The 443078-nt window shown below is 64.6% G+C and carries 441 protein-coding genes, 5 tRNA genes, 5 pseudogenes and 1 riboswitch; of the genes and pseudogenes, 295 read left to right on the top strand and 156 right to left on the bottom strand.

What is annotated here, in order from left to right:
- The first annotated feature begins 84 nt into the window (after positions 1-84).
- Positions 85-160, top strand: a tRNA-Trp gene (locus tag ACVWYP_RS29920).
- A 64-nt stretch (positions 161-224) separates the two neighbouring features.
- Here the strand turns inward: ACVWYP_RS29920 and ACVWYP_RS29915 are convergent.
- Positions 225-1430, bottom strand: a pseudogene (locus tag ACVWYP_RS29915) (ABC transporter substrate-binding protein).
- A 183-nt stretch (positions 1431-1613) separates the two neighbouring features.
- Here ACVWYP_RS29915 and ACVWYP_RS29910 point away from each other — a divergent pair.
- Positions 1614-2378: a FadR/GntR family transcriptional regulator gene (locus ACVWYP_RS29910; RefSeq protein WP_018272155.1), complete on the top strand. Its 765-nt coding sequence runs from the start codon at positions 1614-1616 to the stop codon at positions 2376-2378.
- A gap of 60 nt (positions 2379-2438) precedes the next feature.
- Entirely contained in the window at positions 2439-4052 is a 1614-nt protein-coding gene (locus ACVWYP_RS29905) for an acyl-CoA synthetase (protein WP_456684234.1), read from the top strand.
- A 5-nt stretch (positions 4053-4057) separates the two neighbouring features.
- Here the strand turns inward: ACVWYP_RS29905 and ACVWYP_RS29900 are convergent, their stop codons facing one another.
- On the bottom strand, positions 4058-4966 hold the full coding sequence (locus ACVWYP_RS29900) for a DUF3313 domain-containing protein (protein WP_304495817.1): 909 nt from the start codon (positions 4964-4966) through the stop codon (positions 4058-4060).
- A gap of 204 nt (positions 4967-5170) precedes the next feature.
- Here ACVWYP_RS29900 and ACVWYP_RS29895 point away from each other — a divergent pair, with 204 nt between their 5' ends.
- From ACVWYP_RS29895 to ACVWYP_RS29860, 8 genes are all read left to right on the top strand, one after another.
- Positions 5171-5917 (top strand): response regulator, encoded by a 747-nt coding sequence (locus tag ACVWYP_RS29895; protein ID WP_304495816.1) that lies wholly within the window; start codon positions 5171-5173, stop codon positions 5915-5917.
- 71 nt (positions 5918-5988) lie between these two features.
- Positions 5989-7251, top strand: coding sequence for an ATP-binding protein (locus tag ACVWYP_RS29890; RefSeq protein WP_304495815.1), 1263 nt, complete (start codon positions 5989-5991; stop codon positions 7249-7251).
- 349 nt (positions 7252-7600) lie between these two features.
- Positions 7601-7792, top strand: coding sequence for a preprotein translocase subunit SecE (secE, locus tag ACVWYP_RS29885; protein WP_016840554.1), 192 nt, complete (start codon positions 7601-7603; stop codon positions 7790-7792).
- A 20-nt stretch (positions 7793-7812) separates the two neighbouring features.
- Positions 7813-8346 carry a transcription termination/antitermination protein NusG gene (nusG, locus tag ACVWYP_RS29880; RefSeq protein ID WP_016840553.1) on the top strand — a complete coding sequence of 178 codons (534 nt, stop codon included), beginning with the start codon at positions 7813-7815 and terminating at the stop codon, positions 8344-8346.
- Between the two features lie 131 nt (positions 8347-8477).
- On the top strand, positions 8478-8906 hold the full coding sequence (rplK, locus tag ACVWYP_RS29875) for a 50S ribosomal protein L11 (protein ID WP_028339327.1): 429 nt from the start codon (positions 8478-8480) through the stop codon (positions 8904-8906).
- 6 nt (positions 8907-8912) lie between these two features.
- A complete protein-coding gene (gene rplA, locus ACVWYP_RS29870) occupies positions 8913-9605 on the top strand; it encodes a 50S ribosomal protein L1 (protein WP_018272150.1) in 693 nt (230 codons plus the stop codon).
- Positions 9606-10086: 481 nt separating this feature from the next.
- Complete coding sequence (ltrA, locus tag ACVWYP_RS29865) at positions 10087-11463, top strand: group II intron reverse transcriptase/maturase (protein WP_225164672.1); 1377 nt, start codon at positions 10087-10089, stop codon at positions 11461-11463.
- 173 nt (positions 11464-11636) lie between these two features.
- The gene (locus ACVWYP_RS29860; RefSeq protein WP_304495813.1) at positions 11637-12593 is read left to right on the top strand and encodes a 2-hydroxyacid dehydrogenase; all 957 of its coding nucleotides are present in this window, start codon (positions 11637-11639) and stop codon (positions 12591-12593) included.
- Between the two features lie 8 nt (positions 12594-12601).
- Here ACVWYP_RS29860 and sigJ read toward each other — a convergent pair whose 3' ends face one another.
- From sigJ to ACVWYP_RS29845, 3 genes are read right to left on the bottom strand one after another with little or no spacing between them, the layout of a single operon-like run.
- The gene (sigJ, locus tag ACVWYP_RS29855) at positions 12602-13486 is read right to left on the bottom strand and encodes an RNA polymerase sigma factor SigJ (protein WP_304495812.1); all 885 of its coding nucleotides are present in this window, start codon (positions 13484-13486) and stop codon (positions 12602-12604) included.
- Positions 13464-13985, bottom strand: coding sequence for a hypothetical protein (locus tag ACVWYP_RS29850; RefSeq protein ID WP_304495811.1), 522 nt, complete (start codon positions 13983-13985; stop codon positions 13464-13466). Before ACVWYP_RS29850 ends, sigJ begins: the two co-directional genes overlap by 23 nt.
- A gap of 16 nt (positions 13986-14001) precedes the next feature.
- On the bottom strand, positions 14002-14379 hold the full coding sequence (locus ACVWYP_RS29845) for a hypothetical protein (RefSeq protein WP_304495810.1): 378 nt from the start codon (positions 14377-14379) through the stop codon (positions 14002-14004).
- 619 nt (positions 14380-14998) lie between these two features.
- On the opposite strand from ACVWYP_RS29845, the gene rplJ reads away from it, so the two are divergent.
- From rplJ to ACVWYP_RS29815, 6 genes are all read left to right on the top strand, one after another.
- The gene (rplJ, locus tag ACVWYP_RS29840; RefSeq protein WP_028339323.1) at positions 14999-15517 is read left to right on the top strand and encodes a 50S ribosomal protein L10; all 519 of its coding nucleotides are present in this window, start codon (positions 14999-15001) and stop codon (positions 15515-15517) included.
- A gap of 53 nt (positions 15518-15570) precedes the next feature.
- A complete protein-coding gene (rplL, locus tag ACVWYP_RS29835; protein WP_028339322.1) occupies positions 15571-15948 on the top strand; it encodes a 50S ribosomal protein L7/L12 in 378 nt (125 codons plus the stop codon).
- A 441-nt stretch (positions 15949-16389) separates the two neighbouring features.
- A complete protein-coding gene (rpoB, locus tag ACVWYP_RS29830; RefSeq protein WP_028339321.1) occupies positions 16390-20508 on the top strand; it encodes a DNA-directed RNA polymerase subunit beta in 4119 nt (1372 codons plus the stop codon).
- A gap of 127 nt (positions 20509-20635) precedes the next feature.
- The gene (gene rpoC, locus ACVWYP_RS29825) at positions 20636-24838 is read left to right on the top strand and encodes a DNA-directed RNA polymerase subunit beta' (RefSeq protein WP_028339320.1); all 4203 of its coding nucleotides are present in this window, start codon (positions 20636-20638) and stop codon (positions 24836-24838) included.
- A gap of 180 nt (positions 24839-25018) precedes the next feature.
- A complete protein-coding gene (locus ACVWYP_RS29820; RefSeq protein WP_304495809.1) occupies positions 25019-27079 on the top strand; it encodes an FAD-dependent oxidoreductase in 2061 nt (686 codons plus the stop codon).
- Between the two features lie 226 nt (positions 27080-27305).
- Positions 27306-29354, top strand: a complete 2049-nt coding sequence (locus ACVWYP_RS29815) for an ABC transporter ATP-binding protein (RefSeq protein ID WP_304495808.1) — start codon at positions 27306-27308, stop codon at positions 29352-29354.
- Positions 29355-29399: 45 nt separating this feature from the next.
- Here ACVWYP_RS29815 and ACVWYP_RS29810 read toward each other — a convergent pair whose 3' ends face one another.
- A complete protein-coding gene (locus ACVWYP_RS29810; RefSeq protein ID WP_304495807.1) occupies positions 29400-30608 on the bottom strand; it encodes an FAD-dependent oxidoreductase in 1209 nt (402 codons plus the stop codon).
- 701 nt (positions 30609-31309) lie between these two features.
- On the opposite strand from ACVWYP_RS29810, the gene rpsL reads away from it, so the two are divergent.
- From rpsL to ACVWYP_RS29645, 33 genes are all read left to right on the top strand, one after another.
- Positions 31310-31681 (top strand): 30S ribosomal protein S12, encoded by a 372-nt coding sequence (gene rpsL, locus ACVWYP_RS29805; protein WP_006611834.1) that lies wholly within the window; start codon positions 31310-31312, stop codon positions 31679-31681.
- A gap of 15 nt (positions 31682-31696) precedes the next feature.
- Positions 31697-32167, top strand: coding sequence for a 30S ribosomal protein S7 (gene rpsG / locus ACVWYP_RS29800; protein WP_021081660.1), 471 nt, complete (start codon positions 31697-31699; stop codon positions 32165-32167).
- 29 nt (positions 32168-32196) lie between these two features.
- A complete protein-coding gene (gene fusA / locus ACVWYP_RS29795; protein ID WP_028339317.1) occupies positions 32197-34269 on the top strand; it encodes an elongation factor G in 2073 nt (690 codons plus the stop codon).
- Positions 34270-34309: 40 nt separating this feature from the next.
- The gene (tuf, locus tag ACVWYP_RS29790) at positions 34310-35500 is read left to right on the top strand and encodes an elongation factor Tu (RefSeq protein ID WP_028339316.1); all 1191 of its coding nucleotides are present in this window, start codon (positions 34310-34312) and stop codon (positions 35498-35500) included.
- Between the two features lie 86 nt (positions 35501-35586).
- Entirely contained in the window at positions 35587-35895 is a 309-nt protein-coding gene (rpsJ, locus tag ACVWYP_RS29785) for a 30S ribosomal protein S10 (protein ID WP_002712302.1), read from the top strand.
- 54 nt (positions 35896-35949) lie between these two features.
- Positions 35950-36669: a 50S ribosomal protein L3 gene (gene rplC, locus ACVWYP_RS29780; protein WP_028339315.1), complete on the top strand. Its 720-nt coding sequence runs from the start codon at positions 35950-35952 to the stop codon at positions 36667-36669.
- A gap of 1 nt (position 36670) precedes the next feature.
- The gene (gene rplD / locus ACVWYP_RS29775) at positions 36671-37291 is read left to right on the top strand and encodes a 50S ribosomal protein L4 (protein WP_028339314.1); all 621 of its coding nucleotides are present in this window, start codon (positions 36671-36673) and stop codon (positions 37289-37291) included.
- Positions 37288-37587 (top strand): 50S ribosomal protein L23, encoded by a 300-nt coding sequence (locus ACVWYP_RS29770; RefSeq protein WP_028339313.1) that lies wholly within the window; start codon positions 37288-37290, stop codon positions 37585-37587. Before rplD ends, ACVWYP_RS29770 begins: the two co-directional genes overlap by 4 nt.
- 12 nt (positions 37588-37599) lie before the next feature.
- The gene (rplB, locus tag ACVWYP_RS29765) at positions 37600-38433 is read left to right on the top strand and encodes a 50S ribosomal protein L2 (protein ID WP_018272138.1); all 834 of its coding nucleotides are present in this window, start codon (positions 37600-37602) and stop codon (positions 38431-38433) included.
- A 12-nt stretch (positions 38434-38445) separates the two neighbouring features.
- Complete coding sequence (gene rpsS, locus ACVWYP_RS29760; protein WP_028335459.1) at positions 38446-38724, top strand: 30S ribosomal protein S19; 279 nt, start codon at positions 38446-38448, stop codon at positions 38722-38724.
- Between the two features lie 10 nt (positions 38725-38734).
- Entirely contained in the window at positions 38735-39121 is a 387-nt protein-coding gene (gene rplV / locus ACVWYP_RS29755) for a 50S ribosomal protein L22 (RefSeq protein WP_016843750.1), read from the top strand.
- 20 nt (positions 39122-39141) lie between these two features.
- A complete protein-coding gene (rpsC, locus tag ACVWYP_RS29750) occupies positions 39142-39843 on the top strand; it encodes a 30S ribosomal protein S3 (protein ID WP_016843751.1) in 702 nt (233 codons plus the stop codon).
- A 30-nt stretch (positions 39844-39873) separates the two neighbouring features.
- A complete protein-coding gene (gene rplP, locus ACVWYP_RS29745) occupies positions 39874-40287 on the top strand; it encodes a 50S ribosomal protein L16 (RefSeq protein WP_016843752.1) in 414 nt (137 codons plus the stop codon).
- A 5-nt stretch (positions 40288-40292) separates the two neighbouring features.
- Positions 40293-40499 (top strand): 50S ribosomal protein L29, encoded by a 207-nt coding sequence (gene rpmC, locus ACVWYP_RS29740; protein ID WP_016843753.1) that lies wholly within the window; start codon positions 40293-40295, stop codon positions 40497-40499.
- A 10-nt stretch (positions 40500-40509) separates the two neighbouring features.
- Entirely contained in the window at positions 40510-40758 is a 249-nt protein-coding gene (rpsQ, locus tag ACVWYP_RS29735; protein WP_016843754.1) for a 30S ribosomal protein S17, read from the top strand.
- A gap of 75 nt (positions 40759-40833) precedes the next feature.
- Positions 40834-41202 (top strand): 50S ribosomal protein L14, encoded by a 369-nt coding sequence (gene rplN / locus ACVWYP_RS29730; RefSeq protein WP_011473865.1) that lies wholly within the window; start codon positions 40834-40836, stop codon positions 41200-41202.
- A complete protein-coding gene (rplX, locus tag ACVWYP_RS29725) occupies positions 41202-41516 on the top strand; it encodes a 50S ribosomal protein L24 (protein WP_016843755.1) in 315 nt (104 codons plus the stop codon). The genes rplN and rplX overlap by 1 nt, the downstream gene beginning before the upstream one ends.
- Complete coding sequence (gene rplE / locus ACVWYP_RS29720) at positions 41509-42066, top strand: 50S ribosomal protein L5 (protein WP_016843756.1); 558 nt, start codon at positions 41509-41511, stop codon at positions 42064-42066. Before rplX ends, rplE begins: the two co-directional genes overlap by 8 nt.
- Positions 42067-42112: 46 nt before the next feature.
- Positions 42113-42418, top strand: coding sequence for a 30S ribosomal protein S14 (gene rpsN / locus ACVWYP_RS29715; protein ID WP_016843757.1), 306 nt, complete (start codon positions 42113-42115; stop codon positions 42416-42418).
- Positions 42419-42433: 15 nt separating this feature from the next.
- Entirely contained in the window at positions 42434-42832 is a 399-nt protein-coding gene (gene rpsH / locus ACVWYP_RS29710; protein WP_018272133.1) for a 30S ribosomal protein S8, read from the top strand.
- Between the two features lie 14 nt (positions 42833-42846).
- The gene (gene rplF / locus ACVWYP_RS29705; protein ID WP_028339311.1) at positions 42847-43380 is read left to right on the top strand and encodes a 50S ribosomal protein L6; all 534 of its coding nucleotides are present in this window, start codon (positions 42847-42849) and stop codon (positions 43378-43380) included.
- Between the two features lie 11 nt (positions 43381-43391).
- Complete coding sequence (gene rplR, locus ACVWYP_RS29700; protein ID WP_016843760.1) at positions 43392-43751, top strand: 50S ribosomal protein L18; 360 nt, start codon at positions 43392-43394, stop codon at positions 43749-43751.
- A 58-nt stretch (positions 43752-43809) separates the two neighbouring features.
- Complete coding sequence (gene rpsE / locus ACVWYP_RS29695; protein WP_016843761.1) at positions 43810-44385, top strand: 30S ribosomal protein S5; 576 nt, start codon at positions 43810-43812, stop codon at positions 44383-44385.
- Positions 44386-44424: 39 nt separating this feature from the next.
- Positions 44425-44616 (top strand): 50S ribosomal protein L30, encoded by a 192-nt coding sequence (gene rpmD, locus ACVWYP_RS29690; RefSeq protein WP_028335461.1) that lies wholly within the window; start codon positions 44425-44427, stop codon positions 44614-44616.
- 21 nt (positions 44617-44637) lie between these two features.
- The gene (rplO, locus tag ACVWYP_RS29685) at positions 44638-45123 is read left to right on the top strand and encodes a 50S ribosomal protein L15 (protein ID WP_028339310.1); all 486 of its coding nucleotides are present in this window, start codon (positions 44638-44640) and stop codon (positions 45121-45123) included.
- Positions 45124-45279: 156 nt separating this feature from the next.
- Positions 45280-46614 (top strand): preprotein translocase subunit SecY, encoded by a 1335-nt coding sequence (gene secY, locus ACVWYP_RS29680; protein WP_016843764.1) that lies wholly within the window; start codon positions 45280-45282, stop codon positions 46612-46614.
- A gap of 71 nt (positions 46615-46685) precedes the next feature.
- Positions 46686-47582 carry an adenylate kinase gene (locus ACVWYP_RS29675; RefSeq protein WP_304495806.1) on the top strand — a complete coding sequence of 299 codons (897 nt, stop codon included), beginning with the start codon at positions 46686-46688 and terminating at the stop codon, positions 47580-47582.
- A gap of 189 nt (positions 47583-47771) precedes the next feature.
- The gene (gene rpsM / locus ACVWYP_RS29670; RefSeq protein ID WP_028339308.1) at positions 47772-48140 is read left to right on the top strand and encodes a 30S ribosomal protein S13; all 369 of its coding nucleotides are present in this window, start codon (positions 47772-47774) and stop codon (positions 48138-48140) included.
- Positions 48141-48254: 114 nt separating this feature from the next.
- Entirely contained in the window at positions 48255-48644 is a 390-nt protein-coding gene (gene rpsK, locus ACVWYP_RS29665; protein ID WP_006021048.1) for a 30S ribosomal protein S11, read from the top strand.
- Between the two features lie 119 nt (positions 48645-48763).
- Positions 48764-49795 (top strand): DNA-directed RNA polymerase subunit alpha, encoded by a 1032-nt coding sequence (locus ACVWYP_RS29660; protein ID WP_035631062.1) that lies wholly within the window; start codon positions 48764-48766, stop codon positions 49793-49795.
- Between the two features lie 187 nt (positions 49796-49982).
- Complete coding sequence (gene rplQ / locus ACVWYP_RS29655; RefSeq protein ID WP_016843769.1) at positions 49983-50399, top strand: 50S ribosomal protein L17; 417 nt, start codon at positions 49983-49985, stop codon at positions 50397-50399.
- A 287-nt stretch (positions 50400-50686) separates the two neighbouring features.
- On the top strand, positions 50687-51481 hold the full coding sequence (locus ACVWYP_RS29650; RefSeq protein ID WP_304495805.1) for an SDR family NAD(P)-dependent oxidoreductase: 795 nt from the start codon (positions 50687-50689) through the stop codon (positions 51479-51481).
- Between the two features lie 6 nt (positions 51482-51487).
- Positions 51488-51784: a DUF1330 domain-containing protein gene (locus ACVWYP_RS29645; RefSeq protein WP_304495804.1), complete on the top strand. Its 297-nt coding sequence runs from the start codon at positions 51488-51490 to the stop codon at positions 51782-51784.
- A 236-nt stretch (positions 51785-52020) separates the two neighbouring features.
- On the opposite strand, the gene ACVWYP_RS29640 is transcribed toward ACVWYP_RS29645, so the two are convergent.
- From ACVWYP_RS29640 to ACVWYP_RS29630, 3 genes are all read right to left on the bottom strand, one after another.
- On the bottom strand, positions 52021-53148 hold the full coding sequence (locus tag ACVWYP_RS29640) for a hypothetical protein (RefSeq protein WP_304495803.1): 1128 nt from the start codon (positions 53146-53148) through the stop codon (positions 52021-52023).
- Between the two features lie 69 nt (positions 53149-53217).
- Complete coding sequence (locus ACVWYP_RS29635; RefSeq protein ID WP_304495802.1) at positions 53218-54297, bottom strand: phosphotransferase; 1080 nt, start codon at positions 54295-54297, stop codon at positions 53218-53220.
- A 387-nt stretch (positions 54298-54684) separates the two neighbouring features.
- On the bottom strand, positions 54685-55698 hold the full coding sequence (locus ACVWYP_RS29630; protein WP_304495801.1) for a zinc-binding alcohol dehydrogenase family protein: 1014 nt from the start codon (positions 55696-55698) through the stop codon (positions 54685-54687).
- 118 nt (positions 55699-55816) lie between these two features.
- On the opposite strand from ACVWYP_RS29630, the gene ACVWYP_RS29625 reads away from it, so the two are divergent.
- Positions 55817-56194 (top strand): winged helix-turn-helix transcriptional regulator, encoded by a 378-nt coding sequence (locus ACVWYP_RS29625; RefSeq protein WP_028335471.1) that lies wholly within the window; start codon positions 55817-55819, stop codon positions 56192-56194.
- A gap of 384 nt (positions 56195-56578) precedes the next feature.
- On the opposite strand, the gene ACVWYP_RS29620 is transcribed toward ACVWYP_RS29625, so the two are convergent.
- The gene (locus ACVWYP_RS29620) at positions 56579-58177 is read right to left on the bottom strand and encodes an OprO/OprP family phosphate-selective porin (RefSeq protein WP_304495800.1); all 1599 of its coding nucleotides are present in this window, start codon (positions 58175-58177) and stop codon (positions 56579-56581) included.
- 341 nt (positions 58178-58518) lie between these two features.
- Between ACVWYP_RS29620 and ACVWYP_RS29615 the strand changes: the two genes are divergently transcribed.
- Together ACVWYP_RS29615 and ACVWYP_RS29610 are read left to right on the top strand one after the other, a co-directional pair.
- The gene (locus ACVWYP_RS29615; protein WP_155258366.1) at positions 58519-59877 is read left to right on the top strand and encodes a DegQ family serine endoprotease; all 1359 of its coding nucleotides are present in this window, start codon (positions 58519-58521) and stop codon (positions 59875-59877) included.
- Entirely contained in the window at positions 59874-61208 is a 1335-nt protein-coding gene (locus tag ACVWYP_RS29610) for a replication-associated recombination protein A (protein WP_304495799.1), read from the top strand. Before ACVWYP_RS29615 ends, ACVWYP_RS29610 begins: the two co-directional genes overlap by 4 nt.
- Here the strand turns inward: ACVWYP_RS29610 and ACVWYP_RS29605 are convergent.
- Positions 61205-61408 (bottom strand): annotated as a pseudogene (locus ACVWYP_RS29605) (transposase); the annotation flags it as partial. The gene ACVWYP_RS29610 and the pseudogene ACVWYP_RS29605 sit on opposite strands and share 4 nt — an antisense overlap.
- 245 nt (positions 61409-61653) lie before the next feature.
- Between ACVWYP_RS29605 and ACVWYP_RS29600 the strand changes: the two are divergent.
- The 4 genes from ACVWYP_RS29600 to ACVWYP_RS29585 are packed head-to-tail and all read left to right on the top strand — an operon-like array spanning position 61654 to position 67184.
- Positions 61654-64056, top strand: a complete 2403-nt coding sequence (locus ACVWYP_RS29600; RefSeq protein ID WP_304495798.1) for a DUF3604 domain-containing protein — start codon at positions 61654-61656, stop codon at positions 64054-64056.
- Positions 64056-65198 carry a hypothetical protein gene (locus ACVWYP_RS29595; protein ID WP_304495797.1) on the top strand — a complete coding sequence of 381 codons (1143 nt, stop codon included), beginning with the start codon at positions 64056-64058 and terminating at the stop codon, positions 65196-65198. Before ACVWYP_RS29600 ends, ACVWYP_RS29595 begins: the two co-directional genes overlap by 1 nt.
- Before the next feature lie 22 nt (positions 65199-65220).
- The gene (locus ACVWYP_RS29590; protein WP_304495796.1) at positions 65221-66174 is read left to right on the top strand and encodes a peptidylprolyl isomerase; all 954 of its coding nucleotides are present in this window, start codon (positions 65221-65223) and stop codon (positions 66172-66174) included.
- Positions 66171-67184, top strand: coding sequence for a HupE/UreJ family protein (locus ACVWYP_RS29585; RefSeq protein ID WP_369525527.1), 1014 nt, complete (start codon positions 66171-66173; stop codon positions 67182-67184). Before ACVWYP_RS29590 ends, ACVWYP_RS29585 begins: the two co-directional genes overlap by 4 nt.
- Positions 67185-67652: 468 nt before the next feature.
- Here ACVWYP_RS29585 and ACVWYP_RS29580 read toward each other — a convergent pair whose 3' ends face one another.
- Positions 67653-68570, bottom strand: a complete 918-nt coding sequence (locus tag ACVWYP_RS29580) for an alpha/beta hydrolase (RefSeq protein WP_304495795.1) — start codon at positions 68568-68570, stop codon at positions 67653-67655.
- A gap of 167 nt (positions 68571-68737) precedes the next feature.
- On the opposite strand from ACVWYP_RS29580, the gene ACVWYP_RS29575 reads away from it, so the two are divergent.
- From ACVWYP_RS29575 to ACVWYP_RS29555, 5 genes are all read left to right on the top strand, one after another.
- Complete coding sequence (locus tag ACVWYP_RS29575) at positions 68738-70051, top strand: RluA family pseudouridine synthase (RefSeq protein ID WP_304495794.1); 1314 nt, start codon at positions 68738-68740, stop codon at positions 70049-70051.
- 108 nt (positions 70052-70159) lie between these two features.
- Positions 70160-71374 (top strand): amidohydrolase family protein, encoded by a 1215-nt coding sequence (locus tag ACVWYP_RS29570; RefSeq protein WP_304495793.1) that lies wholly within the window; start codon positions 70160-70162, stop codon positions 71372-71374.
- A gap of 89 nt (positions 71375-71463) precedes the next feature.
- Positions 71464-71772, top strand: a complete 309-nt coding sequence (locus tag ACVWYP_RS29565) for a hypothetical protein (protein WP_028339290.1) — start codon at positions 71464-71466, stop codon at positions 71770-71772.
- A gap of 779 nt (positions 71773-72551) precedes the next feature.
- On the top strand, positions 72552-73550 hold the full coding sequence (gene glsA / locus ACVWYP_RS29560) for a glutaminase A (protein ID WP_304495792.1): 999 nt from the start codon (positions 72552-72554) through the stop codon (positions 73548-73550).
- A 71-nt stretch (positions 73551-73621) separates the two neighbouring features.
- Positions 73622-75274, top strand: coding sequence for an MFS transporter (locus ACVWYP_RS29555; protein ID WP_028339287.1), 1653 nt, complete (start codon positions 73622-73624; stop codon positions 75272-75274).
- Here the strand turns inward: ACVWYP_RS29555 and ACVWYP_RS29550 are convergent.
- Positions 75214-75495 carry a hypothetical protein gene (locus tag ACVWYP_RS29550; protein ID WP_304495791.1) on the bottom strand — a complete coding sequence of 94 codons (282 nt, stop codon included), beginning with the start codon at positions 75493-75495 and terminating at the stop codon, positions 75214-75216. The two genes, ACVWYP_RS29555 and ACVWYP_RS29550, sit on opposite strands and share 61 nt — an antisense overlap.
- A gap of 216 nt (positions 75496-75711) precedes the next feature.
- Here ACVWYP_RS29550 and ACVWYP_RS29545 point away from each other — a divergent pair, with 216 nt between their 5' ends.
- The gene (locus ACVWYP_RS29545) at positions 75712-76275 is read left to right on the top strand and encodes an HdeD family acid-resistance protein (RefSeq protein ID WP_304495790.1); all 564 of its coding nucleotides are present in this window, start codon (positions 75712-75714) and stop codon (positions 76273-76275) included.
- Positions 76276-76448: 173 nt separating this feature from the next.
- Entirely contained in the window at positions 76449-77756 is a 1308-nt protein-coding gene (locus ACVWYP_RS29540) for an amidohydrolase family protein (RefSeq protein ID WP_439711207.1), read from the top strand.
- 35 nt (positions 77757-77791) lie between these two features.
- Here ACVWYP_RS29540 and ACVWYP_RS29535 read toward each other — a convergent pair whose 3' ends face one another.
- Together ACVWYP_RS29535 and ACVWYP_RS29530 are read right to left on the bottom strand one after the other, a co-directional pair.
- On the bottom strand, positions 77792-78250 hold the full coding sequence (locus ACVWYP_RS29535) for a GNAT family N-acetyltransferase (RefSeq protein WP_304495788.1): 459 nt from the start codon (positions 78248-78250) through the stop codon (positions 77792-77794).
- Positions 78251-78330: 80 nt separating this feature from the next.
- Positions 78331-78786 carry a hypothetical protein gene (locus tag ACVWYP_RS29530; RefSeq protein ID WP_304495787.1) on the bottom strand — a complete coding sequence of 152 codons (456 nt, stop codon included), beginning with the start codon at positions 78784-78786 and terminating at the stop codon, positions 78331-78333.
- Between the two features lie 70 nt (positions 78787-78856).
- Here ACVWYP_RS29530 and ACVWYP_RS29525 point away from each other — a divergent pair, with 70 nt between their 5' ends.
- The 5 genes from ACVWYP_RS29525 to ACVWYP_RS29505 all read left to right on the top strand — a co-directional run bounded on the left by ACVWYP_RS29525 (position 78857) and on the right by ACVWYP_RS29505 (position 83232).
- Entirely contained in the window at positions 78857-79642 is a 786-nt protein-coding gene (locus ACVWYP_RS29525; protein WP_304495786.1) for an ATP12 family chaperone protein, read from the top strand.
- Between the two features lie 64 nt (positions 79643-79706).
- Positions 79707-81290: a flagellar hook-length control protein FliK gene (gene fliK, locus ACVWYP_RS29520; protein WP_304495785.1), complete on the top strand. Its 1584-nt coding sequence runs from the start codon at positions 79707-79709 to the stop codon at positions 81288-81290.
- The gene (locus ACVWYP_RS29515; protein ID WP_028335488.1) at positions 81287-81550 is read left to right on the top strand and encodes an EscU/YscU/HrcU family type III secretion system export apparatus switch protein; all 264 of its coding nucleotides are present in this window, start codon (positions 81287-81289) and stop codon (positions 81548-81550) included. The genes fliK and ACVWYP_RS29515 overlap by 4 nt, the downstream gene beginning before the upstream one ends.
- A gap of 132 nt (positions 81551-81682) precedes the next feature.
- Positions 81683-82495 carry a class D beta-lactamase gene (gene blaOXA / locus ACVWYP_RS29510; RefSeq protein ID WP_453945969.1) on the top strand — a complete coding sequence of 271 codons (813 nt, stop codon included), beginning with the start codon at positions 81683-81685 and terminating at the stop codon, positions 82493-82495.
- Positions 82496-82575: 80 nt separating this feature from the next.
- A complete protein-coding gene (locus tag ACVWYP_RS29505) occupies positions 82576-83232 on the top strand; it encodes a carboxymuconolactone decarboxylase family protein (RefSeq protein ID WP_137483123.1) in 657 nt (218 codons plus the stop codon).
- Between the two features lie 239 nt (positions 83233-83471).
- On the opposite strand, the gene ACVWYP_RS29500 is transcribed toward ACVWYP_RS29505, so the two are convergent.
- Positions 83472-84827: an aminotransferase-like domain-containing protein gene (locus ACVWYP_RS29500; protein ID WP_304500327.1), complete on the bottom strand. Its 1356-nt coding sequence runs from the start codon at positions 84825-84827 to the stop codon at positions 83472-83474.
- Positions 84828-85154: 327 nt separating this feature from the next.
- Between ACVWYP_RS29500 and ACVWYP_RS29495 the strand changes: the two genes are divergently transcribed.
- On the top strand, positions 85155-86018 hold the full coding sequence (locus tag ACVWYP_RS29495) for a DMT family transporter (RefSeq protein WP_453945971.1): 864 nt from the start codon (positions 85155-85157) through the stop codon (positions 86016-86018).
- Between the two features lie 128 nt (positions 86019-86146).
- Here ACVWYP_RS29495 and ACVWYP_RS29490 read toward each other — a convergent pair whose 3' ends face one another.
- Together ACVWYP_RS29490 and ACVWYP_RS29485 are read right to left on the bottom strand one after the other, a co-directional pair.
- Positions 86147-87148 carry a dienelactone hydrolase family protein gene (locus ACVWYP_RS29490; RefSeq protein WP_304495783.1) on the bottom strand — a complete coding sequence of 334 codons (1002 nt, stop codon included), beginning with the start codon at positions 87146-87148 and terminating at the stop codon, positions 86147-86149.
- A gap of 97 nt (positions 87149-87245) precedes the next feature.
- Positions 87246-87656, bottom strand: coding sequence for a DUF4260 domain-containing protein (locus ACVWYP_RS29485; protein ID WP_038388512.1), 411 nt, complete (start codon positions 87654-87656; stop codon positions 87246-87248).
- A gap of 161 nt (positions 87657-87817) precedes the next feature.
- Here ACVWYP_RS29485 and ACVWYP_RS29480 point away from each other — a divergent pair, with 161 nt between their 5' ends.
- Positions 87818-89350, top strand: coding sequence for an acyl-CoA carboxylase subunit beta (locus tag ACVWYP_RS29480; RefSeq protein WP_028339274.1), 1533 nt, complete (start codon positions 87818-87820; stop codon positions 89348-89350).
- Between the two features lie 107 nt (positions 89351-89457).
- Positions 89458-89805 carry a hypothetical protein gene (locus ACVWYP_RS29475; protein WP_304495782.1) on the top strand — a complete coding sequence of 116 codons (348 nt, stop codon included), beginning with the start codon at positions 89458-89460 and terminating at the stop codon, positions 89803-89805.
- Positions 89806-90234: 429 nt separating this feature from the next.
- Here ACVWYP_RS29475 and ACVWYP_RS29470 read toward each other — a convergent pair whose 3' ends face one another.
- Both ACVWYP_RS29470 and ACVWYP_RS29465 read right to left on the bottom strand, forming a co-directional pair.
- Complete coding sequence (locus ACVWYP_RS29470; RefSeq protein WP_304495781.1) at positions 90235-90585, bottom strand: cupin domain-containing protein; 351 nt, start codon at positions 90583-90585, stop codon at positions 90235-90237.
- A gap of 143 nt (positions 90586-90728) precedes the next feature.
- Positions 90729-91976 carry a glycerophosphodiester phosphodiesterase family protein gene (locus tag ACVWYP_RS29465; RefSeq protein ID WP_304495780.1) on the bottom strand — a complete coding sequence of 416 codons (1248 nt, stop codon included), beginning with the start codon at positions 91974-91976 and terminating at the stop codon, positions 90729-90731.
- Between the two features lie 340 nt (positions 91977-92316).
- Between ACVWYP_RS29465 and ACVWYP_RS29460 the strand changes: the two genes are divergently transcribed.
- Complete coding sequence (locus ACVWYP_RS29460; RefSeq protein WP_304495779.1) at positions 92317-92613, top strand: twin-arginine translocation signal domain-containing protein; 297 nt, start codon at positions 92317-92319, stop codon at positions 92611-92613.
- A 69-nt stretch (positions 92614-92682) separates the two neighbouring features.
- Here the strand turns inward: ACVWYP_RS29460 and ACVWYP_RS29455 are convergent, their stop codons facing one another.
- Together ACVWYP_RS29455 and ACVWYP_RS29450 are read right to left on the bottom strand one after the other, a co-directional pair.
- Entirely contained in the window at positions 92683-92946 is a 264-nt protein-coding gene (locus tag ACVWYP_RS29455; protein WP_016839912.1) for a GCG_CRPN prefix-to-repeats domain-containing protein, read from the bottom strand.
- 299 nt (positions 92947-93245) lie between these two features.
- Complete coding sequence (locus tag ACVWYP_RS29450) at positions 93246-93941, bottom strand: ArsR/SmtB family transcription factor (protein WP_212056709.1); 696 nt, start codon at positions 93939-93941, stop codon at positions 93246-93248.
- Between the two features lie 117 nt (positions 93942-94058).
- Between ACVWYP_RS29450 and ACVWYP_RS29445 the strand changes: the two genes are divergently transcribed.
- From ACVWYP_RS29445 to ACVWYP_RS29435, 3 genes are read left to right on the top strand one after another with little or no spacing between them, the layout of a single operon-like run.
- Entirely contained in the window at positions 94059-94367 is a 309-nt protein-coding gene (locus ACVWYP_RS29445; protein WP_304495778.1) for an NIPSNAP family protein, read from the top strand.
- A gap of 33 nt (positions 94368-94400) precedes the next feature.
- Entirely contained in the window at positions 94401-94751 is a 351-nt protein-coding gene (locus ACVWYP_RS29440; protein WP_016839915.1) for an antibiotic biosynthesis monooxygenase family protein, read from the top strand.
- Positions 94752-94807: 56 nt separating this feature from the next.
- Complete coding sequence (locus tag ACVWYP_RS29435; protein WP_304495777.1) at positions 94808-95626, top strand: isocitrate lyase/PEP mutase family protein; 819 nt, start codon at positions 94808-94810, stop codon at positions 95624-95626.
- 65 nt (positions 95627-95691) lie between these two features.
- On the opposite strand, the gene ACVWYP_RS29430 is transcribed toward ACVWYP_RS29435, so the two are convergent.
- A complete protein-coding gene (locus ACVWYP_RS29430) occupies positions 95692-96132 on the bottom strand; it encodes a hypothetical protein (protein ID WP_028339266.1) in 441 nt (146 codons plus the stop codon).
- A 144-nt stretch (positions 96133-96276) separates the two neighbouring features.
- On the opposite strand from ACVWYP_RS29430, the gene ACVWYP_RS29425 reads away from it, so the two are divergent.
- Positions 96277-96918, top strand: a complete 642-nt coding sequence (locus tag ACVWYP_RS29425; RefSeq protein ID WP_304495776.1) for a trimeric intracellular cation channel family protein — start codon at positions 96277-96279, stop codon at positions 96916-96918.
- 4 nt (positions 96919-96922) lie between these two features.
- On the opposite strand, the gene ACVWYP_RS29420 is transcribed toward ACVWYP_RS29425, so the two are convergent.
- Positions 96923-98149 (bottom strand): cytochrome c, encoded by a 1227-nt coding sequence (locus tag ACVWYP_RS29420; protein WP_304495775.1) that lies wholly within the window; start codon positions 98147-98149, stop codon positions 96923-96925.
- A gap of 234 nt (positions 98150-98383) precedes the next feature.
- Here ACVWYP_RS29420 and ACVWYP_RS29415 point away from each other — a divergent pair, with 234 nt between their 5' ends.
- The 10 genes and pseudogenes from ACVWYP_RS29415 (at position 98384) to ACVWYP_RS29370 (ending at position 112549) form a co-directional block, all read left to right on the top strand.
- A complete protein-coding gene (locus tag ACVWYP_RS29415; RefSeq protein ID WP_304495774.1) occupies positions 98384-101878 on the top strand; it encodes an indolepyruvate ferredoxin oxidoreductase family protein in 3495 nt (1164 codons plus the stop codon).
- 279 nt (positions 101879-102157) lie between these two features.
- Positions 102158-103315, top strand: a complete 1158-nt coding sequence (locus ACVWYP_RS29410; protein ID WP_076858214.1) for a thiolase domain-containing protein — start codon at positions 102158-102160, stop codon at positions 103313-103315.
- Positions 103315-103704: a Zn-ribbon domain-containing OB-fold protein gene (locus tag ACVWYP_RS29405; RefSeq protein ID WP_028339261.1), complete on the top strand. Its 390-nt coding sequence runs from the start codon at positions 103315-103317 to the stop codon at positions 103702-103704. The genes ACVWYP_RS29410 and ACVWYP_RS29405 overlap by 1 nt, the downstream gene beginning before the upstream one ends.
- Before the next feature lie 207 nt (positions 103705-103911).
- Complete coding sequence (locus ACVWYP_RS29400) at positions 103912-104772, top strand: MaoC/PaaZ C-terminal domain-containing protein (RefSeq protein WP_304495773.1); 861 nt, start codon at positions 103912-103914, stop codon at positions 104770-104772.
- Positions 104773-104959: 187 nt separating this feature from the next.
- On the top strand, positions 104960-105838 hold the full coding sequence (locus ACVWYP_RS29395) for an SDR family oxidoreductase (protein ID WP_304495772.1): 879 nt from the start codon (positions 104960-104962) through the stop codon (positions 105836-105838).
- Between the two features lie 130 nt (positions 105839-105968).
- Positions 105969-106925, top strand: a complete 957-nt coding sequence (locus ACVWYP_RS29390) for a dihydrodipicolinate synthase family protein (protein WP_018272087.1) — start codon at positions 105969-105971, stop codon at positions 106923-106925.
- 2 nt (positions 106926-106927) lie between these two features.
- On the top strand, positions 106928-107728 hold the full coding sequence (locus ACVWYP_RS29385) for an NUDIX hydrolase (RefSeq protein WP_304495771.1): 801 nt from the start codon (positions 106928-106930) through the stop codon (positions 107726-107728).
- A gap of 281 nt (positions 107729-108009) precedes the next feature.
- Positions 108010-108657, top strand: a pseudogene (locus ACVWYP_RS29380) (DMT family transporter); the annotation flags it as partial.
- A gap of 98 nt (positions 108658-108755) precedes the next feature.
- Positions 108756-109724, top strand: a complete 969-nt coding sequence (locus ACVWYP_RS29375; RefSeq protein ID WP_304495770.1) for a Bug family tripartite tricarboxylate transporter substrate binding protein — start codon at positions 108756-108758, stop codon at positions 109722-109724.
- Positions 109725-109867: 143 nt separating this feature from the next.
- Positions 109868-112549: a PAS domain S-box protein gene (locus ACVWYP_RS29370; RefSeq protein WP_304495769.1), complete on the top strand. Its 2682-nt coding sequence runs from the start codon at positions 109868-109870 to the stop codon at positions 112547-112549.
- A gap of 103 nt (positions 112550-112652) precedes the next feature.
- Here the strand turns inward: ACVWYP_RS29370 and ACVWYP_RS29365 are convergent, their stop codons facing one another.
- On the bottom strand, positions 112653-113003 hold the full coding sequence (locus tag ACVWYP_RS29365; protein ID WP_304495768.1) for a GrlR family regulatory protein: 351 nt from the start codon (positions 113001-113003) through the stop codon (positions 112653-112655).
- A gap of 237 nt (positions 113004-113240) precedes the next feature.
- On the opposite strand from ACVWYP_RS29365, the gene ACVWYP_RS29360 reads away from it, so the two are divergent.
- Positions 113241-113672 (top strand): hypothetical protein, encoded by a 432-nt coding sequence (locus ACVWYP_RS29360; RefSeq protein ID WP_240537240.1) that lies wholly within the window; start codon positions 113241-113243, stop codon positions 113670-113672.
- 15 nt (positions 113673-113687) lie between these two features.
- Here ACVWYP_RS29360 and ACVWYP_RS29355 read toward each other — a convergent pair whose 3' ends face one another.
- Positions 113688-114071: a VOC family protein gene (locus tag ACVWYP_RS29355; RefSeq protein WP_026192879.1), complete on the bottom strand. Its 384-nt coding sequence runs from the start codon at positions 114069-114071 to the stop codon at positions 113688-113690.
- A 261-nt stretch (positions 114072-114332) separates the two neighbouring features.
- Between ACVWYP_RS29355 and ACVWYP_RS29350 the strand changes: the two genes are divergently transcribed.
- Together ACVWYP_RS29350 and ACVWYP_RS29345 are read left to right on the top strand one after the other, a co-directional pair.
- Positions 114333-114971 carry a hypothetical protein gene (locus tag ACVWYP_RS29350; protein ID WP_304495767.1) on the top strand — a complete coding sequence of 213 codons (639 nt, stop codon included), beginning with the start codon at positions 114333-114335 and terminating at the stop codon, positions 114969-114971.
- A gap of 214 nt (positions 114972-115185) precedes the next feature.
- The gene (locus tag ACVWYP_RS29345; protein WP_028339252.1) at positions 115186-115710 is read left to right on the top strand and encodes a hypothetical protein; all 525 of its coding nucleotides are present in this window, start codon (positions 115186-115188) and stop codon (positions 115708-115710) included.
- A gap of 121 nt (positions 115711-115831) precedes the next feature.
- Here ACVWYP_RS29345 and ACVWYP_RS29340 read toward each other — a convergent pair whose 3' ends face one another.
- The gene (locus tag ACVWYP_RS29340) at positions 115832-116242 is read right to left on the bottom strand and encodes a hypothetical protein (RefSeq protein WP_304495766.1); all 411 of its coding nucleotides are present in this window, start codon (positions 116240-116242) and stop codon (positions 115832-115834) included.
- A gap of 217 nt (positions 116243-116459) precedes the next feature.
- Positions 116460-116539, top strand: a riboswitch (ZMP/ZTP riboswitch).
- Between the two features lie 15 nt (positions 116540-116554).
- Between ACVWYP_RS29340 and ACVWYP_RS29335 the strand changes: the two genes are divergently transcribed.
- The 7 genes from ACVWYP_RS29335 to ACVWYP_RS29305 all read left to right on the top strand — a co-directional run bounded on the left by ACVWYP_RS29335 (position 116555) and on the right by ACVWYP_RS29305 (position 120957).
- Entirely contained in the window at positions 116555-117418 is an 864-nt protein-coding gene (locus tag ACVWYP_RS29335) for a bifunctional 5,10-methylenetetrahydrofolate dehydrogenase/5,10-methenyltetrahydrofolate cyclohydrolase (protein WP_304495765.1), read from the top strand.
- Positions 117419-117547: 129 nt separating this feature from the next.
- Complete coding sequence (locus tag ACVWYP_RS29330; protein ID WP_304495764.1) at positions 117548-118000, top strand: MaoC/PaaZ C-terminal domain-containing protein; 453 nt, start codon at positions 117548-117550, stop codon at positions 117998-118000.
- Between the two features lie 157 nt (positions 118001-118157).
- Positions 118158-118643, top strand: a complete 486-nt coding sequence (locus tag ACVWYP_RS29325) for a zinc-ribbon domain containing protein (protein WP_304495763.1) — start codon at positions 118158-118160, stop codon at positions 118641-118643.
- A gap of 218 nt (positions 118644-118861) precedes the next feature.
- Positions 118862-119155: a hypothetical protein gene (locus ACVWYP_RS29320; protein WP_016846480.1), complete on the top strand. Its 294-nt coding sequence runs from the start codon at positions 118862-118864 to the stop codon at positions 119153-119155.
- A gap of 244 nt (positions 119156-119399) precedes the next feature.
- Positions 119400-119771 carry an SANT/Myb-like DNA-binding domain-containing protein gene (locus tag ACVWYP_RS29315; RefSeq protein ID WP_016846479.1) on the top strand — a complete coding sequence of 124 codons (372 nt, stop codon included), beginning with the start codon at positions 119400-119402 and terminating at the stop codon, positions 119769-119771.
- 167 nt (positions 119772-119938) lie between these two features.
- Positions 119939-120709 (top strand): class I SAM-dependent methyltransferase, encoded by a 771-nt coding sequence (locus ACVWYP_RS29310; RefSeq protein ID WP_304495761.1) that lies wholly within the window; start codon positions 119939-119941, stop codon positions 120707-120709.
- A complete protein-coding gene (locus tag ACVWYP_RS29305; RefSeq protein ID WP_456684313.1) occupies positions 120595-120957 on the top strand; it encodes a LysR substrate-binding domain-containing protein in 363 nt (120 codons plus the stop codon). The genes ACVWYP_RS29310 and ACVWYP_RS29305 overlap by 115 nt, the downstream gene beginning before the upstream one ends.
- A gap of 43 nt (positions 120958-121000) precedes the next feature.
- On the opposite strand, the gene ACVWYP_RS29300 is transcribed toward ACVWYP_RS29305, so the two are convergent.
- The gene (locus tag ACVWYP_RS29300; protein ID WP_304495760.1) at positions 121001-122146 is read right to left on the bottom strand and encodes an alkane 1-monooxygenase; all 1146 of its coding nucleotides are present in this window, start codon (positions 122144-122146) and stop codon (positions 121001-121003) included.
- A 160-nt stretch (positions 122147-122306) separates the two neighbouring features.
- Between ACVWYP_RS29300 and ACVWYP_RS29295 the strand changes: the two genes are divergently transcribed.
- Entirely contained in the window at positions 122307-123320 is a 1014-nt protein-coding gene (locus ACVWYP_RS29295) for a helix-turn-helix domain-containing protein (RefSeq protein WP_304495759.1), read from the top strand.
- A 72-nt stretch (positions 123321-123392) separates the two neighbouring features.
- Here the strand turns inward: ACVWYP_RS29295 and ACVWYP_RS29290 are convergent, their stop codons facing one another.
- Positions 123393-123521 carry a hypothetical protein gene (locus ACVWYP_RS29290; protein ID WP_304495758.1) on the bottom strand — a complete coding sequence of 43 codons (129 nt, stop codon included), beginning with the start codon at positions 123519-123521 and terminating at the stop codon, positions 123393-123395.
- 478 nt (positions 123522-123999) lie between these two features.
- Here ACVWYP_RS29290 and ACVWYP_RS29285 point away from each other — a divergent pair, with 478 nt between their 5' ends.
- Positions 124000-124170: a hypothetical protein gene (locus tag ACVWYP_RS29285; RefSeq protein ID WP_304495757.1), complete on the top strand. Its 171-nt coding sequence runs from the start codon at positions 124000-124002 to the stop codon at positions 124168-124170.
- A 19-nt stretch (positions 124171-124189) separates the two neighbouring features.
- On the opposite strand, the gene ACVWYP_RS29280 is transcribed toward ACVWYP_RS29285, so the two are convergent.
- From ACVWYP_RS29280 to ACVWYP_RS29270, 3 genes are all read right to left on the bottom strand, one after another.
- Positions 124190-124372 (bottom strand): hypothetical protein, encoded by a 183-nt coding sequence (locus ACVWYP_RS29280; protein WP_157788026.1) that lies wholly within the window; start codon positions 124370-124372, stop codon positions 124190-124192.
- A gap of 1119 nt (positions 124373-125491) precedes the next feature.
- Positions 125492-125568, bottom strand: a tRNA-Arg gene (locus ACVWYP_RS29275).
- Between the two features lie 101 nt (positions 125569-125669).
- Positions 125670-125942 carry a hypothetical protein gene (locus ACVWYP_RS29270; protein ID WP_304495756.1) on the bottom strand — a complete coding sequence of 91 codons (273 nt, stop codon included), beginning with the start codon at positions 125940-125942 and terminating at the stop codon, positions 125670-125672.
- A gap of 212 nt (positions 125943-126154) precedes the next feature.
- Here ACVWYP_RS29270 and ACVWYP_RS29265 point away from each other — a divergent pair, with 212 nt between their 5' ends.
- The gene (locus ACVWYP_RS29265) at positions 126155-126601 is read left to right on the top strand and encodes a hypothetical protein (protein ID WP_304495755.1); all 447 of its coding nucleotides are present in this window, start codon (positions 126155-126157) and stop codon (positions 126599-126601) included.
- Positions 126602-126649: 48 nt separating this feature from the next.
- Here ACVWYP_RS29265 and ACVWYP_RS29260 read toward each other — a convergent pair whose 3' ends face one another.
- Complete coding sequence (locus ACVWYP_RS29260; RefSeq protein ID WP_304495754.1) at positions 126650-128932, bottom strand: cation:proton antiporter domain-containing protein; 2283 nt, start codon at positions 128930-128932, stop codon at positions 126650-126652.
- A gap of 218 nt (positions 128933-129150) precedes the next feature.
- On the opposite strand from ACVWYP_RS29260, the gene ACVWYP_RS29255 reads away from it, so the two are divergent.
- Positions 129151-129273: a hypothetical protein gene (locus tag ACVWYP_RS29255; protein WP_256438759.1), complete on the top strand. Its 123-nt coding sequence runs from the start codon at positions 129151-129153 to the stop codon at positions 129271-129273.
- Positions 129274-129610: 337 nt separating this feature from the next.
- On the opposite strand, the gene ACVWYP_RS29250 is transcribed toward ACVWYP_RS29255, so the two are convergent.
- From ACVWYP_RS29250 to ACVWYP_RS29235, 4 genes are all read right to left on the bottom strand, one after another.
- Entirely contained in the window at positions 129611-129913 is a 303-nt protein-coding gene (locus tag ACVWYP_RS29250) for a hypothetical protein (protein WP_028339231.1), read from the bottom strand.
- Between the two features lie 13 nt (positions 129914-129926).
- Complete coding sequence (locus ACVWYP_RS29245) at positions 129927-130145, bottom strand: hypothetical protein (RefSeq protein WP_253589996.1); 219 nt, start codon at positions 130143-130145, stop codon at positions 129927-129929.
- Between the two features lie 74 nt (positions 130146-130219).
- Positions 130220-130447, bottom strand: a complete 228-nt coding sequence (locus tag ACVWYP_RS29240; protein ID WP_028339229.1) for a hypothetical protein — start codon at positions 130445-130447, stop codon at positions 130220-130222.
- A 90-nt stretch (positions 130448-130537) separates the two neighbouring features.
- Positions 130538-131359, bottom strand: a complete 822-nt coding sequence (locus ACVWYP_RS29235; RefSeq protein ID WP_304495753.1) for an AraC family transcriptional regulator — start codon at positions 131357-131359, stop codon at positions 130538-130540.
- Positions 131360-131473: 114 nt separating this feature from the next.
- On the opposite strand from ACVWYP_RS29235, the gene ACVWYP_RS29230 reads away from it, so the two are divergent.
- Complete coding sequence (locus tag ACVWYP_RS29230) at positions 131474-132559, top strand: MFS transporter (RefSeq protein WP_456684233.1); 1086 nt, start codon at positions 131474-131476, stop codon at positions 132557-132559.
- Between the two features lie 239 nt (positions 132560-132798).
- Positions 132799-133173 (top strand): hypothetical protein, encoded by a 375-nt coding sequence (locus ACVWYP_RS29225; RefSeq protein ID WP_225161787.1) that lies wholly within the window; start codon positions 132799-132801, stop codon positions 133171-133173.
- Between the two features lie 21 nt (positions 133174-133194).
- On the opposite strand, the gene ACVWYP_RS29220 is transcribed toward ACVWYP_RS29225, so the two are convergent.
- Positions 133195-134022, bottom strand: a complete 828-nt coding sequence (locus ACVWYP_RS29220; RefSeq protein ID WP_304495751.1) for a YkgJ family cysteine cluster protein — start codon at positions 134020-134022, stop codon at positions 133195-133197.
- Between the two features lie 540 nt (positions 134023-134562).
- On the opposite strand from ACVWYP_RS29220, the gene ACVWYP_RS29215 reads away from it, so the two are divergent.
- Positions 134563-135435: a DMT family transporter gene (locus tag ACVWYP_RS29215; protein ID WP_304495750.1), complete on the top strand. Its 873-nt coding sequence runs from the start codon at positions 134563-134565 to the stop codon at positions 135433-135435.
- Here the strand turns inward: ACVWYP_RS29215 and ACVWYP_RS29210 are convergent.
- Both ACVWYP_RS29210 and ACVWYP_RS29205 read right to left on the bottom strand, forming a co-directional pair.
- Positions 135432-136895, bottom strand: coding sequence for a cryptochrome/photolyase family protein (locus ACVWYP_RS29210; protein WP_304495749.1), 1464 nt, complete (start codon positions 136893-136895; stop codon positions 135432-135434). The two genes, ACVWYP_RS29215 and ACVWYP_RS29210, sit on opposite strands and share 4 nt — an antisense overlap.
- 21 nt (positions 136896-136916) lie before the next feature.
- A complete protein-coding gene (locus ACVWYP_RS29205) occupies positions 136917-137576 on the bottom strand; it encodes a peroxiredoxin (protein ID WP_028339223.1) in 660 nt (219 codons plus the stop codon).
- Positions 137577-137964: 388 nt separating this feature from the next.
- Here ACVWYP_RS29205 and ACVWYP_RS29200 point away from each other — a divergent pair, with 388 nt between their 5' ends.
- Entirely contained in the window at positions 137965-138546 is a 582-nt protein-coding gene (locus ACVWYP_RS29200) for a hypothetical protein (RefSeq protein WP_304495748.1), read from the top strand.
- 43 nt (positions 138547-138589) lie between these two features.
- Here the strand turns inward: ACVWYP_RS29200 and ACVWYP_RS29195 are convergent, their stop codons facing one another.
- The 5 genes from ACVWYP_RS29195 to ACVWYP_RS29175 form a co-directional block, all read right to left on the bottom strand.
- Positions 138590-140431, bottom strand: a complete 1842-nt coding sequence (locus tag ACVWYP_RS29195) for an alkaline phosphatase family protein (RefSeq protein ID WP_304495747.1) — start codon at positions 140429-140431, stop codon at positions 138590-138592.
- Between the two features lie 139 nt (positions 140432-140570).
- Positions 140571-143795 (bottom strand): efflux RND transporter permease subunit, encoded by a 3225-nt coding sequence (locus tag ACVWYP_RS29190; protein ID WP_304495746.1) that lies wholly within the window; start codon positions 143793-143795, stop codon positions 140571-140573.
- On the bottom strand, positions 143788-145008 hold the full coding sequence (locus tag ACVWYP_RS29185; protein WP_304495745.1) for an efflux RND transporter periplasmic adaptor subunit: 1221 nt from the start codon (positions 145006-145008) through the stop codon (positions 143788-143790). The genes ACVWYP_RS29190 and ACVWYP_RS29185 overlap by 8 nt, the downstream gene beginning before the upstream one ends.
- 111 nt (positions 145009-145119) lie before the next feature.
- Positions 145120-145470 (bottom strand): hypothetical protein, encoded by a 351-nt coding sequence (locus ACVWYP_RS29180; RefSeq protein ID WP_304495744.1) that lies wholly within the window; start codon positions 145468-145470, stop codon positions 145120-145122.
- A gap of 92 nt (positions 145471-145562) precedes the next feature.
- Positions 145563-145790 (bottom strand): hypothetical protein, encoded by a 228-nt coding sequence (locus tag ACVWYP_RS29175; protein WP_304495743.1) that lies wholly within the window; start codon positions 145788-145790, stop codon positions 145563-145565.
- 94 nt (positions 145791-145884) lie between these two features.
- Between ACVWYP_RS29175 and ACVWYP_RS29170 the strand changes: the two genes are divergently transcribed.
- The 4 genes from ACVWYP_RS29170 (at position 145885) to ACVWYP_RS29155 (ending at position 150139) form a co-directional block, all read left to right on the top strand.
- A complete protein-coding gene (locus tag ACVWYP_RS29170) occupies positions 145885-146379 on the top strand; it encodes an ArsI/CadI family heavy metal resistance metalloenzyme (protein WP_304495742.1) in 495 nt (164 codons plus the stop codon).
- A 124-nt stretch (positions 146380-146503) separates the two neighbouring features.
- A complete protein-coding gene (locus ACVWYP_RS29165) occupies positions 146504-149206 on the top strand; it encodes a bifunctional diguanylate cyclase/phosphodiesterase (protein ID WP_453945976.1) in 2703 nt (900 codons plus the stop codon).
- A gap of 81 nt (positions 149207-149287) precedes the next feature.
- Entirely contained in the window at positions 149288-149737 is a 450-nt protein-coding gene (locus ACVWYP_RS29160) for a PPC domain-containing DNA-binding protein (protein ID WP_304495739.1), read from the top strand.
- Positions 149738-149842: 105 nt separating this feature from the next.
- Positions 149843-150139, top strand: a complete 297-nt coding sequence (locus ACVWYP_RS29155) for a septal ring lytic transglycosylase RlpA family protein (RefSeq protein ID WP_038385833.1) — start codon at positions 149843-149845, stop codon at positions 150137-150139.
- A 19-nt stretch (positions 150140-150158) separates the two neighbouring features.
- Here the strand turns inward: ACVWYP_RS29155 and ACVWYP_RS29150 are convergent, their stop codons facing one another.
- Positions 150159-152627, bottom strand: coding sequence for a PAS domain-containing hybrid sensor histidine kinase/response regulator (locus ACVWYP_RS29150; protein WP_304495738.1), 2469 nt, complete (start codon positions 152625-152627; stop codon positions 150159-150161).
- A gap of 174 nt (positions 152628-152801) precedes the next feature.
- Positions 152802-153581, bottom strand: a complete 780-nt coding sequence (locus ACVWYP_RS29145) for a thermonuclease family protein (RefSeq protein ID WP_304495737.1) — start codon at positions 153579-153581, stop codon at positions 152802-152804.
- A gap of 342 nt (positions 153582-153923) precedes the next feature.
- Here ACVWYP_RS29145 and ACVWYP_RS29140 point away from each other — a divergent pair, with 342 nt between their 5' ends.
- From ACVWYP_RS29140 to ACVWYP_RS29125, 4 genes are all read left to right on the top strand, one after another.
- Positions 153924-154130, top strand: coding sequence for a hypothetical protein (locus tag ACVWYP_RS29140; protein ID WP_016840474.1), 207 nt, complete (start codon positions 153924-153926; stop codon positions 154128-154130).
- A 191-nt stretch (positions 154131-154321) separates the two neighbouring features.
- The gene (locus ACVWYP_RS29135; protein ID WP_304495736.1) at positions 154322-156337 is read left to right on the top strand and encodes an acetyl-CoA carboxylase biotin carboxylase subunit; all 2016 of its coding nucleotides are present in this window, start codon (positions 154322-154324) and stop codon (positions 156335-156337) included.
- A 75-nt stretch (positions 156338-156412) separates the two neighbouring features.
- Positions 156413-157279 carry an isocitrate lyase/PEP mutase family protein gene (locus ACVWYP_RS29130; protein ID WP_304495735.1) on the top strand — a complete coding sequence of 289 codons (867 nt, stop codon included), beginning with the start codon at positions 156413-156415 and terminating at the stop codon, positions 157277-157279.
- Entirely contained in the window at positions 157276-157575 is a 300-nt protein-coding gene (locus tag ACVWYP_RS29125) for an acylphosphatase (protein WP_225161799.1), read from the top strand. Before ACVWYP_RS29130 ends, ACVWYP_RS29125 begins: the two co-directional genes overlap by 4 nt.
- Positions 157576-157584: 9 nt before the next feature.
- On the opposite strand, the gene ACVWYP_RS29120 is transcribed toward ACVWYP_RS29125, so the two are convergent.
- Positions 157585-158397: a class I SAM-dependent methyltransferase gene (locus ACVWYP_RS29120; protein WP_304500326.1), complete on the bottom strand. Its 813-nt coding sequence runs from the start codon at positions 158395-158397 to the stop codon at positions 157585-157587.
- Between the two features lie 231 nt (positions 158398-158628).
- Here ACVWYP_RS29120 and ACVWYP_RS29115 point away from each other — a divergent pair, with 231 nt between their 5' ends.
- From ACVWYP_RS29115 to ACVWYP_RS29100, 4 genes are all read left to right on the top strand, one after another.
- On the top strand, positions 158629-159186 hold the full coding sequence (locus tag ACVWYP_RS29115; RefSeq protein WP_304495734.1) for a GbsR/MarR family transcriptional regulator: 558 nt from the start codon (positions 158629-158631) through the stop codon (positions 159184-159186).
- Between the two features lie 26 nt (positions 159187-159212).
- On the top strand, positions 159213-159878 hold the full coding sequence (locus tag ACVWYP_RS29110; protein ID WP_304495733.1) for a DUF4166 domain-containing protein: 666 nt from the start codon (positions 159213-159215) through the stop codon (positions 159876-159878).
- Entirely contained in the window at positions 159875-161311 is a 1437-nt protein-coding gene (locus ACVWYP_RS29105; RefSeq protein WP_304495732.1) for a TIGR01777 family oxidoreductase, read from the top strand. The genes ACVWYP_RS29110 and ACVWYP_RS29105 overlap by 4 nt, the downstream gene beginning before the upstream one ends.
- Positions 161312-161384: 73 nt before the next feature.
- Complete coding sequence (locus tag ACVWYP_RS29100; protein ID WP_304495731.1) at positions 161385-161747, top strand: hypothetical protein; 363 nt, start codon at positions 161385-161387, stop codon at positions 161745-161747.
- Between the two features lie 18 nt (positions 161748-161765).
- On the opposite strand, the gene ACVWYP_RS29095 is transcribed toward ACVWYP_RS29100, so the two are convergent.
- Positions 161766-162623, bottom strand: a complete 858-nt coding sequence (locus ACVWYP_RS29095; protein ID WP_304495730.1) for a LysR family transcriptional regulator — start codon at positions 162621-162623, stop codon at positions 161766-161768.
- Between the two features lie 115 nt (positions 162624-162738).
- Here ACVWYP_RS29095 and ACVWYP_RS29090 point away from each other — a divergent pair, with 115 nt between their 5' ends.
- Positions 162739-163164 (top strand): tautomerase family protein, encoded by a 426-nt coding sequence (locus ACVWYP_RS29090; protein WP_304495729.1) that lies wholly within the window; start codon positions 162739-162741, stop codon positions 163162-163164.
- A gap of 3 nt (positions 163165-163167) precedes the next feature.
- On the opposite strand, the gene lipB is transcribed toward ACVWYP_RS29090, so the two are convergent.
- Positions 163168-163896, bottom strand: coding sequence for a lipoyl(octanoyl) transferase LipB (gene lipB, locus ACVWYP_RS29085; protein ID WP_453945979.1), 729 nt, complete (start codon positions 163894-163896; stop codon positions 163168-163170).
- Positions 163897-163956: 60 nt separating this feature from the next.
- On the opposite strand from lipB, the gene ACVWYP_RS29080 reads away from it, so the two are divergent.
- The 24 genes from ACVWYP_RS29080 to ACVWYP_RS28965 all read left to right on the top strand — a co-directional run bounded on the left by ACVWYP_RS29080 (position 163957) and on the right by ACVWYP_RS28965 (position 183309).
- Positions 163957-164202, top strand: coding sequence for a FliM/FliN family flagellar motor switch protein (locus tag ACVWYP_RS29080; RefSeq protein WP_021080574.1), 246 nt, complete (start codon positions 163957-163959; stop codon positions 164200-164202).
- Positions 164203-164293: 91 nt separating this feature from the next.
- Positions 164294-164378: transfer RNA gene (locus ACVWYP_RS29075), tRNA-Leu, on the top strand.
- Between the two features lie 379 nt (positions 164379-164757).
- Complete coding sequence (locus ACVWYP_RS29070) at positions 164758-164922, top strand: hypothetical protein (RefSeq protein WP_196238126.1); 165 nt, start codon at positions 164758-164760, stop codon at positions 164920-164922.
- A 356-nt stretch (positions 164923-165278) separates the two neighbouring features.
- Entirely contained in the window at positions 165279-165842 is a 564-nt protein-coding gene (locus ACVWYP_RS29065) for an HdeD family acid-resistance protein (RefSeq protein WP_304495728.1), read from the top strand.
- A 58-nt stretch (positions 165843-165900) separates the two neighbouring features.
- Positions 165901-166518: a nucleotide exchange factor GrpE gene (gene grpE / locus ACVWYP_RS29060; protein WP_304495727.1), complete on the top strand. Its 618-nt coding sequence runs from the start codon at positions 165901-165903 to the stop codon at positions 166516-166518.
- Between the two features lie 173 nt (positions 166519-166691).
- Entirely contained in the window at positions 166692-167288 is a 597-nt protein-coding gene (locus ACVWYP_RS29055) for an Hsp20/alpha crystallin family protein (RefSeq protein WP_304495726.1), read from the top strand.
- Positions 167289-167484: 196 nt separating this feature from the next.
- Positions 167485-169380: a molecular chaperone DnaK gene (dnaK, locus tag ACVWYP_RS29050; protein ID WP_304495725.1), complete on the top strand. Its 1896-nt coding sequence runs from the start codon at positions 167485-167487 to the stop codon at positions 169378-169380.
- 191 nt (positions 169381-169571) lie between these two features.
- Positions 169572-170024, top strand: coding sequence for a DUF992 domain-containing protein (locus ACVWYP_RS29045; RefSeq protein WP_245288649.1), 453 nt, complete (start codon positions 169572-169574; stop codon positions 170022-170024).
- 90 nt (positions 170025-170114) lie between these two features.
- Complete coding sequence (locus ACVWYP_RS29040) at positions 170115-170291, top strand: hypothetical protein (protein ID WP_304495724.1); 177 nt, start codon at positions 170115-170117, stop codon at positions 170289-170291.
- An 89-nt stretch (positions 170292-170380) separates the two neighbouring features.
- Positions 170381-171289 (top strand): DnaJ C-terminal domain-containing protein, encoded by a 909-nt coding sequence (locus ACVWYP_RS29035; RefSeq protein ID WP_028339196.1) that lies wholly within the window; start codon positions 170381-170383, stop codon positions 171287-171289.
- On the top strand, positions 171286-171567 hold the full coding sequence (locus tag ACVWYP_RS29030) for a chaperone modulator CbpM (RefSeq protein ID WP_245288648.1): 282 nt from the start codon (positions 171286-171288) through the stop codon (positions 171565-171567). Before ACVWYP_RS29035 ends, ACVWYP_RS29030 begins: the two co-directional genes overlap by 4 nt.
- Positions 171568-171702: 135 nt before the next feature.
- Complete coding sequence (locus ACVWYP_RS29025; protein WP_304495723.1) at positions 171703-173091, top strand: sigma-54-dependent transcriptional regulator; 1389 nt, start codon at positions 171703-171705, stop codon at positions 173089-173091.
- Between the two features lie 11 nt (positions 173092-173102).
- Positions 173103-175106, top strand: a complete 2004-nt coding sequence (locus ACVWYP_RS29020; RefSeq protein WP_304495722.1) for a sensor histidine kinase — start codon at positions 173103-173105, stop codon at positions 175104-175106.
- A 317-nt stretch (positions 175107-175423) separates the two neighbouring features.
- Positions 175424-175618, top strand: coding sequence for a hypothetical protein (locus tag ACVWYP_RS29015; RefSeq protein WP_035631049.1), 195 nt, complete (start codon positions 175424-175426; stop codon positions 175616-175618).
- 92 nt (positions 175619-175710) lie between these two features.
- Complete coding sequence (locus ACVWYP_RS29010) at positions 175711-176103, top strand: hypothetical protein (protein ID WP_028339192.1); 393 nt, start codon at positions 175711-175713, stop codon at positions 176101-176103.
- A gap of 338 nt (positions 176104-176441) precedes the next feature.
- Positions 176442-177038, top strand: a complete 597-nt coding sequence (locus ACVWYP_RS29005) for a superoxide dismutase (protein WP_028339191.1) — start codon at positions 176442-176444, stop codon at positions 177036-177038.
- Positions 177039-177041: 3 nt separating this feature from the next.
- Positions 177042-177455, top strand: a complete 414-nt coding sequence (locus ACVWYP_RS29000; protein WP_028339190.1) for a thioesterase family protein — start codon at positions 177042-177044, stop codon at positions 177453-177455.
- Positions 177456-177505: 50 nt separating this feature from the next.
- Entirely contained in the window at positions 177506-180118 is a 2613-nt protein-coding gene (gene clpB / locus ACVWYP_RS28995; RefSeq protein WP_304495721.1) for an ATP-dependent chaperone ClpB, read from the top strand.
- Between the two features lie 99 nt (positions 180119-180217).
- Positions 180218-180445, top strand: coding sequence for a DUF2171 domain-containing protein (locus tag ACVWYP_RS28990; RefSeq protein WP_028339188.1), 228 nt, complete (start codon positions 180218-180220; stop codon positions 180443-180445).
- 59 nt (positions 180446-180504) lie between these two features.
- The gene (locus tag ACVWYP_RS28985) at positions 180505-180759 is read left to right on the top strand and encodes a DUF2171 domain-containing protein (protein WP_304500325.1); all 255 of its coding nucleotides are present in this window, start codon (positions 180505-180507) and stop codon (positions 180757-180759) included.
- A 103-nt stretch (positions 180760-180862) separates the two neighbouring features.
- Positions 180863-181057, top strand: a complete 195-nt coding sequence (locus ACVWYP_RS28980) for a hypothetical protein (protein WP_028339186.1) — start codon at positions 180863-180865, stop codon at positions 181055-181057.
- Positions 181058-181129: 72 nt separating this feature from the next.
- Complete coding sequence (locus ACVWYP_RS28975; protein ID WP_456684312.1) at positions 181130-182134, top strand: Dyp-type peroxidase; 1005 nt, start codon at positions 181130-181132, stop codon at positions 182132-182134.
- A complete protein-coding gene (locus tag ACVWYP_RS28970; protein WP_304495720.1) occupies positions 182131-182955 on the top strand; it encodes a family 1 encapsulin nanocompartment shell protein in 825 nt (274 codons plus the stop codon). Before ACVWYP_RS28975 ends, ACVWYP_RS28970 begins: the two co-directional genes overlap by 4 nt.
- 57 nt (positions 182956-183012) lie before the next feature.
- Positions 183013-183309: an Hsp20/alpha crystallin family protein gene (locus tag ACVWYP_RS28965; protein ID WP_304495719.1), complete on the top strand. Its 297-nt coding sequence runs from the start codon at positions 183013-183015 to the stop codon at positions 183307-183309.
- 73 nt (positions 183310-183382) lie between these two features.
- On the opposite strand, the gene ACVWYP_RS28960 is transcribed toward ACVWYP_RS28965, so the two are convergent.
- Genes ACVWYP_RS28960 through ACVWYP_RS28945 form a run of 4 tightly spaced genes read right to left on the bottom strand, consistent with a single transcriptional unit; the run spans position 183383 to position 188236 of the window.
- Positions 183383-183499, bottom strand: coding sequence for a DUF2474 domain-containing protein (locus tag ACVWYP_RS28960; RefSeq protein ID WP_304495718.1), 117 nt, complete (start codon positions 183497-183499; stop codon positions 183383-183385).
- Complete coding sequence (gene cydB / locus ACVWYP_RS28955) at positions 183499-184503, bottom strand: cytochrome d ubiquinol oxidase subunit II (RefSeq protein WP_304495717.1); 1005 nt, start codon at positions 184501-184503, stop codon at positions 183499-183501. The genes ACVWYP_RS28960 and cydB overlap by 1 nt, the downstream gene beginning before the upstream one ends.
- 5 nt (positions 184504-184508) lie before the next feature.
- The gene (locus ACVWYP_RS28950) at positions 184509-185921 is read right to left on the bottom strand and encodes a cytochrome ubiquinol oxidase subunit I (RefSeq protein WP_304495716.1); all 1413 of its coding nucleotides are present in this window, start codon (positions 185919-185921) and stop codon (positions 184509-184511) included.
- Between the two features lie 50 nt (positions 185922-185971).
- Positions 185972-188236, bottom strand: coding sequence for an FdhF/YdeP family oxidoreductase (locus ACVWYP_RS28945; protein WP_304495715.1), 2265 nt, complete (start codon positions 188234-188236; stop codon positions 185972-185974).
- Positions 188237-188591: 355 nt separating this feature from the next.
- On the opposite strand from ACVWYP_RS28945, the gene ACVWYP_RS28940 reads away from it, so the two are divergent.
- The 5 genes from ACVWYP_RS28940 to ACVWYP_RS28920 all read left to right on the top strand — a co-directional run bounded on the left by ACVWYP_RS28940 (position 188592) and on the right by ACVWYP_RS28920 (position 193101).
- The gene (locus ACVWYP_RS28940; protein WP_028339180.1) at positions 188592-189488 is read left to right on the top strand and encodes a bestrophin family protein; all 897 of its coding nucleotides are present in this window, start codon (positions 188592-188594) and stop codon (positions 189486-189488) included.
- 134 nt (positions 189489-189622) lie between these two features.
- Positions 189623-189814: a hypothetical protein gene (locus ACVWYP_RS28935; RefSeq protein WP_304495714.1), complete on the top strand. Its 192-nt coding sequence runs from the start codon at positions 189623-189625 to the stop codon at positions 189812-189814.
- 303 nt (positions 189815-190117) lie between these two features.
- Positions 190118-190327, top strand: a complete 210-nt coding sequence (locus tag ACVWYP_RS28930; protein WP_304495713.1) for a hypothetical protein — start codon at positions 190118-190120, stop codon at positions 190325-190327.
- Positions 190328-190423: 96 nt separating this feature from the next.
- On the top strand, positions 190424-191338 hold the full coding sequence (locus tag ACVWYP_RS28925) for a DUF5996 family protein (protein ID WP_453945981.1): 915 nt from the start codon (positions 190424-190426) through the stop codon (positions 191336-191338).
- An 823-nt stretch (positions 191339-192161) separates the two neighbouring features.
- A protein-coding gene (locus tag ACVWYP_RS28920; protein WP_370143840.1) for an IS630 family transposase occupies positions 192162-193101 on the top strand; the annotation gives its coding sequence in 2 pieces (ribosomal slippage) (positions 192162-192497 and positions 192499-193101; 939 coding nt in all).
- A gap of 158 nt (positions 193102-193259) precedes the next feature.
- Here ACVWYP_RS28920 and ACVWYP_RS28915 read toward each other — a convergent pair.
- Genes ACVWYP_RS28915 through ACVWYP_RS28905 form a run of 3 tightly spaced genes read right to left on the bottom strand, consistent with a single transcriptional unit; the run spans position 193260 to position 197289 of the window.
- The gene (locus ACVWYP_RS28915; RefSeq protein WP_080686647.1) at positions 193260-194300 is read right to left on the bottom strand and encodes a DUF354 domain-containing protein; all 1041 of its coding nucleotides are present in this window, start codon (positions 194298-194300) and stop codon (positions 193260-193262) included.
- A complete protein-coding gene (locus ACVWYP_RS28910; RefSeq protein ID WP_051447738.1) occupies positions 194284-196314 on the bottom strand; it encodes a hypothetical protein in 2031 nt (676 codons plus the stop codon). Before ACVWYP_RS28910 ends, ACVWYP_RS28915 begins: the two co-directional genes overlap by 17 nt.
- 24 nt (positions 196315-196338) lie before the next feature.
- Entirely contained in the window at positions 196339-197289 is a 951-nt protein-coding gene (locus tag ACVWYP_RS28905; protein WP_304495711.1) for a glycosyltransferase family 2 protein, read from the bottom strand.
- A 335-nt stretch (positions 197290-197624) separates the two neighbouring features.
- Between ACVWYP_RS28905 and ACVWYP_RS28900 the strand changes: the two genes are divergently transcribed.
- From ACVWYP_RS28900 to ACVWYP_RS28870, 7 genes are all read left to right on the top strand, one after another.
- On the top strand, positions 197625-198422 hold the full coding sequence (locus ACVWYP_RS28900) for a class I SAM-dependent methyltransferase (RefSeq protein ID WP_051447737.1): 798 nt from the start codon (positions 197625-197627) through the stop codon (positions 198420-198422).
- A gap of 29 nt (positions 198423-198451) precedes the next feature.
- Positions 198452-199429 (top strand): polysaccharide deacetylase family protein, encoded by a 978-nt coding sequence (locus ACVWYP_RS28895; RefSeq protein ID WP_304495710.1) that lies wholly within the window; start codon positions 198452-198454, stop codon positions 199427-199429.
- A gap of 69 nt (positions 199430-199498) precedes the next feature.
- Positions 199499-200698: a hypothetical protein gene (locus ACVWYP_RS28890; protein ID WP_304495709.1), complete on the top strand. Its 1200-nt coding sequence runs from the start codon at positions 199499-199501 to the stop codon at positions 200696-200698.
- 103 nt (positions 200699-200801) lie between these two features.
- Positions 200802-201737 carry a lysylphosphatidylglycerol synthase domain-containing protein gene (locus ACVWYP_RS28885; protein ID WP_028339172.1) on the top strand — a complete coding sequence of 312 codons (936 nt, stop codon included), beginning with the start codon at positions 200802-200804 and terminating at the stop codon, positions 201735-201737.
- A gap of 170 nt (positions 201738-201907) precedes the next feature.
- Positions 201908-203836, top strand: a complete 1929-nt coding sequence (locus ACVWYP_RS28880) for a hypothetical protein (RefSeq protein WP_028339171.1) — start codon at positions 201908-201910, stop codon at positions 203834-203836.
- A 182-nt stretch (positions 203837-204018) separates the two neighbouring features.
- Positions 204019-204237, top strand: coding sequence for a hypothetical protein (locus ACVWYP_RS28875; RefSeq protein ID WP_411782843.1), 219 nt, complete (start codon positions 204019-204021; stop codon positions 204235-204237).
- Between the two features lie 124 nt (positions 204238-204361).
- Positions 204362-205480, top strand: a complete 1119-nt coding sequence (locus ACVWYP_RS28870) for an IS630 family transposase (RefSeq protein WP_304495708.1) — start codon at positions 204362-204364, stop codon at positions 205478-205480.
- Positions 205481-205486: 6 nt separating this feature from the next.
- Here ACVWYP_RS28870 and ACVWYP_RS28865 read toward each other — a convergent pair whose 3' ends face one another.
- Both ACVWYP_RS28865 and ACVWYP_RS28860 read right to left on the bottom strand, forming a co-directional pair.
- The gene (locus ACVWYP_RS28865; protein WP_304495707.1) at positions 205487-206863 is read right to left on the bottom strand and encodes a polysaccharide deacetylase family protein; all 1377 of its coding nucleotides are present in this window, start codon (positions 206861-206863) and stop codon (positions 205487-205489) included.
- Between the two features lie 96 nt (positions 206864-206959).
- Positions 206960-207775 (bottom strand): polysaccharide deacetylase family protein, encoded by an 816-nt coding sequence (locus ACVWYP_RS28860; protein ID WP_304495706.1) that lies wholly within the window; start codon positions 207773-207775, stop codon positions 206960-206962.
- A gap of 84 nt (positions 207776-207859) precedes the next feature.
- Here ACVWYP_RS28860 and mgtE point away from each other — a divergent pair, with 84 nt between their 5' ends.
- Both mgtE and ACVWYP_RS28850 read left to right on the top strand, forming a co-directional pair.
- Complete coding sequence (gene mgtE, locus ACVWYP_RS28855; protein ID WP_304495705.1) at positions 207860-209281, top strand: magnesium transporter; 1422 nt, start codon at positions 207860-207862, stop codon at positions 209279-209281.
- 126 nt (positions 209282-209407) lie between these two features.
- Positions 209408-209728 (top strand): helix-turn-helix domain-containing protein, encoded by a 321-nt coding sequence (locus ACVWYP_RS28850; RefSeq protein WP_028343385.1) that lies wholly within the window; start codon positions 209408-209410, stop codon positions 209726-209728.
- A 731-nt stretch (positions 209729-210459) separates the two neighbouring features.
- Here the strand turns inward: ACVWYP_RS28850 and arsC are convergent.
- Genes arsC through ACVWYP_RS28830 form a run of 4 tightly spaced genes read right to left on the bottom strand, consistent with a single transcriptional unit; the run spans position 210460 to position 212752 of the window.
- Positions 210460-210861 carry an arsenate reductase (glutaredoxin) gene (gene arsC / locus ACVWYP_RS28845; protein ID WP_304495704.1) on the bottom strand — a complete coding sequence of 134 codons (402 nt, stop codon included), beginning with the start codon at positions 210859-210861 and terminating at the stop codon, positions 210460-210462.
- Positions 210858-211919: an ACR3 family arsenite efflux transporter gene (gene arsB / locus ACVWYP_RS28840; protein WP_304495703.1), complete on the bottom strand. Its 1062-nt coding sequence runs from the start codon at positions 211917-211919 to the stop codon at positions 210858-210860. Before arsB ends, arsC begins: the two co-directional genes overlap by 4 nt.
- Positions 211920-211923: 4 nt before the next feature.
- On the bottom strand, positions 211924-212451 hold the full coding sequence (locus tag ACVWYP_RS28835) for an arsenate reductase ArsC (RefSeq protein WP_304495702.1): 528 nt from the start codon (positions 212449-212451) through the stop codon (positions 211924-211926).
- A complete protein-coding gene (locus tag ACVWYP_RS28830) occupies positions 212444-212752 on the bottom strand; it encodes an ArsR/SmtB family transcription factor (RefSeq protein ID WP_304500324.1) in 309 nt (102 codons plus the stop codon). Before ACVWYP_RS28830 ends, ACVWYP_RS28835 begins: the two co-directional genes overlap by 8 nt.
- On the opposite strand from ACVWYP_RS28830, the gene ACVWYP_RS28825 reads away from it, so the two are divergent.
- The 4 genes and pseudogenes from ACVWYP_RS28825 to ACVWYP_RS28810 all read left to right on the top strand — a co-directional run bounded on the left by ACVWYP_RS28825 (position 212651) and on the right by ACVWYP_RS28810 (position 214601).
- Entirely contained in the window at positions 212651-212932 is a 282-nt protein-coding gene (locus tag ACVWYP_RS28825; RefSeq protein ID WP_304500458.1) for a hypothetical protein, read from the top strand. The genes ACVWYP_RS28830 and ACVWYP_RS28825 overlap by 102 nt on opposite strands.
- 7 nt (positions 212933-212939) lie before the next feature.
- The gene (locus ACVWYP_RS28820) at positions 212940-213257 is read left to right on the top strand and encodes an ArsR/SmtB family transcription factor (protein WP_026192869.1); all 318 of its coding nucleotides are present in this window, start codon (positions 212940-212942) and stop codon (positions 213255-213257) included.
- Positions 213196-213429 (top strand): annotated as a pseudogene (locus tag ACVWYP_RS28815) (FAD-dependent oxidoreductase); the annotation flags it as partial. The gene ACVWYP_RS28820 and the pseudogene ACVWYP_RS28815, both read left to right, overlap by 62 nt.
- Positions 213429-214601 (top strand): MFS transporter, encoded by a 1173-nt coding sequence (locus tag ACVWYP_RS28810; protein ID WP_304495701.1) that lies wholly within the window; start codon positions 213429-213431, stop codon positions 214599-214601. The pseudogene ACVWYP_RS28815 and the gene ACVWYP_RS28810, both read left to right, overlap by 1 nt.
- A 21-nt stretch (positions 214602-214622) precedes the next feature.
- Here ACVWYP_RS28810 and ACVWYP_RS28805 read toward each other — a convergent pair whose 3' ends face one another.
- A complete protein-coding gene (locus ACVWYP_RS28805) occupies positions 214623-215531 on the bottom strand; it encodes a LysR substrate-binding domain-containing protein (RefSeq protein WP_304500323.1) in 909 nt (302 codons plus the stop codon).
- Between the two features lie 80 nt (positions 215532-215611).
- Between ACVWYP_RS28805 and psrA the strand changes: the two genes are divergently transcribed.
- The 14 genes from psrA (at position 215612) to ACVWYP_RS28735 (ending at position 232820) form a co-directional block, all read left to right on the top strand.
- Positions 215612-216742, top strand: coding sequence for an iron-containing alcohol dehydrogenase PsrA (gene psrA, locus ACVWYP_RS28800; protein ID WP_304495700.1), 1131 nt, complete (start codon positions 215612-215614; stop codon positions 216740-216742).
- Between the two features lie 25 nt (positions 216743-216767).
- A complete protein-coding gene (phnA, locus tag ACVWYP_RS28795; protein ID WP_439711206.1) occupies positions 216768-218015 on the top strand; it encodes a phosphonoacetate hydrolase in 1248 nt (415 codons plus the stop codon).
- 26 nt (positions 218016-218041) lie between these two features.
- Positions 218042-219490: a phosphonoacetaldehyde dehydrogenase gene (gene phnY / locus ACVWYP_RS28790; RefSeq protein WP_304495698.1), complete on the top strand. Its 1449-nt coding sequence runs from the start codon at positions 218042-218044 to the stop codon at positions 219488-219490.
- A gap of 84 nt (positions 219491-219574) precedes the next feature.
- On the top strand, positions 219575-220891 hold the full coding sequence (locus ACVWYP_RS28785; protein ID WP_304495697.1) for an MFS transporter: 1317 nt from the start codon (positions 219575-219577) through the stop codon (positions 220889-220891).
- Between the two features lie 377 nt (positions 220892-221268).
- Entirely contained in the window at positions 221269-222573 is a 1305-nt protein-coding gene (locus ACVWYP_RS28780; protein ID WP_028336433.1) for an MFS transporter, read from the top strand.
- Between the two features lie 52 nt (positions 222574-222625).
- On the top strand, positions 222626-223402 hold the full coding sequence (locus ACVWYP_RS28775) for a maleate cis-trans isomerase family protein (protein ID WP_304495696.1): 777 nt from the start codon (positions 222626-222628) through the stop codon (positions 223400-223402).
- A gap of 15 nt (positions 223403-223417) precedes the next feature.
- On the top strand, positions 223418-224224 hold the full coding sequence (locus tag ACVWYP_RS28770; protein WP_028343372.1) for an FCD domain-containing protein: 807 nt from the start codon (positions 223418-223420) through the stop codon (positions 224222-224224).
- Positions 224221-224985, top strand: coding sequence for an aspartate/glutamate racemase family protein (locus tag ACVWYP_RS28765; protein WP_304495695.1), 765 nt, complete (start codon positions 224221-224223; stop codon positions 224983-224985). Before ACVWYP_RS28770 ends, ACVWYP_RS28765 begins: the two co-directional genes overlap by 4 nt.
- On the top strand, positions 224985-226397 hold the full coding sequence (gene hydA / locus ACVWYP_RS28760; RefSeq protein WP_304495694.1) for a dihydropyrimidinase: 1413 nt from the start codon (positions 224985-224987) through the stop codon (positions 226395-226397). Before ACVWYP_RS28765 ends, hydA begins: the two co-directional genes overlap by 1 nt.
- 45 nt (positions 226398-226442) lie before the next feature.
- A complete protein-coding gene (locus ACVWYP_RS28755) occupies positions 226443-227327 on the top strand; it encodes an alpha/beta fold hydrolase (RefSeq protein ID WP_304495693.1) in 885 nt (294 codons plus the stop codon).
- Between the two features lie 450 nt (positions 227328-227777).
- Entirely contained in the window at positions 227778-229424 is a 1647-nt protein-coding gene (locus tag ACVWYP_RS28750) for a phospholipase C (protein WP_439711205.1), read from the top strand.
- 109 nt (positions 229425-229533) lie between these two features.
- On the top strand, positions 229534-230865 hold the full coding sequence (locus ACVWYP_RS28745) for a cytochrome-c peroxidase (protein WP_304495691.1): 1332 nt from the start codon (positions 229534-229536) through the stop codon (positions 230863-230865).
- A 72-nt stretch (positions 230866-230937) separates the two neighbouring features.
- Complete coding sequence (locus ACVWYP_RS28740; RefSeq protein WP_304495690.1) at positions 230938-231723, top strand: aldo/keto reductase; 786 nt, start codon at positions 230938-230940, stop codon at positions 231721-231723.
- A 188-nt stretch (positions 231724-231911) separates the two neighbouring features.
- Positions 231912-232820, top strand: a complete 909-nt coding sequence (locus ACVWYP_RS28735) for a hypothetical protein (RefSeq protein ID WP_304495689.1) — start codon at positions 231912-231914, stop codon at positions 232818-232820.
- Between the two features lie 12 nt (positions 232821-232832).
- Here the strand turns inward: ACVWYP_RS28735 and ACVWYP_RS28730 are convergent, their stop codons facing one another.
- On the bottom strand, positions 232833-233510 hold the full coding sequence (locus tag ACVWYP_RS28730) for a DUF599 domain-containing protein (RefSeq protein WP_304495688.1): 678 nt from the start codon (positions 233508-233510) through the stop codon (positions 232833-232835).
- 119 nt (positions 233511-233629) lie between these two features.
- On the opposite strand from ACVWYP_RS28730, the gene ACVWYP_RS28725 reads away from it, so the two are divergent.
- The 5 genes from ACVWYP_RS28725 (at position 233630) to ACVWYP_RS28705 (ending at position 236969) form a co-directional block, all read left to right on the top strand.
- Positions 233630-234283, top strand: coding sequence for a glutathione S-transferase family protein (locus tag ACVWYP_RS28725; RefSeq protein WP_304495687.1), 654 nt, complete (start codon positions 233630-233632; stop codon positions 234281-234283).
- 219 nt (positions 234284-234502) lie between these two features.
- Positions 234503-234871 (top strand): YidB family protein, encoded by a 369-nt coding sequence (locus ACVWYP_RS28720; protein WP_028343362.1) that lies wholly within the window; start codon positions 234503-234505, stop codon positions 234869-234871.
- A gap of 217 nt (positions 234872-235088) precedes the next feature.
- Positions 235089-235292 (top strand): hypothetical protein, encoded by a 204-nt coding sequence (locus ACVWYP_RS28715; RefSeq protein WP_018272021.1) that lies wholly within the window; start codon positions 235089-235091, stop codon positions 235290-235292.
- 153 nt (positions 235293-235445) lie between these two features.
- Positions 235446-236390 carry a hypothetical protein gene (locus tag ACVWYP_RS28710; protein WP_304495686.1) on the top strand — a complete coding sequence of 315 codons (945 nt, stop codon included), beginning with the start codon at positions 235446-235448 and terminating at the stop codon, positions 236388-236390.
- 138 nt (positions 236391-236528) lie between these two features.
- Complete coding sequence (locus ACVWYP_RS28705) at positions 236529-236969, top strand: DUF1489 family protein (RefSeq protein WP_028336418.1); 441 nt, start codon at positions 236529-236531, stop codon at positions 236967-236969.
- 19 nt (positions 236970-236988) lie between these two features.
- On the opposite strand, the gene ACVWYP_RS28700 is transcribed toward ACVWYP_RS28705, so the two are convergent.
- Entirely contained in the window at positions 236989-237741 is a 753-nt protein-coding gene (locus ACVWYP_RS28700) for a hypothetical protein (RefSeq protein ID WP_304495685.1), read from the bottom strand.
- A gap of 121 nt (positions 237742-237862) precedes the next feature.
- Positions 237863-238714 carry a pantoate--beta-alanine ligase gene (gene panC / locus ACVWYP_RS28695; RefSeq protein ID WP_304495684.1) on the bottom strand — a complete coding sequence of 284 codons (852 nt, stop codon included), beginning with the start codon at positions 238712-238714 and terminating at the stop codon, positions 237863-237865.
- A gap of 67 nt (positions 238715-238781) precedes the next feature.
- On the opposite strand from panC, the gene ACVWYP_RS28690 reads away from it, so the two are divergent.
- From ACVWYP_RS28690 to ACVWYP_RS28670, 5 genes are all read left to right on the top strand, one after another.
- On the top strand, positions 238782-238994 hold the full coding sequence (locus ACVWYP_RS28690) for a hypothetical protein (RefSeq protein WP_304495683.1): 213 nt from the start codon (positions 238782-238784) through the stop codon (positions 238992-238994).
- Positions 238995-239007: 13 nt separating this feature from the next.
- Entirely contained in the window at positions 239008-239931 is a 924-nt protein-coding gene (locus ACVWYP_RS28685; RefSeq protein WP_304495682.1) for a division plane positioning ATPase MipZ, read from the top strand.
- 388 nt (positions 239932-240319) lie between these two features.
- Positions 240320-241261, top strand: a complete 942-nt coding sequence (locus ACVWYP_RS28680; RefSeq protein WP_304495681.1) for an alpha/beta hydrolase — start codon at positions 240320-240322, stop codon at positions 241259-241261.
- Between the two features lie 89 nt (positions 241262-241350).
- The gene (locus tag ACVWYP_RS28675; protein WP_304495680.1) at positions 241351-242091 is read left to right on the top strand and encodes a VWA domain-containing protein; all 741 of its coding nucleotides are present in this window, start codon (positions 241351-241353) and stop codon (positions 242089-242091) included.
- An 84-nt stretch (positions 242092-242175) separates the two neighbouring features.
- Positions 242176-242895, top strand: a complete 720-nt coding sequence (locus ACVWYP_RS28670; protein ID WP_304495679.1) for a DnaJ domain-containing protein — start codon at positions 242176-242178, stop codon at positions 242893-242895.
- 240 nt (positions 242896-243135) lie between these two features.
- Here ACVWYP_RS28670 and ACVWYP_RS28665 read toward each other — a convergent pair whose 3' ends face one another.
- Positions 243136-244929, bottom strand: coding sequence for a serine hydrolase (locus ACVWYP_RS28665; protein WP_304495678.1), 1794 nt, complete (start codon positions 244927-244929; stop codon positions 243136-243138).
- A gap of 423 nt (positions 244930-245352) precedes the next feature.
- Between ACVWYP_RS28665 and ACVWYP_RS28660 the strand changes: the two genes are divergently transcribed.
- Entirely contained in the window at positions 245353-245691 is a 339-nt protein-coding gene (locus ACVWYP_RS28660) for a phasin family protein (protein WP_016844841.1), read from the top strand.
- A gap of 66 nt (positions 245692-245757) precedes the next feature.
- Here ACVWYP_RS28660 and ACVWYP_RS28655 read toward each other — a convergent pair whose 3' ends face one another.
- Entirely contained in the window at positions 245758-247638 is a 1881-nt protein-coding gene (locus ACVWYP_RS28655) for a TadE/TadG family type IV pilus assembly protein (protein WP_304495677.1), read from the bottom strand.
- 345 nt (positions 247639-247983) lie between these two features.
- Entirely contained in the window at positions 247984-248160 is a 177-nt protein-coding gene (locus tag ACVWYP_RS28650; RefSeq protein ID WP_304495676.1) for a hypothetical protein, read from the bottom strand.
- Between ACVWYP_RS28650 and clpS the strand changes: the two genes are divergently transcribed.
- Both clpS and clpA read left to right on the top strand, forming a co-directional pair.
- Positions 248153-248485, top strand: a complete 333-nt coding sequence (clpS, locus tag ACVWYP_RS28645; RefSeq protein WP_028343354.1) for an ATP-dependent Clp protease adapter ClpS — start codon at positions 248153-248155, stop codon at positions 248483-248485. The two genes, ACVWYP_RS28650 and clpS, sit on opposite strands and share 8 nt — an antisense overlap.
- A gap of 260 nt (positions 248486-248745) precedes the next feature.
- Positions 248746-251151, top strand: a complete 2406-nt coding sequence (gene clpA, locus ACVWYP_RS28640) for an ATP-dependent Clp protease ATP-binding subunit ClpA (protein ID WP_028336408.1) — start codon at positions 248746-248748, stop codon at positions 251149-251151.
- Between the two features lie 98 nt (positions 251152-251249).
- Here the strand turns inward: clpA and ACVWYP_RS28635 are convergent, their stop codons facing one another.
- The 3 genes from ACVWYP_RS28635 to ACVWYP_RS28625 form a co-directional block, all read right to left on the bottom strand.
- Positions 251250-252671: an MFS transporter gene (locus ACVWYP_RS28635; protein ID WP_304495674.1), complete on the bottom strand. Its 1422-nt coding sequence runs from the start codon at positions 252669-252671 to the stop codon at positions 251250-251252.
- Positions 252672-252796: 125 nt separating this feature from the next.
- Positions 252797-253150 carry a PilZ domain-containing protein gene (locus ACVWYP_RS28630; protein ID WP_028343353.1) on the bottom strand — a complete coding sequence of 118 codons (354 nt, stop codon included), beginning with the start codon at positions 253148-253150 and terminating at the stop codon, positions 252797-252799.
- 213 nt (positions 253151-253363) lie between these two features.
- Positions 253364-254320: an AraC-like ligand-binding domain-containing protein gene (locus ACVWYP_RS28625; RefSeq protein ID WP_304495673.1), complete on the bottom strand. Its 957-nt coding sequence runs from the start codon at positions 254318-254320 to the stop codon at positions 253364-253366.
- Positions 254321-254527: 207 nt separating this feature from the next.
- Here ACVWYP_RS28625 and ACVWYP_RS28620 point away from each other — a divergent pair, with 207 nt between their 5' ends.
- On the top strand, positions 254528-255538 hold the full coding sequence (locus ACVWYP_RS28620) for a carbon-nitrogen hydrolase family protein (RefSeq protein ID WP_453945982.1): 1011 nt from the start codon (positions 254528-254530) through the stop codon (positions 255536-255538).
- 30 nt (positions 255539-255568) lie between these two features.
- Positions 255569-256621, top strand: coding sequence for a phenylacetaldoxime dehydratase family protein (locus tag ACVWYP_RS28615; protein WP_304495672.1), 1053 nt, complete (start codon positions 255569-255571; stop codon positions 256619-256621).
- A 242-nt stretch (positions 256622-256863) separates the two neighbouring features.
- Here the strand turns inward: ACVWYP_RS28615 and ACVWYP_RS28610 are convergent, their stop codons facing one another.
- Positions 256864-257799, bottom strand: coding sequence for a glycine/sarcosine/betaine reductase selenoprotein B family protein (locus tag ACVWYP_RS28610; protein ID WP_304495671.1), 936 nt, complete (start codon positions 257797-257799; stop codon positions 256864-256866).
- A 121-nt stretch (positions 257800-257920) separates the two neighbouring features.
- On the opposite strand from ACVWYP_RS28610, the gene ACVWYP_RS28605 reads away from it, so the two are divergent.
- From ACVWYP_RS28605 to tsaA, 5 genes are all read left to right on the top strand, one after another.
- Positions 257921-259006: a lytic transglycosylase domain-containing protein gene (locus tag ACVWYP_RS28605; protein ID WP_028343347.1), complete on the top strand. Its 1086-nt coding sequence runs from the start codon at positions 257921-257923 to the stop codon at positions 259004-259006.
- A 173-nt stretch (positions 259007-259179) separates the two neighbouring features.
- Positions 259180-259932, top strand: a complete 753-nt coding sequence (locus ACVWYP_RS28600) for an AzlC family ABC transporter permease (RefSeq protein ID WP_028343346.1) — start codon at positions 259180-259182, stop codon at positions 259930-259932.
- Complete coding sequence (locus ACVWYP_RS28595; RefSeq protein ID WP_028343345.1) at positions 259929-260273, top strand: AzlD domain-containing protein; 345 nt, start codon at positions 259929-259931, stop codon at positions 260271-260273. The genes ACVWYP_RS28600 and ACVWYP_RS28595 overlap by 4 nt, the downstream gene beginning before the upstream one ends.
- 61 nt (positions 260274-260334) lie before the next feature.
- Positions 260335-261315 carry a Bug family tripartite tricarboxylate transporter substrate binding protein gene (locus tag ACVWYP_RS28590; protein WP_028343344.1) on the top strand — a complete coding sequence of 327 codons (981 nt, stop codon included), beginning with the start codon at positions 260335-260337 and terminating at the stop codon, positions 261313-261315.
- A 3-nt stretch (positions 261316-261318) separates the two neighbouring features.
- A complete protein-coding gene (tsaA, locus tag ACVWYP_RS28585; RefSeq protein WP_074128941.1) occupies positions 261319-261810 on the top strand; it encodes a tRNA (N6-threonylcarbamoyladenosine(37)-N6)-methyltransferase TrmO in 492 nt (163 codons plus the stop codon).
- Between the two features lie 119 nt (positions 261811-261929).
- Here the strand turns inward: tsaA and ACVWYP_RS28580 are convergent, their stop codons facing one another.
- The 4 genes from ACVWYP_RS28580 to ACVWYP_RS28565 all read right to left on the bottom strand — a co-directional run bounded on the left by ACVWYP_RS28580 (position 261930) and on the right by ACVWYP_RS28565 (position 265049).
- Positions 261930-262355: an HIT family protein gene (locus ACVWYP_RS28580; RefSeq protein WP_028343342.1), complete on the bottom strand. Its 426-nt coding sequence runs from the start codon at positions 262353-262355 to the stop codon at positions 261930-261932.
- A gap of 53 nt (positions 262356-262408) precedes the next feature.
- Positions 262409-263659 (bottom strand): GNAT family N-acetyltransferase, encoded by a 1251-nt coding sequence (locus ACVWYP_RS28575; protein ID WP_304495670.1) that lies wholly within the window; start codon positions 263657-263659, stop codon positions 262409-262411.
- Between the two features lie 166 nt (positions 263660-263825).
- Positions 263826-264578 carry a glycerophosphodiester phosphodiesterase gene (locus ACVWYP_RS28570; protein ID WP_304495669.1) on the bottom strand — a complete coding sequence of 251 codons (753 nt, stop codon included), beginning with the start codon at positions 264576-264578 and terminating at the stop codon, positions 263826-263828.
- Between the two features lie 3 nt (positions 264579-264581).
- Entirely contained in the window at positions 264582-265049 is a 468-nt protein-coding gene (locus ACVWYP_RS28565) for a RidA family protein (protein ID WP_016845428.1), read from the bottom strand.
- Between the two features lie 265 nt (positions 265050-265314).
- Between ACVWYP_RS28565 and ACVWYP_RS28560 the strand changes: the two genes are divergently transcribed.
- Both ACVWYP_RS28560 and ACVWYP_RS28555 read left to right on the top strand, forming a co-directional pair.
- The gene (locus ACVWYP_RS28560) at positions 265315-266181 is read left to right on the top strand and encodes a cell envelope integrity EipB family protein (RefSeq protein WP_038385778.1); all 867 of its coding nucleotides are present in this window, start codon (positions 265315-265317) and stop codon (positions 266179-266181) included.
- Positions 266182-266435: 254 nt separating this feature from the next.
- Positions 266436-266837, top strand: coding sequence for a RidA family protein (locus ACVWYP_RS28555; RefSeq protein ID WP_038388572.1), 402 nt, complete (start codon positions 266436-266438; stop codon positions 266835-266837).
- 163 nt (positions 266838-267000) lie between these two features.
- Here ACVWYP_RS28555 and ACVWYP_RS28550 read toward each other — a convergent pair whose 3' ends face one another.
- On the bottom strand, positions 267001-268317 hold the full coding sequence (locus ACVWYP_RS28550; protein WP_304495668.1) for a DNA polymerase IV: 1317 nt from the start codon (positions 268315-268317) through the stop codon (positions 267001-267003).
- Positions 268296-268595, bottom strand: a complete 300-nt coding sequence (locus ACVWYP_RS28545) for a DUF3572 domain-containing protein (RefSeq protein ID WP_016845967.1) — start codon at positions 268593-268595, stop codon at positions 268296-268298. Before ACVWYP_RS28545 ends, ACVWYP_RS28550 begins: the two co-directional genes overlap by 22 nt.
- Before the next feature lie 228 nt (positions 268596-268823).
- Here ACVWYP_RS28545 and ACVWYP_RS28540 point away from each other — a divergent pair, with 228 nt between their 5' ends.
- Both ACVWYP_RS28540 and ACVWYP_RS28535 read left to right on the top strand, forming a co-directional pair.
- Positions 268824-269189: a response regulator gene (locus ACVWYP_RS28540; protein WP_028341033.1), complete on the top strand. Its 366-nt coding sequence runs from the start codon at positions 268824-268826 to the stop codon at positions 269187-269189.
- 15 nt (positions 269190-269204) lie between these two features.
- The gene (locus tag ACVWYP_RS28535) at positions 269205-270578 is read left to right on the top strand and encodes a PleD family two-component system response regulator (RefSeq protein ID WP_028341032.1); all 1374 of its coding nucleotides are present in this window, start codon (positions 269205-269207) and stop codon (positions 270576-270578) included.
- 104 nt (positions 270579-270682) lie between these two features.
- Here ACVWYP_RS28535 and ACVWYP_RS28530 read toward each other — a convergent pair whose 3' ends face one another.
- On the bottom strand, positions 270683-271888 hold the full coding sequence (locus ACVWYP_RS28530; protein WP_304495667.1) for a serine hydrolase domain-containing protein: 1206 nt from the start codon (positions 271886-271888) through the stop codon (positions 270683-270685).
- Between the two features lie 148 nt (positions 271889-272036).
- Entirely contained in the window at positions 272037-272639 is a 603-nt protein-coding gene (locus tag ACVWYP_RS28525; protein WP_304495666.1) for a TetR/AcrR family transcriptional regulator, read from the bottom strand.
- Between the two features lie 133 nt (positions 272640-272772).
- On the opposite strand from ACVWYP_RS28525, the gene ACVWYP_RS28520 reads away from it, so the two are divergent.
- Complete coding sequence (locus tag ACVWYP_RS28520; RefSeq protein WP_028341029.1) at positions 272773-274005, top strand: MFS transporter; 1233 nt, start codon at positions 272773-272775, stop codon at positions 274003-274005.
- Between the two features lie 264 nt (positions 274006-274269).
- Here the strand turns inward: ACVWYP_RS28520 and ACVWYP_RS28515 are convergent, their stop codons facing one another.
- Positions 274270-274461 carry a hypothetical protein gene (locus ACVWYP_RS28515; protein WP_304500457.1) on the bottom strand — a complete coding sequence of 64 codons (192 nt, stop codon included), beginning with the start codon at positions 274459-274461 and terminating at the stop codon, positions 274270-274272.
- Between ACVWYP_RS28515 and ACVWYP_RS28510 the strand changes: the two genes are divergently transcribed.
- Together ACVWYP_RS28510 and ACVWYP_RS28505 are read left to right on the top strand one after the other, a co-directional pair.
- On the top strand, positions 274439-275836 hold the full coding sequence (locus ACVWYP_RS28510; protein ID WP_456684232.1) for an ammonium transporter: 1398 nt from the start codon (positions 274439-274441) through the stop codon (positions 275834-275836). The genes ACVWYP_RS28515 and ACVWYP_RS28510 overlap by 23 nt on opposite strands.
- 72 nt (positions 275837-275908) lie before the next feature.
- Positions 275909-276037 (top strand): hypothetical protein, encoded by a 129-nt coding sequence (locus ACVWYP_RS28505; protein ID WP_256527872.1) that lies wholly within the window; start codon positions 275909-275911, stop codon positions 276035-276037.
- Here the strand turns inward: ACVWYP_RS28505 and ACVWYP_RS28500 are convergent.
- The 7 genes from ACVWYP_RS28500 to topA form a co-directional block, all read right to left on the bottom strand.
- A complete protein-coding gene (locus ACVWYP_RS28500) occupies positions 276034-276564 on the bottom strand; it encodes a hypothetical protein (protein ID WP_028341027.1) in 531 nt (176 codons plus the stop codon). The two genes, ACVWYP_RS28505 and ACVWYP_RS28500, sit on opposite strands and share 4 nt — an antisense overlap.
- A 109-nt stretch (positions 276565-276673) precedes the next feature.
- Positions 276674-276841, bottom strand: coding sequence for a 50S ribosomal protein L33 (gene rpmG / locus ACVWYP_RS28495; RefSeq protein WP_018271988.1), 168 nt, complete (start codon positions 276839-276841; stop codon positions 276674-276676).
- A 128-nt stretch (positions 276842-276969) separates the two neighbouring features.
- Entirely contained in the window at positions 276970-278295 is a 1326-nt protein-coding gene (locus ACVWYP_RS28490) for an LLM class flavin-dependent oxidoreductase (RefSeq protein WP_304495664.1), read from the bottom strand.
- A gap of 203 nt (positions 278296-278498) precedes the next feature.
- Entirely contained in the window at positions 278499-279248 is a 750-nt protein-coding gene (locus tag ACVWYP_RS28485) for an NUDIX hydrolase (protein WP_304495663.1), read from the bottom strand.
- Between the two features lie 36 nt (positions 279249-279284).
- Positions 279285-279722, bottom strand: coding sequence for a DUF983 domain-containing protein (locus ACVWYP_RS28480; protein WP_028341024.1), 438 nt, complete (start codon positions 279720-279722; stop codon positions 279285-279287).
- Positions 279713-282073 carry a ribonuclease R gene (rnr, locus tag ACVWYP_RS28475; RefSeq protein ID WP_304495662.1) on the bottom strand — a complete coding sequence of 787 codons (2361 nt, stop codon included), beginning with the start codon at positions 282071-282073 and terminating at the stop codon, positions 279713-279715. Before rnr ends, ACVWYP_RS28480 begins: the two co-directional genes overlap by 10 nt.
- Positions 282074-284845, bottom strand: a complete 2772-nt coding sequence (topA, locus tag ACVWYP_RS28470; RefSeq protein ID WP_304495661.1) for a type I DNA topoisomerase — start codon at positions 284843-284845, stop codon at positions 282074-282076. It abuts the gene before it with no gap.
- 229 nt (positions 284846-285074) lie between these two features.
- On the opposite strand from topA, the gene ACVWYP_RS28465 reads away from it, so the two are divergent.
- Positions 285075-285314 (top strand): hypothetical protein, encoded by a 240-nt coding sequence (locus tag ACVWYP_RS28465; RefSeq protein ID WP_304495660.1) that lies wholly within the window; start codon positions 285075-285077, stop codon positions 285312-285314.
- Positions 285315-285900: 586 nt separating this feature from the next.
- Here ACVWYP_RS28465 and ACVWYP_RS28460 read toward each other — a convergent pair.
- Complete coding sequence (locus tag ACVWYP_RS28460) at positions 285901-286377, bottom strand: winged helix-turn-helix transcriptional regulator (RefSeq protein ID WP_137477661.1); 477 nt, start codon at positions 286375-286377, stop codon at positions 285901-285903.
- A 109-nt stretch (positions 286378-286486) separates the two neighbouring features.
- On the opposite strand from ACVWYP_RS28460, the gene ACVWYP_RS28455 reads away from it, so the two are divergent.
- Positions 286487-287260 (top strand): SDR family NAD(P)-dependent oxidoreductase, encoded by a 774-nt coding sequence (locus tag ACVWYP_RS28455; protein WP_038385329.1) that lies wholly within the window; start codon positions 286487-286489, stop codon positions 287258-287260.
- Between the two features lie 254 nt (positions 287261-287514).
- Positions 287515-287673: a hypothetical protein gene (locus ACVWYP_RS28450; protein ID WP_196238162.1), complete on the top strand. Its 159-nt coding sequence runs from the start codon at positions 287515-287517 to the stop codon at positions 287671-287673.
- 43 nt (positions 287674-287716) lie between these two features.
- On the opposite strand, the gene ACVWYP_RS28445 is transcribed toward ACVWYP_RS28450, so the two are convergent.
- Complete coding sequence (locus ACVWYP_RS28445; protein WP_304495659.1) at positions 287717-288325, bottom strand: FMN-dependent NADH-azoreductase; 609 nt, start codon at positions 288323-288325, stop codon at positions 287717-287719.
- A gap of 99 nt (positions 288326-288424) precedes the next feature.
- Between ACVWYP_RS28445 and ACVWYP_RS28440 the strand changes: the two genes are divergently transcribed.
- A complete protein-coding gene (locus ACVWYP_RS28440; RefSeq protein ID WP_038380388.1) occupies positions 288425-288835 on the top strand; it encodes a winged helix-turn-helix transcriptional regulator in 411 nt (136 codons plus the stop codon).
- Between the two features lie 142 nt (positions 288836-288977).
- On the opposite strand, the gene ACVWYP_RS28435 is transcribed toward ACVWYP_RS28440, so the two are convergent.
- Together ACVWYP_RS28435 and dprA are read right to left on the bottom strand one after the other, a co-directional pair.
- Positions 288978-289814, bottom strand: a complete 837-nt coding sequence (locus tag ACVWYP_RS28435; protein WP_028341158.1) for an IS5 family transposase — start codon at positions 289812-289814, stop codon at positions 288978-288980.
- A 125-nt stretch (positions 289815-289939) separates the two neighbouring features.
- Positions 289940-291055, bottom strand: a complete 1116-nt coding sequence (dprA, locus tag ACVWYP_RS28430) for a DNA-processing protein DprA (protein ID WP_304495658.1) — start codon at positions 291053-291055, stop codon at positions 289940-289942.
- Here dprA and ACVWYP_RS28425 point away from each other — a divergent pair.
- Together ACVWYP_RS28425 and ACVWYP_RS28420 are read left to right on the top strand one after the other, a co-directional pair.
- Positions 291050-291184 (top strand): hypothetical protein, encoded by a 135-nt coding sequence (locus ACVWYP_RS28425; protein WP_259242753.1) that lies wholly within the window; start codon positions 291050-291052, stop codon positions 291182-291184. The genes dprA and ACVWYP_RS28425 overlap by 6 nt on opposite strands.
- Complete coding sequence (locus ACVWYP_RS28420) at positions 291181-292419, top strand: amidase (RefSeq protein WP_304495657.1); 1239 nt, start codon at positions 291181-291183, stop codon at positions 292417-292419. The genes ACVWYP_RS28425 and ACVWYP_RS28420 overlap by 4 nt, the downstream gene beginning before the upstream one ends.
- Positions 292420-292510: 91 nt before the next feature.
- On the opposite strand, the gene plsY is transcribed toward ACVWYP_RS28420, so the two are convergent.
- From plsY to ACVWYP_RS28405, 3 genes are all read right to left on the bottom strand, one after another.
- Positions 292511-293107, bottom strand: coding sequence for a glycerol-3-phosphate 1-O-acyltransferase PlsY (plsY, locus tag ACVWYP_RS28415; RefSeq protein ID WP_304495656.1), 597 nt, complete (start codon positions 293105-293107; stop codon positions 292511-292513).
- Positions 293108-293331: 224 nt separating this feature from the next.
- Positions 293332-294633 (bottom strand): dihydroorotase, encoded by a 1302-nt coding sequence (locus ACVWYP_RS28410; protein WP_028341014.1) that lies wholly within the window; start codon positions 294631-294633, stop codon positions 293332-293334.
- A gap of 4 nt (positions 294634-294637) precedes the next feature.
- Complete coding sequence (locus ACVWYP_RS28405) at positions 294638-295591, bottom strand: aspartate carbamoyltransferase catalytic subunit (protein WP_026192854.1); 954 nt, start codon at positions 295589-295591, stop codon at positions 294638-294640.
- Between the two features lie 268 nt (positions 295592-295859).
- Between ACVWYP_RS28405 and ACVWYP_RS28400 the strand changes: the two genes are divergently transcribed.
- The 7 genes and pseudogenes from ACVWYP_RS28400 to ACVWYP_RS28370 all read left to right on the top strand — a co-directional run bounded on the left by ACVWYP_RS28400 (position 295860) and on the right by ACVWYP_RS28370 (position 302540).
- The gene (locus ACVWYP_RS28400) at positions 295860-296594 is read left to right on the top strand and encodes a M15 family metallopeptidase (RefSeq protein ID WP_304500322.1); all 735 of its coding nucleotides are present in this window, start codon (positions 295860-295862) and stop codon (positions 296592-296594) included.
- 173 nt (positions 296595-296767) lie between these two features.
- On the top strand, positions 296768-297181 hold the full coding sequence (locus tag ACVWYP_RS28395; protein ID WP_304495655.1) for a hypothetical protein: 414 nt from the start codon (positions 296768-296770) through the stop codon (positions 297179-297181).
- 33 nt (positions 297182-297214) lie between these two features.
- Complete coding sequence (locus tag ACVWYP_RS28390) at positions 297215-297667, top strand: hypothetical protein (RefSeq protein WP_304495654.1); 453 nt, start codon at positions 297215-297217, stop codon at positions 297665-297667.
- A gap of 160 nt (positions 297668-297827) precedes the next feature.
- Positions 297828-299471, top strand: coding sequence for an acyl-CoA dehydrogenase family protein (locus tag ACVWYP_RS28385; RefSeq protein ID WP_304495653.1), 1644 nt, complete (start codon positions 297828-297830; stop codon positions 299469-299471).
- A 128-nt stretch (positions 299472-299599) separates the two neighbouring features.
- The gene (locus ACVWYP_RS28380) at positions 299600-300373 is read left to right on the top strand and encodes a CPBP family intramembrane glutamic endopeptidase (RefSeq protein ID WP_028341009.1); all 774 of its coding nucleotides are present in this window, start codon (positions 299600-299602) and stop codon (positions 300371-300373) included.
- 204 nt (positions 300374-300577) lie between these two features.
- Entirely contained in the window at positions 300578-301093 is a 516-nt protein-coding gene (locus ACVWYP_RS28375; RefSeq protein WP_304495652.1) for a hypothetical protein, read from the top strand.
- A 234-nt stretch (positions 301094-301327) separates the two neighbouring features.
- Positions 301328-302540 (top strand): annotated as a pseudogene (locus ACVWYP_RS28370) (ABC transporter substrate-binding protein).
- A gap of 231 nt (positions 302541-302771) precedes the next feature.
- Here ACVWYP_RS28370 and ACVWYP_RS28365 read toward each other — a convergent pair.
- Positions 302772-303155 carry a hypothetical protein gene (locus ACVWYP_RS28365; RefSeq protein WP_369525526.1) on the bottom strand — a complete coding sequence of 128 codons (384 nt, stop codon included), beginning with the start codon at positions 303153-303155 and terminating at the stop codon, positions 302772-302774.
- A gap of 18 nt (positions 303156-303173) precedes the next feature.
- On the opposite strand from ACVWYP_RS28365, the gene ACVWYP_RS28360 reads away from it, so the two are divergent.
- The gene (locus tag ACVWYP_RS28360; protein ID WP_369525525.1) at positions 303174-303968 is read left to right on the top strand and encodes a GNAT family N-acetyltransferase; all 795 of its coding nucleotides are present in this window, start codon (positions 303174-303176) and stop codon (positions 303966-303968) included.
- A 45-nt stretch (positions 303969-304013) separates the two neighbouring features.
- Here ACVWYP_RS28360 and ACVWYP_RS28355 read toward each other — a convergent pair whose 3' ends face one another.
- The 3 genes from ACVWYP_RS28355 to ACVWYP_RS28345 all read right to left on the bottom strand — a co-directional run bounded on the left by ACVWYP_RS28355 (position 304014) and on the right by ACVWYP_RS28345 (position 306391).
- Positions 304014-304940, bottom strand: coding sequence for an AEC family transporter (locus tag ACVWYP_RS28355; RefSeq protein ID WP_028341006.1), 927 nt, complete (start codon positions 304938-304940; stop codon positions 304014-304016).
- Between the two features lie 2 nt (positions 304941-304942).
- Positions 304943-305425 carry a Holliday junction resolvase RuvX gene (gene ruvX / locus ACVWYP_RS28350; RefSeq protein ID WP_028341005.1) on the bottom strand — a complete coding sequence of 161 codons (483 nt, stop codon included), beginning with the start codon at positions 305423-305425 and terminating at the stop codon, positions 304943-304945.
- A gap of 75 nt (positions 305426-305500) precedes the next feature.
- The gene (locus ACVWYP_RS28345) at positions 305501-306391 is read right to left on the bottom strand and encodes a LysR family transcriptional regulator (RefSeq protein ID WP_028341004.1); all 891 of its coding nucleotides are present in this window, start codon (positions 306389-306391) and stop codon (positions 305501-305503) included.
- 58 nt (positions 306392-306449) lie between these two features.
- Between ACVWYP_RS28345 and ACVWYP_RS28340 the strand changes: the two genes are divergently transcribed.
- The 10 genes from ACVWYP_RS28340 (at position 306450) to ACVWYP_RS28295 (ending at position 316362) form a co-directional block, all read left to right on the top strand.
- Positions 306450-307490 carry an NAD(P)H-dependent flavin oxidoreductase gene (locus ACVWYP_RS28340; protein ID WP_080686762.1) on the top strand — a complete coding sequence of 347 codons (1041 nt, stop codon included), beginning with the start codon at positions 306450-306452 and terminating at the stop codon, positions 307488-307490.
- Between the two features lie 18 nt (positions 307491-307508).
- On the top strand, positions 307509-308588 hold the full coding sequence (locus ACVWYP_RS28335) for an NAD(P)H-dependent flavin oxidoreductase (RefSeq protein WP_028341002.1): 1080 nt from the start codon (positions 307509-307511) through the stop codon (positions 308586-308588).
- 361 nt (positions 308589-308949) lie between these two features.
- The gene (gatC, locus tag ACVWYP_RS28330; RefSeq protein WP_016843980.1) at positions 308950-309237 is read left to right on the top strand and encodes an Asp-tRNA(Asn)/Glu-tRNA(Gln) amidotransferase subunit GatC; all 288 of its coding nucleotides are present in this window, start codon (positions 308950-308952) and stop codon (positions 309235-309237) included.
- A gap of 78 nt (positions 309238-309315) precedes the next feature.
- On the top strand, positions 309316-309570 hold the full coding sequence (locus ACVWYP_RS28325) for a hypothetical protein (RefSeq protein WP_304495650.1): 255 nt from the start codon (positions 309316-309318) through the stop codon (positions 309568-309570).
- Positions 309567-311042 (top strand): Asp-tRNA(Asn)/Glu-tRNA(Gln) amidotransferase subunit GatA, encoded by a 1476-nt coding sequence (gene gatA / locus ACVWYP_RS28320; protein ID WP_304495649.1) that lies wholly within the window; start codon positions 309567-309569, stop codon positions 311040-311042. The genes ACVWYP_RS28325 and gatA overlap by 4 nt, the downstream gene beginning before the upstream one ends.
- A gap of 3 nt (positions 311043-311045) precedes the next feature.
- A complete protein-coding gene (locus tag ACVWYP_RS28315) occupies positions 311046-311336 on the top strand; it encodes a hypothetical protein (RefSeq protein ID WP_304495648.1) in 291 nt (96 codons plus the stop codon).
- Between the two features lie 156 nt (positions 311337-311492).
- Complete coding sequence (locus ACVWYP_RS28310) at positions 311493-312854, top strand: patatin-like phospholipase family protein (protein ID WP_168858152.1); 1362 nt, start codon at positions 311493-311495, stop codon at positions 312852-312854.
- A gap of 220 nt (positions 312855-313074) precedes the next feature.
- Positions 313075-314562, top strand: a complete 1488-nt coding sequence (gene gatB, locus ACVWYP_RS28305; RefSeq protein WP_016843985.1) for an Asp-tRNA(Asn)/Glu-tRNA(Gln) amidotransferase subunit GatB — start codon at positions 313075-313077, stop codon at positions 314560-314562.
- A 30-nt stretch (positions 314563-314592) separates the two neighbouring features.
- Entirely contained in the window at positions 314593-315015 is a 423-nt protein-coding gene (locus ACVWYP_RS28300; RefSeq protein ID WP_155258521.1) for a hypothetical protein, read from the top strand.
- 1080 nt (positions 315016-316095) lie between these two features.
- Positions 316096-316362, top strand: coding sequence for a hypothetical protein (locus tag ACVWYP_RS28295; protein WP_018271956.1), 267 nt, complete (start codon positions 316096-316098; stop codon positions 316360-316362).
- 41 nt (positions 316363-316403) lie between these two features.
- Here the strand turns inward: ACVWYP_RS28295 and ACVWYP_RS28290 are convergent, their stop codons facing one another.
- From ACVWYP_RS28290 to ACVWYP_RS28275, 4 genes are all read right to left on the bottom strand, one after another.
- Positions 316404-317168, bottom strand: a complete 765-nt coding sequence (locus ACVWYP_RS28290) for a sulfite exporter TauE/SafE family protein (RefSeq protein WP_304495647.1) — start codon at positions 317166-317168, stop codon at positions 316404-316406.
- 72 nt (positions 317169-317240) lie between these two features.
- Entirely contained in the window at positions 317241-317963 is a 723-nt protein-coding gene (locus ACVWYP_RS28285) for an AraC family transcriptional regulator (RefSeq protein WP_304495646.1), read from the bottom strand.
- Between the two features lie 71 nt (positions 317964-318034).
- Positions 318035-319297 (bottom strand): MFS transporter, encoded by a 1263-nt coding sequence (locus ACVWYP_RS28280; RefSeq protein WP_304495645.1) that lies wholly within the window; start codon positions 319295-319297, stop codon positions 318035-318037.
- Positions 319294-319800, bottom strand: coding sequence for a PaaI family thioesterase (locus ACVWYP_RS28275; protein ID WP_304495644.1), 507 nt, complete (start codon positions 319798-319800; stop codon positions 319294-319296). Before ACVWYP_RS28275 ends, ACVWYP_RS28280 begins: the two co-directional genes overlap by 4 nt.
- 186 nt (positions 319801-319986) lie before the next feature.
- Between ACVWYP_RS28275 and gcvA the strand changes: the two genes are divergently transcribed.
- Positions 319987-320886 (top strand): transcriptional regulator GcvA, encoded by a 900-nt coding sequence (gcvA, locus tag ACVWYP_RS28270; protein WP_304495643.1) that lies wholly within the window; start codon positions 319987-319989, stop codon positions 320884-320886.
- 215 nt (positions 320887-321101) lie between these two features.
- Here the strand turns inward: gcvA and ACVWYP_RS28265 are convergent, their stop codons facing one another.
- A complete protein-coding gene (locus tag ACVWYP_RS28265; RefSeq protein WP_304495642.1) occupies positions 321102-321908 on the bottom strand; it encodes an AraC family transcriptional regulator in 807 nt (268 codons plus the stop codon).
- Positions 321909-322004: 96 nt separating this feature from the next.
- Between ACVWYP_RS28265 and ACVWYP_RS28260 the strand changes: the two genes are divergently transcribed.
- The gene (locus ACVWYP_RS28260; RefSeq protein ID WP_304495641.1) at positions 322005-322913 is read left to right on the top strand and encodes a DMT family transporter; all 909 of its coding nucleotides are present in this window, start codon (positions 322005-322007) and stop codon (positions 322911-322913) included.
- 428 nt (positions 322914-323341) lie between these two features.
- On the opposite strand, the gene ACVWYP_RS28255 is transcribed toward ACVWYP_RS28260, so the two are convergent.
- From ACVWYP_RS28255 to ACVWYP_RS28235, 5 genes are all read right to left on the bottom strand, one after another.
- Positions 323342-323623, bottom strand: coding sequence for a hypothetical protein (locus ACVWYP_RS28255; RefSeq protein WP_304495640.1), 282 nt, complete (start codon positions 323621-323623; stop codon positions 323342-323344).
- A gap of 166 nt (positions 323624-323789) precedes the next feature.
- On the bottom strand, positions 323790-324356 hold the full coding sequence (locus ACVWYP_RS28250) for a hypothetical protein (RefSeq protein ID WP_304495639.1): 567 nt from the start codon (positions 324354-324356) through the stop codon (positions 323790-323792).
- Positions 324357-324745: 389 nt separating this feature from the next.
- Positions 324746-325027: a hypothetical protein gene (locus tag ACVWYP_RS28245; RefSeq protein ID WP_304495638.1), complete on the bottom strand. Its 282-nt coding sequence runs from the start codon at positions 325025-325027 to the stop codon at positions 324746-324748.
- A 292-nt stretch (positions 325028-325319) separates the two neighbouring features.
- Positions 325320-325413, bottom strand: a tRNA-Ser gene (locus ACVWYP_RS28240).
- A gap of 240 nt (positions 325414-325653) precedes the next feature.
- A complete protein-coding gene (locus ACVWYP_RS28235) occupies positions 325654-328158 on the bottom strand; it encodes a transglycosylase SLT domain-containing protein (protein WP_439711098.1) in 2505 nt (834 codons plus the stop codon).
- Positions 328159-328486: 328 nt separating this feature from the next.
- Here ACVWYP_RS28235 and dapA point away from each other — a divergent pair, with 328 nt between their 5' ends.
- From dapA to ACVWYP_RS28215, 4 genes are all read left to right on the top strand, one after another.
- A complete protein-coding gene (dapA, locus tag ACVWYP_RS28230) occupies positions 328487-329377 on the top strand; it encodes a 4-hydroxy-tetrahydrodipicolinate synthase (protein WP_304495637.1) in 891 nt (296 codons plus the stop codon).
- Between the two features lie 59 nt (positions 329378-329436).
- The gene (gene mscL, locus ACVWYP_RS28225) at positions 329437-329853 is read left to right on the top strand and encodes a large conductance mechanosensitive channel protein MscL (protein WP_028340984.1); all 417 of its coding nucleotides are present in this window, start codon (positions 329437-329439) and stop codon (positions 329851-329853) included.
- A gap of 1 nt (position 329854) precedes the next feature.
- Positions 329855-330328 carry an SsrA-binding protein SmpB gene (gene smpB / locus ACVWYP_RS28220; RefSeq protein WP_016843999.1) on the top strand — a complete coding sequence of 158 codons (474 nt, stop codon included), beginning with the start codon at positions 329855-329857 and terminating at the stop codon, positions 330326-330328.
- A gap of 100 nt (positions 330329-330428) precedes the next feature.
- Positions 330429-331010, top strand: coding sequence for a peroxiredoxin (locus ACVWYP_RS28215; protein WP_028340983.1), 582 nt, complete (start codon positions 330429-330431; stop codon positions 331008-331010).
- Between the two features lie 180 nt (positions 331011-331190).
- On the opposite strand, the gene ACVWYP_RS28210 is transcribed toward ACVWYP_RS28215, so the two are convergent.
- Both ACVWYP_RS28210 and ACVWYP_RS28205 read right to left on the bottom strand, forming a co-directional pair.
- Positions 331191-331850, bottom strand: a complete 660-nt coding sequence (locus ACVWYP_RS28210) for a uracil-DNA glycosylase (protein ID WP_028340982.1) — start codon at positions 331848-331850, stop codon at positions 331191-331193.
- A complete protein-coding gene (locus ACVWYP_RS28205; protein ID WP_028340981.1) occupies positions 331831-332463 on the bottom strand; it encodes a LabA-like NYN domain-containing protein in 633 nt (210 codons plus the stop codon). Before ACVWYP_RS28205 ends, ACVWYP_RS28210 begins: the two co-directional genes overlap by 20 nt.
- Before the next feature lie 362 nt (positions 332464-332825).
- Here ACVWYP_RS28205 and rpoZ point away from each other — a divergent pair, with 362 nt between their 5' ends.
- The 13 genes from rpoZ to ACVWYP_RS28140 all read left to right on the top strand — a co-directional run bounded on the left by rpoZ (position 332826) and on the right by ACVWYP_RS28140 (position 345991).
- Positions 332826-333218 carry a DNA-directed RNA polymerase subunit omega gene (gene rpoZ / locus ACVWYP_RS28200; protein ID WP_016844003.1) on the top strand — a complete coding sequence of 131 codons (393 nt, stop codon included), beginning with the start codon at positions 332826-332828 and terminating at the stop codon, positions 333216-333218.
- A gap of 210 nt (positions 333219-333428) precedes the next feature.
- Entirely contained in the window at positions 333429-335720 is a 2292-nt protein-coding gene (locus ACVWYP_RS28195) for a RelA/SpoT family protein (RefSeq protein WP_028340980.1), read from the top strand.
- Positions 335721-335899: 179 nt separating this feature from the next.
- Positions 335900-336670, top strand: coding sequence for a pyridoxine 5'-phosphate synthase (locus tag ACVWYP_RS28190; RefSeq protein ID WP_038385373.1), 771 nt, complete (start codon positions 335900-335902; stop codon positions 336668-336670).
- Entirely contained in the window at positions 336667-337083 is a 417-nt protein-coding gene (gene acpS, locus ACVWYP_RS28185) for a holo-ACP synthase (protein ID WP_028340978.1), read from the top strand. Before ACVWYP_RS28190 ends, acpS begins: the two co-directional genes overlap by 4 nt.
- A 283-nt stretch (positions 337084-337366) precedes the next feature.
- Positions 337367-338128, top strand: coding sequence for a signal peptidase I (gene lepB, locus ACVWYP_RS28180; protein ID WP_304495636.1), 762 nt, complete (start codon positions 337367-337369; stop codon positions 338126-338128).
- Entirely contained in the window at positions 338125-338946 is an 822-nt protein-coding gene (rnc, locus tag ACVWYP_RS28175) for a ribonuclease III (RefSeq protein WP_028340976.1), read from the top strand. Before lepB ends, rnc begins: the two co-directional genes overlap by 4 nt.
- Positions 338939-339862: a GTPase Era gene (era, locus tag ACVWYP_RS28170; RefSeq protein ID WP_304495635.1), complete on the top strand. Its 924-nt coding sequence runs from the start codon at positions 338939-338941 to the stop codon at positions 339860-339862. The genes rnc and era overlap by 8 nt, the downstream gene beginning before the upstream one ends.
- 14 nt (positions 339863-339876) lie before the next feature.
- Positions 339877-340257, top strand: coding sequence for a hypothetical protein (locus ACVWYP_RS28165; RefSeq protein WP_028340975.1), 381 nt, complete (start codon positions 339877-339879; stop codon positions 340255-340257).
- A 139-nt stretch (positions 340258-340396) separates the two neighbouring features.
- Positions 340397-341146 carry a DNA repair protein RecO gene (gene recO / locus ACVWYP_RS28160; RefSeq protein ID WP_304495634.1) on the top strand — a complete coding sequence of 250 codons (750 nt, stop codon included), beginning with the start codon at positions 340397-340399 and terminating at the stop codon, positions 341144-341146.
- Positions 341147-341315: 169 nt separating this feature from the next.
- A complete protein-coding gene (locus tag ACVWYP_RS28155) occupies positions 341316-341573 on the top strand; it encodes a hypothetical protein (RefSeq protein WP_035631644.1) in 258 nt (85 codons plus the stop codon).
- Positions 341574-341654: 81 nt separating this feature from the next.
- On the top strand, positions 341655-343910 hold the full coding sequence (gene parC / locus ACVWYP_RS28150; RefSeq protein WP_304495633.1) for a DNA topoisomerase IV subunit A: 2256 nt from the start codon (positions 341655-341657) through the stop codon (positions 343908-343910).
- Positions 343911-344083: 173 nt separating this feature from the next.
- Positions 344084-345040: a cation diffusion facilitator family transporter gene (locus tag ACVWYP_RS28145; protein WP_304495632.1), complete on the top strand. Its 957-nt coding sequence runs from the start codon at positions 344084-344086 to the stop codon at positions 345038-345040.
- A gap of 135 nt (positions 345041-345175) precedes the next feature.
- A complete protein-coding gene (locus ACVWYP_RS28140; RefSeq protein WP_439711203.1) occupies positions 345176-345991 on the top strand; it encodes an N-acyl homoserine lactonase family protein in 816 nt (271 codons plus the stop codon).
- Here the strand turns inward: ACVWYP_RS28140 and ACVWYP_RS28135 are convergent.
- Positions 345982-346800, bottom strand: coding sequence for a helix-turn-helix domain-containing protein (locus ACVWYP_RS28135; protein WP_304495631.1), 819 nt, complete (start codon positions 346798-346800; stop codon positions 345982-345984). The two genes, ACVWYP_RS28140 and ACVWYP_RS28135, sit on opposite strands and share 10 nt — an antisense overlap.
- Before the next feature lie 90 nt (positions 346801-346890).
- On the opposite strand from ACVWYP_RS28135, the gene ACVWYP_RS28130 reads away from it, so the two are divergent.
- Entirely contained in the window at positions 346891-347769 is an 879-nt protein-coding gene (locus ACVWYP_RS28130) for a DMT family transporter (protein ID WP_304500319.1), read from the top strand.
- Here ACVWYP_RS28130 and ACVWYP_RS28125 read toward each other — a convergent pair whose 3' ends face one another.
- On the bottom strand, positions 347770-347961 hold the full coding sequence (locus tag ACVWYP_RS28125) for a hypothetical protein (protein ID WP_304495630.1): 192 nt from the start codon (positions 347959-347961) through the stop codon (positions 347770-347772). It abuts the gene before it with no gap.
- 174 nt (positions 347962-348135) lie between these two features.
- Between ACVWYP_RS28125 and ACVWYP_RS28120 the strand changes: the two genes are divergently transcribed.
- The gene (locus ACVWYP_RS28120; RefSeq protein ID WP_304495629.1) at positions 348136-349392 is read left to right on the top strand and encodes an adenylate/guanylate cyclase domain-containing protein; all 1257 of its coding nucleotides are present in this window, start codon (positions 348136-348138) and stop codon (positions 349390-349392) included.
- Between the two features lie 111 nt (positions 349393-349503).
- On the opposite strand, the gene ACVWYP_RS28115 is transcribed toward ACVWYP_RS28120, so the two are convergent.
- Complete coding sequence (locus ACVWYP_RS28115) at positions 349504-350745, bottom strand: MFS transporter (RefSeq protein WP_304495628.1); 1242 nt, start codon at positions 350743-350745, stop codon at positions 349504-349506.
- Between the two features lie 157 nt (positions 350746-350902).
- Between ACVWYP_RS28115 and ACVWYP_RS28110 the strand changes: the two genes are divergently transcribed.
- Positions 350903-352543, top strand: coding sequence for an amidase (locus ACVWYP_RS28110; RefSeq protein WP_304495627.1), 1641 nt, complete (start codon positions 350903-350905; stop codon positions 352541-352543).
- Between the two features lie 114 nt (positions 352544-352657).
- Positions 352658-353389: a helix-turn-helix transcriptional regulator gene (locus ACVWYP_RS28105; protein WP_304495626.1), complete on the top strand. Its 732-nt coding sequence runs from the start codon at positions 352658-352660 to the stop codon at positions 353387-353389.
- A 192-nt stretch (positions 353390-353581) separates the two neighbouring features.
- Here the strand turns inward: ACVWYP_RS28105 and ACVWYP_RS28100 are convergent, their stop codons facing one another.
- Genes ACVWYP_RS28100 through ACVWYP_RS28090 form a run of 3 tightly spaced genes read right to left on the bottom strand, consistent with a single transcriptional unit; the run spans position 353582 to position 357123 of the window.
- Positions 353582-355330, bottom strand: a complete 1749-nt coding sequence (locus ACVWYP_RS28100; protein WP_304495625.1) for a flotillin family protein — start codon at positions 355328-355330, stop codon at positions 353582-353584.
- Between the two features lie 3 nt (positions 355331-355333).
- Positions 355334-355996 (bottom strand): OB-fold-containig protein, encoded by a 663-nt coding sequence (locus ACVWYP_RS28095; protein ID WP_304495624.1) that lies wholly within the window; start codon positions 355994-355996, stop codon positions 355334-355336.
- On the bottom strand, positions 355993-357123 hold the full coding sequence (locus ACVWYP_RS28090) for a PspA/IM30 family protein (protein WP_304495623.1): 1131 nt from the start codon (positions 357121-357123) through the stop codon (positions 355993-355995). Before ACVWYP_RS28090 ends, ACVWYP_RS28095 begins: the two co-directional genes overlap by 4 nt.
- A gap of 121 nt (positions 357124-357244) precedes the next feature.
- Here ACVWYP_RS28090 and ACVWYP_RS28085 point away from each other — a divergent pair, with 121 nt between their 5' ends.
- Positions 357245-358618, top strand: coding sequence for an Nramp family divalent metal transporter (locus ACVWYP_RS28085; protein ID WP_028340962.1), 1374 nt, complete (start codon positions 357245-357247; stop codon positions 358616-358618).
- On the opposite strand, the gene ACVWYP_RS28080 is transcribed toward ACVWYP_RS28085, so the two are convergent.
- The 3 genes from ACVWYP_RS28080 to hemB all read right to left on the bottom strand — a co-directional run bounded on the left by ACVWYP_RS28080 (position 358615) and on the right by hemB (position 361359).
- Positions 358615-359391 carry an arginyltransferase gene (locus ACVWYP_RS28080; RefSeq protein ID WP_028340961.1) on the bottom strand — a complete coding sequence of 259 codons (777 nt, stop codon included), beginning with the start codon at positions 359389-359391 and terminating at the stop codon, positions 358615-358617. The genes ACVWYP_RS28085 and ACVWYP_RS28080 overlap by 4 nt on opposite strands.
- A gap of 86 nt (positions 359392-359477) precedes the next feature.
- Positions 359478-360035 carry an RDD family protein gene (locus ACVWYP_RS28075; protein WP_304495622.1) on the bottom strand — a complete coding sequence of 186 codons (558 nt, stop codon included), beginning with the start codon at positions 360033-360035 and terminating at the stop codon, positions 359478-359480.
- Positions 360036-360294: 259 nt separating this feature from the next.
- A complete protein-coding gene (gene hemB, locus ACVWYP_RS28070) occupies positions 360295-361359 on the bottom strand; it encodes a porphobilinogen synthase (protein ID WP_304495621.1) in 1065 nt (354 codons plus the stop codon).
- Between the two features lie 213 nt (positions 361360-361572).
- Between hemB and ACVWYP_RS28065 the strand changes: the two genes are divergently transcribed.
- The 4 genes from ACVWYP_RS28065 (at position 361573) to ACVWYP_RS28050 (ending at position 363892) form a co-directional block, all read left to right on the top strand.
- Positions 361573-362034 carry a DUF6163 family protein gene (locus tag ACVWYP_RS28065; protein ID WP_304495620.1) on the top strand — a complete coding sequence of 154 codons (462 nt, stop codon included), beginning with the start codon at positions 361573-361575 and terminating at the stop codon, positions 362032-362034.
- Positions 362035-362697: 663 nt separating this feature from the next.
- Complete coding sequence (gene ldtR, locus ACVWYP_RS28060) at positions 362698-363216, top strand: transcriptional regulator LdtR (RefSeq protein WP_028340958.1); 519 nt, start codon at positions 362698-362700, stop codon at positions 363214-363216.
- A 203-nt stretch (positions 363217-363419) separates the two neighbouring features.
- Entirely contained in the window at positions 363420-363650 is a 231-nt protein-coding gene (locus tag ACVWYP_RS28055; RefSeq protein ID WP_016845011.1) for a hypothetical protein, read from the top strand.
- Between the two features lie 20 nt (positions 363651-363670).
- Positions 363671-363892, top strand: coding sequence for a hypothetical protein (locus ACVWYP_RS28050; protein ID WP_016845010.1), 222 nt, complete (start codon positions 363671-363673; stop codon positions 363890-363892).
- Positions 363893-364200: 308 nt separating this feature from the next.
- On the opposite strand, the gene ACVWYP_RS28045 is transcribed toward ACVWYP_RS28050, so the two are convergent.
- On the bottom strand, positions 364201-364581 hold the full coding sequence (locus ACVWYP_RS28045) for a hypothetical protein (RefSeq protein WP_304495619.1): 381 nt from the start codon (positions 364579-364581) through the stop codon (positions 364201-364203).
- 186 nt (positions 364582-364767) lie between these two features.
- Between ACVWYP_RS28045 and ACVWYP_RS28040 the strand changes: the two genes are divergently transcribed.
- Positions 364768-365025 (top strand): DUF3551 domain-containing protein, encoded by a 258-nt coding sequence (locus ACVWYP_RS28040; protein WP_304495618.1) that lies wholly within the window; start codon positions 364768-364770, stop codon positions 365023-365025.
- Positions 365026-365550: 525 nt separating this feature from the next.
- Here the strand turns inward: ACVWYP_RS28040 and ACVWYP_RS28035 are convergent.
- On the bottom strand, positions 365551-365730 hold the full coding sequence (locus ACVWYP_RS28035) for a hypothetical protein (RefSeq protein ID WP_028340956.1): 180 nt from the start codon (positions 365728-365730) through the stop codon (positions 365551-365553).
- Between the two features lie 1151 nt (positions 365731-366881).
- Between ACVWYP_RS28035 and ACVWYP_RS28030 the strand changes: the two genes are divergently transcribed.
- Genes ACVWYP_RS28030 through ACVWYP_RS28020 form a run of 3 tightly spaced genes read left to right on the top strand, consistent with a single transcriptional unit; the run spans position 366882 to position 369846 of the window.
- Positions 366882-367850 carry a tripartite tricarboxylate transporter substrate-binding protein gene (locus tag ACVWYP_RS28030; protein WP_028340953.1) on the top strand — a complete coding sequence of 323 codons (969 nt, stop codon included), beginning with the start codon at positions 366882-366884 and terminating at the stop codon, positions 367848-367850.
- A complete protein-coding gene (locus ACVWYP_RS28025; RefSeq protein ID WP_304495617.1) occupies positions 367847-368347 on the top strand; it encodes a tripartite tricarboxylate transporter TctB family protein in 501 nt (166 codons plus the stop codon). Before ACVWYP_RS28030 ends, ACVWYP_RS28025 begins: the two co-directional genes overlap by 4 nt.
- Complete coding sequence (locus ACVWYP_RS28020; RefSeq protein ID WP_057020728.1) at positions 368347-369846, top strand: tripartite tricarboxylate transporter permease; 1500 nt, start codon at positions 368347-368349, stop codon at positions 369844-369846. The genes ACVWYP_RS28025 and ACVWYP_RS28020 overlap by 1 nt, the downstream gene beginning before the upstream one ends.
- Positions 369847-370037: 191 nt before the next feature.
- On the opposite strand, the gene ACVWYP_RS28015 is transcribed toward ACVWYP_RS28020, so the two are convergent.
- Complete coding sequence (locus tag ACVWYP_RS28015) at positions 370038-372314, bottom strand: TonB-dependent siderophore receptor (protein WP_304495616.1); 2277 nt, start codon at positions 372312-372314, stop codon at positions 370038-370040.
- Positions 372315-372923: 609 nt separating this feature from the next.
- Between ACVWYP_RS28015 and glyA the strand changes: the two genes are divergently transcribed.
- The 9 genes from glyA to ACVWYP_RS27970 all read left to right on the top strand — a co-directional run bounded on the left by glyA (position 372924) and on the right by ACVWYP_RS27970 (position 381623).
- Positions 372924-374225 (top strand): serine hydroxymethyltransferase, encoded by a 1302-nt coding sequence (glyA, locus tag ACVWYP_RS28010; protein WP_304495615.1) that lies wholly within the window; start codon positions 372924-372926, stop codon positions 374223-374225.
- Positions 374226-374309: 84 nt separating this feature from the next.
- Positions 374310-374792, top strand: a complete 483-nt coding sequence (gene nrdR / locus ACVWYP_RS28005) for a transcriptional regulator NrdR (protein WP_016844999.1) — start codon at positions 374310-374312, stop codon at positions 374790-374792.
- Positions 374789-375961 carry a bifunctional diaminohydroxyphosphoribosylaminopyrimidine deaminase/5-amino-6-(5-phosphoribosylamino)uracil reductase RibD gene (ribD, locus tag ACVWYP_RS28000; RefSeq protein WP_304495614.1) on the top strand — a complete coding sequence of 391 codons (1173 nt, stop codon included), beginning with the start codon at positions 374789-374791 and terminating at the stop codon, positions 375959-375961. Before nrdR ends, ribD begins: the two co-directional genes overlap by 4 nt.
- Positions 375961-376569, top strand: a complete 609-nt coding sequence (locus tag ACVWYP_RS27995; protein WP_304495613.1) for a riboflavin synthase — start codon at positions 375961-375963, stop codon at positions 376567-376569. Before ribD ends, ACVWYP_RS27995 begins: the two co-directional genes overlap by 1 nt.
- Positions 376570-376783: 214 nt before the next feature.
- Positions 376784-377275, top strand: a complete 492-nt coding sequence (gene ribH, locus ACVWYP_RS27990; RefSeq protein WP_209944934.1) for a 6,7-dimethyl-8-ribityllumazine synthase — start codon at positions 376784-376786, stop codon at positions 377273-377275.
- 2 nt (positions 377276-377277) lie between these two features.
- Positions 377278-377772: a transcription antitermination factor NusB gene (gene nusB, locus ACVWYP_RS27985; RefSeq protein WP_038385411.1), complete on the top strand. Its 495-nt coding sequence runs from the start codon at positions 377278-377280 to the stop codon at positions 377770-377772.
- A 136-nt stretch (positions 377773-377908) separates the two neighbouring features.
- Positions 377909-378910, top strand: coding sequence for a thiamine-phosphate kinase (gene thiL, locus ACVWYP_RS27980; RefSeq protein ID WP_304495612.1), 1002 nt, complete (start codon positions 377909-377911; stop codon positions 378908-378910).
- A gap of 282 nt (positions 378911-379192) precedes the next feature.
- Positions 379193-381313, top strand: a complete 2121-nt coding sequence (locus ACVWYP_RS27975) for a sodium-translocating pyrophosphatase (RefSeq protein WP_304495611.1) — start codon at positions 379193-379195, stop codon at positions 381311-381313.
- 154 nt (positions 381314-381467) lie between these two features.
- Complete coding sequence (locus tag ACVWYP_RS27970) at positions 381468-381623, top strand: hypothetical protein (RefSeq protein WP_167350400.1); 156 nt, start codon at positions 381468-381470, stop codon at positions 381621-381623.
- A 364-nt stretch (positions 381624-381987) separates the two neighbouring features.
- On the opposite strand, the gene ACVWYP_RS27965 is transcribed toward ACVWYP_RS27970, so the two are convergent.
- On the bottom strand, positions 381988-382995 hold the full coding sequence (locus tag ACVWYP_RS27965) for a Bug family tripartite tricarboxylate transporter substrate binding protein (RefSeq protein WP_028340943.1): 1008 nt from the start codon (positions 382993-382995) through the stop codon (positions 381988-381990).
- A 144-nt stretch (positions 382996-383139) separates the two neighbouring features.
- Complete coding sequence (locus tag ACVWYP_RS27960) at positions 383140-383616, bottom strand: outer membrane protein assembly factor BamE (protein ID WP_018271914.1); 477 nt, start codon at positions 383614-383616, stop codon at positions 383140-383142.
- 137 nt (positions 383617-383753) lie between these two features.
- On the opposite strand from ACVWYP_RS27960, the gene ACVWYP_RS27955 reads away from it, so the two are divergent.
- The 8 genes from ACVWYP_RS27955 to ACVWYP_RS27920 all read left to right on the top strand — a co-directional run bounded on the left by ACVWYP_RS27955 (position 383754) and on the right by ACVWYP_RS27920 (position 388824).
- Positions 383754-384305 (top strand): ubiquinol-cytochrome C chaperone family protein, encoded by a 552-nt coding sequence (locus ACVWYP_RS27955; protein WP_304495610.1) that lies wholly within the window; start codon positions 383754-383756, stop codon positions 384303-384305.
- A complete protein-coding gene (locus tag ACVWYP_RS27950; RefSeq protein ID WP_304495609.1) occupies positions 384302-384895 on the top strand; it encodes a YceD family protein in 594 nt (197 codons plus the stop codon). The genes ACVWYP_RS27955 and ACVWYP_RS27950 overlap by 4 nt, the downstream gene beginning before the upstream one ends.
- 309 nt (positions 384896-385204) lie before the next feature.
- Entirely contained in the window at positions 385205-386266 is a 1062-nt protein-coding gene (gene plsX / locus ACVWYP_RS27945) for a phosphate acyltransferase PlsX (protein WP_304495608.1), read from the top strand.
- Positions 386263-387240 (top strand): beta-ketoacyl-ACP synthase III, encoded by a 978-nt coding sequence (locus ACVWYP_RS27940; protein ID WP_028340939.1) that lies wholly within the window; start codon positions 386263-386265, stop codon positions 387238-387240. The genes plsX and ACVWYP_RS27940 overlap by 4 nt, the downstream gene beginning before the upstream one ends.
- A 129-nt stretch (positions 387241-387369) precedes the next feature.
- A complete protein-coding gene (locus tag ACVWYP_RS27935) occupies positions 387370-387705 on the top strand; it encodes an integration host factor subunit alpha (protein ID WP_035631661.1) in 336 nt (111 codons plus the stop codon).
- A 128-nt stretch (positions 387706-387833) separates the two neighbouring features.
- On the top strand, positions 387834-388427 hold the full coding sequence (locus ACVWYP_RS27930; RefSeq protein ID WP_018271909.1) for a MerR family transcriptional regulator: 594 nt from the start codon (positions 387834-387836) through the stop codon (positions 388425-388427).
- 98 nt (positions 388428-388525) lie between these two features.
- Positions 388526-388603 (top strand) — tRNA-Pro (locus ACVWYP_RS27925).
- Between the two features lie 74 nt (positions 388604-388677).
- The gene (locus ACVWYP_RS27920; RefSeq protein WP_155258434.1) at positions 388678-388824 is read left to right on the top strand and encodes a hypothetical protein; all 147 of its coding nucleotides are present in this window, start codon (positions 388678-388680) and stop codon (positions 388822-388824) included.
- A 615-nt stretch (positions 388825-389439) separates the two neighbouring features.
- Here the strand turns inward: ACVWYP_RS27920 and ACVWYP_RS27915 are convergent.
- Positions 389440-389952: a MarR family winged helix-turn-helix transcriptional regulator gene (locus tag ACVWYP_RS27915; RefSeq protein ID WP_304495607.1), complete on the bottom strand. Its 513-nt coding sequence runs from the start codon at positions 389950-389952 to the stop codon at positions 389440-389442.
- 454 nt (positions 389953-390406) lie between these two features.
- Between ACVWYP_RS27915 and ACVWYP_RS27910 the strand changes: the two genes are divergently transcribed.
- From ACVWYP_RS27910 to ACVWYP_RS27900, 3 genes are all read left to right on the top strand, one after another.
- On the top strand, positions 390407-391939 hold the full coding sequence (locus ACVWYP_RS27910; RefSeq protein WP_016844978.1) for a porin: 1533 nt from the start codon (positions 390407-390409) through the stop codon (positions 391937-391939).
- Positions 391940-392377: 438 nt separating this feature from the next.
- On the top strand, positions 392378-392557 hold the full coding sequence (locus ACVWYP_RS27905) for a hypothetical protein (protein WP_304500318.1): 180 nt from the start codon (positions 392378-392380) through the stop codon (positions 392555-392557).
- 544 nt (positions 392558-393101) lie between these two features.
- Positions 393102-394070, top strand: a complete 969-nt coding sequence (locus tag ACVWYP_RS27900) for an SDR family oxidoreductase (RefSeq protein ID WP_304495606.1) — start codon at positions 393102-393104, stop codon at positions 394068-394070.
- Between the two features lie 41 nt (positions 394071-394111).
- Here ACVWYP_RS27900 and ACVWYP_RS27895 read toward each other — a convergent pair whose 3' ends face one another.
- The 4 genes from ACVWYP_RS27895 to ACVWYP_RS27880 form a co-directional block, all read right to left on the bottom strand.
- Complete coding sequence (locus ACVWYP_RS27895) at positions 394112-394579, bottom strand: GcrA family cell cycle regulator (protein WP_304495605.1); 468 nt, start codon at positions 394577-394579, stop codon at positions 394112-394114.
- 145 nt (positions 394580-394724) lie between these two features.
- A complete protein-coding gene (locus ACVWYP_RS27890) occupies positions 394725-394925 on the bottom strand; it encodes a hypothetical protein (protein ID WP_016844973.1) in 201 nt (66 codons plus the stop codon).
- 174 nt (positions 394926-395099) lie between these two features.
- Positions 395100-396926, bottom strand: coding sequence for an AMP-binding protein (locus ACVWYP_RS27885; RefSeq protein ID WP_304495604.1), 1827 nt, complete (start codon positions 396924-396926; stop codon positions 395100-395102).
- 192 nt (positions 396927-397118) lie between these two features.
- Positions 397119-398060: an acetamidase/formamidase family protein gene (locus ACVWYP_RS27880; RefSeq protein ID WP_028340203.1), complete on the bottom strand. Its 942-nt coding sequence runs from the start codon at positions 398058-398060 to the stop codon at positions 397119-397121.
- 66 nt (positions 398061-398126) lie between these two features.
- Between ACVWYP_RS27880 and ACVWYP_RS27875 the strand changes: the two genes are divergently transcribed.
- From ACVWYP_RS27875 to ACVWYP_RS27865, 3 genes are all read left to right on the top strand, one after another.
- A complete protein-coding gene (locus ACVWYP_RS27875) occupies positions 398127-398921 on the top strand; it encodes a YdcF family protein (RefSeq protein WP_028340202.1) in 795 nt (264 codons plus the stop codon).
- Between the two features lie 86 nt (positions 398922-399007).
- A complete protein-coding gene (locus tag ACVWYP_RS27870; protein ID WP_304495603.1) occupies positions 399008-399790 on the top strand; it encodes a DUF169 domain-containing protein in 783 nt (260 codons plus the stop codon).
- 66 nt (positions 399791-399856) lie between these two features.
- Complete coding sequence (locus ACVWYP_RS27865) at positions 399857-401032, top strand: saccharopine dehydrogenase family protein (RefSeq protein WP_304495602.1); 1176 nt, start codon at positions 399857-399859, stop codon at positions 401030-401032.
- A gap of 131 nt (positions 401033-401163) precedes the next feature.
- On the opposite strand, the gene ACVWYP_RS27860 is transcribed toward ACVWYP_RS27865, so the two are convergent.
- Complete coding sequence (locus ACVWYP_RS27860; protein WP_304495601.1) at positions 401164-402363, bottom strand: FAD-dependent oxidoreductase; 1200 nt, start codon at positions 402361-402363, stop codon at positions 401164-401166.
- Positions 402364-402486: 123 nt separating this feature from the next.
- Here ACVWYP_RS27860 and ACVWYP_RS27855 point away from each other — a divergent pair, with 123 nt between their 5' ends.
- Positions 402487-402981, top strand: a complete 495-nt coding sequence (locus ACVWYP_RS27855; protein ID WP_155258446.1) for a MarR family transcriptional regulator — start codon at positions 402487-402489, stop codon at positions 402979-402981.
- On the opposite strand, the gene ACVWYP_RS27850 is transcribed toward ACVWYP_RS27855, so the two are convergent.
- The 4 genes from ACVWYP_RS27850 to ACVWYP_RS27835 form a co-directional block, all read right to left on the bottom strand.
- The gene (locus ACVWYP_RS27850; RefSeq protein ID WP_028340197.1) at positions 402953-404221 is read right to left on the bottom strand and encodes an O-antigen ligase family protein; all 1269 of its coding nucleotides are present in this window, start codon (positions 404219-404221) and stop codon (positions 402953-402955) included. The genes ACVWYP_RS27855 and ACVWYP_RS27850 overlap by 29 nt on opposite strands.
- Before the next feature lie 142 nt (positions 404222-404363).
- Positions 404364-405908, bottom strand: a complete 1545-nt coding sequence (locus ACVWYP_RS27845; RefSeq protein WP_304495600.1) for an undecaprenyl-phosphate glucose phosphotransferase — start codon at positions 405906-405908, stop codon at positions 404364-404366.
- A gap of 115 nt (positions 405909-406023) precedes the next feature.
- Positions 406024-407163, bottom strand: a complete 1140-nt coding sequence (locus ACVWYP_RS27840; protein WP_304495599.1) for a glycosyltransferase family 4 protein — start codon at positions 407161-407163, stop codon at positions 406024-406026.
- Positions 407164-407166: 3 nt separating this feature from the next.
- The gene (locus tag ACVWYP_RS27835) at positions 407167-407778 is read right to left on the bottom strand and encodes a polysaccharide biosynthesis/export family protein (RefSeq protein WP_304495598.1); all 612 of its coding nucleotides are present in this window, start codon (positions 407776-407778) and stop codon (positions 407167-407169) included.
- Positions 407779-407953: 175 nt separating this feature from the next.
- Here ACVWYP_RS27835 and ACVWYP_RS27830 point away from each other — a divergent pair, with 175 nt between their 5' ends.
- On the top strand, positions 407954-410305 hold the full coding sequence (locus ACVWYP_RS27830) for a GumC family protein (RefSeq protein ID WP_304495597.1): 2352 nt from the start codon (positions 407954-407956) through the stop codon (positions 410303-410305).
- Between the two features lie 9 nt (positions 410306-410314).
- Here the strand turns inward: ACVWYP_RS27830 and ACVWYP_RS27825 are convergent, their stop codons facing one another.
- On the bottom strand, positions 410315-411295 hold the full coding sequence (locus ACVWYP_RS27825) for a tripartite tricarboxylate transporter substrate-binding protein (protein ID WP_304495596.1): 981 nt from the start codon (positions 411293-411295) through the stop codon (positions 410315-410317).
- Between the two features lie 139 nt (positions 411296-411434).
- Here ACVWYP_RS27825 and ACVWYP_RS27820 point away from each other — a divergent pair, with 139 nt between their 5' ends.
- Positions 411435-412394: a LysR family transcriptional regulator gene (locus ACVWYP_RS27820; protein WP_304495595.1), complete on the top strand. Its 960-nt coding sequence runs from the start codon at positions 411435-411437 to the stop codon at positions 412392-412394.
- 45 nt (positions 412395-412439) lie between these two features.
- Here the strand turns inward: ACVWYP_RS27820 and ACVWYP_RS27815 are convergent, their stop codons facing one another.
- A complete protein-coding gene (locus tag ACVWYP_RS27815) occupies positions 412440-413777 on the bottom strand; it encodes an MFS transporter (RefSeq protein WP_212059053.1) in 1338 nt (445 codons plus the stop codon).
- 323 nt (positions 413778-414100) lie between these two features.
- Between ACVWYP_RS27815 and ACVWYP_RS27810 the strand changes: the two genes are divergently transcribed.
- A complete protein-coding gene (locus ACVWYP_RS27810) occupies positions 414101-415039 on the top strand; it encodes a LysR family transcriptional regulator (protein WP_304495594.1) in 939 nt (312 codons plus the stop codon).
- Positions 415040-415043: 4 nt separating this feature from the next.
- Here ACVWYP_RS27810 and ACVWYP_RS27805 read toward each other — a convergent pair whose 3' ends face one another.
- Complete coding sequence (locus ACVWYP_RS27805) at positions 415044-416237, bottom strand: GNAT family N-acetyltransferase (RefSeq protein WP_304495593.1); 1194 nt, start codon at positions 416235-416237, stop codon at positions 415044-415046.
- Positions 416238-416410: 173 nt separating this feature from the next.
- On the opposite strand from ACVWYP_RS27805, the gene ACVWYP_RS27800 reads away from it, so the two are divergent.
- On the top strand, positions 416411-417439 hold the full coding sequence (locus tag ACVWYP_RS27800) for a polysaccharide deacetylase family protein (protein ID WP_304495592.1): 1029 nt from the start codon (positions 416411-416413) through the stop codon (positions 417437-417439).
- On the opposite strand, the gene ACVWYP_RS27795 is transcribed toward ACVWYP_RS27800, so the two are convergent.
- A complete protein-coding gene (locus ACVWYP_RS27795) occupies positions 417436-417645 on the bottom strand; it encodes a DUF2842 domain-containing protein (RefSeq protein WP_074128835.1) in 210 nt (69 codons plus the stop codon). The two genes, ACVWYP_RS27800 and ACVWYP_RS27795, sit on opposite strands and share 4 nt — an antisense overlap.
- An 83-nt stretch (positions 417646-417728) precedes the next feature.
- On the opposite strand from ACVWYP_RS27795, the gene ACVWYP_RS27790 reads away from it, so the two are divergent.
- Positions 417729-418814 (top strand): COX15/CtaA family protein, encoded by a 1086-nt coding sequence (locus ACVWYP_RS27790; RefSeq protein ID WP_304495591.1) that lies wholly within the window; start codon positions 417729-417731, stop codon positions 418812-418814.
- A 38-nt stretch (positions 418815-418852) separates the two neighbouring features.
- Here ACVWYP_RS27790 and nadC read toward each other — a convergent pair whose 3' ends face one another.
- The 8 genes from nadC to ACVWYP_RS27750 all read right to left on the bottom strand — a co-directional run bounded on the left by nadC (position 418853) and on the right by ACVWYP_RS27750 (position 426768).
- Positions 418853-419704: a carboxylating nicotinate-nucleotide diphosphorylase gene (nadC, locus tag ACVWYP_RS27785; protein WP_304495590.1), complete on the bottom strand. Its 852-nt coding sequence runs from the start codon at positions 419702-419704 to the stop codon at positions 418853-418855.
- On the bottom strand, positions 419701-421251 hold the full coding sequence (locus tag ACVWYP_RS27780) for an L-aspartate oxidase (RefSeq protein WP_304495589.1): 1551 nt from the start codon (positions 421249-421251) through the stop codon (positions 419701-419703). Before ACVWYP_RS27780 ends, nadC begins: the two co-directional genes overlap by 4 nt.
- On the bottom strand, positions 421248-422234 hold the full coding sequence (gene nadA / locus ACVWYP_RS27775) for a quinolinate synthase NadA (RefSeq protein WP_304495588.1): 987 nt from the start codon (positions 422232-422234) through the stop codon (positions 421248-421250). The genes ACVWYP_RS27780 and nadA overlap by 4 nt, the downstream gene beginning before the upstream one ends.
- Positions 422235-422288: 54 nt before the next feature.
- The gene (locus ACVWYP_RS27770; RefSeq protein WP_304495587.1) at positions 422289-423245 is read right to left on the bottom strand and encodes an NUDIX hydrolase; all 957 of its coding nucleotides are present in this window, start codon (positions 423243-423245) and stop codon (positions 422289-422291) included.
- 14 nt (positions 423246-423259) lie between these two features.
- On the bottom strand, positions 423260-423664 hold the full coding sequence (locus ACVWYP_RS27765; RefSeq protein WP_304495586.1) for a hypothetical protein: 405 nt from the start codon (positions 423662-423664) through the stop codon (positions 423260-423262).
- Positions 423665-423821: 157 nt separating this feature from the next.
- A complete protein-coding gene (locus ACVWYP_RS27760; RefSeq protein WP_304495585.1) occupies positions 423822-425102 on the bottom strand; it encodes an O-acetylhomoserine aminocarboxypropyltransferase in 1281 nt (426 codons plus the stop codon).
- A 147-nt stretch (positions 425103-425249) separates the two neighbouring features.
- On the bottom strand, positions 425250-425834 hold the full coding sequence (locus tag ACVWYP_RS27755) for a CoA-binding protein (RefSeq protein ID WP_028340179.1): 585 nt from the start codon (positions 425832-425834) through the stop codon (positions 425250-425252).
- A 106-nt stretch (positions 425835-425940) separates the two neighbouring features.
- The gene (locus ACVWYP_RS27750; protein WP_304495584.1) at positions 425941-426768 is read right to left on the bottom strand and encodes an enoyl-CoA hydratase; all 828 of its coding nucleotides are present in this window, start codon (positions 426766-426768) and stop codon (positions 425941-425943) included.
- A gap of 71 nt (positions 426769-426839) precedes the next feature.
- Between ACVWYP_RS27750 and ACVWYP_RS27745 the strand changes: the two genes are divergently transcribed.
- Complete coding sequence (locus ACVWYP_RS27745) at positions 426840-427268, top strand: PaaI family thioesterase (protein WP_304495583.1); 429 nt, start codon at positions 426840-426842, stop codon at positions 427266-427268.
- Between the two features lie 17 nt (positions 427269-427285).
- On the opposite strand, the gene ACVWYP_RS27740 is transcribed toward ACVWYP_RS27745, so the two are convergent.
- Positions 427286-427423, bottom strand: a complete 138-nt coding sequence (locus ACVWYP_RS27740) for a hypothetical protein (protein ID WP_304495582.1) — start codon at positions 427421-427423, stop codon at positions 427286-427288.
- Between ACVWYP_RS27740 and rplM the strand changes: the two genes are divergently transcribed.
- The 4 genes from rplM to ACVWYP_RS27720 all read left to right on the top strand — a co-directional run bounded on the left by rplM (position 427422) and on the right by ACVWYP_RS27720 (position 430110).
- A complete protein-coding gene (rplM, locus tag ACVWYP_RS27735; RefSeq protein ID WP_016840522.1) occupies positions 427422-427886 on the top strand; it encodes a 50S ribosomal protein L13 in 465 nt (154 codons plus the stop codon). The genes ACVWYP_RS27740 and rplM overlap by 2 nt on opposite strands.
- On the top strand, positions 427886-428362 hold the full coding sequence (gene rpsI, locus ACVWYP_RS27730; protein WP_028333930.1) for a 30S ribosomal protein S9: 477 nt from the start codon (positions 427886-427888) through the stop codon (positions 428360-428362). The genes rplM and rpsI overlap by 1 nt, the downstream gene beginning before the upstream one ends.
- 249 nt (positions 428363-428611) lie before the next feature.
- Positions 428612-429829 (top strand): GGDEF domain-containing protein, encoded by a 1218-nt coding sequence (locus tag ACVWYP_RS27725; protein ID WP_137477797.1) that lies wholly within the window; start codon positions 428612-428614, stop codon positions 429827-429829.
- 44 nt (positions 429830-429873) lie between these two features.
- Entirely contained in the window at positions 429874-430110 is a 237-nt protein-coding gene (locus ACVWYP_RS27720; RefSeq protein WP_304495581.1) for a hypothetical protein, read from the top strand.
- A gap of 2 nt (positions 430111-430112) precedes the next feature.
- Here the strand turns inward: ACVWYP_RS27720 and ACVWYP_RS27715 are convergent, their stop codons facing one another.
- A complete protein-coding gene (locus ACVWYP_RS27715; protein ID WP_304495580.1) occupies positions 430113-431249 on the bottom strand; it encodes an AI-2E family transporter in 1137 nt (378 codons plus the stop codon).
- Positions 431250-431525: 276 nt separating this feature from the next.
- Between ACVWYP_RS27715 and ACVWYP_RS27710 the strand changes: the two genes are divergently transcribed.
- The gene (locus ACVWYP_RS27710; RefSeq protein ID WP_021079122.1) at positions 431526-432296 is read left to right on the top strand and encodes a gamma-glutamyl-gamma-aminobutyrate hydrolase family protein; all 771 of its coding nucleotides are present in this window, start codon (positions 431526-431528) and stop codon (positions 432294-432296) included.
- Between the two features lie 579 nt (positions 432297-432875).
- Here ACVWYP_RS27710 and ACVWYP_RS27705 read toward each other — a convergent pair.
- Positions 432876-433664, bottom strand: coding sequence for a hypothetical protein (locus ACVWYP_RS27705; protein ID WP_304495579.1), 789 nt, complete (start codon positions 433662-433664; stop codon positions 432876-432878).
- Between the two features lie 791 nt (positions 433665-434455).
- Between ACVWYP_RS27705 and ACVWYP_RS27700 the strand changes: the two genes are divergently transcribed.
- Positions 434456-436732, top strand: a complete 2277-nt coding sequence (locus tag ACVWYP_RS27700) for a hybrid sensor histidine kinase/response regulator (protein ID WP_304495578.1) — start codon at positions 434456-434458, stop codon at positions 436730-436732.
- Positions 436733-436985: 253 nt separating this feature from the next.
- Positions 436986-437942, top strand: coding sequence for an ABC transporter substrate-binding protein (locus tag ACVWYP_RS27695; protein WP_304495577.1), 957 nt, complete (start codon positions 436986-436988; stop codon positions 437940-437942).
- 99 nt (positions 437943-438041) lie between these two features.
- Here the strand turns inward: ACVWYP_RS27695 and ACVWYP_RS27690 are convergent, their stop codons facing one another.
- Both ACVWYP_RS27690 and ACVWYP_RS27685 read right to left on the bottom strand, forming a co-directional pair.
- Complete coding sequence (locus ACVWYP_RS27690) at positions 438042-439271, bottom strand: ABC transporter substrate-binding protein (protein WP_304495576.1); 1230 nt, start codon at positions 439269-439271, stop codon at positions 438042-438044.
- A gap of 185 nt (positions 439272-439456) precedes the next feature.
- Entirely contained in the window at positions 439457-440434 is a 978-nt protein-coding gene (locus tag ACVWYP_RS27685) for a GlxA family transcriptional regulator (protein WP_304495575.1), read from the bottom strand.
- Positions 440435-440586: 152 nt separating this feature from the next.
- On the opposite strand from ACVWYP_RS27685, the gene ACVWYP_RS27680 reads away from it, so the two are divergent.
- A complete protein-coding gene (locus tag ACVWYP_RS27680) occupies positions 440587-440850 on the top strand; it encodes a tautomerase family protein (RefSeq protein ID WP_028340167.1) in 264 nt (87 codons plus the stop codon).
- A 177-nt stretch (positions 440851-441027) separates the two neighbouring features.
- Here ACVWYP_RS27680 and glnA read toward each other — a convergent pair whose 3' ends face one another.
- Both glnA and ACVWYP_RS27670 read right to left on the bottom strand, forming a co-directional pair.
- On the bottom strand, positions 441028-442437 hold the full coding sequence (glnA, locus tag ACVWYP_RS27675; protein WP_028333940.1) for a type I glutamate--ammonia ligase: 1410 nt from the start codon (positions 442435-442437) through the stop codon (positions 441028-441030).
- Positions 442438-442588: 151 nt separating this feature from the next.
- Positions 442589-442927, bottom strand: a complete 339-nt coding sequence (locus tag ACVWYP_RS27670; protein ID WP_011441447.1) for a P-II family nitrogen regulator — start codon at positions 442925-442927, stop codon at positions 442589-442591.
- Positions 442928-443078 lie beyond the last annotated feature (151 nt).

Raw genomic sequence — 443078 nt, 5'->3', positions numbered from 1 at the left:
AGGAGCTTCACCGCTTCGCCCTTGCAAACCGGGCATGCCCTGTGCTTGAAACGGCGCGAACCGGCGGCGACGCGGGTTCCCTGCAGGAGTGTAGCTCAATTGGTAGAGCACCGGTCTCCAAAACCGGGGGTCGCAGGTTCGAGCCCTGCCACTCCTGCCAGCTTTTACCCAATCATTTGAATGCCTTGGCCGAGGTCCCGGACCCCGGCCATGATCATGTTTGCCTACTTGATGAGCGGGCAGCCGCCGTCCTTCAGCGGCCGGAACGCCTGGTCGCCGGGCACTTCGGCGAGCACCTTGTAGTAATCCCACGGCGCCTTCGATTCCTCGGGCTTCTTGACCTCGAACAGGAACATCGAGTGCACCATGCGGCCGTCCTCGCGGACCACGCCGTTATCGGTGAAGGCGTCGCGGACCGGGGTCGCGCGCATCTTGGCCAGCACCGGCTTGGTCTCCTTGGTGCCGGCGGCCTTCACCGCGTTGAGGTAGTGCAGGGTGGCGCTGTAGGTCGCGGCCTGGTTCATCGTCGGCATCCGCTTCATGCGCTCGAAGAAGCGCTTGCCGAAGGCGCGGGTGCGGTCGTTGAGATCCCAATAGTAGGCCTCGGTGATGATCAGGCCCTGCGCGAGCTTCAGCCCGAGGCTGTGGATGTCAGAGATGAACATCACGATGCCGGCGAGGTTCTGCCCGCCCGCGACGATGCCGAATTCGGAGGCCTGCTTGATGGTGTTGATGGTGTCGGCGCCGCCATTGGCCATGCCGATGATCTTGGCCTTCGAGGCCTACGCCTGCAGCAGGAAGGACGAGAAGTCCGGCGTGTTGAGCGGATGCCGCGCGCTGCCGAGCACCTTGCCGCCGGCGGCGCGGACCACGTCGCCGGTGTCGCGCTCGATCGAATGGCCGAACAGATAGTCGGCGGTGATGAAGAACCAGGTGTCGCCGCCGTTCTTTACGATCGCGCTGCCGACGGTGTGGGCGTTGGCGTAGGTGTCGTAGGTCCAGTGCAGCGTGTAGGGCGAGCAGGACTTGCCGGTGATGTCGGAGCTCGCCGCATCCGTCACGATCATGATCTTCTCGAACTGCTTCGACATCTCCATGCCGGCGAGCGCGGTCGCCGAGGTCGGCATGTCGATGATCATGTCGACATTCTCGGCCTCGTACCATTTGCGCGTGATAGTGGCGGCGACGTCGGCCTTGTTGAGGGCGTCGGCGGTGACGAGCTCGATCGGCTTGCCGAACATCGACCCGCCGAACTCCTCGATCGCCATCTTGGTGGCCTCGACATTGCCGGCACCGCCGATGTCCGAATAGACCGACTGGAAATCCGTGAGCACGCCGATCTTGAGCGGCGCCTGCTGCGCGAGCGCCGGCCCTGCCAGCGCAGCCGCGATCAGGCCGGCGGCGGACAGACTCGTGACGATGGATTTCATGATGGTGTGCCTCCCCGAGGTGTTCTTGTCAGTTTGTCCGACAAAGCTAGATTTGCCCGGTTCCGGTGTCAATTCCGACTGCCCGGGTGCGACAATCAGGCCGAATATTGCCTGTTTGACGCCCCAAGGGCCTTCGCCTATCCTTTGTCCGACAAACGACAATCGGGGTCCGGGGAGCTGAAGATGCCCACCACGCCGCTGTTCCGGCGTATCGATGTCGCGCCGGCCTATCAGAAGGTCGCCGACGCGATCGAACGCGAGATCATCAACGGTCGGATCAAGCCGGGCGAGCCGATCGGCACCGAGCAGCAGCTGGTTGCGCAGTTCGGCGTCAACCGCTCGACGGTACGCGAAGGCATTCGCGTGCTCGAGGAGGGCGGGCTGATCCGCCGCGATTCCAGCCGCCGGCTGCAGGCCTGCCTGCCGCGCTACAACAAGCTCGCGACGCGACTGTCCCGCGCGCTGATCCTGCACGAGGTGACGTTCCGCGAATTGTTCGAGACCTCGATGACGCTGGAGGTCGCGAGCGTCGAGGGTGCGGTGGAGCGCGCGACCGAGGAGAACATCGCCGAGCTCGCCGGCAATCTCGAGCGCAGCGCGGCTGTCGTCGGCAATCCCGCGGCACTCGCCGAGCTCGATGCGGAATTCCATGTGCTGATGGCCAAGGCCTCGCAGAACCGCGTGCTGCAACTGGCGCGCGAGCCCGCCGCGCAACTGTTCTTTCCGACCACGGAGATGATCGTGGGTGGCGTGCCGGAGGGCGGCGCGCGGCTGGTCGAGGCACACCATCATCTGCTCGACGCGATCAAGCGGCGCGACAAGGAGGCCGGCGTGCTGTGGACGCGGCGACATTTGCAGGACTGGCGGCGCGGCTTCGAGAAGATCGCCTCGCTCGATCGCTCGGTCGAGCACACCTACATGGAACACGCTTACGCCGCGCGGCAATAGGGACGGCGCGGCCAAGACAAGACGAAAACAACGACAACAAGCACATTCGGGAGGGACTTAATGAGCGGAGACATCGCAGCAACCATCCAGCGCGCCCGCGAGCACAGCATCGGCGATCTGTTGCGCCGGTCGGCGAAGCGCTACCCCGGCAAGACCGCGCTGATCTGCGGCGAGGTGAGCTGGAGCTTTGCGGAGATGGACACGATCTGCAATCGGCTCGGCCGCGGCCTCCTCGGGCTTGGCGTTGCGAAGGGCGACCGCGTCGCTGTGCTGTCGCGCAACTCGCACGGCTTCGCCGCGCTGCGCTTCGCGGTGGCGCGGATCGGCGCAGTCCTGGTGCCGATCAACTTCATGCTCAATCCGGACGAGATCAATTTCATCCTCGCCAATTCCGGCGCCAAGCTGCTCGCGGTCGGCCCCGATTTCGTGGAGACGGCGCACGCTGCGGCCGCCAAGGGCTCGGCGGTCGAAACCTTGCTCTGGCTGCCGGGCGAGGATCCGGCCACCGCGCCCGACGGCATCACGACGTTCGACAGCCTGTTGCACAGCGACGCGTCGGCGCCGGATGTGTCGGTGGACAGCCGCGATCCGGCACAGATCATCTACACCAGCGGCACCGAGTCGCTGCCGAAGGGCGCGATCCTCACCCATGAAGCCGTGATGTGGCAGTATGTCAGCTGCATCATCGACGGCGGCATGGCGACCGACGACACGGTGCTGCACGCGCTGCCGCTCTATCACTGCGCGCAGCTCGACGTTTTCCTGGGGCCCGCGATCTATCTCGGCGCCACCAGCCTCATTACCGGCAAACCAGTGCCCGACAATGTCCTGGCGCTGATCGCGGCCCACAAGATCAATTCGTTCTTCGCGCCGCCGACGATCTGGATCGCGATGCTGCGCTCGGGCGCGTTCGACCGCACCGACCTGTCGACCCTGCGCAAGGGCTATTACGGTGCGTCGATCATGCCGGTCGAGGTGCTGCTCGAATTGCAGCGACGGCTGCCCGACGTGAAGTTCTGGAATTTCTACGGCCAGACCGAGATCGCGCCGCTCGCGACCGTGCTGACGCCGGAGGACCAGCTGCCGAAGGCCGGCTCGGCCGGCAAGCCCGCGATCAATGTCGAGACGCGGGTGGTCAGGCCGGATATGACCGACGTCAAGGTCGGGGAGGTCGGCGAGATCGTGCACCGCTCGCCGCATCTCTTGTCCGGCTACTACAATGATCCGGTCAAGACCGCGGCGGCGTTCGCCGGCGGCTGGTTTCATTCCGGCGACCTCGCCATCGTCGATGCCGACGGCTACATCAGCGTCGTCGATCGCGTGAAGGACATGATCAAGAGCGGCGGCGAGAATGTCGCGAGCCGCGAGGTCGAGGAGATGATCTACCGGCTGCCTTCGGTGTCGGAGGTTGCGGTGGTCGGGCTGCCCGATCCGCGCTGGATCGAGGCGGTGACCGCGATCGTCGTGGTCAAGGCCGGTGAGAGCCTCGATGCCGACGCCGTCATCAAGCATTGCGCGGCGTCGATGGCCCATTTCAAGGTGCCGAAGCAGGTCATCTTCGTGGATGCCTTGCCGAAGAATCCGAGCGGCAAGCTGCTGAAGCGCGAGCTGCGCCAGCGCTATGTCAGCGGCGCCACGCTCGACCAGGCGGTGCAGAAGAGCTTCGCCGGCTAGGCTGTCTATTGGCCAGCTGCCGCCGGCGCCTTGTCCGACCATTCCGGCGGCAAGCCAAGCTTGCCGGCGGCCATTCCGACCAGGCCGGGACTGCGGCCGAACGCCTCGCAGGCCGCGTATTTCGGCTTGCCGCCGAGCGTTGCGCCAATCTTGTCGAACGATGGCAGCCCCGGCGCCTTTCCGAATGGCGTCGCGCCGGTAACGACGAGCTTGCTGAAATCGTCGCTGAAGGAAGGGGCGAGATCGTAGGCGTCACCGGCGCTCGAGACCATCGGCGAGTTGGTGAACGAATTCGCCCCGCGGGCCCAGATCATCGCCGCCTGCTGGCGGCTGGCCTGATCCCGCACCTCGGCTTCGACGGTCAGGCTGCCAAGTCCGACCGGCAACCGCGGCACCGGCACCGGCACGCCCGCGCCGAGCGCGCTCGGCAGGAAGCTGACCACCTTGGAAGTGCCCGCCGCGACCTCGTCGGTGGGGGCCGCCTGGGTGACAAGCGCGTGTACGGACAGATCCGCGGGCTGATCGGGACCAACGACCTGAAGCCGCTCGCTCAGGCCGACGCACAGCGAACGATCGATCGCGTTGGCCACCAGGTGTCTCTGCTCCTGGGACAGCGTCGGCGACGCCGCCTGCGCGAAGGTCGTCGGCACGATTCGCACCGTCTTCGCAGCGAGGACCTCGTCCTTGTTGACGCGAACCAGCGATTTCGCCAGCACGCCGTCGGACGGCGTGAGATTGTCGTACGATGCCAGTGATCCGCCCCGCGTCATCGGTGCGCTGGCACAGCCCGACAACACCACCACCGCAACCGCAGCGCCGGCAAGCAGGGATGATCGATTGGGCTGACCATTGCGCGACGCCCGGCCCGTGCTCCGCGCATCAGCCGCAGCGTCCGGCAGAAATTCGACTCTCATGTACCCCTCGAACGACCGCTCACCCCACGAACGATCGAACGTCACGATAGAGCAGGGCCGCCCGGGTCGGGATTAAGAGATATTAAGTCAGATGTAGCTCGCGAAACCGCGCGACCTATTTGAGCCACATTTGGCCGTGCAGGCTTAACAAAACGCTATATTTGCGCGCTGCGCATTTGGGGCCGAGGCCTCTAAAATGCCGTGATGCAAATCCTGGAATATGACCTCGTGGCTTTCCCCGTCACCAACGCATGCATCCTCTGCGTCGAGGACGATGCCGATATCGCGCGCATGCTGGCCGAGGTGCTTGAGGACAACGGCTTCAGGCCGGTGCTGGTCGGCTCGGCGGTGGAGATGGATGCGCTGCTCAAGCGCGAGAGCTTTGATCTCGTCGTCCTCGACGTGATGCTGCCGGGCGAGGATGGGCTGAGCATCTGCCGGCGCCTGCGCATGTCGTCTTCGATTCCGATCATCATGGTCACCGCGCGCGGCGAGGACATCGACCGCATCCTCGGCCTCGAACTCGGTGCCGACGACTACGTCACCAAGCCTTTCAATTCGCGCGAACTGGTCGCCCGTATCCGGGCACTGCTGCGCCGCGTCGAGAGCGGCGCCTCGTCGCGGTCACGGCCGCGTCCTTTGACCTTCGCCGGATGGCGCATCAACCCCACCACCCGTGAGCTGCATGACCCCGCGGGCGTCCGGATCACGCTGACCGGTGCCGAGTTCGATCTGCTGCTGGCGTTCTGCCGCAATCCGGGGCAGGTGCTGTCGCGCGAGCAGCTGATCGAGCAGGCCTTCGGCGGCCTGATTGCATCGGTCGAGCGCAGCGTCGATGTGCATATCAGCCGCATCAGGCAGAAGATCGAGCCGGATCCGAGGGACCGCTCGATGATCAAGACGGTGCGGCTCGGCGGCTACCTGTTCACGCCTGCGGTCGAGCAGATCTGATGCGATGGGCGCAGCGGCTGATGCCGCGCAGCGTCGCTGCGCAACTCATGAGCCTCGTCGCGCTCTCGGAATTGATCGGCATCACGCTCGCCGCGGCGACCGTGATCTTTCTGTTTGATTCTCCCTCAGTCAACGACACGCAGAAGTTTCTGGCCGGGCGGGTCGCGGAGCTCACGCAGCTTCTGCGTTCCACGAAGACGCCAACCGACGCCGATGAACTGCTGGCGGCAGCCAGGCGCGGCGGTCTCGACGTCAGGCGCGTCGCATTGAGCGAACTCGTGCCTCGGACGGTCGGCGAGACGCGGCCGTTTTCCATAAGAGCGTTTCGGCAGCTGGCGGCCGAGTCTGGCATTGAGTTGCTGGAAGAACTGCGCCATCCGGCAGGCTCGTCGTCACAGGTGGTCGTGAAGCTCGACGACGGCCACGCGTTGATGGCCGACGTTGCGGTCAAGGGCGGCTTCTGGTCCTTTTTGCTCCGCCCGGTGGCCGGAGGCGGGATCATCGTGCTGATCTCCATGCTGCTGCTGTCGGTCTATGCGGTGCGTTGGGTGATCGCGCCGCTGGCCGACGTCGCGCGTGCCGCGACCTCGTTCGGCCGCTCGCCGCGGGCTCCCGAGGTGTTGCGGCGGCGCGGTCCGCTCGAAATCGCCCAGGTCGCCGACGCGCTGAACGACATGCGCACGCGTATCGCAGCGCTGCTCGACGACCGCACCCGCATGCTTGCCGCCATCAGCCATGACCTGCGGACGCCGCTGACGCGGCTCAGGCTGCGTACCGAGCGCGTCGGCGACGACACCCTGCGCCCGGCGATGCTGGGCGATATCGCCAAGATGACGCGCATGATCAATGAGACCCTGGAGTATCTGCGCGAGGATGCCCGCTCGGAGGCGGCGTCGTTCATCGACCTGCCGAGCTTCCTGCAGACCATCTGCTCGGACTTCGCCGACATGGGCCACGCGGTATCCTATGCCGGGCCGGCGCGTCTGCCTTATGCCTGTCGGCCCCGCGCGCTGTCGCGCGCCGTCACCAATATCGTGGAGAACGCGGTCAAGCACGGCAGCAAGGTCGCGGTGATGCTTCGCCTCACGGAGGCCGGCCACATCGAGATCGAGGTGGCCGACGACGGTCCGGGCATCCCGCCGGCGCTGCACGACAAGGTGTTCGAGCCCTTCTTCAAGGCCGACAGCGCGCGGCAGGAGGGGGGCTTCGGGCTGGGGCTGTCGATCGCGCAGGATATTGCCAAGCGTCATGGCGGCAGCATCGCGTTGAGGCTGCGGGAGCCGAGCGGACTGCTTGTATCGATGCTGCTGCCGCCAGGACCCGGCTTGGCCTAGACCCTGGCCTAGACGAGGCGAGACGAACGATCCTGATCTCGACAGGACGCCAGGGGGTCGCAGAGTGCCGGCTAAGCCCTTGATTTGGAGAGACCAATATCCGATCTGCCCGAACCGGGCGGGCGCCGGGCGCGACCCCGCCGACCTTGACGTTTGGCCGGTCTCGCAGTAGATACGCGGCACTCGCAGCCGGCCCGCTTAGATGGCGGATATCCGGCGCGGCCTAATTCCCCGAACATTCGAGCTCGTTTATCGGCTCAACCTTCCAAACGAGGGCTGGGTCCGCAAGGTCGGCTGTTCGGATTCCTTGAAACGTTGCAATCGTCCGGTAACGGACGCGGATCTCACGATGGCTTTCAGCCCGTTCAAATTCCTGCAGGAAGTGCGCTCGGAGACCGCCAAGGTCACCTGGCCGACGCGCCGCGAGACGACCATCACCACCATCATGGTGTTCGTGATGGTGGCGCTGGCCTCGATCTTCTTCTTCGCCGCGGATCAGATCATCCGCTATCTCATCACCCTGATACTGGGCATCCACTGATGAGCATGGGAACTCAATTGATGGACAAGCGCTGGTACATCGTTCACGCCTATTCGAATTTCGAGAAGAAGGTCGCGGAATCGATCCGTGAGCAGGCCAAGCAGCGCGGGCTGGAAGAGCTGTTCGAGCAGGTGCTGGTGCCGACCGAGAAGGTCACCGAGGTGCGCCGCGGCCGCAAGATCGACGCCGAGCGCAAGTTCTTCCCGGGCTATGTGCTGGTGAAGATGAAGCTGACCGACGAGGCGTTCCATCTGATCAAGAACACCCCGAAGGTGACCGGCTTCCTCGGCGCGGAAAACAAGCCGATGCCGATCTCGGAAGCGGAAGCGATGCGGATCCTGCACCAGGTGCAGGAGGGCGTGGAGCGTCCGAAGGCGTCGGTGTCGTTCGAAATCGGCGAGAACGTGCGCGTGGCCGACGGCCCGTTCGCCTCGTTCTCCGGCGTGGTGGAAGAAATCGACGAGGCGCGCTCGCGCGTGAAGGTCGCGGTGTCGATCTTCGGCCGCGCGACCCCCGTAGAACTGGAATTCGGTCAGGTCGAAAAGGTGGTATGACCGGACGGCGCGGGGTATATGCCTCGCGTCAAGTAGAGAGGCCGTGGGAGGGAGGAGGCGGTCGCCAGCCCCTTCAACCGAACCACGGAACCTGAAACCGCCGGCCCTGTCCGGCACAACAGGAGTGATAAATGGCAAAGAAAGTGACCGGATACCTGAAGCTTCAGGTCCCGGCCGGTGCGGCGAATCCTTCGCCCCCGATCGGCCCCGCGCTTGGTCAGCGCGGCCTCAACATCATGGAGTTCTGCAAGGCGTTCAACGCGCAGACCCAGAAGGAAGAGAAGAACACCCCGATCCCGGTGATCATCACGATCTATGCGGACCGGTCCTTCACCTTCGAGATGAAGACCCCTCCGATGTCCTACTTCCTCAAGCAGGCCGCCAAGATCCAGTCCGGATCGAAGGCGCCGGGCCGTGACAAGGCCGGCAAGGTGACCAAGGCGCAGGTGCGCGAGATCGCCGAGAAGAAGATGAAGGACTTGAATTGCGACAACATCGAATCGGCCATGAAGATGGTCGAGGGCTCTGCCCGTTCGATGGGTCTGGAAGTTGCGGGGTAACGGGCCATGTCAATCGGAAAACGTTTGAAGAAGGCCCGCGAGGGCGTCGATCGCGAGAAGCTCTATCCGCTCGCGGATGCCATCAAGATGGTCAAGGAGCGCGCCAAGTCGAAGTTCGACGAGACGATCGAGATCGCGATCAATCTCGGCGTCGACCCGCGCCACGCCGACCAGATGGTCCGCGGCGTCGTCAACCTGCCGAACGGAACCGGCCGTACGTTGCGCGTCGGCGTGTTCGCGCGCGGCGCCAAGGCTGAGGAAGCCAAGGCCGCCGGTGCCGACGTCGTCGGTGCCGAGGACCTGGTCGAGAAGGTGCAGGGCGGCGCGATCGATTTCGATCGTTGTATCGCCACTCCCGACATGATGCCCCTGGTCGGCCGCCTCGGTAAGGTGCTCGGTCCGCGCGGCATGATGCCGAACCCGAAGATCGGCACCGTGACCATGGACGTCACCAACGCCGTGAAGGGCGCCAAGGGCGGCTCGGTCGAGTTCCGCGTCGAGAAGGCCGGCATCGTGCAGGCCGGCATCGGCAAGGCCTCGTTCTCCGAGGACAAGCTGGTCGAGAACGTCAAGGCCCTCGCGGATGCGGTCTCCAAGGCGAAGCCGGCAGGCTCCAAGGGCACCTACATCCAGCGCGTGGCGGTTTCCTCCACCATGGGCCCGGGCGTGAAGGTCGAGCCGGGCACGATCCTCGGCTGAGATCCTTGGCCGTGACGAGATAAAAGGGGCGGGACCGGGCAACCGGTTCCGCCCTTTGTTTGTGTGCCGAGTATGAACGACAGCTTGGAGGTGGAAGTCCTCTACCCAGCCTGATGGCGGCGAAGGGTTAGCGAAGCGCAAGGGCATCATCGCGAGGTGGGGTCTGAAGAAAGCGTGGAGCAAAGCCGCGGCCCGATGGACAAGAACCGGATAACGAGGCCTACCCGGCCGGACGAGCGAGCAAACGGTCGCGAAGTCCAAGGTCATCAAGGGTCGGGGTGGTAAATCCGGCGGGCGTGCGGCGAAGGCGGTCGGTCTTACCTCGGGAGGTCTGCGCTGTGTCCCGGCAACGGGACTGAGGTCGTCGCAAGGCGGCCTGACCGCAGCGCAGAAGTCAGCCGAGGGCATAGTAGGCGGCAGCGCGCCGCCGAAGGCCCGAACGGTGGAAGTGGTTAGTAGAGCGGTCGATCTCGCGCGAGCCATGCGGCAGAAGAATCAGGTTGAGCTGAACTCGGACACCGGAGCGAAGGGTGAAGCCCAAAGCGCCGCCGTCCGAGAGACCGAAGCAAGCGCGGCGACGGCCAGTCTTGAACGCCCGGCGGTCGCAGGGCTGTCGATGGAAGCAGTGGTCGAGCGTGAGAATCTGAAGAAAGCGTTGGCGCAAGTGAAGCGCAACAAGGGCGCGGCAGGCGTCGATGGGATGACCGTCAACGAACTGCCGGCCCACCTGAAAGAGCACTGGCTCGCGATCCGAGCTCAACTGCTTGACGGCACCTACAAGCCGCAGCCGGTGCGGCGGGTCGAGATACCGAAGGCGTCGGGCGGCCTGCGGCCGCTCGGCATCCCGACGGTGCTCGACCGCGTCATCCAGCAGGCGGTGATGCAGGTGCTGCAGGCGGATTGGGATGGGACGTTCTCCGAGACGAGCTTCGGCTTCCGGCCGACCCGCTCGGCGCATCAGGCGGTGGAACGGGCGCAGGCGTATATCGCGTCCGGGCACGCCGTCGTCGTGGACATCGACTTGGAAAAGTTCTTCGACCGGGTCAACCACGACGTCCTGATGGGGCTGGTCGCCAAACGGGTGACTGACAAGCGCCTTCTGAAGCTCATCCGCGGATTCCTGAATGCGGGGGTGATGGAGGGAGGGGTGGTCAGCCCGACGGAAGAGGGCACGCCGCAAGGCGGTCCGCTCTCGCCGCTGTTGTCGAATCTGATGCTGGATGTGCTGGACAAGGAACTGGAGAAGCGCGGCCACCGCTTTGTGCGTTATGCCGATGACTGCAACATCTATGTGCGCAGTCAGCGAGCGGGCGAACGGGTGCTGGCCGGCATCGAGAAGTTCCTCGAAAAGCGCCTCAAGCTCAAGGTCAACAAGGCCAAGAGTGCGGTCGCCAAACCGAGCGTTCGCAAGTTCCTGGGCTTCAGCTTCACCGGCGGGACAGCACCGCGGCGGCGCATTGCGCCGCAGGCGCTCGCCCGCTTCAAGGCGAAAGTTCGGGAGCTGACACGGCGCACGCGCGGCCGAAGCCTTGCGCAGATTGTCAAGGAGTTGTCCGTCTATCTGATCGGATGGCGCGGCTACTTCGGCTTCTGCCAAACCCCGTCGATATTGCGCGACCTTGATCAATGGCTCAGGCGGCGGTTGCGCGCCATCGCCTGGAAGCAGTGGAAGCGCGGAATCACTCGTTTTGCCGAGCTGCGACGCCGCGGCGTCGGCCGGGATCGGGCGGCGCAAACCGCCGGAAGCCCACATGGCCCCTGGCGGCTCGCGAACAGTCCCGCACTCACCATCGCCATGCCAATCGCGTTCTTCAGTTCACTCGGCTTGGCTTCCGTCGCGGCGCTGCAGACCGCATAATCCACTGAACCGCCGGATACGGACCCGTATGTCCGGTGGTGTGGGAGGGGCGGAGCCGCGAGGCTCCCCCCTATCCCGATTGCAGGAGCGTTTTCCAGCGAAGTGGGTACCGGTTCGCGTGAAGAAGACGCGTCAGAACAACCAGCTGAAGCCTCTCGTAGGAAAGAAGAACAATGCCCGATAAGGTCCTGGTCTATTCGCGTTTTCCCAAGGCTCAGCTGATCCGCTTCGGCGAGCGCTATGAGCTGCTGAACGCGGCAGGCAAGCGATTGGACGAAGCGTTCCCGGCGGCCGAGCTCGCCGAGATCCGCGCCATGATCACCGCGGGCGGCACCGCGCTCGGCACCGAGGCCATGGACATGCTGCCAAAGCTCGGCGCGATCGTCTGCTACGGCACCGGCTATGACGGCGTCGATCTCGCCGCCGCCGCCAAGCGCGGCATCGCGGTCGGCCACAGCCCGGGGGCCAATGCGGCCTCCGTCGCCGACACGGCGGTGACCTTGATGCTGGCGTCGGTGCGGCGGCTGCTGGTGGCCGACAATTACGTGCGGAGCGGGGACTGGGCCGGTGCAAAGCCGTCGCCGATGATGCGGCCGCAGGCCGGCATGCGCGGCCGCAAGGTCGGCGTCTACGGCATGGGCGAGATCGGCCGCAAGATCGCCGCCCGCGTCGCGGCCTTCGAGACCGAGGTCGGCTATTTCAGCCGCTCGAAGCACGACGTGCCCTATCAATACCTTCCGACGCTGGAGGCGCTCGCCGATTGGTGCAGCGTGCTGATGATCGCCGTGCGCGCCGGCGCCGAGACCGAGCATGCGGTCAATGCCGACATCCTGCGCCGGCTCGGCGGCGACGGGTTTGTCGTCAACATTTCGCGCGGCTCGGTGGTCGACCAGCAGGCCCTGGTCGCGGCGCTGACCGACGGCGTGATCGCCGGTGTCGGCCTCGACGTGTTCGCGAGGGAGCCGCATGCCCCCGACGCGCTGACCGCATTGCCGAACGTGGTGCTGTCGCCGCATCTCGGCGGCCACACGCTGGAATCGCACGTCGCGATGCAGGATTGCGTGCTGGCCAATCTCGACGCGTTCTTTGCCGGCAAGCCGCTCACCTATCCGGTGGCGACGGCGTCCTGACCGGAGCTTCAGTTCCGGCGCGGCGCGTGGCGCAGCTTGTCCGGGTTGCGGACGATGTAGATCGCCGCGATCCGGCCCGTCTCGCCGTCGATCGCCATGCTCAGCGTGTGGTCGACTTCGCCATCGAGGAAGATCAGCGCGCCCGCGCTGCCATTGACCATCATCGGTTCGACGCGAACCTCGCTGCCGGCGTTCTTGCCGGCGATGCCGATGATGAAGCGGACGATCTTCTCTGCCCCCTTGATCGGCTTCAGCGCCGCCAGCTTGCGGCCGCCGCCGTCGGTGATCGCAATGGCATCCTCGCGCAGCAGGTTGGCGAGGGCGGAGACGTCGCCGCTGGCCGCGGCCTTGCAGAATGCGGTCAGCAGCCGTGCGTGGCCTTCGGGCGGCTCGGCTGGAACAGGGCGGTTGTCGCGGACCGATCGGCGGGCGCGCGCGGCGAGCTGCCGGCAGGCCGCCTCGCTGCGCTCGAGCGTGCGGGCGACTTCCGCAAACGGCCGGTCGAACACGTCGTGCAGCAGGAACGCGGCACGCTCGAGCGGCGTCAGGGCGTCGAGCGCCAGCATCAGCGCGAAGGAGAGATCGTCGGCGAGTTCGGTTGCCGCCTCGGCCGACAGCGCCTCGTCGAACACCGGCTCGGGCAACCAGGCGCCGACATAGACCTCGCGCTGGGCGCGGGCGCTCTTCAGCCGGTCGAGACAGAGCCGGGTCACCACCGTGACCAGGAACGCCTCGGGATTGCGAACGTCGTCAGCCGCGGCGAACCGCAGCCAAGCGTCCTGCACCACGTCGTCGGCATCGCCGCGGCTGCCGAGCATGCGGTAGGCGAGCCCGGTTAGCCGCGTCCGATACGGACCCAGCGGGTCGCGCTCAGGCAGCCTGCTTGATGACATCGATCTGATGGCCGGCCACGGTCACGCGGCGACACTCCATGGCATATCCCAGCGCCAGCTTCATCATGGGGAAGATGCGGCCGATTTGTAGGGCCAAAGCGAGGTCGATCACGCCTTTTTCGCCCCAGCGCGCGCGAACCGCGTCGCGGCAGGCACCGTCGTCGGCCGAGCGCTGCACGATCGCCTGCGCGAAGCGGAAACCGAGCGCGGTGTCCGCGGTCATGGCGGCAACGTCACGCCGGAGCACGGCGGTGACCTGCTGCTCCGCCATCCCGGCTCCGATCGCCATGTCGACGACCAGTTGCGCACAGGGACCGCAATCTTCCGCCAGGGCGCCGGTCAGCTTGGCGGCATAAAAGGCCTCGACCGGCGCGACCGCGCGGTAGGCGGCGGCCTTCATCGCGGCGGCGAATTTGAAGAACGCGGCGGGCGATTCCTTGAGCATGATCTCGAGATAGGTGGTGTCATAGCCGTAGCGCCTGGAATAGGCGCGCAGCATGCGGCGCGCGATGAAGCTACGCATGTCGGTCTCCTTGATTTGGCAGGGCGGAATAGAGGGCGAGCGCCGCGGGCAGGACGACCGCCACAAGATCGGATGCGGCATGGCGGTCGTGGCCGCCGGCGATCATCACGAGGTGCAGCGCGCCGTGGCCGGCCAGGAACGCGGCGCCCGCGACCGCTGCCGGCCACCACGCCGGCCACAAGGCTCGCGCCGCCAGGCCGAGCCCGGCCGCGATGAAGGCGATGCCGACGTCCTGGACCAAATGAGGGTTGAACGGACCGGTATCGGCGGCGCCGGGCACCAGCGACCACCAGAGGGAACCGGCTGACAGCATCGCCAGCCCATTGGCGAGGTTGAATAGGGCGAGAATTCCTGCAATCCATCGTTTCATGCGAGCCTCCAGCGCCCAGACGAGCGAGGGCATTGGGGCGTGACGCCGTCCGGGAAGAAATTTTTTGCTGGGCCGCCAGACCGCCGAACTGGTCTGAAATTTGCTCTTGGCAAGCAGGGCAGGACCGGCTACATAGCGCCTTCCGGGCGTGCTGGCACTTGCTGGCATGTCCGTGCTCGCATTCCGAAAACCTGAGATGATAGGAGATCATTCCTTTCCGCATGCCCGCAAGGATGCTCGAAAGGAAGGAGACCCGTCGCCTCCAGAGGAATGAGAGCAGGGGCCTTCAGCATGCTGAAGCGCCTCGATCCTGTCCAAAACTGCAGGCGCCCGCGAGAACTTCGTGTTTTCAACGGCTTAATCGTATGGCCTGCATAGACGGGTGAAGACCGGATTTTGCACTCCAGGTCGCGGATCGTTCGCGGCTTGAGAGGCTGGTTTGGTTCGAACCTCGACAGCCCATGGCCGCAAGGCTCTGGGAGGGCAGGCTTCTAGATGTCGTCTTGCCCGGCATGTCCGAAGGGTCTTGCACCCTGCGGATCAGGTTTAGGGCGGGACGATGGGTGCAACCCGGCGGTCCTGCCTTCGCGGAAAGGCCGCCAACCGGAAAGAGCTTGCTGTGGAACGAGCGGCAAAAAAAGAGTCGGTCGAACAACTTAACGAGGTCTTCAAGACCACGTCGGTTGCGATCGTTGCTCACTATTCCGGCCTCACCGTGGCCCAGATGCAGAAGCTGCGCATGCAGATGAAGCAGGCGGGTGCATCGGTGAAGGTCTCGAAGAACCGTCTCGCCAAAATTGCTCTTGAAGGCACTGACGTCGTAGCCATCGGCTCCCTGCTGAAGGGGCCGACCGTGATCGCCACTTCGAACGATCCGGTTGCGGCGCCAAAGGTTGCCGTCGAATTCGCCAAGGCGAACGAGAAGTTCGTCATCCTCGGCGGCTCGATGGGTAAAACCGTCCTGAATGTCGACAGCGTGAAGGCGCTCGCCTCACTGCCGTCGCTCGACGAACTGCGCGGCAAGATCGTTGGCCTCCTCGTGGCGCCGGCGACCAAGCTCGCTCAGCTCTCGAATGCGCCCGCGGCCAAGCTCGCGCGCGTCATTCAGGCTCATGCCTCAAAGAGCGAAGCGGCCTGACCCCTTCGCTAATCTCAAACCTGGTTCGAACCAAACGTTTAAGGAACTGAACAATGGCTGATCTGCAGAAAATCGTCGACGACCTCTCGAGCCTCACCGTGCTCGAAGCGGCCGAACTGGCCAAGCTCCTCGAAGAAAAGTGGGGCGTGTCCGCCGCTGCCGCCGTCGCGGTTGCCGGCCCGGCTGCCGGCGGCGCTGCCGCTGCTCCGGCTGAAGAGAAGACCGACTTCACCGTCGTGCTGGCTGCCGCCGGCGACAAGAAGATCGAAGTCATCAAGGAAGTCCGCGCCATCACTGGCCTGGGCCTGAAGGAAGCCAAGGACCTCGTCGAAGGCGCTCCGAAGCCCGTCAAGGAAGGCGTGAACAAGGAAGAAGCCGACAAGATCAAGGCCCAGCTCGAGAAGGCTGGCGCCAAGGTCGACCTCAAGTAATGCGCGATCCGGGAGCGCCTCTGGGCGCTCCCGGGCCATGCAAACGGCGTGCGACAGGTTGTCGCGTGGCGCGCCGGACACAAAAAAGTGTGGGGATCCGTGGACTTAACCCTCGAATCTCCTTTATTGCCATCCCATATCGGGTTGGCAGCGGAAAAACACGGTAGGCGGCGGGGACGGCAGGGTCCTCGGCGGAAGCCGTTGGGAGACAGTCAGATTTCGGGCTTTTTCAGTCCGTAAAGCGGAGCGTTTGGACGAGCGGGTGCAGTGATGCGCCCCGCGCGTTGTTTTGCGTTTTGGAGGTGGTCGGGGCCGGGACGGGGATTTAATTCCTGACTTTGCGCTTCGTTCCTTCGAGACGATTCGAAATTCAACCCGGGGCCGATGGCAGTCGCTCCCGGAAGGTTCGCCCCACAAAGGCGACGAAAATGAGAGGCCACGATGGCGCAGCAGACATTCACCGGTCGCAAACGCGTACGCAAGTTTTTCGGTCACATCAAGGAAGTCGCCGAGATGCCGAACCTCATCGAGGTTCAGAAGGCGTCCTATGACCAGTTCCTGATGGTTGACGAGCCGACCGGCGGTCGGCTCGACGAGGGCCTGCAGGCGGTGTTCCGTTCGGTGTTCCCGATTTCGGATTTCTCCGGCACCTCGATGCTCGAATTCGTCCGCTACGAGTTCGAACAGCCGAAATATGACGTCGACGAGTGCCGCCAGCGCGGCATGACCTTTGCTGCGCCGCTCAAGGTGACGCTGCGCCTCATCGTGTTCGATATCGACGAGGAAACCGGCGCCAAGTCGGTCAAGGACATCAAGGAGCAGGACGTCTACATGGGCGACATCCCGCTCATGACGATGAACGGCACCTTCGTCGTCAACGGCACCGAGCGCGTCATCGTCTCGCAGATGCACCGTTCGCCCGGCGTGTTCTTCGACCACGACAAGGGCAAGACCCATTCGTCCGGCAAGCTGCTGTTTGCCGCGCGCGTGATTCCGTATCGCGGTTCCTGGCTCGACATCGAGTTCGACGCCAAGGACATCGTGTTCGCGCGCATTGACCGCCGCCGCAAGCTGCCCGTGACCTCGCTGATGTACGCGCTCGGTCTCGACGGCGAACAGATCCTGTCGACCTTCTACAAGAAGATCACCTACAAGCGGACCAAGGACGGATGGCGCGTGCCGTTCGATGCCAACCGCTTCCGCGGCTATTCGACCGTCAACGACCTGATCGACGCCGACACCGGCAAGGTGGTGCTCGAGGCCGGCAAGAAGCTGACCGTGCGCCAGGCGCGCCAGCTTCAGGAGAAGGGCCTGAAGGCGCTGCGCATGTCGGACGAGGAGCTCGTCGGCAACTATCTCGCCGAGGATCTCGTCAACCCGAAGACCGGTGAGATCTACGCCGAAGCCGGCGAGGAGATCACCGAGAAGTCGCTCAAGGTGCTGAACGAGCAGGGCTACAAGGACCTGCCGCTGCTCGACATCGACCACGTCAATGTCGGCGCCTACATCCGCAACACGCTGTCGGCCGACAAGAACATGACGCGCGAGGACGCGCTGTTCGACATCTACCGCGTGATGCGTCCGGGCGAGCCGCCGACGCTGGATTCGGCGCAGGCGATGTTCCAGTCGCTGTTCTTCGACGCCGAGCGCTACGACCTCTCTGCGGTCGGCCGCGTCAAGATGAACATGCGCCTCGAGCTCGATGCGCCCGATACCCATCGCACGCTGCGCAAGGAAGACATCCTGGCGGTCATCAAGACGCTGGTCGACCTGCGCGACGGCAAGGGCGAGATCGACGACATCGACCATCTCGGCAACCGCCGGGTGCGCTCGGTCGGCGAGCTCATGGAGAACCAGTACCGGATCGGCCTGCTCCGCATGGAGCGCGCGATCAAGGAGCGCATGTCGAGCGTCGATATCGACACCGTGATGCCGCAGGACCTGATCAACGCCAAGCCCGCGGCTGCCGCGGTGCGCGAGTTCTTCGGCTCCTCGCAGCTGTCGCAGTTCATGGACCAGACCAACCCGCTGTCGGAAATCACCCACAAGCGGCGCCTGTCGGCGCTTGGCCCGGGCGGTCTGACCCGCGAGCGTGCCGGCTTCGAAGTCCGCGACGTGCATCCGACGCATTACGGCCGTATCTGCCCGATTGAAACGCCGGAAGGTCCGAACATCGGCCTGATCAACTCGCTGGCGACGTTCGCGCGCGTCAACAAGTACGGCTTCGTCGAGACGCCCTATCGCAAGATCAAGGACGGCCGGGTCACCGACGAGGTGGTCTATCTGTCGGCGATGGAAGAGGGCCGCTACCGCGTCGCGCAGGCCAACGTGCCGCTCGATGCCAAGGGCCGCTTCACCGACGATCTCGTGGTCTGCCGTCATGCCGGCGAAGTGCTGCCGGTGACGCCGGACAAGGTCGACTACATGGACGTGTCGCCGAAGCAGCTGGTTTCGGTCGCCGCGGCGCTGATCCCGTTCCTCGAGAACGACGACGCCAACCGCGCGCTGATGGGCTCGAACATGCAGCGCCAGGCGGTGCCGCTGGTTCGCGCCGAGGCGCCGTTCGTCGGCACCGGCATGGAAGGCGTGGTCGCCCGTGACTCGGGCGCGGCGATTGCCGCGCGCCGCTCGGGCGTGATCGACCAGATCGACGCCACCCGCGTCGTGATCCGCGCCACCGAGGATCTCGATCCGACCAAGTCGGGCGTCGATATCTACCGGCTGATGAAGTACCAGCGCTCCAACCAGTCGACCTGCATCAACCAGCGTCCGCTGGTGAAGGTCGGCGACATCGTCAAGAAGGGCGACATCATCGCCGACGGTCCGTCGACCGATCTCGGCGAGCTCGCGCTCGGCCGCAACGTGCTGGTCGCGTTCATGCCGTGGAACGGCTACAACTTCGAAGACTCGATCCTGCTCTCCGAGCGGATCGTGAAGGACGACGTCTTCACCTCGATTCACATCGAGGAGTTCGAGGTGATGGCCCGCGACACCAAGCTCGGTCCTGAGGAAATCACCCGCGACATTCCGAACGTCTCGGAAGAAGCGCTGAAGAACCTCGACGAAGCCGGTATCGTCTACATCGGTGCGGAAGTCCGCGCCGGCGACATCCTGGTCGGCAAGATCACGCCGAAGGGCGAGAGCCCGATGACGCCGGAAGAGAAGCTGCTGCGCGCCATCTTCGGCGAGAAGGCCTCCGACGTCCGCGACACCTCGCTGCGCGTGCCTCCGGGCGTGCAGGGCACGATCGTGGAAGTCCGCGTGTTCAACCGCCACGGCGTCGACAAGGACGAGCGTGCGCTGGCGATCGAGCGCGAGGAGATCGAGCGTCTGGCCAAGGACCGCGACGACGAGCAGGCGATCCTGGACCGCAACGTCTACAGCCGCCTCGCCGAGCTTCTGGAGAACCGCCAGGGCATCGCCGGCCCGAAGGGCTTCAAGAAGGATACCAAGATCACCCGCGCGGTGCTCGACGAGTATCCGAAGTCGCAGTGGTGGCTGTTCGCCTCGCCGAACGACAAGCTGATGGCCGAGATCGAGGCCATGCGGAAGCAGTACGACGAGTCGAAGAAGGGCCTCGAGCAGCGCTTCCTCGACAAGGTCGAGAAGCTGCAGCGTGGCGACGAGCTGCCGCCCGGCGTGATGAAGATGGTCAAGGTCTTCGTCGCGGTGAAGCGCAAGATCCAGCCCGGCGACAAGATGGCCGGCCGTCACGGCAACAAGGGTGTGGTGTCGAAGATCGTGCCGATCGAGGACATGCCGTTCCTCGAGGACGGAACGCATGCCGACATCGTGCTCAATCCGCTCGGCGTGCCTTCGCGCATGAACGTCGGTCAGATCCTCGAGACCCATCTCGGTTGGGCCTGCGCCGGCCTCGGCAAGCGCATCGGGCAGACCATCGACGCCTATTATCACAAGCAGGATCTCAAGCCGCTGCGCGAGACCCTGAAGAAGATCTATGGCGAGGATGAAACCATCAAGTCGCTGAACGACAACGAGCTGGTCGAGCTCGGCCGCAATCTGAGCCACGGCGTGCCGATCGCAACGCCGGTGTTCGACGGCGCCAAGGAGGCCGACATCGAGGAGATGCTGAAGCTCGCGGGCTTCGACGCCTCCGGCCAGTCGACCGTTTATGACGGCCGTACCGGCGATCAGTTCGATCGTAAGGTGACGATGGGCTACATCTACATGCTCAAGCTGCACCACCTCGTGGACGACAAGATCCACGCGCGTTCGATCGGTCCGTACTCGCTCGTCACCCAGCAGCCGCTGGGCGGCAAGGCGCAGTTCGGCGGCCAGCGCTTCGGCGAAATGGAGGTCTGGGCGCTTGAAGCCTACGGCGCCGCCTACACGCTGCAGGAGATGCTGACCGTGAAGTCGGACGACGTCGCCGGCCGTACCAAGGTGTACGAGGCGATCGTGCGCGGCGACGACACCTTCGAGGCCGGTATTCCGGAATCGTTCAACGTGCTGGTCAAGGAAATGCGCTCGCTCGGCCTCAACGTCGACCTGCACAATTCCAAGGTGGGACCGGCGTCGACGTCGGAAGCGGCCGAGTAACGCTGTGATCATGCCCGGCGCGAAACGCGCCGGGCCTCCGCACTCCGCTCGGACGTTGGGCGGGGCGCGCGCTGAATAGAAGTTTCGAATTTGCTGCCGGTGACGATCGGCACGCGAGGAGAAGACCATGAATCAAGAGATTATGAATCTTTTCAATCCGACGACGCCGGCCCAGGTCTTCGACCAGATCCGGATTTCGATCGCGTCTCCGGAGAAGATTCTGTCCTGGTCGTACGGCGAGATCAAGAAGCCGGAGACCATCAACTACCGCACCTTCAAGCCGGAGCGTGACGGCCTGTTCTGCGCGCGCATCTTCGGGCCGATCAAGGACTACGAGTGCTTGTGCGGCAAGTACAAGCGGATGAAGTACAAGGGCATCATCTGCGAGAAGTGCTCGGTCGAGGTGACGCTGTCGCGCGTCCGGCGCGAGCGCATGGGCCATATCGAGCTGGCGGCGCCGGTCGCCCACATCTGGTTCCTGAAGTCGCTGCCCTCGCGCATCGGCCTGTTGCTCGACATGACGCTGAAGGATCTCGAGCGGATCCTCTACTTCGAATACTACGTCGTGCTCGAGCCGGGTCTCACTGCGCTGAAGGACCGTCAGCTGCTGTCTGAAGACGAGTATCTGAAGGCGCAGGACGAGTACGGCCAGGATTCCTTCACCGCCATGATCGGCGCCGAGGCGATCCGCGAGCTGCTCAAGGGGCTCGAGCTCGAAAAGCTCGAGGCGACGCTGCGTGCCGACATGGCGGAGACCGACTCCGACATCAAGCACAAGAAGCTCGCCAAGCGTCTGAAGATCGTCGAGGCCTTCCGTGTCTCCGGCAACAAGCCGGAATGGATGATCATGACGGTCGTGCCGGTGATTCCGCCGGACCTGCGTCCGCTGGTGCCGCTCGACGGCGGCCGGTTCGCGACCTCCGACCTCAACGACCTGTACCGCCGCGTCATCAACCGCAACAACCGCTTGAAGCGGCTGATGGAACTGCGTGCGCCGGACATCATCATCCGCAACGAAAAGCGCATGCTGCAGGAGGCCGTCGACGCGCTGTTCGACAACGGCCGCCGCGGCCGCGTCATCACCGGCGCCAACAAGCGTCCGCTGAAGTCGCTCGCCGACATGCTGAAGGGCAAGCAGGGCCGGTTCCGTCAGAACCTGCTCGGCAAGCGCGTCGACTATTCGGGCCGTTCGGTGATCGTGGTCGGTCCCGAGCTGCGCCTGCATCAGTGCGGCCTGCCTAAGAAGATGGCGCTTGAGCTGTTCAAGCCGTTCATCTACTCGCGGCTCGACGCCAAGGGCCTGTCCACCACGGTGAAGCAGGCCAAGAAGCTGGTCGAGAAGGAGCGTCCGGAGGTCTGGGATATCCTCGACGAGGTGATCCGCGAGCATCCGGTGCTGCTCAACCGCGCACCGACGCTGCATCGCCTGGGCATCCAGGCGTTCGAGCCGGTGCTGATCGAGGGCAAGGCGATCCAGCTGCATCCGCTGGTCTGCGCCGCGTTCAACGCCGACTTCGACGGCGACCAGATGGCCGTGCACGTTCCGCTGTCGCTCGAAGCGCAGCTGGAAGCGCGCGTCCTGATGATGTCGACCAACAACATCCTGCATCCGGCGAACGGCCAGCCGATCATCGTGCCGTCGCAGGACATCGTGCTCGGCCTCTACTACGTCTCGATCATGCGCGAAGGCCTGCCCGGCGAGGGCAAGATCTTCGGCGACATGGCCGAGCTCGAGCACGCCCTGCATTCGAAGGTCATCCACCTCCACACCAAGATCAAGTACCGGTGGGAAGGCCTCGACGAGGAAGGCAAGCAGTCCAAGCGCTGGATCGAGACCACCGCCGGCCGCGTCATGCTCGGCAACCTGCTGCCGAAGAGCACCAAGATCTCGTACGACATCATCAACAAGCTGATGACCAAGCGCGAGATCTCCGGCGTGATCGACCAGGTCTACCGTCACTGCGGTCAGAAGGAGACCGTGATCTTCTGCGACCGCATCATGGCGCTCGGCTTCTACAACGCCTTCAAGGCGGGCATCTCGTTCGGCAAGGACGACATGGTCGTGCCGGCGTCGAAGTGGAAGATCGTGGACCAGACCCGTACGCTGGCGAAGGATTTCGAGCAGCAGTACAATGACGGCCTGATCACCCATGGCGAGAAGTACAACAAGGTCGTCGACGCCTGGTCGAAGGCCGGTGAAGAAGTCGCCAAGGCGATGATGAAGGAGATCTCGTCCACCAAGAAGACGGCGGCGGGCGCGGATGCCGACATCAACTCGATCTACATGATGGCGCACTCCGGTGCGCGTGGTTCGCCGGCGCAGATGCGCCAGCTCGCCGGCATGCGCGGCCTGATGGCCAAGCCGTCGGGCGAGATCATCGAGACGCCGATCATTTCCAACTTCAAGGAAGGTCTGTCGGTGCTCGAGTACTTCAACTCGACCCACGGCGCCCGCAAGGGCCTCGCGGACACCGCGTTGAAGACCGCGAACTCGGGCTACCTGACCCGCCGTCTGGTCGACGTCGCGCAGGACTGCATCATCACGCAGACCGATTGTGGCACCACGCTCGGCATCAAGATGCGCGCTATCGTCGACGCCGGCACCGTGGTCGCCTCGCTCGGTTCGCGCATCCTGGGCCGCGTGGCCTGCGATGACGTGCGCGATCCCGCCACCAACGAGGTCGTCATCAAGCGCGACACGTTGATGGAGGAGAGCCATGTCGACGCGATCCAGCAGGCTGGCATCCAGGAAGTGAAGATCCGCTCGGCGCTGACCTGCGAGCTGATCAACGGCATCTGCGCCAAGTGCTACGGCCGCGATCTGGCTCGCGGCACGCCGGTCAACCACGGTGAGGCCGTCGGCGTCATCGCGGCGCAGTCGATCGGTGAGCCCGGCACGCAGCTGACGATGCGCACGTTCCACATCGGCGGCGCCGCGCAGCTCAACGAGCAGTCGTTCGTCGAATCGAACTTCGACGGCAAGATCGTGATCAGGAACAAGGCGATCGCCCGCAACAGCGAAGGCAGCCTGGTCGCGATGGTGCGCAACATGGTCGTTGCGATCGTCGATGCCGACGGCACCGAGCGTGCAACCCACCGTATCCAGTACGGTTCGAAGATGCACGTTGACGAAGGCGACATGGTCAAGCGCGGCCAGCGCATCGCCGAGTGGGATCCCTACACCCGCCCGGTGCTGAGCGAAGTCGAGGGCACGATCGGTTTCGAGGATCTGGTCGAAGGCCAGTCGATCTCGGAAACGCTCGACGAATCGACCGGTATCGCCAAGCGCGTGGTCATCGACTGGCGCACGACGCGCGGCGGTTCGGACCTGCGCCCGGCCATCGTGGTCAAGGGCAAGGACGGCAAGGTGATGAAGCTCGCGCGTGGCGGCGATGCCCGCTACATGCTGTCGGTCGACGCCATTCTGTCGGTCGATACCGGCGGGAAGGTGATGCCTGGCGATATCCTGGCGCGTATCTCGACCGAGAGCGCCAAGACGCGTGACATCACCGGCGGTCTGCCGCGGGTGGCGGAACTGTTCGAGGCTCGCAAGCCGAAGGATGCGGCGATCATCGCGGAGACCGCGGGAACGATCCGCTTCGGCCGCGACTACAAGAACAAGCGCCGCATCTCGATCGAGCCGATGGACAAGACCGAGGAGCCGCGCGAGTACCTGATCCCGAAGGGCAAGCACATCCACCTTCAGGACGGCGACATCGTCGAAAAGGGCGATTTCATCGTCGAAGGCAATCCGGCGCCGCACGACATCCTGGCGATCAAGGGCATCGAGGAACTCGCTGCCTACCTGGTCAACGAAATCCAGGAGGTCTACCGGTTGCAGGGCGTGCTCATCAACGACAAGCACATCGAGGTGATTGTCCGTCAGATGCTGCAGAAGGTCGAGGTCACCGATCAGGGCGACACCGACATGATCTCGGGCGAGCAGGTCGACAAGATCGAGTTCGACGCGCTCAACACCAAGGCCAAGGAGGAGGGCAAGAAGCCCGCCACGGGTACGCCGGTTCTGCTCGGCATCACCAAGGCGAGCTTGCAGACCCGCTCCTTCTTCTCGGCGGCCTCGTTCCAGGAGACCACGCGCGTGCTCACCGAAGCTGCCGTCAACGGCAAGGTGGATCCGCTCGAGGGCCTCAAGGAGAACGTCATTGTCGGCCGCCTGATCCCGGCCGGCACCGGCGCCTCGATGGCGCGGATCCGCGAAGTCGCGGTCAAGCGCGACAAGCTGATCCTCGACGAGCGCGAGAAGCAGCAGGCGGCGATCGTGCCGACGGCTCCGGAAGCGGAGCCGCTGGCGCTGCCGCCCGCGGAATAGGCATCCGCAAGACTACGGATATGGCGAGAAGGCCGGCGTTTAGCCGGCCTTTTTGCTGCTTTCTTTCCTTGCTGCGGTGCAGGGACGCAGTTTGTTCATCTTTCCTTCAGGCAAAAAAGTGCCTTTGCTAGGGTGACTTAGACCGGCTGTTTGGCTCGCGCCGGAGACGACGGAATCCATATGCTCGACTTGGCTATCGTAGGCGGCGGCCCCGGGGGGCTGATGAGCGCCTGGTATTTGAAGCGCAAACTCGGCGACCTCTGCCGCGTTACCATCTTCGAGGCGTCGAACCGCCTCGGCGGCAAGATCGTCACGCGCAAATTCGACACGGCGCCGGCGGTGTATGAGGCCGGCGTCGCCGAGATCTATGATTACTCGATGACGGGGCCGGACCCACTGCGCGAGCTGATCCAGCATTTCGGCCTGCAGACGATCCCGATGGATGCCGAGCAGGTGCAACTCGACGGCGAGCTGCTCGCCGACGTTCCCGGCATGCGCCGCAAATACGGGGCGAAGACCGCGGCCGCGATCGAGGCGTTCCGCAAGCGCTGCAGCGACCTGGTGTCGCCGATCGAATATTACGAGGGCGTCGGCGCCCACGACAACGAGCACCCGTGGGCCTACAAGACCGCCGAGCAGGTCCTCGACGAGGAGGTCGAGGACGCGACCGCCAAGCGCTTCTTCAAGGTGATGGCGCGTTCCGACATCGCGACCGAGAGTCACAACACCAACGGCCTCAACGCGCTGAAGAACTATGTGATGGACGTCGACGGCTATATCGGCCTGTATTCGATCCAGAACGGCAACGAGCAGCTGATCGATTGTCTGCGCTCGGAAGTCAGCGCCGACATCCAGCTCAACCATCGTGTGCTCAAGGTCGGCAAGACCGCCGATGGCCGCTACCAGCTCAACATGATGAACGGCAAGGGGCCGGAGACGCGCGACTTCGATCTCGTGCTGGTCTGCCTGCCGCACTCCTGGCTCGCGACCATGCGCTGGGACGGCGAACAGCTGCGCAAGTCGATGGTCAAGCACGTCGCCTATTTCGACCGTCCCGCGCATTATCTGCGGGTCTCGATCCTGTTCGACGAGCCGTTCTGGGGCGAGAAGATCCCGGGCGCCTGGTTCATGTCGGAAGCGTTCGGCGGCTGCTGCGTCTACAATGAGGGCGCGCGCCACGATGTCGGCAAGCACGGCGTGCTGAACTGGCTGATCGCAGGCTCGGATGCGCTTGCCTTCGCCAATCTCAGCGACCAGGAACTGATCGACGCCGCGTTGAAGTCGCTGCCGGCCTCGCTCGGCGATGCGCGCGAGCATTTCCTGGAAGGCAAGATCCATCGCTGGCTGTCGTCGGTCAACGCGCTGCCGGGCGGCTTGCCGGTGCGCGACGTCATGACCAACCACCGGCCCGAGCCGAAGGAGCACCCCGGCATCGTGGTGGTCGGCGACTATCTGTTCGATTCGACGCTGAACGGACTGCTCGATTCCTCCGATGCCGCGACCGACATCATCCTCACCGAGATGATGCGGCTGCGCCGTACCCGCGCGCAGGACGAGAGCGCGCTGTCCGACAAGATCGACCGCAGCTATTTCGACAATTATCGCGGCGCCGGGCCTTACAGCGAGGCCTGGCGCGACTTCACCGACCCGGCCTATCTGACGGACCTGATCAAGACGGTGTGGGGCAGGGCAAAGGGCTACAAGCTGCTGATCGCCGGCTCCGCCAGCGGCGAACTGGTCGGCGCGCTGCGCGAACGGGGCATCGATGCCTGGGGCATCGAGAACAACCGCTATATCCACGGCAAGACGCCGAAGGCGCTCAAGAAGTACAACAAGCTCGGCTCGATCGCCGACATGCCGTTCAAGGCCAACGAGTTCGACTTCGTGTTCGAGACCTCGCTGTGCCATCTCGGCGAGAAGCAGGTCGTGCGCGGGGTGCGCGAACTCAACCGCGTGGTCAAGACCGGCGTCGTGTTCGCGTCGGTGACCTCCGACATGGCGCCGGCGGTGATCGACCGCTACGACCTGCTGCGCGGGGTGAAGAAGCTCGGCACCTGGTGGGAGTGGTCGGAATTGTTCTTCGGCAACGGCTTCGACCTGTCGATGCACCGCCGCGACTGCACCGATGCGCTGTGGACATTGACGCTGGCCGCCAACAAGGGGCCGGGGCAGTGGTACGCCGACTCCGACAGCCTGCGCTATTCCTTCTTCGACAAGGTCGAAGCCGACCTCGACGACTAGCGGCATCGAGCGGAAGCCTTTGCCGCCAGGCGACCGGCCTTGTGTCAACCAGCTGTCAAACGGCGGCAATGCTGCGCTCCGCGAATCCGCGCGAGCGTGCGGCGGCGCGTCGGCCGTTCCAAACGCTTTGCCGAATTCGTCGTGATCGCATAGGATTACGGCCGCAGTGTTATCGGCTGCGGTTTCGATTTGCGGTCATGCCGGCCGTGGAGCATCGGTTGGTTTCATGGCGCCAAGACCTCCCTCATCAAGACCTCCTGCATCAGACGATCCGACGAAAGCGGCGGCCGACGATCCCGAGCTGAAGAAGAAGCCCGCGTCCGGTCCGCCCGCGGCGACCGTCTCCACGAAGCCAGCCGCGGCGCCGGCTGACGACGAAGAGGATGAGGACGCGGACGACGAGTTCGAGCTCGATGACGACGATGATGACGAGGACCTCGTCGTCTTCACCGCCAAGGAAGCCGCCGGCGCGCTCTCCACGATCTTTGGCTTCGTCAGGCCGATCCTGACGAACTACAAGAAGCCGTTCGCCTGCGTCGCCTTCGGCGTGCTGGTCGAGACGTTGTTCAACGTCATCATGCCGCTCAGCCTGAAATTCCTGATCGACGACGCGCTCGGCGAGGAGGACTTCGGAGCCCTCTACAAGATCCTCGGCGTGCTGGCGGTGGCCGGCATCGTCACCTCGATCATCGCCGTCTGGTACGAGCGCTGGGATGCGCGGCTTGCCGCCGGCATCATCGCCGACGTGCGGACGCGGCTGTTCGACCATGTCCAGAACCTGCCGTCGGCCTATTTCGCGCGCACCAAACGCGGCGAGATCCTGTCGCGCTTCTCGATCGATCTGTCGGCGTTCGAGGGTTCGGTCAAGACCTTTGCCAACAGCGCGGCGCTGCCGGGCCTCGAGCTGGTCGCGGGCATCATCCTGATGCTGTTCCTGAACTGGCAGCTTGCCGTGGTCGCCTTGCTGGTGTTTCCGATCACCCTGATCGGGCCGCGCATCCTGACGCCGAAGGCGGTGCAGGCCAATTACGAGCAGAAGCAGAACGAAGCCGCGCTGCTCGGAACGGTGCAGGAGAACGTTGCCGCCCAGGCGGTGGTGAAGGCGTTCAATCTGCAGCGCCGGGCGCTCGGCTGGTTCACGATGCGCAACCGCGACGTCCGGGCCAAGGCCGCGTCAGCCATGTTCCTGTCGACCATGGTGGAGCGCACCGTCACCATCGCGGTGCTGCTGCTCCACCTCGTGGTGCTGGCGATCGGCGCTTATCTCGCCACCAAGGGGCAGATCACCGTCGGCACCTTCGTGACCTTCGAGAGTGCGTTCTGGGAGGTGTCGTACAACATCGCCCATCTGATGCATTTCATCCCGGTGTCGATCCAGTCGGCGGCGGCGGTGCGGCACATCCAGGAACTGCTCGACGAGCCGACCCGCGGCGCCGACCGTCCCGGCGCGCCGGATCTGCCGCGCATCACCAACGACATCTCCTTCGATCGCGTCACCTTCCAGTATGAGGGGGCGCAGACGCCGGTACTCGACAATCTCAGCCTCAAGCTCAATGCCGGCAAGAGCATTGCGATCGTCGGTCCCAGCGGCTCGGGCAAGAGCACGCTGATCAACCTGATCCTGCGGCTCTACGTGCCGGACGAGGGCCGGGTCGCCATCGACGGCGTCGATATCCGCCGGGTGACGCGCGAGTCGCTGCGGGCGAGTATGGCGGTCGTGTTCCAGGAGAACATGCTGTTCAACATGTCGATCCGCGAGAACATCCGGCTCGGCAAGGAAGGCGCGACCGACGCGGAAGTCGAGGACGCCGCCCGGAAGGCCGAGATCCATCGCTACATCATGAGCCTGCCGCAGCGCTACGACACGCCGGTCGGCGAGCGCGGCGATACCCTGTCGGGCGGCCAGCGCCAGCGCATCGCGATCGCGCGCGCGATCATCCGCAACCCGTCCGTTCTGCTGCTCGACGAGGCGACTTCGGCGCTCGACCAGACCACGGAGGCTGCGATCAACCGCACGCTGCTCAAGGTCGCCGAGGGCCGCACCATGATCTGGTCGACGCACCGCCTGACTTCGGTGGTCGAGATGGACGAGATCATCGTGATCTCCGGCGGCAGGGCGATCGAACGCGGCTCGCACGCGGAACTGCTGGCCCGCAATGGCGTCTATCGCAAGCTGTGGGACGACCAGGGGCATCTGAATCACGATGAGGACGCCGACGACGCGGATGATGACGATGATGAAGATGAGGACGAAGACGAGGATGAGGAGGCGTGAGGCCCGCGCCGCGCCGCGGGCGATGGCCGAGCGCTAGATTCTATTTTACGCCCGGTCCGCGGCTTGCGGACGTTGCCGGAAGTGATTGGCCGGCCGCGTCGTTGACGCCGCCGCGGGGGTGTGCAGCCGGCGCAGCCAGCCCCGGCCGAGATAGCCGAAAAAGCGCGCCCAGCGCTGGGCCCGCCAGGCTGGCCCGCTGCCGACCGACACCTCGCGGAAGCTGAATGCCTTGGCGTTCGACCAGGCGTCGCAGGCGGTCTTGACCGGATCGTCGTAGAACGCGGCGATCTTGTCCTCGCCCATGCCGTCGGTCGACAGCCAGGCCGGGATGTGGACGTTGCAGAGCTGGGCGACGTCGGTGAACACCTTGTCGGTGCCGGTGCCGGTGACGGGGCAGGTGCTGGCGAAGGCATCACCGACCAGCACGATGCCGGCCTGCCGATAGCCGGTGCTGACATAGATATCGGCGGGCCTGATCTTGATGTCGCCCGCGATGTCGAACTCGCCGGCGAGCCGGCGCAGCCGCGGCAGCGCGGCGTTCAGCGTCTCGACCGGATTGCGCCGCATCGCCCGCAGCCAGGGATCGTCGGCCTTGCGATAGGTGAAGAGGTTGGCGCGCATCCGGTCTCCGACCGGAAACAGCGTGATGTAGGGGATGCGGTCGCTCGGCCGCTCCGAGAAATAGGTCATGGCCGCGAACGGGAAGGCGGGGCGGCCGACGGGGACGAAATCGAAGCCGAGCGAGATCGAGTGGCAGAAGCTCGTGACCAGCCGCTCGATGCCGAGCATCCGGCGCAACCCGACATTCAGGCCGTTGGCAAGCACCACGAGGCGCGCCGAGATCTCCTCGCCATTGGCAAGCACGAGCCGCTGCCGCTCGGAGCTGGTCGCGACATTGACCACCTTGTCGCAGACGAATTCCGCCGGCCCCGCGATTTCGTTCCGAATCGCGGCGATCAGCGCGTCGTACATGATGCCGTATTGCCGGCTCGGCTGCCGGTCGAGCAGGCGGCCGAATCGCGCGATCCAGTTCTCGCCGTCCAGCGTCGCCGAGCGGAGCACCGACTCAGCAAGGCCGGTCCTGGCGAATCGCTCGAGCTGGAGGTCGCCGCCGATCTTTTCGACACGGAAATCGAACGGATAGACTTGGTGGGGATCGACCAGGACCGTCGGTATCCCGGCACGGCCGAGCATGGCGGCCGCGGTCGAGCCCGCAAGACCGCCGCCGATGATCGCGATGTCGGTATACCGCATAAGAGTTTCCGTGGCCGTGACCCCGATTTTTGCGCTGCGAATGGCAAATAAAGGCTTAGTTTCGAAGTTTGCCTTCAAGACCAACTTGGGGAGAGTTGTTTCTATCTATATTTTATCCGGGTATAATATGATTCCGCGCGCGCCCCGAAGATTCGGATGATAGGCGCGGGGAGGTCGGTCGACCGTCACATTTCGCCTTGCGCCGAACCTCGGCGAAATGCGAAATCTGCAAGTGCCAGAGGCGTTTCTTTGCTTGTCGTTTTGCTTGACTTCACTATCTCTCGATTATACAAGGCGCCCACTTAACGACAGGCGGTGAGCTACGCCAGCGTCGGAACGGAACACCCGATGGCCCTTTTTGAGGAGCCGGACGGGCACCAACCTCGACGAATGCCGCTCAAACGCTGTCGATGATAGCTAGGCAATGCCAGGACGATATTAGTTCTCTTGAGCACGTCCTCTTGAGAGTGAATTCGGATGCATGACCTCGGTGGCGGACCGAACAGCGAACGCTGATCGGTTCGGGATCGCGGTCCTCTGTGGCGTCGATGCGCTTTCCGCTCAGCGATGAGTGGTTGGCGCGATTTCGCTTTGCGCGGTTGTTTGTTCCGTGCCGAGCGGGCCGTGCGGGACGGCTAGTCCTGAGAAGAAATTTGCGGAGCCGTTCAAGGTTTTCGCGCGAACTAAAGGGTGAAGGCTGCATGCCGACGATCAACCAGCTGATCGCAAATCCGCGTGAAGTGCAGAAGTCGCGTAAGAAGGTGCCGGCGCTGCAGCAGTCGCCGCAGAAGCGCGGCGTGTGCACGCGCGTCTACACCACGACCCCGAAGAAGCCGAACTCGGCGCTTCGTAAGGTCGCCAAGGTGCGCCTGACCAACGGCTTCGAGGTGATCGGCTACATCCCGGGTGAGGGCCATAACCTGCAGGAGCACTCGGTGGTCATGATCCGCGGCGGTCGCGTCAAGGACTTGCCCGGTGTCCGCTACCACATCCTCCGCGGCGTGCTGGATACCCAGGGCGTCAAGAACCGTAAGCAGCGCCGTTCGAAGTACGGCGCGAAGCGTCCGAAGTAAGCGGGAAACGATCAGATGTCGCGTCGCCATTCTGCTGAGAAGCGTGAAGTTCTTCCGGATCCGAAGTTCGGGAACATCATCATTACGAAATTCATGAACTCGGTGATGTACGCCGGGAAGAAGTCGGTTGCCGAAAACATCGTCTACGGTGCGCTCGGCATGATCGAGGCCAAGACCAAGCAGCCCCCGCTCGGCGTGTTCGAGCAGGCGCTCGAGAACGTGATGCCGACCATCGAGGTTCGTTCCCGCCGCGTCGGCGGCGCGACCTATCAGGTCCCGGTGGAAGTCCGTTCGGTGCGCCGTCAGGCGCTCGGCATCCGCTGGCTGATCTCGGCCGCCCGCGAGCGCAACGAGAAGACCATGACGGAGCGCCTCTCGGCTGAGCTGCTCGATGCCTCGAACAATCGCGGCAACGCCGTCAAGAAGCGTGAAGACGTGCACCGGATGGCGGAAGCCAACCGCGCCTTCTCGCACTATCGCTGGTAAGGCGAACAACGGAATTTAAGGAACAGCCTATGCCCCGCGTTCATGCCATAGAGAACTACCGCAACTTCGGTATCATGGCGCATATCGATGCCGGTAAGACCACGACCACCGAGCGCATCCTCTATTACACCGGCAAGAGCCACAAGATCGGCGAAGTGCACGAGGGTGCCGCGACGATGGACTGGATGGAGCAGGAGCAGGAGCGTGGCATCACGATTACCTCGGCTGCGACCACCGCGTTCTGGAACGGCAAGCGTCTGAACATCATCGACACCCCCGGCCACGTCGACTTCACGATTGAAGTCGAGCGTTCGCTGCGCGTGCTCGACGGCGCCGTTTGCGTTCTCGATTCCAACCAGGGCGTCGAGCCGCAGACCGAGACCGTCTGGCGCCAGGGCGACAAGTATAAGGTGCCGCGCATCGTCTTCGCCAACAAGATGGACAAGACCGGCGCCGATTTCTTCAAGTGCCTGTCCGACATCGTCGACCGCCTCGGTGCCAAGCCGATCGCGATCCAGCTTCCGATCGGCGCCGAGAACAACTTCAAGGGCCTCGTCGACCTGGTCGTCATGAAGGGCATCGTCTGGAACGATGAATCTCTCGGTGCCAAGTTCGACTATGTCGACATCCCGGAAGACATGATCGAGCAGGCCAAGGAATATCGCGAGAAGATGGTGGAAGCCGCCGTCGAGCTCGACGACGACGCTTTGGCTGCGTTCCTCGACGGCAAGGAGCCGGACGAGGCGACCCTGAAGCGCTTGATCCGCAAGGCTGTGCTCACCGGCGCGTTCTATCCGGTGCTGTGCGGCTCTGCGTTCAAGAACAAGGGCGTGCAGCCGCTGCTCGACGCGGTCGTCGACTACCTGCCGTCGCCGATCGACGTGCCCGCGATCAAGGGCATCGATGATGACGGCAACGAGGTCGTGCGCAAGGCGGACGACAAGGAGCCGCTGGCGCTGCTCGCGTTCAAGATCATGGACGACCCGTTCGTCGGCACCATTACCTTCTGCCGCATCTATTCCGGCGTCCTGCAGTCGGGCACCGGCGTGGTGAATTCGACCCGCGAGAAGAAGGAACGTATCGGCCGCATGCTGCTGATGCATGCGAACAACCGCGAGGACATCAAGGAAGCCTATGCCGGCGACATCGTCGCGCTGGCTGGCCTGAAGGAAGCGCGCACCGGTGACACGCTGTGCGATCCCGACAAGCCGGTCATCCTCGAGAAGATGGAATTCCCGGAGCCGGTGATCGAGATCGCGATCGAGCCGAAGTCGAAGGCCGACCAGGAAAAGCTCGGCGTGGCGCTTGCCAAGCTCGCCGCGGAAGATCCGTCGTTCCGCGTGTCGACCGACCAGGAGTCCGGCCAGACCATTCTCAAGGGCATGGGCGAACTGCATCTCGACATCAAGGTCGACATTCTCAAGCGCACCTACAAGGTCGACGCCAACATCGGCGCGCCGCAGGTGGCGTTCCGCGAGCGCGTGACCAAGAAGGCCGAAGTCAAGTACACGCACAAGAAGCAGACCGGCGGTACCGGTCAGTTCGCCGAAGTGTCGATCGTCGTCGAGCCGAACGAGCCCGGCAAGGGTTATGAGTTCGAATCGAAGATCGTCGGCGGTGCGGTGCCGAAGGAATACATCCCCGGCGTCGAGAAGGGCCTCAACAGCGTCATGGGCTCGGGTGTCGTCGCCGGCTTCCCGGTGGTGGACGTCAAGGTGCAGCTGGTCGACGGCAAGTATCACGACGTCGATTCGTCGGCACTGGCCTTCGAAATCGCATCGCGCGCCGCGTTCCGCGAAGCGCTGACGAAAGGCAAGTCCGTTCTGCTCGAGCCGATCATGAAGGTCGAGGTGGTGACCCCGGAAGACTACACCGGTTCGGTCATCGGCGATCTGAATTCCCGGCGCGGCCAGATCCAGGGCCAAGACATGCGCGGCAACGCCAACGTCATCAACGCGATGGTGCCGCTCATGAACATGTTCGGTTACGTGAATAACCTGCGCTCGATGAGCCAGGGTCGCGCAACCTTCACGATGCAGTTCGATCACTACGCCGAAGCTCCGGCGAACGTGTCGGCTGAAGTCCAGAAAAAGTTTGCTTGATTGTCGTTGGTTAGCAACTGACGACTGAACGGAGAGTCAAATGGCCAAAGCAAAATTCGAGCGTAACAAGCCCCACTGCAACATCGGCACCATCGGTCACGTCGACCATGGCAAGACCTCGCTGACCGCAGCGATCACCAAGGTGCTTGCAGAAACCGGCGGCGCGACGTTCACCGCCTACGACCAGATCGACAAGGCGCCGGAAGAGAAGGCGCGCGGCATCACGATCTCGACCGCTCACGTCGAGTACGAGACGCAGAACCGCCACTATGCTCACGTCGACTGCCCCGGCCACGCCGACTACGTGAAGAACATGATCACCGGTGCCGCCCAGATGGACGGCGCGATCCTGGTCGTGTCGGCTGCTGACGGCCCGATGCCGCAGACCCGCGAGCACATCCTGCTCGCCCGCCAGGTCGGCGTGCCCGCGCTCGTCGTGTTCCTCAACAAGTGCGACATGGTCGACGATCCCGAGCTGCTCGAGCTCGTCGAGCTCGAAGTCCGCGAGCTGCTCTCGAAGTACGAATTCCCGGGCGACAAGATCCCGATCATCAAGGGCTCGGCGCTCGCCGCCCTCGAGGACAAGGACAAGAAGCTCGGCCACGACGCCATCCTCGAGCTGATGCGCAATGTCGACGAGTACATCCCGCAGCCGGAGCGTCCGATCGACCAGCCGTTCCTGATGCCGGTTGAAGACGTGTTCTCGATCTCGGGCCGCGGCACCGTCGTTACCGGCCGTGTCGAGCGCGGCGTGATCAAGGTCGGCGAGGAAATCGAAATCGTCGGTATCCGCGACACCCAGAAGACCATCGTCACCGGCGTCGAAATGTTCCGCAAGCTGCTCGATCAGGGCCAGGCCGGCGACAACATCGGTGCGCTGCTCCGCGGCACCAAGCGCGAGGAAGTCGAGCGTGGCCAGGTGCTGTGCAAGCCCGGTTCGGTCAAGCCGCACACCAAGTTCAAGGCTGAGGCTTACATCCTCACCAAGGAAGAGGGCGGTCGCCACACCCCGTTCTTCACCAACTACCGTCCGCAGTTCTACTTCCGCACCACCGACGTGACCGGTGTCGTGCACCTGCCGGAAGGCACCGAGATGGTGATGCCGGGCGACAACATCGCGATGGAAGTGCACCTGATCGTGCCGATCGCGATGGAAGAGAAGCTGCGCTTCGCGATCCGCGAAGGCGGCCGCACCGTCGGCGCCGGCGTCGTCGCCGCGATCATCGAGTAACTACGCGAATAGGGAATGGCGAGTAGCGAGTGGGTCACTCCATTCGCTATTCGCTACTCGCCACTCACTAAAGAAAGAATACGGCAATGAACGGCCAAAATATTCGCATCCGTCTCAAGGCGTTCGACCATCGAATCCTCGATACGTCGACCCGTGAGATCGTGAACACGGCGAAGCGCACCGGTGCGCAGGTTCGCGGACCGATTCCGCTGCCGACCCGCATCGAGAAGTTCACCGTCAACCGTTCGCCGCACGTTGACAAGAAGAGCCGCGAGCAATTCGAGATGCGCACCCACAAGCGCCTCCTCGACATTGTCGACCCGACCCCGCAGACCGTCGATGCGCTGATGAAGCTCGACCTGGCCGCCGGTGTCGACGTCGAGATCAAGCTCTAAGGTTTTGGATTTTTACGTCCGCCGCTTGCGGACAGAAAGACAGGAAGCACGCCGATGCGCTCCGGAGTGATCGCACAAAAGGTCGGGATGACGCGGGTCTTTACGGAGACCGGCGAGCATATCCCTGTGACCGTGCTGAAGTTGGGCAACTGCCAGGTGCTTGGCCACCGCACGACCGAGAAGAACGGCTATGTCGCTCTTCAGCTCGGCTCGGGCGCCCGCAAGACCGTGTACATGCCCAAGGCCGAACGCGGTCAGTTCGCGGTCGCCAAGGTCGAACCGAAGCGCAAGGTCGCCGAGTTCCGCGTGTCCGAGGACGCGCTGATCCCGGTCGGCGCGGAAATCCAGGCGGACCATTTCGTGGTCGGCCAGTTTGTGGACGTCACCGGCACCTCGATCGGTAAGGGCTTCGCCGGCGGCATGAAGCGCTGGAATTTCGGCGGTCTGCGCGCCACCCACGGTGTGTCGGTCTCGCACCGTTCGATCGGTTCGACCGGTGGTCGTCAGGATCCCGGCAAGACCTTCAAGAACAAGAAGATGCCCGGTCACATGGGCGTCGATCGCATCACCACGCTCAATCTGCGCGTGGTTTCGACCGACGTCGAGCGCGGCCTGATCCTCGTCGAAGGCGCCGTTCCCGGCTCCAAGGGCGGCTGGATCTCGGTGCGCGACGCGGTCAAGAAGCCGCTGCCGAAGGAAGCCCCGAAGCCCGGCAAGTTCAAGGTTGCCGGCGGCGACGCTGCCGAAGCTGTGGCCGAGAAGGAGGGCGTGTGAGATGGAACTGAAAGTCACCACCCTTGAAGGCAAAGACGCTGGCTCGGTCCAGCTCTCGGACGAGATCTTCGGTCTCGAGCCGCGCAAGGATATCATCCAGCGCTGCGTGCAGTGGCAGCTGAACAAGCGTCAGGCCGGTACCCACAAGGCCAAGGGCCGCGCCGAAATCTGGCGCACCGGCAAGAAGATGTACAAGCAGAAGGGCACCGGCGGCGCCCGTCACGGCTCGGCCCGCGTGCCGCAGTTCCGCGGCGGTGGCCGTGCGTTCGGTCCGGTTGTTCGCTCGCACGCGACCGACCTGCCGAAGAAGGTGCGCGCGCTCGCGCTGAAGCATGCGCTGTCGGCCAAGGCCAAGGACGGCGGGCTGATCGTGATCGACAATGCGCAGCTCGAGGCCGCCAAGACCAAGGCGCTGCTCGGTCACTTCTCCGGCCTCGGGCTCACCAACGCGCTGATCATCGACGGCGCCGAGCTCAACGCCGGTTTCGCGACCGCGGCCCGCAACATCCCGAACATCGACGTGCTGCCGATCCAGGGCATCAACGTCTACGACATTCTCCGCCGCCAGAAGCTGGTGCTGACCAAGGCTGCGGTTGATGCGCTGGAGGCGCGCTTCAAATGAAGAACATCGATCCGCGCCACTATGACGTCATCATCTCTCCCGTCGTGACGGAAAAGGCGACGCTCGCCTCCGAGCACAACAAGGTGATGTTCAAGGTCGCCGGCAAGGCGACCAAGCCGCAGATCAAGGAAGCGGTCGAGAAGCTGTTCGACGTCAAGGTGAAGAGCGTCAACACTCTCGTTCGCAAAGGCAAGACCAAGGTGTTCCGCGGCAATCTCGGCTCGCAGTCGGACACCAAGCGCGCGATCGTGACCCTGGAAGAGGGCCACCGCATCGACGTGACTACCGGACTATAAGGCGCAACGACGATGGCATTGAAAACCTTTAATCCTACGACGCCGGGCCAGCGCCAGCTGGTCATGGTCGATCGTTCGGCGCTCTACAAGGGCAAGCCGGTGAAGACGCTGACCGAGGGCAAGCTCGGCAATGGCGGTCGCAATAACACTGGCCGCATCACCGTGCGTTTCCGCGGCGGCGGCCACAAGAAGGCCTACCGCACCGTCGACTTCCGCCGCGACAAGGTGGACGTGCCGGCGGTCGTGGAGCGGCTCGAGTACGATCCGAACCGCACCGCCTTCATCGCGCTGATCAAGTATCAGGACGGTGAGCTGGCCTACATCCTGGCGCCGCAGCGTCTGGCGGCGGGCGACACCGTCGTCGCCGGCAACTATGTCGACGTGAAGCCGGGCAACGTCATGCCGCTCGGCAACATGCCGGTCGGCACGATCGTGCACAACATCGAGCTGAAGATCGGCAAGGGCGGCCAGCTGGCGCGCTCCGCCGGCACCTACGCCCAGATCGTCGGCCGCGACCAGGACTACGTGATCATCCGCCTGAACTCGGGCGAACAGCGTCTGGTGCACGGCCGTTGCCGCGGCACGATCGGCGCGGTCTCGAACCCGGATCACATGAACATCTCGATCGGCAAGGCCGGTCGTACCCGCTGGCTCGGCTGGCGTCCGCACAACCGCGGCGTCGTCATGAACCCGATCGATCACCCGCACGGCGGTGGTGAAGGTCGTACCTCGGGCGGTCGCCACCCGGTTACTCCGTGGGGCAAGCCGACCAAGGGCAAGAAGACCCGCACCAACAAGTCGACCAACAAATTCATTCTCCTCAGCCGCCACAAGCGGAAGAAGTAAGGAACGCCGGACATGGTTCGTTCAGTCTGGAAAGGCCCGTTCGTCGAAGGTTCTCTGCTCAAGAAGGCAGATGCCGCGCGCTCGTCCGGCCGTCACGACGTCATCAAGATCTGGAGCCGCCGCTCGACCATCCTGCCGCAGTTCGTCGGCCTGACGTTCGGCGTCTATAACGGCCACAAGCACGTGCCGGTGGCAATCAACGAGGAAATGGTGGGTCACAAGTTCGGCGAGTTCTCGCCGACCCGGACCTTCCACGGCCATTCGGGCGACAAGAAAGCCAAGAAGGCTTGAGGATTAACCGATGAGCAAACCAAAGCGCGAACGTAGCCTCGCGGACAATGAGGCCAAGGCCGTCGCCCGCATGCTGCGCGTCAGCCCGCAGAAGCTCAACCTGGTGGCGCAGCTGATCCGCGGCCGCAAGGCGTCCGCTGCGCTCGCCGACCTGCAGTTCTCGCGCAAGCGGATCGCGGTCGACGTCAAGAAGTGCCTGGAATCGGCGATCGCGAACGCCGAGAACAACCATGACCTCGAGGTTGACGATCTGGTCGTCGCCGAGGCGCATGTCGGCAATGGCATCGTGATGAAGCGTTTTGCTCCGCGCGGCCGTGGCCGTTCGGGCCGTGTGTTCAAACCGTTCTCGCACCTGACCATCGTGGTTCGTCAGGTCGAGGCCGAGGCAAGCGCCTAAGAAGGGCGCAGGAGAAGACGATGGGTCAAAAGATCAATCCAATCGGGCTGCGTCTCGGCATCAACCGGACCTGGGACTCCCGTTGGTTCGCCGGCAAGCAGGAATACGGCAAGCTGCTGCACGAGGACGTCAAGATCCGCGAGATCCTGCACAAGGAGCTCAAGCAGGCGGCCGTGGCCCGCATCGTGATCGAGCGTCCGCACAAGAAGTGCCGCGTGACGATCCACTCGGCCCGTCCGGGCGTCGTGATCGGCAAGAAGGGCGCCGACATCGACAAGCTGCGCAAGAAGGTTGCCGACATCACCTCGTCGGACGTCGTGATCAACATCGTCGAAATCCGCAAGCCGGAGCTCGACGCGACCCTGGTCGCTGAATCGATCGCCCAGCAGCTCGAGCGTCGCGTCGCGTTCCGCCGCGCCATGAAGCGCGCCGTGCAGTCGGCGATGCGTCTCGGTGCCGGTGGCATCCGCATCAACTGCTCGGGCCGTCTCGGCGGCGCCGAAATCGCGCGCATGGAGTGGTACCGCGAAGGTCGCGTGCCGCTGCACACGCTGCGCGCCGACGTCGACTACGGCGTTGCCACCGCGTTCACGACCTTCGGCACCTGCGGCGTCAAGGTCTGGATCTTCAAGGGCGAGATCCTCGAGCACGATCCGATGGCCCAGGACAAGAAGATGGCGGAAGGCGACAGCACGCCGCGTTCGCGCCGCGACGCCGCTTGAGGCAAAGCAGGAATTTGAGGGCTTAAAGCCATGATGCAACCTAAGAAAACGAAGTTCCGGAAGGCGCATAAGGGCCGTATCCACGGCGTTGCGACCTCTGGCGCGACGTTGGCGTTCGGCCAGTTCGGCCTGAAGGCGATGGAGCCTGAGCGCGTCACCGCCCGTCAGATCGAAGCCGCCCGCCGCGCGCTGACCCGTCACATGAAGCGCGCCGGCCGCGTCTGGATCCGCGTGTTCCCGGACGTGCCGGTGTCGAAGAAGCCCGCCGAAGTCCGCATGGGCTCCGGCAAGGGTGCCCCGGAATTGTGGGTGGTCCGGATCAAGCCGGGCCGCGTGATGTTCGAGATCGACGGCGTGCCGGTGCAGACCGCGAAGGAAGCGCTGTCGCTCGCCGCCGCCAAGCTGCCGATCAAGACGCGCTTCGTTGCGCGCATTGCGGAGTAATCGCCATGGCCGAGATGAAAGTTGAAGACATTCGCGCGATGAGCGACGACCAGCGGGAAGACGCGATCCTGAATTTGAAGAAGGAACGCTTCAACCTGCGTTTCCAGCGCGCCACCGGGCAGCTGGAGAACACCTCGCGGATGCGGGAAGCCCGCCGCGATATCGCTCGTATCAAGACCATCGCTGCCCAGCAGCGCGCGAAGAAGAAGTAAGGGGCCAGCTATGCCGAAACGTACTCTGCAGGGCGTGGTCGTCAGCGACAAGCAAGCCAAGACCATCGTGGTGCGCGTCGATCGCCGCTTCACCCACCCGATCTACAAGAAGACGATCCGCCGTTCCAAGAACTACCACGCGCACGACGAGAACAACCAGTTCAAGCCGGGCGACATGGTCTGGATCGAGGAATCGAAGCCGATCTCGAAGCTGAAGCGCTGGACCGTGGTCCGGGGCGAACACAAGAAAACGGCCTGATTACTTCGGCCTGGCCGAGGAAATTCAGGGAAATTTTGAGCGCGCTAAAGCGCAGAAAGAGGACGAGGTGCATCAATGATTCAGATGCAGACCAACCTCGACGTGGCCGATAATTCAGGCGCACGCCGTGTCATGTGCATCAAGGTTCTTGGAGGTTCCAAGCGCCGCTATGCCACCGTGGGCGACGTTATCGTTGTGTCGATCAAGGAAGCCATTCCGCGTGGCAAGGTGAAGAAGGGCGACGTGATGAAGGCCGTCGTGGTCCGGGTCCGCAAGGACATCCGCCGCGCCGACGGTTCGGTCATCCGCTTCGACCGCAACGCCGCCGTGCTGATCAACAATCAGTCCGAGCCGGTCGGCACCCGTATCTTCGGGCCGGTGCCGCGCGAGCTGCGCGCCAAGAACCACATGAAGATCATTTCGCTCGCGCCGGAGGTGCTGTGATGGCTGCCAAGATCCGCAAGGGCGACAAGGTCATGGTGCTCACCGGCCGCGACAAGGGTCGCACCGGCGAGGTGTTCGAGGTGCGTCCGGACGAGAACAAGGCTCTCGTTCGCGGCATCAATATGGTGAAGCGTCACCAGAAGCAGACCCAGACCCAGGAAGGCGGCATCATCTCCAAGGAGATGCCGATCGACCTTTCCAACATTGCGTATGTCGGCAAGGACGGAAAGCCGACCCGCATCGGGTTCAAGATTCAGGCCGATGGCAAGAAGGTTCGTGTTGCCAAGAGCTCGGGAGCAGAGATCGATGGCTGATACAGCTTACACGCCGCGTCTGCGCGCGGAGTATGACAAGAAGATCCGCGGCATGATGACCGAGAAGTTCGGTTATGCCAACGTGATGCAGGTGCCGCGCCTCGACAAGGTCGTGCTCAACATGGGCGTGGGCGACTCCGTCAACGACCGCAAGAAGGCCGAGACCGCCGCAGCCGAGCTGACCCAGATCGCCGGCCAGAAGGCGATCGTGACCTATTCGCGGATCGCGATCGCGACCTTCAAGCTGCGTGAGAACCAGCCGATCGGCTGCAAGGTCACGCTGCGCAAGACCCATATGTACGAGTTCATCGACCGCCTGGTGAACGTGGCGCTGCCCCGCGTCCGCGACTTCCGCGGCCTGAACCCGAAGAGCTTCGACGGCCGCGGCAACTATTCGCTCGGCATCAAGGAGCACATCATTTTCCCCGAGATCGACTTCGACAAGGTCTCGGAAGCGCGTGGCATGGACATCACGGTCTGCACCACCGCCAAGACCGACGACGAGGCGCGTGCCTTGTTGACCGCTTTCAATTTCCCGTTCCGGCAGTGAGTAGCTGAGCCAAAGCCACTCAAACGCGGATACCCAGGAGCCAAGCATGGCAAAGAAGAGTTCAGTCGAGAAGAACAACCGGCGCAAGCGGATGGCGAAGAACGCCGGCCCGCGCCGCGAGAAGCTGAAGGCGATCATCGCCGACAAGACCAAGCCGATGGAAGAGCGCTTCGCGGCGACGCTGAAGCTCGCCGAGATGCCGCGCAACTCGTCGCCGACGCGCATCCGCAACCGTTGCGAGCTGACCGGGCGTCCGCGCTCGAACTATCGCAAGAACAAGCTCTCGCGCATCGCGCTGCGTGAACTCGGCTCCAAGGGCCTGGTTCCCGGCCTCGTGAAGTCGAGCTGGTAAGGGAGGGTCGGAACAATGTCTACGCACGATCCGATCAGCGATCTCATCACCCGCATCCGCAACGCGCAGATGCGCTCCAAGTCCAAGGTCTCGAGCCCCGGCTCGAAGATGCGCGCAAACGTGCTCGAGGTGCTGAAGTCCGAGGGGTACATCCGCGGCTATGCCAGCGTCGAGCATGCCTCGGGCCGCAGCGAGCTCGAGATCGAGCTGAAGTATTTCGACGGCGAGCCCGTCATCCGCGAGATCGAGCGGGTGTCGAAGCCGGGCCGCCGCGTTTACGCCTCGGTGAAGAACCTGCCGCGCGTGAACAACGGTCTCGGCATTTCGGTGTTGTCGACGCCGAAGGGAATCATGGCTGACCACCAGGCGCGCGACGCCAACGTGGGCGGCGAAGTTCTCTTCACGGTGTTCTGAGGAAGGATTTTACGATGTCACGTATCGGCAAAAGGCCGGTGGCGATCCCGTCGGGTGTGACGGCGACCGTCGAGGGCCAGACCGTCAAGGTGAAGGGGCCGAAGGGCCAGCTTCAGTTCGTCGTGCATGACGACGTCGAGGTGAAGTTCGAGAACGGCCAGGTCAAGGTCGCTCCGCGGATCAAGACCAACCGCGCGCAGGCGATGTACGGCACCGCGCGCGCGCAGGTCGCCAACCTCGTCGAGGGCGTCACCAAGGGCTTCGAGAAGAAGCTCGAGATCACCGGCGTCGGCTACCGCGCCGCGATGCAGGGCAAGAACCTGCAGCTCGCGCTCGGCTACAGCCACGACGTGGTGTACGCGATCCCGGAAGGCATCACCATCGCGGTGCCGAAGCCGACCGAGATCACGATCACCGGCAACGATCCGCAGCGCGTCGGCCAGGTCGCCGCCGAGATCCGCGCCTACCGTCCGCCGGAGCCCTACAAGGGCAAGGGCGTGAAGTACGCCAACGAATTCATCTTCCGCAAGGAAGGCAAGAAGAAGTAACGGAGCCGGTCATGTCACTCAAGGTTACGAATGCCCGGCGCAAGCAGCGCGTGCGCCTTGCGCTTCGCCGCTCGGCAGGCGGCCGTCCGCGGCTGTCGGTGTTCCGCTCGTCCAAGCACATCTACGCCCAGGTCATCGACGACCAGAAGGGCGAGACGCTCGCTTCCGCCTCGTCGCTGGAGAAGACCATGCGCGACGCCGGCAAGACCGGCGCCGACATCGATGCGGCGAAGGCGGTCGGCAAGCTGCTCGCCGAGCGCGCGGCGCAGAAGGGTGTCAAGGAAGTCGTGTTCGATCGCGGCGCCTACATCTATCACGGGCGCGTCAAGGCGCTCGCGGATGCGGCGCGCGAAGGCGGATTGAGCTTCTAAACTTTACGAACGATGACGAGGAAAGAGGCGCAAGGCCTCCTAGAGATTGGAAAACACCATGGCAGGTGAACGCGAACGCGGCGGACGCGAACGGAGCAGGGAGCGCGAGGAGCGCGACAGCGAGTTCGTCGACAAGCTCGTCCACATCAATCGCGTGGCGAAGGTCGTCAAGGGCGGCAAGCGCTTCGGCTTTGCGGCGCTGGTCGTGATCGGCGACCAGAAGGGCCGGGTCGGGTTCGGCCACGGCAAGGCGCGCGAAGTTCCGGAAGCGATCCGCAAGGCGACTGAATCGGCGAAGCGCAACCTGACGCGCGTCGCGCTTCGCGAGGGTCGCACGCTGCATCACGACATCGCCGGCCGTCACGGCGCCGGCCGAGTCTACTTGCGTGCCGCTCCGGCCGGTACCGGCATCATCGCCGGCGGCCCGATGCGCGCGGTGTTCGAGACGCTCGGCATCCAGGACGTGGTGGCGAAGTCGATCGGCTCATCGAATCCCTACAACATGGTTCGCGCGACGTTCGACGCGCTGAAGCATCAGGATTCGCCGCGCTCGGTGGCGGCACGCCGCAACATCAAGGTCTCCACCCTGCAGTCGCGCCGCGTCGGCGGCGACGCCGAAGTGGTGGCGGAATAACAACGCGCGCTTCTCGAAGCGCTATTCGGAGTTACTGTCATGGCCAAGGCCAGCAAGACCATCAAGGTCGAGCAGATCGGCAGCGCAATCCGCCGCCATCACTCGCAGCGTTCGACGCTGATCGGCCTCAAGCTCAACAAGATCGGCCGGGTTGCCGAGCTGCAGGATACCCCTGAAGTTCGCGGCATGATCAGCAAGGTTCAGCATCTCGTCCGCGTCGTCGGCGAGTAAGCAGAGATAAGGAGAAGGGCGATGAAGCTCAGCGATATCGCCGACAACGCCGGCTCGCGCAAGAAGCGCATGCGTGTCGGCCGTGGCATCGGTTCCGGCAAGGGCAAGACCTCGGGCCGCGGCGGCAAGGGCCAGACCGCGCGTTCGGGCGTCCGCATCAAGGGTTTCGAAGGCGGCCAGATGCCGATGCATCGCCGTCTGCCGAAGCGCGGCTTCAACAACATCTTCCGGCTCGACTTCGCCGAGATCAATCTCGACCGTCTGCAGGAAGCGATCGACAACAAGCTGGTCGATGCGAGCGCGACGGTGAACGTCGAATCGCTGGTGAAGGCCGGCGTGCTGCGCCGCGCCAAGGATGGCCTGCGGCTGCTCGGCCGCGGCGAGATCAAGACCAAGCTGACCATCGAGGTGCACGGCGCTTCCAAGTCGGCCATTGCCGCGGTCGAGAAGGCCGGCGGCTCGGTCAAGATCCTGGCCCCCGCCAAGGAAGAAGGCGAGGCGGCGTAACATCTGCGTCATTGCCCGCGACGCGCGGGCAATTCGCAGATCGAATGATGGACTTATCGAGGCCGAGCACCAGATAATGTCCGGTGTCTGCCGGCGCCCAGGGAATTGATCTCCTTGGGGGCGCCGGCGAATGGGGCTCCGGGAGAAAGCCGAAACATGGTCTCAGCAGCCGAACAACTTGCCGCCAACCTCAATTTCGGACAGCTGGCGAAAGCCGACGAGCTGAAGAAGCGCATCTGGTTCACCCTGGGTGCGCTGCTTGTTTATCGGCTCGGCACCTACATCCCGCTGCCCGGCATCGATCCCAACATCTGGGAGCAGGTGTTCCGCAGCCAGTCCGGCGGCATCCTCGGCATGTTCAACATGTTCGCCGGCGGCGGCATCCACCGCATGGCGATCTTCGCGCTGAACATCATGCCGTACATCTCGGCATCGATCATCGTGCAGCTGCTGACCACCGTGTCGCCGCAGCTCGAGGCGCTCAAGAAGGAAGGCGAGGCGGGCCGCAAGACGCTGAACCAGTACACCCGCTATCTGACGGTGATCCTGGCGCTGTTCCAGTCCTACGGCATCGCGATCGGCCTCGAAGGCGCCGGCAATGTCGTCAGCGACCCCGGCATGTTCTTCCGGATCTCGACCGCGATCACGCTGACCGGCGGCACCATGTTCCTGATGTGGCTCGGCGAGCAGATCACCTCGCGCGGCATCGGCAACGGTATTTCGTTGATCATCCTGGCCGGCATCGTCGCCGAGTTGCCGTCGGCGCTCGCCAACATGCTGGAGCTCGGCCGCCAGGGCGCGATGTCGACCGGCCTGATCCTGATCGTCATCGTGATGGCGGTCGCCGTGATCGCCTTCATCGTGTTCATGGAGCGCGCGCAGCGTCGGCTTTTGATCCAGTATCCGAAGCGCCAGGTCGGCAACAAGATGTTCGAGGGCCAGTCCTCGCATCTGCCGCTCAAGCTCAACACCTCGGGCGTGATTCCGCCGATCTTCGCCTCGTCGCTGCTGTTGCTGCCGACCACGGTCGCGAATTTCAACGCCGGCAAGGGGCCGGAATGGTTCCAGTGGATCACGACCCAGCTCAGCCACGGCCGGCCGCTGTTCCTGTTCATGTATCTCGCGCTGATCGTGTTCTTTGCGTTCTTCTACACCGCGATCGTGTTCAACCCGACCGAGACCGCGGACAATCTGAAGAAGCATGGCGGCTTCATCCCCGGCATCCGGCCCGGCGAGCGCACCGCCGAGTACATCGACTATGTGCTGTCGCGCATCACGGTGCTCGGCGCGGTCTATCTCGCGATCGTCTGCCTGATTCCTGAAATTCTGATTTCCTACGCATCGGTCCCGTTCTACTTTGGCGGCACCTCGCTGTTGATCGTCGTCAGCGTGACGATGGATACGGTGTCGCAGGTGCAGGGCTATCTGCTCGCTCATCAGTATGAAGGGCTGATCAGGAAGTCGAAGCTCAGGGGAGGCCGCCGCCGCTGATCGCGGCTCGGCTTCGAACTCAAAACACAGGTGTGCGGACGTCGCCCACCTAGCCGGGGGGCGAAACAGAAATGAGATTGATCCTTTTGGGGCCGCCGGGCTCGGGCAAGGGAACCCAGGCGCAGCGGCTGGTGCACAAGCACGGCATCGTCCAGCTCTCGACCGGTGAGATGCTGCGCGCTGCGGTTGCCGCGGGCACCCCGATCGGCTTGCAGGCCAAGGAGATCATGGCCAATGGCGGCCTGGTTCCCGACGAGGTGGTGGTGGGAATCATCGCCGACCGAATCGAGGAGCCCGATGCCAAGAAGGGCTTCATTCTCGACGGCTTCCCGCGCACCGTGCCGCAGGCCGCGGCGCTCGACGATCTGCTCCGGAAAAAGCATCTCAAGCTCGATGCGGTGGTTGAGCTCCGCGTCAACGAGAGTGCGCTGCTCGCCCGCGTTGAGAAGCGTGCCGAGGAAACCCGCGCACGCGGCGAGGAAGTCCGCCTCGACGACACGCCGGAGGTGCTGACCAAGCGCCTGGCGCAGTACCGTTCCCTAACGGAGCCGCTGATTCACTACTATTCGGAGCGGCGGAAGCTCCTGACGGTCGATGGCATGATGACCATCGAGCACGTCACCCGCGAGATCAACCGGATCCTGACCGCGCTCGGCGCGCTGGAACCGAAGGATCACGAGGATCACGCCCCCAAGGCGGCCAGAAAGGCCGCCAAGACGATCAACAAGACGGTCAAGAAGACCACCAAGATACCGGCCAAGAAGGTAGCCAAAGCGGCCAAAAAGGCCACCAAACCCGCCCGGAAGGCTGCCAAGGCGCCCTCCAAGGCCAAGGGGGCCAAGAAAGCCGTGAAGAAAGCCGCGAAGCAGGCGGTAAAGAAGGCCGCCGGCGCCGCGAAAGCCCGCAAGGGAGCAAAGACCGCCAAAAAGGCGGCAAAAAAGCTCACGAAAAAGCGAGCCAAACGCTAGGAGCGGTTGACGAAACCGACATGAATCCTTTAATAAGCCCCGCATCCAAGTTGGATAGTTTTATGACGATGCCGGGCCCCGAAGGACATGAGGGGAGGGCGTCGTGTTCGCGTTTGTGGACACAAGCCCGAGAGAGCAAGAACTCGAGAAGCCCGTATCCGTGATGGATCGGCGACAGGAGAGAAGTCCGTGGCCCGTATTGCCGGCGTCAACATTCCTACCAACAAGCGCGTCCTGATCGCGCTTCAGTACATCCATGGCATCGGCCAGAAGCACGCGGCCGACATCGTGGAGAAGGTCAAGATCCCGCTGGACCGTCGCGTCAACCAGCTGACCGACCAGGAAGTCCTGCAGATCCGCGAAGTCATCGACCGCGACTATCTGGTCGAGGGCGACCTCCGTCGTGAGGTCGGCATCAACATCAAGCGGCTGATGGACCTCGGCTGCTACCGCGGTCTGCGTCATCGCCGCGGTCTGCCGGTGCGCGGCCAGCGCACCCACACCAATGCGCGCACGCGCAAGGGGCCGGCCAAGGCGATCGCCGGCAAGAAGAAGTAAGTTTTGCGAATTGCGGGTGGGGAGTAGCGAATGGAAATTCGCTACTCGCCATTTGCGTTTTGAGGTGTAGCCGCTGGCACTACGGCGGCGTCGAGATCACAGGAAAGGTTTGAAATGGGCAAGGAAGCCACCCGCGTACGCCGCCGCGAACGCAAGAACATCGCCTCCGGCATCGCGCACGTGAATTCGTCGTTCAACAACACGACCATCACCATCACCGACGCGCAGGGCAACACCATCGCCTGGTCGTCGGCCGGCACCATGGGCTTCAAGGGCTCGCGCAAGTCGACCCCCTATGCCGCGCAGGTTGCGGCCGAAGACGTCTCCAAGAAGGCGCAGGAACACGGCATGCGCACGCTGGAGGTTGAAGTGGCCGGCCCGGGTTCGGGCCGTGAGTCGGCGCTCCGCGCGCTGCAGGCTGCGGGCTTCACCGTCACCTCGATCCGCGACGTGACCACCATCCCGCACAATGGCTGCCGTCCGCGCAAGCGTCGGCGCGTTTGATCTGTAAGTCGCGGGCGGCCTCTGGCCGCCCTGCGATGGTTTTTGGAATTGACCGCGCGGACTGATCCGCGATCTCCAACGCCGGGTTCGGCCATTCGATTTGGCCCTGTGACCGGCAAATGGGTGAAACAGTGACGATCCAGAAAAATTGGCAAGAACTCATTCGACCGAACAAGCTGCAGGTGACGCCGGGCTCGGATGCGAGCCGGTTCGCCACCGTGGTCGCCGAGCCGCTCGAGCGCGGCTTCGGCCAGACGCTCGGCAACGCGCTGCGCCGCATCCTGTTGTCCTCGCTGCAGGGCGCGGCGGTGCAGTCGGTGCACATCGACGGCGTGCTGCACGAGTTCTCCTCGATCGCCGGTGTCCGTGAAGACGTCACCGACATCGTCCTCAACATCAAGGACATCTCGATCAAGATGCAGGGCGAAGGCCCGAAGCGCATGGTCGTGAAGAAGCAGGGCCCGGGCGCCGTCACTGCCGGCGACATCCAGACCGTCGGCGATGTCACCGTGCTCAACCCTGACCTGCAGCTCTGCACGCTGGACGACGGCGCGGAGATCCGCATGGAGTTCACGGTCACGACCGGCAAGGGCTATGTCGCCGCCGAGCGCAACCGTCCCGAGGATGCGCCGATCGGCCTGATCCCGGTCGACAGCCTGTTCTCGCCGGTCCGCAAGGTCTCCTACAAGGTCGAGAACACCCGTGAGGGCCAGATCCTCGACTACGACAAGCTGACCATGACGATCGAGACCAACGGCGCGATCACGCCGGAGGACGCGGTGGCCTATGCCGCGCGCATCCTGCAGGATCAGCTCAACGTGTTCGTCAACTTCGAAGAGCCGCGCAAGGAAGTCACGCAGGAGATCATCCCCGATCTCGCGTTCAACCCGGCGTTCCTCAAGAAGGTCGACGAGCTCGAGCTGTCGGTGCGTTCGGCAAACTGCCTGAAGAACGACAACATCGTCTACATCGGCGACCTCGTGCAGAAGTCGGAAGCGGAAATGCTCCGCACCCCGAACTTCGGCCGCAAGTCGCTGAACGAGATCAAGGAAGTGCTGGCCCAGATGGGTCTGCACCTCGGCATGGAAGTGCCGGGCTGGCCGCCGGAGAACATCGACGAGCTCGCCAAGCGCTTCGAGGATCACTACTGAGAATTCGTCGTTCCGGGGCGATGCGCGAGCATCGAACCACAGATGCGCAATTGCGCATCGGGGAACCTCGAGATTCCGGGTTCGGCTCTGCGAGCCGCCCCGGAATGACGACCGGGCGAACGCAGGATGCCCACCTGCAAAACTTGTCGCTGAACCACCGCGGCAGAATTGAAGAAGGAAGAAGTCAATGCGTCACGGCAAGGTTCATCGGAAGCTCAACCGCACCGCCGAGCACCGGCGTGCGATGTTCGCCAACATGGCGGCCGCGCTGATCAAGCACGAGCAGATCGTCACCACGCTGCCGAAGGCCAAGGAGCTGCGGCCGATCGTCGAGAAGCTCGTCACCCTCGGCAAGAAGGGCGGCCTCGCCCTGCGCCGCCAGGCGATCTCGGAGCTGCGCGACGTCGACCAGGTCAAGAAGCTGTTCGACACGCTGGCGACCCGCTACAAGGATCGCCAGGGCGGCTACACCCGCATCATCAAGGCCGGCTTCCGCTACGGCGACAACGCGGCGATGGCCGTGATCGAGTTCGTCGACCGCGACGTCGACGCCAAGGGCCAGGACTCCGGTCCGGCGCAGGACAAGGAAGCCGAGGCGGCGTAAGCCTCGCTTACCGAGCAGATTTTGAGAACGGCGCCTTCGGGCGCCGTTTTTATTTGACGGCCGCGCTCGATCCCCGTCGTCCTGGCGAAAGCCGGACCCATTACCCCAAATCTAAATTGTTGCGCGACGCTGGGGCTCAAATCCTTCTCATAATCACCTGCGGTGGTAATGGGTCCTGGCTTTCGCCAGGACGACGAGGTGTGTTCTATTTCCTCACGCATCGGTGAGACACAATTGCGGTGCATCATGTGGCGCCCGATATCCATCGACATCAATGGAGATGACAGATGAAAATCGACCTTTCCGGAAAGACTGCGCTGGTAACCGGCTCCACGGCGGGCATCGGCAACGCCATTGCGAAGGGCCTGGCCGAAACCGGTGCCGAGGTCGTGGTCAATGGCCGCGGTCAGGCCAAGGTCGATGCAGCGGTTGCCGCGATCGGGAAGGCCGTACCCGGCGCCAAGGTCCGCGGCGTTGCTGCCGATGTCTCGACCGCGGCGGGCTGCAAGGCGCTGCTCGCGGCGCTGCCGGACGTCGACATCCTCGTCAACAATGCCGGCATCTTCGAGCCGAAGCCGTTCTTTGAAATCCCGGATGAGGACTGGAGCCGCTTCTACGAGGTCAACGTGATGTCGGGCGTCCGGTTGTCGCGCGGCTACATGCAGGGCATGCTGAAGCGTAACTGGGGTCGCATCGTCTTCATCTCCTCGGAATCCGGCCTCAACATCCCCACCGAGATGATTCACTACGGCATGACCAAGACCGCGCAGCTTGCGATCGCGCGCGGGCTCGCCGAGCTGACCAAGGGCACCGCCGTCACCGTCAACTCGGTGCTGCCCGGACCGACGATGTCCGAAGGCGTCGAGACCTTCGTCAAGGATCTCGCCAAGCAGAACGGCCAGTCGGTCGAGGAGGCGGCGTCCAACTTCGTCAAGCAGCACAGGCCGACCTCGCTGCTGCAGCGCTTCGCCAGCACCGAGGAGATCGCCAATCTCGTGGTCTATGTCTGCTCCAAGCAGGCCTCCGCGACCAACGGCGCCGCGCTGCGCGCCGAGGGCGGCATCGTCAACACCATCGCGTGAGGCCGCATGCCGGCCTATGTGATCTCCGAGGTCGAGATGCGGGACGCCGCGGGGTTCGAGGCCTATCGCACGCTTGCGGCGAACACCATCGCACAATATGGCGGGCGCTACGTCGTGCGCGGCGGCACAGCTGAACTGGTGGAGGGCGGTCCACCACCGCATGCGATCGTTATCGTCGAATTTCCGACCATGGCGCGTCTGCGCGAATGGTATGCGTCACCGGAATACGCCGAAGCGTTGAAGCTTCGCGCAACCGCGCTGGAGCGACGCCTGCTGTTCGTCGAGGGCGTGCCGCCGATCTAAAAGCGGGATGAGTTCTGGTCGAATCGGTTTGCTGCGGTTTCGGTTCACCTCTCCCCATCGGGGAGAGGTCGGATTGCGCCTGGCGATGCGAAGCATCGTCCAGTGCAATCCGGGTGAGGGCTCTTGCTCCCTCGATAGACCGTAACCCCTCACCCGATTTGCTGCGCAAATCGACCTCTCCCAAGGGAGAGGTGAACTTTCGACGCCGTTCCAGCTCAACCTGATCTCATCACGCTTTAACCCTTCGCGCCGTCCAGGAATTCGCTGAAGCCGGCGGGGCGGTAGGGGCCGAAGCAAATCTGCTCCAGCACGCCAATTCCGGTCTGCCCGCCCTGGCGGGCGCGGACCACCTGCTGCACGTGCACATTCTCGCGGGCCAGCGGGTCCAGCGTGGCTGGATCGAACGACTCGCCGCCGATCTCGAGCTCGCCCTTCCACATGCCCTGGCCCCATTGCGGATGGCCGTAGCCGAGGCCCTTCATCTGGAATTTGAGGATCGGGTCGAGCGCGATGGTCGCGGTGTGGCCGTCGATGTCGACGAGGTCGATTTCAGCCGACTGCGCGAGTCGGGTGTTCGGCACGTATTTGACGCGATGCCGCGCGGTCGCCATGCGGCGATCGAGGCCGTCGACCACGCCGGGGATCTCGGCCTCGCTTCGGTAGAGCGGCGCGGTGATGCCCTCGCGGACCAGCGCCTCGCCCTGCGTCCCGTCGAAGAAGATCGCGTGCGAGATGTGGTCGTCCCAGACCAGAGGCGCCCAGAGGAAGAACACGCTCGGCGGCGGCATCGGCGCGCCTCCGACGTCGCGTTCGCCGACATTGCGCACGCCCCAAGAGCGATCCTTGGTGCCGTAGCATATGCGATCGTCGACCTTGATCCCGCCATCGGGGTGGCTGATGACGCCGCTCCAGCGGCCGAACTGGTCGAACCGCGTCGAATCCATCGCGCGGCGGCCGCCCGACCAAAGCGTCTGGCGCGCTTCCTGGATCGCGGCGGTGCGCGCGGAGAACGTCAGATCGCAGGCGAGGCCCGTCGCATTGTCGTCGAGCACGACCCGGGTCCGCAGCATCGGCTCGAGCACTTCGAGCCTGAACGGACCGATCTGCATCTCGGTGCGCTCGATCGGCGCGCGCCGCGAACCGTAGAAGCAGTGCTGCCGTCCGCCGCGTTCCACGACGCTGAAGGCGCAATCGAGGATCTTGCGGTGCGGGTAGATCGCAATGCCGATCCCGAAATAATACGCGCCGTCGGCGGTATAGCCATTGAACCAGGTCCGGTCATAGACATTGCGGTCGCTGGTTGAGGGAACCGCGATCGGCTCCGGCGTCTGGTGGATGGGGAAGTCGTCCAGTTTGTTGAGCACGCCGATCCCTTTCGCTGTCCTGACGCGTTTTCCGCACGCGAACCGCTATACGGCTCGCTCGAAAACGCCTTAGTCCTGCCAGTATGAAAAACTGTCGTGGTCCAGCGCTTGCGCGCAGGCGCCGCGGGTCATTTTCAGGAACAGCGCGTCGCCTCGCGCGGAGCGCTGGACGCTGAGCGCGGAGACCACGCCCATCATGATGCCATGCAGCGTGTAGCGCCGGTAATCCCGCCAGCAACGATCCCAGTCATAGTCCCGCACGCCGCGCCGGATCAGTTCCGAATGATAGAACCGCACCAGGTCGGCTTCATGAAGCCGCCGTTCGATCGGGTCGATACCGGCCGAGAGGAAATAGGCGACGTCGACGATTCCTGGGCCCACTGTCAGCGTCTGCCAGTCCAGCGTCGCCATCGGATGGGTATTGCCGCGGACGTCGAACAGCATGTTGTCGAGCCGGAAATCCGCGTGCTGCAGCGTTCGCGGCGCCGATCGATCGGACTGGTAGCGCAATAGCGCGTCCGGAAGCCGGTCGATCAGATCAAGGAATTCCGGCTCGATCACGCCGCGATAGCGCTCCTTGTAGTGACCGATGATGCCGGGGAGCACCGTGCGAAGGTCTCTGCGCCGGCTTGCGGCCACCGCGAAGCATTGCACAGCGTCGAGCGTCGGGTCGTTCCATCGCGGCGCATGCAACGCCGCGGCCTCGGTCATCGCCGTCAGGCAGTCGGCGATCACGCATCCGGCGAGCTGATCACCCGCGCGCGCCGGCGCGAGGTCCTCCAGGATCAGGGTGAAGTCGTCGGTCGCCGGATCGATTTCGGCGAGGATCGGCCGCGGGGTGTGAATGGCGACGGTGGCGGCCAACTCGCGATAGAATGCGACCTCGCGGACGTAAAGCGTGTGCGCGGAACCGGAGCGGCGGCTGTCGGGATCCGCGGCCGGGAATTTGCCGACGACGCTCAAGGGAGCGTTCGGCTCGTCACCGTCATAGGTCAGACGAAATCGATAGCTGTCGCCGACGAGGCCATTGCCGACCGGCTTGCACGCGAGATCGACGACCCTGACCTGGTCGATCACACCGGCTTCGCGCAGCGCCCGCGTCATCCACCCCGGATCGATCCGCGACGGATCGGCCGCGAGCAAATTCATCGGTTTCCTCCCATCCCCCATGTATTCCCTTGGGGCGTCACCACCGCTCCAGCCACGTCTTGCGCGGTTGGATTGAGGACGGGGTGATCGTTGCGCAAATCATACAGGCGATGCTGTGGCTTTGGCAAAAGCCACCCGCCGGCCTGTGGGGATATCTCGCGAGGTGCGGTGGGCGGGTTTGCTGCTCTTACTGCGTTGCAGCTGCTTCTCCACGGATCCCGCGCCCAGCCGTCATTGCGAGCGAAGCGAAGCAATCCATCTGCCCGCAAACGCGGTTGGGCGGATTGCTTCGTCGCTTCAGCGCAAAATTGCTTCGCAATTTTGTCGCGAGCTCCTCGCAATGACGGCGGAGGTAGAGCCGTAACGCAGCAGGCCTAACCCACCCGTCTACCAGCCTTCCAGCACGATCTTGCCGCGCGACTTGCCGCTTTCCAGCAAAGCGTGGGCGCGCTTGAGGTTCGCGGCGTTGATGGTGCCAAAGGTCTGGTCGAGCGTGGTGCGCAGCACGCCCTTGTCGATCAGGTCGGCGACATCGTTGAGCAGATGATGCTGCGCGATCATGTCAGGCGTCTGGAACGACGAGCGCGTGAACATCGATTCCCAGTGCACCGAGACCGCCTTGCCCTTGAACGCGGCAACGTTGAATTCCGGCGGATCGTCGATCAGGCCGAACTTGCCCTGCGGTGCGATGAAGTCGGCGATCGACTTGTAGTGCTGGTCGGTGAAGGTGAGGCTGGCGACGAGGCCGACCGGCGGCAACTTCAGTTTTTCGATCTGCTCCTTCATCGGCTGCGAGTGGTCGATCACCGCGTGGGCGCCGAGATCGCGGCACCACTTTTGCGACTCCGGCCGCGTTGCGGTCGCGACCACGGTCAGCCCGGTGAGGCGGCGCGCAAGCTGGATCAGGATCGAGCCGACGCCGCCGGCGCCGCCGGTGATCAGCAGCGTGCGCGGATCGAGGCTCTTGCCCGGCACCGCGCCGAGCCGGTCGAACAGCAGCTCCCACGCGGTGATCGAGGTCAGGGGCAGGGCGGCGGCCTGCGCGAAGGACAGCGACGCCGGCTTGTTGCCGACGATGCGTTCGTCGACCAGGTGAAATTCCGAATTGGTGCCCTGGCGCAGGATCGAGCCCGCGTAGAACACCTCGTCGCCGGGCTTGAAGAGCGAGACGTCGGGCCCGACCGCGTCGACCACGCCGGCCGCGTCGAAGCCGAGGATCTTGTAGCCGCCGTCGGTCGGCGCCGCGCGCTTGCGCACCTTGTAGTCGACCGGATTGGCCGAGATGGCCTTCACCGCGACGCGGATGTCGCGCCCCTTCGGCTCGGGCTTGGCGATCTCGAAATCGACGAGCGAATCCGCCGCCTCGATCGGCAGCGATTTTTGGTATCCGACGGCCTTCATGCCTGGTCTCCGTGGTGGGCGATTGCCTGCCGTCTTACCTGTCGCGCTGGCGTCCTTTTGGCAAGTACTGTAAAAACAGGGAACTAGTCCCTGTTTGTATACTATTGGGAAATATCCGATGAAACGGCAGAACTTTGCGCGCCGGCCGGGCTGCGCGGTCGAGGCAGCGCTGGACCTGATCGACGGCAAATGGAAGGGCGTGATCCTGTACCACTTGCAGGCCGGCACCCAGCGCTTCGGCGAGCTGCGGAAGCGGATGCCCGGCATCACCCAGCGCATGCTGACCAAGCAGCTGCGCGCGCTTGAGGACGATGGCCTCGTGATCCGCAAGGTCTATGCCGAGGTGCCGCCGCGGGTCGAATACACGCTTTCCGAACTCGGCGAGAGCCTGCGCCCGGTGATCGATATTCTGAAAGCCTGGGGCGAGGGCCATCAGGAGCGGCTGTCCTGCGCGCCGGCGCCGGAGGTCGTCGTGAAGAAGAAGCGCGCGGCCTAGGGCTGAGGTGCAGTTGAACTGGTCGTGCGGCAAACTCCGCTGCACCTCTCCCGCTTGCGGGCAGGGCTATCGCATATGCCCCTTGGCGACGGCGCAAGTGCTTGGCCTCGTGGTTCGAGACGCGCCGCAAGCGGCGCTCCTCACCATGAGGGTCTACTATTGTGCCGCAAAACAAGACCTCATCCTGAGGAGCCCGCCGAAGGCGGGCGTCTCGAAGGATGGCCACGAGGACACCGCCACGAAATGCGATAGCCCTGCCCGTAAGCGGGAGAGGGAACGCAGTTTCGATGCCGCTACGGCTCGATCATTTCACGCATTCCAGAGCAACAAAAACGGCCGGGGCGATGCCCGGCCGTCTATGAGTTGGTCTCAGCTCGGATCGCCTCAGAACGCAACCTGCGTACGCAGCGCGACCGCGTCGAACTTCGAGCCGACGTCCGCAGTCGAGGTCGCCGAGGCCTGTTTGGCGATATCGCCGTGCAGGTAGTTCAGCATGAAGCGGACGTTGTTGTTGACGTACCAGTTCAGTGCGGCGGTGTAGACGGTCTGCCGTCCGCCCGCGATGCCGACCGCCTGCGCGATCTGATCGTTGAGGTCCATCGTGCTGACGCGGCCGGCGATTTCCCAGGCGCCAATGCCGCCGCCGGCGAGCGAGAACGGATCATGCGGCTTGATCCCGCTATAGGAGGCCGTCGCCGGATTGTAGGCGTGGTTCTCGCCGGTCAGCACGTAGCCGACCTGCGCGTAGCCGCCGTCGAACTTCAGGCTCGGCGCGCCGAACGGCGGCAATCCGGTGTTCGCCGAGCGATCGACATTGAACCAGTAATATTCGCCCTGCGCGATGAACGGGCCATAGGTCGCGGCCGCCTCGACGCCGTAGACCTGCGCGCCGGAGACGTTGGCGATCGCACCGGTCGAGATCAGCGTCGTCGGATCGATGCGCAGCTCGGGCCGGTCGCTGAGCGTGAGCGTCTGTGCCTGCGTCAGCTGGTTGCGCGGCGGCTGCACCAGCCATTCCGCATCGGCGCCGATGTGCACCGAATAGTTCTTGCCGCTGATTGGATTGCCGGCGACGCGGATGACCCCGCCATACTGCTCGGACGTGCCGGCCGGCGAGGCCGAGGACGCGGAGTGGATGGCGCCCGACGTCGGTCCGGTGACATAGCCGCCGATCCAGAACTGGTCGTTCCACCAGCGGGTGCCGGCGGCCGAACGGAAGTCACCGGCGGCGATGTTCTGGGCGATGATGCCGACCGAGGCGCGCTCCATGAACAGGATGTCGTTGGAGCTGGTCGCTTCGTCGAGCGTCCACGGCACGTCCATGATGCCGCCTTCGATCGCCATCTTGCCGCCGAACGGCTTGAAGCCGGTGTAGCTCAGATACGCATTCTCGATGCCCGAGGTGCCGCCGCCGGGCAGCGATCCCGGCGCCGCGCCGCCGAAGCCGTCGGACGAGCCGCCGAAATCGTAGATCAGCGAGTAATTCCAGTCGCCGAAGAATTTGCCGACGATGCCGATACGCGCACGGCGGACGTTCTCGCCGCTGTCGAGCTTCTGCGGCGAGGTGCCTGCGGTGTTCGGACGATAGTCGTAGCCGCCGACATCCCAGTGCACGCGGCTCGTGATCGCAACGCAGTTCTGTTCGTCCGCGGTGCAGATCGTCGGCCGGTTGTTCGGCATCGTCACCACGACGCCGGACGGCGCGACCGGGCCCTTCACGGGGATCGCGGCGTTGGCGCTCGCCACCCGCGCGGCCTTGGCGTCCGCCGCCTTCGCATTGGCGTTTGCGCTGGCGGCGCTTGCGGTATTGGCGTTGGTCTGCTTCTGCAGTCTGTCGAGCTTCTGCTCGAGCATCTTCAGCTGCTGCTTCAGCAGCGCGATCTCCGCATCGCTGCCGCCTCCGGCCGATTGTGAATAGGCCGGCGAGGCGGCGAGCGCCCCTGCCAGGCCTATGGCGATTGCACCAACTTTTGTCGCACCCATTGTGCACCCCTGTTGTGTTTGAAGTCCCCACTCACCGAACGGTCCTAGGAGCGTATCGTGACTGACGCACGACACTGCTTCCGGGCATCGCAGTTCCGCTTGTGGTCCGCAGGCAACAAGCGGAGCGGCGCAGTGAGATGACAGCCATCATAGAAGCTTGGCGGCGCGCTTCAACGCGGTGGCCGCGGGTTGTGCACCGGTCCGGCGGGGGGCCAGTTATCCGGCCCGGCGCCCTTCAATTGCCCGGCGAACACGCCTATATTCCGGCGTTTCCACGAGAGGTGAGAATGCTCCGACCCGTCCGTTTTGCTGCCGTATCCGCTCTGTGCACGTTGGCCTTCATGGGGAATCTTTCCGCTGCCGCGGCCCAGGAGCGCCGCGTGCCGTCCTCGCAGGCCGAGCTGCAATTGTCCTATGCGCCGATCGTGCAGCGGGTGCAGCCGGCGGTGGTCAATGTCTACGCCGCCAAGACCGTGCAGAACCGCAATCCGTTCCTGGACGATCCGATTTTTCGCCGGTTCTTCGGCGTGCCGGGACAGCAGCCCGAGCAGATGCAGCGCTCGCTCGGCTCCGGCGTGATGGTCGACGGCTCCGGGCTTGTGGTCACAAACAATCACGTGATCGAGGGCGCCGACCAGGTGAAGGTCTCGCTCGCCGACAAGCGCGAATACGAGGCGGAGATCGTGCTGAAGGACAGCCGCACCGACCTTGCGGTGCTGCGGCTGAAGAACACCAACAAGGAAAAATTCGCAACGCTCGACTTCGCCAATTCCGACCAGCTGCAGGTCGGTGACGTCGTGCTGGCGATCGGCAATCCGTTCGGCGTCGGCCAGACCGTGACGCACGGCATCATCTCGGCCCTGGCACGCACTCAAGTCGGGATCACGGATTATCAATTCTTCATTCAGACCGACGCGGCGATCAATCCCGGCAATTCGGGCGGCGCGCTGGTCGACATGACCGGCCGGCTCGCCGGCATCAACACCGCGATCTTCTCGCGCTCCGGCGGCTCGCAGGGCATCGGCTTTGCGATTCCCGCCAACATGGTGCGGGTGGTGGTGGCCTCCGCCAAGAGCGGCGGCAAGGCGGTGAAGCGGCCGTGGCTCGGCGCGCGGCTGCAGGCGGTCACGCCGGAGATCGCGGAGACGCTGGGACTGAAGCTGCCGTCCGGCGCGCTGGTCGCCAATGTCGCGCCGAACAGCCCGGCGGCGAAGGCCGGGCTCAAGCTCTCCGACCTGATCGTCGGGATCGACGGCACGCCGATCGACGATCCCAACGCGTTCGACTACCGTTTCGCGACCCGTCCGCTCGGCGGCAACGCGGAGATCGAGGTGCAGCGCGCCGGCAAGCCGGTGAAGCTCACCGTGCCGCTGGAGACCGCGCCCGACACCAATCGCGACGAGATCGTGCTGACCGCGCGCTCGCCGTTCCAGGGCGCCAGGGTCGCCAACATCTCGCCGGCGCTGGCCGATGAGCTGCATCTCGACGCCGGCGCCGAGGGCGTCGTGGTGACCGAGCTCGCCGATGACGGCACCGCCGCCAATGTCGGCTTCCAGAAGGGCGACATCATCCTCGCGGTCAACAACGAGAAGATCGCGCGGACCAGCGACCTCGAGAAGGCCTCGAAGACGGGGTCGCGGGTCTGGCGCATCACGCTGGTGCGCGGCGGCCAGCAGATCAACGTGACGCTCGGCGGATGAGCCCAAAGAGACCGCAGGAAGCCAGCAATCTCTTCGCTGCGGCGGGGATGGAGCAGGACGCGCCGCACCCGCTGCCGGACCGGCTGCGTCCGCGCACGCTGGCCGATGTCGTCGGCCAGGATCACATCCTCGGCCCCGACGGCGCGCTGACGCGGATGCTGGAGACGCGCACGCTTGGCTCGCTGGTGTTCTGGGGACCGCCCGGCACCGGCAAGACCACCGTGGCGCGGCTTCTGGCCGATGCCACCGAGCTGCATTTCGAGCAGATCTCCGCGGTGTTCTCCGGCGTCGCCGATCTCAAGAAGGCGTTCGATGCTGCGCGTGCCCGCCGCGAGACAGGCAAGGGCACGCTGCTGTTCGTCGACGAGGTGCATCGTTTCAACCGCGCGCAGCAGGATTCCTTCCTGCCCGTGATGGAGGACGGCACGGTGGTGCTGGTCGGCGCCACCACGGAGAATCCATCGTTCGAGCTCAACGCGGCGCTTTTGTCGCGCGCCCGCGTGCTGGTGTTTCACTCGCTCGATACGGCGGCGATCGAGAGACTGTTCGCCAATGCCGAGAAGATCGAGGGCAAGCAGCTGCCGCTCGATGCCGAAGCCCGCGCCGTGCTGGTGCGGATGGCCGATGGCGATGGCCGCGCCTCCCTGACACTGGCGGAAGAGGTCTGGCGCGCCGCCCGCAAGGGCGAAGTGTTCAACGCCGAGCAGTTGCAGGCCATCCTGCAGCGCCGCGCGCCGATCTACGACAAATCGGCCGACGGCCATTACAATCTGATCTCGGCGCTGCACAAGTCGGTGCGCGGCTCCGATCCGGATGCGGCGCTGTATTATCTCGCGCGCATGTTCGATGCCGGCGAGGATCCGCTGTTCCTGGCGCGGCGCGTGGTGCGCATGGCGGTCGAGGATATCGGCCTTGCCGATCCGCAGGCGTTGGCGGTCTGCAACGCCGCCAAGGATGCCTACGACTTCCTCGGCTCGCCGGAGGGCGAACTCGCGATCGCGCAGGCCGTGGTCTATCTCGCCACCGCGCCGAAATCGAACGCGGTCTATACTGCGTTCGGCGCTGCGATGCAGACCGCAAAGCAACGCGGCTCGCTGCTGCCGCCGAAGCACATCCTGAATTCGCCGACCAAGCTGATGAAGTCGGAGGGCTACGGCTCCGGCTATCAATATGATCACGACATGCCGGACGCGTTCTCCGGCCAGGACTATTTCCCGGAAGCGCTGGGCCGTCAGACCTTCTATGATCCGCCCGACCGCGGCTTCGAGCGCGAGATCCGCAAGCGGCTGGATTACTGGCAGCGGCTGCGCAAGGAGCGCGGCGGGAGCTAGGACGCGGACTCATAAAGGCGCAGCCAGCGCCTGATTGACGCGAGTTGAACGAAAGCAAGGTAGTTGGCAGCAAGCCTGTCATAGCGCGTCGCCACCTGACGACATTGTTTGATCCTGTTGAAGAACCGCTCGACCTGGTTGCGAGCACGGTAGAGATAGGGGCTGAAGCAGATCGCATCGTTGCGGTTGCTTCTCGGCGGCTTTTCGGACCGTTTGAGACGTAGCTTGGGTCGCTTCAACCGGCCAAGCGGCGCGTTTGACCCGCAGCGGTCATTCGAGAATTTTGGCACCTTCGATCATCCAGCGGACCTGCTTTGATCTAAGTCAAAGGAAGTTCGGCTCTCCCGTTCAGATGATCTCTGGGACGGGCCAGCCACACCGCCGAACCGCCGACTCTATTTGAGCTATATATTCTTTGCAGCACTCGAGACTTAGCTGGGAGGCGATGATGAAGTTCATTTCTGAACAAAGTCGTTCCAGGCAAAGCCATTTCGCGAAGTCAATCTTGGCAGCAGGCATAATCGGCTTTGTGTCTTTGCCCGCGCAGGCTCAGCAGCGTAATCCCGAACGCGACGCCTATTTCGGCGAAACCCACATCCATACCGGCTATTCGCTCGACGCCTGGACGTTTGGCAACCGGGGCGACCCCGGCGACTCCTACAAATATTTCAAGGGCCAAACGATCAAGCATCCGCTGGGCTATGACATCAAGATTGAAACCCCATTGGATTTCGCCGGCGTCACCGATCATTCCGAATATGTGGGCATCGTCAGTCTGGCCAACGATCCGTCGTCGCCGATCAGCAAAGTCCCCGCGGCGCAGCAATTCATTTTGAAGGGCAACACTCCGGAAGAACAACAGAGAGTTTACCTCGCCGCGGTCACTTTGGTGGGCCTTCCTACGCCTAACCAAGCGCTCATGGATCCGGAGATTGCGCACTCGGTCTGGCAAAAAGCCGTCGATTTCGCGGAAAAGGCCAACGAGCCGGGCAAGTTTACGGCCTTTTGCTCCTACGAGTGGACGTCGATGCCCAACAGCATGAACCTCCACCGCAACATTTTCTTCAAGGATTGCAAACATATCCCGACCGCGCCGTACAGCGCGCTTGACTCGACCGACCCGACAGACCTTTGGAAATGGATGGACGGCCAGCGCAAGACCGGCAACGAATTGCTGGCGATTTCGCATAACGCCAATCTTTCGGACGGGCGCATGTATCCAACCGAGGTCGATCTGCACGGTCGCCCGATCGATCGGGCCTATGCCGAAGATCGCATGCGCAACGAGCCATTGATCGAGCTGAAGCAGACCAAGGGGCAATCCGAAACCCATCCATTGCTCTCGCCGAATGACGAATTCGCCAGCTATGAAATTTTTGCGTTTCTGCTCGGCGATCCCGAAGGGCGCATTCCGCACATTGTCGGCAGCTATGCCCGCCAGGCGTTGAAGGATGGCATCGCCCTCCAAGACGCCAAAGGTTTCAATCCTTATAAATTCGGCTTCGGCGCGGCGTCGGATTCTCACTCGACGGCCACGCCTTACCGCCATGACAATTATTTCGGCACCCTCGGCAGTCTCGACGGCACGGTCGAACGCCGCATGGCTGGTTTGTTGTTGTCTGGCATCGACGTCCGCAACATCACTACGGCCGGCCTGACGGGCGTCTGGGCGGAAGAAAACACCCGCGAATCGATCTTCAACGCCATGAAGCGCAAGGAGACTTTTGCGGTCAGTGGCCCGCACATCAAGGTGCGCTTCTTCGGCGGCTGGAATTACGCGAAGGACGTGACCGATGAGCAGAAGCGGCTGAAGATCGCGCCGGACTGGCTGAAGGATCAGGCCTGGGTCACGACGGCCTATGATCAAGGCGTGCCGATGGGCGGCGACTTGCAACCGATGCCCGCCGGCGCGAAACCGCCGTCCTTCGTCGTCTGGGCGCTCAAGGACCCGAGCTCCGGGAATCTCGACCGCATCCAAGTCGTCAAGGGCTGGACCAAGAGTGGCCAGAGCTTCGAGAGAGTCTTCGACGTCGCCTGGGCGGGCGACCGCGAGCCGGACAAATACACCGGCATCGTGCCGCCGGTTGGCAACACGGTCAATATCGGCAAGGGAACCTACACCAACACAATAGGCGCCGTCGAACTGAAGACGGTCTGGACCGATCCGGAATTCGATCCGAGCCTGCACGCATTCTACTACGCCCGCGTGCTCGAAATCCCGACGCCGCGGTGGACGACGATCCAGGCTGCGAAACTTGGCATCGCCCCGCCGGACGTCGTGGCCTCGACCCAGCAGGAGCGCGCCTGGAGTTCGCCGATCTGGTACACGCCAAGCGAAGACGTGCGGAAGACGGCCAAGGCCGGGCCGACCGTGGACGATCTCATGAAGCAGGGCGCGGTCGCGCTTGGCGACAGCGAACTCAAGGGTTTGCTTGTCGGAAAATCGCCGTACCTGCAAAACAACGTGACCGGCGTGAAGATGCGAATGGTCTTCGGCGCGTCAGGCGGCGCAGACCCCGCCAAGCCGCTGACGCCAATCGACCCGGCCTATGAGACGTCGAAATTCGCCGCCAACCAGGCTCAGACCCGCTTCGCCTACGGCGGCAAGGGCGAAATGCAGCCGAGCGCGCTAGGCGATATCGCGGGCAGCAGCTATCTCGGCGCGACCAAGCCCTATTACATCAATAACGGCAAGCTCGTCACCGACATGGTCGGCACGGCGATCCAGGTCAGCGTTTATAAGCTCGGCGACAAATATTATGGCGCGCGCAGCAACGAGTTCGGCTACGCCAATTATGAAATCATTCCGCCGATCAGAGAACTGAATCCGCTGAACAACTTGCGCTGATGACACGATTGACGCCGGGGAAAAGAACGAGGGCTGCGGCGCTCAAGCGGCTTCGAAGCGGCCTGCCGATTCTGTTGCTGCTGATTTCGTCGATGGGCGCGGCGGCGTGCCCGCTCTGCTATGAAGCCGCGCGGCAAATGCTGACCGAGGGCACGCGGCTCGATGCAGCGGACCGTGCCGTGCTCGCCGCACCGGAAGCTGAGGGCGGCCCATTGCAGGTGGTCGCGGTCGTCAAGGGAAAAGACATGGACGGCGCGATCATCGCCGACCCTGTCGCCGGAAACGCGATGACCGTTCCTGCCGGCGAGGCGTTGTTGTTGGTGCACAGCGCCGCCGACGCCGGTTGGACAAGCCTGGGCTCTATCCCACGGGCCTACGCGGAATGGCTCCGCGCGATTGTCGCCACGCGCGAAATCGGCGGCGACGCCCCTCAACGTTCATGGCCGATGACGCCCGCGACGGCGGACATCCTCACCTACGCCGGCTGGCGCCAAAGGGTAGCGCTCGTCCTGCCCTATCTGGAAATCGCCAATCCCCTGGCAGCGCGCCTCGCCTGGGGAGAACTTGCCCGTGCACCCTATGCGGCGATTGATGCGGCGCGATCGAAAATCGAGCCGGCCAAAGTCACCGGTTGGATCGACGATCCAAGACTTTCGTCGCGCCGCGCCGCCTATCTGATGTTGCTCGGCTTTGCCGGCGGCGCTGTGGAAGCCAAGGGCCTCGGCGCCCGCCTCGAAGCGGCGTTGGCGTTCCACGACGCAAGAGACCTCGCGGCGCTATTCGCCGCCGACCTCCAACTCGACGGCGCCTCCCGCGTCGAATGGATCGAAACGCGGGTGTTCGGCGACCGCAGCCGGACAATGCCTGAAATCGAGGCCGCGCTTCTGGCGCTCAAGGTTCTCGGCGACGCCAACGGTGCAGTGCCGCGTGCGCGCATCATTGAAGCCTATCGTAGTTTCATCAAACGGCGCCCGGCCATGGCCGGCTTCGTCGCCCCGCAATTGGCGGACTGGGGCTATTGGGATGCTGCGGCGGATTATTTCGCGATCGTCAAGGCAAATCCGGAATTGGACCCCGCCAGTCACTTCGCCATCACTGTCTATCTCCAGCGCGCGGCGGAGGCGGGCGTGCGCATCCAATAGTTCACGTTTCGTGGAGTTCCTTGTGTCCCGTTTCTTGCGCGAGCCTCTGGTCCATTTTTTTGTAATCGGCGCCGCCCTGTTCGCGTTTTATCGTTTCTTGCCGCCATCGGGACCGGCCCCGACAGCACAGGCTCAAGCCTCCGTTCCGGCTCCTCAGGCGCCTTCAAGGCAGATTGTTCTGACCTACGATCAACTCGCGCGCCTCGCCACGCTTTTTCAGTCGCAATGGGGCCGCGAGCCGACACTGCAAGAACTCGACCGTCTCGTCGAAACCAACGTCAAGGAGGAGATATTCTATCGCGAAGCCATCGCGATGGGGCTCGACAAGGACGACGAGATCATCAGGCGGCGCATGGCGCAGAAAATGCAGTTCCTCGCCGAGGACGTGGCCGCCGCGCACGAGCCAAGCGCCGACGAACTGAAAGCATGGTTCGAACAGAACCAAAGGCTATTCGTGGAGCCACCGCGCACCAGCTTCCGGCATCTCTATTTCTCGCCCGACCGCCGCGGCGACAACGCGCACGCGGACGCCGAGAAGGCGCTCGCGGAACTAAATCGCCAGCCGCAAGATACGAAACTCGCAGGCGCCGACCCGTTCATGCTGCAAGAATATTATCGCGATCGCACGCCCGAATATCTCTTCAAGGAATTCGGACCTTCCTTTGCGACCGCCGTACTCAACCTCCCGACGGGCTCCTGGCGGGGTCCAATTGAATCCGGTTACGGATGGCATCTGATTTTCGTCGATACGCAGATTCCAGCGCGCACGCCGCCCTTCGACGAGATTCAGGCCGATGTGAAACGGGTCTGGCTCAGCGACCGGAAGGCGCAGGCGACAAAAAAGGCCTATGACGAATTGCGCGCGAAATACACCGTGTTGCTGCCGGCGCCACCGCCTGAAGGCGCGCCGCCGCCCCGAAAATTCGACCCGAAAACGGTCATGCAGTCCATCCCGGCCGGGGTCTATCCCCAGTGAGCGCCGTCCGTCCTTTCATCGGCGTTATTGTAGCCCTGCTGCTGGCGTTTTGCGCCTGTCGGTCCGCCTGCGCCCATGAGATTCGCCCCGCCTATCTCGCGCTCAAGGAGACAGCGCCGGGCCAGTACGAGGTTCTGTGGCGAACGCCCGTCCTGTCGGGCATGCGTCTGCCGGTCGTCCTCAAGCTTCCGGACCGTGTAAAGAACCTGAAGGATCCCGTTGTGAGCGAGCTCTCGGACTCGCTCGTCGAACGTCGCTGGGTCGAGGCGGGGCCAAACGGACTGGGAGGGCGCATCGAGTTCGCGGGCCTGCAATTGACAATCACAGAGGTGCTGGTGCGCGTGCAGATGCGTGACGGCACTGTCTCGACCACCTTGGTACGGCCAAGCCGCCCATGGATTGAGATCGCGGCCGCGCCCGGAATGCTCGCGGTGGCGGGAGCCTATGTCCTGCACGGAGTCGAGCACATTCTGTTCGGTTTCGATCACCTGCTGTTCGTGCTCGCTCTCATTTTGATCGTGCGCAATGGACGGGTGCTGCTGTGGACCATCACCGCCTTCACGGTTGCCCATTCAATTACGCTCAGTCTGGCCACGCTGGGGGTGGTGCATGTGCCGGGGCCGCCTGTCGAGGCCATGATCGCGCTGAGCATTCTGCTGCTGGCGTGTGAAATTGTTCGCATGCAGCAGGGTGAGACCAGCTTAACCTTACGACGGCCATGGATCGTGGCCTTCTCCTTCGGCCTCCTGCACGGGCTGGGCTTTGCCAGCGCGTTGACGGATATCGGACTGCCACAAGGCGATATCCCACTTGCGCTGCTCTCCTTCAATGTCGGCGTGGAGATCGGGCAATTGATTTTCATCGGTGCCGTGCTCGGGGCATTGTTTTGCACCCGACGCTTTGGCGTTTCGCCAAGGATCAGACACGCCACTGTCCCGGTTACGAGCTATGCGATCGGCGTCGCGGCTGCGTTCTGGTTCATCGAGCGGCTCGCAGGATTTGGCGGTTGAAGGATCTCCATCTCACCAGACTCTGCTGACAGCGCCGACGACCTTGATCAAATGAGCCTGCTTTTCTGCGGCGCATGAGTCCGGAAGTGGCCGATCGCGACATCTTGCGTTGCTGCACGAACTTGGTCGCTATCGGGACAAAGCGGACGTAGAGTCACGCCTACGGTTTTATGGGTACACGGCCCAGAGCAACATGAGATTGGGCCGCGCCACGAGTAACGTGCGCTCCCGTTGCCACCTGCGGCGTGGAAGCGTCAGTTGCGGAAGCTCGCCAATGCCATGTGCAACACCTTCGGGCGAGGAACACTTGCGCAACTTCGGAATATTAGAAATATATTCCTGATTTGCCCGACGTGTCAAGTTGCTTGGTGCCATGCCGATCGCCGCCGGCTCCTTTGCATGGGGTTGTTCTCGATATTTTGCCAGCGCCCGCTGCAACGGCCCATAACCTCATATTGCGCTGGCACGTCACTTGACGCTCTTCACGAACTCCAAAATCTCGTCCGTCAGCCGCGTGTCCGGCGTGTTGATCGCATAGACCTCCGACATGTGGCTGTGCTGCGGCAGCATGAAGCTGCGGGCGCAACCGGCTGGCCGCTTGCAGCTCGCCTGCTTCATGAGCTCGAACTGCTCGACGAAGCGCGGCGGATCGAGCTCGGCCGCGGTGATCAGGAACGGGATCGGGCTCGCGACCAGGCCTTGCAGCGAGGAGCGTTCGGCATAGCGCGAGGGGTCGGAGCCGTAATAGGCGAGCTCGGCGTCACCGGTCGGCGAGGCCGTCAGATCATAGATGCCCGACACCATGATCGCGCCGGCAAGCCCGCCGCCCTTCACCTTGTGGAATTCGCCATGGGAGACATAGCTCGCGGCATGGATCGCGCCGGCCGATTGGCCCATCAGGAAGATGCGCCTGGGCTCGCCGCCGTGGGAGGCGATGTTTTCCGAAACCCACTGCACAATCGCGCCCATGTCCTGCGCGCCTGCCGGCCACGGAAAGGCCGGCGCCAGGCGATAGGTGGCATTGACGCCGGCGAAGCCGTTCTTCACCGCCCACAGCATGATGTTGTCGTAGAACGGGCTGCCGGGGGCGCGCTTGTTGCCGGCAATGAGGCCGCCGCCATGGATGTAGATCAGCACCGGCCGTGGTGGTGAGGCCGTCTCCGGCGTGAACACGTCGAGCAGATGCCGGTCGGCGGGGCCGTATTTGACGTCGCGCTCGACCTTGACGCCCTGATAGGGCTCCTTCTGTTGCAGCGGCGCGTAGAGCGCGGCGGTCTTGGGCGGGTCGATGACGCGGCCGAGTTCCAGGAGCTTCCAGGCCAGATCTTCCGGCATCGCGGCTTCGGGCATCGGGCTTTGCTGGGCGAGCGCAGGGTCCGTGAGCATCAGGGCCGCCGCCAAAGCCGATATCGCCAGTCTCATTCCAGGGCCCCCGTCGATTGCCGTATGCGGCCGAACATGGCCGATGCTGCACCGGATTCACACCGATTTCGCCGTGACGATTCGCGGCATTTGCGCTAGGCACAATGCAGGTCTGGAGCCGAAAAATCACCATGAGCCGCCGCATCAAGAGAACTACATCGCCGGGCGACCGCGCCAAAGGGCGCGACAAGGGCCGCGACCGGGACCACGCCGGCGATCGTGGCAAGGACCGTGGCAAGAGCGGATCGGCGCAGCGCAGCCGCAAGCCGGACGATCGCAAATTCGGTGACCGCAAGTCCGGTGAGCGCAAATCCGGTGAGCGCAAGACCGGCGAGCGTCCGTTCGCGCACCGTGCGGCCGGAAAGCCGCCGCGCTTTGCCGAGCCGCGCCGCGACCGGCAGGAGCGGGCCGAGCCCGCCACGTCGAAGACTGCCGCGGCCGAGCAGCCATTGCCGACCAAGGTGCAGACCGTTGTCGTCACCGCCGACGAGAACGGCATGCGCGTCGACCGTTTCCTCGAAGCGCGGTTTCCGGGCCTCTCGTTCTCCCATATCCAGCGCATCGTCCGGAAGGGCGAGCTCAGGGTCGACGGCAAGCGCGCCGATTCCAAGGACCGGCTCGAGGAGGGCCAGAGCGTGCGGATTCCGCCGCTGCGGCTTGATACGCCGAAGACGGCCGGCGCGCTCTCCGAGGCCGAGGCAAAGACGCTGCAGGCGCTGAAGGACATGACGCTCTACGAAGACGACGACGTGCTGGTGCTGAACAAGCCGGCCGGTCTCGCCGTGCAGGGCGGCTCCGGCATGACGCGCCATGTCGACCAGATGCTCGAGGTGATGCGCGATGCCAAGGGGCAGAAGCCGCGGCTGGTGCACCGGCTCGACCGCGAGACCTCGGGCTGCCTTCTGGTTGCCAAGACGCGTTTCGCTGCCACCCATCTCACCGGCGCATTCCGCCATCGCTCCGCGCGCAAGATCTACTGGGCGCTGGTCGCCGGCGTGCCGAAACCGAAGCAGGGACGCATCTCGACCTACCTCGCCAAGGAGGAGAGCGAGGAGGACAGCATCATGCGGATCGCCGAGCATGGTGACGAGGGCGCGAGCCACGCGGTGACCTATTATGCAGTGGTCGAAACCTCGGCGACCAAGCTCGCCTGGGTGTCGCTCAAGCCGGTGACCGGTCGCACCCATCAATTGCGCGCCCACATGGCGCATATCGATCACGCGATCGTCGGTGACCCGAAATACTTCAACAAGGAGAACTGGCAGCTGCCCGGCGGCCTGCAGAACCGGCTGCATCTGCTCGCCCGCCGCATCGTGATTCCGCACCCGCGCGGCGGCGTGATCGATGCCACCGCGCCGCTGCCGCCGCACATGCTGCAATCCTGGAATCTGCTCGGGCTCGAGGCCGACCGGTTCGACCCGATCGAGAACGCGCCGGAGGAGTGACGGTCGGGCGCCGCTATCCGGCGCGGACAGCAAGAATGATCAAACGGCTCCGCGCTTTGCGGCTATCTTCGCGCGCCGGCCTTTGCCGGCCTGCAACGGAGACTCTCCATGATCGGCACCTGGCTGCGCGTCACGCTTTTCCTGATTGGCTCGGCTGTCGCCTCGGTGACGGCACAGGCCGAGACCATCGTGCTGCGCGGCGGCACGCTCTACGCATCGGCCGATGCCGAAGCGCTGCCGGATGCGGTGATCGTGATGACCGACGGCGTCATCAGCGCGGTCGGCAAGTCCGGCGACATCCAGGCGCCGCCGGATGCCCGCGTGATCGATTGCAGCGGCAAGACCATCGTCGCCGGCTTCTGGAACAGTCATGTCCATTTCACGCAGAATGTCTGGCGCAACTCAGGCGCAGCGCCGACCGCGGCGCTGACGCAGCACATGCAGGAGATGCTGACGCGCTGGGGTTTTACGACGGTCTGGGACCTCGGCTCCGATCCGAGGGACACGTTGCCGCTGCGCAAGCGCATCGTCGCGGGCGAAGTCGCCGGCCCCAACATCCTGTTTGCCGGCAACATCTTCCCGAAGGGCGGTCACCCCGTCTACATCCCGCGTGAGGTGCAGCTTCCGGAAGTCGCAACGCCCGAGGAGGCCACAAAATGGGCGCGCGACTGGCTGGCGATGGGTGAGGACGGCATCAAGCTGTTCACTGGCGCCTTCATGGGCGACAAGCCCGTCGTCAACATGGACCCGGCGATCGCGAAAGCAGCCGTCGATGTGGCGCATGCGCAGGGCAGGCCGGTGTTCGCGCATCCGCAGAACAAGGTCGGCGTCGAGACGGTGATCGAGTCCGGCGTCGACGTGCTCGCGCACACCACACCCGGCGAACCCAGCTACACCGGGGATCAGCTGGCGCGGTTCAAGGCGCAGGGGACTGCGCTCGTTCCCACGCTGTCGCTGTTCACCACCGTGGTGCTCGATCCGAACGTCACCAACCGTCTGGTGGCTTCGACCGTCAACCAGCTCAAGCAGTTTTCGGAGAATGGCGGCACGGTGCTGTTCGGCACCGATGTCGGCTTCACCACGCTGTACGACACCACGCAGGAATTTCAGCTGATGCACCGCGTGTTGTCGGAGCGGCAGGTGCTGGCCTCGCTGACGACCAGTCCGGCACGGTTCTTCAAGGCCGCGAGGAAGGGACGGGTGGAGCAGGGTTTCGACGCCGATCTCGTGGTGCTCGACGGCGATCCGCTCGGCGACGTCGGCAATCTCGCGAAAGTGAGCACCACCATCCGTGCCGGTCACGTGATCTACCAGAAGCCGTGACGAGGGCGGGGGAACTCGCATATCAAGCGAAGCGTTGACGTGCGCCGCAATCACTTGAACCTGTGCCGGCGTGTCACGAGATATGGCTGATGACGCGATCCTTGATTGTTGCCTGCACCTTGCTCTGGGCCATCGGCGCGGCGAGCGCCGTTGCGCAAATCCCTCCGCCAGGCCGCTCGATGTGGGACCCGCCGGTGCCCCAGCCTCCGCCGCCGCCGCGGATCGAGGTGCCGGCGATCCCGAGGATGGATGCACCGACGCAGCCGAGCCTGCGTTCGCGGCCGCGCAGCTCGTTCGGTGACCGCGTCAGCCGGTGCCTCGACGAGGCCGCCGCCGCCGGCCTGAACCAGGCCGAGCGCGCCGCTTATTCGCGATCCTGCGCCAACCACCGGGATTAGGGCAGGGCGTGGTCTGCTAGACAGGCCTTGCCGACGCACGGACGGAACTGTGGTCGCGCCGGTGCGAGCTCGAACGGACAAGCGGCATCGGCCGGCGGAGGCGCGGCGATCCGGTTAAAGGGCGTCGAACGTGCGAATCCGTTTGACTATCCAAACGGCCCACTTTGATTGCGTCTCATGATCTTGAGCGTGAGCAGGGCCGCCCCGAGCACAAGAAACAGGACACCGACGACAATTGTGCTTGTCGATTCGAATGTCACACCGACTGCTGTCAACAAGCAGCCAACAAGGATAGCAATAAGCCCACCAAGCTTCTTTACCAACAGAAGCTGTCCGTCGCTTGCGCGCGCAACCATGATCAACCTCACTCTGCAAGTGATGCGGTCATTCCACCGTCGCCGCGGGCCGGTGTTGCTTGGACAAGCGGCGGGCTCACATCCGCACACGATGATCGTACTCTCGCGGGCCCACGATGGAAATCGCTCGTTGCTGATGACTTCTCTTTTGATTCAATTGCGTCGCGGGCGATTGGACAATCTTGCTTACCTAGCCGCGCCGAAACGTCGCATGAATCAATCGAGTGCCGTATCGCGTAACGATGCTGCAATTCCGCGACATGCAATGCGTTGAGCGCATTTGTCGTAAAGTGGTCTGGACCAACGCAAGCATTGCAAAGGCTGTGGGAGCGGATCGTTGACTCCGTGGTTTTTTGGGCGCCTACTTCTGGTTGCCGACTAGAAGACCTGAAGCAATAAGGTCGAAATCCGGAAGGAGAGCCAATGTGGCCGCCTTCGATCGCGGAACAAGCGGAGCGGCCCTACATCTCGACTGGGCACTTGCCCAAGCCCGAGATGGTGCAGGAGCTCGTGTCTCAAGCGCATCTGCGCTTCAAGTCGAACAGCGAAGGGACCAATTCGCAGGTTTATCCGGCCCTGGCCAGGGTGCCGAGTGAACTGTTCGGCGTCTGCGTGGCCGGTACCAGCGGGCGCGTCTACGGCGCCGGCGATATCGAATACGAATTCTCGATCATGAGTGTTTCGAAGCCATTCGTGTTCGCATTGGTGTGCGAAGCCATCGGCCCTGAAGAGGCTCGCGCAAGACTGGGCGCGAATGCGACCGGGTTGCCGTTCAATTCGCTGGCGGCGATCGAGCATGGCGACGGGCGCACCAACCCGATGGTGAACGCAGGCGCGATCGCGACCACAAGCCTCGTGCCGGGTTCGAGCGCGGACGAGCAGTGGCGGTTCATCCATGACGGTCTCTCGCGCTTCGCGGGCCGCAAGCTTTCGCTCAACGAGGAAGTCTACGCATCGGCATCCAAGACCAATTTTCGCAACCGAAGCATCGCGCGGCTGCTGGAGAGCTACGACCGGATCTACTGCGACGCCAGGCAGGCGACCGATCTCTACACCCGGCAGTGTTCGCTGAATGTGAGCGCCAGGGATCTGGCCGTGATGGGTGCAACGCTGGCCGATGGTGGCGTGAATCCGGTGACCCGGCAGCGGGTGGTCGATGCGGCCGTGTGCCACTATGCATTGGCCGTCATGGTCACGGCCGGACTGTATGAGACGTCGGGCGACTGGCTGTACGACATCGGTCTGCCCGGCAAAAGCGGCATCGGTGGCGGCATCGTCGCGGTGTCTCCGGGAAAAGGTGGATTCGGCACTTTCGGGCCGCCACTGGATGCGGCCGGCAACAGCGTGCGAGGGCAGCTCGCCGCGAAGTTCCTGTCGCAAAGACTGGGCATGGATCTGTTCGTGTCCCAACCAGACGAGTGAAACCAGATGCTGTGAGGATCGGTGGAGCCGTCGCTCGATCGATCGCAACACCGGGCAGGTTGGAGGACGCGATGGCAACGCAAGCGATCTCGATCGGCGACATTCAACAGGAAGAGCGCGCATCATGGGTGCCCATGATCGCGATTGCGGTCGGCCAAATGATCATGTCGTTCAACGTCGCGTCGTTGCCGGTCGCGATGGGGGGAATGGTGGCCAGCTTCGGCGTACCGCCGACCACGGTTGCGACCGGAATCGTGGCCTACTCGATGCTTGTCGCCGGGTTCGTGATGCTTGGCGCCAAGCTCGCCCAAAGGTTCGGCGCGGTGCAGGTATTTCGCGGTGCCGTCGTGCTTTTCCTGATAGCGCAGATCGCGATGACGTTCAGCCCGACGGCCTCCGTCATGATTTCCGCTCAGGCGCTTTGCGGCGCTGCGGGCGCGGTGATCGTGCCCTCGCTCGTCGCGCTGATTGCCGAGAATTATGCTGGACGCCAGCAGGCGACCGCCCTTGGTGCGCTGGGCTCGGCAAGGGCCGCCGCCGGCGTGCTGGCATTTGTCGTCGGTGGGCTGCTCGGCACCTATATCGGCTGGCGTCCGGCATTTGCAATTCTCATCGTCGCCTCGGCGATCGCTTTCGCTCTGAGTTTCCGCCTGCGGCCGGACCGCGGTCGCGCGGATGTCCAAATCGATCTGATCGGCGTCGCTCTCGCAGCGAGCGCAATCATTTTCATCAGCTTCGGATTCAATAACCTGAACGGTTGGGGCGTGATCCTGGCGACCCCCAACGCGCCGTTTGACTTGCTGGGCGTCTCGCCGGCGCCGATCCTGATCGTGCTCGGCATCGTGCTCGGGCAGGCATTCCTGATGTGGACGCATCGGCAGCAGGCCGCGGGGAAGACGCCCCTGCTGGCGTTGGAGGTGCTCGACTCGCCGGAGGAGAGGTGTGCGGTCTACGCGCTATTCGCGGTCGTGGCGCTCGAGGCCGCGCTGAACTTCACGGTGCCGCTCTACATCCAGATCGTGCAGGGACGTTCGCCAATCGCGACGGCGATCGCGATGATGCCGTTCAATCTGACCGTCTTTCTCTCGGCGATGCTGATCGTCAATCTCTACGACAAACTGACGCCCCGCCAGATCGGACGCTTTGGCTTCGGCCTCTGCACCGTTGCGTTGCTGTGGCTCGCCTTCGTCGTGCGCAACGACTGGAGCGAGATCCCCGTTCTCCTTGGCCTCGTGCTGTTCGGCATTGGCCAGGGCTCGCTGGTGACACTTCTGTTCAACGTTCTGGTCACTGCTTCGCCCAAGGCGTTGGCGGGGGATGTCGGGTCTTTGCGCGGAACCACGCAGAATCTGGCGGCTGCCGTTGGCACCGCGGTGGCCGGAGCTCTGCTGGTCGGTCTTTTGAGCACGATCGCGCTCGGCAGGATCGCGGCCAGTCCGGTGCTGACCAAGGAGCTTCAGAGCCAGGTTGACCTCGGCAACATCACCTTCGTCAGCAATGACCGGCTGCGCAGTGTGCTCGAAGGTACGAGCGGTACGCCGCAGCAGGTCGAGGAAGCCGTCCGGGTCAACACCGAAGCGCGCCTGCGCGCTTTGAAGATCGGATTGTTGATCATGGCCGGCCTCGCTCTGCTTGCGGTCATTCCGGCGGGGCGGTTGCCGAATTACCGGCCGGGCGAAATACCGGACGACGGAGCGACCGGCGAGCGCGAGCGATCGGCCTGATCGGGATGCTGGCCGCCGCTGGGTAAGAAGCTCTCTGCAACAACGACGAGGTGCCGGATATGGATGAACTCGACCGTCGCATCGTGCTCCGGAGAATGCTTGGCGGCGTCGCAGCCGTCGGTCTCGGAACCGGCTTGCTGACGCAGGCGGCCAAGGCGCTGCCACTGGCCCCTGAAGATGCCCTCGTGGCGAAGACGGATGATCCGGAGCGGCCGCTTCATATGGTCGTCGCCCGGCCACCACCGCGCCCGCGTCCTCCGCCACCGCGCCGCCGCTGGCATCGCCGGCGCCGCTGGACCTGTTGGTGGCACAGAGGTCGCCGCCGCTGCGGATGGCGCTGGTGACAGCAGGCATAAGCTTCGGCAGCTCGAGTGGCCCGGTTGCGCGGCCTGCAATGCGCGACCGTGCCATGGCTGCCTGGGATCAAGGAGGACGACATGGCTACCTATGAGAACAGTTCCACGATGCTCCGCGGCCTGCCTGGCCCGCCTCTATGGGTCTGCGTTCTGCTGGGCCTCGTCCTGATCGCCGCGGGCCTTCTGGTCCTGGGAGATGTCGTGCTTTTCACCGTGATCAGCGCCATCTTTATCGGCTGGACGGCCATCGTTGCCGGCGGGTTCGAAATCCTGCACGCCTTCTGGACCAAGGGCTGGGGTGGATTCGTATGGCAGCTTCTGCTCGGGGTGCTCTACCTTGCCTGCGGAATCGTCCTGCTCAGCCAGCCGGTGGCGAGTGCGCTGCTCCTGACCTATGCCCTCGGTCTCATGCTTTTGGTCTCCGGGATTGTGCGCATGCTGGTCGGCATCGGCCATTGGCAGCAGTCCGGCTGGATCATGCTGGCGTCCGGGCTGTTTGGCATCCTGGCCGGCCTCATCATTCTGACCGGATTTCCGGCCACCGGGCTGTGGGTGCTCGGGCTGCTGCTGGGCATCGATCTGTTGTCCCATGGCATCGGATGGCTGAGCTACGCTTTGCAGCCTGCCGCCAGAGCGGCTCAATAGGCCGTCGATCCTCCAGGGAGCAGCGGAATTCTCACCAATTGCTGTAATCAAGTCGGTCCCTCGCGCACAGCGAGATCAATGACGGTCTCGCGCGATGCGCCATCGGCGGAGAGTGGACATGTCGGGTTTGGAGGAAGAGCGTCAGGGTTTCGGCGCTGGTTGCGTCGATTGCGATGAGCCTCGTCGCCTCGGGGCCGGCGCAGGCTCAGCAGGATGGTGGCGTGCTGTTCCAGAACGTGCGCATTTTCGATGGCAAGAATGGCGCGCTGTCCGGGCCGTCCAATGTGTTGATCCGGAACAACAAGATCGAGAAGATTTCGACTGCGGCGATCACGGCCGACGCTCAGGTGATCGCCGGCGATGGACGGGTGCTGATGCCCGGGCTGATCGACGCGCATTGGCATGCGTTGCTGGTACGCCCGACTCCGGCGGCCGTGATGGCCAGCGACGTCGGCTACACCAACCTTCTTGCGGCCGCCGAGGCAACGGCGACGCTCATGCGAGGCTTCACCACCATTCGCGACATGGGCGGGCCGGCCTTTTCCCTCAAGCGGGCGATCGACGAGGGTCTCGTCGCCGGTCCTCGCATCTACCCATCCGGTGCCATGATCACCATCACCGGCGGCCATGGCGACTTCCGGCAGCTGTCCGATCTGCCCAGAACGATCGGCGGCATGCTCAGCCGCATGGAGAGGATAGGTGGCGCCATGGTCGCGGACAGCCCGGATGAAGTCCGTGTGCGGGCGCGCGAGCAGCTCATGCAGGGGGCTACGCAGGTCAAGCTCACGGCGGGCGGTGGGGTGGCCTCGCCGTTCAGTCCGATCGATGTGTCCACGTTTACCGAACCGGAGTTGCGTGCCGCGGTAGATGCTGCCGAGAACTGGGGTACCTATGTCGCCGTACACGCCTATACCTCGGTCGCGATCCAGCGATCTATCGCAGCGGGGGTCAAGTGCATCGAGCATGGTCATTTGATGGACGACGCGTCGGCCCGCCTGATGGCCGAGAAGGGAATTTGGCTGAGCACCCAGCCCTTCCTCGATCTGTCGGGCGCCAGTGCCCTTGGACCTGCGGAGCAGGAGAAGATGCGGCAGGTCGTTGCCGGCACCGACAGGGTCTACGGCTTCGCCAAGAAGTACAAGTTGAAGACGGCCTTCGGTACCGACGTCTTGTTCTCGAAGGCGCTCGCTGACCGGCAAGGCGCCATGCTGACGGCCCTCACGCGATGGTACACGCCGGCTGAGGCGCTCATCATGGCGACATCGACGAATGCCGAATTGCTCGCTCTGTCCGGGCTTCGAAATCCATATTCGGGCAAGCTGGGCGTGGTGGAGGAAGGTGCGCTCGCCGACCTTCTGCTGGTCGAAGGCAATCCGATCGACAACATCAAGCTGATCGAAGATCCGGCAAAGAACTTCCTGGTCATCATGAAGGATGGAAAGGTCTACAAGAATCTTCTTGGCGGTGACCGGAACAAGTAGACGGACCTGATGACAAGGCCGGCCCGGCGGCAGCGTCAGAGCGTCAGCTTGTAGCCGATATGGCTGCCGACGAATCCCAACCGTTCATAGAAGCGATGCGCGTCGGGGCGCGCCTTGTCGGTGGTGAGTTGCACGAGATTGCAGCCTCTCGCCCTGCATTGCTCGATCGCCCATTCGAACATCTGCTGCCCAACGCCTGAGCCCCGGTGCGTCTCGGCAATTCTGACCGCCTCGATCTGCCCGCGCCAGGCGCCCATGCGTGCCAATCCGGGAATGAAGGTCAGTTGAAGCGTGCCGATCACGGCGTCGTTCAAGGTCGCGACGACTTGCAACTGGTTGGGATCGGCAAGGATAGCCCGGAAGGCTTCGACATATTTCGGGTTCGGCGGGGAGCTCGCGTCCTCGCGCTGCTGGCCCAGGATGTCGTTGGCCAACAGAGCAACAATCGCTGGAAGGTCGGCCAGTTCGGCGCGGCGGAAAGCGATGTCCGTCATTGAGCAATCTCCACAGGGGCGAGGTCGTGGCGCGATATGCGTTCTTGATCCCCGGAGCGCACAAGTGCAAGGACGGTGTCCTAGCGCTTGAATTGCGTCAGAAACATCCGCAGGGAATCGTGCGGGCTCTCGACGTCGGAGATCACCCAGCCGTCGGGTCCGTTGACGACGATGAAATTGAGCGTGACCGCGCGGCCCTCATTATCGAATGAGACGGTCAGATCGGTCCGGTCGAACTGCCGGCGCAGGATGGCGATCGAGATCGGGCCGAGCCTCCAGCTCGGGCTCTGCACCAGGAAATCGTACGGCGCGTCGTGCGGGGCGGACCAGGCCGTGCGCAGGGACGAATCGAAGAATTGCCGGGCGGCGTCCTCGTCGCGCGGCAGTCCATTGGAAAACGCAGGACTGCCCTTGCCATAGTAGGCGTAGACGTTGCGGATCAGCGATTCCGGTGTGCGGAACCCGGCGTCGGCGGTGGCGGCGCCCAGGGCGGCCGCAACGAGCGAGAAACCCGCGAGGATATTGACGCGTCCCATCAGCTTTATTTGCCGTTGCCCCTGACATATCTTGCAGGGAAATCCTTCCGAACGAAAGCCGGCCGGCGCGATGCGCGAACTTTTCGACGATGTCCCAGAACAATCTCCGTTCGATCCGCAGGAGGCGGTGCGGCGCCACATTCGCACGCCCCAGCGCAAGCGGTTCTACACCAGCACCGGCGTCGCCGAGGCCGACGGTGGATTTTCGATCACGCTCGACGGCAAGCCGATCCGCTCGCCGTCCGGCAAGCCGATCGCGGTGCCGACGCGGGCCATTGCGGACGCGGTGGCGGCGGAATGGAATGCGCAGGGCGAGACCATCGATCCCATGACCATGCCGCTGACGCGCCTTGCCAACAGCGTGATCGAGGGGGTGATCGATCGCGTCGACGAGGTGGCCGACGATGCGGCCAAGTTCCTCGGCAGCGACCTCTTGTTCTATCGCGCCGGGCATCCCGAAACGCTGGTGGCGCGCGAGGCCCGGCATTGGGATCCGATCCTGTTCTGGGCCGCTGACGCGCTCGGCGCCCATTTCGTGATGGCCGAGGGGGTGATGCATGTCGGCCAGCCCGAGCGTGCGATCAAGGCGGCACGGGCGGCGTTCCCGACCGACCCATGGTCGGTCGCGGCGCTCCATGTGGTGACGACGCTGACCGGCTCGGCGCTGCTCGCGCTGGCGCTGGCGCACGGTGTCCGCGACGAGGACCAGGTCTGGGCCGCCGCCCATGTCGACGAGGACTGGAACATCGAGAAATGGGGCGTCGACGAGGAGGTCGCCGCCCGCCGCGCCGCCCGCCAGCTCGATTTCAGGGCCGCCGCCGGCGTGCTCAGGGAGCTCAAGCCGGCTGCCGGTTAACGAGGGGTTTACGGCGCCGGGCTAGCCTGCGGCACGTTCCTCGCGCAGGGCCGAGACCTCCGACATGGCACTTGCCATCAATCCCGTGCTGCCGGTGCTCGCCTCGACTGAGGCGGACAGCGTTGCGCCGGACCTCACGCTCGAGGCCGGCAGCGTCGTCAATGCGCAGGTGCTGAAGGTGCTGTCCGCCGATCTGGTGCGGATCGCGATCGCGAGCCTCTCGATCGACGTCCAGACCGAGGTGCCGCTGCAGCAGGGCCAGAACCTGCAGCTCGCGGTGTCGCAGACCAATGACGGCATCCGCCTGCAGCTGGTCGGGCAGGGCCAGGACACCGGCGATGCCGCACGGCTGTCGCCGGCGGCGGCCAACGCCACCGATGCTTCGCAACCGATCGCCACGGCACCGAAGGCTGTATTGACGCCGCTGGAGCGCGTCACCATCACCGCGGCGGCGCAGACCGCGGCGGCGGTACAGGGCAGCCAGGCGCCGCTGTTTGCCAATCTCGCCGCGGTCGCCTCGGCCAATCTGCCGCCGAAGTTGCAGGCCGCGATCGCGCAGGTGCTGGCGCAGCAAACCGGCCTCGACGAGAATTTGAGCGGCGATGCGGTCAAGACCGGCTTGCAGAAATCCGGCCTGCTGTTCGAGGCGACGCTGGCCGCGGGCGTTGCGCCCGCGAGTGGCAGCGCGCCCGATCTGAAGGCCGCGCTGATCGTGCTGCGCCAGGCGCTGACCTCGCTTGGCACCGGCGATGCCGGCAGGCCCGTGTCCTCCACACCGCCGCCGCAACCGGTGCCCGCCAGTGCCGGCACGGCGCCAAGCATTGTGCCGCCGGCAATGCCCGAGCTCGAGGTTCAGGAGATATTACTGCCGCAGGCCCGCCTGCCGGTCGCCGAGGATGTCAGCCGCGGCACCACAGGGCTCGCAGGGGTCCTCGCGGATGCGCTCGATGCCGGCCCGTCCTCCGGCGGCGCGCTCAATCTCATTCAGGAAGCGCTGCACGAACTCGGCAATCCCGCACGGCAAGGCGCCGCGCCGAGGGAGATGCTACCGGGCGAGGTGCCCGTACGCGGCAATACGCCGCCGCCGCCGTTTCACGGCGCACTGCCGTCGGCCCAGGCCGTCGCGGAGCCGTCGATCGCACCGGGCGCGCCGCTCGCGACCGCCGCCCATCGTCTGCTGGAAAACACCGATGCGGCGCTGGCGCGGCAGACGCTGCTGCAGGTCGCCTCGCTGCCGGACCGCGGCGACGCTGCGCGCCCGCAGCTCGACGCCATGCTGCCGCGCTGGAATTTCGAGATCCCGTTCCTGACCCAGCAGGGCACGGCGATGGCGCAGTTCGAGATTTCCCGCGACGGCGGCGGCAATGAGGTCGAAGCCGCCAAGCGGGCGTGGCGCGCGCGCTTCACGCTCGATGTCGAGCCGGCCGGCCCGGTGCACGCGCTGGTCTCGCTGAACGGCGAGCGCACCTCGGTGCGGATGTGGGCCGAGCGGCCCTCGACCGCCGCGCAGCTGCGCGCCGGCGCCTCCGAGCTGAGCCAGGCGCTGACCAGGGCCGAGCTCACGCCAGGCGACATCGAGATCCGCGACGGCAGCCCGCCGCAACCCGCGCCCGCGCGCGCCGGCCATTTCCTGGACCGCGCATCATGAGCGAGGCCAACAACCAGCTCGCGGTCGCGCTGCATTACGACCACGCCGGCGCTCCGCGCGTGGTGGCAAAAGGCAAGGGCGCAATCGGCGCCAAGATCATCGAGGTCGCCAAGGCCAACGACATCCCGATCGAGGAGAACGAGGTGTTGGCCGGCGCGCTCTCCAATGTCGAGCTCGGCGACGAGATTCCGGCCGAGCTCTACAAGGCCGTCGCCGAGGTGCTGGTGTTCGTGCTGCGGATGTCGGGCCGGGCGCGCTAGCGGGCGCGTCTTCGAGCGAAGTGGACACCGGTTCGCGTGAAGAAAACGCGACAAACAAGTGAGTCTTATTGCCATCCTTTCACCACGATGGCATCAGCATCGTCGTCAATCCGAACCTGCCCAGGACTTGTCGTGATCCATCGCCGCCATGCGCTCGGTCTGCTTGCTGCCGCTACGATCCTGCCGTCGCGCAGCTTTGCGAACGTGTCCTACCAGCGCAGCGAGTTTCGCGAGGAGCTGCAAAAGCGGTTCTTCGATCTCGGCACCGAGGGCACCTTCGTCGGCTACAAGGTCGAGGACTATCTGATCATCGCCAGCGACAAGGTCCGCTCGGGCGAGGGCAGGCTGCCGGCCTCGACCTTCAAGATCCCGAACGCGCTGATCGCGCTCGAGACCGGCGTGGTGCAGGACCCCGACAAGGACGTCTTCAAGTGGGACGGCACAACCCGCAGCATCGAGACCTGGAACAAGGATCACACGCTGCGCTCGGCGCTCGCCGTGTCGGCGTTTCCGGTGTTCCAGGAGATCGCCCGCCGCATCGGCGAGGAGCGGATGAAGAAATATCTCGAGATCATCGACTACGGCAACCGCGACATCGGCGGCGGTATCGACCAGTTCTGGGTGACCGGCAATTTGCGGATCGATCCGGTGCAGCAGATCGATTTCCTCGACCGGCTGCGCCGCGGCGTGCTGCCGGTCGGCAAGCACAGCCAGCAGCTGGTGTGCGACATCCTCCCCGTCACGAAAGTCGGCGAGACCGTCATCCGCGCCAAGACCGGCCTGACCGACAAGGAGCACGGCTCGCTCGGCTGGCTGGTCGGCTGGGCCGAGAAGGGCACCGACATCACGGTGTTCGCGATGAACATGGACTGCAAGACGCAGGCGCAGATCGATGCGCGGATGAGCGTCACGCAACAATGCCTCACCGATATCGTCGCGCTGTGATGAGCTGATCTGCGTGTTCATCGCTGGCTGGCGCTACGTAGCTCGACTAGCATCCTCCGATAAAATCAAGCGGAGGAATCATGCATTCAGCAACAGTCTGGCTCTCGTCGCTCACGCTGGCCGCGGCCGGCGGCTGGCTCGCGGCGACGGTGTTCTCGGCGCCGGCCACCAGCAAGGAGCCGCGCTTCCCGCAGCTCACGATGGAGCAACTCAGCGACCTGCAAAAACCGCTCGGCGAGCAGATCATGAAGGTGTCGAGCGTCGGCATCGGCGGTCCCTACAATCCGATGATCAGGAGCCCGGTGCTCGGCCAGCGGCTCTACGATCTGTTCTATTATCTGCGCTGGCAGACCTCGGTGCCGACCAGGCTGAACGAGTTCGCGATCCTGATCATCGGCCGGCAGTGGCGCTCGCAGGTCGAGTGGTTCGCGCACGCGCCGCTCGCCGCCAAGGCCGGCCTGCCGCCTGATGTGATCGCCGAGCTGAAGGCCGGCAACCGGCCGTCGAAAATGGCCGACGACGAGGCGGTCGTGTACGACTTCGTCACCGAGCTGACCACGACCAAGAAGGTCTCCGACGAGACCTATGCGCGGGCCAAGAAGATCTTCAACGATCAGCAGATCGTCGACCTCACCGCGGTCGCCGGCAATTACGTGATGGTGGCGATGATCCTGGCGATGGCGGAGGAGACCGTGCCGCCGGGCAAGGAGGAGCCGTTCAAGGTGGGTGAGAAGTAGGGCGCCACTGCGTCGGGTGGCTGCCAGCGCAATCGCGAATGCGGTGTGCTCCCTCTCCCGCTTGCGGGGGAGGGTTGGGGTGGGGCTCTCTCCAGGGATCACATCGTGGAGAGAGCCCCCGCCCGTATTGCATCTTCGATGCAATACGACCTAAGAGCGAGCTTCGCTCGTCTCGACCCCCGCAGGCGGGAGAGGTAGAACCAGTCTGCCTCGAGACCTTCATCCCAACTCATCCTGGTCTAACGCCCGATCGCCCGCTGCAAGGTCGGCATCAGTTTCGGGTCGCGGCATTGCGCGACGTTGAAGCGCATGAAGGCGGCGGCCGTCTGCGAGGCGCTGAACACGTTGCCCGGCGCCAGCACGACATTGTCTGTTAGCGCCAGCCGCGCCACGTCGGCGGAATCGCATCCGTCGGGCAGATGGCACCACAGATAGAAGCCGCCGCGCGGCATCAGCCAGGGTGTGACGCCGATGCGCTGCAATTTGTCGCCGACGTCGCGGCGGGCGCGGGCAAGGCGCCGGCGCAGCTCCTCGACATGCTTGCGATAGAAACCGCTCGACAGCACGCTGGCGATGATCTCGGTGGCGACCGCGCTCGGGCCGCCGAAACCGGTCGCGACCTGGAGATCGACGAGATCCTCGATCCAGTCGGCGCGCGCGGCGATGAAGCCGCAGCGCACCGATGCCGACAGCGTCTTGGAGAAGCTGCCGATCCGGATCACGCGGCTCAGGCCATCGAGCGCAGCGAGCCGCGCCGAAGGCTCCGGCTCGAAGTCCGCAAAGATGTCGTCCTCGACGATGGTGAGATCGTAGGCTGTGGCGGCATTCAGCACGCGGTGCGCGGTCTGCGGCGACAGCGTCGCGCCGGTCGGATTATGCAGTGCCGAGTTGGTGACATAGAGCCGCGGCCGCTCGGCGGCCAGTGTCGCCTCGAAGCTCGCGACATCGGGCCCCGACGCCGTATAGGGCACGCTGACGATGCGAACCTGATGCGCGCGCAGCAGCGCCCGGAAATTGAAGTAGCAGGGATCGTCGACCAGCACGGTGTCGCCCGGCCGCAGCAGGAAGCGGCAGACGAGATCGATCGCCTGCGTGCCGGATGCTGTGAGCAAGAGCTGCTCGGGCGGCACCTCGAGGCCCTCGTCGGCAAACCGTGCCATCAGGATCCGGCGCAGCGCGAGCGAGCCGCGCGTCGCACCATAGTCGGAGAGCACGGCGTCGTCGGCTCGCGCCAGGCCGCGCAACGCGCGCCGCAGCGCCTCCGTCGGCATCCACTCGGCCGGCAGCCAGCCGCAGCCGGGTTTGAGCGCGCCGGTCTCGGCATCGAGCGATTGCCGCGACACCCAGAACGGATCCACCGCGCGGTCGCGCTGCGGCTGGTCCTTTGCGAGCGCGAGCGGCGGCAGCGCCGCGGACGAGACATAGAAGCCGGAGCCGGGCCGGGCCCGGATCAAGCCCTCGGCCACCAGCCGGTCATAGGCCTCGACGACGGTGGAGGGCGAGACGCCCATGGTCGCGGCCAGGCCGCGGATCGAGGGCAGGCGGTCGTCGACGACCAGCGCGCGGCTCGCCACCTTGGCGCGGATCGCGTTCATCACGTCGGTGGTCCGCGTCGCCTTTGGTGCATCGGATTGCTGTTGCAAGTGTATGCCTACCTTTGCCCATACAGTTTTGCGATATTGTACTGATCTGTAGCTGCCTTGGCGAGCCTCCGCTGGCTATGGTCGGTGCGACATCGGACTCGGCTTCACCTCGCCCCGCCTGCGGTGAGAGGTCGGAATGCATCGCCAGATGCGTTCCGGGTGAGGGGGAGTCTCCACGGGTTCGGCCGTTACCGAGTATGCGGGGCGGCCCCTCACCCCAACCCTCTCCCCGCAAGAGCGGGGCGAGGGGCGCAGTTACGTTTTGGGAAGCAGAGTACGATGGACAAGGCTTCGATCGACGGCTGGGGCAGCGGCTTGCTCGGCGTGATTATCTTCAGCGGCTCGCTGCCGGCGACCCGCGTGGCCGTCGCCGGGTTCTCACCGCTGTTTTTGACTTCGGCGCGGGCGGCGATCGCCGCGCTGCTCGGCGCCGCGCTGCTGGCGGTGCTGCGGCAGCCCTGGCCGCAGCGCAAGGACCTGGTGTCGCTGACGATCGTCGCGGTTGGCGTCGTGATCGGCTTTCCGCTGCTCACCGCGCTCGCGCTCCAGCACATCACCTCGGCGCACTCGATCGTGTTCATCGGGCTGCTGCCGCTGTCGACCGCCGTGTTCGGCGTGCTGCGCGGCGGCGAGCGGCCGCAGCCGCTGTTCTGGCTGTTCTCCTGCATCGGCAGCGCGACGGTAGGCGCGTTCGCCTTGTCGAGCGACGGATCGGCGTCGCTGACCGGCGACCTCCTGATGGTCGCCGCCATCATCGTCTGCGGCCTCGGCTATGCCGAAGGCGCGGCGCTGTCGCGGCGGCTCGGCGGCTGGCAGGTGATCTCCTGGGCGCTGGTGCTCTCGGCGCCGGTGGTGCTCGTGATGACGATCATGACGCTGCCGCCGAGCTGGCAGGGCATCGGCGCGCCGGCCTGGCTCGGGCTCGCTTATGTCTCGATCTTCAGCATGCTGGTCGGCTTCGTGTTCTGGTATCGCGGGCTTGCGATCGGCGGCATTGCCAGCGTCGGCCAATTGCAGCTGCTGCAGCCGTTCTTCGGCCTCGCGCTGGCCGGCCTGCTGCTGCACGAGCAGGTGGCCTGGTCGATGATCGCAGCGACCCTGCTGGTCGTGGTCTGCGTGGTGTTCGCGCGCCGCTTCGCCTGACGTCTGTCTCTCCTCATGGTGAGGAGTGCGGAACGCGCGTCTCGAACCATGAGGCCACAGGCGGGCCTGCATCCTTCGAGACGCCGCTTCGCGGCTCCTCAGGATGAGGACATAGAGTTCGGGCCTCGTCAGCCCAGCTTGAACAGCGCCTGCAGGAAATCGCTGACTGCCCTGCGGGCCTCGAGCGCGGTGGTCGGGTTGCCGCCGACATGCGGGCCGAGCTCAACGCAGGCGTCCTTGTAGCTGAACGGCGCCTGGGTCGATGCATTCATCAGCACGCCGCCTTCGCCTTCCCTGATGGTGCAGTGGCGAACGGTTTGCGATCCCGTCGCTTCCACCACCGTGTTGTTGCCGATCAGGCCGGCATCGAAACCGTGCGCGGAATCGGGATACGCGGTCAGCACCACGTCGCGCTTGGCCGCTTGCAGCCGCGCGACATAGGCCTTGCAGCTCGCCACCGGATTATAGTCGTCGGGCGTGCCGTGGAAGATCCGGATCGGCCGCGCCGCGACCTCGGTATCGGTCAGATAGCCGGTCGAGCAATCCGGATAGAACGGGATATAGGCCGCAAACTGCACGCCGGATTTGTTCCAGAGCTTGTTGAAGCGGTCGAGGCTGGCATAGAGCGTCGCCTGGCCGCCGCGCGAAAATCCCATCAGCACGATGCGCTCGGGATCGACCCGCGGATGTTTGGCGAGGATCTCCAGCGAATGATAGATGTCGACGATCAGATTGAGCCGGCCGAGCAGCGCCTGGTTCGGTCCGGTTGCAGTGAGGCCGCGGCCGGAGAAGCCGTCGATCACGAAGGTCGAGATGCCCATGCGGTTGAAATGGCGCACCCAGCCGTCCATCCCGGCGCCGACACCGCTCGAGCCGTGCATCAAGACCACGACCGGCAGCCGGCCGCTGCCTTGCGCGATGCGGAATTCGCCGCCGACGGTGACCGGCTTGCCGTTGCCGTCGCCGTTCAGGAATTGCTGGTCGGAGATCGTCAGCGAGGGGATGCCGTAGATCTCGGTGCGCGCCGCGATCTCCTTCGGAATCTGCTGCGCGCTGGTCTCGATGCAGGTGAACAGCACGGCGCAGCAAAACAGGATCGCGGTCGCGGCCAGGCGCCAGTCTGTCAGCATCGATTCCCCCGGAGGTTGTCTTGATTGGCCGCGACTACAGCAATCGACGCGCACGCTGTCAATTTGACCGGCCGTGCGTGACGTCAGGGAGCCGGCGCTAGGCGGGCTCCTGCGCCTTCCCGATCCGCCCGAGATGGGTGAAGCCAAAACCAACAGAATATTTCAGCCCGTAGCCGAGCGCGCGGTCGATCCCGATATGGGCGAGCCAGATCATCGCGATCGAGAGCACCAGCGGTCCTTCGCCGGCAAAACCCAGCGTCATCAGCGCCACCGGCGCCAGATAGGTGTGGGCGGCGTTGTAGGCGATGGCGCCGGCCCGCGGGCTGATCAAGTAAGCGGCGAAGCTGATGTCCGGCACCAGGAACAGCAGGACGTAGACCAGCCAGGAACCCTCCCACTTGTAGTAGAGCACGGTCATGCCGAGGAACAGCACCAGGCCCTCCAGCCGGAGCAGGGTGCGCACCCCGCCGGTCGCGGCACCGGTCTCGGCCGTGGTCGTATCAGTCATCGCTGTCTCCCCAGATATCGGAAAATCCTACCGTTTTTGCGCCCGAACCCGCTCACAAGCGGCTTTCCGGTTCCGAAACGGCCGTGCTAAAGCCATTTCCGAACGAAGCGGAGCTCGGCTCGCGCCGGGACGCGGACTGCAGCTAACACGGGCGGAAACAAATGAAAGATATCCTCGATACCCTCGAAGAGCGGCGCGCCGGCGCCAAGCTGGGCGGCGGCGAAAAGCGCATCGAGGCGCAGCACGCCCGCGGCAAGCTGACCGCCCGCGAGCGGATCGAGCTCCTGCTGGACAAGGGCTCGTTCGAGGAATTCGACATGTTCGTCGAGCACCGCTCGATCGAGTTCGGTATGGAGAAGACCAGGATCCCCGGCGACGGCGTCGTCACCGGCTGGGGCACGGTCAACGGCCGCAAGACGTTTGTCTTCGCCAAGGACTTCACGGTGTTCGGCGGCTCGCTCTCCGAAACCCACGCGCTGAAGATCACGAAACTTCAGGACATGGCGATGAAGGCGAGGGCGCCGATCATCGGTCTCTATGACGCCGGCGGCGCGCGCATCCAGGAGGGCGTCGCGGCGCTGGCAGGCTATTCCTACGTGTTCCGCCGCAACGTGCAGGCTTCGGGCGTGATCCCGCAGATCTCGGTGATCATGGGCCCCTGCGCCGGCGGCGACGTCTATTCGCCCGCGATGACCGACTTCATCTTCATGGTGAAGAACACCAGCTACATGTTCGTCACCGGCCCCGACGTGGTGAAGACCGTCACCAACGAGGTGGTGACCGCCGAGGAGCTCGGCGGCGCCTCGGTGCACGCCACGCGCTCCTCGATCGCCGACGGCGCGTTCGAGAACGACGTCGACGCGCTGCTCCAGATGCGCCGCCTGATCGACTTCCTGCCCTCGAACAACACCGACGGCGTGCCGGAATGGCCGAGCTTCGACGACATCGGGCGGGTCGATATGTCCTTGGACACGCTGATCCCCGACAATCCGAACAAGCCCTACGACATGAAGGAGCTGATCCTGAAGGTCGTCGACGAGGGCGACTTCTTCGAGATCTCGGAGACTTTCGCCAGGAACATCGTCACCGGCTTCGGCCGCATCGCCGGCCGCACCGTCGGCTTCGTCGCCAACCAGCCGATGGTGCTGGCGGGCGTGCTCGACAGCGATGCCTCGCGCAAGGCCGCGCGCTTCGTGCGGTTCTGCGACGCCTTCAACATCCCGATCGTCACCTTCGTCGACGTGCCGGGCTTCCTGCCGGGCACCGCGCAGGAATATGGCGGCCTGATCAAGCACGGCGCGAAGCTCTTGTTCGCCTATTCGCAGTGCACGGTGCCGCTCGTCACCATCATCACCCGCAAGGCCTATGGCGGCGCCTTCGACGTCATGGCGTCGAAGGAAATCGGCGCCGACATGAACTACGCCTGGCCGACCGCGCAGATCGCCGTGATGGGCGCCAAGGGCGCGGTGGAGATCATCTTCCGCAGTGACATCGGCGACCCCGACAAGATCGCCGCGCGCACCAAGGAATACGAAGACCGCTTCCTGTCCCCCTTCATCGCTGCCGAACGCGGTTACATCGACGACGTCATCATGCCGCATTCGACGCGGCGGCGGATCGCGCGGGCGCTCGCGATGCTGAAGGACAAGAAGGTGGAGATTCCCGCGAAGAAGCACGACAATTTGCCGTTGTGAGGGGGAGCGCAGGGTGGGTTAGCGCAAGCGTAACCCACCATCCTCGCTCCGCACGATCCGTGGCGGGTTACGGCTTCCGCCTGACCCGCCCTACAGGTTCGAACTTGATGACCGAAGACGAGCCGACCGACGAGATCTCCGAGATCGAGGCGCAGATCGAGGAGCTTGCCGAGAGCGCCGAGCGATCGCGGCGGATTATTCTCGGCTCGAAGATCGCGATCGCAGGCGGGTTCGCGTTGCTGGCCGTCGCGCTGCTCGGGCTGTTGGGCGCCGGTCAGACTGCGGCACTTGGATCGATCGCACTGGTGCTCGGCGGCATCGTGTCGCTCGGATCGAATGTCAGCACGCTGCGGCAGACCGAGGCTGCGATCAGCACCGCCGAGGCGCGTCGCGCGCGTCTGATCGGCAATATCGACCTGCGCCTGGTTCACGATGCGCCGCTGAAGCTGATTTGAGTGAAGTGACTTGTAGGCCGGATGAGCGCAGCGATATCCGGGGCCCTTCATCCACGGAGACGTCTTTCCCGCATATCGCTTCGCTCATGCGGGCTACGTGGCTATGATTCCCAGATCGCGCTACACACTCAATGTCGTCCTGGCGAAGGCCAGGACCCATTACCCCGAATGCTCGTTGTTGCGCGACGCTGGGGCCACAGCCTTTCTCACCAACCCAATCCCGTGATTATGGGTCCTGGCTTTCGCCAGGACGACGACAATATTTGCAGCGGCGGCGCAACAGACTCACTGTTGTCCGTGCGAAAGCAGGGACCCATCACCACCGAAGCAAATTGTTATGCGCTATTGCAACGACGAGTCCCTTCAACAACATCTGCTGCGGCGTATGGGTCCCGGCTTTCGCCGGGACGACAGTGGAGGGAGTGCCCCTTACTTCGACGCCAGCGGCACGTAGTCGTATTCGCCGACGCCTTGCAGGATCAAAAAGGTCAGCGACGTCGTGCCGGCATTGGTGACGAGGTGAGGGCGGGTCGGCTTCACGGCATAGACTTCGCCGACCTTCAGGTTCACTTCTTCCTTCGGCTCCTGCAGGAACAGCCGCATCTGGCCCTCCAGCACATAGAAGGTGTCGGAGATGTTGCTGTGGGTGTGCCACGGCACCTTCTGGGTCGGCGAGAGTTGCAGCTCCATGATGCGGAAGCCGGGGCGGGCGGCGTGCTGGGCGCGGCGCTCGACTTCGTAGAGATGGCTGGCGTCCTTGACCGGTTGTCCTGGCTTCATGGCGGCCTCCCTGTGGTGTTGTCCCGTCGGGCGGGAAGGCGATGATGCTAGTCCTGCTCTGCCGCGCGCGGAACGGCCGGAATGGTCATGGCGAGCGCGCACGGTGCGTAGGGCGGGGCAGCCGTAACGCGCCCGGCAAGACCTCACTTCATCCCCATGCAGTTCGCATAGAATGTGGTCGTCGCCGGCCAGTCGGAAAACATCGCGCGAACGCCGACCTGTTTTGCCAGCACGTCGAGCACGCTCAGCGTGTCGCCGTCGCGGTCGATCGCCGCCTTCACCGATTTGTGGTAGAACGCACCGCCCTTGTTCAGCGGGCCGTCGCGCTCCAGCGACCAGCCGATCAGATCGAGGCCGGCCGCTTTCGCCGCCCTGGCGTAAGCCGACGGGACGATCTCGCCCTTGTCGTTCAGCGCCAGCATCGCGAAGATCGGCGGCCCCAGGATCGCGACGCCGGAGGCCTTCAATTCCTGCATGGACGGCTTCCAGGTCTCCGGCCGGTTCGGATCGAGGCCTGCTTTCTCGTAGCGGTCTTCGAGATAGAGCGCCTGGCTCGCGAAATCGGGTTCGGTCTTCACCCAATAGAGGATGTCCTTGAGGCTGAAGCTCTGCGGGAACACGTCGCTCGGCGGAATGCCGGCGGCCTTGTAGGCGGCGAGCATCTGGGTCGCATATGTCTCCTGGGTGTAGTCGCCGTCGAACGGCATCGCCACTTCCGGCGCCTTCAGCTCGGGCGTGAATTTTGCGCCGAGACTCCTGATCAAGGCGATGCTCTCGTCGTGGCTCATCAGCGTGCCGGAATTGGCATAGAGGTCGGTGCGCCAGCGCGGCGTGCCCTTCTGGTACTCCTCGGGCGTCCTCGCATCCGGATTGAAGCCGTCCATTTTCGCGGTGAGCCGCTTGAATTCGGCGAGCGTGATGTCGCTGGTGCAGCATTTCGCCGATGCCTTCCTGCCGGTGGCGGGGTCGGCCGGGCTGAAGGGGTGCGTGCATTTTGCGGCGAGATCCGGCACCGTCAGGATGTTGGTCGTGGTGTGCAGGTCGCATTGCGAGTGCCGGCACACCAGCTGGCGGTCCCGCGTGAAGGTGACGTCGCATTCGATCACGCCGGCGCCCATCCGTGCGGCGGCGAGATAGGATTCGCGGCTATGCTCGGGAAATTGCAGCGCGGCGCCGCGATGGCCAATCGAAAAATCGGTCTTGTGGAACGGTCCGGTGCATTGGCCGAGCTGCTGCTTCAGGGGCCCGTCCTTCATCTTGTCGACCAGATAGAACGGGCGCGGCCCGAGCTGCGCCTCGCGCGGCAGCGCGATCTCCCCGGCGGCGACGGGCAGCGCGGCGCCGAGGGCGAGCAGGAACGAGAGCAGGGCGGTGCGGTGGCGGGCAAGCATGGGTGATCCCCCTGATCAGGCATTGTCAGCAGGCCGACATATCACGGAGCATATGCCGGCCGCCTGCGCGAAATGAAACCATGGAGGGAGCGCGCTGAACAGCGATCACATGAAGCGGCTGGTCGCCGACTTCAACCGTGACTGGCCGGAGGTGACGCGTACGCGCGATCTCCTGGTGCTGGCGGAGGAGGCAACGGCGGCATGATGGTTGCGTGACGTCACGACGTCGACGACCCTCGAGTTCCATCAAACGTGAACGCGCGGTTCAGCGAGTGTTCAGGTCGCGAGGCAAAAACTCGCTGCTGCAGTTGGTCCAGCTCAGCAACAGAGGGAAACGCTCATGGAACGCCGGGATTTTCTGAAGATGGCCTTCGGTGTCGCCGCCGGAGCCGTCACCTTCGCAGCGACGGCGCAGGCGGCGCCGCTCGCGCCGCTACCCCTCAACCAAGACGCACGCGCGCCGGCGGCGGGCGAAGCGCATCCGGCCGTCACCACGGGCGAGGAGGTCGGCCGCATGAAGCCCGAGCAAGTACGCTGGCATCATCGCCACTGGGGTTGGCGTCACCGGCACTGGCACCGCAGGCATTGGGGCTGGCGCCGCCACCATTGGCGCCGTCATCACTGGCGCCGCTGGTGATATCGACTCCATGACGAAAAGAAAAACCCCGCTACCGGCGGGGTTTTGTTAGTTCGAAATGTGCAGCGATCAGATCGGGCGGCAACGGCCGTAGCGCCAGGCAAAACCGTAGGGGCAGGCGCGGACGCGCGGCGCCACCACGACGGGGCGCTCGACCACGACCGGCGGACGCACGACGACGGCGCCCGGTGCGACGACGACGCCGCGATTCCTGACGCAGCCGCCATAGGGACCACGGTGCCAGCCGGGGCCGCAGCCACCGGCCGCATCAGCGGCGCTGATGCCGGCGAATGCGGTCGTCAGCAAAACTGCTGCAGCAAAAAGATACTTCATGTCTTCTCCTTTTTATTGGGCCGCGCTGCGGCACCGCAACAAACTTTCGTCTACCGATTCGCCCGGCGGGATCATTGCAGAAGCCGTGCCCGATGTCGCCGACCATAATGTTGCGGCCTGAATGCGACATGAATGTTGCAGCTCACAGCTGCGTCAGGGCGCCGCAAGTCGGCTCAGCATCACTTCGAAATATTTCGCAGACGTGACAGCCGCGCGGTAATGGCGAGCGTGCGAAAATGCATCGGAAGGCGAGGCAAGCGAGACCGCCGGTTCATCGATGCTTGCCGGAAGGCGCGCCGCTATTGGTCCGGGCCGAACAGCGCAGCGAATCGCTTCTCGCCGTTGCGCGAAAAATTGACCACGCGGCTGCCCGGCGCAGCATCGCGCGCGGCCCATTTCAGTTCAGTGAAGCGGTCCATCATGGCAGCACCGAGTGTGCCGGCGAGATGATGCCGCCGCTCGCTCCAGTCGAGGCAGGCCTTGCACACCGGACGGCGCGGATGCGTCAGCGCATCGGCGTCGATCTGCAACTCCTCGGCCATGAAGCGCTTGCCTTCGCCGGTGAGCTCGATCGCCTGCTTGCTCTGGCGGACCAGCTTCTGCCGCTTCATGCTGTCGAGCATCTGCACGCCGAGATCGCCGGCGAGATGGTCGTAGCAGATGCGGGCGCGGCGCAGCGCCGGATCCTTCGGCCCGGTGCGCACCCGCATATGGCCGGCGCGGGCGGCGATGCCCTGCAGGCCTTCCAGCACGTCGGCGACGTCGGGGTCAGAGAGGCGGTAGTAGCGGTGGCGGCCCTGCTTCTCGGGCTCGATCAGCCCGCCGGCCTCGAGCTTGGCAAGATGTGAGCTCGCCGTCTGCGGAGTGATGCCGGCCTCCTGCGCGAGCTCACTCGCGGTCAACGCCCTGCCGGTCATCAGCGCGGTCAGCATGTTGCAGCGTGCGGGATCGCCGACCAGTGCGGCGATCCGGGAGATGTCGGGTCCTGCTTTCATAGTTCGATGATAGCCGAAGCATCGAGGTCGGACAAGCCGCTATTGTCCACCGTGCCGTCATTGCGAGGAGTGCTTTGCTGACGCTCGCAATGGCGGAAACATTACCGGAGGCCATCAATGACCGTCACCGTCTTCATCCGCTACCAGCTCGATCCGTTCAAGCGCGCGATGTTCGAGGAGTATTCGCGGAACTGGCTCTCGATCATCCCGCGCTGCGGCGGCGATCTCATCGGCTACTGGATGCCGCATGAGGGAACCAACAACATCGGCTTCGCGCTGATTTCGTTCGAAAGCCTTGCCGCCTATGAGGCCTATCGCGCGCGGCTGCGCCAGGACAAGGAGGGCGTCGCGAACTTCAACTTCGCGGAAGAAAACCGTTTCATCCTCGCCGAGGAACGGACATTTCTCCGCAAGGTCGAGTTATAGTGGGGCCACAACAGCAATGTGCGGGAGGCGCCCATGATCGCCGTGATCTTCGAAGTCTGGCCGAAGCCTGAGCACCGGGACCTCTATTTCGACCTTGCCGCCGAGCTGAAGCCGATCCTGCAGGAGATCGACGGCTTCATCTCGGTCGAGCGGTTCGAGAGCATCACGGAGAAGGGCAAGTTCGTGTCGCTGTCATTCTTCCGCGACGAGGCTGCGGTGGAAGCCTGGCGCAACACGATCGAGCATCGCCGTACCCAGGCCAAGGGCCGCGCGCGGATCTTCGAGAACTACCGGCTGCGGGTGGCGAGCGTGATCCGTGACTACGGCCTGAACGAACGCGATCAGGCACCGAAGGACAGCCGCGCGGTGCATGAGCCGCACTAGCGGGCGGATGCGTGGGTGCCTATCTGTGCGCGGCCAATGACTCTAGGGAGCGACCAATGCCACTGCCAACTGCTGACAAACGCGCCGCCTTCAAGAAGCTGCATGAGGGCGGGTGCTTCATCATTCCGAATCCGTTCGATGTCGGCAGCGCCCGCGCCTTGCAACATCTCGGCTTCAAGGCGCTGGCGTCGACCAGCGCGGGCTTTGCATGGACTATCGCCAAGGCCGACAACCGCGTCACCGTCGATGACGTCTGCGACCACCTGACTGCGCTGTGTGCGGCGGTCGATATTCCCGTCAATGCGGATTTCGAGGGCGGCTTCGCGGTCGAGCCCGACAAGGTCGCGGTCAATGTCGCGCGCGGCGTCAAGACCGGCGTCGCCGGGCTCTCGATCGAGGATTCCACCGGAGACGCCGCCAACCCGCTGTTCGAGCACAAGCTTGCGGTCGAGCGCATCAAGGCGGCGCGCAAGGCCATCGATGCCGACAACAGCGGCGTGTTGCTCACCGGCCGCTGTGAGGCATTCCTGTGGGGGAAAAAGGACCTCAATCTGGTGATCGAACGGCTGCAGGCCTATTCGGAAGCAGGAGCGGACGTCCTTTATTCGCCGGGCATCGCGACCAAGGAGGAGATTTCCGCGGTCGTGAAGGCGGTGGCGCCAAAGCCGGTCAATCTGTTGATCGGCGGCGCGTCGGAGCTGACGCTGCAATCGGTCGCGGATCTCGGCGTGCGCCGGATCAGCGTCGGCGGAGCGCTGGCGCGGATGGCCTGGACCGGCGTGATGAAGGCGGCCAAGGAGATGGCCGAGAAGGGCACCTTCACCGAATTCGCCAACGGCTATCCCGGCGGCGAGCTCAACAAGATGTTCAAGTAGGCTCACGTGCAAAAAAGCAGCGGGCCGCTGGGCCCGCTGCTTCGTCGCTCACGATAGCGAGCGGATTACTTGTTCTTGTCGCCGGTCGAGTCGGACGGGGTCGCCGAACGGTCGATCTCCTGCCCGGTCGGCTTGTTGGCCGACGGAGACGCGGGCTGCGCCGGTGCCGCGCCCGTGGTCGTGCCGGGCTGGCTGTTCGGTTTCGGCGTCACGTCGCGCATGCCCGGAGGCGGCGCGGCCGGATTGGCCGGCTGCTGCTGCGCGGTCTGCGCTGACGGCGTGGTGCCGGCCTCGTGCACCGAAGTATTGTTCAAGCCGTAGAACAACGCACCGAGCACCACGGCCACCGCGACTGCGAACATCGCGATCTTGGTGGTGCTGGCCGGTCCCTCCTGGAGTTCCGGATCCGGCTGCAGCTCGTTGTCCAGGCTGTTGAAGCGCGCCTGACGGCGCATTTCGTCCTCGGTCAGGTTGGCGCGATACGGATCGTCAGGTTGATGGGCCATTGCAAAGTTCCTCCGTTAGCACCTCAAAGCTAAACGCATGGGACAATGGCTGGCGCGCAAGGATGTTCCGCGCCAATGTTGCAACCTGTTCATGCAGGAACCGTCGATTCCTTGGGTTCCAATCTGTTTCATGAGGCCTTTTCAATGTGGACCATGCCGCCCACCGATTCGGTGCTGCAAGTGCTCTCGTTCATTGCGGTTGCGGCGCAGTCGATGACGGCGGCGTTGGCGGCCGGCAGGCGCAGCATGGATTGGGCCGGCGTCTGCATGCTCGGCGCGATCACCGCGCTCGGCGGCGGCACCATCCGCGACGTGCTGCTCGGGCATTATCCGCTGCTCTGGGTCGCGCACCCGATCTACCTTGCGGTCGCAGCCGCCGGCGCCTTCGCCACCATCCTGCTGGCGCGGCTGGTGCACCGGCTCAACCTCGCATTCCTGGTGCTCGATGCGATCGGACTTGTGGTGTTCACCATGGCCGGCTGCGACGTGGCCTCGCAAGTCGACGTCCCGCTGCCGATTGTGATCGTCGCCGGCATGATCTCCGGCTGCGCCGGCGGCGTGCTGCGTGACATCCTCTGCAACGAGGTGCCGCTGTTGTTTCGCAGCGAGCTCTACGCCAGCGTCTCAGTGGTGACGGGACTGTTCTATGTGACCGGCTCCGGGCTGCAGGTGAATGCGCAGCTCTGGACCGCGCTGACCTTCGCCCTCGGGCTGACGTTCCGCATGCTTGCGATCCGCTACCGATGGGAGATGCCGAAATTCGTGTTCAGCGACGAGGAGCGTTGAACGGCTATTTCGCCGTCCGCGCCTTCGCGACCTCGTCCGCGGTGACGGCCGGCGCCGTGTTGCCCCAGGCATTGCGGATATAGGTCGCAACGTCCGCGACCTCCTGGTCGGTGAGCTTCGGATAGGCCGGCATCGAGCCGCCGTTCGGCGCGCGCGGCGTCGTCACGGTCTGCGCGCCGTCGAGGATGATGCGCAGCGTGCTCGCCGGATTGGCCGATTGCAGATTGGCGTTGCCGGGCAGCGGCGGATAGATCCGCGGCGCGCCCGAGCCGTCGAGCTCATGACAGGCGATGCAGGCGCCGCGATAGATGCGCTCGCCATTGCTCATCTGCGCCGGCGAGGGCGGGGTGACCTCCGGCTCCGGCGCGCCGACGGGCAGGCTCTTCAGATAGACCGCGATGGCGCGCACATCGGCGTCGCTCATCTTCGAGGTCGAATTGAGCACCACCTCGGACATCAGGGGGCCGGCATGGCTGTGCCCGTTGCGGCCGCTCTGCAGATATTCGGCGATGTCAGCCACGCTCCATGATTTCAGCCCGCTGCGCGCGGCGCCATCGAGCCTGGGCGCGAACATGCCTTGCACCACGCTGCCACTGAGCGCCTGGTCGCGCCTGTCGGCACCGAAGGCGTTTTTGGGCGTGTGGCAGGCGCCGCAATGGGCGAGGGCCTCGACCAGGTAGCGGCCGCGATTCCATTCCGAAGCCTGATTCTGGTCCGGCTGGATGATGCCCGGCGTGAAGAACAGCGCGTTCCAGGCCCGCATCAGCACGCGGTAGTTCAACGGCCAGCGCAGCTCCGGCGGCGGCGCCTTGTTGCTGACCGGCGCCAGCGTCGCGAGATAGGCGCGGATCGCCAGGATGTCGTCGCGGATCAGCTTCGTGAAGTACGGGTAGGGGAAGGCGGGATAATAATGCGCGCCGCTCGGCGAGATGCCGATCCGCAGCGCGCGCAGGAAATCGTCGTCGCTCCAGCCGCCGATGCCGGTATCGCGGTCGGGGGTGAGGTTCGGTGAGAACACCGCACCGAACGGCGTGTCGATCCGTTTGCCCCCGGCGAAGGGCTTTGCCGGATCGGCCGTGTGGCAGCTGGCGCAGTCGCCGGCGATCGTGAGCGCCTTGCCGCGGGCGATGACGTCGTCGGCCGGCGCCGCGGCACATTCGCTTGCCGTGAGCGCACCGCACAACAGCGCGGCGACCAGAATCGCGCCCGTCGTTCGAAATCGTCGCCGCATCCAATCACCTTTCGGTCCACAAGACGCGTTACGCCATTTCGCCGCGGGCCTGTCCTGCGACAGAAACCGAAACGGCCCTGCAATATTCCCGGCACGAAATTGCGATTTTTGAGCGACGGGCCTGGTTGCCCAGAATTGTGCTGCGCGCGCTGGAAAATCCGACATAGACTGGTTCTAACAAGTTCGGATGACTAGCTAAAAAGCAGTCGTCGCGACCAGCGAAAAGAGGGCTAAATGGGAATCAACCAAGGGCCTATCAGCCTCGACCAGAAATACACCCAGGACACCGGCCACGTCTTCATGACCGGCATCCAGGCGCTGGTCCGCCTGCCCATGGCGCAGATCAGGCGCGACCGCGCCGCGGGTCTCAACACGGCAGGCTTCATCTCCGGCTATCGCGGTTCCCCCCTCGGCGGCTACGACCAGCAACTGTTCGCCGCCCGCAAGCATCTCGAGCAGTACAACATCAAATTCCAGCCCGGCGTGAACGAGGACCTCGCGGCCACCGCGATCTGGGGCTCGCAGCAACTCGCCCTGTCGCCGGGCGCCAAATATGATGGCGCAGTCGGCATCTGGTACGGCAAGGGCCCCGGCGTCGACCGCTGCGGCGACGTGTTCCGCCACGGCAATGCGGCCGGCTCCGCCAAGCATGGCGGCGTGCTCTGCCTTGCGGGCGACGACCATGGCGCGAAATCCTCCACCGTCCCGCATCAGTCCGACCACGCCTTCATCTCCGCGCTGATGCCCTACCTCTACCCCTCCAGCATCCACGAAATGATCGAGATGGGCCTTCTGGGTATCGCGATGTCGCGCTACTCCGGCTGCTGGGTCGGCATGAAGGTGATCACCGAGACGGTCGAGACCACGGCCGAGATCGATCTCACCGACGAGATGACGCCTTTCATCATTCCGACCGATTTCGAGCTCCCGCCGGGCGGCCTCAACATCCGCTGGCCCGACGACCGCTTCGAGCAGGACCGCCGGCTGCAGGACTACAAGGGCTTTGCCGCGATCGCCTTCGCCCGCGCCAACAAGGTCAACCGCATCACGATGGATTCGCCGAACGCGCGCTACGGCATCATGGCCTCGGGCAAGAGCTACGAGGACATCCGCCAGGCGCTGCGCGAGCTCGGCATCACGCCCGAGATCGCCGCCAAGATCGGCATCCGCCTCTACAAGATCGGCATGCCCTGGCCGCTGGAGCCGGAAGGCGTGCGCAACTTCGCCGTCGGCCTCGAGGAGATCTTCATCGTCGAGGAGCGCCGCGAGATCGTCGAGAACCAGGTCAAGCAGGAGCTGTTCAACTGGCGCGACGACGTGCGTCCGCGCATCGTCGGCAAGATGGACGATCACGACAAGCGCTTCCTGACCTTCGCGGCCGAGCTCAGCGTGGCTTCGCTTGCGAGCTCGCTCACTGAACGGCTGCTTCGACTTAATCTCAATCCCGAAATCGCCGAGATGCTGCGCGCCAAGGCGGACTGGTTCAACGGCCGTCAGTCGACGCAGATGCAGGCGACCGCGCCCGTCAGCCGCACGCCGTATTTCTGCTCGGGCTGCCCGCACAATACCTCGACCAAGGTGCCGGAAGGCAGCCGCGCGCTGGCAGGCATCGGCTGCCACTTCATGGCGCTGTGGATGAACCGCTCGACCGAGACCTTCACCCATATGGGCGGCGAGGGCGTGCCGTGGGTCGGCATCGCGCCGTTCACCAACGAGAACCACGTCTTCGCCAATCTCGGCGACGGCACCTATTTCCACTCCGGCATTCTCGCGATCCGCCAGTCGATCGCTTCCAAGGCCAACATCACCTACAAGATCCTGTACAACGACGCGGTCGCCATGACCGGCGGCCAGCGCCACGACGGCGATCTCTCGCCGCAGCAGATCACCTTCCAGCTCCATGCCGAAGGCATCCGCGAGATCTATCTGGTCTCGGAAAATCCGGACGCCTATCCGGCCGATACGATCGCGCCCGGCGTCAAGCTGTTCCATCGCGACGACCTCGAGAACGTCCAGAAGATGTGCCGCGACACCAAGGGCACGTCGGCGATCGTGTTCGTGCAGACCTGCGCCGCCGAAAAACGCCGTCGCCGCAAGCGCGGCCTGATGGAGGATCCGCAGCGTCGCGTGCTGATCAATCCTGCCGTCTGCGAAGGATGCGGCGACTGCTCGGTGCAGTCGAACTGCATCTCGGTCGAGCCGCTGGAGACGGAGCTCGGGCGCAAGCGCACCATCAACCAGTCGACCTGCAACAAGGATTATTCCTGCGTGAAGGGCTTTTGCCCGTCCTTCGTCACGGTCGATGGCGGCAAGCTCAGGCGTCGCGCGCCGCCCGAGCTCGGCAGCATCGATAATCTGCCGGAGCCAGCCTCCAAGCCCGCGCTCGACCGGCCCTACAACATCGCGGTCGGCGGCGTCGGCGGCACCGGCGTGCTGACGATCGGCGCGCTGCTCGGCATGGCCGCGCATATCGAGGGCAAGGCCTCGATGATCCTCGACATGTCAGGTCTCGCGCAAAAGGGCGGCGCGGTGCTGAGCCACGTCCGGCTCTCCGAGCACACCGCCGACGTGACCTGCTCGCGCATCGTGACCGGAACGGCCGATCTGGTACTTGCGGCCGACGAGGTCGTGGCGGCGTCGAAGGACACCATCACGCTGTGCGATGCGAGCCGCACCGTCGGCATCATCAACAGCCACGTGATCCCGACCGCGGACTTCATCCTGAACCGCGACTTCAACTTCCAGAGCCGCAAGGTCAACAGCGTGCTGGAGACCGAGCTGCGCAAGGACTCCGCCTTCTTCGACTTCACCAAGCCGGCCGAGGCGCTGCTCGGCGACTCCATCGCCACCAACATCATGATGATGGGCTTTGCCTATCAGCGCGGGTTGCTGCCGCTGTCGGCGGAGGCGATTCTGCAGGCGATCGAGGTCAACGGCGTCTCGATCAAGATGAACACGCAGGCGTTCCAGCTCGGGCGTCTGGCCGCGGCCGATCCGGCGCGCCTCGCCGCGATGATGAAGGGGCAGGATGACGACGCAGCCCCGGTCAAGACGCTGGATGCGATGTCGCTCGACGAGATCATCACCCACCGCATGGCGCTTCTGACTGACTATCAGAGCGCGCGTTTGGCAAAACGCTACCGCAAGCTGGTCGACCAGGTTCGCGACACCGCCACCAAGGGCGGCTACGGCGAGGCGCTGCCGCGCGCGGTCGCGATCAACTACGCAAAGCTGCTCGCCTACAAGGACGAGTACGAGGTGGCGCGGTTGTTCACCGACGGCCGTTTCGAGAAGCAGCTGCGCGATCAGTTCGAGGGCGAGTTCAAGTTCAACTTCAATCTGGCGCCGCCGATCCTCGGCGGCGGGCTCGACGCGCAGGGCCGGCCGAAAAAGCGCGCCTTCGGGTCGTGGATGATGTCGGCCTTCAGGGTGCTGGCAAGATTCCGCTTCCTGCGCGGCACGCCGCTCGACATCTTCGGCTACAACGCCGACCGCAAGCTGGAGCGCGATCTGATCGCCGGCTACGAGAAGGATGTCGCGACGGTGCTGAACCTGCTGTCGCCCCTCAACCACGACATCGCGGTCGAATTGCTGGCGCTGCCCGATCGCATCCGCGGCTACGGTCCGGTGAAGGACAAGGCGATCAAGGAAGCGAAGGTTCGCTACGCGCAACTCGCCGCCGACCTCGCCAACCCGCCGCCCGCGCCGCGGCAGATGGCGGCGGAGTAGCGTAGCCACACATTCAACGTCGTCCCGGGCAAGCGAAGCGCGACCCGGGACCCATAACCACCGTTGTTCGTTGTTGCGCGAGGCCGTGGCCGCAGCTTGGTCTCGCAACACAATCCTGTGGTTATGGGTCCCGGCTTTCGCCGGGACGACATTTGTGTTTTGGGCGCGCGCACGGTGCACACGCCGCAGTCTCGCCTGACGGAATATTTCCGCGCTTGCCAAGGTCGCGCGTCCGGTTCAGAAAAACGCTCGAGCGAAGAAACGCCAGCGGAGAGCGATTTGACCATCAAGGGCAAGGCCTACATTGCCGGGATCTACGAACATCCCACCCGGCACGCACCCGATAAATCAACAGCACAGCTTCACGCTGAGGTCGCCAAGGGCGCGATCGAGGACGCCGGGCTCACGAAGGACGACATCGACGGCTATTTCTGCGCCGGCGATGCGCCGGGCGGGCTGTGGCCGATGGTCGATTATCTCGGCCTCAACACCAGGAAGCTGCGTCACGTCGACTCCACCGAGACCGGTGGCTGTTCCTATCTGATCCATCTCGGCCACGCCGCCGAGGCGATTGCCGCGGGCAAATGCTCGGTCGCGCTGGTCACGCTGGCGGGCAAGCCGCGCACCGGCCCGATGCCGCCGCGCGCGTCGGGCGCCGAGGCTGATTTCGAATTGGCCTACGGGGCTACCACGCACAATGCCTATGGCATGTGTGCCATGCGCCATATGCACGACTACGGCACCACCTCCGAACAACTCGCCTGGATCAAGGTCGCGGCCTCGCATCACGCGCAATACAATCCGCATGCGATGCTGAAGGAGGTCGTCACCGTCGAGGACGTGCTGAACTCGCCGATGATCTCCGATCCGCTGCACCGCATGGATTGCTGCGTCGTCACCGACGGCGGCGGCGCGATGATCGTCACGACGCCCGAGATCGCCAAGAGCCTGAAGAAGCCGCTGGTGCGCCTGATCGGCCATGGCGAGGCGATGAAGGGCCCGCGCGGCGGCAAGGATCTCGATCTGACTTACTCCGCCGGCGTGTGGTCCGGTCCGCGTGCCTTCGAGGAGGCGGGCGTGACGCCGAAGGACATCAAATACGCCTCGATCTATGACAGCTTCACCATCACGGTGCTGATGCAGCTCGAGGATCTCGGCTTCTGCAAGAAGGGCGAGGGCGGCAAGTTCGTCGCCGACGGCAATCTGATCTCCGGCGTCGGCAAGCTGCCGTTCAACACCGATGGCGGCGGCCTGTGCAGCAACCATCCCGTCAATCGCGGCGGCATGACGAAAATCCTCGAGGCTGTGCGCCAGTTGCGCGGCGAGGCGCATCCGAAGGTGCAGGTGAAGAACTGCGACCTCGCGATCGCCCACGGCACCGGCGGTCTGCTCGGCGTTCGCCACGCCGCCTCAACCTGCATTCTGGAGCGTGCGTGATGTCTGAAGCGAAGAAGTACAATGCCCCGGTGACCAACCCGGAGACCGCGCCGTTCTGGGAAGCGGCGAAGGCGGGTAAGTTCATGATCAAGCGCTGCAACACCTGCGGCGAGGCGCATTACTTCCCGCGCGCGATCTGCCCGTTCTGCTTCTCGGACAAGACAGTGTGGGAAGAGTCGAGCGGCGAGGCCACGGTCTACACCTACAGCCTGATGCGGAAGTCGCCGACCGGTCCCTATGCGATCGCCTATGTGACGCTGAAGGAAGGTCCGTCGCTGCAGACCAACATCGTCGATTGCGATCTTGAGAACGTGAAGATCGGCCAGAAGGTCAAGGTGGTGTGGAAGCCGACCGACGGCGCCCCGCTGCCGTTCTTCACGCCGGCCTAACCTAGAAAGTACCTTCCCCCCTTGCGGGGGAAGGTGGCAGCCGAAGGCTGCCGGAAGAGGGGTTCTCTCCGCGAGAGATGCGTTTGAGGAGCCAACCCCTCTCCCAAACGAGTTTGCGTTTGATGCCGGTGCAGCCCTCTCCCGCAAGGGGAGAGGGCGCAATAACGCGCAACGGCGAAGAAAGAACAGTTCGGGGAGAAAACAACAATGCCGATCGTGTACGAACAGCTGATGGCCCTGAAGAATCTCGGCCAGAAATACAGCTACACCGACCGCGACGTGATGCTCTACGCCTATGGCATCGGCTTGGGTGCCGATCCGATGGACGAGAACGAGCTCGCCTTCGTCAATGAGGGCGTGCTGACGCCGCGCCCGCTCAAGGTGGTGCCGACGTTTGCCTCGGTCGCGGCCTGGGGCGCCGGTCCCGGCGAGATGAACCTCAACCGCGTGATGGTGGTCGACGGCGAGCGCGACATCACCTTCCACAAGCCATTCGCTACCGCGGCGCACATCACGGCCGACTCGACCGTGCTCGACGTGTTCGACAAGGGCAAGGACAAGGGCGCGGTGATCCGCCACCAGACCGTGCTGAAGGACGAGAAGGGCGAGAAGCTCGCCACGCTGGTCGCCTCGCGCTTCGCCCGCGGCGATGGCGGCTTCGGCGGCCCGTCCGACGGCCAACCCGAGCCGCACAAGGTACCGGAGCGCGCGCCGGACAAGATCGTCGATATCACGACGCGGCCCGACCAGGCGCTGGTCTATCGGCTGTGCGGCGACCGCAACCCGCTGCACTCCGATCCGGAGTTCGCCAAGAAGGCCGGCTTCCCGCGGCCGATCCTGCACGGCATGTGCACCTACGGCATCACCTGCCGCGGCGTGCTGCAGACCTATGCCGACTATGATCCGTCCGCCTTCAAGCAGCACGTGGCGCGGTTCTCATCGCCGGTGTTCCCCGGTGAGACCGTGACCATGGAGCTGTGGAAGGACGGCCATGTGGTGTCGTTCGAGGCCAAGGTGAAATCGCGCGGCGTCACCGTGATCAAGAGCGGCAAGACGGTGCTGGCTTAAGCGGCGAGGGTGATGCACTCCCTCGCCCCGCTCTTGCGGGGAGAGGGTTGGGGTGAGGGGCTCTCTCACCGCAACGGTGGTCTGCGGACAGACCTGTACCCCCTCACCCGGATCGCAAGGGCGATCCGACCTCTCCCCGCAGGCGGGGAGAGGTGAAGAAGAAAGAAACAAAACGGAGAAAACAACCATGGGATTACTCGACGGCAAGGTGGCGCTGATCACGGGCGCCGGCGGCGGACTTGGTGAAGCCTATGCGAAGCTGTTCGCGCGCGAGGGCGCGGCCGTGGTGGTCAACGATCTCGGCGGCCCGCGCGACGGCTCGGGTTCGGACAAGTCGATGGCCGACAAGGTGGTCGACGCGATCAAGGCCGAGGGCGGCCGTGCAGTCGCCAACGGCGCCGACATCTCGACCTTGGCCGGCGGCCAGTCGGTGTTCGACGACGCCATCAAGCATTTCGGCCGCGCCGACATCCTGGTCAACAACGCAGGCATCCTGCTCGACGAGACCTTCCACAAGGCCAAGGAAGCGAGCTGGGACAAGGTGATGAAGGTGCACCTGAAGGGCACCTTCTGCTGCACCCAGCCGGTGTTCAAATGGATGCGCGACAATGGCGGCGGCGTCATCGTCAACACGTCCTCGACCTCGGGCCTGATCGGCAATTTCGGCCAGACCAATTACGGCGCCGCCAAGGGCGGCATCTGGGGCCTGTCCAACGTGCTGGCGATCGAGGGCCGCAAGTACAACATCCGGATCTGGACCCTGGCGCCGGGCGCGCTGACCCGCATGACCGCGGACCTGCCGCGCTACAAGGAGAACCCGGGTGCGGCGCTCGGCCCGGACGGCATCGCGCCGGCCGTGCTCTACATGGTCAGCGACCTGTCGGGCGACCAGACCGGCAAGGTCCTCGGCGTCTCGGGCCCGCGCGGGGTCCGGGAGATGAGGATGATGGAAATGGAGGGCTGGAAGCCGCCATTTACCGGCTGGAAGGCCGAGGACATCGTCACCCACGCCAAGGATATCTTCTTCTCCGAAGAGCAGATCAAGATGGGCGCGCGGCGGTTCTGATGTATACCGTCATTCCGGGGCACGCGAAGCGTGAACCCCAATGCGCAATTGCGCATTGTGGAATCTCGAGGTTCCGGGTCTGGTGCTGGCGCACCATCCCGGAACGACGGACCAGAGGATAGATGCCCAAATGACCAAACTCACCGCCCAGGCCGCAGGAACCTTTGCGATCGCGCCGACCCCGTTCCACGATGACGGCCGCATCGATGAGGCGTCGATCGACCGGCTGACCGATTTCTACACCGATGTCGGCTGCGACGGCGTCACCGTGCTCGGCATCCTGGGCGAGGCGCCGAAGCTCGACGCCGCGGAGGCGGAGCAGGTCGCGCTGCGCTTCGTCAAGCGCGCCAAGAAGCTGCAGGTCATCGTCGGCGTCTCGGCGCCCGGCTTTGCCACGATGCGCTCGCTGGCGAAGAAGTCGATGGATGCGGGCGCCGCCGGCGTCATGATCGCGCCGCCGCCGCACCTGCGCACCGACGACCAGATCATCGGCTACTTCAAGCAGGCTCAGGAAGCGATCGGCGACGATATTCCCTGGGTGCTGCAGGACTATCCGCTGACGCTGACCGTCGTGTTCACGCCGGCGGTGATCCGCAAGATCGTGATGGATTCGCCGTCCTGCGTGATGCTCAAGCACGAGGACTGGCCGGGCCTGGAGAAGATCTCGACCTTGCGCAACTTCCAGAAGGACGGCTCGCTGCGGCCGTTATCGATCCTGGTCGGCAATGGCGGCCTGTTCCTCGATTTCGAGATGGAGCGCGGCGCCGACGGCGCGATGACGGGCTATGCCTTCCCCGAACTGCTGATCGACGTGGTCAATCTGTCCAAGGCGGGAAAGCGCGATGCGGCGCATGATCTGTTCGACGCGCATCTGCCGCTGATCCGCTACGAGCAGCAGCCCGGCGTCGGCCTCACCGTGCGCAAATACGTGCTGCAGAAGCGCGGCATCATCTCCTCCAGCGCGCAGCGCAAGCCCGGAGCTGTCATCACGCCGCAGGCAAGGGCGGAGGTCGACTATCTCTTGTCCCGTGTGGCGCGCGTCGACCGCCGCGCCAATCTGCAACCGCAATCCAGTGCAGCAGGCTAATCATGACCGAGATCGTTGCCCCGCGTCTTGCTTCGACCGTGCTGCTGCTGCGTGACGGCACGGCGTCACGTGAAATCGAAGTCTTCATGATGGTCCGCCATCACCAGATCGAGTTCAACTCGGGTGCGCTGGTGTTTCCGGGCGGCAGCGTCGACAAGAACGACAAGGAGATCGCGGCCGATCCCGCGCTCTATTCCGGCGGGGAAGGGCTCGACGGCGACGCGCTCGGCTTCCGGATCGCGGCGATCCGCGAGACCTTCGAGGAGAGCGGCATCCTGCTGGCGCGGCCGCAGGGGTCGAAGGACCTGGTCGATGCGAAGCGTGCGAACGAGATCGCGACCGCGCATCGCGCGGCGTTGAACGAAGGCAAGATCAGCTTCCTCAAGGTGCTGACCGACAACGGCATGGTGCTCGCGCTCGACGCGCTCGTGCCGTATGCGCACTGGATCACGCCGGAGGGCATGCCGAAGCGCTTCGACACCTGGTTCTTCCTCGCCGCCGCGCCGCCGGAGCAGCTCGGCGCCCATGACGGCAAGGAATCGACCGACTCGATCTGGGTGTCGACGCGCGAGGCGCTGGAGGGCGGCGAGACCGGCCGCTTCAAGCTGCCGTTCCCGACCACGCGCAACCTGATCCGGCTCGGCAAGCAGCCGAATGTCGGCGCCGCGCTCGCCGACAGCAAGGGCAAGGCGATCGTCGCCGTGATGCCCGTGATGACCAAGACCGCCACCGGCCGCCAGCTCCGCATCCCCAAGGAAGCGGGCTACGACGGCGAGGTGTTCGACGTCGGGGCGCTGGGGTAAGCGTTATCCTGAGAGACGGCGAGTGCATGATTTGCAGGCGGCGCAACATACTCGATGTCGTCCCGGCGAAAGCCGGGACCCATAACCACCGATCTTCATTGTTGTGCGACGCTGTGGCCGCACCTTCTTCCAACAACACAACCCTGTGGTAATGGGTCCCGGCTTTCGCCGGGACGACGGTGGGAAGGAAAGTCGCTTCTCCACATTTCGGCTTATATCGAAATATCATCGCCGCCGCCGATGTAGATTCCTCTCAACCATCGAGACGGAATCCCCAGCCCATGACGACCACCACCCCCCGCCAGCCCAACATGGGCTTCGAGCTCGCCTTGCTGCTCGCGCTCGCCACCCTGTGGGGCGGCTCCTATACCTTCATCAAGCTCGGCGTCGAAACCATCCCGCCGATCACGCTGATCGCGGCGCGCACCGCGATCGCGGGGCTCTTGCTGCTCGTCATCATGCGGATGCGCGGTGTGACGATGCCGACCGATCGCGCGACCTGGCGCCGCTTCATCTTCCAGGCCTGCCTCAACAGCGTGATCCCGTGGACGTTGATCGCCTGGGGCGAACGCCTCGTCGATGCCGGGCTCGCCACCATCCTCAATTCGGCCTCGCCGATCTTCACCTTCCTGTTCACCGCCGCGGTCACCCGCCACGAGGCCGCGAGCCCGCGCAAGCTGTTCGGGGTGATGTCAGGCATGGCCGGCATCTGCCTGATCGTCGGCGTCGATGCGTTCCGCGATCTCGGGCAGGGGATCGTGGCCGAGGTCGCGATCGTCGCCGCCACCATCTGCTACGCCTGTGCTGCGATCTTCAGCCGCGGCTTCAAGGGGCTCGATCCGATGGCGCCGGCGGCGGGCTCGCTGCTCGCGGGCGCCGCGATCCTCGTTCCGCTCAGCCTTGTCGTCGAGTGGCCCTGGACGCTCGCCACCGCCTGAAGTTTCGCCCGCTGAAACCGGCGCCTTGCTGCCGTCAGGCAATCCCTGCATGCTGCCCGCAAAGAAATCACAGGGCGGGAAACGGGACGATGTTGCGACGGATCAGCCTCATTGCCGGTGCGTGCATGGCGTTGCTGGCGATGGCAGGCACGGTGCGCGCGCAGGACTTCCCGAGCCGGCCGATCCGCATCGTCATTCCCTATGCGCCGGGCAGCGTCGCCGACGTGTTCGCGCGCATCATGGCGCAGGACATGCAGGAGCAGTGGAAGGGGACGATCGTCGTCGAGGCCAAGTCCGGCGCCAACGGCTCGATCGCGGCCGAGGAGGTCGCACGCGCCGCGCCCGATGGCTACACATGGCTATTGGCGACCTTCTTCACCGCAAGCCCGGCACTGAACACGCAGCTGCGCTGGGATCCGGTCAGGGACTTCGTGCCGGTCGGGCAGATCTGTCTCGCCCCGAACTTCTTCATCGTGCCGACCTCGTTGCCGGTGAAGACCGTCGCCGACTATGTCGCGCTGGCCAAGGCCAAGCCGGGCACGCTGAACTACAGCCATCCCGGCAAGGGCTCGACCGGCCATCTCGGCTTCGAGCTGTTCAAGCGGCTCGCCGGGATCGACGTCACCGCGATCGGCTATCGCGGCTATCCGCAGATGGTGCCCGATATCGCGAGCGGGCTGATCACCTCGAGCTTCCTGTCGGCCAACCAGGCGCTGGCCCAGGTGCAGTCCGGGAGCATTAGAATCATCGGCGCGATCAGCGACGGCCGCTCGAAATACTTTCCCGACGTGCCGACCATGGCCGAGCAGGGCTTTGCCGAGGCGCAGGTGACGCCGTGGTTCGGCTTCGTGGTGCCGGCGGGCACGCCGCAGCCGGTGGTCGAACGCATCAGCGCGGCGCTGGAAACCGCGCTGGCCTCCGCCGAGGTGCGCAAGAAGCTGGATGTCGCCGGTTGCGACGCCCGGAGCGCGCCGCTGAAGCGCTTTGCCGACATCATCGCGGCCGACGTCGCCCTCTGGGGCCGGGTGGTCAAGGAGGCCGGCATCCCGCCGGACTGAGCCCGCCGCCGGCCCGTGCCGGAAGCGGTCAGCTGCGGGAGGGGTGATACAGATCACACCGGCCGGCCCGGCCCTTCAGCATGTTTCCCCAAAACCCGTAATTTCCCGTATATTGGAGCCCATTGGACCCCGGCCTTGATGACATGACCGCTGAATTGACGCCGAATTCGCAAGCGCCGCGTGCGTTCTCCCTCTCCATTGGCCAGCTCACGTTCGGCAGCTTCCTGCTGGTCCTGGCTGTGATCATCATCACATCCACCGCCAGCGTGATCGCGATCCGTCACATCGATACGACCTTCGCCGAGCTGCAGCGGCTGCAGAGCGTCGGCGACATCGCCGAGGATATCGACCGCCGCATGAACGAGCTGCGGCTCGCGGCGCGCGATTTCGTCACCGAGCCGGGCAGCCAGTCGGTCCAGGTCGCGGAGGCGGCCCAGTCGCTGAGCGAGATCCTGAAAAAGACCCGCATCAAGCTGGCGCCCGAGCAGCAGGACATGATCGACGGCGTCACCCAGCGTCTGGCGACCTATCGCAACGGCATCGAGCGCATCTCGGCGCTGCTCAGTCGCCGAGCCGAGCTGGTCGCCGGGCTGCCGCCGCTGCGCGACGCCTTCGACAAGGCGGTCGCCGCGAGCAACGATGCGGCGCTGGCCAATGCGCTGTCGCAATCCCAGAGCCGGATTGCCACCGCGCTGCTGGCGCACAACACGTCCGCCGCCGAGCAGGCCGCGCAGAGCATGCGGGCGATGACCATCTCCGATCCCGCGCTGCGCGGCGCCGTCGACAATTATGCCGAGGCGATCATCGCGGTCTCGGTGCGCGAGGGCCAGATCGCCGACATCGACAAGGAGGTGCTCGGCGCCGAAGGCCGGCTGATCCAGAAGGTCACCGAGCTGCTCCGCGAGCTCAGCTCTCGCCGCGGCCACGTGCTGTCGCGCGATTTTGCCCGGACGCTGGCTGAAGCAAAATGGCAGAGCATCGTGCTCGGCACGGCGGGCGTGCTGATCGGCCTGTTCGCGTCGGTGCTGGTGGTTCGCCGCACCGTCCGCCCGCTCGCCAGGATCGCGGGCTCGATCCGCAAGGTCGCGGGCGGCGAGAAGAGCGCGTTCATTCCCGGCGCCGACCTCGACAACGAGATCGGCGACATCGCACGCGCTGCCGAAGTGTTCCGCCAGACCCTGGTCGACGCCGACAGCGCGCGCGAGGCGGCGCTGCGTGCGCTCGCCGAGCAGCGGCTCGCCGAGGAGAGCTACCACAAGCTGTTCGAGGCGTCGGTCGAGGGCATCTACGTCACGACGCCGGGCGGCGCGCTGCTCAACGCCAATCCGGCGCTGGCGCGGATGATGGGCTATGGAACGCCGCAGGATCTGATCAAGGGCATCGACGACATCGCCACCACCGTCTATGTCGATCCGGCGGCGCGCGAGCAGTACCAGCAGCTGATGCAGCGCGATGGCGTGGTGCGCGACTACGAGTATCAGGTGCGCGCGAGCGACGGCACGGTGCTGTGGCTGTCCGATTCGGCGACCGTCGTCCGCAACGACGAGGGCGAGGTGGTCCGCTACGAGGGCACGGTGCGCGACATCACCGACCAGAAGCGCGCCGAAGACGCGATCGCCGAAGGCCGGCGGCTGCTGCAGATGGTCATCGACACGGTGCCCGCCGTCATCAACGTCAAGGACCGCGACCTGCGCTACGTGCTGATGAACCGCTACATGGCGGGGATCTTCGGCATCGAGCCGCAGGACGCGATCGGCCAGACCACCGGCGATTTGATGTCGCGCTACGGCGCGGCCAAGACCGATGAGAACGACAAGCGCGTCCTGTCGGCCCGCCGCGAGCTCGGCTTCTATGAAGAGGAGTACAAGGACGTCGCCGGCAACATGCGGCAGTGGCTGGTCAACAAGCTGCCGATCCTCGACGCGCAGGGCGACATCGAGAACATCGTCACGGTCGCGCTCGACATCGGCGAGCGCAAGCGCTCCGAGCAGGAGATGCGCAAGGCGCGGGATTCCGCGGAGGCCGCGCTGCGCAATCTGCGGGAAACCCAGAATTCGCTGATCGAGGCCGAAAAGCTCGCCGCGCTCGGCCGCCTGGTGGCCGGCGTCGCCCATGAGGTCAACAATCCCGTCGGGATCAGCCTGACGGTGGCGTCCGCGCTGGAGCGCAAGACCGCGAATTTCGCCACCCAGGTCGATCGCGGCGACCTGCGCCGCTCCAGCCTGAACGACTTCCTGAACACGGCGCGCGATGCCTCCTCGCAACTCGTCGCCAATCTCAACCGCGCCGCGGAGCTGATCCAGTCGTTCAAGCAGGTCGCCGCCGACCGCAACTATTCCGACCAGCGCACCTTCGACCTCGGCGATCTCACCGAGCAGGTGGTGATGAGCTTGCGGCCCGGCCTGCGCAAGCACAACCTGACGCTCAACATCGATTGCGAGCCGAACCTGATCATGAACTCCTATCCGGGACCGTATGGCCAGGTGCTGACCAATCTGTTCCTCAACGCGGTCGCGCATGCGTTCCCGGACGGTAAGGCCGGCGAGGTCGAGATCCAGGTCCACGCCGCCGGAGGCGACAATGTCGAGGTGATCTTCGCCGACAATGGTTGCGGCATGAGCCTCGACGTGCGCCGCCGCGCCTTCGATCCGTTCTTCACGACGCGCCGCGATCAGGGCGGCACCGGGCTCGGCCTGCACATCGTCTACAGCATCGTCACCACGCGGCTCGGCGGCCGGCTCTCGCTGGATTCCGCACCGGGCAACGGCACCCGCATCCAGATGATCCTGCCGCGCGTCGCGCCACTGGAGCAGGCCGCGGAGTAGGCACGAAGCGTAGTGGCCAACCACGTGTTCGCGCTCGATCCGTCATCCCCGCGCAAAGGCTTCGCCTTTGCCCGGGGATGACGGGTCTGATGGTTTCACACCGCTAATTGATATCCGCGAGCTTGTGCAGCGTGGCGCCGAAGATCAGGCTCGCCTTGCCGACCAGTGCGGTCCCACTCATGGTGCCGCGGCTGTCGGTGAAGGTGCCGGAAACGCCGATGCCGACGGGCGCAGGCCCGCCGAACAGCGGGTTGTCGGTGTCGCGCGGTGTCGTGTGGCGTTGCACAAGGACCTCGCCCTTGAAGGCGTCGCCCTTCACCGTGTAGCTGCCGGTGTAGTAGAGATAGGCGTCGCCGCCCAGAATCTGGCCGTCGCGGAAGAGAATGACGCCGCTGCCCTTACCGACGCGACCGTCCAGCAGGGTGACGTGAATTGAGTAAAGTCCGTTCTTCATGACGTCCCGATTGCTGGCCGCCGCGCCCACGGCAAGCCAGTTGGTTTTTTATGCCAAAGCGAGCAACCTCGTGCAATGCGGCAGGTTGATTCCCGGGTGTCCTGCGTTCGGGTGACACCCTCGGTTCCTGCCAGGCAGTGTGACGGCGCGATGACAGCGGACCGTACGCGCGAATCAAAGTGGCCCGCGAAATGCATAGCTCTGGTTGCACTGGCCGGTGAGTGCTGGAGCAAACACATGTCTGACTGGATTGAATCCGGTGGCCATTGGGCACGCCCTCGCAGGCTCAATGGAACTTCGGCCCGTCATGCGGGCCACGTCATCGTATTCCTCGGGTTGATAACGCTGGTGCTGGTCGCGGCCGTGCGAATCGCGCAGGCGCGCGATCCCGACGGCCGCTACGCCAATTCGCCGCTGAAGGAATGGTTCGACGGCCTGCGCAGCGGCAAAGGGCCGTGCTGTTCGGATGCCGACGGCACAGCGGTCAGCGATGTCGACTGGGAATCCAAGGACGGGCACTATCGTGTCCGCCTCGACGGGGCCTGGATCGATGTCCCCGACGAGGCCGTGGTCACCGAGCCCAACCGGGTCGGTCGCGCCATGGTCTGGCCGATTCCGAGCTACATGGGCGTGACGATCCGCTGCTTCATGCCAGGCAGCATGACTTAGCGCCGCACGCGTGGCTCACACGTATTTCTGGTCGCGCTCGAGCAATTCGATCGAGATGCCCTGCGGGCCGCGGATGAAGCAGATCCGCACGCCGGGACGGATCGTGGTCGGCTCCTTGGTGAATTCGACGCCCTTGGCCTTGATCTCGGCCGCGACCGCGTCGATGTCCTTCACCGTGAGCCCGAAGTGATCGAGCCCCTGATAGGGCGTCACCGGCGCGGCGTTGACGCCGTCGCCCTGGGTCACCTCCGCAATGAACACCTTGGCGCCGCCGAGCTGGACGTCGATGCGGCCGGGGCCGCGGATGATCTCGCCGCCGAGAATGTCGCGCAGCCAGGTCGCGGTGGCCTCGGGATCGGGACTGCGCAGGTGGACGTGGTCCCAGGTGACGACAGGCATTGCGATCTCCTTGTTGTTCTCGCGCCGCTTCGGCGCGCGGCACTCGCTCTCGGGCGGCGCGAACTTAGCGAGCGCCCGACCGTGAGGCCATCCCTCCGTGCTGCGGGCCGCAAGATTGTCGTCCCGGAATGAAACCATTGCGGCCGTCAGCGATTGTCTTCGCGTGGCCGCTCGACCTGCGGCCGCCCCGGAAGCCGCGCGGTGCGGCTTCCTCTCTGTGTGGGGGCGGCCCGATCAGGTCGCCAGGGTGAGGGCACGACGATGCGGATCGGCTTGGCGTCGTTTCGGAGGTTGGCCGCCGGACGTCTCGGTGAGGGCGGCTTCTACGCCAGCCTGCTGCTGCCGCTGATTGCGCTCAGTGGGATTGCCGCCTGGTTCATGCTCCCCGAGCCGAGCGACGCCGGAGACCAGGATGTCTGGCCGGTGTCGTCCAGCATCGTCCGCACCGCGCAGAACGCCTCGACCGGCGCGCAACCCGCCCAAATCACAAATCAGGCCGCGCGGGATGCGCTGGCCGCACCGGCGGACGAGCCGACCACCGTCGGCGTGGCCACCGCCCCACAGGGGGCAGAGGAGGCCAGGCCGTCCGGGCCTGGCGCCGAAAGGTCGCCGCTGGACAAGCTGCGGATCGCCTCGCAATCGTGGCGGCGGGGCGGGCTGGGTTCGAAGGCGCTCGTCACCCTGACGCTGCGCAATGCAAATGATTTCGCCGTCAAGGATATCGAGATCGCCTGCGCCTTCATCCGTCGGGACGGTCGGCCGCTGACCGAGCGCAAGCGGCTGATCTCCGACACGATCGCCATGAAAAGCCGCAAGACCTATTCGCGGATGTTGGTCGGGTTCGTCAATGTTAACGCAAACAAGGCGAAATGTTCGGTCGTGACGGCGAGCCGCCTTTAATTCCCGGCATCCCGAAAAAGTGACCGCGAATTGACTTGCCGGGTGAACCGTAACGGCCGGATAGGAACTAACTAATAAACCAGCCGTTAGCGAACGACCCGGGAGCGCGGACCGCGTCCGGGTGATCATGCGCAGACGATGAGATCGCCCGCGCGATGACTGATGTCGTCGCGCCGAGATGAACCGCGCCCGCTGCGCGGGGGGAGCTACCAAAATGCCTGTGGCGCGTTATTTCCTGTTCGTTGGTGGAGTGCTGCTCGCGCTGCTCTTCGTCGTCAATTCCATCGTGCCGCAGGAGGCCGTGGTCGCCGGTCAGAACCAGGGCCTGTCGTCGCCGGGCGTCGACAAGACCATGGTGCGCATCAAGTCGACCCAGAAATTGCCCGAGCGGGTGGTCTACGACACCAATTTGCCGACCATTGTTCCGGCGCAGGTCAACGCGGTCGCCGCGGCCGTCCCGTCGGCTTCGGGTGACGCGTCGGCGCAAGCCCGTGTCCGCAATACGTTCGCCCAGTTCATTCCGCCGGAGAAGGCTGACGCGCAGAAGGTCGCGGCCGAGGCAAAGCCGGCCGAGCAGCCGGCGCAGGCCCAGCCTCAGGCGCCGAAGAAGCGCAAGGTCGCGCGCTACCATGCCCATCCCCAGCAGCCGATGCGGCTGGCGCAGCCCGGCATGTATCAGCCCTACCGCGTCGCGCAGCAGCAGCGCATGGGCTTCTTCGGCGGCTTCGGCACCTGGTAAGAAAGGACCGCCCGCAGCCGGCAATCAATCCGCCGCCGCAAACACTTGCGGCGGCTTTTTCATGTCCGCGATCAGGCGGGTGGCCGGATCCGGGACGGCGTCCGAGCGCCGCTCGCTACCTTTAGCGCGGCAGGCGCGGAATCTTGTCCGCGAAGCCGTTGTAGCAGGTCAGCCGCTCGTCCTCTTCCTTCACGAAGCGGCAATCGTTGACGCCCTTGGCCGGGGTGGCCTTCGGCTTCGGCTGCGGCTTGAAGATCTCGTCGTAGCAGATCAGCCGTTCCTTGGTGGCGTCGTCGATGTCCTGACAGGCCTGAAGCTTCTGGGCGACCGATTGCGGCTTGCCGGGCGTGGCAGGCTTCTCGCCCTTCTTGGCGGCCGACTTCTTGCCGACCTGGACCAGCGGCTTGTCGCCGACCATCGGCTGCGAGGTCGCCGCCGCCGGCTTGTCTGCGTCGGCGGGGGCCGGCGTGGTTCCCTGGGCAAGCGCGGCAGCCGGGCAGAAGAGCGCCAGCGCGAGGATGATATGTCTCATGTCGAAAATGTCCGAAATGGCGTGATGACCGGAAGGATGGCGCCGGGGATCGGAAAAGCCCGGCAAGCGCCGAGACTTAACGCAAGTCTTGCCCGAATCCTACCCCCAGAGGCGATCCGCCCGGCACCGATCCACCGGCAAAAGTGAGGGCAATTCGTCGCCGTTCGACCCGCGGGAGAGCGTGAATTGCCTTTGCCTGGCGGGGCGGCTATGACGACGCCATCTGCGCGACTGGCGCTTGGATGGACCACCATCGGGGAGCGCAGAGATTGAACGCCGCGCGCCTGGGCACCGCTTCGAAACGGAGGTGCCATGACGGCGAACATTCTCGATGGGCATGCACATGCCCAAATTGTCATCGACAAGATTGCTGGCGAACTCGACCGGCTGCCCCGCGCACCGGGGCTTGCGGTCGTGCTGGTCGGCTGTGATCCGGCGAGCCAGATCTATGTGCAGAGCAAGGTCAGGATGGCCGAACGGCTCGGCCTGCGCGGCGAGGTCGCACGCCTGCCGGACGATGCCAGCGAGGCCGATCTGCTTGCCAGAGTAGCGGCGCTCAATGCGCGCGACGATATCGACGGCATCCTCGTGCAGCTGCCGTTGCCCGCGCATATCGACGCATTGCGCGTGATGGCGGCGGTCGATCCCGCCAAGGACGTCGACGGCCTGCACGCCCTGAACGCCGGCCGGCTGTTTCACGGCGACGATGCGCTGGTGCCGTGCACGCCGCTCGGCTGTCTCCGGCTGATCAAATCGACCCTGCCAGACCTCACCGGCGCCCATGCCGTGGTGATCGGCAGCTCCAACATCGTCGGCAAGCCGATGGCCGCGCTGCTGCTGCAGGAGTACGCGACCGTGACCCAGACCCATATCCACACCCGCGGCATCAGCAGGATCTGCCGCGAGGCCGACATCCTGGTGAGCGCGGTGGGCAGGGCCGGCCTCGTGCGCGGCGACTGGATCAAGCCGCAGGCCATCGTCATCGACGTCGGCACCACGCGCGTCGAGAAGCCGGACGGCGGCTATGCGGTGTGCGGCGACGTCTCGTTCGACGAGGCGGTGCAGGTCGCCGGCGCGATCACGCCGGTGCCGCGCGGCGTCGGCCCGATGACGATCGCCTGCCTGATGGAAAACACGGTGAAGGCCGCAAAGGCGAGGGCGGCCCGGCTGCAATAGCGTGGGGTGCCTGCGGCGATACGCGAGCGGCGGGTGTCGCTCGCGTATCGCGCGCGAAGTTCATGACGTCCGGGGTAATGGAAAGCCCGCACCATTGGTCTAGCATCGCGCGACAGATGGAGGCGGGCGATGCTGTATGCGGAAGATCTTACCGAGGGCCAGACGTTCAAGCTTGGCAGCTACACGATCGGTGAGGCCGAAATCCTGGAGTTCGCCGGGAAATATGATCCGGTGCCGATCCATACCGATCCCGTCGCCGCGGCAGTGGGCCCGTTCGGCGGCCTGATCGCAAGCGGCTTCAACACCATTGCGATCTATCAGCGGCTCGTCGTGGAGGCGATCTGGACCAAGGTGGCGGGGATCGTCGGGCGGAGCTTCGAGATTCGCCTGCCGAGCCCGGTTCGGCCCGGTGCCACGCTCACCGGCCAATCCCGGATCCAGAAGATCACCGTCAGGCCGGAGCGGCGCGACGCCGTCGTGATCTTCAAGACGGAGCTGGTCAACGACGAGCAGCGCCCCGTTCTTGTCCTCGTGCTCGACGCGCTGATCCACATGCAGCCGGCGGAGCAGGGGCGGGCGTAGCTCGGCTGACGGGGATCCCGAAGTCATCCGCCTCGGACGGCGGCCAACGCCGCTAGGTGTTTCCCGCACGCGATCTTGTCGTGGCGCAATGTTGCGGCAAGTATGACAGGCTGGCGGCAGAACAGCAGCGTATCAATGACGTCGTCATCGACGAGCCATGCTGCCCGGTATTTACTTCGTCGATGCGCCGAAGGCATTCGACCCAGACGGATGTGCCGCCGTGAAACGCAGCAAGCAGACGCACGGAGAGATCGAAGCCAGGCGGCGCAAGGCGGAGGAATGGCGCCGCATACAGACGCAACGCGCCGCTGAACGGCAACGGCTTCGCGACTACAAAATTGCCCTGGCGCGCGACGAGGTTGCCGTGGATACGAAGCGGCTCGCGCCATCGAACAGCTATTCGACTCCCGATTTCGTGCTGCGCGGAACCTATCGACCGGAGCCCTTCGTCTGCAAGGACTGCGGCGTTGCCGAGGTCTGGACGCCGTTGCAGCAGAAATGGTGGTACGAGACCGCCAAGGGCGATGTATTTACCGGGGCGGTGCGCTGCCGGGCCTGCCGCACCAGAGAGCGCGCGCGCAAATCCGCCGCACGCCGCGTGCATCTAGAAGGACTCGCAAGGAAGAAGCCTCCCGTCTCGTAGCGATGGGCGTGACTTCAGAGTCGCACTTCACATCTGACACGCGGGGAACCAGTGCGCAGGCGGTCAATCCGTCGCGCGTGCGGAACGTTTCGTTGCCTGATTGGTTCGAGACCTAGAAGCCCCCGATGTGGGGTGCGGGCGGGGAGGAACCAGCCAAGGAAACTTGTCAACCTGTCAAGGAAACCATCGCGGCCGGAACCAACGAGAAGGAGCAGCGGATGAAACTCAATTCCACGCAAGTCAAGCAGACCATGACGCAACTGAATGCCCAGGTGCTTCCGGACGATCACCCGGCCGTGGCGCAACTGAACAGCGTGTTCGGTGAGCACACATTCTTCGTCGACACCAGCGGGCTCAAGGTGCTCGAACCGGCCCAGACCTCCGACATGCCGGGGCAGACGGGCGAGGTCGTCAGTCTCGCCGAGTGGAGCGATCCGGAGCTGACGTCGCTTCGGCCGCACGAGCCCGAGCCGACCGGCGTGCTCATCGCGCTTGAACCCAGCAAGCACTGAAGCGTTCCAGCGCGAAGTGGATACCGGTTCGCGCAAGCAAAACGCCACCAAGCAAGGGGATTGAGAGCATGATCCGATTCAATCGGATCATGCTCTTTGTGCTGCATCGCGCGGCACCCGCGATCGGCCGTCCTGATGGCGACAGCCCCGACGTCGCATCAAGAGGTGCCGAAAGTCACATGGCAAATCAGAGCCGCCTGCGTATGCATCGGTTTGAGATGGGTATCCAGGCGGTGAGGGGCAGATGGGGATCGTGCGGCGCTGGAGCCCTGACGAGGACGAGAAGCTCAGGGAACTCGCCAGGGCCGGCAAGAACGCTCTCGAGATCAGCAACGAACTGACCCGCAGCGCTTCGGCCGTGCGCCGGCGCGCCGAGGTCCTGTCGGTTCTGATCATGGCAAAGGCGTTTCGCGCGCGCCCGTCGCATGTCGCCACCCATCTCGAGCGGGTCGCGATCGACGCGATCCGCAACCGCCGTCCGTTTCCCGCGGGCGTCGGGCCGAGCACCATTGCCGGAATGATCGAGAAGGGCTGGATCGTCCCCGAGATGGGGCGCAGATACAACGTGACCGATGCCGGCGTGGAGGCTGTGCGGCGGAAGATTCCGAGCGGGTGAGAGCGGAGCAGCTTGCGCGTTCGAAGCACTGGCCCGGCGCCGTGCGAACGGGCGGCTATTCGACACCGAACGCAGATTTTGCGCCCGAGACGGCTGCCTGGTCCGTTCAATGACTGGAGGCGCGACGACCAGCGGTCTCCCGTCCGCCCTCCGATCTGATTGCCCCGATGCTCAACGCCCAGCAAGCCCAAGCCGACCGATACCAGCGTTTCGCCGATCTTGCGCCTTTCGTCCGCGAGGCGATCGGTACCATCGGCGCATTGACCTCGGCCCAGCGTACCGACGTGAATTTCCTCGAACGCGAATTCATCCCGGCGCTGGGGCTCAATGACGAACTGCTTCACGAGCAGCCGCCGGAGTTGGCGCAGAGCTTCGGCAAGGGCCTCCACCTTTGGCAATATCCGAACCAGCTCGCACCGTACCTCGCATGGCTTGCGCGCAATGCGTCCGGCGTCTCCTCGTACATGGAAATCGGCTGCCGCTGGGGCGGCACGTTCATCCTGGTGACGGAGTGGCTGAGGAACAGCGGCGCCGACCTCAAGACCGTGATTGCACTCGATCCGATCGCGCCGACGCCCTTTATCTCGGCCTATTTCGATCTGCTGCAGCAGCAGGCCGCTATCGAGCCGATCTACTTGCAGGATTTTTCAACCTCGCCGCTGGTCGGTGCGCATGTCGACCGGCTGAAGCCGGACTTCGTCTTTATCGACGGCGATCACAGCCTGCGCGGCGCGCTACAGGATCATCTGCTGGTGCGTTCCCACGCCCGCATCATCGTGCATCATGACATCCATTCCCAGGCCTGTCCCGATACCACGCTGCTCTGGAAGGCGCTGAAGCAGTTCGAGGCGCCCAGCTTCGATACGTTCGAATTCACCAGCCAGTATCCGTCGATCAATGGCTCATTCCTCGGCATCGGCGCCATGAAACGGCGCTGACCCGGATAAGGCGGCACGGCAACAGCATGTTCACCCAGCCGATGGTCAAGGCCGCAATAGCGGGCTACGGCATCGCCTACGTGCCGGAGGAGACAGTGACTGACGCCGTTGCATCGGGCCTTCTTCAACTGGTGCTCGACGATTGGTCGCCGAAGTTCTCCGGGTACTACCTCTACTACCCGAGTGGCCGTCAAAACTCACCGGCGTTCAAGGTCATTGTCGACGCGCTCCGGCATCACGGCAAGTGACAACGACCAACGATCGCATGGCGACGGCAGGCGATCGCCGCGATCATGAACTCGCGGGCCGATCGCCGAGGTTCAACTTGCTCTTGTCGCCGCCGGCCCAGGCCAGGGTCTTCGGATCCATCACGTGGAACCAGAGCGGCGGGATCGCCGCCAGCCCGAACATGCCGGTGTAACCGTTCGGCAGCCGCGGGATGTCGTCGAAGTCGCGCAGCGACTGATACGGGCGCATCGGGTTGGCGTGGTGGTCGGAGTGACGTTGCAGGTGGAACGTCATCAGGTTCGAGACGATGTGGTTGGTATTCCATGAGTGGCGCGGCTCGACGGCCTGGTAGCGGCCGTTCGGCAGCTTCTCGCGCAGCAGCCCGTAATGCTCGACATAATTGGCCTGGGTCAGCGCGTACCAGCCGAGGAAATGGTGCGCGACGATGAACGGCGCGACCTTCCAGCCGAACAGCGCGATCAGGATCGCCGCGACGACGAGCGTCAGCGCGAAGCCCTGCAGGATCTCGTTGTTGACCGACCAGACCGGCTCGCCGCGGCGGGTCAGCCGTTCGGCCTCGTTGCGCCAGCCGCGCTTGAACGCACCCGGCAGTTCGCGCGTTGCGAACGCATAGATCGATTCACCGAAGCGCGCGCTGGCGGGGTCCTCGGGGGTTGCGACCCAGGTGTGATGGCCGCGATTGTGCTCGACGCGGAAATGCGCGTAGCCGACCGCGCAGTTGGCGAGCATGCCGAACAGGATGTTGAGCCTGTCAGCCTTGTGGCCGAGCTCGTGCCCGATCAGCAGCGCGCCGCCATTGATGGTGCCGACGCCGAGCAGCAAGGCGACATAAGACCACCACGGCAGATCCTGGGTGCCGAAGAAGGCGATCAGCGCGACGTAGTTGATCCAGGGAAATACCACGGTGATGCGCGCGAGCCGCAGGTAGTAGGGATCGGCCTCCATCGCGGCGACCACTTCCGCCGGCGGATTGTGGGTGTCTTCGCCGATCACGGCATCGAGCAGCGGGATCAGGATGAAGATGAAGACGAAGGGGATCAGCGTCACCAGCGGATTGTGCGTCTGCAGGAACAGCCAGTAAGACAGGAGCGGGATCAGCGGCGGAATGAACGAGAGCATCCAGAGATAGCGCTTGCCGTCCCGGTAGGTGATGGTTTCGCCAGCAGCATTGGTGCCCGTGAAGATCATCGCATTCCCTCCAGCGTCTCTTGCGAGGCGGCGTTCGCCGTTGTTGGGCCAAGCATGCCGCGAGGCGGGCCTGCGCCGCCAGTTCACAACAGGCCAATTTTGTGGCATTTTGCGCCAAGCCTGTTCGGCCGGACGTTCGCGAGGGGAGGTCGCCGACGCCATGCACGGATCGGAATCCGACGCCCTTCGCACGCCGGTCTCCGCGGTCTATGCGCGGGCCTTGGTGCGGGCATTTGGCCAGACGCGAAGCGAGCGCGACGAGCTGCTGAAGGGCACCGGAATTCGGCTCGAGGCGCTCGACCAGCCCGGCGCTCACATGCCGGTATCCTCGCTGGTGGTGCTGGCGGCCAACATCACCCGCCGGCATGGCGAGCTGTGGCCGTTGTCGGCCGCGGCGGTCTGGTCGACATCGCTGCAAGGCGCGCTCGACGTCGCGACCAGGACGGCGCCGACCATCGCGGATGCGTTGGCGACCGGCGCGCGCTTCGGGTCGACCCGCGCGCCCTTCGTCCGCAACCGGCTGCGCAAGACCGCGCGCGCGATCCAGATTGAAATCTCTCCCGCGGTCGCGATGGACGAAGCGCTGTGGCACGCCGTGGCGCTGGCGGTCAGCCTCAACGTGCACGCCGTGTACGTCCAGCTGCTCGAGGATTCGATCGGGCAGGCGACGCTGCAATTTCCCTGGCCGCCGCCTGCAGGCGCGGAGCGGTTGTTGCAGCATTATTCCTGCGCGGTGAAGTTCAACGCTGTCGCCTTCATCTTCGAGGTGCCGAAAGCGCTTGGCGCGCGGCCGTCGCCGTTTGCCGATCCGCAATTGCACGCCAAGGCCATCGAAGCGCTCGAGGCGATCGAAAATCCGCAGCCCGACACCGTGGCGCTGGCGGGGATCGTCGAGCGCCTGATCGCCGCGCGCCTGCCGCAGCGCCTCGCCGAGGAGGAGGCCGCGCGCCTCGTCGGCACCTCGCGGCGAACGCTGGTGCGGCGGCTCGCCGAGACCGGCAGCGCCTTCCGCCCGCTGCTCGACGGCGTGCTGCGCGAGCGGGCACGGATCATGCTCGCGGCAGGCACCCAATCGCGCGACGAGATGGCGGCCGCGCTCGGCTATACCGATGCGACCAGCTTCAGCCGGGCGTGCCGGCGGTGGTTTGGAGAGAATGCGGGCGGGCAAGATTAGGGCGCGGTTGATGGCTCGCGCGAGCCCACAGATCCTGGTGGACGGTACGCCGACTGAACGATGCCGATCCCGTCAATGCGTATGCAGGGCGTCGTAGGCGTGGGCAAAAAACACAGCGGCGCTGAGGAGCAGCAGCGCGACAATGGTCGCTTCCATCATGACACTTCCCCATTTTTGTTTGCGAGAAGTGGTAGCGGTCAATTGTTTCCGCCCGGTTTCGTCCGCTGATGAAAATGGTTTCGTGGCTGCCGTCCCACGCTGGCGCGGGGGCCTCCAAAGGATGGCGCGCTCGGAGAGATTCGAACTCCCGACCCTCGGAATCGAAATCCGATTTACTATCAGTTAGGTCAATGGCTTAGCTGCACCGTGTTGCGCTGGCGTTGCAGGTAGCTATGGGATTGTGATCCAGAACCTTCCGCTATCACCGCGCCCGGGAGGATCGCGGTGTGCGGTGCCACCGACTCGCCTGGCCAGATCTTCCGTGTTGGTCTTGTAACTCCAAGCGTTTTGCTCAGTTGCGCGATTTAACTCGGCCCGCGTGGCGTCGCCCGGACGAATGGATAGGTCGTATACTGTGCGAAGCTTCGTACCAAGCGGTGGCAGCTGCGGAGGCAGCGAACCTGCATCGAAAATTCTGCTGAGCCAAGATCACATCGGTCTTCAAGGGAGATTCGGGGCGATGGTGGCCGAGGGCTACGGACCTGAGATGTTGGAAGGTCTGACCACTACGAGGGATCATCTTCTCGCGCTGGCCGAAATCTGCGACGTGGCCCTAACCCGGTGCTTCCGTGTGGTCGAGCGCATGGGCTACAGCCCGGACAACCCGCCGCCGGACCGCACGCAACACTGATCGCTCGGAGCCCGCCGGTTTAGACCGGCGGGTTTTCCCTTGGCGCAATTTCCATTTTTTCGGGTGGTCGGCCGCGGCGCGCGCTATGTTCGGCCATGGCTTTCACCGCCTCATCTTCGTCGGCGCAAAAAGCGATGCTTCGCCGATCGGCAAACACGAGCCACTGGCGAAGGCCAACTTCCCTGATGACGTACTCGGTCATTTTCGAGCGTCCTACAGCGAGTAGACTGCTTCTTAGGCAAGCGACCTTGCTGTTCCATTAATCAGAATCCGCCGCCCTCACAAATACACGCCCGGCGGCGTTTTCTTCCTGAACTGGGACGCTGAAATCCCCAGTGTCACTTAGACTGCATGGGTCATGCCGGTTGGCGTCGACGTCACTCTCGGCTTCTCAGAATTTCGCTGCTGGCGGGCAAGCCTACGATCGTGGATATACTGTCGTGTCCAGTGGGCCAAATCGGCGGATCGGCGCAGATGGGCATGCCGCAAAACCTGGTCGATGTCCTGGAGTCGAATGCCTGTCTCTTCCTGCATTGCTTTACCCCGGAAACTTTCACGCACGGGATGGTGGGCGCGCTTTGTTTCACGCTCGCTTCTAGGTGTCGCGAATGATGTATCGTTCACGCCGAGATGTTGAGGCAGTTACGACCTTGCCATCCGGCGTGGTTCTGAGCCTGTGCCCATTAGGGCAGGTTAGATCGGATATCGCACGAGACGCGAAGGGAGCCGTCGCTGCAGAAAGGATCCGCGAGACTCACCGCAAATCGGGCACAGATACTTTTTGTCTGTAGGCGGTGTTGGCGACGCCATTAGGCAAACCCCCGAAAATGCGCCCGCCGGGTCAGTGATGGTTTGTCCCGGCGGCCACGATTTCGGGAATAAGGGAGAGAGGTTGGCGGGCAGGGCCGCATTGGCGAGCCGTCCGGGTTTAGCTAAATGCGATGACGAGCAGGCCCGAGCACAGCAGCACAAGGCAGGTTGCGATTAGTGCGAGGAGCCCGCCGGACACGAAGTCATGATTACGCATGAGACACCTCCCTGTCGCGGAGGGAGGCTGGTCCGAATTTATTAAAGATTTCGGAATCGTTATTTGCGTTTCGGTCCTAGCCAGAACGAGGTCGGTTCAGTTGCGCCCGGCGCCTAGGCAAAACGCGAACGGAGGATGAACCGCCGTGTTGCGCCCGTGTTGCGCGGAACGATTTGCAGTGGTTGGTAACGCGTTGATTTTGTTCAGAGCGAGTTGAGCTGGCTCGCAACACGAAAACGATCATTCAGAACGAAATGAGCGCGGCTTAAATTATTGATCTATCGGTAAAATCGTTGGCGCGCTCGGAGAGATTCGAACTCCCGACCCTCGGAATCGAAATCCGATGCTCTATCCAGCTGAGCTACGAGCGCGTTGCGGGTCGATTATCAGACTTGGGCGGGGAGGGCCAGCAGCCACGGAGCGCGGCATCCGGCAGTGCCGGCGCGTTCCGCCGGCCCTCTCCTTGAAGCCGTCAGAAGCAGGGATGCCGGCGGTGGTCCTGGCCGATATAGGCGGCCGCGCTCTGATAGCACTTGTTGCGCGCGGGGCCGTCGTAATAGGCGAAGCTGCCGGCAGTCGGGCCGGGGCCGTAATTGTGCAGATAGCTGATGTGGTAGGGCAGGCCCGAATGCGCGTGGTGGTGATGCCGGTGGTGGCGCGGATGGGCCGTGAGGTCGGCCGCGACCGCCGGGGTCAGGGCCATCACGGCCAGAGCGAGGGCGGCGAAAAGCTTGGTCTTGGTCATGGACGGCCTCCGGGCATTTACGGGAATCGGCATTCTGGGCCGCCCCAACGCCCATTTAACCCGGAATCGGGGCCAAAAGCTGCGGGAAATCAGCCACAGCGCGCCAAATTTTGCCTTTTTGCGGATGCTTAACGGATTGCCAACACAGTCCGGCCAGAGTCTTGCGGTCAGGTCCGCCCGGGCCCGGCCTTTCCCGCGGTTTCGAACGATCCATGCGCATCACGCCCCTTGTCGCCTTGCTGCTCTCGGTTCTGGCCGCGACGCCCGCGCGGGCGGTGCTGCACATCACGCGCGACCATGGCGGCTATGTCGAGGAGTACAAGGCCAAGTACAAGCAGATCCGCGAGCGCCGCGAGCGCGTCGTGATCGACGGCATCTGCAACTCGGCCTGCACGCTGGTGTTCGGCATCGTGCCGCTGAACAAGATCTGCGTCACGCCGCGGGCCAGCATCGGCTTCCACCAGGCCTATTACGACAAGGCCTTCACCTTCGGCATCAAGGTCACCAGCCTCGAGGGCACCTCCGACCTGATGTCCTACTACCCCGATACGGTGAAGGAGTGGATCCGCCGCAATGGCGGGCTCACCACCGAGATGAAGAAGATCAAGAACGGGGTCGATCTCTGGAAGATCGTCGATCCCTGTCCGGAAGAGTGGTAGACGCGGACGCTCTCGCGCGCCCCGAACTTCCTTGCTCAGATGTTTGTTTCAAGTCTTGGGGTCCCAGGTCTTGGGCCTGACGTCGCCGTCCGACACCAGCAGGACGGACGCCTTCGACTTGCCGAGCACGGCCGCGGCGATGCTGCCGAAATTCAGGCTGTCGCCCTGGATGCGGTCGACGCCGATCACGACAAGGTCGGCCCGGCTTGACGCGATCTCCTGCAGGATCGCGACCTCAGGTGCAGTATTGGTGCGTAGCCGCGTCGTCACGTTGATGTCATAGCGCGCCGCGGTCGCCGCGATGTCCTTCAGGATCGCTTCCTCATGCGCCAGCGACATGCTGGGGCTGGTACGGCGGGCGCCCTTGTCGCGCGTGGTCGAGACGTAAACCACCTGCAGCGGCTCGCTGGAGAGGCGCGCCAGCGCGATCGCGACCTCGGCGCCGCGCCGCGAGACGTTGCTGCCCGAAACCGGCACCAGGATCTTCCGCGCATTCGCCGTCGGCTCCTTCTCGTGCACGCCCTTGGCGGCCGCGATCGCCAGCGGGCCGTCGAAGCCGGAGGTGAGGTCGTCGAGCCGCCTGTCGAAGCCGCCATCGGGGCCGGCAACCGCGTCCATGCCGACCACCAGCAGGTCGAAGCCCTTTCTGGCTTCCTCGGCGATCGCCTCCGCCGCCGTCTCCTCGCGGGCGCGGCTGATGACGTCGACATTGCCGCCGCCGCCGCCCGCATCGGCTTCGGCGCTCGCCTTGGCGGCGTTGATGACCGCCGCCTCGGGGCTCTCTGCATCGGCGCGGTTCTGCTCCTGCAGCTTGGCGTTGGCGCCGACATGCAGCACCGTGATCGGCAGACCGCGCCCGCCGGCGAGCTGGCCGGCGAGATGCGCGGCGAATGTCGCATTGCTGCTTTCATCGACCGCGAGCAGCAGCCGCTCGAGATTGGCGACGAAGCCGCGCTGCTCATATTCCTCGCGCTCCAGCCGCTCCTTTTCGTCCTTGCCGAGCGGCAGCCGCGCCAGCGCGCTGCGCAGCATCGGCGGCATCGCCATCGTGGTCAGGATCGCCATGGCCACGATCATCGAGTACATGGTCTGGCTCAACATCCCCATCGACAGGCCGATGGTGGCGATGATCACCTCGGTCGAGCCGCGTGCATTCATGCCGCTCGCCAGCGCATAGGATTCCGGCCGAGTCAGCCCGCCCAGCGCGCCGCCGACAAAGGCGCCGCCGAACTTGCCGATGCTCGCGATCAGGACCAGCGCCGCGGTCAGCCCCAGCACCGACGGATCTTTCAGCACCGTGAGGTCAGCGCTGAGGCCGGCGAGCCCGAAGAACACCGGCATGAACAGGCTCGAGATCAGCCCGCGCAGCCGCTCGTCGATCCGCCGGGTCAGGATCGGGGATTCCCCGACCAGCACGCCGGCGATGAAGGCGCCGAGCACGGTGTGCACGCCGATCAGGTGCGTGATCATCGCCATCCCGCACATCAACATCAGGATCACGGTGATCACCGCCGCCGAAGAGACCAGATGGTCGTTGGCCCAGCGGATCAGCCGGAACACCAGCCGCCGGCCGATCGTGAAGCTGACCGCGAGGAAGGCCAGTGTGCCGAACAGCGCCTGCGCGACCGAGAGCAGGTCGAGGCTGCCGCGCGAGGCGAGGCTGAAGATGACGGCGATGATGATCCAGCCGAGGGTGTCGTCGATGATCGCGCTGGCGACGATGATCTGGCCGACATTGCGGCGCATGAAGTTCATTTCGCGCACCACGACGGCCACGATCTTCACCGAGGAGATCGACAGCGCCGTGCCGAGAAACAGCGATGCGATCAGCCGCGCTTCTGGATGCGGCAGCAGGCCGTCGGGGAGGAATTCGCCGAGCACGAAGCCGCAGACAAACGGCACCGCGATGCCCGCCACCGAGATCGTGGTCGCGGCGCGGCCGACCTTGCGCACCAGCTTGAGGTCGGTGTCCATGCCCGTCAGCAGCAACAGGAGCAGGATGCCGAACTGCGCAATGCCGTCGATCAGCGCCTTCTGCTCGCCGGATGGTGGAAAGATCACGCTATGCGCCGACGGCCACAGCCAGCCGAACAGCGATGGTCCGAGCAGCAGGCCGCCGAGCAGTTCGCCGATCACGGAGGGCTGGCCGATCCGCTGCATCAATTCGCCGAGGCCGCGCCCGACCGCGATCAGGAGCGCGATCTGGGCGAGCAGAATGAACTCGGATGGCCTGCTCGCCTTGTCGCCCTCGGCGTCGGCTGCCGTGATACTCACGAGCAGGATGACGGTCGCCCAAATTGCCGGTTGAAGCCGCCCCCAGCGGATCACCATGGCATCTCCGATTTCCAATTCCGGCGCGGCCCGGTCCGCTTGCCGCATGCGGTCAACGCCCGGGTTCCGAAAGTGATCCACTGGGTCAGATTTTGGAACGGAGGCACCGGCGGTTCGTTTCGCTCATGATGCGTTCATCCTGGTGATGCGAATGTCTCCATGAGCGAGCCTGGCCGCCGAAGCGGCTGCGGCTCAGCTCGCGCGAACGGGAGGCTGCGATGGCAACCAGATCCAATCTTTCGAAGGCTGAACTCGCGCGTAGCGTTGCCGGCGCCACATCGGCATTGGTGCTTAGCGCGCTCGTCCTGTTCGTCGCCGCGCATCACCTGAGCGGCGGATAGGCAGGCGGCGCGTGCCGCGCCGATCCATCAAAGCAGGAAGGTCCCGATCAGGAGGCCGGCCGCAAATGCCCAAAGCCCGAGGGTGCAGGCCGATATGACGCGGACGAGATTGCGCAGATCCACGTCCTGCCAGCTGCTATGGGACCGATACGTCAATTGCAGGCACCCCGTGCGGTGGCCGCCTTGCTTCCTGGCCCGACAGCCTGTTCCCGATAGGTGCCCAAATGAAGGCAACCAATGGTGGCGCCCGATCACGCATTTGCGAGGCGCCGCCTCAAAGCGCCCGGTATTGCCTTCCGGTATTGTCTTCCTGCCGGCGAAATGATGCCAGTGCGGATCAGGCTGCCCGGCGCTTGCGGGTCCGCGCGGCCTTCTTGGCCGAGCGCGACCGCTCCGCCGCGGGGCGGCTCGCGGCCGCCTTGCCGCCGAGCTTGCCGCCCTTGCGCGACGGCGAGTGATCCTCGCGCGTGCCGCGGCCGGAGCCGCTCTTCTTGCCGCCGTGGGTCTCCTTGTTGACGGTCGCCCATGCGCGCCGCTCGGCTTCGCTGCTCGAAATGCCGCGCTGCTCGTAGCCTTCCTCGATGTGCTCGGCCTGCCGCTTCTGCTTGTCGGTGTAGCTCGACTTGTCGCCTCTGGGCATCGCGCTCTCCTGTCTATTTTGATCGAGACGTCCGCCGGACTTCGGCCGTGTCGTCGTTCGGCTCGACGACCTCGAATCTGGACCGGCTGAAGCGGCCCAATCCGCTGAGCTCGTAATAGCCGTCACGTTCGATATCCCTTGTCACCTCGTAGACGCGCCCGAGCGAGAGCGTGTCCCGCTGCAACGTGTTGTCGACGCAGCGAACGTGAAAAATCTTGCCGGTTTCGGCCATGCGCTCATCCTGAATTGTTGGTCTGGTTCGGCGTTACTTATCGCGCAACGTCGCGATCGCAATCGGTGTGCCGATCACGAAATTTCGTTCGGCAATTTCCATTCGGGCGCCGGCTCGCAGACTTCGCTGTCGCCGGGAATTTGCTTCATGTGATAGCCGGCTGGCAGCACCTGGCCCGGAGCCTCATCCGCGACCGGAACATCGAAGACCAGCCCGGAGACCAGTGCATGTTCCCACGCCTGCTTCTCCGTCGGAAAAGCCTTGTCGATTTGTTTGTCGCGATCGAACAGCGCGTAGGGCATCTGGCATCCTCAAGCATTGGCGGCCCGGCGCAGGCGGCTCGCCTGTCGTTCGCCCGATATGTCGAAAACGTCCGTTGCTGACTGGTGTTCCTAAATTCGCGCGCCAGCCGCAAAGGCCGAGCCGCTACCTTGCATGATATCGCTGAGATATTTCGCCGGTGGCTTGCCGAGCGCCTTCTTGAACATGGTGATGAAGGCTGTGACGGACTCATAGCCCAGTGCGGACGAGACCTGCTGTACGCTCGCGCCGGCGGAGAGCTCGCGCAATGCGACGATCAAATGCAGTTGCTGGCGCCAGCGCCCGAAGGTCAGGCCGGTTTCTCTCAGGATGAGACGCGCCAGACTGCTCTCGCTCAGCGCCACGCGTTCGGCCCATTCGGCCATCGTGCGGCGATCGGCCGGATCATCGGCGAGCGCTGCCGCGATCCGTCGCAAGCGTGGCTCGGGCGAGATCGGCAGATGCAGCTGCTGCAGCGGCATGCGCGGCAATTCGCTCAGCAGCAATTGCGCAACGAGCGTCTCGCTGCCGCCGTCGTGCTGCATGCGGTCGGAAAGCTCAATGATCAGCTCGCGCAGCAACGGCGAGATCGACAATGTGCAGCAGCGGTCGGGCAGGTCGGCGGCACCGGGCTCGATGAAGACGAAAAAGATCTGCGCATTGGCGGTTGCGATATTGGTGTGGCGCGTGCCGCCGGGAAGCCAGACGCCGCAATGCGGGGGCACCATCCACAACCCGTTCGGAACGCGGCACATCACGCCGCCGCCGAGCGCGAAGACGAGCTGTCCCTTCCGGTGCGCGTGCTCGGCCGCCTCGACCTTGTTTTCGGTGACGTCGAGGCGCACGGCGATGGCCGCCGCCGCGACGTCATCCGGATCAAGGTCCGGCCAGGGATAGCGAAGTTGAAAGCCCATAACGGAGCAGGAAACCCGTCGAATGACCGAATTTAGCGATCGATAGAGCAGATATGTAAATTCTTCCGGCAGCCAAGTCGATAGCCTGGCGATGCAAATGGCCAGGAGCATGCGATGACGATGATTGCGCCGATGCGCACGCTGGGCGGGCAGGGGCCGTTGTTGACGGGGATCCTGCTGATCGCCTCGACGCTTCGCGCGCCCATTACCGGCGTGGCGCCGATGCTCGGCATGATCGGTGAGACCAACCGGATCAGCGCGGCGGAGGCCGGGATCCTGACGACGCTGCCCTTGCTGGCATTCGCGGCGATCTCACCGGTTGCAGCTGTGCTCGGGCGCAAATGGGGCATCGAGCGGTCGCTGTTCGGTGCGCTGCTTGTCATCGCGGCCGGGATCGCGCTGCGCTCGTCCGGTCCGGTCTGGGCGCTGTTCGCCGGCACCGCCACCATTGGCGCCGGAATCGCCGTTGGAAATGTGCTGCTGCCGAGCCTGCTCAAGCGGGACTTTCCGACCCGCATCGCCAGCCTGACCGGCGCTTACGCGATCACGTCCGCATTGGCCCAGGCGCTCGCATCCGTCGTGGCCATCCCGCTCGCCCAATTGCCGGGATCGAACTGGCATCTCTCGCTTGCGAGCACGCTGATCTTTCCGTTGGTGGCGCTGATGGCCTGGGCACCCCAGCTTGGGGCGCACGCGGCCCCGACGGTCGAGCCGGCCTCGCCGCCGCATCGCGGGCGCATCTGGCACTCGCTGCTTGCGTGGCAGGTGACCGGCTTCCTCGGCCTGACCTCGCTGGTGTTCTACATCATCGTCGGATGGTTGCCCGCCATCCTCGTGCAGGCAGGTTACCCGGCGGCGACGGCGGGTACGCTGCACGGTGTGCTGCAATTGGCGACCGCGGTCCCCGGCTTGATCCTCGGGCCGATGGTCCGGCGCATGAAGGACCAGCGCGGCATCGCGATCGCCGTGTCGCTTGCGACCTGCATCTCGCTGCTGGGATTGTGGCAGCTTCCGTCGCTCGCAATGCTGTGGGTCGCGCTGTTTCGGCTTCGGGGCGGGCGCAGCCTTCATCCTCGGATTGACATTCGTCAGCCTGCGAACCTCGCACAGCCACCAGGCGGCCGCGCTGTCGGGCATGGCGCAGTGCCTCGGCTACTCGCTCGCCGCTGCGGGCCCGCCGCTTGCCGGACTGGCCCATGATGCGACCGGAGGCTGGGAGGTCGCGCTCGCGTGCTGCGCCGTCGCGACGGTGCTGATGGCAGTCCTGGGCGGATCAGCCGGCCGCGCGGCGACAATCTGATTGTCGTTCGATGCGGAATAACGCGAGCCAGATCCGGCTCGCGACGAGGCGTGGCGGCGGCCGGTCGGTTGTCTGCGCTGCAGGCCCGCGCTACAGAAGGCGGGAAGCCTCGCAAGCAAGAGCCAAGGGAAAAGTGTCGTTGAGGACATCTGCCAGCACGCGCATCGCGATCGGATCGACGCTTTTTGCCTTGGCGTCGAGTGCATTCCTTTTTCTGGTTCCTCCGAGTCCGATCGACAGGAACCTGTTGCGTGGTGCCTTCCGTCTTTACAAGGGATATGCGTATCTCATCCCCGTCAAATACGTGGACGGCACGCTCGAGACCGCCCGATTGTATGAAGACGACCGGCTGCTCGGCCCCGCGAACACCGCCCAGCAAGAGATCATCGACAAGGGCGCCGGCCGATTCGCATTTTACCGGGACACCTGGAATTACTTCGGCCCGGCCTTGATGTTCTCGACCAGCGACAATACCGACCCGAACACCAACGGCAGGAAGTATCACCTCAGATGACGAACTGGTGTCCGGCTGTCGTCACGTCGTGCGTATCACGCCCAGTTCCTTCGACCGTTGGAGCAGAGCCGGCCGGTAAGGCGGGGAGGGATCGTCGTCGTCAGGGATGGCGCAATGGCCGAACTCCTGCTGGACGCGCTGGATCTCCATGACGCGATCGTTCAACCGCTGCAGATGTTCAAGCGATGTTGCCTTCCAGTAGCGGAAGGTATCGAACGTAATCGGCACGAAGGCGGTGCCGAACAGCGTTGGATCGGGCACGATGGTCCGCCCGAGCAGCAGGTAGCGGTTCTGACCGACGATGACGAGGGTGGCATACGGCCGCCCTTCACTTACCCTGAGGCCCTTCAACGAAAGTTCGCACAGCTTGCTGAAATAGGGTTCCTCGCGCCAGCGGTCGGGATCATCGAGGTCAACCTGCACATTCAGCGCGTCGAGCCCGAAATGCGGCACCATGCCCGTGGTCTCGGGAAACCAATCGTCATCGAGGTGGCCTTGCAGCCAGGCACAGCTGAATGACCGGCACTGCCGGGGACGCTCGTGGTAGATCTCGCATCCGCCGCCCGCCAGGATGTGGTTGCAGACCGTGTTCATTGGCTTGCGGAGATCGGTCACCTCAAGCACCTTGCAGCAGAGGGTGCATGATCCACACTGCCTGACCGTCGGAGCCACGGGAAAGCCGAGGGCCCACGAGCCTTGTCGTTCGCGGAGGAGCAGCTTCTGCTTCTCCAACGTGCTCAGTGCACGCTCGACCTTGAGGCGCGACAATCTGGTCACGCCGATAATATCTTTCGTCGTCGTCGCGCCGCTCTCGACCGCCCGAACGACGACCAACGCCACTTGATCCATTGTTTTTCTTCTTGTCCGGCTCGTGGCCGGCTCTTCTTGTGCAGTGTTTTTGGCCGCCGGTATTCGGCGACGGTAGATTCCAGTGCAATCCGGAACGTGCCGCGACCGACGGCTGCGAGATTCCACCGAAGCGTATCGGTGAGGGCGGCATGTCGCATCCGATAAACGCGCATGGCATCCCTGAGGACAAATCGTCGTGATTGGCAGCGACAGGCGTTGGGTCCGCGAGCGTCTGCAAGGTCAGAGTGGTCTCGTGTCATCGGCAATGTCGCGAGAATGCGAATGTGTGGCTAGCAGACCGTGCAACACATTCAGTGTCGTCCCTGCGAAAGCAGGGACCCATAACCACCGATGGTTATCGTTGAAGGCCGCTGGAACGACGAGTCCCTTTCACAACATCCGCCGCGGAGTGTCGTCCCTGCTTTCGCAGGGACGACACTGTGGGTGAGGCGCCACCTGCTTACAGCCGCGGGCTCGCCCGCCACCCTCGTTAAATTCGCGATTGCTGGCTGCCTCATCTTCAGGCAATGACGGCCTGCAATGAACAAGAGCTTCGAGGAAACTGCCGCTCGTCTGGCGCCGGCGATCTTTGTCGTGCTGTGGAGCACCGGATTCATCGGCACCAAATACGTCATCAACAATGCGGAGCCGCTGACCTATCTGGCGATCCGGATGACGTTCGTGGTTGTGGTGATGGCGGTCATCGCCGCGATCGCGCGGCCGAACTGGCCGGACCGGACAGGCATCTTCCACAGCGCGGTCGCCGGCATCCTGGTGCACGGCTTCTATCTCGGCGGCACCGCGATTGCGATCGCGCATTCGGTTCCGGCCGGGCTGTCGGCCTTGATCCCGGGCCTGCAGCCGATCCTGACCTCGACCCTTGCCAACCGCTGGCTGGGCGAGCGCGTCACGCCGGTGCAATGGGGCGGGCTGGTGCTCGGCCTCGCCGGCGTCGTCTTGATCCTGCACAACCGGCCGATGACGGGCGAGGCGGGGTGGGGCTGGCTCGCCTCAGGCGTCTCGCTGATCAGCATTACGCTGGGCACGCTCTATCAACGGCGCTATTGCAACCGGATCGACTGGCGCGCCGGCAATCTGGTACAGTACATCGCGGTGACGATCTTCTTCGGCATCGGCGCCTTTGTGTTCGAGACCAATGTCGTGCATTGGACCGGCGAGTTCGTGCTGGCGCTGGCCTGGCTGGTGTTCGCACTGTCGATCGGCTCGATCGGGCTGTTGTACTGGCTGATCCGTCACCACGCCGCGACCTCGGTCGCGAGCCTGTTCTATCTGGTGCCGGCGGTGACCGCGCTGATGGCCTACATCCTGTTCGACGAGCGACTAGATCATGTCGCCATTGCCGGCATGGCCGCCTGCGCCGCGGCGGTGCTGCTGGTCAATCGCCGCGCTTAATCGCTGCGACGGATCTTCGCGTAAGCTGCAAGCGCGCGTTCGCGGCTCTTTTTGTGATCGACGATCGGCGGCGGGTAGGTCTTGCCGAGTTCGATGCCGGCGCTCGCCAGCTCGATCGGTGTTGCTGTCCAGGGCTGGTGGATCAGGTCGTTGGAGAGCTGCGAGAGCTCCGGCACCCAGCGCCTGACATAGCAGCCGTCGGGATCGAATTTCTTGCCCTGCAGGACCGGATTGAAGACGCGGAAATAGGGCGCGGCGTCGGCGCCGCAGCCCGCGACCCATTGCCAGTTCGCCGGGTTGGAGCCGGCATCGGCATCGACCAGCGTATCCCAGAACCATTGTTCGCCTGTGCGCCAGTCGATCAGGAGGTGCTTGACCAGGAACGAGGCCGCCACCATCCGCACCCGGTTGTGCATCACGCCGCTGTGCCAGAGCTCGCGCATGCCAGCATCGACGATCGGATAGCCGGTGAGTCCGCGCTGCCAGGCCTCCAGCGCGCGGGCGTCGCGCTTCCACGGGAAGGCATTGAAGTGCTCCTGCAGGTTGCGCTGCGCCAGGTCGGGGATGTCGAACAGCAGATCGCGGCAGAATTCGCGCCAGCCGAGCTCGCTGAGGAACTTGTCGATGTCGCCGGCAAGGCGCGAGTCTTCGGCGGCGGCGAAGCGTGCCGCATGCCAGACCTGCCGCGGGCTGATCTCGCCGAAGCGCAGATGCGGCGACAGGCGCGAGGTGCCGTCGCGGTCGGGCCGGTCGCGGTCGCCGGTGTAGCCGCTGATCCCCTCATCGAGGAATCGCTTCAGCCGCGCCTGCGCAGCGGCTTCACCGGGTGTCCAGGTCTCGCGCAGGCCGCCGGCCCAATCCGGCCGGTCAGGCTCGAGCTTCCAATCGCCGAGGGGGTCGCTCGCGATGCCGCGGATGGATGTAAGCTTCTTCGGCGCCGGCAACGGCTTTGGCGGATCGCCGAGGCCTTGGACGCGCCGCCAGAACGGCGTGAACACGCGCAAGGCCCGGTTGTCCTTGTTGCGGATCGCCTTGGGATCGACGAGCAGGTCGCCGGGAAAAATCTGCCAAGCGATGCCGTCAATTGCGAGCGCGGATTCGAGGTCTGCGGCAATCGCCTGATGCGGTGCCTGCGCGATGTCGTTCCAGAACACGGCGCCCGCGTTGATTTCGCGCGCCAGTGTGGCGATCACGGAGGCGGCCGGTCCGGTGCGCAGCACCAGCGTGCCGCCGATCGCCTTGAGGCTCTTGCCGAGTGCACGCAGCGATTGCGCCAGCCACCAGCGCGTCGCGCCCCCAAGGGAGCGTGCGGCTGGAGGTTTCAGGGCACGGCTTTCGTCGTCGCGGACATAGAGACCAACCACGGGTGCGCCGCGGCTGGCTGCTTCGTAGAGGGCCGGGTGATCCGACAGCCGCAGATCGTCACGAAACCAGACGATAACAGGCTGTGCGCGGGCCACCCGGACGCTGCGTGCCGGCCGTTACTTCGGCTGCGGCACGATGCGGATGTAGGGCTTCGGTTCTTTCCAGCCCTGCGGATAGATCGTCTTGGCCTCGTCGTTGCTGACCGAGCCCGCGATGATCACGTCCTCGCCCTGCTTCCAGTCGGCAGGGGTGGCGACGCGGTGCTTGGCGGTGAGTTGCAGCGAGTCGATGACGCGCAGGATCTCCTGGAAGTTCCGACCCGTGGTCATCGGATAGACCAGCACCAGCTTAATCTTCTTGTCGGGGCCGATGATGAAGACGTTGCGGACCGTTTGGTTGTCCGCCGGCGTGCGGGTGAGGGGGTCGCCGGACGTCGAGGCAGGCAGCATCTCATAGAGCTTGGAGACGTTGAAGTCGGTGTCGGCGATCAGCGGATAGTTCGGGGCCGCCCCCTGCGTCTCCAGGATATCCTCGGCCCATTTGGCGTGGCGATCGGCGGGATCGACCGAAAGGCCGATCAGCTTGATGCCGCGCTTGTCGAATTCCGGTTTCAGCTTGGCAAGCGCGCCGAGCTCGGTCGTGCAGACCGGGGTGAAGTCCTTCGGATGGGAGAACAGCAGGGTCCAGCTGTCGCCGATCCAGTCGTGGAACTTGATCTTGCCCTCAGTGGTCTGGGCTTCGAAGTCCGGTGCGGTCGCGCCAATCGGAAGTGTCATGATTTTACCTCATCTCTTTGAAGTCACAGTTGAATTTGTATTTGAGGCTGTCCGTTCCAGTATAGGACGGGATAAGGCTTAAGTGAACGGGTTCTGAAAAAAGGTGAAACATTTCTCCTTGAGGGTGGAATTCCAAGCAACTTGTTTTGATCCGGATCCCTGCGGCGAAATATCAGCTGCGGCACAAAGGCTTGGAAATGCCCAGATAATGCCGCTTATCGCCGTCATCACGCCGGCCCCGGCTGCTATAGGACTGAACCGTGACGACGTTTAAATCGACCAAATAGCAACCATCTAAAAATCTCGGAACGCAAGTTCCGAATCATTAACCACTCGTTTACGCCCGCATGGAAAAGCTGGCCTGAGATAGGAATTGAAAGCTCCCACAATGTCTACCCCAAGTACCAAGACCGCTGAGCCTCTCAGCGGTGCGTTGCATCCGTCCTGCCGCAAGACCGCCGCCCATGCGCTCACCATCGTGCGCGACGGCGTGATCACCGGCGAAGGCCCGACCACCAAGGGCCGCATCCATTTCTCCCGGTCGCTCGATGCCGATGACGCTGCCTGGTGCGCGCGCATCCTGACGGCGGCCGCGGTCGAGCATCAGCCGGTCAGCCGGGCCGAGATCGAGGCGCTGTTCGCGATCAACGAGGCCGCTGCCGAGCGCAGCGATGGCGGCCGGTTCGACGATCTGCTCGCCAAGGCGATCGCCCATCATGCCGCCTCCGAGTCCGGCCTGCCGGTGCCGCCGCGCACGGTGGCGCTGTCGCCCGACACCGAGATCGATCGCTGGGCGCCGAGGCAGGGCGCCAAGATGGACACCAAGGTCCTGGAGTGGATCGCGAGCCAGATGCGCGGTCAGCGTCGCACCGGCCGCGCGCTGGCGGCGATGGTGGCGACGCTGGTCGGCGCGACTGCGCTGCCGCTCGCGGCGCAGCTCCCCAACGTGTTCGACATCGGAATGATGTAAACCATCATCCCGCGTGACTGGAATTCGAGCAGAGCGGCGGGGATTACTTCCCCGCCGTTTTCTGTTTGCGGCCGGTTTCCTCGAGCCCGAGCGTCCGCCCCGGAAACCCGGCGACGTCGAAATAGCGGGTTGAGAGCACACGCTGGAATTTCAGCACGGTGCGCAGGCCGTTGGCCGACGCCTTCTTCGACATGATGGTGCCCTCGGCCATCTTCGGCACGATGCCGTTCGGCAGCGCCTCCGACATCACCCGGCCGATCAGGCCGCCATTGTTCGGCGCGCGCAGGCCGAGCAGCTGGGCCGCGGTCATGCCGACATCGGCGTTGCTGACCGGCAGCGGATCGACATAGCCCGCCTTGAAGTCGGGGCCGATCGCCGCGGTGAAGTTGAAGGTGTCGCCACGGCTGAAGCTGCCATGCATGCCCTGGCCCTGGCGCAGCACGGTGTCGGCGATCTGCACCGAGCAGTTGGTCGGGATCTCGCAGCCGCTCGACCAGGAGCGGAAATTGACCACGATCGATGGGTTCGGCGTCACCGCCTTGCCCTTCAGATTGAGGTTCGACATCGGCAGCGTGCCGGGGAAGGTGCCGAGCTTGTCGTCGACAAACAGGCCGCTGACATAGTCCTGCTCGAGCAGCGCCTTGATGACGCGGTCGGCGAGCTTCTTGTCGCGGTTCGGCAGATAGATCAGATCCGAGCCGCCATTGGTCGCGATCACGACGTCAGGCTTGGCCGGATCCTGGCCGAGCACGCCGTTGCCGGCCTTCGGGTGGGCATTGTCGGCGACCTTCGCGTTCTTGTCGTTGGGGTCGAACAGCGGCAGGTCCAGCGCCCTGGCGAGGTCGATCGCCAGAAAGCCCATCGGCAGGAAATCCTTCGGCGTGTCGCTATAGGCGATCTTGGCCGAGGGGCTGGTCTTGCTCTCCTTCGAGATGGTCGAGAAGCCGTGGTCGGAGGAGATCATGATGTTGGTGTCGGCGGAAAGCCCGAGCTCGTCGAGTGCCTTGCGCAGCTGCGCGAGATTGTTGTCGGCGTTCCTGATGCCGGCCATCGAGGTCGGGCCGTTGATGCCGGGGGTGATGGTGTTGAGGCTGTCGCCGGTGTTGTGCTGGCTGCCGTCCGGATCGCGCGACCAGAACACCAGCACGAACGGCTTGTTGCGCGCCTTGAACATCGGCAGCACGACCTTGGTCGCGACGTCGGCCATGTAGGCCTGCTGGGCGACGTTGGCGACGGTGGTGCCGGGCGTCTTGGCGTCGCCGGCCTTGGCGTTGTCGCCGCGGCTCGGGGTCGCGAGCGGCAGGCCGGCCTTGGTCAGGGCTTCCTTCATCTCGTCGGAGAGCGGCACGCCGGTCTTGCCGCCGGTGGAATCGTCGACCACGATCGTGTTCTTGCCGCGATCGGTGTGGTCGAACAGCAGGGTCGGGCCGACCTTGCCGATGGCGGCGGTGCTGAAACCCTGGCCGCGGGCCATCTTCAGCAGCGTCTCCTCGTTGAGGTAGTCGCCGTTGAAGTGATCGTCGACGTCGGCGAGCACCGCGTCGTTCTCGATGAAGGGGACCACGGTGTCGCCGGCGGGCACCGAGGTGTAGCCGGTGTAGATCGTGTTGGAGAAGGTGCCGGTGTCGCCGAGGTAGTGGCCGGTCGACAGCGCCGAGCTGTTCGCCATCGTGAAGGTCGGGAACAGCGAGTGCGAATTCTTGAAGTTGACGCCCTTGTCGCGGATCTCGGCCATGGCCGGCGTCGTCTCCGGCGTCACGATGCCGCCGCGCAGGCCGTCGGGGACGAACAGGATGAGGTTGCGGGGCTTGGCGTTCTGCGCCGAGGCGGCGCCCGCCGAAAGCGCGATCATGCTCGCGGACAGTAAGGTAATGGCACGACGCATAGTGTTATTCCCCCTGATGAAGCCCCGCGGCAGCCCGCCGCAGCCTTCGTTTAGTTTTGCCACATGACAGAAATGTTACAGCGCTTGTTCGGCGCTGTAACGGCCGGATTTTTCCCGCGGATTGCCGGTCAGCACACCGTCATTCCGCAGGTTGAACCGCCGTTCTCTCATTGCGCGCAGCGCTGCCGGCATGCCCGTACCGGGCATAGAGCGCCGGCAGCACGGCAAGCGTCAGCAGGGTCGCGCTGATCAGGCCGCCGATCACGACGGTGGCGAGCGGCTTCTGCACCTCGGCGCCGGTGCCGGTGGCGAACGCCATCGGCACGAAGCCGAGCGAGGCCACCAACGCGGTCATCACCACGGGGCGGAAGCGGGTGAGGGCGCCTTGCTCGATGGCTTCCCGCATCGGCACGCCGCGTTCGCGCAACTGCCGGACGAAGCTCAGCATCACGAGCCCGTTCAGCACCGCAACGCCCGACAGTGCGATGAAGCCGACCGCCGCCGAGATCGAGAACGGCATGCCGCGCAGCCAAAGTGCGGCGATGCCGCCGGTGAGCGCCAGCGGCACCGCGCTGAACACCAGCAGCGCGTCGCGGGCCGAGCCCATCGCCGCCAGCAGCAACAGGAAGATCATCGCAAAACAGGCCGGCACCACGACGGCCAGGCGCTGGCGCGCTGCGGCGAGATTTTCCGACTGGCCGCCCCAAGTCATCCAATAACCCGGCGGCAGCTGCACGGATTGCGCGACTCTTGCCTGGGCTTCCTCGACCACCGAGCCGAGATCGCGGCCGCGAACATTGGCTGTCACCACGATGCGGCGCTTGCCGTTCTCGCGGCTGATCTGGTTCGGCCCCTCGGTGAAGGAAAACTGGGCGACGCGGTTGAGCGGCAAGCTCTGCACCGGCGAACTCGGCGTCGCCTTCGGCAACGCGACCGGCAAATTGCTCAACGCCTCGAGATCGGAGCGCACGCTCTCCGGCAATCGCACCACGATGTCGAAGCTGCGATCGCCCTCGTAGACGACGCCGGCATCCTGACCGCCGACCGCGGCGCCGATCACGTCCTGCACGGCCGAGACGCTGAGGCCGCGCCGGGCGATCGCAGCCTTGTCGACCTTGATCTCGAGCACGGGCAGGCCGCCAGCCTGTTCGACCTTGACGTCGGTCGCGCCGCGCACGCTGCGCAGCGCGGCAGCAATCTGGTTAGCGGCTTTCTGCATCGGCCCGAACTCGTCACCGAACACCTTGACCGCGATATCGCCGCGAACGCCGGCGAGCAGTTCGTTGAAGCGCATCTGGATCGGCTGGGTGAATTCATAGACGTTGCCGGGCAGCCGGCCGACCGCCTTCGAGATGTCCTCGATCAGTTGCTCCTTGGTCAGCGATGGATCCGGCCACTGCTCGCGCGGCTTCAGGATGATGAAGGTGTCGGACGCGTTCGGCGGCATCGGATCGCTCGCCACCTCCGCGGTGCCGGTCTTGGAGAAGACGAATGACACCTGCGGAAAGCGGCTGACGGTCTTCTCGACCGACAGCTGCATCGCCTGCGACTGCGACAGCGCCGTACTCGGAATCCTGAGCGCGTGCATGGCGATGTTCTTCTCGTCGAGCGAGGGGATGAACTCCTGGCCGAGGCGGAAGAACCCGAACAGGGCGGTGGCGAACAGCACGACCGCCACCGCGATGACCGGGATAGGCGTTGCAACCGCGCGCCGGAGCAGCGGGCTGTAGCAGCGCTTCAGCGCCGCAACGAGTCGGTTTTCCTGCTCCTGCACGCGACCGGTGATGCCGATCGCGATCAGCGCCGGAACCAGTGTCAGCGACAGCACGAAGGCGGCGGCGAGCGCGAGGATCACGGTCAGCGCCATCGGCTCGAACATCTTGCCTTCGACGCCGGTGAAGGTCAGCAGCGGCACATAGACCAGGAGGATGATGGCCTGGCCATAGAGGCTCGGCTGGACCATTTCCACGGCGGACGCCCGCACCGTCGCCAGCCGTTCGTCGCGCGTCAGCACGCGGCCAAGCGCATGCTGCTTCTCGGCGAGGTGACGCAGACTGTTCTCGGTGATGATCACGGCGCCGTCGACGATCAGGCCGAAATCCAGCGCGCCGAGGCTCATCAGATTGGCGCTGATCCGGCCCTGCCACATGCCGATCGCCGTCATCAGCATCGCGACCGGGATCACCAGCGCCGTGATCAATGCCGCGCGGAAATTGCCGAGCAGCACGAACAGCACGGCGATCACGAGCAGTGCGCCTTCACTGAGGTTGCGCGCCACGGTGCCGATCGTCGCATCGACCAGCTGAGTGCGATCCAGCACCGTCTTGACCTCGATGCCGGCCGGCAAGGACGGCATGATTGTCCGCAGTTTGGCGTCGACCGCGGCCGACACCGTGCGGCTGTTGGCGCCGATCAGCATCAGGGCCGTGCCGACCACGACCTCGCGGCCGTTCTCGCTGGCGCTGCCGGTGCGCGTCTCGCCGCCGATCGAAAGCGTCGCGAGGTCGCGGATCCGGACCGGGACGCCGCCGCGGGTAGTGACGACGACGGCGCCGAGCTCGTCGATGTTCTCGAGCCGGCCGCCGGAGCGCACCACAAACCCTTCGCCGTTGCGCTCGATGTAGCGCGCGCCGCGGCTGACATTGTTGGTCTCGATCGCCTTGGCAACGTCGGCAAAGGTGAGGCCGAGCGCGATCAGCTTCGCCGCATCGGGATGGACCTGATACTGCTTGAGGTATCCGCCGATCGTATCGACGCCGGCGACGCCAGGCACCATCTTGATCTGCGGCTTGATGATCCAGTCCTGTACGGTGCGCAGATAGGCGTCCTTCTCGACCTCGCTCTGCAGCATCTGGCCGTCCGCCGTCAGGAAGCGGCCGTCGCTTTGCAGGCCCGGCGCGCCGTCGGCCTGCACCTTCTGCCCGGAATAATGGACGGTCCACATGTAGATTTCGCCAAGGCCGGTCGAGGTCGGGCCGATCCGCGGCTCGATGCCTTGCGGCAGGCGCGCGCGGACTTCGGTCAGGCGTTCGCCGACTTGCTGGCGAGCGAAATAGATGTCGGTGGCCTCGCTGAACACCGCCGTGATCTGCGAGAAGCCGTTGCGGGAGAGCGAGCGCGTGCTCTCGAGTCCCGGCGCGCCGGCCAGGGCCGTCTCGATCGGGAACGTGATCTGCTTCTCGATTTCCGCGGGCGACAGCGCCGGGGCCACGGTGTTGATCTGGACCTGCTTGTTGGTGATGTCGGGCACTGCGTCGATCGGCAGCCTGGACAGCGCAAGGCCGCCGAGGAACATCAGGATCGCCGCCAATGTGACGACCACCCAGCGCCGCTGGATCGCAAGACCAATGATGCGCTCAATCATGGTCGTGCTCCGCCTCGTCCTTCTCGAACTCCGCCTTCAGCGTGAAGGTGTTCTGCACCGCGATGGTCTCGCCGGCTGACAGGCCGGCAACGATCTCGATATCGTCGTCGTCCTCGCGGCCGGTGCGCACCGATCTCGCCTCGAAGCCGTCGGCATCGCGCACGAACACGGTCGGCGTTCCCTTGATGGTTTGAAGCGCCTTCTTCGAAACGATCACGGTCGACGGCGCGCCCGACAGCGGGACCTCCGCGGTGACGAAGGTGCCCGGCTTCCAGCGGTGGTCCTTGTTGGGCATGGTCGCGATCACGCGCGCGTTGCGGGTCTCGCGGTCGAGCAGGGGGCTGACGAAGATCACGCCGGCATTGGCTTCATCCTCGGTGCCGATGGCGCGGATTTTCACCGAAACGCCTTCGCGAACCGCGCCGATATCTTCGGGGGAGACCGCGAGGTCGACCCAGATGTCATCGAGATTGACGATGACATAGAGCTCGCTCTCCTGACCCTCGCGCCCGATCAATCCGCCGAGATCGACGCGCCGTTCGGACACCCGGCCGCTGATCGGCGCGCGCAAAAACTGCGTCCGCAGGCTCTCTGGGGGCTGGTTCGGCAGATCGGCAATCTCGCTCTCCGAGAGGCCCAGCGCAAACAGCTTCTGCCGGGCGCCGTCGAGCTTGATCTGGGCATCGTTCGCGGTCAGCCGCGTCCGCAGGAACTCGTTCTCCGACACGATGCGGGTCTCGACCAGCGTCTTCTGCCGCGCGTAGAGGGTCTGCTGCAGATCGTTGGTGAGCCGCGCGGCGAGGTATTCGCTCTTGGCGTCGGCTACCTCGCGGCTTTCGATCGCGGCGACGATCTCGCCCTTCTCGACGACATCGCCGAGGCGCTTGCGCAGCTCCGTGACCGTCGCAAGCACGCGCACCGAGACCCGGCCGATGTGATCCGCATCGGGGATCAGCGATCCCGGCGCGAGGAAATGCCGCTTCAGCATGCCGCCGCTGGCTTGCGCGAACGTGATGCCGGCTTCGCGAACCTGGTCTTCACTCAGCTCGATATGTCCGGGGGCCTCGTGCCGGGCCTCGGTCTTTGTGCCTGTCGTCGCAGTCTCCTGCGTCGCGGCCGGGAACCTGACCGGCCAGCCGATCCATCCGGCCGCCACAACGACCAGTGCAATGCCGGCGGCCACGCCGGCGAAAAATAGAACAACCCGTTTCATATGCGCCTCTCCGCAGCGCAGGCCTATGGCCCTGCGCTGTCGCGACATCGATCTGTGCGGAAGCGTGCGCTGGCTCATGGCAGCAGCGCACGGCCGGTCATGCCGACCGGATCAGGCGCGGGGTGGCTTGAAGGGAGAGAGGCGGTCGGCCGAAGCGGGCAGCTCAGTGCTGCTGTGGCCATAGCTATGCGGCGCATAGGCGATCGGGAACGCGGTCTCCTGCGGAGCCACGGACGCGACGTGCGTCAGGCAATGGTCGCCGTGAGGCGAGGCCGGATGCGCCGGAGCCTTGCCGCCGGCGTCGTTGATCGGCTGCGCGATCGAGAAGCCGGGAGCCGCGTCGGCATCGCCGTCGGAGGTCCAGCCGTGGAAGAACGACAGCACCAGCGCAAGCGAAATCAGTCCCGCAAGCAGGCTGCGCCAGCGGCGCGATCCCGTTGCGTGAGGAGAAGACTGAATCATGGTGCGCGAAGCGTCCATGGGGCCTACTTAGCGCCGTGCCCGCGCGCATTCAAGTTCGGGTCCGCGACAGATTGGCCGTGGATACTATAACGTTACGCGCTGCCTGCGGCTCGGCGCATCGACCATCGGCGCGCCGCGACGACCGCCCAGATCGCTTCGACGAGGCCGAACGGCCAGGCGCCCTGCAGGAAACCGTAGGCCGAGCCGAGCGCGCAGGAGACAGCGAAGGCCAGGATGAACCAGGGGCTGCGATCTTCGGCCGCATAGCAGACGAGCATCATGGTCACGGCGAATAACCCGAACAGCGTCAGCGCATCCATTCCGCAGCAGAACTCCTGTTGTAACGCTGTTGATATCTGAGCATGCTTGGGATGGAATATCCATCCAGCGTCGCCGCCCTAAAGGGACTGCACCATGAAGCGCATGCATGTTCACGTCGCCGTCAAGGACATCCCGCAATCGGTCGGCTTCTACTCGGCGCTGTTCGCGGCCGAGCCGACGGTCGTGAAATCCGACTATGCCAAATGGATGCTCGACGATCCCCGCGTCAACTTCGCGATCTCGACCCGCGGCCGCGAACCGGGCCTGGACCATCTCGGCATTCAGGTCGAGAGCGCGGAGGAGCTCGGCGAAGTGTACGGACGGCTGCGCAAGGCCGGCGGCGAGGTCATCGAGCAGGGCCAGACGGTGTGCTGCTATGCCAAGTCGGAGAAGTCGTGGATCGACGATCCCGCGGGGATCGCCTGGGAGACGTTCCATACGACCGGTGAGAGCATCGTCTATGGCGACGGCACCGGCGAGCGGACCGCGCGTGTCGCGCACGAGAAGCAGGAAGAGAAACAGAGCGCGTGTTGTGCTCCACAGCCCCAGGCCGCGCCGCCCGGGGCCTCGGCCTGCTGCAACTCGTGAGCATGGAGCGGCCGAGGGGCCGGTTGCGCGCGAGTCCACGCTGGCCTTAACCGTCCGATAACTGATTTTCCTAACCACCCCTTGGGTTGTGTTCCCGTACAAGGGCATCCACAGGGGCAGGAAAATGTCGGTTGTCTCAACGAGCAGCGTGCCGGAATACCGGCGGCTGTCGATCAAAGGTGTGTTGCGCGCCAGCAGGATGGGCGCCATCCAGTCGCTCGTCCTGAGTGCCGCGCTGCTGGTGCTCGCCATCACGCTTGGCACCGGCTATCTCGCGCTGCAGTTTCGCGAGCGCGCGCTGGAGATGTCCGAGCGCGAGCTCAACAACACCGCGCTGCTGCTGTCGCGGCATTTCGACCAGCAGCTTACCGACCTCCAGCATGTCCACGACGACATCGTGAATTATCTGCGGGCCGAGCAGGTCGAGACCGCCGATCAGTTCGAAAAGAACATGTCGCTCTTGAGCGCGCACGAGATGCTGCGCACGCGGCTGGCGGCGCTGCCGCATGTCGGCGGGCTCAATCTGTTCAACGCCAAGGGATGGCTGATCAACTCATCCGAGATGTGGCCGGTGCCCGACATCAGCGTTGCGGACCGGCGCTATTTCCAGGAGTTCACCTCGGGACGCCCGACCTCGCCCGTGATCGTCGAGCCCGCAATGAGCAAGGTGAGCGGCAACTGGACCACGATCTTCGCGCGCAAGATCACCGGGCGCAACGGCGAGATCATCGGCTTCGCAAGCCGCGGCGTCGAGCCGAGCCATTTCGAGGATTTCGTGGCCTCGCTGGCACTGAGCGGCGACACCGTGATTTCGATGATCCACCGCGACGGCACCATCATCGCACGCTATCCGCAGGATGCCGGCGTGATCGGCCGCAACATCATCAACCTGCCGGTGTTCCAAAAGGTCATCAGCTTTGGCGGCAACACGTCGGGACGGTTCGTTGGCGCTTCGGGCGAGGAGAACGTCGGCGCGGTCAGATCGCTGTCGCATTTTCCAATCCTGATCCTCGCTACCACGAAAACATCGAGCGCGCTGGAGGACTGGCGCGCCCAGACCAAACTGCAATTCTGCGCAGCCGTGTTGGCGGTCCTGATCATCAGCTTCGCGGTCTTCCTGATCGTGCGCCAGCTGCAGCGGCAGCATGATGCGGCAAGCCGCCGGCTGTCCGAGAAGAGCCAGCACCTCGACACCGCGATCAACACCATGACGCAGGGGCTGCTGCTGTTCGACGCCTCGGCGCGGCTCGTGATCTGCAACCAGCAATATATCGACATGTTCGGCCTTTCGCCTGATGTCGCGAGGCCAGGCTGCCATCTGCGCGACCTGATCCTGCATCGCCAGGCGATCGGCTCGTTTGTCGGCGACGTCGATGAGTACTGCGCCCGCTTCACCAATCCGAGGGGCGATGAGGTCCGCGACTCCGTGATCATGACGCCTGACGGTCGCAGCATCCGACTGATCTACAAGCGTGCGCCCGACGGCGGCTGGGCCACCACGCTCGAGGACGTCACCGATGGACGGCGTGCGCAGGCGCGGATCGAGTATCTCGCGCATTACGATGCGCTGACCAATCTGCCGAACCGGACGCTGTTCCAGCGCCACGCGGAAGGGCTGCTGCTCGAGGCCGCCACGCGCGAGTTCGCCATCCATTACATCGACATCGACGAGTTCAAGCGGATCAACGACACGCTGGGCCATCTGATCGGCGATGAGTTCCTGCGGCGCGTCGCCGAGAAGCTGCGTCTGGCGGTCGGATCGAACGACTTCATCGCGCGGCTCGGCGGCGACGAGTTCGCGATCGTCCAGCACGACATCACCTCGGACGACGATGTCAGCGACCTGGTCGCGCGCATCTATCAGTCGCTGCGCACGCCGTTCGACTGCCTCGGCCATCATTTGTCGAGCGACGCCAGCATCGGCATTGCGATCGCCCCGCGCCACGGCTCCGACCTGTTCCGCCTGCTCAAATGTGCCGACCTTGCGATGTACGCCGCCAAGGCGGCGGGCCGCAGGACCCATCGCTTCTTCGATCCGGCGATGGAGGCGCAGGCCAATCTGCGCCGCGCGCTGGAGGCCGATCTGCGGACCGCGTTGGCCGAGGGCGACTTCGAGCTGCATTATCAGCCGCTGGTCGACCTGCGCAGCGACGAGGTGACCGGCTGCGAGGCGCTATTGCGCTGGCAGCATCCGGTGCGCGGCATGATCTCGCCGGTGGAATTCGTGCCGGTTGCCGAGGAAACCGGCCTGATCGAGGAGATCGGGCAATGGGTGCTGCGCACCGCCTGTGCCGAGGCGGCGGCCTGGCCGGCGCATGTGCGCCTCGCGGTCAACGTTTCCCCGGTCCAGTTCAAGTCGGAGACGCTGGCGCTGAAGGTCGCAAACGCGCTCGCCGAGAGCGGGCTCGACCCGCGAAGGCTTGAGCTCGAGATTACCGAGGCGGTGCTGATCGCTGACGACGATGCGGCGCTGGTCACGCTGGGCCAGCTCCGTGCGCTCGGTGTCCACATCGCGCTCGACGATTTCGGCACCGGCTACTCGTCGCTGCAATATCTGCAGCGCTTCCCGTTCGACAAGATCAAGATCGACCGCAGCTTCGTCAAGGAAGTGACCCGCAACAGCGGCTCGGCCTCGATCATCCGCGCCGTGGTTTCGATCGCAGCCGACCGCAACATGATCACCACCGCCGAGGGCGTCGAGACCGACCAGCAGCGCGACACCGTGCAGATGCTCGGCTGCACGCAGATGCAGGGCTACCTGTTCAGCAGGCCGGTTCCTGCGCGGGACCTGCGGACGCTGCTCGCGGCCGATAGCGTCGCCGCCTGAGCGGCTGCCGATCCGGTCCGTCAGGAACAATCGTCGCCGTCTCCGATTGGGAGTGGAAGCTCTTGAGAGGCGAGGCGGTCCATGAAAAGCAAGCTCGTGTCCGATGCGCCCAGCGCGCAGATTCACGTCGTCGTGCTCGATAGCGGCGAGGAAGCGTTCGGCGCGCTGACGAAGTTCGCCAATGATGCCAGGGTGACGGCGGCATCGCTCAGCGCGATCGGCGCGTTCGAGCGGGCAACGGTCGGCTGGTTCGATTTCGCATCCAAGAGCTACCGGAAGATCGAGATCGACGAACAGTGCGAGGTGCTGTGCGCGCTCGGCGACATCGCGACCGGCGACGACGGCAAGGCCAGCCTGCACATGCACATCGTGCTCGGACTGTCGGATGGATCGACCCGCGGCGGCCATCTGCTTGCCGGCATCGTCCGCCCGACGCTGGAGGTTGTGGTCACGGAAGCCCCCGTCAGGCTTCGCCGGCGGAAGCGGCCCGAGCTCGGCATCGCCCTGATCGATCCCGCCGCGACCGCTTGACGCTTTCCGTCGAAAAGTTCCTAAAAATCGACCTGCCGACGCCGGGGCGCGGAACCGAAGCCGTGGAACCGCGTTCCTTTGCGGGGCTCGACCGGCAGGCGATCGATGAAAACCGCAGCAACGTCCGCGGCCATGCTGCTGTTTGCCTCGTGCATGGCAAACGCAGAGAGTGGCCTTGCGTCCTATTATCGTGGCATCGGCAAGAGTGGCGAGATGACCTGCGCGCATCGCAAGCGACCATTCGGCAGCATGATCACCGTCTCCTATCTGGGAAAATCGATCCGGTGCCGCGTCAATGACCGCGGTCCGTTCGTTCGTGGGCGGATCATCGATGTGTCGACCACGGCGGCCCGCGCGCTCGGCATCCTTCAGCTCGGCGTCGCGCATGTTGTGATCCAGTAGAGCGCGGCCGGCGGCGGAATCAGAGCTTGGAAGCGGTCGCCCGCTGTTCGGCGATCGCCTTGCGGAGCGTCCGTGACAGTGCCTCGACCGAATAGGGCTTCTGGATCAGCTCGAAGCCGCTGTGCGCGTTCTCGGCGAGCACGTTGCTGTAGCCGCTGGTCAGCACCACCGGCAGACCGGGAAAGCGATCGCGGATGATTCCGGCGAGCTCGACGCCGTTCATGCCCGGCATGATCACGTCGGAGAACACCAGGTCGGCGGCGAACTCGTTCTCCGAGAGGATCGAGAGCGCGGCATTGGCATTGGCCGCGCGCTTGACCGAATAGCCGAGATCCTCGAGCAGCTCGGTCGAGAACTGGCCGACATCGTCGTTATCCTCCACCACGAGGACGCGATAGCCGCGGCCGATCGAAGCCTGCTCGACGCCGGCGCTGGCGGCGACCTTGGCGTCCGCCGGGCGCATCGCGTGCGGCAGATAGATGGTGAAGGTCGCACCGTGCCCGGGCGTAGAGGTGACCTCGATGTCGCCGTCGGATTGCTTGACGAAGCCGAAGGCCTGGCTCAATCCGAGACCTGTTCCCTTGCCGACCTCCTTGGTCGTGAAGAACGGCTCGAAGATCGCGTCGAGATTTTCCGGCGAGATGCCGGTGCCGGTGTCCTGGATCGAGACCGTGACGAAATCGCCGCTGCGCGAGGCCTGGGCGCGCAGGGCAGGGATATTCTTGACCTTCCGGACGCCGATCGTCAGCTGGCCTTCGCCGCTCATGGCATCGCGGGCGTTGACCGCGAGATTGAGCAGCGCGGTCTCGAACTGGCCGATGTCGGCGATCGCAAAGCAGTCGGGATCCTCGATCCTGACCTCGATGTGGATTCGCGCGCCGACCAGCGGGCGGATCAGCTGCGTCACGCTGTCGACCTGCGTGCCGACATTGAACACTTCCGGATTGAGCGGTTGCCTGCGCGCAAATGCCAATAGCTGCGCGGTGAGCTTGGAGGCCCGCTCCACGGTCTCGGAGATCGCATCGATATAGCGGCGGCGCCGGTCATCCGGCAGATCGCGGCGGCGCAGGAAGTCGGTCGCGGAGCGGATGATGGTGAGCAGGTTGTTGAAATCGTGCGCGACGCCGCCGGTGAGCTGGCCGACCGCTTCCATCTTCTGCGATTGCCGCAGGGCTTCCTCGCCGCGGCGCCGTTCGGTGATGTCGACGGCCTCCGGCACGGCGCCGACGATGGTGCCGTGCTGGTCCTGCAGCGGCCGCATCGCGAAATCGAAATAGCGCTCGCCGATCGGCAGGCGCAGCTGCATCTCGATCTTGACTTCCTCGCCGCGCATCACGGTCACGAAGGCATTCTGGATCACGCGCGGCATGCCCTCGGTCGCGGCGAACCACGGCGTGTCCCAGAACGGCTTGCCGACGACGTCGGCGGCATCGGTACAGATGCCGGCCAGCGCCGTCTGGTTGGTGTAGAGCAGGCCGCCATCGCGGTTGAGCAGCATCTGGTATTGATGGCTGGTTTCCAGGATCGCGCGCGTCTGCGCTTCGCGGGATTCGAGCTGCGCGGTGCGCTCCAGGATGCGCCGCTCCAGCGACTCATTGAGCTTGCGAAGCTCGATCTCGGCTTCCTTGGCCGCCGTGATGTCGTGGGCGACGCCGATGAAGCCGATATGCTTGCCGTTCGGGTCCCAGCGCGGCTGCGATTCCGAGCGCAGCCAGCGCCAATCGCCCGCGGCATTCCGATAGCGGGCCTCGAGCACGAATGGCTTCAGCGAGAGCTCGCCGGTGATCTGCTCCTGCAGGATTTGCGGCAGGTCATCCGGATGCAGCGCCTTGCGCCAGTCGAACACGATCGCTTCCTCGAACGGCAGTCCAAGGAAGTCGAGATAGGCCTGGTTGGCAAAGGAGCGGGTGCGGTCGAGCTTGGTCACCCAGATCGGCACCGGCGCGCTGTCGGCGATCAGGCGGAAGCGCTCTTCGCTTTCCCGCAAGGTCTCCTGCGCCAGCATCTGATCGGTGACGTCGAGATCGGCGCCGACCAGCCGCAGCGCACGGCCGCTGCGGTCGCGCTCGATCTTGGCGACGACGCGGATCCAGCGGCTCTCACCGTCGTTCGGGCGGACGATGCGGTATTCGGCCGTGTAGTCTTCGCCGCCGGCCTTGAGCACGCCGAACAGGTGCCGGATCGTGCGCTCGCGATCCTCGGGGTGGATGCGCGCGACCCAGTTCTCATAGGTCTCGTTGACCTCTTCGGGCGGCAGCCCATGCACCAGGAGGTATTCGGGAGAGCGGCGGTTGCGCACGCCGTCGCGGAAATCGATCTCGAGTCCACCGACCCGCGCGATGCGCTGGATCCGCGCCAGCTCCGCCTCGCGCTCCTGGAGCTCGCGATGGGCGCGATCGCGTTCGCGCGCGATCTCCTCAAGATGCTGCCGCAGCCGTTCGGCTGCCGCAGCTTCGGGAAGCACATCAGCGGGATCGGATGGGGTCATACGCGCCGGCAACCTCTCGGTGCAGTTTCACACAGGACGCGGCGGCTTTGCCAGCTTGATTTACGGCAATCGTTAGGCTGAGTCATTCCGGGGCGATGCGAAGCGTCGAACCCGGAATCTCGAGATTCCGGGTTCGCTTCGCGCCCCGGAATGACGGTGCAATCCACGAGCCCTTCACTTGGCTTTGGGCGGCCGGCAATTATAGGCCCGGCGGAACCCGGCCGCCTGTGCATCCTCCTCGGAGCAGAACCAGCGATCCGGATTGCCGAGGCCCGGGTAACTGCGGCACGCCTGCAGGTGGTAGATGCCGACATTGCCGGTGACGCGGGCGCGCACGGCGTACTTGCCCTTGATGTTGCAGCTTGCCGGCATCGGCAGGTCATCGGGGAAGAGCGCGTTGCGGATCTGCTGGTCGCGGTCGGCGGGGCAGGCGTTGCCGAGCAGGGCGCCGTCCTTCCTGGCCGTACGAAAGTCGCGCGGCGCCACGAAGCAGCCCTTCCAGAGCCCGGCACGATTGTCCCTGGCGGTGGCTTCATCCGGCTTGAATCGGCCAGTGGCCGAGTTTTCGACATTGAGAGCATAGCCTTTCTGGACCAGCACCTGGCTCAAGCTGGTCGGGTCGCCCTCGATCTTGCAGACGCCGAGGCGGCGCTTCTTGAAGCTCGGATCGACGCCGATATCGTCGCAGTGAATCTGCTTGCCGCCGATCAGCTTGGTGAGCTGGTCGCGCGCTTCGATCCCGCAGGTCCAGACATCAGCATGCTCGTCGATGCAGAGTTGGTCGACCGCCGGCGCGTCGATGCCGTCGAGCCGATAGGTCGTGTTGCCGAGCTGAACGGTGCCGGCGTCCTTGATGACCGCTGACGCCGCGGGGCCGGCGGTCGCGGACGGGCCGGGGATTGCAGACAGGCAGGTCAGGAGAAGCGTCGTGACGACCGGATTTCGAAACCGCATTTTCTCACTTCAAATCTTTGGCGGGCAGCCGAACTTCTAGCACAGGCCGGTACGATCCAACCAAGGACCGTTCGCAAAGAGGGGGCGTGCGGGCCGTCACATCCCGATCGGCATTCCGCGACGTAGAACGGCCAGACATGGCCATTGAAGGGATGCGCATGGCCGAGTTTCGTCATCAACGTCCTCGCCGAAATCGTCACCGACATCTGGACTCTGTAATGCCTCGCACGCTGGCGGCGGAAGAGAAAGGCGGCCCAGAAGAACCGCGTCCGATCAAAGATCCGATTGACTTGATGAGAACAAAATAGGAACATGATGCGCCACCTGAATCCCGGATACCCCATGATGTCTGCACGGCCCGAATCTGACGACGATGACGGGCTGGAGGCCGCTGTCGATCAGGCCATTTCCGCCTGCGGCGGGAATCTGCGCGCCACTATCCGGGCGCTGATCGTGGCCAATGAATTCCTGGAGAACGAGGTCAGCGAACTGATGAAAGCCGTCGCGAAGGCGCATTCGCGTGGCCGCTTCAAGACCTATTCGGGCTGAAATACCCCTCAGGCTACCGCCGAGGATTTGGCCGAGGATTTGGCCAAGCATCGGGCAGGGCGTGCATTAGACCGTTGCCTCCGGGGCAATTTGCTGTACCACGGAGTGGTTACGCCCAATCGCCCGTGCCAGATTGCGCGGGGAGGAATCCTGCCAAAGCCCAAGTCCTAAGAAGCCCAAGCAAGAAGAGCATGTTCAAGAAAATCCTGATCGCCAACCGCGGCGAGATCGCCTGCCGGGTCATCAAGACTGCGCGCCGTATGGGGATTGAGACGGTCGCCGTCTATTCCGAGGCCGACCGCGATGCGCTGCATGTCGAGATGGCCAATGAGGCCGTGTTGATCGGACCGCCGGCCGCGGCCGAGAGCTATCTTTTGATCGACAAGATCGTCGAGGCCTGCCGCAAGACCGGCGCGCAGGCGGTGCATCCCGGCTACGGCTTCCTGTCCGAGCGCGAGGCGTTTCCGCGCGCGCTGGAAGCCGCCGGCATCGTCTTCATCGGCCCGAACCCCGGCGCCATCGCCGCGATGGGCGACAAGATCGAATCCAAGAAGGCCGCTGCGAAGGCCAAGGTCTCGACCGTGCCGGGTCATCTCGGCGTCATCGAGGACGACAAGCACGCCGTCCAGATCGCTGACGAGATTGGCTACCCCGTGATGATCAAGGCCTCCGCCGGCGGCGGCGGCAAGGGCATGCGCATCGCGCATTCCAAGGGCGAGGTCGCCGAAGGCTTCAACCTCGCCAAGGCCGAGGCGAAATCGTCGTTCGGCGACGACCGCGTCTTCATCGAGAAATTCATCGTCGATCCCAGGCACATCGAGATCCAGGTGCTCGGCGACAAGCATGGCAACGTGATCTATCTCGGCGAGCGCGAATGCTCGATCCAGCGCCGCAACCAGAAGGTCATCGAGGAGGCGCCGTCGCCGCTGCTCGACGAGCTGACCCGCCGCAAGATGGGCGAGCAGGCGGTCGCGCTGGCGAAGGCGGTGAACTACGATTCGGCGGGCACCGTGGAATTCGTCGCCGGCCAGGACAAGAGCTTCTACTTCCTGGAGATGAACACCCGCCTGCAGGTCGAGCATCCCGTCACCGAGTTGATCACCGGCATCGACCTCGTCGAGCAGATGATCCGCGTCGCCGCCGGCGAGAAGCTCGCGATCGCGCAGAAGGACGTGACGCTGACCGGCTGGGCGGTGGAATCCCGCGTCTATGCCGAGGATCCGTTCCGCAACTTCCTGCCGTCGATCGGGCGCCTGGTGAAATACCGTCCGCCGGCCGAAGCCAGCCATGACGGCATCACGATCCGCAACGACACCGGCGTGCAGGAGGGCGGCGAGATCTCGATCCATTACGATCCGATGATCGCCAAGCTCGTCACCCACGCCCCGTCGCGCGCGGCCGCGATCGAGGCGCAGGCGACCGCGCTCGACGCATTCTATGTCGACGGCATCAGGCACAACATTCCGTTCCTGTCGGCGTTGATGAACCATCCGCGCTGGCGCGAGGGCCGGCTCTCGACCGGCTTCATCGCGGAAGAATTCCCCAAGGGATTTTCGGCGCGCGCGCCCGAGGGCGAGATCGCTCGGCGGCTGGCCGCGGTCGGCGCCGCCATCGATCACGTGCTGGGCGAGCGCAAGCGGCAGATCTCCGGCCAGATGGGCGGCCGCGTGGTGCTGCGCGAGCGCCGCCGCGCGGTGTGGCTCGACCGCGCCGAGATTGCGCTCGACGTCGCGCGCGAGGATGACGCGATTGCAGTGCGCTTCATCGGCGCCGACGGGCTGCCCGGCAATCCGCACAATCTGGTATCGGGCTGGGTGCCGGGCGAGCCGGTCTGGCAGGGCACCGTCGACGGCAATTTTGTCGCCGTCCAGGTGCGGGCGATCAACAACGGCTTCCGCCTCGCGCATCAGGGCTTTGAGGTCCCGGTCTATGTCTTCACCGAGACCGAGGCGACCTCGGCGCGGCTGATGCCGGTGGTCTCGGCCGCCGACACCGGCAAGAAGTTGCTGTGCCCGATGCCCGGTCTCGTGGTGTCGATCGCGGTGACCGAAGGGCAGGAGGTCAAGGCCGGCGAGACCTTGGCGGTGGTCGAGGCCATGAAGATGCAGAACGTGCTGCGCGCCGAGCGCGACGGCACGGTCAAGAAGATCCACGCCGCCGCGGGCGCTACGCTTGCGGTCGACGCGCTGATCCTGGAGTTCGCCTAAGAAGCTCCACCTTCGAAGGCTTCGGCGATCAAATTGTCGCCGGGCCTTTGCAAGGACGAACAAGGAGTCACCAAGATGGCCTTCCGCAAACGCCGCGAAGCACTGCGATCGATTCTCGACGGGTCAACCTGCATTCGCCCAGGCTCGGTCTATGACGCGACCTCGATCCGGATTGCGGACGATCTCGGCTTCGAGCTCGGCATGTTCGGCGGCTCGGTGGCCTCGCTCGCCGTGCTCGGCGATCCCGATATCGCGCTGATCACGCTGACCGAATTCGCCGAGCAGATACGCCGCATGTCCCGTGCGTCGACGCTGCCGGTGCTCGTCGATGCCGACCACGGTTACGGCAACGCGCTCAATGTCCGTCGCACGGTCCAGGAGGTGGAGGCCGCCGGCGCGGCCGGCCTTACCATCGAGGACACGCTGCTGCCGCAGGCGTTCGGCCAGACCAAGACCCAGCTGATCTCGCTGGAAGAAGGTGTCGGCAAGATGAAGGCCGCGCTTGACGGCCGCAGCGATCCGTCGCTCGTCATCCTGGGCCGGACCGGTGCCGTCTCGATCACCAGTCTCGACGATGCGATTGCACGCGCCAGGGCCTATGAGGCGGTCGGCGTCGATGGCTTGTTCTTCACCGGCATCAAATCGCGTGGCGAGCTGGAGGCGCTCTCGGCCGCGACGACGCTGCCGATCGTGCTCGGCGGCGCGCCGGAGGAGATGACCGCGCTCGATTATCTGGCGAGCCAGCGCGTCAGGATCGCGCTGCAGGGCCACGCGCCATTCGCGGCCGCAACCCAGGCCGTCTACGAGACGCTGAAGGCGCTGCGCGAAGGCACCTCGCCGAACAACCTGAAGGGCATTGCCTCGTCCGAACTGACTGGCCGCGTCATGCGCGAGGCGGAGACCAAGGCGCGCAGCGGCGAGTTCCTCGGTCTGAAAAAATGAGCGGCGTGATCCGCCACGTCACCATCAGCGGTCGCGTCCAGGGCGTCGGCTATCGCGCCTGGGTCGACGAGCAGGCAAACTCACGCGGCCTCGAAGGCTGGGTCCGCAATCGCCGCGACGGCAGCGTCGAGGCGGTGTTTGCCGGCCCCGACGACGTCGTCACTGACATGATTGCGGCATGCAACCGCGGTCCGTTCTCGGCGCGCGTCGCTGCCGTGCACGCCGCATCAGGCAACTCCGATCTTTTGAACCAGCGCCGGGCAGGGGAGCGTTTCTCGGTCCTGCCGACGGTCTGAAGCGCGGCGTCACGCGACCGCTGAGATCACCAGCGCCTGAATCCGGCCTTCGATCGCGCCGCTGCCGAACCGGCGCGCGAGCGCCGATGCGGCGTGCTCGGTCGCAGCATCAAGGCCGATACCGCCGCGCGCCTCGATCTCGGCGCGGAGCGGTGATCCCTGGCAAAAGCCGATCGCAGGATCATGCGGTGCATTCGCCCGGCTTTGCAGCCGAACGTCGTCGATCTCGATCTTGCTGAAGCCCGCGGCTGCAAGGTCGGCCCGGATCGGGTCGGCCGCGTAGTGGCCATAAGGCGTGCGCGCGAGGAAGCGCGGCGGATCGGCCGGAAAGACCTCCGCCAATGCCTGGGTCACCACGTCGGCAAACTCGTTGTCTTCGATGCGACCCCACATGCTGAACAGGAAACGGCCGCCCGGCTTCAGCACACGGCGCGCCTCCGAATAACCCTTGGGCTTGTCGGGGAAGAACATCGCGCCGAATTGGCAGGCGACGACGTCGAAGCTCGCATTGTCGAACGGCAGGTTCAGTGCATCGGCCTGCCGCCAGGTGATTGCGGTCCCGCTCGGCATCTGTGACTTCGCTCGTTCGAGCATCGGTTCATTCAGGTCGGTCGCCACTATCCTGGTGTCGCTGCCGAGCGCGGACGCCAGCGCGCGGGTGACGGCGCCGGTGCCGGTTGCCGTCTCAAGCAGGTCGCGCGGGCCAAGAACCTTGGTGCGTTGCGCGAGATCGCGTGCGTAGGGTTCGAAAATCATCGGCACGAGAAGCCGGTCGTAAAGCTCTGGAATGGACCCAACGAACTCCTTGTCGGACGCTGGCATGCGCAATCTCCATTGCGGCCGTGACGCGGGCAATCCGGTGCACGGCCCAAAATCATCCACCCGGATCAGCTTGGACGAAGAGCTCGGGGGCGACAAAGGAAAACTCCTCACCTGTGACGAACGGCATTCGCCGGGCATCGGGTAGGTCAGGAGACCTGCCATGTCTCCTGCGTCTTCGTGGACCGCGCGGCCAGCCTTGACTTCTGCTCCGAACGGTCTGATATTTCTGTCATGACAGAAATAACCGCCAAGAAAAAACTTCCCGCCGTCGTCGAGCGCTTCATCCTGCATTGGGGCGACATGGGCGACGAATGGGGCGTCAACCGCTCGGTCAGCCAGATCCACGGGTTGCTCTACCTCGCCGAAGCGCCGATGACGGCGGAGGACATTGCCGACACCCTTGGCATGGCGCGCTCCAACGTCTCCAACTCGATCAAGGAGCTCTTGTCCTGGGGATTGATACGGCGGGTGCCGATCCTTGGCGACCGCCGCGACCACTTCGAGGCCGAGACCGACATCTGGGAGGTCGCGGCCAAGATCGCGGCGGGACGCAAGGAGCGCGAGATCGATCCCGCGCTCGCAGCGCTGCGCGCCTGCGTCTCCGACGCGGCCGACGATCCGGCAATCAGCCCGCTCGCGAGCAAGCGGCTGAAGGAGATGCTGACATTCACCGAGCTGGTCGACCGCTGGTACACGCAGATGCTGAACGTGCCGCGGCCGCGCCTGGTCGCGCTGATCAAGCTCGGCGAGAAGATCGTGAGTTTCCTGCCGGCAGGCAGGGCCAAATAAAGGCGGCGGTGCAACGGGAGTGTGCGATGGCGTCAGCAAGGATATCCACCTTAAAGACCGCGCCGGCTTCCGATACAAAGCTGCTCGACGACCATCGCTTCCGCGCATTGCTGTCGGACGAGGATTGGGGCCGCCTGCCGGTTGCGATCTGGCGGCGCTTCTCGAAACGGTTCGAGGACGGCAACACCGTCGTCTATGTCGGCGAGGTCGAGGAGGCGGCGTGCAGCCGCATCGGCTGGTGGCTGGCGCAGGCAGCGCGGCTGATCGGCGGACCGTTCCCGACCGGCACCGAAACGCGCGTGCCGATGATCGTCACCGTCACCGAGGACGCGGCAAGCGGCGGCCAGGTCTGGACCCGCATCTGCGCGCGCCGCGACGGCTTCCCGCAGGTGATTCATTCCGCCAAGCGCTTTGCCGGGTCCACCGGACTCGAGGAATATGTCGGCTTCGGCGTCAGCATGGCGCTGCGCATCGCGGTCGAGCATGAGGCGCTGGTGTTTCGCAGCGTCGGCTATTCGCTGCAGCTCGGCCCGTTTCGGATGCCGCTGCCCGAATGGCTCACGCCCGGCGATCTCACCGTAACCCATTCCGATCTCGGCTGCGGCGACTTCCGCTTCACGCTGGAGATCATCCACCCGCGTTTCGGCCGGCTGATCCGTCAGTCCGCTGTGTTCAGGGAGGCCACGCCATGACGCCGCTGCTTTGGACGCTTGTCGCCATCCAGATTGCGATGGGCGCATTCGATACGTTCTATCACCACGAATTCACCGAGCGGCTGGCCTGGCGTCCCTCGCAGCGCCACGAGCTCCAGCTGCACAGCGTGCGCAACATGCTCTATGCGCTGCTGTTCCTCGTGCTCGGCTGGCTGGAGGTGCACGGCATTCTTGCGATCGCCATCATGGCCGTGCTCGTCGTCGAGGTCGTCATCACCTTGATGGATTTCGTCGAGGAGGATCTGAGCCGAAAGCTGCCGCCGAGCGAGCGGATCAATCACACGCTGCTGGCGATCAATTACGGCGCCATCCTCGTGCTGCTGGTGCCGGTCCTGATCGGCTGGACGATGCTGCCGACCGCCGTCGCGCCGGCCTTTGCGGGTCCGTTAAGTCTGTTCGCGACGGCTGCGGCCTTCGGCGCCGCGCTGTTCGGCGCGCGCGACTTTGCCGCCGCCAGACGCCTCGGACGGATGGCCAGCGTGCCGGCCGCGACGCTGGTCGAGAAATTGCCGACGCGGCAGACCGTGCTCGTCACCGGCGCGACCGGCTTCATCGGCAGCCGCCTGGTCGCGAGCCTCACCGCATCCGGCCATCAGGTGATTGCGTTGATCCGCAATCCGGCAAAGGCCGACATGCTGACGCCGCCGGTGACGCTGATCACGAGCCTCGACCAATTGCCCGCCGACTCCGGGATCGACGCCATCGTCAATCTCGCGGGCGAGCCGATCGGCAACGGCCTGTGGACCGAGGCCAAGCGCCGCAAGATCATCGGCTCACGGATCGACATGACCTCTGACGTGATCAAGCTGATCGCGCGCCTCGAACGCAAGCCGTCGGTACTCGTGAGCGGCTCCGCGATCGGCTGGTACGGACTCTGGCAGGACCAGGTGCTGACGGAGTCGGCGAAATCCCACGCCTGCTTCAGTCACGAATTGTGCGAGGCCTGGGAGAATGCGGCGAAGCCGGCCGCGGATCACGGCGTGCGCGTGGCATATTTGCGGATCGGTCTCGTGGTCGGCACCGACGGCGGCTTCATCACGCGGATGCTGACGCCGTTCGAGTTCGGCCTCGGCGGCCCGCTCGGCTCGGGCAAGCAGTGGATGTCGTGGATCGAGCGCGACGACCTCGTGCGTCTGATCGCGCATGTGATTGCGAGACCTGAACTGTCCGGTCCTGTCAACGCGACCGCGCCGATCCCGGTGACCAACACGAAATTCACCGAGGAGCTCGGACGCCGTCTGCACCGGCCGGCGATCTTCCGCGTGCCGGCGGCGCTGCTCCGCGCCGTCGGCGGCGACTTCGCCGACGAGCTCTTGCTCGGCGGCCAGCGCGTGCTGCCGAACAAGGCGCTGAGCAACGGCTTTGTGTTCCGGCACGAAACCTTGCGCAGCGCGTTCGATGCCATCTTGTAAGGAGGCCTGGATGTGCAGCACCTGTTCCCGTGCATTCGGAGGTTGGCTTGCGGGCTGTGGCGCCGCGACCGCGGTGATTTCCGCCGTCGGTCAGACCATTCTGATGATGACGTCGCACGGCGATGTCGTGCGGCTGCTCTACGGCATCGTCGTGATGCTGCTTCCGTCGGCCGCGGTCTTCGTCATCACTTGTCTGCTCACAGCAATTCCCACGGCGATCGTCGTCTGGTTCACTGAGGAGTTCCATATCCGAGCCGCGGGATTTTTCGCCTGCGCAGGCGCGGCGATCGGCGCGTTGAGCATCAGTGTCCTTCTACGATCCCCGGCTGTCTGGACATCTGGGCTGGTTTGCCTGTTCGTCGTGGCCGGGTTTGTCGCCGGCCTGACCTACTGGTTCGTCATGTGCGAACTGGCGACAGGCGAAGACTCGATGTGAACCGCTACGATGTTCAACCTATGCCGCAGACGCCACGCTCCGAAACGTTGCAGCCAGCGTCCTGAGTGCCGCGAGCTTGGCGGGATCGCCGACTTTCGAATGCAGCATCACCTTCGACGTGCCGAGCCGCGGTAGCTCGTGGGCAGGGCCGATATCGACCAGGCCCGGCGGCGCGATGCGGCGGACCAGGGGCGCAACGGCAAGCCCCGCAAGCGCGGCCGCCACCACCGCGGTGACGCCGCCGCCGACGAAGCTTTCGGTCCAGGCGATGCCGGCCTTGTCGAGCGCGCGCACGGCGAGCGCGCGCACGCCGCAGGGCGGCGCCAGCGTTGCCAGCGGCAGCGCATCGCCGCGCGGCCAGACGAAGCGTTTGGCGGCGAACCAGCCGAATTCGTCCTCGGTCAGCTTCTCGCCGCCGCGCCGGCTGCCTTCCTGGCGCACGATCACGGCGTCAAGCTCGCCGCCATCGTAGGCATCGAGCATTTCGCGCGAGAAGCCGATGGTCACCAAGAGGGCAAGCTGGGAGGCCGTCGCGTGCAGCCGCTCCAGCAGCGGCACCAGCTCCGGGCCCGCGGCGTGATCGCTGATCCCGAGCGTGAGCGGCTGCCGCGCCGGTTTCTCGCCGGCCAGCGCGCGATCATGCACCTCGATCAGCGCGCGGGCGTGCTGCAGGAAGGCCGCACCGTCGGCGGTCAGCCGCACCGCGCGCGGCGAACGCTCGACCAGCCGCTTACCCAGCACCGTTTCGAGCCGCTGCAACTTCATGCTGATCGCCGCTTGCGTGGTGCCAAGCGCCTCGGCGGCGCGGGTGAAGCCTTGCAGCTCGGCGACCAGAAGGAAGGCCTGCACGGTGTCGATATCGAGCGTGGTTGTCATAATCAATGATCGTTATCATTGCTATCAATGTAGATAAGATACCAAGATGATGCGCGAAGGTCTAGCTAGAGGAGGCGCGATTGACCCGCGCCAACCGAATTCAAGGAGACCGATCATGCCGCTCATCACCGTCACCTACGCGACCTCGCGCGAGAGGCCGTCGCTGAAGTCCGACATCGCCGCCGCCGTGTCGGACCTGACCGCACGGATTCTGCACAAGGATCCCGAGGTCTCTGCGATCATTGTGAAGTGCGCCGATGCCGACGACTGGTTCGCAGGCGGCAAGTCGCTCGCCGAGCAGGGGCTTGCGAGCTACTGGCTCGACATCCACGTCACCGAGGGCACCAACACCAAGGACGAGAAGGCGGCCTATCTCGCGGCGCTGTTCAAGCGGATGGGCGAATTGCTCGGGCCGCTGCACACAGAGAGCTACGCCCATGTCGACGAGGTGAAGGGCGACGCCTACGGCTTCGGCGGCCTCACCCAGGAGCGCCGCTACATCGCCGGCAAGCTCGAGGTCGCGCCGCAGAAGGCGGCGTGAAGCCTATGACGTCGCTTCCGGCAGGCGCGCTGCGGTGTCGCCGAACACCTCGGAAAAGGCCTGCCGGAGCGCGACGTCGACATCGGCCATCGTGACCGGCAGCCCGAGATCGACCAGTGAGGTGACGCCGTAGCGCGGATCGACCACGCCGCAGGGCACGATGGCCTGGAAGTGCGCAAGATCAGGCTCGACATTGATCGCGATGCCGTGGAACGAGACCCAGCGGCGCAGCCGCACGCCGATCGCGGCGATCTTGTCCTCATGGCCGTCGCCCTTGTCCGGGCGCCGCACCCAGACCCCGACGCGGTCCTCGCGGCGCTCGCCGCGGACGTTGAAGGCGGCCAGCGTGCGGATGATCCATTCTTCCAGCGAAGCGACATAGGCGCGCACGTCGGGCCGGCGCCGCTTGAGGTCGAGCATCACATAGGCGACGCGCTGGCCCGGGCCGTGATAGGTGACCTGGCCGCCGCGGCCGCTCTGGAAGGTCGGAAAGCGCGGCGCGAGCAAATCGTCGGTCTTGCCACTGGTGCCGGAGGTATAGAGCGGCGGGTGCTCCAGCAGCCATACCAGTTCGGGGGCCGAGCCCGCTGCGATCTTCGCCACCCGGTCGTCCATGGCGGCGAGCGAATCGGGGTAGGGCACCGCGCGGTCCGAAATCCGCCATTCGATCGCGCCGCCGCCCGAAGGGCGCGCAAAGGTCGTCAAATCGAGGCTCTGGCGGTCGTTAACCATTAGCTAACCCTAACGTGGTCAGGTGAACCCACAATCTAGTTCCCGTTCGGCGGTTCAGAAGTGCCCACCCTCGATAAAGTCAGCGTTGATCTCATGGTGGTCCTCGGCACCACCACGATGCCGATTCACCAGGTCATGCGGCTATCGCGCGGCGCCATCATCGAACTGGATGCCACCGAGGCCGACGAGGTCAAGATCCTCGCCAACAACCTGCCGGTGGCCAGCGGGGTGGTCCTGGTCGACCGCAACCGGATTGCGGTCGAGGTCAAGCAAATGCTGCCGAAATCTCCCGGCGTTCGCAGTTAATTCCCGCATTAATCGCCTTGTCCCTGCATGCATGATTTGTTACATGGCCCCGTCGATGCGGCGGCGCCTTAGGGTTCCATCCGGCATCCTAGCGCTCGTGGCGGAATTGGTAGACGCGCTGCCTTGAGGTGGCAGTGGGTAACACCGTGGGGGTTCGAGTCCCTCCGAGCGCACCATAGGCAATAAGCCATTGATACGAATAAGGTTTTCGCAATGGCCTGCTCCCACATTGTTACCCAACAAAATTCGTAGTTACTTGTCGCCAATCTCCAGTTTTGATCTGGCAAGCGCTATCCTTGTCGTCGCATCCGTTTTTTTGAGCCAAGGTCCAGCGAAGGAAAACCACTACTTCCTCACGAGAGTGCTGTAGTGCAGCACAGCGTAGGAATCGGCGGGGCCGTCTCTCGTTCGGGAGCGCGACGCGGTCTTCCCGGATTGACATGCGCAGGGTGCCGTCGACGGATGCCCAATGACGCTCTTGCGGATGTGCGGAGTTGCCAAAGGAACGAATGGGGTGCGCATCAGGTGCAATTCCGGTCACGCTGGTCTCTGTCCATGAAGAAAAAATTCGATCCCGCCCCCGTCGATAAGCTCGCGGTAGATCCCAAGACGGCGATCGAGGCGGATATGAAAATGACCCGGCTCGAAGAAGGCCTCGAAGAGACTTTTCCGGCCTCCGATCCTGTGAGCGAAACTCAGCCGAAGCCCTCGAAAGACTGACCGTTGAGACACCTTAGGGGGTAGCCGACCTCTCTTCAGCCTGGCCAAGTGCCGGGATGGCTGCACATGCCCCCTAGGCTGCCGATGACCAAGCCATCGCCGCTCTTCGTCATCGGGAGGCAGCGCATGCGCTTCCCCAGCGGCGGCGTTCCCTCGACATTCTGTCCGGTGGCGCGCGGACAAATTGTCCTTCTTGCATGCGGTCGAACCACCAAGCGTCTGACATAACGTGGTTTCCTGATTGGCATGCCTGTTGCTCTGGCGTGCGGTGGCGAGTGTGCTGTGGCGCCTTCACGCCGGAGTGCCGGTTGCACACGGCTGAAGCGAGCTCGCCGGTTCGAATTCCGGAGGCTCCGATGACAACCACCAATCATACGTCCATGCTGTCTCGCGCATTTGCGGACGTGCACGCCAAGTGGGGCTGGTTCGTCGGCCTCGGGCTCCTTTTCATTGTCCTGGGCGCTGTCGCGGCCGGCAACCTGCTGCTGGCTACGATCGTGACGGTCTTCTACGTGAGCGCGGGAATGATCGTAGCGGGCGCCATGCAGATCGTGCAGGCGTTCCGCGTGAAGAGCTGGGGCGGCTTCCTGTGGTGGATGATCAGTGGCGTCCTCTACGCGGCCGCTGGCGTCGTGACATCGATGAATCCGCTGCTTGCCTCGGTGTTTCTGACGCTGATGCTGGCGCTGCTCACGCTTGCGGCGGGCATCGCCCGCCTCTGGCTCGGATTCCAGACGCGAACCGACCACGGCTGGGGCTGGATCGTTGCCTCGGGTGTCGTCACCGCGATCGCAGGGCTGGTTTTCCTGCTTGGCTGGCCGGTCAACAGTCTGTGGTTGCTCGGTCTTGTTCTGGCGATCGATCTCGTTTTTCAGGGCTGCGCGCTGGTCGGTCTCGGCCTGCGGTTTCGCGCGGCCTAGCGGGCTCCACTAGGTGAACAGGACAGGGAAACGCTGTCCGCTTGCGAGGGAGGACTAGATGACGGAGCGAAAATGGCCACCCGACGACGATCCGCATGGACACGGCCCGGCAAGTTCGGCTCACACGCTGCCAACCGTGAGCGATGCCCTGCCTGACCCCGGGGACGCTGCGGATTTCGGGAGAGCCGTAGCAAGCGATCGTTCGTCGGAGGATCGCACCCAGCTCCTCGCTGAGAATGCCGAGCTCAAGGACCGCTTGCTGCGCGCATTGGCCGAGGTCGAGAACACGCGTCGCCGCGCCGAGCGCGATCTCGACAACATGCGTCAGTACGCGATCACGAAATTTGCCGGCGACATACTCCACGTGGCCGATAACCTGGAGCGTGCCATTGCCAGCATTCCCGATAGTGTCTGGGAGCGGGAGGGGGCGCTGAAGACGCTGGTCGAAGGTGTCGGCCTCACCGAGAAGGAGTTGCTGCGCGTGCTGGAAAAGCACGGCATCACGAAGCTCGATCCCGTCGGCGAACGGTTCGATCCCAATTTCCACGAGGCGTTGTTCGAGGTGCCGGATCCGTCCGTGCCGCGCGGCACTGTGATGAAGGTTCTGCAACCGGGTTACGCGATCGGCGCCCGCGCATTGCGTCCCGCGAAGGTCGGCATCGCGAGCGGAGCATGAAATGCCATCCCGCTTCACCGACAACTTGTCCCGTGCAGCCGAGACAAAATGTCCGCCGTCGCGATCGATGCACTTCTAAGTCGCTGTTACCGTTGGCTGTCGGGGATGGCATGCCTGTTGCAATGAAGAGCCCGAGTTTCGAAAGGAAGAGCCCGTCGTCGCACAGGGAGAGAATGATGGCGCCGAATTCCACCGCACCTGTTCGATCGGGCAATCCGATTCAGCGTGATATCGAAGCTCCCTTCCATTCGCTCCATCACGAGATCAATCGTCTGTTCGGCGAGGTCTTCCTGCATGGTCATCTTCATCGCCGGTCGCATCTCAGTGGCGATCGGCAGGGTCCCTTCATGCCCAGCATCAATGTGAGCGAGACCGACGGTGAAATGCGGATCAGTGCCGACCTTCCCGGTGTGAGGGCGGAGGACATCGACGTTACGCTCGTCGATGACATCCTCACCATTCGCGCGGAGAAGACGCTGGACAGGGCGGACGACAAGGAGAGCTTCCACATCCTCGAGCGCTCCCACGGCACATTGCTCCGCACGTTGCGCCTGCCTTATTCGGTCGACACAGACAAGATGAAGGCCGACTTCGACAATGGAGTTCTGACTGTGGCATTGCCGATCAACAGGGACAAGGAACGCGCCCGCAGAATACCCGTTCAAGTTGCCGCCCAGGGCGGCGCGCCGACGGCGCCGGACCAGAACAAAGCCGGAGCGGCCGCACCGGAAGAGGCGTACAATGCCAATCCGAAGCCGAAGGCGTCATGAGACGTACATCGCGCTGGAGATCGAACAGGTCTGCGCCAGGCCTTGCTGGCCGTTGCGCCGCCCATATCGACGAACGACACGCACACGCATTGGACGCCGATAGCTTCGACACGCCGACCTGGTGGTCAGGGAAGCATTCTACACCGGTTCGGTGAACGACAGCGAAGAGAAACAAGCGAAACAGGAGGGTGCGACAGTGGGAAAAGTAATCGGTATTGATCTCGGAACGACGAACTCCTGCGTTGCCGTCATGGACGGCAAGAACCCGCGCATCATTGAGAATGCCGAGGGAATGCGCACAACACCGTCGGTCGTGGCGTTCACGAGCGACGGCGAGCGCCTTGTGGGTCAGCCCGCGCGCCGCCAGGCCGTGACAAATCCCACCAACACCATCTTCGCGGTGAAGCGCCTGATCGGCCGTCGGTATGACGATCCGATGGTCGAGAAGGACAAGAAGCTCGTTCCCTACACGATCATCAAGGCTTCGAACGGCGATGCCTGGGTCGAGGCCGGCGGGAAGTCCTATTCGCCGTCGCAGATATCGGCGTTCATCCTGCAGAAGATGAAGGAGACCGCCGAGGCTAACCTTGGTGAGAAGATCACGCAGGCGGTCATCACCGTCCCCGCCTATTTCAACGACGCGCAGCGGCAGGCGACCAAGGATGCCGGCAAGATCGCAGGCCTGGAGGTGCTGCGCATCATCAACGAGCCGACGGCCGCAGCGCTCGCTTATGGTCTGGAGAAGAAGAAGCAGAGCAAGATCGCGGTCTACGATCTCGGCGGCGGAACGTTCGATATCTCCATTCTCGACATCGGCGATGGCGTGTTCGAGGTTAAGGCCACCAACGGGGACACTTTCCTCGGCGGTGAGGACTTCGACATGCGGCTGGTGAACTACCTGGCCGACGAGTTCCAGAAGGAGCAGGGCATCGACCTGCGCAAGGACAATCTCGCCCTTCAGCGGCTCAAGGAGGCAGCGGAGAAGGCCAAGATCGAGCTCTCGACCACGACGCAGACCGAGATCAACCTCCCGTTCATCACGGCCGACGCAACCGGTCCCAAGCACCTTCAGGTCAAGCTGACCCGCGCGAAGTTCGAATCCCTGGTCGACGATCTCGTGCAACGGACCATCGAGCCCTGCCTCAATGCGCTCAAGGACGCCGGGCTCAAGGCCCAGGACATCGACGAGGTCGTCCTGGTCGGCGGAATGACCCGGATGCCGAAGATCCAGGAGATCGTGCAGAAGATCTTCGGCAAGGAGCCGCACAAGGGCGTCAACCCCGACGAGGTCGTTGCGATCGGCGCGGCGATCCAGGCCGGCGTGCTGCAAGGTGACGTCAAGGACGTTCTCCTGCTGGACGTCACGCCGCTGTCGCTCGGCCTCGAGACCCTGGGCGGCGTGTTTACGCGCCTGATCGAGCGAAACACTACCGTTCCGGCGAAGAAGAGCCAGGTGTTCTCGACGGCGGAAGACAATCAGAACGCGGTGACCATTCGCGTTTTCCAGGGCGAGCGCGAAATGGCCGCCGACAACAAGTTGCTCGGGCAGTTCGACCTGATGGGCATTGCCCCGGCGCCGCGCGGTGTGCCGCAGATCGAGGTCACCTTCGACATCGATGCCAACGGCATCGTCAATGTCTCGGCAAAGGACAAGGCGACCGGCAAGGAGCAGCGCATTCAGATCCAGGCGTCCGGCGGCCTGTCCGAAGCCGACATCGATCGCATGATCAAGGAGGCCGAGGCGCACGCGGTCGAGGACAAGAAGCGCAAGGAAGCCGTCGAGGCGAAGAACACCGCGGAGGCGCTGCTGCATTCGGCGGAAAAGACGGTCGTCGAGCACGGCTCGAAGCTTTCCGACACGGACCGTCGCGCGGTCGAGAACGCCATGTCGGATCTGCGCGAGGCGCTGAAAGGCGACGACGCGGCTGCGATCACCAGCAAGGCGAGCGTGCTCCAGCAGAACGTGATGAAGTTGGGTGAGGCCATCCATGCCGCGCCGCATGGGGCGCCCGGCGCGGGCCCGGGCCGGGATGACAACGTCGTCGATGCCGAATTTACCGAGATCGGTGACGATGAGAAAAAGTCGATGTAGCGCAGCCGCCGAATCCGTCCCGGCATGCGCAGGAAATGATGCCACTTGGTCCGGGCGACGTGCGTTGCCCGGACCCTTCTACCGGTTCACTCAAACTCTGTCCGTGATGCCCAACAGGCATCGTCTTTCAACTCACAAGGGGGTTCTTTATGCGTCGTCACCGGAGTCTTTCAATCGCCATCGTCGCCGCAATGTTGAGCGCGCTCGTGTCGCCCGGCCACGCGCAGCAACCGGCACCGGCACAGAAGGTACAAGTTGGCGTGCTCGAATGTCTCGGTGGCGCGACCGTCGGGTTCCTGGTCGGAGCCGTGGTCAACCTTCGATGTGTCCTGCGGATCAACGGACTGCCGGAGGACTACTACGTTGCGACAATGCGGAAGCTCGGCCTCGATATCGGCTTCACGGAGAACACTGCGCTGGCCTGGAACGTGTTCGCGCCCGTGGTGCAGCCCGGTCGCGGCGACCTTGCCGGCACCTATGTCGGGGTCGACGCCATGGCAGCGGCCGTAGTTGGGGTGGGCGGAAACGTGCTGCTCGGTGGTTCGAACAACAGCATCGCCCTGCAGCCGATCAGTGTTCAGGCCACCACCGGCGTGATCATTGCCGCCGGGGTCGAGAGCCTCACCCTGCAACCGGGGCGATGACGCGGGAGCGGTGTGCTGATGAGCCGTTCGGTCTCCTGAATCGAAGCCCGGCCACCGGGCCCCTCGCAGGATCAGGGAGCAACCAAGGCAATGGATTACGGAGGCAATGGACAGCTTGACGACGGTAAGCCGCGTTTGATGGAGGATGACATCGCGCGGGCCAAGCTCGGCCCGCGGGGGGTGCCGGGCGCGCCGGACCCGGCGCGGATGACGCCGCAGCAGGCCAAGAACTATCCGAGATATGTGGACCCGGGCCATGTCGAATAGCTTCAACCTGCCGTCGAACGGCGTCGCGCCTCGCAAGCGCCTCGGTCACGGGAGCCTGATGTCTTGTTGCCGATGCCAGGAGAGCTGACGTGGCGACCAATCCATACGATGTGCTCGGCGTCTCGTCATCGGCTTCAGCCGCCGACATTCAGAAGGCGTATCGCAAGCTGGCGAAGAAGCTTCATCCGGATCTCAACCCCGGCGACAAGAAGGCCGAAGAGAAGTTCAAGGAAGTTGCGGGCGCCTATGATCTGCTTGGCGATGCTGAGAAGCGCAAGCGGTTTGACAATGGCGAGATCGACGGGTCGGGTGCGGAGCAGCCGCAGCATCATTACTATCGGGATTTCGCCAGCGCGGACCATGGCCATCCGTACAGCAGCGGTGCTGGCTTCGCCGATTTCATGGACGGCGAGGATCCCTTCGCCGAGCTGCTCAAGCGCAGTCAGCGGGCACGCGCGAACCGTCGCGGCGCAGATTTGCATTATCGGCTCGCGATCGATTTTGTCGATTCGATCACGGGTAGCAACAAGCGCATATCCTTGCCGGACGGCGGTGCATTGGACGTCAAGATCCCGCCCGGGCTGGTCGACGGCCAGGTCCTGCGTCTGAAGGGCAAGGGTGCGCCCGGCACCGGCAAGGGCGGGCCCGGCGATGCGCTGATCGATGTGGAAGTCCTGCCCGACCGGCGCTTCACGCGCGACGGCGACAACATCTCGCTGGAATTGCCGATCTCGCTGTCCGAAGCCGTCCTGGGCGGGCGGGTGCGCGTCCCGACGCCGACCGGCGAAGTGACCATGTCGGTCCCAAAGGGATCGAATACCGGGACGACGCTTCGCCTGCGCGGAAAGGGGGCGCCGCGTCACGGCGGCGGCAGCGGCGATGAGCTCGTGAAGCTGAAGATCGTCCTGCCGAATTCGCCGGACCCGGAGCTCGAGGCATTCGTATCAGGATGGGGCAAGGGCAAGGAATTCAACCCGCGCGAAGGCGGTGCATCATGATCATGAACAGGCAGGAGTTTCTGATCGCGTCCGGTGTCCGGGTACAGACCCTGGAATTCTGGCTCGAGCAGGAATGGCTGATCCCTGAGGGGACCGTCGCCGGGATGACATTCACCGAGGGCGACGTCGCCCGCGCGCGCTTCATTCAGGATCTCGCGGCTGGCATGGGCGTCAACGACGAAGGCATCGATGTGGTGCTTCATCTCGTCGACCAGCTGCATGGCATGCGGCGGGTGCTTGCGCGGTTGCATGATGAGGTCAGCGGAGAGTCGACCTAGTCTTCGCTGTGGCCCGGCAACCGGAATTCGGGCCGGCGCCCGCGTGCGATCGCGTTCAAACGAGTCCTGCGCGGCGATGTTGTGGTTCTCGGGCCTGCCCTGTTAGGGTGCAGGCGACGTCAGGAGAAGGGCCGAATGTCGGAGGAATCAACCCAGGAAGTTGTCGAACCCGTCGGCAGCCCGGAGTTCGGCCCCTGGCTCTCGCAGGCGTCGATACTGGTCATCGATGATGAGCCCGGTATCCGCAATTTTCTCGTCAAGATTCTGCGACCGCGCTGCAAGCTGATCGAGGAGGCGGCCGATGCCAAGGAGGCGTCGCGCAAGCTCGACAGCCGGCATTTCGATGTGGTCATCCTCGACAACGTCATGCCCGGGAAAGCCGGCCTTGACTGGCTGGCCGAGCAACGCGCGATCGGCTTCTTCGCCGACGTGATCTTGATGACGGCCTACGCCGACCTCGATACCGCCATCGTGGCCTTGCGGGCCGGCGTTGTCGATTTCGTCATCAAGCCCTTCCGCTCCAATCAGTTGCTCAACGCCGTGGCGCGATGCCTGGATCGAACGCGGCTGCAGCGAGAGAATTACGTGCTGCGTCATGAATTGGCGTCCGCTTCGCACGAAATGTTCCTGCGTAACAAGCTGCTCGGTCAGTCGAGCGCAATCCAGCAGGTGCGCGATATCATCGCGCGCGTTGCGCCGTTGCCGACGCCAGTGTTGTTCACCGGCGAGTCAGGCACCGGCAAGGAGGTTGCTGCCCGCTCGCTGCATTCCCTCTCCAATCGCGCCGACAAGCTGTTCGTGCCGATCAATTGCGGCGCGATTCCAGCCGACATGATCGAGAGCGAATTGTTCGGCCATCTCAAGGGAGCGTTCACGGGCGCGGGGCGGGCGCGCGAGGGCCTGTTCATGCATGCTCAGGGCGGGACCGTGTTTCTCGACGAGATCGGCGAACTGCCGTACACGCTTCAAAGCAAGCTGCTGCGCGTTCTCGAGGATCGCCGGGTCCGTCCCGTCGGTGCGGAACGGGAGGTCCCGTTCGATGCCCGCTTCGTCTTTGCCACCAATGCCGATCTGCCAGGCCGGGTCGAGGCCGGCAGCTTCCGCGCCGATCTCTACTTCCGAATGAATGTGATGCAAATCGGCATGCCACCGCTCCGCAACCGCGGCGAGGACGTGCTCGAGCTCGCCGCAATATTCATGCGCGATATCTCCCAGCAGCTAGGCATGCCTGCCGTGCCCATGGGCGAGCGTGTGCGCGCGGCCCTGACGCACTATGAGTGGCCCGGGAATATCCGCGAGCTGCGCAATCTGATCGAGCGGACCATCATCCTCGGCACCTTCCCGGAGGATTTCGAGAGGGCCCTCGATCATGGCGACAGCGGCGGGGAGAGTCTTGCCCAGGTGGAGCGACGCCACATACTGGCTATCCTTCGCGAGACCGGCGGAGATCGCGACGAAACCGCGCGGCGGCTCGGCATCTCGCGCAAGACGGTCGACCGCAAATGCGCAAGCTGGAAAGTATAGCTGTTCGCTCGATGAGCAATCAGCGCTCGGTTCGCTATCGATTGCTGGCGATCGCTCTCGTGCCGATGCTCGTGATCCTCCCGCTGCTGCTGGGGATCAGCATCTATCGTTGGAACGCCAAGTTCGACGAAGCGCTGCTCTCCAAGGTCCACGATGACCTGACCATCGCGCACCAATATCTCGCCCGCATCATGGAGAATACGGAAGACCAATTGGCTTTCGTCACCAGCTCCGCGCGGTTTCAGAAGGTTCTGCCAAAGCAAGGTGGTGTCGATGACGATCTTGCGGCGCTTCTCAAGGAGACTGCGCAAGCCCGCGGATTCGATTTTCTCTATATCGTGGTCGACGGCGGACATATCGTGGCAAGCGACTATCCGCTCGCTTCGGCCTCCGTCCGCTGGAACTGGCCGGTCATCAGCACCGCGCTCGAAGGGCGCGCAAGGACAGTCATCGACGTTTTCGAGGCGGCCGAGCTTTCGGCGATATCGCCTGATCTCGCGCGACGGGCGCGAATCGAGCTCGTTCCGACAGTCGGAAGTGCTCCGACGACCAAGACGGAGGAAACGCGCGGCCTGGTCCTGCAGTCGGCCAACCCCTTGATGCTGCCCGACGGCCGGCGAGCCGCGCTGGTCGGTGGCATCCTCCTGAATCAGAATCTCGCCTTCGTCGATACGATCAATGATCTCATCTATCACGGCCTCGGCCTGCCTCGCGAAAGCCGTGGCACCGTCACCCTGTTTCTCGATGATGTCCGCATCAGCACCAATGTGCAGCTGTTCGAGACGCAACGTGCGATTGGCACCCGGGTGTCGGCCGCAGTCCACAAGGCCGTCCTTGAGGACGGCGGCAGCTGGTTCGACAGTGCATTCGTCGTCAACGACTGGTATGTCTCGGGCTATGAACCGCTGCTCGACAGCTACGGTCATCGCGTGGGCATGCTCTATGCCGGCTTCCTTCAAAAGCCCTTCACCGAAGCCAAGCGCCGGACGTTGCTCGAGATCGCGGTGGCGTTCCTGGTCGCGGTTGCTGCGACCGTTCCATTGTTCCTGAGGTGGGCTGCGGCAATCTTCCGTCCGCTCGAGAGCATGACGGGTACGATTACCCGGGTCGAACGCGGTGAGCTCGACGCCCGGACCGGACATACGGGCGATCAGAACGAAATCGGCCGGGTTGCGCTCCACCTCGATCGGCTGCTCGACCAGCTTCACGAGCGCGATACTCAGCTGCGGCAGTGGAATGAGGAGCTCAATCAGCGCGTCGAGGAGCGCACCAGCAAGCTGCAACTCGCCAACCAGCAACTGGAAGCGACCACGAAGCAGCTCATCATGTCGGAAAAGCTCGCCGCGATCGGCGAAATCACCGCCGGCATCGCGCATGAGATCAACAATCCGATTGCCGTGGTGCAGGGCAATCTCGAAGTCATCCGCGACCTGATGGGGGGTAAGGTCGATACCGCGAAGACCGAGTTCCGGCTCATCGACGAGCAGCTCCGACGGATCAGCGAGATCGTCACCAGGCTGCTTCAGTTCGCCAAGCCGCAGGAATACGCCGGCTTTGTCGAGCAGTATCAGCCGGACGAGATCGTGAACGATACGCTGCCACTGGTGCAGCACCTGCTGAACAAGACGACGATCACCGTCGACAAGGAGTATCGCGCGTCGCGCCCGATTTCGATGAACAGGACCGAGCTTCAGCAGGTGCTGGTCAATCTGATCGTCAACGCGATTCACGCCATGCCGGACGGCGGACAGCTGACGCTGCGGACCTTCGATCGCCAGGAAGGTCTGCGTCGCGGTGTCGTGATCGAGGTCGGCGACACCGGCGCCGGCATGACGCCCGATATCATGCAACGGATCTTCGATCCCTTCTTCACGACCAAGAGGCGGGAAGGCACCGGTCTCGGGCTGTCAATTAGCCAGATGCTCGTGACCCGACAAGGTGGTAGGATCTCGGTCGAAAGCGAATTGGGAAAGGGCACGACCTTTTCCGTCTGGCTGCGAGAAGCTTCTGGCTGATCGCGAGGGATGGCTCGCCCGACCTTTGAGATCGAGGCCGTCGCGGTGCAACGATTAGCCGTAGTGCAGCGTTAGACACGTGAAAGCGGCGTGGCGCGAATTGTGTCGCGCGCTGGTCCATGACAAGGAGGATTCGAACGAACGTATTTCGCCGGACAGTTTGTCTGGCCTCGCCCTGACAAATTGTCTTTATCCGGTGAGAACTGCCACGCTATGAGGCTGATTTCGTTGCCGATTCGATTTGGCACGTCAGTTGCTCGATCTCCCACGATATCGGCCGGAATCGCGATCCGTTGTCTTCAAAGGGAGTTGCCGCGATGTCACGTCACAACAAGATGCCGCCTGTCCCGCCTGCGAACCGGAGCCCGAAGGGGACCGGATCGGAACCCGACAGCAATGCCGGGCCGCAGCCGAAGGGAAAGGCGAAGAACGCGGCGGAGCAGGGCGAGACGGCCAATATTCGCGAGAACACGACGAATGCCGGGTTCTTCCATGGCCGCAGGGTCAAATAGGAATTCGGGCCCGCGCGACGCTATCCAATCAGGCGGGGACCGATAGAGCCCGGGCCGATCGGGGATTCGTTTTCACAGCTGAGGAGATCGCAATGGCTGTCGTATCGCTGAGCCAGCTCACGACCGATCTTCAATCATGCGCCGCCCAGCTCATCACGCAGGTCGGCTTCGTGCCCCAGGCGACGGACCGGCCCGTGGACGCGGGAGACCTGCTGTTCTACCTCAGCGAAACGTCGATGCCGATGGCCGCGTTCCTGCGCAAGCACGGTCTGTTCTCCGATGACGACGGCCTGCATTACGACCTCGCACAGTTCGGCGTCATCAGTGACGTGGCGACCCGGGTCATCAACGAAAGAAAGGCCGGCAATCTTGATGGCGTGTGGCGGGAATTCGATCTCTCCACGGACGACGATATGGACAATGATGGCGGCTATATCCTGACTGCACTTGCGGCACTCGAGCTGATGTACGGGTCAGGGAAGTAGAACGGCCGGCCACGTGTTGATGCGTGTGCGCTGCTTCCGCTCACGTCGTATGCCGTCGCAAGAACGTCTGTTCGAGCCTCGTCTGGCTGCTGCCATCTCGGACAGTTTGTCTCGCGCCGTTTCGACAAATTGTCCGATGGCATGTGCTTGTCGCTCTGTAACGCATTGATATTTCGTGCGGTTCGAGTTGGCACGTCGGTTGCTGAGGAAGTGTCCGTCGGGTCGGCGCGACCGCGGCTTGGCGGATCGCGATACGCAACTATCGGCATGAACGATCGAGCCTATGTCGCAAACACGGATGTTCGCTCGTACAGCAGATCATGAGCCGGAGAAGTCCCATGTCGTTTTCCCTTCCTGATCTACCCTATCTCCATGATGCGCTCATTCCCTACATGTCGAAGGAAACGCTCGAATACCATCACGACAAGCATCACGCGGCCTATGTCAACGCCGTCAATACGCTGATCAAGGGCACGCAATGGGAAGGCAAGAGCCTCGAGGAGGTCGTCGTCGGCTCCTTTGGCAAGAACACGCCGCTCTTCAACAATGCAAGCCAGGATCTCAACCACACCTATTTCTGGAAATGGATGAAGCCGAAGGGCGGCGGCGCGATGCCGGGCAGCCTCGAGAAGCGGATCAGCGCCGATATCGGCTCCATCGAGAAGATGCGGGACGACTTCGTGGCGGCCGGTGTCGGTCAGTTCGGCTCGGGATGGTGCTGGCTCGCGGTGAAGGATGGCAAGATCGTCGTGATGAAAACTGCGAACGGCGAAAGTCCGCTCGTGCACGGCGCCAAGCCGATTCTCGGCTGCGATGTCTGGGAGCACTCGTACTATCTCGACTATCGCAACCGCCGGCCCGATTACATCAAGGCGTTTCTCGATCACCTCGTGAACTGGGACTACGTCGAGGAACTGTTCCAGAAGGCGGTGTGAAACATGAAGCCGGTGTCTCTTGGCGCAAAGGGCCGCTTCACGCTCGACGTGAGGCCGCAGCATCTGGCCAGCCAGTTCAAGGACCCGACGCTACCGCCGGTTCTCGCGACGCCGGTGATGATCCTTGCGATGGAGAACGCAGCGCTCAACGCCATCCGGGGTTATCTCGAACCCGGTGAGGCGGCGGTTGGGATCGCCGTCGACGTCCGGCACATCGCCGCGACGCCGGCGGGACAACGGGTGACCGCGGAGGCTGAAGTCACCGGCGTCGATGGACGGCGCCTGGTCTTCGCGGTGACCGCGCAGGACGAAATCGAAGAGATCGGCAGGGGCACCCATGAGCGCATGGTGATCGATCTCGCTCGACTGGAACAGCACCTCGAGGCGAAAAGGGCGCATTCGCCGACAGGTCGATGAAATCGGAACGAGGACGGCATGCGCCGGTATTGCCAGCGTGAGGTGATTCCATGAATGTTGAAAAATATACCGATCGCGCAAGAGGTTTCATCCAGTCGGCACAATCGCTGGCGACGCGGGAAGGCAACCAGCAGTTTACGCCGCTTCACATCCTCAAGGTGCTGCTCGATGACGGCGAAGGTCTGGCGGGCGGTCTGATCGACCGCGCCGGCGGCAATTCGCGGGCGATCCTCAAGGCAACCGAAGCGGCGTTGAACAAGCTCCCGAAAGTATCGGGCGCCGGCGCGGGACAGGTCTATCTAGCGCCCGAGACCGCCCGCGTGTTCACCGCGGCGGAGCAGGCCGCGGAGAAGGCGGGAGACAGCTTCGTCACGGTCGAGCGGCTGCTTCAGGCCCTGGCTTCGGACCGCAACAGCGATGCGGCCGGGCTTCTCAGGGATGGCGGCGTCACGCCGCAAAATCTGGAAGCTGCGATCAATGCGCTGCGCAAGGGGCGCACGGCCGACAGCTCGTCGGCGGAGAACGCCTATGACGCACTGAAGAAGTACGCCCGCGACCTGACCCAGGCCGCGCGCGACGGTAAGCTCGATCCGGTGATCGGTCGCGACGAGGAGATCCGCCGCACCATTCAGGTGCTGTCGCGCCGCACCAAGAACAACCCGGTGCTGATCGGCGAACCCGGCGTCGGCAAGACCGCCATCGTCGAAGGGCTGGCGTTGCGCATCGTCAACGGCGACGTGCCGGAGAGCCTGAGCGACAAGAAGCTGCTGGCGCTCGACCTTGGTGCCCTGATCGCCGGAGCGAAATATCGCGGCGAGTTTGAGGAGCGGCTGAAGGCGGTCCTCAGCGAGGTGACGTCGGCCGAGGGCGGCATCATCCTGTTCATCGACGAAATGCACACGCTGATCGGCGCCGGCAAGACCGACGGCGCGATGGACGCTTCCAACCTGCTCAAGCCGGCCCTGGCCCGCGGTGAGCTGCACTGCATCGGCGCCACCACGCTCGATGAGTACCGCAAGCATGTCGAGAAGGACGCGGCATTGGCGCGCCGTTTCCAGCCGGTGTTCGTGTCGGAGCCGACGGTCGAGGACACGATCTCGATTCTGCGCGGTCTCAAGGAGAAGTACGAGCTTCACCATGGCGTGCGCATCTCGGATTCGGCGCTGGTCGCGGCGGCGACGCTGTCGAACCGCTACATCACGGACCGCTTTCTGCCGGACAAGGCGATCGACCTCGTGGACGAGGCGGCGGCGCGGCTGAAGATGCAGGTCGACTCCAAGCCCGAGGAGCTCGACAACCTCGATCGCGAGATCGTCCGGCGGAAGATCGAGCAGGAAGCGCTGAAGAAGGAGAACGATGCCGGCTCGAAGAGCCGCTTGCAGACGCTGGAGACGGAATTGCGCGATCTCGAGAAGAGGTCGGCCGATCTGACGTCGAAATGGCAGGCCGAGAAGGGCAAGCTATCCGACGCACAGAAGATGAAGAGCGAGCTCGAACGGCTTCGCACGGAACTCGCAAATGCACAGCGCAAGGGTGAATTCCAGAAGGCGGGTGAGCTCGCCTACGGCAGGATCCCCGAACTCGAGAAGAAGCTTGCCGCGGTCGAAGCCAGCGAGAGCACGTCGATCGGCGAAACGGTGACCGCCGACAATATCGCGCAGGTGGTGTCGCGCTGGACCGGGATTCCGGTCGACAAGATGCTGGAGGGCGAAAAGGAGAAGCTGCTCCACATGGAGGAGGCGCTCGGCAAGCGCGTCGTCGGCCAGGCCGAAGCCGTGCGGGCCGTGTCGACGGCAGTACGCCGCGCGCGCGCTGGGTTGCAGGACCCCAATCGTCCGATGGGCTCGTTCATGTTCCTCGGGCCGACCGGCGTCGGCAAGACCGAGCTTGCCAAGGCCCTTGCCGAATTCCTGTTCGACGACGAGACGGCGATGGTCCGGATCGACATGTCCGAGTTCATGGAGAAGCACTCGGTCGCGCGGCTGATCGGCGCGCCGCCCGGCTATGTCGGCTATGACGAGGGCGGCGTATTGACCGAGGCGGTGCGTCGGCGGCCGTATCAGGTAGTGCTGTTCGACGAGATCGAGAAGGCGCATCCCGACGTGTTCAACGTCCTGCTGCAGGTGCTCGACGACGGACGCCTGACCGACGGCCAGGGCCGTACGGTCGATTTCCGCAATACGCTGATCATCATGACCTCGAACATCGGGGCGGAGCTGCTCGTCAACCAGGGCGAAGGCGAGAAGACCAGCGCAGTGCGGGAGCAGGTCATGACCATGGTGCGGGCGCATTTCCGGCCCGAGTTCCTCAACCGGATCGACGCCATCATTCTGTTCCACCGGCTCCAGAAGAACGAGATGGGCCGGATCGTCGAAATCCAGTTTGCACGGCTCCGACGGCTGCTGGACGATCGCAAGATCGAGTTGTCGCTCGACGCCAAGGGGCGAGACTGGCTGGCCAACAAGGGATGGGACCCGGCATACGGGGCCCGTCCGCTGAAGCGTGTCATCCAGCGCTATTTGCAGGATCCGCTGGCGGAGATGTTGCTCGCAGGCGATGTGCGCGACGGTTCGCAGGTCAAGATCTCGGCGGGCAAGGACGGCCTCACCTTCAACGGCAAGGCCGCGCCGACCGCGGACCAGGACGATGAAGTCATGATTTGAGGCCGTGATCCGAGGCTGCGGCTGCGCGCGGCATCATCGCGTTGGCCGGGCGGTCGGCAGGCCGAAGCGGGAACCGAGATCGTATCGAACGAGGAAAGCATGGTGAAGGACGACATCAAGGAGAACATGGAGGTCATCGGCTTCGATGGCGATCATCTGGGCACGGTGGACTGCGTCGAAGCGGATCGGATCAAGCTGAAGAAGCACGACGGCGGTTCGCACGAGAAGCATCACCACTATATCGGCCTCGATCTGGTGAACAACATCGAGGGCCACAAGGTTCGGCTTTGCTGCGACGCCGACATTGCCAGGCTTTTCGAGGACTGATGGCGTGGCCGCAGGGCGGCGTGTCAATCGATTCGGAAATTGGACAGGAGAACCAACTCATGGCGAACACGATCAGGGAGAATATGGAAGTCATCGGCGCGGACGGCGTTCACGTCGGCACAGTCGATCGCGTCGAGGGCGATCGCATCAAGCTCAAGATGTCCGACAGCTTTGGCCATCACGAAGGCCATCATCACTACGTTGAAATGGGCTTTGTGGCGGGTGTCGAGGGCGACAAGGTTCGCCTCTCCGCCAATGCCGATATTGCCGTCACGCTGGAGGAGGAGAAGTCGGGGCGGCCGGTCAAGCTGTGACCGGAAATCGTGTCGCTCGCGCGGACGCGGGAGACTGCCTGTCCGATCTGGCACTCCCAGAACGGGCGGACGATAGACCTCGCGTTTCAGGAAGGTTGATGAAATGGAAGAGTACGATCTCTACATCAATGCGAAGAAGCCCGCGATCGGGCTGTATGTACGCAAGGGCGCAAATCTCCCTGACCTTGCAGACAAGGGTGATTGGGTGTTCGACGGCACCTGCGCCCAGGACCTGGTGCCCTCGAGTGTCATCGTGGGCGTGAAAGCCGACGGCCACGCTTTCCGGGACATGGACTAGAGACCTCTCGGAGGTCACCAAAGGACGTCTGCTGTTCCGCAACCGGTCGTCGCGCGTCTCACGCGGGCGGCCATCTTCCTGGTCGTGACGGTCAATTCCGGACCGGAAAGCGACGCCGCCGTACGCGGTCTCTGCGCGGACCTGTCGTCGCTGTTGCGCGCCGTCGGCTTCCGCGATCTGCAAGGGCGGTTGTCGTGCGTCATGGGCATCGGCTCCAGCATCTGGGACCGGCTGTTCGGTGCCCCGCGACCGAAGGATCTGCACCCGTTTCGGGAAGTTCGCGGCGTGCATCACGCGGTTTCGACGCCGGGCGATCTTCTGTTTCATATCCGGTCCACGCGCATGGATATGTGTTTCGAGCTCGCGGCGCAGATCATGCCGCGGCTCGGCAGCGTCGTGACCGTTGTCGACGAGGTCCACGGCTTCAAATATTTCGATGACCGCGATCTGATGGGCTTTGTCGATGGGACGGAAAACCCTGTCGGCGCGGACGCCGAACGCGCAACCGTCATCGGCGAGGAGGATGCGCCCTTCGCCGGCGGAAGCTACGTCATCGTGCAGAAGTATCTGCATGATCTGGCGCGCTGGAATGCGGTGCCGATCGAGCAACAGGAAAACATCATCGGTCGGCACAAGCTCTCGGATATCGAGCAACTGGACGCGGCGAAGGCGCCATATGCGCACAACGTCCTGACGACGGTTGTCGAGGATGGCGATCAGCTGGAGATCGTTCGCGACAACATGCCGTTCGGCGAGTTCGGAAAGGGCGAGTTCGGCACTTACTTCATCGGATACGCGCGATCGCCGCGCCGCATCGAGCAGATGCTCGAAAACATGTTCGTGGGCCGGCCGCCCGGAAACTATGACAGGCTGCTGGATTTCAGCCGCGCCGTGACCGGCGCATTGTTTTTCGTGCCATCGGCAAGCTTCCTCGACGACGTCGAGCCGGAACCTGCGCCCGATGCCGTCGACCTACCGGGCGCATCGACGCCGTCCACCAATGAATCTCTCTCATGCCCGGCCGGCAATGATGGGTCGCTCGGCATTGGTTCTCTGAAGCAAGGGGCTAAAGAATGAGTAATCTTCACCGCCACCTCGCGCCGATCTCCGACGAGGCCTGGGCGCAAATCGAGCAGGAAGCGTCGCGGACACTCAAGCGGCATCTGGCAGCCCGAAGGGTCGTGGATGTCACGGGTCCGAAGGGGCCCGGGCTCGCCGCCATCGGCACCGGGCATATCAGGCAAATCGATGCGCCCGGCGACGAAATCCGGGCCATTCAGCGGGAGGCAAAGGCATTGGTCGAGCTGCGCGTCCCCTTTCAGCTGTCGCGGCAGCAGATCGACGATGTCGATCGCGGCTCGAACGATTCGGATTGGTCTCCCGTGAAGGAAGCGGCGCGCAAGATCGCCTTCGCCGAAGATCGCGCGGTGTTCGCGGGTTATGCGGCGGCAGGCATTCAGGGCATCACGGAGGCGAGCAGCAATGCTGCGATCCCCCTTCCGGCCAATGTGAGAGCTTACCCCGATGTCGTCGCGCAGGCCGTCAGCCAGCTTCGGCTGGCCGGCTGCAATGGGCCGTACGCGCTGGTGCTCGGGGCAAGCACATACACGGCCGCGAGTGGGGGAGCCGACGACGGCTATCCGATTTTTCACCACATCGAGCGGATCGTCGATGGCGGCACCATCTGGGCGCCGGCGATTGAAGGCGCGTTCGTCCTGACGACACGGGGTGGAGATTTCGAGCTCGATATCGGCCAGGATTTCTCCATCGGCTATCTCAGCCATTCGAGCTCGACGGTCGAATTGTATTTCCAGGAGAGCTTCACCTTCCGGGTGCTGACGACCGAGGCATCCGTGGTGCTCACACCGGCGAAGGCGCCGGCTGCCAAATCCAAATGATAGAAGGCTCAAGCCGGTGATCAGGGCAGGCTCGTAACCGTACCGCACAGTCCCCGCATGCTTGACCTTGACGTGCATGAAGACGAACGCGATGTGGTGGTCCTTGCCGACCTGCCGGGCCTGAACGAGGACGAGATCGAAGTCATGGTCGACGATGACGTGCTCACCATTCGCGCCGAGCCAACCCTCGGGCGGCACAGGCCGGAGGACCGTTGCCATGCAGGACGCTCGTTCAGGTTTCTGGGCGTCATGCGGCTGCCATGTCCGGTCGACCCCGATCGCATGTGCGTTGATTTCGACGGCGGCGTGCTGACGGTGCGGCTGCCTAAGCGAAGCGGCCGGCAGCAGAGCTGAGCTCGCTGCGATTGCGCCGACGATCGCTGGCCGGCTCGCCGTTGCACCGTCGCCTGATTCCGTTGCGACGATGTCACCCTGTCAGCACGACGCGTATCAGGCCGGCGACCAATCCGAGCGCGGTGACGCTCGCGCCCCAGATCGCGGCCATCCAGGCGAGCCGCTTCCAGAATGGAAGCTGGCTCTCCATTAATGATATCCGTGAACGCCGGCCTTGCCCCGGAACACCCAATAGGCCCAGCCCGTATAGGCGAGGATGACCGGGACGATGACCAGCGCGCCGACCAGCATGAAGGACTGGCTCTCGGGCGGCGCGGCGGCATCCCAGATCGTGACCGCGCGGGGGACGATATAGGGATAGATGCTGATGCCGAGGCCGAGGAAGCCGAGCAGGAACAGCGCCAGCGCCATCGCGAAGGGCAGCCGCTCGAAATCGCGCTTGAGGCTCCAGAACAGCGTCGCCGCACAGATCGCGACCAGCAGCGGCACCTGCGCCGTGAGCAGCACGCCGGGCAGCGCAAACCAGCGCCGCCAGTAATCGTAATGCAGGAACGGCGTTGCCGCGCTCACGGCCGCAAGCGCTGCGAGCGTTCCGAGGCCGAGCCAGAAGGCGAGGCGGCGCGCATGGCGCTGGCTGGTTCCTTCGGTCTTCCAGATCAGCCAGGTCGCGCCGAGCAGGGCATAGCCGATGACGACGGCGATCCCGGTCAGCAGGCTGAACGGGCTCAGCCAGTCGAGCCAGCCGCCGGCATAGGCGTCATTCTCCACCCGGACGCCCTGCAGGATCGCGCCGAGCGTGATGCCTTGGGCCAGCGCCGCGACCACCGAGCCCAGCGAGAAGGCCATGTCCCACAGCGCGCGGTGGCCTGCATCCCGCCAGCGGAATTCGAACGCGACGCCGCGGAGCACGAGGCCGAGCAGCATCGCGATCATCAGCGGATAGGTCGCCGGAAGCAGGATGGCATAGGCCAGCGGGAACGCTGCGAGCAGTCCGCCGCCGCCCATCACGAGCCAGGTCTCGTTGCCGTCCCACACCGGCGCGATCGAGTTCATCGCCTGATCGCGCTCGTCGCCGACCGCGAAACTCGGGAACAGGATGCCGATACCGAGGTCGAAGCCGTCCATCACGACATAGGCCATCACGGCGAAGCCGATGACCGCCGCCCAGAAGATGGTGAGGTCGATGCTGATCATGGCGTTCACTCTCCGGCCGTCAGCGGCGCCCCGACACCTGCCGCCGGGGTGATGCCCGCCGCGCGCTGCGGCAGGTTCGGCAGCTCCGGCTCCTTCCGTTCCGGCGGCTTGGCCATCAGCCGCAGCAGATAATAGGTGCCGGCCCCGAAGGCGCTGAAATAGACCAGCACGAAGGCGACGAGCGAAGCGGCGACCGCGGGCGCGGCGAGCGGCGAATGCGATTCCGCGGTGCGCAGCAGGCCGTACACCGTGAAGGGCTGGCGGCCGACCTCGGTCGTGACCCACCCGGCGATCACAGCGATGAAGCCGGCCGGCCCCATCGCAACCGCGACACGATGCAGCCAGCGCCAGTCGTAGAGCTTGCCGCGCGCCCGGGCGAAAAGGCTCCAGAGGCCAACGCCGAGCATCGCAAATCCCAGCGCCACCATGATCCGGAACGACCAGAACACGACATGCGCAGGCGGCCAGTCCTCGCGCGGGAAGTCGGTGAGGCCCTGAAGCGGCGCATATGGATCATGCTTCAGGATCAGCGATCCGATGTGCGGTATCGAGACTTCGTAACGGACGCGCGCCTCGTCATTGCTCGGCAAGCCGAACAGGATCAGCGGGGCGCCGTTCGGGCTCGGCTGGTAGTCGCCCTCCATCGCGAGCACCTTGGCCGGCTGATGCTCCAGCGTGTTGAGCCCATGGGCGTCGCCGGCCAGGATCTGGATCGGCGCGACGATCGCGGCCATCCACATCGCCATCGAGAACATCTTGCGCGCGCCCGGATTGCCGCGGTCCCTGAGCAGATGCCAGGCGCCGACGGCCCCGACGACGAAAGCGGTGGTGAGATAGGCCGCGATCACGGTATGGACCAGGCGAAACGGAAAACTCGCGGTAAAGATGATTGGCAGCCAGGAATCGGCCGGCACGAACTGTCCCTTGGCGTTGATCGCATAGCCCGCGGGCGTCTGCATCCAGCTGTTCACCGCGATGACCCAGGTCGCCGAGATCAGCGTGCCGAGCGCCACCATGCAGGTCGCGAAGAAATGCAGGCCCTTGCCGACCTTGCTGATGCCGAACAGCATGACGCCGAGGAAGCCGGCTTCCAGGAAGAACGCCGTCAGCACCTCATAGGCCATCAGCGGACCGATGATCGGTCCCGCCTTGGTCGAGAATACCGACCAGTTGGTGCCGAACTGGTAGGACATCACGACCCCCGACACCACGCCCATGCCGAACGTAACCGCGAAAATCTTGAGCCAGTAGCGGTAGAGATTGGCGTAGACGCCTTCTCCCGTCTTCAGCCACAGCGCCTCCAGCACCATGAGGTAGCTTGCGAGCCCGATCGAGAACGCCGGGAAGATGAAATGGAAGGAGACGGTGAACGCGAACTGCGCACGCGCCAGGATTACCGGGTCGAGTTGCCCAAGCAATGTTGCCTCCCTATGAAACCGAAGCTCTCCGCAACCTGTGGAGCCGCCCGCTAGGCGACGACACGAACCGGAATCGATTTGGCGGCGGGCGTGCCGCTGATCTTGTCGTAGTATTCGAGCGGCAGCAGCGGGTTCAGCTCGGGATAGTATCCCGCGACCGCGCCGCGTGGCATCGGATAGTCCAGCACCGTGAGACCATCGACCCGGCGCCGCACGCCGTCATCGCTGATCGTCTCGAGCGCGATCCGTGCGCCAGAGGCGAGCCCTCGCGCCGCCCGGTCATCGGCGTTCATGAACAGCACCATCCGGTCGTTGTAGACGCCGCGATAGCGGTCGTTATAGCTGTAGATCGTGGTGTTGAACTGGTCGTGCGAGCGGACTGTCGCCAACCGCAGCATCGCGGGATCGGACACCGGAGCGTTGACCTCGAGGCCGGGCATCAAGAGGAAATTGGCCTTGCCGTTCGGGGTCGGCCAGACCAGCCGGCGCGGTGGCACGTCGAGGTGGAAGCCCTGCGGTCGTTTGATCCGTTCCGAGAAGTCGCTGTAGATCTCGGGATAGACGTCCGCGATCTTATCGCGGATCAGTCCGTAGTCTTCGATATAGCTCTCCCACGGAATCGTGCTGTCGGGAAGCGTCGCGCGCGCCATCCGGCAGACGATCTCGACCTCCGGGAGCAGATCGGCGCTTGCCGGCGCCAGCACGCCGCGCGATGCCGTGACGGTGGACATCGAGTCCTCTATCGTGACGAACTGCTCTCCGGCCAGGGTATGGATGACTTCGGAGCGCGCGACCACCGGCAGGATCAGCGCATCTCGCCCGTGGACCAGATGTCCGCGATTGAGCTTGGTGTTGATGCCGACCGTCAGGGCGAGTTTCCTCATCGCCGCATACGATCGCTCGGTATCGGGGACCGCGCGGACGAAGTTGCCGCCCATGCCGATGAAGACCTTGGCCGTGCCGTTCTGCATCGCCTCGACGGTCTCGACGGTGTGGTGGCCGTGTCCGCGCGGCGGCTCGAAGCCGAACACGTCGCGCACGCGGTCGAGATAGTCGTCGGTCGGCTTCTCGTCGATGCCGACGGTGCGGTCGCCCTGGACGTTGGAATGGCCGCGGATCGGCGAGATGCCGGCGCCGGGCTTGCCGAAATTGCCCTTGATCAGCAGCAGATTCACGACTTGCTGCAGCAGCCGCGATCCCTCCTGGTGCTGGGTCAGTCCCATCCCGTAGCAGATCATGGTAGCCCGGGAGCGCATGTAGATCTCGGCGCAACGGCGGATCTGTGCCTCCTCGCCGCCGGAAATCGCGACGATGTTGGGCCACGACTGGGCCAGAACATCCTTCCGGACCAGATCGAATCCGACGGTCTGCTCGCGAATGAAGTCGTGATCGAGGACTTTCTCGCCCTGCGCTTCGCGCTCGAACATCACCTTCATCATGCCCTTGAACAGGGCAAGATCGCCGCCGATCTTGATGTGAACGAACTCGCTGGCGATCGGGGTCGATCCGAAGGTCGCCATTTGAATGACATCCTGCGGCTCGGTGAAGCGGATCAGTGCCCGCTCCGGCATCGGATTGACGGCCACGATCGGCACGCCGCGCTTTCGCGCCTCGACCAGATTGGTCATCATGCGCGGCGAGTTGGTGCCGGTGTTCTGCCCGATCACGAAGATGGCTTCGGCGTGTTCGAAATCCTCCATCACAACGGTGCCCTTGCCGACGCCGATCGAGGGTGGCAGGCCGCGGCTGGTGGGCTCGTGGCACATGTTCGAGCAGTCGGGGAAATTGTTGGTGCCGAACGCGCGGACGAAGATCGAATACAGAAACGCGGCTTCGTTCGGCGTGCGTCCCGAGGTGTAGAATTCGGCGTGATGCGGGCTCTCCAGCGCACGCAGATGATCTCCGATCATCGTGAAGGCTTCGTCCCACTCGCATGGCAGATAGCGATCGGAAGCCGCATCATAGCGCATGGGCTCGGTCAGCCGGCCCTGCATCTCAAGCCAGTAGTCCGACTTCTCCATCAGCTCGGACACCGTGTATGTGGCGAAGAATTCTCGCGTGACCCTGCGCTTGGTCGCTTCGAACGCCAGCGCCTTGGCGCCGTTCTCGCAGAACTCCAGCGTCTTCTTGCAGTCAGGATCGGGGAAGGCGCAGCTCGGACATTTGAAGCCGCCGGGTTGGTTCATCGCGAGCAACGCGCGAGATCCTTTGGTGACGACGCTCTGCTCGAGCAGCACCTTGGCGGTTGCGCCGGCCGCTCCCCAGCCGCCCGCAGGATGATGATAGGCCTTGTAACGAGGCTTGTGGTCGGTCATTGCCAGCACTCCCCAATCATCCGCGATATCGGAAGTAAACCATTCTATCATATTGATTTCTATGGACATTTTGTCCTTTTGCGCGGACAAAATGTCCGGCGTTGAAAGCCGATCGCGCTCTAAGTGACTGACTGGACTACATTCCGGAATTGGCGCGGAGGTTGCTTCATTACGCGCCGTTGAATCGGGGAGACGGCGTGAACCACCCATTGTCCATGTCGGAAGGTTGCTTCCGGCGATGTCCAAACTTGATCATTGCGACCAATGCGCTCGTCGTCACCAGTGACGATACGCGCGCGGCGTCCGGCTCGAGCTGCAATCTCGAGGAGGGCTTAAGCGCGCCGCGGAGGTCGACATGATTGTGCGCTCCAAGCCCGGCTTCAGGGACATCGTGTTTGCGGTCAACGGCTCGATCCTGCCGCGGATCGCGCCGCATCTGGTTGCGATCGCCTTGATCAGCGTCCTTGCGGTGCTCGCCGCGATGGAGCATCCGGGCATTTTTGCGCGGATCAGCGCCGTTCCCTTCACACTGATCGGCATCGCGCTGTCGGTCTTCATGAGCTTTCGGAACAGCGCCTGCTATGAGCGCTGGTGGGAAGGCCGGGAGCTCTGGGGCAAGCTGATCATCGCCTGCCGCTCGTTCGCACGTCAGACCTCCACCCTTGATGAGGAGGAGCGGCGCGTGCTGCTTCGCGGCCTGTGCGGCTTCTGCGCCGGACTGGCAGCCCGCTTGCGCGGCGAGGACGAACTGGTGGCGATCGGACATTGGTGCGACATCGACGCCGCGTCAGGCGGGCCCAACCCGACCAATGTCGTGCTCAACCAGATCGGAACATATTGCCTGGCGCTGATGAAGCGGGACCGCATTGAGCCGATCCACTACTCCGTCCTCGAGGGGCAGCTTAGCGCGCTCTCCGACGTGCAGGGCGGTTGCGAACGCATCGCGTCGACGCCCGTGCCGTTCGCCTATTCCCTGCTGCTGCACCGGACCGCTCTGATCTTTTGCGTGACGCTGCCGTTCGCGCTGGCCGGATCGCTGGACTGGTGGACGCTGCTGCCCGTCCTGCTGGTCGCATACACCTTCTTTGGTCTCGACGCGCTCGGCCATCAACTCGAGGATCCGTTCGGACTGGAGCCTAACGCTCTCCCACTGGACGCCATGCGGCGCATGATCGAGCGCGAGATTCTATTCCTGCTCGGAGAGCGTGATCTTCCCGCGCCGATCGAGGCGCGTGACAATGTGCTGAAGTAGGCGGAACCTTTGATCCAGGAAAGTTGCTGCGAGATGCCCTTCGATAGCGCAACGCCTCGACCTTCATATGGAGGTTGCCATGAGCATATAGGGAATGAGCTATCCGAGTGGGATCGAGGTCCAGGAGGTGCCCTATGACGATGAATGAACTCGCTGACGCGCTCGACAAGATCGATGAAGATGCGTTTGCCTCGTTCCTCCTTGAGTATGAGATCACGCACGATGACGGACCCGAGGCGATGAAGACGATGATCGTCGAGGCGCTTCGGTTCGCGGACGCGCATGGCTTTCAGGCGCCCCGGCCGCTTCTCGACGAAGCCGATTAGGCTGGGGCAAAGTCCATCCGTGACGGAGATGCGGAGCGCGCGTACGTGTCTGCTCCGCGGAAGCCTGCGCGAGACAGGTGAGGCATCGCCGATGGACAGCCTGTCCTCGACGGCGTGGACAAAATGTCCGTCGTCGCCGGGCGTTGCGCGCCCAAGCCATTGACATTGTTTCCGTACCCAAGTTGGCGCATTCTTTGCCATCAGGAATTTCGACGCTCGGGCGGATCGGAACTCCTGTTGGTTCGAACAATCCGGTCGAGCGCAACGTTGAACGTCATTGATAGCGACATAGGAGGACCCTCAATGTCCAAGGATCATGACAAAGCCTCCCACGGATCACAGGACGCGCGGCGGCACAAGATCGACCATCAGACCCGAAACGAATGGCTTCACCGGGACGCTGGCCTTCAATCCTTGTGGCAGGCCTCCGGCATGTCGCGGGACGAGTTCATCCAGCATAATGAAGGGGTGATCGACAAGGTCATAAGCGATAACCTTGACGCGAACCGCTAACTGGAAGCGGCGCATTGGAGCAGCTGCATGGCAGAAAAGGTTCGCTGAATCGATCCAGCTGCCAGGCCGTCCACATGCCGTGTGTGAGGATACGCCATGATTGCCGGCAATCGCACTTCCGATTCCTGGCCGGCGCTTTCCGGCCCGGCCTTCGAGCCCACGCGATATCTCCTGCACATGGCGTTGCAGGCGGTCGGCAAGCTGAAGCTCGCGGAACCGTTTCAGGCGCAATGGGCCGAGGTGCCGTTGTGGCTCAGCGCGCGAGGGCTGACCACGGGACCGATCCGTCATGCCGGCGGCGTTTATGAGGTCCGCGCCGACTTCATCTCGCACGAGCTGCAGTGGCTCACGAGTTCGGGCACATCGGGGCAGTTGCCACTGCGGCCGACGTCCGTTGCCGCGCTCGTGGACGCTCTGCTCGATCAGCTTCGCCACGCCGGCATTGACGCGTCGATCACCCTCATGCCGCAGGAGGTGTCCCGTCCGATCCCGTTCAACGAGGACAAGGAGCAGCGCCCGTACGATCGCGACCTGGTCAATGCGTGGTGGCGCATCCTGCTCGGCACGCAACGCGTGCTCCAGGACTTTCAGGGCCGGTTCACCGGCAAGACGCAACCGATCGGCCTGATGTGGGGGACGCTGGATATTCGCGCGGTGTTCTACAACGGCAAGCCCGTCACGCCCGCGCAAGATATCGGCTTCATCAGGCGCAATGCGATGAATGCGGAACTGATCGAGATGGGGTGGTGGTCGGGCGATGTCTCCTATCCCAGGCCCGCGTTCTACTCCTTCACATATCCGCAGCCGAAAGGCATCGAGAACACCAAGGTCGGTCCGGCCGCCGCCCGCTGGGACGCCGGCATGGGCGAGTTCCTGCTCGACTACGATGACCTGCGCCAGTCGGGCGATCCTGATCGAGACCTGCTGACCTTCCTCGAATCCACCTATCACGCTGGTGCAACCGCTGCAGGGTGGGATTCCGGGCTGTTGGGTGGCGGCCGGCCGGAATGATACGCGACCTGGCGCCCACAACCGCTTTTGTATCACGACGACGTGTTGGAGGCGAAACGCCGGACTTCGGCAATAGTCAATTGGTAGGTTTTGGCCCAGGACGCTCAAATATGCCTTATCTTTCAACGGGGATTGACTGATACTCTCTCCGCCGCACTGCTCCTCCGCTGTATCCAGCTGTTCGAAACGACAGCAAAGCACGAACACAACGCGACAATGGTTGTCGCGGTTACCCACCAAGGCCCGTATCGTTCAGGTATTGCCAGGGCAGCGGGTAATGATCGCCACCGATCCCCAGGATGCCAACCGAAGCCACCCAGTGGGCGATAGCAGCATCGAGCTCGGCATTGCGCGCGATGCAGTCGTCGCTGGTTGCGAGATACTGAACAGACGCTCACGGGGGCCCAAAGAGCGTCCGCTACAGCCATCATCAGCCGGATGCTCGGTACGAGCCGGGGAGCCTCGGTCCGGTTTGCAGGCGCGGAGGGGCCTTTTGGGGGAGGCATCGTGGCGCCTTCTGAACGAAACTTTTTAGGTTCGAAATGCACCTTATGGTTTGAAAAACCTTGGTAATTCATTGATATTACAACAAATTCGTGCAACCTCCGAGCGCACCACAAACCCAAGTTCCCATCTGAAATCATTAAGCTTTTTCCGGATGTCGCCCGAGAATGCCACTGTTCGCGTCCGGCCCCGGCAACGCGCTGTCGATTGGCTGGGCGTGCGGACCTAAAGCGGGATGGGTTTAGGTTGAATCGATTTGGGATTCCCAAATCAGTGTGTTTCTGATTCACCATGCTGGCTGGATAGGAGGCCGGCATGGATGGGCAAGCCTTATTCCCTGGATCTCCGTAACCGTGTCGTAGCCGCGATTGAGGGCGGGATGTCCCGCAATCGGGCCGCCAAGCAGTTTGGGGTGGCGATCAGCACTGCCATCGGCTGGATGCAGCGTGTCGATGAGACCGGCAGCGTTGAGCCTGGCCAGATGGGCGGTCACAAGCCGAAGGCGGTTTCGGGAGACCACGCAGTCTGGCTGTCGCAGCGGATCAGGGACGGCGATTTCACCATACGTGGTCTCGTTGCCGAGCTCGCCCGTCGCGGCCTGAAGGTCGATTACCACTCGGTGTGGGACTTCGTCCATGCCGAGAAGCTCAGCTTCAAAAAAAAGCGTGGCGGCTGGCGAACGCGATCGACCCGAGGTCGCGAGGCGACGAGCCCAGTGGACAAAGTATCAAGATCGCGTCGAAGCTGAGCGGCTGGTCTTCATCGACGAGACCTGGACCAGGACCGATATGGCGCCCTTGCGGGGATGGGCGCCGCGCGGACACAGACTTCACGCCAAGGTTCCTCACGGCCGCTGGAAGACCATGACCTTCCTGGCGGCCTTGCGCCATGACCGGATCGATGCGCCATGGTTCATCGAAGGGCCGATCGATGGCGTGAGCTTTCGCACCTATGTCGAGAAGGTTCTGCTGCCCGTCCTTCGACCCGGCGATATCGTCATCTTGGACAACCTCGGCAGCCACAGGAGCAAGGTAGTTCGCCAGCTCATCCGCTCGGTCGGCGCCAAGCTCTTCTTCCTGCCAAAATACTCGCCCGATCTGAACCCGATTGAACAGGTCTTTGCCAAGCTCAAACACCTGCTTCGCAACGCCGCCGCGCGAACCGTCGACGCAGTCTGCGCCGCTATCGGCCACGCGCTCGACGCCTTCACCTCCGAGGAATGTGCCAACTACCTCAAAAATTCAGGCTATCGAACTTAATGCCATCACGCTTTAGAAGGTCGCGCTGCTAACTTCTTGGCTTGGTCGATGACAGTTGGAGGCGCCGATCGAATCGCGGGACCTCGCCGATAGCGGCCGCTTCCGGCGAGACTGAGCCCCAGGTCTCGACGCGAGACCCTGACACGCGCGACCGGCCATCATGCAAAGCCATTATCAAACTGCTTGAGCAGCCAGTCGGTGAGGTCGACCTTCTCGGCCAGTACCCGCGCGTGTCGCTGCGCCATCGTCGCTTCCAATGCTGGATCAGCAACCATACCCGACACGAGCGTCACCAGTTCCTCGAACTGCTGGGGCTTGAAGCCCCAGGCCAACCGATACCGCTGTTCCAGTTCAGCGATCACGGAGCAGCGCCCGACGAAGCTATTGCAGCGGATCGCGGGGCGTCCGAGCAAAGCCGCCTCCATCGTCATCGTCTGGCTGTCGCTGATCAGTATCTTCGCGTGAGCCAGAAGGTCATGCATGGTCTCGGGCGGAGCCTTCAGGGCGTATGGCTGAAGGCGCGGAGCGATGGAGCTTTCCGCGTTGATGAAGACGCGGCCATGCGGTTCGAGCAACGCAATCAATCGAAGAACCTGAGCCTCGGAAAGCCCGCTTTCGCCGGCGTCGTGATGAGCCGTCAGCGAAACCAGCCGTATGATGAAGTAGGGCTCGCGAGGCTCTATTCCCAACAGGCGGACCACGTCCTGGTCGGGCTTGAAATGGTTCGGGTGGAGGTAGGCCAGCTCATGATAGCTGTCGTGAGTTCGCACCTTTGCGGTCTTCTTGTCCCGCAAGACCGCCGGTATGACGATGCGATTTGCGAAAGGATAGGTAATTTTCGCGAACAGCGGTACGTAATCGGCGTCGTCTTCGTTCAGGACGATCGAGGGCCTGCCAATGACGCGGCCGACGTGAGCAACCGATACAGACGTGCCGACAAGGAAATCCGGTCTGTCTGGAAGCGCGGCTTTCAGGACCTGCCAGTTGTGGATCGCAAGTTCGATGGCGCTGCCGACAAGGCCTCGGCGCGGCTTCGAGGCGACGGTATAGGGCAGGCCGTAATGATCGAGCAATCCACCGATAATGCCGCGATCACGGATCGTGACCGTGATCTTGTCGCCACGCGCCTGCATGCGCTGCGCCACGTTTCGGAAAAGGTGAACGTGCGCGGGATGGCCGATATCAAAGAGAACGTGCATCGCTCTTGTGAACTTTGCTGGGATAGAGCGTTGGGATCTGAGCGATGCGCTCCATCACCTCGGTGGGATCGAGACCGATTACGCCGCAATACCACGCGATCGATTCGAAGCGCGGGATGTTCTCCATTTCGACGAGACGAAGCGCGCTCGCTCGATCGAGCACGCCCTCTCGAATCTGGTTCGAGCGGAAGGTATCGTTCTCGCTAAAGCCCGCGACCCGCGTATAAATGTAGTTATAGAAAGCAGCCGTCCCATCTCCGATGCGCCAGGTCGAGCGCGTATCGTTGGCGGTCTCCCAGTCGTATTGATCGATCAGCGTGTCGTTTACTTCGCTCTCGACCCAGGGAATGTAGTCGAACAGTCGGAGATATTCGTGCTTGATCGAATAGTAGCTGAAAAAGGCGCCGGCGGTATCGAGAAGCGATTTGTTGATGTAGCGCGGGTTGAGCAGGAATTCCCTGCCGTAGTAGCTCGCCATCTGAAGCTGCGCGAATTGTGACGGCCGGTGTCCAAGCGTGGGCGGCACACCACAAAAGCCGGCCTTGAAATGTGTTTTCTCCAGCGGATTGGAGGCAAGCACCGTAGCTTCAAGGTGAAGCTTTTTCGCGAGGTCATTGGCGTAGTAGAAATACTGCTTGTCGCCGGCCATGAAGAGGGGGACCATTCCAAGTGACGGCCGCTTGAGCCAAGCAGAGACGTTGCGACGAATGTTTGCTCGCTTTTCGGCAATGTCAGCCGAGACGAGAATATGCTCGACCTTGAGCGCCCCGCACATCCGCGCCTGGTTGCGGCGCGCCAGGTCCGTGATCATTCCCCAGTCGTAAGTGTAGGCGATCGGCTTAAGGCCGAGCTCACGCACCGCATAGTGAAGGCCAAAGCTGCTGTCGCGTCCTCCGCTCAGCGTGATGAGGCAGTCGGCGGAGGCGCCGTTGCGGCGTGTCTTCAGCTTGTTGGCTTCGGCCTCCAGGGCGGGACGCCCCAGATAGGTCTTCGGTTGGTGGCTTTGGCAGAAGTTGCAGACGCCGCTTGCATCGAACGCGATGAAAGGGACCGTTTCCGGCAAAATACAGCGGGTGCACCGGCGCAATGCCTTGATCGGTTGCGGATCGATTTCGAAGCGCGAGAAGTTGCCGAGCCTGACTGCGGGCATCGAATTGAAGGTCGTGGCATTGCGGACTTTGCCGGGTGTGTCGTCCCGGATCTCGCGCCGCCGCGGGGCGATCGCCGGCGTCTCCTCGGTGTCGACCCCGAGATCGATCTCGTGGCTGACCAGCGTATCGAGTTTGATCAGCAATGCGCTGCCAGCCTTGATCTGTCGGATGGCGTCCGGGCGCGCAGGCCAGGCCAAGCCTGGCGTGGTCAGGAATTCCTCCAGAATGTAGCGCTCGGAGGCGAATACGATCGTGCCGTCGGCCGCGCTCGGCGCCACGTAAAGAGAGCCGTTGTTCGTTGCGAGGACCATGCAATTGAGGTCGTCGGACACGAGCGCGGTGGAAACCGTCCCAAGCAACCTGCGGAACGTCGAGCGCATCGCGTCGGCGAGGGATTCGCCCCGATCGAGATGCTGGCGGAGCAATTGGAGCATCACTTCGGTGTCGACCTCGGCCTTCCGCTCGGCCGTGTTTATGGTTCGCCACAGGTCTTCGTCATTGACGATGATGCCGTTGTGAACGCCCAGGATGCCGCCGGCAAGAACCGGCTGGTTGTTCGCGTGCAGGTTTTGAGTGCCGTTCGTGACGAGTCTCGAATGTCCGAAGATAGCGATGGGCTCGCGGGACTGGTAGAGCGTGTCCAGAGCACCCTTGAAGAAGGGAGCAAAGTCCGTCGAGGCGAGAAAATCGCGCGGACGCTGCGCACTCTTGCGAAAGGTGACGGTGGTCGGCCCAACGATGGCTAGCCCGGACGATTCCTTGCCGCGCGTTTCCGACAGGAGGAACAACCGAGAGACGGCGCGTTCCACGATCTCGCGATCAAGCGCGCCCGGGCTCGTAATCACTCCGAAAATGCCGCACATCGCAACCGCTCGCCGTCGCTCGATCTATTTCAGGTGCTTGTTCATTTCCATGTCAAGCCACATGGCAAACATGACGGATTGCCAGCCCATCAAGACAAGGAATGTCGTGAAAAGCGGTGTGTTGTCTGCCACGAATCCAATGAAGAGCCGATGCATCACAACGTAGAGTCCGACGAACATTCCGAGCGACAGCAAAACAGCGCCCGTAAAGTAGAACAGCACCAACGGATGAAAGTCGCGGATGATATATTTCTGCAGCATACGATAGGCAAACAATCGCACGAGCAACAGTGACAGTCTCGGCACGAGACGAATTGGCTTGATGCCTGATTGTTCGCCGATACCGTAGATCGGCTTGATCGGGATGTCGCGCACCCTGAAATCAAAGATATTCAGTTTCACGAGCATGTCGTTCGGCATCCCGTACCGCTTGTAGATGTCGTCCAGATTCAGCGTCTTAAGCACCTTCCGGTTGGCCACGGTGTAACCGGTCTGCGAGTCCGCCACGTGCCAATAGCCCGAGGCGATCTTGGTCAACATCGAAAGCAATCCGTTACCGATGTAGCGAACGCGCGGAATCAGGTTCCACGCCTCGCCGGTGAAGAGCCGGTTTCCCTTGGCGTAATCGGTTTCATCGGCAATGACGGGCTCAAGCAGTGCGTTTAGATCGCAAGGATCCATTTGCGCGTCGCCGGCCATAACGGCCGTCGCATCGATGTCGTGGTCGCGCGCCCAGCGATAACCGGCGGCGATCGCCCCGCCGACACCTTCATTTTTGGGCAGTCGAATCAGTATGACGCGTTCGGGCTGCGCGGCAGAATAGCGCTCGACGATCTCGGCGGTGCGGTCGCGGCTCTGGTCGTCCACGCAGACAATATGGTCGACAAACTCCGGCATGGTCTCGATGACGCGGCCGATCAGTTTCTCCTCGTTGTAACAAGGCACCACAACCGCGACAGTCTTCGATTTATACATGCGCATTTCCCGCCGCGGCGCGGCTTCGTGAGTCGTAGGCCGGTTGGGGAACCTGCTTAAGCCTCTGTTCCAGGTTGAACCACCCTGCTTGAATGCGGTATCTGCAGTTTCGTCAATAGGCTGTCCACCGGCGCGCCGGTCCGGAGATCGCGCTCGGCTCCAATTTTTCTGGCTCTCGTGTCTGAATTTGTTGCATTTTCGACTTTGGTGCCGGCGAAGGGGCAGCAGGCCAAGCCCGCGGATTCGCGTCTTCAAGCGGGTTGCGCCATATTATCTAGCAAGATCAATAAGATGCGTCCAAATCAACTTCGACGGGCAGGCGCGGATCGCACTCCATGAACGAGGAAACGCTCCGCTTCTACAACCTGCAGGCGAAAAACTACACTGCGCTCAGAGCCCGCCCCATTCAGGTTTACACCGACAGGCTCGAGCGGGAGGCTATGGCCCCGCTCGTCGCGGCGGCAACAAATATCCTCGACCTTGGCTGCGGCGAGGGACGTTTGACGCGGTGGCTTGCACAAAGCAAGCGAGATCAGGGCGGAGATTTCACCGTGCACGGTGCGGACTTCAGCCCCGAAATGATCGCCCATGCGCGGGCCCTGAATGGTGACCTCCCGGCAACTTACGGTATTGGCGATGCGATGGCGTTGCCGTTTCCAGACAACAGCTTTGATCTGATCGTATCGTGCACGGCCCCCAACAATTTTCCCGACCTGAACGCTGCCCTCGATGAAATCCGTCGAGTGCTGCGGCCGGGCGGTGCATTCTGCGCAACGATCATAAACAGCCAGGAGACAGCACGTTTCGCGCGCTATCTTTACTACTCGCCATATTATCTCGCGAAGCTTGCGCAGCGCATCGTGAAGGGGGCGTCGAGCTATCACCGCGTCTTGTTCTCTCGCGAAGAGCTCGAGCGTCTGCTGCAGGGCCGCTTCAAGATGATAGAGATATCCGGAATGCGGCTCATTCCCGATTTCGTGCCGGAATTTCCGCTGAACATCTGGCCGCCCTTGTTTCCGGTCATGTCGGGCTTCATCGACGCCACGCAGAGCATTGATCATTGGCTTGCAAAGCATCCGACATTCGGACGCCGCGCCCGTTTCCACCTTGTGATTGCACAGGCAGTGAAATGAACCCGGGACGACAGCGCCCGAAATTCGTGGTGACCGTAGACGTCGAGGACTTCTTCGAGCCGCGGCCTCCGATCGACACCTATCGGGGCCGTAACGCTGGGCGCGATTACGCGACTCCGCGCATCATGGATATCCTCGAACGACACGGCGGCCGCGGCACCTTCTTTGTCGATGTCCAGAACCGCCGGACCGTCAGCGAGGAGCTCGTTGCCGGCGTGACGCGCGAGATCGCCGAGCGGGGCCATGAAGTTGGCCTGCACACCCATCCGGCCTTTCCGGAGGGAAAGCGCGGATACGGAATGGCGCAGACGATGAAGACGCTGTCGTTCAACGAGCAGCGTCGGTTCATCTCCGAAGGGGTGGCGCTGATTGAAGCCTGGACAGGCCGACCGCCTGTCAGCCATCGCGCCGGCGGCTACGGCGCCAACTACGATACGCTCGTTGCTCTGGAGCAAAACGGCATCGAGATCGATTCGAGTGTTTTTTACGGCTATCCGCACTGCGGACTCAATCATCCCCCGCTCACCGCGAACGCCGTTGTTCGGCATGGCGATCTACTCGAAGTTCCCGTGACCGTGACGCGCTGCGATCTTGCGCTCGGACCGGCCCGCCTGCTGTCGCTGACGAAGAAGCTCGATCCGGACTGGTGCAGTCCCGGCGAGTTGCGCCGCCAGATCGAAGCCGTCTTGGCGTCCAGTCAGCAAATTATCGTGCTGTTCTTGCATTCCTATTCGTTGATAGATATCGAACGCGGGTTTCGGCCGGACGAACGCGCTTGCGCGGTCCTCGATGAATTGCTGGCCGACTGCGTCGGTCGCTTTGACGGAGAGATTACGACGCTGGAGCGTGCGGCTCGGGCCGTCGATCCAGTCCCAAGCAAGGAAGCGGTAGGCCAATCGCCACCAGTCGTTCGCTCCGATCTGCTGTTTCGCAATGTCGAACTCACCGGTTGGCTGATGCGAAAAATGCGGCTACGGCACTTGAAGATTCTGGTCGGGCAACGGTAGCGGCTAGCCTGTTGCATACACGATAGAGTAGATGGCTACAGCGCGCTTTTTTGTAGAAGGCCTCCACGCATGATGACCGGTCAAGCTCCGGCTTCGGATCAGGATCTGCTCGAACGTGTTCGCGCAGCGTCCGATGCTCTCGGCAACTGGCTCGAGCAGAACGACTATGCCGGCAATGATCCTTATCAGCTTGACAACATTATTTCCCAGGTTGGCGGTCGACCTATCATCGGGCCGCTCATGCACTTTGCCCGCCGAACGCTCAAGCCTTACCATGCGCTGATCCCGAAACGCCTGTTCCAGGCGGCCCCGGCCATTGTCATGCCACAAGCACTCGGAGATAGCCTCGCGGGTGAAGCTCGCCAACCCGACAGCAAGGTCTCGCGTCGACGAGCGGCGAGGTTGCTGACCCTGCTTGAGGACACGCGTAGCCCGCTGGCTCGCAATGCAGCTTGGGGTTTGCCGTTCAACTGGGGAGGAACGGGGAAGCACCCGAAGCATTGGCCGACCACGATTACGTCCACCATCGTGTTGACCGGTCTCCTCGATGCCATCCATCTGCTCGACCGCGACCGGGGGCTGGCGCTGCTCGAATCCGGCATTCGTTTCATGCTGGAAGAGGCTGGCATGATCGAGTTGCCCGAAGGCGCTTGTGTCTATTTTGGTCCGGGCGACACGCGTCTGATAATCAATGCCAGTGCTGCAGCCGCAGGCCTGCTGGCCCGGGCGGGACGGGTGCTTGATCGCGACGAACTCGTCGCGCTTGCCGGGCGGGCGGCCTTGTTCGCCGTGCACCATCAAAATCCGGATGGATCCTGGTTCTATGCGCCGGCGTTCCGCGATCACCCCGTCGACACGATCATCGATAGCCGGCACACGGGCTACATCATCGAAGGGCTCATCGAAGTCAACGCGACAATGGGTGACCAACGTATCGCGGATGCGATCGGGCGTGGTTGCGGTTATATGCAGGCCCAATTGATCGACGGCGACAAACCGCGTTGGAGTCCCGAGCAGACCTGGCCAATCGATTCCCACGATGTCGCGCAGAGCATCCTGACTGCGCTCGCCTACGGGGACAAAAGCCTGGCAAAGCGCCACATGGCTTTTGCCATGGATCGCTTTTATGCCGGCGATGGCAAGTTCCGTTACAAGGCGTTCGAGAACGGCAACAACAACGACGCCGTCTTCATTCGCTGGACGCAAGCACCGATGTACAAGGCGACCAGCAAATATCTGGCGAATTCTTCCGCCACGGAGCGTGGATGAAAATCCTCACCCGCTACTTGCTGCGAGCCGGACTGCCACGCGGCGCCTCGCTTGCCGGGGACCTCTCTTGCGCCTCGAACTCGATTGAGAGGCACGGAGCCTGATGGGTCTGCTTACTCGCAAGCGGTTGCTTTGGGGCGCGGCCTTCATTGTTGGTGCTGCGGCGCTGTTCTATTTGGTCGATCGCATCGATTGGCACACTCTTCGGTCGATCTCGATTCAGACGTTACTCGTACTCTGCCTTTCGTCGATCGTTATGATTGCGCTGCATGCGGCGGGCGCGGCGACGTTGTTGGCGGGAATGCGGTATCCAGCCAGCCTGATGGATGTCATGATGGCCATGCTGGCAGCGGGCACGGTGAGCCTGGCCGGCGATCCGAAGCTCGGCGTGCCGGCGCGCCTGGCGTTCTACAAGATGCTGGCGGATATCCCGGTGAGTGTCGGCGCGGCTCAAACGACGATCGAAAGCCTTCTTTGGCTGTTCTTGATGGGAGCGGTCCTGGTCATTCCGGGCGAATTGGCAGGTGATCGCGCACTGCCGCTTTCGCTCGCGGCCGCGGGATTGCTGATCGCTGGCCTCGCAGCGGTGGGACTTGGTCCGGCGGTGTTGGACAAGATGTGGGTACTCGGCCCGTTGTTTCGGGCCTCCGGGCCGATCCGTCGGTTCGTCTTCGATCTGCGAAACGCAATGTTCGGGATCAAGCCGTTTGCGCTGGCTGTCGCGACGTTGTGGCTTGCGACAACCTATGTGGTCGACGTCGCTTCGATTTGGTATCTCGGCCGGGCCTTGGGTGCTGATCTTCCCCTTGTGGCCATCGGGCACGCGATCGTTATTTCTTATCTGGCCGGGGCAGTTTCCCTGCTGCCATTGGGACTGGGGGTGCGTGACGTCACGTTCGTGCTGCTGTTGCAGCAGGCCGGAGCTTCGGCGGAGACGGCTGCAGCGCTTGCTCTGATTCACCGCACCGTGCGCACGGTTCTTCCGCTGCTGATTGGTTTCGCCGTCTCCGGACTGATCGCAACACGTTCACGGTCGTAGGGCAACTGCTTGACGCGCCGCGACCGCCCCAAGATTAGGTAGCGGCCCGTGCGCGGGGCGACTACAACATCGTCGAGTTCCGGCTTCGCCGATAGGGCACGCTTTGCACCACGAACAGAATGCCGGGCACCGTAATTGCGCGATGGGCCGAACGACAAAGGGACAATGGCTTGAGCACTCTGTTTCTGATCGGCCAGCTCGTTCTAGCCTCGGGCTTGGCGAGACTTTTCTACGTCTTTGACAGCGTCCTCCCGATTCCTCCCTTTGGGCGTATTGCCTTCGGAGTGGCAACGACCAGCTTTGTCACAGCATGTCTACTGTTGCTGCTCACGCTTGTTGCACCTGGGCTGGCCCTTGGAGGGCACGCCAGCGCGCCATTCATCGTTGGATTGGCGTTGCTTGTAGCGCCCTGGAAAGGACCGACGCCTCGCGGTCCCAAGAGCCCCCACGCCCTGCGCGATCCAGTCGTTCTGGCTTCGATCGTAGCCACATTGATGGTGGCCTGCATTATCGTGCCGCGGCTCTGGTTCTATGCCGGCCAGGTGACCGGCAATTCCGACGCAATGCAGTACCTTGCGGAAGCGCGGCAACTTCTTTCGCAGCGTAGCTTCTTCGATGCCTCCGGGATCGGAGGCCTTTCCGACGGCACTCTGCGCGGCGACCCCCATGGCCTGCTCTGGCCTGCCTACAATGCGTCGGCCCTGCTTTGGTCCGGTCTCGGCGGGGCCGGTTTGAGCGACGAAATGGTGCCGCGCGTTGCATTCCAGCTGACGATCATCACCTATGTTGCGGCGGGCGTGACTCTCGCCAGCGCGGCGCGGGTGCGTGGCCTCGCGATCCTTCTGCCGCTTTTGATTCTGGCGGTCCCTCTCATCCACAGCGGATCAATCGACGGCGGCCGCGACGTATTCCGACTAACGGCGCTCCTACTGCTTTGCACGTTTCTTGTGGCGCAGTGGCAAGTCAGTTCGCGTCACCCGAGCGTCGGAGCTGCGCTTTTGGGCGTCGTGCTCGGCGGTTGGGCGATGCAGGGCCATGCACTATCCATTGTCCTTGTGCCACTGATTGTCGCGCCCTGGACGCTTCTGAGCGTTTCATTCGGGCAGTCCCCGATGCGCATTGCGCTGCTGACTGCCGCAGTGGCTGCAGGCTATTGCCTGGGCGGCCTTCACGTCGCAATGGCCTATTACAAGAGCGGCTCCCTGACCGGCGACAACGTTGACGCAGCCCGGGTCGCCGCCGGTACGCTTTATGCGCACAGCATCGAAGCGCGAGATACGGCACGCATCGGAGAAGGTGCCGTCCTGTCTAGCCGGCTCCTCATCAGTTTTGCCAGGGACGGTGGATGGCCGAGCGCAGCGGCGCTTGTCGTCCTGTTCGCGACGATAGCCTGGTACGCCGTGCAGCGGGTTTCGTCCCGAGATCGCTCTACACTCCAGTCAATCGACTGGCGGATCGGAGCCATGTTTGGGGCGTGGTTTCTCAGCGAGATGCTTCTGCTGTTGGGCGCCTTCGACGTCGGATACTACAATTTGTCGAGTTGGACAGTGTTGAATGCACGCTACGCGATGCAGTTTTACATGTTCGCGGCTCTGTTCGTCGCGTGGGGAATAGCGGTTGCTCCGGTTGCGCTGACCGCCACGTCAACGAGCGTCGAGCGCCGCGAAACCTGGACCCGAGCTGCATTGTCGTTGGCGATTCTCGGTGTGGCTGTTGCCACGACCTGCATTCTCGTCAAGCGATGGACGTACTATTCAACGAGCGGCTATCAACGGGTTGCCAAGCAGTTGAACGCTTTGACGGCGAACCTGCCACCAACGTGTCGGGTATTGGCCGAGGATACCGGCATCAATTTTCTCGCTCAGCGGCAGGTTCTGCAACTCTACAGCAAATACATGCGTGACCTTCTCGTCGAGCGCGACAAGGAAAAGCTGCTGCATGAACTGGACAAGCGCGATATCTGCACTGTTGTTCTCTATGACGGGTTGTACGTCGATATGGCCGGGCCTGCTGCGCCGCTTCTTGAGGCGCTGGCCTCGCCGAATTTCAAGATGTATGGCGTAGAGCCATGGCGCATCTACGTGCGGGCGGCGCCGTAGCTGCAGCGACTTTGGCAATGCGAGCGATCGCGCGGCCGCAAGCCTGCCCCACCCGGAGCGCCCGATGATCTTTGCCAGCTACGCCTACCGTGTCGTCTCCAACTTCATGTTTCTGGGGCTGGTCTATTTCACGCTGAACCTTCTGGAGAAGTACGAGCAGCGCGACGGTCGCGATCCTGATCGTGGTCTATGCGGCGATGCACGCCTTTTCCGGCCTGCGCTCGTTCTATTTCTTCCAGCGCATCGAGCGCCTGGAGGGTGAGACGAGGCGGCTCGCCGCGGCGGCCGGCGAGGGGCCCAATGCTGTCGCCTCGCGCAGGCAGATCGTCGCCGATGTCACTGTGCTCAGGCATGCCGGCGAGATCAAACCTATATCGACATCTTCTTCCTGGCGCTGGTGATTCTGCTCTGCGTCGCCAAGATCGTGGCCAGCTAGTGTCCCGAGTCACAAGTTCGCAATCATAGATTCGCAGTAGATTCGCGTCGCTGTGCCAAGGATGGAGGCAAACGGCGACGGAGTCTCCAATGGCTGTCCAGCAACTTGCCCCCCTGATATTGAGCGATGATGAGTGGGCCGAACTGACGTCGCTGACGATGCGGCGGAAGACGGCGCAGGCGCTGGCTCTGAGAGCCCGGATCGTGCTGGCCTGTGCGGAAGGTGGTCAGAACACGGAAGTGGCGGCCAAGCTTGGGCTGGACCGACAGACCGTAGGCAAATGGCGGCGGCGTTTTATGGAGCAGCGTGTGGCCGGGCTGCACGACGAGCCGCGTTCCGGCGCGCCGCGCACGATTGACGACGCCCGCATCGAAGCCGTGATCGTGAGGACGTTGGAGAGTTGCCCTGAGAACGCCACTCATTGGAGCTCCCGCGACATGGCGAAGACCAGCGGCCTATCGGTGTCGACGGTACAACGCATCTGGCGGGCCTTCGGGCTCCAGCCGCACCGGATGGAGACGTTCAAGCTCTCGACCGATCCGAACTTTGTGGCCAAAGTGCGCGATGTCGTGGGCCTCTACGTCTCACCGCCGGAGCACGCCATCGTTCTGTGTGTGGATGAGAAATCCCAAATCCAGGCGCTGGACCGCAGCCAGCCGATGTTGCCGATGCGTCCCGGCCAGGCGGCCCGAAGGAGCCACGACTACAAAAGGCTTGGCACCACATCGCTGTTCGCTGCCCTCGATATTGCGACCGGACGGGTCATTGGCAAGTGCTACGGGCGCCACCGCACCGCCGAGTTCCGCAAGTTCCTCGACGAGATCGAGGCTGCCGTACCGCGCGACCTCGACGTTCATCTCGTCATGGACAATTACGTCACGCACAAGACCCCAATGATCCGGAGATGGTTGGCCAAACGGCCGCGTTGGCACGTGCACCTGACCCCGACCAGTTCGTCATGGCTCAACCAAGTCGAGCGCTTCTTCGCGCTCCTCACCGATAAGAAGATCAGGCGCGGCGTCTATCGCAGCGTAACCGCCCTCAGGGCGGACATCGCCACGTTCATCGAACGACACAACGCCGATCCCAAACCGTTCCGATGGACCAAATCCGCCGATAACATCCCTGCTTCCATCGAGCGCTTCTGCCGCTACAATGCCCCGCCAAAACACGACGCGATGTTGCGAACTTCTGGTTCAGGACACTAGATCCCGTCAATCAGGCACGCGCCTGCCAGCCGACGCCTCGGCGCGCGGCGTGCGCTTCTTCACATTGTTGGCGACGTGGACTGAAGCATTGTCGGCAGCGGGCGGCGCGACATGCAAGGGTGCGCCGTGGGCTCTGCCGTGCGCCGCGCCAGGCGCCTGATGCGCAGCCTGCTTCGGATGCCTGGCCTGGCGCGCGGAGAACGCCTGCGCGCGCGATACGCCAACGCCAACGGTCGCGCGCCGCGCGAGGCGGCGATCGGCCGCCGATCGGGCTGCGAGCAGGGTCAGGTCGAGTGCTTCGGGAACGCGGAACACGTCGGACGCCGGGATAGGCAATGTCGAGACCGATGCGAAGCGCGCAAGCTGCGGCTGCGGCCACAGCGTGCGGACGGGCATCGCGACCCGGGTGCGCTGTGCGTGGTCGAGGATGTCGGCATCGCGCCAATCCATGTCGGCAAGCACCGGGGCAGGCAGCGTCCGCGTCGCGGTGAAGACGAAGTTCGGAATCCTGGGCCAGCGCGTGGTCGCCACCGTCTCTGTCGGCGGATGCAGGTACCATTGCTGCGGCTGGGTCGGCGTCGCCGGGCGATCGGGCGTTGCGGGCACGACATGAACGATCCGGTAGCCGCGCTCCTTCAACGTGTTGAGGATGCGCGGCAGCGCCGCAACGGTGCGCGGCTGGATGTCGTGCAGCAGCAGGATGCCCTTGCGCTTGGCTTCGATCCGCTGGATCGCGAGCTCATAGACCCGCTGCGGCGAGATGTGGCGCCAGTCGTCCGCCGGGAAGTCGGCGCTCCAGACCTGGATGCCCTGTGACGCCAGATAGGCCTCCGGGATCTCGGCGCGCATCAGGCCGGGAATCCGGAAGAACGGCGCGAGCTTGCTCTTGTCGCCATTGAGCGCGGCGAGCGTCGAGGCGATGCCGTCGTCGACCTCCTGCCGCACCTTCTCGAGCGGCATCTTGTTCATCGTCAGCGGATGGTTCTGGCTGTGCGTGCCGACGGAATGTCCGGCCGCGATCAGCTTGCGCACGCCCTCCGGATTGAACCGGGCCTGGGACCCGATGGTGAAGAAGGTCGCCTTGACGCACTGGCTGGCGAGAATGGCCAGCACCTGGTTGCTGTATTTCGGCAGCGGTCCGTCGTCGAAGGTCAGTACCACTTCGTGATCGGCGAGCGGCAAGGTCTCCGGATACTGCATGGTGCCGATCCGGGGATGCTCCTTGGGATCGACGACGAGGGTCCGCGAGGTGCCGAGTGCGTTGGGGTTAGGGCAGTCTGCGGCGAGGGCGGCGTACGGCGTCATCAGGCCGCAGCCCAGCAGCGCCGCGCGGACCACGGTCCGCGACCGCTTCCGGATCATCACCATGACGTTTGCAATCATCGAATCTCGGCCGCATTCCAAACGCACTGACGAATCCTTAGGTGCGGCGCGATGAATGCCGCCTTAACGGTCTGTAATCCACCTTGGGTCCCGGGTTCAATGTGTCCGGTCGGACACGGTTTTCATCGCCGGCGGGACGATGTGGACGACGTGGTAATTATGCTCCTGCAGGTACCTCAAGAAGGCGGGCAGCATCTCGGCTGTCCGCATTTGCGGGTCATGCAGCAGGATAATTCCCTTGCGGTGGCCTTCGAGCCGCCCGGTGAGCAGCTTGAGTTCCTCCTCGGGGGTCATCTTGTTCCAATCGCTGGCCCAGAAATCGGCTCCGAACACCGCGATACCGCGCTTTTCCAGGCGATCGAGCAGCGCGGGCGTCGACTCGAAATAGGGGAACCGGAAGAACGGCGTGCTCGGGACCGTGCTTGCGGTGCCGCGCAGGGCCGTCTGGACCGCTTCGATTCCCCGGTTGATGTTCGCCTCGGCCTGATCCGTCGGCATCTTGTTGAGATGCGGATGGTCCCAGCTGTGATAGCCGATGGAGTGGCCGAGGCGCGCGATCTTGCGGACCATATCGGGATGATCGGCCGCGTTGCGGCCTACCATGAAGAAGGTTGCCTGCACGCATTCGGCGGCCAGCGCCGTCAGCACCTTGTCGGTGACCCCCGGCGTCGGTCCGTCGTCGAAGGTCAGCACGACCTCGCCATCCCTGAGCGGCAGGGTTTGCGGAAAGCTCTTCAGCCCAACGCGCGGATAGGTCGCAGGGTCGACCTCGAGCACACGTGAGGTGCCGAGCGCGTCCTTGCGCTGGCATTCGGCGGCGTGCGCCGAGCCGCACAGTGCAACAGGCGCGAGCGCCACCAGCGCCGCGAAAGCCCTCCGGAGCGGTCGCGGTGCGCTCGACATCTTTCTCATTGCACTGGGCCCCACCGATTAGGTAATCCGTTCCGCACTCATCCAACCAGTTTTTCCCCTCCTGTCAAACCGGCGAAACACGGCATGGCCGAGAATTTCGACGCTGCCGAACCCGCCGAGGCCGACCCGCTGGCCCGGATGCCGATGCGGAACGAGGAGGGTGAGCTCCGCGGCGAATTCGTCGCGGCGATCACCCGGGCCATCCACGCCGCCGACCGGCCGCTGCTCTGCGAGGTGGTGGCGGAACTGCACGAGGCCGATCTCGGCGACCTGATCGCGGCGCTGGCGCCGGACGACCGCGTCACTCTGGTCGAGATCACCGGCACCGATTTCGACTTCTCGGCGCTCAACGAGGTCGACGAGACGGTCCGCGAGGAGATCCTCGAGGAACTTGAGCCGGAGACGGTTGCGGAGGGCGTCAGGGAGCTGGAATCCGACGACGCCGTCGAGCTGCTGGAGAGCCTCGACGAGGAGGATCAGGAAGAGATCCTGGAGAAGCTGCCGGCGGCCGAGCGCGAGGACATCGAGCGCAGCCTGCTGTACCCGGAGAATTCCGCCGGCCGGCGGATGCAGACCGAGTTCATCGCGGTGCCGCCGGATTGGAATGTCGGGCAGGCGATCGACTACATGCGCGACACGCCGGATCTGCCGGATCGCTTCTACGAAATCTATGTGGTCGACACCGGCAAGCATTTGCTCGGCGCCGTGCCGCTCGACGTGCTGCTGCGCACGCGCCGTCCGGTCCCGATCAAGGACCTGATCGACGAGGACCGCCGCCGGGTCTCCGCGCTGGAGGACCAGGAGGAGGTCGCGCGGATGTTCGGCAAGTACAATCTGGTCGCAGCTCCCGTGGTCGACACCATCGACCGGCTGGTCGGCATGATCACCATCGACGACGTCGTCGACGTGATCGAGGAGGAGGCCGACGAGGACTTGAAGGCGCTCGGCGGCGTCACCAGCGACGAAGAGCTGTCCGACACGGTGTGGACCATCGCCCGCGGCCGCTTCAACTGGCTCTTGGTCAATCTCGCCACCGCGTTCCTGGCCTCGTCGGTGCTCGGCCTGTTTGAGGGCCAGCTCGAGAAGATGGTGGCGCTCGCGGTGCTGGCGCCGATCGTGGCGAGCCAAGGCGGCAATGCCGCGACCCAGACCATGACGGTCGCGGTGCGCGCGCTCGCCACCCGCGAGCTCGGCTCCTACAACGCAATGCGCGTGGTGCTGCGCGAGACCATGGTCGGGCTCGTCAACGGCATCGCCTTTGCCGTCATCACCGGCGTCGCCGCGGTGGCCTGGTTCAAGATCCCCGGCCTCGGCATCGTGATCGGGCTTGCGATCATCTGCAATCTGGTGGCCGGCGCGCTCGGCGGCATCCTGATCCCGATGGTGCTGGAACGGGTGCGGGCCGACCCCGCGGTCGCCTCCGGCACCTTCGTCACGACCGTCACCGACGTGGTCGGCTTCTTCTCGTTCCTCGGCATCGCCACGCTGTGGTTCGGGCTCAAGTAACGTGCTCGCGGGCAGGGCGGCGCGTGGTTCGGGCGCGAGCCGCGCCGGGCCGCTTATCGTTAATCCGAACTTAACGCGCTTCATCGATGATGCCGCTATCTCCAAGGGGCCATCACGGGGGCCATCATGCAGCGGTTGCGGCTCAAGGCGGACGGACGGATCGTCGAATTGCGCGACGGGCAGGAAATTCCGCTCGTGCCCGCACATCCCGACCAGGCGGCGATGCAGCCTGCGGCCGCGCAGCCGGCCGTGCGCGATCTGCGCCGCCGGGCCCAGCTCACCCAACTCGAATTCGCCGCCAAGCTCGGCGTGCCCGTGGAAACCATCCGCAACTGGGAGCAGGGCAAGCGCGCGCCGCGCGGACCTGCCCGCGCGCTGCTTGCGGTGATCGCCCATTCGCCGGAGACGGTGTTCGCCGCGTTGTCGAGCGAGCCGACGGCGGCTTGAGCGGGTAGGGCGTCGTTCGCCATCATTGCTGCAATCTCGGTGTCGTCCCTGCGAAAGCAGGGACCCATACTCTGCGGCCCGTGTTGTGAACGGGACTCGCCGTTCGACCGTCCCGCAACAATGGCGATCTGTGGTTATGGGTCCCTGCTTTCGCAGGGACGACAGTGAGTTTGTTGCGCGCGTTGTGAGTCAAACTTCCGCATTCTCGCGACATGAATTGTCCGAGCTTTGGATTTCGTTTCGCCCTCTCTCTTGAAGAGGGCGCAGGGAAAGCCGGGTGCCGATCGCACCCATGGGCCCCGTGCAAAAGGTAGAAAGCACGGGGGTAGGACCACAGGTGTAACCGGAAACAACCCGGCTTTCCCTGCGCGATGGGTTACGGCTTATACGTGCTCTCCCCGGCGAGACTGGGCTTTTTTGTCACCGTCTTCGCAACGACGCATTCACGTCCTGCGAAGAGACACCTGCCGCTAGGGCGTCAGGCCTGCACGATTTCACCGTCCGCGTCATGCGCACTCGTCAGTTGCGCTTGCCGCGTCCACCGCATCTCGACCCACGTTCGTGACGATCGCGAAGCGCCCCTCGATCAGGTGAGACGGACGAACCATATACTGAGTAGCGATTCGGATAAAGCGAAGTATTTTCGCGCGCGAGGATTGACAGGTTTTGCTGAGTTGCCCGTCGGGGCCGATTGTCGCACCCAGTGGTGCTGCGTCGGCCGCATCAGCCCGTCATCGCGCCGCTACAACTTCGCCGTCTTCCTTCACAAACCGTCCAACCGGTGAGTCCAGCAAATCGATGACGGCCTCCGATGGCCGGCACAATCGCACGCCTTTCGGCGTCACCACGATCGGACGGTTGATGAGAATGGGATGCGCCAGCATGAAATCGATCAACTCCTCGTCCGTCCATTTCGGCTGGTCCAGGCCGAGCTCCTTGTAAGGCGTTCGCTTCTCGCGCAGCAGCGCGCGCACGGGGATTCCAATCGCGGCAATCAGCTCCTTGAGTGTCTCGCGCGACGGCGGCGCCTTGAGATATTCGATGACGACAGGCTCAGTGCCGCTTTGCCGGATCATCGCCAGCGTGTTGCGCGAGGTGCCGCAATCCGGGTTGTGGTAGATCGTGACGGTCATTGACGCGCCTCCATTGCGGACGCTGGTGCCGAGGCGCCAGTTCCGGATTCATACCAGCCTCTCGTTGCCTTCACGATGCGAACCACCGAGAGCATCACGGGGACCTCGACGAGAACGCCCACGACCGTCGCCAGCGCGGCTCCGGAATCAAGGCCGAACAGACTGATGGCAGCGGCCACCGCGAGTTCAAAGAAGTTGCTGGCGCCGATCAGGGCCGCAGGAGCAGCCACGCACCAGGCGACGCCGAAACGCCGGCTCAGCCAATAGGCCAGCCCCGCATTGAGGTAGACCTGGATCAGGATCGGCACCGCCAAAATTGCGATGACGGTCGGCTGCCTGATGATCTGCTCGCCTTGAAATCCGAACAGCAAAACGAGGGTCGCAAGCAACGCGACGAGCGAGATCGGCTGCAGCAGGCGCATCGTGCGGTCGAATGCTCCGCCGCCGCTGCGCAGTAGCACGCCCCGCCAGACCTGAGCGATCACGACGGGCACCACGATGTACAGGACGACCGAAAGCAGCAACGTACCCCAGGGAACGGTGATCGATGCCACGCCCAACAGAAGGCCCACCAGCGGCGCGAACAGGAACACCATGATCGTATCATTCAGCGCGACCTGGCTAAGCGTGTAGTGAGGCTCGCCCTCGCAGAGGTTGGACCATACGAACACCATCGCGGTGCAGGGCGCAGCCGCGAGCAGGATCAGGCCTGCGATGTAGGAGGAAATTTGTCCGGGCGGGAGCAGGGGCGCAAAGACGTGGCCGATGAAGAACGATCCCAGCAGCGCCATCGAGAACGGCTTGACGGCCCAGTTGATAAACAGCGTGACGCCGACTCCCCGCCAATGCTCGCGAACCCGGCCCAGCGAACCGAAGTCGATCTTGAGCAACATCGGCACGATCATCAGCCAGATGAGCATCGCGACCGGCAAGTTGACCTTGGCGATCTCGGCGGAAGCGACCGCGCCGAAGAAGCCGGGCATGATGTGCCCAAGTGCGACGCCGGCCACGATGCAGAGCGCTACCCAAAGGGTGAGGTATTTTTCAAAGATGTTCATTGTTTCATGCCACGTCGTTTCGTGAGGACGTCGCGCCCTCGGAACGCCCGATCTCGCGCAGCTTGGTGCCCAGCGAGAGCTTGTCGATGCTACGCAGTGGAAGGTTGATGAAGACGCCGATCCGGTTCTTCAGGTATCGGAACGCAGTCATGAAGGCCGCCTGTTTTTCCAGCTCGGTGCCGGTGGCCTCGGCAGGGTCTTCGATGCCCCAATGGGCAGTCATCGGCTGACCCGGCCAGACCGGGCAGGCCTCGCCGGCGGCGTTGTCACAGACGGTAAAGACGAAATCCATCACCGGCGCATCAGGAGCGGCGAATTCCAGCCAGCTCTTCGAGCGCATGTCATCAACCGGGTAGTTCAGGCTCTCGAGCGTGTGCAGCGCCAACGGGTGCACCGCGCCCTTCGGAGAGCTCCCGGCAGAAAAGGTTCTGAAGCGGCCGGCTCCATCTTTTCGCAGGATCGATTCTGCGAGGATCGAACGCGCGGAATTGCCGGTGCAGAGGAACAGCACGTTGTACGGATGGTCAGGCACGGCTTCGCTCCTTTCGCGGCGGAGGGCAACACGGTTGCAAGCTCTCGACGACCGGCGCGCAGACCTCGGGCCGGCCGTCGCAGCAATCACGAAGCAGGAACACCGCGACGTTGCGAAATTCTTCCAGGTTGGCGCGATAGACGATTGATCGGCTCCGCCTCTGAGAGCTGACGAGGCGGGCCCGGGTGAGGATCGACAAATGCGCCGACAAGGTGTTCTGGGGCACTTCCAGGAGACGGGCGAGATCGCCCGCGGCCAATCCCTCGGGTTCGTGTTTGACGAGCGCCCGGAATGCTTCCAGACGGGTCGACTGCGAAAGGGCTGCGAGGGCCAGAACGGCTACTTCAGTTTCCATATATCCAGATTTATGGAAGTGTTGCCGGGAGTCAACCGGATTTTGCGTTCGGTGCGACCGACGCATCCGAATATTTCGAACATTCTAGAAATATCGATTGACGGCGGTGGGGATGTGGATGCATGATGTGATCATGAAGATCGATGATGCAGCAGCGCGCCTTGAGGCCTTGGGCAATCCAACGAGGCTCAAGATCTATCGAGCGCTCGTCCGTGCGGGCCATGCAGGCATGCCCGTCGGTCGCCTGCAGGAACGGCTCAAGATTCCTGCGTCCACGCTGTCGCACCACGTGAAGGGGCTGGTTTCGGTAGGCCTTGTCTCCCAGAAGCGCGAAGGCACGACGCTGGTTTGTCACGCGGAGTACGATGCGATGCAGACGCTGGTGAATTTCCTCGTCGCCGAATGCTGCATCGAGGAGTCCGGCTGCGGCGCGGCGCAATCAGCCGCCTGATTTTTTGGAGCTCGAATTGCCCGAGACCGGCGTTTGTACACGTGGAGGCGTCGAGGGCGGAGGCGCTGCGAGCGGCTGCTGCGGGGGCCCGGCCCCAGCTGGAGCCGACGCCTGCTGCGCGGACGACGCATCTGCCAAGGCGGCAGGTCGCGCCGGTTGTGGCTGCTCCTGATGGGCCGCAGTCGACTCACGATCATTGCGGCGCTCGGTACGGCCCAGACCCTTGCCTGGGGTTCGAGTTACTATCTGCCCGCGATACTCGCCGATCCGATCGCGCACGATCTCGGAATTTCCAGCAATTGGTTCTTTGCGGCATTTTCCGCATCGTTGGTGATCTCCGGGCTGCTTGGTCCGCGCGTCGGCCGGCAGATCGATCGCGTCGGCGGGCGGCAGGTGCTCTGCGCCTCGAACGTCGTCCTCGCTGCGGGGCTCGCCTTGCTCGGTGCCTCCGGGTCGGTGTGGACGATGTCGGCGGCGTGGCTGCTGCTCGGCATCGGCATGGGGCTCGGACTCTACGACGCTGCGTTCGGCACGCTCGGACGCATCTATGGCAACGATGCGCGGGCCGCGATCACGGGCATCACGCTGATCGCGGGATTCGCCAGCACGGTCGGCTGGCCGCTGAGTTCGCTGGGCCTCGCCACGATCGGCTGGCGGGAGACCTGCTACGCCTGGGCGATTGCCCATCTCGTTATCGGACTGCCACTCAATCTACTGCTGCCACGCACCGAACGGGCGGCTTCATCCCAAGCTTTGCATGTGAAGCCCCATATCCGGATCGATCGGACCATGGTGGTGCTTTCATTCGCCTTCGCCGCCGCCTGGACGGTGACGTCGGCGATGGCGGCACATCTGCCGCGGATCGTGGAAGCCTTCGGGGCGACGCCGGCACAGGCCGTGTTCGCGGGCATGATGATCGGCCCGGCGCAGGTCGCCGCGCGTATTCTCGAGGCGGGCTTTCTCAGTCGCTTCCATCCGCTGCTCTCGACACGGCTTGCCTGCCTTACCCATCCGATCGGGGCGTGCGTCATCGGCATCTTCGGAGGCGGTGCTGCGGCCGCTTTTGCTCTTCTGCACGGTGCCGGCAACGGCATCCTGACGATCGCGCGCGGAACGCTGCCGCTCGCGATCTTCGGATCGGAGAACTATGCCTATCGGCTCGGATTGATCGGGGCGCCGTCGCGTATATGCCAGGCGGTTGCGCCGCTGGCGTTCGGGCTCTTGATCGAACCGATGGGACGAGCGGTGGTCGTGGTGTCGGCGGGGCTCAGCCTGTCGGCGCTGATCGCCCTGGCCATGCTGCCGCGAACCAAATCCGCGCCTTCGTCGGCGCCTGCAGAATAATCCACATCGACTCTGGCGTGGCTACGACAACCGCCGTGTCCCCCTCGCGGTAGCATCACGACCCTTCATCCGCCGGACCGTGTCGATGAACGCCTTGATGATCGGGGAATGACCGCGTCCGCTGTGATGCGCGATGCTGTACTGGGTCTTGATGGTGCGGTCGCTGATCTCCAGCGCGCGCAGATTGGGATGCGGCACGAATTCGAAGTCGGCGACGACGCTGATGCCGAGGCCGCGCTCGACCGCCTTCCACACGCCCTCGCGGCTTTCGATCTCGAACACCGGCTCGATGCTGATGCCCTCGGCCTGCATCGTCGCCTCGAACGCGCGCCGCGTGGTCGAGCCGCGCTCGCGCAGCACGATAGGCTGGTCGGCCAGCTCGCGCAGCCTGACCGACTTGCGCTTGAACCAGGGATGGTCGCGGTTGACGAACACGATCACGCGGTGCGTGCGGTAGGGGATCATGGTGACGCGCGGATCTTCCGGGACCTCCGCCAGGATCGCCACATCCGCTTCGAAGTCGACGATGTGGCGGAAGGTGCGTTCGGAATTGCCGAGCAGGGTCGAGATCTGCACCTCCGGATGATCGCGCTTGAACGCCGCGATGATTTCGGTGGCATGGAACGGCCCGACGGTCGCGACCCGCAGGTGTCCCTTGGTGGCCTTGCCGTGCGCGGCCAACAGGTCGTGCGCCTCGTCGCAGAACGTCATGATGCCGCGGGTGATCTCGAACAGCGCGGCGCCGGCCTCGGTGAGCTCGGTGTGGCGCGGCTTCCGGATCAAAAGCTCGACGCCGTAGCTCTCCTCCAGCTCCTTGACCTGAATGGTCAGCGTCGGCTGACCGACATTGAGCACGCGCGAGGCCGCGGTGAAGCCGCCATGGGTGGCGACCGCATGGAAGGCGCGCAGCTGGCTGAACACTATTGACATAATCAATAGAACGCATCCGTAGAATGAATTTGTCAATAGCAGCCGGCGCCGTACCTTCGCGCCAAACGGAGGACGCGCGGATGGACTGGACTTATTCCAACCCGGTGAGGATCGAATTCGGAGCCGACAGCTTCGACAAGCTGCCGGGACTGATCGGCAAGCGCGCCTACGCGCTCGTGACCTATGGCGAGCCGTTCTTCGACGAACTGGAGCGGCGGCTGCGAGCCGCGGCGGGACCGTCGGTCCTGACCATCCGCGACGTCGCGCCCAATCCGGACTACCGCCTGCTCACCGAGCAGACCGCGCGCTTTGCCGGGCTCGCGAGGCAGCCCGAGGTGATCGTCGCGCTCGGCGGCGGCTCGGTGATCGACTCCGCAAAGGTGTTCGCGGCCGCCAGCGGCGACTTCGCGACCGTCAAGACCTATCTGGAGACGCAGCAGGGCGCCGAGCGTCTCGCGGCGATCCCGATCATCGCGGTGCCGACCACCGCAGGCACCGGCAGCGAGGTGACCTGCTGGGGCACGGTGTGGGACGAGGCCAACGGCAAGAAATATTCGCTGGCGCGTCCGTCGCTCTATCCGACCCATGCGGTGATCGATCCGCGCCTGATGCTCGGCAAGCCGCAACTCCTCACCATCAGCACCGGGCTCGACGCGCTGTCGCACGCGCTGGAGAGCATCTGGAACGTCAACAACAATCCGGTGTCGGCCAACCACGCGGTGGCCGCGGCGCGCAGCATCCTCGACGTGCTGCCGAAGCTCGCCAATGACCTCGGCAATCTCGAGCTGCGCAGCCGCATGGCGCAGGCGGCGCTGTTCGCGGGCCTGGCGTTCTCCAACACCAAGACCGCGATCGCGCATTCGCTGTCCTATCCGATCACGCTGCGGCACGGCGTGCAGCACGGAATCGCCTGTTCGTTCTCGCTGCCGATGGTGCTGCGGAGCGTCAAAGGGGCGGGCGGGCTCTGCGAGGACAGCTTGAAGCAGATCTTCGGCGCCGACCTGGCGCGGGCGGCCGACGATCTCGAGGACTTCATGGCGCGGCTCGGCATCTCCTGCAATCCGGCCGCCTACAGGATCGAGCGCGCGGAATGGCACGCGCTGATCGCGGACTCGCTTGAAGGCGAGCGCGGCCGCAACTTCTTAGGGTCGAAGGAACGGCTGATCGAGGCAGCGCAGACGCTGCGGATGCCGAGCGCGGTGAACGCGTGACGACGGCGCAGTGACAGGGAGAGGCATCATGCAAGACAATCGCAAGACAATCACCGTCAACGGGCGCCGTTACGACGCGCCGACGCAGCCAACCGTCGTGATCTGCCTCGACGGTTCGGAGCCCGGCTATATCGAGCAGGCGATCGAGGCCGGCGTCGCGCCGACCTTCGCGCGCTTCATGAAGGACGGCGCGCATGTTCATGCCGCCAGCGTGATCCCGAGCTTCACCAATCCGAACAACCTCTCGATCATCACCGGGCGGCCGCCCGCGGTGCACGGCATCGCCGGCAACTACTTCTATGACACGGCGAACAACGCCGAAGTCATGATGAACGATCCGAAATTCCTGCGCGCACCGACCATCCTCGCCGGTGTCCATGACGCCGGCTACAAGGTCGCCGCCGTCACCGCCAAGGACAAGCTGCGCACATTGCTTGCGTACGGTCTGGACTATTCGAGCGGCCGCGCCATCGCGTTCTCGTCGGAGAAGGCCGACCAGGCCACCAAGGCGGCCAACGGCATCGATGATGTGCTCGATTTCGTCGGCCTGCCGCTGCCCGAAGTCTACTCGGCCGATCTGTCCCGCTTTGTGTTCGCGGCCGGCGTCAAGCTGGTCGAGCGCTACCGTCCCGATCTGATGTACCTGTCGACCACCGACTACATCCAGCACAAGGTCGGGCTTGGCACCAAGGTTGCCAACGACTTCTACGCGATGATCGACGGCTATCTTGCGAAGCTCGATGCGCTCGGCTGCAATATCGTGGCGACCGCCGACCACGGCATGAACGACAAGTTCTTGCCCGACGGCAGGCCCGACGTGATCTACCTCCAGGACGTCATGGACGACTGGACGGGTGCGGGCGCCGCACGCGTGATCCTGCCGATCACCGATCCCTATGTCGCTCATCACGGTTCGCTCGGCTCGTTCGCGACCATCTACACGCCGGAGGGCGCCGACGTCGACACGCTGCTGTCGCGGCTGCGCGCGACCGGAGGCATCGAGGTCGCGCTGACACGTAACGAGGCTTGCGCCAGGTTCGAGCTGCCGCCGGACCGGATCGGCGACATTGTCGTGATCTCCACCAGGCACAAGGTGCTCGGCACCAGCGAGTCGCGTCACGATCTGTCGGGCCTGACCGAGCCGCTGCGTTCGCATGGCGGGCTGACCGAGGAGCGGGTGCCGCTGATCGCCAACCGCAAGATCGCGCTGCCGGCCGGCCACGCCCTGCGCAATTTCGACGCCTTCGACGTCGCGCTCAACCGCATCCAGTGACGCTATCGGACCCCAAGGACAGTGCCATGAACATCCAGAGCTCGGCCGTTCGCCACGAGCAGATGCGGATCGCAGGCAGCCTCGTCGACACCGACGAGCATGTCGAGGTTTTCAATCCGTACACCAACAAGGTGGTGGGCACGGTGCCGGCGGCGCGGCCGGAGCATGTGCGCAGCGCCTTTGCCAGGGCGGCCGCGTTCAAGCCGAAGCTGACGCGCTACGAGCGCCAGCGCATCCTGCTGCGCACCGCTGAGATCCTGGCCGGCCGCAAGGAGGAATTCGCGCGGCTGATCACCGCCGAGTCCGGCCTGTGCTGGAAGGATTCGCTCTACGAGGCCGGCCGCGCCTACGACGTCTATTCCTTTGCCGGCCAGCTCGCGATCAAGGACGACGGCGAGACGTTCTCCTGCGACATCAGCCCGCAGGGCAAGGCGCGCAAGATCTTCACGACGCGCACGCCGCTGCTCGGTGCGATCTCGGCGATCACGCCGTTCAACCATCCGCTCAACATGGTGAGCCACAAGATCGCGCCGGCGATCGCGACCAACAACCGCGTGGTGCTGAAGCCGACCGAGCTGACGCCGCTGACCGCGCTTGCGCTCGCCGACGTGCTCTACGAGGCCGGGCTGCCGCCCGAGATGCTGTCGGTGGTGACCGGCAATCCGCATTCTATGGGCGATGCGATGATCACCGATCCGGACGCCGATCTCGTGACCTTCACCGGCTCGGTCAGGGTCGGCAAGCACATCGCCAGCAAGGCGGGCTACAAGCGCGTCGTGCTCGAGCTCGGCGGCAACGATCCGCTGATCGTGATGGAGGATGCCGACCTCGAGAAGGCGGCCGAGCTCGCGGTCACCGGCGCCACCAAGAATTCCGGCCAGCGCTGCACGGCCGTGAAGCGCATCCTCTGCGTCGAGGCAGTCGCCGACGAGTTCTCCGCGCTGGTGCTGAAGAAGGCGCGCACGCTGAAGTGCGGCGACCCGATGGACCCGACGGTCGACGTCGGCACCGTGATCCATGAGGGCGCGGCGAAGGAATTCGAGCGCCGCGTCAATGCCGCCGTCGCCGACGGCGCTGAGCTGCTGCACGGCAACGCTCGCGACGGCGCGCTCTATCCGCCGACCGTGGTCGACCGGATTCCCTACACCAGCGAGCTGGTGATGCAGGAGACCTTCGGCCCTGTCATCCCAATTATCCGCGTGCCCAACGACATCGACAGCGTGATCCGGATCTCTAACGCGACCGCGTTCGGCCTGTCGTCCGGCGTCTGCACCAACCGGCTCGACTACATCACGCGGTTCGTCAATGAGCTCGACGTCGGCACCGTCAATGTCTGGGAAGTCCCGGGTTACCGGATCGAGATGTCGCCGTTCGGCGGGATCAAGGACTCCGGCCTTGGCTACAAGGAAGGCGTGCAGGAGGCGATCAAGAGCTTCACCAACGTCAAGACCTATTCGCTGCCCTGGCCGGCATAGGGACGACCGAACGAGGGCCGCACGCGGACGACAAGAACAACGCGGCGGCCGACTGCAATCACCAAACAATCAGGGGAGGTCTTAATGTCGATCACGTTCAGTCCGTCGGGCGTCGGCTCGGTCGGTGTCCAGAATCCGGAGCTTGCGACATCGTTCCGCCGCGCGCAGTGGCGGATGCTGTTCGCGGCGATGTTCTGCTATCTGTTCTTCTACACCGGGCGGCAAACCTTCGGCTTCGCCATTCCCGGCATCCAGGCCGAGTTCGGCGTCACCAAGGAGGCGCTGGGCTGGGCCAGCGCGGCGCTGCTCTGGTGCTACGCGGTCGGGCAGGCCATCAATGGCAATCTCGGCGACAAGTTCGGCGGCCGGCGCGTGATGAGCGCCGGCGCGATCCTCTCCTTCATCATGAACTGGGCCACCAGCCTCTCGACCGGGATCGTCAGCCTCACTGCGTTCTGGGGCATCAACGGCTATTTCCAGTCGATGGGATGGGCGCCGGGCAGCCGACTGCTGTCGAACTGGTGGGGCCGGCACGAGCGCGGCACGGTCTACGGGCTCTATACGTTCGCGGCCGGTCTCGCCTCGGTGCTGTCGTTCGTCACCTCGCTGGTCGTGGTCGGCTACTTTCAGCTCGACTGGCGCTGGATCTTCCGCATCCCGGTGGTGCTGCTGCTGCTCGGCGGCATCGCGTTCTACCTGATCGCGCGCGAGAAGCCCGAGGACATGGGCTTTGCCTCGCCGCATGACGAGGCCGACGAGGTCGCTGCAAGCGAAGCTGCGGTCAGCGCCGATGAAGGCTCGCTCGCGCGCTACAAGGCGGTACTGTCGAACTGGCGCCTCCTGGTCGCCGGCGTCGCGATCGGCTTCCAGAACGCGGCGCGTTACGGCCTGCTGGTATGGGTGCCGGTGCACTTCCTCGGCAGCAACTGGGCCAAGGCCGGCGCCGCCTCGGTGATCGATCCGCGCTGGATCAGCATCGCGCTGCCGGTCGGCATGGCGGTCGGCGCGTTCAGCAATGGCTGGGTCTCGGACAAGGTGTTCGGCTCGCGCCGCTACCTCGCCATCGTGCTCTACATGGCGCTCGCCGCGGTCACCTCGCTGTGCATGTACGCGATCCCGACCTCGGATGTCGTTCTCGGGATGACGGTGCTGTTCCTGTGCGGCTTCTTCACCTACGGCCCGCAATCCTCGTTCTGGGCGCTTTGCCCGGATCTGGTCGGCCACAAGCGCGCAGGGACCGCAACCGGGGTGATGAACTTCTTCGCCTATCTGTTCGCAGGTCTCGGCGAGCCGATGATCGGCCACTTCATGGACAAGCATAACCAGACCTCGCTGGTGTTCCTGGTGGTCGCCGTCTGCGCGACCTCCAGCGCGGTGGTTGCGGCCTTCATCCGCCGCTGACGAACGATCCCTATCGGCGGCTCACCACCGGTCCGCGCTTCCGACGGGAAGCGCGGACCGCTGTTTTTGCAACGAGCAGAACGCCGTTGTGCGTGCGATCGGTGGAGCCGCGACGCGGGGGACCAATTGCCTGATATTGGCTTGCTCGAGCGGATGACCTCACGCTCAATCCGTCATCACCGGCTGATCAAAACCAATGCATTAACTACTAAATACTAAGTAATATCAATATCATGTAAAAAATTGCATGCAGAATACAAAATGTGCTTGTCGGGTTGGCCGCCTTGAAGCAGACTTCGCGCAGGGCAGGAGAGGCCAGCAACCTTCAAGGACGAGGGGCGCGCCAGGGCAAAACAATCTGTCGGGAGGAGCGAGCAATGAGCGATCAGGTGTCCACCATCGCAATGGCAGATACGGCAAAGCCGAGCGGCGTGCGCTGGAAGATCTTCCTGCTGATGCTGTTCCTGATCTCGATCAACTATATCGATCGCGCCTCGCTCTCGGTCGCGATGCCGGTCATCGCCAAGGAGTTCGATATCGATCCGGCGATGCAGGGCCTGATCCTGAGCTCGTTCTTCTGGACCTACGCGCTGATGCAGGTGCCCGGCGGCATGCTCGCCGATCGCTTCAAGCCGCGCATCGTGATCGCGCTCGCGACGCTGTTCTGGGGCTTCTTCCAGGCGCTGGCGGCGCTGTCCACCAGCTGGATGCTGCTGCTGTTGACCCGGCTCGGGCTCGGCGCGTCGGAAGCGCCGATCTATCCGGCCGGCGGCAAGCTCAACGCGATCTGGATGACCCAGACCGAGCGCGGCCGCGGCGCCACCTTGCTGGACGGCGGCGCGCCGCTTGGTGCGGCGCTCGGCTCGATCGTGATCGCCTGGCTGATGGCGGCGTTCAGCTCCTGGCGCGTCGCCTTCGTCATCGCCGGCGTCGGCACCATGCTGTGCGGGCTGTGGGCCTGGTACTACATCCGCAACGTGCCGCGCGAGCATCCGTCGGTCAATGAAGCCGAGGCGCGCTATCTCGAGGAGGCGCATGCGATCGAGGATGCGGCGACGCCGCCGTCTTCCGGCGCAAGCTGGATGGCGTATTTCCGGTTTCGCTCGGTGTGGTGCATGTGCCTCGGCTGGATGTTCTTCAACACCACGTTCTACGGGCTGCTGACCTGGATGCCGACCTACCTGTTCAAGGTGCACGGCTTCGACATCAAGGCGCTCGGTGGCGCGTCGTTCATCATCTTCTTCGCAGGCTTCGTCGGCGAACTGGTTGGCGGCTGGATCGGCGATAACTGGCGGGAGCGGGGCGGGTCGCCTAACACCGTGTTCCGCACGCTGTTCGGCATCGCGGCGATCATGGCGACGGTCTCGATCTTCCTCGTCGCCTACGTCACCAACGCGGTTGCGGTCGTGGTGCTGCTGTCGACGACGCTGTTCTTCCTGCGCTGGTGCGGCATGTACTGGGCGATCCCGTCGGCGCTGGCGGGCCGCGGTAAGTCCGGCTTCCTCGGCGGCTGCATGAATCTCGGCGGCAACATCGCCGGCATCACGACGCCGCTGATCGTCGGCTTCATCGTGCAGGCCACCGGCTCCTACTTCCTGGCCCTGATGTATTTCGCCGCCGCGGGCATTGCGCTGTTGATCTGCTCGACCCTGATCGATTACAGCCGCAAGCTCCCGGTCTAAAATCGATGCGGCCGAATCCGCCAAGGGTTCGGCCGCTTGACGAGGCTCACCAATGACACGTCCTATCAGGCTCGGCATGCTGACGCCGTCGTCGAATACCGCGCTCGAGCCGATCACCTGCGCGATGCTATCGGGGATCGACGACGTCTCGGCGCATTTCTCGCGCTTCAAGGTGACCGAGATCGCGCTGTCGGAGCAGGCGCTGCGCCAGTTCGACGCCAGCGAGATTCTTCGCGCGGCCGAGTTGCTGGCCCATGCCAAGGTCGACGTCATCGCCTGGAACGGCACCTCGGCAAGCTGGCTCGGCTTCGACCGCGACGAGAGCCTGTGCGAGGAGATCACGGCGGCAACCGGTATCAAGGCCTGTACCACGGTGCTGGCCTATCGCGACCTGTTGCGGCGGATCGGCGCCAGCCGCATCGGGCTGGTGACGCCGTATCGCAAGGACGTGCAGGAGCGGATCATCGCCAACTGGAATTCGCAAGGGCTGCATTGTTTTGCCGAGCGGCATCTGTCGCTGCAGGACAATTTCTCCTTTGCCGAGGTCAGCGAGGCCGGGGTCGCGCGGCTGATCGAGGAGGTGGTGCGCGAGGGCTGCGATGCCGCCGTCGTGCTCTGCACCAACATGCGCGGCGCCGGCGCAGCCGAGCGGCTGGAGCGGGGATTTGGCGTTCCGGTGCTGGATTCGATTGCGGTGACGCTGTGGGCGTGCCTCACAGCTGCCGGCTGCGATCCGTCGCGCGTGCAGGGCTGGGGCAGCCTGTTCGCGAACCCCGATCTGCGCGCGGCCACCGCGATCCACGTGGGAGAGCGCGATCTCCAATCATGACAATGCAGGCAAGCGGTGACTGAAGCCAAAGCGACCAGACGTACCAAGGAACCCAAGCGCGCGATGACCGCGCTGCAACGCCGACGCCTACGTGTGCCGCGGGTCGGGCTGCACGAGCAGGCGGCGGCGCGGCTGCGCACCATGATCGTGCGCGGCGAGCTGGCGCCGGGGCAATCGCTGGGGGAGGCGGACCTGTCCGATGCGCTCGGCATCTCGCGCACGCCGCTGCGCGAGGCGCTCAAGCAATTGGCGAGCGAGGGCCTGGTCGAGCTGCGGCTCAACCACAGCGCCGTGGTGGCGCCGTTCCGCCGCGCCGAACTCGCCGAACTGTTCGAGGCCGTCAGCGGCATCGAACGCTGCGCCGCCGAGCTCGCCGCGCTGCGCATGGAGCCGGAAGATTTCGAACGGCTCGCGGCGCTGCAGGACAAGATCGAGTGGCATCACGGCCGTGGCGAGCTGCGCGACTATTTTCAAGTTAATCAGCAGATCCATTCGGCGATCGTCGGCTTCGCCCGCAATGCGGTGCTGAAGGCGACACACGAGGCGCTGCTGGCGCGGGCCGAGCGTGCGCGCTTCTTCGCGCTGTCGGTGCTCGGCCGCTGGGATGAATCGGTGCGCGAGCATCAGGAGATCTTGTCCGCGCTGAAGGCGCGCAATGCGGCCCGGGCCGGGCAGATACTGGCCCACCACGTGCGCCGCACCGGCGAGATCGTCGCCGAGACGCTGGATGCCAAGGCAATGAACGACAAGGCGGACGACGCCGCGGCACCGGAGCCGCCGGCAAGACCGCGTGGCCGGAAGACGAGGAACGTTGCGCCATGAAGATCCTGCTGCTCAATCCCAACACGACGGCCGATGTGACGGATCTGCTTCATGCCGCCGGCAGCAGGGCGGCGTCGGCCGGCACCGAGCTCGTGCCGGTCACTGCCGCGCGCGGCGTGCCTTATATCGCGACCCGCGCGGAGGCCCAGATCGGCGGCGCGATCGCGCTGGAGATGCTGGCAGAAGCCGGCCCCGGCGTCGATGCCGCCGTGATCGCGGCGTTCGGCGATCCCGGCCTGTTCGGCGCGCGCGAGCTGTTCGCCTTTCCCGTCGTGGGATTGGCCGAAGCTGCGATGCTCACGGCCTGCATGCTCGGCCGCCGGTTTGCGATCGTCACCTTCGCTGGCGCGCTGGCGCCCTGGTACGAGGAATGCGTCGCCATGCACGGGCTGAGCGCGCGCTGCGCCGGCATCCGCACGCTTGACGGTAGTTTCCAGTCGATCTCGCAGGTGCAGGCCGAGAAGGAGGAACTGCTGGTCGCGCTCGCCAACCGCGCGGTCGAGCAGGACAACGCCGATGTCGTCATTCTGTCGGGCGCGCCGCTCGCCGGACTCGCGGCAAAGGTCCGCGATCGCATTCCGGTGCCGGTGGTCGATCCGGTCGTGGCGGCGGTGCGGCAGGCGGAAACGCTCGCCGTGCTCAAGCCGCGCAAGGCGGTGGCCGGCACCTTCCGCCGTCCCGATCCGAAGCCGACGCGCGGTCTGGCCGAGCCACTCGCCGCAATCATCGAACACCGCTCACCGAAGGAAGGGACAAACTGATGTCCTTCGACACCATCATCCGCGGCGGCACCGTGGTGACCGCTGCCGACACCTTCGCCTGCGACGTCGGTATCCGCGGCGGCAAGATCACGGCGCTCGGCCATGATCTCGGCGATGCGGCCACGATCATCGACGCGACCGACCGCCTGGTGCTGCCGGGCGGCATCGACAGCCACGTCCACTTCGCCCAGCCGTCCGGCGACGGCATCGTGATGGCCGACGGCTTTGCCAGCGGCACGCGCTCGGCGGCGTTCGGCGGCAACACCACCGTGCTGCCGTTCTGCCTGCAGGAGAAGGGCCAGACGCTGCGCGAAGCGTTGAAGCATTACCATTCGCTGGCCGAAGGCGAGTGCCATGTCGACGTCGCCTTCCATCTCATCCTCACCGATCCGACCGAGCATGTGCTGGGCCAGGAACTGCCGGCGCTGGTCGAGGACGGTTATACCTCGCTGAAAGTCTTCATGACCTATGAGGGGCTGGCGCTGTCGGATCGCGAGCTGCTCGAGACCATGTCGGTCGCGCGCGAGACCGGCGCGATGCTGATGGTGCACGCGGAAAACTTCGACGCGATCCGCTTCCTGACCGACCGGCTGGAGCGCGCCGGCAACACCGCGCCGCGCTTCCACGCGACCTCGCGGCCGATCCCGGTTGAGCGCGAGGCCACCCATCGCGCGATCTCGCTGTCCGAGCTCGTCGACGTGCCGATCATGATCGTGCATGTCTCGAACCGCGAGGCGATGGACGAAATCCGGCGCGCGCAGCAGCGGGGCTTGCGGGTGATGGGCGAGACCTGTCCGCAGTACCTCATGCTGACCGAAAAGGATCTCGATCAGCTCAACATGGAAGGCGCAAAATACGTCTGCTCGCCGCCGCCGCGCGACGTCGCCAGCCAGCAGGCCTGCTGGGAAGGTTTGCAGCAGAAGGTGTTCTCGGTGTTCTCGTCGGACCATTGCCCGTTCCGTTACGACGACCCGCAAGGCAAGCTTGCGCCGAAGGGCCGCACCAGCTTCCGCTGGGTGCCGAACGGAATCCCGGGTGTGGCGACGCGGCTGCCGATCCTGTTCTCCGAAGGCGTGGTGAAGGGGCGGATCGACCTCAACAGCTTTGTCGCCTTCAGCTCCACCAACCACGCCAAAATCTACGGCCTCTATCCGCGCAAGGGCACGATCGCGGTCGGCTCGGATGCCGACATCGCGCTGTGGGACCCGAAGCGCAAGGTGACGATCCGTCACGAGCTGATCCACGACGGCGCGGACTACACGCCCTATGAAGGGCTCGAGGTGACGGGCTGGCCGGTGCTGACCATGGTGCGCGGCAAGGTCGTCGTCGATAACGGTACGCTCGTCGGCGGCAAGGACCACGGCACCTATCTGCCGCGTGCCAAGCCGCCGAAGGCCGCGACCATCCCGTAACGCGACCATCCCGTAACAAGCAAAGAGAGAAGGCAGGAGATCAACATGCCCTATGCTGTGACAGACGACGGAGTGCGGCTCTATTTCGAGGAGACCGGATCGGGGCATCCGGTAATCCTGGTTCATGAGTTTGCCGGCGACCTGCGCAGCTACGAGCCGCAGATGCGGCACTTCGGCAAGCGCTTCCGGACGATCGCCTACAATGCGCGCGGCTTCCCACCGTCCGATGTGCCGGAGCAGGTCTCGTCCTATTCGCAGGCGCGCGCCGCCGACGATATCCTGGCCGTGCTCGATCACATCGGCGCGCCGAAAGCGCATATCGTCGGTTTGTCGATGGGCGGCTTTGCGACGCTGCATTTTGGATTGCGTCACCCTGATCGGGCGCTGTCGCTGTGCATCGGCGGCTGCGGTTACGGCGCCGAGCTCGACAAGCGCGAGACGTTTCGCGCCGAGGCCGACGTGATCGCGGGCATGATCCGCAAGGAGGGCATGCCGGCCTTCGCCGAGCGCTACGCCTACGGGCCGACCCGCGTGCAATATGAAAACAAGGACCCGCGTGGCCACGCCGAGTTCAAGACCATGCTGGCCGAGCATTCGGCGGTGGGATCGGCCAATACCCAGCAGGGCGTGCAGAAGGAGCGTCCCTCGCTCTACACGCTGGTCGACGAGATGAAGCGGATCACGGTGCCGACGCTGATCATCACCGGCGACGAGGATTGGCCTTGCCTGCTGCCGGGCATCCTGATGAAGCAGAGCATCCCGTCGGCCGCGCTCGCAGTGATGCCGAACTGCGGCCACGCCATCAACATCGAGGAGCCCGACGAATACAACCGGATCGTCGGCGATTTCCTGTCGCAGGTCGAGAGCGGCCGCTGGCCGCAGCGCGATCCGCGGGCGGTCAGTGCTTCAATAACGGGAATGAAGGAGTAGGCTTCACGCCGAGTTGAATCGCGGCCTTCATCCGCCACCAGGCCAAGCATCCGCGCCTTTCGAGCAACATCCTCGGAAGGCGCGGATTTTTTTCGGGCGTGAGCACGCCGCGACAGCAGGCGGCGCACAATCTGTTCGCATGATTGCTGTCATTCAATTCCATGTCTTGTGACCGAAACCGCGTCCACAGATAGCCGCTCGCGTGAGACGGAAGGGGAGGGCGTCTGTCATGCGCGCAAAGATTGGTCCCTCGATGCCTGCTGCAACCGATGCGGACATGAGCGCGCATCATCATTCGTCGCATTCATTCGATCGACACAGCGCTGTCATCGGCGATGGATAACTTGTCGCAGGTCGACGTCATAAATCCTTAAAAATAAAAGGGGCACTACGGTGAAAGCCAAATTTCTTTCGACGGTCGGAGTCTGTCTGGTTGCTGCCGCTGCGGTGATGTGCAGCGCCGCAGCTCAGGACGACAACAAGGGCAATAACGGCCACGATCATCATCCGCACGACATCCACACCCAAACGCCGATCAAGCATCTCGTCGTTATTTTCAACGAGAATCGCTCGTTCGATCACTACTTCGCAACCTATCCTGTTGCGACCAACCCGACCGGCTCTATCCCGTTCACGGCGAAGCCGCATACGCCGAAGGTCAACAACCTCGCCAACGCCAATCTGTTGACCAACAACCCGAACACCAACCCGGCCAACGGCACCGGCGCGACCAATCCGTTCCGCCTCGACCGCACCCAGGCCAACACCAAGTCGCAGAATCACGCCTACACGCCCGAGCAGCAAGCGGTCGACAACGGCAAGGAAGACCTGTTTCCGAAATTCACCGGTCGCGGCACCGCCGGCGGCGTCGGCGCCTTCGGCACCAACGGGCAGGTGATGGGCTATTTCGACGGCAACACCGTCACCGCGTTCTGGAATTACGCCCAGAACTTCGCGATGAGCGACAACAACTGGACCGACACCTTTGGTCCGTCGACGCCCGGCGCGCTCGAGGTGGTTGCCGGCCAGACCAACGGTGCGCAGAACATCGTCGGCTCGTCGTCGTCGATCGCCGACGGCCAGGGCGGCCTGACGCTGATCGGTGATACCGACCCTGCCTACGATGCCTGCTCGAGCACGACCAGCCAGGTCCTGATGACCAGCAAGAACATCGGCGACCTGCTCAATGCCGAGCAGATCAGCTGGGGCAGCTTCATGGGCGGTTTCGACCTGACGCTAAAGAACAGCAACGGCACCACCAACTGCGGCCGCAGCACGTTCTCGAGCAACGTCAACGGCACAGTCGTGGACTACATCCCGCACCACGCCTGGTTCCAGTACTACAAGTCGACGGCCAACCCGACCCATGCGCGGCCGAGCTCGGTAAATGCGGTCGGACACACCTATGTGCCCGGCGGCAAGACGCTCGATCCGGCCAATCACGCCTACGACCTCGAGGACTTCTACGCCGCGGTGAAGGCCGGCAACTTCCCTGCCGTCTCCTACATCAAGATGCCGGCCTACCAGGACGGTCATCCCGGCAACTCCGATCCGCTCGACGAGCAGGCCGGCGATGTCGAGCTGATCAATTTCCTGCAGAAGCAGAAGGAGTGGGGCGAAACCGCGGTCATCATCACCTATGACGACTCCGACGGCTGGTACGATCACCAGTACCTTGCGCCGATCAGCGCCTCGTATGACCCGACCGCCGACCAGGTCAACGGCCCCGGCCAGTGCGGCCGCGGCATCGGCAAGCAGACGCAGCCGAACGGCCTCAATGGCCAGCCGGTCAACGGCCGCTGCGGTCCCGGCACGCGAACCCCGTTCCTGGTGATCTCGCCCTTCGCCAAGCGCAACTACGTCAGCCACACCCGCATCTCGCAGGCGTCCGTGGTGCGCTTCATCGAGGACAACTGGCTGCACGGCCAGCGTCTTGGCGGCGGCTCGTTCGACGACAGCGTCGAATCGATCGCCGACCTGTTCGACTTCGAGCGCGGCCACGGCCAGGACCACGAGTACCGGCAGGACACGCTGTTCCTTGATCCGACAGCCGGAACGGTCATCGTCAGCCCGCCGGATGATCACCATCACCACTAACGCCCTTCGGTTCTGATCCAATCAGAACCGAAGCTCTGCCCTGACGCGTTCTGCTCGCGCGAACTGGTCTCCAGTTCGCGCGAAAACGCTTAACGACACTGGATCTGACATGAACCGCCGCACCTTGTGGCTTCTCGGCGCCGGCTTGCTGTGCATGGCCGGCACTGTTGCGGCCGTCGAGACGCAGGGACTTCCGGGGACCAATCCGAACCCGGTGCAGCTCAGGCGTCCGCCGGTCGCCCCTCTGTCCGCCATGGCGCTGCTCGGTCAGAAGATCTTCTTCGACGCGTCGCTGTCCTCGTCGGGCGCGTTGTCATGCGCGTCCTGCCACAGTCCGGACCACGCTTACGGCCCGCCCAATGATGGACCGGTGATGCTCGGCGGGCCCGCGCAATCCCGGCAAGGGACACGCGCCGTGCCGGGCCTGACCTATCTCGAGCGGCAGCCGAATTTCAGCATCGGGCCGGAAAAGGACGAGGACGACAATGTCGTCGACTTCGCGCAACTGGCCGCGCTCGGCCAGCAGGCCGCGCGCGCCAGGAAAGTTGCGACCGGGACTGCCGCGTCGGCGGTCAACATCGTCCCGCAGGGCGGACTGTTCTGGGACGGCCGCGCCGATACGCTGCAGGACCAGGCGATCTTCCCGCTGCTCGATCCCAACGAGATGGACGGCGGCAGCATCGAGATCGTAGCGCAGAAGCTGCGCCAGGCGAGCTACGCGCCGCGCTTCGCCGAGCTGTTCGGCGCCCAGGTCTTCGACAACACGCGGCTGCTGGTCGCGGAGGCGATGTTTGCCGTCGCGCGTTATCAGGTTGAGGAGCCGAGCTTCCATCCCTACACCAGCAAGTTCGACTACTGGCTGGAAGGCAAGGCGCGGCTGAGCGAGAGCGAGTTGCGCGGCCTGCAATTGTTCAACGATCCGGACAAGGCCAATTGCGGCGGCTGCCATACGTCGCAGCCGACCCGGGATGGTCTGCCGCCGCTGTTCACCGATCATCAATATGAGGCGCTCGGCGCGCCGCGCAACCCCGCGCTCGCCAGCAACCGCGATCCCGACCATTTCGATCTCGGGGTTTGCGGTCCGTACCGCACCGACATTGCCGAGCAGACGCAATATTGCGGGATGTTTCTGACGCCGACCTTGCGCAACACGGCGACGCGTCGCGTGTTCTTCCACAACGGCGTCTTCACGAGCCTCGAGCAGGTGCTCGACTTCTATAACTTCCGCGATACCAATCCGGAGAAGGTCTTTCCGCGCGGCGCCGACGGCACGGTGCGCAAGTACGATGACCTGCCGGAAAAGTATCACGGCAATGTCGACGTCAGCGATCCGCCGTTCGAGCGCCATCTCGGCGAGACGCCCGCGATGACGGCACAGGACGAGGCCGACATTATCGCCTTCCTGAAGACGTTGACCGACGGTTACCAGCCGGAGCGGTGAGACGTCGCGACGTTCCACCGCGGAACCGCACTGTGAGTTGGCAGCGCTTCGTCATGCGCGCATAATGGCTGCATGAATGTCGTCGAAGGCAACGGTGCCAGGATCCCGGCAATCGGGCTTGGCACATGGGAGCTGCGCGGGCGGACCTGCGCGCGCATCGTCGAGCAGGCGTTGCGGCTCGGCTATCGCCACATCGACACCGCGGAGATCTACGACAATGAGCGCGAGGTCGGCGAGGGGCTGCGTGCCTCCGGCGTCAAGCGCGACGACGTGTTCGTCACCACCAAGGTCTGGACCACGCATTTCATGGCGAAGGATCTCGAACGCGCCGCCAAGGAGAGCCTGGCGCGGCTGCGCCTGACCGAGGTCGATCTGTTGCTGCTGCACTGGCCCAATCCGCAGGTGCCGCTTGCCGAGACGCTCGGCGCGCTGGCGCGAGTCAGGCAGGCGGGCCTGGCGCGGCACATCGGCGTCTCCAACTTCAACGCGGCGCTGATCGAGGAGGCGGTGGCGACATGCCCCGAGCCGCTCGCCTGCGACCAGGTCGAATACCATCCTTATCTCGACCAGGCCGATGTGATCGAAGCCTGTCGACGCCACGGCATGGCATTCGTCGCCTACAGCCCGATCGCGAAGGGACGGGTCAAGGGCGACCGCGCGCTGGCGCGGATCGGCGACCGCTATCGCAAGAGCGCTGCCCAGGTCTGCCTGCGCTGGCTGGTGCAACAGAATGTCTCCGCGATCCCGCGCACCTCGAAGCTCGAACGCCTTCAGGAGAACATCGACATCTTCGATTTTGAGCTGTCGGTCGACGACATGCGCGAGATCTCGGCGATCGGGAGCGCTGACGCGCGATGATGGGCTCCGCGACGCACGGGGTCTTTGCCTGAGAATCAAGTCTCGGAAAAATGGCTGGGTCCTGATCCCAATCATGCTAATGCCCCGCTGGCCGATTGCAGCTTTGGACCGAATGGGGATTGAGGCAGGCGGGTTCCGGCCGGTATTATAGCCGGCGGGGAGAGACATCACTGACGTGATCGAGTGGGATGAAGTTTCGGCCAAACGCGGATCTGATGGCGTCGGTGTTCGTGCACCTGATGCTGCTCGCGCTGATTTTCCTTTATTCGGAGGTCCATCAGTTCGATCCCGTCGCCGCTGACACGGTGCCGGTCGAGATCGTGACGCCGCAGGAGGTCGCCAGGTCCGACGTCGAGACCAAGCCCGAACCGGCACCGAGCCCGTCGCCGACGCCCGAGTTGCAGTTGCCGTCGCTCGACAAGCCGGTGGATTCAGCCAAGCCCGAACCATCGGCGCAGGCGGCCGCGCCACAGCAGAACGCGCCACAGCAACCACCGCAGAAGCAGGCGACGCCGACGGCGCCCAAGCCCAGCCCGGCGCCGCAACGTGCCGCGGCCGAGCCGCCGCCCGCGCCGCCGGCACCGCAAACGCCACCGATGCCCCAGCCGACGGCGCAGCAACAGGCGGCAGCGTCGTCGCCTGCCTATGCGCAGCCCGAGCCGGATCTTTCGGTCAAATACAATGTCATGCTCGGCCTGCCGCCCGACATTTCCGTGAAGCCGCCCGCCAGCGCGCCGTCCGGCCCCGGACCCGGCAAGGACAATTTCGACGCAGCCGCCACCGAGCAGGCCGACGTCGGCTCGAGCGTGGTCGCCGAATTTCGCCGTCATCTGAAGACCTGCCTGAAACTCCCGCCGACGCTGAGCGCGGGTGACGACGTAAAGATCAAGCTCAGGGTGCTCATGAAGCCCGACGGCAAGCTCGCCGCGCAGCCGGTGCTGATCGAGGCCACCGCCTCGGAAAAGGGGCCGCTGCTGCTGAAGAGCGCGACCGAGGCGCTGCAGGCCTGCCAGCCCTATGCGATGCTGCCGCGGGATCGCTACGGCGAATGGAAGGTGCTCGACCTCGACTTCAGCCCGCGCGATTTCGCGTCGTAGACAAGGTTCGCTTCAGCTTCCCATCGCCTGCCAGGCATTCGAGGCGAACTGCCGGCGCCAGATCACGATCACGACCGCGGCGGTCGTGACGAACAGCACCCAGGGGCTGACGAACCAGCCGAGATAGCCGAGCGCGAAGAAGAACGCGCGCTGGCCGCGGTTGAAGTGCCGGCCCGCCGTCTCGAACAGCCGCGTGGTGCGGATCACGTGGGCCTCCGCCTCCGGCGTATCGCGCTGCTCGGCCGGCGGCATCGCGCCGAACAGGATCGCCACATAGTTGAACAGGCGATAGGCCCAGGCGAATTTGAAGAAGGTGTAGATGAAGATCAGGATCAGCCCGATGCACTTGACCTCCCACAAAGCGGGCGAGGGCGTGAGGTTGACCGGCAGCGCGCCGAGCACGGCGAGCGCGTCATTGGTGGCGCGCAACAGCGCCAGCCCGCCGCCGATCGCGATCAGACTGGTGGAGGCAAAGAACGCGGTGCCGTTCTGCAAGCTGGCCATGATCTGCATGTCGACCATCCGTGCGTCGCGGTTGAGCAGATTCCGCACCCAGATTTCGCGATAGACATGCATCCGCGCCGATAGGCTGTCGCGCCCATACGCGGTATGCTCCAGCGTGATGGTATAGACCAGCCATTCCAGCGCAAAGAAGCCGACGGCCAGGATGTCGGTCCAATAGCCAGTCATGTTGCCTTCCTTCGTGAGCGCGCGGCTGACTGTCCGCGCCGGGCCGCATCCGCGTCATGTACAGGTTGAACGCGTGCAATGCACTATGGCAAACTACCGTGGCAACAGGATTCCCGGACATGCTCAAGCTCGTCATCGGCAACAAGAACTATTCGTCATGGTCGATGCGGCCCTGGCTGGCGTTGCGCGCCAACAACATCCCGTTCGAAGAGGTCTTCATTCCGCTCTACACGGACCAGACCGACAAGGACCGCATTCTCTCGTTCAGCAAGGCCGGCAAGGTGCCGACACTGATCGATGGCGACGTCACGGTGTGGGATTCGCTGGCGATCATCGAATATCTCGCCGAGAGATTTCCCGAGGCGAAGCTCTGGCCTGCGGATCGCGCCGCGCGCGCGCATGCCCGCGCGATCTCGGCGGAGATGCATTCCGGCTTCATGCCGCTGCGCAACGAATGCGGCATGAACCTGCACCGGCCGATCCGCGCCGTCGCGCTCTCCGACGATGCGCGCGCCAACGTGGCGCGGATCCAGGAGATCTGGGCCGACTGCCATGCGCGCTACGGCAAGCAGGGTCCGTTCCTGTTCGGCGCATTCTCTGCGGCGGACGCGATGTATGCGCCCGTGGTGCATCGTTTCCGCACCTATGCGATCCCGGTGAAGGCCGAGGCGCAGCACTATGTCGATGCCATGATGGCGCTGCCGGCGTTCGCCGAATGGACCCGCGACGGCATTGCCGAGACGCTGCGGATCGCTCGATTCGAGGATGCCTGACCGGTCTTGGAGCTTCGGTCCTGATTGAATCAGAACCGAAGCTCCGGATTTTTGTTTCGACGCGTTTTCTTCACGCGAACCGGTATCCACTTCGCTCGAAAACGCTCCATGCGCTTCCGAATTGTGACAGCGGTCGCAAAGATCGCGGCTTGACGCCGCGGGGTTGGAGGCGTCGAATCCGGAAAGGCTGGTTTTGCAAGTCGTGAAAGGACTTAGACCATGGGCATTCTCGATTCCCTGGAGAATTCGCCGGAGCTGAAAGGCATGCTTGGCCAGCTTGGCGCGGCGGTGATCCCGGTCGTGCTCGGCGAGGTCTTGGGCAATGGCGGGCAGGGCGGCTTGTCCGCGATCGTCGCCAAGCTCGAGCAGGCCGGGCTCGGCGAGCAGGTCAAATCCTGGATCGGTACCGGTCAGAACCTGCCGATCACGGCCGAGCAGCTCCAGCAGGTGCTCGGCAGCGACACGGTCAAGCAGCTCGCCGCCAAATTCAACATTCCGGTGGACCAGCTGTCCAAGGTGCTCGCCCAGCAACTTCCGGCTGCGGTCGACGGCGCGAGCCCGGGCGGCAAGCTGCCGCACACCGCCTGAGCGGCTGGAATCGGGTTCCAGCCGGGCTCGGCGGGCAATTTCCGGCTGGCACGCAAATTGCTGCCTATCGCCCTGAAAAACCTGCAAAAATCGCACCTTCGCTATACCCCAATCTTGCTGGATTTGGGGAGGTGCGATGTGCTAGCTTGCCGCAGGGTTCTCAAAATGCCGGCCTGAGCTATCGGGACTGTCAGCTCAGCCAGCAATCTCTAAGAAAATGGAGAGGGCGTTGAAGCATAAGTACTCGATTGGCGAGACCGTCTATTTCACGGCCAGCAACGTGGCGCGCCCCGCCGCGAGCGGCACCTACCAAGTGATCCGGCTGCTGCCGACCGACGGTGACGATTGCCAATATCGCATCAAGAGCTCGACTGAAGCTTTCGAACGGGTGGCCAAGGAGAGTCAGCTCGCGCTGTCCTGAAGGAGTTGTGCGCAAGCCGGCGGCTGGCGCGGGTTCCGCACCGCCGCCGTCAAAAGGCCCTGTTCGCAGACCCATTGTGCTGAAGGTTGGACGTCGGGGTGGCGGCGTCCGCCGTCGCCGATTGTGCTTACGCTGCGTTGAGGGACATCGCGCATGAACTGGGCTTCCTCGCTGGATCAGATCTGGCGCTCACCGACTTTCCCGATGTGGCTGACGCTGGCCGCCGCGGGGTTCTTTGGGATCGTCGTTCTGGTCACGCTGCTGCGTGCGGAAAAATCCGTCGCCAACGGCGCGCTGACCGTGATCACGCTGCTGTCGATCGCGGTTGCGGTCGCCGCGACGATCCGCGGCTTCGGCCCGGGCGGGCAGGCGGCGCCGGCTGAGACGCGGACGGCGCAACTGACCAGCCAGACGGTGCCGGCGCTGGCCTGCGTCGACGACCTCGCCGGCGACGCCGTTCTCAACGCCTGCGAGAAGGTGCTGTTCGGTTCATCGGATACGGCCGCGGCGGCGGTCAGCTACGCGGCGGCGCAGGTCTCGCGCCTGACCGCGCTGGGCGACCTCGCGACCGCCGAGCGCAATTCGACCACCGAGTTGCAGGCGCTGCGCCGCGCCATCGAGCATGACCGCTATGGCCTGGTGGCCTATGCGCTGATGGCGCGCGACCACTGCACGCCGACCGCGTGCCCCGCGTTCCGCTCGCTCGGCGACAACCATCAGATCATCGCCAACATGAACGAGCGGACCTACGAGAACCTGATCACGCGCTATGCGGGGTCCTGGAACGCGGCGGCCGGCGCCCAAGCGTCGGCCGCCGCCGGCCTGGTCGCGGCGCTGCCGCAGTCATTGCCCACCGGCAAGCCGACCAATGCGGAGTTTCCGAGCTCGGCGAACACGCCGCCGGTCAGCATCATGACGCCCGAGCCGGCGAAGCCGGCCGCAGCCGCACCGGCCGCGCGCGCCGCCGCCGCGCCGCCCGCTGCAGCCCCGAAGCGGCCGCCGGCAGCGAAGCGCCCCGTCCAGATCGCGCCGGCCCCAGCCGCGCCGGCGCCGCCTCCTGCCGCCGCCAGCGCACCGGCGGCTGCGAACGAACAATGAGCGTGATGGCGGCGGCTTGAGCCGCCGTCACTGCACTGTTCCGGCTTCGCTTCGCTCGAAAAACGCTCTAGTCCCGATATCCACCGCCGCGGAGAGCGCTCCCTTTTCAAAGCGCGCGCCGGCCGCTACATCCGGCACATGCCGCTTCATCTCATCAAGCTCGCCGTCGGTTGCGACTCCGTCAAGGAACTCAAGGGCTGGGTTGCCGAACGGATGGCGACCGCGAAGAAAAAGGGCCTGCCGCTCCGTCACGTCCACATCACGCGGATGACGCCGAAGCGCGAGGAGGAGATCCTTGCCGGCGGTTCGCTCTATTGGGTGATCCGCGGCGAGATCGCCGCGCGCGAGAAGATCATCGCCATTGAGCCGTTCCGCGACAAGGACGGTATCGGCCGCTGCCGGCTGGTGATGCAGCCCAAGGTGATCGCGGTCTCGCCGCGACCGATGCGGCCGTTCCAGGGCTGGCGCTACCTGACCGCGGACTCCGCGCCGGCCGATCTCACCAAGTCGAGCGCGGCCAGCGTGGCATCGATGCCCGAGCCGATGCGCCGCGAGTTGCGCGACCTCGGCTTGCTCTGAGCACGATGGCTGCCGCGAACTACTGCGGCTGTGTCACGAGGTGCAGCCGGCCCCATTCGGAGGCCGGGATCTCGACAAAGCGGCCGCCGCCCGCATTGCTGACGGCGACGTCGAGCAGTTCGTGATCGATCCCCATCTCGCCGAGATAGCGTCGGAACTGGTCGGTGAAGATCGAGGTCAGGCTCTCGCGGTGCTCGGCGGAGACGTTGGGCGCCAGCCGGTTGTGGATCGCCATGCCGCTCAGCACCACGCGGCTGCCCTCCGGCAGGCTGCGATGCACGCCGCCCGACAGCATCAGCAGGCAGGCGAAATCGCAGGCAATGCCGGACGGCTTCTCCTTCGCGTCGAGCGGGCCGCCGGGCCGCTTGAGCGCGAAACATTCCTCCTCGGGTTTTCCGGTGCAGGCCTCGACCTCGGTCGCCGCGACCGCGGCATCGATGCCGCGATCGCGCAGGATGCGGCCGAGGCTGGAGGCGACGTTGAGGTTGGAATTCCCCTTGACGTTGATCACGACCGGCAGCTTGCGGCCGTTCTGCCGGTCGAGGATCGCCAGCAGGCGCTTGTAGGTATCCCACTGCACGGCGCCCTCGGCGGCGATCCAGTCCGAGCAGCCCGGGCCACAGGCATCGGGCGCACCATGTGCGACATAGAAGATCATCGCGCCGGGCGCCGAATTGACCCCGCCGACCGGCGGCCGGGTCTGCGCCTGCGCCAGGCCTGCGGCCACGAGCGCGATGCCGAAAGCAATGCCTTGCCTGAAATAACCGCTCATTCCGATCGCCTCTGAAAGGCGCGATCATCCACGCGTCGGGCCGCGCAGATGAGGCCGGGCCCTCATTACAGACTCGCACCTCGTTTGAGCATGAACCGCATCACACTTTCCGGATCCTGCTTCAGACCGGGATGTTGTCGATCAGGCGCGTGCTGCCGAGCTTTGCCGCCACCAGCATCCGCATCGGGCCGTCCTTCAGCGAGCCGATCGGCGCCAGGGAGGCAGCGTGGCGCACTTCGAGATAATCGAGCACGAAGCCGGCCCTGGTGATCGCCGCGGCACCGTCGGCCATTGCAGTCGCGGTATCCTCGCCGGCGCGCAGGCGGCCGGCCGTCTCCTTCATCACCCGATGAAGCTCGGGGGCGGCGCGCCGTTCCTCCGGGGAGAGGTAGACGTTGCGTGACGACATCGCGAGACCGTCGCGCTCGCGCACCGTTTTGGATCCGATCACCTTGACGCCGAGGTCGAGGTCCGCGGCCATCTGGGTGACGACCCGGAGCTGCTGAAAGTCCTTCTCGCCGAAGATCGCGAGGTCGGGCCGGACCTGGGTGAACAGCTTGCCGACCACGGTGGCGACGCCGCCGAAGAAATGCGGCCGGAAGCGGTCCTCGAGCCCGGCGGTGGCCGGCCCCTCCGGCACTATCCTGGTGGCGAAGCCGTCCGGGTACATCGCCTTCACCTCGGGGTGCCAGATCAGGTCGACGCCCTCGGCGGCGAGCTTGGCGACGTCGGCTTTCCAGGTGCGCGGATAGGAGCCGAAATCTTCGGTCGGCGCGAACTGGGTCGGGTTGACGAAGATCGAGACGACGACCCGCTTGGCGCGGCGCTTGGCGAGGCGCACCAGCGACACATGGCCGTCATGGAGCGCTCCCATGGTTGGGACCAGCGCGACGGTGGCCTTCTTGGCGCGCAGGGCGTCGACGGCGCGACGAAGGGCGGGGACGGTACGGACGACGGTGGGATTTCTCGGCATCTGGTCTCGGCTCGTGGGGCAATCCGGGTGGGGACGAATCTGGGTGGGACGGGCTGGCGTTCGGCAGGTGACGCAGCTTACCAAGTCCGAACCGCTATCGGCAAACCGCCGCGACAAGCCTTACCCGATCCCGGACGCGCGTGGATCGCAGCTGCCGTGCCGCCGATCGACGCAGCAGTCTTACTTGATCGACGCATCATTGAGCACGGCCGCAATTGATTTCCTGTCGCGGCGATGCATTTCACTTGACCGCAGCGGCGCGCGCTTTGAAGATCATTGACGGGATTTGAATCATGTTGGTGCAGGCTCGTCAGGGTCAATCCGGCTCCGCACATGTCATCGTGCTGGGCAACGAGAAGGGTGGATCGGGAAAGTCGACCACCGCCCTGCATATCGCCGTCGCGCTGCTGAAGGCCGGGCAGCGCGTCGCCAGCATCGATCTCGACTGCCGCCAGCAGAGCTTCACCCGCTACATCAGCAATCGCCAGGCCTGGGCGCGACGCACCGGGCTCGACCTCGAACTCCCCGCCCACCACTGCATCAAGTACGGCGCGACGATGCAGATCGAGGAGAACGAGAACGCGGAATTCCAGCAGTTCATGGCCGCGGTGAGCGCGGTGGAACGCGCCTATGATTTCATCGTCATCGATACCCCGGGCGCCGACAGCTACCTGATGCGGCTCGCGCATTCGATGGCCGACACGCTGGTGACGCCGATCAACGACAGCTTCCTCGATTTCGACGTGCTCGGGACCGTCGATCCCGCGACCTACGCGGTGACCGGCGAGAGCCATTATGCGGAGATGGTGCGCGACACCAGGCGCAAGCGCCGCCAGCTCGACGGCGCCTCGACCGACTGGATCGTGGTGCGCAACCGCCTGTCGATGCTCGGTTCGCGCAACAAGCAGCTGGTCGCCGACGGCTTGAAGCAGCTGTCGCTGCAGCTCGGGTTCCGTTCGGTCGACGGCTTTGCCGAGCGGGTGGTCTATCGCGAATTCTTCCCGCGCGGGCTGACGGCGCTCGACGACATCGACGAGGCGACGCTCGGCACGCGCCCGAGCCTCGGCCACGTCACCGCCCGCGAGGAGGTGATGAGCTTGCTCCGCCAGCTGAAGCTGCCGCTGGACGAGCGCGGCCGCCGCCGGGCCGCGAACCGGGCCGAATGGTTCAGCCAGGTCGACAAGCCGCTGGAAGTCGACGACATCATCGGCAGCTAGGCCGTCAGGCCTCCCTTGGGCAGGTTCCAGGGCGGCGGCCGTACAGGAGGTGACGATCGTCACTTCCGGGACGATGCCGAAGCGCGGTAGTCTTGCGGGGTTTTCGGCCACTCCGTCGCCAAAATGCCGGAACAAAGCTGGCCAGATCCGGTTTTCCCAAGCCAGCCGCGTTCTCGCTCCCGTCGGCTGGTCTTGAGGTATTATCGTGCCGCAGAGCCATGGCGCTAGAAGCGAATGCACAAAGGTTGTGTGCACCGCACAATGAACGTGCTGCGAAGTCCCAACTTTTAGACTTCCTGTCACAGCGCTGTGACATATATTCTCAAAAGGAGGCCGAAGAGTCTCCGGCCAAGAATAGCCCTGAAAAGGCGGGCACCTCGAGGACGTCATGAAGCGTGGAATTCTCGTTCTGCTTTCTCTCTCCGTGGTGATCACGGCGGCCTATTTCACCGCGAGCAAGTGGGCGATCCGTCACGAAACTCTCATGTTCAAGGACCCGACGCGCGATGAGCGGCCGGTCGCGGTCGACGTTGCCGTGCGCTTCGACAAGGAGATGCAGGCCGACGCTGGCATGATCACGCTGCCGGTTGCGATCCTCAACCATGGCAATACCGTCAAATTCACCGAATATTCCTTCCTCGCGAACGTGTTCGCGGCGCGCGGCTATCTGACCATCAGCATTCAGAACGACCTGCCGTCGGACGGACCGATGGTGACCAAGGTCGGCGAGCTCTATGTCGGCCGCCTGCCGCAGTACCAGCGCGGTATCACCAACATCAAGTTCGCGATCGAGGAGATGAAGAAGCGCCATCCGAACGCGGACTACAGCAAGCTGACGATGGTCGGCCATTCCAATGGCGGCGACATCGCGATGTATTTCGCCAAGCAGTATCCGGACGAGATCAAGAAGGTGGTGACGCTGGACAATCTGCGCGTGCCGTTCATGACCGACGGCAAGTTCAAGATTCTGTCGTTCCGTTCGCATGACTCGCAGTTCAAGCCGGATCCGGGTGTCGTTCCCGATGCCGACGAATGCGAGAAGGCCGGCATCACCGTGGTGAACACCAACTTCCAGCACAACGACATGCGTGACACCGGGCCCGATAAGGCCAAGGACTCGATCCAGGCCATGCTCGATAAATTCCTGGCCGATACCGACAGCGCTGTCGCGCCGGTCGACACCAGGAATGCGCCGCCGAAGATTCTGGAGCCCGGCCCCGTCTCGCTCTACGTGCCGGTCGAGAAACCTCAGACCTTGACCGACAAGCTCAAGAAGTCGCTCTCGCTGACCAAGACCGAGACGAAGAAGGATCCGTCGGTCACGAATTGACCGGGCGGCCCGGCACCCAGGCTGGCCCGTCACGTTGACCAATCCGCTGCCGCGGCCCACATAGTGTTTGCTGTACGAGGCAAGCGCTGATGGCCGGCAAGACGATCAAACCGACATCCGGAAGCGATGTACGCCCGACCCATGCGCCTGGCGTGCCGACATCCAGCGCGAACGACATCGCGGCATTCGTCGCCAAGGCGCGGGCGATGTCGCCGCATCGCGCCGGCGCCCGCGGCAGGCTGGTGTTCGCGCTCGACGCCACGATGAGCCGGCAGCCGACTTGGGACATGGCGTGCACGCTGCAGGCGGACATGTTCCGCGAGGCTGGCGCGCTCGGCAGTCTCGATATCCGCCTCGTCTATTATCGCGGCTTCAATGAGTGCCGTGCGTCGGGCTGGATCTCCGACAGCGCGCAGCTCGCGCGGCTGATGAGCAAGATCGATTGCCAGGGCGGCAACACCCAGATCGGCAAGGTGCTGTCCGAGACGCGCCGCGAGGCGGTCGAGGCGGGGGTGCGCGCGCTGGTGTTCGTCGGCGACGCGATGGAGGAGAGCGCCGACGATCTCTGCGCCAAAGCCGGCGAGCTCGGCCTGCTCAAGGTGCCGGTCTTCATGTTCCAGGAGGGCCACGACGTGACCGCCGAACAGACGTTTCGCGAGGTCGCGCGGCTGACCGGCGGTGCATGGTGCAGGTTCGATCCCGGCGCGGCCGCGCAGCTCCGCGAATTGCTGCGTGCCGCCGCAGCCTATGCCGCCGGCGGCCGCGAGGCCCTGCTGCAACTGGCCAAGACCGCGAGCGGCGCGGCGAAGCTGATCGGTCAGATGAAATAGCGCCGCGTCGCGTCAGGCTCCGCCTGATGCCGGTGAGACGAAGCTTCGCATGCTTTTTGCCGCCGGGCCGCCTATATTCCGGACATGCCAACCCTGATCGCTGGCGTCGTCGCCGTTGTCGTCATTTATTCCGCGCTGCAGATGTTTCGTGCGGCCAATCCCGCCGTGCTTGCGCGCGCGATCAAGATCGGTGGCGGGGTGCTCGCACTGGCGGTCGCGGCCTTTACCGGCGTGCGGGGCGAACTGGCGGTAGCAATTCCGCTCGGCATCTTCGGCGCCGGACTGCTCGGCTGGTCGCCGTTCGGAAGCACCGGATTTCCCAATTTCGGCGGCATGTTCGGCGGTTCGCGCAGCCAGGGACAAAGCTCGCGGGTGCGCTCGCAATATCTCGATATGACCCTCGATCACGGCAGCGGCGTGCTCAGGGGCCAGATCGTGGCCGGACCGCAGGCCGGCCGCATGCTCGACGAGTTCGACCTGTCGCAGCTATTGGCGATGGTCCCGAGCTTCGACGCCGAGAGCGTCGCGCTACTTGAAAGCTATCTGGACCGCCGTTTTCCCGCCTGGCGTCAGGACGCACAGGGCGACCGGGCACGGGGGCCGGGCCGTGCGGCGTCGGGTGGCAAAATGACGAACGAGGAGGCCTATCAGATCCTTGGCCTGCAGCCGGGAGCGTCGCGCGACGATATCGGCCGGGCTCACCGTACCCTGATGAAGAAACTCCATCCCGACCAGGGGGGCTCGACGTACCTCGCGGCCCGTGTGAACGAGGCCAAGGATACTTTGCTTCGCACGCATCTCTAACTCCGGCTACGCTACCAACGCCACAGCCGAGAGCTGCCTTCCGTTTCTGATTGATGCCCCGTCTGGCCCGCCGCTGTCCGGCGTGACCGATCGCTCTTTCGGGAAAATTTAACCGTAAAATCTTGACGAGAAGTTTCATGGTCGCGCCGCGCGCGGCCGGGCCGGCCGTTTTCGCGACGGCAAAAGCAAAACGGCCGGCGCTTGCGGCGCCGGCCGTTTGAAATCAGCTGATGCCGACGATCAGTTGCGAACCGTGATGCAGGAGATCTCGGCGCGCTTCAGCGTCTTGCAAGCCGCCTCGGCCTGATCGCGCTCGAGGCCGGCAAAGCGGGCGCGATAGAGCTTGCGATTATCCTTGGCGACCACCTCGGTGAACGGATCCGCCTTGCTGAGCAGGCCGCGGGCCGAGCTGCGCGCGAGGTCGATGCGCTTGTTGGCCTCGCCCTCGGACTCCAGCGCGCCAACCTGGATGATCCAGCCGGTGTGCGCGGCGCTCGGCTTTGCGGAGCTGGTCGGCGGAGCGGCCTGCAGGCTGCGGGTAGCGGGTTCAATCGACGCCACGGCCTGCGGCGCAGGGGCAGCGGGTACATGGACGGCCGAGGCCGGCAGCACGCCGAGGATGCCATTTCCGGTGCCGAAATTGGCCGGCTGCCGCGGCATTTCGGGCCTCGAGGTCTCGGCGGCCCGCGCCATCATCGCATTGGAGGTCTCGGGGACTTCGCCGCGCGCGGGGATCGTGTTGGTGACCGGAGGCGCGGACTGGGCCGGGCCGGCCGCGGCGAGCTTGATCTGGCCGGCTTTGACCTGCACCGTCTTCACCTTCACCGGCTTCATCGGTTCAGCCGAGCCGGGGATCGCGGCGATCGGCTGGGTCTGGATCACGCCTGAGGTCAGCGGCGCCGGCTCGGGCTTGGCCTGCGGCTCCGGCTTGGCCGGGAGCGGCGGCAGCGCGGCGGCGGCCGCCGCCATCAGCGAGGGTTTGCTGGCCGGGCGCGGCGCCTGGATCGTGGCAGCTGCAGCGGCGGGCTCCGACGCGGCGACCGGCGAGGTGTCCGGCGCGCGCGCATTATCCGCGTCGGCGACCTCGACATTGGCGTCGGCCGGATTGCGTTCGGTGATCGCGGCGGCGGTGCGGGTGGTCGCGGCCTTCCCGACGTTCTCTGCGAGCAGGTTGCGCATGATGGCGTCACGCGAGCCGCCGCTGCGGCCGCCGAGCACCACGCCGACCAGGAAGCGATTGCCGCGGCGCATCGAGGTCACGAGGTTGAAGCCGGAGGCGCGGGTGTAGCCGGTCTTGATACCGTCAACGCCCTCGACGTTGCCGAGCAGATGGTTGTGGTTGCGGATCGATTGGCCGCGGAAGTTAAACACCGAGGTCGAGAAGTAGCGGTAATAGCGCGGGAAGCGATCCTGGATCGCGCGGCCGAGGGTCGATTGATCGCGCGCCGTCGTCACCTGCTCATCGTTGGGCAGGCCAGAGGCGTTGCGATAAACGGTCCGGCTCATGCCGAGCGCACGGGCCTTGCGGGTCATCATCCGGGCGAAATCGTCTTCGCTGCCGCCGATCGCCTCGGCAATCACGACCGCGGCGTCATTGGCCGAGCGGGTGACCAGGCCCTTGATGGCGTCTTCGACCTTGATGGTCGAGCCGGGCCGCAGGCCAAGCTTGGTCGGGTCCTGTTCGGAGGCGTGCTCGGACACCGGCATTTCGGTGTCGAGCTTCATCTTCCCGGAATCGAGGCGCTCGAACAGCAGATAGAGCGTCATGATCTTGGTCAGCGAGGCGGGGTGGCGCAGGCCGTCGGGACTGGTGGCGGTGAGCACCGAACCGGTGTTGCCATCGACGATGATCGACGCGAATTGCGGGCTGTAGCTCTCGCGCGCTTCCTGGCTGTGGTGGTGACGGGCGTAGTGGCGCCGGTGACGGCGCGCCTCGGCGCTATCACTCGTGATCAGGATCGCCGTCGTGACGGTCACGAGCCCAAGAACGCCAACTCGCAGCGCCCGCGAGGAGGCCAAGGTTGTTCGAAGCATCTACTTCCCCGTCCCAATTTCTATCTAGATCACTGGCTCGTGAGGCGAAATTGTGCCCGGCGGCCATTGATCCTTGCCTGCGCAACAAACCACTTCGGGCAGAACCATCGGCCCACGTGGCGGCTCAGGTCGCTCTTCTAGCTAAGGTGTTGTTCACAAACAGCTTTCGAGGCTGCCTGTCGGAAGGCGAACAAAGTCCGGGAATCAGGTTAGGCGGACCGAGTTTCCAAAAGATTAAGCAACCGTTGCGTAGTCCCCCGGGGTTTATCGCAAATGCCGGAGATTCGGGGCTGTGTGATTGTGCGATGCACAATATTCATTGACTCTATTGTGCGATGCGATATGGCTATCGGCGTCAGGGGGCCGGGAGCTTCCCGGCAATGGGAATTTGCGCCTTCAAGTCTGGGAAAAGGAATTCCATCCATGGTCAAGATCGAAGACATTCAGAACTACGGCAAAGAGCATTTCGAGTCGGTCACCGCGTCGGCCAACAACTTGCAGAGCGGCGTTCAGGCCATCGCCACCGCCTATGGCGACTATGCCAAGAAGTCCTTTGAGGACACCAAGTCGTTCGTCGAGAAGCTGTCGGGCGTGAAGTCGCTGGACAAGGCGCTCGAGGCGCAGACCGAGTACCTGCGCTCGTCCTACGAGACCTTCGTTGCGGAATCGCAGAAGATCGCCGGCCTGTACAGCGACTGCGCCAAGCAGACCTTCAAGCCCTATGAGGGCCTGGTCTCCAAGTTCGCGCCGGCCGCTCAGTAAGCGACCAGGACAAACGAAAAGCCCGGCCGTTTGGCCGGGCTTTTTTGTTGTGCCTGAAGCGGGCAGCTATTTCGCCAGCCGCAGCTTGCTGAGGGCGGTTCCGATCGTGTTGAACGTCGTCAGGATCTGGGTCGAACTGGTCAGCATGAAGAATTTGTCGGGCGTGCTGGCGCAGTTCTTCAGGACGGTTGAGGTCGGATCGGCGGGCGAGTGCGTGTTCACCTGGATCGTATAGATCGTGTACAGCGGCTGGCCGCTGGAGTCCTTCGCGGCCTGCAGGTTCTGGCACAGCAGGGACTGCCTGGCGTCGATCGGGTTGCCGGAAGCCTGCGTGCGGCCGTCGCCGTATTCGGGCCAGCGGTCCTCGGTGTTCAGACCGTCGGACAGGAGAATGATGACCCGGTTGTAGGTCGTGTTGGAGTCCTCCGCCGGGGTGTTCAACGGGCCGCCCACCAGCAGCGACTGCCATGCCCACGCCAGGCCGACCGCCTGGTTGGTGCCGCCGGTCGGCTGCATCGCGTTGACCGCATTCTTGAGCGCGGTCCAGTTGTAGCTCAGCGGAATGATCGGCTCGAGCTGCGGCGAGGAGTTGCTGCTGCAGTAGGAGTAGCCGTTCTCAAACAACTCGTTGGCCGGGAACAGCGTGGTGGCGTCGGATGACGCCGGCAGCACGCCGGTCGCATCGTTCGGCTGGGTGCGGTCGGCGATGCAGCCCGTCCAGTTGCCGATCGGGTTGGTGGACGCTTGCCGCCAGTCGTTCTTCACGGTGGGGATCTGGTTCGTCGAGGTCCATTGATTGTTGGTCCATCCGACTACGGCGCTGACCCGGGGCTGGCCCTGGTTGTCGGCCGTGTCGTTGGGGCCGGGCTGCGTCCAGTCGTGGGTGTACAGCTTGCCGGTGCATTGATAGACGCCGCCGGAGGTGCCGCAACTGCAGCCGGAGACATCGTTACCGGAGGAATTCTTCGGACAGCTGCACGACGTCGAGCCGCTGCAGAACACTCCGGTGCCGACCTGCGTGCTCACCCAGCAGCCGTTGTAGCGCGTGTAGGAGTTCGCATCGACGCTGGGGCAGATGTAGCCTGAATAGGTCCCGCTCGAGGGGATGTAGTTCGCGTTGCCCGTATTGGTCGGGCTCTTCTGGCAGGTGAAGCCGCCGCTGTTGCTGGTCCACGGGCATCGCGCACCGGGTCCGACCGCGTGCCAGTTCATCGGCAGACTTGCCTGCATGGTGCCGTTGGCGGGCTGCGTGGTCGGCGGATTGAGCCAGTCGGTCCAGTCGATCCAGCTCTGGCCGACATTGCTGCTGCCGACATTGACGACCTTCTCGAACGGAATGATGGAGATATAGACGTCACCATTGTTCTTGCTCAGCGCGCTGAGCTGGTCGATCAGTCCGCCGGTTCCGGCCACCGCGTTGCGCAGCGCGGTGATCTTGTTGTCGTCCGACATCGATCCCGTGTTGTCGAGGGCGAGGGCGACGCGCATCTTGACGTTGCCCCAGGTGGTGGTCGTCGAGCTCTTGAAACCCAGCGTCGGAAAACCGGCCAGCTGCATGAAATCGGATTTGATGTGGCCGGATCCGCCCAGCAGGATGGTTGCCGCCGCGCTTGAGGTCGGGGTGGTGTAGTTGGCCGTGACGGAAATGCCCTGGCCGTCCTTGTTGGTGTAAAGTGCGGTGAAATAGGTCTGCGCCTTGCTCGGGATATCCGCAGCCGTGATGTTGCCCATGGTCAGATCCTTGGACAGCATCAGCGCGGCCGAATCGAGCGCCGCCTGCATCGCGGAGCGGGCGTTGTTGGCGCGGGTATAGTCGATCGCGGCTCCCACGAAAGCGAGGAGCGGCAGCATTGCGAAGGTGAAGATCACCGCGACATTGCCGCTATTTGCCCTGGAAAACCGGCGAGCAACCGCGCAGACGCGATCGGAAATGGCTGAACCAAGCATGGCACTCTCGTCGAAATGAATTGCGGTGGCATCTCGACCGGCGCCGCTAAACAGATGGTGAATCGGGCGCGGGAAACCCGGCAGGGTGGCGCGGGGGAGGCTCAAAAGCCGGGCAAAAGCGCTGGCTATCCTCAATGACGTCTAAATTGGCGGCCCGACTCCTTTGTCAAATCAGGCAGAAATGATTAACCTTCCGAGGGTTGCCGCGCCGGGAATCGGACCGGTGGGCCGCGCCGGGTCTGCGCTTGCGGCAGGACCTCGCGAGGCCCATATTCGGGAGGTCGATCCGGCCGCCGGATCGGACCGGGAGCGGCAATCTGGAAAGCATTGCTGGGGGTTCCGCGATCAGTCTTGCGGCAGTCGCGACCACCATCCAATTGCCATCCGGTTTCCCGCCATCCGGTTTCCCTTGGGGAATTCGAACGCCTGAGCCATGCTGCGATCCACGTTGACAGTCCCGATTTCCGAGCCGGTTTCGTCGATGCCGGCGGTGGCCGCCGCGCCGGCGCCGAAAATGAACAATGATGACAACCGCAATGGGACGGGCAGCGGCCCGTCGACCTCGGTCATCACCAAGGTCAAGCCGAAGACCAAGCGCCCGAACCTGTACCGCGTCCTGATCCTGAACGACGACTACACGCCGATGGAGTTCGTCGTTCACGTGCTGGAACGCTTCTTCAACAAGGACGCCGAGGCGGCGACCAAGATCATGCTGCACGTTCACCACCACGGGATCGGCGAGTGCGGCGTTTTTACCTACGAGATCGCCGAGACCAAAGTGACGCAAGTCATGGACTTCGCGCGCAAGCATCAGCATCCACTGCAATGCGTGATGGAAAAGAAATAGCTCGCTGGAACGACTGACCCGCCGCGGGGCGCGGAACGGGTCTTGCATCGCGGTTTTTGATGATGGTGAACGGCGTTCCCGTACGATCACGGGGCGCCGCCACGCGACGCCCCGATGCCCCGAATTTAGAAGAAAACCATCATCGCGGGACCGGTCTTTCGCCACGATCCGCCGTAACTATATCAAAGGCGATCACGAAGGTTGTTATTGCCTGACCCGGTAATGGCGATCATGATGGCAGGGGGCCATAGAGGACGCGAATGCCAACTTTTTCCCAAAGCCTTGAACAATCGCTGCACCGTGCATTGGCGATCGCAAACGAGCGTCACCATCAATACGCGACGCTCGAACATCTGCTGCTGTCGCTGATCGATGACTCGGATGCGGCGGCTGTGATGCGGGCCTGCAGCGTCGATCTCGACAAGCTCAGGACGAGCCTCGTTAATTATCTCGAGACCGAATTCGAAAACCTGGTGACTGACGGCGCCGATGACGCGAAGCCGACCGCCGGGTTCCAGCGCGTGATCCAGCGCGCGGTGATTCACGTCCAGTCGTCCGGTCGCGAGGAAGTGACCGGCGCCAACGTCCTGATCGCGATCTTCGCCGAGCGCGAGAGCCATGCCGCGTACTTCCTGCAGGAGCAGGACATGACGCGCTACGACGCCGTCAACTACATCAGCCACGGCATCGCCAAGAGGCCCGGCGTGTCCGAGGCGCGGCCGGTGCGCGGCGTCGACGAGGAAACGGAGACCAAGGGCAACGAGGACGCCAAGAAGAAGGGCGAGGCGCTCGAGACCTATTGCGTCAACCTCAACAAGAAGGCGCGCGACGGCAAGATCGATCCGGTGATCGGCCGCAATGCCGAGATCAACCGTGCGATCCAGGTCTTGTGCCGCCGCCAGAAGAACAACCCGCTGTTCGTCGGCGAAGCCGGCGTCGGCAAGACTGCGATCGCCGAAGGCCTCGCCAAGCGCATCGTCGACAGCGACGTGCCGGAAGTGCTGGCGGCCGCGACCGTGTTCTCGCTCGACATGGGCACGCTGCTCGCGGGCACCCGCTATCGCGGCGATTTCGAGGAGCGGCTCAAGCAGGTCCTGAAGGAGCTGGAGGCGCATCCGAACGCCATCCTGTTCATCGACGAGATCCACACCGTGATCGGCGCCGGCGCCACCTCCGGCGGCGCGATGGATGCGTCCAATCTGCTGAAGCCCGCGCTGGCTTCGGGCACGATCCGCTGCATGGGCTCGACCACCTACAAGGAATACCGTCAGCACTTCGAGAAGGACCGCGCGCTGGTGCGGCGCTTCCAGAAGATCGACGTCAACGAGCCGACGGTGGAAGACGCGATCGCGATCCTCAAGGGCCTGAAGCCCTATTTCGAGGATTACCATCGGCTGAAATACACCAATGAGGCGATCGAGGCGGCGGTGCAGCTGTCGTCGCGCTACATCCACGACCGCAAGCTGCCCGACAAGGCGATCGACGTGATCGACGAGTCCGGCGCGGCGCAGATGTTGGTCGCCGAGAGCAAGCGCAAGAAGACGATCGGCATCAAGGAGATCGAGACCACGATCGCGACCATGGCGCGGATCCCGCCGAAGAGCGTGTCGAAGGACGATGCCGAGGTGCTGAAGCATCTCGAGCAGACCCTGAAGCGCACGGTGTTCGGCCAGGACAAGGCGATCGAGTCGCTGGCGGCGTCGATCAAGCTGGCGCGAGCCGGCCTGCGCGAGCCGGAGAAGCCGATCGGCAGCTATTTGTTCTCGGGTCCGACCGGCGTCGGCAAGACCGAGGTGGCCAAGCAACTCGCGGCGTCGCTCGGTGTCGAGCTGCTGCGCTTCGACATGTCCGAATACATGGAGCGGCACACCGTGTCGCGCCTGATCGGCGCGCCTCCCGGCTATGTCGGCTTCGACCAGGGCGGCCTGCTCACCGATGGCGTGGATCAGCATCCGCATTGCGTGGTGCTGCTCGACGAGATCGAGAAGGCGCACCCGGATCTCTACAACGTGCTGCTGCAGATCATGGATCATGGTCGACTCACCGACCACAACGGCAAGCAGGTCAACTTCCGCAACGTGATCCTGATCATGACCACGAATGCCGGCGCGGCCGATCTTGCGCGGCAGGCCTTCGGCTTCACTCGCTCGAAGCGGGAAGGCGACGATCACGAGGCGATCAATCGCCAGTTCGCGCCGGAGTTCCGCAACCGGCTGGATGCGATCGTCTCCTTCGCGCACCTCAATGCCGAGGTGATCGGCATGGTGGTCGAGAAGTTCGTGCTGCAACTCGAGGCGCAACTCGCCGACCGCGACGTCACGATCGAGCTGTCCGAGCCTGCCAAGGCCTGGCTGATCGAGCACGGCTATGACGAGCAGATGGGCGCACGTCCGATGGCGCGCATCATTCAGGAGCACATCAAGAAGCCGCTCGCGGATGAGGTGCTGTTCGGCCAGCTCAAGGGCGGCGGACACGTCCGCGTCATCCTGGTCAAGGACGAGGCGACCGCCAAGGACAAGATCGGCTTCGAATATGTCGAGGGCCCGGTCACGCCGAAGCCCGAGAACCTTCCGCCGCGCAAGCGCAAGCCGCCGAAGGGTGGTCCCAACGGCGGCGGAGGCGGCACCAAGGGGCCGGCCTCAAAGGGGCCGATGGTCAAGGTCTGAGGCGCGAGCGAACAACCAAACGAAAAGGCCGGCTGAACAGCCGGCCTTTTTGTTTGCGGCGGTGGAGGGCCCCGATGCGATCCGCATTGCACGCGGCGTCACTCGCCCTTCAGGCGCTGGCCCTCATGGACCCGGACCTGGTCGGCGCCGCGGCTGCCGGCCGAGGACAGCCGCAGCGTGCTGAGCACGGCGCCCACGACGGCAAAGCCGACGCCGACCATCAGCGAGATCCGGGTGCCGTCAGCCGGATAGCGCGCCAGCAAGAGTGCCACCAGGGCGGCGCCGATGGTCTGTCCGAGCAGGCGCGCGGTCCCTAGCATGCCGCTGGCACCGCCCGAGCGCTCGCGCGGGGCGGCGGCGATCATGGTGCGGTTGTTCGGGGTCTGGAACAGGCCGAAGCCGGCGCCGGCGAGCGCCATGCGCCAGATCACGTCGATCGGCGTGGCGTTGGCCGGCATCAAGGCCAGTGTGCCCAATCCGGTCGCGAACAGCAGCAGGCCGATGCCGCCGAGCAGGCCGGCCGGATAGCGTTCCACCAGCCAGCCCGCGAGCGGGGCGGCGAACGCGACCGCGATCGGCCAGGGCGTGATCAACAGGCCGATCTGAACCGCCGAATATCCGAAATGGTTTTCGAGATAGAACGGCATTGCGACAAAGGCCAGCATCTGACCGCAGAACGAGGCGATCGAGGTGCCGATCGAGAGCGCGAAGATCGGAATTCGTAGCAGGTCGACGGGCAGCAGCGGCGACGGCAGATGCTGCTGCCGCCGGTACAGCAAATGCGAGGCGACCGCGGCGACGGCGAACTCCAACGCGCAGAGATACAGCGCCCCGCCGTGGCCGGCGCTGTCGATCGCGCTGATGCCGAACCCGAACGCGATGGCGCTCAGCGCGGCGCTCTGCCAGTCGAAGGCGTGAACCGCCGGCCTGGTGTGCGGCAGGAAGCGCCAACCCAGCGCCAGCGTGACGATGCCGAGCGGGACATTGATGGCAAACAGATACGGCCAGGTCCCGACCGCCAGGATGAACGAGGCGATGGTCGGGCCGACCGCGGCCGAGATCGCGACCACCAGCGCGTTGACGCCGATGCCGCGGTCAAGCTGCGAATGCGGGTAGATGAAGCGGACCAGCGCGGTGTTGACGCTGAGGATTCCGGCAGCGCCAAACCCCTGCAGGATGCGGGCGACCGTCAGCAGCGGCAGCGTATGCGACAGCGCGCAGAACAGCGAGGCCAGCGTGAACAGCAACAGCCCCGCCAGATAGACGCGGCGATAGCCGATGATTTCGCCGAGCGAGGCCAGCGGCAGCAGCGAGATCGTGATCGCCAATTGATAGCCGTTGACGATCCAGATCGAGAACGCGGGGCTGGCGTTCAGATCCCGGGCAATGGTCGGCAGCGCAACATTGGCGATCGAGCCGTCGACGACGGCCATCACGAGGCCGAGCGCGATCGTGAGAATGGCCCAATTGCGCTGCGGCTGCGGCAGCCCGTCGGGATGCTCGATGATCGCGGACGACATGTCGTGGAGTGGCTCTCGGGTTCCGGCGTTGCGGGGATTACCGCATGCTGGATTAGCCCGGCCTTTGCAACCCCGAATGCCGGATGTCGGCCGCGACGGAAACGATGGCTCCGAGCCGAGCTGGCTCAGCCCTGGCCGAGCAACTCATTGATGCGCCGCTGCAGCTGCCGCTTCTTGATCTCGCTGCGGCGGACCCGCTCGTCGAGATCGCTGACCGGCGTGTCCGAGGTCATGATCCGGAAGGCGAGGCCGACCTTGTTGGCCTGGCGCCAGATCAGGCGGGCCAGGAACGAGCGGCCCTTGCGTGCGACGCTGAGATTGATCTCTTCGGGCAGATGCACAGCATCGCCAAATTCAACGCAGGCACCGCCTTCGCTGATGTTGCGAACGACGCAATCCATCGTCGAGCCGCGTTCATTGATCTCCGCAACCGCACCATAAAACACCTTGTCGCGTACGCTCTGGCGCCGGTCCTGCATGGGAAATCCTCCAAATGAACGGCACGACTGTACCGGTCCGCCTCAGCGAAAAGAAGGGCGCCGGGGGAACCCGTTGCAGTTAGTGTAAATATTTGCATCCGTGAGGGCGTGGATTCCCGGGTATTTTTTGCGCCGCAAAGACCCCGGGCCTTGGTTTCTTCCTTTGGCGCGTTTTCTTAACGCGAACCGGTATCCGCTTCGCTCGAAAACGCTTTAGTTCGGCCGCCGGCTTTGCCGCCAGTCGCGCGGCGACAGGCCGTAGTGGTCGCGGAACACGCGGCCGAAATGCGAGAGATCGTTAAAGCCCCAGGCGAATGCGATCTCGCCGATGTGGCGATGCGCGTGCGCCGGCGAGGCGAGGTCGCGCTTGCAGCGCTCCAGCCGCTGCGCCAGCACGAAGCGCTGGAACGAGGTGTCCTCGTCGGCCAGCAGGCTGTTGACGTAGCGCGGCGAGATGCCGAGTGCGGCGGCGGTTTCGGTGAGGCCGAGCTCGGGGTTAGGCAGATGCGCGAGCACATGCGCCTTCAGCCGGTAGAGCAGCGCGCAGCGGTGGGTCGAGGCGGGCAGCGCGGCGCCGCCGAGCCGCTCGCTCATCGCCATCGCGAGCAGGTCGGCAGCCTGGTCGGCGAGGCGGATCGCGTTGTCAGGATCGAGCTTGTCGGCGATCTCGGAGAGCCCTGCGATGAACTGCCAGGCGAGCCGCTGCACGGGACGATCCGATGTGAACGTGGTCGCAGTTAAGCCCTGGGTGCCGGCGAAGCGCCGGTGCAGCATGGCGCGCGGCACCTGGAAGATGGTCTGCGTGAAGTCGGCGTTGAAGCGCAATTCATAGGGCCGGGTGGTGTCGTAGAATGCGAACTCGCCGGGCTGGATCACGGTCTCGCGGCCGTCCTGCAGCACGGCGCCAGCGCCGCTCCGGCCGAGCGCGAACAGCACAAAATCCTCGCTGGCGCGTGCGATCCGCGACGGCGTGCGCAGCACCCGTTGCTGGCTCGACGAGACAACGGAGCATTTCACCGCGCCCAGCTGCTCGCTAGTGATGGCGCCGTGGAAGGCGGTGCCGAGATCGGACTTGCAGTCGAGCTGCACGAAGACGTCGCAGACGATGTCCTGCCAGAGCGCAAGGCGCCGATGGGTGGGCGCGTCTTCCGTGGTGAACAGGGCCGGCATGATTTCCTCCCTTCACGAGTGCAAACGCTGGCCACGCGAACAAAGCAAGCTTCATACCGGGGGCGGCTGGGGAATCTCCTCCGCAGTCGAATTTTCCTTCCGTCCTGGTCGAACGGCGTGCCCGGTCCCGGGGCAGCATGATGTCAGAGGCCGCCATGGCCGATCAAGCACGAACCGGCCGGAAGCGTCGGCCGCGAGGAGGACATCATGGGCATCCAACATCCGAAATACCGCGTTGCGGTGGTACAGGCCGCACCTGCCTGGCTCGACCTCGACGGCTCCATCGCCAAGTCCATCGCGCTGATCGAGGAGGCCGCCGCCAAAGGGGCGAAGCTGATCGCGTTTCCCGAGGCCTTCATCCCCGGCTATCCCTGGTACATCTGGCTGGACTCGCCGGCCTGGGCGATCGGGCGCGGCTTTGTGCAGCGCTATTTCGACAACTCGCTCAGCTACGACAGCCCGCAGGCCGAGAAGCTGCGGCTCGCGGTGAAGAAGGCCGGCATGACCGCGGTGCTCGGCCTGTCCGAGCGCGACGGCGGCAGCCTCTATCTCGCGCAATGGTTGATCGGGCCCGACGGCGAGACTATCGCCAAGCGGCGCAAGCTGCGGCCGACCCATGCCGAGCGCACCGTCTATGGCGAGGGCGACGGCAGCGACCTTGCGGTGCATGACCGCCCCGGCATCGGCCGGCTCGGCGCGCTGTGCTGCTGGGAGCATCTGCAGCCGCTGTCGAAATACGCGATGTACGCCCAGAACGAGCAGGTTCATGTCGCGGCTTGGCCGAGCTTCTCGCTGTACGATCCGTTCGCGCCGGCGCTCGGCTGGGAGGTCAACAACGCGGCCTCGCGGGTCTATGCGGTCGAGGGCTCGTGCTTCGTGCTGGCGCCCTGCGCCACGGTCTCGCAGGCGATGGTCGACGAGATGTGCGACCGCGACGACAAGCACGCGCTGCTGCATGTCGGCGGCGGACACGCCGCGATCTACGGGCCGGACGGCAGCTCGATCGCCGAGAAGCTGCCGCCCGAGCAGGAGGGCCTGTTGCTCGCCGATATCGATCTCGGCGCGATCGGGATCGCCAAGAACGCCGCCGATCCGGCCGGGCACTATTCGCGCCCCGATGTCACGCGTCTGCTGCTGAACAAGAAGCCCTCGAAGCGAGTCGAGCACTTCGCGCTGCCGCTCGACAGTCTTGAGGAGATCGACGCGGCCGCGAACTGAATGCACGACATCCAATCGGAGGCGACTGCCATGGAATCCGCGATTCCCTCTCACCTGCAGACAGAGCGGACCCGTCATCGTCGCGTGCCCGACGACTACGCGCCGCCTTATCCGTCCTATGTCGCGCGCCACAAGCCTGCGGTGGCACGCCTGATCATGGCCTATTTCGGCGTGCAGTTTCGCAGCGAACTGACTGCCGCGGCGAACGAGGCGCTCGCATCGATCGCAAAACGCTTTGCGGGCGAGAACGGCCCGACGCATTGGGATCGTGCGCAACATGTCGACCAGGCCGGCTTCACCAACGTCGTCTCGGTTGCCTATTGGGACGACGCCGGGCGTTTCGACGCCTGGTTCGACGGCGCGCGCGAGACCTGGACCGGCAGCGGCGCCACTGAGGGCGTCGGCCGCTTCATCGAGGTGCTGCGGCCGCATGTTGCGCGCTACGAGACGCTGTTCTCGTCGCTTGGCCGTCCGGAGGGTGTCGCTGTGCTCGCCGATGGCATGAGCGGCGAGGTGCAGGAGCACGCCTATTGGGGCGGCATGCGCGACCGCATCCCGCTGTCGCAGACCGACGCGATATTGCCGACCGGCGAGCCGCGCGTGATCCGCGACGGTGCCTGCATCCGCGTGATCGCGCATGACAATCTCTGCCTGATCCGCTCCGGACAGGACTGGAGCGACACCGAAGCGTCGGAACGCAAGATGTATCTCGACGATGTCGAGCCGGTGCTGCGCGAGGGCATGGATTTCCTGCGCGACGATGGCGTGCCGATCGGCTGCTACGCCAACCGCTACATGCGCGTTGTCGATGCCGAGGGCAGGCTGACCGAAAAGTCCTACGGCCAGAGCTGGTGGAAGAGCCTCGCGGCGCTGGAGCGCTGGGCGGAATCGCACCCGACCCATGTCAGGATTTTTGGCGCGGCGATGAAGTATCTCTCGACCTTGGGGCCGAACGCCAAGCTCAGGCTGTATCACGAGGTCACGGTGGCAGCCGCCGACGAGCAGTTCTTCGAATATCTCGGCTGCCACGAACGGACCGGCATGCTCACCGCCGTACAGGTCGCGGCAGACCAGCCAAGTTGAGTTAGCCCTAAGAGACGGTCGTGAGAGGTAGCTTCATCATGACCGGGCCCTGTCCGCGCCCATGCCTGACAAGAAGCGAGAGGGAGCATTTTGCCTCCGCTTGTCGTCCCCCGGCTTGACCGGGGGACCCAGTACGCCGCGGCTTCTCCGTGATGACTGGTGTCTCTGGAATACTGGATCGCCCGGTCAAGCCGGGCGATGACACCGTGAGTTGGCCAAGCGATCGTGCACTCAGCTTTGCGCTACGCCACGCGCTCGCGCAACCCCTTGGCGACTTCCTTCTGCGCGTCGAACTCGCGGCGCAGGCGGGCCAGCTCCTCGGCGCTCAGCGCATCGGCGTTGCTGTAGTCGCGCTTCCAGGCAGCGTCCGCGCTCCAGCGCAGCGGCGACTGCACGGTGGTCTGCGGGCCGGGCGCGGACTCCAGCACGCGCAGCGCCAGCTCCAGCGTGAACGCCTGCGAGGCGACGTCCTGCGGCTTGCCGGCGGAATTGCCGAGCGGGAAGTCGGAGAACAGGAGGCGCGGCACCGCGGCGTGCTCGACGATATCCTTGGCGCAGCCCATCACGACCGTGGAGATGCCGTTGGCTTCGAGATGCCGCGCCACCAGGCTGACGGTCTGGTGGCAGACCGGGCAGTTTGGCACCAGCACCGCGGCGTCGACCTTGTCGTCACGGCCGCGCTTGAGGATTTCGGGCGCGTCGGTCTCGATGGTGACGCGATGGCTGCGGTTGGTCGGGGCGCCGAAGAAGCGCGGGGCGACGTCGCCGATCGTGCCGGCCGCGGCGAGACGCTTGAGCTGTGCCAGTGGGAACCAGGTGCCGCTGTCGGTCGCCGTGGTGTGGGTGCGGTCATAGGCGATGTGCGAAATCCTTAAGTCCTGTGGCTTTGACGTGTCGCCGTCATAGACCGCATAGAACTTGGCCCCGCCATTGTATTTCGCGCCGGGACCCTGGTCGCCCCTGGCGGGATCGAAGGGCGCTGCCGTCGTGATGATGGCGACGCGGGACTGGTTCAACGGCTTCTTCAGGGGCTGGAACGGGGCGGAGGTGTAATGCGCCCAGCGGTAGGGGGTGGTGTAGCCGATCGCCGCGTAATAATCGCGGGTCCGCTTCATATAGCCGATCGGGGCGTCGTCGTCGGGGGCAAAGCCGAGTTGATCGTCCGAAGCTGCGGCCATTTTGCGCTCCCTTTTGCGCGCCATCATTTCAGTCCATAGCTAGACCACGAGCTTGCGGTGTCAAGCCACGCCGCGCGGGAACAGATTTGCGATGCGAACGGGTCGTTGCGCCGCATGGGTCATGCTTGTGTTGCTGGTGTCGCCGGTCGGCGCCGGCGCCGAGGACGCGCCTGCCGCAGCCCCGGCGCCGCCGCCGTCCGCCGAGCAGCCCGCAGCGCCGCCCGCTGACCAGCCCGCCGCGCCCGCCGAGAAACCCGCCGCGGCGCCGGCAGATCAGCCTGCGCCACCGCCGGGAGAGCAGGCTGCGCCATCGGCCGAGAAACCTGCACCCCCCGCGGATACGCCGGCGACACAGGCCGAGAAACCTGCGGCAACGACTGAGAAACCCGCGGACGACGCGCGCGAGAGCGACACCCGCGAGGCGATGTGCCTGATGATCGAGTCGGCGGCGCGGGCCAACGACCTGCCGCTCGAATTCTTCGCGCGCGTGATCTGGCAGGAGAGCCGCTTCCAGGCCGATGCGGTTGGTCCGATGACGCGCAACGGCCAGCGCGCGCAGGGCATCGCGCAATTCATGCCGGGCACGGCAAACGAGCGCGGGCTGCTGGATCCTTTCAATCCGGTGCAGGCGCTGCCGAAGTCAGCCGAATTCCTCAGCGAGCTGCGCAACCAGTTCGGCAATCTCGGCCTCGCGGCCGCGGCCTACAATGCCGGCCCGCGCCGGATCCAGGACTGGCTCGCCGGCTCCGGCTACATGCCGCAGGAGACGCGCAATTACGTCTCCGCGATCACCGGCTCCAGCGTCGACGACTGGGCCGCCGCCGGGCGCAACGGCAAGATGCCGCAGCGCGCGCCGACCACGAGCTGCCGCGAGCTGATGGCGCTGCTGAAGCGCGCGCCTAACCCGTTCGTCGCAGGGCTCGAGCAGCACATCACGCTGTCGGCGGCCAAGGTCTGGGGCGTGCAGCTTGCCGCCGGCTTCAGCCGCGACAAGGCGCTCGCGATGTATGCCCGCGCCATCAAGCGCCTTGCCAACGTGATCGGCGATCAGGATCCGAGTTTGCTGAGCTCACGGCTTCGCACCCGCGGCAGCGCGACCTTCTACCAAGTGCGCATCGGCGCCGACACGCGCCCCGAAGCCGACGGCCTGTGCAGCCGTATCCGCAAGGCGGGCGGGGCGTGCTTTGTGCTGAAGAACAGGGCGTGATTGCGTAGCCCGGATGAAGCGAAGCGAAATCCGGGACGTTGGCGTCGGGCGCGATCCCCGGATTACGCTGCGCTCCATCCGGGCTACTGCATACCCGCCGTGCGCCGTCTCTTGCTTGACCCTGCGTTGTCCGCGCCCTAATCCGCCGCGATTGCAAAACCATCCGGTTCCCCGTGGCGCTTCCTCCGCTCGATTCTCCGCAATGGCACACCTCGTTCCGCGCCTTCCTGTGGGGCGCACGGTCGATCGGCGCGACCGTGCTGACCCTGGTGCTGTTTGCGACCTATCTCGGCATCGGCGCGCTGGCGCATGATTCCGGCTTCTCGCTGGGCTGGACCCTGGCAAGCACGGCGTTTGTCTGGGCCGGTCCTGCGCAGATCATCGTGATCACGACGCTCGGCTCCGGCGCCACCGTGCTGCAATCGGCAATCGCGGTCACCGTCAGCGCGATCCGCCTGTTCCCGATGGTGGTCTCGGTGTTGCCGATGATGCGCACCGAACAGACCAAGCGGCGGCATCTGATCCTGGTGGCGCATCTCACCGCCGTCACGCTGTGGGTCGAATGCTTCCGCTTCCTGCCGCAGGTGCCGCGCAACCGGCGGATCGCCTTCATCCACGGGCTCGGCTGCGGGCTGGTCACGGTCTGCCTGATCGCCAACATGTTCGGTTACATGCTCGCGGCCAACCTCACGCCGCTGTTCGCCGCCGGAATGCTGATGCTGACGCCGCTCGCCTTCCTGTTCTCCACGGCGCGCAATTGTCGCGAGCTCGCCGATGTCATCGCGCTGGTGCTCGGTCTATTGCTGTTCCCGCTGGCGGCGATGCTGAACAGCGGCGTCGACATCCTGGTCAGCGGGGTCGTCGCGGGCACCATCGCCTATGCCGTGCACCGGGCGAGGGCGGGCATCGTCGGGGCGCGCGCATGAGTACCTTCATCGGCGACTGGCACGCGCTCGCGATCCTGTTCGTCGCGGGCGTCATCCCCAACCAGATCTGGCGCATGCTCGGCCTGTGGTTCGGCGGCGGCATCGACGAGAACTCCGAGCTCTTGGTCTGGGTGAGGGCGGTCGCCACCGCGATCCTCGCCGGCATCATCGCGCAGATCGTGGTGCAGCCGCCGGGCGCGCTCGCCAGCGTGCCGGACTGGCTGCGTTACGGCGCCGTCGCCGCGGGCTTTGTCGTGTTCATGCTGGCGAGGAAGTCGATCTTCGCCGGCGTGATCGCGGGCGAGATCGTCATGATCGCAGGCAAATACTGGCTCGGCTGATTGCGGCGTCCGCATTATCCGCTACTCTCGCTCCCCAAGAACAAGACAACGGGGAAACGGCATGCAGCGGCGCGCATCATCGCTATTCATTGTTGCTCTGACGGCTTTGCTGGCGGCGACGCTGCCGGCGCGTGCCGCGGATTATCCGACACGACCGATCAAGCTCGTGGTGCCCTATGCCGCGGGCGGGCCGACCGACGTGCTCGGCCGCATCGTCGGCGAATATCTCGGGCGCGATCTCAAGCAGGTGGTCGTGGTCGAGAACAAGGCCGGCGCGCAGGGGGCGATCGGCGCCGAGGCCGTGGCGCGCTCCGATCCCGACGGCTACACGCTATTCGTGACGGCGGCCTCGATCTTCGTACTCAATCCGCTGCTCTACAAGAAGCTGCCCTACGATCCGGCCAGGGATTTCCGTCTGCTGTCGGTGATCACGGACGCGCCGATGATCATGGAGGTGCATCCGTCCGTCCCGGCAAAGACGATCGCGGAGTTCGTCGCCTACGCGAAGAAGAATCCCGGAAAACTCAATTTCGGATCGGCGGGCACCGGCGGCACGGTTCATCTCGCCGGCGAGATGTTCAAGCAGATGGCCGGCGTCGAGATGACCCACGTGCCCTACAAGGGCGCGGGTCCGGCGCTGACCGACCTCTTGTCAGGCAACATCCAGCTGATGTTCGACACGCTCGGCACCGCGCTGCCGCCGGTCAAATCGGGCATGCTGCGGCCGCTCGGCGTCAGCTCGACGGAGCGCATCCCCGATTTGCCCGATCTGCCGACGATCGCCGAGAGCGGCTATCCCGATTATGCGGTCAGCGTCTGGTATGGTATCGCAGCGCCATCGAAAGTGCCTGATGACGTCGCCGACAAGATCAAGGCGAGCCTCGACCGGGCCTTGAACGACGAGGCGTTCCGCGCTTCGCTGCTCAAGATCGGATTCCCGCCGCTGCACGCGAAGAGCCAGGCCGAGATCGACAAGTTCGTGAATACCGATCGCGCGCGATGGGCGGGCGTGGTCAAGGCGCTGAACATATCGCTGGATTGACACATGGTACGTGAAATGGAACTGCGCCAGGGCGAGGTCGCCGTCGACATGCCGACGGCGCGCGATGCCGGGCTGGTCTTCATCGGCCGCATCCGTACGCCCTGGACCTCGCGGCTGGCGACGCCGCGGCAGGGGCGGCACGACGGCCCGGTGTGCCGGCTCGAGATTTTCGAGCCCTGGGTCGCCGCGATCAAGGGCGTCGATTTCTATTCAAATCTCGAGGTGCTGTACTGGCTGCACCAGTCGCGCCGCGACATCGTGCTGCAAAGCCCGAAGAACAACGGCAACACCCGCGGCACCTTCTCGCTGCGCTCGCCGGTGCGCCCCAACCCGATCGGCACCTCGATCGTCAAGCTGGTCGGTGTCGAGGGCAACGTCATTTTGGTGCGCGGCCTCGACTGCCTCGACGAGACGCCGCTGATCGACGTCAAGCCCGACCGCTGCGAGTTCACCCCGCTGGCCCCGCCGCAGGCGGGGGACTTCGAGACGGAGTAAAATCTGCGACGTCGTAGCCCGGATGCAGCGAAGCGAAATCCGGTGCAGCACTCTTACTGCACGGCAGAGATTCCCGGATTGCGCTGCGCTTCATCCGGGCTACGGAATAGCGCCGTGGCCTATTTCAACGCCGCGCTCAGCTTTGCCGCGCTCGCCTCCAGCACCTTGGCATCTTCCTTGTGGCTCGCAGGCGGCAGCAGCGCGACGCCGTCCTTGCGCGGCATGACGTGCATGTGCAGATGGAACACGACCTGGCCACCGGCGGGCTCGTTGAATTGTTGCACGGTGATGCCGTCGGCTTCGAACGCCTTCATCGCGGCGGCGGCGATCTTGTGCGAGGCGCGCGCGACGTGCGCGTAGTCGTCGGGCTTGATGTCGAGGATGTTGCGGGCAGGGGCCTTCGGAATGACGAGCGTATGCCCCGGCGAGCGCGGCATGATGTCGAGGAAGGCGAACACGTGCTCGTCTTCATAGACCTTGTAGCAGGGCAGCTCGCCGCGCAGGATCTTTGCGAAGATGTTGTTGCTGTCGTAGGCGGCGGGCATGGCGGCGGCTCCTCGATGATGCTGCTTTTATTGCCTAGGTGGCGGCGGAGACGTCAAGCGTCGTCGTCGACCGTCTTGCGGAACGGGCCGGCCTCGGCGAGCTCACGGCCGACCTCGGCGACATAGTCGCGCTCGCGCTTGAGGTAATCGGCGATCGCCCTGCGCAGTCCGGGATCGGCGATGAAATGCGCCGAATAGGTCGTCTGCGGCAGGTAGCCACGCGCCAGCTTGTGCTCGCCCTGCGCGCCGGCCTCGACCACCTTGAGCCCGCGTTGAACCGCGAAGTCGATCGCCTGGTAGTAGCAGACCTCGAAGTGCAGGAACGGGTGGTGCTCGATCGCGCCCCAGTTGCGGCCGAACAGCGTGTCCGAGCCGATGAAGTTGATCGCACCCGCGATCCAGCGTCCGTTGCGCTTGGCCATCACCAGCAGCACGTCGCGGCTCATGGTCTCGCCGATCAGCGAGAAGAATTCTCGGGTCAGATACGGCCGGCCCCATTTGCGCGAGCCGGTCTCCATGTAGAACTCGAAGAACGCATCCCAGGCGTCCTCGGTGATGTCGGAGCCGGTGAGCCAGTGGATGGTGATCCCGGCGGCAACCGCCTCGCGGCGCTCGCGCTTGATGCCCTTGCGGTGGCGCGAGTTCAGCGAGCCGAGAAAGTCGTCGAAGGTCTTGTAGCCCTCATTGTGCCAGTGGAACTGCTGGTCGGTCCGCTGCAGGAAACCGTGGGCGCCGAGGAACCTGGCCTCGTCCTCGCGGGCGAACGTCACATGCACGGAGGAGGCCTCGGTGGCGTTGCAGAGTGCCCGCAGGCCGCGCGCCAGCGCCGAGCCGATCACCTCCCGGTCGACGCCGTCGCGGATCAACAGCCGCGGCCCGGTCGCGGGCGTGAAGGGGACGGACACCTGCAGCTTCGGGTAATAGCTGCCGCCGGCGCGGTGATAGGCCTCGGCCCAGCCGCGATCGAACACGTATTCGCCCTGCGAGTGCGATTTCAGATAGCAGGGCACGACGCCGACGATCCGGCCGTCGAGTTTGGCGATCAGATGCCGCGGGCCCCAGCCGGTCCGCGGGCAGGCCGAATTGGAGGCTTCGGCCGCGGCGAAAAATGCATGAGAAACGAACGGGTTATAGCTCGAACTTGCGCCGATCTGGCAATCGCCTGCGGAACCGGGCGAGGCCAGCGTGTCGAAGTTATGGATGCTGTCCGCATCCGCCTTGGGATTGGCGCAGGCGTCCCATTCGGCGGCCGGAATGCCGCCGATGTCAGCTACAGCCTCTAGCGTGATTTCAGAAGACGCCATCGAGAATGAAGACCGGTGCCTCGTTTGAGCATGATCTTTCCGGAACAGCTGGCTCCACTTCCGGATCATGCCCTGCATTCCGCCATCGCCGATGACGACCAACCCTCGCCAACATCGTGCGTCGCAGCGATGAGTTCAAGACTGCAAGGGGCATGTCTCGGACATGTCAGGTTCCCGGCACAAATCCCTCGAAAATCATCTGGTCGGCGTAGCGCGCCGCCCGCTCGCGCTGTTCCACCGTCCGCACGGTCCAGGCCAGCAGCGGACAGCCGAACACATTGCGGGCGATCCACGGCTCCGGCGCCGGCAGCTGGTTGACCCAATAGGCGACGAAATGCGGTTCGGTCGTAAAGCCGTGCCGCAGGTACAGCATGCTGTCGCGCTGCGCCGGCGTCAGCTTGTCCCAATGGCCGTCGTCATAGGTGCGCTGGGCGGTGATGCCGCGCGGCAGGTTCGGCATGATCTCGCGAAGCGCCAGCACCTGGTCGGGATCGAAGGACATGCCGACCACCGGGCCGGAATAGGACGCCAGCACCTCGGCCATCCGCCGCACCAGCCTGCGGTCGCCGTCGAAATGGCTCTTCACCTCGACCACCAGCGGCACGCGGCCGGCGACCAGCGCGCAGAGATCGCCGAGCGTCATCATCTGCTCGGAGGTGTCCTTGAACTTGACGGCCTTCAGTTCGGCCACCGTCTTGGTCGCCAGCAGGCCCGCCCCCTCGGTGAGGCGGCCGAGCGCATCGTCGTGATGCACCATCGCCTCGCCGTCGGCGGTGAGCTGGATATCGCACTCGATGGCGAAGTTGCCGGCGACCGCGGCGGTGGCCGCGGCCGGCATGTTCTCGATGATACCGCGCGCGGCATCGTGCAGGCCGCGATGGGCGACCGGCCGTTTCGTCAGCCAATCAGGAGCGCGCATCGATCAGGCGACTTCGAACACGCCTTCGACTTCGACCGCGGCGTCAGCGGGCAGCGAGGCGACGCCGACGGTGGTGCGGGCATGGCGACCCTTGTCGCCGAATGCCTCGACCATCAGGTCGGAAGCGCCGTTCAGCACCTTTGGCCCGTCAAAGAAGTCGGGCGCCGAATTGATGAAGCCGCCGAGCCGCACCACGCGCACCACCTTGTCGAGGTCGCCGAGCGCGGCCTTGATCTGGGCCAGCAGATTGATTGCGCAGCCGCGCGCGGCGGCGGCGCCCTGTTCGAGCGTGACGCCGGCGCCGAGCTTGCCCTTGGCGATCAGCTTGCCTTCGGCGTTGAAGCAGACCTGGCCGGAAACGAACAGCAGGTTTCCGCTGCGGACGAAGGGGACATAGTTTGCGACCGGGGAGGTCGGCTCGGGAAGTGTGATGCCCTGTGACGCCAGTTTTTGTTCGACGGTACCCGCCATTTTTTGGTCCCCCAAATTGGATTGCACGAAGCCTGAAACGCGGTCAGGGCCAAGTTTGTTTCGATTGTTTCGCGCATCATGCCGCCGGTTGCAAGCGACGGTAAGGTGAGGACAACGCGGCCATGAGGTGCCGAATCGCACGGAAAGCTGCCGAAAATGACGGCATTTTCGCTGCGTACATTGCCATTTTGTCAGACTTGCCCCAGTTGCGGCGCAATACCACCGTCACTATTGTGGCGAATCCCTACCTCCTTGAGGAAACCATATGACCCTGCCGTTCCGGACTCCGTCGCGTGCCCTGGTGTTTGCGATCGCCGTTGCCGCAGGATCTGGCTTGGTTCAGGGGTCCGCGGTCGCTGCGGCGAGCGGGCCGTTCCTCGCGCATCAGGCGCTCTACGACCTCAGCCTGGTGAAGTCGCGCGGCTCCAACTCGGTCAGCGATGCGCGTGGGCGCATCCTCTACAATTTCTCCGGCAACTCCTGCGAAGGTTATACCTCCGAATTCCGCCAGGTGTCCGAGCTCGACAGCGGCGAGGGCAAGGTGACGCTATCAGATCTTCGCTCCACGTCCTGGGAGGACGCGTCGGGCAAAAGCTACCGCTTCAAGATCGATACGCGGATGAACGACAGTGAATCGTCGCCGGTCGATGGCATCGCCGAGCGGGTCGGCGATCATATCACCGTGAAGCTGACCCAGCCGGTCAAGAAGACGTTCAATATCGACGGCAAGATCGTGTTCCCGACCGAGCAGATCCAGCACATCATCGCTGCCGCCCGCGACGGCAAATCGGTGCTCGAGCAGACCGTCTATGACGGCTCCGACAACGGCGAGAAGATCTACAACACGCTGACCGTGATCGGCCGCCCGATCGCGGGCGACCGCGCGCCGTCATCGCCCGATCCGTCGACGGCGAGCAATGCGATGAAGGCCATGACGCGCTGGCCGGTGACCGTGAGCTATTACGACAGCGACGCGCGCGCAAAGGACGGCGAGCAGACGCCGGTCTACGCGATGTCGTTCGAGCTCTACGAGAACGGCGTCTCCCGCGCGCTGGTGCTGGATTACAACGATTTCGTGATCTCGGGCGCGCTGGACAAGTTCGACGTCAGGGATTCCAAGCCCTGCAAGTGAGGGGCTGATCCTCTCGGCATACTCAGCCGTCGTCCCGGGCAAGCGAAGCGCGACCCGGGACCCATAACCACAGGGTTGAGTTGTTGAAGGGGGCTGTGGCCCCAACGTCGCGCAACAATCACCTTCGGTGGTTATGGGTCCGGCTTTCGCCGGGACGACAGCGGAGCAGGCCCGAGCACTCCACGACACCGCTCTGGCCGGAACCGTCCGACACGAGTACGCTTCCCAAAACACGCGTGTCAGGGAGGCACATCATGAGCGAGCTCAACCATCTTCGCCCCAGCGGCCTGCATCACAATCCGGCTTACTCCCACGTCGTCGTCGCCTCCGGCGCGCGCACGATCTACATTTCGGGACAGGTCTCGGTCGACGAGGAGGGCCGCGTGGTCGGCGCCGGCGATCTCGCCGCGCAGACGACGCAGGTGATGCAGAACCTCGGCATGGCGCTGAAGGCCGCCGGGGCCAGCTATTCCAATATCGTCAAGATCACGACCTTCGTCGTCGGCTACAAGCCGGAGCTCCGTCCCATCATCGGCAAGGCACGCTCGGCGTTCTTTGAGGGCATGGAGCCGCCGGCCTCTACGCTGGTCGGCGTCACCGCGCTCGCGGCGCCGGAATGGCTGATCGAGATCGAGGCGGTGGCGGTTGCTGATTGAGGGGGCATCGTGACGCTGAGTACCGTCACCCTGAGGAGCGCGCATCGCGCGCGTCACGAAGGGCGACGGCCCGAGTCTTTCCGGTCATCCTTCGAGGCTCGCTCCGCTCGCACCTCCAGCGACAAAGGCGAGGCCTTTGCGCGGGGATGACGTCAACGATGAATTACTCCTCCGCGTTTTTCGGCGGCCCCTCATAGGCAATGCCCCTGATCACGGCGGCATTGCCGAACTTCTTGCGCAGATTGTCCATCGCGCGTTCGGCGTGCGCCGAGCGGCGGTCGAGCATGTCGGAATCATTGGCCTGCGCGCCCGGGCGCAGCGCGCTGACGCCGGTGCCCATCAGGCGGAAGGCGGTGCCGTCGATCTCCTTCGCGAGCATCTCGCGCGAGACCGCAAAGATCTTGGCGGCAAGCTGGGTCGGGGTCTGGATCGATTGCGAGCGGGTGCGCTGGCGGAAGTCCGCGGTCTTCAGCTTCAGCGTGATGGTGCAGCCCGAGAGCTCGCTGGTCTTCAGCCGCGCCGAGACTTTCTCGGACAGTTTCCAGAGCAGTTTCTCCAGCGTCGCGAAGTCGCGGATGTCGGTCTCGAAGGTGGTCTCGCTCGAGATCGTCTTGGCGCCGCGGTCGGCCACCACGCTCCGGTCGTCGATGCCGCGCGCCAGCCGCCACAGCCGGCGGCCTTCGCTCGCGAACTGCTTCATCAATTCGTTCTCGTCTGCGCGCTGCAGGTCGGCGATGACGCGGAAACCGCGCTGCACCAGCTTCTCCTGGGTCGCAGGGCCAACGCCGTAGATGAACCCGACCGGCTTGCTCGCCAGCATCTCGCGCGCCTCGTCCTGGTCGAGCGCAGCGAAGCCCCTCGGCTTGTCGAGATCTGAGGCGATCTTGGCGAGGAATTTGTTGCAGGACAGCCCGACCGACACCGTGATGCCGATGTCGCGCTCGACATCGCGGGCGAATTTGGCGAGCACCTTCGCCGGGATCATGCCGTGGACGCGCTGCGTGCCGGCGAGATCGAGGAAGGCTTCGTCGATCGACAGCGGCTCGACCAGCGGCGTCAGCGCCTGCATTGCCTGCCGCACCTCGCGCCCGACCCGGACATACTTCGCCATGTCCGGCGGGATCACGGTCGCGTCCGGGCACAGTTCCAGCGCCTTGAACATCGGCATCGCCGAGCGGACGCCGTAGGTGCGGGCGATGTAACAGGCGGCGGACACCACGCCGCGCTTGCCGCCGCCGATGATAACCGGGCGGTCGGCGATGTCAGGATTGTCGCGCTTCTCGACGGTGGCATAGAACGCGTCGCAGTCGATATGCGCCAGCGCCAGCGCGGGCAGGGCGCGATGACGCACCAGCCGCGGCGAGCCGCAATGGCTGCACCGCTTCACCTTGATATCGAGATCGCCGAGGCAGTCTCGGCAGAAACTGAGGGGGCCGTCGGACGCTGCCGCTGCCGTCGTCACGGCACGTCGCGCTCCCATTTCGGGTCGCCCAGCGCCTGATGGGCGGCAGCGATGTTGGTCGGGTGCAGTTCCGAGGCCTTGGCAAACGCCGTCACGGTGGCGTCGTCGCGCATCACGAAATCGAGCACGCTCGCAAGAAATTGAGGATCGGACGCGGCGTTCCGCAGCGTCTCTGGACCGATTCCAGTTTCGGCCAGGAACAGGCCCAGCCGCTCGGGATCGCCGGCAATGAAGCCGAGCGCCTGAATCGCAACGATTTCAGCAACTTCCCGGGGGTTGTGAACAGGCTTTTTCAACGCGCCGGTTTGCCTTTCCGTTAACTTATGGTCTCTATTGAGAGGCCCATCATGCCCGAGTCTTCCGCATGTGTTCAAGCAACGGAAACCACGCTGCGGAAGTTGGACTTCGGGTTAACGGGTTAGAGCGATTCTGGCGCTAGTTTGAATTCACATTTTCGACGCGCCCCGAGCGCGGTGCGTGAGGTACCGCAGCCGGGCCCGTCTCCTGGGTTTGGGAGGGACGGGATGGCCAAAACCGTCCTGATCGTGGAGGACAATGAGCTCAACATGAAGCTCTTTCGCGATCTGTTGGAAGCGCACGGCTATCAGACTTCGGGCACCAGCAATGGCTTCGAAGCGCTTGATCTTGTCCGCAAGCTGCGCCCCGACCTGATCCTGATGGACATCCAGCTACCCCAGGTTTCCGGTCTCGAGGTCACGCGCTGGATCAAGGACGATCCCAATCTGCGCACGATTCCGGTGGTCGCGGTCACCGCCTTCGCCATGAAGGGCGACGAAGAACGCATCCGCGAGGGCGGCTGCGAAGCCTATTTGTCCAAGCCGATCTCGGTCGGCAAATTTATTGAGACTGTCCGACGCTTTATCGGATAGGGGAGTTGTGGTGCAATGTCCGCGCGTATCCTCGTGGTCGATGACGTTCCGGCGAACGTCAAGTTGTTGGAAGCCCGTCTGTCAGCCGAATATTTCGATGTGCTGACCGCTTCCAACGGGAGCGAGGCACTGGAAATCTGCGCACGCGCCGAATGCGACATCATCCTGCTCGATGTCATGATGCCTGATATGGACGGCTTCGAGGTCTGCCGCCGGCTGAAGTCGAATCCGGCGACCCATTTCATTCCCGTCGTCATCGTCACCGCGCTCGACAGCCCGGCCGATCGCGTGCGCGGCCTTGAAGCCGGCGCCGATGACTTCCTGACCAAGCCGGTGTCCGACGTCGTGCTGATCGCGCGCGTGCGCTCGCTGACGCGGCTGAAGATGATGACCGACGAGTTGCGCATGCGCGCCATCACCTCGCTCGAGATCGGCATGCAGGCGCCCGAGCGCAGCGCGATCGCCGACAAGGGCACCGGCGGCCGCATCCTTCTGGTCGACGACCGGCCGTCGTCCTACGAGAAGCTGGCGCCGATCCTCTCGGCCGAGCATACCGTCGACGTCGAGATCAATCCGTCGGAAGCCTTGTTCCACGCCGCCGAGGGCAATTACGACTTGCTGATCGTGTCGCTCAGCCTCGACAATTACGACGGCCTGCGGCTGTGCAGCCAGGCCCGCTCGCTGGAGCGCACGCGCCAGGTCCCGATCCTCGCCATCTCGGATGCCGACAACAACACGCGGCTGATGCGCGGGCTCGAGATCGGCGTCAACGACTATCTGCTGCGGCCGGTCGACAAGAACGAACTGCTGGCGCGTGCGCGCACCCAGATTCGCCGCCGCCGCTACACCGATCATCTGCGCGACAATGTGCAGAACTCGATCGAGATGGCGATCACGGATGCGCTGACCGGTCTCAATAACCGGCGCTATATGGAAAGCCACCTCGCGACGCTGGCGGAGCAGGCCTCGATCCGCGGCAAGCCGCTGGCGCTGATGATCCTCGACATCGACTACTTCAAGGCGATCAACGACACCTACGGCCACGATGCCGGCGACGACGTGCTGCGCGAATTCGCCGTCCGTATCCGCAAGTCGATCCGAGGCATCGATCTCGCCTGCCGCTATGGCGGCGAGGAGTTCGTCATCGTGATGCCCGAGACCGATCTGCATGTCGCCGGCATGGTCGCAGAGCGGCTGCGCCGCTCGATCGCGGGCGAGCCCTTCACAGTCGACAAGGGCGGCAAGCGGATCACCGTCACGATCTCGATCGGGCTCACCACGCTGGAGCGCAAGGGCGAACTGGTCACCGATGTGCTCAAGCGCGCCGACACCGCACTCTATCGCGCCAAGCACGACGGCCGCAACCGCGTGGTGTCGGCCGCGGCGTAGTCAGTCTCCTGTAGCCCGGATGGAGCGAAGCGTAATCCGGGACGCCTGTGCATGTGGCGCGATACCCGGATTTCGCTGCGCTCCATCCGGGCTACGAAGTGCCCTTAGCGGCCGCGTCTCACCGCGTCATAGGCCATCCGCTTGAACTCGAACGAGAACGGATGGACGAACGCCATCTGGCGCTGCGCCATCATCACGCCGGCGATGCCCGTTTTGGGCGAAATCCACCACTGCGTGCCTGCGACGCCGCCCCAATAGAGCTCGCCGGCGGCGTCGGGATGATCGATCGGGGAGGGGTTGAGGATCAGTCCGCCGGTAAGACCATATGTTTTGCCGGGCTGCTCGCCCATCATCGCGAAGCGGATCCATTGGCCCGGTGTGAGCTGGTTGGTCATCGCCTGCGCGATCGTCTCCGGCTTCAGCAGCGTCGGCCCGCCGGGCAGCAGGCTGCGGATCAGCGCGACCATGTCATGCAGTGTCGAGACGAGACCGCCGCCGCCATTGAAGCGCGGCACCGGGCGCAGATAGGCGCCGGGATAGGGCGCGTTGTCGGTGCGCGTCAGTCCGGGCTTCATCGGATCCATCAGATCGGCGCCGGCGTAATAGGCGACGAGCCGGTTGTGGTCCTTCTCCGGAACATAGAAGCCGGTGTCGACCATGCCGAGCGGATCGAGGATACGCGCCTTGATGAACTTGTCGAACGGCTGGCCGCTCACCACCTCGACCAGCCGTGCGACCACGTCGATGGCAACGGAATATTCCCATGACGAGCCGGGATGGAACACCAGTGGCAGATCGGACAGACCGTCGACCATGTCGGCGAGCGTCGTCATCGGATTGAGGATCTTGCGCTCGTTGTAGGCCTTGAAGATCGGGGTGCCCGGATCGAACAGGCCGTAGCTGAGGCCGGCCGAGTGGCTCAGCAGATGGCGAATGGTGATCGACCGCTGCGCCGGCTCGGTGTCGTCGATCGACGTCGCGCCCGGCCGCAGCACCTTCCGGTTTCTGAGCTGCGGGATGAAGGTCTCGATCGGATCGTCGAGCCGCAAGCGGCCTTCCTCGACCAGCAGCAGCGCCGCGCAGGAGGTGATCAGCTTGGTGTTGGAGAAAACGCGGAAGATGTGATCGGTGCGCAGCGGAATCTGCGCTTCCCTATCGGCCCATCCGACGCAGCCCGTGTCAGCGATGTCGCGCCCGACCAGAACCGTCCAGGAGATGCCGGCCAGGAGATCGTTGGCGATATAGCGCTGCATGGCAGCGCGCGCCGGCGCGAAATCATAGCCGGTGGCCGTCACCTTCAGATCTTCCATGGTCGTTCCCCTGTTGTGCCGCAGATCTTCTGTGTAGCAGGTCTTTGCGCGGTCGCTGTCAATCTCGCCGGACGGAATATCCAGTCGGGAATGCTGTCGCCTGCGTTCGGCGCAACCAACCAAACCTGACTTCCGCACGCAACCGGATTTATCCGGCGCGTTTCTTGCCAGCGGGGGCGGGGCTGCCGACCTTGACGCCTGCATTGGCCAGCAACACGCGGGCGGCTTCCCTGGCCGCGCGCGCCATCGCCGGATCGTCGCGCACCAGATCCTGCGCGATCGATCCATCGACCAGGAGCGTGAGCTGGGTCGCAAGTCCCTCGGCGTCGGCGACGCCGAGCTGACGCAGCAGATCTCGAAACCAGAGCCGGCGGCTTTCCTTGAAGGCGATTGCGATGTTCCTGAAGGTGCGGTCCTCGTCCTCCGGCCCGAGCTCGGCCACCGCGTTCACGAACGGGCAGCCGCGAAAATCCTTCGCCGAGAACCGTCGCTCCAGCGAATCGAAAGTTGCAAGGATCTGCTCGGCCGGCGGCTTGTCGGAGGGGCGGGGCTGCACGAAGCGGCGCTGCAGATAGGCTTCGATCAGCGCGTCCTTCGACGGGAAGTGGTTGTAGAGCGTGCGCTTGCTGATGCCGATCTCGGCCGCGATGGTGTCGACGCCGATGGCGCGAATGCCCTGCAGGTAGAACAGTCTGTCGGCGGTCTCGAGGATCCGCTCTTTCATGGTCTGTTTGGGAGGCGGGGAAGCCATGCGCCAGCCGTGATCCTCTTCGCTTGACAGTCGGCCCCCTGTATAGCCTAAGTACACAGGTCTGTGTAACAAAAACATGCATCAATCGCAGGCCATGGCACGCGTGCCGTGCCGTTATGGGAGAACAAGAACAATGCCCCTGTTGCAGGTCCTGCGTCCCACGCTTCCCATCCTGATCGGCGCCTCCATCATGCTCACGCTGAGCATGGGGCTGCGGCAGAGCCTCGGCATCTTCATGCAGCCGCTCACGCACGACATCGGCATCTCGATATCCCACTTCACGCTGGCGCTCGCGGTGCAGAACCTCGCCTGGGGTTTTCTGCAGCCGGTCGCCGGCGCGATGACGGTGCGTTACGGCTTTCGCCCGATCATGGTGGTCGGCGCGCTCGCCTACATCGCGGGCCTCGTGCTGATGACGACGGCGCATGGGCTCGTTGCCATCATGATCGGCGCCGGTGTCCTGATCGGCCTTTCGCTCGCCTGCACCGCGAATGCGATCGCAATGTCGGTCTCGGCGCGCGCGGTGCCGGAGACGGTACGCTCGACCGTGCTCGGCATGGTCTCCGCCGCGGGCTCGCTCGGCGCGCTGCTGTCGGCGCCGATCGGCCAGATGCTCAATGAAGGTTTCGGCTGGCGCGTCGGGCTTGCCGGCTTCGTGATCCTCTCGGTCTTCATGATTCCGGCTGCGTTGTACGCCGGCCGCGTCGACAAGATCCCGCTGCCGAAGCCCGCGGCCGACGATATCGGCAACGCCACTGCGGCGACCGCGGCGAAGACCGCGTTCAGCAACGCAGCCTTCGTGGTGATGACCTGTGCCTACATGGTCTGCGGCATGCAGCTCGTCTTCCTCACCACGCATCTGCCATCGTATCTCGCGATCTGCGGGCTCGATCCGATGCTGAGCGCGCAGACGCTCGGCATGATCGGCGGCTTCAACGTGCTGGGCTCGCTGTTCTTCGGCTGGGCCGGCCAGCGTTGGAACAAGCTGGCGCTGCTCGGCGCGATCTACATCCTGCGCTCGCTGGCGCTCGCCTGGTACTTCATGCTGCCGGCAACGCCGGGCTCGACGTTGCTGTTCGGCGCCATCATGGGCTTCCTCTGGATGGGCGTCGGTCCGCTGGTCGCGGGCGCGGTGGCCGAGATGTTCGGGCTGCGCTGGCAGGCGATGATCCAGGGCCTTGCCTTCATGAGCCACCAGGTCGGCAGCTTCCTCGGCGCTTACGGAGGAGGGCTGATCTATGACTCGCTCGGCTCCTACACCATGGCCTGGCGCATCGGCGTCGCGCTGGGCCTTGCCGGCGGCATCATCCAGCTCGCCTTCGCGCTGATCCGCCCGGCGCAACCGCCGCTGCTGAAGGCCGCCTAGTTTCCAATCCGGGCAACCGGCGACTGCCCCATGCGAGGGCAGTCGCCGGTTTCTGCCTATTTTTCCATCGATCGCTTGCTGCGAGAACGTGCAATGGAGCGCCGAGACGCTCCCTGCGCGGTTTGAAATCACAACATCTTCAAACTGTTACTCCGCACGCGGCGGTGGCACGAATCTTGATTGAATTTGGCTAGAAATCGTGCCGGAAGCCGACGCTGAGGTTTCCGGCCTGGGGACCCATGGGAAGGGCTGGCCGCGATGAGGCTAGTCGCCGTCAATCTCCAGCCATCCGCGCACCGCGGCCTTCGCCGCGCTGCCGAGCAGGGGGCCCTTGTGCCTCACGTCCGGCTCAATGTCGCGACGACTTCGGCGCTCACGCTCCGGATGCGCCGCGCCCATTCCGAACGCCAGCATTTCTTGTGATGGGAGGTCGATGATGGAGTCTGCGACATACACGCGCCGGAAGCTCGTGAGAATCGTGGTTGCCCTGCTGGGGGTGGCCGTTCTTTGCCTGCTGTTCAGCGAGCTCGCGCTCGCTGAGGATGCGGCGGCACCGCTGGCTTGCGGCGGCAAGATCCTCGAGAAGTGCACGCCGAATTCCGGTGACACCGCCTGGATGCTCACGTCCGTCGCGCTCGTCCTGATGATGACGGTCCCGGGGCTCGGTCTGTTCTATGGCGGCATGGTGCGCAAGAAGAATGTCGGCGACACCGTGATGACCAGCTTCGCCGTCACCTGCCTGGTCACGATCCTGTTTGCCGTCCTCACCTACAGCCTGGCGTTTCGTGCCGGCACGCCGTTCATCGGCGGTCTGGATCGCCTGTTCCTCAAGGACATCCTGAGCGACATCGGCAAGGGGGGCATCGGCAATCCCAATCCACTTGCCGCGACCATTCCTGAGTCCGTTTACATCTGCTTCCAGATGACGTTCGCCATCATCACGCCGGCGCTGATTGCCGGCGCGTTTGCCGAGCGGATGAAGTTCTCCGCGATGCTCTGGTTCATCGGGCTGTGGGCGATCTTCGTCTATGCGCCGATCGCGCACTGGGTCTGGGGACCCGACGGCATATTCTCGGCCGGCAACGACGCTGCGTATGTCAAAGTTCTCGATTTCGCCGGCGGCACCGTTGTGCACATCAATGCCGGCGTCGCGGGCCTGATGTGCGCGATCATGCTCGGCAAGCGCGTCGAGACGGGGCCGGCGCACAACATGGTGCTGACCTTCATTGGCGCCTCGCTGCTGTGGGTCGGCTGGTTCGGGTTCAACGCCGGCTCCGCTGTCACGGCCGGAATGCAGGCGGGCATGGCCATGCTGGTGACCCAGATCGCCACGGCGGTGGCGGGCTTCACCTGGATGCTGGTGGAATGGGCGTTGAAGGGCAAGCCGACCGTGGTCGGAATCTGCTCGGGTGCCGTGGCGGGCCTCGTCGCGATCACGCCGGCTTCCGGTTTCGTCGGGCCGGTCGGCGCTTTCGCGATCGGCATCGCCGCAGGCGTCTGCTGCTACTGGGGATGCACCGGCTTGAAGCGCATGTTCAGCTACGATGATGCGCTGGACTGCTTCGGTGTCCATGCCCTTGGCGGCATCGTCGGGGCGCTGCTGACCGGGGTGTTCGCGGTAGAGCAGTATGGTGGAACGGCAGGCGTTCTGGAAGGAAATCCCGGGCAGTTCCTCAATCAATGCATCGGCGTCGCGACGGTTTTCGTGTATGATGCCGTGGTGAGCCTGATCATCCTGTTCGTGATCAATCTCTTCGTCGGGCTTCGCGTGACGCGGGACATCGAGCGCGAAGGGTTGGATCTGGCACTGCACGGCGAGGTCGTGCAGTAGACTTTGGCGGCATTCCGCGCAGCCGGCGAACTTCGCGGGCTGGCGCGGATCTAAGCTGTTCGAGGTGATCCGATGAACTGGTTCTATTGGAACACAGCGTGGTCGCTGTTCTTCAGCCTCATTTGGTTCATGACGATCACACACAATCCGGATGCAGAGATCGCGGACGCGCATCTGCGCGATGAGGCGTTCAAAGGTTAGCTCCGATAGTAGCGCCACATCCTGAGGAACGTCCGGTGGATCTCGTCGGGCGTCCGGTCGAATGGCTCCAGATTGACGCGGACCACGCCACGATGGTCCATGCGCCACGGCAGGCGCATCAGCAGCCGGTAGGCCGGCCGCTTGCGCCAATCGGCCACCAGCGCGCTGCCGAGCGGCCCGCTGAGTGCGATCTGCAATTCGTGAACGGTCATCGCGCGCTCGGCGATCTCGACGAGGTCGATGCGCGTGATAGCGCGCCAGCGGATCAGCCCGAAGGCCTGGATGAAGATGCCGTACTGGTTGGCCCCGATCGTCGGACGACCGGCCTCCAGCAGGGGGATGTTGTAATAGGTGAAGCCGCCCGCTGCCGCCGCCGGCGCCAGCCAATAGATCGCGCCCGTGATCCAGGTCGCGGTCAGAAAGATCGCGGCGAGGGCTGCCGTGACATAGACCGGAAAGTAGATGTCCTCGCGGCCGTAAGCGACCGAGTAGCCGCCGACGTTTCCCTCGTCCAAGGTTGCGATCATCTGAGCCCTGCGCCCGGGACTGGTCCGGGAATCATGAGGGATGACGCAAGCCTAGAAAGCAAAAACGGGGCCGCGAGGGCCCCGTTTGAAACGTCGGAAGCAGGCGAACTTACTTGATCTTGGCTTCCTTGAACTCGACGTGCTTGCGCGCGACCGGGTCGTACTTCTTCTTGACCAGCTTGTCGGTCATGGTGCGCGAATTCTTCTTGGCAACGTAATAGAAGCCGGTGTCGGCCGTCGACACGAGCTTGACCTTGATGGTGACCGCCTTGGCCATGTGCAAAACCTCGAAAATCGGGGGAATTCGGGAGCCGGCCAAATCGGCCCGCGTTTGGCCGGGAAATTAGCCAGAAACCGCCCAAAGTCAAGGATTTCTGAGCCAAGATCACCCCGATTCCGGGCCTATTACCCCTCGAAGAACTGATTTTTCGGCCGCGGCAGGCCCAAATTCTCGCGCAGGGTCCGACCTTCGTACTCAGTGCGGAAAATCCCGCGCTTTTGCAGTTCCGGCACCACCCTGTCGACGAACTCGAACAGGCCCTGCGGCAGATAGGGGAACATGATGTTGAAGCCGTCGCTGCCGCGGCCGGTCAGCCATTCCTCCATCTGGTCGGCGATGGTCTGCGGCGTGCCGACGAAGGCGAGCCCGCCATAGCCGCCGACGCGCTGCGCGAGCTGGCGTACGGTGAGCTTGTCGCGCGCTGCGACATCGACGAGGCGCTGCCGGCCGCTCTTGCTTGCATTGGTTTCGGGGATCGGCGGCAACTGTCCGTCGGGATCGAAGCCGGACGCGTCGGTGCCGAGGATCACCGACAGCGAGGCGATCGCGCTGTCGTAATGCACGCGACTGTCGAGCAGCGCGCGCTTCTCTTTTGCTTCCTCGACGCTGTCGCCGACCACGACGAAGGCACCGGGCAGGATCTTCAGATGCTCGGGATCGCGGCCGATCTTCTCCATGCGGCCCTTGATGTCGGCATAGAGCTTCTGTCCGTCGGCCAGGCTGCCGCCGCCGGTGAACACGGCTTCCGCCGTCTCGGCCGCAAGCTGCCTGCCGTCATCGGAAGCGCCGGCCTGCACGATGACAGGCCAGCCCTGCACGGGGCGGGCGATGTTCAGGGGACCGCGGACCGAGAGATATTGGCCCTTGTGATTGAGCACATGCATTTTCTCGGGATCGACGAACAGCCCGGACTCGACGTCGCGCACGAACGCATCGTCGGCGAAGGAATCCCAGAGGCCGGTGACGACGTCGTAGAACTCGCGGGCGCGCCTGTAGCGCTCGGCGTGCTCCATGTGATCGTCGAGGCCGAAATTCAGCGCCGCGTCCGGATTCGACGTGGTGACGATATTCCAGCCGGCGCGGCCGCCGGAGATGTGGTCGAGCGAGGCGAAACGGCGGGCGACGTGATAGGGCTCGTCGAAGGTGGTCGAGCCGGTCGCGATCAGGCCGATGTTCTCGGTGACGGCCGCAAGTGCCGACAGCAGCGTGAACGGCTCGAACGAGGTCACGGTGTGGCTGCGCTTCAGCGCGTTGATCGGCATGTTCAGCACGGCCAGATGGTCGGCCATGAAGAATGCGTCGAACTTGCCGGCCTCGAGCTTCCTGATCAGCGTCTTGATGTGGTCGAAGTTGAAATTGGCGTCGGGCCAGGCCCCGGGATAGCGCCAGGCGCCGGTGTGGATGCTGATCGGCCGCATGAACGCGCCGAGCTTGAGTTGACGCTTCGCCATTGCCCCGTTCCGTGCTTGATGTCGTTAGCGGAACAGATAGGGAGGCGCTTTGCGGCGCGCCATCGGGAAGATTATTTTGTTTTTGGCCGCTCTCTCGACATTGTCATTCCGGGCATCGCGCAGCGATGAACCCGGAATCTCGCGCCGCAATCTCGGGATTCCGGTTCGATGCTGCGCATCGCCCCGGAATGACGAGGATCATCTTACGCCCCAAGGACGTCCTTTTGCATCTTGCCGCCGTAGAAATGGAAGAACGGCACCGGCGCGTCGTGGCGGAGCGGGCCGGTGGCGAGACGACGGTCGAGCTCGGCGAGCACGTTCTTGGTCATGGCATGCGCGTCGGCGAGCGGCTCGGAGCCGATCTCGACCCAGACCAGCTCGACCAGTTCGGCATCGGCATGCACCACGCCTTCGACACGATGCGCGATGGTCGAGGCGTCGGCGGTGAAGAAGCGCGTGTCGAAGCGGCGGACGCGGCCGGGCGGGGTGATCGCGCGCGCGATCAGGAACAGGCCGGACGGATCGGGTAACAGACCTGCGTCGGCGAACGCCGCCCAGGGCCCGTCGAGCTTGTGCGATTTCTCGACCTTGCGGCCGAGGCAGAGTCCGGTCTCTTCGCAGGCCTCGCGGATCGCGGCGTTGGCGAGCGCACGTGCGCGGCCGGGCGTGATCTTCGGGCTGCCCTTCAACAGATTGGCTTCGAGCTCCGGCGTGATCGGCGCTGCGACCGGCACGCGGTTGTCGGCCTTGTCGACGCGGCCGCCGGGGAAAACGAACTTGCCGGGCATGAACACCACCTTGTCGTGGCGCTTGCCGACCAGCACCTTCGGCTTGGCGCCGGAGCGATCGATCAGGATCAGCGTCGCGGCATCCTTCGGCCGGAAATACGCATGATGATCGGCTTCTTTTTCGCCCTGGTGGACGACAGCGGCGGGTGCGGCAGCTTCAGTCATTTCATCCCTTTCATTTCTTCTTGCGGCCCGGTTTAGCTAGACCGGCGGGATGTCGCTAGGGGGATTCTCGTCAAAGCCATGCATGCGCAGGGCCCATTGCAAGCCGATCACGGCTCCCTTCACCGGCTGCAACAAAGCCAGCGATGCGAACAGCGTAAACGGCAGATAGATCGCAAGTTGCAGCCACACCGGCGGCGAATAATTGGTCTCGATCCACAGCGCCATCGGTACCACGATATGGCCGACGATAACGATGACGAGATAGGCAGGCAGATCGTCGGCGCGATGCGGCGTGAAGTCGAGGTCGCAGACCGGGCAATGGCCGTCGCATTTGAGAAACTTGCGGAACAGTCTGCCATTTCCGCAGCGCGGACAGCGGCAGCGGAACCCGCGCTTCATCGCGCTCCACACGTCGCGCTTCTCGGGCTCGGCCGCTTCGCGAGTCCAGACCACCGTCGGCGGTGTCACTTCCATGACTTGCCTCGCTTCGATTTGCCGGACTTCTGCTGCGCCGGCTTGCGATCCTTCTTGTTGCGCGATTTCCGCTCCTTGTGCGCCTTCTTGCCAGATCCTTTCGGTCCCTTGCCAAATCCGGCGGCACGGCGCTCGGCCCCTACGCCGTCGCGTTTTCTGCCGCGCGGAATTGCCTGACCATCGGATAATAGCTCAAACCGCAGCGCGCCGGCGATCGGCGCGGCTTCCACCAGACGCACATCGACGACGTCGCCGAGCCGATACATGGTGCCGCTGCGCGTGCCGATCAGCGCGTGGCGGGTTTCGTCGTAGTTGAAATATTCGCTGCCGATGGTGCGGATCGGGATCAGGCCGTCGGCACCGGTGTCGTCGAGCTTCACGAACAGGCCGGATCGCGTCACGCCGGAAATGCGGCCCTGGAACGAGGCGCCGACCTTATCGGCAAGGAAATGCGCGATCAGCCGGTCGGTGGTCTCGCGCTCCGCCTTCATCGCGCGGCGCTCGGTGACCGAAATCTGCGCGGCGATCTCGGCGAGCGTCTCCACGGTCTCATCGGTCGGCAAGGCGCCTTCGCCAAGCCCGAGCGCGCGGATCAGCGCGCGATGCACGATCAGATCGGCATAGCGACGGATCGGCGAGGTGAAGTGCGCGTAGCGGCGCAGGTTCAAGCCGAAATGGCCGTAGTTCTCGGCGGAGTACTCGGCCTGCGCCTGCGAACGCAGCACCACCTCGTTGACCAGCGGTTCGTAGTCCTCGCCGGCAACCTGCGCCAGCACGCGGTTGAATTGCGTGGGACGCAGCGCGCCCTGCTTGGTGAAGGGCAGGTCGAGCGTCTTCAGGAATTCCTGCAGGTTGTGCACCTTCTCCTGGCTCGGCTCGTCGTGCACGCGGTAGATCAGCGGCAGCGCCATCTTCTCCAGCATCTCGGCCGCGGCGACGTTGGCGAGGATCATGAACTCCTCGATCAGCCGGTGAGCGTCGAGCCGCTGCGGCACGATCACGCGATCGACGGTGCCGTCGGCTTTCAGCAGGATCTTGCGCTCGGGCAGATCGAGATCGAGCGGGTCGCGCTCGTTGCGTGCAAGCTTGACCAGCTCGTAGGCCGACCACAGTGGCTTCAGGATCGGATCGAGGATGGGGCCCGTCGTGTCATCGGGCCGTCCGTCGATCGCAGCCTGTGCCTGCGCGTAATGGAGCTTTGCGGCCGAGCGCATCAGCACGCGGTGGAAGGTATGCGAGCGCTTGCGGCCGTCGGCGCCGATCACCATGCGCACCGCGAGCGAGCCGCGCGGCTCGCCCGGCACCAGCGAGCAGAGATCGTTGGAGATGCGCTCGGGCAGCATCGGCACGACGCGATCAGGGAAATAGACCGAGTTGCCGCGCTGCAATGCGTCGCGGTCGAGCGCCGAGCCGGGCCGCACATAGTAGGCGACGTCGGCGATCGCGACATGGACGATGAAGCCGCCCTTGTTGTTCGGATCATGATCGACTTCCGCATGCACCGCGTCGTCGTGATCCTTGGCATCCGGGGGATCGATGGTGACGAGCGGCACGTCACGCCAGTCCTCACGGCCTTGCAAGGTCGCGGGTTTTGCTTCTTCCGCTTCGCGCAGCGCAGAGGACGAGAACACCTGCGGGATGTCGTGGGTGTTGATCGCGATCAGGCTGATCGCCTTTTCACTGGCAATCGAGCCGAGCCGCTCCTTGACGCGGGCGGAGGCCAGCCCATAGCCGCGGGTGCGGATCAGGTCGACGCTGATGAGATCGCCGTCCTCGGCGCCGCCGCTGTCGGCCTTGGCGATGTTGAGCTCGCGGCCGGCCTGCTTCTTGTCAACCGGGATCAGGCGCCCGCCGCCATCGGGATTGCTGCGGAAGATGCCGAGGATCCGGGTGCGCCCGTGATCGATCACCTTGATGACGCGGCCGCGATAGGGCGTGCCGTCTTGCTCGTCCGTGACTTCGACGCGCAGCAGCGCGCGGTCGCCGACGCCGGCGGTGGTGCCGGGCTTCGGCCGCCGCGGCGTCTCGATGCGGATTTTCGGGGCGGTACCGTTCTCGTCCGAGTCCCACTCGGCGGGCGTGGCGATCAGCTCGCCGTCGCTGTCGCGGCCGGTAATGTCGGCCAGCAGGGTCGGCGGCAGCGCCGCCGGCTCGTGAATCTTGCGGCCGCGCTTGGCGATCGTGCCGTCGTCGGCGAGCTCGCGGAGGATCCGCTTCAGCTCGACGCGGTCGGCGTTCTTCAGGCCGAACTCGCGCGCGATCTCGCGGGTGCCGACCTTGCCTGGATTGGCGCGGATGAAGGCGACGATGGCGTCCCGGCCCGGAAAGCCATGGTCGGGTTTTCGTTTCACTTATCCTCGTGCCTTGCCGGCGCTCTTCTTCGCGGGCGCTTTCGCTGGTGCCGATGATTTTGCAGGCGACGTCTTGGCACCGGAGGCGACCGGCGCGCGCGCCTTGCTGGTCGCATCCGTCTTCGGCTTCGCTGCGGCCTTCTTCGACGCAGCCTTCTTGGCGGGCTTGGCTTCGGCGTCGCCGTCGGTCTCGGTCGCCTCGGACTTGGCTTTCTTCGCCTTGGCGGGCTTTTCCGCCTTCGCCTTCTTGGCCTTCTTGCCGCCGCCCTTGGCCGCGCGCTCGTCGATCAGCGCGATCGCCTCCGCGAGCGTGATCTGGTCGGGCGTGCGGTCGCTCGGGATCGTCGCGTTGACGCCGCCGGCCGCGACATAGGCGCCGTAGCGGCCGTTCTTCAGCGCGACCGCGCCGAGCGTCGGGTGATCGCCGAGCGGCTTGCCGGGGTCGGCGCCGAAGCGGCGACCGCTCGGGCCCTTGGCGATCTTCTCCGCGATCAGCGTGACGGCGCGGTTCAACCCGATGTCGAACACCTCGTCGCCGGCCTCGAGGCTGGCATAGGTCTTCTCGTGCTTGACGAACGGCCCGAACCGGCCGAGGCCGGCGGTGATCGGCTGCCCGGTTTCCGGATGCCTGCCGATCTCGCGCGGCAGCGACAGCAGCTTCAGCGCCAGTTCGAGATCGACATCGGCCGGCGAGGTGCCTTTTGGAATGCCCGCGCGCTTCGGCTTCTCGCCTTCGGCGTAATCCTTCTGCTCGCCGAGCTGGATGTAGGGGCCGAAGCGGCCGGCCTTCACCGTGACATCGAAGCCGGTGTCGGGATCGGTGCCGAGCACGCGGTCGGCGCTTTCGGCGCTGTCGGCCGCGAGCGGGCGGGTGTAGCGGCATTCCGGATAATTCGAGCAGCCGACGAAGGCGCCGAACTTGCCGGCCTTGAGGTTGAGCCGGCCGGTGCCGCAGGTCGGGCATTGCCTGACATCGCCGCCATCCGCGCGCGGCGGATAGATGTGCGGGCCGAGCATCTCGTCGAGCGCGTCGAGCACCTCGGCGACCCGGAGGTCCTTGATGTCGTTGACCGCGCCGATGAAGCCGCGCCAGAAGTCCTGCAGCACCTGCTGCCAGGCGATCTCGTTGTTGGAGATGCGGTCGAGCTGCTCCTCGAGATCGGCGGTGAAGTCGTATTCGACGTAGCGTGAGAAGAAGTTCTCCAGGAACGCGACCACGACGCGGCCCTTGTCCTCGCCGTGCAGCCGCTTCTTCTCGAGCTTGACATAGCCGCGGTCCTTCAGGACCTGCAGGATCGAGGCGTAGGTCGAGGGGCGGCCGATGCCGAGCTCCTCCATCCGCTTCACCAATGATGCTTCCGAGAAGCGCGGCGGCGGCTCGGTGAAATGCTGGGTGACGGCGAGGCTCTGGCGCTTCACGGCCTCGCCCTCGCTCATCGCGGGCAGGCGGCGCGAATCCTCGTCCTCCTCGTCGTCGCGGCTTTCCTGATAGAGCGCGAGGAAGCCGTCGAACTTGATGACCTGGCCGGAGGCGCGCAGGTCCAGCACGCGTGAGCCGGCCTTGGCCTCGATGTCGACGGTGGTGCGCTCGAGCTCGGCCGACTCCATCTGGCTCGCAATGGTGCGCTTCCAGATCAATTCATAGAGCCGCGCCTGATCGGCATCGAGCCTGCGGCCGATGGTGGCCGGGCGACGCGACAGATCGGTCGGGCGGATCGCTTCGTGCGCTTCCTGCGCGTTCTTGGCCTTGGCCTGGTACTGGCGCGGGGCGTCCGGCACATAGGCGTTGCCGTAATCCTCGCCGATCACCTTGCGCGCCTGCGTGATCGCCTCGGGGGCGATCTGCACGCCGTCGGTTCGCATATAGGTGATGAGACCGGTGGTCTCGCCGCCGATGTCGATGCCCTCATAGAGCCGCTGCGCGATGCGCATGGTGTGCGCCGGCGCGAAGCCGAGCTTGCGGCTCGCTTCCTGCTGCAGGGTCGAGGTGGTAAAGGGCGCCTGCGGATTGCGCCGCGCCGGCTTGGCCTCGACGGTCGCGACCTTGAACAGCGCGGCCTCGATCGCCTTCTTGAAATCCTCGGCTTCCGCGCCGGAGCCGATGTCGAGCCGTGCGATCTTCTTGCCGTCGGCGCCGACCAGCCGCGCCTCGAAGGCCTCGCCGCGCGGCGTCAGCAGCGTCGCGACCAGCGACCAGTACTCCTTCGGCACGAACTTCTCGATCTCGAGCTCGCGGTCGCACACCAGCCGCAACGCGACCGACTGCACGCGGCCGGCGGAGCGGGCGCCAGGCAGTTTGCGCCACAGCACGGGGGAGAGGGTGAAGCCGACCAGATAGTCCAGCGCACGGCGCGCCATATAGGCGTCGACCAGCGCGCCATCGATCTGGCGCGGCGCCTTCATCGCCTCGGAGACGGCCTGCTTGGTGATGGCGTTGAACACCACGCGCTCGACCTTCTGGTCCTTCAGCGCGCGCTTCTCCTTCATCACCTCCAGCACGTGCCAGGAGATCGCCTCGCCCTCGCGATCAGGGTCGGTTGCGAGGATCAGGCGGTCGGCACCCTTGAGCGCCTTGGCGATGTCGTTGAGCCGGCTCGCGGCCTTGGCGTCGACCTCCCAGATCATCTGGAAATTGGCGTCGGGATCGACGGAACCGTTCTTGGCCGGGAGGTCGCGAACATGGCCGAACGACGCCAGGACCTCGTAGGAGGACCCCAGATATTTGTTGATCGTCTTGGCCTTGGCCGGCGACTCCACAATGACGATATTCATGTCATTCCAATAGCTTATGGGAAAACTTGAAGGCGGATTCCGCTAGACTCGCGGTCCGCCGTGTCGGGGCGAACATGGGTGCTGGGGCGGTCCCTGTCAAATCGCCAGATATTGAAGGGCGTTGCCAAGCTGTGGAGTTTCTATCCCAAGGGTTGCAAAATGCTCCCTAGAGTTGCGGCCGGAAAGGGCGTATCTCTTTATATATACGGTGGGAATCGGATTAGGCCTTTTGAGCAGCACAGGGGGCGGCCGAAAGCGCAAGGTGTCCGGCCGGCGGCGACCGGCGGGCGACGAGACAGCTGGGGAGGGCGGCCCGGACGACGCTCTGGTCCTGATCGGAGCCGCCGCGACCGAACTCGCCAAACTCGCCCGGCGCCACAAATTCGAAGTCCTCGAGCGCCTGTTCGCGATGGCCCGCCTGGAGGCCGACGAGCAACTGCGTTCGCGCAGCCGGCGGAGGTTGTCGTGAGGGGCGTCGCGGGATGCAGGGGCGGCCTATGAGCGGGGCTCTCTCCATTCGTCGTCCTGGCGAAAGCCAGGACCCATAGCACCGCATTCGGTGACGAACCGGTTCGCGGCCTCAGCGTCGCGCAACAACTCTCATTTGGGGTAATGGGGTCCTGGCTTTCGCCAGGACGACACCGAATGTGTGGGCACGGCCTACATCCACCCACCCCGTCGTCCCTGCGAAAGCAGGGACCCATACTCCGCGGCGGATGCTGTTAACGGGACTCGTTGTTCCAGCGACGCGCAATAATCAGCATCGGTGGTTATGGGTCCCTGCTTTCGCAGGGACGACATCGTGTCTGTTGCATGGCCTGTGGACATAAATCCGCGTTCTCGCGACATGAATCGTCCGAGCTTTGCTCTTCGTTCCGCCCTCTCTCTTGAAGAGGGCGCAGGGAAAGCCGGGTGCCGATCGCCCCCATGGGCCCCGAGCAATGGGTAGAAAGCTCGGGGTAGGACTGCGCTTCGGATAAAGCGAAATATTTTCGCGCGCGAGGATTGACAGGTTTTGCTGATTTGCCCGTCGTGTCGTACCGGCAACATCCATCCTACGCAGTCGCGAGGCGACGCGCGCGCTTTGCTGCAGGCCGCGGCTTCAGCGCAGTGTCGGCGGCGCCAAGCACGCGTCCATCCTGCGAGTACAGCGCGAGCTTCTTCACCGGCTTGCCCTTGTCGCGGTCGACCAGGATGGTCGCGATCTCGTCCGGATGCTCGTCGAATTCCTCGGTCCATTGCCGCAGCGCGACCAGGATCGGAAAGATGCCGTGGCCCTTCGGCGTCAGGACATATTCCTGATAGGCGCTGCCGTCGGAGGCGGGGACCGTCTTCAGGATGCCGCGCTCGACCAGCGTGCGCAGCCGTGTGGCAAGGATGTTCTTGGCAAGCCCGAGGCTCGCCTGGAATTCGCCGAAGCGGCGGCGGCCGAGGCTGGCGTCGCGGATGATCAGGAGCGACCACCAGTCGCCGAACACGTCGAGCGCGCGTGCGACGGGACAGCTGTCGCCTGCAAGGCTGGTTCGTTTCACCGACTGTCTCCAGGAATTTGGGCCATCACGACCTTGTGTGGTTGCAATATTAAACCGTATACCCTAGCTAGGCAACGAAGTTTAATAATGCAACCAACTGGAGGCGGACATGAGACTGGCGAACAAGACGGCGTTGATCACCGGCGGCAACAGCGGCATCGGGCTCGCGACAGCAAAGCTGTTCGTGGCCGAAGGCGCCAAGGTCGTCATCACCGGGCGCAACAAGGAGACGCTTGCGGCGGCAGCCAAGGAGCTCGGGCCGAACGCGTTCGCGGTGGCCGCCGATGCCACCGACGTCGCGGCGCTGGAAGCCGCGGTCAAGCAGGGCGCCGAGAAGTTCGGCAAGTATGACGTGCTGTTCGCCAATGCCGGCATTCCCGGCCAGACGCCGGTCGGCGGCACCACGCTGGCCGCCTTCGAGAATGTCATCCGCACCAATCTCACCGGTGTGTTCTTCACGGTGCAGGCGGTCGCGCCTTATCTCAACGACGGCGCATCGATCATTCTCAACGGCTCGGTGATTTCGGTGCTCGGCAATCCCGGCTATTCGGCCTATGCCGCGAGCAAGGCCGGCGTGCGCGCGATGGCGCGGGTGATGGCGTCAGAATTCTCGCCGCGCAACATCCGCGTCAATGTGGTGGCGCCGGGCGCGGTGCGCACCCCGATCTGGGGCGCAGCGATCGCGACGCCCGAGGCCGAGAAGGCATTCGAGCAGCGGATCGGCAAGACCACGCCGCTCGGCCGGATCGGCGAACCCGATCACATCTCGAAGACCGTGCTGTTCCTGGCGTCCGACGACGCCGCGCATGTGCAGGGGCAGGAGCTGTTCATCGATGGCGGTGCAACCGCGTCGCCCGCAGGCGCACCGATCTATCGCGGATAGGGCCTTTCCGTTCCGATTAAATCGGAACGGGGCTCTGGTTTTATTCTGACGCGTTTTCTTCACGCGAACCGGTATCCACTTCGCTCGAAAACGCTCTGGTTTGTTTCTCATTGTAACGAACGGCCGGTGTGAAGCGCTTCACACCGGCCGATTTCGTGCGCGACTATCATCGCGTGTATTGAACCTTTGACGTACTCCCCGGACTCCTGATGGGGCGGGGAATTTTTCACCACGGAATCATTTGGAGTGCCGTCATGCCGAAAGCAGCCCGCATTTCGACGTCGATCCCGGTTTCGTCCGCATCGGAAAGTTCGGACACGTCGCAGTTCGTGACGGTCGCACTGTTTTCCGGCATCGGCCTGTTGATTTCGCTGGTGGCTGTCATCCTCGGCATTCAGGGCGTCTGGTTCTGAACGGCCTGCCGCCGCCGGGCGACGGCAGGCGCTTTGAATCACATCAGGCGGCGTTCAGGCTGCCGGCGGCCTGCAGCGCGCCCGCAACCGCCTTTTCGCGATGCTCGGGGCCGACCTGGATGCCGTCGGCGGGGATGAACTCAACATTCCTGACGCCGATGAAGCCGAACACGCCGCGCAGATAGGTCTCGAGGTGCTCGAGCGCGGCCATCGGCGTGTCGGCGCCGTAATAGCCGCCGCGCGAGATCGCGATGATGACGCGCTTGTTGCCGGCCAGTCCCTCGACGCCGCCGGCGCCGTATTTGAAGGTCTTGCCCGCGACCAGGATGCGGTCGATCCAGGCCTTGAGCTGGCTCGGAATCGTGAAATTGTACATGGGCGCGCCGATCACGACGATGTCGGCGGCAAGGAACTCGTCCAGCACGGCCTGGCTGGTCGCGATGTCGTCGCGCACCGACGGGTCCGGCGCCGCGCCCTGGCTGGCGGCGAGGTGCAGGCCGGAGAGGTGGGCGAGCGGGGTCTGGCTGAGATCGCGGTAGCTGACGACGAGGCCCGGATTGGCCTGGCGCAGCCGCTCGACGGCGGCGGCGGAGACCTGGCGGCTGACGGAGTGGGGGCCGAGGACTGAGGAATCGATGTGCAGAAGTTTCATGGCTGAGGTCACCTTTGGTATAGGTTTGTAACTGGCGCTATATGAGTGACCGTCCTAAATCTCCGCAAGAACGCACATTTTTGAAACCCGAGCACACCAATGGAACCCGAGCACATCGATGTAACCGCCGAAACCGGCCTGCCGCGTGGCCCCGGGACGCATCAGGACTGCCGCGGCGTGGCCTCGGTGCTGTCGCGGGTCGGCGACAAATGGAGCGTGCTGGTCATCATGCTGCTGCGCGATGGACCGCGCCGCTTCAACGAGCTGAAGCGGATGATCAACGGCATCTCGCAGCGCATGCTGACCTTGACGCTGCGCGGGCTGGAGCGCGATGGCCTGGTGACGCGCACGGTGTTTCCGACCATTCCGCCGCGGGTCGACTACGAACTGACCGACCTCGGGCGCGGACTGGCGGTGCCTGTGATGGCGCTCGGCGAATGGGCGTTCGCGCATCTGCCGGAGATCGAGGGCGCGCGAAACGATTTCGATGCGCGGAACGGCGAAGGCTGAGTTCGGAGCCTTCGCGTTCGGACAAGTAGATCCGTCATCCTGAGGAGCCTGCGTAGCAGGCGTCTCGAAGGATGCACGGCCACCAGTCGGGCCGTCGATCCTTCGAGACGCGCTGCGCGCTCCTCAGAGTCTGACTCATAAGTCACCCATCCTTGCGGGCAGCGGCAAGTCTGCGGGTCAGGAGCCTCATGTGTGCAATCAGCAGCCAGGCAGCTTCGGTTGCCACCGTCGCCTCGAAGTCCTTGGCGAGGCGGCGGCATCTGCCGAACCAAGCGAATGTGCGTTCGACCACCCACCGCCTCGGCAGAAGCTGGAAGCCTTTGACGCCTTGGGGCCGCTCGACGATCTCGACAGTCCATGGACCGCAGTCTGAGAGCGCGTCGAGGAGTTGATTTCCGCGGTAGATCCGGTCGGCAAAGACGTGGCGCAGCCGGGGGAAGTTCATCCGCACGTTCTTCAGCAGCGGTACGGCGCCATGGCAGTCCTGAACGTTGGCCGGATGAACATGAACCCCGAGGAGGAGGCCATTGGTATCCGTCACAATATGCCGCTTGCGGCCGTAGATGCGCTTGCCTGCATCGTAGCCGCGCGGTCCGCCAGCTTGCGTGGTCGGCGCACTTTGACTGTCGATCACGGCTGCCGTCGGCTTCGGTGCGCGTCCAAGCTTTTTTCGCGCCCGTCGGACAAGGACGCTGACAATCCTTTGCCACCGGCCTGTATCCCGCCATCTATAAAAATAGCCCTGCACCGTCGAGTAGGGCGGGAACTCCCGCGGCAGCGCCCGCCACTGGCAGCCGGTCGAAACGATATAGAGAATCGCTTCGACCACACGACGCAGCTCCGTCTTACGCGGCCGGCCGCGCCGGTTCGCTCGCGGCAACAGGCGTCTGATCAGCGCCCACTCCGCATCGGTCATATCGCTTGCATAACGCAGATCGTCCCGCCGATATTGCTCCCGAGTGATCTCAGTCCAGGGCATCGTGCTCTCCCTCGAATCTTTGCAAATCCGATGGAATCACACCCCACTGAGATCACTCACCCCATTTTTCAGTCAGGCTCTCAGGATGACGGACAGGCGTTTGCGCGAGCGAGATATTCAGCTCGTCAAATCATCGACACCAGCCCGCCGCCGTGGCGCTCGAGCTTGCCGGCGAGCTCGAGCTCGAGCAGCACCGCGCGGACCACGGCGGGTGACACATCGGCCATCCGGATCAGATCGTCGATGCTGATCGGGCTCGGCCCGAGCAGATCGATGATGCGGGCGCGATCGCCGCTATCAGTGGCAAAGTCCAGCGGCTCGTCGTCCTCGCGCGCGCCAAGCATCACCGGCCGTTCCATGATCGGCGTGACCGCGTTGATGACGTCTGCGGCTTCGGTGACCAAGGTGGCACCTTGTTTGATCAAATCGTTGGCGCCGGCGGCGCGGGGATCGATCGGCGAGCCCGGCACCGCGAACACCTCGCGGCCCTGTTCGGCCGCCATCCGCGCCGTGATCAGCGAGCCCGAGCGATGCGCGGCCTCGACGATCACGACGCCGAGCGAGGCGCCCGAGATCAGGCGGTTGCGGCGGGGAAAGTCGCGTGCCCGCGGCACATGGCCCATCGGCATCTCCGAGATCGCTGCGCCGTGTTCGAGCAGGGCGGCCAGCAGATCCTCATGCTCCGGCGGGTAGATCCTGTCGTGGCCGCCGGCCAGCACGGCGACTGTGCCGCTGGCAACGGTGGCGCGGTGCGCCGCCTGATCGATGCCGCGGGCGAGGCCCGAGATCACGACAAAGCCGGCATCGCCGAGATCGCGCGCAAGTTGGCCGGCAAATTTTAGCCCGGCGCCGGAGGCATTGCGGGAGCCGACGATCGCGATCATCGGCCGCATCAGGGTGTCGCGCGCGCCGCGCACACCAAGCAGCGGCGGCGCGTCGTCGATGGTGGCAAGCCGCGCCGGATAATGGGCTTCCTCCGGTGCGACGAGATCGATGCCGAGTTTGCGGCAGGCCGCGAGCTCGGCTGCGGCGTCGGCCTCGCTGCAGATCCGCCCGGGGCCCGAGGCGCCGCCGCGGCGCGCCAGATCGGGCAGGCGCTCCAGCGCGTGCGCCGCGTCGCCAAAATGGCGGAGCAGCGATGCAAAGGTGCGCGGGCCGACATTGTCGGAACGGATCAGCCGCAGGCGGTTGAGCCGTTCGGTGTCGGTGAGTTTTCCGGGGCTGGGCGAGCGGTCATGCATGCGGGCCGCAGCTTCGCCCAACCTGAGATTGTGATCAACTGCGACATTGGCGCAGCCGCGCGCGACGCGCTAAAAGCGCTTGCCGAGAAGCCGCCAAAAACCATCAAGAAGCAGGACGTCCGCCGATGATTTCGCTTGCCGATCTCCAACGCCGCATCGCCTCCGGCGAATTGTCCACCGATGCCGCCATCACGCAGACGCGGGACGCCATCGCGGCGCAGGACAAAACCATCGGCGCCTTCGTCCGCCTCGACGAGACGGCGCGTGCGCAGCAGACCGGGCCGTTGCGCGGGATTGCGGTCGGCATCAAGGACATCATCGATACCGCCGACCTCCCGACCGAGATGGGCGCCGCGATCTACCGCGGGCATCAGCCGCGCGCCGACGCGCCGGTCGTGATGGCGCTGAAGCAGGCGGGGGCGACCATCATCGGCAAGACCACGACGACGGCGTTCGCGGCGAACGATCCGACCGCAACGCTCAATCCGCACAATCACGCGCACACGCCGGGCGGCTCGTCGTCGGGCTCGGCCGCGGCGGTCGCGGCCGGGATGATCCCGCTAGCGCTCGGCACGCAGACCGGCGGTTCGGTGATCCGGCCGGCCTCGTTCTGCGGCGTCGCCGCGATCAAGCCGAGCTACCGGCTGCTGCCGACCGTCGGCGTGAAATGCTTCTCCTGGACGCTCGACACCGTCGGACTGTTTGGCGCCGGCGTGCGCGATGTCGCGCTGGGGCTCGCTGCGATGACGAAGCGACCTGAGCTGGTGGTGCCGTCGCAGCTCGCCGCGCCGCGCATCGGCGTAGTGACGCAGGCCTTTGCCGGTTCGCCGGAACCTTCCGGCGCGGAGGCGTTGCAGAAGGCGGCGCGTGCGGCGGAGCAGGCGGGTGCGACCGTGCGCGAGCTCGCGATGCCCGAGATCATCGCGGAAGCCTGGCGGATCCATCCGGTGGTGCAGGAGTTCGAGGCGCATCAGTCGTTCGCCTGGGAATACGGCCAGAACTACGATGCGATGCCGCCGTTGCTGCGCGGCCGGCTGGACGAGAGCAAGGGCGGCACGCCCGCCGAGTATGATGCCGCGATGGACGTCACGCTGCGGGCGCGGCAGGCGTTCGCTGCGATTTTTGCCGAGGTCGACGTGCTGCTGACGTTGTCGGCGCCGGGCGCCGCGCCGAAAGGTTTGGGCTCGACCGGCGATCCCCGCTACAACCGGCTCTGGACCTTGATGGGCGCGCCCTGCGTCAACGTGCCGACGCTGATCGCCGAGGGCGGATTGCCGGTCGGTGTCACCGTGATCGCGGGCTTTGGGAACGACGCCAGGGCACTGGCGGCGGCGAGCTTTGTCGAGAGCGCTCTGAAGTCCTAGCCTTCCGTCATTCCGGGGCGATGCGCAGCATCGAACCCGGAATCTCGAGATTCCGGGTTCGCGACTTCGTCGCGCCCCGGAATGACTTGCGTCACCTCTTCTCGCCGATCTTGCCTTCGGTGCCGGCCTGCAGGCGCTTGATGTTCTCGCGGTGCATGTAGAACAGCAGCAGCGTCAGCACGGCGAACAGCGAGGCGAGCGCGTTGTGGCCGAACCACCACAGGAACAGCGGCGTCACGAACGCCGCGATCAGCGCCGACAGCGACGAGTAGCGGGTGGTGTAGGCGGTGCCGAGCCAGATCACGGCAAAGATCAGCGCCGCCGGCCAGAACAGGCCGAGCAGCACGCCGAGATAGGTCGCGACACCCTTGCCGCCGCGAAACTTGAGCCAGACCGGGAAGAGGTGGCCGAGGAATGCCCCCAGCGCCGCCAGCATCGCCGCGTTCGGGCCGTCGATGGTGCCGGCGATGATGACGGCAACGGTGCCCTTCAGCGTGTCGCCGAGCAGCGTCGCCGCGGCGAGGCCCTTTCGGCCGGTGCGCAACACGTTGGTGGCGCCGATATTGCCCGAGCCGACCGTGCGCAGATCCTGCGTGCCGGCCATCCTGGTCAGCACCATGCCGAACGGGATCGAGCCCAGCAGGTAGCCGATCAGGAAGGCGACCGGCAGCAAGCCATCAGCAGACATCGCGGTGGTTCCTTCGGTCGGTCCCGCCCGAATGGGGCCGTGCCGTCAATGAAATATTAACCATAAATGCGCACCATGGCCTTGGTAATGAGGGAGCTTATCATGGCTTCTGTTCGCAGGCGGCTGGAGCAGTTTTTCTTTGTCGTTTACGTCGCGGCCATCGTCGTTGGCACAACGATGGAAGCGATGTCGCAACTCGCGTCGCGCTGAGTTCCACCCCAGTTTCAGACGTGCTCGTACACGGTCCGTCCGCCGACGATCGTCCGCGTCACGCGGCCCGAGAAGCGGGCGTCGTCGAACGGCGTGTTCTTGCACAGTGATTTGAGATCGTCGCGGTCGAGCACCCAGGGCGTGTCGGCGTCGATCACGATGACGTCGGCCGGCGCGCCCGCGCGCAGCGTGCCGCCGGGCAGGCCGAGCAATTCCGCCGGCCGCGTCGACATCGCCCGGATCAGCGTCTTGAAGTCCATCTCGCCATTGTGGATCAGCCGCAGCGCCGCCGGCAGCATGGTCTGCAGGCCGACCGCGCCGCTCGCCGCTTCCGCGAACGGTAGCCGCTTGACCTCGACGTCCTGCGGATTGTGGTCGCTCATCACGACGTCGATCAGGCCGGAGGCGAGCGCGGCGACCAGCGCCTTGCGATCCTCCTCGGTGCGAAGCGGCGGCGCCAGCTTGAGGAAGGTGCGGTAGGGGCCGATGTCGTTCTCGTTCAGCGTCACGTGGTTGATCGAGACCGAGGCCGAGACATTGTAGCCGGCGTCGCGGGCGCGCTTGAGGATTTCCAGCGATTCGGTCGAGGTCAGCGAGGCCGCGTGATAGCGCCCGCCGGTCAGCCCGGCGAGCCGCATGTCGCGCTCGAGCATGATCGACTCGGCCGCGGTCGGAATGCCGGCGAGGCCGAGCCTTGTGGCGAATTCGCCTTCGTTCATCACGCCTTCGCCCACCAGATGCGGGTCCTCGGTGTGATGCACGATCAGCGCGTCGAAATCGCGGGCGTAGGTCAGCGCGCGCCGCATTACTTGGGCGTTGGTGACGCTGCGGTCGCCGTCGGTGAAGGCGACGGCGCCGGCGGCCTTGAGCAGGCCGATCTCGGTCATCTCCTGGCCCTGCATGCCCTTGGTCAGCGCCGCCATCGGATGGATGTTGACGATCGCGGTGTCGCGAGCGCGGCGCAGCACGAAGTCGACGGTCGCGGAGTTGTCGATGACAGGCGAGGTGTCGGGCTGGCAGATGATGGTGGTGATGCCGCCGGCCGCGGCGGCCTGGCTGGCGGAGGCGAAAGTCTCGCGATGGCTGGCGCCGGGCTCGCCGACAAAGGCGCGCATGTCGATCAGGCCGGGGGCCACGATCTTGCCGGCGCAATTGACGATGTCGGTGCCTTCGGGGACGCCGGCGGCGCCGATGCCGCGCTTGGCGTCACGGATGACGCCGTCGGCGATCAGGACGTCGCCCGGACCGTCGAAGTCGCGGGACGGGTCGATGACGCGGGCGTTGGCGAGCAGGATGGGGCGGCGGTCGGTCAGCATGGCATCACGCGTTCGGCAGGTTGCGGGCGAGCGCTTCGAGCACCGCCATACGCACTGCCACACCCATTTCGACTTGTTCACGGATCAGCGACTGCGCGCCGTCGGCGACGAAGGTGTCGATCTCGACACCGCGGTTCATCGGGCCGGGATGCATCACCAGCGCATCCGGCTTGGCGTAGCCGAGCTTCTTCTGGTCGAGGCCGAAATAGTGGAAATACTCGCCAGACGACGGCACGAAGGAGCCGTTCATTCGCTCGCGCTGCAGCCGCAGCATCATCACGATGTCGGCGCCGTTCAGTCCCTCGCGCATGTCGCGCGCGACCTCGACGCCCATCCGCTCGATGCCGGGCGGCAGCAGGGTGGAGGGGGCCACCACGCGGACGCGTGCGCCCATGGTGTTGAGCAGGAAGATGTTGGAGCGCGCCACGCGCGAATGCAGCACGTCGCCGCAGATCGCGATCGTCAGCCCCTCGAGCCGGCCCTTGTTGCGGCGGATGGTCAGTGCGTCGAGCAGCGCCTGGGTCGGGTGCTCGTGGCTGCCGTCGCCGGCGTTGATCACGGAACCGTCAACCTTGCGCGCCAGAAGCTCGACCGCGCCGGAGGCGTGGTGGCGCACCACCAGGATGTCCGGGTGCATCGCGTTCAGCGTCACCGCGGTGTCCATCAGGGTCTCGCCCTTGCGGGTCGACATCGATGACACCGACATGTTCATGACGTCGGCGCCCAGGCGTTTTCCGGCGATCTCGAACGAGGACTGGGTCCGGGTCGAGGCCTCGAAGAACAGATTGACCTGGGTGCGGCCGCGCAGGCTGGCGCGCTTCTTGTCGACCTGGCGGTTGAGCTCGACATACTCCTCGGAGAGGTCGAGCAGGCCCGTGATGTCGTCAGCGGAAAGGCCCTCGATGCCCAGCAGATGCCGGTGACCGAGGACAAAAGTCGATTTCAATGATGGGGTCATTAAAGCGAGAGCTATAGGCGCGGATGGCCGGTGGGGCAAGCGCGAAGAGGGCTCGCGGGAGTTTTCCCCGAGTAAGATGTCGCCGCCTTCTCGGCAGTCCTGACGGGGCTCGCCGCGGGACATCCGCGCCTTGCTTTTGCGGAGTTTTCCGGAACAAGACGTGGATGGCCGGGCATAGGCGGAGCGGCAGCGACGCCGTCCTCCTGACGGGCTATACCCCGCCGTGACGCCGGAGCGAGACCTCGTGAAAATTGTCGTGATCGCATGGATGGCCATCGCGTTGATCCCGGGGGCGGTCTCGCCTGCCTTCGCCCAGAACTTGCCCGGCGACTTCGCGTTCCTCCGCGACATCGACCCGACCATCGTCCAGGACATCCGCTACGCCAGCGCGAACAATTTCATGGGCCGGCCGATCGCGGGCTATGGCGCGGCGGAATGCGTGGTGAAGCGCGAGGTGGGGCTCAGGCTCAAGGCCGTGCAACAGGAACTGGCCCGGCAAAGACTGTCGCTGAAGATCTTTGATTGCTACCGGCCGGCCCGTGCCGTCGCCGACATGGTGGCGTGGGCGAAGAACGGCACGGAGACGGTCGCCGAGCGGCGCTACAACCCGGCCTTCTCGAAGGCGGACCTGTTCCGCCTCGGCTACATCGCCACCCATTCGGGGCATTCGACCGGCGCCGCGGTCGATCTCACGCTGGTCGATCTTGGCGCCGACAATTCGCGCAAGTTCGATCCGGCCAGGGACTATGCCGACTGCACCGCGCCGGCCGCCGCGCGCGCCCCGGAGGGCAGCGTCGACATGGGCACCGGCTACGACTGTTCCGACGTGAAGGCCCACACCGCGGCCAGATCGATCACGCCGGCGCAGAGACGCTGGCGCGCCATGCTGGTCGCGGCGATGGCCCGGCAGGGGTTCGCGAACTATGCCAAGGAATGGTGGCATTTTTCGCTGCCGGGGGCAGGCGGGCCGGCCTACGACTTCCCGATCGTCCGGGCGCGGTAGCGCGTTTTCGAGCGAAGTGGACGCCGGTTCGCGCGAAGCTCTAGCGCAGGATTTTCCTCAAATCCGAAGCATTTTCGCAAGACGACGCTTGCCATCGCAAAAGTAGCTAAGCACGCTTTCAACACTCCTTAATTGTGGCCGTATGAAGTGCGGGCAACACGGGAGCATGCAGCATGCGGTTCGCAGCCATTGCAATTGTTGTCGTCGGCGTCGCTGGCGTCTTGATCTACGATCGACACGACAAGAGCGCGAATTATCAGCGCGTCGATGCCCGCATCAGCGGCGTCAGCGAGCAATGCTATCTGGAAAAGGTCGAGCGCGGCGTCATCACCAAGACGACGTCGACCTCCGACCTGACCCGCTGCGAAATCGCCGAGCTGCTGCGCAAGGAGCATCCGAAGTGGCAGGGCTATGACGTGAAGCACAAGATCGAGGTGAGGGTCGTCTATGTTTCGCCGGTCGACGGGGCCACGCACCAGTCGAGCCTGCAGATGTCCTACTTCCCCAATGGCAAGCCGCTGCGCGCCGGGGACGTGTTTCCTGTCCTTGCCTCCAAGACCAAGGCGGACAAGACGCGTTCGATCTGACCGCCACGGTTCGACAGGACGGAAAGCACAACCATGCGTCTTGGCCTCTACGGTATGATCGCTATCGCCGTCGCGAGCTTCTATGTCTATAGCGAGTTCGACAAGCGGGTGAACTTCCGGCCAATCGACGCGCGCGTCACCAGCGTCAGGGAGCAATGCTACATGGAGAAGACCGAGGGGTCGCGAAGCTCGACCTCCGATCTGTTGCCTTGCGAGCTTACCGAACTGCTGGCACGCCATCATCCGAAATGGCAGGGCGCCGACATCAAGCACAAGATCGAGATCCGGTTTGCCTACATCTCGCCGGTGGACCGCGCCGCGCATGAGTCCAACCTGCAGTTGGCGGCCTATCCCGATAACCGGCAATTGAGCAGCGGCGACATCTTTCCTGTCCAGGCTTCCAGGAAGGAGGCGAACCGGACCCGCGTCAATGACTGGGTCGACCGCTGGCTCGGCCGCCATGCGCCCAAGCGCGCAAGTATCTAAAGCATGGAAGCATCTAGCAGACCTGTACTTTTCGCTGCCCCGCGCCGGCTCGCAGGCTTATGATCCTCCGATTCCATTGCGCCGCGGCTGGCCCGTGATCCCGGCCGGAAGAGGCTGGTTGTCCGGGCCGCATGCGTATAGACCAGTTCCCGAGGAGACCATGACGCAGGCTCCGTTTGCCACCCACGACGTCTTCAACCAGTCGCCGCCGTTCGAGGACGTCGACCTGTTCACGGTGGATGCGCCGCTCGCCGCGGCGGTTGCCGCCAATGGCGGGGCGGCGGCAACGGTTGAGCTGTCCGATTTCGGCAAGCATTGGGGATCCGCTGCCATGGCGGAGCGCGGCCGCGTTGCCAACGAGAACACGCCGAAACTGCGTTTGTTCGATGCCAGGGGCAATCGCCGCGACGAGGTCGAGTTTCATCCGGCCTATCACGAGCTGATGGCGCACTCCGCGCATGCCGGCGTGCACAACTCGACCTGGAGCGCCGACGGCAGGCCGGCGGGCGGGGCGGCCGAGGTGGTGCGTGCGGCAAGGTTCTACATCGCTTCCCAGGTCGAGACCGGCCATCTCTGCCCGATCACGATGACGCGCGCCTCGGTCGCGGCGCTGGCCTCGCAGCCGGATATTCTGGCGAAGACGATGCCGGTCATCGGAACGCGCGCCTACGACCCGAGCTTTGCGCCATGGTGGACCAAGCGCGGCATGACCCTCGGCATGGGCATGACCGAAAAGCAGGGCGGCACGGATGTGCGCGCCAACATGACGCGCGCCGAGCGCGACGGCGAGGCCTGGCGTGTCACCGGGCACAAATGGTTCATGTCGGCGCCGATGTGCGACGCCTTCCTGGTGCTGGCGCAGACGATGGATGGGCTGAGCTGTTTCTTCATGCCGCGCTTTGCGCCCGACGGCATGGTCAACGCGATCCACTTCCAGCGCCTGAAGGACAAGCTCGGCAACCGCTCCAATGCCTCGTCGGAGGTCGAATTCCACGGCGCCCATGCCGAGCTGATCGGCGAGGAGGGCAAGGGCATCCGCACCATCATCCAGATGGTGCAGCTGACGCGGCAGGATTGTGCGATCGCCTCCGCCGGGCTGATGCGCTCGGGACTGGCGCATGCGCTCAATCACGCGCGGCACCGCAGCGTGTTCCAGAAGCATCTCGCCGACCAGCCGCTGATGCAGGCGGTGCTGTCGGACATGGCGCTGCATGTCGAGGCGTCCGTCGCGCTGGTGATGCGGCTCTGTCGTGCTTTCGATCGCGCGCCGGCCGATGCGGGCGAGGCCGCCTATATGCGGCTGCTGACGCCGGCGATCAAATACTGGACCTGCAAGAGCGCGCCCGGCTTCCTCTATGAGGCGATGGAGTGCCTCGGCGGCAATGGCTATGTCGAGGAAGGCATTTTGGCGCGGCACTACCGGGAGTCGCCGGTCAACGCGATCTGGGAGGGCTCCGGCAACGTGATGTGCCTCGACGTGCTGCGCGCGCTCGGCCGCGAGGCCGATGCCGCGCTCGCGGTGCTGCGCGCGCTCGCCGACGAGACCAGGAGCCTGCCGGGCGCTGCCGAGGCTGTTGCCTCGATCGGGCAGTCGTTCCGCCGGCCGGACAGCGAGCGCGTCGCGCGGCTTGCGGTCGAGCAGCTGGCGCTCCTGGCGGCAACCGCGGCGCTCAACCAGGTCTCGCCGAAAAATGCCGAACTGTTCGCGGCGACACGGCTTGCCGAACGCCACGCCGGCATGTACGGCGCGGTGGACTTATCCGATGCCGATCAGCGCGCGCTGCTGGCGCGGGCGCTGCCATGACCACATTGACCACCGTCATGCCCGGCCTTGTGCCGGGCATCCACGTCTTTGCTTCGACAGGGCAAGGAAAGACGTGGATGGCCGGGACAAGCCCGGCCGTGACGAATTGATAGAGCCGAGGTTCGCTGATGGATTCTCTCACGCCGCAAGACGCGACTGCCGCGATCGAACCGCCGCCGCTCCCCCCGCGGGTCTGGAAATTCTGGGGCACCGCACTGTGGGGCCTGTTGATCTTCGCCGCGATGTTCGTCGGCCAGGTCACGGTCATCGTCTGGCGCATCGTCGCGCAGGGCGGGGAGGTGTCGACGGCCGGCATCACCCATGTGGTCGCCGACGGTCTGACGATCTCGCTCTCGGTCCTCGCCGGCCTGCCGATGGTGTTGCTGGTGCTGTGGTTCGCGATCCGCAGGACCCGGATTCCGTTCGCCGATTATCTCGGGCTGCGCGGGACGTCGTGGAAGAACGTGATCATCGGCGTCGTCGCGCTCGTCGTGCTGGTCGGGGCCTGGGACATGGTGTCCCGCGCCGCCGGCCGCGAGGTGGCGCCGGGCTTCATGGGCGACGTGCTGAAATCGGCGCAGGAGCACAGCGCGCTGTGGCTCCTGGTGATCGCCTTCGCCGTCGCCGCCCCGCTCTGGGAGGAGCTGTTCGCGCGCGGCTGGCTCTATCGCGGCTGGTCGGAATCCAGGCTCGGCCCTTACGGCGCGATCCTGCTGTCGTCGATCGTCTGGACCGTGATGCATCTGCAGTACGACTGGTTCTTCCTCTGCCAGGTGCTGACGATCGGTCTCCTGTTCGGCTATCTGCGCTTCCGCACCGGCTCGACCTGGCTGACCATCCTGCTGCACGGGCTGAACAATTTCGCCGCGACGATCCAGACCTGGTGGCTGGCGGGGTCGTAGCGCGCCGCTCTCCACCGTCATTGCGAGCAGCGAAGCGACGAAGCAATCCATCTCGTTCCGCAGACGCGGAACGATGGATTGCTTCGCTTCGCTCGCAATGACGGCGGAGCGGCGGACTTGATGTGAGGTTGTGACGTGCAAAGCGTAATGCGAAACGCGACGGTAGGTGCGCTCGTACACGAATTCCTATTCGACGTTTATCGGATGATCGAGGCTCAGCGCGAAAATAGTCTCTGGCTCCCCGATGACGATGGTGTGGCGCGGGAAGCCTTCTTCCACGGTTTCACCAGTTGCTGGGAGTGGAGCACCTCAATATTGGAAGAAGCGGGCGTCACCAGGACTCTCAGGGAACCGCCGCCACCGGCTGCACTCGCGCACCTTGTTAAGCCAGACCCTAAGGGGCGGAGTCCATTTAGCTATCCCTTGATGACCTTGGATGAATGTCGCGCTGCGGACTTTTCAGCGTTCGAAACCTTCGACAATTATTGCTATGCGATGTTCACCTACTGGCAATTGCTGGGCCAAATATCGGGGCGTGACGTCATCGATCTCAGCGTTCTGTCTCCCAGGTTCATGGAGGCGGTCGCAACTAAGGACGACATCTTCCTGGTCGAGGGCATTTATCGCGTTCGATTCAGAGAAGACCGCTTCGAGCGAAAAGTGATGACGCGTTGGCGCGAGATGGATCTTCGCGTGTTTCGGCGCCAGGACGCTGCGTAAGGGCAGAGCGGATCTTTAGGGCCCCACCGCCGCAGTCACGATCGGCATCGTGATCGCTGCCAAAATCGTCAGCCGCATGACGATCCGGACGAAGCAGTGGCGCATCGCCGCCCATCGGAAGGTTGACGAAGGGGATGCCAGCATCCCGTCCGAGTGCTATGATCTAGATCAATGAATGAGCGCGGGCCGGACTGAAACCAGGCAGCGGCGGCTGCCGTCGTGCGAGCTCTTCTCATGACTATCTTGATCCGAACACTCCTGGCCGGCGTCGTCGCGCTGGCGTCTCTCGGCGCCATCACGCAGCAGGTACGTGACCAGGGCGTTACCGACACCGAAATCCGCATCGGCAATGTCATGCCGTATAGTGGCGCGCTGGAGATTTTCGGGCAGATCGGCAAGGCGGAAGCCGCCTATTTCGAGATGATCAACGAACGCGGCGGCATCAATGGCCGCAAGATCCGCTTCATGTCCTATGACGATCTGTCGGATCCCTCCAACGCCATGGATCTCACGCGCATTCTGGTCGAGACCGACAATGTTCTGTTGATGTTCGGTTCGTTCGGAACGCCGGGGAATCTGGCGGTGCGGAAATATCTCAACGAACGGAAGATCCCCCAGCTTTTCGTTGCTTCCGGCGATCACGATCTCAGCGAGCCGTCGCTCTATCCGTGGACCATGGGCTGGCAGCCTTCGTATCGCGAGGAAGGGCGCATCTACGCCAACTATATCCAGGCGTTCTATCCTGGAAAGAAGATCGTGGCGCTTTGGGAGAATGACCAGTTCGGGCGCGAATTGTTCAAGGGACTGGTTGCAAGGGCTGGGTGACGTCGCCCACAACATCAGGGTCGACATCGCCTATGATGTCGACGATCAGCATCTGGACGGCCACGTCTCGATCCTGAAGCAATCGGGCGCCGAGGTCTTCGTGTTTGCCGGAGTGCCGGAAAATGCCGCCAAGGTGATCCGGGCCGCGGCCGACCACGGCTGGCGGCCGGTGTTTGTCGTGAACCAGATGGCGTCATCGATCGAGACGGTGCTCAAGCCGGCCGGCACGGAGAATGCGACCGGCGTCATCACCGCCGCGTTCCTGAAGGATGCGAGCGATCCCGCCTGGAGAACGGAGCAGGGCGGCTGGCACAGCTTCCTGGACAAGTATACCAAAGCCGGCGGCAAGGATGACGCGGCCGCGGTCTACGGCTATGCCGCTGCCGAAACGATGGTCGAGGTGCTCAGGCAATGCGGCAACGACCTGTCGCGCGAGAACGTCATGAAGCAGGCTGCGGCACTCAGGGATTATCAGGCGTCCGCCTTGCTCCCGGGCATCAAGATCAACACCACTCAGTTCCGACCGGTCGAGCAATTGCGGTTGCTTCAGTTCGATGGCCGTAGCTGGCAGCCGATCGGTGATGTGCTCGATACGGCGTTCGTCGGTTCGTCCGGAAAATAGCGACGATCAGGCGAAGCCATACGAGCCGCGCCCATTGTTGCAGGCCTTCGCTGCTTGCTGAAGCGCAGGGACAAGTTGTGGCGCTACTGCGCCGGCGGGCCGGTCTATCGCGGGAGACGCGACTTCGAAAGAAATGACTTGTTGCGCGGATGGCACAGGAGCCCGCGGCCAAATCAGGTACATTGATACTGTATTGAAAGACTTTTCATCACCCGGAGCATTGCGTTGGCGTCAGACGCAGTCAGTCTGGCTGATACAACAAGCGTAGCGGACGCGGCGGCTGCTACAGCGCCATTTCGCGTAAAGATCGTGACGCGCGACGAAATCGCCGGTTGTCCCGCTTGGGAGGCCAGTTTCGCCGATCTGCGCAAGGATCACCGTTACTACGAAATCCTGGAGGACACGCTCCGCGAGCGCGTCGAGTACCGGTACTTCGCGATCATCGACCGGGCAGGCTGTCTCCATGCCGTCCAGCCGTTTTTTCTTCTCGACCAGGACGTTCTCGAAGGACTCGGAGCGGAATGGCAGCCGTTGCTGGCGCGCATCCGACGCTTCGTTCCCGGGTTTCTCAGAATGCGCACCCTGATGGTCGGATGCTTCGCCGGGGAAGGGCATCTTGCGGGATCAAGCACGGTGCCGTCCGGCAAGATCGCCGAGATTCTTTGCAGCGAAATCGTCACGCTCGCAAGATCGTGCCGGGCGCAGCTCATCGTCCTGAAGGAATTCCCCGCGCGCTATAGGCCGGTGCTGGATTGCTTCGTCCGGCGCGGCTTCGCCCGCGCGCCGAGCATGCCGATGACGGCGCTCAATATCGAGCACGACGACTTCGATGCTTACATGCAAAATGCGCTGCCGCGGTCGGCGCGCTGGCAGCTCCGCAAGAAATTCAAGGCAACCGACGGTGAAGCCATAGCTCTTACCGTCACCGACGACGCAAGGGATGCCGTCGACGAGATCTATCCGCTCTACCTGCAGGTCTTCGACCGTTCGAAATTCCGTTTCGAGAAACTGACAGCCGACTATCTCCGCCGGCTCGGCAGCGACATGAAGGACAAGGTCCGCTTCTTCATCTGGCGCCGTGGCGGGAAGGTGATCGCCTTCAGCCTTTGCATGGTCGAAGGCGACAGTCTGTTCTGGGAGTATGTCGGCCTCGACTATGGCGTCGCACTCGACCTTCATCTTTATTACTACACCATTCGCGACATGATGAATTGGGCGATCGCCAACGGTTACAGGTGGCTTCGAAGCACGGGTCTCAGCTACGAACCGAAATTCCGGATGCGGCACGACCTCGATCCGCTCGATCTCTATGTGCGGCTTCGCTCTCCGCTTCCGAACGCGATCTTCAGGCTTCTGTTGCCCTGGATCGTACCGGCCCGCTATGACAAGACCCTGCGCAAGTTCGCGAACTATCGCGAAGTCTGGTAGCAGCCGATAGGCGCGGCGCTATTCCAGGCCGCTCGGATACACCCTCTAGGGCCCGACCGCGGCGATCACGATCGGCATCGTGATCGCAGCCAAAATCGTCTGCAGCGTGATGATCTGGGCGAGCAGTGGCGCGTCGCCACCCATCTGGCGCGCCAGCACATAGGCTGACGGCGAGGTCGGCACCGCGGCGCAGGCTGCGACGATGGCGAGATTGGACCCGGTAACGCCGAACCACACCGCGAGCGCGACGGTCAGGACGGGCATCAGCACGAGTTTCAGCACCAGCGCGATGCTCGCGGCGAGGCTGGGCCGGAAGATGCCTTCCAGATGCAGCCCGGCCCCGGTGACGAGCAGGCCGATCGCCAGCGACGAGCCGCCGAGCGCGTCGGCGACGTCATGCCAGATCTGCGGCAGCGGGATGTGCGCGACATTGATGACGAGCCCGATGACGCAGGCCCAGATCAGCGGGTTCTGCACGACAGTCATCACGATGGCGCCGGTCGAACGCTTCTCGGACGAGGCATATTTCGCCAGCACGGCGACGCTGAACACATTGACCAGCGGGATGATCGCGACCATCGCGACCGAAGCCAGGGCAAGGCCTGTGCTGCCATAGAGATTGCGCGACACCGACAGCGCGACATAGGTCTGCCAGCGGGTCGCGCCCTGGAAGATCGAGGTGAAGGCGGGGCCGTCGACCCCGGCGCGCGCCAGCGGGCCGCGCAGCGCGAGACAGAACAGCGACATCACCAGCGCCGCGAGCAGCAGTGCGCCGCCGACGCCAGCGACTGGCACCGTGGTCAGGTCAGCCTTCACCAGGGTCTGCACCAGGAGCACCGGGAACAGCACGTAATAGGTCAGCCGCTCCAGCCCGTGCCATTGCGTATCGAGCGGCATCAGCGTGCGTTTCAGGACGAAGCCGAGCACGATCAAGAGGAACACCGGCAGCAGCGCCGCGATCACCACGGCCACGGTCAGCGTTCCCCGCGCAGCTTCGCGAGCCGGTCCAGCGCGCCCTGCAGGATAAAGATCGCGGCGTGCTCGTCGATCACCTCGGCGCGCCGGGCGCGGCTGACGTCCATCCCGATCAACTCGCGCTCGACCGCCGCGGTCGAGAGCCGCTCGTCCCACAGCCCGATCGCAAGCGCGGTGAGGCCGGCGAGGTTGCGGGCAAAGGCCCGGGTCGATTGCGCGCGCGGACCTTCGCTGCCGTCCATGTTGATCGGCAGGCCGAGCACGAAGCCGACGGCATTGCGTTCGGCGGCGATCGCGAGCAGCCGCGCCGCGTCGACCTTGAACTGCTTGCGCTGGATGGTCTCGACGCCGGTGGCGAGCCGCCGGTCGGGATCGGAGGCGGCGACCCCGATGGTCTTGGTGCCGAGGTCGAGGCCGACAAGCGCGCCGCGCTCGGGCCAGTGCGGCGCAGCTTCGATCAAGGGAAGGATGGGGGCGGGCATGCCCTTGCGATTAGCACGCAGCCGCGCGCCGAGGCAAAGCCCGGCTGCGGGCAGGCGTCCATGCGAAAACGCCGGTCAGGCGGCGATCACACGGTCGTCGCCGGGAAGGCACGCGGCCAGCCCCTGCAAGGCGCTGTACTGATGCGCCGTGCGGCGCTGGATGAACAGCGTCTCGACATGCGCATGCTGCGGGTTGAGCTTGTGGATGTTGATGTCGCGCTGGACGTGATCGCGTTCGACGACGGCGCGCGGCAGCAGGGTGACGCCCATGTCGGCGGCGACGCAGCCGACCATGCCGTCGAGCGTACCGAACTCGAAGCGGACGGCCGATGGCCAGCCGAACTCGGTGAACACCTGTTCGAGGCGCTGCCGGTAAGTGCAGCCGGTGCGGAACACCAGCGCGGTCGGGCCCGACTCTGGCGTGCCGGCGCGCAAGGCGGCCAGCGATTTCCAGCGCTGCGCGGTGACCAGCACCAGTTCCTCGGTGAAGGCTGATGTCGCCGACAGTTCGGCATGCTCGATCGGACCGGCGACAAAGGCGCCATCGAGCGAGCCGTCGAGCACGGCGGCCACGAGGTCCGCGGTCGGCGCGGTGCGCAAGGTCAGGCGCACCGCCGGATAACGGCGATGAAACTCGGCGAGCAGCGTTGGCAGCCGCACCGCGGCGGTGGTTTCCATCGAGCCGATCGACAACGGACCCTTCGGCTCGCCATCGTCGCGCGCGGCGAGCACGGCTTCGCGCGACAGCGCCGCCATGCGCTGCGCATACGGCAACAGGCGACGGCCGGCGCCGGTCAGCGACATGCCGCGGCTGTGGCGCTCGAACAGCGCCGTGCCGATCTCGGCCTCCAGCGCCTTGATGCGCTGGGTGACGTTGGACTGCACGGTGTTCAGCTCGTCGGCGGCCCGGGTGATGCCGCCGAGCCGGGCGACGGTGGAAAAGGTGAGCAGGTCGGTCAATTCCATCGGGGACCACCGTTTCGTTTTAGAGATGGTAGCGTTCTCTAGTATTCATTTTCACAGAATGTTAAGCCCGCTTAGGCTGCAAGTCCAGAACAGCAAGTCCAGAACAGGGAGCAAGCGCATGCCGATCAGCACCGAATTGACGGCACGTCTGGGCATCGAGCATCCGATCCTGCTCGCGCCGATGGACACGATTGCCGGCAGCGCGCTGGTCAAGGCGGTCAGCGATGCCGGCGGCTTCGGCATTCTGGGCGGCGGCTACGGCGACAAGACGCGGCTGCAGACCGAGACCGCGAAGGTGAAGGGTTTTGCAAAGCCGTTCGGCATCGGCTTCATCACCTGGAGCCTCGCCAGGCAGCCCGAGCTGATCGACATCGCGCTGGATGCGCGGCCGCGCGCGGTGATGCTGTCATTCGGCGATCCCGCGCCATTCGCGCCGAAGATCAAGGCCGCAGGCGCGCTGCTGATCTGCCAGGTGCAGAGCGAGGACATGGCACAGCAAGCGCTCGATTGCGGCGCCGACATCCTGATCGCGCAGGGCACGGAGGCGGGCGGTCACGGCGCATCGCGCACCACGCTCGACATCGTGCCGGCGATCATCGATTTCGCGGCGGGGCGCGTGCCTGTGGTCGCGGCCGGCGGCATCGCGGACGGCCGGGGCCTCGCGGCGATGATGATGCTCGGCGCATCCGGCGTGCTGATGGGAACGCGCTTCTACGCCAGCGTTGAGGCCGACGCGGCCGAGCAGGCCAAGCAGCTGATCTGTGCGGCAAAGAGCGGCGAGACGGTGCGCGGCGTGGTGTTCGACTGGTCGCGCAAGCTGATGTGGCCGGCGCCGTTCACCGCGCGGTCGCTTGCCAACGATCATTTGCGGCGCTGGAGCGGGCGCGAGATCGAACTGATGCAGCGCGCGGATGAGGTCGCGGTGGAGTATGCCGCCGCGAAGGCCGCGGCTAATTTCGATGTCGCCGCGGTGTTTGCCGGCGAGTCCGTCGGCCTGATCCATGATATCGTTCCGGCGACCGAGATCGTCGGTCGCATCGTCGCCGAGGCCGAGCAGTCGCTGCAGGGCCGGCGCAACTCTCTTTCCTCTTTGACCTGAACAAGTGCGAGGCACACCATGTGGCCTGACCGTCGATTGATCGATCGCTTCAAGACCGAATTCCCGATCGTGCTGGCGCCGATGGCCGGCGTGATGGATGCGGAGCTGGTGATTGCGGTGGCGCAGGGCGGTGGGCTCGGCTCGCTGCCGTGCGCGATGCTGTCGGCCGAGAAGGCGCGCGAGCAGGTCAACATCATTCGCCAGCGCGTCTCAGCGCCGGTCAACCTCAACTTCTTCTGCCACAAGGCGGTCGACGCCGATCCGGCGCGCGAGGCGAACTGGCGGCAGCGGCTGGCGCCGTATTACCGCGAGCACGGCCTCGATCCGAATGCGGCGATCAATGCGGCGAACCGCGCGCCGTTCGATACGGCGTTCTGCGCGGTGGTCGAAGAGTTGAAGCCTGAGGTCGTCAGCTTCCATTTCGGCCTGCCTGAGGCAAACCTGTTGCAGCGGGTGAAAGCCACCGGCGCCACCGTGATGTCGTCGGCGACGACGGTGAAGGAGGCGATCTGGCTCGAGGAGAACGGTGCCGACGTCATCATCGCGCAGGGCGCCGATGCCGGCGGCCATCGCGGCATGTTCCTGACCGACAACATCGCCGAGCAGCCGGGCACGTTCTCGCTGCTGCCGCAGGTGGTGGATGCGGTGAAGGTGCCGGTTGTCGCGGCCGGCGGCATTGCCGACGGACGCGGGATCGCAGCGGCATTCGCGCTCGGCGCCTCCGGCGTGCAGGTCGGCTCGGCCTATCTGCGCTGTCCGGAGTCCAAGGTGACGGCGCAAGCCCGTATCGCGCTGGCGCAGGCGAGCGACGAATCGACGGTCATCACCAATGTGATGACCGGCCGCCCGGCGCGCGGCGTCGCCAACCGCGTGATGCGCGAGGTCGGGCCGATCTCGCCGGATGCGCCGGCGTTCCCGCACGCCGCGACCGCCCTCGGACCGCTGAAGGCGGCTGCCGAAAAGCAGGGCAAGGTCGATTTCACCAATCTGTGGGCCGGGCAGGCGGTGCGGATGGGCAAGGAAATGCCGGCGGCCGAGTTGACCCGCGCGCTGGCGGGTGCCGCGCTGGCGCGGATGGGGGCTCTGTCTCAGGCCTGACGCGCCAGCTCTTTCAGACCAGACATGCCACGTAGAGGATCGCGACCCCCAGCGCCGTGCCGATCGACCAGAGGGCGGGGTCCCAGCCCTCCGGGCGGGGGCTGCCGTTGAGCATTGACATGACGCGCTCCGAACTTTTTGTTTGGGTCAAGTAGGCGCCGTGAATGTTTCGGGACGACTTCGCGGCGGCCGCGAAGTGGTTTCATCGTGCGTTTCGCAGCCGGAATGCGTGGCAGGATGTCTTGCCCGGTCGACGGATGGGCTCCAAAGCCCCATTGGGCGGGCAAATTCGCGCGGTTGCGGCGCAAAACCGGCCTCTGCTATACGGCAGGCTGACCTTTCAGCCCCGAGGCCCTATATAATGTCCGTAGACGCCACGACCGTCCGCCGCATCGCGCATCTGGCGCGGATCGCGGTCAGCGACGCCGAAGTTCCCCATCTCCAGGGCGAGCTGAACGCGATGTTGGCCTTTGTCGAGCAGCTGTCGGAAGTGAATATCGACGGCGTCGAGCCGATGACCTCGGTGACGCCGATGGAGATGAGGAAGCGCGCCGACGTGGTCAATGATGGTGAGATCGCCGACGTCATCGTCCGCAACGCGCCCGACACCGTGAACGACTTCTTCCTGGTGCCGAAGGTGGTCGAGTAACGCAAGCAAGGCGTTTTCGAGCGAAGTGGATCCCGGTTCGCGTGAAGGAAACGCGTCAAACAAAAGCGACAAAACCCAATGTGTCTGCTGTGCGACGATGAGAAGGCCTACAAGGCCTATATGGACTTCCTCGATGCCATGGAGCGCAAGGGGAAGGTCGCCGATCCCAACGCCGCGATGGACGCCGTGCTCGACCATCTCGAGGCGCTCGACGCCGAGCGCGCCAAGGAAAACGCCAAGGAAAATGCCAAGGCAAATAACCTGGCACGCCAAGACGACCCCGCCAACGACAAGACCCTGTCTCCGTTCTTCTGCAGCCCGATCAATAAATGACTGATTTGACATCGCTGACGATCGCCGAGGCCCGCGAGGGCCTGGCGAGCAAGTCTTTCACCGCTCGCGAACTGACCGATGCGCATCTCGCCGCCATCGAAGCCGCGCGCGTGCTCAATGCCTATGTGCTCGAAACGCCCGACCGCGCCCGCGAGATGGCGAGGGCCGCCGACGCGAAAATTGCAAAAGGCGAGGGCGGACCGCTCGCCGGCATCCCGCTCGGCATCAAGGACCTGTTCGCGACCCGCGACATCAGGACCACGGCGTGCTCGAAGATCCTCGGCAATTTCATTCCCCCCTACGAGTCGACGGTGACCTCGCAGCTCTGGCGCGACGGCGCGGTGCTGCTCGGCAAACTCAACAATGACGAGTTCGCGATGGGCTCGTCGAACGAGACCTCGTGCTTCGGCCCGGTCACCAACCCGTGGCGGCGCGAGGGCTCCAACACCACGCTGGTGCCGGGCGGCTCGTCCGGCGGCTCGGCTTCGGCGGTGGCGGCGGCTCTCTGCATGGGCGCGACCGCGACCGACACCGGCGGCTCGATCCGCCAGCCCGCCGCGTTCACCGCAACCGTCGGCATCAAGCCGACCTATGGCCGCTGCTCGCGCTGGGGCATCGTCGCCTTTGCGTCCTCGCTCGACCAGGCCGGCCCGATCGCGCGCTCGACGCGCGATGCCGCGATCCTGATGCGCTCGATGGCGGGGCACGATCCCAAGGACACCACGTCGGTCGACATCGCCGTGCCGGATTACGAGGCCGCGATCGGCAAGTCCGTGAAGGGCATGAAGATCGGCATTCCCAAGGAATATCGGCTCGACGGCATGCCGGCCGAGATCGAAAAGCTCTGGAGCGAGGGCGCGCAGTGGCTGAAGGCCGCCGGCGCCGAACTCGTCGAGGTGTCGCTGCCGCACACCAAATATGCACTGCCGGCCTATTACATCGTGGCGCCGGCCGAGGCCTCGTCGAACCTCGCGCGCTATGACGGCGTGCGCTACGGGCTGCGCGAACCGGGCAGGAACATCATCGAGATGTACGAGAACACCCGCGCCGATGGTTTTGGCGACGAGGTGCGCCGCCGCGTGCTGATCGGCACCTATGTGCTGTCGGCCGGTTACTACGACGCCTATTATCTGCGTGCGCAGAAGGTGCGGACGCTGATCAAGAAGGACTTCGAGGACTGTTTCGCCAAGGGCGTGAATGCGATCCTGACGCCGGCGACGCCGTCGGCGGCGTTCGGCATCGGCGAGAAGGGCGGCGCCGATCCGGTCGAGATGTATCTCAACGACATCTTCACCGTGACTGTGAACATGGCGGGCCTGCCGGGCATCGCCGTGCCCGCCGGCAAGGACTCGCAAGGCCTGCCGCTCGGCCTGCAACTGATCGGCCGTCCGTTCGACGAGGAGACGCTGTTCTCGCTCGGCGAGGTGATCGAGCAGGCGGCGGGCCGCTTCACGGCGCCCAAATGGTGGTGAGCGATGGCGGATTTCCGCGCCAGTCTCGCTGACGCCGCGCCCGATGCGGCGCTGTCGCCGCCGCTCGCCGCGTTGTGGTGGACGAAGAAGGGCGATTGGGACCAGGCGCACCGCATCGTGCAGGATGAGGGCGACGCCAATTCGGCCTGGGTGCATGCTTATCTGCATCGCGTCGAGGGCGATCTCGGCAACGCCGGCTACTGGTATCGCCAGGCCGGCCAGCCGGTCGCAAGGGATACGCTCGAAGCCGAGTGGGAGCGGATCGTTGCCACGCTGCTGGCGCAGCGCGGCTAAAGGACGCCGGTGCGGAGGCACCGCGAGCATTAACCCTGTTTCAGCCGCCATGCCGCCGCCCAGATTGGCCGTGATAGGCTAATGGAACCGGGCGGGGGCCAGCGGCAAAAGAGAGTATTCGTGCGTGGGTCGGGCATAGGGGGATGGCTGTCAGGAATGCTGGTGGCCGTGGTGGCGGCGGGCCTTGCCGGCTGCGCCTCCGTCTACAATCTGCCCGGCAACGTACCGCTCGGCGCCGCGCTCGCCGACAACAGCAGCGCCCGCGACATTCCGGCCTACGAAGATGATCTGCTGCTCGCGCTATCGTTCTCCGGCGGCGGCACCCGCGCGGCGGCGTTTTCCTTCGGCGTGCTGGAGGAGCTTGACCATACGCGGTCGAGCGCGGCGGGCACGAAGACGCTGCTCGACCGCGTCGACTTCGTCTCCGGCGTCTCCGGCGGATCGGTCACCGCCGCCTATTTCGGATTGAAGCGCCGCGCGGCGCTCGACGATTTCCGCCAGCGCTTCCTGCTGCGCAACGCCGAGGAGGGACTGAAGACCCGGATCTCGCTCGGCAATATCGGGCGCGCGCTCGGCGGCGGCGTCAACGACAGCCAGTTCACCGATTGGCTCGATCAGAATTTGTTCGACGGCGCGCGGTTCGATGCATTGGCCGACGATCGCCGGCCGCGGGTCTGGATCAACGCGTCTGATATCTACAACCGCACGCCGTTCGTGTTCGGCAAGACATCGTTCGACGCCTTGTGCAGCGACATCAGATCGTATCGTGTCGCCGAAGCGGTGGCGGCATCGGCCGCGGTGCCGCTGGCATTCGCCCCGATCGTGCTGCAAACCTATCCCGGCGGTTGCGCCGCGCCGCTGCCGGCCTGGCTCGAGCGGGTGCGCAACGATCCGAACGCACAGCCGTTGCTGCGCGCCTACGCCGAGGCCCAGGCGCATTACCGCGACGGCTCGATGCGCTACGTCAAGCTGCTCGATGGCGGCCTCGTCGACAATTACGGCCTGTCGGGACTGAGCATCGGCTTGCTCGCCGCGCAACGGCCCTATGAGCCGCTGAACGAACGGCAAGCGGCCAAGCTAAAGCGCATCCTGTTCCTGGTGGTCGACGCCGGCCGCGGCATCTCCGGCGACTTCGTGCAGACGCTCGAAGGGCCGAGCGGCGTCGAACTGGTGTCCGCAGCCGCCGACACCGCGATCGATGCCAGCGTGCGCTCCAGCTACGCCGCCTTCACGGCGCTCGCCGAGGACTGGTCCGGCAAGCTGAAGCGCTGGCGCTGCGGGCTGTCGGCGGCGGAGCGCAGCCGGCTCGGCGTCGGCGCCGGCTGGAAATGCGGCGACGTCGCGATCTATGTCGAGCGGCTCGGCTTCGACCGGCTCGGGCCGGACCGCGCCGGCATCCTGAACGCCATCCCGACGCGGCTGTCGCTGCCGCCGGAGCAGGTCGACCAGCTGATCGCGGGCGGCGCCGACGCGCTGCGCTCGAGCAAGGCCTACCAGCAGTTCCGGCGCGGGCTCTAGATTTCGGCCGCCCATCGACACCGTCTATCCTCATCCTGAGGAGCTTGCGAAGCAAGCGTCTCGAAGGATGTAGGCCGCCGGCGGGGCCTCATGGTTCGAGACGCGCGTTCCGCGCTCCTCACCATGAGGGGGTCCATAGGTGCAAGGCGGCTTGACTGGCGCGATTGGTTGCGCGAAGCCCAATCCATCCCAGATATCCTTTATCCGGAAACCGAGATCCATGACCGCATCTGCCGCCCCGCACAAGCTGATCAAGAGCGCCACCGGCGATTGGGAGGTCGTGATCGGCATGGAGATCCATGCCCAGGTCACCTCGAACGCAAAGCTGTTCTCCGGCGCATCGACCGCGTTCGGCGGCGAGCCCAATTCCCATGTCTCGCTGGTCGATGCCGCGATGCCGGGCATGTTGCCCGTGATCAATGAGGAGTGCGTCCGCCAGGCGGTGCGCACCGGTCTCGGGCTGAATGCGAAGATCAACCTGCGCTCGGTGTTCGACCGCAAGAACTACTTCTATCCGGACTCGCCGCAGGGCTACCAGATCAGCCAGTACAAGTCGCCGATCGTGGGCGAGGGCGAGGTGTCGCTCGAGCTCGACGGCGGCCGCAGCGTCACGATCGGGATCGAGCGGTTGCACCTGGAGCAGGACGCCGGCAAGTTGCTGCACGATCAGTCTCCGACGATGTCCTATGTCGACCTCAACCGTTGCGGCGTCGCGCTGATGGAAATCGTCTCCAAGCCCGACATCCGCGACGCCGAGCAGGCCAAGGCCTACGTCACCAAGCTGCGCTCGATCCTGCGCTACCTCGGCACCTGCGACGGCGACATGGAGAAGGGCAATTTGCGCGCCGACGTCAACGTCTCGGTGCGCCGTTACGGCGAGACTGCGTTCGGCACCCGCTGCGAAATCAAGAACATGAACTCGGTCAACTTCATCGGCCAGGCGATCGAGTATGAGGCGCGGCGCCAGATCGAGATCATCGAGGACGGCGGCTCGATCGACCAGGAAACCCGGCTGTTCGACCCGAACAAGGGCGAGACCCGCTCGATGCGCTCCAAGGAAGAGGCGCACGACTACCGTTACTTCCCCGATCCCGATCTGTTGCCGCTCGAGTTCAGCCAGGCCTTCGTCGACGATCTGAAGGCGCAGCTGCCGGAACTGCCGGACGAGAAGAAGTCCCGTTTTATTACGGGCTTCGGCCTGTCGCCCTATGATGCGAGCGTGCTGGTCGCCGAGCGCGAGAGCGCGGAGTTCTACGAGACGGTGCTGTCGGGTCTTGCCGACAAGGCGCGCGACGGCAAGCTCGCCGCCAACTGGGTGATCAACGAACTGTTCGGTCGTCTCAACAAGGAAGGCGTCGAGATCGCAGCTTCGCCAGTGTCGGCGGAGCAACTCGCCGCGATCGTCGACCTGATCGGCGAGGGAACGATTTCCGGCAAGATCGCCAAGGACTTGTTCGAGATCGTCTGGCAGGAAGGCGGCGATCCGCGCGCGCTCGTCGAGGCGCGCGGCATGAAGCAGGTCACCGACCTCGGCGCGATCGAGAAGGTGGTCGACGACATCATCGCGGCCAATCCCGACAAGGTCGAGCAGGCGAAGGCGAAGCCGCAACTGGTCGGCTGGTTCGTCGGTCAGGTGATGAAGTCGTCGGGCGGCAAGGCGAACCCGCAGGCGGTCAACGACCTCTTGAAGTCGAAGCTCGGCATCTGAACAACAGGACAATGATGTTGTCCTTGGCGCATGATCCAGCCGGATCATGCTCCCTTGCATGCTTCCTTGCCGTCACCTCCGGCGTCGTCGCGCGCGCGTGAACGCGGCGTGATCCTGCCTCACACCCTCCGTTCGCGGCGCGCCGGCGCCATCGGCGCCGAATCGCCGAAGCCGCGATTCGTTCGCAAATCCGGTTCGGATGACCTCAAACGAGGCAAAACCCGTCTTACCCACGAAAATTTTTTCGTTGCCAAAAATTACGACTCGGCGTCGGCGACGCGCCGCTTTTCGTCGGCGCTCGCGACTCAACGCAATGACGGTCGCGCGTCGATCGCTCGAATGCGAATTCAAGAAAAGCCTACAACAGAAGGCGTTTCCTGCAACGTTGACAAATGCCGATGTCGGCGGCCGTTGCGTTTCTTGCATCGTCGCGCGAATGACGCGTCGATTTGAACGGCGGCGCGCACGGTGCGCACTGCCAGCGCTGCGTCAACACTTCCTTAAGCGGGACACTGTTTTTTTCGGTCTGTTGGTGTATTCGGGAAGTAGTGCATATCGATTCCCGAGTGCACGCAGCGAAGTAAGAGCCATCTCACATACTGGAGGGCAACATGGCTAAGAAGGCAAAGAAGGCGAAGAAGGCGAAGAAGGCGAAGAGCGCAGTGAAGAAGACTGCGAAGAAGACCCGCAAGGTCGCCAAGAAGAAGTAAGCCTCTCGCCTTGAGAGGATTGCCGGCGGCTTGACGCCGGCACGTCGCGAGAGCCAGCGGACGGACTGCTGAGAGGCACATCCCACCCCCAAGGCTCTGGCTGACGAAAGAGGGTGTCGGCGAGACATCAGGTCAAACGGCTGGATCGAATTTCGGAGAGGGCAACCTTCCCAAAACCGGTCCGGCAGAAGAAACAGAGATTTCTTCGTTCGGTGCGGAGCCCGCTTGGTTCCGCAATTTCACCGGCGAGAATGCCGAGCTGAAATCTGGTCCTGACGTGTTCGCCGACCCCCTCGTTCCGGCGGCCCGCGCAGTCCGCGCCCGGCAGCCACTTTCCCCATCCCCGTTCCGGATCGACGTTGGGCCTGACGGCCTCGCGTTGCTTTTGTCTGTGCACCGATCGCACGCCGTTCCGCGGCTCGTCCATAGGTCGCGCCGCCCCTCCGTCAATTTCGAAAACTGATCCCTGGTGGGACCTGCCGACGCCCGCGGCCAATGTCCGCCATGGTTATCGTTGTCCCAAGCACCAGGGTAAACCGGCGTTCACGAATGCAAGGAAGTGCCTGCGGCACAGGCATTTCTGCGATTCCTCGATGTGCCCTTGGCGACGCCGATTTACATCCCGTTCATCGCGATACTTAAACCGCTCTTCAAATTTGATGGGCCATGATCATCCCAACAAGCCGGCAACCGGCACGCGGTGATCCCAAGGATCGGCGCGGGGCATGATCAAGAGATCAGCCCGGGAATGACAGGGTAGTTTTAACAGTGGACGGGGGCCGCGCTCGGGGGAGGGCGGCCAACAACAAAAAGGGGAATGAGAATGTTTCAGGGGGTCATCGATCAGGAAAGCGCTGTCCCGGTTGCCGCAACGGCAATCCAGGACGTGCTGTTCGAACGTGGCATGTATTGGGCGAGCGGCCGCTCCGGCGTGGTCAACCTCATCGCGGCGCACAAATGGTTCAACCTGGCGGCGCTCAAGGGACGTACTGATGCGATCGCGCACCGCCGCGAAGTCGCCGAGCAGATGTCCGATGTCGAGATCGCGGCTGCCCAGCGTGAAGCCCGCGCCTGGATGACGACGCACTAAGCCAACCGATGTCGATGGGAGCCTTGGCTCCCTCGCTCCACCTAGAACCAGTGTCGCGCCGCGTAGATCACGGTCATCAGCGCTCCGGCCACGATGACGAACTGCCGGACGGTGTGGCCGGGAAGGATCCGGATCAGGAAGCCTCCGGCATAGCCGCCGATCATGGCGCCGAGCAGCATCGCCAAGGTCTCCGGCCACCGCACTGCTCCCTGAAAGACAAAGATCAATGTGGCAGCGAGCGACACGCAGGTCGCGAGCAGGTTCTTCAACGCCTTGATCGCCCTGATGTCGTTGGGCTCCGTGATCGACAGCACCGCGGTGAGGATGACGCCTAATCCGGCACCGAAGAACCCTCCATAGACGCACGCCAATCCCAGGATAGCACCGCTCGCGCCGGTCGACGACAGCGCTGCGGCCCTCTCGCACCCGATGGTCCATCCCTGGATCTGCGGCGCGAAGGCAAACAACAGCGTTGCAAATGCGATCAGAGCCGGCACCGGCAGGACGAACAGCCGTTCTGCAAGCAGCAACAGGATGCCAGCACCGATTGTGCCGCTGAGCGCGGCGATCACGACGAAGCTGATCGTGCGCCGCGTCGGCGGCGGCAGCTTGCCGCGATCGGCGAGCGCGGCGATCAAATGCCCCGGCGAGATCGCCACCGCGTTCGACGCGTTGGCGATGACAGCCGGCAGGCCCGCCGCGAGCATCGCCGGAAAGGTGATGAGCGTCGCGCCGCCCGCCAGTGCATTGATGATGCCTCCGGTGACCCCGGCCGCCAGCAACAGAAGACTTGTCTGGGTATCCATCCTTCACCCTCGTGAGGGTGAGCAGGCTAGCGGGCGGCGCGCCAATCGGTCTGGAACGTCTGTGACGTCGGTTCAGCCGCGCCAGTAGACGCCCGGCGTCGTGCCGAAGGTGCGGCGGAACAGCCGGGTGAGGTGGCTCTGGTCGGAAAAGCCCGCATCGGCCGCGGCTGCTGCGATCGGCTCGCCCGCGCGCAGCAATTGCCGGGCAAGATTGAGGCGGGCCAGCAGGCGGAAGGTATGCGGCGGGATGCCGAGCTCGCGGCTGACCATGCGGCTGAACCCTTCGCGGCTTCGCCCGAAGCCGGCGGCAATCGCTCCGATCGGCGCGACGCTCTCGGTCAGCGCGATGCCGAGCATCGTCCTGTCGGCGCACCCGGCGGGGTGGGATGGCGCGCGCGACAGGATGTCGTCGGCGATCTCGCCGACGTGCCTAGGCGAGATCTCGTCGAGGTTCCGCCAACGCTGCCCGAAGCGGATGATCCGCACCGACGAGCAGACGCGGCCGGCAGGAACGTAGGCGTTCAGGCAGACCGTTTCCTCGTCCGACATCGTCATCGGCGCATGCAGCATTCCCGCCGGAATGAGCGCGGCATGGCCGGCTGGCACGGTGACGGTCGCGCCGCCGATGCGAAAGGCGCGCGACCCCGACAGCACCAGCACGATCTGGTTCTCGTCGTGGAAGTGCGGCTTGAGGCAAAGCGAGCCGGCGCCGCGCCACAATGCCAGCTCGACGATGCCGTCACTGTCCGCTCGCCGATAATTCCAGGTATTGGTCATGGCGAACGGAGTGATCACGGAGGTCTTCAAGCGATCGGGCAGGTGAGCCCGGAACGCTAGCACAGGGATCGCCGACCGTCAGGAGGGCTTCACCCCTGCGCAACCGAAACGATCGGCGAGGCCGTTCGCATGGTCGCCATTGCGATGAGGGCGGCGACGAGGTTGGCGGCTGCACTGATCGCCACCGGAATGAAGTAGCTGTGGCTGATGTCGTAGGCGAAGCCGGCGGCGCTCGGGCCGAGCAGCGTGCCAACAGCGACGCTGCTGTAGAGGATGCCGATGATGCCGCCGACATTGCGGCCGCCGAAATGGTCGGTGACCACAGCGGGCAGGATCGCGACCCAGCCGCCATAGAACAGGCCGAACAGCAGCGCGAAGACCGTGAGTGACCAGAAGGTGCCGGCGATCGCCCAGATCGCCAGCGAGACGGCCATGCCGAGATACATCGCGACCAGGAATGCATCGCGGCCGACCCGGTCGGCGATGCCGCCGAGGAAGAAGCGGCCGGCGGTGCTGCCGACCCCGATCATCCCGAGCAGCAGCACGGCAAGCGTCGGCGCGACTTGATGATCGACCGCGAAGGGCACGAGGTGCACGAACGGCACGAACACCCCGAACGCGCTGATCAGGCAGGCGGCATAGAGCCCGGCGAAGCGGGCGGTCCGCACCGCGCCGCGGATCGAGACGCCCTGGCGGAGCGGCGCGCCCGAAACCGTCTCGAGCGGATCGCCGTCCGGTCCGGTGCCGTAGCGGCGCGGATCGTCCGCGATCAGCAGCGATGCACCGATCCCGGCGACGGCGGCGACAACGCCCAGCACGACATAGGCATCGCGCCAGCCGAGGCTCGTGATCAGCCAGGTCGCGAGCGGCGGCATCACCAGGGTGCCGACCCCGATCCCGCTGACGGCGAGGCCCGACGCAAAACCGCGCCGCCTGACGAACCAGCGCTGCACGGCGCCCAAGGTCGGAACGTAGGCGCAGCCGACGCCGGCGCCGATCCCGATGCTGTAGGCGGCGTAGACCTGGAGGATGGTCTGCGCCTGTCCCGCCAGCACCATGCCGAGACCGACCAGCGGCATTCCGAGGCCAGCGAGCCTGCGCGCGCCCCAGCGATCGGCAAGCGGACCGGAGATCATCCCCAGGCCGAAATACAGGAAGCCCGCGAAGGAGAACACCAGCGACACCGAGCCGCGCGAGGCGCCGAACTCCCGCTGCAGGGACTCGACGAAGGACGAGAACGTGTAGGCGCTGCCGAACCCGATCAGCGTCACGACGAAGGCGGCTGCGACCACATACCAGCCGTAGAACGGCTTGGCGCGTTGATAACCGGCATGCATCGCGGCATTCCTCATGATCGTTCTCCCTGTGCCGCGCGACCGCCGGCCACGCTCGGCGGGTAGAGCAGCATCTGCGTGCAGCGAAACAGCGCGATGGTCTTGCCTGTGGCCTCGCTGCGGATCTCGGCGTCCCACACCTGGGTGGTGCGCCCGGCGTGAACGAGGCGCGCCTCGCAGCTCAAATCGCCTTCGCGCGCGGCGCCGATGAAGTTGGTCTTCAACTCTCCGGTGGCGAAGCCGATGGCGCCATCCGGCAACGACGCGAGGCAGCCGAACCCGCATGCGGTATCGGCCAATGCGACGATGCTTGCGCCGTGCAGCAGCCCGTGCGGCGAGAAGTGCTTCGCGGCAATCTCGAAGCGGCCGCGGATGTGGCCGCGTCCGGCTTCGAGCCATTGAAAGTCCAGGAGGCCGGGCAGGCTGCCGGCTTGCGACGCGTTGATGCGCTCGACGAGCGAGCTGGTCTGGCCGCCTGCAGCGATCTCGCGGAGGCCGAGCTTGTTTGCGACCTCGGTCATGGCCTGGCTCCATCAAGAAAATGGGGCCGTCGGGAGCGGGAAAGACGGTTAGAAAACCTAAGGTCCATGGCTCGACTTTCTCTGTGTTGACGCGGCTTTCAGCATTGGATTAAGCTGATAGAGCGCCCGGAAGGCCGAGTTGGCAAACCAGATTTGCTGGGCAATTCAGATTAGAAAATCTAAATCATGGAGAGCAGGCTTCCACCCCTTAACGCGCTCAAGGCGTTCGAATCCGCCGCTCGCCATCTCTCGGTGAAGCTCGCGGCCGAGGAGCTATGCGTGACGCCAGGTGCGGTCAGCCAGATGCTCAAGACGCTCGAAGCCGATCTCGGCGTGAAGCTGTTCGAGCGAGTGCCGCGCGGCATCTATCTCACCGACGCCGGCCGCGACTATCTGCCGTCGATCCGCAACGCGTTTCGCCAGATCGCGGATGCCTCGCGCCGCGTCGCGGCTTCCGTCGATGTCGGTACGCTGACGGTGAGCGTCACGCCGTTCTTTGCGTCGGCCTGGCTGGTGCCCCGCATGGCCTCGTTTCAGGGCGCGCATCCCGAGATCGATCTGCAGATCGTCACCAGCAACACGGTGGTCGATTTCTCGCGCAGCGGCGTCGACGTCGCGGTGCGCCACGGCCTTGGCCGCTATCCGGGGCTGCGCAGCGACCGCGTCGTCACCGTGGAGATGGTGGCGGTCGCATCGCCGTCGCTGGTGGCGCGCCTCGGGCGACCGGCATCTCCTGGCGCGCTCGCAAGCTGGCCGCAGGTGCATGACGCCGATCGCAAGGGATGGAGCCTGTGGTTTCAGGCCAACGGCATCGCGGAGGTTCGCACGCCGCGCGGACCCTCGTTCGATGACAGCGGCCTTCTGCTGAAGTCCGTGCTGACGGGGCAGGGCGCGGGCCTGCTGCCGGCCGCGATGGTGGCAAATGAGATCGCGAGCGGTGAACTGATCCAGCTGCTCGAGACCGCGCATCTGGAGGAGTTCGCGTACTATCTCGTCTGTCCCGACAACCGGCAGTCGCCTCCGAAGATCGCGGCGTTCAGGGAATGGATCCTGGGACCGGAGGCTCAGTCGGCGGCGGAGCACTAAAGCGCGACGAGATTATGTCAGGTCGAGCAACGGACTCTGCTTCACCTCGCCCCGTGTGCGGGGAGAGGTCGGATCGCATGGAGCGAAGCGCAATGTGATCCGGGTGAGGGGGAGCCTCCGCAAACGCAGCTATCATAGGATACGCGGATGCAGCCCCTCACCCCAACCCTCTCCCCGTAAGAACGGGGAGAGGGAGCACAGCGGCAGTGGGCGGCTTACCGATAGAACGCGTTGGGCGGCACGCCAAAATGCTTGCGGAACATCGCGGTGAAGGCGCTCTGGCTGGCATAGCCGGCATCGAGCGCGACATCGACCACGCGCGCGCCGCGCGCGAGGCGTTCGAGCGCGAACAGCAAGCGCGCCTGCTGACGCCATTCGCCGAACGTCATGCCGGTCTCCCTGGCGAACAGACGATGGATGGTCTTCGACGTCAGCTTCAGCCGGCGTGCCCATTGCTCGGCTGTGGAGCCATCGTCCGGGCGGGCCACCAGCGCGGAGCAGACCCGTGCGAGCCTTTCGTCGCGCGGCATCGGCAGGTGCAGCGGCAGCACATCGACTTCGCGCAACTGGTCGAGCAGCACGCGCATCAGGCGCTCGTCGGAGGTCGCGGGCGCATAGTCCAGCGGGACGCGCATCGCGGCGACGAACAATTCGCGCAGCAGCGGCGAGACCGCGAACACGCAGCTGGCCTGCGGCAGATTGGGAGCCGCGTTGGCGTCCACGAACACGGTGCGGATCTTGACCGCGCCGCACATCCGGACCTCGTGCTCGAGATCGGCCACGAGCCACACCGCGCGATTGGGCGGTACCACCCAGGTGCCTTCAGTGCAGCGCACGACCATCACGCCTTCGATCGCGTAGAGCAGCTGGCCGCGCGGATGCGTGTGCAGGCCGGTCGACGCGCCGCTCGGATAGTCGATCTCCATCGCCGCCATCGGCCGCGCCGTGGCGTGATAGTCGAGGTGCCGTGTGATCAGCTCGTCCAGCTCGTCCAGCTCGTCCAACACGTCTTCATCTCGCATGTCCCAATCTCGCTAGGTTAGGTCAGTCTAGCGTGAGACGGACTTGGGCGCGACAGGTAGTTGCTGGTGTGATCTTCACCAACGCGCTGCCGGGTCATGTTCAAGTCAAAAGCTGCACTTCTCTATCCCTTCGTTGCCATCGTGCTGTGGGCAGGCAACGTCATCGTCTCTCGCCTCTCGGCGCATACGATCGGTCCGCAGGCGATCACCTTCTATCGCCTGCTGGTCGCCGTGCTGCTGATGTCTCCATTCGCGGCGCGCGGCGCCTGGCGCAATCGCCGTGCGATCTGGCCGCATCTTGGTCCGCTCGCGATCCTCGGCTTCCTTGCGATGTGCCTGTTCCAGAGCCTGTCGTATCTGGCGGCCGAGACTACCACCGCGACCAACATGGCGGTGTTCACCGCGCTGACGCCGCTCTTGACGGTCGCCCTCAGTGCCGCGCTGCTCGGCGAACCGCCGACGCTTGGCATGATCTGCGGCGCGCCGCTGTCATTTGCGGGCCTCGTCTATCTCGTCAGCGGCGGCGACTTGTCGTCGCTGTTGCAGAACGGCGTGCATGCGGGCGACACGCTGATGCTGCTGGCCGCGATCGTCTATGCGCTGTACGGCGTGCTGCTGAAACGCTGGAATCTGCCAATCACTGGATGGCAATCCACCTACATGCAGGCGCTGTGCGCGCTGGCCGTGATGTTTCCCGCCTTCCTCGCGACGCCGGCGCCGCTGCGGCAGGTCAACGCCGAAACCTGGCCGCTGATCGTCTATGCCGGCGCGCTGGCCTCGGTCGTGCTGCCGTTTCTCTGGATCCGCGGCGTCGCGCAGCTCGGCCCGAACCGCTGCGCGATCTTCATGAACCTGCTGCCGGTGCTGACGGCCGCGGCCGCGATCGTGATGCTGGGTGAGCCGGTCAGGCCATTCCACGTCATCGGCGGCGGCCTCGCGCTGCTCGGCGTCGCCTGCGCGCAGGCCTTGCCGCGGCCGGTCAAGACGGCCTGCGATTCGCGATAACCCGCAAGTCATGGATTGGCGATCTCGCTGTTTTGATCGCATGTGAGAGGCCAGGGCAGAATAGGGCGCTACGCTCGGCGATCACCTGTTCGGTGAGACGGAGTGATCACGATGCGTGTTGCCTTGCGCGTATGCTTACGTATTTCCCTGGTCCTGACGTTGCCGCTTGTGCTCCTGTCGAGCCTGGCTGCCGACGCCGCAACTGCGCATCACAGGCGCGTGCGGCAGCATTTCATCATCCGCCCAAGCGAGCAGATGGCTCCTCCGAGCTCGTACCGATATCCGGGCTTTGGCCCGATCCCGCCGGGCGAGAACCGGAACCTCGATCCATCCGCCCGCGGCAGCGGCTGATGTCGGTCAGCGCCCGCACTGATGCTTCATCGCATCGGTCGCTCTGCCAGCGTACAGGAAGTTGGTCAAAGATCGAGCTATGCGGCGTCGGTGACCAATTTGTGCTGAGATCTCTCGGCGACGCGCTTTTCGAGTGTGGCAATCGTTCCCTTGAGATTGGCGTGCCGCTCATTGAGCGACCTTGCCAAAATCGGATACCTCGCGTCCGATCGGTCGTAAATTCCCGCGCGCGCTTCTTCGGTCGCGATATCGGCTTCGATCTGCTGGCAGGCCAGGATGAGATCGGACAGCATCTTGCTGACCGTCGACTCTCGTCCGCCACGTCCGCGAGCTGTCTCAAAACGATGATGCATGTTCATTTGCGTGCTCCGAATGTCTGAGTTCGGCACATCGAGAACAGCGGCGCCGAACTATTGACGGATACATCGCAAGTTGCCTGCCAGTCGCAGGTCCGTAGGAATACGGTCGGGGGCGGTCCGGCGCGGGGTATGCCACCGGGTGACGACGTCTGGTAGATCTCGCTGACTAGTCTCGCCGCCAAGCCGGAACGCAAGCACCTAGCGTGACACGCTTGAAGTCTCGCGCGGCGTCCTGATCTCCTGCCTGTTCGGCAAACCTAACCGCTGCTTCCATGTCCTGAGCGGCGGACGCGCTGTCGCAGAATTGGCTGCGAATTTCAGCCCGGTATCTATATGCCCTGTAGTTCATCGGGTTGTACTGAAGCGCAAGGTTGTAGCTATTTTGTTCCTCAGTGGCGCCTCGGCGGGCTTCATCCGACTGACTGCCGAAGTTGGTTTGGCGATTGAGTGTCTGGAGTGTCCCGAGCTCCGTGTAACGCAGAGACATCGCACCGAGACTGGCAGGAAGTGCTTCACCCGACGAAGAAGGTTGCCTCGCCGAGGTGCGTTCAATTTCGATCTTCTTGTACTTGATGGCGTTGCCGTAATCCCGCAAGCTTTGGAACGTGCTCGATATTTCGCCGGTGATCGACGCAAGATAGGCGGTCGGGAGGCGTCGATCGCTCAGCAGGTTGAGGCATGCCCGTATCTTTGCCTGCGCGGGCAAGACATCGCGACATTCCTTGTCAACCACACGCCACTCGTCCCGCGAATGTAGTGTCGGCGGCGTCTGCGCAGCAGGCAGAACGAGAACCAGCGCGAAACAGATCGCTAACCTGAGACCGCGACTTGGGCCATCCATTTATTTCTTCGCCTTCAGCCCGATCTCGACCAGCCGGCGGATACTTCGTGCGGGCGTCTTGATCATTTGATGCCAAATAATCAAGCCGAGGGAAAGCTGAGTTCATAGTGGGACTTAAAAGTGAGGCCGTTCGTGACTGGGAAAGACCGAACGGCCCCAGCCGGCCCGTAGTGCCAAAATGGAAGAAATAGGCCGGCGCTCCAGCTACGGAGTCGCCGGACAATGGTTTCACCGATGTCAATTGACGTTGCTACCGTACGACCCTCGGACGCGGCCGATTGCTATGAGCGCGCAGGGTCGGCTTGACGGCAGGTCGTCAAAACAAACGCCGCCTTGCTGCATTGCCACTCGCTGCCGAGCGCAGCACTTGAGACCGGCCGCGGGGCAGCAACGATCGCCAGCGCAACAACCATGCAAGCCAGCGAAGTTGCGACGACGAGCCTGCCTGCTTTGGATGGGAAGCGCTGTCGCAGCCAGAAGCCAACGTCGGCGGATCGGCGAAGCTGGGCGTTACGCAGAACCTGGTCGAGATCCTGGAATTGGATGCCACTGTCTTGCTGCATGGCCTTACCCCGGAAATGTTCAGGTGAAAGAAAACAATGCAAGGATCGTGGGCGCGGTTTGTTGCGCGCTCGCTTCGCGGCGCCGGGAATGATGTTTCATTCACGCGGAGGTGACGACCGGTCCAGGCCAGGGGCCGGCATTTGGCTCGTCAGCTTCATGCACTATGATCTGGGACTTCGACCTGGAGCAGAAAACCCTGCAACCCCTCGACAACCCGTTCGGCACGAGGTTGTCACCCATGTCTTAGGTACGATCCGTTACCCATGTCTCCGGGCTGGACAACAATGAGTATGGCGGAGACGGAGGGATTCGAACCCTCGATAGGCCTTTACAAGCCTATAACGGTTTAGCAAACCGCCGCCTTCAGCCACTCGGCCACGTCTCCAATGGCGCCGATATGCCCGAGAGGGCGCTGAGCCGCAAGCGGCAGATTCAGATTGCGCCAAGGTGATTTAAGGGCAGCTCGGCCGCCGGCCGTCCCCGAGCCTTTGATATACCGCGCCGATCGGCAGGCGTCGAAGCGCGTCGATGCTTAAAATGCAAGTTATAACAATAGATTAGCGTGATACTGGATTGAGGCTGGAAGCTTCGGTCGCCAAGCCTGTTGAAAACCGGTCGCGCCGGCTCATTCCACGCTGGCGCCGCGGCGCAAATCGGCCTCGATCTGCAATTTGGTGCCGCCGCCGAACCGGGCGCGGTAGACCTGCAGGTTTTCCATGATCCGCTGGACGTAGTTCCGCGTCTCCGAGAACGGAATCAGCTCGACCCAGTCGACCGCGTCGACCTTGGGATCGCGCGGATCGCCATAGCGCTCGATCCACTTCCGCACGCTGCCGCGGCCGGCATTGTAGGCGGCGAAGGTCAGGATATAGGAGCCGCGATAGTCCTCGAGCAAGCCGCCGAGCTCGGCGGCGCCGAGCATCGCGTTGTAGACCGGATCGGTCTTCATCCGGTTGAGGTCGAAGCCGATGCCGGCGCGCTTGCAGACGTAACGTCCGGCGTCCGGCGTCACCTGCATCAGGCCGTAGGCCTGGGCCGGCGACACCACCGCCGGATTGAACGCACTCTCCTGGCGCGCGATCGCGTAGACGACGCTCTGCTCGACCTCCGGCCCGACCTGGCGGAACGACGGAATGCCGTGGACCGGATAGGCGTAGTGGTCGAACGGCAGTCCGCGGTTGAGCGCGGCCTTGCCCATCAGCAGCATGCCGCGGGCATCGCCGTGGCGCCCGGTGAGCTCGCCGAGGCCGGCGAGGGCCTCCGGATCGCCATTGTCGCCCATGTCGCCGAAGATCGGGATCGCGAGCTCGCGCGCGTCGATTTCGTAGAGCAGCGCCGCCGCGCGCACGATCTCCAGCCGCTCGGCGCCGCGGCCGCGCGGCGCGCTGTTCAGCTCGATCTGCGGCAGGCCGAGCTTGGCACGCGCGAGCTGGCCGTAATAGCTGGTGGACTGCTCGGCCGCGCGTCCGTACGCGGCGCGCGCCTCCTGGCCGCGGCCTGCGGCTTCCGCGGCGCGGCCCTGCCAATAGCCGGCACGCGCGAGCGCCGTCGGGTTGGCGCTGCCGACGCCGATCCGCGCGAAATGCTGGGCGGCGAGGGCGGGATCGTTGAGGAAGCGCAGCGCGATCCAGCCCGAGGTGAATTCCTGCTCGGTCTTGTAGATGTCGCGGGCCGGCAGCGCCGCGTCGCGCGCGATCAGATAGGCGGTGCGAAACTCGTTGGTGTCGATCATCTTGCGCGCCAGCAGCCGGCGCTCGATCCACCATTCGTCGACATTGTAGAGGCGGGAGGCTTCCTTCGGTGCGCTCAGCATCAGCCGCGCGGCCTCGGCGAATTTCTCCTCGCGGCGGAGCAACTGGATCCTGGCGAACAAATAGCCGGTGTCGCCGGAGAGCTCGCTCGGCACGGCTTCCAGCAGCGCGCGCAGGTTCGAACCCTTGCGGGTGGCGGCGATGCGTGCCTTCGCGAGCGCCACGTAGCCGGAGCCAAGGCGCTTGGCTTCGCGCATGCCGGCGGCCTCGTTGTCGGTGCCGTACAGCATGGTGTCCATGCGTGCCTTGTGGTCGCCGGCAGTCAGCAGCGAGCCGAACAGGTCGAGCGCGGTGTTTTCGGTGTCCTCGCTCATTCCGTCGTTGCGCCAGGCCTCGCGGACCAGGCGCTCGGCATTGCCGCGGTCGCCGCGTCCGATCATCACCTTGGCGAGCGCGAGCCGGCCCTTGGCCGAGACCGGCGATTCATTCTGGAACCAGGTCCAGACCACGGAGTCGTCGCGGCGGTCGTCCCACAATGAGGCCTCGATGCGGCGGCGCAGGAAGGTCTGCGACGGCCAGCTCGGATTGGCATCGAGGAAGGCGCGGTAGCGCTCGACCGAGGCGCCGTTGTCCTCGCTGCGCAGGATCAGCCATTCGGCAAGCTTGCGCGCGACCGGATCGGAGATCGAGGCTTCGGCCTCGGTGGCGTCCGCCGGCTTGCGCTTGCGCAGCAGCTCGACGACGCTTGCAAGCGCTTCCTTGTCCGACTGCGACGTCGAGGATGTCGCGGCTACGGCCGCAGGCAGCACCGGCTTGCGCGCGATCGGTGCGGCATGCTGGCGGGTTGCCGGAACCAGCGCGGGCGCGGGCACCGACCTGTTCGACACAGTTCCCGTTGCAACCGGAGCGGCGGGCTTGGCCGCGGTGGTCTTGGATGTGTTGGTCTTGGACGTGGTGCCCTTGGATTCCGTGGGCTTCGGAGCCGTTGCCTTGTGAGCTTCGGTCTTGGCAGGAGCGGCCTTGGCCCCGTCTGTCTTGACCGCGCCGGACTTGGACGACGTTGTCTTGTGAGCCTCGGTCTTGTGAGCGTCAGTCTTGGCTGTGCTGGTCTTGGCTGCGTCAGTTTTGGCCGCGTCAGTCTTGGCGGCGCCGGGTTTGGTTGCCGTTGGCTTTGAAGCCGCCGCCTTCGGTGCCGTGGACTTCGGCGTGGTCTTGGAGGCGGCGCTCTTGGAGGCCGTGTCTTGGGCAGCCGGCTTTGCAGTTGGAGCATCCTCGGCGGCCCAGGCATCTGCCGTGATGGCGGCAAGGCCGACAACGAGCGCCAGGCTCGTCGCCAGCGCCGTCGACCGCAATGTGCCTGCGCGAACGGAACGGATCACAGAAGTCCTCTGCGGCCCCGAATCATCTGGTCGTTTGGGCCATGGGTTCTTATTTGATTGAAAACGTACACAAAATACTAAGAAGCCTGCCGGTGCGGCTGTTTGCGCCAGCACAACGGCAAAATCGCGGCTGGAAACGATTTCGCGCGCCGCAGATTACCGTTGGGAATAGGTACGGTACGGCCCTTTCGCCTGTCGGCCAGACCCGATATGAATTGCCTTTCATGGCGTTTCGCAACAACCGGGTGCCGGTCGCACGGACGTGAAGCACGCCGACAACAAGGGTCCGTCGACCTAGCCTTTAGCCTGAAGCGTTTGGAGGAAGTCCATGGCAGCCAAGACAAAATTCCGGGGATCATTCACTGCCTTGGTGACGCCCTTCAAAAACGGCTCGGTGGACGAAGCGGCGTTCCGCAGCCTCGTGAACTGGCAGATCGCCGAGGGCACTCACGGCCTGGTGCCGGTCGGCACCACAGGCGAGAGCCCGACGCTGAGCCACGACGAGCACAAGCGGGTGGTCGAGTGGTGCATCGAGGAGGCCAGGGGCCGGGTGCCCGTGATCGCCGGTGCCGGCTCGAATTCGACCAAGGAGGCGATCGAGCTCGCCGAGCACGCCGAGAAGGCCGGCGCCACTGCGGTGCTGGTCGTGACGCCGTACTACAACAAGCCGACCCAGGAAGGCATGTATCAGCACTTCAAGGCGATCAACGATGCGATCGGCATTCCGATCATCATCTACAACATCCCGCCGCGCTCGGTGATCGACATGTCGGTCGACACCATGAAGCGGCTGTTCGAGCTGAAGAACATCGCCGGCGTCAAGGACGCCACCGCGAGCATGGTGCGGGTCTCGCAGCAGCGCGCCGCGATGGGCGAGGATTTCAACCAGCTCTCCGGCGAGGACGCCACCATCATCGGCTACATGGCCCATGGTGGCCACGGCTGCATCTCGGTGACCTCGAACGTCGCGCCGCGGCTGTGCTCGGAGTTCCAGATCGCCTGGCAGAAGGGCGACGTCACCACGGCACTGAAGATCCATGACAAGCTGATGCCGCTGCACACCAACCTGTTCATCGAGAGCAATCCGGCGCCGGTGAAGTACGCGATGTCGCTGCTCGGCAAGCTGGACGAGAAGCTGCGCCTGCCGATGGTGCCGGTCACCGAAGCGACCCGCCAGGCGGTCCGCAGCGCCATGGTGCATGCCGGCCTGATCAACTGAGCCGGACCGCTGCCGCCGCGACCAGTGCCGTGCGCAATGTCGAACAGAAGGGGATGGGCATGCTGAAGGAATTCCGCGAGTTCGCCATGAAGGGCAATGTCGTCGACCTCGCCGTCGGCGTCATCATCGGTGCGGCCTTCGGTGCGATCGTCACCTCGCTGGTCGGCGACGTCATCATGCCGATCATCGGCGCGATCACGGGCGGTCTCGACTTCTCCAACTATTTCACCGGGCTTTCCAAGGCCGTCACCGCAACCAACCTCGCCGACGCCAAGAAGCAGGGTGCGGTGCTGGCCTGGGGCAACTTCCTGACGCTGACGCTCAACTTCCTGATCGTCGCCTTCGTGCTGTTCATGGTCATTCGCGCCATGAACCAGTTCAAGCGCAAGGAAGAGGTCAAGCCTGCCGAGCCGTCGAAGCCGTCCGCCGAGGCCGTGCTGCTGACGGAAATCCGCGACCTCCTCAAGAAGAGCTAAAGTGGCCGAGAAGAACGAACGTCCCATCAAGGTCGTTGCCGAGAACCGAAAGGCCCGCTTCAATTACGCGATCGAGGACACGATCGAGGCCGGCATTTCGCTGACCGGCACCGAGGTGAAATCAATCCGCAGCGGCAAGAGCACGATCGCGGAATCCTATGCGGATTCCAAGAACGGCGAGCTGTGGCTGATCAACGCCAATATTCCTGAATATCTGCAGGCCAACCGCTTCAACCACGAGCCGAAGCGGCCGCGGAAGCTGCTGCTGCATCGCAAGCAGATCAACAAGCTGCTCGGAGCGGTCGACCGCGAGGGCATGACGCTCATTCCGCTGAAGCTGTACTTCAACGAGCGCGGCCGTGCCAAACTGCTGCTGGCGGTCGCCAAGGGCAAGAAGCTGCACGACAAGCGCGAGACCGTGAAGAAGCGCGACTGGGGCCGCGAGAAGGGCCGCCTGATGCGGGCGCGCGGGTAGGGCGGTTGATTTGTCGTCATCGCTTCGTCGCTTCAGCGCAAAATTGCTCCGCAATTTTGTCGCGGGCTCCTCGCGATGACGGTGGATGGAGATTTGGGCCATGACTCAACCGAGCCTTACCGATGTCGACTGGAGCAAGATCCCGGCGCCCACGGATGACGGCGGCGCGGCGCACCTCGTCGGCATGACGATCCCGCCGGTCCGGCTGCGTGCCACCGACGACACCGCGGTGACGCTGTCGGCGCTCAAGGGCCGCACCGTGGTGTTCGCCTATCCGCGAACCGGCGAGCCAGGCAAGATCGGGCTGGTCGACGATTGGGACATGATCCCTGGCGCCCGCGGCTGCACGCCGCAGACCTGCGCCTTCCGCGACCTGTTTGCCGAGCTGAAGGCGGCCGGTGCTGCCCAGGTGTTCGGGCTGTCGACGCAAAGCAATGCGTACCAGACCGAGATGGCGTCGCGCCTGCATCTGCCGTTTCCGGTGCTGTCCGACGAAGCGCTGGAACTGACGCACACGTTGAAGTTGCCGACCATGTCGGTGGCGGGCCTGACCCTGATCAAGCGGCTCGCCCTTGTGATCGACGACGCGCGCATCACGCACGTGTTCTACCCGGTGTTCCCGCCCGACCGGAACGCCGGCGACGTGCTGGCTTGGCTGAAGGCCAATCCGCGGAGGGACTAGCGCAACGTGATGTGATGGGGCCGCCGCAGGTCACGCTGCCAAAATATCGAGAACAACCCCATGCAACGTAGCCGGCGGCGGCCGGCGTTCGACCAGGCAACTTGACACGTCGGGCAATTCAGGGATATATTTCTAATATTCCGAAATTGTGCATGCCTCCGCCCAAGGCTGTCGCGTTTGCTAGCCGAGCTCCTTGCGCACGGTCGCGAACACCTTGCGGAACATATCGGTCGTCAACACGCCGGTGTTCGTGTTGTAGCGCGAGCAGTGGTAGCTGTCGTAGAGCTTGAATTTGCCTGCACTATGCACGGCACCGTGCACAAAAGGCGCGGCCGCCAAGCGAACATCCAGCGCCTTGAGAGTCGATTCGTGGGCGATTCGCCCGAGCAGCACGATCGTGCGCAGCTTCGGCATCGTGGCGATGGTGGCGCGGAGGAACTGCCGGCAGGTGTTGATCTCGGCCGGCAGCGGCTTGTTCTGCGGCGGCACGCAGCGCACCGCGTTGCTGATCCGGGCGTCGACCAGCTTCAGCCCGTCGTCCGGCCGCGCCTGATAGACGCCGCTGGCGAAGCCATATTCGAGCAGGGTCGCATAGAGCAGATCACCGGCGTAGTCGCCGGTGAAGGGACGGCCGGTGCGGTTGGCGCCCTGCAGACCCGGCGCGAGCCCGACGATCAACAGCCGCGCATTCGGATCGCCGAACGATTCCACCGGTGAGTTGAACCAGCCCGGCTCGCGCGCGCGCGCCTGCGTGCGGAACTCGGCCAGCCGTGGACAGAGCGGACAGTTGCTGTCGGGGCGCGTGGCAGCGGTGACGAGGTTACTCGTCGAATTCGTCATCGGCTCCCCGTGGGGCCATGGTGGTCGCGCGCTGCAGGAATTGCGGGGAGTGGTGGCGCGGTTCGCGCGGGGCCGGACGTTCCGACGGATCGCGGCCGAGCTTGGATTGCAGCTCGACCAGGTCGGTGAAGACGTCGGCCTGGCGGCGCAGCTCGTCGGCGATCATCGGCGGCTGGCTGGCGATGGTGGAGATGACCGTGACGCGAACGCCGCGGCGCTGCACGGCTTCCACCAGCGAGCGGAAGTCGCCGTCGCCGGAAAACAGAATCATCTGGTCGATGTGCTCGGCGAGTTCCATGGCATCGACGGCGAGCTCGATGTCCATGTTGCCCTTCACCTTGCGGCGGCCGCTGGCGTCGATGAATTCCTTGGTCGCCTTGGTGACGACGGTGTAGCCGTTGTAATCGAGCCAGTCGATCAACGGGCGGATCGACGAATACTCCTGATCCTCGATGATCGCCGTGTAGTAGAACGCACGGAGCAGCGTACCGCGACTCTGGAACTCCTTGAGGAGGCGCTTGTAGTCGATGTCGAAGCCCAGCGTCTTTGCGGTGGCGTAAAGATTCGCTCCGTCGATGAAGAGCGCGATCTTGTTGGAAACAGGTGACGACATCAAAGTGTTCTCGCGTGGTTGTTAGTGTTCTTAGCGCGGCGGTGATCAACCGCGCGCAATTTCCGGCGTTGCTGCCTAAAGTTCTGTGAATCTTTCCCCACGACAGTCACCACCGCAATTATGGTGAGGCGAGGGCAAAAAGCCTAGACCCTTGACATTGCAATGAAGAGATTTACTCGCCTGGGACAGCAACCTGGCCATGTCGTCAGACGCTCCGGCCCTTCTGGCCCCCCGTCAGACCGGGTTATCAGAGCCTGTTCGGAAGGCAAATCACAAATTTTACCTTGCGAAACGGGGGCTAGGCCTATAACTAACCCTCATAACCTACATGTTCGGTCCCTTTTACCACGGAGCGCCTCGAGATGGCTCGCGTCACCGTCGAAGATTGCATTGACAAGGTCGACAATCGTTTCGACCTCGTCCTGTTGGCCGCGCATCGCGCCCGGATGATCTCGTCGGGGTCGCAACTCACGGTTGATCGCGACAACGACAAGAATCCGGTCGTCTCGCTGCGGGAGATCGCCGATTCGACGATCTCGCCGGAAGACCTGAAAGAGGAGCTCGTGCACTCCCTGCAGAAGTTCGTCGAGGTCGACGAGCCCGAGCCCGACACCGTGCCGCTGATCGGTTCCGCCGGTGCCAGCGTCGACGCCGACGACACCGAGGTCGCGGTCGAGCGGATGACCGAGGAAGAGCTGCTGAAGGGCCTCGAGGGTCTGGCGCCCCCGGAGGAGCAGCCCGAGGAAGACGAGTAAGCTCGCCGTCGTTTCGAACCGATTTACCGAAGGCCCGGACATTGCTCCGGGCCTTTGCTTTTGTTGACAATTTTGCTGTTACGGTGCGTCCTATGCGGACGCGCGAAATTGAATGGTTCCAGGGCCCGCGCGGGGTGCTGCTTCATTCGAAAGCGCACTAGATTGAAGAAAGGTGGGACATTCCGGTCCCGCGCGAGAGGCAGCGAGTTCATGGCGTATCGACGCCGCAGTTCCATCCAGATGCAGGCTGCAACCGAAACGGTCGCGGTGGCGCCGACGTCGTCCACGGCGGAAAGGCCGGCCAAGCCGCGGACGCGAATGATGCGACAATATGACCTCGTCGAGCGCGTCCGCTCCTATAACCCCGACACCAACGAAGACCTGCTCAACCGCGCCTATGTCTACGCCATGAAGGCGCACGGCACGCAGACGCGTGCTTCCGGCGACCCCTATTTCTCGCATCCGCTCGAGGTCGCCGCGATCCTCACCAACCTCAAGCTCGACGACGCCACGATCGTGGCGGCGCTGCTGCACGACACGATCGAGGACACCGAGGCGACTCGGGCCGAGATCGACAATGTGTTCGGCCACGAGATCGGCGCGCTGGTCGAGGGCCTGACCAAGCTGAAGCGGCTGGAACTGGTGTCGCGCGAGGCCAAGCAGGCCGAGAATTTGCGCAAGCTGCTGCTTGCGATCGCCGACGACGTCCGCGTGCTGCTGATCAAGCTCGCCGACCGGCTGCACAACATGCGCACGCTGGAATTCGTGCCGCCGGCCTCGCGCCGCCGCATCGCCGAAGAGACGCTGGATATCTACGCGCCGCTGGCCGGCCGCATGGGTATGCACGAGATGCGCGAGGAACTCGAGGACCTGTCGTTCTTCGTGCTCGATCCCGAGGCCTATGCGGTGGTCAAGCAGCGGCTCGATTCACTGGCCGAGCGCAACCGCAATTTGATCGGCGAGATCGAAACCCAGCTCTCCAAGAACCTGCAGAAGAACGGCATCACCGCGCGGGTGTTCGGCCGCCGCAAGCAGCCGTTTTCGATCTGGACCAAGATGGAGCGCAAGTCGGTCGGCTTCGAGCAGCTGTCCGATATCTACGGCTTCCGCATCATCCTCGACGATGTCGGGGCCTGCTACCGCGCGCTCGGCATCGTCCACACCACCTGGCCGGTGGTGCCGGGCCGCTTCAAGGACTACATCTCGACCCCGAAGCAGAACGACTACCGCTCGATCCACACCACGGTGATCGGGCCGGGCAAGCAGCGCGTAGAGCTGCAGATCCGCACCGAGGACATGAACCAGATCGCGGAGTTCGGTATCGCCGCGCATGCCTTCTACAAGGAGGGCGCGGGTTCGCCGCACGAGCGGATGAAGCACGAGTCCAACGCCTTCGCCTGGCTGCGCCACACCATCGGCATCCTCTCGGAAAGCGCCAATCCGGAAGAATTCCTCGAGCACACCAAGCTCGAGCTGTTCCACGACCAGGTGTTCTGCTTCACGCCGAAGGGCAAGCTGATCGCGCTGCCGCGCAACGCCAACGTGATCGATTTCGCCTACGCCGTTCACACCGGCGTCGGGAACAGCGCGGTCGGCTGCAAGATCAACGGCAAGTTCGCGCCGCTGTCCTCGGAGCTGCAGAACGGCGACGAGGTCGAGGTCCTGACCTCGAAAGCGCAGTCGGCGCCGCCGTCGGCCTGGGAAGCGCTCGCCCGCACCGGCAAGGCGCGGGCCGCGATCCGCCGCGCCACCCGCGACGCGGTGCGCGACCAGTATGCCGGCCTCGGCCGCCGCATCGTCGACCGCCTGTTTGCCCGCGCCAAGATCGAATATGCCGACGATAAGCTGAAGGGTGCGTTGCCGCGGCTCGCGCGCACCTCGATCGAGGACGTGATGGCCTCGGTCGGGCGCGGCGAGATCAAGGCTTCCGACGTCGCGCGCGCGATGTATCCCGACTACAAGGAAGAGCGGCTGGTGCGCTACGGCGCCAAGAAGGGCCTCGCCGCCAAGCTGAAGACGCAGAATCCGCCGCATCCGGCGCGCGCCACCTCGGTGATTCCGGTGCGCGGCATCAATTCCGACCTGCCGGTGAAGTTCGCGCCAAACGGCGGCGCGGTGCCGGGCGACCGGATCGTCGGCATCGTCACGGCGGGCGAGGGGATCACGATCTATCCGATCCAGTCGCCGGCGCTGAAGGATTTCGAGGAGGAGCCGGAGCGCTGGCTCGACGTGCGCTGGGATATCGACGAAACCATGCCGCAGCGCTTTCCGGCGCGCATCCTGGTCCACAATGTCAACGAGCCCGGCAGCCTTGCCCAGATCGCGACCGTGATCGCCGAGCACGACGGCAACATCGACAACATCCACATGTCGCGCCAATCGCCTGACTTCACGGAGCTGACCATCGATCTTGAGGTCTATGACCTCAAGCATCTCAGCGCTATCATCGCCCAGTTGCGCGCCAAGGCCGTCGTCGCTCGGGTCGAGCGCGTCAATGGTTAGGGTTCCGCCCGTCATCGGCCCTCATGGTGAGGAGGCGCGTCGGCGCCGTCTCCGGACGATGCTCCGCATCGCTCGGGAACCATGCGGCCCGAGACGGGGCCACATCCTTCGAGACGCGGCGCAGGCGCCGCTCCTCAGGATGAGGGGATGGTTCAACTGGTTTGTCAGAGAGTGATTTGATGTCGTCTCCGCCGCTGCGTCTCGGTATCAATGTTGATCACGTCGCCACCCTGCGCAACGCGCGGGGCGGAGGGCGGCCTGATCCGGTGCGGCTGGCGCTTGCCGCGATTGCGGCCGGTGCCGACGGCATCACCGCGCATCTGCGCGAGGATCGCCGCCACATCCGCGACGAGGACATGGCGCGGCTCAAGGCCGAGATCTCCAAGCCGCTGAATTTCGAGATGGCGGCGACCGACGACATGCTGCGGATCTCGCTCGCCACCAAGCCGCACGCGGTTTGCCTGGTGCCGGAACGGCGCCAGGAACTCACCACCGAAGGCGGCCTCGACGTCGTCGGCCAGCACAACGCGCTGGCGCCGTTCATCGCGCGGCTCAATGACGCCGGCATCCGCGTCTCGCTGTTCATTGCCGCCGATCCCAGGCAGATCGAGATGGCCGCGAAGCTGAAGGCGCCGGTGATCGAGATCCACACCGGTGGCTGGTGCGACGCCGTGGTCGACGGTCACAAGGACAAGGCGGAGGCCGAATGGAAGCGCATCGTCGCCGGCGCCAGGCTCGCGCAGGCGGCTGGGCTCGAGGTCCATGCAGGCCACGGGCTCGACTATGACACCGCTGAGACGATTTCCGCGCTGCCCGAAATCCGGGAGTTGAACATCGGCTATTTCATGATGGGCGAGGCGCTGTTCGTCGGCATCGCCGCGACGGTACGTGAGATGCGTGCGGCGATGGACCGCGGCCGCGCCAGGGCGCAGGGTGGCGTCAGCGCATGATCATCGGCATCGGCTCCGACCTGATCGACATCACCCGGGTGGCCAAGGTGATCGAGCGCCATGGCGAGCGATTCCTCGATCGCATCTTCACCGACGCCGAGCGCGCCAAGGCGATGCGCCGCGCCAACAGCGAGAAGATGGTGGTCGCAACCTACGCCAAGCGCTTCGCCGCCAAGGAAGCATGCTCCAAGGCGCTCGGCACCGGTATCCGGCGCGGGGTGTGGTGGAAGGACATGGGTGTCGTGAACCTGCCGGGCGGCCGGCCGTCGATGCGGCTGACCGGCGGGGCGCTGGCCCGGCTCCAGGAACTGACGCCCGAGGGCATGCAGGCGCAGATCGATCTTTCGATCACCGACGATTGGCCGTTGGCCCAGGCCTTCGTCATAATTTCGGCGGTTGCCCCCGCCAGATGAACGCGGGGCGCCGGAATCTGCCGGAAAACTTCAGAAAACTAAAAAATCATTGATATTTCAATGAATTGCGAAGTTTTGAGGCGGCGATTGATTGCGCCCCTGCGAACAACCGTCTAAAACGCCGCAGGGTTATATCGAGCGAGACGCTGATTCCGGGTTTAGGCCGGAATTTGCCCTCAAGATCAGAATCAAGGCCATTTTCCTCACGCGAAGGCCGAACGCTTCGCGCGAAGAGAACGTTCTGCCACCGCGTGGACATCAGTCCACGGGAATTGGGAAAGCAATGAGCGTGACCACCGGGACCAAATCTGAAAGCGGCTTGGGCGAGACCATCCGCGTCGTCATCCATGCTCTTCTGATCGCGCTCGTTATCCGCACCTTCCTGTTCCAGCCGTTCAACATCCCCTCCGGGTCGATGAAGGCGACGCTCCTGGTCGGCGACTACCTGTTCGTCTCGAAATATTCCTATGGCTACAGCCACTATTCGATCCCGTTCTCGCCGAACATTTTCTCGGGCCGCATCTTCGGCTCGGAGCCGAACCGCGGCGACATCGTGGTGTTTCGCCTGCCGCGGGATGACTCCACCGACTACATCAAGCGCATCATCGGGCTGCCCGGCGACCGCATCGAGGTCAAGAGCGGGCTGCTCTACATCAATGACGAGCCGATCAAGCGGGAGCGGCTGAGCGATTTCGTCGGCGAGGATCCCTGCGGCTCGGCGGATGCGACCGCCCGCGTCAAGCGCTGGAAGGAGACGCTGCCGAACGGCGTCAGCTATGAGACGCTGGATTGCACCGACAACAGCTACATGGACAACACCATCGTCTACACCGTTCCGCCCGGGCATTTCTTCATGATGGGCGACAACCGCGACAACTCCACCGACAGCCGCTTCCTGTCGCAGGTCGGCTACGTGCCGTTCGAGAACATCATCGGGCGAGCCCAGATGATCTTCTTCTCGATCGCCGAGGGCGAGCAGGCCTGGATGATCTGGCGCTGGCCGCTTGCCGTGCGGTGGAATCGCCTATTCTCTATCGTGCGATGAACGACGATACCGCAGCCATCAACGATCAAGCGCCGACCGGCGAGCCGAGCCAGACGCCTGCCGCCGACAGCACAGCCGCGCCGAAGAAGCGGCGCAGCAAGGCGGCCAAGGCCGCCGAGGAGAAGGCCGCGATCGCGGGCACCGAGGCGCGGATCGGGTACACGTTCCAGGATCCCGCGCTGCTGACCACTGCGTTCACCCACGTGTCCGCGCTGAAGCCCGCCACCCGCAACCGCGCCGACAGCTACCAGCGGCTGGAGTTCCTCGGCGACCACGTGCTCGGGCTGATCGTATCGGACATGCTGTTCCGGTCGTTCCCCAAGGCCGACGAGGGCGAATTGTCGAAGCGGCTCGCCGACCTCGTGCGCAAGGAGAGTTGCGCCGACGTCGCCAAGGCGCTCGGGCTGCTCGAGGACATCAAGCTCGGCATGGTGAAGGCGGTCGAGGGCGCCCGGCTGCGCAAGTCCGTGCTCGGCGACATCTGCGAAGCGGTGATCGGGGCGATCTTTCTCGACGGCGGCTACGAGGCCGCGCGCCAGTTCGTCGAGCGCAACTGGACCGAACGGATGCACAAGCTGCGCCGGCCGCTGCGCGATCCCAAGACCGTGCTGCAGGAATGGGCGCAGGGCAAGGGGCTGCCGACGCCGGTCTATCGCGAGGTCGAACGCACCGGCCCGCATCACGATCCACAATTCCGCGTTGCGGTTGACCTGCCGGGGCTGGCCTCCGCCGAGGGCCTCGGGGGCAACAAGCGCGCGGCCGAAAAGGCGGCAGCATCCGCGATGATCGAGCGCGAAGGCGTCGGTACCAATGACTGACGAGGCCAAAGGGCAAGGGGACGCGACGCGCTGTGGCTTCGTCGCGCTGATCGGTGCGCCCAATGTCGGCAAGTCGACGCTGGTCAACGCGCTGGTGGGCTCCAAGGTCACGATCGTTTCGCGCAAGGTGCAGACCACGCGCGCGCTGATCCGCGGCATCGTGATCGAGGGCAACGCGCAGATCATCCTGGTCGACACGCCCGGGATCTTCGCGCCGCGGCGCCGGCTTGACCGCGCCATGGTGTCGACCGCCTGGAGCGGCGCGCACGACGCCGATCTCGTCTGCGTGCTGCTCGATGCGAAGTCGGGCCTCGACGAAGAGGCCAACGCGATCCTGGCCAAGCTCGAGACCGTCGCCCATCCGAAGATCCTGGTGCTGAACAAGGTCGATCTCGTTCAGCGCGAGAAGCTGCTGGCGCTGGCGCAGGCCGCCAACGAGCGGATGCGCTTCGAGCACACTTTCATGATTTCGGCGCTGTCCGGCGACGGCGTTGCCGATTTGCGCCAGACGCTGGCCAAGCTGGTGCCCGCAGGGCCCTTCCTCTATCCCGAGGACCAGATGTCGGATGCGCCGATGCGGCATCTGGCGGCCGAGATCACGCGCGAGAAGATCTACAGCCATCTGCATCAGGAACTGCCGTACCAGTCGACGGTCGAGACCGACAGCTGGACCGACCGCAAGGACAAGTCGATCCGCATCGAGCAGACGATTTTTGTCGAGCGCGAGAGCCAGCGCAAGATCGTGCTCGGCAAGGGCGGCGCCACCATCAAGTCGATCGGCGCGCAGGCACGTGCCGAGATCGCCGAGATCATGGGCGTCACCGTGCATCTGTTCCTGTTCGTCAAGGTGCGTGAGAACTGGGGTGACGATCCCGATCGCTACAAGGAAATGGGATTGGAATTCCCCAAGGAATAAGAGTCGACGTTTGCATGAACGTGCCCAGAAATGTGCTGTGGTTTGAGGTTCTGCTCTATCTGTCGCTGACGCTGGATGCGCTGTCGGTGGCGTTCCAGGACCGCACGCCGACCGTCCTGAAGACCGAGCAGATGATCATGGGCGAGACCCTGACGGCCGGCTGCATGATTCTGCTGCTGATGTATTTCGTCCGGCTCGCCGCGCAGCACCGCAAGAACTGGCCGCGCTGGGCGCTGCTCGCGGTGCTTGTCCTGTCGGTGATGTCCCTGATGCAGGTCATCGGCGCAAGGGGCATGGAGATCGACAGCGCCATCGAGGTGGTGTCGTGCATCCTGACCACCGCCGGGCTGTATTATTCCTTCACCGGCGACGCGCGGGGCTGGTTCAACGCGTAGGGGTATCCACCGTCATTCCGGGGCGCGTCGAAGACACGAACCCGGAATCTCGAGATTCCGGGTTCGATGCTGCGCATCGCCCCGGAATGACGCGCTAGGATGACTGCGTTCATCCGCGGAATCCTGATAGACTCCGCGCATGGAATGGACCGACGAAGGCATCGTGCTCGGCGTGCGGCGGCATGGCGAATCCTCCGCCATTGTCGAGCTGTTGACGCGCGAGCACGGCCGCCATCTCGGCCTGGTGCGCGGCGGCGCCGGCTCGCGGATGCGGCCGCTGCTGCAGCCCGGCAACAGCGTTACCGCGGTGTGGCGGGCGCGCCTCGACGAGCATCTCGGCATGTATGTGCTGGAGGGCACGCGGCTGCGCGCGGCGACGTTGCTCGGCTCATCGCACGCGGTCTACGGCGTCACGCATCTGGCGGCGCTGGCCCGGCTGCTGCCGGAGCGCGATCCGCATGAGGACATCTACTGGATGCTGCAAGGGACGCTCGACGATTTCGAGGACGCCGGCGTTGCCGCCGTGCACCTGATCCGGTTCGAGCTCGCCATGCTGACCGAGCTCGGCTTCGGGCTCGACTTGGGAAACTGCGCGGCCACCGGGGAGACGTCGGACCTGATCTATGTATCGCCGAAATCCGGCGGCGCCGTGTCCCGCGCCGCCGGCGAACAGTGGCGCGACCGGCTGTTGCCGCTGCCGGCGTTCCTGCGCGAAGGCGAGGGCGGCGCCAACAGCTGGTCGGACCAGGACCTGCTCGACGGTTTTCAGATTACCGGCCTGTTCCTGCTCCGCCACGTGCTGGAGCCCCGCGGCCAGGGCCATTCCGACGCCCGCGACGGATTTATCAACGCCGTGGCCCGGCGGCGGAGGCGGCTGGCGGGGACGTGATCCCGCGCCCCGAGCCGCTGTTTTGACGAGATCGAGGTCATCGAGCTCGCCTTGCAGGTCGATGGCGCGAAGCACTGACATTCCCGCGCCCCTGTCATGCGCGGCGGGACGGGAACGAGATCGCCTCGTGAAGCATTGCGGGGGGCGTGGTTCCATCGATGGGCGACCGATGTTTCTGCGGGGAATTATTATTTCAGCGGCGTTGCTGACGCTGCCACCGGACGCAATGGCCGGCGAGCAGGGGGGCGTGCTCCGTCGCGTCTCCTGCACGGTGGTTCGCTACTACGTCGCCAGGTACTCGGCCTCGGCCGCCGAAAGCTGGGCCAGAGCCCATGGTGCGACCGACGCCGAGATCGAAATCGCCCGCCATTGCCTCAAGGAAACTCCCGTCAAGCCCGTGCGGACCGCCGGCCAATCGGCGCAATAATCGCGCGAATCAGGTGCATCGATGCGCGGTTGGCATGATTCGCGGCTTGCCCGATTCACCGCCAAGGTTTAACGCCTCCCCATGGGAAAACGACAGATTCCGCCGGAAGAGCCGGCCGAAATTCACGAGGTGCCGCTGCGTGACGCGCTCGAGGAGCGCTATCTCGCCTATGCGCTCTCGACCATCATGCATCGCGCCCTGCCGGACGCCCGCGACGGGCTGAAGCCGGTGCACCGGCGCATCCTCTACGGCATGGACCTGCTCGGGCTCGACCCGCGCGCCGCATTCAAGAAGTCGGCCAAGATCGTCGGCGACGTGATGGGCTCGTTCCATCCGCATGGCGACCAGGCGATCTATGACGCCATGGTGCGCCTCGCGCAGGATTTCTCCTCGCGCTACCCGCTGGTCGACGGCCAGGGCAATTTCGGCAATATCGACGGCGATAATCCGGCCGCCTACCGCTACACCGAAGCGCGCATGACCGAGGTCGCGCGGCTGCTGCTCGACGGCATCGACGAGGACGGCGTCGAGTTTCGCCTCAATTACGACGGCCAGTCGAAAGAGCCGGTGGTGCTGCCGGGCGGCTTCCCGAACCTGCTCGCCAACGGCGCGCAGGGCATCGCGGTCGGCATGGCGACCTCGATCCCGCCGCACAACGCCGCCGAACTCTGCGACGCCGCGCTACATCTGATCGAGAAGCCCGACGCCAAGTCGAAGGCGCTGCTGAAATGGGTCAAGGGCCCGGACTTCCCGACCGGCGGCATCGTCGTCGATTCCAAGGAAGCGATCGTCGAGGCCTACACCACGGGGCGCGGCTCGTTCCGCACCCGTTCGCGCTGGACCCAGGAGGAGGGCGCGCGCGGCACCTGGGTGGTCGTCGTCACCGAAATTCCGTGGCTGGTGCAGAAGTCGCGGATCGTGGAGAAGATCGCCGAACTCATCAACGAGAAGAAGCTGCCGCTGGTTGCCGACGTCCGCGACGAGTCGGCTGAGGACGTCCGGCTCGTGATCGAGCCGAAATCGCGCACCGTCGATCCGGCGCTGATGATGGAGTCGCTGTTCCGCCTGACCGAGCTGGAAAGCAAGATCTCGCTGAACCTCAACGTGCTGATCAAGGGCCGCATCCCGAAGGTGGTCGGCCTTGCCGAGTGCCTGCGCGAATGGCTCGACCATCTGCGCGACGTGCTGGTCCGCCGCTCCAACTTCCGCAAGGGCCAAATCGAGCACCGGCTCGAAATCCTGGGCGGCCAGCTGATCGCCTTCCTGAACCTCGACAAGGTGATCAAGATCATCCGCACCGAGGACGAGCCGAAGCCGGTCCTGATCAAGACCTTCAAGCTCACGGAGATCCAGGCCGAAGCCATCCTCAACATGCGCCTGCGCAATTTGCGCCGCCTGGAGGAGATGGAGATCCGCACCGAGGACAAGGATCTTCGCAAGGAGCTGAAGGGGATCGAGGGCCTGCTCGCTTCCGAGACGGAGCAGTGGGCCAAGGTCGGCGATCAGGTGCGCAAGGTCCGCGACATCTTCGGGCCCAAGACGCCGCTCGGCAAGCGCCGCACCACCTTCGCCGATGCGCCCGAGCATGACCTCGCCGCGATCGAGGAAGCGCTGGTCGAGCGCGAGCCGTGCACCGTCGTGATCTCCGAGAAGGGGTGGGTGCGGACGCTGAAGGGCCATGTCGAGGATCTCTCCGGCCTTGCCTTCAAGACCGACGACAAGCTCGAGCACTCGTTCTTTGCCGAGACCACCTCGAAGCTGTTGCTGTTCGCCACCAACGGCAAGTTCTACTCGCTCGACGTGGCAAAACTGCCGGGCGGCCGCGGCCATGGCGAGCCGATCCGCATGTTCATCGATCTCGAGCAGGACGCCGCGATCATCTCGCTGTTCGTCAACAAGGGCGAGCGCAAGTTCCTGATCGCGAGCAGCGAGGGTCAGGGTTTTGTCGTCAAGGAAGAGGACTGCGTCGGCAACACCCGCAAGGGCAAGCAGGTGCTCAACGTCGAAATGCCGAACGAGGCCCGCGCGATCACGACCGTGAACGGCGACACCGTCGCGGTGATCGGCACCAACCACAAGATGGTGCTGTTTGGCCTCGACCAGGTGCCGGAGATGGCGCGCGGCCGCGGCGTGCGCCTGCAGAAATACACCAGCGCGTCGCTGTCTGACGTTGCGGTGTTCGACGCCAAGGCCGGCCTGACCTGGAAGGATTCCGCCGGCCGCGAGCACAGCATGACCATGAAGGAACTGGCCGACTGGCGCGGCAACCGCGCCGACGCCGGCCGGCTCGCCCACGGCCTGCCGAAATCGAACAAGTTCAATCGCGGCGTGGAGTAGCGGTGTTGTAGCCCGGATGAAGCGAAGCGAAATCCGGGGCCGCTTTCGCGTTTGGCAACGATCCCGGATTGCGCTGCGCTCCATCCGGGCTACGCCTTCGACGAGCGCGGTGTGATAGTATCCACATTTCACCGCGCTATAACCGTCGCCGACGACATCGGGCGACGGTTGCCATGGCGCACAATCACGACCACGACCACAGCGGTCATTCTCATGGACATGCCCACGCCGGGGATTCCCATGCCGGGCACAGCCACGCGCCCGACAATTTCGGCACCGCCTTTGCGGTCGGCGCGTCGCTGAACACCGCCTTCGTCGTCGCGGAGCTGATCTTCGGCTATTCCGCCAACTCGCTGGCGCTGGTCTCTGACGCCGTCCACAATCTCTCCGACGTCATCGCGCTGCTGCTGGCCTGGGGCGGGGCGTGGCTCGCCGGCAGGCGGCCGACCGATACCCACACCTATGGCTACCGTCGCGCCTCGATCCTGGCGGCGCTGTTCAATGCCGGGCTGCTCCTGATCGCGGTCGGTGGCATCGCGGTCGAGGCGATCAACCGCTTGCGTGAACCTGCGGAGGTCGCAAGCTGGACCGTGGTCTGGGTCGCGGCGCTCGGCGTCCTGATCAATGGCGGCACCGCGCTGCTGTTCATGCGCGGCCGCGACAGCGATCTCAATGTCCGCGGCGCCTATCTGCACATGGCGGCGGATGCCGGCGTCTCGGTCGGCGTCGTGATCGCTGCGCTCTTGATCATGGCGACCGGCTGGCAGTGGCTCGATCCGGCGATCAGCCTGGTTATCGCCGTGGTGGTGCTGCTGAGCGGCTGGGAGCTCGCCCGCGACAGCGTCAATCTCGCGCTCGACGCGGTGCCGAAGGGCATCGATCTCAAGCAGGTGAGGGACTATCTCGCCGCGCTCGAGGGGGTGACTGAAGTTCACGACCTGCACATCTGGGCGATGAGCACCAGCGAGACCGCGCTGACCGCGCATCTGGTGCGGCCCGGCGGACACGACGATGTCTTCCTGCATCATGTCTGCGCCGAGCTCTCGGAGCGCTTCAGCATCCACCACGCCACGCTGCAGGTCGAGATCAGCAGCGAGACCTGCCGGCTGGCGCCGGCGGAAATGGTCTAGCCTGCCGCGGCCACGCACTCGCATTCAATTGATCGACCGACCCATGTCCCCGTCTTCCACGGGCGGCGACGACACGGCACATTGCGACCGCGCGGATGGCCGGCGTGATCAAGGGAGGGCGACGTGAAGAAGGCAATCGGTCTTGCGATCTTGTTCTGGGCCGTGGGCGCGCTGCCGCATGCGGATGCCGAGCCGGCGAAATCAGGCGTCGAGAAGCTCTACATCCTCAACTGCGGCGAAGGCGTTGCAGGCGACATTTCACGCTGGTCGCCCGGCGTCAATGAAGGCAGGTCGATGGACTTCGTCGACAATTGCTACCTGATCAAGCATGCCCAGGGCTGGTTCCTGTGGGACACTGGGATTCCCGACGCGGTGACGGCGATGCCGGACGGCCTTGCGCCGGCCGATCCGAAGGCGGTCACCTGGCGGCGGCCGAAGACGCTCGCGGCGCAGCTCGACCAGCTCGGCGTCAAGCCGTCGGACATCAAGGCGATCGCCGTGTCGCACACCCATCCCGATCACATCGGCAATGTCGAGCTGTTCCCGGCCGCGATGCTGTATGTGCAGAAGGCGGAGTATGAATGGCCCGGCACCAACAACGCGCCGCGCTTCAAGCCCGAGCATCCCGTGACGAAGCTGGAAGGCGACCGCGACGTGTTCGGCGACGGCAGCGTCACCATCTTGTCGACGCCGGGCCACACGCCCGGCCACCAGTCGCTGCTGGTGAAGCTGCCGAACACAGGTGCGATCGTGCTGACCGGCGATGCCGTTCACTTCAAGGATAATTGGGATAATCGCCGCGCGCCGAGCATGAACGCCAGCAAGGAGCAGACGCTGGCCTCGATGCAGAAGATCGCCGACACGCTGACGAAAGAGAAGGCGCAGCTCTGGATCAACCACGACAAGGCGCAGCGCGACGGGCTGAAGCTGTCGCCGGACTTCTACGATTGAGCGGCCTTGGCGGCGTTCGCTTTCGACCAGTTTCGAAAAATCTGCGCGGTCTCCTCGTCGATCGGAAAGAAGCTTTCGATGCGCAGCTCCTGCAGCGTGACGTCCTGCGGCGTCCCCAGCGTCGCGATCGTGGTGAACAGTTGCAGGCTGACGCCGCCCTTGCGGAATAGCATCGGCAGCACCGGCCCGGATGTGGGCCCCGGCGGCGCGGCCAACGCAGCCTCGACACCGTCATAGGCCAGCAGGCGCTTGAGCAATTCCGCCGTCGTTGTGGTGCCGTCGGCGGCGGCATCGGCCTCGACGCTGCGGACGAAGTAGCCGGCCACCTCGGTCCAGTTGGTGAGATAGGGCCGCAGCACGTCGGGCGCGACCAGCGCGTCGGCGAGATTGACCGCCGTGCCTGGGGCCAGCGGCCCGACCAGGAATTCCACCAGCTGCCCCGCGCCCGAATTGGCGAGCAGCAGATTCCAGTGCCGGTCGACCACGACCGCTGGAAAAGGCTCCTGCTGCGCCAGGATGAAATCCAGCGCGTAGCGGATCTGGGCGAGCTCCGGCGCGGCAAGGTCGGTCTGCCGCCAGACCGGCGCGAAGCCGGCCGCGACCAAGAGCGCGTTCTGCTGGCGCAACGGCACGTCGAGCGCCGCGGCAAGCCGGATCACCATGTCGCGGCTCGGTGCGGCGCGCCCGAGCTCCAGGAAGCTGAGATGGCGCTGCGAGATGTCCGCGCGCCCGGCGAGCTCGAGTTGCGAGTGCCCCTTGCGTTGCCGCCACCAGCGCAGGCTGGCTGCAAAATCGCGCTGCTGCGACATGGGTACCTGCCAAATACCTGCCAAGTAGTTGCCGGAATGATCTCGACGGGCAAGATGCCACAAGCGAATGCAAAACGCATGGGGATCGGCATGGGCGAGTGGATCGGCGTTGCGATTGCCTTGGTCTCGAGCTGCCTCGGCGGCACGGCGGCGGCGATCACGCGTTACCTGGCCGGCAACGCCGACCCGATCACGCTTGCGATCCTGCGCTGGGCGATCGGCTTTCTCTGCGTGCTGCCCGCCGCCGTTCTGCTCGGCGCGAAGTGGCCGCGGCGCGCGGACTTGCCGGCGGTCGCGGCGCTCGGCGTCGCCTTCTTCGGCGTGTTCTTCGTGCTTTATAATCTCGCGATGTCCTACACGACGGCGGCGCGCGCCAGCCTGGCGCTGGCGACCTTGCCGCTTTCCACCATGGTGGTCGGCGCCTTGCTCGGCATCGAGCCGCTGACGATGCGGAAATCGATCGGGGTCTCAATCGCGGTGCTCGGCGTGGCGGCGGCGCTGGCATCCGGGCTGGCGGCGGCGCCATCGGGAGCATGGCGCGGCGAACTGATCATGGCCGCCGCGGTGCTCTGCATGGCCTTCTACAACGTGTTGTCGCGGCCGTTCATCCGCCGCTCCAGCGCGCTCGGCTTCCTTGCCGTCGGCATGGGCGCCGGCGCGGCGGCGCTGGTGGCGGTGGGATCGTTCACTGGCAGCCTGGCGACGCTGCGCGAGTTCGGCACGTCGCAATGGATCGCGGGGCTCTATCTCGGCATAGCCGGCGGTGCGCTGGCTTTCATCCTGTGGGTGCTGGCGCTCGAGCGAGCCTCGCCGACCCGCGTCGCCAACACCATGACGGTCAATCCGATCGCCGCCGGGCTGCTTGCCAAGCAATTGGTCGGGGAGCCGATCACGGCCAATCTGGTCGTCGGTCTGATCGCGGTCTTCGCAGGCATCTGGATCGCGACGTCGGAAACCAAATCGATCTGATCAGCCGCGCGGGGCGGCAGGCGCGGTCACCGATGGGGCAGGCGGGTGCTTCGGTTTCAGCGTGCCGGCGTAGAACGACAGGACGAACACCAGGATGAGGCCGACAAGGTAGACCCCATAGGATTGCGGCGGGGTGATCGCCCATTGCATGAGGCGTCGGATCGGGTTTGGCGGGCCAGCGTCGTTGTCCATGCGCCGTTGTGCGCGAAGGGCCGGACAAAAGGAAGCGGATTCGGCGCCGTTCGGCGGCCGTGTTCCGCGGGAAATGGTGAGGCGGGCGGCCTTGCAATGCCGCATTGGCGTCCGCATCTGTCACGCGACCACCAGGCCTTCCTCCCGCACCAATTGCCCGGCATAATCCGACTTATGGAACTGACGCCCCGTTTGCGCCTGATGAATTGGCTGGTCCGCCAGGGTCTGACGGGCCTGCCGGAAAACGACCTGCTGCGCGGCTTCTGCGAGCGCTGCCGGGCGGCGGGCATGCCGCTGTCGCGGGCGATCGTCTTCATCGATACCCTGCATCCGATCTTCGAAGGACGCGGTTTCCGCTGGAACGACGGCGAGAGCAATGAAGCCGACATCTTCGAATACGGCTCGACCAGCACCGGCGAGGCCAGCCAGACCTGGCGGCGGTCGGCGTTCTACCACATGCTCGAAAACGGCCATGACGAGATAGTGATCGATCTCGCCGACACCTCGCACGATTTCTCGATGATCGGCGAGCTGGCCGAGAAGGGCCACAAGCATTTCGCCGCCTTCGTGCATCGCTTCGGCGAGGCCGGCACGATCGGCGAGATGGACTGCTTCTACTCCTACTACACCACCCGCCATTCGGACGGGTTCGACGAGAACCACATGGCGGCGCTGCGCGACCTGGTGCCGGTGCTCGGGCTCGCGATCAAGTCGGCCGCGCAGGTCGAGATCGCCCGCACGCTGGGGCGGGTCTATCTCGGCCGCGACACCGCGGAGCAGGTGCTGCGCGGGCGCATGCAGCGCGGCATCACCGAGAAGATCAAGGCCGTGCTGTGGTACTCCGACGTGCGCGGCTCCACGGCAATCAGCGAGCGGATCGGTCCGGACGAGATCATTCCGTTCCTCAACGACTATGCGCAGGCCTCGATCGACGCGATCCATGACGCCGGCGGCGAGGTGCTGAAGCTGATCGGGGACGGCGTGCTGGCGATGTTCACCGGCGAGAACGTGGCAAGCGCCAAGCGAGCGGCGCTGCGGGCCGAGCACAGATTCAGGCATAACATCCGCGTGCTGAATGATCGCCGCGAGAACGAGGGCCGGCCGACCACCACGGCCTATGTCGGGCTCCATGTCGGCCAGGTGTTCTACGGCAATATCGGCAGTGAGGACCGGCTGGATTTCACGGTGGTCGGGCCCGCCGTCAACGAGGTCAGCCGGATCGCCTCGATGTGCGCCTCGGTCGACCGCGAACTGTTGACCTCGACCGATTTCCGCACCGGGCTCGACGCCGCCGGCCGCAACTATCTGGTCTCCACCGGCCGCTTCGTGCTGCGCGGCATCGGCCATGCACAGGATCTCTATACGCTGGATCCGGCCGTCGCCGCCGACGAGGTCGTCGGCGGCAAATACGAGCGGTACCTGGCGAGCTAGCGTCTCTCCACCGTCATTGCGAGAAGCGAAGCGACGAAGCAATCCATCTCCCCGCAAGTGGCGACATGGATTGCTTCGCTCCGCTCGCAATGACGTGATGCGATAGTCCGCTCAGCAGCGCACGGGTTCGCCGACCATGTCGGGCTGCCGCGTCAGCGACACCGCGGGCGACATCAGGATCACCAGCGCCTGGGCGGCGAAGATTGCGGCCGCGAGATAGAGGCAGGCCTCGGCGCCGTAGAGGCCGCCGACGATGGCGCCGAGCGCGGAGCCGAGCGGGCGCGCGCCGTAGCTCATGATGTTGATCGCCGAGACGCGGCCGAGCAGCGAGGGCGGCGTTACCGACTGCCGCAGCGTGGTGGTCGAGATCACCCACAGGATCGGGCCGACGCCGAGCAGGAAGAAGCTGAGGCCTGCGAGCAGCGGTGTCGCAATCCAGGTCGTCAGCGCCATCACGGCCGCGGCGACGAAGCCGGTGACCGGGCCGAGCCCGATCACGGTGCCGAACGCCAGCCGCTTCATCACGCGCGTGGCGAACAGCGCGCCGACCACCATGCCGACGCCGTACATCGCAAGCGTGGTGCCGACACCGGTGGCGCTGAGCCCGAGATGACGCACCGCATAGGGCACGAACACGGCGAGCAGCAGGAAGGAGGCGGTGTTGAAGATGAACTGGGTGATGAACACCGGCCGCAGCAAGGCGTGGTGCATCACGAAGGCCGCGCCTTCCTTGATGTCCTGCAACGGATGGCGCAGCGGGGCAGGCTGGCGCGCCGGCTCGTAGATGCCGGCGAGCAGCACGACTGCGATGGCGGACAGCGCTGCGGCGAAGCCGAACGCGGGCGCGGCACCGACCCAGCCGACCAGCACGCCGCCGAGCGCGGGGCCGCTGGCGAACGCGACGGTGCGCGCGAGCTCGATGCGGGCGTTCGCCGCCGGCAATTGCTGTGACGTCACCAGCGAAGGGACCAGCGCCGGCGCAGCGACGCTGTAGGCGACCGTGCCGCAGACCGCGATGAAGCCGAGCAAAGCGAGCAGCGGCAGCGTCATCAGGCCAAGCCACAAGAGCAGCAGGATCGCGGCAAGCGCGGCCGCGCGCAGCGCCTCGGAGCCCGCCATCACCCAGCGCCGCGACACGCGGTCGGCAAGCAGGCCGGCGGGGATCGCAAACAGGATGAAGGGCAGCGTCAGCGCGGTCTGCAACAGGCCGGTCTGGCCTTCGCCGACGCCAAGCAGCAGCACGGCGACGATCGGCGCAGCCGCAAGCGCAATCTGTTCGGCCGACTGCGCGGCAAGGTTGGACCAGGCCAGGCGGTTGAAGGTGGCCGGCAGGCGAGGCGTATCGGCGGACATGACGGAATCCTTGATCATTCGACTGCCCGGTAGTGTGTGGTTGGAAGAGGCCCGATCCCACCCGTTTCCCGACAACACCAAAACAAAGGCCCGCGTGGCGGGCAGCACCATTTCCGTCTCGTTCTCATCTCGATTCACCCTTTAGGGGAATTGTGACTTGGAATCGCGCGGCGTCGAATTGGCGGAAGCTGTCCGGTCGCTCACCGGCTCCACCAACGGGAAACGAGAAATCATGAGCCAAGCCTCCTACGAGAGTTTTGAAGCCCAGCCGAATCCGGAGCGTCGCCGGCTCCTGAGCATCGCCCTTGCAGGCGTCGCGGGGGCGGTCCTGCCGGCAGCATCGCGCGCGGCCGCCGCGGGGCCGTCCGAAAAGGCCGATGCCGACGACATTGCCTATCTGACGGCCGGCGAGGCGCTCGCGAGATTCAAGGCCAAGACGCTATCGCCGGTCGAACTGCTGCGGGCGCAGATCAAACAGGTCGAAGCATGGGAGCCGACGCTCAAGGCAACGACGTACACCTATTTCGACGAGGCGCTGGAACAGGCGCGAATTGCGGAGCGCAAGTACGTGCGCGGTGAAGCGGTCCGCCCGCTGGAAGGCATCACGCTTGCCATCAAGGACTATCACTCCGTCAAGGGCAAGATCACCACCTACGGCTCGCGGCTCTACAAGGATTTCGTTCCGGACCAATTCGCGCCGACTGTGGAGCGCCTTCTCGCCGCAGGGGCGATCATGCATTGCCGCACGACGACACCGGAGTTCGCGCATTCAGGTGTGACGGCGTCCTTGCTTTGGGGCGTCACGCACAACCCGTGGAACCCTGCCTATACCCCCGGCGGCTCGACCGGCGGAGGCGGCGCGGCCCTGGCCGCCGGCTACACGACCTTGTCGGACGGCACGGATGGTGGCGGGTCTATTCGCATCCCGGCCGCGATGAACGGCGTGTTCGGCTACAAGCCGCCATGGGGACGCAACCCCAACGACCGCGAGCACCCGAATGAGTGGCTGATCCATTATGGCGAACTGGCCCGCAGCGTCGGCGATTGCGGGCTGATGCAGAATGTCACTTCCGGCCAGCATCCGGCCGACATGTCGTCCCTGCGGGACAAGGTGGTCATCCCGCCGACCTTCGACGGCATCGCCGGCATGAGGATCGCGCTGTCGATGGACCTGGGCTATTTCGCGGTCGATCCTGAGGTCGAGAAGAACACACGCAATGCTGTGTCGGTCCTGCGTTCGCTCGGCGCCGTGGTCGATGAGGTCGACATCGGCTGGACCAAGGAAATCGAAGAGACATGGAACACCCGGTGGCAGGGCGTGTTCTACGCGCTGGCGGGCAGTCTTCTGACCAAGTCCCGCAACGACGTGGACCCGTACGTCATCAAGATCCTCGAAGAGGGCAAGAAGCTCGACGTCACGAAGTTCTACAACCTGAATACCGTGCGGCAGAAGATGTACGCGTCGATGTCGAAGCTCTTCGAGACCCACGACGCGCTGATCTGTCCGACCACCGCGACGACGAAGATCGTCGCAGGGCGCAGCAGCGAAGAGCCGCTCACCATCAACGGGAAGCCGGTGAACCCCTTTATCGGCTGGTTCATGACGTATCCCTTCAACCTGGTCGGCACCCTCCCGGTGATGTCCGTGCCCACCGGTTTCGATGCCGAAACAAGCGTGCCCACCGGGATGCAGATTGTCGGTCCAGCCTATGACGACCTGAGGGTGTTCCGCATCGCGTCCGCGTTCGAAGGCGCGACGCGCCCCTGGCAGCATCGGCGACCGAAGCTGGCCTCCTAGCGTGGCTTGACACAGGCGAGCCGCAGGCGGAGCATTATGGCCCATGATGAGAGATGGACCTCGATGTCTCTCCCAGCAGCGCACGCATTTCCCACCGCCGACCGCGAAGCTCTGATGGGACGCTTCGCGGCCGACCTCGAACAGGCGGGTGACCTCGAGTCCGCCCTGGATGCCTTGCATCAAGCCCTGTCGGAGCTGGGTTTTTCCTCCTTCGCCTACGGCATGGCCAGCACGCCGAGAGCGCAAGACGGCAGCTTCACGTCACCCGTCGTGAAGACGCGAGCCTTTCCAAATCGATGGGATCGGCACTGGAGCCACCTTTGCGATCCCTACTACCGGTTCTGCTTCACGACAACCTTGCCCCTGAAGTGGATCGATGTACAAGCCCATGAACGCCTGAGCACTGGCGAGCGGGCGTGCGTGGACCACCTGAACGACAAGAACCTGCACTACGGAATCACGATTCCGATGCACATGCCGAACGGGTCATTTGCGTTCGTCAGCGCGATTTCGGAAAGCGCGACGAAGTACGAGACCGGTTCTTCACCGACGGTTGTCAATGGGCTGTTCGCATTGTGTCATCAATTCCAGAACACCTCTCTCCGGAGATGGTTGTGGAACCAAGCCGCCGACACCAAGGCCTGGCTCAGCGCGCGTGAGAAGGAGTGCCTGTCCCTCGCCGCGCAAGGGAAGACCTCGGATGACATTGCCCTGATCCTCGGTTTGTCCTGCGAGACCGTACGTTCTCACATGAAGCGTGCGATCGCGCACCTCAACGCGTCGAACAGGCCGCATGCGATAGCGAAGGCGATCCAGCTTCGGCTCATCGACATGCCATTCGCCTAGAACAACTTGTTGAACCTACGGCGGACATGCACGGGCAAGAATGCGCCCATGCTCAGGCGCCATCTGTGGGAACATCACGCCCTGAGGCGGCAACAGGATCGCATCTGTCGATGCGATCCAACCTCCACCGCAAAGCGGGAGAGGTGAAGTGCGTTTGCCATCAGACTCATTCAGCCCAACACCTCGGCGCTTTTATTGCGGCGTGGGCGCGAGCTGGCCGGTGATGGTGCCGACCAGTGTTGCAGGACGGCTGTCCTCGCCGTTTGCAGACGACGGGGCGACCACGGCCTTGTGCTGCGCCAGCGCGCTGGTCAGGCTGCTGAGTGCGTCGGCTCCGGCCGGGAAGCCTGCCTCCGAGAGGATCTTGTCGATCATCGGCTTGAACGCCGAGACCGACAGCAGCTGCGCGGCGAGGCCGTCGCCGAGCCCGAGGCCGCCATTGCCGTTGGCGTGGCCGTTGGCGCCGCCGCGGCCGAGCATGCTGCCGGTGTCGAAGATCCGGATGTCGGAGATCTTCTCGATCGGCTTCACCGCCTCGGCGAGCGCGCTCGGGATCACGTTGATCCGCGCGAGGTTGAGATCGTAGGCGATCATGTCGGCGCTCAGTCTGTTGCGCGCCTCCGCCTTCATCGTCGCGACCTCGGCTTCGGCCTGGCCGAGCGCCTTGACGCCGGCGGCGCGGGTGGTGGCGGCGGCCGCATCGGCCTTGGCGAGCACGTTGGTGGCTTCCGCCTTGTTGGCGGCGGCCTGGCGTTCGGCCTCGGCCATCACCGTGATCGGCATCGCGTCGGTCTCGGCCGCCTTGCGCGCCGCGATCACGTTGATGATCTTGTCGCGCTCGGCGATCTCGGTGGCGCGGGCGGTGGTGACCTTTTCCTCGGCGGCGATCGCGACGGCGCGCGCGGTCTCGGCGATGGTCTGGGCCTCCGACTGCTCCTTGCTCTTGGCCGCGACCGCGATGGCGCTCTCCTGCGCCACGATCTGAAGGTCGCGCTCCATCTCGGTGTTGCGGCGCTTGACCGCGAGATCGGCCTCGATCTTGCGGGTGTCGCGGGCCTGGTTGGCCTCGGTCTGCTTGTTGGCGACCGCGAGCTCCTGCTGGATGCGGTATTCGGCCTCGTTCTGCAACGCGGTCTGCTCGACCTGCGCCGTCTGCGCGCGCATCGCGGCGGTCTTGTTGGCGATGTCGCGCTGCTGGGCGAGCTCGGCCTCGCGCTTGGTGCTTTCGATCGTCAGCGTGGTCTGCCGCGCCACCAGGTCCTGCTGGGCGATGTTGACCTCGGTGGTACGGACGATCTGGTTGCGCTCCTGCTCACGCTCCTTGGTGATCTTGGTCAGCGTGGTCAGGCCGTGCGCGTCGAAGAAATTGCTCGGGTTGAAGTGCTTGATGTCGCTCTGGTCGAGCTTCGTCAGCGATACCGATTCAAGCTCGAGACCGTTGTTCTGGATGTCGGCGCCGACCGCGTCCTGCACCGCCTTGACAAAGGTGGCGCGCTGCTCCTGCAATTCCTCGAGGTTCATGGTCGCGGCGACCGAGCGCAGGCCGTCGACGAACTTGGCCTCGACCAGCTCGCGCAGCTCGGCCGCGTCATTGGTGCGGTTGCCGAGCGTCTGCGCGGCGAGCGCGATCGACGACGAGTCGGGTTTGACGCGCAGATAGAACTCGGCGCCGATATCGACGCGCATGCGGTCCTTGGTGATCAGCGAGTCCGGGCCGCCGCGCGCGACCTCGAGCCGCAGCGTCTTCAGATTCACCGCGGCGGTGGAGTGGAAGATCGGCAGCACGAGCGAGCCGCCGTCGAGCACCACCTTCTGGCCGCCGAGGCCCGTGCGGACATAGGCTTCGTCGCGCGTCGAGCGCTTGTAGAGTTTTGCGAACAAGAGACCGATAACGAGGATGACGATGACGCCAATAACGACGGGTACAGCAAGTTCCCACATGTGTTATGCCCTGTTGGAAGACGGTTGTTGGTCGACGAGGTCGGCTGGAGCGGCAATCGCGATGAAGCCCTTGGCGTCGCGATCGACCAGCAGCACGCTGGCGCCGACCGGCAATGCCTCGGACTCCGCGCTGGCACGCGCCGACACGGTGTGCCAGTTGCCGAAGACATCCTTGAGACGGACCCTGCCGGGCAGGCCCTGATCGAGCGGGCCGACCGACACGGTCGCGACCTTGCCGACAAAGTCGCTGTCGTTGACGGCATAGCTCTCGTCGCGCGGAATGACGCGGGCGAGGCCGCGGCTGGTATTTCTGATCACGGGGATGCTGCCCGCGGCAGCAACCACCGCGGCAAGCGAGACCGGAATGGCGGTGCCTGCGGCATGCGCCAGTCCCTGAAGCAGAAAGCCTCCGATCGAGAAGATGCCGAGGATCAGGATGATCAGGATCAGGAGGGGAAGCCGCCCGGCGTTGATCCAGAGAAACAGGCCACTGAGAGCGTTGTGGCTCTCGGCCTCGACCGCGAAATCCTTGCCGATGAGTTCGCTGATCGAAAGTCCGATCATGGTGCTCAGCAATTCGATACCGCCAAGTGCCACCATGATCGCAGCCGCGACCGCGAAGGGCCGCACGTCGGGGGCGAGCAGAATGTCGCCAACTGCACTCATTTTTCTGACTTGATCCTTTCAAGCCGCGCCGCGATTTCCTTTTCGCGATGCAGGCGATCGAGTTCGTCAAGCTCCTTGTCGCCGAGCACGCTTGCAGCGGGAACACCGGTGACCCGGGCGATCGCCGCCATGGCGCGCTCAGCACTCAATGTATTGGTCGTCGATAGGCCCCGGCTGGTTTCGTCCTGGGCCTCGCGGATCAGGCTTTGTTCGAGATCGGCCAAGCGCGTATCCGCCTCGCGGCGCGCGCCGAGCATGGCCTGAAGCGCCTTGGTCTGCTCATCGATTTCGAGCTCGATGAAATCCATCGCGCGTTCCAGCGCGATCACCTGCGACTCCAGATCAATTTGGCGTGCGACGCCGGCGCGCGCGAGATCCTCGCGATTTTCCGCAAGTGCGAGACGAATCTTCTCGTTCAGACCGGTCGTTTCGATATCCAGTTCCTCGCGCCGCTTCTTCAGACGGAATTCTTCGGCGCGCGACTTGCCGAGCGCATAGCGCGCCTCGTCGGCGCCGGCGTCGATCTCGCGGATCGCCTGTTTGACCAGCGCGACCTTGTTGTTGTTCTCGACATTGTCGATGGTCTGGCTCGCGATGGCGGCAAGAAGCCGGCCCATGCGCGCAAGGATGCCTTCGTGAAGCATGGTCTTCTCCTCCGGTGGTGCTGATTTCGATTTGACGGCGATGTGGATTTCGTAGCCGCGTCCATCCGAGATCAAATGCGCCGGGAAGGGGCTTTCCCAGCCCGAGACATATCCCGGCACGTCGAACGGCACCAAGACGCGTCCGCTGACAGTGCTAATGGTCAGTGAAGTTGGGCCCTTGATCGCGAACAACTTGTCGTCGAGCGGTATCCGGCGGACGGCGGCGGCCGCGATGTAATTGGCGCGGTCGCGCAGGCCGAGCGTCACCAGCCGTGCGGGCAGGCCGGTCTCCTTGCGGATCTTCTCGTAGGCCTGGGCGTGCAACGAGACCAGGTTGGCGCCGACGGGGGCGACCTCGGCGAGGATCGCCATCATCCGGTCATAGGCCGCAAAGGTCGCCTCGATCGCCTCGGTGCCTGAAAGGTCAGGGGCGAGGGCGTAGCGCAGCGTCGCGGTCGGCGTCTCGACGGGCAGCTTGATCATGCATCTAACGTAAAGCACTTCCTCAGTGCTTTACAAGGAGGGTGGCTGGTATCATTTTCGTGAGCCTAGATGCAGTTGCAAATGAGTTGCAATAACGGGAGAGATCGGCCATCCTTGCCGGATGGATGCTCGGACCCCTGAACTCTCTTCCGTTTCCGTTCCCAATGCCGTGCCAGGCGGCTGGCGGGGCGATGCCGGACATGTGCGCAGCCTGCCGGAGGTGAACGCGACCGTCGCGGTGCCGTCGGGCGGCCTGTGGTGGCGGCGGCTGCTGGCCTTCGCCGGGCCGGGCTATCTGGTTTCGGTCGGCTACATGGACCCCGGCAACTGGGCCACCGACCTCGCGGGCGGATCGAAGTTTGGCTACACGCTGCTGTCGGTCATCCTGCTCTCTAACCTGATGGCGATTTTGCTGCAGGCGCTCGCAGCAAGGCTTGGCATCGCCACCGACCGCGATCTCGCCCAGGCCTGCCGCGCAACCTATTCGCGGCCGGTGAACCTGCTGCTGTGGCTCGCCTGCGAGGCCGCGATCATCGCCTGCGACCTCGCCGAGGTGATCGGCACCGCGATCGCGCTCAAGCTGCTGTTCGGGATTCCCCTGATCGGCGGCGCGCTGCTGGCGGCGCTGGATGCATTCCTGCTGCTGCTCCTGATGAACCGCGGCTTCCGCTTCCTCGAGGCGTTCGTCATCGCGCTCCTGATCGTCATCGCGGTCTGCTTCGTCGTCCAGATCGCGGCCGCCGCGCCGCCGGTTGCCGCGGTGATCGGCGGCTTCATGCCCTCGCGCGAGATCGTCACCAATCCGGAGATGCTCTACATCGCGATCGGCATCATCGGCGCCACCGTGATGCCGCATAATCTCTATCTGCACTCCTCGATCGTGCAGACCCGCGCCTATCCGCGCACCGAGGAGGGGCGGCGCGACGCGATCAAATGGGCGACCACCGATTCCACCATCGCGCTGATGCTGGCGCTGTTCGTCAATGCCGCGATCCTGGTGTTGGCGGCCGCGACCTTCCACAAGAGCGGCCATTCCGATGTCGCCGAGATCGACCAGGCGTTCGAGCTGCTGTCGCCGCTGCTTGGCCTGGGCATCGCCTCGACGCTGTTTGCCGTGGCGCTGCTGGCGTCCGGCCTCAACTCGACGGTAACGGCGACGCTGGCCGGCCAGATCGTGATGCAGGGCTTTCTCGATCTGCGGCTGCCCGACTGGCTGCAGCGGCTGGTGACCCGCGGCATCGCGATCGTCCCTGTCATCGTGGTCGCCGCGCTCTATGGCGAGAGCGGCACGGCGCAGCTGCTGGTGTTCAGCCAGGTCGTGCTGTCGATGCAGCTGCCGTTCGCGGTGATCCCGCTGGTGCGCTTCGTATCCGACAAGCGCAAGATGGGCGCATTTGCGATTTCGCGCCCCGTCGCGGTGGCGGCTTGGATCGTCGCCGGGCTGATCGTGATCCTGAACGTGAAGCTGCTGATCGATACGTTCTTCGGCAGCTAGTCCTGCGGCTCGGCGAGCACCTCGCCTGAGGCGTCGACGCGCAGCCAGCCCGATGGCGCGAGCCGCTGCTGCGGCAGGAAGCGGCCCTTGTAGTCCATCTTCTTGGAGCCCTCGATCCAGTACCCGAGATAGACGTAGGGCAGACCCTGCCGGCGGGCGCGGGCGATGTGGTCGAGGATCATGAAGGTGCCGAGCGAGCGGGCTTCCAGCCCGGGCTCGAAGAACGAATAGACCATCGACAGCCCGTCGCTGAGCACGTCGGTCAGCGCCACCGCCATCAGCTCGTCGCCGCGGCCGGTGATCGCGCTGTCGGCATTGCGCTTGCGGTACTCGATGATCCGGGTCTCGACATGGCTGTCCTCGACCATCATGGCGTAGTCGAGCACGGTCATGTCGGCCATCCCGCCGTTGCGGTGGCGGCGGTCGAGATAGGCCCGGAAGACCGAATATTGCTCCGAGGTCGGCACCGCGGTGCGCTGCTCGCCGATGACGTCGGCGTTGCGGGCCAGCACTTTGCGGAAGTTGCGGGAGGGGCGGAATTCGTTGGCGATCACCCGGACCGAGACGCAGGCCCGGCACTGGTCGCAGGCCGGGCGGTAGGCGATCGACTGGCTGCGGCGGAAGCCGCCATGGGTCAGCAAGTCGTTGAGATCGCCCGCTTTGTCGCCGACCAGGTGCGTGAAAACCTTCCGCTCGTGGCGGCCCGGCAAATACGGGCAGGGCGAGGGCGCCGTCAAATAGAACTGGGGAGTATCACGCGAATGCTGGGTCACGTCAGATCGTCGGGCTCCACAAACAATAAAGGCAGCCGAGTGAGCATCGCCCCCCTGAGGCTAACGGTCAATTGGTTTAGGCGGGCCTAATAGGATGCCCGCGCGGCCGGAGCGACCGGGGTCCGGACCGAGCTGTTGATAATGACGGTTCCGAGGATGATGTCGTGCAGCAGCCGGCGGCGGCCGTTGAGCAGCCCGATCAGGAGCACCAGCGGCGACAGGAACGAGATCGTCACCCAGAACAGCACCGCGTGGGTGGCGCCGAGCACGAAATAGCCGCGCGCGCCGTACCAGGTCCGCAGTTCCAGATCCATCATGCGCATGCCAATGGTGGCCGAGTGCTGCCCGCCGATCGAGGCGCCGTAATAGACGATCGCCCAGACGATCGAGGCCGGCGAGACCAGCCAGAACAGCGCCCAGCCGAGACCGAGTGTGACGAGGCCGAACACCGCGATGAAAATCACCGCGAGGATCACCGGCACCGACAGCACGAACAGGTCGATCAGGAACGCAAACACGCGTCGCGTCAGCACGCCGCGGAACAGGTCCGGCTGCATCAACGGATCGAACGCATGCGGGGGAACGCCGCCGTCGTTGCGCCAGGCCTCGTTGCGCCAGGTGCCGCCGTCATTGCCGTAGGACATGACCAACCTCCGATGAAAGTCCCGCGCAGGACATGGGAACAGGAGGCGCGTTCGCCAAGCCTGCGCGAACATTAACTAGCCGAAATATTCCGGCGATTCGGCGGCTGAATTGAGCGGTTCTACCTCCACGCCGTCATTGCGAGCGGAGCGAGGCAATGCATTGCTGAGCTCGCGGCGGCATGGATTGCTTCGTCGCTCCAGCGCAAAATTGCTTTGCAATTTTGTCGCGAACTCCTCGCAATGACGGCGGAGGAAACTATCAGCTCTCCGCCTTGATCTTCTCGGCGGCCTTCGGCGCGAAATAGGTGAGGATGCCGTCGGCGCCGGCGCGCTTGAAGCCGACCAGGCTCTCCATCATCGCGCGCTCGCCGTCGATCCAGCCATTGGCGGCGGCGCCCGCGATCATCGCGTATTCGCCGGACACCTGGTACACGAAGGTCGGCATCGCGAAATGGTCCTTCACGCGGCGGACGATGTCGAGATACGGCATGCCGGGCTTCACCATCACCATGTCGGCGCCCTCGGCGATGTCGAGCTCGACCTCGCGCAGCGCCTCGTCGGAATTGGCGCTGTCCATCTGGTAGGTGCGCTTGTCGCCGGTCAGCGTCTTGGCCGAGCCGATTGCGTCGCGGAACGGTCCGTAGAAGGCGGAGGCGTATTTCGCCGCATAGGACATGATCTGCACATCGCCGAAGCCGTTGTCGTCGAGCGCCTCGCGGATTGCGCCGATCCGGCCATCCATCATGTCCGACGGCGCGATCACGTCGCAGCCGGCCTCGGCCTGGGTCAGCGCCTGCTTCACCAGCACCGCGACGGTCTCGTCGTTGAGGATCTTGCCACCCTCGATCAGCCCGTCATGGCCGTGGCTGGTGAAGGGATCGAGCGCGACGTCGCAGAGCACGCCGATGTCGGGAAACTCCTTCTTGATCGCGCGCACCGCCTGGCAAACCAGATTGTCGGGATTGAGCGCTTCCGAGCCCTGCTCGTCGCGCAGCGACGGCTCGGTGAACGGGAACAGCGCGATGCAGGGAATGTTGAGCTTTGCCGCGCGCTCGGCGTCGCGGACGATCTGGTCGACGGTGAGCCGGTCGACGCCGGGCATCGAGGCCACCGGCGTGCGGGTGTTGTGGCCATCGACCACGAACATCGGCCAGATCAGGTCATCGGTGGTCAGCACGTTTTCGCGCACCAGGCGGCGGGCCCATTCCGACTTGCGATTGCGCCGCATCCGGATCGTGAGGTCGAGCGAGGGGGAGGCGAGGGTGTCAGTCTGGCGCCGCGGCGCGTCGCGCAGTTCGATCGGGCGCCCGAATTTGATCGCCATGTCTTCTTCTCCTCGACGGACGGCAGTTCTGGACCTGATAAGGTCTGGACCTGATATAAGTCCAGTTCTAGCACCTGTCAGGGGCGCCGTCATTGCGCCGCTATTGCATCCTTGGCGCCCTTGATTTGCCGCAACGGCAATTGATTTTGCGTCCCCGGCGGGCCAAGACTGCGCCCATGAACCCCATTTTGCAGCCGCTATGCGGCGATTCGGATGTCTGACACCTCTGCACGCGATCAGGCGCGGGACAATGCCATCTCGGTGAGCGCGATCTCGTCCGACCGGATCGAGCCGGACGACAATGCGTGGACGCGGCGCCTCGTCATCTTCCTGCGCATCATGGCCGTCGTCTCGGTCGCCAAGGGCCTCTATCACTGGGCCCAGGTGACCGGCTTCGTCGGCGGCGAGGAGGAGGCGTTCGAAAACCAGTCGATGGCCTGGCAGACCGCCACGATCTATTTCGCCGTCATCGAGCTCGTCGCCGCCGTCGGCCTCTGGCTCGCGACGCCCTGGGGCGCCGTGGTGTGGCTGACCACCGTGGTGTCGATGGCGGTCATCGAGCTGATGTTTCCCGGCATCTATGGCGGCAGTCTCACCGTGGTCGGGCTCGAGGCCTTTATGCTCGCGGCCTATCTCGCGCTGGCCTGGATGTCGGCGCGCGAACGCCCGCCATAGGCCGGCGTGCGGCGCTGGCCTGATGCACTGTTGCCCCGTGGCGACAGGGCCATGAATAGCTGGCCGCGGCCGGCAATATTTGGCAGCCGTGCGCGCAACGAGAAGACAGCATCGCTGGTTCTGATAGGTGGGTGCCGACAGATCGCATCCGTTTGAGACACCCCCTTCCGGGACCGTCTCTACGGGACCTGCCGTCGGGACCCATTTCACCGGATCTCGGCGCGTGTGCCGGCCGGCTTTGCGCGGGCCGACGGCGGAACCGGTCTGGCCCCCGCAACAGGTCGGCACCGCTTGCGCGCATCGCGTGCACGTCCCGCCGATGCACTCCGATAAAATTTTCAAAGAATTTTCCGGTAACCGATCGGTCACCGTAAAGGGTTCCCTCATACCCGTTACGCCACCGTTTCGAATTCAGACGATGCTGTTTCCGAATGTGACAGGGCAGGCAGACGAAGCGTGAACAAGGGTCTGCCACCGTCAATGAAAAGTTGCGAAAAGCCTTTGATCCATGGGCTTAATCCACGATTCACTGTCTTAAATTCATGATCTCTTTATTCTCTTATTTAAGCGGATATTCAAACGGCCCCCTTACGTTGGACCTATCAGGCGGGACACAAGTTTCGTCGAATAAAGTCGATAAAAACGACAAACAGGGGAAGTGTCATGATGAAAGCCGTTGCGACAACGGCGGCGAATGCCGCTGATCGCGCTGCCGATCAAGCTCCGGTGCAGCCGCTCTATCTCGAAGCCCTGACTTTGGTGGAGCGGCTGCATCGCCGGCTCCTCGACGTCATCAAGGACGAATTCGATCGTCGCGGCCGCGCCGACATCAACTCGGTGCAGGCGCTGCTCCTGTACAACATCGGCGACAAGGAACTGACCGCCGGCGAGCTGCGCACCCGCGGCTACTATCTCGGCTCCAACGTCTCCTACAATCTGAAGAAGCTCGTCGAGCTCGGCTTCCTCGATCATCAGCGCTCGCGCGTCGATCGCCGTTCGGTCCGCATCCGCCTGACCCCGCAGGGCCAGGAAGTCCGCAAGATCGTCGATGCGCTCTATCAGAAGCACGTCAAGACGGTGGAGCAGGTCGGCGGCATCTCGAACGAGGAGTTCGCGAGCCTCAACAAGTCGCTGCATCGCCTCGAGCGCTTCTGGACCGACCAGATCCTGTATCGCCTCTAAGCCTTCCTGTTTTCGCCTGATGGCCAAGCCGGCCGCTCGAGAAGACCGGCAGCCTTCCTCCAGTTCAACCTTGCTCCAGTCAACGCATCGGTCATGCCCGGCCGGTGCGTTTTTCATGCTGCACCTGCGAAAATAAATGAGCCCCGGCGAGGAACCAAGGCATTCCCTGCGGCTTATCCGTTAGCCAACGGAGAGGCAGGGATATGTTGCTCGAACGCGGGATTGAGGTGCTGAACGTCGAGGTCGTCGGTGACGCCTACGCGATCGCCTCGAACTATCTGCGCAAATCCGGTGCCATTCCCGACAATTTCGCCACCAATGAGCGCCTGCTCGGCATCATCGTGAAGCTGTTCCAGCGCGGCGAGATGAACCGCCTCCGCCTCGCCAACAAGGCGATCGCGAAGTTCGAGGCCGAGACGCTGGTGGTCGCCTGAGCGTCAACCCGGAGACTTCAATGGAAGCCGCTATCGATCGGATCATGCAGACGTATGATCTGCTGCTCAACCGCACGCCCGCTGCAAGCGACGAAGCGCGCGCGAAGGTGACGGAGTACGTGCAGACGCTGTTCGACGCCGGCGAGCGCGATCCGCATCGGTTGACGGTGTGCGGGCTGACCTATCTGCGCCAGCTCGACGGCAGCACCGACCATGTCAAGGCCGGGTATACCGGGCTGTAAGGCCGGCGCGGGCTTCGCAGTCTGGTTCAACTGTCAAACAGCTGTTCGGTGTCATCACCCGCGAAAGCGGGTGATCCAGTATTTCAGAGGCCGCGGTGATTGAGCCGAGAGGCCGCGGCGTACTGGATCGCCAACCTGGCTATGACGGTGCGGGTTCCTCACACACGATCGTCGTCCTGGCGAAAGCCAGGACCCGTAACCACCGCATTTGACGATGAACGGGATCGCGGCCCCAGCGTCGCGCAACAATTGAGATTTGGGGTAATGGGTCCTGGCTTTCGCCAGGACGACACTGAGTTTGTCGCACCTCAAAACTGAAATGGAGCAACCGAAACCGCGAGCTTTCCGTCGCTTGATTTCTGCACGGTGAATTCGACTTCCTTGGAAGCCTTGATGTCGCCCACGGAAACCGAGATGCCGCCGCTACACTGCAATGTTCGCTTGTCCTCACTGGCCGACGTCGTGACGATCTTTTCAGCGAGGAGGTATTGCGGCTTTGAGTTTTCCGCAGTGGGCTTTGCCGTCGATTCCCTGGCGGCGAAATTGACAAGCGGATTGCGGTGATCGTTGGAGATGGTCTGGAGCACGGCCTTCCGGGTTTCGATTGAATCGCACTCGAGTTGATCGCCGCAGCCACCCAGAACAACCAGAATCGGAAAAGTCAGAAACCAAAGCAGTCGTGACGGCATGCCAATTGACTTGTGTGGGATGGATGGTTTCCGACAACCGACCCGACGGAGCATGGTTCCTGCGCTCGCTCTCGGCGCGGCCGCTCCAGCCGCGGCCCGCGATCTTGCTCACCGGCCGGCCACGATCCGAAGGGAACGCTCATCTTGCCACTCCGTTGGTCCTCGATTGCTTGCGAGGAGCCAATCATGCGCACAACTGTCCTATTCGCTGTCTTGGCGTTCGTCCTGGCGTTCGGCGTTGCAGGGCTGGCAAATGTGAGCCCGGCCAGCGCCCGGGATTATCCCTGGTGCGTGCAGGGGCGCGGCGTCGGCTATCCCGGCGATTGCATGTACCGAACCCGCGCCCAGTGTCTCGCGTCAGCTTCCGGAAGGAACGTGACCTGCGGCATCAGTCCTCGCGCGGCATTTGGTCAGCAGCGGCAGGGATATCGCAGCCGCTATTGATTGTCTCGCCAATGGCGCGCGCAAGGCGGGTCGCGGAGGGGGGCGCTCATAACCGAACGCCGCCCGCTTGAAATGCATGCGAGCGGCGATGGCTCTGGCCCCAGGATGGGTGATGCAAAATCCTGACGACAATTGGTCTGCTGGCGGGTCCAAGAGTTTCGTAGCCAAGAAGAGGTACCTCAACTTCGCAAGCGCCGATACCGGACGGAGCGGCGGCAGATGTCGGGTCTAGGTTAGAATTGAGCACCAAGTTGCTCGGCCTCAGCCTGTACCCCCTCGCTGGGGCCGTTTTTTGAGCCGGCCTCTTTGAAACCTCTGCTGCTCTACGGATAGGTGTGGCCTTTCTGAGCAACGCGCACAGCCAACGGCGTGCGGGGAAGATCCCCAAACTCGGACGAGTCGTAGTCTCGGCCTTCAGGTGTCACGATGTGGATGTCGTAACACTGTGACCGTGAAAGCTCTTTTGCCTTGCGCAGAGCTGCCTCGGCGGTGCCGCGACGGTGCACGATCTCTCCAAACTTGCACCTAGCCTTTACGGTGAAGCTCATCTTTCTTCTTTTTCTTGTTTCGCTTGACGACCTCGGCCTGAGCCCGGAAGGCCTGGGCGAGGTTCTTCATTTGCTCGGCCGCGAATTCGTCAGCCGTCCGGACCGCCGCCTGCTCGGCGGTCTTGGCCTGCTTCTTCAGGTCCTTGGCGATGCCCATGTCCCGTAACTTCCACGCCGTTCCGGCAGTTCCATCCGTCTGATCTCATTGACGCGAAGCTGGCGGGAACTTTTCACGCTCCCGGGCTTTTTGATTTTGCTTTGGGGCAGCCAAACGTCAGCGTTGGAGAGAGGAGCCATGAAGCGACGACGCCGGGTTAGGCAGATTTTCCATCTTGAAGAACGCCTTGCCCAGGAAGCCAAAAGGCTACGTCAACGGGCCAAGAACCTTCCTCCCTGTCGAGAGCGAGAGACCCTGTTGAGGCAGGCGCGGCATGACGAAACCACCGCCAATTTGACGGCGTGGCTGCTGTCCCAAGGTCCGCGGGCACCCATCTAGGAGGACGCTCAATGCATACAAACCACCACCATATCGACGGTGTGGAGATTGCCTTTGTAAGCGCTGCGACCGTGTCGCTTGTGGCTCTCATCGCCTCCATGGCCTGGCTTTTGCTCGGGTGAAAATTGCCAGGTTGAAATTCGACCGAGGGCTCCACCGAGACCCTCATTCGACGGTCGCGCCGGCTTCGCCCTGATTTGCCGGCTTTGCCCAGCCAATCGGCTGTTGCGCGCAAGACACTCGCCTTGGGATATCCCGCAGCGATTTACATAAGCTAATGCTGGAACCGCGCGGTTCTTGATGGATTAGGGCTGCCTGGCTCCAACAGCTCAGCCCCGGATCAGGCAAACGGCCCCAGCACCGGCCTCCAGGCCCCCAAAGGTGCTGGGGCCATTTCGTTGTTTGGCGCATTACCTGATGCGTTTCGGGCGAGCTTCGACAGCGCCACCATCCCGTGAGTGATCTGCCGCAGCGTCCCGTCTGCCCTCAGTGAGCAGGCGGGACGTCGGTGCTACTTGTTCTCCGGCTTCCAGGTCGTGCTGGCGCGATCGTATTTGAAACAGCCGAGGCCCGCTCCGAATCAAAGCAAGCGAAAAATGACCGGCGATGGTGCGGCGATTTGCAGCACTGGCTAGCCGTGCCCTGCGGCTTGCCGAAGGCTGTGGCGAATGGTCGCTAGGGACACGCAGACGCGAGATCGGCGAGCGATTCCTGACCGAAGGGACCGCGCTGTCCGAGTGGCGATGCGATCACGTGACCGGATGCAGCCGGCGATCGGCAGGCTGCTTGCCGAAAATTCAGGAGGAAGCCCCATGATCCCGTCCCACATGCGCCTGGTCGGCGCGGTCGTCGCGCTGTTGCTTGGGGCGAGCGGTCCGGCGCCCGCGCAGCAGCTCGAGCTCAAGCTGATGGCGCCGGCGGCGCCCGGCGGCGGCTGGGATCAGACGGCGCGCTCGATGCAGCAGGCGCTGGTCGCCTCCGGCGTCGCGCGCAGCGTCCAGGTCACCAACGTTCCCGGCGCCGGCGGCAGCGTCGGCATCGCGCAGTTCGTCAACGGCGCAAAGGGCGACGGCAACCAGATGATGGTGAACGGCTTCGTCATGGTGGGCGCACTCGCCATGAACAAGTCGCCGGTGACGCTGGATCAGGTGACGCCCATCGCGCGCCTCACCGAGGAGATCCAGGTCATCGTGGTGCCGGCGAACTCGCCGATCAAGACGGCGCAGGATCTTGCCGCCGCGGTGAAGGCCGATATCGCCAAGGTGACCTTTGCCGGCGGCTCGGCCGGCGGCGTCGACCATGTGATGGCGGCGCTGTTCGCGGGCACGGTCGGCGCCGACGCCAAGAAGATCAACTACATTCCGTTCTCGGGCGGCGGCGAGTCGCTTGCGGCCATTCTCGGCGGCAAGGTCACGGCCGGCATTTCCGGCCTCAGCGAATATGAAGGCCAGATCAAGGCCGGCAAGCTGCGCGCGCTCGGCGTGACGTCGGCGAACCGGCTGCCGGGCGTCGATATCCCGACCTTCAAGGAGCAGGGCATCGATCTCGTGCTGGCCAATTGGCGCTCGGTGGTCGCACCGCCCGGCATCACGCCGGAGCAGCGTAAGGTGCTGAGCGATGCGGTCGAGAAGATGGTGAAGTCCGATTCCTGGAAGGAGATCCTGAAGCAGAAGGGTTGGGATGACGCCTATCTCGGCGGCGACGCCTTCGCGGATTTCCTGAAGAAGGAGATCACGCGCGTGACCGAGGTGCTGAAGTCCGTCGGCCTCGTGAAGTCATGACGCCGGACGCGGCGTCTGAAAATCTCCCGCCCGCGCCGGCGCGGCGCGTCGATCGCGCCGGCGTAATCATCGCGGCCGCGCTTGCCGGGCTTGCCGCGGTGCTGGTGTGGGACGCCAGCAAGCTGCCGTCGACCACGATGTACGGCATGGGGCCGGAGGCGATGCCGGTCGTCATCGCAATCGGCCTTGTCATCCTCGCGGTCGGCAATTTGATCGACGCGCTGCGCGGCAACCTGCCGCCGCGCGAGAGCATGGATCAGAAACCGGTGTGGCTGATCATCGGCGGCCTGGCGCTCCTGATCGCCATCATCGGCCTTGGCGGCGGCTTCATCCTCGCGACCTCGGCGCTGTTCGTCACCACGTCGGCGGCGTTCGGCCGCCGCGCCGTGCTGGCCGACACCGCCATCGCGCTGGTGATCACGACGCTGATTTATCTCGCGTTCGACAAGCTGTTGACGCTGAGCCTTCCCGCCGGCCCGCTGGAGCGACTGCTGTGATGGACACTTTCGCCGCGCTGGCGCACGGCATGGCGGTCGCCATGCAGCCGATGAACCTGCTCTACGCCTTGATCGGCGTGTTCCTGGGCACCGCGGTCGGCGTATTGCCGGGCATCGGTCCGGCGCTGACGGTCGCGCTGCTGCTGCCGGTGACCTACAAGCTCGATCCCGGCGGCTCGCTGATCATGTTCGCCGGCATCTATTACGGCGGCATGTATGGCGGATCGACCACCGCGATCCTGATCAATACGCCGGGCGAGAGCGCGTCGATGGCGACCGCGCTCGAGGGCAACAAGATGGCCAAGGCCGGCCGCGGCGGTCCGGCGCTGGCGACCTCGGCGATCGGCTCGTTCGTGGCCGGCACCATCGCCACCATCGGCCTCGCATTCCTTGCGCCATGGCTGGTCGATTTCGCGGTGCGCTTCGGGCCGGAGGATTACTTCGCGCTGATGTGCGTCGCCTTCGTCACGGTGTCGGCAACCTTCGGCGACTCGCCGGTCCGCGGCCTCACCAGCCTGTTCATCGGCCTCACGCTCGGGCTGGTCGGGATCGACAAGCTGACCGGTCAGGCGCGGCTTGCCTTCGGCATCCCCGAGCTGCTCGACGGCGTCGAGGTGACGACGCTCGCGGTCGGCCTGTTCGCGGTCGGCGAGGCGCTCTATGTCGCCTCGCGCCGTCATCACGCCGAGGAGAAGCTCGAGCCGGTGCGCGGCTCGCTGTGGATGACGCGGGAGGACTGGCGGCGGTCGTGGAAGCCGTGGCTGCGCGGCACGCTGTTCGGTTTTCCGATCGGGGCGCTGCCGGCCGGCGGCGCGGAGATCCCGACATTCCTGTCCTATTCCACCGAGCGGCGGCTGACCAAACATCCCGAGGAGTTCGGCAAGGGCGCGATCGAAGGCGTCGCAGGGCCGGAAGCGGCGAACAACGCGTCCGCCGCCGGCACGCTGGTGCCGCTGTTGACGCTCGGGCTGCCGACCTCGGCAACAGCTGCAATGATGCTGGCGGGCTTCCAGCAATACGGCCTCAACCCGGGGCCGCTGTTGTTCGCGGAGCGGCCCGATCTGGTGTGGGGCCTGATCGCGAGCCTGTTCATCGCCAACGGCATGCTGCTGGTGCTCAATCTGCCGCTGGTCGGTCTCTGGGTGCGGCTGCTGGCGATTCCGCAGCCTTGGCTCTATGCCGGCATCCTGGTGTTCGCGACCATGGGCACGATCGCGGCGAAGCCGTCGGTCGTCGAGCTGTCGATGCTGGCGGCGTTCGGCGTGATGGGCTTTCTGATGCGCCGGTTCGACTTCCCGATCGCACCCGTCGTGATCGGGCTGATCCTCGGGCCGATCGCCGAAAGCCAGCTCCGTCGCGCGCTGGCCATCAGCCTCGGCGATCCCATGGTGCTGCTGCAAAGCCCGATGTCGGCGACGCTGCTCGGCATCGCGCTGATCGCGCTGCTGGCGCCGTTCGTGCTCAAGGGGCTCGGGCGATTCAAAGCGAACGAGGATTAGGACGCGACCAGACCGTAAAAGGCCCGCTCCGGGGCTCGCATTTCGGAGCGGGCCAGTCTGGGCACGGCAAATATCGCCGCGACGCAAAACCTAGCGCGACAAGCTGACACCACCCTGACGACGGCAAAAAAAGCGAGGCAGCTGAACGCCACCTCGCTGTCGCAGGATTTTCCGTGAACGGAAAGTTCAGCTCACCATTTGTAGGCGAGGCTCGCCGTGATGCGGCGGCGATCGCCGTAATAGCAGGAGCTGATGGTCGCGCAGCTCGCGACATAGATCTTGTCGGTGACGTTCACGACATTGAGCGCCGCGCGCCAGTTGTTGTCCCATTCGTAATGCAAGGCGAGGTCGCCCAGCACGACGCCCGGGACGCGTGCGGTGTTCGCGGTGTCGGCAAAGGACGAGCCGACATAGCGCACGCCGCCGCCGAAGCCGAAGCCCGTGAGCGGGCCGTCGCGGAAGGTATAGTCGGTCCACGCTGATGCGAGCTGCCGCGGCGCGTTGGTCGGCACGGTGCCGATCAGCGCAGGATTGAGGTCCTTGCTGACGAACAGCTCGTAATTGGTGTAGCTCGCCACCAGCTTGAAATCGCGCGCGATGTTCGCGACCGCCTCAAGCTCGACGCCGCGTGAGGTGACTTCGCCGTTCTGGGTCTGGAACAGCGGATTGTTCGGATCGGTTGTCAGCGCGTTCTTGCGCTTGAGGTCGAAATACGCGACGCCGAACCGTGCGTTGAGCCCGACCGGCTCGTACTTGACGCCGACCTCGGTCTGCTCGGAGGTTTCCGGCAGCAGCAATTGGCCGGCCGCGGTGGTGCCGATGACCGGATTGTAGCCCGTCATGTAGGAGACGTAGGGCGCAACGCCGCTGTCGAAATTGTAGATCGCGCCGACACGGCCGGAGAACTTGCTGTCGTCGCGGCCCTGGGACGCGCCGATCCGGTTGTTGTTGGTGAGATCGACCCAGTCCTGGCGTCCGGACAGCACGACCGTCAGGCGGTCGAGCTTGACCTGATCCTGCAGATAGAGCCCGGCCATGCCCTGGGCGAGATAGCCGTTCTGATAGAGTGGGCCGCTATACGGCCGGTTGGTGCCATAGACCGGATTGAGCACGTTGAGATTCGTGCCCATGCCAAAGCCCTGGCGGTCGTCGATGCCGTAATATTTCAGATCGACGCCGACCAGCGCGGTGTGCTGCAGCGCGCCGGTGGTGAAGCGGTATTCGAGCTGATTGTCGAGGTTGAGCTGGGTGGCGATGCCGCGGGTGTAGAAATTGCCGCGCGTGATGTCGGCGGCGGCCGGCGTCGTCGCGTAGCCGAGCCCATAGAGGCCGGCATAATAGACGTCGACATGCGCCATGCGCGCGTTCTGGCGGAAGTCGACGCTGTCAGTCACGCTCTTCTGGAACTGGTAGCCGACCATCTGCTGGTCGCGGCGGAACTGGTCGGCGCTGGGATCGCCGACGAACAGGCTGGTCGGAATCCGGCCGAACGGCGCGTTGGTGACGGTGCCGACATAGGGCAGGAAGTTCAGCGCGCGGGTGTTGCTGTGCGAGGCCATGCCGAACACGGTGAGGCTGGTGTCGGCATCGGGCCGCCAGGTCACCGACGGGGCAAAGAAGAAGTTGTTGTCGTAGACATAGTCGGTCTGGGTGCCGCCGCCCTGGGCCTGGCCGACCAGGCGGTACTGCACCTGGCCATTGCCGGGCTGCGCCGTCGCGCCGCCGATGTCGAACTGGGTATAGGCGTTGCCGAAATTGTTGACGCCGGTCTCGATGTAGCGAATGGGCTCGGCCTGCGGCAGCTTGCTCACCGCGTTGACGAGGCCGCCCGGCGCCGAGCCGCCATACAGGATGCCGGACGGACCGCGCAGCACCTCGACGCGCTCGAGATTGAAGGGCTGCAGCTTCCAGCTCGCATAGGAGGTGTAGAACAGCTGCAGGCCGTCGAGGAACAGCGACTCGTTCTGCGCGGGGAAGCCGCGGATCATGAACCAGTCGTTGCGGAAATCGGCGCCATAGGTGCCGCCGATGACGCCCGGCGTGTAGCGCAGCACCTCGTCGAACTTGCTGACGATCTTCTGGTCGCGGATCTGCTCGGCGCTGATGACGGACACCGATTGCGGCGTCTGGATGATCGGCGTGCTGGTCTTGGTGCCGCTGGCGCTCAGCCGCGCCAGATAGCCGGTGACCGGGCCGTTGGCGCGTTCGTGCCCGCCGCCTGCGCCTGCCGGCTGCTGTGCGAGTTGTGGCTGGGTGGCCACTGGCGCAACTGTTGCGCGGCGCGAGGCACTGCGTGCGCGCGTGGTCCGTTGCGAAGGCTGCTGCGATCGCGCCGCTTGCCGCTGCGGCGCTTCGACGGTCACGGACGGCAATTGCGTCTGGGCGAAGGCATCGTCAGCAACGACAACCGAAAACACAACGACAGCCGAAGCAGCAAACCGCTGCGGCCGAATCCACCTGCACGACATTTATTCCACGCTCCGTAAAAAAATCTTGAGCGAGTCGTTATCACGGTGATTTTCGCGAGCGGCCTGCACGCGGTTAGAAGCTGTCGAAGTTGCGCGCAAAGCTTGGCTGTGTGACCGGGAGACAACGGCGCATGACGCGCAATTGCACGCATCGCGTGAGAGCTTTGAATCGATCCAGTGTTGAACGATTCAAAAATCGAACGATTCAAAAATCGTCTCGCCGTCTCGTGAGTCAATGCATCGCGATCGCGCGCGTCATGCTCAGGCGGCTCCGATGTCGCGTGGTTGTGCGAGCAGGGCTTGCAAACCTCGAGGTGCTGGTCGTCCTGTCCGTTAGCCCCGCGCGGGCGGGAAGGGGGGCGTCACGTTCCATTCGGCGGCCGCCTCAGCCGTGCTCGCCGGGCGGCTGGAACGGGGTGGCGGGGGCGGCCACCCCGCCGGCTGGCAATCCCCGCCATCCCCACCATATCTGGCATAATTGACCGGCAGGGACCGCAACCGCTTGGCCATTTTGGGGCGATGTGATAACGCTCTGAAACCAGCTTCGACCGCCACTCGTGACCGTCCGCATCCCGCCTAAAGGCTTGCGGCGGTGGAGATATTTCGCCGATGACCTCATCCACCAAGACCGCTTCCGCGCCCGACTCCTTCTTCACCGCGACCCTCGCCGAGGCCGATCCCGAGATCGCCGCCGCGATCAAGGGCGAGCTCGGCCGGCAGCGTCATGAGATCGAGCTGATCGCCTCCGAAAACATCGTCAGCCGCGCCGTGCTGGAGGCGCAGGGCTCGGTGATGACCAACAAATACGCGGAGGGTTATCCGGGCGCGCGCTACTACGGCGGTTGCGAGTGGGTCGACGTCGCCGAGAATCTGGCGATCGAGCGCGCCAAGAAGCTGTTCGGCGCCGGCTTCGCCAACGTCCAGCCGAACTCCGGCAGCCAGATGAACCAGGCGGCGTTTCTGGCTTTGCTGCAACCCGGCGACACCTTCATGGGCCTCGACCTCGCGGCCGGCGGCCATCTCACCCACGGCTCGCCGGTCAACATGTCCGGCAAGTGGTTCAAGGCTGCGCACTACACCGTGCGCCGCGAGGACCAGATCATCGACATGGACGCGGTGCAGAAGCAGGCCGAGCAGGTCAAGCCGAAGCTGATCATCGCCGGCGGCTCGGCCTATTCGCGCGCCTGGGACTTCAAGCGTTTCCGCGAGATCGCGGACTCCGTCGGCGCGTATCTGTTGGTCGACATGGCGCATTTCGCGGGCCTCGTGGCCGGCGGCGTGCATGCCTCGCCGGTGCCGCACGCCCACGTCACCACCACGACGACGCACAAGTCGCTGCGCGGCCCGCGCGGCGGCCTGATCCTCACCAATGACGAGACGCTGGCCAAGAAGCTGAACTCGGCGATCTTCCCGGGCCTGCAGGGCGGTCCGCTGATGCACGTCATCGCCGCGAAGGCAGTGGCGTTCGCCGAAGCGCTGCGGCCGGACTTCAAGGTCTACGCCAGGAACGTGGTCGAGAACGCCAAGGCGCTGGCGGAGACGCTGCGCGGCCACGGCCTCGACATCGTCTCCGGCGGCACCGACAACCATCTGATGCTGGTCGATCTCAGGCCGAAGGGGCTGAAGGGCAACATCTCCGAGAAGGCGCTGGTGCGCGCCGCCATCACCTGCAACAAGAACGGCATCCCGTTCGATCCCGAAAAGCCGTTCGTCACCTCCGGCCTGCGCCTCGGCACGCCGGCGGCGACCACGCGCGGCTTCGGTGTCGCCGAGTTCAAGCAGGTCGGCGGCATGATCGCGGAAGTGCTGAACGCGCTGGCGCAGTCGCCGGACGGCAAGGCGCCGCTGGTCGAGGCCGCGATCAAGGAGCGCGTCAAGGCGCTGACCGATCGCTTCCCGATCTATCAGTAAGGCCCGTTCGTTTTTTTGAGCATGATCTCTTCGGAAAACCGCTTCGCACTTTTCCGGATCATGCTCGTGTAGAGGTCCCGTCGGATGCGCTGCCCGAGCTGCAATTCTCTCGATACGCAGGTCAAGGACTCGCGTCCGACCGAGGACTCCGCGGTCATCCGCAGGCGTCGCGTCTGCATGGCCTGCAACTTCCGCTTCACAACCTTCGAGCGGGTGCAGCTGCGTGAGCTGACCGTCATCAAGCGAAACGGCCGCCGCGTGCCGTTCGACCGCGACAAGCTGGTGCGCTCGCTGCAGATCTCCTTGCGCAAGCGCCCGGTGGAATCCGAGCGGGTGGAGAAGATGGTGTCGACCATCGTGCGCGAGCTCGAAAGCGGCGGCGAGGCCGAGGTCTCCTCGGAGGCGATCGGCGAGATCGTGATGGAGCATCTGCGCCAGCTCGACGACGTCGCCTATGTGCGCTTCGCCTCGGTCTATCGCAACTTCCGCGAGGCCAAGGACTTCGAGGCCGTGCTCGACGAGTTGACCGGCGAAGAGGACCCGCGGCTCGCGACGCTACGCAAATGATCTTCCGCATTCTGGAAGACCAGTTCGCGCAGAAGGCCAAAGAGGCCAAGGAAGCAGCCAAGGAAGCGGCGAAGGCGGCCGATCTGCGCTTCATGCAGCTGGCGCTGGCGCTCGGCCGGCGCGGGCTTGGGCGCACTTGGCCCAATCCGGCGGTCGGCGCGGTGATCGTCAAGGACGGCGTCATCGTCGGCCGCGGCTGGACGCAAGCAGGCGGCCGGCCGCATGCCGAGGTCGAGGCGCTGCGGCGCGCAGGTGACGCCGCGCGCGGCGCCACGCTCTATGTGACGCTCGAACCCTGTTCGCATTTCGGTCGTTCGCCGCCCTGTGCGGATGCCGTGGTTGCGGCCGGGCTCGCCCGCGTCGTCTCGGCGATCGAGGATCCCAATCCGGAAGTCGCGGGGCAGGGGCACGCCAAGCTGCGCGCCGCCGGCATCGCGGTGGATGTCGGGCTGTGCGCGGCGGAGGCTGCGCGCGACCATGCCGGACACTTCCGCCGCATCCGCGACAAGCGCCCGCATGTGATCCTCAAGCTCGCGGTGTCCGCCGACGACAAGATCGCTGCCAGCGGCCACAAGCCGGTCGCGATATCAGGCGAGGCCGCGCGGACCCGGGTGCATCTGCTGCGCGCGCAGAGCGACGCGATCCTGGTCGGCATCGGCACGGTCAAGGCCGACGATCCGCTTTTGACCTGCCGGTTGCCGGGGATGGCGGCGCGCTCGCCGGTGCGCCTGGTGCTGGACCGCGCGCTGCGCATTTCAGGCGACAGCCGCCTGGTGCACTCGGCGCGCGAGACGCCGCTCTGGGTGCTGACCTCCGACATGGCGGAGGCGCCTGCCGCGGTGAAGTTAGGTGCCGCCGGGGCGCAGGTGATCCGCGTCGCCGTCAGCGCGCCTGAAGGTCTCGATCTGCCGTCCGTCCTGCATGCGCTGGCCGAGAAGGGGATCTCGCGGCTGCTGGTCGAGGGCGGATCGCGCGTGGCAAATTCTTTCGTGGCAGCCGGCCTTGTCGATGAGATCTGGCTGTTGCGCGGACCCGATGCGATCGGTGCCGACGGCGTTCCCGCGCTGGACGCAATGCCGCTCGACGCAATCACGCAGTCGCCCGCCTTCCGGCTTCGTGCTAGCGAAACCCTCGGCAAAGACAGTCTCATGATCTACGAGCGTGCGTAATGTTTACCGGAATTGTCACCGATATCGGTGAGATCACCAGCCTGAAGCAGGTAGCGCAGGGGCAACTGCATCGGATGCGAATTGCCTGCGACTACGACCAGACCACGATCGCCGACGGCGCCTCGATCGCCTGCAACGGCGTCTGCCTCACCGTCGTCGCCTCCGGCACCGCCGATGGCAAGACCTGGTTCGATGTCGATGCGGCGGCCGAGACGCTCGGCATGACCACCGCCAAGCATTGGGCGCAGGGCGGCAAGCTCAATCTCGAGCGCGCGCTCAAGATCGGCGACGAACTCGGCGGTCACATTGTGGCCGGGCATGCCGATGGCATCGCCACCATCGTCAAGCGCGACGACCTGCCCGACATGGCGCGCTTCGAGCTGCGAACCAGCCGCGAACTGGCGCGTTTCATCGCGGCGAAGGGTTCGATCACGCTGGACGGCGTGTCGCTGACCGTGAATACGGTCGACGACGTGACATTTTCGGTGCTGATCATCCCCCACACGCTTGCTGTGACGACCCTGAGCGGCTGGAAGGCCGGCAGCGAGGTCAATATCGAGGTCGATCTGATGGCCCGCTACGCGGCGCGGCTGTCGGAGATGAAATAGCTTCGGCCTGGGCATTGCGGCCAAGACAGACGTCCCTATCTGCCTATGCGCCTCGGGCGATTTTCAGCCCGGGCGGCCTATGCATTGCAGGCGAACCCGGCCTGAAAAATCGGGCTGATCGCGGTGACATCCGGGCCAGTATTGCCCTTGGCTTTAGCCCCTGCTGCGCCTAAAACGCTGCACAACTCCTCCCCAAGTTCCGATTGGTATTGCAATGGCTGACGCGCGGCGCGCACCCCTGAAGGACCAGACCGACATTACCGGCGCACGCGTGCTGATCGTCGAGGCGCGGTTTTATGACGACATCCAGGATGCGCTGCTGGAAGGCGCGCTTGCCGAGATCAAGGCCGCAGGCGCCAGCCATGACGTGATCACGGTGCCGGGCGCGCTGGAGATTCCGGCGGCGATCGCGATCGCGATCGATGCGGCTGAAGCGAACGGCAAGCCCTATGACGCGGCGATCGCGCTCGGCTGCGTGGTGCGCGGCGACACCATCCATTTCGAAATCGTCTCGCAGGAGTCCTCGCGCGGATTGATGGATTTGGCCGTCAGCCGGAAATTCCCGCTCGGCAACGGCATCCTCACCGTCAACACCGAGGCGCAGGCCTGGGCGCGGGCGCGTGCCAGCGAACTGAACAAGGGCGGCGATGCGGCGCGTGCGGCGCTCGCGATGCTGCGGATCAAACGCCGCCTGGCAAAGGCCTGACCATGGCTGACAACAAGAAGCCCGCGAAAGCTCCCGACAGAAAAGCCAACCGCCGCGGCGCGGCACGGCTTGCGGCGGTGCAGGCGCTCTACCAGATGGACATTGGCGGCGCCGGCATCAACGACATCTTCGCCGAGTTCGAGAGCCACTGGCTCGGCAACGAGGTCGAGGGCGAGAAATACCTGCCGGCGGAAGCCGCGTTTTTCCGCGACGTGGTCTCCGGCGTGGTGCGCGACCAGGCCAAGCTCGATCCGCTGATCGACGAGGCGCTGTCGAAGGGCTGGCCGCTGAAGCGGATCGACGCCATCCTGCGCGCGGTGCTGCGGGCAGGCTCCTACGAGCTCGAGCACCGCAAGGACGTGCCGGGCCGGGTGGTGGTCTCCGAATATGTCGATGTCGCGCACGCCTTCGTCGAAAAGGACGAAACCGGCATGGTCAACGCCGTGCTCGACCAGATCGCGCGCCAGTTCCGCGGCGACGAGTTTGTGCGGAGCTGAGTGGAGACATATGATCGCTTGACCGTCACCCTGAGGAGGCCGCGCAGCGGCCGTCTCGAAGGGCGGCGGCCCGGCTGGGGCCGTGCATCCTTCGAGGCTCGCTCCGCTCGCACCTCAGGATGACGGGGCTGCTATCGTGACGCAGAGCGACAAACCGATATCCGGCGAAGACTCCCTGATCGCGCGCTATTTCAAGCCGCTCGCGACCGATCCGGGTGCGTTCGGGCTCGACGATGACGCCGCCGCGCTGAGGGCTGATGGCGAGGACATCGTGGTCACCACGGACGCCATCGTCGAGGGCGTGCACTTCCTTCTCGATGATCCGCCCGATACGCTGGCGCGCAAGGCGCTGCGGGTGAACCTCTCCGACATCGCCGCCAAGGGCGCGGTGCCGGCAGGCTTCGTGCTGACGCTGGCGCTGCGCGGCGCCGAGGAGGCCTGGCTGAAGCCGTTTGCCCGGGCGCTCGGCGAGGACGCCGCGCATTTCGGCTGCCCGCTGCTCGGTGGCGACACGGTCTCGACGCCGGGGCCGCTGATGATCTCGATCACCGCGTTCGGCCGGGTGCCGCAGGGCACGATGGTGCATCGCGCGGGGGCACAGGCGGGCGACCGTGTGTTCGTCACCGGCACGATCGGAGACGCCGCGCTCGGCCTCGATGTGCTCCGGGGTGGCCCGGTCGCCGCGGCTCTGGCGGACGATGTCGTCGGGCGGGATTTTCTTGCCGCCCGTTACCGCGTTCCGCAGCCGCGCAACGCGTTGGCCAAGGCCGTCCGCACCCACGCCAGCGCCGCGATGGATGTGTCCGACGGTCTTGCCGGCGATCTGGCCAAGCTTTGCGCAGCCAGTGGTGTGGCGGCCGTGATCAATGTGCCGAGTGTCCCGTTGTCGTCTGCAGCCGCAGGGCTGCTCGCGCGCAAGGCGATTGATATCGAGACCTTGGTGGCCGGCGGTGATGATTACGAGCTCTTGTGCGCGGTCCCGAGCCATCATGTCGACGCGTTTCTGCGGGACGCACGGCAGGCCAAGGTCGCGGTAACCGCAATCGGCGGCCTGATCGCAGGCTTGTCGCCACCAAGCTTCCTTGACGGGCAGGGCCGGGAACTGAAGTTGAAGCGGCTGTCCTACAGCCATTTCTAGAGCGTTTTCGAGCGAAGTGAGCGGTTCGCGTTGAGAAAACGCGTCGGAACGGAAGCAGCGCTAGACTTCCCGCGCCTGATGGCGCCGATTTTCCTTCTAAATAGCTGCCGATATCGGCGTTTTCGGCCACAGGTGGCGTTGCACAGCGGTAACGATTTTGGCAAGGTCGCGCCCGATTTGAGGCAATCCGTTTTTGGGGAGGATTGTCCTCGCAAAATAAGCGCCTGCCGCCCCCTAGCGGCACAAGAAGGCGCGGGGGTTACATCAAGGATCTGAGGCAACATGACAGCTTTATGGTTGATTGTGCTCTGCGGGGCGCTTTCCATCGTCTACGCGATCTGGGCGACGCAGTCGGTCTTGAACGCGGATGCGGGCAATGCCCGCATGCAGGAAATCGCGGCCGCGGTGCGCGAGGGCGCACAGGCCTATCTGCGGCGGCAGTACACTACGATCGGCATGGTCGGTATCGTGATCTTCGTGGTGCTGGCCTACTTCCTGGGCCTGCTCGTGGCGATCGGCTTTGCGGTCGGCGCCATCCTGTCGGGGGCTGCCGGCTTCATCGGCATGAACGTCTCGGTGCGCGCCAACGTCCGCACCGCGCAGGCGGCAACCACCTCGCTCGCCGGCGGCCTCGAGCTCGCCTTCAAGGCGGGCGCGATCACCGGCATGCTGGTTGCCGGTCTCGCGCTGCTCGGCGTCACCATCTACTTCATGGTGCTGGTCAAGTTCATGGGTCTCGAAGCGGGCAGCCGCACCGTGGTCGACGCCATGGTGGCGCTCGGCTTCGGCGCCTCGCTGATCTCGATCTTCGCCCGTCTCGGCGGCGGCATCTTCACCAAGGGTGCGGACGTCGGCGGCGACCTCGTCGGCAAGGTCGAGGCCGGCATCCCCGAGGACGATCCGCGTAACCCGGCCACCATCGCCGACAACGTCGGCGACAATGTCGGTGACTGCGCCGGTATGGCGGCGGACCTGTTCGAGACCTATGCGGTGACCGCGGTCGCCACCATGGTGCTCGCGGCGATCTTCTTCGCCAAGACGCCGATCCTGGTGAACATGATGACGCTGCCGCTCGCGATCGGCGGTATCTGCATCATCACCTCGATCGTCGGCACCTTCTTCGTCAAGCTCGGTGCCAGCCAGTCCATCATGGGCGCCCTCTACAAGGGCCTGATCGCCACCGGCATCCTGTCGCTGGTCGGCGTCGCGCTCGTGATCAATTGGCTGGTCGGCTTCGGCAAGCTCGACGGCGTCGACTATACCGGCATGGCGCTGTTCTGGTGCGGCGTGGTCGGTCTCGTCGTCACCGGCCTGATCATCTGGATCACCGAATACTACACCGGCACCGACTACCGCCCGGTGAAGTCGATCGCCTCGGCCTCGGTCACCGGTCACGGCACCAACGTGATCCAGGGTCTCGCGGTCTCGATGGAAGCGACCGCGCTGCCCGCGATCGTGATCATCGCCGGCATCCTGGTCACCTACAGCCTGGCCGGCCTGTTTGGCATCGCGATCGCGACCGCCACCATGCTGGCGCTGGCCGGCATGATCGTCGCGCTCGACGCGTTCGGGCCGGTCACCGACAACGCCGGCGGCATTGCCGAGATGGCCGGCCTGCCCAAGGAAGTGCGCAAGTCGACCGACGCGCTCGACGCGGTCGGCAATACCACCAAGGCGGTGACCAAGGGCTACGCGATCGGCTCCGCCGGCCTCGGTGCGCTGGTGCTGTTTGCGGCCTATAACCAGGACCTCAAATTCTTCATCAGCGACGCCAACGCCCATGCCTACTTCAAGGGCGTCAACCCGGACTTCTCCCTGAACAATCCTTACGTCGTGGTCGGCCTGCTGTTCGGCGGCCTGCTGCCGTATCTGTTCGGTGCGATGGGCATGACCGCGGTCGGTCGCGCCGCCGGTGCGATCGTCGAGGAAGTGCGCCGTCAGTTCCGCGAGAAGCCCGGCATCATGCAGGGCACCGACAAGCCCGACTACGGCAAGGCGGTCGACCTGCTGACCCGGGCGGCGATCAAGGAGATGATCATCCCGTCGCTGCTGCCGGTGCTGTCGCCGATCGTGGTCTACTTCCTGATCTACGCGATCGCGGGCGGTGGCGCAGCCGGCAAGTCGGCGGCATTCTCCGCGGTCGGTGCCATGCTGCTCGGCGTCATCGTCACCGGTCTGTTCGTCGCGATCTCGATGACCTCGGGCGGCGGCGCATGGGACAACGCCAAGAAGTACATCGAGGACGGCCACTACGGCGGCAAGGGCTCTGACGCCCACAAGTCCGCGGTGACCGGCGATACCGTCGGCGATCCCTACAAGGACACGGCGGGCCCGGCGGTGAACCCGATGATCAAGATCACCAACATCGTGGCGCTGCTGCTGCTGGCGATCCTGGCGCACTGAGCGGCGCGACACGACTGAAGCGCAAAATCCCGCGGTGCGAGCCGCGGGATTTTTATTTCTGCATGGGCTTCGTTCGGCGTGCTTGCCGAACTGATCGACTTTCCGCCAACGATATCCGCCGAGACCCAGACGCGAACAACACGGAGATCAATCGATGTCGCTCTCATCCGCACGGAACTACGCGCTCCGCGCTTCCAAATCACAGGATCAGAAGGAGGCCATCGAGCTGCTGTCGAAGGCGATCATGGAACTGGCAATGTCGATTGAAGCAACCGACGCCAAGGTCAAGAAGATCAACAAGTCGTCGTAGCCGCACCGTGCTGCGGACTGGGACAGAATCGTAGGGTGGATTAGCGAAGCGTAATCCACCGACAGGTCTAACCGCGGCGGCGGATTACGCCTTCCGCCTTCGCTCGTTGAGCTGCGGCGGACGCGGTTGGCTAATCCGCCCTACAGCTCAGCAGTCGTCATCCCCGCGCAAAGGCTTCGCCTTTGTCGCTGGAGGTGCGAGCCTTGCGGCGCAATTGCGCCGCTGGGCGAGCCTCGAAGGATGAGAGGCGGTGCATGCGGCCATCCTTCGAGACGCCGCGCAAGCGCGCGGCTCCTCCAGCGACAAAGGCGAAGCCTTTGCGCGGGGATGACGCCGGGTACGCGGCGCGAGCTTTGTTCGGAGGCTATTTCACCTCCATCTGCAAGCCTTCCTTCTCGATGATTGCGGCAAACTTCTTCGTCTCGGCGTCGACGAAATCGGAGAATTGCTGGGGCGTGCCGTAGTCGGCGCGCGCGCCCATGCCGGCGATGTTCTTCTTGACGTCGTCGCGCTCCAGCATCGCCTTGACCTGGCGGTTCAGTTCGTCGAGCACCGGGGCAGGCGCGGTCTTCGGCAGGAAGACGCCGAACCAGGACGAGACGTCGAACTTTGCCAGTTCCGGCGCGCCCTCGCGCATCGTCGGCAGGTTCGGTGCGGAATCGCTGCGCTCCGGCGTGGTGACACAGAGGCCGTTGAGCTTGCCGTCCTGCACCTGCGGCAGCGACGGATAGAGATTGTCGAACAGGATCTGGATGTCGCCGGCGAGCCCCGCCTGCAATGCGGGACCGGCGCCGCGGAACGGCACGTGCGTCATCTTCAGCCCGGTGAGTTGCAGGAACCAGGCGCCGGTGAGGTGAGGGCTCTGTCCGGTGCCGGACGAGCCGTAGGTGAGCTTGTCCGGGTTCTGCTTCAGGAAGGCAATCAATTCGGGGATCGATTTGAGGCCGGTCGACGGATGCGCCGACACGATGTTCGGGATACGGATCATGTTGGAGACCGGCTGCAACTGGTCGGCCTTGTAGGTCAGGTTGCGGAAGATGCTGTAGGCGATCGCGTTGGGGCCGGGATTGCCGATCAGGATGGTGTGGCCGTCGCCCTTGGCGCGCGCGACCTCGGATGTGCCGATGGTGCCGCCGGCGCCGGAGCGATTCTCCACCACCACCGACTGGCCCCAGAGCGGCTGCAAATGCGCCGCCAGCAGCCGCCCCATCACGTCGGTCGAGCCGCCCGCCGCCGCCGGCACGATGATGCGGACGGTCTCGGTCGGCCGCCAGTCGCCGGCGCCGAGGCTTGTGCGCGGCAGGATCGACGCGGCCGTCATCGCGGCCGTGCCCGACAATACCGTACGACGGGAAAATCTCTTGGCTCTCATGCGCTTACCCCCTGCTCAGGCTTTTGTTTGCGAGCAAACTAGGGGACCGCTTGCCCCTCGGGCAAGCGACAACTTGGCGCAGCGGCTTAAGCTCTGGACTCCGGTTTGACGCGTTTCTTCACGCGAACCGGAGTCCACTTCGCTCTAGTTGAAGCTCAGCAGCTTGAAGAGCGGTGTCAGGTAGGACATTTCCTGGCCCGACGTCGGCGTGGACCGGCTGACGAAGTCGAAGATCTTGCCGTCCTTCAGGCCGTAATTGGCGAGCCGGCGCACTTGCCGGTTCTTGTCGAAATAGACCGCGATCACGCGCTGGTCGATCACCCGCTGATTCATGAAGGCGACCGGGCGAGAGGTCCGCTGCGAGATGTAATAAAACACCTCGCCGTCCAGCGTTGCGACCGTCGAGGGCGTGCCGAGGACGATGAGCACCTGGTCCTGGCTCGCGCCGATCGGGATTTGCTCGAGCGCCCCTTCCGGCAGGATGTAGCCCTTCTGGAATTGTTCGCCGGCGCAGCCGCCGAGTGCGGCGCAGACGAGGCCAATCGCCGCGACGGCGCGGAGACGCGAAAAGAACCCGCGCGCGGAAGCGGCGCGAGACTGTCGTGAAAGAGTGTGGTTCATCGGCGGAACTGATCCGTCCCCTTGCATCGGCCGAGGCATTGACGTACCGGGCAGCTCAATGGATTGCAATCATGCCGAGCTCCAATGGGCGACCTCTCAACAGGCGACCCTTTGGGGACCGGCAGCCGGAACCCGTCATGCTTTGGCCGTTCAATCACTTCAGAAGACCCCGGGTGCCCGCGCGCAGCACCATTGAGACCATCTATGGCATGATCGTGACGCAGGCGCGAGAACCGTTGTTTTACCGTGACTTGGGCGTTCCGGACACGGTTAACGGCCGTTTTGACCTGCTTCTGATGCATCTGTGGCTGGTGCTGCGGCGCCTCAAATCCGTCGAGGGCGGCGTGGGGCTGTCCCAGGCCCTGTTCGATCATTTCTGCATCGATATGGACGACAATCTGCGCGAAATGGGCGTCGGCGACCTCACGGTGCCGAAGCGCATGCAGGCCTTCGGCGAGGCCTTCTACGGCCGCACCGCGGCCTATGATCTGGCGCTGACCGACAGCGAGGCGGCTTTGGCCGAGTCGTTCTGCAAGAACATCCTCAACGGTCAGAATTTCGACAAGGCCCGCGAGCTCGCCGCCTACGCCCGGGAGGCGATCGAAGAGCTGGCGCGCGCCGATCTCGCGGCGTTGGCCAAGGGCGCGTGGCGCTTTCCGGTACCACAGGCTGCGGGGACGGCGGCATGAGCGGCGGCACCACAGGGCAGCCCGATGCACGGCGCGACCGCGACCCCTGGCGGGTCCTCGTCAATGTCGCGCAGATACCGGAGACCGGCCTGCATCGCGAGATCGCGGCCGACGAGGCGGTGCGCAAGGCGATGGCCGAAGTTGCCGAGTTGCGGGAGGTCGTCTCCGCGCATGCAGAGTTCGACCTGCAGCCCAAGCGCGACGGCAGCTACCACGTCACCGGCAGAGTTAAGGCCAGGGTCGGGCAGACCTGCGTGGTGACGCTCGATCCGATCGAGAACGAGATCGATGAGCCGATCGATGTGGTGTTCGCGCCGCCCGAGCAGATCCCGCAAATGGCCGACCTGGTCGACGACGCCGATGACAGCGATGAGGAAACGCCGGACCCGCCGGAGCCGATCGTCGGCGGCTTCATCGACATCGGCCGGCTCGCCACCGATGCGCTGTTCCTCGGCATAGACCCGTATCCGCGCAAGGTGGATGCGGTCTTTGAACAGAAGGTTGAAGTGCCTGACCCGGAAAATCATCCTTTCGCGGCGCTGAAGGCGCTGAAGGAAAAGCCGGACGGCAAGAAGCCCAAGGGGAGTTAAGGGCAGCCGGCGCCACATTTGCGGGGATGGCTTGCCTGCAAGCTTGCGCGAGCGGTGTTCCCAGTTACTTCAAATAAGTGCCACAATACATTGAAATACAATGTATTTCTGGTATGTTTTGATGTGTTGCGTGACGGTTCGGCAGCTGCCTCATTTGCGGTCAAGAGGTTGTGTCGGATCGAGGACACGCTATTGTCGCGGCCCGGCCGGGACGCGAGTTGGTGTTTCGCCGCGCGCCGTTGACGGCGGTGACTTCAAACTCGCGGTCTTCGTCTGAAGGCTGCGGGAAAGCAGGCTTCCGGGACGTTCATGCCTCAAAAGGTTCGAATAGCGCTTGACGCCATGGGGGGCGATGTCGGCGCTTCCGTCGTCATTCCCGGCGCCGCAATCTCGTTAAGCCGTCATCCCGACAGCGAATTCCTGCTGGTCGGGGACCGGGCCCAGATCGAGCCGGAGCTTGCCAAGCATCCGGCGCTGAAGGCGGTATCGAAAGTGATCCATACCGACGTCGCCGTGAAGAACGATGAGAAGCCGAGCCAGGCACTGCGGCGGACCCGCAGGGCGTCCTCGATGTGGCTCGCGATCGACGCCGTCAAGCATGGCCAGGCCGACGTCGCGGTCTCCGCCGGCAACAGCGGCGCGCTGATGGCGATGGGCAGCCTCAATCTGCGGACGCTGCCCGGTGTCGACCGCCCGGCGCTTGCGGCGGTGTGGCCGACGCTGCGCGGCGACTCTGTCGTGCTGGACCTCGGCGCCACGATCGGCGGCGACGCCCGCCATCTGGCGACGCTGGCGGTGATGGGCAGCGCCATGGCGAGCGTGCTGTTCAACCTCGAACGGCCGACCGTCGGCCTGCTCAATATCGGATCCGAGGAGATCAAGGGGCATGGGGAAATCCGCGAGGCGGCCGAGATGTTGCGCGCGATGAACTCGACCCAGTTCAACTATATCGGCTTCGTCGAGGGCGACGCGATCGGCAAGGGCCTCGCCGACGTCATCGTGTCGGAAGGTTTCAGCGGCAACATCGCGCTCAAGGCCGCCGAGGGAACCGCGCGCCAGATGTTCACGCTGCTGCGCGAGGCCATGTCATCGAGCTGGCTGGCGCGGATCGGCTATGTGCTGGCCCGCGGCGCGTTCCAGAAGCTGCGCGACAAGCTCGATCCCAACAAGTCGAATGGCGGCCTGCTGCTCGGCCTGAAGGGCGTGGTGGTCAAGAGCCATGGCGGCACCAACGCGGAAGGCTTTGCCTATGCGGTGGATGTTGGCTATGAGATGGCCCACTTCGATCTCCTCACCAAGATCAATCAGATGCTTAATCGCGACGGCAGCGCCTTGGTGCAGGCGCAGATCGCGCAGGAGGCTGTCTCGTGACTGCTATACGTTCGGTAGTGCTCGGCTGCGGCTCATATTTGCCGGAGCGGGTTTTGACCAATGCCGAACTGGCCAGCCGGATCGACACGTCGGATGACTGGATCGTGCAGCGCACCGGCATCAGCGAGCGCCACATCGCGGCCGACGACGAATTCACCTCGCATCTGGCGATCAAGGCGGCGCAGGCCGCGCTCGCCCATGCGCAAGTCGATGCGCAGTCGATCGACCTGATCGTGCTCGCGACCTCGACGCCCGACAACACCTTTCCCGCCACCGCGGTCGCCGTCCAGCACGGGCTCGGCATCAACCATGGCGTCGCGTTCGACCTGCAGGCGGTCTGTTCCGGCTTCGTCTTCGCGCTGGCCACCGCCGATAATTTCCTGCGCGCCGGCACCCACAAGCGGGCGCTGGTGATCGGTGCCGAAACCTTCTCGCGCATCCTCGACTGGAACGACCGCGGCACCTGCGTGCTGTTCGGCGACGGCGCCGGCGCGGTCGTCCTGGAGGCGCAGCAGCATTCCGGCACCACCAGCGACCGCGGCGTGTTGACGACGCATCTGCGCTCCGACGGCCGCCACAAGGCCAAGCTGTTCGTCGATGGCGGGCCCGGCTCGACCCGGACGGTCGGGCATCTCCGGATGGAGGGCCGCGAGGTGTTCAAGCACGCCGTCGGCATGATCACCGACGTGATCGTCGACGCCTTCAACGCCACCGGCTTCACCGCCGAGGACATCACCTGGTTCATTCCGCACCAGGCCAACAAGCGAATCATCGATGCGTCGGCGCACAAGCTTCATATTGCGCCGCAGAAGGTGGTCTTGACTGTCGACAAGCACGGCAACACGTCGGCGGCCTCGATCCCGCTCGCGCTGTCGGTCGCCGTGAAGGACGGGCGCGTCAAGAAGGGCGATCTGGTGCTGTTCGAGGCGATGGGCGGCGGCTTCACCTGGGGCTCGGCGCTCGTGCGCTGGTAGCGCATCGCCAAAGAGTATCGACAGGTTGCTGGTATCTTTCTGCACCCGGATGCTTGTCGCTGTTGACCATTGCGCGCTAAGCTTTTAATTTCAGTCAAGAAATTGTTCGCCGAGAGTGCGGGGCAGGCGATGACCACGGGAACCGGAAAAACAGTTACGCGCGTCGATTTGTGTGAGGCGGTCTACCAAAAGGTGGGTCTTTCGCGCACGGAATCGTCGGCATTTGTCGAGTTGGTGCTGAAGGAGATCACCGATTGCCTGGAAAAGGGCGAGACGGTGAAGCTGTCCTCATTCGGCTCCTTCATGGTGCGCAAGAAGGGCCAGCGTATCGGCCGTAATCCGAAGACCGGCACCGAGGTGCCGATCTCGCCGCGGCGGGTGATGGTGTTCAAGCCGTCGGCGATCCTGAAGCAGCGGATCAATGGCCATGTCGTCACCAATGGCGACGGCAGCAAGGCCGACTAGAGCGTTTTCAAGCGAAGTGGATACCCGGTTCGCGTGAAGAAAACGCGGCAAAACTAGAATCCGGAGCCCCGTTCCGATTCAATTGGAACGGAAAAGGCTCCAGGCATTGAAGCCAGAGGAGCGGGCATTTGGACAAGGCGCCGGATGCGTTCCGTACCATCAGCGAGGTCGCTGATGAACTCGATATTCCCCAGCATGTGCTGAGATTCTGGGAAACGCGCTTCGCGCAGATCAAGCCGATGAAGCGCAGCGGCGGACGCCGCTATTATCGCCCCGACGACGTCGACCTGCTCAAGGGCATCCGCCGGCTGCTGTACGGCGAGGGCTACACCATCCGCGGCGTGCAGCGGATCCTGAAGGAGCACGGCATCAAGTCGGTGCAGGGCATCGCCGACCAGACCGCGGCGGTCTCGTTCGGCGCGGTCGAGGAAGCCGTCGGCAACAGCATGGCCGAGCCCGACGACCTCGAGAGCAGCGACGGCCTCGATTTCGACGGCGAGGAGGGCGATGGCGACGAGAAGGGGATCGACTACCGATTCGTCGATCCCGACGAGGATCCGATCCTGTCGACCTACAAGGCGCACGCCCAGCCGGGCAAGGCGCCCGCCGCGCCGCCGGTTCGTCCCTCCGTTCCGTCAGTCGATCGGGAGCGGCTCGAACGCGTGCTGCAGGAGCTGGTCGCCTGCCGGCAGATGATCGACGCGGCGATGAAGGACGGCTAAGGCAAGGACGCCTGCTAAGGGAACCGACCTCGGAATACAGTCTTTGAGAGCCTGCCCCGCCTTGCGCGAACGCAGGATCGCAGCTAATGGAACGGCATCGGAGCGTGGCGCAGCCCGGTTAGCGCACTAGTCTGGGAGACTAGGGGTCGGAGGTTCAAATCCTCTCGCTCCGACCATTTTCTCAAAATTCGTTCGGTGATGGTTTGAAGCGGACGCGCATCGCTCGCCGCCGGCTTGCGATTGGTTGCCGATGCTGTTCGCCAGTCGCGGAAAGCTGTGCGCGGAAGCCAACACGCTGCCGTCAATATTGAGCAAACGCTCGTTGAAGAGGCAGCAGCAAGCCGATCGCATCGGCGGCTGTCGTGTCGATGAACAAGCGTTCATGGAACGTCACTGATTTCAGTCGGTTAGTTGCGGGGCGCATTTTGGAGGACAAAATGAAGCACGCAATCATCGTCCTTTCCGCGGCATGCCTGATGGCTTCCACCCCGGTTGCTTTTGCACAGGGTGTTTCGAGCAAATCACCCGGACACGAAATGCAGAAGAAGGGCTCCAAGAAGGGCAGTCCCGGCGCTTCGGGCTATGCAGCCGGGCACAAGATGCAGGCGCGAGGATCGAAAGCCGGGAGCCCAGGGGCCTCTGGCTACGCCCCTGGGCAGACGACGGGGACGGGCACCGGGATGACCGGAGGCAGCTCGACCAGATCCAGATAGTTAGACTGTAAGTTTTTCGGGGCCCCGGCCGTCAGCGCCGGGGCTCCTTTTCCATGGCCCATTCACGGATCGACCGCGGCTTGGCCCGTTTCATGCTTTCCATTGAGGGGCAAAATGGGGGGCCAACGTGATTGCTGAACACTTCCTGGTCTGGGCTGCACTGCTGAGCGTTCTCGCCTTCCTGGCGTTCCAGTCGCCGGGGCGCGGACACCGCTAAGTCTCCGCATCGTACGCTTCGCAAGGTGAGCGCGCGACCGTGCCGGTTGCCAGTCGTCCTGTCCGCAGCAGAGCCGGTCGCTTCAGGCCTCGGCCTCCATCGCAACAATCAGGCAGGCCTTTTCCAGGCGGTTGGTGAGCATCGAAAGCTTGGCCGTGAACTCGGCCAGCTCAGGCTCGCTGAACTCCTCGAAGACGGTTTTCTTGAACGCCTTGTGCTGTTCGGCGAGGCCCGCGAGGTGCTTTTTGGTCTTGTCGGTCAGCGACAGCCGGACCACGCGCGCATCGGCCGGGGAGGGCGCGCGCCGCAGCAGCTCCTTCTGCTCGAGCAGCTTGGACTGCGTGGTCACGAACGACGGATCGACGTGCAGCAGCTTCGACACCACGTTGATCGGCACGCCGTCATCCTTGTCGAGATCCGAGATCGCGATGAGAATCATCCATTGCGGACCGCTGACGCCAAGCGACTTGCCCCAGAACTGACGGACGCGCTCCAGATGCGAGTTGATGGCGGAAATCTCGAGCGTGAATCGCTTGATGATGTCGAGATGTTCGATGGCGCGCTGGCGCGTCGTATCCTTCCTTGTCACTGACACAGCTTCCTCTTCCCTCGGGCGCCGACTCAGCTTTGTGCTGATTTATTTCTTGTTTTCTGCGCTGCAGTACGTTTTTTCTCGCAAGCCGCCAACGAACGCAAGTGAACGTAAAGTAATTATGATGGCCTTGTGACGGTTGGACTATTTGGGGTGTGACAAGTTTTCTCAGGTAAGCAAAGGGCTTACAGGCAGCGTTGCCGGCGAGACACAGTGTGGCCGCATTCGCATTCCTGACTTTATAAACTATTTTGATTGGCGAACTCGCCAATGCATATTGAACCCGGCGGTAGGGGAATCTCGATCGTCCCGTTGCGGTGATCGTTCAAGTCCGTCGCACACCACAGATTGATCTGAGGGTGCGGGGTTTGGGGAAAACGGTCTTGGACAATGCGGGAGGATCACGGGGCGCTCGCGGCCTCGGACTCTCCGCATATGAGCAACTTGGAGGTTTAATATGAATTTGAAGAGCCTTATCCTGGGCTCGACGGCTGCGCTGGTCGCGGTCGGCGGGGCACAGGCGGCCGATCTTCCCGTCAAGGCCAAAGCGGTCGAGTACGTGAAGGTTTGCTCGCTTTACGGTCCGGGCTTCTACTACATCCCCGGCACCGACACCTGCATCAAGCTGGGCGGCTATGTGCGTGCTGACGTCGTGGTGAACGGCAACAGCGTGTACGGCGCGAACTACAACGGCGCCAGCGGTGCCAACAACCGTTTCACGAACGGCTACACCTGGCGTTCGCGTGAAGACTTCAACATCGATACGCGCACCGCGACCGAATACGGCGTGGTCCGCACCTATTTCGATGCGGTGTTCACCTGGACGTCCGACACCTATGCCGGCCAGGGCAACGGCTCGACCGTGTACTCGGCGATCGGCTCGTCTTCTGCGCCGAACAACGCAGGTTCGGGCAACGTGGCTGCCGGTACGGTCGGCGTCTACTATGCCTTCATCCAGTTCGCCGGCTTCACGATGGGTAAGGCGGTTTCGCAGTTCGCTGCCCCCTGGAACGGTTATCCGGGCAACAACTACGACGCGCTCGTCGGTGGCGTGAACACCACCAACGGCATCAACCAGTTCACCTACACCGCGCAGTTCGGCAACGGCGTGTCGCTCGCTCTGTCGGCGCAGGACCAGGTTGCCTACATGCAGGCTGGCGTGAACAACCTCGGTGTCGGTGGTGCGTACGGCTCCAGCGACTACGCCGGCACGATCGCTCCGGACTTCGTCGCTTCGCTCAAGGTCGACCAGGCTTGGGGTATCTTCCAGGCGTCGGTCGCCGCGCATGACAACCACGCTGCCTACTACGGCGGCACCGAGTTGACCGGTCATCCCGACGACAAGTGGGGTTGGGCTGGTGCGTTGGCCCTGTCGATCAAGAACATCCCGACCGGACCCGGCGACACCATCAACATCCAGGGCGTCTACACCGACGGTGCGACCCGTTACAACATCCAGGAACTGGCCAGCCAGGCCAGCTCGATCGCCATCTTCGGCGGTTCGAGCCTGCCGGGCGTCTATGGCAGCGTTGGCTTCGGAACGGCACCCGACACGGTGTTCGGCCCCGGCGGTCAGCAGCAGTCCATCAAGACCTGGGGTATGCGCGGTGCGTACACCCACAACTGGGATCCCTACTGGAACACCAGCTTGTACGGTGCGTTCGCCGCTGTCTCGTACAACGACGCGGCTAAGTCGCTCATCTGCGGCGTTGGTGGCGTCGGTGGTTCGTTCCGTGCCGCATTCGCTGGCGGCGCTGGCGTGACCGCCTGCAACCCCGACTACAACATCGCGCAGATCGGCGTGATCACCCGTTGGACCCCGGTCAAGAACCTGACCTTCTCGGCCGACGTGACCTACTCGCACCTCGATCAGAAGTATGCCGGCATCATCACCACGTCGTCGACTGCTATCGGCAAGCCGACCGCGACCTACGAGCTGAAGGATCAGGACACTGTCCAGATGCTCTTCCGCGCTCAGCGCAACTGGTAATTCCGGTTGGTCTGATCACGATCCAACAGAACCCCGGCAGGCAACTGCCGGGGTTTTTTGTTTGCGGAAGATTCCGAGAAGAGCTGAGCTGCGTCATTTCGGTCCACGCGAACGACGAAGACGAGCCATGCGATTCATTAGCCGCAAACTTATTTACTTACCTGATCTACTAAACTATATACGCCACGGCCAACACATTGAATGATGGCTCTTAGCTAGCTGCTAAGCCTCCCAAACCTCCGGCAATGCCCTGCCGGAGGTTTTTGATTCAAGGGCCCAGCCGGCGTCGACGATGGTGGCGCGCGGCCCGCGCAAGCTGCGGCTGGCGATCGGGTTGCCTTCGCCTTGCCGATTCGACGCCGTCAAGATTTGACGGAATCGATCCGCAGTGCATTCTCGCCATTCATGGGACGCTTCAAGAACAGCCGCCTGGCGCGCATGAGCAGCGGCCACTATTGCCTGATCCGGGATCTCGGTCTGGTGAAGGGCGGCAAGGGATTGCGGCACCATGAGGTGATCATCGATTTCTCGTGGCGCGGCCTGTTCAAGCTGGCCCTGAGCGCGGGTGCAGGCGTCCTGCGGCGGCGCGCATCCGTGCGCATCGAGACCGCCGAATAGCGCGGGCCGCATCATGACGCGGCGTGGCCTGCCGCCAACATGCACGCGATCATCGCGTGAGGCTCACGCGCTTCGCAAACCAGTATTCGAATTCGGGCGACGCGATCCCAGCATTGTCAGAGCTCCGCCTATGACGATCCCGCGCTGTGCGACGCCGCGCGCCGCGCTCTGCGATCAACGTGGTCCATCTGCGCAGGTGCTGTCGCGCTGCTTCGCTGGAGTTACCTCGGCGGCAGCGGCCGCGGTGGAAATTCCGGCCGCGATCGCCATCAGCGTTGTCGCGACCAATCTGTTCAGGATGTGCACGATCATCGTCTCCGAGTGTCGATGTCGGATTGTTCGCAACGCGGAATGATCTCGTTACGCGGCCGCCGCTTCAATTTGCTGCACGCGGCTCACTTGCGCGTGAGGCGGCGCCGTTGCTGGGCGACAATTCGGTGATGTAAGGTGCCGCAGCCAAGCGGTTAGGACTGCGATCCGCGCTCCGGCCGAAACAAAGAAGAACAGGGCAAGAAAAATAAGGGAAGGAAGGAACGGATCTCACATGAAGGATTTTGCAGGAAAGATCGCCGTCATCACCGGTGGCGGCACGGGCATGGGGCGCGAGCTGGCACGGCAGCTCGTTGCCGAGGGCTGCAATGTCGCGATGTGCGACGTCTCGGCCGAGGCGATGGCCGAGACCAAGCGACTCTGCGAGGTCGAGAAGCTGCCGCAGGGCCTGCGCATCACGACCCACATTGCCGACGTCTCGATCGAGGATCACTACAAGCGCTTTCGCGATGAGCTGATCGAGCAGCAGGCGACCGACAAGATCCACCTGCTGATCAACAATGCCGGCATCGGTGGCGGCGGCAGTCTGTTCAGCAACACGCGCGAGCAGTGGGAGCGCACCTTCAACATCTGTTGGGGCGGCGTCTATCTCGGCGTCCGCACCTTCCTGCCGCTGTTGGTGAAGGCCGACGAGGCGCACATCGTCAACACCTCGAGCGTCAACGGTTTCTGGGCCTCGGTCGGCATGGGCGTGTCGCACACCGCCTACAGCGCGGCGAAATTTGCCGTGAAGGGATTCACCGAGGCGATGATCAACGATCTCCGCCTCAATGCACCGCATGTGAAGTGCTCGGTCGTGATGCCCGGTCACATCGGCACCTCGATCGTGTCGAATTCGCGCAAGGTGCAGCTCGGCACCAGCTCCGATCACCTCACCGCTGACGAACTGACGCAAGCGCGTCAACGCCTGAAGGGGCAGGGCATCGACGTTGCCAAAATGTCGGATGCCGATATCCAGCAGCTTGCGCTCGACCGCGATCGCATTTTCCGCGACGAGGCGCCGACCTCGGCGGCGGCCGCCGCCAAGATCATCCTTGACGGCGTGAAGGCCGAGCGCTGGCGCATTCTGGTCGGTGACGATGCGCATCTGCTCGACGAGCGCGTGCGCAAGACTCCGGAACAGGCCTACACGCCGGAGTTCTACCAGAACATCGTAGCGGCAACCGGCTGGAAGGTCGGCTGAGCGACCGTCCCGCATCGCGTGCGGGACGGCTTCACTCAGGGCTAGCCGCGCATCGCGCGCTGGCGCGAGCCCGCCTGATAAGCGAGGCGGTAATGCCCCGAGCAATAGGGCATGCCGCCGAGCGGCGTGTTGCCGCAGAAGCAGAAATCATCGGCGCCCGGGGTGCTGATCGGCCAGCGGCAGCGCTGCTCGCTGAGCTCGAACAGCGAGCAATTGTTGGCGCTGACGATGGGTGCATCGTCGCAGGGCTGCTCGTAGACCGCCTGAAGCAACCTGAGCTGCTGCTTGGCGGTCGCCCGCTGCGCGGCGTGCGCGGCGGATTTCTTGCGCCGGGCCCGGCGTTCGTCCGGCGTCGCGCGCGTGAGGTTCAGCCGCGACAGCTTGCCGATCACCGCATTGCGGCTGACGCCGATATTGACGGCGATATCGCGGCAGGAGAGGCCGGCTTCAAAGTAGATCTTGAGTTGGTCGACGCGCTCCGGCGTCCAGGTTGGTTCGATGGCAATCATCTGACGGTTCCACGTTCTGTGTTGAACCGCCGCGCCGGCACACGCCTGAGCTCACCACGCGATGACAAGCGATCGCGCCGTGATCTCATCCCCTTTTGAGCATGATCTCTTCGGAAAACCGGTCTCCACTTTTCCGGATCATGCTCTAGGGCGTGCGGCCGTTGTCGCGGATTGCAAGCAACCCGTCCTTGATGGCGAGCCGAATGCCTTCCTCGATCAATGTCCGTGCGACGCCCGGGACGCTCGTGCCGTGGGTGCCCTGTCTCACCAGCTTCTCGAGGTATCCGATGGTCGAGAGCGCCAGCGTGACCGGGACGCGGTCGGTTTCGGCCTTTTCCGTAGCCATGGTGAAACGCTTAACCCTGAACGCCTGTACTGGAAAGTATCTATTTAGAGTCTATTTAGGAGTATGACGGTCCGTCAAGCCATAGACCGCAAAATACGGGCGGCCGCGTCCTGCCGCGCCGGAGCCCAGTTCCGGCGCGGTATTGTAGTCAGATTGTCTTGAATAATGAGGGTGTTAGGACCGTAACTCGACCTTGACCGGGAACTTCTTGAGAAGCCGCTCAGCGGTCTCGGCCTTGTCCGGAGGCGCGCTCACACTCAGGTACAGCCCGCGGGACGGATCGGTGACCGCCTCGACACTGACCACGCCGGACAATCCTTCCAGCGCCAGCAGTTCGCGCGCGGCCTCGCCGGCGGCGATCTCGCGCAGCTTCGGCTTGAAGATCTTGCCGACCGGCGTGACCGGCATCTCCGGAATCACCGACACCACGCGCGGGCGCGCGGGCGGCTCCAGGATGTTGTCCTGCACGAAGGCGGCGAGCGCGTTCGGATCGATATGGGAGCCGGGCTGCGCCGAGACGAACAGCATCGGCACTTCGCCGGCGTAGGTGTCGGGACGTCCGACGGCCGCGGCAAGCGCCACGCCCGGAAAGGCCAGCGCGGCGTCCTCGATCGCGCGCGGATCGATGTTGTGGCCGCCGCGGATGATGACGTCCTTGGCGCGGCCCATGATGTAGACGAAGCCGTCGGCATCGATCCGGCAGATGTCGCCGGTGCGCAGCCAGCCGTCGCGGAACGCCTCCTCGGTCTGCTTCTTGTCGACATAGCCGGCGAACACCTGCGGGCCCCTGGTCAGCAGTTCGCCGACCGGCGAGGGCCACGGCCCGGTGTGGAGCTTGCCGCCGTCGAGGATCGCAAGCTCGACCAGCGGATTGCGGGTGCCGACGCTCTCGGCACGCGGCTTCACGCCGTGCACATCGTGAGTGATGGCGCCGGCAAGTTCGGTCATGCCGTAGAGCTGCTGGATGCAGGGGCCGCCCCAGGTCGCAAGATAACGCCGCTCGATCTCCGGTGGGCAGATCGAGGCGCCGGTGGCAGTGACACGCAAGGTCGAGATGTCGCTGTCCGCGACCGGGATGTCGGCGAGGGCGCCGAGTATCGTCGGCACGTTGCCGGCGATGTTGATGCGGTACTTCTCGATGATCTGCCAGAAGTGCCGGACCAGCGCCGGATCGCGCGCGCCGGTGGGGCCGGGGATGACCATCGTCGTGCCGGCCGCCAGGGAATTGGCCGTGGTGCAGAACAGGCCGCCGACATGGAACAGCGGCATCGTGATCATCGCGCGCTCGCCGCGATGGAAATCGAGCGCCATCCGCGAGGATACCGTGGAGGCGACCATCGCGCGATTGGTGAGCCGCGCCACCTTGGGGTGGCCGGTGGTGCCGCCAGTCGGCAGCATCACGGCGACGCGGTCGGCCTCGCTCATGTCCTTGGACCTGCCGTAGTCGTCGCGCCAGGCGGGATCAGGCCGCAGCACCTCGCCGTCGAAGGCGATGCTGCCGTCGAGCGGCACGATCACGACGCGCTTCAGGGACGGCACCTCGCGCTGCAGGCCCTCGACCCTCTCATAGAGCCCGCCCGGCATGCCCGGCGGCGGCGCCAGCAACAGCTTTGCGTTGATCGCATTGAGCTGGGCGACGATTGCCTCGCGCGTGAACAGCAGGTTGAGCGGCTCGGCGACACCGCAGGCGGCAGCGCCGAAGATCGCGACGACGGTCGCAGGGCACGCCGGGAGCAGGACAGCCACCGCATCGTCCTTGCCGATGCCGTGCTTACGGAAATAGGTTTCAGCGGCCTTGATGCAGCCCATCAAATGATCGTTCGAGATCACGACCGGGTCGGGATCGAGCGGCGAGCGCAGATAGATCGCGGCTTCAGCGTCCGGCGCACCCTGCGGGCCGCGGGCAATGAGGTCGAGGATGCGCGGGCAGGCGGCGAGCGTCTCCTGCATCTCCCTGTCGCGCGCAGCCTCGTCGGCCGGCGAAAGCCTGTCCTTCAGCATATCCGTCCCCGTCCATTCTTGTTCGTTGGGACGGGGATTGTATCGAGCCGTACTCGCGGAACACAAGTGCGGCTATTGGTCATTCCGGGGCTCGCGAAGCGAGAACCCGGAATCTCAAGGTTGTTGAGCGTGCAAGCCAATCTCGAGATTCCGGATTCGATGCTGCGCATCGCTCCGGAATGACGCGGGCGGCTAGCCGTGGACCACGGATTTGGCGATCATGCAGTGGATGCCCTTGGAGCCGTTGACCGTCTGCGTCACGCGCAGGTCGGCGGCCAGACTGCACAGCGTGTAGGCGTCCTCACGCGACAGATTGCGCTTCTCGCCGAGCAGCACGATCATGTCGCGTAGCGCCCGCACCACGCACTGGTCGAGATCGGGATCCATCGCCATGGTCATGTAATGATCGGCGGTCTCTGCGCGCGGATAGGCGAGCTTGATATCCTTGCGCAGTGTGAGGCGGAAGCGGCCGGTCAGCGCGGTCTCGATCGCGGTGACGCAGACCTCGCCGTCGCCCTGCACGCCATGGCCGTCGCCGCAGGAGAACAGCGCGCCCGGAACGAACACCGGCAGATAGAGCTTGGCGCCGGCGCCGAGCTCCTTGTTGTCGAGATTTCCGCCCATCGCGCGCGGGATCAGCGAGGAGATGCGGCCCCAGGCCGGCGGCGGCGACACGCCCATCACGCCGAAGAACGGCTTGAGCGGCAGATCGAGCCCCCAGGGCATGCGGCCGACCATGCGCCCGCGATCGAGCGGGATGTTGAGGACGCGTGTCTCGTGGAAATCGTCGGGCAGGGTGCCGGACAATGGCTTGATCAGATTGTAACCCCAGTCCTGTCGCAGCTGAACGTCGAGAATATCGACCTCGAGCACGTCGCCGGGTTCGGCGCCGGCAACCGCGATCGGCCCGGTCAGAATGTGTCCGGGTACCATCCGCTCGCACTTGGCATGGATGTCGTCGAGCTCCGGCGGAACGAAGAATTTGCCGCGGTCGGGCACCACGTCCGGGCCGCCGCTGACGGTCTCGATCGTGATCTCGTCGCCGCTCGCGACGGTCAGAACCGGTTTCAGCTTGGCTTCAAAGAAGCCCCAATGGCAGGTTTCGGGGCTCGACTTCAGATGATGATGGGTCATGTGACGGCTTTTGATTGGTTTCCCAGCAGCGTATGACGCTGTAGCAGAACTTCTCAGGGGCTTCTCTTGTTTTTTGTGCTCTCCAAGACGCTCGGCATCATGCTGCTGCCGATCAACTTCCTGATCGGCATCGGCGTGATCGGCGCCGTGCTGCTGTTGACGCGGTTTGCGCGCCTCGGCCGCAGGTTGATGGTCGCCGCGCTGCTGCTGCTCGCGATCTGCGGCTTCTCGCCGCTCGGCAATGTCCTGATCTCCACATTGGAGCAGCGCTTCCCGCCATGGGACGCCTCGCGCGGCGCGCCGGACGGCATCATCGTGCTCGGCGGCTCGATCGATGCCGATCTGTCGGTTGCGCATGGCACGCCGGTAGTGCGCAGCGCGGCCGATCGCGTCATCGCGGCGGCGGCGCTCGCGCGCAGATATCCGAATGCGCGCCTTGTGTTCACCGGCGGCAGCGCAAACCTGATCTCGAACGATGCGCGCGAAGCCGACTATGCCGCCGAGATGTTCGAGGGTCTCGGCATTGCCAGGTCGCGATTGATCATCGAGCGCCGCTCCCGCAACACGGTGGAGAACGCCGAATTCTCCAGGGCACTGGTCGATCCCAAGCCCGGTGAGCGCTGGCTGCTCGTCACCTCGGCCTACCACATGCCGCGCTCGGTCGGGCTGTTCCGCAAGGCGGGATTCAATGTCGAGGCCTATCCGGTCGACTGGCGCGTCGGCAATGTCTTCAGCTTCGCGACGCTTGCGATCGAGGGCCTGTCGCGCACCGATCTCGGCACACGGGAGTGGATCGGGCTTCTGGCCTATCATCTGGCCGGCAGAACCGATGATTTGCTGCCGGGACCGGCCGCGCGCTGAGCCGCAGGCACTTGTCGCCTCCAACGGCCAATCCTAACATCGACGCAACAGGCGGCGCCAAGCCGCCGATCACGGGAGTTCACGCCATGCAACAGCAGACACCGCCGGAACAGTTCGACCTCGGCGCAATCGTCACCGATCTGAACAATCTGCTGCGGTTGAAGACCACGGTCATCGGCATCAAGATGTTCGCGCGCGTCGAGGAGATGGAGGCGATCCCGAAGATCCGCCGTCCGTCGGCGGTCCACACGACGGACCAGATCGTCAGCATGGCCTCGCGACTCGGCTGGACCGTCGGCATCACCGGCGACGATCTGGTCGGCGCGCAATGCCGCGCGGTGATCGGACTCGCGCCGCAGGACGAGAAGTGGCTTGCCGGCGAGAACTATGTCGGCGTCTGGCACGGCACCGCCGAAGACGCGCGCAAGCGCCAGGAGGCGCTCGATGTGGTGCCTTACGGCCGGTACCAGGCGATGGCGGTGAGCCCGCTGACCAGCGGCCGCCTCAATCCGCCCGACATCTGCCTCGTCTATGCGACGCCGGGACAGATGATCATCCTGATCAACGGGCTCCAGTATACCGGCTACAAGAAGTTCGAGTGGGGCGTGGTCGGCGAGACCGCCTGCGCGGATTCGTGGGGGCGGGCGCTGAAGACCGGCGAGCCGAGCCTGTCGCTGCCATGCTTCGCCGAGCGGCGCTATGGCGGCGTGCCGGACGAGGAGATGCTGATGGCGCTGCCGCCGGCCCATCTGGTGAAGGCGATCGCCGGCATGAAGCAGCTTGCCAAGAACGGCCTGCGCTACCCGATCGCGCCCTACGGCATCCAGGCCGACGTGCGCGCCGGCATGGGCGTATCGTACAAGAAATAGCCGATTGCGTCGCCGCGCCCGCGATGACAAAAGGGCGCCCAATTCGCTGCGCAGGGAGCCTGATCCATGTCCTCGTCGAAACTCGACATCGTCGTCTACGGTGCGACCGGCTTCACAGGCCAGCTCGTCGCCGAATATCTCGCGGCGCATTATCGCGACGGCAGCCTGAAATGGGCGATGGCCGGACGCAGCAAGGACAAGCTCGCCTTGGTACGCGACGGGATCGGCGCGCCCGCCGACACGCCGCTGATTGTTGCCGATGCCGGCGATGCCGCCTCGCTGAAGGCGATGCTGGCGCAAACCAAGTCGGTCATCTCGACGGTCGGACCGTATCAGCTCTATGGCAACGAGCTGATCGCGGCCTGCGTGGAAAGCGGCACCGACTATTTCGATCTCTGCGGCGAGCCGGTCTGGATGCGGCAGATGATCGACAAATACGAAGCCGCCGCGAAGACGAGCGGCGCGCGCATCGTATTCTCCTGCGGTTTCGACTCGGTGCCGTTCGAGCTCGGTGCGTTCTTTGTCCAGGAGGAAGCGAGGCGGGTGTTCGGCGCGCCGGCGTCGCGCGTCAAGGGCCGCGTGCGCGACATGCGCGGTACGCTGTCCGGCGGTACCGCGGCGAGCGCCAAGGCGACTTTCGATGCGGTCGCGAAGGACCTCAGCCTGGTTGCGATCCTCAACAACCCGTTCGCGCTGACGCCGGGCTTCGAGGGTCCGAAGCAGCCGCGCGGCAGCAAGCCGGCCTACGAGGAGGATCTGCACTCCTGGACCGCGCCGTTCATGATGGCGCTGATCAATACGCGCAACGTCCACCGCTCCAACATGCTGATGGGCTTTCCCTACGGACGGGACTTCGTCTACGACGAGATGGTCCTGACCGGCCCGGGCGAGAAGGGCGAGGCCAACGCCAAGCGCGTGATGGCGCTGAATGCCGAGAAGACCGGCCCAAGCGCGCCGAAGCCGGGCGAGGGCCCGTCAAAGGAAGAGCGCGAGAACGGCCGCTACGATCTGCTCTATCTCGCGGTCGCACCCGACGGCCGGATGGTCCGCGCCGGCATCAAGGGCGATCGCGATCCCGGCTATGGCTCGACCTCGAAGATGATCTCGGAATGCGCGATCTGCCTGTTGCGCGATACGCCCGACGTTGCGCCCGGCTTCTGGACGCCGGGGGCCGCGATGCAGCACAAGCTCATCAAGCGCCTGGTCGATCACGCCGGGCTGACATTCGAGGTCGAGAAGTAACTTTATGCCGTCCCTATCGGCGTCATCGCCCGGCTTGACCGGGCGATCCAGTACTCCGCGGCCTCTCGGTTGAAGCACGAACGTCTCTGGAATACTGGATGCCCCGCTTTCGCGGGGCATGACAGCCGGCGCTACGCCGCCGCCCGCGGATCGTACGCGTACATGAAGTCCATGCCCTTGGACGACACCGGCAGCAGCAGCTTCAGGATATGATCGCGCAGCCAGGCGCCGGTCGGGCTGAACTCGCGCTTGCTGTTGCCGTTGCGGCGGGCGATCGCCACGATCTTCTCGGCGCGCGGGCGCCGCTCGTGCTCGAAGGCCTGGAACGTCATGCCGAACTCCTGGCCCTCGCGCATCAGGATCCCGAGCCGCAGCGCGTCCTCCAGCGCCAGCGATGCGCCCTGGCCGGCATGCGGGCTGGTGGCGTGCGCGGCGTCGCCGATCAACAGTGTGCGCTTGCGCGACCAGGTCGGTAGCGTTGCGACGTCGAGCGTGTCGGTGACCACGATATTCTCGGCGGCTTCGATGATCGCGGGGATCGGCGCGTGCCAGCCGGCGTGGAAATCGCGCAGATGCTGCCTGATCGCGTCCTGGCTCTGCAGCCGGTAGGCCGCCGCGGTCATGCCGTGCGACGGCTGCGTGCTCCACCACATCGCGCCCGTGTCCGGATCGGGGCTGCACATCCCATAGCCGAAGAAGCCGCGCTGCCCGAACGTGGTCGCCACCCTCAGGCCGATCGGCAGCTTCTCGATCACCGCGCGGGGCACGAATCCGCCGAAGCCGATCAGCCCGGTGTCGAACGGCGTCGGCCCATCCGGAATCACGTGGCGCCGCACCGCCGAGTGCACGCCGTCGGCGCCGATCACGAAATCGCCTTCGGCGGTGGTGCCGTCGTTGAAATAGGCGATCACGGGCTGGTCGCCTCGGTCTTCGATCTTCACCAGTTTCTTCTCGAAGAACACCGAGACGTTGGAGGCCCAGGCCTTGTCGATCAGCGTCTCGTTCAACGTCGCGCGGCACATGTTCACCGCTGGCTGGCCGAAGCGCTGCTGCATGTTCTGATTAAGCGAGCCGAGCTTCTTGCCGCCCTGCGAATAGAAGTCGAAGGACTCCGCGATCGAGCCGTTGCGGATCAACTCGTCGGCGAGGCCGAGCTCCGCCAGCACATGCATGCCGTTCGGCGCGATCTGAAGCCCGCCGCCGATCCCGGTGGAATAGGGCCAGGCTTCATAGAGCTCGGTCTCGATTCCGGCGCGGGTCAGGAACATCGCGGTCACTGGACCTGCGATGCCGGCGCCGATGATCAGAGCTTTACGGGGACGAGAGGTCATGCCTTGCTCCATGCATCCGTGTGGGGTAGGAAAGGTCAGTTGCTAACTATCTTAGTATCTAAGATATAAGGCGAGTAAGATACAGGAGCCGCTTTGTCAAGTGCGAAGTCGCGTGCAGCGCTGATGCAGGAACTCGAGGAGGCGATGCGCCGGTCATCGGCGCAGGGCGTGATGTACGGCCAAGCCGTTGCGAACATGGCCGGAATCTCCAACTCCGACATGGAATGCATGGACATCCTGCATCTGGAGGGGCGCGTGACCGCCGGCCGTCTCGCCGAAGTCACCGGCCTGACCACCGGCGCGATCACCGGCGTGGTCGATCGTCTGGAGAAGGCGGGTTACGTGCGCCGCGAGCGAGACGAGAGCGACCGCCGCAAGGTCTTCATCTCGGTTGTGGAGGAAAAGGCGGCGGAGATCGGCAAGTTCTACGTGCCGATGCAGGAGGCGATGCTCAAGCTGTGGAGCGGCTACACCGACGACGAGCTGCGCTTGCTGCTGCGCTTCGCCAATGACGGCTACAAGGGCGTGCTGGAAGCGACCGGAGCGTTGAAGGCGGTGATCGACATGCCGCCGGAGCAGCGCGCCAGTCTCAAGATGCCGCCGAAGACTCGTCGATGATCCGTGCCGACGTCGCGCGATAGCGCTCGGCGGCCGCATACATGCCCCACATCGTGCCCAGCATCATCCAGAAGTGCCGCCAGTGGTCGGTGTCGATGATGAAGCTCTCGCCGACGAAGCCGAGGAACGCCGAGAAGACCGCGAGATAGTCGCGCTGCCACGGCACCCGCAGATAGATGTAGCGGAAGCCGATAATCGCGGTGACGAACACCAGCGCCGGATAGCAGATGCCGGAGATCCAGCCGCCCGACATGAAGGCGTTGAGATAGGAATTGTGGGTGTCCTCGGGGAAGTAGGTGTGGAATTGCAGCGGCCCGATGCCGAACGGCAGCTCCAGCGCCATCTGGGCGCCGAGGATGTGGCGGCCGAACCGGCCGAAGCGGCCTTCGTCGTAGCTCTGGTCGAAGCTCGCGCGCTGCTTGAACATGTCGGCGACCGAGCCGATCGAGAGCAGCACCGCGATCAGCGCCACGGCCAGGATCGCGGCGATCAGCGTCATCACGATGATGCGCGAGCGCTGCGCCTGCGAGCGGCTGGTGAACACCATCAGCGCCAGCATGAAGACCGCGGTGATCACGAGGCCGCCCCAGGCGGCGCGGGAGAACGACAGCAGGATCGCAAGCGAAATGATGCCGAAGGCGATGGCGTTGCGGAGCGCCTTGCCGAAGCGGTCGGAGACGACGCTCTGCAGCGTGAACAGCGCCGGCAGGATCAGGAAGGCGCCGAGCACGTTCGGGTCCTTGAAGGTGCCGCGGGCGCGATCGTACAGCGTTAGCAGATCGTAGCCGCCGGGCACCAGACGGAAGTAGCCGGCGATGCCCGCGAGCGAGGCGATCATCGCGCCGACGATCAGGCCGCGGCGCAGCATGTCGAGGCGGGCTTCGGTGTCCTCCGACATCACCATCGCGAAGAAGATGACGGTGACGGCCATGTACCAGGAGGTGAGCACCCAGTTCACCACCTCCGGCTTGTCGAGGAACGGTATCGCACCGATGCTGTAGCCGACATTGAGCACGATCAATGTGAACAGCAGCGGCATGAACACGAGCCGCATGCGCAGGCCCGTGGCGAAGAACAGCACGCAGGCGGTCAGCGTGACGAGCTCATACGGGCTCGGCTCGATGAACACGATGGCGCCGGACGCGCCGGCCAGCCACACCAGCGCCCGCTGCAGCGCCAGCACGCCCGTTGGTGCTGATGTCAGCGAATGGGACGTCCCGGCTGTCGCCGCATAGGCCATCGGATACTCACGCAACTTGGTACAAAACACGCAACAGATGCTTCGTCATTGCGAGGAGCGAAGCGACGAAGCAATCCACCTATCCCCGAATTGCGAACTGGATTGCTTCGCTGCGCTCGCAATGACGACAGTAGGTTGGTTCTCAGTACGCGTTCTCGCTCTTGGTCAGCAGCGAGAATGGGGTCTTGAGCAGGATGTAGAGGTCGAACAGCACCGACCAGTTTTCGATGTAGTAGAGGTCGTATTCGACGCGCTTCTGGATCTTCTCGTCGGTGTCGACCTCGCCGCGCCAGCCGTTGATCTGCGCCCAGCCGGTGATGCCGGGCTTGACGCGGTGGCGGGCGAAGTAGCCGTCGACCGCCTCGTCGAACAGGCGGTTCTCCAGTTTGCTCTGCACGGCGTGTGGACGCGGGCCGACCAGCGAGAGATTGCCTTTCAGCACGACGTTGAACAGTTGCGGCAATTCGTCGAGCGAGGTCTTGCGGATAAAGCGGCCGACGCGGGTGACGCGCGGATCGTTCTTGGTCACCACCTTGGAGGCGGTGGGATCGGCCTGGTGATGGTAGAGCGAGCGGAATTTGTAGACGTCGATCCGCTCATTGTTGAAGCCGAAGCGCTTCTGGCGGAACAGCACCGGGCCGGGGCTGTCGAGTTTCACCGCGAGCGCCACCAGTCCCAAGACCGGCAGCGCGGCAAGCAGGGCCATGCCGCCGACCACGCGGTCGAACAGCCATTTCAGCACCAGATCCCAGTCGGTGATCGGGGCCTCGAACATATCGAGCGTCGGCACCTTGCCGATATAGGAATAGGAACGGGGGTGGAAGCGCAGCTTGTTGGTATGGGCCGACAGGCGGATGTCGACCGGCAGCACCCAGAGCTTCTTCAGCATTTCCAGGATGCGGGTCTCCGCCGAGATCGGCAGCGCGAACAGCACGAGGTCGACGCGGGTGCGGCGGGCGAATTCGACGATGTCATCGATCTTGCCGAGTTTCGGTGAGCCGGCGCAGGTATTGGTGGCGCGATCGTCATTGCGGTCGTCGAACACGCCGAGCAAATGGATGTCGGAATCATCCTCGGCGTTCAGCGCCTCGATCAGCTGCTCGCCGTTGTGGTCGGCTCCGACGATGATGGTGCGGCGGTCGAGCCGGCCGTCAAGCGCCCAGGCGCGCACCATCGATCGCAGCAGCAGCCGTTCGGCGATCAGGACCGCAAGGCCGACGCAGAAGAACGACGACAACCAGACCCGCGAGACTTCGCCGCCGAGCTTGACCAGGAAGGAGATGCCGATGAACAGCAGGAACACGAAGGCCCATGACGAGATCATGCGCGTCATCTGGCGAAGCTGGCCGCGGAAGATCTGCACCTGGTAGATATCGGCGGCCTGGAAGCAGACCACGGCGGCAGCCGCCATGCCGAGGATCGATGCGATGTATCCCCAGTGAATGCCCCCTCCGGCGAGCGGCCTGACATAGGCGAGATAGAGCCCGACGCCGACCAGGCTGAGCAGCACGAAGTCGGCGAGGCGAACCACGCCGGCGATCACGACCGGCGAGTAGGCACCGCGAACCTTCTGGTTGGTGACGGCGAGCGCAGCCGGCGAGAGGCGCCGGCGCCGTTCGATCTGCGGCTGAGCGGCCGTCGCAGACGCAGCGGCATCCAGCATCGAGCGTGCGTTAAACGGTTCCACGAGTCCACGTCCATTCCTGCGCACGCAGATGGGCATCCGCGCGCAGCACGAAAATTCCCCCGGACGTGACTTAAGGGGACAAATCGGAAGAAACGGTTACGTGTGCAAGAAGTGGTTAACGTTTGGCAAATGCGTCGCGATAGCCGGCCAGCACACCTTCGACCATCGCGTCCTGCGAGAAATGTTCCGAAATCCGCTCACGCAGTCGCTCGGCGCGCGCCGCGGTCGCGGCGGGATTGTCCAGCGCGGTTTTGATCGCGTCGGCCATCGCCCCGGCATTGCTCGGCGCGAACAGGGCGTCGGTGTGGGTATCGAAGATCTCGGGGATGCCGCCGACATCGGCGGCGATCATCGGAACGCCGGCGGCTGCGGCCTCGATCACCACATAGGGCATCGAATCGCCGCGCGAGGGCACCACCAGCAGTCTGCCCTTGGAGAAACCGTAGCGCGCCTTGACGTGACCGACGAAGCGGACGGCTTCACCGAGCGACAGCCGCTTCACCTGCTCCTTGAGGCGCTCGAATTCCTCGCCGTCACCGCCGAGCGTCAGCGTCACCGGCTTGCCCTCGGCGCGCAGCTTCGCCACCGCGTCGATCAGGAGATCGGCGCCCTTGATGCGCCGGAACTCGCCGACATAGGCCACATCGGTGGCATCATCGGCGCGGGGGACCGGTTCGAATTCCTCCGCGGTGACGCCATTGAACACGCAGCGCACGAGGCCCGCCGGCTTGCCGACGGTGCGCTGATAGGTGTCGCGGGCAAACGCGCTCTCGAACAGGAACAGGTCGGTGCTGTTCATCAGGGTGCGCTCGAGCTGGCTGTAGAAGCGGCCCTTCCAGGTGTCGAGCGGGTAGTGCAGCGAGCCGCCATGCGGCGTGTAGACCCGGATCACCTTGCTCGAGCGCCGCCGCAGCCGGACATAGGCGCCGGCCTTGGCGCCATGGCCGTGCACGACATCGGGTTTCAGTTTGCGGATCAGGCCGGCGATGTGGGCCCAGACCATGAAGTCGGCGAAGCGCGGCTCGCGGCGTATCGCCACCCGGCGGACGCCGAGCTTGAGCCGCGGCTCGATCTCGGCAAGCGCCGCGTCGGCCCGCGCGCCGCCGGTCAGGCTGTCGGCGACGATGCCGACATGATGGCCGCGCTCGATCTGGCCGTTGGCGACATCGAGGATATGACGAATGATGCCGCCGACCGGGGCACGGACGACATGCAGGATGCGGAGCGGCGGTTGCTGATTTTGATCCTGCGCCATCGGTCAGAACCAGCGCTCGCCGACGAACACGGTGTCGCCGGGGCCGATCGGCGTGCCCAGGGGAGCGACGAAGCGGCCCGCGCCGGATGCATCGGTGTGGGTGAGGGTGACCTCGTCGCGCCTGGCGCGCGGCGAGAAGCCGCCGGCGATCGCGACCGCGCTTTCGACCGTCATGTTGGGCACATAGGGATATTGGCCGGGGGCCTGGACTTCGCCGAGGATGAAGAACGGCCGGTAGGCCTCGATCTCGACCGCCACCGACGGCTCGCGGATAAAGCCGTTGCGCAGCCGTGCGGTGATCTCGGCGGCAAGCCCGGCAGACGTTCGGCCGCGCGCCGGCACCGAGCCGATCAGCGGCATGGTGATCGCGCCGGCGGCGTCGATCGCATAGGAGTTGGTGAGCCCTTCCTGGCCATAGACCACGACCCGGAGCTTGTCGCCGGGGCCGAGATTGTAGCCGCCGTGCGACGGCGCGGGCTCGGCAAAGGCCACGGGCGCGGCATACGCCATCGAATCGAGGCCGGGGTCGCCGGCGACCGGCGACGTCCGGCCCATGCAGCCCGACAGCGCGAGCGCAGCGACCAGGCAAATAAGGGGAGCGCGCAGATCGCGCATGTGAGGAATCCCGCGACAATATCGGCCTCGATTAACGGCACTCGTGGTTAACAAAGAATGACGGGAAGGGTGGTGGCCGCGATGTCCGTCAACCCCACCGATTAACCCAGCGGCAACCTTAATGGACTGTAATCGCCCCATTGCGATGGAGTCGCGGCGGCCGCGGGAGTTCGTTATGCGTTTTGCATTTTGGCGTAGAGGCAAGGATAAGGCCGTCGTGCAACGGGCGTTGCCGAAGTCTGCGCCCGTCGCCGACGAAGCTGTCGTGAAGCCGGCTGCGCCCAAGCTTGCTTCTGACAAGCCTGCGCCTGACAAGCCGGCGCGTCCGGCGGAGGCGGCCGATCTCGACCTGCACGTGCTCGGCCGCGCGCTGGCACGCAAGCGCGGCTGGATCATCGTGCCGACCGTGCTCGTATTTGCGCTGTCGCTTGCCGCGGTCAATGTCGTGACGCCGCGCTACAAGTCGGAAGCGCGAATCCTGATCGACAATCGCGAGAACGCCTTCCTGCGTCCGAACGGCGAGCGCGACCTGGAGCGCACCTCGCTCGATGCCGAAGCGGTGACGAGCCAGGTGCAGCTGTTGCTGTCGCGCGATCTCGCACGCGACATCATCAAGAAGAACAAGCTGGCCGAGCGTCCGGAGTTCGATCCGGTGCTGCGGGGCTTTTCGCCGTTGAAGTCGCTGCTGGCGCTGTTCGGCATCGGCCGTGACCCGTTCAGCCTGACGCCGGAAGAGCGGGTACTTGATTCCTATTACGAGCGCTTCCAGGCTTTTGCGGTCGACAAGTCGCGCGTCATGGTGATCGAGTTCCAGTCCGAGGATCCCGAGCTCGCGGCGCGCGTCGCCAACTCGATCGCGGACGGCTATCTCGTGCTGCAGCAGGCCGCGCGGCAGGACCAGGCCAAGTCCGCCAGCACATGGCTGCTCGGCGAGATCGACAAGCTGCGCACCAAGGTCGCAGATGCGGATTCGCGCGTCGAGGAATTCCGCTCGAAGTCGAGCCTGTTCGTCGGCACCAACAACATCCCGCTGTCGAACCAGCAGATGGGTGAGCTGAACACGCAGCTCAACAATGCCCGCGCGCTGAAGGCGGATGCCGAGACCAAGGCGCGGCTGATCCGGGAGATGCTCCAGGGCGGCAAGCCGATCGAGGCGTCGGAGGTGCTCAATTCCGAGCTGATCCGTCGGCTCGCCGAACAGCGCGGCACGCTGCGCGCGCAGCTTGCCGAGCAGTCCTCGACGCTGCTCGACAACCATCCGCGCATCAAGGAATTGAAGGCGCAGATCGCCGATCTCGACCGGCAATTGCGCGAGGAAGCCGGCAAAGTGTCGCGCTCGCTGGACAATGACGCCCGCGTTGCCGATGGCCGTGTCATGGCGTTGCAGGCGAGCCTCGACCAGTCGAAGAAGCAGGCGTCGTCGAGCAATAGCCAGGACGTGCAACTGCGCGGGCTGGAGCGTGAAGCCAAGGCGCAGCGCGACCTGCTGGAGGCCTATCTCGCCAAATATCGCGAGGCGACGGCGCGCGAGAACATCGAGGCCGCGCCGACCGACGGCCGTATCATCTCGCGCGCGTCGGTTTCGAATACGCCGGCCTATCCGAAGAAGCTGCCGATCGTGCTGATCGCGACGTTGGCGACGCTGCTGCTGTCGTCCGGCATCATCATCACCGGCGAGCTGCTGCGTATCTCCGCGCCCGGTGCGGTTGGCCGCGCCTTCGCGCCGGCGGCCGCCGTGATCAGGCGCCGCGAGCCGGTCATGGATGCCGCAACGGCCGACCAGCCCGCGCCGGCCCTGCCGCCTGAACCCGCGCTCGCATCGCCGGTCGCGCCGAGGCCGGCGGTGGAGCCCGAACTGCCGCTGGAGCCTGCGGCTGCCTATGAACCTGCGCCCAGCGAGCCGCAGCCTGCGTCCGCCCAGACCGCCGACGAGATCGATGAGCTCGCCGAGCGCCTCGTCGCCGCCGGTCCCGCCGCCCACAAGGTCACGGTGCTCGGCCCGGCCGCGGCTGAGAGCGTTACGCTGACCGCTCTGACGCTGGCGCGTCTGATGGCGCGCCAGGCCAAGGTCGTCGTCATCGATCTCGTCGCGTCCTCGCTGGTACTGACGTCGGCGACCGTCGATCCCGCCGCGCCCGGACTTGCCGAATTGATGCAGGGCGAGGCGACCTTCGCGCAGATCATCACCAAGGATCGGCAGTCGCGTGTTCAGATCGTCAGCGCCGGGCGTCCGGGCTTCGATCGCTCGCATCTGCAGTCGCCGCGGCTCGCACTTGCGATCGACGCGCTGCTCAGGGTCTACGATCACGTGCTGCTCGACGCCGGTTCGGCCGTCGACCTGCCGGCCGAACTGCTGACCGCGAAGGCGCAGGCGGTCGTCGTGCCGGACGCCGCCATGGCGCAGGATGCCCGCCACTCGATGGTCGAGCAACTCAGGGCGGTCGGCTTCGCCGAAGTGACGATGCTGAGCAAACCCTGCGCGGCGTCGGAAGCGGTCGCGAGGGGCCCGCGGGTGGTGGCCGCCTGACGGCCACCGTCAGCCCGTCGGGGTAAATCCGGTCGCCCGCACGATCCCTTTCCAGCGATCGGATTCGGTGACGAGCAGTCGGGCAAAATCATTCATCGCGATGGCGTCGACGTCGACCGACAGTTTGGCCATACCGGACTTGACCTCGTCGGTGCGCAGTGACGCCTGGATTGCGCTGTTGAGTTGCGCGACGACGGCCGCGGGCGTCTTCGCCGGCAGGAAGATGCCGAACCAGGTCACGTCCTGGAGCGCGGGGTAACCGGCTTCCGCCGCCGTCGGCACATCGGGGAGAGATTTGAGACGGCCGCGACCGGTCGTCGCCAGAGCGCGAAGCTGTCCGGACTGGACCTGGCCCAGCAGGCTGTCGATCGGCATCACCGCCGACGCGATCTCGCCCTTCAGCAGATCCTGGACCGCCCCTCTGCCTTGATAGGGCACGTGGAGATAGTCGAAGCCCGCGGTCCGGCCGAGCATCGCGCCGATGAAATGCAGCGTGGTGCCGACGCCCGGTGTGCCATAAGTCGCCTGCGTCGGGTTGGCGCGGCACCAGGCGACGAAATCGGCGAGGCTCCTGACGTCGTTCGGGACTTTCGGGCCGACCGCCAGCAGCGTCGCGAATGAGCCGACGGTCGATACCGGCGTGAAGTCCTGCGGTACATATGCGAGCGATTTGTAGGTGTGCGGAAACAGCGCGATGAACCCAAGCGGCGCGAGCAGCATGACCGATCCATCGGCCTCGGCGTTCTTCACGGCCTCGATCGCAATCCGGCCGCTCGCGCCGGGCCGGGTCTCGACGACGATGGTGTCCGCATAGTCCTTCATCTGCCCGGCAACGAGCCTTGCGACGGCGTCCGGCAATCCGGGTGTGTAGCCGGTCAGGATATGGGCGGTCTTCAGGCGGGGCTGCGCGGCGACTGGCCGGACCAGGCCCGCGGCGGCGAGCGCGGCACCGGCCGCTGACGCGGTCAGGACGTCGCGACGGGTCAACATGCATGCCTCCATGGTCGTCGAGCCGCGCCGTCCGGGGCGCGACGATCTGCGTCATCGCACGCGGAGGATGCGTGAGGCGGGGATAAACGTCCAATGCTAGTGTCTGAGGCGTCCATAACCGTTTTGGTAAGGATCGCTGATGCAGGACATCGAGCGTGCCCGACGCCGGATCAAGCTGCGCGACCTGCACATCCTGCTCGTCATCGCGCAGCGCGGCAGCATGGCGAAGGCTGCCGCGGAGCTCGCGGTGTCGCAGCCGGCCATCTCGCGGGCGGTCAGCGACATGGAGCACGCGCTCGGACTTCGGCTGTTCGATCGTTGCCGTAACGGCATCGAACTGACGGCCTATGGCCATGCTCTGGTGCGACGCGGGGTCTCGATCTTCGACGAGCTTACCCAGGGCTTGCAGGAACTCGAGTTTCTGGCTGATCCGAGCATCGGAGAGTTGCGCATCGGCAGTACGGAGAGCATCGCAGCGGGCATGCTTCCGGTGGCGATCGACCGCTTCACGCAGCAGCATCCCGGCATCCGCATCAATGTCGCGCAGACCGTTCTCAGCGATCTGCGTTACCGCGAACTGCGCGAGCGCAACATCGATCTGCTGCTTGGATGGACGCCGACGCCGTTTGACGAGACGGACCTGGCGGTCGAGCCCTTGCTCGATGATCGGCGCGTCGTGGTCGCGGGAAGGCGAAGCAAATGGGCGCGCGCATCCAGGCTTGAATTGGCCGACCTCGCAGACGAGCGCTGGGTGTTGCCTCCGCCGGACACCTTTCCGGGCTCCGCGGTGGCGGAGATGTTTTGCGAAACCGGAATGCGGATGCCAAGCGCACCGATCACGACGCTGTCGCTTCATTTGTGCTGCCGGCTCGCCGCGGCCGGCCGCTTCATCACCGTGCTGCCGGGCTCGGTCGCGCGGTTTGCCGGCGGCGATCTCGGCCTGAAGGTGCTTCCGGTTCAGCTTCCGCGCGCGGCCGCCGTCTCGGCCGCGATCGTCACGTTGAAAGGCCGCACCTTGGGCCCGACCGCCGAGACATTCATCGCCTGCATCCGCGAGGTCGCCAAGGCGGCCGCAAGCAAGGCGGCCGCTGGCAAGTGACGGGCATTACGAGCGCCGTTCCCTTCCGGTGCGGGCGCCCGATGCCTAGTGCGCCATCATCGGCTCGCGCGCGGTTCGCTCGAGCACCGGATCGATCCGCAGCCTGATCGTGACGAGCGCGCCGATCAGTCCCATCACGGCGAGCAGCAGCAGCCCCGCCGTGAAGCTGCCGGTCAGGTCCTTCAGGTAGCCGACGGCGAACGGGCCGGCGAAGCCTGACAGGTTGCCCAGCGAGTTGATCGCGGCAATGCCTGCCGCCGCCGAGGCGCCGGTCAGGATGCCGGCCGGCATCGGCCAGAACATCGGCGGCACCGCCGACACGCCGATCTGCGCAAGGCAGAGCAGGGCGACGATCAGCACCGGATTCGACATCAGCCCGGCAAGGCCGATGCCGACGGCGGCGAGCGTCAGTGCGCCGGCGACATGGTATCGCCGCTCGCCGGTCTTGTCGGAATGGCGGCCGAGCAGCACCATGCCGACCGCGCCGAACACGAAGGGCAGGGCCGCGATCAAGCCGGTCTGGGTGTCGGTGACGCCAAACGCCTTGATGATGGTGGGCAGGAAGAATGCGACGCCGTAGCTTGCCGCGTTGAGGCAGAAATACACGAAGGCGCAGGCAAGGACCCGCGAGTCGGTGAGCGACTGCAGAACGGAAATATGCTCCACGGCCTCGGTTTGCTGCCGCTCGCGCTCAAGCGTGGTCTGGATCCACTTGACCTCGTCGGGCTGCAGCCAGCTCGCCTGGCGCGGAAAGTCGGGAAGGAAGGTCAGGACAGCGAAGCCGACCAGGACCGACGGCAATGCCTCGCAGACGAACAGCCACTGCCATCCGGTCAGGCCGGCGCCCGACAGGTTGAGCAGCAATCCCGAGATCGGCGCCCCGATGATGCTCGAGATCGGGATCGCCAGCATGAACAGGCTGATGACGCGCGCGCGGTACACCGACGGGAACCAGAGCGTCAGATAGAAGATGATGCCGGGGAAGAAGCCGGCTTCGCAGGCGCCGAGCAGAAGCCGCAGGAAGTAGAAGATCCACTCGCTCGACAGGCCGCTCGCCGCGGACATCTGCGGGATGAAGGCAAATGCGGCCGAGACGATGCCCCAGCTGATCATGATGCGGGCGATCCAGCGCCGAGCACCGAACCGCTCCAGAAGGATGTTGGAGGGCACCTCGAAGAAGAAGTAGCCAATGAAGAACAGACCGGCGCCGAGCCCGTAGGCGGCCTCGCTGAGGCCGAGCGCCGCGTTCATGTGCAGCTTGGCGAAGCCGACATTGACGCGATCGAGATAGGCCACGAAGTAACACAGGATGAGGAACGGAATCAGCCGCCGCATCATCTTTCCGATCGCGCGCTTCTCGACATCGTCGCTCATCGTTCCCATCCCTTCCTGTTTTTCGAATCGGCAGGCGATCACCGCGCTGTTCGGGGCGGCACCTGGCGCACCCGCAGCGGTTCGTTGCGTTGCTCTTGCAAGTCCTGTTCATTGTTGTGTAATCGACTGCCGCGTGACTAATGGCATTTGGGAATGGAGCCACGGCGAAACTGTCATGATGCACCGCGGTATAAACGCGGGAACCCTGGAGCGTTTTCCAGCGAAGTGGCTGCTCGTTCGCGCCAAGAATACGCCTCAAAGCAGAATCTGGAGCCCTGTTCCGGTCTAATCGGAACGGAACAGGCTCTTGCCGGGCAGGATGGTGGCGGGCCGTGATCAATAATCTGAAACTGCGCCAGCTGCGCCTGCTGGTCGCTCTCGACAATGAGCGCAAGTTGCAGCTCGCTGCCGAGCGGTTGAACATCACCCAATCCGCGGCATCGAAGATGCTCGCCGAAATCGAGGCGCTGGCGCGGGTTCCCTTGTTCGAGCGCACGGCGCGCGGCGTCGAACCGACGGCCTATGGGTCGATCCTGATCCGTGGCGGCAAGAGCGTGCTGGCCGATCTCGACCAGGTCACCGACGAGTTCGCGGGCTATAAGTCCGGTGAGCTCGGCACCGTCTCGGTTGGAACAGTCGCCAAGCCCAGCATCGACCTCGTCGTCGACGTCATCCAGTATCTCGGCGAGAAGCTGCATCGGGTGAATATCTCGCTCGATGTCAGCACCAGCCCGCCATTGATCACGCGACTGCTGGCGCTCGAGTTCGATTTCGTCGTCGCCAGGATTCCCGCCGGCATCGATCCCCGGCAATTCGACTATTATGAGATCGGCGCGGAGGAGGCGGTGCTGCTCGTCCGTGCGGAGCATCCGTTGGCCGGCCGCGGGACGGTCGAGCTGGAGGACATGGTCGACCAGCAATGGATCTGCCAGCCGCGCGAATCCTTCATGCGCCAGGCGCTTGAGAGGCTGTTCATGAGCCGCGGCGTGACGCCGCCGCGCCGGGTCATCAACACCGAGTCGTTTTTCGCCTCGGTCGGAATTGCCGCGGGCATCGACGCGATCGTGCCGGTCCCCATGCTGGTGTTCGATCTGGTCGATCCGCAGCGGTTCAAGGTGCTGCGCCTGCGCGACAGGCTGTTGTTGGAGAATTACGGCCTGATCAAGCTGCGCAAGCGTGCGCTGTCACCCGCCGCGGCACTGCTGTTCGACGCGATGAAACGGCTCGGCGTACCGGGCGGCGGCGCAGAGCAGGGCGACGCGGCGAGCTGAATGCTCAGCGGAACATGCTGCGCAGGTTTTGCGCAATCTCGAACAGCGCCGGATTTTGCTTCACGGCGCGCTTGGCGCGATTGATGGCCGACAGCGCGCTGGCCGCCGGCTTGCCGCGCAGGCTGAGCGGAACGAAGCTGTCGACGACGGCTTCATCGTCCTTGCAGAACAGCCGCTTGTACTCGTCCGAGCCGATGCCGAGATCGAGAGCGCGGTAGTTCAGGCCGGCGTGGCGATCGATGATATCGCGCATCAGGATCAGGCCGGGGCTGAACTTGGAATTGGCCGACATCGTGTAGGTGTTGAACATCATCGAGAAGCGATGGCCGTCGGACACGCCGGCGAAGATCGCGATCACTTCCTCGTCGCACTCCAGCGCGTGGATGTCGATCGCATAGCCGTTGCCGTCGGCGCGCGGCGCGAGGCAGGCGGCACGAACAAATTGCTCGATACCCGGCTCGGCGAACACGTTCGGCAGCTTCTGCTCGGCCATGCGCTGCGGCTTGACGCGGAAGAACCAGTCGAGCAGGCGGCAGACATCGACGCTCTCGCTCGCGACGTAATAGCGGTAGCCGGGCAGCGCCTGCAGCTTGCGCTCCTTGCCCTTGAGGCGGCGGCGGAACGAGTTGCTGACCAGCGTCGCCGGTGCCGCGCCGGGCTCGATCGCCAGCACCGGGCAATCGTTGACCGAAGGCTGATGCAGCAGCAGCGCCAGCGGATTCGGGAGGTCCTGCCAGCGCAGCGGCTGCTGGCAGAGCACGAGCGCATCGGCGCGGGAGCGTTCGGCGATCGATCCGATCAGAGCCGCGATGTCGGCTTCCGTCGCGTTGGCGGCGAAATCCTTCGCGCACAGCGCCATGTTGAAGGTCGTATGCTTGCCGCCCATGAAGCTCGCGCAGTTCGCGCCGAGGCGGGACTCGATTGCGAGCGGCAGCAGCAGCAGCGGCCGGCGTTCGCTGTCATGAGCGACGACGATGAAGGGCCGCAGGCCCTCGCGCTCGCCGACCTGGCGCTGCCAACCGGCGAGGAAGTCGAACCGCTGATAGGGCGTGTAGCTGTGCTGCGATGTCTCGAAGCCGCGCCAGGTGGCCTCGGCCGCGGTGAGGTCATGAAAGATGTCGACGCCGGCGACGCGGATTGCGTTCGGCCACGCTCTCGCCTCAGCCGTCTGGCCTTCGATTGCCGCCGCCATGGTCATCTCGGAACTCGAAATTTTTAGGTATTAATTTACAGTTCTCGGCTGGGGCCGACCTTCGCAGGGAAATGTCAACAAAGAGTAAGAACAATGCCGCGGCGGCGTGCGGGAACCGCCAGGCAGGGACGGGTAGAGGGACCTTGGCGCCGGACAGCGGGATTTTACGACGGGCCCGAATGGAGCTCGCGTATTTCAGTGGCGCGTTCAGGCTGCGGGAACGCGAGACCGGCGGCGCCGGCGTGATCCTGCGGTTCGCCCGCGTTCGTCCCGCGCGACGCGGCCGGTTTCAGCCGCTGAAGTCCGAGGAGATCACGCCGGCTTTCCTCGATCGCACGATCCGCGCGCTGAAGCGCTGGCGGTATGACATCGTCGGGATCGACGAGGCTTGCCGCCGCGCGGTGACTTTGCCGGAGCGCCGACGCTTTGCCTGCCTGACCTTTGACGGCGCCAGCAAGGACATCGTCACGCATGCCTGGCCGGTGCTCGCCAGGCACGGCGTCCCCTTCACCCTGTATTTGCCGACGGCTTTCCCGGACGGCGTGGGCGTCGCGTGGTGGCTGGCGCTCGAGGACATCATCGCCCGCGAGAGCCGCATCAGCATGATGGTCGACGGCAGGGAGCAGCACTTTGCGATCTCGACGCCGTCGGACAAATACGAGCTGTTCGATTTCCTGTCCGGCTGGCTGCGCAAGCTGCCGCCGTCGGACCTGTCCTACGCGCTCAATGATCTCGCCAGGCGCTATTCGGCCGACGCGGCCCAATTGTCACGCAATGCGTCACTCGACTGGCAGGATCTGGCGCAGCTTGCCGCCGATCCGAACGTGACGTTCGGCAGCGCCACGGTGAACTATTCCGCTCTGTCGAGCCTCAGGGATGCCGACGCGCAGCGCGAGATGGCGATGGGCAAGGCGGTGGCCGAGAGCGCGCTGCGGCGGCCGGTCGGGCATTTCGCATTCCCCTTCGGGGACCGCGAAGCGTTCGGTCGTCCGCATGTCGTGATGGCCGAGGAGGCCGGCTTTGCCAGCGCGGTGTCGACCATCTCCGGGGTCGTCGAGGCGCAGGGCCGCACTAATCTGCACGCGCTGCCGCGGATCGCATGGGACGGCCGCGTGCGCTCATTGCGGATGATGCGGGTGCTGCTGTCGGGCGTGATGTTCGCGCCGGTGCGGCCGACGCGCAGCGCGCGCGACCAGAACGTTACTTAGACGCGATCGGGCCGCGACATCCAGGCGACGATCGGCATTGCCGGCAGCACCCAGCCGAGGCCCGCGACGACGTAGAAGATCGCCTGCAACAATCCGGAATTGGCGAGCCACGGCGTCTGCGCGACCGTCATGCCGAGCAGCGACCACACCACCACCAAGATGAGCAGGAAAATGGTTCCGAGCAGTTTGCGGGTGCGTATGGCCATGGCTGATATGGGTAACTCGTGATCTTGCGCTGCGGGCGCGGCGGACTATAAGGGGCCCGAAAATCCAATCAAGTCAGGGCGAAATGGCCGGTAATTCCGCAAAGACATCGCAGCTCCGCGCCGTCAGGGTATGGCTGGTCGCGGTCGCCGCCCTGATCGCGCTGATGGTCTTGGTCGGCGGCGCCACGCGGCTGACCGAGTCCGGCCTGTCGATCGTCGAATGGAAGCCGGTGACCGGCACGCTGCCGCCGCTGACCGAGGCGCAGTGGACCCAGGCCTTCGAGGGCTACAAGAGGATCCCGCAATATCGCGAGCTCAACGCCGGGATGACGCTCGCGGACTTCAAGACGATCTTCTGGTGGGAGTGGAGCCACCGGCTGCTTGGCCGCGTGATCGGCGCGGCCTATCTGCTGCCGTTCCTGTATTTCCTGTGGCGCGGCGCGGTGAGCGGCGAGCTCGGCCGGCGGCTGTGGGTAATTTTCGGCCTCGGCGCGCTGCAGGGCGGCGTCGGCTGGTGGATGGTCGCGTCCGGCCTCTCGGAACGCGTCGAGGTGTCGCAGTATCGGCTGGCGACGCATCTGGTGCTGGCGCTCCTCATCTTCGCGGCGATCGTCTGGACGCTGCGGCGCCTGACGGACCGTCCTTCCGTGATCGCGCCGCTCAGGCTGAAGATCACGAGCGCGGTGCTGCTCGTGCTGACCTTCGTGCAGCTCTATTTCGGCGCGCTGGTCGCGGGGCTGCGCGCGGGCAGGGTTTATAATACCTGGCCCGACATCGACGGCGGCTTCATCCCGTCGGCTGACCGTCTCTGGTTCGAGACGCCGTGGTGGCGCAATCTGTTCGACAACACGCTGACGGTGCAGTTCGAACATCGCATGACCGCCTATCTGCTGTTCGCGCTGGCGATCGCGCATGCGATCGATGCCATGCGCGCGCGCGCCGGCGGCGCGGTGATCTCGGGCGCCTGGTGGCTGGTCGCGGCGATCACGCTGCAGGCGACGCTCGGCATCCTGACGCTGCTGCATCAGGTGCCGATCGATCTGGCGCTGACGCACCAGGCCGTTGCCATCGTCGTGCTGACGCTCGCGGTGCTGCAGGCCGAGCGCTTCGCGGCGCGCCGGACCGAACGGGACCAGCCGACCCTCGTTCCGGTCGGCCAGCCCGGTTGATCCATCAACCCGGTTGATTCATCAACCTCTTTGATCGATCAGGACAAATAGTCGAGCCCGATATCGAGCGCGGCCGAGCTGTGGGTGACCCAGCCGACCGAGATCAAATCGACGCCGGTGGCGGCAATCGCTGCCGCGGTCGCCGCCGTGATGCGGCCCGAGGCTTCGGTGATCGCCTTGCCGCGCGCCATCGCCACCGCCTGGGTGAGCTGCTCGGTCGTCATATTGTCGAGCAGGACAGCGTCGACGCCCAGCGCCAGCGCCTCCTCGAGCTGCGACAGCGTGTCGACCTCGACCTCGATCTTGACCAGATGGCCGGCATTGGCCTTGGCGCGTTCGATCGCGGTGCGGATGCCGCCGGCGAGCGCGATGTGGTTGTCCTTGATCAGCATGGCGTCGTCGAGCCCGAAGCGGTGATTGCGGCCGCCGCCGGCGCGCACCGCGTATTTCTCCAGCGCCCGTAGTCCCGGCGTGGTCTTGCGGATGCAAACAATCTGCGCGCGGGTGCCGGCGACGGCCTTGACGAGCGTGGCGGTTGCGGTCGCGACGCCGCTGAGATGGCAGAGGAAGTTGAGCGCGGTGCGCTCCGCGGTGAGCAGGCTGCGCGCCGGGCCGTCGATGATCGCAATCACCTGGTCGGGCTCGACCGCGCTGCCGTCGGGCCGCTCGGCGTGCAGCTCGATGGCCGGCGACACCGTCTGGAAGACTGACCGCGCAACATCGAGCCCGGCGACTACGCCGGGCTGCCGCGCCCGCATCACCAGCCGGGCCTGCTGGCCGGCCGGCACGATCGCGTCCGCCGTGATGTCGCCGGCGCGGCCGAGGTCCTCGCGCAAGGCGGTCTGCACGATCGGTTCGTATAGAAGCGGCAACAGGGGATTGAGGGTCATGAGCGGGCACTCCTGGCTGGTAGCTCGGATTCAACGATGTCGTGCGCGGCGGCGAGCGCTTCCGCACGGGTGAGGGAAGAGGGCGCCGCAGACAGGGCGGTGTGCGGGAAATCGGTTCGGAAATGACCGCCGCGGCTCTCCTCACGCCTGATCGCGGCAACCGCGATCATCAATCCGACCAGCGCTGCGTCGGATGCTCCACTCTGGCCGCGCGCGAGCGGATAGAGGCTGCGGATCGCGCGTGCGATGCCGTCGCGGTCGCGCAGCACGCCGAGCCCCTGGGTGAGGATCGGTCGCACGGCGGCGGGATCGGAAGCCGGCGGCATGGCGTCGTCGCGCAGCATTGCCCGCGGGCCTGCGCTGACGCTTTCGATGCTTTCGGCGACCCAGCGCGCGCAGACGATCGCTTCCATCAGCGAGTTGCTGGCGAGCCGGTTGGCGCCGTGCAACCCGGTGCGCGCGGCCTCGCCGCAGGCCCACAGGCCCTGCACCGTGCTGCGGCCAAAACCGTCAACCGCGATGCCGCCCATGTGGTAGTGAACCGCCGGCCGGATCGGGATCGGATCATGGGCGGGATCGATGCCGGCCATCTTGCAGAACGCGCTGATCACGGGATAGCGCTGCGCAAACTCCGCGCCCGGATGTTGGCGCGCGTCGAGGAAGGTGCGATGCCCCGCGGCGCGGTGGCGCCACACGGCGCGCGCGACGATGTCGCGTGGCGCCAGCTCGGCGCCGGGCTGATCGGCCATGAAGCGCCGGCCGGTCTCGTCGATCAGGACCGCGCCGTCACCGCGGATCGCCTCGGTCAGCAGCGGCATCGGCCGCGACGGCCCGTCGAACGCGGTCGGATGAAACTGGACGAACTCGACGTCCGACAGCTTTGCGCCGGCATGTGCCGCGAGCGCGAGCCCCTGGCCGAAACATCCGCCGGGATTGGTGCTGTCGGCGAACAGCCCGCCGATGCCGCCGGTCGCGATCACGACGCGGTTGGTCGCGATCGTCAACGCGCCACTTGGGCTGGCTGCAAGCACGCCCCTGACCGCATTGTCCTCGACGATCAGCCGGCGCGCCTCGACGCCTTCCAGCAGCGTGATCGACGGCGTCTGTCGGACCGCCGCGATCAGCGCGCGCATGATCTCGCGGCCGGTGCCGTCGCCGGTGGCGTGCACGATGCGGTTGCGGCGGTGTGCGGCCTCGAGCCCGAGGCGCCAGCTGCCGTCGGCGTGCCGGTCGAAGGCGACGCCGAGCCTCGCCAGCTGTTCGACGGCGGCGGGCGCGGCGTGGACGATCCGGCTCGCGGCGGCCGCGTCGCAAAGGCCGGCGCCGGCCGCGAGCGTATCGGCGAGATGCAGGGCAGGGCTGTCATCGGCGCCGACCGGCGCGGCAAGGCCGCCCTGTGCCCACATGCTGGAAGCCTCCGCGCCGAGCGGCGATTTCGACAGCAGGACGACCGGCTCGGGCGCGAGCTGAAGCGCGGTCATCAGCCCGGCGGCGCCGCCGCCGATGATCACCGGGCGGCCGTTGAGATCGGAGATATCAGTGCTCATATCGCCAGCATCCTTTCGACGCTCTTGCGCGCGCGATCGGCGATCGCAGGGTCGATCGTGACCTCGTGCTGGTTGGTCTCCAGCGCGTGGCGGATGTTCTTCAGCGTGATCCGCTTCATATGCGGACAGAGATTGCAGGGGCGGACGAAGTCGACATCGGGGTTTCGTGCCGCGATGTTGTCGCTCATCGAGCATTCCGTCAGCAGCACGACGCGCGGCGGACGTTTGGTCTCGACGAACGACTGCATCGCAGCCGTCGACCCTGCAAAGTCCGCTTCGGCGACCACCTCGGGCGGGCATTCCGGATGCGCCAGGATGGTGACATCGGGATGATCCTCGCGCAGCTGTCGCACGTCATCGGCGGTGAACAGCTCGTGCACCTCGCAATGACCCTTCCAGGCGATGATCTTCTTGCTGGTTTGCTTGGCGATGTTCTGCGCCAGATACTCATCAGGGAGCATGATGACGCGCTCGGCGCCGAGCGATTCAACCACCTTCAGCGCATTGCCTGACGTGCAGCAGATGTCGGACTCGGCCTTCACCGCGGTCGAGGTGTTGACGTAGGCGACGACCGGTGCGTCCGGGTAGCGCGCCCGCATCAGCCGCACGTCCTGCGCCGTGATGGAATCCGCCAGCGAGCAGCCGGCCTTGAGGTCGGGGATCAGCACGGTCTTGGCCGGATTGAGCAGCTTCGCCGTCTCGGCCATGAAATGCACGCCGGCGAGCACGATGACATCGGCGTCGACCTTGGTTGCTTCGCGTGCGAGCAACAGGCTGTCGCCGACGATATCGGCGACGCCATGGAAGATCTCCGGCGTCTGGTAATTGTGCGCCAGCACCACCGCATTGCGGCGGCGTTTCAGCGCGAGGATCGCATCGACGTCCTCGGCGAACGTGGCCCATTCGAACGGCGGGATGACGCGCTTGACGCGCTCATAGAGCGGCGCGGTGCGGGTAAGCAGATCGGTATCGAGTGCAACCATTTATACTCTCCGTGAGCATAAGATGGCTTATACTTATCCTGAGCATAAGGCGTGTCAAGTGCGCGAAAGCGGAAGCTTGGTGCCGGCGACGGCCCGCTCGGCCAGCACGGCATGGCGGAAGCGGAATAGCTTGGCCGGCCGGCCGACGGTATCGGCGGCCATTGCGCCAGTCTCTTCAACGAGTTCCTGCTGCTCGATCAGCCGGCGGAAGTTCTGCTTGTGGACCAGCCGGCCTGCGAGTGCCTCAACACTGCGTTGCAGTTGCAGCAGGGTGAACTCGGCCGGCATCAGCTCGAATACCACCGGACGGTATTTGATCTTGGCGCGCAGCCGCGCGATCCCGGTCGCGACAATGCGGCGGTGATCCGCCGTCATGGGCTTGCCCGGCACGACCGGCGCCTCGCGGCCATGCCCGCGCCCGGCTTCCGGGATCAGAGCGGCCTCGTAGAGCAGCTCATAGCGCTGCAGCACCAGCTCCTCGTTCCAGTCGCGATCATCGAGGCCAAAGGTGATGGCGCAGCGCTGCCAGCGCTCGCGTTGCAGCGTTGGTGACGGCGCGGCCTTCGCCCACGTTTTGAGCTTCGGCGCGATCGTCTTGGCCAGGAAGGCCGGCGCGCCGGCGCGATGATCCTCCCAGGGGAAGTAGTCGTACCAGCCGGACCAGTGCGCCTCGAAGCCTTCGCCGACACGATCCTCGCGGGTCAGGCCGAGATAGCTGATCGAGACGCTGTGCGGCACCTTGGTGTCGCCGGAGCGGCCGCGGTCGGCAAAGGTGTAGAGCTGCTCGACATAGCCGAGCGGGTGGCCGGTCTGCGCTTCGACCCAGGCCCGCAGCGCGGTCTGCAGCGAGCGATGGGTGAACTCGAACGGGCCGCTCGGCAGCGCGGAGCCGCCGGCGATGGTCATGATCTTCGGCGTGCCCTCGGTGACGGCGACCAGCACCGCGACGAGATCGGCGGTCACCGCGTTCCCCGAGGCCGTTGCGCTGGATTTCTTCGGCGATCTGGCCACGCGATCGGTCCGCGCTAGCAGTAGCCGTAGACGCCGCAGGCGTAGGGCAGGCGGTCCCAATAGGTCACATAGGCGCCGCCGTAGTACGGGCCGAAATAGTTGTAGGAGTGCCAGTTGCCGTAATAGCCGGGCAGTGACGACGACCCCGGCAGGAGCGGTTCGCCCGGCACGAACGGGATATATGGCTCGGAATTGAGCGGGATCACCACGGGCTCGACGACCACGAGCTGGCGTCCGCGTCGGACATAGGTCGGCGGTGTGATGGTGGTGCGGTAGGCGTAATGCTGCCGCGGCAGGCCCGCCGGCAGCTGGCGCGCGGCCTTGACGGTCGCGCTCTTGGCGACGGCCGGGCCGTCGGCGGCGTCAGCAGGCGGGGTCGCAAACAATGCGATCGCGAGCGGCAATGTCCAGCGCAGCATCAATGGTCTCCCGAATCATCCGGAGCCTATCACTGCCACTTTAAGCCGGATTGAACGTTAACGAGAGGCCCGTCCGTATTAAGCGTTAACGGGAGGCCGGTCGCTTTGGGCAAGTTGCCGGAGCGATGCGGCGCACCGCTCCGGAACAATTGCGGGATCAGGCGCGCAGGGCCTGGTCGAGGTCGGCGATCAGGTCTTCCTTGTCCTCGATGCCGATCGAAAGCCGCACCACCTCGGGCGCCGCGCCAGACCTCACCTTGGCGGCGTCGTCGAGCTGGCTGTGGGTGGTGGAGGCCGGATGGATCACCAGCGAGCGGGTGTCGCCGACATTGGCGAGATGCGAGAACAGCTTCAGGTTCGACACCAGATTGACGCCGGCGTCGTAGCCGCCCTTGAGGCTGAAGGTGAACACCGCGCCGGCGCCCTTCGGCGCATATTTGCGCTGCAGCGCGTTGTACCTGTCGCCGGGCAGGCCGGCATAATTCACCGCTGAGACCGCGGGGTGGGTGGAGAGGAATTCCGCCACCGCCTTGGCGTTGTCGCAGTGCTTCTGCATGCGCAGCGGCAGCGTCTCGATGCCGGTCAGGATCATGAAGGCGTTGAACGGCGACAGCGCGGGGCCGAGGTCGCGCAGGCCGAGCACGCGGCAGGCGATCGCGAAGGCGAAGTTGCCGAAGGTCTCCTGGAGCCGGATGCCGTGATATTCCGGGCGCGGCTCGCTCAGCATCGGATATTTGTTGTCCTTCGACCAGTCGAAGGTGCCGGCATCGACGATGATGCCGCCGAGTGAGTTGCCGTGACCGCCGAGGAACTTGGTCAGGGAGTGCACGACGATGTCGGCGCCGTGATCGATCGGCTTGATCAGATAGGGCGAGGCCAGCGTGTTGTCGACGATCAGTGGCACGCCGGCCTTGCGCGCAACGGCCGCGATCGCCTCGATATCGGTGATGCTGCCGGCCGGGTTGGCGATCGACTCGATGAAGATCGCCTTGGTGTGCGGCGTCACCGCGCGCTCGAAGCTTTCGATCTCATCGGGGTCGGCCCAGGCCACATTCCAGCCGAACGCCTTGAAGGCGTGGGTGAACTGGTTGATCGAGCCGCCATAGAGCTTGCGTGCCGCGATGATCTCATCGCCGGGCTTCAATAGCTGCTGCAGCACGACGACCTGCGCTGCGTGACCGGAAGCGACGGCGAGCGCCGCGGTGCCGCCTTCGAGGGCTGCGACACGTTCCTCGAGCACGGCATTGGTCGGGTTGCCGATGCGGGTATAGATGTTGCCGAATGCCTGCAGGCCGAACAGCGAGGCCGCGTGGTCGGCGTCGTTGAAGACGAATGACGTGGTCTGGTAGATCGGCGTCGCCCGCGCGCCGGTGGTGGGATCAGGCTGCGCGCCGGCGTGCACGGCGAGGGTGGAAAATCCCGGAAGGCGATCGGTCATTCTTTGTATCCTGTTGTGGCCTGGTCGAAACGCGCGGCATGCTGATGGCGGCGGCGCCCGCCGTCAAGCGAGTTGGGCACGCCGCCGGTTTTTGGAGGGGCATCCCGCGCTATACCGGATGATCGCAACGATTATTCCGCCGCGATGTCAGGTCGTCTCGGTCTTGTTCTTTGCCGCGCGGTCGGATGCCGCGGTCTGTCCGCCGCCGAAGCTCGTGCGATTGAGCGACAGCCGCATGCCCTGCGTCGGGATCGGCGCACGCTTAGAACTCAGCGTGCGCGAGTTGACGCCCATCCAGGAGATCTCCGACGACAGCCGACCATACTCGATCTTCGGGCAGCGGTTCATCACCACCTTGAGGCCTGCGGCTTCCGCCTTCTCGGCCGCGGCGTCGTCGCGCGCGCCAAGCTGCATCCAGATCACCTTCGGCGGCGTCGACAATTTCAGCGCCTCCTCGACCACGGGCATGATGTGGCTTGAATTGCGGAAGATGTCGATCATGTCGATCGGCCGATCGATGTCCGCAAGCGAGGCGACGAACGGCTTGCCCATCAGCGCCTTGCCGACATGGCCGGGGTTGACCGGGATCATGTCGTAGCCGCGCTGCGCCAGATATTTGAAGGCGAAATAGCTCGGCCGCACATTGACCGGCGACGCGCCGACCATCGCGATCGTCTTGACGTTGTTCAGAATGCTGCGGATGTAATTGTCGTCGTAGGCGTCGTGATTCATTTTTCTTCCGGGTTTGTCATTCCGGGGCTCGCGCAGCGAGAACCCGGAATCTCGAGATTCCGGGTCTGGTGCTAACGCACCATCCCGGAATGACGACCTCAGGTCGTCACTTGTCCTGCCACTTCGGATCGCGCTTCTCGATGAAGGCGCCGATGCCTTCCTCGGCGTCACGCGCCATCATGTTTTCGGTCATCACCTCGGCGGCGAAGCGATAGGCGTCGGCGAGGGTCATCTCGGCCTGGCGATAGAACGCTTCCTTGCCGAGCTTGACGGTGTAGGCCGATTTCAGCGCGACCTTCTCGGCCAGCGCGATCGCGGCGTCGCGTTCGGTGCCCGCGGATACCACGCGGTTGACGAGGCCGATGCTCTGCGCCGTTGCCGCCGAGACCGGCTCTCCGGTCAGCAGCATCTCCATCGCCTGCTTGCGCGGCACGTTGCGCGACAGCGCCACCATCGGTGTCGAGCAGAACAGCCCGATGTCGACGCCCGGCGTCGCGAACGCCGCCGCGTCGGAGGCGACCGCGAGGTCGCAACTTGCGACGAGCTGGCAGCCGGCCGCGGTGGCGATGCCCTGGACGGATGCGACCACCGGCTTCGGCAGGCGCACGATGGCCTGCATCATCGCGCTGCAGGCGTTCATGATTTGCGCGAAATAGGCGCGGCCGCGGTCGGCATCGCTGCGGCGCGCGGTAAGCTCCTTGAGGTCGTGGCCGGCGCAGAACGCCGGGCCGTTGGCGGCGAGCACGACGGCGCGGATGCGCTTGTCGCCGCCGACATCGTTCAGCGCGGCGTGCAACTCGGCGATCAGGCCCTCGGAGAGGCTGTTGCGCGCTCCGGGCCGATTGAGCGTCAGTAGCGCGATACTGCCGATGGTCTCACGCAGCAGGATCGGCTGGCGTTGCGGCGCTTCGGCGCGGGCGGCTTGGGCGGACATGCTGAAAATTCCACTTTGGTCTCTGTGACAACTTAATGTAACAGGCAGGCTGAAGCGAGGGCAGGGACGGCATGGCGACAGCGAAAATGAGCGTGGCTGACGTGGAGGAGTTCCTGCGGAGGGAATTCCCGCAGGCTTTCGTCCACGACGATGTCCGGATCGAAAGCGCTGACGGCGAGACGGCCCTGCTGCGCCAGCGCTTCAGCGAGCGCATGCTGCGGCCGGGCGGTACGGTGTCCGGGCCGACCCTGATGGGCCTGGCGGATTTTGCGATGTACGTGGTGCTGCTGTCGGCGATCGGGCCGGTCGGCCTTGCCGTGACTACCAACCTCAACGTCAATTTCCTGCGCAAGGGCCAGCCGGGGCAGGACGTACTTGCGGTGGCGAGGCTGCTCAAGCTCGGCAAGCGGCTCGCGGTCGGCGAGGTCAACCTGCTGTCCGGCTCGTCTCCCGATCCCATTGCCCATGTCACGGCGACCTATTCCATTCCAAATCAATAGACTTTTCTGCGGTATTATTACACCATATTTGCAAGCCGTTGTTTTTGCTGATGTAATTTGAGCGCGCCGGCGTTGACGCGCGATCGCGGCTTCTCTAGAAAGCTGCCCAGTTCGGCGCATACGGCGCCGATTTCCTTTTCACGGATTTCACACATGAGCACGTTCTCGGCCAAGCCCGCCGAAGTGACGAAGAAGTGGGTCGTGATCGACGCCAAGGGTCTGGTCGTCGGTCGTCTCGCCACGCTCGTCGCGATGCGCCTGCGCGGCAAACACCTGCCCACCTACACGCCGCATGTCGATTGCGGCGACAACGTCATCATCGTCAACGCCGCGCATGTGGTGCTGACCGGTCGCAAGCGCGACCAGAAGACCTACTACAAGCACACCGGCTTCATCGGTGGCATCAAGGAGCGCACCGCGAAGCAGATCCTCGAGGGGCGCTTCCCCGAGCGCGTCGTCGAGAAGGCGATCGAGCGCATGATCCCGCGCGGTCCGCTCGGCCGCATGCAGATGGGCAATCTGCGCGTCTATCCGGGTGCCGATCATCCGCATGAAGCGCAGAGCCCCGAGAAGGTCGATATCGCTTCCCTGAATCGCAAGAACACGAGGGCCGCATAATGTCCGATACGTTGCAGTCCCTCGACCAGCTCTCGCAGGTCAAGCCGGCCGCGCCCGACGCGCCGAAATACGTCAAGAAGGTCGACAAATACAATCGCGCCTACGCCACCGGCAAGCGCAAGGACGCGGTCGCCCGCGTCTGGGTCAAGCCGGGCTCCGGCAAGATCTCGGTCAACACCCGCGAGTTCGAAGTCTACTTCGCCCGCCCGGTGCTGCGCATGATGATCCAGCAGCCGCTGGTCGCTGCGGCCCGTAACGGCCAGTACGACGTGATCTGCACCGTCGCCGGCGGCGGTCTCTCCGGCCAGGCCGGTGCTGTTCGGCACGGCATCTCGAAGGCGCTGACCAACTTCGAGCCCGAGCTGCGCGGCGTCCTCAAGAAGGGCGGCTTCCTGACCCGCGACAGCCGCTCGGTCGAGCGCAAGAAGTACGGCAAGGCGAAGGCCCGCAAGTCCTTCCAGTTCTCGAAGCGCTAATTCGAGTTCTAAAATTCGCGGCAATTGCCGCAAGCATCGAGTTGCAGAGGGCGCCGCGAGGCGCCCTTTTTGCTGCGTCCGACCGGCCATGCTTCGGCGCGAATTAGCGCAGTTTTTCATGAAAACTTGCGTGTGCGTGCAAACGAAATTGGAACTCGCACCTTCTAGCTTGCGGGCTCGCAATGGCGCTGCATCACCGTATTTATTTGCGCCTGCGAACGTTGCATCACACCGGGCTGGGGTGAGTTTATGTCGTTCGATCCATCGACACTTTATCTGTTCGCCACCATGGTCGCGGGCATGCTCGGCGCCATGCTCTGGTTGTTCGGCAGGCAGGAGAACATTTCCGCGCTGAAATGGTGGGGCACCGCCTATCTGCTCGGCGCGGCCTCGGTCGCGGTCTGGACGGTCGGCAGTTCGACGCTCGATCCGATGGTTCTGCTGGGCCTCAATGCGATCGGCTTCGCCGCCTGCGGCCTGGTCTGGAATGCCGCGCGCATTTTCCACGGCCGCAAGGCCAATTTGCTGGGCCTCGTGCTCGGCCCGATCGCATGGATCGGGGCGGTGACGACGGTTGAGGATCCCGCGATGCGCCTGACGATCGGCGCCGGGATCGTCGCGATCTACGCCGCGCTGACCGCCTCCGAACTGTGGAGCGAGCGCCGCCGCGCGATGCAGCGGCGCTGGCTTGCGATCGTCATCCCGGTCGCGCACGGCTGCGTCCTGATGCTGCCGATCCTGGTCGGCGACCTGCTGCGATTGAACGGCCAGAATTTCGTCTCCAGCTTTTGGGTCACGCTGTTTTCGATCGAACTCGTGCTGTACGCGATCGGCACGGTGTTCGTGATCTTCATGATGGTGTCGGACCGTGCGGTGGCCGTGCATAAGACGGCTGCGTCGATCGATCCCTTGAGCGGCATGCTCAACCGCCGCGGCTTCACCGAGGCCTGCGCGCGGGTGATCGAGCGCGAGTCCGTTGCCGGCCGGCCGGTCACCGTGATGATCTTCGACATCGATCACTTCAAGTCGATCAACGACCGGTTCGGCCATCCCGCGGGCGACGAGATCCTGAAACTGTTCTCCGCGGTGGTGGTCAACAGTCTCAGGATCAGCGATCTGTCGGGCCGGATCGGCGGCGAGGAATTCGCGGCGCTGCTGCCGTGCTCGCTGGAGGAAGGTGTGCTGGTCGCCGAGCGCGTGCGCGAAGCCTTCGAGAACAGCAACATCACCTGCGAGGAAGGCGCGGTCGACACCACGGTCAGCATCGGCGTCGCCGGCGGTCCCGCCGGCACCGAGCTCGAGGTGCTGTTGGCCTCGGCCGACACTGCGCTCTACCAGGCCAAGCGCGGCGGCCGCAACCGCGTCGAGGCGGCGGAGGAACTGCCGCTCTCGCTGGAGAACTGGCGGCGCAAGACCGCGGGCCTGCCGGCTTCGGCGCGGCAAAAGCCGGCGAGCGTCCGGGTGTGAGCGTGGTAACGAGTGGTTAACCATTCAATCCCATGCTTTCGGGCATGGAGTCGATCCGCACCCGTAATCCGCAGTCAGCCCTGATGTCGCTCGAAGCCGATGCGGTTTCGGCGCGCAGCGGTTTCGCCTGCCTGTTCTCGGACTCCCATGAATACGAGACCGCGCTGATCGCCGAACGGCGCGCGCAGGGGCGATACCAGCCGCCGAAGAGTCGCTGGCCGGTGGTGATGCTGGCCGGCGTGATGCTGATGGTCGCGGGAACGGTGCTGCTGCTCTCCTGACGTCACGCGGCCCGCGCCGGATCCTCCGTCTTGAAGTGGTCGATCATCACCTTGGCGATTGCCATCAGCGGCAGCGCCAGCGCCAGCCCCCAGATGCCGAACACGACGCCGAGCAGGATCTGGAACGCGAACAGCGTGGCCGGCGGGATGTCGAGCGCCTGGCGCTGGATGATCGGCGTCAGCACGTAGCTTTCCAGCGCGTGGACGCCGAGGAACAGGATGAAGGCCGAGAGCGCCGCGATCCATCCGGTCGCAAGGCTCGCCAGCACCACGATCAGCCCGCCGAGGATCGCGCCGACCGTCGGGATGAAGGCGAGCAGGCCGGCCTGGATGCCGAGGATGAACGAGCTCGGAATGCCGATGATGGCAAGCCCGATCCAGGTGACGAGGAACACCGCCGTCATCGTGATGATCTGCGCGATCAGCCAGCGCTCCAGCGTCTCGCCGATGCGGTCGACGATGACCGTCGACTGCGCGCGGTACTTCGCCGGCGCGATGAACAACAGCCCGGCGCGGTAGATGCTTGGCTGGGCCGCAAAGGCGAGCCCGAGGAACAGCACGATGAAGAAGTTGCCGACGACGCTGACGGTGCCGAGCAGCACCTTTAGCGTCTGGCTGATGATGGCGCCGCCGCTTGAGGCCAGCGCGCCGGCGCCGGGGATGCCATGGGACTGGGACGGCGCGGGTGTCGTCGTCGTTGTCGTGACGGCGCTGCCTTCGCCCTTCGCCTCGCCGGCGGCATTTGTGAAATCGAGATAGCTGGTGTCGACCCCGTGCTGCTCGAGGAAGTCCTTGACGCTGCCGAGCTGTGATTTGATCGTGTTGCTCAACACCGTGGCCTGCTGCGCGATCGTGGTGCCGCCGAGGAACACGATGCCGGACAGCAGCCCGGCCATCGCCAGGCATACGATCGCGAGCCGCAACGCGTGGGGCAGTTTGGTCAGCCGGCCGAGCAGGGTGGCCATGGCATTGAGGGCGACCCCGAGCAGCATGCCCGCGAACAGCAGGAACAGGGTCGCGGCGAAATGCCAGGCGAAGGTCAGCAGGGCTGCGAACAGCACCACGCCGATGCCGCCGACGGCGATCGCCCACGCCAAGTCGTTGCGGGCCTGCAGGCGATTGTCAGCCGAGTCTGTCACGGGTGATTCCCCCTTCGCGACGGTCCGAAGCAGTCTTTGGCGAAAATCCCGCCGGGATCAAGCTGGCGGGAGCGTGCCGGTTTGCCGCTGACGCGCCGCGGCGCCGGGCGCGATTGGTGGGCATCTGGCCGACTCTGGGTCCCGAGGGGCGCGAATCTGTGCAGGACTGCAAGGCCCCCTGTGCAGATATAGACAGTTGATCCGGCGGGAACTCGAAGGCATGATCGTCTCCGCAACGTCGCAAACTTAGAAGAATCATTGCGCGAGACTTCAATAATGAGACGGCCCGTGGTCGGCGTGATCGGAAACGCCCATCGCATCGAAAATCGTTTCACAGTCCAGATGGTCGGGGAGCGCAACCTTCGCGCGGTTGCCGAGGTGTCGGGCGCGGTGCCGCTGATGTTTGCGGGCAGCCCCGAAATCACCGAGGTCGGCGCCTTGCTCGACGTGGTTGACGGCGTGGTGCTGACGGGAGCCCGCGCCAATGTTCATCCGACGCGCTTCAACACCGAACCGTGTGCCGCGCACGAGCCTTACGACATCCATCGCGACGACGTCGCGCTGGCGCTGTCGGAAGCCTGCGTCGCGCGCGGCGTGCCGATCTTCGGCATCTGCCGCGGCCTGCAGGAGATGAACGTCGCCTTCGGCGGCTCGCTGCATCCGGAGATCCGCGAGATTCCGGGCCGCATGAACCACCGGATGCCGCGGCTCGAGAATGGCGAAATCCATCCTGACCCGACCGTTGTGTTCGCCGACCGTCATGACGTCGCACTGACGCCGGGCGGCGCGTTCGCAAAAATCCTCGGCCGGGAGACCATTCGGGTCAATTCGCTGCACGGCCAGGGCATCCTCGAGCCCGGCAAGCGCGTCGTGATCGAGGGCATCGCCGAGGACGGCACCATCGAGGCGATCCGCATCGCCGATGCGCCGGGTTTTGCGCTCGGTGTGCAGTGGCACGCCGAATACGATCCGCAGCGCAATCCGATCAACCGCGCCCTGTTCGAGGCCTTCGGCGACGCGCTGCGCGAGCGGCGGCGGGCGGCGTAGGACGGTTTCACCGCCATCGTCCCTGCGCCTTTAGTCACGACATCGTCTCCGGAAAATGCCCTGTCGTTCCTGCGAAAGCAGGGACCCATACTCCGCGGCGGTTGTTGTTGAAGCGACTCGTCGTTCCAACATCGCGCAACAATCAGCGTCGGTGGTTATGGGTCCCTGCTTTCGCAGGGACGACAGCGAATGTGTGGCGTCGTCTGTGAAGACGGTGACAAACAAGCCCAGTCTCGCCGGTTCGGGAGGCCATGAAAGACGCGGGGCTTTCCTGAGCCAATCCGCGCGGGCCGAGCGGCAGGCGAGTAGATCGTTGCCAACGCAAAGTGTGTTGTCCCCGCAACGTCACAAGAGTTCCGTTGAGCATCGCACTGTTGGGACTTCACTGTGTGGCGAATTCCCCGTTTAATAATGGCGGACCTGAGGCAAAGATTTTACCACCAAGACGTTCATTTGAGATCAGGTTCAGGAGGCCGCTGACCAGCGCCAGCGGCCTCTTCGTGTTGCTTCATTGATCGCAAATGCAGGTAGGGGCCGTCGCCGCGTCGATGGCGCGCAGGAAGCAAGCACGTCACGGCATTAGCGCACTGACCATGGCCATGCCGACGGTTGCGGTTTGGCGGTGGCGTGCGGCCGCGCCGGGGGTGGCGCCGGTTTGCGCGTCTGGGCAACATTGGCCGACGGCCGCGGGCGCGGCAGTGGTATTTCCGGGGTTACCGTTGGTTGTTCGGGGCTCACCTTCGGCTCTGCGGCGTTGGCGATGACACCAGCCAGCTGTTCCTGGCTTGCGTTGAGCCGCTCGGTGACCGTCTCGCTTTCGCGCGCCATCTGATCCTGGGTCGCCTTGATCTGGTCGATGATATCTTTGCTGCGCGCCATTTCTGCTTGGCTCGCCTCGAGTTGGCTCGCGACGTTTTTATGGTCGCGGACCAATTGTTCCTGCCTCACCTCAAGCTGTTCGACCGCTTGCCTTAAGGCAGCGAGATCGCGCGCCATCGGTTGAAGCTGCTGCGCCAAGTCGGAAGAAAGTGCCGCAGCAGTCGGCGCAACGTCTTTCGGCGCGGCGTCTTTCGGCGGGGTTTGCGCAGGAGGCGATGGGGGGCCGGAGGAGGCCACCATCGCCGTATCAACGGGTGACGACCACCACCAAGCAGCGCCACCAATGCATGCTGCCAACACAGTACCGACAACAGCCAGGTGGCGCCAATCCACCAATCGATGAACCGTCGCTAGCGGCGCGCGAAACGCCTTCATGGTGGTCGGCGGGTTGGAAGGAGTGACTCCCGCTTCGCGCGCGAGGTTCGAAAGCTGCTCTTCCAAGCTCGCGAGCCGCCCTTCCGCGCCCCTGTCATCCAGGATGGAATGCATTTTGTGCTCCGTATCAAATGCAAGGTCACCCGCCTTGAGAGCAGATCCGCTCCTCGGCGCGCTAACATTCAACGGGACCCGGATGGGTATTTGCAGCTTAAGCTTCCCAGGGATGAGGATGCGGCCTGTACGTCACATCGTCTTTCTTTTATCAGCTCACCCTTCCTGAACTGTCCCGACGATTTTGACCGAGATATCGTTCGTCCGCAATCGGGAACACCGCTTGCCATGGAGCGCTGGAGCTCGTGGATCGGGGTGCCGTTCGGCCGCCTCACGCTATCGAGCGCGAACATCGGAAGCCTCTCGGAGCCGAGGCACATTACGTCGAGGTATCGTTAGTCGGCGTTGAGAGCGTCACCAAGCGACGGAGAGGGGCGGGCCGGACCCGGAAACGCGGGGATGCGGAGCGTTCCATGTTCGGCAAGGGACCATGTCGGCATCCTGCAAGGCGCCTTCGGCCGCCGGTGCCTGACCGTGGCGCCAGACATGTACCCCGGGGCCCTCACGCGCATTCTCGGTATGTTGAGTTGCGCTGCTGGCGAGAAAGTCCCGCTGGTCGACGGGTCGCAGCTGTTCTTCCGGTATCGAGCGCGCGCCGGAATCGGTCTTTCTCCGTACTAATACGGATACAAAAGTGGCGGATTGCCGCGCCGGACTCGGCTAAGCAACAGGGATATTTGCTCCGGCGCCGACGACCCCTTTTCCGAATACTGTTTTTCCTTTTCCATTTTCGGTGCAGCCGACACGAGGGGTTGGTCGGGATGAATTTGTCGGGCCGTCTGGCGATGGGGATGATGTTTCCCGTCGCCGCGCTCCTGCTCGCGCTGGGCTTCGTCCATGGCGTGACCTGGCCGGGCATTCTGCTCGCGGGTGGCGCGGTTGCGGTGGTATTGATGACGGCTGAGGTGATTGCGAGATCGCTGTCCAGGACGCCCGCCCAGCTGGTGCGGGCGGCGGAGGCGCTGTCGCGCGGCCAGCAGGTCTCGCTCGGCTCAAGCGATGACGGCGAGACCGCTCAGCTCGCGGCGACGCTGGCCGAATTGTCGGCCCAATTGGGCAGCAGGCAGCACCTGCTGGAGGAGAAGACCGTCGAGAGCATCCGCGATCCGGTGGTGGTCGCCGACGAGCACGGGATGATCGTGATCGTCAACGCCGCGGCGCGGCGGCTGTACAGTGTCGAACCTGGTTTTGATACCCTGACCGGCGTTCGCACCTTCCAGAACTATTATGCCGACGGCACCACCGTGATGCCGATCCCGGACACGCCGATGGCGCGTGCGCTGCGCGGCGATGATGTCGACGATTTCGAGCTGATCGTCAAACCGCAACCGCCGCAACCGGCGGTCTGTCTTGTCGTCAACGCGCGGCCGCTGCGCGACGATACCGGCAATCTGCGGGGCGCAGTCGCCGTGCTGCACGACGTCACCGCGCAGCGGCGGGCCCACCAGGCGCTGGTCGAGAGCGAGCAGATGGCGCAGGCCATCGTCAGGACCGCGCTCGACGCCTTCGTCCAGACCGACCAGGACGGCTTCATTCTCGACTGGAGCCCGCAGGCCGAGGCACTGACCGGCTGGACGCGGTCCGAGGCGGTCGGCTATCGGGTGGTCGAACTGGTGTTTCCGGAGGAGTTGCGCCTCGCGCACCGGCAGCGGATCACCCGCTTCCTGCAGGAGACCGCGGCCGGCGGCATGGGCATGCGCTATGAAACGGCGTGCCTGCACCGCGACGGTCACCGGTTCTATGTCGAGGTGTCGCTCAACGCGCTGCGCCGCGGCGATGGCTGGATCATCAATTCCTTCGTCAGGGACGTCAGCCAGCGCCGGATCGCCGAGGAGCAGTTGATCCAGGCACAGAAGTCTGAATCGCTGGGGCGGTTGACCGGCGGCATTGCGCACGACTTCAACAACATGCTGACCGTGATCACCGGCACGATCGAGATCCTCGCCGACGGCGTCAAGGACAACCCGCAACTTGCCGCGATCGCCAAGCTGATCAGCGATGCCGCCGATCGCGGCGCGCAGCTCACCTCGAGCCTCCTGGCATTCGCGCGCAAGCAACCGCTGCAGCCCGCCGAGACCGACGTCAACGACCTGGTCGGCGAGGTGGTCCGGCTGCTGTCGCAGACGCTGGGCTCGCAGACCGAGATCAGGACCGAGCTCGGCCGCAACGCCTGGCTCGCCCTCGTCGACCGCAGCCAGCTTGGTGCCGCGCTGGTCAATCTCGCCATCAATGCGCGCGATGCCATGCCTGACGGCGGCACGCTGACTTTTGCGACCCGCAACATCCAGCTCGGGATTCCCGACGCCGTGGCGTGCGGCGTCGAGCGCGCCGGCGATCATCTCGTGATCGAGGTGACCGATACCGGCACCGGCATTTCGCCGACGCATCTGGAGAAGATTTTCGATCCCTTCTTTTCCACCAAGGAGGTCGGGCAGGGCGCCGGGCTCGGGCTCAGCATGGTGTTCGGCTTCGTCAAGCAAAGCGGCGGCGGCATCGAGGTCAAGAGCGAGCAGGGGCGCGGCACCATCTTCAGGATCTATCTGCCGAAGGCCGACGGCACCGCACAGCGCGCGGCGGAGGAGGACGATCTGCCCGTCAGGGGCGGCGACGAGACGATCCTGTGCGTCGAGGATGACCCGACGATCCGGGACTATGTCACGGGCCAGCTCGAAAGCCTCGGCTACAACGTGCTGGTCGCGGCGAACGCGGACGCCGCGCTCGAAATCGTCAAACGCGGCACCGCGTTCGACCTTCTGTTCACCGATATCGTGATGCCCGGCAGCATGAACGGCCGGCAATTGGCGGAGACACTGATGGCAGGGCGCCCGGCACTGCGGGTGCTGTTCACCTCGGGCTACAGCGACGGCGTGCTGCCCGCACAGCAGGGGCGTGGCGGCCATGGCATTCCGCTGCTGACCAAGCCCTATCGGCGCGGCGAACTGGCGCGGATGCTGCGGCGCTGCCTTGATCTTCAGGTCGACTTTCAGGGCGATCCGGTTCCACAGCCTTATTCCGTGCAGCCCGATCTCGAACGCTTCCTGCGCGAGAATCCGCCAGGGAAGACGTAGACCGCGGCGTGGCCTGGATGCCACCGGGTCCGCAACGCACGGCCCGATGATAAACTGCACGAAATCCGTCATCCCTGATGCGGCCGCTATTTGATGGGTTTCGCTTCGCGCTACCCATCCTACGCGCTAAGCTCCCGCGACAAAGGCGCGGCCGGTCAACGGCCCGATCTCAGGGAGTCTGGAATGCAGGACCGCAAATGGTCGAGGCGCGACTGGCTCAAGGTGACGGCGGCCACCGCCGCCGGCGGAAGCGGTGACGCCGGAGCTGATCGCAGCCGCCAAGAAGGAAGGCAAGATCTCGTTCTACAGCGCGCTGGAACTGAACACGGCCGAGCGTCTCGCGCGTGACTTCGAGCAGAAATATCCCGGGATCAGCGTCCGTGTCGAGCGCTCGGGCGCGGAGCGCATCTTCCAGCGCATCGCGCAGGAGCAGGGCAGCGGCATCAACGCCGTCGACGTCGCCAATTCCACCGATCCCGCGCATTACCTCGACTGGAAGAAGAACGACTGGCTCGCGGCCTATGTCCCGGAAGACGTCGCCAGGCATTTTCCGGCCGACCAGATCGATCCCGACGGCACCTCGGCGACATCCTGCGCCTGGTTCGAGGTGATCGGCTACAACACCGAGCAGGTGAAGCGCGAGGAGGCGCCGAAGAGCTACGCCGACTTGCTCGATCCCAAGTGGCGCGGCAAGATCGTCAAGGGCCACCCGAGCTACTCCGGTGCGATCATGACCGCGACCTTCGTGCTGGCGCGCGATCTCGGCTGGCCGTATCTGGAGAAACTTTCGCAGCAACGCGTGATGCAGGTGCAGTCGGCGGCCGATCCACCGAAAAAGATCCTGCTCGGCGAGCGCGCGGTGATGGCCGACGGCAACGACTATAACCTCGTGCTGGCCAAGGATCAGGGCAAGCCGGTCGAGGTGGTCTATCCAACCGAAGGCGCGCCACTGATCATCGTCCCCAGCGGCATCTTCAAGAACGCGCCGAACCCGAATGCCGCGCGGCTGTTCCAGAGCTATTTTTTCAGCGCCGAGACCCAGCAGATGCTGGCCGACGAATTCGCGCACCGTTCGTTCCACGCCAAGGTGAAGGAGAAGGCCGGGCACGTGCCGCTCGACAAACTGAAAATGCTCAAGGCCGATCCTGCCCAGGTGCAGGTGCAGTCCGAGGAGATCAAGGCGAAGTACGCGAAGCTGTTCCGGGTGTAGTTCGGCCCGCGTAGGATGGGTAGAGCGAAGCGAAACCCATCGCCCGTGCAAGGGCGAAATGATGGGTTTCGCTTCGCTCTACCCATCCTACAGATCGCGCTAACCTCCCACTTCCGCGCTGAGCATCGGCCCGAACAGCTCCCATCTCTCGCCCTTGAGTCGTCTGAGCTGCATTTGCTTGATCGGCGCGAAATCGATCGGGCTGGTGTTCATCGTGATGCCGGGAAGCAGGTTGGTGGTCCGGAAGGCCTTCAGGTTGGCGGCCTGTTTCATCACGTTGGCGCGCGTGAGATCGTCGCCACACTGCTTCAACACCTGAACCAGCGTCTGGGCGGCATTGTACCCTGTCACAATCAGGCCGTCGGCCCGATTGCCCTCGGGGAAATATTTGGAGAGATAGTCGTCGAACGCCTTCATGCCGGGGTCGTCCTTCCATTGCGGATCGAGCGGATCCATCAGGTAGGCCACCGAAATGATGCCCTGCGCGTTCTCGAAGCCGGCAGGCTGGATCACGGCGCCGAGCGAGGAGCCGACCGAGTTGAGGATGTGCAGCGGTTTCCAGCCGATCTCAGCCGTCTTCTTGATGGCCTGCGCCGCGAATTTCGGTGTGGCTATGTCGACGAATACATCGGCATTCATCGATTTCATCTTGACGATGTGCGTGTCGATGGTCGGCTCGGCCACCTCATAGGCATCCTCGATGACGATCATCGACGCCGCCTTGTCGCCGAGGCCGTCCTTCAGGCCCTTGAGATAGTCCTTTCCATAATCGTCGTTCTGGTAGAGGACCGCGATCCTGCCGTTCGGCTTTTCCTTCAATATGTGCTTGGCGTAGATCCGTCCCTCGCTCTGATAGCTGGGCTGCCAGCCCATGGTCCACGGGAAGTTCTGCGGATCGTTCCACTTGGTGGCACCGGTCTGAATGAACAGCTGCGGTACTTTCTTCACGTTCATGTACTTCTGAATCGCGCCGTTGGATGCCGTGCCGAGAGAGGCGAAGATCAGCAGGACCTCGTCGCCCTCGACCAGCTTGCGCGCCTGCTCGACCGTCTTCGGCGGACTGTAGCTGTCGTCGTAGGAGATGAAGTTGATCTTGCGGCCGTTGATGCCACCCTCGGCGTTGATTTTGCGGAAATAGGCCGCCTGGGCCCGGCCGCTGGTGCCATAGGCGGATGCCGGCCCGCTATAGGGCATGATGTTGCCGATCTTGATTTCAGTATCGGTTGCGCCGGTGTCGTATTTCTTCTGGGCAAATGCGCTGCCAGCACAGACAGCGAGAATGGTGATGGCGGTCGAAAGCGCCGCCATTCGTCGAGCGACGAAAGACATCTCGTTTCTCCCCATGCAGAAAATGAATGCGCGTTTTATCGGAGGCCGCTTTTCTGGTCCTTGCCGGGCAGTGAACACCCGGGCCCAGGCGTTGTCGATCCCGGAAACACAACCTTGTATGCGGTTTGCATCACGTCATCAGGTTCGTCAGCGTTGCTGACCGTAGTCTTCCGGGCTTCCTGCGGTCAGGCCGCGCGCATCGATCGCTGCGCGCGGTAGGCCTGCGGCGATGTCAGCGTGAGCTTGCGGAAGGCTTTTCGAAAGCTGCTCTCGTCCTCATAGCCGGTGGCGCGGGCGATCGCCTTGATCGGCTGCGCCGTGGTCTCCAGCAGCGTGCGGGCGTGCTCGACGCGGCGGCGCATGATGAAGGCCTGCGGCGGCTCGTGGGTCAGTTCGCGGAAGCGGCGGTTCAGCGTACGTTCGCTGAGGCCGAGCGCGTCTGCGAGGCCGCGCACCGTGATCGGGGCCTTGCCGGTGCGGCGCACCAGCATGTCTGCCTTGATCAGCAGCGGATCCTGGCCGAGCATGTAGCCGAGCGGCATGAAGATCGCCTGGGTGCGCTGCGCGGTGTCGATCACCGCATAGTCGGCGCAAATTTTTGCGACCTCCGCGCCTTCGACAAGCTCGATCAGCCGCAGCAACAGATCGACCCACGACATCGGGCCGGCGGCGCAGACCAGGCGATCGGCCTGCGTGATCACGGCATCGCCGGCGAGATCGACCTTGGGATGGCGGCGGCGGAGCTCGCTCTGCAACCACCAGGTGATGGTGGCGCGGCGGCCGTCGAGCAGGCCGGCATTGGCGAGCAGCAGCACGCCGCTGCAAAACGCGCCGATCAACCGGCCGCTGGCATGCTGCCGGCGCAGCCAGGCGCCGGCACGGTCATATTGCGGCTGCAGGCGCTCGGCGGTGAGATGATCGACCAGGCTGCCCGGCACGATGATCGCGTCGCACGCCGTCCGCCCGCCCACCGCACCATCGACGGCGAGCAACTTGCCGCCGCCGGCGCGCACCGCCTTGCCGTCGAGCGAGAGCGTCTGCCAGCTGAAGCGCGCCTTGCCGCCGCGCAACTGCATCACGTGGTTGGCGAGGGTGAGGATGTCGGCGATGCCGGCGACCGCCGATTGCATGCAGCCTTCCAGCGCGAGGATCGCAAGCTTCATGGGACCTCCGGAATTTGCCGTCACGCTAGCCGATCAGCGCAATCGGGCGGTGGCAGATATTGCCCGATCTCTGTCCGATCGGCCACTGCCTGATTGTGCCGTGCCGGTCCATCTTCGCTGCGTTGTCACACCCTCAGCAATGGAGAGAGACCATGCCTTACGTCACCATTTCCACCGTCCGCGGCATCTTCGATGTCGCGCAGAAGCAGGCGCTGCTGGAGCGCGTCACCGACCTCATGGTCGAGATCGAGGGGCAGGGTAATCCGGACTTCCGCCGCAACGTCTGGGTCAAGATCGAGGAGGGCGATCCGGCGAGCTGGTCGCTCGGCGGGATGATCCCGACGCCCGACATGATCGCGGGCAAATTCGGCGCGCTCGACGCCGGCGGACGGCGGCTCGCCAAGGCGAAGGTGTAGCCGCCCTTCGTAGGATGGGTAGAGCGAAGCGAAACCCATCGCGCCGGTGCAAGCTTCGAGATGATGGGTTTCGCTTCGCTCTACCCATCCTACGGATCGCGCGCGACGGCGACACCCCGCAAAACGAAAGGCGCTTCCGGTGGAAGCGCCTTTCGCATTTCGTCGGTGCCGTAAAACTTAGAGCGAGTAGTACATCTCGAACTCGACCGGGTGCGGGGTCATTTCGAAACGGGCGACCTCGGTCATCTTCAGCTCGATATAGGCGTCGATGAAGTCGTCGTCGAACACGCCGCCGTTCTTGAGGAACGCGCGGTCCTTGTCGAGGCTCTCGAGCGCCTCGCGAAGCGAGCCGCAGACGGTCGGGATCTGCTTCAGCTCTTCCTTCGGCAGATCGTAGAGGTCCTTGTCCATCGCCGGACCCGGATCGATCTTGTTCTTGATCCCGTCAAGACCGGCCATCAGCATCGCGGCGAAGCCGAGATAGGGGTTGGCCATCGGGTCGGGGAAACGCACCTCGACGCGCTTGGCCTTCGGGTTCGCGGTGTAGGGGATGCGGCAGGCCGCCGAGCGGTTGCGCGCGGAATAGGCGAGCAGCACGGGGGCTTCATAGCCCGGGACCAGACGTTTGTAGGAGTTCGTCGACGGGTTGGTGAAGGCGTTGATCGCCTTGGCGTGCTTGATGACGCCGCCGATGTAGTGCAGGCAGGTCTCCGACAGGTCGGCGTATTTGTTGCCGGCGAAGGTCGGCTTGCCGTCCTTCCAGATCGACTGGTGGACGTGCATGCCCGAGCCGTTGTCGCCATAGACCGGCTTCGGCATGAAGGTGGCGGTCTTGCCGTAGATGTGGGCGACCTGGTGGATGCAGTACTTGTAGATCTGCATATGGTCGGCCATCAGCGTCAGGGTGTCGAACTTCATGCCGAGCTCGTGCTGGGCCGAGGCCACCTCGTGGTGGTGCTTCTCGACCTTGACGCCCATCTTGGCCATCGCGCCGAGCATCTCGGAGCGCATGTCCTGCACCGAGTCCTGCGGCGGCACCGGGAAGTAGCCGGCCTTGGTGCGGATGCGGTGGCCGAGGTTGCCGCCCTCATATTCGGTCGCCGAGTTGATCGGCAGCTCGGAGGAGTCGAGGCGGAAGCCGGTGTTGTAGGGCTCGGCCGAATAGCGCACGTCGTCGAACACGAAGAACTCGGCCTCGGGGCCGACGAACACCGTGTCGCCCACGCCCATCGACTTCACCATCGCCTCGGCCTTCTTGGCGATGCCGCGGGGGTCGCGGTTGTAGGGCTCGCCGGTGGTCGGCTCGAGCACGTCGCAGGTGATGACCATGGTGGTCTCGGCGAAGAACGGGTCGATCGTCGCGGTGACCGGGTCGGGCATCAGGCACATGTCGGATTCATTGATCGCCTTCCAGCCGGCGATCGACGAGCCGTCGAACATCGTTCCCTCGGCGAAGATGTCATCGTCGATCATGCTGACGTCGAAGGTGACGTGCTGCCACTTGCCGCGCGGATCGGTGAAGCGCAGGTCGACGTATTTGACGTCGTTGTCCTTGATCGATTTCAGGACGTCTTTGGCGGTCTTCATGAATACCCCTTATGGATGTTCGGGTCGGTTTCCAGCGGAGAGCGACGTTATTCCCGCTTTTGGCGAGTTCGTGTGACTGCACAAACGAAATCAGGCTGCCGAAGCAGCCTTTTTTCTCTTTTGCCGTCAGAAAATCCGGATAGCACCGCCCTTAAATAGCGTCCAGCCCGGATTCGCCGGTCCGGATGCGGATGGCTTCCTCGATGTTGGAGACGAAGATCTTGCCGTCGCCGATCCTGCCGGTCTGCGCCGCGCGGCGGATCGCATCGATCGCCTTCTCGACCAGGTCGTCGCCGATCACGATCTCGATCTTCACCTTGGGCAGGAAGTCGACGATGTATTCCGCACCGCGATAGAGTTCGGCATGGCCCTTCTGGCGGCCAAATCCCTTGGCCTCGGTGACGGTGATGCCTTGCAGTCCGACTTCCTGGAGCGCTTCTTTCACCTCGTCGAGCTTGAAGGGCTTGATGATGGCTTCAATCTTCTTCACTGAGCGCCTCCCGGGCATTGCAGATTGCAGGGTCGAGTTCGATGCGCGTGGGGCGCAGTCTGGTTGGTCTTAAGGCTTCCGGCCGGTTGCCGGAAACACGCGCAATGGTCGCATGGAGCGGCCTTGCGCGCGGCTTCCTCAAAAGCAGGGT

This window comes from Bradyrhizobium sp. USDA 3262 (assembly GCF_054060035.1).
Note: the sequence above shows the minus strand (reverse complement) of the source record. Positions and strands in the feature narration are given on the sequence as shown.

What these genes read in the sequence shown, in the direction of transcription:
- ACVWYP_RS29260 (WP_304495754.1), bottom strand. Translation starts at nt 128,932, where the DNA reads ATGGTGATCCGCTGGGGGCGGCTTCAACCGGCAATTTGGGCGACCGTC.
- ACVWYP_RS27740 (WP_304495582.1), bottom strand. Translation starts at nt 427,423, where the DNA reads ATGTGTGAAATCCGTGAAAAGGAAATCGGCGCCGTATGCGCCGAACTG.
- ACVWYP_RS27700 (WP_304495578.1), top strand. Translation starts at nt 434,456, where the DNA reads ATGATGTTTCCCGTCGCCGCGCTCCTGCTCGCGCTGGGCTTCGTCCAT.
- ACVWYP_RS29600 (WP_304495798.1), top strand. Translation starts at nt 61,654, where the DNA reads ATGATGAAGTTCATTTCTGAACAAAGTCGTTCCAGGCAAAGCCATTTC.
- ACVWYP_RS28825 (WP_304500458.1), top strand. Translation starts at nt 212,651, where the DNA reads ATGCGCCGACAAGGTGTTCTGGGGCACTTCCAGGAGACGGGCGAGATC.
- ACVWYP_RS27895 (WP_304495605.1), bottom strand. Translation starts at nt 394,579, where the DNA reads ATGATTGCCATCGAACCAACCTGGACGCCGGAGCGCGTCGACCAACTC.
- ACVWYP_RS29375 (WP_304495770.1), top strand. Translation starts at nt 108,756, where the DNA reads ATGTTGCGACGGATCAGCCTCATTGCCGGTGCGTGCATGGCGTTGCTG.
- ACVWYP_RS29345 (WP_028339252.1), top strand. Translation starts at nt 115,186, where the DNA reads ATGCCTGTGGCGCGTTATTTCCTGTTCGTTGGTGGAGTGCTGCTCGCG.
- ACVWYP_RS29550 (WP_304495791.1), bottom strand. Translation starts at nt 75,495, where the DNA reads ATGAAGCGGCCGCTCCGGATCATCCGTCTTCGCCACGAGGGCATCTTC.
- ACVWYP_RS29540 (WP_439711207.1), top strand. Translation starts at nt 76,449, where the DNA reads ATGAGCCTCGTCGCCTCGGGGCCGGCGCAGGCTCAGCAGGATGGTGGC.
- rplV (WP_016843750.1), top strand. Translation starts at nt 38,735, where the DNA reads ATGAGCAAACCAAAGCGCGAACGTAGCCTCGCGGACAATGAGGCCAAG.
- rpsH (WP_018272133.1), top strand. Translation starts at nt 42,434, where the DNA reads ATGTCTACGCACGATCCGATCAGCGATCTCATCACCCGCATCCGCAAC.
- ACVWYP_RS29480 (WP_028339274.1), top strand. Translation starts at nt 87,818, where the DNA reads ATGAAAGATATCCTCGATACCCTCGAAGAGCGGCGCGCCGGCGCCAAG.
- ACVWYP_RS28210 (WP_028340982.1), bottom strand. Translation starts at nt 331,850, where the DNA reads ATGACGAATTCGACGAGTAACCTCGTCACCGCTGCCACGCGCCCCGAC.
- ACVWYP_RS29125 (WP_225161799.1), top strand. Translation starts at nt 157,276, where the DNA reads ATGAGCGGCGTGATCCGCCACGTCACCATCAGCGGTCGCGTCCAGGGC.
- ACVWYP_RS27890 (WP_016844973.1), bottom strand. Translation starts at nt 394,925, where the DNA reads ATGGCTACGGAAAAGGCCGAAACCGACCGCGTCCCGGTCACGCTGGCG.
- ACVWYP_RS28205 (WP_028340981.1), bottom strand. Translation starts at nt 332,463, where the DNA reads ATGTCGTCACCTGTTTCCAACAAGATCGCGCTCTTCATCGACGGAGCG.
- ACVWYP_RS28020 (WP_057020728.1), top strand. Translation starts at nt 368,347, where the DNA reads ATGGACACTTTCGCCGCGCTGGCGCACGGCATGGCGGTCGCCATGCAG.
- ACVWYP_RS28910 (WP_051447738.1), bottom strand. Translation starts at nt 196,314, where the DNA reads ATGTGCGGCATTTTCGGAGTGATTACGAGCCCGGGCGCGCTTGATCGC.
- ACVWYP_RS29385 (WP_304495771.1), top strand. Translation starts at nt 106,928, where the DNA reads ATGACCGAGATCGTTGCCCCGCGTCTTGCTTCGACCGTGCTGCTGCTG.
- ACVWYP_RS28085 (WP_028340962.1), top strand. Translation starts at nt 357,245, where the DNA reads ATGGATGCTCGGACCCCTGAACTCTCTTCCGTTTCCGTTCCCAATGCC.
- ACVWYP_RS29295 (WP_304495759.1), top strand. Translation starts at nt 122,307, where the DNA reads ATGCACGGATCGGAATCCGACGCCCTTCGCACGCCGGTCTCCGCGGTC.
- ACVWYP_RS29040 (WP_304495724.1), top strand. Translation starts at nt 170,115, where the DNA reads ATGGATTACGGAGGCAATGGACAGCTTGACGACGGTAAGCCGCGTTTG.
- ACVWYP_RS28550 (WP_304495668.1), bottom strand. Translation starts at nt 268,317, where the DNA reads ATGGGAGCGCGACGTGCCGTGACGACGGCAGCGGCAGCGTCCGACGGC.
- ACVWYP_RS29390 (WP_018272087.1), top strand. Translation starts at nt 105,969, where the DNA reads ATGACCAAACTCACCGCCCAGGCCGCAGGAACCTTTGCGATCGCGCCG.
- ACVWYP_RS29170 (WP_304495742.1), top strand. Translation starts at nt 145,885, where the DNA reads ATGAAGCGCATGCATGTTCACGTCGCCGTCAAGGACATCCCGCAATCG.
- ACVWYP_RS29195 (WP_304495747.1), bottom strand. Translation starts at nt 140,431, where the DNA reads ATGCGTCGTGCCATTACCTTACTGTCCGCGAGCATGATCGCGCTTTCG.
- ACVWYP_RS29255 (WP_256438759.1), top strand. Translation starts at nt 129,151, where the DNA reads ATGGCAACCAGATCCAATCTTTCGAAGGCTGAACTCGCGCGTAGCGTT.
- ACVWYP_RS28450 (WP_196238162.1), top strand. Translation starts at nt 287,515, where the DNA reads ATGCCGAAAGCAGCCCGCATTTCGACGTCGATCCCGGTTTCGTCCGCA.
- ACVWYP_RS27750 (WP_304495584.1), bottom strand. Translation starts at nt 426,768, where the DNA reads ATGTCCGCCCAAGCCGCCCGCGCCGAAGCGCCGCAACGCCAGCCGATC.
- ACVWYP_RS29845 (WP_304495810.1), bottom strand. Translation starts at nt 14,379, where the DNA reads ATGAAACGATGGATTGCAGGAATTCTCGCCCTATTCAACCTCGCCAAT.
- ACVWYP_RS29400 (WP_304495773.1), top strand. Translation starts at nt 103,912, where the DNA reads ATGCCGATCGTGTACGAACAGCTGATGGCCCTGAAGAATCTCGGCCAG.
- ACVWYP_RS28310 (WP_168858152.1), top strand. Translation starts at nt 311,493, where the DNA reads ATGCTGGTGGCCGTGGTGGCGGCGGGCCTTGCCGGCTGCGCCTCCGTC.
- ACVWYP_RS28890 (WP_304495709.1), top strand. Translation starts at nt 199,499, where the DNA reads ATGATGACCGGTCAAGCTCCGGCTTCGGATCAGGATCTGCTCGAACGT.
- ACVWYP_RS28425 (WP_259242753.1), top strand. Translation starts at nt 291,050, where the DNA reads ATGCATGCGGGCCGCAGCTTCGCCCAACCTGAGATTGTGATCAACTGC.
- ACVWYP_RS28530 (WP_304495667.1), bottom strand. Translation starts at nt 271,888, where the DNA reads ATGGAAGATCTGAAGGTGACGGCCACCGGCTATGATTTCGCGCCGGCG.
- ACVWYP_RS27705 (WP_304495579.1), bottom strand. Translation starts at nt 433,664, where the DNA reads ATGCATTCCATCCTGGATGACAGGGGCGCGGAAGGGCGGCTCGCGAGC.
- ACVWYP_RS27995 (WP_304495613.1), top strand. Translation starts at nt 375,961, where the DNA reads ATGTTTACCGGAATTGTCACCGATATCGGTGAGATCACCAGCCTGAAG.
- dprA (WP_304495658.1), bottom strand. Translation starts at nt 291,055, where the DNA reads ATGCATGACCGCTCGCCCAGCCCCGGAAAACTCACCGACACCGAACGG.
- ACVWYP_RS29500 (WP_304500327.1), bottom strand. Translation starts at nt 84,827, where the DNA reads ATGAACGCGATCCGCGCCAAGGTGGCGAGCCGCGCGCTGGTCGTCGAC.
- ACVWYP_RS28340 (WP_080686762.1), top strand. Translation starts at nt 306,450, where the DNA reads ATGTTAAGCCCGCTTAGGCTGCAAGTCCAGAACAGCAAGTCCAGAACA.
- ACVWYP_RS29365 (WP_304495768.1), bottom strand. Translation starts at nt 113,003, where the DNA reads ATGAAGAACGGACTTTACTCAATTCACGTCACCCTGCTGGACGGTCGC.
- gatC (WP_016843980.1), top strand. Translation starts at nt 308,950, where the DNA reads ATGTCCGTAGACGCCACGACCGTCCGCCGCATCGCGCATCTGGCGCGG.
- ACVWYP_RS27680 (WP_028340167.1), top strand. Translation starts at nt 440,587, where the DNA reads ATGCCTTACGTCACCATTTCCACCGTCCGCGGCATCTTCGATGTCGCG.
- tuf (WP_028339316.1), top strand. Translation starts at nt 34,310, where the DNA reads ATGGCCAAAGCAAAATTCGAGCGTAACAAGCCCCACTGCAACATCGGC.
- ACVWYP_RS29070 (WP_196238126.1), top strand. Translation starts at nt 164,758, where the DNA reads ATGAAGAAAAAATTCGATCCCGCCCCCGTCGATAAGCTCGCGGTAGAT.
- ACVWYP_RS27830 (WP_304495597.1), top strand. Translation starts at nt 407,954, where the DNA reads ATGCGTTTTGCATTTTGGCGTAGAGGCAAGGATAAGGCCGTCGTGCAA.
- ACVWYP_RS29135 (WP_304495736.1), top strand. Translation starts at nt 154,322, where the DNA reads ATGTTCAAGAAAATCCTGATCGCCAACCGCGGCGAGATCGCCTGCCGG.
- ACVWYP_RS29300 (WP_304495760.1), bottom strand. Translation starts at nt 122,146, where the DNA reads ATGATCTTCACGGGCACCAATGCTGCTGGCGAAACCATCACCTACCGG.
- ACVWYP_RS28655 (WP_304495677.1), bottom strand. Translation starts at nt 247,638, where the DNA reads ATGCTTGGTTCAGCCATTTCCGATCGCGTCTGCGCGGTTGCTCGCCGG.
- ACVWYP_RS27900 (WP_304495606.1), top strand. Translation starts at nt 393,102, where the DNA reads ATGAAGGATTTTGCAGGAAAGATCGCCGTCATCACCGGTGGCGGCACG.
- ACVWYP_RS29545 (WP_304495790.1), top strand. Translation starts at nt 75,712, where the DNA reads ATGGCTACCTATGAGAACAGTTCCACGATGCTCCGCGGCCTGCCTGGC.
- ACVWYP_RS28870 (WP_304495708.1), top strand. Translation starts at nt 204,362, where the DNA reads ATGGCTGTCCAGCAACTTGCCCCCCTGATATTGAGCGATGATGAGTGG.
- arsC (WP_304495704.1), bottom strand. Translation starts at nt 210,861, where the DNA reads ATGACCGTCACGATCTACCACAACCCGGATTGCGGCACCTCGCGCAAC.
- ACVWYP_RS28980 (WP_028339186.1), top strand. Translation starts at nt 180,863, where the DNA reads ATGGAAGAGTACGATCTCTACATCAATGCGAAGAAGCCCGCGATCGGG.
- ACVWYP_RS27910 (WP_016844978.1), top strand. Translation starts at nt 390,407, where the DNA reads ATGAATTTGAAGAGCCTTATCCTGGGCTCGACGGCTGCGCTGGTCGCG.
- secE (WP_016840554.1), top strand. Translation starts at nt 7,601, where the DNA reads ATGGCTTTCAGCCCGTTCAAATTCCTGCAGGAAGTGCGCTCGGAGACC.
- ACVWYP_RS28155 (WP_035631644.1), top strand. Translation starts at nt 341,316, where the DNA reads ATGTTTCTGCGGGGAATTATTATTTCAGCGGCGTTGCTGACGCTGCCA.
- ACVWYP_RS29395 (WP_304495772.1), top strand. Translation starts at nt 104,960, where the DNA reads ATGGGATTACTCGACGGCAAGGTGGCGCTGATCACGGGCGCCGGCGGC.
- ACVWYP_RS29530 (WP_304495787.1), bottom strand. Translation starts at nt 78,786, where the DNA reads ATGGGACGCGTCAATATCCTCGCGGGTTTCTCGCTCGTTGCGGCCGCC.
- glsA (WP_304495792.1), top strand. Translation starts at nt 72,552, where the DNA reads ATGTGGCCGCCTTCGATCGCGGAACAAGCGGAGCGGCCCTACATCTCG.
- ACVWYP_RS29660 (WP_035631062.1), top strand. Translation starts at nt 48,764, where the DNA reads ATGGGTGAAACAGTGACGATCCAGAAAAATTGGCAAGAACTCATTCGA.
- ACVWYP_RS28445 (WP_304495659.1), bottom strand. Translation starts at nt 288,325, where the DNA reads ATGAAACTTCTGCACATCGATTCCTCAGTCCTCGGCCCCCACTCCGTC.
- ACVWYP_RS27725 (WP_137477797.1), top strand. Translation starts at nt 428,612, where the DNA reads ATGTCGTTCGATCCATCGACACTTTATCTGTTCGCCACCATGGTCGCG.
- mscL (WP_028340984.1), top strand. Translation starts at nt 329,437, where the DNA reads ATGCTGAAGGAATTCCGCGAGTTCGCCATGAAGGGCAATGTCGTCGAC.
- ACVWYP_RS29030 (WP_245288648.1), top strand. Translation starts at nt 171,286, where the DNA reads ATGATCATGAACAGGCAGGAGTTTCTGATCGCGTCCGGTGTCCGGGTA.
- ACVWYP_RS28780 (WP_028336433.1), top strand. Translation starts at nt 221,269, where the DNA reads ATGAGCGATCAGGTGTCCACCATCGCAATGGCAGATACGGCAAAGCCG.
- lepB (WP_304495636.1), top strand. Translation starts at nt 337,367, where the DNA reads ATGAGCGTGACCACCGGGACCAAATCTGAAAGCGGCTTGGGCGAGACC.
- ACVWYP_RS28865 (WP_304495707.1), bottom strand. Translation starts at nt 206,863, where the DNA reads ATGATTGCAAACGTCATGGTGATGATCCGGAAGCGGTCGCGGACCGTG.
- ACVWYP_RS29335 (WP_304495765.1), top strand. Translation starts at nt 116,555, where the DNA reads ATGACGGCGAACATTCTCGATGGGCATGCACATGCCCAAATTGTCATC.
- rplO (WP_028339310.1), top strand. Translation starts at nt 44,638, where the DNA reads ATGAAGCTCAGCGATATCGCCGACAACGCCGGCTCGCGCAAGAAGCGC.
- rplC (WP_028339315.1), top strand. Translation starts at nt 35,950, where the DNA reads ATGCGCTCCGGAGTGATCGCACAAAAGGTCGGGATGACGCGGGTCTTT.
- ACVWYP_RS29490 (WP_304495783.1), bottom strand. Translation starts at nt 87,148, where the DNA reads ATGCTGACAGACTGGCGCCTGGCCGCGACCGCGATCCTGTTTTGCTGC.
- ACVWYP_RS27795 (WP_074128835.1), bottom strand. Translation starts at nt 417,645, where the DNA reads ATGGCCATACGCACCCGCAAACTGCTCGGAACCATTTTCCTGCTCATC.
- ACVWYP_RS29185 (WP_304495745.1), bottom strand. Translation starts at nt 145,008, where the DNA reads ATGAAACGGGTTGTTCTATTTTTCGCCGGCGTGGCCGCCGGCATTGCA.
- psrA (WP_304495700.1), top strand. Translation starts at nt 215,612, where the DNA reads ATGGACTGGACTTATTCCAACCCGGTGAGGATCGAATTCGGAGCCGAC.
- ACVWYP_RS29850 (WP_304495811.1), bottom strand. Translation starts at nt 13,985, where the DNA reads ATGCTGCGCGCCTATTCCAGGCGCTACGGCTATGACACCACCTATCTC.
- ACVWYP_RS28090 (WP_304495623.1), bottom strand. Translation starts at nt 357,123, where the DNA reads ATGATCAAGCTGCCCGTCGAGACGCCGACCGCGACGCTGCGCTACGCC.
- ACVWYP_RS28520 (WP_028341029.1), top strand. Translation starts at nt 272,773, where the DNA reads ATGCCCCTGTTGCAGGTCCTGCGTCCCACGCTTCCCATCCTGATCGGC.
- ACVWYP_RS28555 (WP_038388572.1), top strand. Translation starts at nt 266,436, where the DNA reads ATGAGCGAGCTCAACCATCTTCGCCCCAGCGGCCTGCATCACAATCCG.
- ACVWYP_RS29580 (WP_304495795.1), bottom strand. Translation starts at nt 68,570, where the DNA reads ATGCTCACGGACCCTGCGCTCGCCCAGCAAAGCCCGATGCCCGAAGCC.
- ACVWYP_RS28390 (WP_304495654.1), top strand. Translation starts at nt 297,215, where the DNA reads ATGCGTCTTGGCCTCTACGGTATGATCGCTATCGCCGTCGCGAGCTTC.
- ACVWYP_RS29205 (WP_028339223.1), bottom strand. Translation starts at nt 137,576, where the DNA reads ATGACACTTCCGATTGGCGCGACCGCACCGGACTTCGAAGCCCAGACC.
- ACVWYP_RS29215 (WP_304495750.1), top strand. Translation starts at nt 134,563, where the DNA reads ATGAACAAGAGCTTCGAGGAAACTGCCGCTCGTCTGGCGCCGGCGATC.
- parC (WP_304495633.1), top strand. Translation starts at nt 341,655, where the DNA reads ATGGGAAAACGACAGATTCCGCCGGAAGAGCCGGCCGAAATTCACGAG.
- ACVWYP_RS28120 (WP_304495629.1), top strand. Translation starts at nt 348,136, where the DNA reads ATGGAACTGACGCCCCGTTTGCGCCTGATGAATTGGCTGGTCCGCCAG.
- rpsG (WP_021081660.1), top strand. Translation starts at nt 31,697, where the DNA reads ATGTCGCGTCGCCATTCTGCTGAGAAGCGTGAAGTTCTTCCGGATCCG.
- grpE (WP_304495727.1), top strand. Translation starts at nt 165,901, where the DNA reads ATGACGGAGCGAAAATGGCCACCCGACGACGATCCGCATGGACACGGC.
- ACVWYP_RS28280 (WP_304495645.1), bottom strand. Translation starts at nt 319,297, where the DNA reads ATGAGGAATGCCGCGATGCATGCCGGTTATCAACGCGCCAAGCCGTTC.
- nadC (WP_304495590.1), bottom strand. Translation starts at nt 419,704, where the DNA reads ATGACCCTCAATCCCCTGTTGCCGCTTCTATACGAACCGATCGTGCAG.
- ACVWYP_RS28900 (WP_051447737.1), top strand. Translation starts at nt 197,625, where the DNA reads ATGAACGAGGAAACGCTCCGCTTCTACAACCTGCAGGCGAAAAACTAC.
- ACVWYP_RS29610 (WP_304495799.1), top strand. Translation starts at nt 59,874, where the DNA reads ATGAGCCCAAAGAGACCGCAGGAAGCCAGCAATCTCTTCGCTGCGGCG.
- ACVWYP_RS28635 (WP_304495674.1), bottom strand. Translation starts at nt 252,671, where the DNA reads ATGTCGTCCGCGATCATCGAGCATCCCGACGGGCTGCCGCAGCCGCAG.
- ACVWYP_RS28990 (WP_028339188.1), top strand. Translation starts at nt 180,218, where the DNA reads ATGGTGAAGGACGACATCAAGGAGAACATGGAGGTCATCGGCTTCGAT.
- panC (WP_304495684.1), bottom strand. Translation starts at nt 238,714, where the DNA reads ATGCCGAGAAATCCCACCGTCGTCCGTACCGTCCCCGCCCTTCGTCGC.
- clpB (WP_304495721.1), top strand. Translation starts at nt 177,506, where the DNA reads ATGAATGTTGAAAAATATACCGATCGCGCAAGAGGTTTCATCCAGTCG.
- sigJ (WP_304495812.1), bottom strand. Translation starts at nt 13,486, where the DNA reads ATGTCATCAAGCAGGCTGCCTGAGCGCGACCCGCTGGGTCCGTATCGG.
- ACVWYP_RS28435 (WP_028341158.1), bottom strand. Translation starts at nt 289,814, where the DNA reads ATGCCCTGGACTGAGATCACTCGGGAGCAATATCGGCGGGACGATCTG.
- ACVWYP_RS28455 (WP_038385329.1), top strand. Translation starts at nt 286,487, where the DNA reads ATGAGACTGGCGAACAAGACGGCGTTGATCACCGGCGGCAACAGCGGC.
- ACVWYP_RS28610 (WP_304495671.1), bottom strand. Translation starts at nt 257,799, where the DNA reads ATGGCCGCAGCTTCGGACGATCAACTCGGCTTTGCCCCCGACGACGAC.
- ACVWYP_RS29320 (WP_016846480.1), top strand. Translation starts at nt 118,862, where the DNA reads ATGAAACTCAATTCCACGCAAGTCAAGCAGACCATGACGCAACTGAAT.
- ACVWYP_RS27870 (WP_304495603.1), top strand. Translation starts at nt 399,008, where the DNA reads ATGCAACAGCAGACACCGCCGGAACAGTTCGACCTCGGCGCAATCGTC.
- glnA (WP_028333940.1), bottom strand. Translation starts at nt 442,437, where the DNA reads ATGAAGACCGCCAAAGACGTCCTGAAATCGATCAAGGACAACGACGTC.
- ACVWYP_RS28850 (WP_028343385.1), top strand. Translation starts at nt 209,408, where the DNA reads ATGCAGCGGTTGCGGCTCAAGGCGGACGGACGGATCGTCGAATTGCGC.
- hemB (WP_304495621.1), bottom strand. Translation starts at nt 361,359, where the DNA reads ATGGCGATCAAATTCGGGCGCCCGATCGAACTGCGCGACGCGCCGCGG.
- rpsL (WP_006611834.1), top strand. Translation starts at nt 31,310, where the DNA reads ATGCCGACGATCAACCAGCTGATCGCAAATCCGCGTGAAGTGCAGAAG.
- ACVWYP_RS29020 (WP_304495722.1), top strand. Translation starts at nt 173,103, where the DNA reads ATGAGCAATCAGCGCTCGGTTCGCTATCGATTGCTGGCGATCGCTCTC.
- ACVWYP_RS28765 (WP_304495695.1), top strand. Translation starts at nt 224,221, where the DNA reads ATGAAGATCCTGCTGCTCAATCCCAACACGACGGCCGATGTGACGGAT.
- ACVWYP_RS29505 (WP_137483123.1), top strand. Translation starts at nt 82,576, where the DNA reads ATGCATTCAGCAACAGTCTGGCTCTCGTCGCTCACGCTGGCCGCGGCC.
- ACVWYP_RS29270 (WP_304495756.1), bottom strand. Translation starts at nt 125,942, where the DNA reads ATGACCAAGACCAAGCTTTTCGCCGCCCTCGCTCTGGCCGTGATGGCC.
- arsB (WP_304495703.1), bottom strand. Translation starts at nt 211,919, where the DNA reads ATGAACATCTTTGAAAAATACCTCACCCTTTGGGTAGCGCTCTGCATC.
- ACVWYP_RS27720 (WP_304495581.1), top strand. Translation starts at nt 429,874, where the DNA reads ATGGAGTCGATCCGCACCCGTAATCCGCAGTCAGCCCTGATGTCGCTC.
- ACVWYP_RS28045 (WP_304495619.1), bottom strand. Translation starts at nt 364,581, where the DNA reads ATGCCGTCACGACTGCTTTGGTTTCTGACTTTTCCGATTCTGGTTGTT.
- ACVWYP_RS29415 (WP_304495774.1), top strand. Translation starts at nt 98,384, where the DNA reads ATGGGAATCAACCAAGGGCCTATCAGCCTCGACCAGAAATACACCCAG.
- ACVWYP_RS29430 (WP_028339266.1), bottom strand. Translation starts at nt 96,132, where the DNA reads ATGGCCCATCAACCTGACGATCCGTATCGCGCCAACCTGACCGAGGAC.
- ACVWYP_RS29460 (WP_304495779.1), top strand. Translation starts at nt 92,317, where the DNA reads ATGGAACGCCGGGATTTTCTGAAGATGGCCTTCGGTGTCGCCGCCGGA.
- ACVWYP_RS27920 (WP_155258434.1), top strand. Translation starts at nt 388,678, where the DNA reads ATGCTGTTCGCCAGTCGCGGAAAGCTGTGCGCGGAAGCCAACACGCTG.
- ACVWYP_RS29470 (WP_304495781.1), bottom strand. Translation starts at nt 90,585, where the DNA reads ATGAAGCCAGGACAACCGGTCAAGGACGCCAGCCATCTCTACGAAGTC.
- ACVWYP_RS28490 (WP_304495664.1), bottom strand. Translation starts at nt 278,295, where the DNA reads ATGGCGAAGCGTCAACTCAAGCTCGGCGCGTTCATGCGGCCGATCAGC.
- gatA (WP_304495649.1), top strand. Translation starts at nt 309,567, where the DNA reads ATGACTGATTTGACATCGCTGACGATCGCCGAGGCCCGCGAGGGCCTG.
- ACVWYP_RS29055 (WP_304495726.1), top strand. Translation starts at nt 166,692, where the DNA reads ATGATGGCGCCGAATTCCACCGCACCTGTTCGATCGGGCAATCCGATT.
- rplM (WP_016840522.1), top strand. Translation starts at nt 427,422, where the DNA reads ATGAGCACGTTCTCGGCCAAGCCCGCCGAAGTGACGAAGAAGTGGGTC.
- ACVWYP_RS29150 (WP_304495738.1), bottom strand. Translation starts at nt 152,627, where the DNA reads ATGACCCCATCCGATCCCGCTGATGTGCTTCCCGAAGCTGCGGCAGCC.
- ACVWYP_RS28720 (WP_028343362.1), top strand. Translation starts at nt 234,503, where the DNA reads ATGGGCATTCTCGATTCCCTGGAGAATTCGCCGGAGCTGAAAGGCATG.
- rpmC (WP_016843753.1), top strand. Translation starts at nt 40,293, where the DNA reads ATGGCCGAGATGAAAGTTGAAGACATTCGCGCGATGAGCGACGACCAG.
- rplL (WP_028339322.1), top strand. Translation starts at nt 15,571, where the DNA reads ATGGCTGATCTGCAGAAAATCGTCGACGACCTCTCGAGCCTCACCGTG.
- ACVWYP_RS28860 (WP_304495706.1), bottom strand. Translation starts at nt 207,775, where the DNA reads ATGAGAAAGATGTCGAGCGCACCGCGACCGCTCCGGAGGGCTTTCGCG.
- ACVWYP_RS29515 (WP_028335488.1), top strand. Translation starts at nt 81,287, where the DNA reads ATGAGCGAGGCCAACAACCAGCTCGCGGTCGCGCTGCATTACGACCAC.
- ACVWYP_RS29025 (WP_304495723.1), top strand. Translation starts at nt 171,703, where the DNA reads ATGTCGGAGGAATCAACCCAGGAAGTTGTCGAACCCGTCGGCAGCCCG.
- ACVWYP_RS28325 (WP_304495650.1), top strand. Translation starts at nt 309,316, where the DNA reads ATGTGTCTGCTGTGCGACGATGAGAAGGCCTACAAGGCCTATATGGAC.
- fusA (WP_028339317.1), top strand. Translation starts at nt 32,197, where the DNA reads ATGCCCCGCGTTCATGCCATAGAGAACTACCGCAACTTCGGTATCATG.
- ACVWYP_RS28945 (WP_304495715.1), bottom strand. Translation starts at nt 188,236, where the DNA reads ATGACCGACCACAAGCCTCGTTACAAGGCCTATCATCATCCTGCGGGC.
- ACVWYP_RS27885 (WP_304495604.1), bottom strand. Translation starts at nt 396,926, where the DNA reads ATGCTGAAGGACAGGCTTTCGCCGGCCGACGAGGCTGCGCGCGACAGG.
- ACVWYP_RS28605 (WP_028343347.1), top strand. Translation starts at nt 257,921, where the DNA reads ATGCTTGTGTTGCTGGTGTCGCCGGTCGGCGCCGGCGCCGAGGACGCG.
- ACVWYP_RS28105 (WP_304495626.1), top strand. Translation starts at nt 352,658, where the DNA reads ATGGGACGCTTCGCGGCCGACCTCGAACAGGCGGGTGACCTCGAGTCC.
- ACVWYP_RS28905 (WP_304495711.1), bottom strand. Translation starts at nt 197,289, where the DNA reads ATGTATAAATCGAAGACTGTCGCGGTTGTGGTGCCTTGTTACAACGAG.
- ACVWYP_RS29220 (WP_304495751.1), bottom strand. Translation starts at nt 134,022, where the DNA reads ATGGATCAAGTGGCGTTGGTCGTCGTTCGGGCGGTCGAGAGCGGCGCG.
- ACVWYP_RS27950 (WP_304495609.1), top strand. Translation starts at nt 384,302, where the DNA reads ATGAGCGGCGGCACCACAGGGCAGCCCGATGCACGGCGCGACCGCGAC.
- ACVWYP_RS28385 (WP_304495653.1), top strand. Translation starts at nt 297,828, where the DNA reads ATGACGCAGGCTCCGTTTGCCACCCACGACGTCTTCAACCAGTCGCCG.
- ldtR (WP_028340958.1), top strand. Translation starts at nt 362,698, where the DNA reads ATGATGAAAGCCGTTGCGACAACGGCGGCGAATGCCGCTGATCGCGCT.
- ACVWYP_RS28480 (WP_028341024.1), bottom strand. Translation starts at nt 279,722, where the DNA reads ATGGAAGTGACACCGCCGACGGTGGTCTGGACTCGCGAAGCGGCCGAG.
- ACVWYP_RS29435 (WP_304495777.1), top strand. Translation starts at nt 94,808, where the DNA reads ATGCCACTGCCAACTGCTGACAAACGCGCCGCCTTCAAGAAGCTGCAT.
- ACVWYP_RS29175 (WP_304495743.1), bottom strand. Translation starts at nt 145,790, where the DNA reads ATGGATGCGCTGACGCTGTTCGGGTTATTCGCCGTGACCATGATGCTC.
- ACVWYP_RS27850 (WP_028340197.1), bottom strand. Translation starts at nt 404,221, where the DNA reads ATGGCCTATGCGGCGACAGCCGGGACGTCCCATTCGCTGACATCAGCA.
- ACVWYP_RS29630 (WP_304495801.1), bottom strand. Translation starts at nt 55,698, where the DNA reads ATGAAGGCCGTCGGATACCAAAAATCGCTGCCGATCGAGGCGGCGGAT.
- ACVWYP_RS29235 (WP_304495753.1), bottom strand. Translation starts at nt 131,359, where the DNA reads ATGGGCTTTCAACTTCGCTATCCCTGGCCGGACCTTGATCCGGATGAC.
- rpsC (WP_016843751.1), top strand. Translation starts at nt 39,142, where the DNA reads ATGGGTCAAAAGATCAATCCAATCGGGCTGCGTCTCGGCATCAACCGG.
- ACVWYP_RS29350 (WP_304495767.1), top strand. Translation starts at nt 114,333, where the DNA reads ATGCGGATCGGCTTGGCGTCGTTTCGGAGGTTGGCCGCCGGACGTCTC.
- ACVWYP_RS28025 (WP_304495617.1), top strand. Translation starts at nt 367,847, where the DNA reads ATGACGCCGGACGCGGCGTCTGAAAATCTCCCGCCCGCGCCGGCGCGG.
- ACVWYP_RS28675 (WP_304495680.1), top strand. Translation starts at nt 241,351, where the DNA reads ATGGCCGGCAAGACGATCAAACCGACATCCGGAAGCGATGTACGCCCG.
- ACVWYP_RS28785 (WP_304495697.1), top strand. Translation starts at nt 219,575, where the DNA reads ATGTCGATCACGTTCAGTCCGTCGGGCGTCGGCTCGGTCGGTGTCCAG.
- ACVWYP_RS29770 (WP_028339313.1), top strand. Translation starts at nt 37,288, where the DNA reads ATGAAGAACATCGATCCGCGCCACTATGACGTCATCATCTCTCCCGTC.
- ACVWYP_RS28710 (WP_304495686.1), top strand. Translation starts at nt 235,446, where the DNA reads ATGAACTGGGCTTCCTCGCTGGATCAGATCTGGCGCTCACCGACTTTC.
- gatB (WP_016843985.1), top strand. Translation starts at nt 313,075, where the DNA reads ATGACCGCATCTGCCGCCCCGCACAAGCTGATCAAGAGCGCCACCGGC.
- ACVWYP_RS29570 (WP_304495793.1), top strand. Translation starts at nt 70,160, where the DNA reads ATGATCGGCACCTGGCTGCGCGTCACGCTTTTCCTGATTGGCTCGGCT.
- ACVWYP_RS29180 (WP_304495744.1), bottom strand. Translation starts at nt 145,470, where the DNA reads ATGATTCAGTCTTCTCCTCACGCAACGGGATCGCGCCGCTGGCGCAGC.
- ACVWYP_RS29370 (WP_304495769.1), top strand. Translation starts at nt 109,868, where the DNA reads ATGACCGCTGAATTGACGCCGAATTCGCAAGCGCCGCGTGCGTTCTCC.
- ACVWYP_RS29595 (WP_304495797.1), top strand. Translation starts at nt 64,056, where the DNA reads ATGACACGATTGACGCCGGGGAAAAGAACGAGGGCTGCGGCGCTCAAG.
- ACVWYP_RS28960 (WP_304495718.1), bottom strand. Translation starts at nt 183,499, where the DNA reads ATGGAGAGCCAGCTTCCATTCTGGAAGCGGCTCGCCTGGATGGCCGCG.
- ACVWYP_RS29315 (WP_016846479.1), top strand. Translation starts at nt 119,400, where the DNA reads ATGGGGATCGTGCGGCGCTGGAGCCCTGACGAGGACGAGAAGCTCAGG.
- ACVWYP_RS28575 (WP_304495670.1), bottom strand. Translation starts at nt 263,659, where the DNA reads ATGGCGTCTTCTGAAATCACGCTAGAGGCTGTAGCTGACATCGGCGGC.
- recO (WP_304495634.1), top strand. Translation starts at nt 340,397, where the DNA reads ATGGAATGGACCGACGAAGGCATCGTGCTCGGCGTGCGGCGGCATGGC.
- ACVWYP_RS28315 (WP_304495648.1), top strand. Translation starts at nt 311,046, where the DNA reads ATGGCGGATTTCCGCGCCAGTCTCGCTGACGCCGCGCCCGATGCGGCG.
- ACVWYP_RS29160 (WP_304495739.1), top strand. Translation starts at nt 149,288, where the DNA reads ATGAAAAGCAAGCTCGTGTCCGATGCGCCCAGCGCGCAGATTCACGTC.
- ACVWYP_RS29120 (WP_304500326.1), bottom strand. Translation starts at nt 158,397, where the DNA reads ATGCCAGCGTCCGACAAGGAGTTCGTTGGGTCCATTCCAGAGCTTTAC.
- ACVWYP_RS28115 (WP_304495628.1), bottom strand. Translation starts at nt 350,745, where the DNA reads ATGTCCGCCGATACGCCTCGCCTGCCGGCCACCTTCAACCGCCTGGCC.
- ACVWYP_RS28190 (WP_038385373.1), top strand. Translation starts at nt 335,900, where the DNA reads ATGTCGTCTCCGCCGCTGCGTCTCGGTATCAATGTTGATCACGTCGCC.
- ACVWYP_RS27880 (WP_028340203.1), bottom strand. Translation starts at nt 398,060, where the DNA reads ATGACCCATCATCATCTGAAGTCGAGCCCCGAAACCTGCCATTGGGGC.
- ACVWYP_RS29105 (WP_304495732.1), top strand. Translation starts at nt 159,875, where the DNA reads ATGACGCCGCTGCTTTGGACGCTTGTCGCCATCCAGATTGCGATGGGC.
- ACVWYP_RS29900 (WP_304495817.1), bottom strand. Translation starts at nt 4,966, where the DNA reads ATGAGAGTCGAATTTCTGCCGGACGCTGCGGCTGATGCGCGGAGCACG.
- ACVWYP_RS27800 (WP_304495592.1), top strand. Translation starts at nt 416,411, where the DNA reads ATGGAGCTCGCGTATTTCAGTGGCGCGTTCAGGCTGCGGGAACGCGAG.
- rplD (WP_028339314.1), top strand. Translation starts at nt 36,671, where the DNA reads ATGGAACTGAAAGTCACCACCCTTGAAGGCAAAGACGCTGGCTCGGTC.
- ACVWYP_RS28130 (WP_304500319.1), top strand. Translation starts at nt 346,891, where the DNA reads ATGGGCGAGTGGATCGGCGTTGCGATTGCCTTGGTCTCGAGCTGCCTC.
- rplF (WP_028339311.1), top strand. Translation starts at nt 42,847, where the DNA reads ATGTCACGTATCGGCAAAAGGCCGGTGGCGATCCCGTCGGGTGTGACG.
- nusB (WP_038385411.1), top strand. Translation starts at nt 377,278, where the DNA reads ATGGCTGACAACAAGAAGCCCGCGAAAGCTCCCGACAGAAAAGCCAAC.
- ACVWYP_RS28035 (WP_028340956.1), bottom strand. Translation starts at nt 365,730, where the DNA reads ATGGGCATCGCCAAGGACCTGAAGAAGCAGGCCAAGACCGCCGAGCAG.
- ACVWYP_RS27765 (WP_304495586.1), bottom strand. Translation starts at nt 423,664, where the DNA reads ATGCTGCGCTGGACATTGCCGCTCGCGATCGCATTGTTTGCGACCCCG.
- ACVWYP_RS28100 (WP_304495625.1), bottom strand. Translation starts at nt 355,330, where the DNA reads ATGTGGGAACTTGCTGTACCCGTCGTTATTGGCGTCATCGTCATCCTC.
- ACVWYP_RS29440 (WP_016839915.1), top strand. Translation starts at nt 94,401, where the DNA reads ATGATCGCCGTGATCTTCGAAGTCTGGCCGAAGCCTGAGCACCGGGAC.
- ACVWYP_RS28740 (WP_304495690.1), top strand. Translation starts at nt 230,938, where the DNA reads ATGAATGTCGTCGAAGGCAACGGTGCCAGGATCCCGGCAATCGGGCTT.
- ACVWYP_RS27965 (WP_028340943.1), bottom strand. Translation starts at nt 382,995, where the DNA reads ATGAGAGCCAAGAGATTTTCCCGTCGTACGGTATTGTCGGGCACGGCC.
- ACVWYP_RS29575 (WP_304495794.1), top strand. Translation starts at nt 68,738, where the DNA reads ATGAGCCGCCGCATCAAGAGAACTACATCGCCGGGCGACCGCGCCAAA.
- ACVWYP_RS28590 (WP_028343344.1), top strand. Translation starts at nt 260,335, where the DNA reads ATGCAGCGGCGCGCATCATCGCTATTCATTGTTGCTCTGACGGCTTTG.
- plsX (WP_304495608.1), top strand. Translation starts at nt 385,205, where the DNA reads ATGCCTCAAAAGGTTCGAATAGCGCTTGACGCCATGGGGGGCGATGTC.
- ACVWYP_RS28365 (WP_369525526.1), bottom strand. Translation starts at nt 303,155, where the DNA reads ATGCCCTTCCCCGGCGAAGCATCCGACCATCAGGGTGCGCATTCTGAG.
- ACVWYP_RS28750 (WP_439711205.1), top strand. Translation starts at nt 227,778, where the DNA reads ATGTGCAGCGCCGCAGCTCAGGACGACAACAAGGGCAATAACGGCCAC.
- phnY (WP_304495698.1), top strand. Translation starts at nt 218,042, where the DNA reads ATGAACATCCAGAGCTCGGCCGTTCGCCACGAGCAGATGCGGATCGCA.
- ACVWYP_RS29360 (WP_240537240.1), top strand. Translation starts at nt 113,241, where the DNA reads ATGTCTGACTGGATTGAATCCGGTGGCCATTGGGCACGCCCTCGCAGG.
- ACVWYP_RS29910 (WP_018272155.1), top strand. Translation starts at nt 1,614, where the DNA reads ATGCCCACCACGCCGCTGTTCCGGCGTATCGATGTCGCGCCGGCCTAT.
- ACVWYP_RS29645 (WP_304495804.1), top strand. Translation starts at nt 51,488, where the DNA reads ATGCCGGCCTATGTGATCTCCGAGGTCGAGATGCGGGACGCCGCGGGG.
- rplX (WP_016843755.1), top strand. Translation starts at nt 41,202, where the DNA reads ATGGCTGCCAAGATCCGCAAGGGCGACAAGGTCATGGTGCTCACCGGC.
- ACVWYP_RS28440 (WP_038380388.1), top strand. Translation starts at nt 288,425, where the DNA reads ATGGAACCCGAGCACATCGATGTAACCGCCGAAACCGGCCTGCCGCGT.
- ACVWYP_RS28680 (WP_304495681.1), top strand. Translation starts at nt 240,320, where the DNA reads ATGAAGCGTGGAATTCTCGTTCTGCTTTCTCTCTCCGTGGTGATCACG.
- rplK (WP_028339327.1), top strand. Translation starts at nt 8,478, where the DNA reads ATGGCAAAGAAAGTGACCGGATACCTGAAGCTTCAGGTCCCGGCCGGT.
- gcvA (WP_304495643.1), top strand. Translation starts at nt 319,987, where the DNA reads ATGGAGAGCAGGCTTCCACCCCTTAACGCGCTCAAGGCGTTCGAATCC.
- ACVWYP_RS28735 (WP_304495689.1), top strand. Translation starts at nt 231,912, where the DNA reads ATGAAGTTTCGGCCAAACGCGGATCTGATGGCGTCGGTGTTCGTGCAC.
- rpsI (WP_028333930.1), top strand. Translation starts at nt 427,886, where the DNA reads ATGTCCGATACGTTGCAGTCCCTCGACCAGCTCTCGCAGGTCAAGCCG.
- rpsK (WP_006021048.1), top strand. Translation starts at nt 48,255, where the DNA reads ATGGGCAAGGAAGCCACCCGCGTACGCCGCCGCGAACGCAAGAACATC.
- ACVWYP_RS29465 (WP_304495780.1), bottom strand. Translation starts at nt 91,976, where the DNA reads ATGCTTGCCCGCCACCGCACCGCCCTGCTCTCGTTCCTGCTCGCCCTC.
- ACVWYP_RS27805 (WP_304495593.1), bottom strand. Translation starts at nt 416,237, where the DNA reads ATGACCATGGCGGCGGCAATCGAAGGCCAGACGGCTGAGGCGAGAGCG.
- fliK (WP_304495785.1), top strand. Translation starts at nt 79,707, where the DNA reads ATGGCACTTGCCATCAATCCCGTGCTGCCGGTGCTCGCCTCGACTGAG.
- ACVWYP_RS28940 (WP_028339180.1), top strand. Translation starts at nt 188,592, where the DNA reads ATGATTGTGCGCTCCAAGCCCGGCTTCAGGGACATCGTGTTTGCGGTC.
- ribH (WP_209944934.1), top strand. Translation starts at nt 376,784, where the DNA reads ATGGCTGACGCGCGGCGCGCACCCCTGAAGGACCAGACCGACATTACC.
- ltrA (WP_225164672.1), top strand. Translation starts at nt 10,087, where the DNA reads ATGCGGCAGAAGAATCAGGTTGAGCTGAACTCGGACACCGGAGCGAAG.
- ACVWYP_RS28580 (WP_028343342.1), bottom strand. Translation starts at nt 262,355, where the DNA reads ATGCCCGCCGCCTACGACAGCAACAACATCTTCGCAAAGATCCTGCGC.
- ACVWYP_RS28620 (WP_453945982.1), top strand. Translation starts at nt 254,528, where the DNA reads ATGGGCATCCAACATCCGAAATACCGCGTTGCGGTGGTACAGGCCGCA.
- ACVWYP_RS28375 (WP_304495652.1), top strand. Translation starts at nt 300,578, where the DNA reads ATGATCGAGGCTCAGCGCGAAAATAGTCTCTGGCTCCCCGATGACGAT.
- lipB (WP_453945979.1), bottom strand. Translation starts at nt 163,896, where the DNA reads ATGGTTAACGACCGCCAGAGCCTCGATTTGACGACCTTTGCGCGCCCT.
- ACVWYP_RS28195 (WP_028340980.1), top strand. Translation starts at nt 333,429, where the DNA reads ATGGCGTATCGACGCCGCAGTTCCATCCAGATGCAGGCTGCAACCGAA.
- ACVWYP_RS29200 (WP_304495748.1), top strand. Translation starts at nt 137,965, where the DNA reads ATGTCTACCCCAAGTACCAAGACCGCTGAGCCTCTCAGCGGTGCGTTG.
- ACVWYP_RS28125 (WP_304495630.1), bottom strand. Translation starts at nt 347,961, where the DNA reads ATGGACAACGACGCTGGCCCGCCAAACCCGATCCGACGCCTCATGCAA.
- ACVWYP_RS28805 (WP_304500323.1), bottom strand. Translation starts at nt 215,531, where the DNA reads ATGTCAATAGTGTTCAGCCAGCTGCGCGCCTTCCATGCGGTCGCCACC.
- ACVWYP_RS28525 (WP_304495666.1), bottom strand. Translation starts at nt 272,639, where the DNA reads ATGGCTTCCCCGCCTCCCAAACAGACCATGAAAGAGCGGATCCTCGAG.
- ACVWYP_RS29635 (WP_304495802.1), bottom strand. Translation starts at nt 54,297, where the DNA reads ATGAATTTGCTCGCGGCCGATCCGTCGCGGATCGATCCGGGGTGGATG.
- ACVWYP_RS28380 (WP_028341009.1), top strand. Translation starts at nt 299,600, where the DNA reads ATGGATTCTCTCACGCCGCAAGACGCGACTGCCGCGATCGAACCGCCG.
- ACVWYP_RS29355 (WP_026192879.1), bottom strand. Translation starts at nt 114,071, where the DNA reads ATGCCTGTCGTCACCTGGGACCACGTCCACCTGCGCAGTCCCGATCCC.
- ACVWYP_RS27975 (WP_304495611.1), top strand. Translation starts at nt 379,193, where the DNA reads ATGACAGCTTTATGGTTGATTGTGCTCTGCGGGGCGCTTTCCATCGTC.
- ACVWYP_RS28665 (WP_304495678.1), bottom strand. Translation starts at nt 244,929, where the DNA reads ATGCTTCGAACAACCTTGGCCTCCTCGCGGGCGCTGCGAGTTGGCGTT.
- ACVWYP_RS28560 (WP_038385778.1), top strand. Translation starts at nt 265,315, where the DNA reads ATGACCCTGCCGTTCCGGACTCCGTCGCGTGCCCTGGTGTTTGCGATC.
- ACVWYP_RS29285 (WP_304495757.1), top strand. Translation starts at nt 124,000, where the DNA reads ATGGTGGCCGAGGGCTACGGACCTGAGATGTTGGAAGGTCTGACCACT.
- rplB (WP_018272138.1), top strand. Translation starts at nt 37,600, where the DNA reads ATGGCATTGAAAACCTTTAATCCTACGACGCCGGGCCAGCGCCAGCTG.
- ACVWYP_RS28725 (WP_304495687.1), top strand. Translation starts at nt 233,630, where the DNA reads ATGCTCAAGCTCGTCATCGGCAACAAGAACTATTCGTCATGGTCGATG.
- ACVWYP_RS29425 (WP_304495776.1), top strand. Translation starts at nt 96,277, where the DNA reads ATGTGGACCATGCCGCCCACCGATTCGGTGCTGCAAGTGCTCTCGTTC.
- ACVWYP_RS28015 (WP_304495616.1), bottom strand. Translation starts at nt 372,314, where the DNA reads ATGTCGTGCAGGTGGATTCGGCCGCAGCGGTTTGCTGCTTCGGCTGTC.
- ACVWYP_RS28755 (WP_304495693.1), top strand. Translation starts at nt 226,443, where the DNA reads ATGCCCTATGCTGTGACAGACGACGGAGTGCGGCTCTATTTCGAGGAG.
- ACVWYP_RS29045 (WP_245288649.1), top strand. Translation starts at nt 169,572, where the DNA reads ATGTTGAGCGCGCTCGTGTCGCCCGGCCACGCGCAGCAACCGGCACCG.
- rpoZ (WP_016844003.1), top strand. Translation starts at nt 332,826, where the DNA reads ATGGCTCGCGTCACCGTCGAAGATTGCATTGACAAGGTCGACAATCGT.
- ACVWYP_RS28930 (WP_304495713.1), top strand. Translation starts at nt 190,118, where the DNA reads ATGTCCAAGGATCATGACAAAGCCTCCCACGGATCACAGGACGCGCGG.
- ACVWYP_RS27955 (WP_304495610.1), top strand. Translation starts at nt 383,754, where the DNA reads ATGCTTTGGCCGTTCAATCACTTCAGAAGACCCCGGGTGCCCGCGCGC.
- ACVWYP_RS28420 (WP_304495657.1), top strand. Translation starts at nt 291,181, where the DNA reads ATGATTTCGCTTGCCGATCTCCAACGCCGCATCGCCTCCGGCGAATTG.
- ACVWYP_RS29000 (WP_028339190.1), top strand. Translation starts at nt 177,042, where the DNA reads ATGAAGCCGGTGTCTCTTGGCGCAAAGGGCCGCTTCACGCTCGACGTG.
- nadA (WP_304495588.1), bottom strand. Translation starts at nt 422,234, where the DNA reads ATGGTTGCACTCGATACCGATCTGCTTACCCGCACCGCGCCGCTCTAT.
- ACVWYP_RS29310 (WP_304495761.1), top strand. Translation starts at nt 119,939, where the DNA reads ATGCTCAACGCCCAGCAAGCCCAAGCCGACCGATACCAGCGTTTCGCC.
- glyA (WP_304495615.1), top strand. Translation starts at nt 372,924, where the DNA reads ATGACCTCATCCACCAAGACCGCTTCCGCGCCCGACTCCTTCTTCACC.
- ACVWYP_RS28275 (WP_304495644.1), bottom strand. Translation starts at nt 319,800, where the DNA reads ATGACCGAGGTCGCAAACAAGCTCGGCCTCCGCGAGATCGCTGCAGGC.
- rplP (WP_016843752.1), top strand. Translation starts at nt 39,874, where the DNA reads ATGATGCAACCTAAGAAAACGAAGTTCCGGAAGGCGCATAAGGGCCGT.
- ACVWYP_RS29245 (WP_253589996.1), bottom strand. Translation starts at nt 130,145, where the DNA reads ATGGCCGAAACCGGCAAGATTTTTCACGTTCGCTGCGTCGACAACACG.
- ACVWYP_RS29450 (WP_212056709.1), bottom strand. Translation starts at nt 93,941, where the DNA reads ATGAAAGCAGGACCCGACATCTCCCGGATCGCCGCACTGGTCGGCGAT.
- ACVWYP_RS29230 (WP_456684233.1), top strand. Translation starts at nt 131,474, where the DNA reads ATGACGATGATTGCGCCGATGCGCACGCTGGGCGGGCAGGGGCCGTTG.
- ACVWYP_RS28745 (WP_304495691.1), top strand. Translation starts at nt 229,534, where the DNA reads ATGAACCGCCGCACCTTGTGGCTTCTCGGCGCCGGCTTGCTGTGCATG.
- ACVWYP_RS29860 (WP_304495813.1), top strand. Translation starts at nt 11,637, where the DNA reads ATGCCCGATAAGGTCCTGGTCTATTCGCGTTTTCCCAAGGCTCAGCTG.
- dapA (WP_304495637.1), top strand. Translation starts at nt 328,487, where the DNA reads ATGGCAGCCAAGACAAAATTCCGGGGATCATTCACTGCCTTGGTGACG.
- ACVWYP_RS29650 (WP_304495805.1), top strand. Translation starts at nt 50,687, where the DNA reads ATGAAAATCGACCTTTCCGGAAAGACTGCGCTGGTAACCGGCTCCACG.
- ACVWYP_RS28625 (WP_304495673.1), bottom strand. Translation starts at nt 254,320, where the DNA reads ATGCCGGCCCTGTTCACCACGGAAGACGCGCCCACCCATCGGCGCCTT.
- ACVWYP_RS28510 (WP_456684232.1), top strand. Translation starts at nt 274,439, where the DNA reads ATGATGGAGTCTGCGACATACACGCGCCGGAAGCTCGTGAGAATCGTG.
- ACVWYP_RS27970 (WP_167350400.1), top strand. Translation starts at nt 381,468, where the DNA reads ATGTCGCTCTCATCCGCACGGAACTACGCGCTCCGCGCTTCCAAATCA.
- ACVWYP_RS27960 (WP_018271914.1), bottom strand. Translation starts at nt 383,616, where the DNA reads ATGAACCACACTCTTTCACGACAGTCTCGCGCCGCTTCCGCGCGCGGG.
- ACVWYP_RS27755 (WP_028340179.1), bottom strand. Translation starts at nt 425,834, where the DNA reads ATGAATCACGACGCCTACGACGACAATTACATCCGCAGCATTCTGAAC.
- ACVWYP_RS28295 (WP_018271956.1), top strand. Translation starts at nt 316,096, where the DNA reads ATGTTTCAGGGGGTCATCGATCAGGAAAGCGCTGTCCCGGTTGCCGCA.
- ACVWYP_RS28500 (WP_028341027.1), bottom strand. Translation starts at nt 276,564, where the DNA reads ATGATCGCAACCTTGGACGAGGGAAACGTCGGCGGCTACTCGGTCGCT.
- clpA (WP_028336408.1), top strand. Translation starts at nt 248,746, where the DNA reads ATGCCAACTTTTTCCCAAAGCCTTGAACAATCGCTGCACCGTGCATTG.
- ACVWYP_RS27840 (WP_304495599.1), bottom strand. Translation starts at nt 407,163, where the DNA reads ATGGCGCAGGATCAAAATCAGCAACCGCCGCTCCGCATCCTGCATGTC.
- ACVWYP_RS28570 (WP_304495669.1), bottom strand. Translation starts at nt 264,578, where the DNA reads ATGCGCGCTCCTGATTGGCTGACGAAACGGCCGGTCGCCCATCGCGGC.
- ACVWYP_RS28245 (WP_304495638.1), bottom strand. Translation starts at nt 325,027, where the DNA reads ATGCAGCAAGACAGTGGCATCCAATTCCAGGATCTCGACCAGGTTCTG.
- ACVWYP_RS27865 (WP_304495602.1), top strand. Translation starts at nt 399,857, where the DNA reads ATGTCCTCGTCGAAACTCGACATCGTCGTCTACGGTGCGACCGGCTTC.
- ACVWYP_RS28260 (WP_304495641.1), top strand. Translation starts at nt 322,005, where the DNA reads ATGTTCAAGTCAAAAGCTGCACTTCTCTATCCCTTCGTTGCCATCGTG.
- ACVWYP_RS29485 (WP_038388512.1), bottom strand. Translation starts at nt 87,656, where the DNA reads ATGACTGATACGACCACGGCCGAGACCGGTGCCGCGACCGGCGGGGTG.
- ACVWYP_RS29095 (WP_304495730.1), bottom strand. Translation starts at nt 162,623, where the DNA reads ATGACAACCACGCTCGATATCGACACCGTGCAGGCCTTCCTTCTGGTC.
- ACVWYP_RS28730 (WP_304495688.1), bottom strand. Translation starts at nt 233,510, where the DNA reads ATGACTGGCTATTGGACCGACATCCTGGCCGTCGGCTTCTTTGCGCTG.
- ACVWYP_RS28410 (WP_028341014.1), bottom strand. Translation starts at nt 294,633, where the DNA reads ATGCTGACCGACCGCCGCCCCATCCTGCTCGCCAACGCCCGCGTCATC.
- ACVWYP_RS28935 (WP_304495714.1), top strand. Translation starts at nt 189,623, where the DNA reads ATGACGATGAATGAACTCGCTGACGCGCTCGACAAGATCGATGAAGAT.
- ACVWYP_RS29065 (WP_304495728.1), top strand. Translation starts at nt 165,279, where the DNA reads ATGACAACCACCAATCATACGTCCATGCTGTCTCGCGCATTTGCGGAC.
- ACVWYP_RS29165 (WP_453945976.1), top strand. Translation starts at nt 146,504, where the DNA reads ATGTCGGTTGTCTCAACGAGCAGCGTGCCGGAATACCGGCGGCTGTCG.
- ACVWYP_RS27825 (WP_304495596.1), bottom strand. Translation starts at nt 411,295, where the DNA reads ATGTTGACCCGTCGCGACGTCCTGACCGCGTCAGCGGCCGGTGCCGCG.
- rpoC (WP_028339320.1), top strand. Translation starts at nt 20,636, where the DNA reads ATGAATCAAGAGATTATGAATCTTTTCAATCCGACGACGCCGGCCCAG.
- hydA (WP_304495694.1), top strand. Translation starts at nt 224,985, where the DNA reads ATGTCCTTCGACACCATCATCCGCGGCGGCACCGTGGTGACCGCTGCC.
- ACVWYP_RS27690 (WP_304495576.1), bottom strand. Translation starts at nt 439,271, where the DNA reads ATGTCTTTCGTCGCTCGACGAATGGCGGCGCTTTCGACCGCCATCACC.
- ACVWYP_RS28405 (WP_026192854.1), bottom strand. Translation starts at nt 295,591, where the DNA reads ATGACCCCATCATTGAAATCGACTTTTGTCCTCGGTCACCGGCATCTG.
- ACVWYP_RS28700 (WP_304495685.1), bottom strand. Translation starts at nt 237,741, where the DNA reads ATGAGCGGTTATTTCAGGCAAGGCATTGCTTTCGGCATCGCGCTCGTG.
- ACVWYP_RS27855 (WP_155258446.1), top strand. Translation starts at nt 402,487, where the DNA reads ATGCAGGAACTCGAGGAGGCGATGCGCCGGTCATCGGCGCAGGGCGTG.
- rpsS (WP_028335459.1), top strand. Translation starts at nt 38,446, where the DNA reads ATGGTTCGTTCAGTCTGGAAAGGCCCGTTCGTCGAAGGTTCTCTGCTC.
- ACVWYP_RS29265 (WP_304495755.1), top strand. Translation starts at nt 126,155, where the DNA reads ATGCGCATCACGCCCCTTGTCGCCTTGCTGCTCTCGGTTCTGGCCGCG.
- ACVWYP_RS28485 (WP_304495663.1), bottom strand. Translation starts at nt 279,248, where the DNA reads ATGACTGAAGCTGCCGCACCCGCCGCTGTCGTCCACCAGGGCGAAAAA.
- ACVWYP_RS29895 (WP_304495816.1), top strand. Translation starts at nt 5,171, where the DNA reads ATGCAAATCCTGGAATATGACCTCGTGGCTTTCCCCGTCACCAACGCA.
- rpsE (WP_016843761.1), top strand. Translation starts at nt 43,810, where the DNA reads ATGGCAGGTGAACGCGAACGCGGCGGACGCGAACGGAGCAGGGAGCGC.
- ACVWYP_RS28215 (WP_028340983.1), top strand. Translation starts at nt 330,429, where the DNA reads ATGACTCAACCGAGCCTTACCGATGTCGACTGGAGCAAGATCCCGGCG.
- ACVWYP_RS29675 (WP_304495806.1), top strand. Translation starts at nt 46,686, where the DNA reads ATGAGATTGATCCTTTTGGGGCCGCCGGGCTCGGGCAAGGGAACCCAG.
- secY (WP_016843764.1), top strand. Translation starts at nt 45,280, where the DNA reads ATGGTCTCAGCAGCCGAACAACTTGCCGCCAACCTCAATTTCGGACAG.
- ACVWYP_RS28885 (WP_028339172.1), top strand. Translation starts at nt 200,802, where the DNA reads ATGGGTCTGCTTACTCGCAAGCGGTTGCTTTGGGGCGCGGCCTTCATT.
- ACVWYP_RS29555 (WP_028339287.1), top strand. Translation starts at nt 73,622, where the DNA reads ATGGCAACGCAAGCGATCTCGATCGGCGACATTCAACAGGAAGAGCGC.
- ACVWYP_RS29325 (WP_304495763.1), top strand. Translation starts at nt 118,158, where the DNA reads ATGCTGCCCGGTATTTACTTCGTCGATGCGCCGAAGGCATTCGACCCA.
- ACVWYP_RS28400 (WP_304500322.1), top strand. Translation starts at nt 295,860, where the DNA reads ATGGCCATCGCGTTGATCCCGGGGGCGGTCTCGCCTGCCTTCGCCCAG.
- ACVWYP_RS29495 (WP_453945971.1), top strand. Translation starts at nt 85,155, where the DNA reads ATGGACAAGGCTTCGATCGACGGCTGGGGCAGCGGCTTGCTCGGCGTG.
- ACVWYP_RS29010 (WP_028339192.1), top strand. Translation starts at nt 175,711, where the DNA reads ATGGCTGTCGTATCGCTGAGCCAGCTCACGACCGATCTTCAATCATGC.
- ACVWYP_RS29615 (WP_155258366.1), top strand. Translation starts at nt 58,519, where the DNA reads ATGGGGAATCTTTCCGCTGCCGCGGCCCAGGAGCGCCGCGTGCCGTCC.
- ACVWYP_RS29155 (WP_038385833.1), top strand. Translation starts at nt 149,843, where the DNA reads ATGAAAACCGCAGCAACGTCCGCGGCCATGCTGCTGTTTGCCTCGTGC.
- ACVWYP_RS29015 (WP_035631049.1), top strand. Translation starts at nt 175,424, where the DNA reads ATGTCACGTCACAACAAGATGCCGCCTGTCCCGCCTGCGAACCGGAGC.
- era (WP_304495635.1), top strand. Translation starts at nt 338,939, where the DNA reads ATGACTGACGAGGCCAAAGGGCAAGGGGACGCGACGCGCTGTGGCTTC.
- ACVWYP_RS28135 (WP_304495631.1), bottom strand. Translation starts at nt 346,800, where the DNA reads ATGTCGCAGCAGCGCGATTTTGCAGCCAGCCTGCGCTGGTGGCGGCAA.
- nusG (WP_016840553.1), top strand. Translation starts at nt 7,813, where the DNA reads ATGGACAAGCGCTGGTACATCGTTCACGCCTATTCGAATTTCGAGAAG.
- ACVWYP_RS29475 (WP_304495782.1), top strand. Translation starts at nt 89,458, where the DNA reads ATGACCGAAGACGAGCCGACCGACGAGATCTCCGAGATCGAGGCGCAG.
- ACVWYP_RS28535 (WP_028341032.1), top strand. Translation starts at nt 269,205, where the DNA reads ATGTCCGCGCGTATCCTCGTGGTCGATGACGTTCCGGCGAACGTCAAG.
- ACVWYP_RS29625 (WP_028335471.1), top strand. Translation starts at nt 55,817, where the DNA reads ATGAAACGGCAGAACTTTGCGCGCCGGCCGGGCTGCGCGGTCGAGGCA.
- ACVWYP_RS29810 (WP_304495807.1), bottom strand. Translation starts at nt 30,608, where the DNA reads ATGCGGTATACCGACATCGCGATCATCGGCGGCGGTCTTGCGGGCTCG.
- ACVWYP_RS28670 (WP_304495679.1), top strand. Translation starts at nt 242,176, where the DNA reads ATGCCAACCCTGATCGCTGGCGTCGTCGCCGTTGTCGTCATTTATTCC.
- ACVWYP_RS28065 (WP_304495620.1), top strand. Translation starts at nt 361,573, where the DNA reads ATGTCTGACACCTCTGCACGCGATCAGGCGCGGGACAATGCCATCTCG.
- ACVWYP_RS27820 (WP_304495595.1), top strand. Translation starts at nt 411,435, where the DNA reads ATGCAGGACATCGAGCGTGCCCGACGCCGGATCAAGCTGCGCGACCTG.
- ACVWYP_RS29815 (WP_304495808.1), top strand. Translation starts at nt 27,306, where the DNA reads ATGGCGCCAAGACCTCCCTCATCAAGACCTCCTGCATCAGACGATCCG.
- ACVWYP_RS27685 (WP_304495575.1), bottom strand. Translation starts at nt 440,434, where the DNA reads ATGAAGCTTGCGATCCTCGCGCTGGAAGGCTGCATGCAATCGGCGGTC.
- topA (WP_304495661.1), bottom strand. Translation starts at nt 284,845, where the DNA reads ATGAATATCGTCATTGTGGAGTCGCCGGCCAAGGCCAAGACGATCAAC.
- ACVWYP_RS27905 (WP_304500318.1), top strand. Translation starts at nt 392,378, where the DNA reads ATGAGCAGCGGCCACTATTGCCTGATCCGGGATCTCGGTCTGGTGAAG.
- rplQ (WP_016843769.1), top strand. Translation starts at nt 49,983, where the DNA reads ATGCGTCACGGCAAGGTTCATCGGAAGCTCAACCGCACCGCCGAGCAC.
- nrdR (WP_016844999.1), top strand. Translation starts at nt 374,310, where the DNA reads ATGCGCTGCCCGAGCTGCAATTCTCTCGATACGCAGGTCAAGGACTCG.
- rpsQ (WP_016843754.1), top strand. Translation starts at nt 40,510, where the DNA reads ATGCCGAAACGTACTCTGCAGGGCGTGGTCGTCAGCGACAAGCAAGCC.
- ACVWYP_RS28540 (WP_028341033.1), top strand. Translation starts at nt 268,824, where the DNA reads ATGGCCAAAACCGTCCTGATCGTGGAGGACAATGAGCTCAACATGAAG.
- ACVWYP_RS29405 (WP_028339261.1), top strand. Translation starts at nt 103,315, where the DNA reads ATGTCTGAAGCGAAGAAGTACAATGCCCCGGTGACCAACCCGGAGACC.
- rplE (WP_016843756.1), top strand. Translation starts at nt 41,509, where the DNA reads ATGGCTGATACAGCTTACACGCCGCGTCTGCGCGCGGAGTATGACAAG.
- ACVWYP_RS29140 (WP_016840474.1), top strand. Translation starts at nt 153,924, where the DNA reads ATGATGTCTGCACGGCCCGAATCTGACGACGATGACGGGCTGGAGGCC.
- ACVWYP_RS28395 (WP_304495655.1), top strand. Translation starts at nt 296,768, where the DNA reads ATGCGGTTCGCAGCCATTGCAATTGTTGTCGTCGGCGTCGCTGGCGTC.
- ACVWYP_RS28145 (WP_304495632.1), top strand. Translation starts at nt 344,084, where the DNA reads ATGGCGCACAATCACGACCACGACCACAGCGGTCATTCTCATGGACAT.
- ACVWYP_RS27935 (WP_035631661.1), top strand. Translation starts at nt 387,370, where the DNA reads ATGACCACGGGAACCGGAAAAACAGTTACGCGCGTCGATTTGTGTGAG.
- ACVWYP_RS28040 (WP_304495618.1), top strand. Translation starts at nt 364,768, where the DNA reads ATGCGCACAACTGTCCTATTCGCTGTCTTGGCGTTCGTCCTGGCGTTC.
- plsY (WP_304495656.1), bottom strand. Translation starts at nt 293,107, where the DNA reads ATGTCTGCTGATGGCTTGCTGCCGGTCGCCTTCCTGATCGGCTACCTG.
- ACVWYP_RS28715 (WP_018272021.1), top strand. Translation starts at nt 235,089, where the DNA reads ATGGAGAGGGCGTTGAAGCATAAGTACTCGATTGGCGAGACCGTCTAT.
- ACVWYP_RS29565 (WP_028339290.1), top strand. Translation starts at nt 71,464, where the DNA reads ATGACGCGATCCTTGATTGTTGCCTGCACCTTGCTCTGGGCCATCGGC.
- ACVWYP_RS29190 (WP_304495746.1), bottom strand. Translation starts at nt 143,795, where the DNA reads ATGATTGAGCGCATCATTGGTCTTGCGATCCAGCGGCGCTGGGTGGTC.
- ACVWYP_RS28685 (WP_304495682.1), top strand. Translation starts at nt 239,008, where the DNA reads ATGTTGGTGCAGGCTCGTCAGGGTCAATCCGGCTCCGCACATGTCATC.
- ACVWYP_RS28970 (WP_304495720.1), top strand. Translation starts at nt 182,131, where the DNA reads ATGAGTAATCTTCACCGCCACCTCGCGCCGATCTCCGACGAGGCCTGG.
- ACVWYP_RS29130 (WP_304495735.1), top strand. Translation starts at nt 156,413, where the DNA reads ATGGCCTTCCGCAAACGCCGCGAAGCACTGCGATCGATTCTCGACGGG.
- ACVWYP_RS28050 (WP_016845010.1), top strand. Translation starts at nt 363,671, where the DNA reads ATGGAAGCCGCTATCGATCGGATCATGCAGACGTATGATCTGCTGCTC.
- ACVWYP_RS29620 (WP_304495800.1), bottom strand. Translation starts at nt 58,177, where the DNA reads ATGGGTGCGACAAAAGTTGGTGCAATCGCCATAGGCCTGGCAGGGGCG.
- ACVWYP_RS27835 (WP_304495598.1), bottom strand. Translation starts at nt 407,778, where the DNA reads ATGCGCGATCTGCGCGCTCCCCTTATTTGCCTGGTCGCTGCGCTCGCG.
- ACVWYP_RS29250 (WP_028339231.1), bottom strand. Translation starts at nt 129,913, where the DNA reads ATGCCCAGAGGCGACAAGTCGAGCTACACCGACAAGCAGAAGCGGCAG.
- ACVWYP_RS28335 (WP_028341002.1), top strand. Translation starts at nt 307,509, where the DNA reads ATGTGGCCTGACCGTCGATTGATCGATCGCTTCAAGACCGAATTCCCG.
- ACVWYP_RS28660 (WP_016844841.1), top strand. Translation starts at nt 245,353, where the DNA reads ATGGTCAAGATCGAAGACATTCAGAACTACGGCAAAGAGCATTTCGAG.
- rplA (WP_018272150.1), top strand. Translation starts at nt 8,913, where the DNA reads ATGTCAATCGGAAAACGTTTGAAGAAGGCCCGCGAGGGCGTCGATCGC.
- ACVWYP_RS28255 (WP_304495640.1), bottom strand. Translation starts at nt 323,623, where the DNA reads ATGAACATGCATCATCGTTTTGAGACAGCTCGCGGACGTGGCGGACGA.
- ACVWYP_RS29445 (WP_304495778.1), top strand. Translation starts at nt 94,059, where the DNA reads ATGACCGTCACCGTCTTCATCCGCTACCAGCTCGATCCGTTCAAGCGC.
- ACVWYP_RS28775 (WP_304495696.1), top strand. Translation starts at nt 222,626, where the DNA reads ATGACACGTCCTATCAGGCTCGGCATGCTGACGCCGTCGTCGAATACC.
- mgtE (WP_304495705.1), top strand. Translation starts at nt 207,860, where the DNA reads ATGGCCGAGAATTTCGACGCTGCCGAACCCGCCGAGGCCGACCCGCTG.
- ACVWYP_RS28595 (WP_028343345.1), top strand. Translation starts at nt 259,929, where the DNA reads ATGAGTACCTTCATCGGCGACTGGCACGCGCTCGCGATCCTGTTCGTC.
- rpmD (WP_028335461.1), top strand. Translation starts at nt 44,425, where the DNA reads ATGGCCAAGGCCAGCAAGACCATCAAGGTCGAGCAGATCGGCAGCGCA.
- ACVWYP_RS28290 (WP_304495647.1), bottom strand. Translation starts at nt 317,168, where the DNA reads ATGGATACCCAGACAAGTCTTCTGTTGCTGGCGGCCGGGGTCACCGGA.
- ACVWYP_RS29115 (WP_304495734.1), top strand. Translation starts at nt 158,629, where the DNA reads ATGACAGAAATAACCGCCAAGAAAAAACTTCCCGCCGTCGTCGAGCGC.
- ACVWYP_RS29330 (WP_304495764.1), top strand. Translation starts at nt 117,548, where the DNA reads ATGCTGTATGCGGAAGATCTTACCGAGGGCCAGACGTTCAAGCTTGGC.
- ACVWYP_RS28345 (WP_028341004.1), bottom strand. Translation starts at nt 306,391, where the DNA reads ATGGAATTGACCGACCTGCTCACCTTTTCCACCGTCGCCCGGCTCGGC.
- ribD (WP_304495614.1), top strand. Translation starts at nt 374,789, where the DNA reads ATGATCTTCCGCATTCTGGAAGACCAGTTCGCGCAGAAGGCCAAAGAG.
- ACVWYP_RS29090 (WP_304495729.1), top strand. Translation starts at nt 162,739, where the DNA reads ATGCCGCTCATCACCGTCACCTACGCGACCTCGCGCGAGAGGCCGTCG.
- ACVWYP_RS28565 (WP_016845428.1), bottom strand. Translation starts at nt 265,049, where the DNA reads ATGGCGGGTACCGTCGAACAAAAACTGGCGTCACAGGGCATCACACTT.
- ACVWYP_RS29905 (WP_456684234.1), top strand. Translation starts at nt 2,439, where the DNA reads ATGAGCGGAGACATCGCAGCAACCATCCAGCGCGCCCGCGAGCACAGC.
- ACVWYP_RS27745 (WP_304495583.1), top strand. Translation starts at nt 426,840, where the DNA reads ATGGCGACAGCGAAAATGAGCGTGGCTGACGTGGAGGAGTTCCTGCGG.
- ACVWYP_RS28925 (WP_453945981.1), top strand. Translation starts at nt 190,424, where the DNA reads ATGATTGCCGGCAATCGCACTTCCGATTCCTGGCCGGCGCTTTCCGGC.
- ruvX (WP_028341005.1), bottom strand. Translation starts at nt 305,425, where the DNA reads ATGCCCGCCCCCATCCTTCCCTTGATCGAAGCTGCGCCGCACTGGCCC.
- ACVWYP_RS28630 (WP_028343353.1), bottom strand. Translation starts at nt 253,150, where the DNA reads ATGCAGGACCGGCGCCAGAGCGTACGCGACAAGGTGTTTTATGGTGCG.
- ACVWYP_RS28300 (WP_155258521.1), top strand. Translation starts at nt 314,593, where the DNA reads ATGATCCAGCCGGATCATGCTCCCTTGCATGCTTCCTTGCCGTCACCT.
- ACVWYP_RS28055 (WP_016845011.1), top strand. Translation starts at nt 363,420, where the DNA reads ATGTTGCTCGAACGCGGGATTGAGGTGCTGAACGTCGAGGTCGTCGGT.
- ACVWYP_RS28810 (WP_304495701.1), top strand. Translation starts at nt 213,429, where the DNA reads ATGGGCCGCAGTCGACTCACGATCATTGCGGCGCTCGGTACGGCCCAG.
- ACVWYP_RS27710 (WP_021079122.1), top strand. Translation starts at nt 431,526, where the DNA reads ATGAGACGGCCCGTGGTCGGCGTGATCGGAAACGCCCATCGCATCGAA.
- ACVWYP_RS29820 (WP_304495809.1), top strand. Translation starts at nt 25,019, where the DNA reads ATGCTCGACTTGGCTATCGTAGGCGGCGGCCCCGGGGGGCTGATGAGC.
- ACVWYP_RS29240 (WP_028339229.1), bottom strand. Translation starts at nt 130,447, where the DNA reads ATGCCCTACGCGCTGTTCGATCGCGACAAACAAATCGACAAGGCTTTT.
- ACVWYP_RS29145 (WP_304495737.1), bottom strand. Translation starts at nt 153,581, where the DNA reads ATGCGGTTTCGAAATCCGGTCGTCACGACGCTTCTCCTGACCTGCCTG.
- rplR (WP_016843760.1), top strand. Translation starts at nt 43,392, where the DNA reads ATGTCACTCAAGGTTACGAATGCCCGGCGCAAGCAGCGCGTGCGCCTT.
- ACVWYP_RS27760 (WP_304495585.1), bottom strand. Translation starts at nt 425,102, where the DNA reads ATGACCGATCGCCTTCCGGGATTTTCCACCCTCGCCGTGCACGCCGGC.
- clpS (WP_028343354.1), top strand. Translation starts at nt 248,153, where the DNA reads ATGAACAATGATGACAACCGCAATGGGACGGGCAGCGGCCCGTCGACC.
- ACVWYP_RS28075 (WP_304495622.1), bottom strand. Translation starts at nt 360,035, where the DNA reads ATGTCCTACGGCAATGACGGCGGCACCTGGCGCAACGAGGCCTGGCGC.
- ACVWYP_RS29525 (WP_304495786.1), top strand. Translation starts at nt 78,857, where the DNA reads ATGCGCGAACTTTTCGACGATGTCCCAGAACAATCTCCGTTCGATCCG.
- ACVWYP_RS29535 (WP_304495788.1), bottom strand. Translation starts at nt 78,250, where the DNA reads ATGACGGACATCGCTTTCCGCCGCGCCGAACTGGCCGACCTTCCAGCG.
- ACVWYP_RS28265 (WP_304495642.1), bottom strand. Translation starts at nt 321,908, where the DNA reads ATGCGAGATGAAGACGTGTTGGACGAGCTGGACGAGCTGGACGAGCTG.
- ACVWYP_RS28615 (WP_304495672.1), top strand. Translation starts at nt 255,569, where the DNA reads ATGGAATCCGCGATTCCCTCTCACCTGCAGACAGAGCGGACCCGTCAT.
- cydB (WP_304495717.1), bottom strand. Translation starts at nt 184,503, where the DNA reads ATGATCAGCATCGACCTCACCATCTTCTGGGCGGCGGTCATCGGCTTC.
- ACVWYP_RS27790 (WP_304495591.1), top strand. Translation starts at nt 417,729, where the DNA reads ATGGCCGGTAATTCCGCAAAGACATCGCAGCTCCGCGCCGTCAGGGTA.
- ACVWYP_RS27815 (WP_212059053.1), bottom strand. Translation starts at nt 413,777, where the DNA reads ATGGGAACGATGAGCGACGATGTCGAGAAGCGCGCGATCGGAAAGATG.
- rpsN (WP_016843757.1), top strand. Translation starts at nt 42,113, where the DNA reads ATGGCAAAGAAGAGTTCAGTCGAGAAGAACAACCGGCGCAAGCGGATG.
- ACVWYP_RS28505 (WP_256527872.1), top strand. Translation starts at nt 275,909, where the DNA reads ATGAACTGGTTCTATTGGAACACAGCGTGGTCGCTGTTCTTCAGCCTC.
- ACVWYP_RS28965 (WP_304495719.1), top strand. Translation starts at nt 183,013, where the DNA reads ATGCTTGACCTTGACGTGCATGAAGACGAACGCGATGTGGTGGTCCTT.
- rnc (WP_028340976.1), top strand. Translation starts at nt 338,125, where the DNA reads ATGAACGACGATACCGCAGCCATCAACGATCAAGCGCCGACCGGCGAG.
- ACVWYP_RS29420 (WP_304495775.1), bottom strand. Translation starts at nt 98,149, where the DNA reads ATGCGGCGACGATTTCGAACGACGGGCGCGATTCTGGTCGCCGCGCTG.
- rplN (WP_011473865.1), top strand. Translation starts at nt 40,834, where the DNA reads ATGATTCAGATGCAGACCAACCTCGACGTGGCCGATAATTCAGGCGCA.
- rpoB (WP_028339321.1), top strand. Translation starts at nt 16,390, where the DNA reads ATGGCGCAGCAGACATTCACCGGTCGCAAACGCGTACGCAAGTTTTTC.
- ACVWYP_RS27780 (WP_304495589.1), bottom strand. Translation starts at nt 421,251, where the DNA reads ATGAGCACTGATATCTCCGATCTCAACGGCCGCCCGGTGATCATCGGC.
- rpmG (WP_018271988.1), bottom strand. Translation starts at nt 276,841, where the DNA reads ATGGCCAAGGCGGTCACCATCAAGGTCAAGCTCGTGTCGACGGCCGAC.
- ACVWYP_RS28985 (WP_304500325.1), top strand. Translation starts at nt 180,505, where the DNA reads ATGGCGAACACGATCAGGGAGAATATGGAAGTCATCGGCGCGGACGGC.
- ACVWYP_RS28030 (WP_028340953.1), top strand. Translation starts at nt 366,882, where the DNA reads ATGATCCCGTCCCACATGCGCCTGGTCGGCGCGGTCGTCGCGCTGTTG.
- tsaA (WP_074128941.1), top strand. Translation starts at nt 261,319, where the DNA reads ATGGTACGTGAAATGGAACTGCGCCAGGGCGAGGTCGCCGTCGACATG.
- ACVWYP_RS28165 (WP_028340975.1), top strand. Translation starts at nt 339,877, where the DNA reads ATGAACGTGCCCAGAAATGTGCTGTGGTTTGAGGTTCTGCTCTATCTG.
- ACVWYP_RS29005 (WP_028339191.1), top strand. Translation starts at nt 176,442, where the DNA reads ATGTCGTTTTCCCTTCCTGATCTACCCTATCTCCATGATGCGCTCATT.
- ACVWYP_RS29340 (WP_304495766.1), bottom strand. Translation starts at nt 116,242, where the DNA reads ATGAGACATATCATCCTCGCGCTGGCGCTCTTCTGCCCGGCTGCCGCG.
- ACVWYP_RS29280 (WP_157788026.1), bottom strand. Translation starts at nt 124,372, where the DNA reads ATGACCGAGTACGTCATCAGGGAAGTTGGCCTTCGCCAGTGGCTCGTG.
- acpS (WP_028340978.1), top strand. Translation starts at nt 336,667, where the DNA reads ATGATCATCGGCATCGGCTCCGACCTGATCGACATCACCCGGGTGGCC.
- ACVWYP_RS28705 (WP_028336418.1), top strand. Translation starts at nt 236,529, where the DNA reads ATGCCGCTTCATCTCATCAAGCTCGCCGTCGGTTGCGACTCCGTCAAG.
- rpsJ (WP_002712302.1), top strand. Translation starts at nt 35,587, where the DNA reads ATGAACGGCCAAAATATTCGCATCCGTCTCAAGGCGTTCGACCATCGA.
- ACVWYP_RS28095 (WP_304495624.1), bottom strand. Translation starts at nt 355,996, where the DNA reads ATGAGTGCAGTTGGCGACATTCTGCTCGCCCCCGACGTGCGGCCCTTC.
- ACVWYP_RS29110 (WP_304495733.1), top strand. Translation starts at nt 159,213, where the DNA reads ATGGCGTCAGCAAGGATATCCACCTTAAAGACCGCGCCGGCTTCCGAT.
- ACVWYP_RS28915 (WP_080686647.1), bottom strand. Translation starts at nt 194,300, where the DNA reads ATGCACGTTCTCTTTGATATCGGCCATCCCGCGCACGTTCACCTTTTC.
- ACVWYP_RS28820 (WP_026192869.1), top strand. Translation starts at nt 212,940, where the DNA reads ATGAAGATCGATGATGCAGCAGCGCGCCTTGAGGCCTTGGGCAATCCA.
- ACVWYP_RS29455 (WP_016839912.1), bottom strand. Translation starts at nt 92,946, where the DNA reads ATGAAGTATCTTTTTGCTGCAGCAGTTTTGCTGACGACCGCATTCGCC.
- ACVWYP_RS27860 (WP_304495601.1), bottom strand. Translation starts at nt 402,363, where the DNA reads ATGACCTCTCGTCCCCGTAAAGCTCTGATCATCGGCGCCGGCATCGCA.